Source organism: Sulfitobacter sp. PM12 (genome assembly GCF_045586035.1).
Taxonomy (GTDB): Bacteria; Pseudomonadota; Alphaproteobacteria; order Rhodobacterales; family Rhodobacteraceae; genus Sulfitobacter; species Sulfitobacter pontiacus.
In genome coordinates, this window is record NZ_CP151529.1 from 1,352,644 (window position 1) to 1,798,026 (window position 445,383).

The 445,383-nt window shown below is 61.5% G+C and carries 465 protein-coding genes, 10 tRNA genes and 2 riboswitches (2 of these 477 cut by a window edge); of the genes, 252 read left to right on the top strand and 223 right to left on the bottom strand.

The genetic code is table 11. The annotated features are described in order from the left end of the window. The 4 genes from mgtE to AADW22_RS06445 form a co-directional block, all read left to right on the top strand. Positions 1-1,364, top strand: partial view of a magnesium transporter gene (gene mgtE, locus AADW22_RS06430; RefSeq protein WP_005852296.1) — the 3' portion only. It extends 40 nt beyond the left edge of the window; only the last 1,364 of its 1,404 coding nucleotides appear in the window; the start codon falls outside the window, past its left edge; the stop codon is at positions 1,362-1,364. After that, positions 1,364-1,921: a 5-formyltetrahydrofolate cyclo-ligase gene (locus AADW22_RS06435; protein ID WP_407474582.1), complete on the top strand. Its 558-nt coding sequence runs from the start codon at positions 1,364-1,366 to the stop codon at positions 1,919-1,921. The genes mgtE and AADW22_RS06435 overlap by 1 nt, the downstream gene beginning before the upstream one ends. A gap of 77 nt (positions 1,922-1,998) precedes the next feature. Beyond that, on the top strand, positions 1,999-2,811 hold the full coding sequence (locus tag AADW22_RS06440; protein ID WP_289081893.1) for a TIGR00282 family metallophosphoesterase: 813 nt from the start codon (positions 1,999-2,001) through the stop codon (positions 2,809-2,811). Between the two features lie 151 nt (positions 2,812-2,962). Continuing rightward, entirely contained in the window at positions 2,963-4,735 is a 1,773-nt protein-coding gene (locus AADW22_RS06445; RefSeq protein ID WP_243251596.1) for an SLC13 family permease, read from the top strand. A 79-nt stretch (positions 4,736-4,814) separates the two neighbouring features. Here the strand turns inward: AADW22_RS06445 and AADW22_RS06450 are convergent, their stop codons facing one another. Continuing rightward, positions 4,815-6,587: an SLC13 family permease gene (locus AADW22_RS06450; RefSeq protein ID WP_407474511.1), complete on the bottom strand. Its 1,773-nt coding sequence runs from the start codon at positions 6,585-6,587 to the stop codon at positions 4,815-4,817. A 168-nt stretch (positions 6,588-6,755) separates the two neighbouring features. Between AADW22_RS06450 and AADW22_RS06455 the strand changes: the two genes are divergently transcribed. Beyond that, the gene (locus tag AADW22_RS06455) at positions 6,756-7,496 is read left to right on the top strand and encodes a YebC/PmpR family DNA-binding transcriptional regulator (protein ID WP_005852303.1); all 741 of its coding nucleotides are present in this window, start codon (positions 6,756-6,758) and stop codon (positions 7,494-7,496) included. Positions 7,497-7,639: 143 nt separating this feature from the next. Here the strand turns inward: AADW22_RS06455 and AADW22_RS06460 are convergent, their stop codons facing one another. Beyond that, positions 7,640-7,879, bottom strand: a complete 240-nt coding sequence (locus tag AADW22_RS06460; protein ID WP_009826495.1) for a hypothetical protein — start codon at positions 7,877-7,879, stop codon at positions 7,640-7,642. A gap of 200 nt (positions 7,880-8,079) precedes the next feature. On the opposite strand from AADW22_RS06460, the gene AADW22_RS06465 reads away from it, so the two are divergent. The 8 genes from AADW22_RS06465 (at position 8,080) to AADW22_RS06500 (ending at position 17,288) form a co-directional block, all read left to right on the top strand. Further along, entirely contained in the window at positions 8,080-8,676 is a 597-nt protein-coding gene (locus tag AADW22_RS06465; protein WP_009826496.1) for a LysE/ArgO family amino acid transporter, read from the top strand. A 37-nt stretch (positions 8,677-8,713) separates the two neighbouring features. Next, positions 8,714-9,616, top strand: a complete 903-nt coding sequence (locus AADW22_RS06470) for a DMT family transporter (protein WP_005852306.1) — start codon at positions 8,714-8,716, stop codon at positions 9,614-9,616. Positions 9,617-9,738: 122 nt separating this feature from the next. Continuing rightward, positions 9,739-10,314: a choline-responsive transcriptional repressor BetI gene (gene betI / locus AADW22_RS06475; protein WP_074635535.1), complete on the top strand. Its 576-nt coding sequence runs from the start codon at positions 9,739-9,741 to the stop codon at positions 10,312-10,314. After that, complete coding sequence (gene betC / locus AADW22_RS06480; RefSeq protein ID WP_342579693.1) at positions 10,311-11,819, top strand: choline-sulfatase; 1,509 nt, start codon at positions 10,311-10,313, stop codon at positions 11,817-11,819. The genes betI and betC overlap by 4 nt, the downstream gene beginning before the upstream one ends. Positions 11,820-11,882: 63 nt before the next feature. Next, complete coding sequence (locus AADW22_RS06485; protein ID WP_005852309.1) at positions 11,883-13,067, top strand: choline transporter; 1,185 nt, start codon at positions 11,883-11,885, stop codon at positions 13,065-13,067. Positions 13,068-13,124: 57 nt separating this feature from the next. After that, positions 13,125-14,576, top strand: a complete 1,452-nt coding sequence (gene betB / locus AADW22_RS06490; protein WP_407474512.1) for a betaine-aldehyde dehydrogenase — start codon at positions 13,125-13,127, stop codon at positions 14,574-14,576. 260 nt (positions 14,577-14,836) lie between these two features. Next, positions 14,837-16,495 (top strand): choline dehydrogenase, encoded by a 1,659-nt coding sequence (betA, locus tag AADW22_RS06495; protein WP_407474513.1) that lies wholly within the window; start codon positions 14,837-14,839, stop codon positions 16,493-16,495. A gap of 106 nt (positions 16,496-16,601) precedes the next feature. After that, complete coding sequence (locus AADW22_RS06500) at positions 16,602-17,288, top strand: thermonuclease family protein (protein WP_407474514.1); 687 nt, start codon at positions 16,602-16,604, stop codon at positions 17,286-17,288. A gap of 4 nt (positions 17,289-17,292) precedes the next feature. Here the strand turns inward: AADW22_RS06500 and AADW22_RS06505 are convergent, their stop codons facing one another. Then, positions 17,293-18,693, bottom strand: coding sequence for a short-chain fatty acyl-CoA regulator family protein (locus tag AADW22_RS06505; protein ID WP_005852316.1), 1,401 nt, complete (start codon positions 18,691-18,693; stop codon positions 17,293-17,295). Positions 18,694-18,764: 71 nt separating this feature from the next. Then, complete coding sequence (locus AADW22_RS06510) at positions 18,765-19,982, bottom strand: multidrug effflux MFS transporter (RefSeq protein WP_407474515.1); 1,218 nt, start codon at positions 19,980-19,982, stop codon at positions 18,765-18,767. Positions 19,983-20,160: 178 nt separating this feature from the next. On the opposite strand from AADW22_RS06510, the gene AADW22_RS06515 reads away from it, so the two are divergent. The 6 genes from AADW22_RS06515 to AADW22_RS06540 all read left to right on the top strand — a co-directional run bounded on the left by AADW22_RS06515 (position 20,161) and on the right by AADW22_RS06540 (position 25,566). Beyond that, positions 20,161-21,693 (top strand): acyl-CoA carboxylase subunit beta, encoded by a 1,533-nt coding sequence (locus AADW22_RS06515; protein ID WP_037943769.1) that lies wholly within the window; start codon positions 20,161-20,163, stop codon positions 21,691-21,693. Between the two features lie 62 nt (positions 21,694-21,755). Beyond that, positions 21,756-22,208, top strand: coding sequence for a DUF6497 family protein (locus tag AADW22_RS06520; RefSeq protein WP_235183764.1), 453 nt, complete (start codon positions 21,756-21,758; stop codon positions 22,206-22,208). A gap of 214 nt (positions 22,209-22,422) precedes the next feature. After that, a complete protein-coding gene (locus AADW22_RS06525) occupies positions 22,423-22,566 on the top strand; it encodes a hypothetical protein (protein ID WP_005852323.1) in 144 nt (47 codons plus the stop codon). A gap of 99 nt (positions 22,567-22,665) precedes the next feature. Further along, positions 22,666-23,013 carry a hypothetical protein gene (locus AADW22_RS06530; RefSeq protein ID WP_260005219.1) on the top strand — a complete coding sequence of 116 codons (348 nt, stop codon included), beginning with the start codon at positions 22,666-22,668 and terminating at the stop codon, positions 23,011-23,013. A gap of 184 nt (positions 23,014-23,197) precedes the next feature. Continuing rightward, a complete protein-coding gene (locus AADW22_RS06535; RefSeq protein WP_005852327.1) occupies positions 23,198-23,404 on the top strand; it encodes a hypothetical protein in 207 nt (68 codons plus the stop codon). 116 nt (positions 23,405-23,520) lie between these two features. Further along, positions 23,521-25,566 carry a biotin carboxylase N-terminal domain-containing protein gene (locus AADW22_RS06540; protein WP_407474516.1) on the top strand — a complete coding sequence of 682 codons (2,046 nt, stop codon included), beginning with the start codon at positions 23,521-23,523 and terminating at the stop codon, positions 25,564-25,566. 94 nt (positions 25,567-25,660) lie between these two features. Here AADW22_RS06540 and AADW22_RS06545 read toward each other — a convergent pair whose 3' ends face one another. Further along, on the bottom strand, positions 25,661-26,122 hold the full coding sequence (locus AADW22_RS06545; protein WP_037943773.1) for a DUF4174 domain-containing protein: 462 nt from the start codon (positions 26,120-26,122) through the stop codon (positions 25,661-25,663). Between the two features lie 168 nt (positions 26,123-26,290). On the opposite strand from AADW22_RS06545, the gene AADW22_RS06550 reads away from it, so the two are divergent. The 7 genes from AADW22_RS06550 (at position 26,291) to AADW22_RS06580 (ending at position 32,678) form a co-directional block, all read left to right on the top strand. Then, positions 26,291-27,220, top strand: coding sequence for a hypothetical protein (locus AADW22_RS06550; RefSeq protein ID WP_407474517.1), 930 nt, complete (start codon positions 26,291-26,293; stop codon positions 27,218-27,220). Further along, the gene (gene scpA, locus AADW22_RS06555) at positions 27,183-29,312 is read left to right on the top strand and encodes a methylmalonyl-CoA mutase (protein WP_037943775.1); all 2,130 of its coding nucleotides are present in this window, start codon (positions 27,183-27,185) and stop codon (positions 29,310-29,312) included. Before AADW22_RS06550 ends, scpA begins: the two co-directional genes overlap by 38 nt. Before the next feature lie 69 nt (positions 29,313-29,381). Beyond that, positions 29,382-29,996, top strand: coding sequence for a VOC family protein (locus tag AADW22_RS06560; protein ID WP_407474518.1), 615 nt, complete (start codon positions 29,382-29,384; stop codon positions 29,994-29,996). Beyond that, positions 29,993-30,478, top strand: coding sequence for a GNAT family N-acetyltransferase (locus tag AADW22_RS06565; RefSeq protein WP_407474519.1), 486 nt, complete (start codon positions 29,993-29,995; stop codon positions 30,476-30,478). The genes AADW22_RS06560 and AADW22_RS06565 overlap by 4 nt, the downstream gene beginning before the upstream one ends. Positions 30,479-30,510: 32 nt before the next feature. Further along, positions 30,511-31,191, top strand: coding sequence for a molecular chaperone DjiA (locus AADW22_RS06570; protein ID WP_037944973.1), 681 nt, complete (start codon positions 30,511-30,513; stop codon positions 31,189-31,191). Next, on the top strand, positions 31,191-32,216 hold the full coding sequence (locus AADW22_RS06575) for an endonuclease/exonuclease/phosphatase family protein (protein WP_407474520.1): 1,026 nt from the start codon (positions 31,191-31,193) through the stop codon (positions 32,214-32,216). Before AADW22_RS06570 ends, AADW22_RS06575 begins: the two co-directional genes overlap by 1 nt. Before the next feature lie 42 nt (positions 32,217-32,258). Beyond that, positions 32,259-32,678, top strand: coding sequence for a hypothetical protein (locus tag AADW22_RS06580; RefSeq protein ID WP_407474521.1), 420 nt, complete (start codon positions 32,259-32,261; stop codon positions 32,676-32,678). Positions 32,679-32,684: 6 nt separating this feature from the next. On the opposite strand, the gene ppx is transcribed toward AADW22_RS06580, so the two are convergent. The 5 genes from ppx to AADW22_RS06605 form a co-directional block, all read right to left on the bottom strand. Further along, a complete protein-coding gene (gene ppx, locus AADW22_RS06585) occupies positions 32,685-34,259 on the bottom strand; it encodes an exopolyphosphatase (protein WP_037954289.1) in 1,575 nt (524 codons plus the stop codon). A gap of 179 nt (positions 34,260-34,438) precedes the next feature. Then, positions 34,439-36,613: an RNA degradosome polyphosphate kinase gene (locus AADW22_RS06590; protein WP_348002136.1), complete on the bottom strand. Its 2,175-nt coding sequence runs from the start codon at positions 36,611-36,613 to the stop codon at positions 34,439-34,441. Between the two features lie 52 nt (positions 36,614-36,665). Next, positions 36,666-37,349: a hypothetical protein gene (locus tag AADW22_RS06595; RefSeq protein WP_005852349.1), complete on the bottom strand. Its 684-nt coding sequence runs from the start codon at positions 37,347-37,349 to the stop codon at positions 36,666-36,668. A 4-nt stretch (positions 37,350-37,353) separates the two neighbouring features. Next, positions 37,354-38,433: an AI-2E family transporter gene (locus tag AADW22_RS06600; protein WP_407474522.1), complete on the bottom strand. Its 1,080-nt coding sequence runs from the start codon at positions 38,431-38,433 to the stop codon at positions 37,354-37,356. Positions 38,434-38,581: 148 nt separating this feature from the next. Then, entirely contained in the window at positions 38,582-39,943 is a 1,362-nt protein-coding gene (locus AADW22_RS06605) for an FAD-dependent oxidoreductase (protein WP_288960036.1), read from the bottom strand. A 186-nt stretch (positions 39,944-40,129) separates the two neighbouring features. On the opposite strand from AADW22_RS06605, the gene proS reads away from it, so the two are divergent. The 5 genes from proS to AADW22_RS06630 all read left to right on the top strand — a co-directional run bounded on the left by proS (position 40,130) and on the right by AADW22_RS06630 (position 44,968). Further along, positions 40,130-41,470 carry a proline--tRNA ligase gene (proS, locus tag AADW22_RS06610; protein WP_009826521.1) on the top strand — a complete coding sequence of 447 codons (1,341 nt, stop codon included), beginning with the start codon at positions 40,130-40,132 and terminating at the stop codon, positions 41,468-41,470. Between the two features lie 86 nt (positions 41,471-41,556). After that, the gene (locus AADW22_RS06615; RefSeq protein ID WP_407474523.1) at positions 41,557-42,069 is read left to right on the top strand and encodes a DUF2937 family protein; all 513 of its coding nucleotides are present in this window, start codon (positions 41,557-41,559) and stop codon (positions 42,067-42,069) included. Positions 42,070-42,227: 158 nt separating this feature from the next. Then, positions 42,228-43,475: a lipoprotein-releasing ABC transporter permease subunit gene (locus tag AADW22_RS06620; protein WP_009826523.1), complete on the top strand. Its 1,248-nt coding sequence runs from the start codon at positions 42,228-42,230 to the stop codon at positions 43,473-43,475. Further along, entirely contained in the window at positions 43,468-44,151 is a 684-nt protein-coding gene (locus AADW22_RS06625) for an ABC transporter ATP-binding protein (RefSeq protein WP_005852360.1), read from the top strand. The genes AADW22_RS06620 and AADW22_RS06625 overlap by 8 nt, the downstream gene beginning before the upstream one ends. Positions 44,152-44,233: 82 nt before the next feature. Next, positions 44,234-44,968, top strand: coding sequence for a calcium-binding protein (locus AADW22_RS06630; RefSeq protein WP_407474524.1), 735 nt, complete (start codon positions 44,234-44,236; stop codon positions 44,966-44,968). A gap of 6 nt (positions 44,969-44,974) precedes the next feature. Here the strand turns inward: AADW22_RS06630 and AADW22_RS06635 are convergent, their stop codons facing one another. Next, a complete protein-coding gene (locus AADW22_RS06635) occupies positions 44,975-45,409 on the bottom strand; it encodes a DMT family transporter (protein WP_005852364.1) in 435 nt (144 codons plus the stop codon). 37 nt (positions 45,410-45,446) lie between these two features. Here AADW22_RS06635 and AADW22_RS06640 point away from each other — a divergent pair, with 37 nt between their 5' ends. Further along, positions 45,447-45,932, top strand: a complete 486-nt coding sequence (locus AADW22_RS06640) for a c-type cytochrome (RefSeq protein WP_407474525.1) — start codon at positions 45,447-45,449, stop codon at positions 45,930-45,932. Here AADW22_RS06640 and AADW22_RS06645 read toward each other — a convergent pair. The 3 genes from AADW22_RS06645 to AADW22_RS06655 form a co-directional block, all read right to left on the bottom strand. Then, positions 45,929-46,609 carry a hypothetical protein gene (locus AADW22_RS06645; protein ID WP_005852368.1) on the bottom strand — a complete coding sequence of 227 codons (681 nt, stop codon included), beginning with the start codon at positions 46,607-46,609 and terminating at the stop codon, positions 45,929-45,931. The two genes, AADW22_RS06640 and AADW22_RS06645, sit on opposite strands and share 4 nt — an antisense overlap. A gap of 232 nt (positions 46,610-46,841) precedes the next feature. After that, on the bottom strand, positions 46,842-47,618 hold the full coding sequence (locus tag AADW22_RS06650; RefSeq protein WP_260005245.1) for a DUF3800 domain-containing protein: 777 nt from the start codon (positions 47,616-47,618) through the stop codon (positions 46,842-46,844). A gap of 71 nt (positions 47,619-47,689) precedes the next feature. Next, positions 47,690-49,651, bottom strand: coding sequence for a type IIA DNA topoisomerase subunit B (locus AADW22_RS06655; RefSeq protein WP_005852372.1), 1,962 nt, complete (start codon positions 49,649-49,651; stop codon positions 47,690-47,692). A gap of 150 nt (positions 49,652-49,801) precedes the next feature. Between AADW22_RS06655 and AADW22_RS06660 the strand changes: the two genes are divergently transcribed. Continuing rightward, complete coding sequence (locus AADW22_RS06660; RefSeq protein ID WP_005852376.1) at positions 49,802-50,473, top strand: dimethylsulfonioproprionate lyase family protein; 672 nt, start codon at positions 49,802-49,804, stop codon at positions 50,471-50,473. A 24-nt stretch (positions 50,474-50,497) separates the two neighbouring features. Here AADW22_RS06660 and AADW22_RS06665 read toward each other — a convergent pair whose 3' ends face one another. After that, positions 50,498-51,370 (bottom strand): alpha/beta fold hydrolase, encoded by an 873-nt coding sequence (locus AADW22_RS06665; protein WP_407474526.1) that lies wholly within the window; start codon positions 51,368-51,370, stop codon positions 50,498-50,500. Beyond that, positions 51,367-52,512: an alpha/beta hydrolase family protein gene (locus AADW22_RS06670; RefSeq protein WP_407474527.1), complete on the bottom strand. Its 1,146-nt coding sequence runs from the start codon at positions 52,510-52,512 to the stop codon at positions 51,367-51,369. Before AADW22_RS06670 ends, AADW22_RS06665 begins: the two co-directional genes overlap by 4 nt. Positions 52,513-52,657: 145 nt before the next feature. On the opposite strand from AADW22_RS06670, the gene AADW22_RS06675 reads away from it, so the two are divergent. Then, on the top strand, positions 52,658-54,031 hold the full coding sequence (locus tag AADW22_RS06675; RefSeq protein WP_005852382.1) for an MATE family efflux transporter: 1,374 nt from the start codon (positions 52,658-52,660) through the stop codon (positions 54,029-54,031). A gap of 37 nt (positions 54,032-54,068) precedes the next feature. On the opposite strand, the gene AADW22_RS06680 is transcribed toward AADW22_RS06675, so the two are convergent. Together AADW22_RS06680 and AADW22_RS06685 are read right to left on the bottom strand one after the other, a co-directional pair. Next, positions 54,069-54,464: a hypothetical protein gene (locus tag AADW22_RS06680; RefSeq protein WP_005852384.1), complete on the bottom strand. Its 396-nt coding sequence runs from the start codon at positions 54,462-54,464 to the stop codon at positions 54,069-54,071. A 22-nt stretch (positions 54,465-54,486) separates the two neighbouring features. Then, the gene (locus AADW22_RS06685) at positions 54,487-55,689 is read right to left on the bottom strand and encodes a pyridoxal phosphate-dependent aminotransferase (protein ID WP_407474528.1); all 1,203 of its coding nucleotides are present in this window, start codon (positions 55,687-55,689) and stop codon (positions 54,487-54,489) included. 89 nt (positions 55,690-55,778) lie between these two features. On the opposite strand from AADW22_RS06685, the gene AADW22_RS06690 reads away from it, so the two are divergent. The 3 genes from AADW22_RS06690 to AADW22_RS06700 all read left to right on the top strand — a co-directional run bounded on the left by AADW22_RS06690 (position 55,779) and on the right by AADW22_RS06700 (position 57,049). Further along, positions 55,779-56,177 carry a helix-turn-helix domain-containing protein gene (locus tag AADW22_RS06690; protein ID WP_005852388.1) on the top strand — a complete coding sequence of 133 codons (399 nt, stop codon included), beginning with the start codon at positions 55,779-55,781 and terminating at the stop codon, positions 56,175-56,177. Beyond that, positions 56,170-56,436: a succinate dehydrogenase assembly factor 2 gene (locus tag AADW22_RS06695; RefSeq protein ID WP_005852390.1), complete on the top strand. Its 267-nt coding sequence runs from the start codon at positions 56,170-56,172 to the stop codon at positions 56,434-56,436. The genes AADW22_RS06690 and AADW22_RS06695 overlap by 8 nt, the downstream gene beginning before the upstream one ends. Positions 56,437-56,548: 112 nt before the next feature. Beyond that, complete coding sequence (locus AADW22_RS06700) at positions 56,549-57,049, top strand: MarR family winged helix-turn-helix transcriptional regulator (RefSeq protein WP_037943810.1); 501 nt, start codon at positions 56,549-56,551, stop codon at positions 57,047-57,049. Here the strand turns inward: AADW22_RS06700 and AADW22_RS06705 are convergent. The 5 genes from AADW22_RS06705 to AADW22_RS06725 form a co-directional block, all read right to left on the bottom strand. Further along, positions 57,043-57,762 (bottom strand): DUF1194 domain-containing protein, encoded by a 720-nt coding sequence (locus AADW22_RS06705; RefSeq protein ID WP_407474529.1) that lies wholly within the window; start codon positions 57,760-57,762, stop codon positions 57,043-57,045. The two genes, AADW22_RS06700 and AADW22_RS06705, sit on opposite strands and share 7 nt — an antisense overlap. Then, positions 57,759-58,469 (bottom strand): DUF1194 domain-containing protein, encoded by a 711-nt coding sequence (locus AADW22_RS06710; RefSeq protein WP_407474530.1) that lies wholly within the window; start codon positions 58,467-58,469, stop codon positions 57,759-57,761. The genes AADW22_RS06705 and AADW22_RS06710 overlap by 4 nt, the downstream gene beginning before the upstream one ends. Before the next feature lie 4 nt (positions 58,470-58,473). Then, the gene (locus AADW22_RS06715; protein WP_005852400.1) at positions 58,474-58,908 is read right to left on the bottom strand and encodes a VOC family protein; all 435 of its coding nucleotides are present in this window, start codon (positions 58,906-58,908) and stop codon (positions 58,474-58,476) included. A gap of 68 nt (positions 58,909-58,976) precedes the next feature. Then, positions 58,977-60,248, bottom strand: a complete 1,272-nt coding sequence (locus AADW22_RS06720; protein ID WP_407474531.1) for a tetratricopeptide repeat protein — start codon at positions 60,246-60,248, stop codon at positions 58,977-58,979. 126 nt (positions 60,249-60,374) lie between these two features. After that, positions 60,375-61,340: a thymidylate synthase gene (locus AADW22_RS06725; protein ID WP_407474532.1), complete on the bottom strand. Its 966-nt coding sequence runs from the start codon at positions 61,338-61,340 to the stop codon at positions 60,375-60,377. 201 nt (positions 61,341-61,541) lie between these two features. Here AADW22_RS06725 and thyX point away from each other — a divergent pair, with 201 nt between their 5' ends. From thyX to AADW22_RS06740, 3 genes are all read left to right on the top strand, one after another. Further along, positions 61,542-62,462, top strand: a complete 921-nt coding sequence (gene thyX / locus AADW22_RS06730; protein ID WP_407474533.1) for an FAD-dependent thymidylate synthase — start codon at positions 61,542-61,544, stop codon at positions 62,460-62,462. A 38-nt stretch (positions 62,463-62,500) separates the two neighbouring features. Beyond that, complete coding sequence (locus AADW22_RS06735) at positions 62,501-63,409, top strand: DUF4238 domain-containing protein (protein WP_407474534.1); 909 nt, start codon at positions 62,501-62,503, stop codon at positions 63,407-63,409. A 766-nt stretch (positions 63,410-64,175) separates the two neighbouring features. Next, the gene (locus AADW22_RS06740) at positions 64,176-64,469 is read left to right on the top strand and encodes a hypothetical protein (RefSeq protein ID WP_235183766.1); all 294 of its coding nucleotides are present in this window, start codon (positions 64,176-64,178) and stop codon (positions 64,467-64,469) included. A 70-nt stretch (positions 64,470-64,539) separates the two neighbouring features. Here AADW22_RS06740 and AADW22_RS06745 read toward each other — a convergent pair whose 3' ends face one another. Further along, positions 64,540-64,746, bottom strand: coding sequence for a cold-shock protein (locus AADW22_RS06745; RefSeq protein ID WP_005852411.1), 207 nt, complete (start codon positions 64,744-64,746; stop codon positions 64,540-64,542). A gap of 155 nt (positions 64,747-64,901) precedes the next feature. On the opposite strand from AADW22_RS06745, the gene AADW22_RS06750 reads away from it, so the two are divergent. Then, positions 64,902-65,222, top strand: coding sequence for an arsenate reductase family protein (locus tag AADW22_RS06750; RefSeq protein ID WP_407474535.1), 321 nt, complete (start codon positions 64,902-64,904; stop codon positions 65,220-65,222). Positions 65,223-65,225: 3 nt separating this feature from the next. On the opposite strand, the gene AADW22_RS06755 is transcribed toward AADW22_RS06750, so the two are convergent. The 5 genes from AADW22_RS06755 to thrS all read right to left on the bottom strand — a co-directional run bounded on the left by AADW22_RS06755 (position 65,226) and on the right by thrS (position 69,916). Then, positions 65,226-65,756 carry a DoxX family protein gene (locus tag AADW22_RS06755; RefSeq protein WP_132996877.1) on the bottom strand — a complete coding sequence of 177 codons (531 nt, stop codon included), beginning with the start codon at positions 65,754-65,756 and terminating at the stop codon, positions 65,226-65,228. Between the two features lies 1 nt (position 65,757). Further along, positions 65,758-66,507, bottom strand: a complete 750-nt coding sequence (locus AADW22_RS06760; protein WP_407474536.1) for a putative DNA-binding domain-containing protein — start codon at positions 66,505-66,507, stop codon at positions 65,758-65,760. Then, positions 66,504-67,352, bottom strand: coding sequence for a DUF692 family multinuclear iron-containing protein (locus AADW22_RS06765; protein WP_009826553.1), 849 nt, complete (start codon positions 67,350-67,352; stop codon positions 66,504-66,506). Before AADW22_RS06765 ends, AADW22_RS06760 begins: the two co-directional genes overlap by 4 nt. A gap of 91 nt (positions 67,353-67,443) precedes the next feature. Next, the gene (locus tag AADW22_RS06770) at positions 67,444-67,746 is read right to left on the bottom strand and encodes a DUF2282 domain-containing protein (protein ID WP_005852422.1); all 303 of its coding nucleotides are present in this window, start codon (positions 67,744-67,746) and stop codon (positions 67,444-67,446) included. A gap of 220 nt (positions 67,747-67,966) precedes the next feature. Then, complete coding sequence (gene thrS / locus AADW22_RS06775; protein ID WP_064217443.1) at positions 67,967-69,916, bottom strand: threonine--tRNA ligase; 1,950 nt, start codon at positions 69,914-69,916, stop codon at positions 67,967-67,969. 204 nt (positions 69,917-70,120) lie between these two features. Here thrS and AADW22_RS06780 point away from each other — a divergent pair, with 204 nt between their 5' ends. From AADW22_RS06780 to AADW22_RS06800, 5 genes are all read left to right on the top strand, one after another. Further along, the gene (locus AADW22_RS06780) at positions 70,121-71,401 is read left to right on the top strand and encodes an MFS transporter (RefSeq protein WP_407474537.1); all 1,281 of its coding nucleotides are present in this window, start codon (positions 70,121-70,123) and stop codon (positions 71,399-71,401) included. Positions 71,402-71,459: 58 nt separating this feature from the next. Next, positions 71,460-71,693: a hypothetical protein gene (locus AADW22_RS06785; RefSeq protein WP_005852428.1), complete on the top strand. Its 234-nt coding sequence runs from the start codon at positions 71,460-71,462 to the stop codon at positions 71,691-71,693. Between the two features lie 2 nt (positions 71,694-71,695). Beyond that, positions 71,696-72,445, top strand: coding sequence for an alpha/beta hydrolase (locus tag AADW22_RS06790; protein ID WP_407474538.1), 750 nt, complete (start codon positions 71,696-71,698; stop codon positions 72,443-72,445). Positions 72,446-72,480: 35 nt separating this feature from the next. Then, positions 72,481-73,095, top strand: coding sequence for a hypothetical protein (locus tag AADW22_RS06795; protein ID WP_037963048.1), 615 nt, complete (start codon positions 72,481-72,483; stop codon positions 73,093-73,095). A gap of 65 nt (positions 73,096-73,160) precedes the next feature. Continuing rightward, the gene (locus tag AADW22_RS06800) at positions 73,161-73,871 is read left to right on the top strand and encodes an alpha/beta fold hydrolase (RefSeq protein WP_168592379.1); all 711 of its coding nucleotides are present in this window, start codon (positions 73,161-73,163) and stop codon (positions 73,869-73,871) included. A gap of 21 nt (positions 73,872-73,892) precedes the next feature. Here the strand turns inward: AADW22_RS06800 and AADW22_RS06805 are convergent, their stop codons facing one another. Next, the gene (locus tag AADW22_RS06805; protein WP_407474539.1) at positions 73,893-74,483 is read right to left on the bottom strand and encodes a DUF6151 family protein; all 591 of its coding nucleotides are present in this window, start codon (positions 74,481-74,483) and stop codon (positions 73,893-73,895) included. Continuing rightward, positions 74,483-75,799: a polyhydroxyalkanoate depolymerase gene (gene phaZ, locus AADW22_RS06810; RefSeq protein ID WP_407474540.1), complete on the bottom strand. Its 1,317-nt coding sequence runs from the start codon at positions 75,797-75,799 to the stop codon at positions 74,483-74,485. Before phaZ ends, AADW22_RS06805 begins: the two co-directional genes overlap by 1 nt. A 104-nt stretch (positions 75,800-75,903) precedes the next feature. On the opposite strand from phaZ, the gene AADW22_RS06815 reads away from it, so the two are divergent. The 3 genes from AADW22_RS06815 (at position 75,904) to phaR (ending at position 79,004) form a co-directional block, all read left to right on the top strand. Further along, the gene (locus AADW22_RS06815) at positions 75,904-77,709 is read left to right on the top strand and encodes a PHA/PHB synthase family protein (protein ID WP_407474541.1); all 1,806 of its coding nucleotides are present in this window, start codon (positions 75,904-75,906) and stop codon (positions 77,707-77,709) included. A gap of 151 nt (positions 77,710-77,860) precedes the next feature. After that, entirely contained in the window at positions 77,861-78,304 is a 444-nt protein-coding gene (locus AADW22_RS06820) for a phasin family protein (RefSeq protein WP_005852437.1), read from the top strand. Positions 78,305-78,437: 133 nt separating this feature from the next. Next, the gene (phaR, locus tag AADW22_RS06825; protein ID WP_005852439.1) at positions 78,438-79,004 is read left to right on the top strand and encodes a polyhydroxyalkanoate synthesis repressor PhaR; all 567 of its coding nucleotides are present in this window, start codon (positions 78,438-78,440) and stop codon (positions 79,002-79,004) included. 106 nt (positions 79,005-79,110) lie between these two features. Here phaR and AADW22_RS06830 read toward each other — a convergent pair whose 3' ends face one another. The 16 genes from AADW22_RS06830 to AADW22_RS06905 form a co-directional block, all read right to left on the bottom strand. Beyond that, positions 79,111-80,289, bottom strand: a complete 1,179-nt coding sequence (locus AADW22_RS06830) for a DegT/DnrJ/EryC1/StrS family aminotransferase (protein WP_407474542.1) — start codon at positions 80,287-80,289, stop codon at positions 79,111-79,113. A gap of 95 nt (positions 80,290-80,384) precedes the next feature. Next, positions 80,385-81,689 (bottom strand): NAD(P)/FAD-dependent oxidoreductase, encoded by a 1,305-nt coding sequence (locus AADW22_RS06835; RefSeq protein ID WP_407474543.1) that lies wholly within the window; start codon positions 81,687-81,689, stop codon positions 80,385-80,387. A gap of 73 nt (positions 81,690-81,762) precedes the next feature. Continuing rightward, entirely contained in the window at positions 81,763-83,121 is a 1,359-nt protein-coding gene (locus AADW22_RS06840) for a glutamine synthetase family protein (protein WP_037944976.1), read from the bottom strand. Next, entirely contained in the window at positions 83,121-83,801 is a 681-nt protein-coding gene (locus AADW22_RS06845) for a type 1 glutamine amidotransferase (RefSeq protein WP_168592374.1), read from the bottom strand. The genes AADW22_RS06840 and AADW22_RS06845 overlap by 1 nt, the downstream gene beginning before the upstream one ends. Before the next feature lie 13 nt (positions 83,802-83,814). After that, positions 83,815-85,149, bottom strand: coding sequence for a glutamine synthetase family protein (locus AADW22_RS06850; RefSeq protein WP_005852447.1), 1,335 nt, complete (start codon positions 85,147-85,149; stop codon positions 83,815-83,817). Positions 85,150-85,246: 97 nt separating this feature from the next. Then, entirely contained in the window at positions 85,247-86,053 is an 807-nt protein-coding gene (locus AADW22_RS06855) for an ABC transporter permease (RefSeq protein WP_132996866.1), read from the bottom strand. Further along, positions 86,050-86,931, bottom strand: coding sequence for an ABC transporter permease (locus tag AADW22_RS06860; protein WP_081781238.1), 882 nt, complete (start codon positions 86,929-86,931; stop codon positions 86,050-86,052). Before AADW22_RS06860 ends, AADW22_RS06855 begins: the two co-directional genes overlap by 4 nt. 109 nt (positions 86,932-87,040) lie before the next feature. Then, positions 87,041-87,775 carry a transporter substrate-binding domain-containing protein gene (locus AADW22_RS06865; protein WP_005852453.1) on the bottom strand — a complete coding sequence of 245 codons (735 nt, stop codon included), beginning with the start codon at positions 87,773-87,775 and terminating at the stop codon, positions 87,041-87,043. Between the two features lie 36 nt (positions 87,776-87,811). Further along, complete coding sequence (locus AADW22_RS06870) at positions 87,812-88,588, bottom strand: ABC transporter ATP-binding protein (protein WP_005852455.1); 777 nt, start codon at positions 88,586-88,588, stop codon at positions 87,812-87,814. Positions 88,589-88,715: 127 nt separating this feature from the next. Continuing rightward, positions 88,716-89,156, bottom strand: coding sequence for a TerB family tellurite resistance protein (locus tag AADW22_RS06875; protein WP_005852457.1), 441 nt, complete (start codon positions 89,154-89,156; stop codon positions 88,716-88,718). Between the two features lie 37 nt (positions 89,157-89,193). Then, the gene (locus AADW22_RS06880; RefSeq protein ID WP_005852459.1) at positions 89,194-89,631 is read right to left on the bottom strand and encodes a TerB family tellurite resistance protein; all 438 of its coding nucleotides are present in this window, start codon (positions 89,629-89,631) and stop codon (positions 89,194-89,196) included. A gap of 149 nt (positions 89,632-89,780) precedes the next feature. Beyond that, positions 89,781-90,074, bottom strand: a complete 294-nt coding sequence (locus AADW22_RS06885) for a DUF1330 domain-containing protein (protein WP_005852461.1) — start codon at positions 90,072-90,074, stop codon at positions 89,781-89,783. Positions 90,075-90,084: 10 nt separating this feature from the next. Beyond that, a complete protein-coding gene (gene rlmJ / locus AADW22_RS06890) occupies positions 90,085-90,867 on the bottom strand; it encodes a 23S rRNA (adenine(2030)-N(6))-methyltransferase RlmJ (protein ID WP_288959902.1) in 783 nt (260 codons plus the stop codon). A 24-nt stretch (positions 90,868-90,891) separates the two neighbouring features. Next, positions 90,892-92,541 (bottom strand): CTP synthase, encoded by a 1,650-nt coding sequence (locus AADW22_RS06895; RefSeq protein ID WP_005852465.1) that lies wholly within the window; start codon positions 92,539-92,541, stop codon positions 90,892-90,894. 177 nt (positions 92,542-92,718) lie between these two features. After that, a complete protein-coding gene (secG, locus tag AADW22_RS06900; protein ID WP_037943847.1) occupies positions 92,719-93,087 on the bottom strand; it encodes a preprotein translocase subunit SecG in 369 nt (122 codons plus the stop codon). Positions 93,088-93,206: 119 nt separating this feature from the next. Further along, entirely contained in the window at positions 93,207-93,602 is a 396-nt protein-coding gene (locus tag AADW22_RS06905; RefSeq protein WP_407474544.1) for a DUF6524 family protein, read from the bottom strand. Positions 93,603-93,817: 215 nt separating this feature from the next. Here AADW22_RS06905 and AADW22_RS06910 point away from each other — a divergent pair, with 215 nt between their 5' ends. Both AADW22_RS06910 and AADW22_RS06915 read left to right on the top strand, forming a co-directional pair. After that, entirely contained in the window at positions 93,818-95,113 is a 1,296-nt protein-coding gene (locus tag AADW22_RS06910; protein WP_005852471.1) for an adenylosuccinate synthase, read from the top strand. Between the two features lie 54 nt (positions 95,114-95,167). Continuing rightward, positions 95,168-95,398 carry a DUF2842 domain-containing protein gene (locus tag AADW22_RS06915; RefSeq protein WP_005852473.1) on the top strand — a complete coding sequence of 77 codons (231 nt, stop codon included), beginning with the start codon at positions 95,168-95,170 and terminating at the stop codon, positions 95,396-95,398. A 105-nt stretch (positions 95,399-95,503) separates the two neighbouring features. Here AADW22_RS06915 and AADW22_RS06920 read toward each other — a convergent pair whose 3' ends face one another. Then, positions 95,504-97,720 (bottom strand): hypothetical protein, encoded by a 2,217-nt coding sequence (locus tag AADW22_RS06920; RefSeq protein ID WP_407474545.1) that lies wholly within the window; start codon positions 97,718-97,720, stop codon positions 95,504-95,506. A gap of 137 nt (positions 97,721-97,857) precedes the next feature. Between AADW22_RS06920 and AADW22_RS06925 the strand changes: the two genes are divergently transcribed. Then, positions 97,858-98,550, top strand: coding sequence for a thiamine diphosphokinase (locus tag AADW22_RS06925; RefSeq protein ID WP_407474546.1), 693 nt, complete (start codon positions 97,858-97,860; stop codon positions 98,548-98,550). Here AADW22_RS06925 and AADW22_RS06930 read toward each other — a convergent pair. Beyond that, positions 98,483-99,460, bottom strand: a complete 978-nt coding sequence (locus tag AADW22_RS06930) for a DMT family transporter (protein WP_407474547.1) — start codon at positions 99,458-99,460, stop codon at positions 98,483-98,485. The two genes, AADW22_RS06925 and AADW22_RS06930, sit on opposite strands and share 68 nt — an antisense overlap. 57 nt (positions 99,461-99,517) lie before the next feature. After that, entirely contained in the window at positions 99,518-100,933 is a 1,416-nt protein-coding gene (locus AADW22_RS06935; protein ID WP_407474548.1) for a diguanylate cyclase domain-containing protein, read from the bottom strand. Between the two features lie 89 nt (positions 100,934-101,022). On the opposite strand from AADW22_RS06935, the gene AADW22_RS06940 reads away from it, so the two are divergent. The 5 genes from AADW22_RS06940 (at position 101,023) to AADW22_RS06960 (ending at position 105,766) form a co-directional block, all read left to right on the top strand. Further along, entirely contained in the window at positions 101,023-101,316 is a 294-nt protein-coding gene (locus tag AADW22_RS06940) for a DUF3572 domain-containing protein (protein WP_064216042.1), read from the top strand. A 2-nt stretch (positions 101,317-101,318) separates the two neighbouring features. After that, the gene (locus AADW22_RS06945) at positions 101,319-102,026 is read left to right on the top strand and encodes an HAD family hydrolase (protein ID WP_407474549.1); all 708 of its coding nucleotides are present in this window, start codon (positions 101,319-101,321) and stop codon (positions 102,024-102,026) included. Between the two features lie 118 nt (positions 102,027-102,144). Continuing rightward, positions 102,145-102,741: a heme NO-binding domain-containing protein gene (locus tag AADW22_RS06950; RefSeq protein ID WP_005852486.1), complete on the top strand. Its 597-nt coding sequence runs from the start codon at positions 102,145-102,147 to the stop codon at positions 102,739-102,741. A gap of 44 nt (positions 102,742-102,785) precedes the next feature. Continuing rightward, positions 102,786-103,787 (top strand): diguanylate cyclase domain-containing protein, encoded by a 1,002-nt coding sequence (locus tag AADW22_RS06955; RefSeq protein WP_407474583.1) that lies wholly within the window; start codon positions 102,786-102,788, stop codon positions 103,785-103,787. Between the two features lie 230 nt (positions 103,788-104,017). After that, positions 104,018-105,766: a sugar phosphorylase gene (locus tag AADW22_RS06960; protein WP_306285749.1), complete on the top strand. Its 1,749-nt coding sequence runs from the start codon at positions 104,018-104,020 to the stop codon at positions 105,764-105,766. A gap of 24 nt (positions 105,767-105,790) precedes the next feature. On the opposite strand, the gene AADW22_RS06965 is transcribed toward AADW22_RS06960, so the two are convergent. Then, positions 105,791-107,011, bottom strand: a complete 1,221-nt coding sequence (locus tag AADW22_RS06965) for a glycosyl transferase (protein ID WP_005852492.1) — start codon at positions 107,009-107,011, stop codon at positions 105,791-105,793. Between the two features lie 13 nt (positions 107,012-107,024). Next, positions 107,025-107,810, bottom strand: a complete 786-nt coding sequence (locus tag AADW22_RS06970; RefSeq protein ID WP_407474550.1) for an HAD-IIB family hydrolase — start codon at positions 107,808-107,810, stop codon at positions 107,025-107,027. Between the two features lie 361 nt (positions 107,811-108,171). On the opposite strand from AADW22_RS06970, the gene AADW22_RS06975 reads away from it, so the two are divergent. The 7 genes from AADW22_RS06975 to AADW22_RS07005 all read left to right on the top strand — a co-directional run bounded on the left by AADW22_RS06975 (position 108,172) and on the right by AADW22_RS07005 (position 115,481). Continuing rightward, positions 108,172-108,762, top strand: a complete 591-nt coding sequence (locus AADW22_RS06975) for a helix-turn-helix domain-containing protein (RefSeq protein ID WP_005852495.1) — start codon at positions 108,172-108,174, stop codon at positions 108,760-108,762. A 70-nt stretch (positions 108,763-108,832) separates the two neighbouring features. Continuing rightward, entirely contained in the window at positions 108,833-110,422 is a 1,590-nt protein-coding gene (locus AADW22_RS06980) for an ABC transporter substrate-binding protein (protein ID WP_260005347.1), read from the top strand. A gap of 92 nt (positions 110,423-110,514) precedes the next feature. Continuing rightward, positions 110,515-111,624: a M24 family metallopeptidase gene (locus tag AADW22_RS06985; protein ID WP_407474551.1), complete on the top strand. Its 1,110-nt coding sequence runs from the start codon at positions 110,515-110,517 to the stop codon at positions 111,622-111,624. Continuing rightward, positions 111,618-112,625, top strand: a complete 1,008-nt coding sequence (locus tag AADW22_RS06990; RefSeq protein WP_005852501.1) for an ABC transporter permease subunit — start codon at positions 111,618-111,620, stop codon at positions 112,623-112,625. Before AADW22_RS06985 ends, AADW22_RS06990 begins: the two co-directional genes overlap by 7 nt. Position 112,626: 1 nt before the next feature. After that, on the top strand, positions 112,627-113,532 hold the full coding sequence (locus AADW22_RS06995) for an ABC transporter permease subunit (RefSeq protein ID WP_074635644.1): 906 nt from the start codon (positions 112,627-112,629) through the stop codon (positions 113,530-113,532). A gap of 3 nt (positions 113,533-113,535) precedes the next feature. Next, positions 113,536-114,513: an ABC transporter ATP-binding protein gene (locus AADW22_RS07000; RefSeq protein WP_407474552.1), complete on the top strand. Its 978-nt coding sequence runs from the start codon at positions 113,536-113,538 to the stop codon at positions 114,511-114,513. After that, on the top strand, positions 114,510-115,481 hold the full coding sequence (locus AADW22_RS07005; protein ID WP_005852507.1) for an ABC transporter ATP-binding protein: 972 nt from the start codon (positions 114,510-114,512) through the stop codon (positions 115,479-115,481). Before AADW22_RS07000 ends, AADW22_RS07005 begins: the two co-directional genes overlap by 4 nt. Positions 115,482-115,520: 39 nt before the next feature. Here the strand turns inward: AADW22_RS07005 and AADW22_RS07010 are convergent, their stop codons facing one another. Next, on the bottom strand, positions 115,521-116,408 hold the full coding sequence (locus AADW22_RS07010; RefSeq protein WP_407474553.1) for a 2-dehydro-3-deoxygalactonokinase: 888 nt from the start codon (positions 116,406-116,408) through the stop codon (positions 115,521-115,523). Positions 116,409-116,580: 172 nt separating this feature from the next. Here AADW22_RS07010 and AADW22_RS07015 point away from each other — a divergent pair, with 172 nt between their 5' ends. From AADW22_RS07015 to panC, 6 genes are all read left to right on the top strand, one after another. After that, on the top strand, positions 116,581-117,504 hold the full coding sequence (locus tag AADW22_RS07015) for a choline ABC transporter substrate-binding protein (RefSeq protein WP_005852512.1): 924 nt from the start codon (positions 116,581-116,583) through the stop codon (positions 117,502-117,504). Positions 117,505-117,588: 84 nt separating this feature from the next. After that, positions 117,589-118,422 carry a choline ABC transporter permease subunit gene (gene choW, locus AADW22_RS07020; RefSeq protein ID WP_009826591.1) on the top strand — a complete coding sequence of 278 codons (834 nt, stop codon included), beginning with the start codon at positions 117,589-117,591 and terminating at the stop codon, positions 118,420-118,422. A gap of 8 nt (positions 118,423-118,430) precedes the next feature. Beyond that, positions 118,431-119,459: a choline ABC transporter ATP-binding protein gene (gene choV, locus AADW22_RS07025; RefSeq protein ID WP_278376556.1), complete on the top strand. Its 1,029-nt coding sequence runs from the start codon at positions 118,431-118,433 to the stop codon at positions 119,457-119,459. Between the two features lie 69 nt (positions 119,460-119,528). Further along, entirely contained in the window at positions 119,529-120,470 is a 942-nt protein-coding gene (locus AADW22_RS07030; protein WP_407474554.1) for a DMT family transporter, read from the top strand. A gap of 157 nt (positions 120,471-120,627) precedes the next feature. Then, positions 120,628-121,455, top strand: coding sequence for a 3-methyl-2-oxobutanoate hydroxymethyltransferase (gene panB / locus AADW22_RS07035; protein WP_064216029.1), 828 nt, complete (start codon positions 120,628-120,630; stop codon positions 121,453-121,455). Further along, a complete protein-coding gene (gene panC, locus AADW22_RS07040) occupies positions 121,452-122,297 on the top strand; it encodes a pantoate--beta-alanine ligase (protein WP_180829181.1) in 846 nt (281 codons plus the stop codon). The genes panB and panC overlap by 4 nt, the downstream gene beginning before the upstream one ends. Before the next feature lie 74 nt (positions 122,298-122,371). On the opposite strand, the gene AADW22_RS07045 is transcribed toward panC, so the two are convergent. The 6 genes from AADW22_RS07045 to AADW22_RS07070 form a co-directional block, all read right to left on the bottom strand. Next, a complete protein-coding gene (locus AADW22_RS07045) occupies positions 122,372-123,889 on the bottom strand; it encodes a catalase (RefSeq protein WP_407474555.1) in 1,518 nt (505 codons plus the stop codon). A 104-nt stretch (positions 123,890-123,993) separates the two neighbouring features. Next, positions 123,994-124,761, bottom strand: a complete 768-nt coding sequence (locus AADW22_RS07050) for an ABC transporter ATP-binding protein (RefSeq protein ID WP_005852524.1) — start codon at positions 124,759-124,761, stop codon at positions 123,994-123,996. Beyond that, positions 124,758-125,786: a FecCD family ABC transporter permease gene (locus tag AADW22_RS07055; protein ID WP_407474584.1), complete on the bottom strand. Its 1,029-nt coding sequence runs from the start codon at positions 125,784-125,786 to the stop codon at positions 124,758-124,760. Before AADW22_RS07055 ends, AADW22_RS07050 begins: the two co-directional genes overlap by 4 nt. Positions 125,787-125,806: 20 nt before the next feature. Then, positions 125,807-126,823: an ABC transporter substrate-binding protein gene (locus AADW22_RS07060; RefSeq protein WP_407474556.1), complete on the bottom strand. Its 1,017-nt coding sequence runs from the start codon at positions 126,821-126,823 to the stop codon at positions 125,807-125,809. Positions 126,824-126,966: 143 nt separating this feature from the next. After that, a riboswitch (cobalamin riboswitch) is annotated at positions 126,967-127,166 on the bottom strand. Positions 127,167-127,288: 122 nt separating this feature from the next. Then, a tRNA-Glu gene (locus AADW22_RS07065) sits at positions 127,289-127,363 on the bottom strand. A 184-nt stretch (positions 127,364-127,547) separates the two neighbouring features. After that, positions 127,548-128,495 carry an SDR family oxidoreductase gene (locus AADW22_RS07070; protein ID WP_407474557.1) on the bottom strand — a complete coding sequence of 316 codons (948 nt, stop codon included), beginning with the start codon at positions 128,493-128,495 and terminating at the stop codon, positions 127,548-127,550. 167 nt (positions 128,496-128,662) lie between these two features. Here AADW22_RS07070 and AADW22_RS07075 point away from each other — a divergent pair, with 167 nt between their 5' ends. Continuing rightward, complete coding sequence (locus tag AADW22_RS07075) at positions 128,663-129,559, top strand: AraC family transcriptional regulator N-terminal domain-containing protein (protein WP_407474558.1); 897 nt, start codon at positions 128,663-128,665, stop codon at positions 129,557-129,559. A gap of 55 nt (positions 129,560-129,614) precedes the next feature. Here the strand turns inward: AADW22_RS07075 and AADW22_RS07080 are convergent, their stop codons facing one another. The 5 genes from AADW22_RS07080 to AADW22_RS07100 form a co-directional block, all read right to left on the bottom strand. Continuing rightward, positions 129,615-129,947 carry a zinc-binding dehydrogenase gene (locus AADW22_RS07080; protein ID WP_407474559.1) on the bottom strand — a complete coding sequence of 111 codons (333 nt, stop codon included), beginning with the start codon at positions 129,945-129,947 and terminating at the stop codon, positions 129,615-129,617. A gap of 115 nt (positions 129,948-130,062) precedes the next feature. Beyond that, positions 130,063-130,137 (bottom strand) — tRNA-Glu (locus tag AADW22_RS07085). A gap of 75 nt (positions 130,138-130,212) precedes the next feature. Continuing rightward, positions 130,213-131,952 carry a single-stranded-DNA-specific exonuclease RecJ gene (recJ, locus tag AADW22_RS07090; protein ID WP_407474560.1) on the bottom strand — a complete coding sequence of 580 codons (1,740 nt, stop codon included), beginning with the start codon at positions 131,950-131,952 and terminating at the stop codon, positions 130,213-130,215. 99 nt (positions 131,953-132,051) lie between these two features. After that, complete coding sequence (locus tag AADW22_RS07095) at positions 132,052-133,338, bottom strand: homoserine dehydrogenase (RefSeq protein ID WP_074635663.1); 1,287 nt, start codon at positions 133,336-133,338, stop codon at positions 132,052-132,054. A gap of 106 nt (positions 133,339-133,444) precedes the next feature. Next, positions 133,445-133,741, bottom strand: coding sequence for a hypothetical protein (locus AADW22_RS07100; RefSeq protein WP_064216019.1), 297 nt, complete (start codon positions 133,739-133,741; stop codon positions 133,445-133,447). A gap of 79 nt (positions 133,742-133,820) precedes the next feature. On the opposite strand from AADW22_RS07100, the gene AADW22_RS07105 reads away from it, so the two are divergent. Further along, positions 133,821-134,408, top strand: coding sequence for a TetR/AcrR family transcriptional regulator (locus tag AADW22_RS07105; RefSeq protein ID WP_407474561.1), 588 nt, complete (start codon positions 133,821-133,823; stop codon positions 134,406-134,408). A 48-nt stretch (positions 134,409-134,456) separates the two neighbouring features. On the opposite strand, the gene AADW22_RS07110 is transcribed toward AADW22_RS07105, so the two are convergent. The 3 genes from AADW22_RS07110 to AADW22_RS07120 form a co-directional block, all read right to left on the bottom strand. Further along, positions 134,457-135,137, bottom strand: coding sequence for a nitroreductase (locus AADW22_RS07110; RefSeq protein ID WP_037943891.1), 681 nt, complete (start codon positions 135,135-135,137; stop codon positions 134,457-134,459). A 93-nt stretch (positions 135,138-135,230) separates the two neighbouring features. Beyond that, complete coding sequence (locus AADW22_RS07115) at positions 135,231-136,604, bottom strand: L-serine ammonia-lyase (protein ID WP_407474562.1); 1,374 nt, start codon at positions 136,602-136,604, stop codon at positions 135,231-135,233. Then, positions 136,604-137,290, bottom strand: a complete 687-nt coding sequence (locus AADW22_RS07120; protein WP_407474585.1) for a glutathione S-transferase family protein — start codon at positions 137,288-137,290, stop codon at positions 136,604-136,606. The genes AADW22_RS07115 and AADW22_RS07120 overlap by 1 nt, the downstream gene beginning before the upstream one ends. 228 nt (positions 137,291-137,518) lie before the next feature. On the opposite strand from AADW22_RS07120, the gene rpiA reads away from it, so the two are divergent. From rpiA to AADW22_RS07150, 6 genes are all read left to right on the top strand, one after another. Further along, entirely contained in the window at positions 137,519-138,307 is a 789-nt protein-coding gene (rpiA, locus tag AADW22_RS07125; protein WP_005852551.1) for a ribose-5-phosphate isomerase RpiA, read from the top strand. 21 nt (positions 138,308-138,328) lie between these two features. Then, a complete protein-coding gene (locus AADW22_RS07130; protein ID WP_037943896.1) occupies positions 138,329-139,795 on the top strand; it encodes an FAD-dependent oxidoreductase in 1,467 nt (488 codons plus the stop codon). A gap of 93 nt (positions 139,796-139,888) precedes the next feature. Then, positions 139,889-141,112, top strand: a complete 1,224-nt coding sequence (gene hflK, locus AADW22_RS07135; protein ID WP_386173644.1) for an FtsH protease activity modulator HflK — start codon at positions 139,889-139,891, stop codon at positions 141,110-141,112. Continuing rightward, complete coding sequence (gene hflC / locus AADW22_RS07140; RefSeq protein ID WP_009826613.1) at positions 141,112-142,023, top strand: protease modulator HflC; 912 nt, start codon at positions 141,112-141,114, stop codon at positions 142,021-142,023. Before hflK ends, hflC begins: the two co-directional genes overlap by 1 nt. A gap of 240 nt (positions 142,024-142,263) precedes the next feature. Next, positions 142,264-143,748, top strand: coding sequence for a DegQ family serine endoprotease (locus AADW22_RS07145; RefSeq protein WP_037943900.1), 1,485 nt, complete (start codon positions 142,264-142,266; stop codon positions 143,746-143,748). Positions 143,749-143,889: 141 nt separating this feature from the next. Continuing rightward, the gene (locus AADW22_RS07150) at positions 143,890-144,576 is read left to right on the top strand and encodes a TetR/AcrR family transcriptional regulator (protein WP_235183770.1); all 687 of its coding nucleotides are present in this window, start codon (positions 143,890-143,892) and stop codon (positions 144,574-144,576) included. Here the strand turns inward: AADW22_RS07150 and AADW22_RS07155 are convergent. Beyond that, positions 144,573-144,983: a Fur family transcriptional regulator gene (locus AADW22_RS07155; RefSeq protein ID WP_005852561.1), complete on the bottom strand. Its 411-nt coding sequence runs from the start codon at positions 144,981-144,983 to the stop codon at positions 144,573-144,575. The genes AADW22_RS07150 and AADW22_RS07155 overlap by 4 nt on opposite strands. A 200-nt stretch (positions 144,984-145,183) precedes the next feature. Between AADW22_RS07155 and AADW22_RS07160 the strand changes: the two genes are divergently transcribed. The 4 genes from AADW22_RS07160 to AADW22_RS07175 are packed head-to-tail and all read left to right on the top strand — an operon-like array spanning position 145,184 to position 148,655. Continuing rightward, positions 145,184-146,035: a metal ABC transporter substrate-binding protein gene (locus tag AADW22_RS07160; protein WP_407474586.1), complete on the top strand. Its 852-nt coding sequence runs from the start codon at positions 145,184-145,186 to the stop codon at positions 146,033-146,035. Between the two features lie 12 nt (positions 146,036-146,047). Further along, entirely contained in the window at positions 146,048-146,944 is an 897-nt protein-coding gene (locus AADW22_RS07165) for a manganese/iron ABC transporter ATP-binding protein (protein WP_340270648.1), read from the top strand. Then, complete coding sequence (locus AADW22_RS07170; protein ID WP_005852566.1) at positions 146,941-147,816, top strand: metal ABC transporter permease; 876 nt, start codon at positions 146,941-146,943, stop codon at positions 147,814-147,816. The genes AADW22_RS07165 and AADW22_RS07170 overlap by 4 nt, the downstream gene beginning before the upstream one ends. After that, positions 147,813-148,655: a metal ABC transporter permease gene (locus AADW22_RS07175; RefSeq protein WP_074635675.1), complete on the top strand. Its 843-nt coding sequence runs from the start codon at positions 147,813-147,815 to the stop codon at positions 148,653-148,655. Before AADW22_RS07170 ends, AADW22_RS07175 begins: the two co-directional genes overlap by 4 nt. 21 nt (positions 148,656-148,676) lie before the next feature. Here the strand turns inward: AADW22_RS07175 and AADW22_RS07180 are convergent, their stop codons facing one another. The 3 genes from AADW22_RS07180 to AADW22_RS07190 are packed head-to-tail and all read right to left on the bottom strand — an operon-like array spanning position 148,677 to position 151,132. Then, positions 148,677-149,483 (bottom strand): carbohydrate ABC transporter permease, encoded by an 807-nt coding sequence (locus tag AADW22_RS07180; protein ID WP_184582527.1) that lies wholly within the window; start codon positions 149,481-149,483, stop codon positions 148,677-148,679. Beyond that, the gene (locus AADW22_RS07185) at positions 149,483-150,355 is read right to left on the bottom strand and encodes a carbohydrate ABC transporter permease (RefSeq protein WP_168593158.1); all 873 of its coding nucleotides are present in this window, start codon (positions 150,353-150,355) and stop codon (positions 149,483-149,485) included. The genes AADW22_RS07180 and AADW22_RS07185 overlap by 1 nt, the downstream gene beginning before the upstream one ends. A 21-nt stretch (positions 150,356-150,376) precedes the next feature. Then, positions 150,377-151,132: a DeoR/GlpR family DNA-binding transcription regulator gene (locus tag AADW22_RS07190; protein WP_278376079.1), complete on the bottom strand. Its 756-nt coding sequence runs from the start codon at positions 151,130-151,132 to the stop codon at positions 150,377-150,379. Between the two features lie 286 nt (positions 151,133-151,418). Between AADW22_RS07190 and glpD the strand changes: the two genes are divergently transcribed. The 10 genes from glpD to AADW22_RS07240 all read left to right on the top strand — a co-directional run bounded on the left by glpD (position 151,419) and on the right by AADW22_RS07240 (position 162,855). Beyond that, positions 151,419-153,032 carry a glycerol-3-phosphate dehydrogenase gene (gene glpD, locus AADW22_RS07195; RefSeq protein ID WP_184582523.1) on the top strand — a complete coding sequence of 538 codons (1,614 nt, stop codon included), beginning with the start codon at positions 151,419-151,421 and terminating at the stop codon, positions 153,030-153,032. Between the two features lie 13 nt (positions 153,033-153,045). Further along, positions 153,046-154,134 carry an ABC transporter ATP-binding protein gene (locus tag AADW22_RS07200; RefSeq protein ID WP_005852576.1) on the top strand — a complete coding sequence of 363 codons (1,089 nt, stop codon included), beginning with the start codon at positions 153,046-153,048 and terminating at the stop codon, positions 154,132-154,134. A gap of 15 nt (positions 154,135-154,149) precedes the next feature. Beyond that, positions 154,150-155,229, top strand: coding sequence for an ABC transporter ATP-binding protein (locus AADW22_RS07205; protein WP_286780108.1), 1,080 nt, complete (start codon positions 154,150-154,152; stop codon positions 155,227-155,229). A 51-nt stretch (positions 155,230-155,280) separates the two neighbouring features. Further along, positions 155,281-156,153, top strand: a complete 873-nt coding sequence (locus tag AADW22_RS07210; RefSeq protein ID WP_037943909.1) for a carbohydrate ABC transporter permease — start codon at positions 155,281-155,283, stop codon at positions 156,151-156,153. Beyond that, on the top strand, positions 156,153-156,992 hold the full coding sequence (locus AADW22_RS07215; protein WP_005852582.1) for a carbohydrate ABC transporter permease: 840 nt from the start codon (positions 156,153-156,155) through the stop codon (positions 156,990-156,992). The genes AADW22_RS07210 and AADW22_RS07215 overlap by 1 nt, the downstream gene beginning before the upstream one ends. 24 nt (positions 156,993-157,016) lie before the next feature. Next, on the top strand, positions 157,017-157,289 hold the full coding sequence (locus AADW22_RS07220; RefSeq protein ID WP_407473387.1) for a DUF2160 domain-containing protein: 273 nt from the start codon (positions 157,017-157,019) through the stop codon (positions 157,287-157,289). Between the two features lie 71 nt (positions 157,290-157,360). Continuing rightward, positions 157,361-159,082 (top strand): ABC transporter substrate-binding protein, encoded by a 1,722-nt coding sequence (locus AADW22_RS07225; RefSeq protein WP_037943910.1) that lies wholly within the window; start codon positions 157,361-157,363, stop codon positions 159,080-159,082. 153 nt (positions 159,083-159,235) lie between these two features. Beyond that, positions 159,236-160,723 carry a glycerol kinase GlpK gene (glpK, locus tag AADW22_RS07230; protein WP_339605635.1) on the top strand — a complete coding sequence of 496 codons (1,488 nt, stop codon included), beginning with the start codon at positions 159,236-159,238 and terminating at the stop codon, positions 160,721-160,723. Positions 160,724-160,733: 10 nt separating this feature from the next. Then, positions 160,734-161,717 carry a class 1 fructose-bisphosphatase gene (locus tag AADW22_RS07235; protein WP_407473388.1) on the top strand — a complete coding sequence of 328 codons (984 nt, stop codon included), beginning with the start codon at positions 160,734-160,736 and terminating at the stop codon, positions 161,715-161,717. A 4-nt stretch (positions 161,718-161,721) separates the two neighbouring features. Further along, positions 161,722-162,855, top strand: coding sequence for an iron-containing alcohol dehydrogenase (locus AADW22_RS07240; RefSeq protein WP_407474587.1), 1,134 nt, complete (start codon positions 161,722-161,724; stop codon positions 162,853-162,855). A gap of 16 nt (positions 162,856-162,871) precedes the next feature. Here the strand turns inward: AADW22_RS07240 and AADW22_RS07245 are convergent, their stop codons facing one another. Beyond that, positions 162,872-163,693, bottom strand: a complete 822-nt coding sequence (locus AADW22_RS07245) for a sulfite exporter TauE/SafE family protein (protein ID WP_037943915.1) — start codon at positions 163,691-163,693, stop codon at positions 162,872-162,874. A 37-nt stretch (positions 163,694-163,730) separates the two neighbouring features. Then, positions 163,731-164,744 carry a tRNA dihydrouridine(20/20a) synthase DusA gene (gene dusA, locus AADW22_RS07250; RefSeq protein WP_407473389.1) on the bottom strand — a complete coding sequence of 338 codons (1,014 nt, stop codon included), beginning with the start codon at positions 164,742-164,744 and terminating at the stop codon, positions 163,731-163,733. Between the two features lie 301 nt (positions 164,745-165,045). On the opposite strand from dusA, the gene AADW22_RS07255 reads away from it, so the two are divergent. Next, positions 165,046-165,249 (top strand): hypothetical protein, encoded by a 204-nt coding sequence (locus tag AADW22_RS07255; RefSeq protein WP_407473390.1) that lies wholly within the window; start codon positions 165,046-165,048, stop codon positions 165,247-165,249. Between the two features lie 32 nt (positions 165,250-165,281). Here AADW22_RS07255 and AADW22_RS07260 read toward each other — a convergent pair whose 3' ends face one another. Genes AADW22_RS07260 through ccmI form a run of 3 tightly spaced genes read right to left on the bottom strand, consistent with a single transcriptional unit; the run spans position 165,282 to position 167,275 of the window. Further along, entirely contained in the window at positions 165,282-165,524 is a 243-nt protein-coding gene (locus tag AADW22_RS07260; RefSeq protein WP_005852599.1) for a DUF1289 domain-containing protein, read from the bottom strand. A 42-nt stretch (positions 165,525-165,566) separates the two neighbouring features. After that, positions 165,567-166,052 (bottom strand): Holliday junction resolvase RuvX, encoded by a 486-nt coding sequence (ruvX, locus tag AADW22_RS07265; RefSeq protein ID WP_407473391.1) that lies wholly within the window; start codon positions 166,050-166,052, stop codon positions 165,567-165,569. Then, complete coding sequence (gene ccmI / locus AADW22_RS07270; RefSeq protein WP_348655978.1) at positions 166,049-167,275, bottom strand: c-type cytochrome biogenesis protein CcmI; 1,227 nt, start codon at positions 167,273-167,275, stop codon at positions 166,049-166,051. Before ccmI ends, ruvX begins: the two co-directional genes overlap by 4 nt. Positions 167,276-167,509: 234 nt before the next feature. Between ccmI and AADW22_RS07275 the strand changes: the two genes are divergently transcribed. The 8 genes from AADW22_RS07275 (at position 167,510) to AADW22_RS07310 (ending at position 174,792) form a co-directional block, all read left to right on the top strand. Further along, complete coding sequence (locus AADW22_RS07275; protein ID WP_278376205.1) at positions 167,510-168,754, top strand: sarcosine oxidase subunit beta family protein; 1,245 nt, start codon at positions 167,510-167,512, stop codon at positions 168,752-168,754. A gap of 97 nt (positions 168,755-168,851) precedes the next feature. Next, positions 168,852-169,088 (top strand): hypothetical protein, encoded by a 237-nt coding sequence (locus AADW22_RS07280; protein ID WP_005852605.1) that lies wholly within the window; start codon positions 168,852-168,854, stop codon positions 169,086-169,088. Positions 169,089-169,181: 93 nt separating this feature from the next. Beyond that, positions 169,182-169,511, top strand: coding sequence for a sarcosine oxidase subunit delta (locus AADW22_RS07285; RefSeq protein WP_009826638.1), 330 nt, complete (start codon positions 169,182-169,184; stop codon positions 169,509-169,511). A 79-nt stretch (positions 169,512-169,590) separates the two neighbouring features. Further along, complete coding sequence (locus AADW22_RS07290; RefSeq protein ID WP_407473392.1) at positions 169,591-172,608, top strand: sarcosine oxidase subunit alpha family protein; 3,018 nt, start codon at positions 169,591-169,593, stop codon at positions 172,606-172,608. Then, on the top strand, positions 172,601-173,182 hold the full coding sequence (locus AADW22_RS07295; RefSeq protein ID WP_260001808.1) for a sarcosine oxidase subunit gamma: 582 nt from the start codon (positions 172,601-172,603) through the stop codon (positions 173,180-173,182). Before AADW22_RS07290 ends, AADW22_RS07295 begins: the two co-directional genes overlap by 8 nt. Before the next feature lie 195 nt (positions 173,183-173,377). After that, entirely contained in the window at positions 173,378-173,977 is a 600-nt protein-coding gene (locus AADW22_RS07300) for a superoxide dismutase (protein ID WP_005852611.1), read from the top strand. 123 nt (positions 173,978-174,100) lie between these two features. Then, positions 174,101-174,340, top strand: coding sequence for a hypothetical protein (locus AADW22_RS07305; protein WP_009826641.1), 240 nt, complete (start codon positions 174,101-174,103; stop codon positions 174,338-174,340). Next, positions 174,337-174,792, top strand: coding sequence for a host attachment family protein (locus AADW22_RS07310; RefSeq protein ID WP_009826642.1), 456 nt, complete (start codon positions 174,337-174,339; stop codon positions 174,790-174,792). Before AADW22_RS07305 ends, AADW22_RS07310 begins: the two co-directional genes overlap by 4 nt. 262 nt (positions 174,793-175,054) lie before the next feature. Here the strand turns inward: AADW22_RS07310 and AADW22_RS07315 are convergent, their stop codons facing one another. Continuing rightward, the gene (locus AADW22_RS07315; RefSeq protein ID WP_005852616.1) at positions 175,055-175,609 is read right to left on the bottom strand and encodes a TIGR00730 family Rossman fold protein; all 555 of its coding nucleotides are present in this window, start codon (positions 175,607-175,609) and stop codon (positions 175,055-175,057) included. A gap of 111 nt (positions 175,610-175,720) precedes the next feature. Between AADW22_RS07315 and AADW22_RS07320 the strand changes: the two genes are divergently transcribed. Together AADW22_RS07320 and AADW22_RS07325 are read left to right on the top strand one after the other, a co-directional pair. After that, a complete protein-coding gene (locus tag AADW22_RS07320; protein WP_407473393.1) occupies positions 175,721-176,968 on the top strand; it encodes a peptigoglycan-binding protein LysM in 1,248 nt (415 codons plus the stop codon). A 144-nt stretch (positions 176,969-177,112) separates the two neighbouring features. Next, positions 177,113-178,912 (top strand): ABC transporter ATP-binding protein/permease, encoded by a 1,800-nt coding sequence (locus tag AADW22_RS07325; protein ID WP_037944991.1) that lies wholly within the window; start codon positions 177,113-177,115, stop codon positions 178,910-178,912. 32 nt (positions 178,913-178,944) lie between these two features. Here the strand turns inward: AADW22_RS07325 and AADW22_RS07330 are convergent, their stop codons facing one another. Then, a complete protein-coding gene (locus tag AADW22_RS07330; protein WP_407473394.1) occupies positions 178,945-179,403 on the bottom strand; it encodes a DUF302 domain-containing protein in 459 nt (152 codons plus the stop codon). Positions 179,404-179,638: 235 nt separating this feature from the next. On the opposite strand from AADW22_RS07330, the gene AADW22_RS07335 reads away from it, so the two are divergent. Beyond that, on the top strand, positions 179,639-180,865 hold the full coding sequence (locus tag AADW22_RS07335; RefSeq protein WP_407473395.1) for a multidrug effflux MFS transporter: 1,227 nt from the start codon (positions 179,639-179,641) through the stop codon (positions 180,863-180,865). A 3-nt stretch (positions 180,866-180,868) separates the two neighbouring features. Here the strand turns inward: AADW22_RS07335 and AADW22_RS07340 are convergent, their stop codons facing one another. Beyond that, positions 180,869-184,711: an efflux RND transporter permease subunit gene (locus AADW22_RS07340; RefSeq protein ID WP_407473396.1), complete on the bottom strand. Its 3,843-nt coding sequence runs from the start codon at positions 184,709-184,711 to the stop codon at positions 180,869-180,871. Next, on the bottom strand, positions 184,708-185,958 hold the full coding sequence (locus AADW22_RS07345; protein WP_407473397.1) for an efflux RND transporter periplasmic adaptor subunit: 1,251 nt from the start codon (positions 185,956-185,958) through the stop codon (positions 184,708-184,710). The genes AADW22_RS07340 and AADW22_RS07345 overlap by 4 nt, the downstream gene beginning before the upstream one ends. Before the next feature lie 229 nt (positions 185,959-186,187). Between AADW22_RS07345 and AADW22_RS07350 the strand changes: the two genes are divergently transcribed. From AADW22_RS07350 to der, 3 genes are read left to right on the top strand one after another with little or no spacing between them, the layout of a single operon-like run. Continuing rightward, entirely contained in the window at positions 186,188-186,901 is a 714-nt protein-coding gene (locus tag AADW22_RS07350) for a tetratricopeptide repeat protein (RefSeq protein WP_184582497.1), read from the top strand. 54 nt (positions 186,902-186,955) lie between these two features. Beyond that, positions 186,956-188,335 (top strand): PQQ-binding-like beta-propeller repeat protein, encoded by a 1,380-nt coding sequence (locus AADW22_RS07355; protein ID WP_407473398.1) that lies wholly within the window; start codon positions 186,956-186,958, stop codon positions 188,333-188,335. A gap of 50 nt (positions 188,336-188,385) precedes the next feature. Continuing rightward, the gene (der, locus tag AADW22_RS07360; protein ID WP_407473399.1) at positions 188,386-189,861 is read left to right on the top strand and encodes a ribosome biogenesis GTPase Der; all 1,476 of its coding nucleotides are present in this window, start codon (positions 188,386-188,388) and stop codon (positions 189,859-189,861) included. Between the two features lie 59 nt (positions 189,862-189,920). On the opposite strand, the gene AADW22_RS07365 is transcribed toward der, so the two are convergent. Next, on the bottom strand, positions 189,921-190,628 hold the full coding sequence (locus tag AADW22_RS07365; protein ID WP_407473400.1) for a hypothetical protein: 708 nt from the start codon (positions 190,626-190,628) through the stop codon (positions 189,921-189,923). Positions 190,629-190,687: 59 nt separating this feature from the next. Then, positions 190,688-191,980, bottom strand: coding sequence for a serine--tRNA ligase (gene serS / locus AADW22_RS07370; RefSeq protein WP_304950587.1), 1,293 nt, complete (start codon positions 191,978-191,980; stop codon positions 190,688-190,690). A 264-nt stretch (positions 191,981-192,244) separates the two neighbouring features. Here serS and yajC point away from each other — a divergent pair, with 264 nt between their 5' ends. The 10 genes from yajC to AADW22_RS07420 all read left to right on the top strand — a co-directional run bounded on the left by yajC (position 192,245) and on the right by AADW22_RS07420 (position 199,321). Next, entirely contained in the window at positions 192,245-192,523 is a 279-nt protein-coding gene (yajC, locus tag AADW22_RS07375) for a preprotein translocase subunit YajC (protein WP_005852640.1), read from the top strand. A gap of 36 nt (positions 192,524-192,559) precedes the next feature. Then, the gene (gene secD, locus AADW22_RS07380) at positions 192,560-194,209 is read left to right on the top strand and encodes a protein translocase subunit SecD (RefSeq protein WP_037943942.1); all 1,650 of its coding nucleotides are present in this window, start codon (positions 192,560-192,562) and stop codon (positions 194,207-194,209) included. An 11-nt stretch (positions 194,210-194,220) separates the two neighbouring features. Continuing rightward, a complete protein-coding gene (gene secF / locus AADW22_RS07385; protein ID WP_037943943.1) occupies positions 194,221-195,189 on the top strand; it encodes a protein translocase subunit SecF in 969 nt (322 codons plus the stop codon). A 166-nt stretch (positions 195,190-195,355) separates the two neighbouring features. Then, positions 195,356-195,709, top strand: a complete 354-nt coding sequence (locus AADW22_RS07390) for an Mth938-like domain-containing protein (protein WP_005852646.1) — start codon at positions 195,356-195,358, stop codon at positions 195,707-195,709. A 1-nt stretch (position 195,710) separates the two neighbouring features. Then, complete coding sequence (ccmA, locus tag AADW22_RS07395) at positions 195,711-196,328, top strand: heme ABC exporter ATP-binding protein CcmA (RefSeq protein ID WP_407473401.1); 618 nt, start codon at positions 195,711-195,713, stop codon at positions 196,326-196,328. Continuing rightward, positions 196,325-196,981 carry a heme exporter protein CcmB gene (ccmB, locus tag AADW22_RS07400; RefSeq protein ID WP_005852650.1) on the top strand — a complete coding sequence of 219 codons (657 nt, stop codon included), beginning with the start codon at positions 196,325-196,327 and terminating at the stop codon, positions 196,979-196,981. Before ccmA ends, ccmB begins: the two co-directional genes overlap by 4 nt. Before the next feature lie 52 nt (positions 196,982-197,033). Then, the gene (locus tag AADW22_RS07405; RefSeq protein WP_005852651.1) at positions 197,034-197,768 is read left to right on the top strand and encodes a heme ABC transporter permease; all 735 of its coding nucleotides are present in this window, start codon (positions 197,034-197,036) and stop codon (positions 197,766-197,768) included. Then, on the top strand, positions 197,768-197,917 hold the full coding sequence (gene ccmD / locus AADW22_RS07410) for a heme exporter protein CcmD (protein WP_107277682.1): 150 nt from the start codon (positions 197,768-197,770) through the stop codon (positions 197,915-197,917). The genes AADW22_RS07405 and ccmD overlap by 1 nt, the downstream gene beginning before the upstream one ends. Continuing rightward, entirely contained in the window at positions 197,910-198,449 is a 540-nt protein-coding gene (locus AADW22_RS07415) for a DsbE family thiol:disulfide interchange protein (RefSeq protein ID WP_037943946.1), read from the top strand. Before ccmD ends, AADW22_RS07415 begins: the two co-directional genes overlap by 8 nt. 149 nt (positions 198,450-198,598) lie before the next feature. Next, positions 198,599-199,321: a DUF3445 domain-containing protein gene (locus AADW22_RS07420; RefSeq protein ID WP_243251755.1), complete on the top strand. Its 723-nt coding sequence runs from the start codon at positions 198,599-198,601 to the stop codon at positions 199,319-199,321. Positions 199,322-199,360: 39 nt separating this feature from the next. On the opposite strand, the gene AADW22_RS07425 is transcribed toward AADW22_RS07420, so the two are convergent. The 4 genes from AADW22_RS07425 to AADW22_RS07440 form a co-directional block, all read right to left on the bottom strand. Further along, on the bottom strand, positions 199,361-199,798 hold the full coding sequence (locus AADW22_RS07425) for a glyoxalase superfamily protein (RefSeq protein ID WP_243251756.1): 438 nt from the start codon (positions 199,796-199,798) through the stop codon (positions 199,361-199,363). 279 nt (positions 199,799-200,077) lie between these two features. Next, positions 200,078-200,881, bottom strand: coding sequence for a lytic transglycosylase domain-containing protein (locus AADW22_RS07430; RefSeq protein WP_005852656.1), 804 nt, complete (start codon positions 200,879-200,881; stop codon positions 200,078-200,080). A 149-nt stretch (positions 200,882-201,030) separates the two neighbouring features. Continuing rightward, a complete protein-coding gene (gene glnA, locus AADW22_RS07435; RefSeq protein WP_005852657.1) occupies positions 201,031-202,437 on the bottom strand; it encodes a type I glutamate--ammonia ligase in 1,407 nt (468 codons plus the stop codon). Between the two features lie 36 nt (positions 202,438-202,473). Next, complete coding sequence (locus AADW22_RS07440) at positions 202,474-202,812, bottom strand: P-II family nitrogen regulator (RefSeq protein ID WP_005852659.1); 339 nt, start codon at positions 202,810-202,812, stop codon at positions 202,474-202,476. A gap of 246 nt (positions 202,813-203,058) precedes the next feature. On the opposite strand from AADW22_RS07440, the gene AADW22_RS07445 reads away from it, so the two are divergent. Both AADW22_RS07445 and AADW22_RS07450 read left to right on the top strand, forming a co-directional pair. Next, positions 203,059-203,901: an NAD(P)H-hydrate dehydratase gene (locus tag AADW22_RS07445; RefSeq protein WP_407473402.1), complete on the top strand. Its 843-nt coding sequence runs from the start codon at positions 203,059-203,061 to the stop codon at positions 203,899-203,901. Between the two features lie 103 nt (positions 203,902-204,004). Further along, positions 204,005-204,088 (top strand) — tRNA-Leu (locus AADW22_RS07450). A gap of 122 nt (positions 204,089-204,210) precedes the next feature. On the opposite strand, the gene AADW22_RS07455 is transcribed toward AADW22_RS07450, so the two are convergent. The 11 genes from AADW22_RS07455 to AADW22_RS07505 all read right to left on the bottom strand — a co-directional run bounded on the left by AADW22_RS07455 (position 204,211) and on the right by AADW22_RS07505 (position 215,396). Then, positions 204,211-204,723: a hypothetical protein gene (locus AADW22_RS07455; protein WP_407473403.1), complete on the bottom strand. Its 513-nt coding sequence runs from the start codon at positions 204,721-204,723 to the stop codon at positions 204,211-204,213. A gap of 139 nt (positions 204,724-204,862) precedes the next feature. After that, a complete protein-coding gene (locus AADW22_RS07460) occupies positions 204,863-206,665 on the bottom strand; it encodes a cation:proton antiporter (RefSeq protein ID WP_407473404.1) in 1,803 nt (600 codons plus the stop codon). A 185-nt stretch (positions 206,666-206,850) separates the two neighbouring features. After that, a complete protein-coding gene (locus AADW22_RS07465) occupies positions 206,851-208,134 on the bottom strand; it encodes a serine hydrolase (protein ID WP_286699027.1) in 1,284 nt (427 codons plus the stop codon). Between the two features lie 168 nt (positions 208,135-208,302). Further along, positions 208,303-208,926: a glutathione S-transferase gene (locus AADW22_RS07470; protein WP_407473405.1), complete on the bottom strand. Its 624-nt coding sequence runs from the start codon at positions 208,924-208,926 to the stop codon at positions 208,303-208,305. Beyond that, complete coding sequence (locus tag AADW22_RS07475; protein WP_005852681.1) at positions 208,923-209,852, bottom strand: AEC family transporter; 930 nt, start codon at positions 209,850-209,852, stop codon at positions 208,923-208,925. The genes AADW22_RS07470 and AADW22_RS07475 overlap by 4 nt, the downstream gene beginning before the upstream one ends. A 110-nt stretch (positions 209,853-209,962) precedes the next feature. Continuing rightward, entirely contained in the window at positions 209,963-210,760 is a 798-nt protein-coding gene (locus AADW22_RS07480) for an MBL fold metallo-hydrolase (protein ID WP_064216860.1), read from the bottom strand. After that, positions 210,760-211,578 carry a TatD family hydrolase gene (locus tag AADW22_RS07485; protein ID WP_009826687.1) on the bottom strand — a complete coding sequence of 273 codons (819 nt, stop codon included), beginning with the start codon at positions 211,576-211,578 and terminating at the stop codon, positions 210,760-210,762. Before AADW22_RS07485 ends, AADW22_RS07480 begins: the two co-directional genes overlap by 1 nt. Before the next feature lie 32 nt (positions 211,579-211,610). Further along, positions 211,611-212,726 (bottom strand): DNA polymerase III subunit delta', encoded by a 1,116-nt coding sequence (locus AADW22_RS07490; protein WP_064216861.1) that lies wholly within the window; start codon positions 212,724-212,726, stop codon positions 211,611-211,613. Positions 212,727-212,765: 39 nt separating this feature from the next. Then, the gene (gene tmk, locus AADW22_RS07495; RefSeq protein ID WP_037943958.1) at positions 212,766-213,404 is read right to left on the bottom strand and encodes a dTMP kinase; all 639 of its coding nucleotides are present in this window, start codon (positions 213,402-213,404) and stop codon (positions 212,766-212,768) included. After that, entirely contained in the window at positions 213,401-214,570 is a 1,170-nt protein-coding gene (locus AADW22_RS07500) for a D-alanyl-D-alanine carboxypeptidase family protein (RefSeq protein WP_005852693.1), read from the bottom strand. The genes tmk and AADW22_RS07500 overlap by 4 nt, the downstream gene beginning before the upstream one ends. Before the next feature lie 22 nt (positions 214,571-214,592). Then, on the bottom strand, positions 214,593-215,396 hold the full coding sequence (locus tag AADW22_RS07505; RefSeq protein ID WP_237278915.1) for an SPOR domain-containing protein: 804 nt from the start codon (positions 215,394-215,396) through the stop codon (positions 214,593-214,595). Positions 215,397-215,740: 344 nt separating this feature from the next. On the opposite strand from AADW22_RS07505, the gene AADW22_RS07510 reads away from it, so the two are divergent. The 3 genes from AADW22_RS07510 (at position 215,741) to AADW22_RS07520 (ending at position 218,649) form a co-directional block, all read left to right on the top strand. Then, positions 215,741-215,830: transfer RNA gene (locus tag AADW22_RS07510), tRNA-Ser, on the top strand. A gap of 121 nt (positions 215,831-215,951) precedes the next feature. Next, entirely contained in the window at positions 215,952-217,295 is a 1,344-nt protein-coding gene (locus tag AADW22_RS07515; RefSeq protein WP_407473406.1) for an esterase-like activity of phytase family protein, read from the top strand. A gap of 238 nt (positions 217,296-217,533) precedes the next feature. After that, complete coding sequence (locus tag AADW22_RS07520; RefSeq protein WP_407473407.1) at positions 217,534-218,649, top strand: glycine cleavage system protein T; 1,116 nt, start codon at positions 217,534-217,536, stop codon at positions 218,647-218,649. Between the two features lie 21 nt (positions 218,650-218,670). Here the strand turns inward: AADW22_RS07520 and AADW22_RS07525 are convergent, their stop codons facing one another. Then, positions 218,671-219,546 (bottom strand): hypothetical protein, encoded by an 876-nt coding sequence (locus tag AADW22_RS07525; RefSeq protein ID WP_005852722.1) that lies wholly within the window; start codon positions 219,544-219,546, stop codon positions 218,671-218,673. Positions 219,547-219,673: 127 nt separating this feature from the next. Between AADW22_RS07525 and AADW22_RS07530 the strand changes: the two genes are divergently transcribed. After that, positions 219,674-219,749 (top strand) — tRNA-Thr (locus AADW22_RS07530). A gap of 78 nt (positions 219,750-219,827) precedes the next feature. Here AADW22_RS07530 and AADW22_RS07535 read toward each other — a convergent pair. The 3 genes from AADW22_RS07535 to AADW22_RS07545 all read right to left on the bottom strand — a co-directional run bounded on the left by AADW22_RS07535 (position 219,828) and on the right by AADW22_RS07545 (position 223,546). After that, positions 219,828-220,394, bottom strand: coding sequence for a hypothetical protein (locus tag AADW22_RS07535; protein WP_407473408.1), 567 nt, complete (start codon positions 220,392-220,394; stop codon positions 219,828-219,830). A gap of 129 nt (positions 220,395-220,523) precedes the next feature. Then, entirely contained in the window at positions 220,524-222,533 is a 2,010-nt protein-coding gene (locus tag AADW22_RS07540; protein ID WP_181358633.1) for an ATP-binding protein, read from the bottom strand. A gap of 218 nt (positions 222,534-222,751) precedes the next feature. Next, positions 222,752-223,546 (bottom strand): DeoR/GlpR family DNA-binding transcription regulator, encoded by a 795-nt coding sequence (locus tag AADW22_RS07545; protein ID WP_407473409.1) that lies wholly within the window; start codon positions 223,544-223,546, stop codon positions 222,752-222,754. A 166-nt stretch (positions 223,547-223,712) separates the two neighbouring features. Between AADW22_RS07545 and phnD the strand changes: the two genes are divergently transcribed. From phnD to AADW22_RS07600, 11 genes are all read left to right on the top strand, one after another. Next, positions 223,713-224,693, top strand: a complete 981-nt coding sequence (phnD, locus tag AADW22_RS07550; RefSeq protein ID WP_407473410.1) for a phosphate/phosphite/phosphonate ABC transporter substrate-binding protein — start codon at positions 223,713-223,715, stop codon at positions 224,691-224,693. Between the two features lie 54 nt (positions 224,694-224,747). Then, complete coding sequence (phnC, locus tag AADW22_RS07555; protein WP_009826698.1) at positions 224,748-225,533, top strand: phosphonate ABC transporter ATP-binding protein; 786 nt, start codon at positions 224,748-224,750, stop codon at positions 225,531-225,533. After that, positions 225,530-226,324, top strand: coding sequence for a phosphonate ABC transporter, permease protein PhnE (gene phnE / locus AADW22_RS07560; protein ID WP_037962787.1), 795 nt, complete (start codon positions 225,530-225,532; stop codon positions 226,322-226,324). Before phnC ends, phnE (AADW22_RS07560) begins: the two co-directional genes overlap by 4 nt. Beyond that, positions 226,321-227,130 carry a phosphonate ABC transporter, permease protein PhnE gene (gene phnE, locus AADW22_RS07565; protein WP_005852764.1) on the top strand — a complete coding sequence of 270 codons (810 nt, stop codon included), beginning with the start codon at positions 226,321-226,323 and terminating at the stop codon, positions 227,128-227,130. Before phnE (AADW22_RS07560) ends, phnE (AADW22_RS07565) begins: the two co-directional genes overlap by 4 nt. Continuing rightward, positions 227,127-228,038, top strand: coding sequence for an HAD-IIA family hydrolase (locus AADW22_RS07570; RefSeq protein ID WP_407473411.1), 912 nt, complete (start codon positions 227,127-227,129; stop codon positions 228,036-228,038). Before phnE (AADW22_RS07565) ends, AADW22_RS07570 begins: the two co-directional genes overlap by 4 nt. A 115-nt stretch (positions 228,039-228,153) precedes the next feature. Then, on the top strand, positions 228,154-228,459 hold the full coding sequence (locus tag AADW22_RS07575; RefSeq protein ID WP_243249975.1) for an SH3 domain-containing protein: 306 nt from the start codon (positions 228,154-228,156) through the stop codon (positions 228,457-228,459). A 223-nt stretch (positions 228,460-228,682) separates the two neighbouring features. Next, positions 228,683-229,114, top strand: a complete 432-nt coding sequence (locus AADW22_RS07580; protein WP_407473412.1) for a hypothetical protein — start codon at positions 228,683-228,685, stop codon at positions 229,112-229,114. Beyond that, on the top strand, positions 229,114-229,806 hold the full coding sequence (locus tag AADW22_RS07585; protein ID WP_407473413.1) for a MotA/TolQ/ExbB proton channel family protein: 693 nt from the start codon (positions 229,114-229,116) through the stop codon (positions 229,804-229,806). Before AADW22_RS07580 ends, AADW22_RS07585 begins: the two co-directional genes overlap by 1 nt. Positions 229,807-229,834: 28 nt before the next feature. After that, the gene (locus AADW22_RS07590) at positions 229,835-230,179 is read left to right on the top strand and encodes an ExbD/TolR family protein (protein ID WP_407473414.1); all 345 of its coding nucleotides are present in this window, start codon (positions 229,835-229,837) and stop codon (positions 230,177-230,179) included. Between the two features lie 3 nt (positions 230,180-230,182). Further along, complete coding sequence (locus tag AADW22_RS07595; RefSeq protein WP_407473415.1) at positions 230,183-230,572, top strand: ExbD/TolR family protein; 390 nt, start codon at positions 230,183-230,185, stop codon at positions 230,570-230,572. Next, positions 230,569-231,555 carry a TonB family protein gene (locus tag AADW22_RS07600; RefSeq protein WP_407473416.1) on the top strand — a complete coding sequence of 329 codons (987 nt, stop codon included), beginning with the start codon at positions 230,569-230,571 and terminating at the stop codon, positions 231,553-231,555. The genes AADW22_RS07595 and AADW22_RS07600 overlap by 4 nt, the downstream gene beginning before the upstream one ends. A gap of 60 nt (positions 231,556-231,615) precedes the next feature. Here the strand turns inward: AADW22_RS07600 and AADW22_RS07605 are convergent, their stop codons facing one another. Further along, positions 231,616-231,816, bottom strand: a complete 201-nt coding sequence (locus tag AADW22_RS07605; RefSeq protein WP_289082134.1) for a hypothetical protein — start codon at positions 231,814-231,816, stop codon at positions 231,616-231,618. Here AADW22_RS07605 and AADW22_RS07610 point away from each other — a divergent pair. After that, positions 231,787-233,334 carry an MHYT domain-containing protein gene (locus tag AADW22_RS07610; RefSeq protein WP_009826708.1) on the top strand — a complete coding sequence of 516 codons (1,548 nt, stop codon included), beginning with the start codon at positions 231,787-231,789 and terminating at the stop codon, positions 233,332-233,334. The genes AADW22_RS07605 and AADW22_RS07610 overlap by 30 nt on opposite strands. A gap of 76 nt (positions 233,335-233,410) precedes the next feature. Here AADW22_RS07610 and AADW22_RS07615 read toward each other — a convergent pair whose 3' ends face one another. From AADW22_RS07615 to AADW22_RS07625, 3 genes are read right to left on the bottom strand one after another with little or no spacing between them, the layout of a single operon-like run. Beyond that, the gene (locus AADW22_RS07615; protein WP_180827530.1) at positions 233,411-234,202 is read right to left on the bottom strand and encodes an iron chelate uptake ABC transporter family permease subunit; all 792 of its coding nucleotides are present in this window, start codon (positions 234,200-234,202) and stop codon (positions 233,411-233,413) included. Then, positions 234,195-234,995: a metal ABC transporter ATP-binding protein gene (locus AADW22_RS07620; RefSeq protein ID WP_407473417.1), complete on the bottom strand. Its 801-nt coding sequence runs from the start codon at positions 234,993-234,995 to the stop codon at positions 234,195-234,197. The genes AADW22_RS07615 and AADW22_RS07620 overlap by 8 nt, the downstream gene beginning before the upstream one ends. After that, positions 234,992-235,474 (bottom strand): Fur family transcriptional regulator, encoded by a 483-nt coding sequence (locus AADW22_RS07625; protein ID WP_005852777.1) that lies wholly within the window; start codon positions 235,472-235,474, stop codon positions 234,992-234,994. The genes AADW22_RS07620 and AADW22_RS07625 overlap by 4 nt, the downstream gene beginning before the upstream one ends. An 88-nt stretch (positions 235,475-235,562) precedes the next feature. On the opposite strand from AADW22_RS07625, the gene AADW22_RS07630 reads away from it, so the two are divergent. Further along, positions 235,563-236,717 carry a zinc ABC transporter substrate-binding protein gene (locus AADW22_RS07630; protein WP_407473418.1) on the top strand — a complete coding sequence of 385 codons (1,155 nt, stop codon included), beginning with the start codon at positions 235,563-235,565 and terminating at the stop codon, positions 236,715-236,717. A gap of 15 nt (positions 236,718-236,732) precedes the next feature. On the opposite strand, the gene AADW22_RS07635 is transcribed toward AADW22_RS07630, so the two are convergent. The 3 genes from AADW22_RS07635 to AADW22_RS07645 form a co-directional block, all read right to left on the bottom strand. Then, complete coding sequence (locus AADW22_RS07635; protein ID WP_407473419.1) at positions 236,733-237,785, bottom strand: permease; 1,053 nt, start codon at positions 237,783-237,785, stop codon at positions 236,733-236,735. Continuing rightward, positions 237,782-238,096, bottom strand: coding sequence for a helix-turn-helix transcriptional regulator (locus tag AADW22_RS07640; protein WP_132996782.1), 315 nt, complete (start codon positions 238,094-238,096; stop codon positions 237,782-237,784). Before AADW22_RS07640 ends, AADW22_RS07635 begins: the two co-directional genes overlap by 4 nt. Before the next feature lie 138 nt (positions 238,097-238,234). Next, positions 238,235-240,265, bottom strand: coding sequence for a PhoX family phosphatase (locus AADW22_RS07645; protein ID WP_184582373.1), 2,031 nt, complete (start codon positions 240,263-240,265; stop codon positions 238,235-238,237). Positions 240,266-240,632: 367 nt separating this feature from the next. Between AADW22_RS07645 and AADW22_RS07650 the strand changes: the two genes are divergently transcribed. From AADW22_RS07650 to AADW22_RS07670, 5 genes are all read left to right on the top strand, one after another. Continuing rightward, on the top strand, positions 240,633-241,292 hold the full coding sequence (locus tag AADW22_RS07650; RefSeq protein ID WP_009826714.1) for an ATP-dependent Clp protease proteolytic subunit: 660 nt from the start codon (positions 240,633-240,635) through the stop codon (positions 241,290-241,292). Positions 241,293-241,426: 134 nt separating this feature from the next. Further along, on the top strand, positions 241,427-242,692 hold the full coding sequence (gene clpX / locus AADW22_RS07655; protein WP_005852783.1) for an ATP-dependent Clp protease ATP-binding subunit ClpX: 1,266 nt from the start codon (positions 241,427-241,429) through the stop codon (positions 242,690-242,692). Positions 242,693-242,836: 144 nt separating this feature from the next. After that, positions 242,837-243,196 carry a RidA family protein gene (locus AADW22_RS07660; protein WP_005852785.1) on the top strand — a complete coding sequence of 120 codons (360 nt, stop codon included), beginning with the start codon at positions 242,837-242,839 and terminating at the stop codon, positions 243,194-243,196. Between the two features lie 83 nt (positions 243,197-243,279). Further along, a complete protein-coding gene (locus AADW22_RS07665) occupies positions 243,280-243,663 on the top strand; it encodes an NADH:ubiquinone oxidoreductase subunit NDUFA12 (RefSeq protein WP_005852787.1) in 384 nt (127 codons plus the stop codon). A 91-nt stretch (positions 243,664-243,754) separates the two neighbouring features. Continuing rightward, positions 243,755-244,108, top strand: a complete 354-nt coding sequence (locus tag AADW22_RS07670) for a DUF2155 domain-containing protein (RefSeq protein ID WP_005852788.1) — start codon at positions 243,755-243,757, stop codon at positions 244,106-244,108. Here the strand turns inward: AADW22_RS07670 and aat are convergent. The 8 genes from aat to AADW22_RS07710 form a co-directional block, all read right to left on the bottom strand. Then, on the bottom strand, positions 244,072-244,707 hold the full coding sequence (gene aat / locus AADW22_RS07675) for a leucyl/phenylalanyl-tRNA--protein transferase (protein WP_304950486.1): 636 nt from the start codon (positions 244,705-244,707) through the stop codon (positions 244,072-244,074). The two genes, AADW22_RS07670 and aat, sit on opposite strands and share 37 nt — an antisense overlap. Next, positions 244,700-246,052 carry an acetyl-CoA carboxylase biotin carboxylase subunit gene (gene accC / locus AADW22_RS07680; protein ID WP_037962751.1) on the bottom strand — a complete coding sequence of 451 codons (1,353 nt, stop codon included), beginning with the start codon at positions 246,050-246,052 and terminating at the stop codon, positions 244,700-244,702. The genes aat and accC overlap by 8 nt, the downstream gene beginning before the upstream one ends. Positions 246,053-246,062: 10 nt before the next feature. After that, positions 246,063-246,563 carry an acetyl-CoA carboxylase biotin carboxyl carrier protein gene (accB, locus tag AADW22_RS07685; protein ID WP_009826719.1) on the bottom strand — a complete coding sequence of 167 codons (501 nt, stop codon included), beginning with the start codon at positions 246,561-246,563 and terminating at the stop codon, positions 246,063-246,065. A gap of 249 nt (positions 246,564-246,812) precedes the next feature. After that, a complete protein-coding gene (locus tag AADW22_RS07690) occupies positions 246,813-247,568 on the bottom strand; it encodes an ABC transporter ATP-binding protein (RefSeq protein WP_005852792.1) in 756 nt (251 codons plus the stop codon). Positions 247,569-247,628: 60 nt separating this feature from the next. After that, a complete protein-coding gene (locus AADW22_RS07695) occupies positions 247,629-248,393 on the bottom strand; it encodes an ABC transporter ATP-binding protein (protein ID WP_005852793.1) in 765 nt (254 codons plus the stop codon). A gap of 15 nt (positions 248,394-248,408) precedes the next feature. Beyond that, complete coding sequence (locus AADW22_RS07700) at positions 248,409-249,617, bottom strand: branched-chain amino acid ABC transporter permease (protein WP_005852794.1); 1,209 nt, start codon at positions 249,615-249,617, stop codon at positions 248,409-248,411. Positions 249,618-249,620: 3 nt separating this feature from the next. Then, complete coding sequence (locus AADW22_RS07705) at positions 249,621-250,652, bottom strand: branched-chain amino acid ABC transporter permease (RefSeq protein WP_009826721.1); 1,032 nt, start codon at positions 250,650-250,652, stop codon at positions 249,621-249,623. An 88-nt stretch (positions 250,653-250,740) separates the two neighbouring features. Next, the gene (locus AADW22_RS07710) at positions 250,741-252,105 is read right to left on the bottom strand and encodes a substrate-binding protein (RefSeq protein WP_037943985.1); all 1,365 of its coding nucleotides are present in this window, start codon (positions 252,103-252,105) and stop codon (positions 250,741-250,743) included. A 231-nt stretch (positions 252,106-252,336) separates the two neighbouring features. On the opposite strand from AADW22_RS07710, the gene AADW22_RS07715 reads away from it, so the two are divergent. From AADW22_RS07715 to AADW22_RS07730, 4 genes are all read left to right on the top strand, one after another. Further along, positions 252,337-253,632 carry a helix-turn-helix transcriptional regulator gene (locus AADW22_RS07715; RefSeq protein ID WP_037943986.1) on the top strand — a complete coding sequence of 432 codons (1,296 nt, stop codon included), beginning with the start codon at positions 252,337-252,339 and terminating at the stop codon, positions 253,630-253,632. Positions 253,633-253,739: 107 nt separating this feature from the next. Continuing rightward, positions 253,740-254,123: a response regulator gene (locus tag AADW22_RS07720; protein ID WP_340287081.1), complete on the top strand. Its 384-nt coding sequence runs from the start codon at positions 253,740-253,742 to the stop codon at positions 254,121-254,123. Next, complete coding sequence (locus AADW22_RS07725) at positions 254,120-254,392, top strand: hypothetical protein (RefSeq protein WP_009826724.1); 273 nt, start codon at positions 254,120-254,122, stop codon at positions 254,390-254,392. The genes AADW22_RS07720 and AADW22_RS07725 overlap by 4 nt, the downstream gene beginning before the upstream one ends. Then, positions 254,392-257,085, top strand: coding sequence for an ATP-binding protein (locus AADW22_RS07730; protein ID WP_407473420.1), 2,694 nt, complete (start codon positions 254,392-254,394; stop codon positions 257,083-257,085). The genes AADW22_RS07725 and AADW22_RS07730 overlap by 1 nt, the downstream gene beginning before the upstream one ends. A 262-nt stretch (positions 257,086-257,347) precedes the next feature. Here AADW22_RS07730 and AADW22_RS07735 read toward each other — a convergent pair whose 3' ends face one another. The 4 genes from AADW22_RS07735 to AADW22_RS07750 form a co-directional block, all read right to left on the bottom strand. Beyond that, positions 257,348-257,770 (bottom strand): TIGR01244 family sulfur transferase, encoded by a 423-nt coding sequence (locus AADW22_RS07735; RefSeq protein WP_005852802.1) that lies wholly within the window; start codon positions 257,768-257,770, stop codon positions 257,348-257,350. Positions 257,771-257,778: 8 nt separating this feature from the next. Beyond that, positions 257,779-258,210, bottom strand: coding sequence for a DUF6691 family protein (locus AADW22_RS07740; RefSeq protein WP_407473421.1), 432 nt, complete (start codon positions 258,208-258,210; stop codon positions 257,779-257,781). Position 258,211: 1 nt separating this feature from the next. Next, entirely contained in the window at positions 258,212-258,643 is a 432-nt protein-coding gene (locus AADW22_RS07745) for a YeeE/YedE family protein (protein ID WP_289082316.1), read from the bottom strand. Positions 258,644-258,826: 183 nt separating this feature from the next. Beyond that, entirely contained in the window at positions 258,827-259,066 is a 240-nt protein-coding gene (locus AADW22_RS07750) for a hypothetical protein (protein ID WP_009826728.1), read from the bottom strand. A 107-nt stretch (positions 259,067-259,173) separates the two neighbouring features. On the opposite strand from AADW22_RS07750, the gene AADW22_RS07755 reads away from it, so the two are divergent. The 3 genes from AADW22_RS07755 to AADW22_RS07765 all read left to right on the top strand — a co-directional run bounded on the left by AADW22_RS07755 (position 259,174) and on the right by AADW22_RS07765 (position 261,854). Next, on the top strand, positions 259,174-259,461 hold the full coding sequence (locus AADW22_RS07755) for a DUF2312 domain-containing protein (RefSeq protein ID WP_009826729.1): 288 nt from the start codon (positions 259,174-259,176) through the stop codon (positions 259,459-259,461). 212 nt (positions 259,462-259,673) lie between these two features. Next, entirely contained in the window at positions 259,674-261,005 is a 1,332-nt protein-coding gene (gene tig / locus AADW22_RS07760; protein WP_037943993.1) for a trigger factor, read from the top strand. Between the two features lie 138 nt (positions 261,006-261,143). Continuing rightward, complete coding sequence (locus AADW22_RS07765) at positions 261,144-261,854, top strand: FkbM family methyltransferase (protein WP_037943994.1); 711 nt, start codon at positions 261,144-261,146, stop codon at positions 261,852-261,854. Positions 261,855-261,902: 48 nt separating this feature from the next. Here the strand turns inward: AADW22_RS07765 and AADW22_RS07770 are convergent, their stop codons facing one another. The 4 genes from AADW22_RS07770 to rpsF all read right to left on the bottom strand — a co-directional run bounded on the left by AADW22_RS07770 (position 261,903) and on the right by rpsF (position 263,822). Continuing rightward, on the bottom strand, positions 261,903-262,352 hold the full coding sequence (locus AADW22_RS07770) for a transglycosylase SLT domain-containing protein (RefSeq protein ID WP_005852857.1): 450 nt from the start codon (positions 262,350-262,352) through the stop codon (positions 261,903-261,905). A 218-nt stretch (positions 262,353-262,570) separates the two neighbouring features. After that, a complete protein-coding gene (gene rplI / locus AADW22_RS07775) occupies positions 262,571-263,191 on the bottom strand; it encodes a 50S ribosomal protein L9 (protein WP_037943995.1) in 621 nt (206 codons plus the stop codon). Between the two features lie 11 nt (positions 263,192-263,202). Continuing rightward, positions 263,203-263,430: a 30S ribosomal protein S18 gene (rpsR, locus tag AADW22_RS07780; RefSeq protein WP_005852865.1), complete on the bottom strand. Its 228-nt coding sequence runs from the start codon at positions 263,428-263,430 to the stop codon at positions 263,203-263,205. A 29-nt stretch (positions 263,431-263,459) separates the two neighbouring features. Then, entirely contained in the window at positions 263,460-263,822 is a 363-nt protein-coding gene (gene rpsF / locus AADW22_RS07785) for a 30S ribosomal protein S6 (protein WP_005852867.1), read from the bottom strand. A 291-nt stretch (positions 263,823-264,113) separates the two neighbouring features. Between rpsF and AADW22_RS07790 the strand changes: the two genes are divergently transcribed. Both AADW22_RS07790 and AADW22_RS07795 read left to right on the top strand, forming a co-directional pair. Further along, positions 264,114-264,608, top strand: coding sequence for a hypothetical protein (locus AADW22_RS07790; protein WP_407473422.1), 495 nt, complete (start codon positions 264,114-264,116; stop codon positions 264,606-264,608). 153 nt (positions 264,609-264,761) lie between these two features. Further along, positions 264,762-265,331, top strand: coding sequence for a YceI family protein (locus tag AADW22_RS07795; RefSeq protein WP_180829322.1), 570 nt, complete (start codon positions 264,762-264,764; stop codon positions 265,329-265,331). A gap of 74 nt (positions 265,332-265,405) precedes the next feature. Here AADW22_RS07795 and AADW22_RS07800 read toward each other — a convergent pair whose 3' ends face one another. Continuing rightward, a complete protein-coding gene (locus AADW22_RS07800; protein ID WP_407473423.1) occupies positions 265,406-266,617 on the bottom strand; it encodes a cytochrome b/b6 domain-containing protein in 1,212 nt (403 codons plus the stop codon). Between the two features lie 147 nt (positions 266,618-266,764). Here AADW22_RS07800 and fabD point away from each other — a divergent pair, with 147 nt between their 5' ends. The 23 genes from fabD to cysE all read left to right on the top strand — a co-directional run bounded on the left by fabD (position 266,765) and on the right by cysE (position 287,334). Then, positions 266,765-267,697 carry an ACP S-malonyltransferase gene (gene fabD, locus AADW22_RS07805; protein WP_407473424.1) on the top strand — a complete coding sequence of 311 codons (933 nt, stop codon included), beginning with the start codon at positions 266,765-266,767 and terminating at the stop codon, positions 267,695-267,697. Positions 267,698-267,721: 24 nt separating this feature from the next. Continuing rightward, positions 267,722-268,459 (top strand): 3-oxoacyl-[acyl-carrier-protein] reductase, encoded by a 738-nt coding sequence (gene fabG, locus AADW22_RS07810; protein WP_005852879.1) that lies wholly within the window; start codon positions 267,722-267,724, stop codon positions 268,457-268,459. 201 nt (positions 268,460-268,660) lie between these two features. Continuing rightward, positions 268,661-268,894: an acyl carrier protein gene (locus AADW22_RS07815; RefSeq protein WP_005852881.1), complete on the top strand. Its 234-nt coding sequence runs from the start codon at positions 268,661-268,663 to the stop codon at positions 268,892-268,894. A 179-nt stretch (positions 268,895-269,073) separates the two neighbouring features. Next, positions 269,074-269,607 carry a GNAT family N-acetyltransferase gene (locus tag AADW22_RS07820; protein ID WP_317937995.1) on the top strand — a complete coding sequence of 178 codons (534 nt, stop codon included), beginning with the start codon at positions 269,074-269,076 and terminating at the stop codon, positions 269,605-269,607. A gap of 87 nt (positions 269,608-269,694) precedes the next feature. Further along, the gene (fabF, locus tag AADW22_RS07825; protein WP_074635104.1) at positions 269,695-270,954 is read left to right on the top strand and encodes a beta-ketoacyl-ACP synthase II; all 1,260 of its coding nucleotides are present in this window, start codon (positions 269,695-269,697) and stop codon (positions 270,952-270,954) included. Further along, a complete protein-coding gene (mltG, locus tag AADW22_RS07830) occupies positions 270,954-272,138 on the top strand; it encodes an endolytic transglycosylase MltG (protein ID WP_407473425.1) in 1,185 nt (394 codons plus the stop codon). The genes fabF and mltG overlap by 1 nt, the downstream gene beginning before the upstream one ends. 618 nt (positions 272,139-272,756) lie before the next feature. After that, positions 272,757-273,983, top strand: coding sequence for a DNA-packaging protein (locus tag AADW22_RS07835; RefSeq protein WP_407474588.1), 1,227 nt, complete (start codon positions 272,757-272,759; stop codon positions 273,981-273,983). 148 nt (positions 273,984-274,131) lie between these two features. Continuing rightward, positions 274,132-275,307: a phage portal protein gene (locus AADW22_RS07840; RefSeq protein ID WP_037944001.1), complete on the top strand. Its 1,176-nt coding sequence runs from the start codon at positions 274,132-274,134 to the stop codon at positions 275,305-275,307. Continuing rightward, the gene (locus AADW22_RS07845; RefSeq protein ID WP_005852894.1) at positions 275,300-275,524 is read left to right on the top strand and encodes a hypothetical protein; all 225 of its coding nucleotides are present in this window, start codon (positions 275,300-275,302) and stop codon (positions 275,522-275,524) included. Before AADW22_RS07840 ends, AADW22_RS07845 begins: the two co-directional genes overlap by 8 nt. 25 nt (positions 275,525-275,549) lie before the next feature. Beyond that, positions 275,550-276,164: an HK97 family phage prohead protease gene (locus AADW22_RS07850; RefSeq protein ID WP_009826743.1), complete on the top strand. Its 615-nt coding sequence runs from the start codon at positions 275,550-275,552 to the stop codon at positions 276,162-276,164. A gap of 4 nt (positions 276,165-276,168) precedes the next feature. Then, on the top strand, positions 276,169-277,344 hold the full coding sequence (locus tag AADW22_RS07855) for a phage major capsid protein (RefSeq protein WP_180827546.1): 1,176 nt from the start codon (positions 276,169-276,171) through the stop codon (positions 277,342-277,344). A gap of 157 nt (positions 277,345-277,501) precedes the next feature. After that, positions 277,502-278,098, top strand: a complete 597-nt coding sequence (locus AADW22_RS07860; protein WP_407473426.1) for a head-tail connector protein — start codon at positions 277,502-277,504, stop codon at positions 278,096-278,098. Next, a complete protein-coding gene (locus AADW22_RS07865; protein ID WP_243249999.1) occupies positions 278,095-278,433 on the top strand; it encodes a head-tail adaptor protein in 339 nt (112 codons plus the stop codon). The genes AADW22_RS07860 and AADW22_RS07865 overlap by 4 nt, the downstream gene beginning before the upstream one ends. After that, on the top strand, positions 278,430-278,840 hold the full coding sequence (locus AADW22_RS07870) for a DUF3168 domain-containing protein (protein WP_407473427.1): 411 nt from the start codon (positions 278,430-278,432) through the stop codon (positions 278,838-278,840). The genes AADW22_RS07865 and AADW22_RS07870 overlap by 4 nt, the downstream gene beginning before the upstream one ends. 34 nt (positions 278,841-278,874) lie before the next feature. Beyond that, the gene (locus AADW22_RS07875) at positions 278,875-279,315 is read left to right on the top strand and encodes a phage major tail protein, TP901-1 family (RefSeq protein ID WP_037944009.1); all 441 of its coding nucleotides are present in this window, start codon (positions 278,875-278,877) and stop codon (positions 279,313-279,315) included. A gap of 2 nt (positions 279,316-279,317) precedes the next feature. Next, positions 279,318-279,632 (top strand): gene transfer agent family protein, encoded by a 315-nt coding sequence (locus AADW22_RS07880; RefSeq protein ID WP_009826749.1) that lies wholly within the window; start codon positions 279,318-279,320, stop codon positions 279,630-279,632. Continuing rightward, on the top strand, positions 279,629-279,862 hold the full coding sequence (locus AADW22_RS07885; protein ID WP_051843950.1) for a rcc01693 family protein: 234 nt from the start codon (positions 279,629-279,631) through the stop codon (positions 279,860-279,862). The genes AADW22_RS07880 and AADW22_RS07885 overlap by 4 nt, the downstream gene beginning before the upstream one ends. Beyond that, positions 279,862-280,521 carry a phage tail tape measure protein gene (locus tag AADW22_RS07890; RefSeq protein ID WP_407473428.1) on the top strand — a complete coding sequence of 220 codons (660 nt, stop codon included), beginning with the start codon at positions 279,862-279,864 and terminating at the stop codon, positions 280,519-280,521. Before AADW22_RS07885 ends, AADW22_RS07890 begins: the two co-directional genes overlap by 1 nt. A 12-nt stretch (positions 280,522-280,533) precedes the next feature. After that, positions 280,534-281,166, top strand: a complete 633-nt coding sequence (locus AADW22_RS07895; RefSeq protein WP_407473429.1) for a TIGR02217 family protein — start codon at positions 280,534-280,536, stop codon at positions 281,164-281,166. Continuing rightward, on the top strand, positions 281,163-282,053 hold the full coding sequence (locus AADW22_RS07900) for a DUF2163 domain-containing protein (protein WP_407473430.1): 891 nt from the start codon (positions 281,163-281,165) through the stop codon (positions 282,051-282,053). Before AADW22_RS07895 ends, AADW22_RS07900 begins: the two co-directional genes overlap by 4 nt. After that, positions 282,050-282,496: a peptidase gene (locus AADW22_RS07905; protein ID WP_407473431.1), complete on the top strand. Its 447-nt coding sequence runs from the start codon at positions 282,050-282,052 to the stop codon at positions 282,494-282,496. The genes AADW22_RS07900 and AADW22_RS07905 overlap by 4 nt, the downstream gene beginning before the upstream one ends. Then, on the top strand, positions 282,496-286,428 hold the full coding sequence (locus AADW22_RS07910) for a glycoside hydrolase/phage tail family protein (protein WP_407473432.1): 3,933 nt from the start codon (positions 282,496-282,498) through the stop codon (positions 286,426-286,428). The genes AADW22_RS07905 and AADW22_RS07910 overlap by 1 nt, the downstream gene beginning before the upstream one ends. Before the next feature lie 84 nt (positions 286,429-286,512). Then, positions 286,513-287,334 carry a serine O-acetyltransferase gene (gene cysE, locus AADW22_RS07915; RefSeq protein ID WP_005852922.1) on the top strand — a complete coding sequence of 274 codons (822 nt, stop codon included), beginning with the start codon at positions 286,513-286,515 and terminating at the stop codon, positions 287,332-287,334. Positions 287,335-287,471: 137 nt separating this feature from the next. On the opposite strand, the gene AADW22_RS07920 is transcribed toward cysE, so the two are convergent. The 5 genes from AADW22_RS07920 to AADW22_RS07940 all read right to left on the bottom strand — a co-directional run bounded on the left by AADW22_RS07920 (position 287,472) and on the right by AADW22_RS07940 (position 293,094). Then, complete coding sequence (locus AADW22_RS07920) at positions 287,472-288,818, bottom strand: pyruvate dehydrogenase complex dihydrolipoamide acetyltransferase (RefSeq protein ID WP_288960674.1); 1,347 nt, start codon at positions 288,816-288,818, stop codon at positions 287,472-287,474. A gap of 12 nt (positions 288,819-288,830) precedes the next feature. Beyond that, positions 288,831-290,228, bottom strand: a complete 1,398-nt coding sequence (locus AADW22_RS07925; RefSeq protein ID WP_074635088.1) for a pyruvate dehydrogenase complex E1 component subunit beta — start codon at positions 290,226-290,228, stop codon at positions 288,831-288,833. A gap of 3 nt (positions 290,229-290,231) precedes the next feature. Beyond that, a complete protein-coding gene (gene pdhA, locus AADW22_RS07930; protein WP_005852939.1) occupies positions 290,232-291,242 on the bottom strand; it encodes a pyruvate dehydrogenase (acetyl-transferring) E1 component subunit alpha in 1,011 nt (336 codons plus the stop codon). A gap of 177 nt (positions 291,243-291,419) precedes the next feature. Continuing rightward, entirely contained in the window at positions 291,420-291,719 is a 300-nt protein-coding gene (locus AADW22_RS07935) for a septum formation initiator family protein (protein ID WP_005852941.1), read from the bottom strand. 181 nt (positions 291,720-291,900) lie between these two features. Next, complete coding sequence (locus AADW22_RS07940) at positions 291,901-293,094, bottom strand: phosphoglycerate kinase (protein WP_407473433.1); 1,194 nt, start codon at positions 293,092-293,094, stop codon at positions 291,901-291,903. Between the two features lie 131 nt (positions 293,095-293,225). Here AADW22_RS07940 and AADW22_RS07945 point away from each other — a divergent pair, with 131 nt between their 5' ends. Both AADW22_RS07945 and AADW22_RS07950 read left to right on the top strand, forming a co-directional pair. After that, complete coding sequence (locus tag AADW22_RS07945; RefSeq protein ID WP_009826761.1) at positions 293,226-293,732, top strand: peptidylprolyl isomerase; 507 nt, start codon at positions 293,226-293,228, stop codon at positions 293,730-293,732. Further along, complete coding sequence (locus tag AADW22_RS07950) at positions 293,725-294,279, top strand: peptidylprolyl isomerase (RefSeq protein WP_064216830.1); 555 nt, start codon at positions 293,725-293,727, stop codon at positions 294,277-294,279. Before AADW22_RS07945 ends, AADW22_RS07950 begins: the two co-directional genes overlap by 8 nt. A gap of 139 nt (positions 294,280-294,418) precedes the next feature. Here the strand turns inward: AADW22_RS07950 and AADW22_RS07955 are convergent, their stop codons facing one another. From AADW22_RS07955 to AADW22_RS07970, 4 genes are all read right to left on the bottom strand, one after another. Next, complete coding sequence (locus AADW22_RS07955; protein ID WP_005852949.1) at positions 294,419-294,919, bottom strand: polymer-forming cytoskeletal protein; 501 nt, start codon at positions 294,917-294,919, stop codon at positions 294,419-294,421. Further along, the gene (locus tag AADW22_RS07960) at positions 294,909-296,237 is read right to left on the bottom strand and encodes a M23 family metallopeptidase (protein WP_005852951.1); all 1,329 of its coding nucleotides are present in this window, start codon (positions 296,235-296,237) and stop codon (positions 294,909-294,911) included. The genes AADW22_RS07955 and AADW22_RS07960 overlap by 11 nt, the downstream gene beginning before the upstream one ends. Positions 296,238-296,426: 189 nt before the next feature. Next, positions 296,427-297,236 carry a ferritin-like domain-containing protein gene (locus tag AADW22_RS07965; RefSeq protein WP_407473434.1) on the bottom strand — a complete coding sequence of 270 codons (810 nt, stop codon included), beginning with the start codon at positions 297,234-297,236 and terminating at the stop codon, positions 296,427-296,429. Next, complete coding sequence (locus tag AADW22_RS07970) at positions 297,233-297,694, bottom strand: peroxiredoxin (protein WP_180827560.1); 462 nt, start codon at positions 297,692-297,694, stop codon at positions 297,233-297,235. The genes AADW22_RS07965 and AADW22_RS07970 overlap by 4 nt, the downstream gene beginning before the upstream one ends. A 99-nt stretch (positions 297,695-297,793) precedes the next feature. Here AADW22_RS07970 and AADW22_RS07975 point away from each other — a divergent pair, with 99 nt between their 5' ends. The 6 genes from AADW22_RS07975 to uvrA all read left to right on the top strand — a co-directional run bounded on the left by AADW22_RS07975 (position 297,794) and on the right by uvrA (position 308,771). After that, a complete protein-coding gene (locus AADW22_RS07975) occupies positions 297,794-301,138 on the top strand; it encodes a DUF3971 domain-containing protein (RefSeq protein WP_407473435.1) in 3,345 nt (1,114 codons plus the stop codon). Between the two features lie 9 nt (positions 301,139-301,147). Then, complete coding sequence (gene queA, locus AADW22_RS07980) at positions 301,148-302,212, top strand: tRNA preQ1(34) S-adenosylmethionine ribosyltransferase-isomerase QueA (protein ID WP_407473436.1); 1,065 nt, start codon at positions 301,148-301,150, stop codon at positions 302,210-302,212. Positions 302,213-302,286: 74 nt separating this feature from the next. Continuing rightward, positions 302,287-303,549, top strand: coding sequence for an MFS transporter (locus AADW22_RS07985; protein WP_005852959.1), 1,263 nt, complete (start codon positions 302,287-302,289; stop codon positions 303,547-303,549). 81 nt (positions 303,550-303,630) lie between these two features. Then, entirely contained in the window at positions 303,631-304,197 is a 567-nt protein-coding gene (locus AADW22_RS07990) for a DUF924 family protein (protein ID WP_407473437.1), read from the top strand. 107 nt (positions 304,198-304,304) lie between these two features. Further along, entirely contained in the window at positions 304,305-305,699 is a 1,395-nt protein-coding gene (lpdA, locus tag AADW22_RS07995) for a dihydrolipoyl dehydrogenase (RefSeq protein WP_009826768.1), read from the top strand. Positions 305,700-305,888: 189 nt separating this feature from the next. Further along, positions 305,889-308,771: an excinuclease ABC subunit UvrA gene (uvrA, locus tag AADW22_RS08000; RefSeq protein WP_037944026.1), complete on the top strand. Its 2,883-nt coding sequence runs from the start codon at positions 305,889-305,891 to the stop codon at positions 308,769-308,771. A gap of 88 nt (positions 308,772-308,859) precedes the next feature. Here the strand turns inward: uvrA and AADW22_RS08005 are convergent, their stop codons facing one another. From AADW22_RS08005 to AADW22_RS08025, 5 genes are all read right to left on the bottom strand, one after another. After that, complete coding sequence (locus AADW22_RS08005; RefSeq protein WP_037944027.1) at positions 308,860-309,300, bottom strand: hypothetical protein; 441 nt, start codon at positions 309,298-309,300, stop codon at positions 308,860-308,862. Between the two features lie 97 nt (positions 309,301-309,397). Then, complete coding sequence (gene mmsB, locus AADW22_RS08010; RefSeq protein WP_407474589.1) at positions 309,398-310,273, bottom strand: 3-hydroxyisobutyrate dehydrogenase; 876 nt, start codon at positions 310,271-310,273, stop codon at positions 309,398-309,400. Between the two features lie 2 nt (positions 310,274-310,275). Continuing rightward, a complete protein-coding gene (locus AADW22_RS08015; protein WP_407473438.1) occupies positions 310,276-311,319 on the bottom strand; it encodes an enoyl-CoA hydratase/isomerase family protein in 1,044 nt (347 codons plus the stop codon). Then, complete coding sequence (locus tag AADW22_RS08020) at positions 311,316-312,458, bottom strand: acyl-CoA dehydrogenase family protein (RefSeq protein WP_306284732.1); 1,143 nt, start codon at positions 312,456-312,458, stop codon at positions 311,316-311,318. Before AADW22_RS08020 ends, AADW22_RS08015 begins: the two co-directional genes overlap by 4 nt. A gap of 117 nt (positions 312,459-312,575) precedes the next feature. Beyond that, on the bottom strand, positions 312,576-314,075 hold the full coding sequence (locus tag AADW22_RS08025; protein ID WP_407473439.1) for a CoA-acylating methylmalonate-semialdehyde dehydrogenase: 1,500 nt from the start codon (positions 314,073-314,075) through the stop codon (positions 312,576-312,578). Positions 314,076-314,287: 212 nt separating this feature from the next. On the opposite strand from AADW22_RS08025, the gene AADW22_RS08030 reads away from it, so the two are divergent. From AADW22_RS08030 to coaD, 3 genes are all read left to right on the top strand, one after another. Beyond that, positions 314,288-315,184: a LysR family transcriptional regulator gene (locus tag AADW22_RS08030; protein WP_407473440.1), complete on the top strand. Its 897-nt coding sequence runs from the start codon at positions 314,288-314,290 to the stop codon at positions 315,182-315,184. A gap of 60 nt (positions 315,185-315,244) precedes the next feature. Further along, a complete protein-coding gene (locus tag AADW22_RS08035; protein WP_005852978.1) occupies positions 315,245-315,679 on the top strand; it encodes a CBS domain-containing protein in 435 nt (144 codons plus the stop codon). Between the two features lie 83 nt (positions 315,680-315,762). Continuing rightward, positions 315,763-316,257: a pantetheine-phosphate adenylyltransferase gene (gene coaD / locus AADW22_RS08040; RefSeq protein ID WP_005852979.1), complete on the top strand. Its 495-nt coding sequence runs from the start codon at positions 315,763-315,765 to the stop codon at positions 316,255-316,257. Positions 316,258-316,260: 3 nt separating this feature from the next. Here coaD and gap (AADW22_RS08045) read toward each other — a convergent pair whose 3' ends face one another. The 3 genes from gap (AADW22_RS08045) to gap (AADW22_RS08055) form a co-directional block, all read right to left on the bottom strand. Continuing rightward, positions 316,261-317,262: a type I glyceraldehyde-3-phosphate dehydrogenase gene (gap, locus tag AADW22_RS08045; protein ID WP_180827567.1), complete on the bottom strand. Its 1,002-nt coding sequence runs from the start codon at positions 317,260-317,262 to the stop codon at positions 316,261-316,263. A 113-nt stretch (positions 317,263-317,375) separates the two neighbouring features. Next, the gene (locus AADW22_RS08050; protein WP_005852981.1) at positions 317,376-317,519 is read right to left on the bottom strand and encodes a hypothetical protein; all 144 of its coding nucleotides are present in this window, start codon (positions 317,517-317,519) and stop codon (positions 317,376-317,378) included. A 64-nt stretch (positions 317,520-317,583) separates the two neighbouring features. After that, entirely contained in the window at positions 317,584-318,585 is a 1,002-nt protein-coding gene (gene gap / locus AADW22_RS08055) for a type I glyceraldehyde-3-phosphate dehydrogenase (protein ID WP_009826779.1), read from the bottom strand. 192 nt (positions 318,586-318,777) lie between these two features. Between gap (AADW22_RS08055) and AADW22_RS08060 the strand changes: the two genes are divergently transcribed. Together AADW22_RS08060 and AADW22_RS08065 are read left to right on the top strand one after the other, a co-directional pair. After that, positions 318,778-319,773, top strand: a complete 996-nt coding sequence (locus tag AADW22_RS08060) for a DUF808 domain-containing protein (RefSeq protein ID WP_407473441.1) — start codon at positions 318,778-318,780, stop codon at positions 319,771-319,773. A 166-nt stretch (positions 319,774-319,939) separates the two neighbouring features. After that, positions 319,940-321,559 carry a hypothetical protein gene (locus AADW22_RS08065; protein ID WP_407473442.1) on the top strand — a complete coding sequence of 540 codons (1,620 nt, stop codon included), beginning with the start codon at positions 319,940-319,942 and terminating at the stop codon, positions 321,557-321,559. Between the two features lie 171 nt (positions 321,560-321,730). On the opposite strand, the gene tkt is transcribed toward AADW22_RS08065, so the two are convergent. Continuing rightward, positions 321,731-323,746, bottom strand: a complete 2,016-nt coding sequence (gene tkt / locus AADW22_RS08070) for a transketolase (RefSeq protein ID WP_037944997.1) — start codon at positions 323,744-323,746, stop codon at positions 321,731-321,733. Positions 323,747-323,994: 248 nt separating this feature from the next. On the opposite strand from tkt, the gene AADW22_RS08075 reads away from it, so the two are divergent. Genes AADW22_RS08075 through AADW22_RS08085 form a run of 3 tightly spaced genes read left to right on the top strand, consistent with a single transcriptional unit; the run spans position 323,995 to position 325,261 of the window. Beyond that, entirely contained in the window at positions 323,995-324,495 is a 501-nt protein-coding gene (locus AADW22_RS08075) for a hypothetical protein (protein ID WP_132996737.1), read from the top strand. Further along, positions 324,495-324,908, top strand: a complete 414-nt coding sequence (locus AADW22_RS08080; protein WP_064216061.1) for a cell division protein ZapA — start codon at positions 324,495-324,497, stop codon at positions 324,906-324,908. The genes AADW22_RS08075 and AADW22_RS08080 overlap by 1 nt, the downstream gene beginning before the upstream one ends. Then, a complete protein-coding gene (locus AADW22_RS08085; RefSeq protein ID WP_407473443.1) occupies positions 324,905-325,261 on the top strand; it encodes an MliC family protein in 357 nt (118 codons plus the stop codon). The genes AADW22_RS08080 and AADW22_RS08085 overlap by 4 nt, the downstream gene beginning before the upstream one ends. 104 nt (positions 325,262-325,365) lie before the next feature. Here the strand turns inward: AADW22_RS08085 and grxD are convergent, their stop codons facing one another. The 3 genes from grxD to AADW22_RS08100 are packed head-to-tail and all read right to left on the bottom strand — an operon-like array spanning position 325,366 to position 326,211. After that, positions 325,366-325,728, bottom strand: coding sequence for a Grx4 family monothiol glutaredoxin (gene grxD / locus AADW22_RS08090; RefSeq protein ID WP_005852996.1), 363 nt, complete (start codon positions 325,726-325,728; stop codon positions 325,366-325,368). After that, positions 325,725-325,970 carry a hypothetical protein gene (locus AADW22_RS08095; protein ID WP_009826787.1) on the bottom strand — a complete coding sequence of 82 codons (246 nt, stop codon included), beginning with the start codon at positions 325,968-325,970 and terminating at the stop codon, positions 325,725-325,727. Before AADW22_RS08095 ends, grxD begins: the two co-directional genes overlap by 4 nt. A 4-nt stretch (positions 325,971-325,974) precedes the next feature. After that, positions 325,975-326,211: a BolA/IbaG family iron-sulfur metabolism protein gene (locus AADW22_RS08100; RefSeq protein ID WP_005853000.1), complete on the bottom strand. Its 237-nt coding sequence runs from the start codon at positions 326,209-326,211 to the stop codon at positions 325,975-325,977. A gap of 154 nt (positions 326,212-326,365) precedes the next feature. Here AADW22_RS08100 and AADW22_RS08105 point away from each other — a divergent pair, with 154 nt between their 5' ends. The 6 genes from AADW22_RS08105 to AADW22_RS08130 all read left to right on the top strand — a co-directional run bounded on the left by AADW22_RS08105 (position 326,366) and on the right by AADW22_RS08130 (position 334,591). After that, positions 326,366-327,334, top strand: coding sequence for an XdhC family protein (locus AADW22_RS08105; RefSeq protein ID WP_407473444.1), 969 nt, complete (start codon positions 326,366-326,368; stop codon positions 327,332-327,334). After that, a complete protein-coding gene (locus AADW22_RS08110) occupies positions 327,331-328,314 on the top strand; it encodes a molybdopterin-binding protein (protein WP_407473445.1) in 984 nt (327 codons plus the stop codon). Before AADW22_RS08105 ends, AADW22_RS08110 begins: the two co-directional genes overlap by 4 nt. A gap of 131 nt (positions 328,315-328,445) precedes the next feature. Then, positions 328,446-328,931, top strand: a complete 486-nt coding sequence (locus AADW22_RS08115; RefSeq protein ID WP_005853005.1) for a (2Fe-2S)-binding protein — start codon at positions 328,446-328,448, stop codon at positions 328,929-328,931. A gap of 192 nt (positions 328,932-329,123) precedes the next feature. Next, on the top strand, positions 329,124-331,487 hold the full coding sequence (locus tag AADW22_RS08120; RefSeq protein ID WP_286779986.1) for a xanthine dehydrogenase family protein molybdopterin-binding subunit: 2,364 nt from the start codon (positions 329,124-329,126) through the stop codon (positions 331,485-331,487). A gap of 152 nt (positions 331,488-331,639) precedes the next feature. Further along, positions 331,640-332,431: a xanthine dehydrogenase family protein subunit M gene (locus tag AADW22_RS08125; RefSeq protein WP_005853008.1), complete on the top strand. Its 792-nt coding sequence runs from the start codon at positions 331,640-331,642 to the stop codon at positions 332,429-332,431. Between the two features lie 162 nt (positions 332,432-332,593). Further along, positions 332,594-334,591 (top strand): OmpA family protein, encoded by a 1,998-nt coding sequence (locus AADW22_RS08130; protein WP_407473446.1) that lies wholly within the window; start codon positions 332,594-332,596, stop codon positions 334,589-334,591. Positions 334,592-334,670: 79 nt separating this feature from the next. Here the strand turns inward: AADW22_RS08130 and infC are convergent, their stop codons facing one another. Next, complete coding sequence (infC, locus tag AADW22_RS08135; protein ID WP_037944998.1) at positions 334,671-335,219, bottom strand: translation initiation factor IF-3; 549 nt, start codon at positions 335,217-335,219, stop codon at positions 334,671-334,673. Between the two features lie 217 nt (positions 335,220-335,436). On the opposite strand from infC, the gene AADW22_RS08140 reads away from it, so the two are divergent. Continuing rightward, a complete protein-coding gene (locus tag AADW22_RS08140; RefSeq protein ID WP_407473447.1) occupies positions 335,437-336,219 on the top strand; it encodes a hypothetical protein in 783 nt (260 codons plus the stop codon). Positions 336,220-336,330: 111 nt separating this feature from the next. On the opposite strand, the gene AADW22_RS08145 is transcribed toward AADW22_RS08140, so the two are convergent. The 6 genes from AADW22_RS08145 to cysG all read right to left on the bottom strand — a co-directional run bounded on the left by AADW22_RS08145 (position 336,331) and on the right by cysG (position 341,798). After that, positions 336,331-337,167: a ferredoxin--NADP reductase gene (locus AADW22_RS08145; protein ID WP_064216053.1), complete on the bottom strand. Its 837-nt coding sequence runs from the start codon at positions 337,165-337,167 to the stop codon at positions 336,331-336,333. Between the two features lie 88 nt (positions 337,168-337,255). Continuing rightward, positions 337,256-337,669, bottom strand: a complete 414-nt coding sequence (locus AADW22_RS08150; RefSeq protein WP_005853018.1) for a DUF934 domain-containing protein — start codon at positions 337,667-337,669, stop codon at positions 337,256-337,258. After that, the gene (locus AADW22_RS08155; RefSeq protein ID WP_005853020.1) at positions 337,666-338,454 is read right to left on the bottom strand and encodes a phosphoadenylyl-sulfate reductase; all 789 of its coding nucleotides are present in this window, start codon (positions 338,452-338,454) and stop codon (positions 337,666-337,668) included. The genes AADW22_RS08150 and AADW22_RS08155 overlap by 4 nt, the downstream gene beginning before the upstream one ends. Beyond that, positions 338,444-340,108 carry a nitrite/sulfite reductase gene (locus tag AADW22_RS08160; RefSeq protein ID WP_407473448.1) on the bottom strand — a complete coding sequence of 555 codons (1,665 nt, stop codon included), beginning with the start codon at positions 340,106-340,108 and terminating at the stop codon, positions 338,444-338,446. The genes AADW22_RS08155 and AADW22_RS08160 overlap by 11 nt, the downstream gene beginning before the upstream one ends. Beyond that, positions 340,108-340,404, bottom strand: a complete 297-nt coding sequence (locus AADW22_RS08165) for a DUF2849 domain-containing protein (RefSeq protein WP_184582295.1) — start codon at positions 340,402-340,404, stop codon at positions 340,108-340,110. Before AADW22_RS08165 ends, AADW22_RS08160 begins: the two co-directional genes overlap by 1 nt. After that, on the bottom strand, positions 340,404-341,798 hold the full coding sequence (gene cysG / locus AADW22_RS08170; protein WP_407473449.1) for a siroheme synthase CysG: 1,395 nt from the start codon (positions 341,796-341,798) through the stop codon (positions 340,404-340,406). The genes AADW22_RS08165 and cysG overlap by 1 nt, the downstream gene beginning before the upstream one ends. Before the next feature lie 141 nt (positions 341,799-341,939). Here cysG and AADW22_RS08175 point away from each other — a divergent pair, with 141 nt between their 5' ends. After that, positions 341,940-342,401 carry an Lrp/AsnC family transcriptional regulator gene (locus tag AADW22_RS08175; RefSeq protein ID WP_005853026.1) on the top strand — a complete coding sequence of 154 codons (462 nt, stop codon included), beginning with the start codon at positions 341,940-341,942 and terminating at the stop codon, positions 342,399-342,401. A 24-nt stretch (positions 342,402-342,425) separates the two neighbouring features. On the opposite strand, the gene AADW22_RS08180 is transcribed toward AADW22_RS08175, so the two are convergent. Beyond that, on the bottom strand, positions 342,426-343,610 hold the full coding sequence (locus AADW22_RS08180; protein WP_407473450.1) for a cytochrome P450: 1,185 nt from the start codon (positions 343,608-343,610) through the stop codon (positions 342,426-342,428). Between the two features lie 71 nt (positions 343,611-343,681). On the opposite strand from AADW22_RS08180, the gene AADW22_RS08185 reads away from it, so the two are divergent. The 5 genes from AADW22_RS08185 to AADW22_RS08205 all read left to right on the top strand — a co-directional run bounded on the left by AADW22_RS08185 (position 343,682) and on the right by AADW22_RS08205 (position 350,109). Continuing rightward, a complete protein-coding gene (locus AADW22_RS08185; RefSeq protein WP_306284743.1) occupies positions 343,682-345,460 on the top strand; it encodes an ATP-binding protein in 1,779 nt (592 codons plus the stop codon). Continuing rightward, positions 345,457-346,686, top strand: coding sequence for a sigma-54 dependent transcriptional regulator (locus AADW22_RS08190; RefSeq protein WP_168592210.1), 1,230 nt, complete (start codon positions 345,457-345,459; stop codon positions 346,684-346,686). The genes AADW22_RS08185 and AADW22_RS08190 overlap by 4 nt, the downstream gene beginning before the upstream one ends. Before the next feature lie 248 nt (positions 346,687-346,934). Further along, a complete protein-coding gene (locus AADW22_RS08195) occupies positions 346,935-347,936 on the top strand; it encodes a DctP family TRAP transporter solute-binding subunit (RefSeq protein ID WP_005853033.1) in 1,002 nt (333 codons plus the stop codon). Positions 347,937-348,047: 111 nt separating this feature from the next. Further along, a complete protein-coding gene (locus AADW22_RS08200) occupies positions 348,048-348,728 on the top strand; it encodes a TRAP transporter small permease (protein ID WP_037944057.1) in 681 nt (226 codons plus the stop codon). 4 nt (positions 348,729-348,732) lie between these two features. Continuing rightward, positions 348,733-350,109, top strand: a complete 1,377-nt coding sequence (locus AADW22_RS08205) for a TRAP transporter large permease (RefSeq protein ID WP_009826801.1) — start codon at positions 348,733-348,735, stop codon at positions 350,107-350,109. A gap of 97 nt (positions 350,110-350,206) precedes the next feature. Here AADW22_RS08205 and tpiA read toward each other — a convergent pair whose 3' ends face one another. The 5 genes from tpiA to rimK form a co-directional block, all read right to left on the bottom strand. Continuing rightward, on the bottom strand, positions 350,207-350,956 hold the full coding sequence (gene tpiA, locus AADW22_RS08210) for a triose-phosphate isomerase (RefSeq protein ID WP_407473451.1): 750 nt from the start codon (positions 350,954-350,956) through the stop codon (positions 350,207-350,209). Between the two features lie 99 nt (positions 350,957-351,055). Further along, positions 351,056-351,400 carry an iron-sulfur cluster assembly accessory protein gene (locus tag AADW22_RS08215; protein WP_005853040.1) on the bottom strand — a complete coding sequence of 115 codons (345 nt, stop codon included), beginning with the start codon at positions 351,398-351,400 and terminating at the stop codon, positions 351,056-351,058. 138 nt (positions 351,401-351,538) lie between these two features. Next, a complete protein-coding gene (locus AADW22_RS08220; RefSeq protein WP_184582287.1) occupies positions 351,539-352,750 on the bottom strand; it encodes a glycerophosphodiester phosphodiesterase family protein in 1,212 nt (403 codons plus the stop codon). Between the two features lie 126 nt (positions 352,751-352,876). Beyond that, positions 352,877-353,239: an SUF system Fe-S cluster assembly protein gene (locus AADW22_RS08225; RefSeq protein WP_005853043.1), complete on the bottom strand. Its 363-nt coding sequence runs from the start codon at positions 353,237-353,239 to the stop codon at positions 352,877-352,879. An 86-nt stretch (positions 353,240-353,325) separates the two neighbouring features. After that, positions 353,326-354,708 carry a 30S ribosomal protein S6--L-glutamate ligase gene (gene rimK, locus AADW22_RS08230; RefSeq protein WP_037944061.1) on the bottom strand — a complete coding sequence of 461 codons (1,383 nt, stop codon included), beginning with the start codon at positions 354,706-354,708 and terminating at the stop codon, positions 353,326-353,328. 230 nt (positions 354,709-354,938) lie between these two features. Here rimK and tgt point away from each other — a divergent pair, with 230 nt between their 5' ends. From tgt to AADW22_RS08250, 4 genes are all read left to right on the top strand, one after another. Beyond that, positions 354,939-356,066: a tRNA guanosine(34) transglycosylase Tgt gene (tgt, locus tag AADW22_RS08235; RefSeq protein WP_009826806.1), complete on the top strand. Its 1,128-nt coding sequence runs from the start codon at positions 354,939-354,941 to the stop codon at positions 356,064-356,066. 105 nt (positions 356,067-356,171) lie between these two features. Next, positions 356,172-357,269, top strand: coding sequence for an alkene reductase (locus AADW22_RS08240; RefSeq protein ID WP_306284747.1), 1,098 nt, complete (start codon positions 356,172-356,174; stop codon positions 357,267-357,269). Positions 357,270-357,564: 295 nt separating this feature from the next. Further along, entirely contained in the window at positions 357,565-359,976 is a 2,412-nt protein-coding gene (gene lon, locus AADW22_RS08245; RefSeq protein WP_407473452.1) for an endopeptidase La, read from the top strand. 160 nt (positions 359,977-360,136) lie between these two features. After that, positions 360,137-360,502 carry an HU family DNA-binding protein gene (locus tag AADW22_RS08250; RefSeq protein ID WP_407473453.1) on the top strand — a complete coding sequence of 122 codons (366 nt, stop codon included), beginning with the start codon at positions 360,137-360,139 and terminating at the stop codon, positions 360,500-360,502. Between the two features lie 201 nt (positions 360,503-360,703). On the opposite strand, the gene AADW22_RS08255 is transcribed toward AADW22_RS08250, so the two are convergent. Further along, positions 360,704-360,779 (bottom strand) — tRNA-Val (locus tag AADW22_RS08255). A gap of 370 nt (positions 360,780-361,149) precedes the next feature. Here AADW22_RS08255 and AADW22_RS08260 point away from each other — a divergent pair. Beyond that, entirely contained in the window at positions 361,150-361,959 is an 810-nt protein-coding gene (locus AADW22_RS08260) for a crotonase/enoyl-CoA hydratase family protein (protein ID WP_009826810.1), read from the top strand. Positions 361,960-361,972: 13 nt separating this feature from the next. On the opposite strand, the gene AADW22_RS08265 is transcribed toward AADW22_RS08260, so the two are convergent. From AADW22_RS08265 to thiD, 10 genes are read right to left on the bottom strand one after another with little or no spacing between them, the layout of a single operon-like run. After that, positions 361,973-362,746, bottom strand: a complete 774-nt coding sequence (locus tag AADW22_RS08265; protein ID WP_005853057.1) for an ABC transporter permease — start codon at positions 362,744-362,746, stop codon at positions 361,973-361,975. Then, positions 362,743-363,468 (bottom strand): ABC transporter ATP-binding protein, encoded by a 726-nt coding sequence (locus AADW22_RS08270; protein ID WP_407473454.1) that lies wholly within the window; start codon positions 363,466-363,468, stop codon positions 362,743-362,745. Before AADW22_RS08270 ends, AADW22_RS08265 begins: the two co-directional genes overlap by 4 nt. Next, the gene (gene tenA / locus AADW22_RS08275) at positions 363,465-364,148 is read right to left on the bottom strand and encodes a thiaminase II (RefSeq protein WP_064215803.1); all 684 of its coding nucleotides are present in this window, start codon (positions 364,146-364,148) and stop codon (positions 363,465-363,467) included. The genes AADW22_RS08270 and tenA overlap by 4 nt, the downstream gene beginning before the upstream one ends. Further along, positions 364,145-365,083 (bottom strand): ABC transporter substrate-binding protein, encoded by a 939-nt coding sequence (locus AADW22_RS08280; protein ID WP_005853063.1) that lies wholly within the window; start codon positions 365,081-365,083, stop codon positions 364,145-364,147. The genes tenA and AADW22_RS08280 overlap by 4 nt, the downstream gene beginning before the upstream one ends. Continuing rightward, a complete protein-coding gene (locus AADW22_RS08285) occupies positions 365,070-366,092 on the bottom strand; it encodes a ThiF family adenylyltransferase (RefSeq protein ID WP_037944070.1) in 1,023 nt (340 codons plus the stop codon). The genes AADW22_RS08280 and AADW22_RS08285 overlap by 14 nt, the downstream gene beginning before the upstream one ends. Next, complete coding sequence (locus AADW22_RS08290) at positions 366,071-366,667, bottom strand: thiamine phosphate synthase (protein WP_037944071.1); 597 nt, start codon at positions 366,665-366,667, stop codon at positions 366,071-366,073. The genes AADW22_RS08285 and AADW22_RS08290 overlap by 22 nt, the downstream gene beginning before the upstream one ends. After that, positions 366,664-367,437 (bottom strand): thiazole synthase, encoded by a 774-nt coding sequence (locus tag AADW22_RS08295; protein ID WP_005853073.1) that lies wholly within the window; start codon positions 367,435-367,437, stop codon positions 366,664-366,666. The genes AADW22_RS08290 and AADW22_RS08295 overlap by 4 nt, the downstream gene beginning before the upstream one ends. 1 nt (position 367,438) lies before the next feature. Continuing rightward, complete coding sequence (gene thiS / locus AADW22_RS08300) at positions 367,439-367,636, bottom strand: sulfur carrier protein ThiS (RefSeq protein WP_005853074.1); 198 nt, start codon at positions 367,634-367,636, stop codon at positions 367,439-367,441. Continuing rightward, positions 367,620-368,615, bottom strand: a complete 996-nt coding sequence (locus AADW22_RS08305; protein WP_407473455.1) for an FAD-dependent oxidoreductase — start codon at positions 368,613-368,615, stop codon at positions 367,620-367,622. Before AADW22_RS08305 ends, thiS begins: the two co-directional genes overlap by 17 nt. Then, a complete protein-coding gene (gene thiD / locus AADW22_RS08310) occupies positions 368,612-369,418 on the bottom strand; it encodes a bifunctional hydroxymethylpyrimidine kinase/phosphomethylpyrimidine kinase (protein WP_407473456.1) in 807 nt (268 codons plus the stop codon). Before thiD ends, AADW22_RS08305 begins: the two co-directional genes overlap by 4 nt. A 67-nt stretch (positions 369,419-369,485) precedes the next feature. Continuing rightward, a riboswitch (TPP riboswitch) is annotated at positions 369,486-369,586 on the bottom strand. A gap of 560 nt (positions 369,587-370,146) precedes the next feature. Between thiD and AADW22_RS08315 the strand changes: the two genes are divergently transcribed. Both AADW22_RS08315 and AADW22_RS08320 read left to right on the top strand, forming a co-directional pair. Next, positions 370,147-371,337, top strand: coding sequence for a TAXI family TRAP transporter solute-binding subunit (locus AADW22_RS08315; RefSeq protein ID WP_037944075.1), 1,191 nt, complete (start codon positions 370,147-370,149; stop codon positions 371,335-371,337). 101 nt (positions 371,338-371,438) lie between these two features. After that, on the top strand, positions 371,439-373,376 hold the full coding sequence (locus AADW22_RS08320) for a TRAP transporter permease (protein ID WP_407473457.1): 1,938 nt from the start codon (positions 371,439-371,441) through the stop codon (positions 373,374-373,376). A gap of 36 nt (positions 373,377-373,412) precedes the next feature. On the opposite strand, the gene arsJ is transcribed toward AADW22_RS08320, so the two are convergent. The 3 genes from arsJ to AADW22_RS08335 are packed head-to-tail and all read right to left on the bottom strand — an operon-like array spanning position 373,413 to position 376,510. Then, on the bottom strand, positions 373,413-374,666 hold the full coding sequence (gene arsJ / locus AADW22_RS08325; protein ID WP_407473458.1) for an organoarsenical effux MFS transporter ArsJ: 1,254 nt from the start codon (positions 374,664-374,666) through the stop codon (positions 373,413-373,415). Then, positions 374,663-375,661, bottom strand: coding sequence for an ArsJ-associated glyceraldehyde-3-phosphate dehydrogenase (locus tag AADW22_RS08330; protein ID WP_407473459.1), 999 nt, complete (start codon positions 375,659-375,661; stop codon positions 374,663-374,665). The genes arsJ and AADW22_RS08330 overlap by 4 nt, the downstream gene beginning before the upstream one ends. Before the next feature lie 6 nt (positions 375,662-375,667). Continuing rightward, entirely contained in the window at positions 375,668-376,510 is an 843-nt protein-coding gene (locus tag AADW22_RS08335; RefSeq protein WP_407473460.1) for a helix-turn-helix domain-containing protein, read from the bottom strand. A gap of 195 nt (positions 376,511-376,705) precedes the next feature. Here AADW22_RS08335 and AADW22_RS08340 point away from each other — a divergent pair, with 195 nt between their 5' ends. Beyond that, positions 376,706-377,509: a thioesterase family protein gene (locus AADW22_RS08340; RefSeq protein ID WP_407473461.1), complete on the top strand. Its 804-nt coding sequence runs from the start codon at positions 376,706-376,708 to the stop codon at positions 377,507-377,509. A gap of 76 nt (positions 377,510-377,585) precedes the next feature. Here AADW22_RS08340 and bioB read toward each other — a convergent pair whose 3' ends face one another. The 9 genes from bioB to AADW22_RS08385 form a co-directional block, all read right to left on the bottom strand. Beyond that, positions 377,586-378,569, bottom strand: a complete 984-nt coding sequence (gene bioB, locus AADW22_RS08345; RefSeq protein WP_340241065.1) for a biotin synthase BioB — start codon at positions 378,567-378,569, stop codon at positions 377,586-377,588. Beyond that, the gene (locus AADW22_RS08350; protein WP_005853098.1) at positions 378,566-379,123 is read right to left on the bottom strand and encodes a biotin transporter BioY; all 558 of its coding nucleotides are present in this window, start codon (positions 379,121-379,123) and stop codon (positions 378,566-378,568) included. Before AADW22_RS08350 ends, bioB begins: the two co-directional genes overlap by 4 nt. 83 nt (positions 379,124-379,206) lie before the next feature. Next, complete coding sequence (locus AADW22_RS08355; protein WP_353627824.1) at positions 379,207-379,875, bottom strand: GntR family transcriptional regulator; 669 nt, start codon at positions 379,873-379,875, stop codon at positions 379,207-379,209. 45 nt (positions 379,876-379,920) lie between these two features. Further along, complete coding sequence (locus tag AADW22_RS08360; RefSeq protein WP_407473462.1) at positions 379,921-380,835, bottom strand: nickel/cobalt transporter; 915 nt, start codon at positions 380,833-380,835, stop codon at positions 379,921-379,923. Next, a complete protein-coding gene (locus tag AADW22_RS08365) occupies positions 380,820-381,470 on the bottom strand; it encodes a DUF1007 family protein (protein WP_407473463.1) in 651 nt (216 codons plus the stop codon). Before AADW22_RS08365 ends, AADW22_RS08360 begins: the two co-directional genes overlap by 16 nt. Positions 381,471-381,546: 76 nt before the next feature. Next, on the bottom strand, positions 381,547-382,281 hold the full coding sequence (locus AADW22_RS08370) for an ABC transporter permease (RefSeq protein ID WP_005853104.1): 735 nt from the start codon (positions 382,279-382,281) through the stop codon (positions 381,547-381,549). Next, on the bottom strand, positions 382,278-383,213 hold the full coding sequence (locus AADW22_RS08375) for an ABC transporter ATP-binding protein (protein ID WP_407473464.1): 936 nt from the start codon (positions 383,211-383,213) through the stop codon (positions 382,278-382,280). The genes AADW22_RS08370 and AADW22_RS08375 overlap by 4 nt, the downstream gene beginning before the upstream one ends. Further along, complete coding sequence (locus AADW22_RS08380) at positions 383,210-384,382, bottom strand: ABC transporter permease (RefSeq protein WP_407473465.1); 1,173 nt, start codon at positions 384,380-384,382, stop codon at positions 383,210-383,212. Before AADW22_RS08380 ends, AADW22_RS08375 begins: the two co-directional genes overlap by 4 nt. 11 nt (positions 384,383-384,393) lie before the next feature. Then, a complete protein-coding gene (locus AADW22_RS08385; protein WP_407473466.1) occupies positions 384,394-385,308 on the bottom strand; it encodes an ABC transporter substrate-binding protein in 915 nt (304 codons plus the stop codon). A 208-nt stretch (positions 385,309-385,516) separates the two neighbouring features. Here AADW22_RS08385 and ampC point away from each other — a divergent pair, with 208 nt between their 5' ends. Then, complete coding sequence (gene ampC / locus AADW22_RS08390) at positions 385,517-386,683, top strand: class C beta-lactamase (RefSeq protein ID WP_407473467.1); 1,167 nt, start codon at positions 385,517-385,519, stop codon at positions 386,681-386,683. Positions 386,684-386,716: 33 nt separating this feature from the next. Here the strand turns inward: ampC and AADW22_RS08395 are convergent, their stop codons facing one another. Next, the gene (locus AADW22_RS08395) at positions 386,717-387,877 is read right to left on the bottom strand and encodes an amidohydrolase (RefSeq protein WP_407473468.1); all 1,161 of its coding nucleotides are present in this window, start codon (positions 387,875-387,877) and stop codon (positions 386,717-386,719) included. A gap of 124 nt (positions 387,878-388,001) precedes the next feature. Further along, positions 388,002-388,976, bottom strand: coding sequence for a transcriptional regulator FtrA (gene ftrA / locus AADW22_RS08400; RefSeq protein ID WP_407473469.1), 975 nt, complete (start codon positions 388,974-388,976; stop codon positions 388,002-388,004). Positions 388,977-389,073: 97 nt separating this feature from the next. Here ftrA and AADW22_RS08405 point away from each other — a divergent pair, with 97 nt between their 5' ends. Next, positions 389,074-389,463, top strand: coding sequence for a nuclear transport factor 2 family protein (locus AADW22_RS08405; protein ID WP_340270007.1), 390 nt, complete (start codon positions 389,074-389,076; stop codon positions 389,461-389,463). A 54-nt stretch (positions 389,464-389,517) separates the two neighbouring features. Further along, positions 389,518-389,898: a VOC family protein gene (locus AADW22_RS08410; RefSeq protein WP_180827606.1), complete on the top strand. Its 381-nt coding sequence runs from the start codon at positions 389,518-389,520 to the stop codon at positions 389,896-389,898. A gap of 60 nt (positions 389,899-389,958) precedes the next feature. On the opposite strand, the gene AADW22_RS08415 is transcribed toward AADW22_RS08410, so the two are convergent. Continuing rightward, positions 389,959-390,504 carry a YaeQ family protein gene (locus AADW22_RS08415; protein ID WP_304950195.1) on the bottom strand — a complete coding sequence of 182 codons (546 nt, stop codon included), beginning with the start codon at positions 390,502-390,504 and terminating at the stop codon, positions 389,959-389,961. 323 nt (positions 390,505-390,827) lie between these two features. Between AADW22_RS08415 and AADW22_RS08420 the strand changes: the two genes are divergently transcribed. Beyond that, positions 390,828-391,298: a (2Fe-2S)-binding protein gene (locus AADW22_RS08420; RefSeq protein ID WP_005853119.1), complete on the top strand. Its 471-nt coding sequence runs from the start codon at positions 390,828-390,830 to the stop codon at positions 391,296-391,298. Continuing rightward, on the top strand, positions 391,291-393,603 hold the full coding sequence (locus AADW22_RS08425) for a molybdopterin cofactor-binding domain-containing protein (protein WP_407473470.1): 2,313 nt from the start codon (positions 391,291-391,293) through the stop codon (positions 393,601-393,603). The genes AADW22_RS08420 and AADW22_RS08425 overlap by 8 nt, the downstream gene beginning before the upstream one ends. 284 nt (positions 393,604-393,887) lie before the next feature. On the opposite strand, the gene AADW22_RS08430 is transcribed toward AADW22_RS08425, so the two are convergent. Both AADW22_RS08430 and AADW22_RS08435 read right to left on the bottom strand, forming a co-directional pair. Beyond that, positions 393,888-393,962: transfer RNA gene (locus AADW22_RS08430), tRNA-Asn, on the bottom strand. Positions 393,963-394,043: 81 nt separating this feature from the next. Beyond that, positions 394,044-394,955, bottom strand: a complete 912-nt coding sequence (locus AADW22_RS08435; RefSeq protein ID WP_341205287.1) for an MBL fold metallo-hydrolase — start codon at positions 394,953-394,955, stop codon at positions 394,044-394,046. Positions 394,956-395,000: 45 nt separating this feature from the next. Here AADW22_RS08435 and AADW22_RS08440 point away from each other — a divergent pair, with 45 nt between their 5' ends. Beyond that, a complete protein-coding gene (locus AADW22_RS08440; RefSeq protein ID WP_243250070.1) occupies positions 395,001-396,329 on the top strand; it encodes an ATP-binding protein in 1,329 nt (442 codons plus the stop codon). A gap of 21 nt (positions 396,330-396,350) precedes the next feature. Here AADW22_RS08440 and AADW22_RS08445 read toward each other — a convergent pair whose 3' ends face one another. The 3 genes from AADW22_RS08445 to AADW22_RS08455 form a co-directional block, all read right to left on the bottom strand. Beyond that, a complete protein-coding gene (locus AADW22_RS08445) occupies positions 396,351-396,773 on the bottom strand; it encodes a lysozyme inhibitor LprI family protein (protein ID WP_407473471.1) in 423 nt (140 codons plus the stop codon). Between the two features lie 165 nt (positions 396,774-396,938). Beyond that, positions 396,939-397,012, bottom strand: a tRNA-Gly gene (locus AADW22_RS08450). Positions 397,013-397,101: 89 nt separating this feature from the next. Continuing rightward, positions 397,102-399,138, bottom strand: a complete 2,037-nt coding sequence (locus tag AADW22_RS08455) for an ASKHA domain-containing protein (protein WP_037962505.1) — start codon at positions 399,136-399,138, stop codon at positions 397,102-397,104. Between the two features lie 239 nt (positions 399,139-399,377). Here AADW22_RS08455 and guaB point away from each other — a divergent pair, with 239 nt between their 5' ends. The 3 genes from guaB to AADW22_RS08470 all read left to right on the top strand — a co-directional run bounded on the left by guaB (position 399,378) and on the right by AADW22_RS08470 (position 404,425). Further along, the gene (gene guaB / locus AADW22_RS08460; protein ID WP_180827613.1) at positions 399,378-400,826 is read left to right on the top strand and encodes an IMP dehydrogenase; all 1,449 of its coding nucleotides are present in this window, start codon (positions 399,378-399,380) and stop codon (positions 400,824-400,826) included. Positions 400,827-400,864: 38 nt separating this feature from the next. Continuing rightward, positions 400,865-402,025 carry an RsmB/NOP family class I SAM-dependent RNA methyltransferase gene (locus tag AADW22_RS08465; RefSeq protein WP_407473472.1) on the top strand — a complete coding sequence of 387 codons (1,161 nt, stop codon included), beginning with the start codon at positions 400,865-400,867 and terminating at the stop codon, positions 402,023-402,025. Between the two features lie 114 nt (positions 402,026-402,139). After that, positions 402,140-404,425 carry an ATP-binding protein gene (locus tag AADW22_RS08470; protein WP_407473473.1) on the top strand — a complete coding sequence of 762 codons (2,286 nt, stop codon included), beginning with the start codon at positions 402,140-402,142 and terminating at the stop codon, positions 404,423-404,425. A 12-nt stretch (positions 404,426-404,437) separates the two neighbouring features. Here the strand turns inward: AADW22_RS08470 and AADW22_RS08475 are convergent, their stop codons facing one another. Beyond that, complete coding sequence (locus tag AADW22_RS08475) at positions 404,438-405,031, bottom strand: hypothetical protein (protein WP_064215766.1); 594 nt, start codon at positions 405,029-405,031, stop codon at positions 404,438-404,440. 206 nt (positions 405,032-405,237) lie between these two features. Here AADW22_RS08475 and recA point away from each other — a divergent pair, with 206 nt between their 5' ends. The 3 genes from recA to AADW22_RS08490 all read left to right on the top strand — a co-directional run bounded on the left by recA (position 405,238) and on the right by AADW22_RS08490 (position 409,394). After that, complete coding sequence (recA, locus tag AADW22_RS08480; protein ID WP_005853202.1) at positions 405,238-406,308, top strand: recombinase RecA; 1,071 nt, start codon at positions 405,238-405,240, stop codon at positions 406,306-406,308. A gap of 134 nt (positions 406,309-406,442) precedes the next feature. After that, on the top strand, positions 406,443-409,103 hold the full coding sequence (gene alaS, locus AADW22_RS08485) for an alanine--tRNA ligase (RefSeq protein ID WP_407473474.1): 2,661 nt from the start codon (positions 406,443-406,445) through the stop codon (positions 409,101-409,103). 3 nt (positions 409,104-409,106) lie between these two features. Then, positions 409,107-409,394 carry a DUF1330 domain-containing protein gene (locus tag AADW22_RS08490; protein WP_132996687.1) on the top strand — a complete coding sequence of 96 codons (288 nt, stop codon included), beginning with the start codon at positions 409,107-409,109 and terminating at the stop codon, positions 409,392-409,394. Positions 409,395-409,574: 180 nt separating this feature from the next. Here the strand turns inward: AADW22_RS08490 and typA are convergent, their stop codons facing one another. The 8 genes from typA to AADW22_RS08530 form a co-directional block, all read right to left on the bottom strand. Beyond that, positions 409,575-411,392: a translational GTPase TypA gene (typA, locus tag AADW22_RS08495; protein WP_037944140.1), complete on the bottom strand. Its 1,818-nt coding sequence runs from the start codon at positions 411,390-411,392 to the stop codon at positions 409,575-409,577. A gap of 104 nt (positions 411,393-411,496) precedes the next feature. Next, on the bottom strand, positions 411,497-412,369 hold the full coding sequence (locus AADW22_RS08500) for a mechanosensitive ion channel family protein (RefSeq protein ID WP_037944141.1): 873 nt from the start codon (positions 412,367-412,369) through the stop codon (positions 411,497-411,499). A 114-nt stretch (positions 412,370-412,483) separates the two neighbouring features. Continuing rightward, positions 412,484-412,813 (bottom strand): multidrug efflux SMR transporter, encoded by a 330-nt coding sequence (locus AADW22_RS08505; RefSeq protein ID WP_005853213.1) that lies wholly within the window; start codon positions 412,811-412,813, stop codon positions 412,484-412,486. Positions 412,814-412,905: 92 nt separating this feature from the next. Further along, complete coding sequence (locus AADW22_RS08510) at positions 412,906-413,514, bottom strand: YitT family protein (protein ID WP_005853215.1); 609 nt, start codon at positions 413,512-413,514, stop codon at positions 412,906-412,908. Between the two features lie 147 nt (positions 413,515-413,661). After that, positions 413,662-414,879 carry an NADP-dependent isocitrate dehydrogenase gene (locus AADW22_RS08515; RefSeq protein ID WP_009826912.1) on the bottom strand — a complete coding sequence of 406 codons (1,218 nt, stop codon included), beginning with the start codon at positions 414,877-414,879 and terminating at the stop codon, positions 413,662-413,664. 173 nt (positions 414,880-415,052) lie between these two features. After that, positions 415,053-415,634, bottom strand: a complete 582-nt coding sequence (locus AADW22_RS08520) for an HD family hydrolase (RefSeq protein ID WP_184582221.1) — start codon at positions 415,632-415,634, stop codon at positions 415,053-415,055. A gap of 3 nt (positions 415,635-415,637) precedes the next feature. Continuing rightward, positions 415,638-415,871 (bottom strand): hypothetical protein, encoded by a 234-nt coding sequence (locus AADW22_RS08525; protein ID WP_005853222.1) that lies wholly within the window; start codon positions 415,869-415,871, stop codon positions 415,638-415,640. Further along, positions 415,871-416,524 (bottom strand): alpha/beta hydrolase, encoded by a 654-nt coding sequence (locus tag AADW22_RS08530; protein WP_005853224.1) that lies wholly within the window; start codon positions 416,522-416,524, stop codon positions 415,871-415,873. Before AADW22_RS08530 ends, AADW22_RS08525 begins: the two co-directional genes overlap by 1 nt. Before the next feature lie 173 nt (positions 416,525-416,697). Between AADW22_RS08530 and AADW22_RS08535 the strand changes: the two genes are divergently transcribed. The 11 genes from AADW22_RS08535 to AADW22_RS08585 all read left to right on the top strand — a co-directional run bounded on the left by AADW22_RS08535 (position 416,698) and on the right by AADW22_RS08585 (position 425,506). Beyond that, the gene (locus AADW22_RS08535) at positions 416,698-417,168 is read left to right on the top strand and encodes an Rrf2 family transcriptional regulator (RefSeq protein WP_132996685.1); all 471 of its coding nucleotides are present in this window, start codon (positions 416,698-416,700) and stop codon (positions 417,166-417,168) included. A gap of 51 nt (positions 417,169-417,219) precedes the next feature. Continuing rightward, a complete protein-coding gene (locus tag AADW22_RS08540; protein ID WP_340243572.1) occupies positions 417,220-418,344 on the top strand; it encodes an aminotransferase class V-fold PLP-dependent enzyme in 1,125 nt (374 codons plus the stop codon). A gap of 29 nt (positions 418,345-418,373) precedes the next feature. Then, positions 418,374-419,912: a Fe-S cluster assembly protein SufB gene (sufB, locus tag AADW22_RS08545; protein WP_005853229.1), complete on the top strand. Its 1,539-nt coding sequence runs from the start codon at positions 418,374-418,376 to the stop codon at positions 419,910-419,912. 5 nt (positions 419,913-419,917) lie between these two features. Continuing rightward, entirely contained in the window at positions 419,918-420,109 is a 192-nt protein-coding gene (locus AADW22_RS08550) for a hypothetical protein (RefSeq protein WP_005853232.1), read from the top strand. Between the two features lie 31 nt (positions 420,110-420,140). Continuing rightward, positions 420,141-420,947 carry a polysaccharide pyruvyl transferase family protein gene (locus AADW22_RS08555; protein ID WP_407473475.1) on the top strand — a complete coding sequence of 269 codons (807 nt, stop codon included), beginning with the start codon at positions 420,141-420,143 and terminating at the stop codon, positions 420,945-420,947. A gap of 91 nt (positions 420,948-421,038) precedes the next feature. Beyond that, positions 421,039-421,794, top strand: a complete 756-nt coding sequence (sufC, locus tag AADW22_RS08560; protein WP_005853235.1) for a Fe-S cluster assembly ATPase SufC — start codon at positions 421,039-421,041, stop codon at positions 421,792-421,794. Next, a complete protein-coding gene (gene sufD / locus AADW22_RS08565) occupies positions 421,794-423,077 on the top strand; it encodes a Fe-S cluster assembly protein SufD (protein WP_407473476.1) in 1,284 nt (427 codons plus the stop codon). The genes sufC and sufD overlap by 1 nt, the downstream gene beginning before the upstream one ends. Next, positions 423,077-423,562: a hypothetical protein gene (locus AADW22_RS08570; protein ID WP_009826920.1), complete on the top strand. Its 486-nt coding sequence runs from the start codon at positions 423,077-423,079 to the stop codon at positions 423,560-423,562. Before sufD ends, AADW22_RS08570 begins: the two co-directional genes overlap by 1 nt. Beyond that, positions 423,559-424,158, top strand: a complete 600-nt coding sequence (locus AADW22_RS08575) for a Yip1 family protein (RefSeq protein ID WP_407473477.1) — start codon at positions 423,559-423,561, stop codon at positions 424,156-424,158. The genes AADW22_RS08570 and AADW22_RS08575 overlap by 4 nt, the downstream gene beginning before the upstream one ends. Further along, the gene (locus AADW22_RS08580) at positions 424,151-425,371 is read left to right on the top strand and encodes a cysteine desulfurase (RefSeq protein ID WP_037966480.1); all 1,221 of its coding nucleotides are present in this window, start codon (positions 424,151-424,153) and stop codon (positions 425,369-425,371) included. The genes AADW22_RS08575 and AADW22_RS08580 overlap by 8 nt, the downstream gene beginning before the upstream one ends. A gap of 58 nt (positions 425,372-425,429) precedes the next feature. After that, positions 425,430-425,506: transfer RNA gene (locus tag AADW22_RS08585), tRNA-Arg, on the top strand. A gap of 24 nt (positions 425,507-425,530) precedes the next feature. Here the strand turns inward: AADW22_RS08585 and AADW22_RS08590 are convergent. The 24 genes from AADW22_RS08590 to AADW22_RS08705 all read right to left on the bottom strand — a co-directional run bounded on the left by AADW22_RS08590 (position 425,531) and on the right by AADW22_RS08705 (position 435,368). Further along, complete coding sequence (locus tag AADW22_RS08590; RefSeq protein WP_407473478.1) at positions 425,531-426,562, bottom strand: tyrosine-type recombinase/integrase; 1,032 nt, start codon at positions 426,560-426,562, stop codon at positions 425,531-425,533. Further along, positions 426,541-426,753, bottom strand: coding sequence for a hypothetical protein (locus tag AADW22_RS08595; protein ID WP_348033319.1), 213 nt, complete (start codon positions 426,751-426,753; stop codon positions 426,541-426,543). Before AADW22_RS08595 ends, AADW22_RS08590 begins: the two co-directional genes overlap by 22 nt. Further along, the gene (locus AADW22_RS08600; RefSeq protein ID WP_407473479.1) at positions 426,750-426,908 is read right to left on the bottom strand and encodes a hypothetical protein; all 159 of its coding nucleotides are present in this window, start codon (positions 426,906-426,908) and stop codon (positions 426,750-426,752) included. The genes AADW22_RS08595 and AADW22_RS08600 overlap by 4 nt, the downstream gene beginning before the upstream one ends. Then, a complete protein-coding gene (locus tag AADW22_RS08605; RefSeq protein WP_407473480.1) occupies positions 426,905-427,273 on the bottom strand; it encodes a hypothetical protein in 369 nt (122 codons plus the stop codon). The genes AADW22_RS08600 and AADW22_RS08605 overlap by 4 nt, the downstream gene beginning before the upstream one ends. Then, positions 427,266-427,751 carry a hypothetical protein gene (locus AADW22_RS08610; protein ID WP_407473481.1) on the bottom strand — a complete coding sequence of 162 codons (486 nt, stop codon included), beginning with the start codon at positions 427,749-427,751 and terminating at the stop codon, positions 427,266-427,268. Before AADW22_RS08610 ends, AADW22_RS08605 begins: the two co-directional genes overlap by 8 nt. Beyond that, the gene (locus AADW22_RS08615; protein ID WP_407473482.1) at positions 427,748-428,077 is read right to left on the bottom strand and encodes a hypothetical protein; all 330 of its coding nucleotides are present in this window, start codon (positions 428,075-428,077) and stop codon (positions 427,748-427,750) included. The genes AADW22_RS08610 and AADW22_RS08615 overlap by 4 nt, the downstream gene beginning before the upstream one ends. After that, the gene (locus AADW22_RS08620; RefSeq protein ID WP_407473483.1) at positions 428,074-428,319 is read right to left on the bottom strand and encodes a hypothetical protein; all 246 of its coding nucleotides are present in this window, start codon (positions 428,317-428,319) and stop codon (positions 428,074-428,076) included. The genes AADW22_RS08615 and AADW22_RS08620 overlap by 4 nt, the downstream gene beginning before the upstream one ends. Positions 428,320-428,426: 107 nt before the next feature. After that, a complete protein-coding gene (locus tag AADW22_RS08625) occupies positions 428,427-428,702 on the bottom strand; it encodes an ASCH domain-containing protein (RefSeq protein WP_407473484.1) in 276 nt (91 codons plus the stop codon). A 65-nt stretch (positions 428,703-428,767) separates the two neighbouring features. Further along, positions 428,768-429,316, bottom strand: coding sequence for a YfbR-like 5'-deoxynucleotidase (locus AADW22_RS08630; RefSeq protein WP_407473485.1), 549 nt, complete (start codon positions 429,314-429,316; stop codon positions 428,768-428,770). A 13-nt stretch (positions 429,317-429,329) separates the two neighbouring features. Further along, entirely contained in the window at positions 429,330-429,665 is a 336-nt protein-coding gene (locus tag AADW22_RS08635) for a Ref family recombination enhancement nuclease (RefSeq protein ID WP_407473486.1), read from the bottom strand. Further along, positions 429,662-430,087 carry a hypothetical protein gene (locus AADW22_RS08640; protein WP_407473487.1) on the bottom strand — a complete coding sequence of 142 codons (426 nt, stop codon included), beginning with the start codon at positions 430,085-430,087 and terminating at the stop codon, positions 429,662-429,664. The genes AADW22_RS08635 and AADW22_RS08640 overlap by 4 nt, the downstream gene beginning before the upstream one ends. Further along, complete coding sequence (locus AADW22_RS08645) at positions 430,084-430,566, bottom strand: hypothetical protein (RefSeq protein ID WP_407473488.1); 483 nt, start codon at positions 430,564-430,566, stop codon at positions 430,084-430,086. The genes AADW22_RS08640 and AADW22_RS08645 overlap by 4 nt, the downstream gene beginning before the upstream one ends. Positions 430,567-430,716: 150 nt before the next feature. Further along, complete coding sequence (gene ssb / locus AADW22_RS08650) at positions 430,717-431,211, bottom strand: single-stranded DNA-binding protein (protein WP_407473489.1); 495 nt, start codon at positions 431,209-431,211, stop codon at positions 430,717-430,719. Continuing rightward, positions 431,211-431,453 (bottom strand): DUF2312 domain-containing protein, encoded by a 243-nt coding sequence (locus AADW22_RS08655; RefSeq protein ID WP_407473490.1) that lies wholly within the window; start codon positions 431,451-431,453, stop codon positions 431,211-431,213. Before AADW22_RS08655 ends, ssb begins: the two co-directional genes overlap by 1 nt. Then, on the bottom strand, positions 431,450-432,376 hold the full coding sequence (locus tag AADW22_RS08660; RefSeq protein WP_407473491.1) for an ATP-binding protein: 927 nt from the start codon (positions 432,374-432,376) through the stop codon (positions 431,450-431,452). Before AADW22_RS08660 ends, AADW22_RS08655 begins: the two co-directional genes overlap by 4 nt. Continuing rightward, entirely contained in the window at positions 432,373-432,576 is a 204-nt protein-coding gene (locus AADW22_RS08665; protein ID WP_016073726.1) for a hypothetical protein, read from the bottom strand. The genes AADW22_RS08660 and AADW22_RS08665 overlap by 4 nt, the downstream gene beginning before the upstream one ends. Positions 432,577-432,773: 197 nt before the next feature. Continuing rightward, positions 432,774-433,061 (bottom strand): hypothetical protein, encoded by a 288-nt coding sequence (locus AADW22_RS08670; RefSeq protein WP_407473492.1) that lies wholly within the window; start codon positions 433,059-433,061, stop codon positions 432,774-432,776. Further along, complete coding sequence (locus AADW22_RS08675; protein ID WP_407473493.1) at positions 433,061-433,270, bottom strand: hypothetical protein; 210 nt, start codon at positions 433,268-433,270, stop codon at positions 433,061-433,063. Before AADW22_RS08675 ends, AADW22_RS08670 begins: the two co-directional genes overlap by 1 nt. Beyond that, positions 433,267-433,443, bottom strand: a complete 177-nt coding sequence (locus AADW22_RS08680; RefSeq protein WP_407473494.1) for a hypothetical protein — start codon at positions 433,441-433,443, stop codon at positions 433,267-433,269. The genes AADW22_RS08675 and AADW22_RS08680 overlap by 4 nt, the downstream gene beginning before the upstream one ends. A 97-nt stretch (positions 433,444-433,540) precedes the next feature. Then, positions 433,541-433,690: a hypothetical protein gene (locus AADW22_RS08685; protein ID WP_407473495.1), complete on the bottom strand. Its 150-nt coding sequence runs from the start codon at positions 433,688-433,690 to the stop codon at positions 433,541-433,543. 238 nt (positions 433,691-433,928) lie between these two features. Further along, a complete protein-coding gene (locus AADW22_RS08690) occupies positions 433,929-434,264 on the bottom strand; it encodes a hypothetical protein (protein WP_407473496.1) in 336 nt (111 codons plus the stop codon). Next, entirely contained in the window at positions 434,261-434,485 is a 225-nt protein-coding gene (locus tag AADW22_RS08695; RefSeq protein ID WP_407473497.1) for a hypothetical protein, read from the bottom strand. Before AADW22_RS08695 ends, AADW22_RS08690 begins: the two co-directional genes overlap by 4 nt. Next, positions 434,482-434,679 (bottom strand): hypothetical protein, encoded by a 198-nt coding sequence (locus AADW22_RS08700; RefSeq protein WP_407473498.1) that lies wholly within the window; start codon positions 434,677-434,679, stop codon positions 434,482-434,484. Before AADW22_RS08700 ends, AADW22_RS08695 begins: the two co-directional genes overlap by 4 nt. 230 nt (positions 434,680-434,909) lie before the next feature. Further along, entirely contained in the window at positions 434,910-435,368 is a 459-nt protein-coding gene (locus tag AADW22_RS08705) for a helix-turn-helix transcriptional regulator (RefSeq protein WP_407473499.1), read from the bottom strand. Between the two features lie 158 nt (positions 435,369-435,526). Between AADW22_RS08705 and AADW22_RS08710 the strand changes: the two genes are divergently transcribed. The 19 genes from AADW22_RS08710 to AADW22_RS08800 form a co-directional block, all read left to right on the top strand. Then, positions 435,527-435,838: a hypothetical protein gene (locus AADW22_RS08710; RefSeq protein WP_407473500.1), complete on the top strand. Its 312-nt coding sequence runs from the start codon at positions 435,527-435,529 to the stop codon at positions 435,836-435,838. Next, positions 435,835-436,251, top strand: a complete 417-nt coding sequence (locus AADW22_RS08715) for a RusA family crossover junction endodeoxyribonuclease (RefSeq protein WP_407473501.1) — start codon at positions 435,835-435,837, stop codon at positions 436,249-436,251. Before AADW22_RS08710 ends, AADW22_RS08715 begins: the two co-directional genes overlap by 4 nt. A gap of 110 nt (positions 436,252-436,361) precedes the next feature. Further along, entirely contained in the window at positions 436,362-436,484 is a 123-nt protein-coding gene (locus AADW22_RS08720) for a hypothetical protein (protein WP_407473502.1), read from the top strand. Beyond that, complete coding sequence (locus tag AADW22_RS08725) at positions 436,481-436,660, top strand: hypothetical protein (RefSeq protein ID WP_407473503.1); 180 nt, start codon at positions 436,481-436,483, stop codon at positions 436,658-436,660. Before AADW22_RS08720 ends, AADW22_RS08725 begins: the two co-directional genes overlap by 4 nt. Then, a complete protein-coding gene (locus tag AADW22_RS08730) occupies positions 436,657-437,397 on the top strand; it encodes a hypothetical protein (protein ID WP_407473504.1) in 741 nt (246 codons plus the stop codon). Before AADW22_RS08725 ends, AADW22_RS08730 begins: the two co-directional genes overlap by 4 nt. Continuing rightward, complete coding sequence (locus AADW22_RS08735; protein WP_407473505.1) at positions 437,397-437,714, top strand: hypothetical protein; 318 nt, start codon at positions 437,397-437,399, stop codon at positions 437,712-437,714. The genes AADW22_RS08730 and AADW22_RS08735 overlap by 1 nt, the downstream gene beginning before the upstream one ends. Next, the gene (locus tag AADW22_RS08740; RefSeq protein WP_407473506.1) at positions 437,711-439,144 is read left to right on the top strand and encodes a bifunctional DNA primase/helicase; all 1,434 of its coding nucleotides are present in this window, start codon (positions 437,711-437,713) and stop codon (positions 439,142-439,144) included. The genes AADW22_RS08735 and AADW22_RS08740 overlap by 4 nt, the downstream gene beginning before the upstream one ends. Next, positions 439,141-439,611 (top strand): hypothetical protein, encoded by a 471-nt coding sequence (locus AADW22_RS08745; RefSeq protein ID WP_407473507.1) that lies wholly within the window; start codon positions 439,141-439,143, stop codon positions 439,609-439,611. Before AADW22_RS08740 ends, AADW22_RS08745 begins: the two co-directional genes overlap by 4 nt. Then, positions 439,608-439,985, top strand: a complete 378-nt coding sequence (locus AADW22_RS08750; protein ID WP_407473508.1) for a hypothetical protein — start codon at positions 439,608-439,610, stop codon at positions 439,983-439,985. The genes AADW22_RS08745 and AADW22_RS08750 overlap by 4 nt, the downstream gene beginning before the upstream one ends. Next, complete coding sequence (locus tag AADW22_RS08755) at positions 439,982-440,776, top strand: hypothetical protein (RefSeq protein ID WP_407473509.1); 795 nt, start codon at positions 439,982-439,984, stop codon at positions 440,774-440,776. The genes AADW22_RS08750 and AADW22_RS08755 overlap by 4 nt, the downstream gene beginning before the upstream one ends. Before the next feature lie 124 nt (positions 440,777-440,900). Next, the gene (locus AADW22_RS08760; RefSeq protein WP_407473510.1) at positions 440,901-441,218 is read left to right on the top strand and encodes a hypothetical protein; all 318 of its coding nucleotides are present in this window, start codon (positions 440,901-440,903) and stop codon (positions 441,216-441,218) included. After that, positions 441,208-441,561 (top strand): hypothetical protein, encoded by a 354-nt coding sequence (locus AADW22_RS08765; protein WP_407473511.1) that lies wholly within the window; start codon positions 441,208-441,210, stop codon positions 441,559-441,561. Before AADW22_RS08760 ends, AADW22_RS08765 begins: the two co-directional genes overlap by 11 nt. Then, on the top strand, positions 441,558-441,797 hold the full coding sequence (locus AADW22_RS08770) for a hypothetical protein (protein WP_407473512.1): 240 nt from the start codon (positions 441,558-441,560) through the stop codon (positions 441,795-441,797). The genes AADW22_RS08765 and AADW22_RS08770 overlap by 4 nt, the downstream gene beginning before the upstream one ends. Before the next feature lie 181 nt (positions 441,798-441,978). Continuing rightward, positions 441,979-442,599, top strand: coding sequence for a hypothetical protein (locus AADW22_RS08775; RefSeq protein WP_407473513.1), 621 nt, complete (start codon positions 441,979-441,981; stop codon positions 442,597-442,599). Positions 442,600-442,832: 233 nt separating this feature from the next. Further along, entirely contained in the window at positions 442,833-443,318 is a 486-nt protein-coding gene (locus tag AADW22_RS08780; RefSeq protein WP_407473514.1) for a hypothetical protein, read from the top strand. Between the two features lie 342 nt (positions 443,319-443,660). Next, the gene (locus tag AADW22_RS08785) at positions 443,661-443,852 is read left to right on the top strand and encodes a hypothetical protein (RefSeq protein ID WP_407473515.1); all 192 of its coding nucleotides are present in this window, start codon (positions 443,661-443,663) and stop codon (positions 443,850-443,852) included. Positions 443,853-443,916: 64 nt separating this feature from the next. After that, positions 443,917-443,990, top strand: a tRNA-Trp gene (locus AADW22_RS08790). A gap of 436 nt (positions 443,991-444,426) precedes the next feature. Beyond that, a complete protein-coding gene (locus AADW22_RS08795) occupies positions 444,427-444,729 on the top strand; it encodes a hypothetical protein (RefSeq protein WP_407473516.1) in 303 nt (100 codons plus the stop codon). Then, on the top strand, positions 444,713-445,383 hold the 5' portion of the coding sequence (locus AADW22_RS08800) for a PBSX family phage terminase large subunit (RefSeq protein WP_407473517.1). 574 nt of this gene lie beyond the right edge of the window; the window shows 671 of its 1,245 coding nt (coding positions 1-671); its start codon is at positions 444,713-444,715; its stop codon lies off the right edge, out of view. The genes AADW22_RS08795 and AADW22_RS08800 overlap by 17 nt, the downstream gene beginning before the upstream one ends.

Sequence of the window (445,383 nt, forward strand, 5' to 3'; positions counted from 1 at the left end):
CCGAGGATGAAGGCGAGGCATATCGGCTGAACAAAAAGGCCGTGGCGTCCATTCTTTATGCGGTGGAAATCGATGACGCCGCCAAGCTGACAGAGCTGATGGAGCCGCTGCACGCGGCCGACATCGCCGACCTTCTGGAACAGATCAGCGCCTTTGAACGGACCAAGCTGATCCGGCTCTATGACCGCGAGTTCGATGGCGAGATTCTGTCGGAGCTCGACGAATCGATCCGCGAGGAAGTCGTTGCGATTCTGACGCCCGAGGTGCTGTCGGACGCCGTGCGCGACATGGACAGCGATGATGTTGTCGACCTCATCGAAGACCTTGAGGATGCGCAGGCCGAGACCATTCTGGGGGCCCTGGAAGACGCGGACCGGGTCGCTGTCGAACAGGCGCTGACCTATCCCGAATATTCCGCTGGTCGTTTGATGCAGCGCGAAGTCGTGATGGCCCCCGAACACTGGACCGTGGGCGAGGCGATTGATCACCTGCGCGCCACGCCCGAGGAAGACCTGCCGGACCAGTTCTATCACATTGTCATGGTCGATCCGCGGTTGCACCCTGTGGGCAATGTCACTCTTGGCAAGCTGATGCGGTCCAAACGCGCCACCCCCATGCGCGACATTCTGGAGGATACGTTTCAGGTCATTCCCGCCCTGCGAGACGAGGGCGATGTCGCCTATGCGTTCAACCAGTATCACCTGATCTCTGCGCCCGTCGTCGATGACGAGGGGCGTTTGATCGGGGTGATCACCATTGATGATGCCATGTCGGTGCTGGACGAGGAACACGAAGAAGACATCCTGCGTCTGGCCGGTGTTGGCGAAGGGTCGCTGTCTGACCGTGTGATCGAGACGACCAAGCAGCGGTTGCCCTGGCTGGCGGTGAACCTGGTGACGGCCATCGCGGCCTCCATGGTGATTTCGCAGTTCGAGGCGGCGATCGCGCAGATCGTGGCGTTGGCGGTGTTGATGCCCATCGTGGCCTCCATGGGCGGGAATGCCGGTACGCAAAGTCTGACCGTGGCCGTGCGCGCCATCGCGACCCGGGATTTGACCGGATCGAACGTCTGGCGCGTGATCCGGCGTGAATGTCTTGTGGGGCTGGTGAACGGCCTGATTTTCGCGATCATCATGGGGATCGTCGGCATCCTGTGGTTCGGGTCACCCGCGCTTGGCTATGTGATCGCGACGGCGATGGTGATCAATATGGTCGTGGCTGGGCTTGCGGGGACGGGCATCCCGATCCTGCTGGAACGTTTTGGCGTGGATCCGGCCCTTGCCTCTGGTGCTTTTGTGACGACGGTGACGGATGTCGTGGGCTTCTTCGCCTTTCTGGGGCTGGCGGCGGCGGTTCTGCTGTGATGGATATGGCGGCGGTCAAGGCGGCAGCGCGCAAGGCGGCCTTTGCCCGCCGCAAGCCGCTGTTTGATGGCGCCAACGCTGCGCAAGCCGGCTATCTGAGCGAAGTGCTCGCGGGGTATCGCGGCGTCCCGCTATCCGGTTTTTTACCCATACGCACAGAGATTGACCCGCGCCCCGCCATGGCCGAGGCGGCGGCCCACGGCCCCGTGGGCGTGCCGGTGATCATGGGCGCAGCGCAGCCTTTGCGGTTTTCGCGCTGGACCCCGGATACCCCGTTGGTGGACGGTGCCTTTGGCGCTCAGATCCCCGCGGTCGAGGATTTCTTTGACCCGGAAATCGTGATCGTACCCCTGCTGGCGTTCAACCGCGCTGGTGGGCGGCTGGGGTATGGCGGCGGGTTTTATGACCGCACGCTGGAACAGCTGCGTGAGCGGCGGGCGACCTTGGCGATCGGTTTTGCCTTTGCGGGCCAAGAGGTTGACGATCTGCCGCTTGAACCCACCGACCAGCCGCTTGATCTGATCGTGACAGAGACGGGCGTGATCGAAATCGCCTAGGCGCGCCCGCACCCCGCGCGCAAAAACCGCAGCTCCGCCCCTTGCCCTCGGGCGCTGCGCAGCCTAACGCTTGGGGCATGAAAATACTCTTCCTCGGCGATGTCATGGGCCGCGCGGGCCGCCGCGCAATCAACGAAAACCTTCCCCGTCTGCGGACGGAATGGAAGCTGGATTTTGTGGTGGTGAACGGTGAAAACGCCACCTCTGGCATGGGGCTGTCTGGCAGCCACGCCAAAACGCTGCTGGACGCAGGGGCCGATTGTCTGACCCTGGGCGACCACGCCTTTGACCAAAAAGACATGCTGAGCTTTATCGAGCAGGAGCCGCGTGTCATCCGGCCGCTGAACTTTTCGAAAAACGCACCGGGCAAGGGCGCGCGCCTGTTCACCGCCAAGAACGGGCGCAAGGTGCTGGTCACCCAGGCGCTTGGTCAGGTCTTTATGAAACGCCCCTTTGACGATCCGTTCTCGGCGCTTGAGCCTGTGCTCAAGACCCACCCTCTGGGCGGCATGGCATCGGCGGTGATTGTCGATATGCACTGCGAGGCGACCTCGGAAAAGATGGCGATGGGGCATTGGTGTGATGGCCGCGCAAGCCTTGTTGTGGGCACGCATACCCATGTGCCCACGTCTGACGCGATGATCCTGCCGGGCGGGACGGCCTATCTGACAGATGCAGGCATGAGCGGCGATTACCATTCGGTGATCGGGATGGAGAAAACAGAGCCTTTGCGCCGCTTCATCACCGGCATGCCCAAAGACCGCTTCACCCCCGCCAACGAAGAAGCGACCCTATCCGGCGTCTATATCGAAACCGACGACCGCACCGGCAAGGCGACCCGTATCGTGCCCGTGCGTCAGGGCGGCAAGCTGCAGCAAAGCGCGCCCTGACCGCGTTTTGGCTGGCTCGCTTTAGACCCGTATCCGGAATAGCGCAGGGCTGGCGCATCTGACGCTTGCCCCAAGGCGACGCTTGCCGTGGACGTTGCAATCAACGACACTGCAGTTTGATTTTCATCTGCTCAAGGCCGGATATACCTGAATGGACTTTCTAAACCTGTCGGATAGCACCTCTGCCATCCTGGCATTGACCGTCGTTGTGATCATGTTCGTCATGTTCCTGCGCGAATCCCTCCCGACCGAGGTCGTGGCCCTGTCAGGGGCGGCCATCATGCTGGCGCTTGGCATCTTACCCTATGACGATGCGCAGGCGGTGCTGCAGAACTCTGCCCCCTGGACCATTGCCGCGATGTTCATCGTGATGGGCGCGCTGGTGCGCACGGGCGCGCTGGATGTGCTGACGCGCATGGCCGAACGCTATGCCAAGACGCATCCGAAAACGGCGGTAGTGGGCGTGATCGTGGCCGTCATGGCGGCCTCGGCGGTGATGAACAACACGCCCGTGGTGGTGGTGATGATTCCGGTCGTGGTGCAGCTCAGCCAGACGCTTGGCACCAAAGCCTCCAAACTGCTGATCCCGCTGAGCTATGCGGCGATCATGGGCGGCTCCCTGACATTGATCGGGACCTCGACCAACCTTCTGGTGGACGGTGTCGCACGGTCGCAAGGGCTAGAACCCTTTGGCATTTTCGAAATCCTGCCTATCGGTCTGGTCGTCTGCGCCTGGGGCCTGATCTATATGGCCGTCTTCGCCCCCAAACTACTGCCCGCGCGCGACAGTATGGCGAATATGCTGTCCGACCGCTCCAAGATGAAGTTCTTCACCGAAGCCGTGATCCCGCCCGACTCCAACCTGATCGGGCGCGAGGTGCTTGACGTGCAGCTGTTCAAACGCGAAGGCGTGCGGCTGATCGACGTGGTGCGCGGCGATCAATCGTTGCGCCGCGATCTGGCCAGTGTCGAACTGCGGGTCGGCGACCGTGTGGTTCTGCGGACCCAGATGACGGAACTGCTGAGCCTTCAGGCGAATAAAGAGCTCAAGCGCGTCGATCAGGTGTCGGCGGTGGAAACCTCGACCGTAGAGGTGCTGATCACGCCGGGCTGCAAGATGGTGGGCCGCACCCTCGGCGCGCTGCGTCTGCGCCGGCGCTATGGGGTGTACCCTTTGGCGGTACACCGGCGGAACCAGAACATCGGTCGCCAGCTTGACGACCTCATCGTCAAGGTCGGTGACACGCTGCTGCTAGAAGGCGCGATGGAGGATATCCAGCGCCTTGCCTCGGATATGGATATGGTCGACGTCTCGCAGCCGTCGGCACGGGCCTTCCGGCGGGGGCATGCCCCGATCGCCATCGCGGCGCTGGTGGGGATCGTGGTCTTGGCCGCGCTGAACGTCGCGCCGATCTTGCTGCTGGCGGTGCTGGCCGTGGCGCTGGTCCTGGTGACGGGCTGTATCGACGCGGAAGAGGCCTTCAGCTTTGTCGATGGCCGTCTGCTGGCGCTGATCTTCTCGATGCTTGCGGTCGGGGCAGGGTTGCAAAATTCCGGCGCGATCAGCCTGATCGTTGACAATATCGCACCCTTCCTCGGCACGCTGTCGCCTTTCTATGTGATCTTCGCGGTGTTCCTGCTGACCACAACCCTGACAGAGATTGTGTCGAACAACGCGGTGGCGGTGATCATGACACCGATTGCCATCAGCCTCGGGGCCGCACTTGGCATGGACCCGCGCCCCCTGGTGGTCGCGGTGATGATCGCGGCGTCTTGCGCCTTTGCCACCCCCATCGGCTACCAGACCAACACGCTGGTCTATGGGCCGGGCGGCTACCGTTTCACCGACTTCATGCGCATCGGCATTCCGCTCAACCTGTCGATGTCGCTGCTCGTCTCCATGATGATCCCGCTCTTCTGGTAGCGCCGGACCCGCGCTTCCAAATGGCAAAAATCCCGGGGGTCCGGGGGCTGGCCCCCGGCTCCTTCCCCTGGCTCTGCCTCTAAAGCGGCCAGAAGACCAGAATAGCCGGAATGGACACTGCGACGACGATGATCTCAAGCGGCAGGCCCATGCGCCAGTAATCGCCAAAGCTATAGCCCCCGGGACCAAGGATCAGCGTGTTGTTCTTATGCCCGATGGGCGTCAGGAACGCGCTCGATGCGGCGACGGCGACCGCCATCAGGAACGGGTCGGGAGAGACATCAAGGCTTGCCGCCATCTGGATGCCCACGGGGGCGGCGACGATGGTGGTGGCGGTGTTGTTCAGCACATCCGACAGGGTCATGGTGACCAGCATCAGCACCGTCAGCACCACCCATGCGGGCAGCCCTTGGGTCAATCCGACAAGCGCGCCGGCAATCAGCTCCGTCCCGCCAGAGCTTTCGAGCGCCGCCCCCAGCGGGATCATCGACCCCAGCAAGACGACGACCGGCCATTCGATATGGGTATAAAGCTCCGACAGCGGGACGATCCGCGCCAGCACATAGGCGATGACGACCAGTCCCAGGGCGACGGGCAGGTAGATCAACCCAAAGCTTGCCGCCGTGACCGCGCCGCCAAACAGGCCGATGGCCAGCCAGACCTTGTGGTTTTCGGTCACTGCCAACCCGCGGTCAGCAAGGGGCAGCACGCCCAGCCATTCGACCACATGGGACGCGGTATCGCGCGGCACGAGCAGCAGCAGAATATCCCCCACCTGCAGCTCGGTCTTACGCAATTGCGAGGTGATGCGTTTGCCGCGCCGCGATACCCCCAGCAGCACGGAGCGCTGCCGCCACGACAGGCCGACCGCCTGAGCCGACCGGCCGTTCAGTCGGGAATCGCTGGTGACCACGACCTCGATGATCTCAACCCCTTCGCCATCGGCGCGCAGGCGGTCTTCGCGGTCGGCGTCGGCGACATGCAGGTCTAGCGTGCTGCGAAATTCGTCCAGCGCGTCGGGTGTTGCCTCAAGCACCAGCGCGTCGCCTGCGCGCAGGGGCAGGTTGCGTGACTGGCCGTAGCGACGCTTGCCGTCACGGATCACCCCCAGCATGGCGACATCGGCCTTCTCGGCAGCGTCCTGAAGCTCTGCCAGACGTTTACCGATCTGGGCATTGCCTTCGGGGATCGTCAGCTCTGCCAGATAGGGGGACAGGTCTTCGGGGCCCAGCACGTTGTTTTCGCGCTGCGGGATAAAACGCCAGCCGATCAGCGCGACAAAGGCCAGCCCCGCCGCCGCTGCAACCCCGCCGACAGGGGCGAAATCGAACATGCGAAACGGTTCGCCAAGGGATTCCTGTCGGATCGAGGCGATGATGATATTGGGCGGCGTCCCGATGAGCGTCGCCATGCCGCCAAGGATCGTGGCAAAGCTCAGCGGCATCAGGCTCAACCCCGGGGATCGTCCGGCTTTGCGGGCGGTCTGGATGTCGACCGGCATCAGCAGCGCGAGGGCCGCGACGTTGTTCATGAAGGCTGACAGCACCCCGCCGATAACCCCCATCAGCGTGATATGCCCGCCAAGGCTACGCGAGGCATCGACCAGCGTGCGGGTGATCAGCAACACCGCGCCAGACCGCGTCAGCCCCGCCGATACGATCAGCACCAGCGCGACCACCAGCGTCGCAGGGTGACCAAAGCCCGCAAAGGCATCCTTGCTGTCGACCACACCCAGGACCACGGCAACCATCAGCGCGGCAAAGGCGACAAGGTCATAGCGGAACCGCCCCCACAAGAGCATGCCAAACACGGCGGCAAACAGGGTGAACAGGATGATTTGATCGGTGGTCATGAGCGTACCTTGCGTGAACTGCGACCAAAGCCCTAGCAGCCGCCCGCGCGCCTGTCTGCCCCAAACCCGGCCATACCGCCCGCGTGCGCGGTCGTGCGCGGTGACTTGTTCAGGCGCGTGGGCTGCCGTATAGAGAGCCAACCGAGAATTTTAGCATGTGAGGTCACCATGGCAGGTCACTCAAAATGGGCAAATATCCAGCACCGTAAGGGCCGTCAGGACAAACTGCGCGCCAAGGTGTTTTCCAAGCTCTCCAAAGAAATCACCATCGCGGCGAAGATGGGCGAACCCGATCCGGACAAGAACCCGCGTCTGCGTCTGGCGGTGAAAGAGGCCAAGGGTCAGTCCATGCCCAAGGACAACATCGAACGCGCGATCAAGAAAGCCGTCGGCGGCGAGGGCGAGGATTACGAAGAAATCCGCTATGAAGGCTACGGCCCCAATGGTGTTGCCGTCATCGTCGAGGCGATGACCGACAACCGCAACCGCACCGCATCGACCGTGCGGTCCACCTTCACCAAGAACGGTGGCAATCTGGGCGAGACAGGCAGCGTCGGCTTCATGTTCGACCGTAAGGGCGAAATCACCTATCCCGCCAGCGTTGGCGATGCCGACACCGTCATGATGGCCGCCATCGAAGCCGGTGCGGAAGACGTCGAAAGCTCGGATGACGGGCATGTGATCTGGTGCATGGATACCGACCTGAACGATGTCAGCACCGCGCTTGAGGCCGAGTTGGGCGAATCCGACAGCACCAAGCTGGTCTGGCGTCCGACCACCACGACCGAGATGGATCTGGAAGGGATGGAAAAGCTGATGAAGCTGATCGACGCCCTGGAAGACGACGACGACGTGCAGCGGGTCACCGCGAACTTCGAAGCCTCTGACGAGGTGATGGAGCAGCTGTAACATTTACGCCCCGCCAGCGACCCATGTCGCGGCGGGGCTTTGCTTTGGCGGGGGCGGGTGTGTCACACCTCCGCGAGACACAAAAAAACCGCCCCTGGCTTAGCTGCGGGGCGGTTTTTTTGTGTCAGCGTTTGGGGCCGAATTTATCCCAAAAGGCGCGCCATGCGAAAAAGACCACCCCAGGCCGGTTTGGTCGTGGTGTCGCGCACGCGCTGCTGCGAGATAGAGGCGAGGACGCGTTTGACCTCGTTCAGGTGCCCCAAGGCCTTTGATCCGCCTGCGCTTGCCTGAACGCTCAGGATCTTGGACTGTGTGTGCAGGGCTGCTTCGATAAGCGCCAATTCATCTTGGCTGATTTCCAGCTTCTGTTTGTCGTCGAACATGACATTATTCCTTGGTTGTATGCGGGTCAGATAGGCGCTGTATCTGTGGTTCGCTAGTAGTAACGGGCCCAATCACGCAAATGTTTCGCGGCCGCAACAATAAAGTTGGGGTTGCAGGGGATGAAAATTTATTTTTGGGTGGGGTCCGGCGGTGCATCTTGCCCGAGACCGGCCCAGATTCCCGACGGAGCTTTTGACATATGACCGCCTTCTTTCCCGGCTTTGCCTTGGGCTTGACCTTGATTCTGGCCATCGGCGCGCAGAACGCCTTTGTCTTGCGCCAAGGCTTGCGGTTGCAGCATGTCTTTTGGGTCTGCCTGACCTGCGCCTTGTCGGATGCGGTGCTGATCGCCGCAGGGGTGGCGGGGTTCGGTGCGCTGGCCACGGCGGTGCCGTGGTTCGAAACGTTGATGCGCTACGGCGGGGCGGCGTTCCTGATCTGGTACGGCTTCCAGAACGCGCGATCGGCTTGGCAGGGCGGACATGCGCTGGCCGCTGACGGGGCCGCGCAAACCAGCCTGCGCCGCACGATCCTGACCCTGCTGGCGCTGACCTGGCTGAACCCGCATGTCTATCTTGATACCGTCGTGCTGCTGGGGTCCATCGCCGCGCAATATGACAGCCGCCTTGCCTTCGGGGCAGGTGCGGTCACGGCGAGCTTTGTTTTCTTTTTCAGCCTGGGCTATGGCGCGCGCCTGTTGGGGCCGTTTTTCAGCAAGCCGCGCAGCTGGCAAATTCTGGATGGTGTGATTGCGCTGACCATGTGGGCGATTGCTTTGAAACTTCTGCTGATGTGACCTTGCCCTTGGGGAAGGGTTGGGGAATGTTGCGCCCATGACAACTGCACATCCCCAACGCCCCGTCACCGGTATCTTCTGGATGGTCGTGACCGGCCTGTGTTTCATTTGCGTGACCGCCTTGGTCAAACATATGGGCCCGCGCCTGCCGTCCTCCGAAGCTGCTTTTATCCGTTATGGCTTTGGCTTGGTGTTCCTGCTGCCCGCGATTGGCGCGCTGCGCGAGGCGAAGCTGTCGCGCCGCCAATGGGCGCTGTTTTCGGTACGCGGCGGGCTGCATGGGGTGGGCGTTATCCTGTGGTTCTACGCCATGACCCGTATCTCTATCGCCGAGGTGACGGCGATGAACTATCTTGCGCCGATCTATGTCACCATCGGGGCCGCGCTGTTTCTGGGCGAGAGCTTGGCCCTGCGCCGGATCATTGCGGTCGTGCTGGGGCTGGTCGGGGCCGCGATCATCCTGCGACCCGGGTTTCGAGAGCTGACCGGCGGGCATTTCGCGATGCTGATCGCGGCGGTGGTGTTTGGCGGGGCCTATTTGCTGGCCAAAGTGCTTGCGGATGAGGTGCGCCCGTCAGTCGTCGTCGCGATGATGTCGCTGTTCGTGACGCTGTTTCTGGCCCCCTTCGCGCTTGCCAACTGGATCACCCCCACGTGGGAGGAGATCGGAATCCTCGCCGCTGTCGCGTGTTTTGCAACCGCAGGCCACTACACCATGACGCTGGCTTTTGCCGCAGCACCGCTGACGGTGACCCAACCGGTGACCTTCCTGCAACTGGTCTGGGCCACGGCGCTAGGTGCTGTCGTTTTTGCTGAACCCATTGATATCTGGGTCGTTCTCGGCGGGGCGGTGATCCTGGGGTCGGTGACCTTTATCACATGGCGCGAGGCGATGCTGAAACGCCAGATCACCCCCGCCACGCCGGCGACGAAATTCTAGCGACGCCGCCGGCTGGAAGGTGACTAAACCCTGAGTTGATCCGCTCTCAGGTTTTTATTGACTTGTCAGTCAATGAACGTAGGTTTGATGGCCAGACGCTATCAAACCACTAAGGATTCTTTATGCCCAAAGTCGGAATGGAGCCTATTCGCCGCGACGCCTTGGTCAAAGCGACGATTGCTGAAATCGGTGCTGCCCAGTCACTGGATGTGACGGTCGGCCAGATCGCGCGCCGCGCGGGGATGTCCTCGGCGCTGGCGCATCACTATTTTGGCGGCAAGGATCAGATCTTTCTGGCGGCCATGCGCTATATCCTGACGGAATACAGCGCCGAGGTCCGCCGCGAGCTGCGTCTGAACAAATCCCCGCTGGGACGGGCCGAGGCGATCATCCGCGCGAGCTTTGACGAAAGCTATTTCGATCCGGCAACGGTCAGCGCCTGGATGACGCTCTATGCCTCCTCGCGGACCAATACCGAAACCTACCGTTTGCTGGTGGTGTATCAAAAGCGGCTGCGGTCGAACCTGACCTATGCGCTGCGCCCGATCTCGGATGATCCGGCAGGGGATGCCGATACGCTGGCCGCCCTGATCGATGGGCTTTACCTGCGTGCCGCCTTGTCGGACGAGGGCAGCGCCCGCGCCGCCAGTGATCGCGCCCTGTCGGTGCTTCATATGCTTGTGGGGACCAAAGAATGACCCAGCCCAATATCCTGATCCTGATGGTCGACCAGTTGAACGGCACGCTGTTTCCCGACGGTCCCGCCGACTGGCTGCATGCCCCGAACCTCAAAAAGCTGGCGGCGCGGTCGACGCGGTTCAAGAACGCCTATACCGCCAGCCCGCTGTGCGCGCCGGGGCGGGCGGCGTTCATGTCGGGGCAACTTCCGTCGGCCACGGGCGTCTATGACAACGCGGCAGAGTTCGCGTCGAGCGTGCCCACCTACGCCCACCATCTGCGGCGTGCGGGCTATCAGACCTGCCTGTCGGGCAAGATGCATTTCGTCGGCCCCGATCAGTTGCACGGGTTCGAGGAACGCCTGACCACCGATATCTACCCCGCCGATTTCGGCTGGACGCCGGACTATCGCAAGCCGGGGGAACGGATTGACTGGTGGTATCACAATATGGGGTCGGTGACCGGCGCAGGTGTGGCGGAAACCAGCAACCAGATGGAATATGACGACGCCGTGGCCTATGAGGCGACGCGCAAGATTTACGACCTGTCGCGCGGTTTGGATCCGCGCCCGTGGTGTCTGACCGCCAGCTTTACGCACCCCCATGACCCCTATGTCGCGCGCAAGAAATACTGGGATCTGTACAACGATTGCGACCACCTGCTGCCCGAGGTGCCGGATCTGGGGTATGAAAATCAGGACAACCATTCGAAACGTATCTTTGACGCGAACGATTGGCGCAGTTTTGACATCACCGAAGACGATATCAGACGTTCGCGTCAGGCTTACTTTGCCAACATCAGCTATCTTGACGACAAGATCGGTGAGATCCTGCAAACGCTAGAGGATACGCGCCAAGAGGCGATTGTCATCTTCTGCTCGGATCACGGCGATATGCTGGGCGAGCGGGGGCTCTGGTTCAAGATGAGCTTTTTCGAAGGGTCGTCCCGCGTGCCGATGATGATCGCCGCCCCGCAGATGGCACCCGGTTTGCAGACCACGCCGGTCAGCAATATCGACGTGTGCCCGACCGTCTGTGATCTGGCAGGCGTGTCCATGGACGAGGTGATGGAATGGACCACGGGGCAATCGCTGGTGCCCATGGGGCAGGGGGTGGAACGCACCGAACCCGTTGCGATGGAATACGCGGCAGAGGCGTCTTATGCGCCGATGGTCTCACTGCGCTACGGCAAGTGGAAGTTCAACCGCTGCGCGCTTGACCCAGACCAACTGTTCGATCTGGAAACCGATCCGCACGAGCTGACCAACCTTGCCGAAGAACCTGCCCATCAGGGCACGCGGCTGACCCTGTCGGCCAAGGCCGACGCCCGTTGGGATCTGGCCGCCTTCGATGCCGATGTCCGCAAAAGCCAGGCCCGCCGTTGGGTCGTCTACGAGGCGCTGCGCAAGGGCGGGTACTATCCGTGGGATCACCAGCCGCTGCGCAATGCGTCAGAGCAATACATGCGCAACCACATGGATCTGAACGTGCTGGAAGAGAACAAACGTTTTCCGCGCGGCGAATAGAACGACTGCCCAAGGGGTGCGGGCAACCAAACCAATAATGCACCCCCAACACGGAGGGACACAATGTTAACGACCATCATTTCGTTCGGGGTCATACTGGCTTTGGGCTTAACTATTTTCTGTACGATCAAGTGGTGGAACCTGCCGCTGACCGGCGTGACGCCGGTGCCGCTGTTCACCTTTATCGCGATCCTCTTCACGTCGGGGCTGGATGTGGGGCTGATCATGTTCCCGCTGGCCTTCGACTTCCCGCTTTATGCGGATACGGCGACCGAGCCAGCCTATGGGTTCACCAACCCGCTGGCGCTTGAATTCGGCTTCTGGGGCTTTCTGATCTGGACGTTCTACTTCCTGACGACCTTCTATTTCTGCGCCATCGAGCCGCGGGTGAAGTTCTTCGAGATCCCCGCGATCAAACTGCTGAACAACATCGTGATCATCACCACCTGCGCCTTCACCGGTGCGTTGTTCCTGATCTATATGCCCTATTACATCGCCGAGGTCGGCGACGGAGAGACGATCCTGCCGGTCTTCTACCTGATCTGCTTCCTCGTGATCCTGATTGCGGCCTTCAGCTCCACCGATCTGAAGTTCGTGCGCGTGCTGTCCGTCAGCTCGACCCTGCTGTTTCTGGCGCTGATCGCTTACATGTGGCTGAATGCCGGCATGGGATTGGGCGAATTTGCCTCTAGCGCCAGCAACCTTGGCGGCTATTTCGCAAATATCCACAAGTTCATCATCCCGCTGACGGATTACCACGAATTCTACCTGTTCTGGTGGTTCGCTTGGTCAATCATGATCGGGCAGTTCGTCAGCCGCTTTGTCGGCGGGCTGAAGACATGGCAACTGCTGGCGTCCTTGCTGGTATTCCCGTCGATCCCCTTGGGCTTGTGGTTCTCGGTGCTGTATTACTACCACCTGAACGGCATCGGCACCGCGGGCTTCCCGAATTGGGCCATGACCATCGTGGGCATCGTGTTCGTGATCAACTCTTTCGACAGTCTGATCCGGCTTTACACCGATAACCTCAACTTCACGACCGAACGCTTTGGCACCGTGTCTTACGTGCTGGCCAACGCCATCGGCCTGTTTGTGCTGACCCTGCTGTTCCAAAGCCAATGGCTGCAGATCCAGTGGGTCGGGACCATCGTGATCGGCATCTACCTGCTGGCGCTTGGCTATATGTTCTTTGTCAAACGCCGTCACCTGCACGGGCTGGATGGCAACGCCAATATCCCGGCCGAATAACCCTTAAACCTAAGCGGCCCCGCCATACGGGCGGGGCCCAACCGAAAAGAGAGACCTATGCAAACGCAACCCATCGCCAGCCATTTCATCAACGGCGAATATGTCGAAGATACCAACGGCACCCCGATCGAGGTGATCTATCCGGCCACGGGCGAGGTCATCGCGACCGTTCACGCCGCCACGCCAGAGATCGTGGAGAAAGCCATCACCGCCGCGCGTGACGCGCAGGGGGCTTGGGCCGCGATGACCGGCACCGAACGGGGCCGTATCCTGCGCCGTGCTGCTGACATCATGCGCGAACGCAACCATGACCTGTCGATCCTTGAGACGTATGACACCGGCAAACCCTATCAGGAAACCTCGGTTGCGGATGCGACCAGCGGTGCCGATGCGCTGGAATATTTCGGCGGTCTGGCAGCATCTCTGACGGGGGAGCATATCCAGCTGGGCGAAGACTGGGTCTATACCCGCCGCGAACCGCTGGGTGTGTGTGTTGGCATCGGCGCATGGAACTACCCGACGCAGATCGCCTGCTGGAAAGGCGCACCGGCGCTGGCCTGCGGGAACTCGATCATCTTCAAACCGTCCGAAACGACGCCGCTTTGCGCGCTGAAAGTCGCGGAAATTCTGGTAGAGGCAGGGCTGCCCGCCGGTCTTTACAACGTTGTGCAGGGCATGGGCGAAGTGGGGGCGTCCCTTGTGACCGACCCGCGCGTCGACAAAGTCTCGCTCACCGGTTCTGTGCCCACGGGCCGCAAGGTCTATGCCGCGGCCGCGGAAGGCATCAAGCACGTCACGATGGAACTGGGCGGCAAGTCCCCCATGATCGTGTTCGAGGACGCGGATATCGAAAACGCCATCAGCGGCGCGATCCTAGGCAATTTCTACAGCTCGGGTCAGATCTGTTCGAACGGCACCCGCGTCTTCGTGCACCGCGACATCAAAGAGGCGTTCCTGAAACGCTTGGCCGAACGTCTGGACACCGCCGTGATCGGCGACCCGATGGACCCTGACACCAGCTTTGGCCCGATGGTGTCAAAACGTCAGATGGAGATCGCGCTTGGCTATGTCGAAAAGGGCAAGGCCGAAGGCGCGCGTCTGGTCTATGGCGGGGCAGCAATCGACCGCGATGGCTTCTATATGCAGCCCACCGTCTTTGCCGATGTGACCGACGACATGTCCATCGCCCGCGAAGAGATTTTCGGGCCGGTCATGTCGGTGCTGGATTTCGAGACCGAGGCAGAGGTGATGGCCCGCGCCAATGCGACCGAATTCGGTCTGGCCGCCGGTGTGTTCACCAAAGACCTGTCCCGCGCGCACCGCGTCGCGGCAGGGTTCGAGGCGGGCACCTGCTATATCAACACCTATAACGACGCTCCGGTCGAAGCTCCCTTTGGCGGCATGAAAAATTCGGGCGTGGGGCGCGAGAACTCCAGGGCGGCGATTGATCACTATAGCCAGTTGAAAACCGTCTATGTGCGCATGGGCGATATGGAAGCGCCTTTCTAGGGCGCTGATCCAACGCTGCGCTGACGCGCATGCGATAGATGGGCGCGCATCCGGCCCAAGCTTTCCTTCGGCAAGAAAGGGGGCTTGGGCAGGGCGTGCCGGAATATGCTGAGAGGTGCTTGAGGGATCGGTCTGATCCTCAAGTCACCTCGTCAATGTTGGGATGCGAGTCTTGCGCGCGTCAGGGACACGCCGCGCCGGGGGCGCGGGGCCTGCGGCCTCCTTGACCCGCGAAAGACTCACGGAAGGAAGGCGATAGGATGGAAGTTGAATTTATTATCGTAGGGGCGGGCAGCGCGGGCTGCGCGATGGCGTACCGCCTGGCCACGGCAGGGCGCAAGGTGATGGTGATCGAACATGGTGGCAGCGATGCGGGCCCGTTCATCCAGATGCCGGCGGCCTTGTCCTATCCGATGAACATGAAAACCTACGACTGGGGGTTCCAGTCCGAACCCGAACCGCATCTGAACAACCGTCGTCTGGCGACCCCGCGTGGCAAGGTGATCGGCGGATCGTCGTCGATCAACGGGATGGTCTATGTGCGCGGGCACGCGATGGACTATGACCATTGGGAAGAGCAGGGGGCCGATGGCTGGGGTTATGCCGATGTGCTGCCCTATTTCAAACGCATGGAAAGCTGGCATGACGGCGGCCACGGGGGCGACCCCGACTGGCGCGGCACTGACGGCCCGCTGCATGTCAGCCGTGGCCCACGCGAAAACCCCTTGTTCGAAGCCTTTGTCGAGGCGGGCAAACAAGCAGGATACGAGGCGACCGACGATTATAACGGCGAGAAACAGGAAGGCTTCGGCCCGATGGAGCAGACGGTCTGGAAGGGCCGCCGCTGGTCCGCGGCCAACGCCTATCTGCGGCCCGCGCAAAAGACCGGCAACGTCGAACTCGTCCGCGCCTTGGCGCAGCGCATCGTGATCGAAGACGGTCGTGCTGTCGGGGTCGAGGTGCTGCGCGGTGGCAAGACAGAGGTGCTGCGTGCCAGCGGCGAGGTGATCGTCGCGGCGTCCTCCATCAACTCGCCCAAGCTGCTGATGTTGTCGGGCATCGGCCCTGCGGCCCATCTGGCAGAGCATGGTATCGAGGTGATCGCCGACCGCCCCGGTGTGGGCCAGAACCTGCAAGACCACCTTGAACTGTATATCCAGATGGCCGCCAGCCAGCCAATCACGCTGTACAAGCACTGGAACATCTTTTCCAAGGCCGTGATCGGCGCGCAGTGGCTGTTTACGAAAACCGGCATGGGCGCGTCGAACCAGTTTGAAAGCGCGGCGTTCATCCGGTCGAAGGCAGGGATTAAATATCCCGATATCCAGTATCACTTCCTGCCGATTGCCGTGCGCTATGACGGGCAGGCCGCCGCTGAAGGCCACGGGTTTCAGGCGCATGTGGGGCCGATGCGGTCGACCTCGCGCGGGTCTGTCACGCTGGCCTCGGGCAATCCGGCCGACGCGCCGAAGATCTTTTTCAACTACATGTCGCAGGACAAGGATTGGGAGGAATTCCGCACCTGTATTCGCCTCACCCGAGAGATCTTTGCGCAGGACGCCTTCAAACCCTTCGTCAAACACGAGATCCAGCCGGGGGCCGATGTGCAAAGCGACGAGGCGCTTGATGCCTTCATCCGCGAACATGCCGAAAGCGCCTATCACCCCTGTGGTACCTGCCGCATGGGCCGCGCCGATGACCCGCAGGCGGTGGTTGATCCGCAGGGCCGTGTGATCGGGGTAGAGGGGCTGCGCGTCGCCGACAGCTCGATCTTTCCGCGGATTACTAATGGCAACCTGAACGCCCCGTCCATCATGGTGGGCGAGAAAATCTCGGACCATGTGCTGGGGCTTGATCCATTGGCCGCGGCGAATGACGCGCCCTGGATTCACCCCGACTGGGAAACCGCGCAGCGCTAAGGGGCTGGCCCCTCCCTTGGTCGAGACGCCACAAGTGTTAACGAAAGTTAACCTTGGTTAATATCTCTGGTTGATTGGGGCGTGGAAACGCCCCAATCAACGGGATATGAAAGTCCTCCTTCATTCATGTTTCGCCGCGGCGCTGGTCGCCGTTTTCACGCAACCCGCTGCGGCGGTCGAACCGCGCCTGACGGGCGAGATCCGGGTGATCGACGGCGATACGATCGCTTTGGGTGAGACGCGGATCCGGCTTTTCGGCATCGATGCGGTCGAAGGGGACCAGCCTTGCCGTGCCACGGATGGGCGCGTGTTGAACTGCGGCGCTTGGGTGACGGCGCAGGTGCGCGCCACATACGACGGTCAGCGGGCCGACTGCCAGCGGGTGGATACCGACCGATATGGTCGGATCGTGGCGCGCTGTGCCGCCTTGGGGCAGGATATGGGGCAAGCCTTGGTCGCGGCGGGGCTGGCCTTTTCCTACGCGCGCTACAGCCGCGCCTATGTCGCAACCGAAGCGGCGGCCAAGCGGGCGGGACGCGGGGTGCATGCCTATGAAACGCAGCGCCCTGAAGCCTATCGCAAAGCCTCTAAAGCAGCGCCAAAGCCCGTTGCGTCATTGGGGCCGGGCGGCTGTGTGATCAAGGGGAATGTCAGCAGCAAGGGCACGCGGATCTTTCACGTGCCCGGACAGCACGACTATGACCGGACCGTGATCCGCACCGACAAGGGCGAACGCTGGTTCTGCAGCGCGGCGCAGGCGCGTGCCGCCGGATGGAGGGCGGCCAAGCGGTAAGCGGTCAATCCACCTGATAGGGCAGCACGTCGCGCAGGTTCGGGTCCACCACCAGCTGGCGTTCCAGCGGCGGTACAGATCGCTGGTGGCAATGTTTACGCTCGCAGATACGGCAAGATATGCCGATGGGTTCAAACGCTGAGGCGCGGGTGGTGTCCATCCCGTCGGCATAGACCAGCGCGGGCGCATGGCGCACCTCGCACCCCAGCGAAATCGCATAGCGCCGCACCGGCGCGCCAAACCGCCCCGCCGGCTTCGAGATGTCCCGCGCCAACGAGATATAGCGTACCCCGTCCGGCGTTTCGGCCAGCTGGCGCAGGAAGCGGCCCGGCGTTTCAAAGGCGCTGTGCACATTCCACAGGGGGCAGGCTCCGCCAAACCGCGCGAATTGCAGACGGGTGGCCGAATGGCGTTTGGTGATCGTGCCTGCCTGATCCACACGGACAAAGAAGAACGGAATCCCCTTTGACCCGGGGCGTTGCAGCGTCGACAGCCGATGCGCGACCTGTTCGATCGAAGCCCCGAAATCAGAGGCCAGCACCTCGAGGTCGTGGCGGCAGCTTTGGGCGCGCTCCAGAAACCGGGCGTAGGGCATCAGTGCGGCCCCGGCAAAGTAGTTCGCTAGCCCCATCTTCGCGATGTCACGGGCCGCGGGGCTGTTGAAACGCGCGAAGTCCAAGGTTGCCTCAAGCAGATCGTTCTGGCGCACAAGGGCGACCTGCAGCAGCATCTGGAACGTCTGTGTGGCCTGCGAGGCGCGGGCCGAGACATGCAACACACCGCTGGCCGGATCATAGCGGCGCAGCGCATCTGTCTCGTCGAAGGCGACGGTAATGCCTGCGCTGGACAGCGCCTCTAGCGTGGTGTCGCGCAGGCTTTGGCCGGTGCCGGTGTCGCGGGCGAAATACTCGGCCGCGCGGTCGACGGCATCCAGATAATTGTCGCAATAATGGAAGAAGTCGCGCACCTCTTCCCACGGGCTGGGGGAGGGGCGGGCATCTTCGCGGCCCAAGGCTTCGTCCAGATAGGCCAGCCGTTCTTGGGTCTGGCGGTGGCTTTGGTGCAGCTTGATGAACGCCCGCGCCAACCCCGGCGCGTTGGAGGCCGCAAGCTGTACATCGGCCAGCGGCAGCACATCGCCCTCGAACACCGGATCGGACAGGACTTCGCGCATGTCGCTGACCAACCGTTCGCTGTCCCCGCTCGACAGTTCGGTGACATCCATCCCGAATTCAGACGCCAGTGCCAAGACGACCGTGGTGCTGACGGGTCGGTTATTATTCTCCATCTGGTTAAGGTACGGGAGGGATACGCCAAGCCGCGCGGCGAATTCTTTCTGGGTATGAGCCAGATTGGTGCGCAGCTCGCGCAGTTTTGCGCCAGCGTATAGCTTTTGGATCGCCATCAGGGTGGGGCCTTTGCAAAGTTACCGGTTCTGCAAACCGTATCTTTGCAAACTAACGGCGGCAAGGCCCGTCAGGCGATACCAAGCGCCCGTTCACGGCGGATCACGACCAAGATCGACGCGACGCCCGCGACGGCGGTGGCCAGCATGATCCAGAGCAGCGGATAGGCTCCGGTTTCTTCGCTCAGCAGGGCACCGGCTAAAATACTCAGCCCCGCACCACCGCCAATCATGATCGCGCCGCCAAGCCCCGACGCCGTGCCCGCCAGATGCGGGCGCACCGACAACAGGCCCGCGGTGGCGTTGGGGATGCACAGCCCGTTGCCAAGGCCCACCAGCGTCATCATCCCGAAGAACGACAGCGGCGATCCATAGCCCAGCAGGAAGATCATCATCGACACCGACCCGCCAATCGCATTGGCCAGACAGCCCCAAAGCACCAGCGTGTTGACGCCGACCACGGTCGCCTTGCGGGCCGTGATAAAGTTGCCAAGGAAATAGCCCACGGCGGGCGCGCCGAAATAGATGCCAAGCTCGGCCGGTTCCATGCCGAAAACGACGCTGCCCACAAAGGGCGCGCCGCCAAGGTAGGCAAAGAACGCACCCGAGCAGCAGGCCGCCGCCATCGAGTACCCCCAGAACCGCGGAGAGCCGAGCAGCTCGGGGTATTCGGCGAATTGCTGAGCCAGCGTGCGCCCTGACGCGACGTGGGTCTCGCCAAGGTCGAACCATGTGATCGCCAGTACCAGCGCCCCGATCCAGAACATCGCCCAGAAGGTCGCCTGCCAGCCGAAGGATTGTTCCAGCAACCCGCCCACAGCGGGGGAGATCATGGGCACCAGCGCCATGCCCATCGTGACATAGCCGATCATCGAGGCGGCTTTATCTTGGGCGAACATATCGCGCACCACTGCACGGCTCAGCACCATCGAGACGGCGACGATGGCCTGCACGCAGCGGAATGCAAGGAACACGGCCGTCGTGGGGGCGTAGATACAGCCCACCGTCGCGACCATATATATCGCCAGCCCCCACAGTAGCACATTCCGGCGGCCCAGATTATCCGAAATCGGGCCGATCAGCACCTGCAATACCGCGCTACACAGCAGATAAAGCGGCACGGAAAGTTGCATCACAGCGTAATCGGCGTCGAAATATTCAGCCATAGCGGGAAGGCTTGGCAAGAACATATTCATCGCCAGCGCCCCGATCCCCGACAGAAGGATCAGCGTGGAAATATGCGGGGGGGATGTTTTATCCAGAAAACGGACGGGGTTATCCTTGATCATTGCATATCAGTATGCCTGCGGTTGCATCTTGTCTATCCAGAACCATACGGTAACCGAACGATTTGCAAGTTTTCAATTAGCAAACAGAAGGGTGTATAGTTTTTGCAAATTTGCAAAAATGCGCTTTGGTTCGCGCGGGGGCGGCGTTACGGTGGCGGAAATCTTATAGAGGTGCGTGATGAAAGATATTCTGGAACAGCTTGAAACCCGCCGCGACGACGCCCGACTGGGCGGAGGGCAAAAGCGCATTGATGCGCAGCACGCCCGTGGCAAGCTGACCGCCCGCGAGCGGATCGACCTGTTGCTTGATGATGGGTCGTTTGAAGAATTCGATATGTTCGTTACCCACCGCTGCACCGACTTCGGGATGGAGCAGCAAAAACCCGCAGGTGACGGCGTTGTCACCGGTTGGGGCACGATCAATGGCCGTCTGGTCTATGTCTTCAGTCAGGATTTCACGGTCTTTGGCGGATCGCTGTCCCAGACCCACGCGCAGAAAATCTGCAAGATTCAGGATATGGCGATCCAGAACGGTGCGCCTGTCATCGGGATCAACGATTCCGGCGGTGCGCGTATTCAGGAAGGCGTCGACAGCCTCGCGGGTTATGCCGAGGTGTTCCAGCGCAATATCGAAGCTTCCGGTGTGATCCCGCAGATCAGCGTGATCATGGGGCCATGTGCGGGCGGGGCGGTCTATTCCCCTGCGATGACCGACTTTATCTTCATGGTGAAAGACACGTCCTATATGTTCGTGACAGGCCCTGACGTGGTCAAAACCGTGACCAACGAACAGGTCACCGCAGAAGAACTGGGCGGCGCGACGACGCACACGCGCAAATCCTCCGTCGCGGATGGCGCGTTTGAAAATGACGTCGAAGCACTGGCCGAGGTGCGTCGTCTGGTCGATTTCCTGCCCGCCAACAACCGCGACATGCCGCCTGTGCGCCCGTTCTTTGACGAACCCGACCGGATCGAGGCGTCGCTTGATACATTGGTGCCCAGCAACGCCAACACGCCCTATGACATGAAAGAGCTGATCCACAAGCTCGCGGATGAAGGCGACTTTTACGAAATTCAGGAAGACTTCGCCAAGAACATCCTGACCGGCTTTATCCGTATCGAAGGGCGCACCGTGGGTGTGGTCGCGAACCAGCCGATGGTGCTGGCGGGCTGCCTTGATATCGACAGCTCGCGCAAGGCGGCGCGGTTTGTGCGCTTCTGCGATGCGTTCGAAATTCCGATCCTGACGCTGGTGGACGTGCCCGGCTTTCTCCCCGGTACGGGGCAGGAATATGGCGGCGTGATCAAACACGGCGCCAAGCTGCTGTTCGCCTATGGCGAAGCGACGGTGCCGATGGTGACGGTCATCACCCGCAAAGCCTATGGCGGCGCGTATGACGTGATGGCGTCCAAGCACTTGCGGTCCGACTTCAACTACGCGTGGCCCACAGCCGAGATTGCCGTGATGGGGGCCAAGGGCGCGACAGAGATCATCCACCGTGCCGATCTGAACGACCCCGAAAAGATCGCGCGCCATACCGCCGATTACGAAGAGCGTTTCGCGAACCCCTTTGTCGCGGCAGAGCGTGGCTTTATCGACGAGGTGATCCAGCCACGCACCACGCGCAAGCGGATTGCCCGCGCCTTTGCCTCGCTGCGCAACAAGAAAGCCGCGATGCCTTGGAAAAAGCATAACAACATCCCGCTCTAACGTCGTTTAATCCATATCCCTCGCGGTGCCTTTGCAGGTGCCCCGAGGGGCAGGAGACCGCTTTGGTTACCGATCACCCCTCTCTTTCCGCGTCATTGCCCTTCGGGCTGCATCCAGCGGGTGCGGCACTGAAGTGGCTTGCGGTTTGCGCAGCTTTCGCCACGGCCTCTGCCGCGGCGCAGCCGGTCGAGGTGCCGTCGGGCGAAAGCATCGAATTGCAAGAGGTGCTGATAGACGAGGTGGGGGTGCAGACATGGCTGCGCTTCCGTTTTGTGGCCCCTTATATCGCGCGCGATACGGGCGCTGTGGACTTTGCGCAGGTTGGGGCCGATATGACCTATCTGTGCGACGCGCTGGCCATTCCCTACATGGCGCAACATGCGCTGGACGGAGAGGTCATCGTGATCTCTTTGGCTGATCGCGTCACGGAATTCGGGGTGTCCGACCCCGATGCCACACAGTTTTTCGAGGCATTTCGCCTGAGCAACGACACCTGTATCTGGGAGGGCCTTTGATGCACCCACAACATCTTGCGAGCGCTGCGGCACCAGCGCGCCGAACTGCGGCTTTGGCGTCACATCTGGCCGCATTGGAAAGCACACCGTATGCAACGCCAATGAACTGCGATAATGTCGCGGCGGGGAATACCGACGTATTTCTTACTTTAACATCGGGGTCTGATTGGCATGAGGCAGTGCCGGGCCCTTTAAACAGTGACAGGAGACTTAGATGTCCAAGAGCATCACAATGCTGGCCGCATTCGGCCTTATCGCAGCCGTTGCGGCATGCGCACCCAAGCAGCAAGAAGAATATGTCGTGGTCGCACCCGAGCCCATCTCGGTTGAGCCCGTGTACACAGGCAAGTACAAGTAATGCTTGTCGGGGACAGGCCTCTGCGCCTGTCTCCAACCCCTCTGCGGCATGTAACGCAGGGGTAGCACCGCGCATCGCCCTCGCAGTCTGGGGGGTATCATGCTGAAACATCGCGGTTTTCCGGGGCGTATGCCCGGATCAGACTATCAGTTCGTTATCCGTCGCGCCAATCCGCGTGGGGTCACCCCGCTGACCCGTCGCGAACGCCGTTCCGACCGCAAGGCGGCGGACCGTCGCGTTGACACGGCCTTTATGCGCGCGCTGTGGGAAGCCTTTGGCGACCAGCCGTTCGAAAGGGGCAATCTGGACGCGGGGCGTTTGTCTTGGCTCTTTGGTCGCGAGGTCGTCGCGGTAGATGACCCCTTTGATCCAGCCGATTACGAAGCAATGCTCGTCATCAACGAAGCCCTTGCCCGGGCGTCTTTCCCCGACGCGTTCGAGGATTGATCATGCGCGTCGCCCCCTTCCTTTCGGCTGGTTTTTGCCACATGTGCGGCATGTTGGGCGGTAATTTGCCCGTCGGGGCAGGGGCGCGCGCCGTTATTCAAACCGCGGTGGAACCTTCTGCGAAACCATGCGTTTATCAGTATCACATCGCGAATAACGCACGATCAATAAAAGGTTTAATCCCATGTCCATCAAAACAATTCTTCTCGCCGTTACTGCGTCCGCTGGCCTTGCTGCATGCGGTGACACACTGGGCGAACAAGCGCTCGGCGGTGGTGTCGTGGGTGCCGGTGCTGCAGCCGTCACAGGCGGTAGCCTCGCGCAAGGCGCGGCCATCGGTGCCGGCGCAAACGTACTGGCGTGCCAAACCGGCGCAGTACGCTGCCAATAATCTGACATCTGCCGCGGCCTTGGGTCGCGGTAGCTGCAGTGCCAAAGATTTTGCCCCGCTCAGCCGCGTGCTGATGCGGGGTTTTTCCGTTCACTCAAGACCAAAAGGGACAGTCGATGTTCAATAAGATCCTGATCGCCAACCGCGGCGAGATTGCCTGCCGCGTTATCAAGACCGCCAAGAAGATGGGCATCGAAACCGTCGCCGTCTATTCCGACGCTGATGCGCAGGCGTTGCACGTCCAGATGGCCGATGAGGCGATCCACATCGGCCCGCCTGCCGCGAACCAGTCGTATATCGTGATCGACAAGATCATGGACGCGATCAAGCAGTCGGGCGCGCAGGCCGTACACCCGGGCTATGGCTTCCTGTCTGAGAACGCGAAATTCGCCGAGGCGCTCGAGGCCGCTGGCGTCGCCTTTGTCGGCCCCCCTAAGGGCGCGATCGAGAAGATGGGCGACAAGATCACCTCCAAGAAAATCGCGCAGGAAGCCGGTGTTTCCACGGTTCCCGGCTACATGGGGCTGATCGAAGACGCGGATGAGGCGGTGAAGATCTCGAACGAAATCGGCTATCCGGTGATGCTGAAGGCGTCTGCCGGTGGCGGCGGCAAGGGGATGCGTATCGCGTGGAACGACGAAGAGGCTCGCGAGGGGTTCCAGTCGTCCAAGAACGAGGCCGCCAACAGCTTTGGCGATGATCGTATCTTTATCGAGAAATTCGTCACCCAGCCGCGCCACATCGAAATTCAGGTGCTTTGCGACGCCCACGGCAATGGCATCTATCTGGGCGAACGCGAGTGTTCGATCCAGCGCCGCAACCAGAAGGTCGTGGAAGAGGCCCCGTCGCCTTTCCTTGACGAAGCCACCCGCAAAGCCATGGGCGAGCAATCCGTCGCCTTGGCGCAGGCCGTTGGCTATACCTCTGCCGGTACGGTCGAATTCATCGTGGACGGCGACAAGAACTTCTACTTCCTTGAAATGAACACCCGTCTTCAGGTGGAACACCCCGTGACCGAGCTGATCACCGGTGTCGATCTGGTCGAACAGATGATCCGCGTCGCCAATGGCGAAAAGCTGACCATCACCCAGGACGACGTGAAACTGACCGGTTGGGCCATCGAAAACCGGCTTTATGCCGAAGATCCATACCGCGGCTTCCTGCCTTCCATCGGGCGTCTGACGCGCTACCGTCCTCCGATGGAGATTGCGGCCGGCCCCTTGCTGACCAACGACAAATGGCAGGGCGATGCGCCAGCGGGTGACACGGCCGTGCGCAACGATACCGGCGTCTACGAGGGCGGCGAGATCTCGATGTATTACGACCCGATGATCGCCAAGCTGTGTACATGGGCACCGACCCGCGCCGAGGCGATTGAACGCATGCGCGTGGCGCTGGATAGCTTCGAGGTCGAAGGCATCGGGCACAACTTGCCGTTCCTCTCTGCCGTGATGGATCATCCGATCTTTGTCGAAGGCAACATGACCACCGCCTTTATCGCCGAACAATACCCCGACGGCTTTGACGGGGTAGAGCTGCCCGAGGCCGAACTGCGCCGGATCGCGGCGGCCACCGCAGCCATGCACCGCGTCGGCGAGATCCGCCGGACTCGCGTGTCGGGCCGCATGGACAACCACGAACGCAAGGTCGGCACCGCCTGGAACGTCGCGCTGCAAGGCCAGTCGTTCGATGTGGAAATTCAGGCCGACCCAAAGGGCGCGACGGTGACCTTCGACGACGGCACAGCGCTGCGCGTCGCGGGCGACTGGACACCGGGCGACCAATTGGCCGAGATGACCATCGATGACGCACCGCTGGTGTTCAAGGTCGGCAAAATCTCTGGCGGGTTCCGCGTGCGGGCCCGTGGCGCGGATATGAAAGTGCATGTGCGCAACCCGCGTCAGGCCGGACTGGCCCGTCTGATGCCCGAGAAACTGCCGCCCGACACATCGAAAATGCTGCTGTGCCCGATGCCGGGACTGGTGGTGAAAATCGATGTAGAGGTCGGCGACGAGGTGCAGGAAGGCCAGAACCTCTGCACCATCGAGGCGATGAAGATGGAGAACATCCTGCGCGCCGAGAAGAAGGGCAAAGTGTCCAAGGTCAATGCCGCAGCGGGGGATAGCCTCGCTGTGGATGATGTCATCATCGAGTTCGAATAAGCGCCATGCCAGCCGTTGCCATCATGGGATACAACACGGCGCTGCGGGGGATCCCTTCGCAGCACCGGCCCATATTGCAGCGGCTGCTGGCTGTTCAGTCGAAGATTTTACCCGACTTTTCCTTGGCTTCGCGAATTTCGCGTTGCCGGATGGTCATTTTGTCGATGCTGCGGGTGATCTCGCGCACATCCCAGGGGCGGGGCTTGCGCAGCTTGATCCCGCCGTCTTTGCCCACCAGCACCAACATGAACCCGCGCGGCCGCATCCGCAGCCGCAACGGGCTGCGCGCGCCCGGGTCGGTATCGGTCAGGACAATCACGTCACGTTCGATCAGGTCTTCGGGCTGCTCGCGCAAAAGCTCCATCTGTGATTGGAAGGCGGGGTCATCCTCGCTGTCCGCAAAGACCAGAACCGGTCTTTTTTTCCAGTGGAATTCACTCAAATCTTCCATATCTGCGGGCAGGAACAACGCGGGAACCTCGGGGTCCGTGGCTGTTTGCGCCCCCGCCGAGACCGCAAACAATCCTGCAAAAACAAGGGCTATCACTGGTTTCATTTTGTCTCCTGTCCGTACAGATATAAGCTTGCGCGACGCAATTGCGATGCACAACCGGACATCTGCGCATATTAAGCACTCTGCAACAGGTTTGCAGGCATGACTGTGGCTCAAACTCTTAGTGGGCCACAGTGGCTGGCCCCCGTTCAAGGATTGGGCAAGCAGATCATGGATATTCTTCTTCACGTCGGTGCGCACCGTACAGGAACCACCAGTTTTCAACGCTATCTGGCGGATCACGCCGATCCCATTGCGGCGCAGGGCACCTGCGTCTGGGGGCCGCGCCAGACCCGTGGCGGGCTGTTTGCGGGGCTGTTTCCGGCGTCGGGAATTCTGGCCTCGGGGCCGAATTTGGTAAACGGGCGCGTGTCGCTGCTGATGGGCAAGGCGCGGGACCTCGGGGCGGATCAACTGCTGATCTCGGACGAGAATATGATCGGTTCGGCGCGTCATTCGGTGCGCAGCGGGCGGCTGTTTCCGGCCATCGGCGAACGTATGGCGCGGTTCGGGGCCAGCTTTGGCGGGCGCGTGACGCAGGTGGTGCTGACCATCCGGCAGACGGACCATTGGTGGGCCTCTGCGCTGGCCTATACCGTGGGGCGCGGGCATCCCGTACCGGATGCCGACCAGATTGACCGCATCGCCCATGACCGGCGCGGCTGGCGCGATGTCATCACCGATCTTGCCTGCGCCTTGCCCGAGGCGAAGATCAGCATCGCCCGCTATGACGACTACGCGGGCCGCCCCGATGCGCTGTTCACGCAGCTCACCGGTCGCGCTGCCCCCGCCACCACCCAAGGCTATTGGCTGAACCGCCGCCCGGACGAGGCCAGCCTGCGTGCGCAGATGGGCCCCGACGCGGCAGGGCTGCGCAGCGACGGGCTGGGTAACTGGCACCCCTTTAGCGACGCGCAGGCCGCAGCCTTGCGTGAAACCTATGCGGACGATCTGTTCTGGCTGACAGCCGGTGCGGATGGTCTTGCCACCCTGACAGAGACATCAACCGCCCCAAGAGCCGGCACAAGCTGGCCAGACGGCGATAGAAGAAAAGGACACCACCATGACAGCGGACAAAGAAAACTGGCGCAATCTGGCTGAGGCGGAACTGCGCGGGCGTAGCCTCGATGACCTGACGTGGCACACGCTGGAAGGCATTGATGTCAAGCCGCTTTACACGGCGGAAGACACCGAAGGGCTAGACCATCTGGGCGGCATCCCCGGCGAGGCACCCTTTACCCGCGGGGTGAAGGCGACCATGTACGCCGGCCGCCCGTGGACGATCCGCCAATATGCGGGGTTCTCTACGGCAGAGGAATCGAACGCCTTTTACCGCCGCGCCCTTGCGGCGGGGCAGCAGGGGGTGTCGGTGGCCTTCGATCTGGCCACCCACCGCGGCTATGACAGCGACCACCCGCGCGTCGAGGGCGACGTGGGCAAGGCGGGCGTGGCGATCGACAGCGTCGAGGATATGAAGATCCTGTTCGACGGCATCCCGCTCGACAAAGTATCGGTCTCCATGACGATGAACGGCGCGGTGATCCCGATCCTGGCGAATTTCATCGTCGCGGGCGAAGAGCAGGGGCATGATAAATCCGTGCTCTCGGGCACCATTCAGAACGATATTCTGAAAGAATTCATGGTCCGCAACACCTATATCTATCCGCCCGAACCCTCGATGCGGATCATCGGGGATATCATCGAATATACCTCGGACCACATGCCGAAATTCAACTCCATCTCGATCTCGGGCTACCACATGCAAGAGGCGGGCGCGAACCTTGTGCAGGAACTGGCCTTTACCCTTGCCGATGGCCGCGAATATGTGCGCACGGCAATTGCCGCGGGCATGGATGTGGACCGGTTTGCACCCCGGCTGAGCTTCTTTTTCTGCATCGGCATGAACTTCTTTATGGAGGCCGCGAAACTGCGCGCGGCGCGTCTGCTGTGGTCGCGGATCATGGATGAATTCAAACCGAAGAACCCCAAATCCTCGATGCTGCGGACCCACTGCCAGACCTCCGGCGTGAGCCTTCAGGAACAAGACCCCTATAACAACGTGATTCGCACCGCCTACGAGGCGATGAGCGCGGTTCTGGGCGGCACGCAGTCGCTGCACACCAATGCCCTGGACGAGGCGATTGCCCTGCCCACCGATTTCTCCTCGCGCATTGCGCGCAACACGCAGCTGATTTTGCAGGAAGAAACCGGCGTCACCAATGTCGTCGACCCGCTGGCCGGCAGCTACTATGTCGAAAAGCTGACCGCCGATCTGGCAGACGCCGCATGGAAGCTGATCGAGGAAGTGGAAGAGCTGGGCGGGATGACCAAGGCCGTCGCCTCCGGCATGCCGAAACTGCGCATCGAAGAAGCCGCCGCCACGCGTCAGGCCAAGATCGACCGCGGCACCGAGGTGATCGTCGGGGTCAACAAATACCGCCGCGAGGTCGAGGACGAGATCGACATTCTGGATGTCGATAACGTCAAGGTGCGCGACAGCCAGATCAAGCGTCTCGAAGCGATCCGTAGCGCGCGTGACGAAGATGCCTGCAAGGCCGCCCTGGCCGAGCTGACCCGCCGCGCCGCAGAGGGCGGAAACCTGTTGGAAGGGGCGGTCGAAGCCGCCCGCGCCCGCGCCACCGTAGGGGAGATCAGCATGGCGATGGAAGAAAAATTCGGACGTCACCGCGCCGAGGTCAAGACATTGGCCGGCGTCTATGGCGCGGCCTATGAGGGCGACAGCGGCTTTGCGGAAATCCAGAAATCGGTCGAGGATTTCGCCGAAGCCGAAGGCCGCCGTCCGCGTATGCTGGTGGTCAAGATGGGTCAGGACGGGCACGACCGCGGGGCCAAGGTCATTGCGACCGCCTTTGCCGATATCGGGTTCGACGTGGATGTGGGGCCGCTGTTCCAGACCCCCGCCGAGGCCGCGCAGGATGCCGTGGACAACGACGTGCATGTCATCGGCATCTCGTCCCAGGCGGCGGGTCACAAAACGCTCGCCCCGCAGCTGATCAAGGCGCTGAAGGACCAAGGGGCCGAGGATATTCTGGTCATCTGCGGCGGGGTGATTCCGCAGCAAGATTACAAGTTCCTCAAGGATGCGGGGGTCAAGGCGATCTTCGGGCCGGGGACAAATATCCCCAATGCCGCGCAGGATATCCTGAAACTGATCCGTGCCGCACGCAGCTAAACGGGCGCGAGGGGGCTGTCTGCCCCCTCACACTCCCCCGAGGATTTGAACCATCTGGAAGCAGGACCAATGATTGAACTGGACCATCTTGCCGTCGCAGGCGAGAGCCTGAAAGCCGCCTCTGACCTGGCCGCGCAGGTGCTTGGGGTGCCGTTGCAACCGGGCGGCGCACATGCGGTGTTTGGCACGCATAACCACCTGCTGGGGCTTGGCGATGCGCTGTATCTGGAGGCGATTGCCGTAGACCCCGACGCGCCGCAGCCTGCCTATGCGCGCTGGTTTGATCTGGACCGGTTCAACGGCCCGGCGCGGCTGTCCAGCTGGATTTGCCGCTGCGATGATCTTGACGCGACGCTGGAAGCTTTGCCCGAAGGCTACGGCGCGCCGGTGGCGTTGCAGCGTGGGGATCTGCGCTGGCGTATGGCGGTGCCGGAAACCGGTATGCTGCCCTATGACAATTGCGCCCCTGCCTTGATGCAATGGGAAGGCGAGGCCCATCCGACCCAGCGGCTTGATGCCTCTGGCTGTCGTTTGGTGACATTGACGGTCCAGCATCCGCAGGCAGAGACGTTGGCGGCAGCGCTTGCCCCGGTCTTCACCGATGCGCGCGTCGTGTTCGAGGTCGGGACACCGGCGCTGTCTGCCCGTTTTGACACGCCCGCGGGCCGCGCTGTGCTGGCGTGATTATCCGGCCTGCAACGGGCAGTGACGCCGGGGCGGTGGCGGCCCTGTGGAATGTGATGATCACGCAAACGCTGTTCACCTTCACGTCGCAGCCCAAGATGGCTGCAGAGGTCGAGGCGCTGATCGCCGGTCGCGCGGGGCAGATCTGGGTCGCCGACGCGGAGGGTGTCGCCGGTTTCATCACCTACGGGGCCTTTCGCAGCGGGGTGGGGTATCGTGATGCGGTGGAGCATTCGATCGTGCTGGATGCCGCTGCACAGGGCGCGGGTGCCGGCCGTGCCTTGATTCAAACCGCCTGTGATGCGGCCGTCGCACAGGGGCGGCGCGTCATGGTGGCGGCGATCAGCGGGGCCAATCCGGGTGCCGTTGGCTTTCATGCGGCACTCGGGTTTGACCACGTGGGCAGGATGCCGCGCATCGGGCAGAAGAACGGGCAGCAGCTTGACCTAATTTTGATGCAGAAAATGCTGACGCCCCGCTGACTTCCCCGGCGCTGCCCCGTATGGTGGGCGTCATGTCTATTTGGTCTCGCATCACCGAAGCTTTGTCAGCGCTCACCGCCGGTGAGGGGCTGTCGGCTGTTTTCGACCGTCTGCGCACCCCGCCAGAGCGGTCGGTGGCCTTTACCATTGCGGTGATCGCGCTTGGGGCCAAGATGGCCAAGGCTGACGGGCAGGTGACCCGCGACGAAGTTACCGCCTTTCGCGAAGTGTTCCAGATTGCCGAGGCCGACCAGCAAGGTGCGGCGCGGGTGTTCAATCTGGCACGGCACGATGTGGCCGGGTTCGAGGATTACGCCGCGCGCATTGCGCAGATGTTCGCGGACCAGCCCGAGACGTTGCATGACCTGATCGAAGGGTTGTTCCACATTGCCATGGCCGACGGCATGTACCACCCGAACGAGGATGCGTTTCTGGTGCGGGTGGCGCAGATCTTCGCGATGGATGACAGCGATTTTGCCTCGCTTCGGGCGCGGTTCGTGCCCGATACCTCGCCGCTGCCCCATGCGGTTCTGGGCATTCCGCCCGATGCCTCGCTTGAAGAGGGGCGCGCGGCGTGGCGCAAGCTGGTGCGGGCCAATCACCCCGACGCTCTGGTCGCCCGCGGCCTGCCGCAAGAGGCCATCGCCATGGCCGAAAAACGCATGATCGACATCAACCGCGCGTGGGAGACCTGGTCAGGCAAGGCGCAGTAATGCGGATCGCGACCTATAACGTCGAATGGTTCACGGGTCTGTTCGACGATGAGGATCAACTGTTGCTGGATGACGGCTGGTCGGCGCGCCACAATATCACCCGCGCGCAGCAGGCGCAGGCTTTGGGCACCGTGTTTCGGGCGATGGATGCCGATGCTGTGATGGTGATCGAGGCCCCTGACCAAAGCCGTAAACGCGGCACAGTGGCCGCATTGGAACGCTTTGCCGCGCATTTCGATCTGCGCACGCGCAAGGCGGTGATCGGCTTTGCCAATGACACGCAGCAGGAAATCGCGCTGTTGTTCGATCCCGACCGGCTGTCGGCCAGCCACGCGCCCGGTGGTTCGGCCGGGCAGGGGGATGCGCCACGCTTTGACGGGACGTTGGACATTGACCTGGATATCGACGCGCGCGAGGATCATGTCGTCTTTTCCAAACCGCCGCTCGAGCTGGATATCGTTACCCGCGAAGGGGTGGCGTTTCACATGATCGGCGCGCATCTGAAATCCAAGGCCCCCCATGGGGCCAAGACGCCGCAGGATGCGCTGCGCATCGGCATCGCCAACCGGCGCAAGCAGCTGGCGCAGGCGATCTGGCTGCGTCGGCGGATCGATGCGCGGCTCGACGATGGCACGCCGCTGATGGTCTTGGGCGATCTGAACGACGGGCCGGGCCTGGACAGTTTCGAGGATCTTTTCGGGCGGTCCTCGGTCGAGATTGTGATGGGCCACCGGCAGGATCGCGCGCTCGTCGATCCCCATGCGATCCGCGCCTTGGGCCAGCGGATCGGGGCGATGCCCACCACGTCACGCTTCTGGATCGCGCCCGAAAAACGCTATCTGCAGGCACTGCTGGATTACATCGTGATCAGCCCGTCCCTGACCGCGCATCGGCCGCAATGGCGCATCTGGCACCCGTTGGACGATCCGGAATGCTGGGGGGATGCCGCCTTGCGCGACGCCTTGATCACGGCGTCGGATCACTTTCCGGTGACGATTGATCTGGACCTGTCGACGCGCCTTTAATCCCGCTTTCATCACAAGATGAAATAGGGCAGTCTTCGCCGCATGAGACAGTTTCTTTTGACCACCACCCTGATCTGCCTGTCCAGTGTCGCGGTCGCGCAGGAGCAGGAAAACGACGGCTCCGGCTTTTCCTTGATGGAACGCGGGGCGCGGGATTTCTTTGACGGTATGAAGAAAGAGATGGCCCCCGCGTTGGAAGGACTGGGCGAGTGGGGGCGCAAGGCCAGCCCCGCGCTGCGGAATTTCATCTCCGAGATGGAGCCCGCATTTACCGATCTGCTGGAAGAGGTCGAGGATTGGAGCGTCTATGAGCCGCCCCAAAAGATGCCCAATGGCGATATCGTGATCCGCCGCAAGCCAGACCCCGCGCCGGAAGATGACATGCCCGAAGACAACGCTCCCGAGGAAACGCCGCCCCCGCCCGCGATCTATCTGGACGAGGTGCCGCAGATCGACCTGTAAGACAGGCTATTTCTTGCAGGTCTTAAGCTGGACCTCGGCCCCCAGGGACAGGGCGAGGGAATTCAGCCGCGCTTCGGCGACCTCTCCGAACAGGGGCATCATGTCGTCGGTCAGCCACAGCTCCAGCAGCTTTTTCTTGGGGAACCAGCGCAGGTGGCCACGCTCTTCCTCGGGGTTCATCCACAGCATCGCGCCAAAGCGCATGGCCTTGCCCAGAATCTCGGCCTCTAGCCGTGTCTTTTCGTCGACCATTTCATAGAGGTCTTCGAAACGGGTATTCTCGCGCTTGTTGGAATAGCGGTGCAGCAGCGCCAGCCCCAGATAGATCCGTTCTGAATGTTTCAGCCCGCCCAGATTCGCCCGCGTTGCGTTGTCGAAACAGACTTCGGCGCGGTAGTCGGGATGCGCGCGCCAGCTGACGTCGTGCAGCAGGCAGGCGGCCTTGACCAGACGTTTGCGCTGCGGCGGCGCGGATTTATAAAGCGGCAGGATAAAGTCGAACAGCGCCTTGCCGAACCCCGGTGTGCGCGCGTCCTTGGCTTCGGCAAAACGGCAGGCCTCGATCAGCGGGTCGCGGTCGCGCAGGCGTTGGGGCATCTGTTCATACAGCATCCCCTCGCGGATCCCGTAGCTGGAGATCGCGATATCCTTGGGTTTGAAGGTCTTGACCAGCCGCGACAGCACTTCGGCGGCAAAGGGCACCAATGCCATCCGGCTGGAGGAGACGCCGCTGATCTTGCGCAGCTCTTCATGGTCGCTGGTCTGGATGTGTTTTACCGTCTCGCGGACGGATTTCGGGGTCATCCGGTATTCATGCAGCACGTGCAGCGGGTAGCCGCGGCGCACCATGTCGATGCGCGCGATGGCACGCCATGAGCCGCCGACCAGAAACAGACGGTCGCGCTGTGCGCCCATCTTTTCGGCCAGCCCTTCGATCACCGTCTTGATCTGCGCCTGCCGTGCCTTGGCACCGCCCTTGATGTCGCGCAGTTTCAGCGGCCCAAGCGCCGAGGTCACCCGTTTGCCCACGCGCCCGCCCGAGATTTCCGCCAGCTCCATCGACGACCCGCCGATGTCGCAGACCAGACCAAAGGCACCGGGCCAGCCCAGCAAAACACCCTGCGCTGACAGCCGCGCCTCTTCCTCGCCGTCGATGACCCAGATCTTCAGGCCCGTCTCGCGCTGCACCTCGTCGCAGAAATCACGCCCGTCGCTGGCATCGCGCACGGCGGCGGTGGCGACGACGGTCAGCTCGGACAGGCCCATGCCCTGTGCTAGCTTGCTGAAGCGGCGCATGGCAGAGAGGGCGCGGACCCGGCCTTCGGGCGACAGGTGGCCTGTTTCGGCCATGCCCGCCCCAAGGGCGCACATGATTTTTTCGTTGTAGAAATAGGCAGGCGACCGCGCGGCCCCGTCAAACACCACCAACCGGACAGAGTTCGACCCCACATCGACCACACCCACACGCGCCAGCGCACGGGCCGAAGGGTCTTGGAACAGGGGTTTGCCGAACAGGCCCAGATCAGCGACGCCCGTTTCGGGGACGGGAGAGGGCGGAGGGGTGTCGGTTTTATCTGCCACGGACGCTCCTGCGGGGGCCTTTGTTTGGGGGGCAAGTTGGCCCAGCCGGCCCGCCGCGTCAATCGTTAACGCAAACGGGCACGTGAAAAACCCCGCCGCGTTGGGGGGATATAAACGCCAGCGGGAACGCAAGCGGACAGATGCGCCTTCGGCGAGAGTTTACAGGCAAAATGAAGCGGTTAGTCTTCGGTATGGGTCAGTTTCGGGACGTCGGATGCGCCCGCCGTGCCGCGTCCGGAGAGAGAGGGGTTCTCCATGAAGAAGCGGTGGCAGTTGAAGGCGAAGGTGCCTTCTGCAATCTCGGGGCGGGCAAAGCTGCCATCGGGGGACATGACCCAGCTTTGCGCCACATCCGCAAGATTGGCCGCCATGACCTGACTGGTGATCTGCGCCTTGACGGTGGGGTTCTCGATCTCGACCAGGGTTTCGACGCGGCGGGTCAGGTTGCGGCCCATCCAGTCGGCGGAGGACATGAAGACCCGCGATTTCTTATGCGGCAGCCCGTAGCCATTGCCAAAGCAGACGATGCGTGAATGCTCCAGGAAGCGCCCGACGATGGATTTCACGCGGATGTTTTCGGATAGCCCCTTGATGCCGGGGCGCAACCCGCAGATGCCGCGGATCACCAGGCTGATTTTTACCCCTGCCTGGCTCGCGGCGTAAAGCGCGTCGATCACATCCGCATCCACGATGGAGTTCATCTTGGCCCAGATCTCTGCCGGTTTTCCAGCTGCGGCATGGTCGGCCTCGGCGGCGATCATCGCCAACAAGCGCGGCTTCAACGAGATGGGCGAGATGGCGAGGTTGTCCAGCGTGTCGGGTTGCGCGTAGCCCGACAGGTAGTTGAACACTTTAGTCGCGTCGCGGCCCAGCTTCTGGTCACAGGTGAAGAGCGACAGGTCGGTATAAATGCGTGCGGTGATCGGGTGGTAGTTGCCCGTGCCATAGTGGGTATAGGTGACCAGTTGATCGCCCTCGCGGCGCACCACGGTCGAGATTTTCGCGTGGGTCTTGAGGTCGAGAAACCCATAGACGACATGCGCGCCCGCGCGTTCCAGCCGGCGTGACTGGCGGATGTTGGCAGCCTCGTCGAAACGCGCCTTGAGCTCGACCAGCGCGGTGACGGATTTCCCGTCTTCGGCGGCTTCGCACAGCGCCTCGACAATGGGGCTGTCGCGCGAGGTGCGGTAGAGCGTCTGTTTGATCGCCACCACATCGGGATCGCGCGCGGCCTGTGCCAGAAAGCGGACCACCATATCGAAGGTCTCGTAGGGGTGGTGCAGCAGCATGTCCTTGGACCGGATCGCGGCGAACATATCGCCTTCGTGGTCGGTCACGCGTTCGGGGATGCGCGGGGTGAATTGCGGCCAAAGCAGATCGGGGCGGCTATCAGTCACCAGTTCGGACAGGTCGTTGATGCCGATCATCCCGTCCAGTTCGATCACATCCTGCGGGCGCACGCCCAGTTCGGCCATGACCACGGATTTCAGCTTTTCGGGGGCACCGGCGGAATGGGTCAGGCGCACGACCTCGCCGCGGCGGCGGCGTTTCAGGGCGACCTCGAATTCGCGCACCAGATCTTCGGCCTCTTCCTCGACCTCAAGATCGCTGTCGCGCAGCACGCGGAATTCGAAATGCGCCTTGAGCTTGTAGCCCGGAAACAGCCCCGGCACCTTGAGCACCAGCAGATCTTCAAGCGGCAGGAACCGCAGCGAGCCTTCGGCGGCGGGCAGGGCGACGAAACGGTCGATCTGCGCCGGGATCGGCAGCAGCGCCTGAAGGGGGCGTTTGTCGTTGGTGCGTTCCAGTTGCAGCGCCAGCGCGTAGCCGGTGTTGGGGATGAAAGGGAAGGGGTGCGCGGGGTCAATCGCCAGCGGGGTCAGAACCGCAAAGACACGGTGCAGGAATACATCGTCAAGATAGGCCAGATCGGCCGCGTCCAGATCAGCGGCGCGTTCGAGCATGATGTTCTGGTCGTCCATCTCGGACATCAGATCGACCAGTACGCGCTGTTGTTCGGTCATCAGCTTGCGCGCGTCTTCGTTGATCAGCACCAGTTGCTGGGCGGGGGTCAGCCCGTCGCTGGCGGGGGTGGTGTTGCCCGCTTGAGCCAGCTCGCGCAGGCCGGCGACGCGCACGGTATAGAATTCATCGAGGTTGCCCGCCGAGATCGACAGGAAGCGCAGGCGTTCCAGCAGCGGCACGCGGGGGTTCTTCGCCTCTTCGAGAACACGCCAGTTGAACCCGAGCCAGCTGAGCTCGCGGTTATAGAAACGACCGGGGCCGGTGATGTCCAGATCGGGCATATCCTGCGGCGGCACGAAGGCGGATTCGAGAAAGTCAGCGTTTGTCATGACGGCCTTATGGCGTTGCATTGTAATGGGTTTGTGACGAAATCTGAGAAGATTATCGCGCGGCGTTAAACCCATTGTCCAGCACTTGTGCCGCCAGCGCCCGTGTCACCGGCTTTTGTTGCGCCAGACTGGCGGCATCCAGGGCCGCGACCAGATCACCCGCAGCTGCGAAAGACCGGTCCATGCGCAGCAACAGATAGGGGATCACATCGGGTTTGGGGGTCAGCTGGCGGTCGGCCAGCAGCTTGGCCATGACGGCCGTGAGCAGGCTGTCATCGGGCGCTTCAAGTGCGGCCGCCGTCGCCGCGCGCATACGGCTGGTCAGATCAGGCAGATGCAGCCCCCATTGGGGCACCGCCGGGGTGCCGGTCAGCAGCAGGCTATGGCCTTCGGCCAGCACCAGATTGTGCAGGTGGAAAAGATGCGTCTCGGCCGCATTGTCGCCCGCGATGTCGGGCACGTTCTCGACCGCCAGCGGGCCCTGAGCCAGCGCGGGGATATCGCCCGTGGCAATGTCGCGCGCGTCGATGATACCTGCGCCGGACAGATTGGCCCAAACATGCGCCAGATGGGTCTTGCCTGATCCGGGCGGGCCGGTCAGCACCATCTTGCGCCCCGCCCAGGCCTGCCAGCCCTCGATCATGGCCACGGCAATCGCGTTGGACGGGGCGACGAAAAAGTCGTCCCGTCCCAGTGCGGGGCGGCTGGGAAGGTCAAGTCCAAGCTGTTGTGCCATCGTGTCAGTCCGCCGTTTCGTCCAAGGTCTTGCGCTGCGTGCCCTGATACAGCGAGCTTTCGACATATTGCTCGGTCGCGAAGCGTGCAATCACGCCAAGGGCGGCGGCAATCGGCACGGCGGCCAGCATGCCGACAAAGCCGAACAAAGAGCCAAAGACCGACAGCGCGAGGATCAGCCAGACCGGATGCAGCCCGACCGAATTGCCCACCAGCTTGGGGGTGAGGAAGTTGCCTTCAATCATCTGGCCGAGCACGAAGATGCCCGCCACCATCCCGATCGAGAACCAATCCCCCCAGAACTGGAACAGCGACAGACCGATGGCCAAGGCTCCGCCCAGAACCGCGCCGAGATAGGGGATGAAGGTGACCAGCCCCGCGATAAAGCCCACGACAAGGCCGAATTGCAGCCCCACCAGCATCAGCGCGATGGCATAATAGGCCCCTAAAATCAGGCAGACGGTGCCCATGCCGCGGATGAACCCCGCCAGCGTGCGGTCGATGTCACGCGCAAGGCGACGGATCACCGGCGCGTGGTCGCGCGGCAGCAAGCGGTCGATCTGGGCGACCATCCGGTCCCAGTCCAGCAGCAGATAGACGGCAACCACCGGCACGATCACAAACAGCACCATCACGTTCAGCAGCGACGCCGCCGAGGAAATCGCCGTGTTCAGCACCTCGCCGCCGCGTTCCTGAATGGTCGACCCGATAGAGTTGATCGAGCTGCGCAGCGTCGATCCTTCGTCCAGCAGGGCGGGGAAACGTTCGGTCAGGAAATTGGTGAAATTGCGGGTCAGCTCGGGGGCGACCTCGAACAGGTTGACGGCCTGATTGATCAAGGTCGGGATCACCAGCAGCGCCATCAGCACAAAGATCAGCAAGGCGACAAGCGTGATCACCATCGTGGCCATCGCGCGGCTCAGCCCCATGGCTTCGAGCCGGTCGGCCACGGGATCCAGGAAATAGGCAATCGCCGCCCCGATCAGAAACGGCAGCAGCACGTCACCGGTGAACCACAGGAACACCAGAAAAAGCGCCCCCGCGACACCCCAGTATTTCATCTGATCTCTGATAGGCAGGCCCATGCCGCATCCTCGCATTCTGGTTTCGGTCGACATTGCGCAACGGGGGCGATTTTTCAAGGCCCGTGGTGAAATGGATCGGCAGCACCCGCCGATAGGGCAGGTGCCTTCGGCGAGGATTTAGAGCCATTTGGAAGCGGGCGTGGCGCGGTCAATGCAGGCGGACGCCCTGATCTTGCAGGGTTTTTTGCACGCGCTCCAGTGGGACGGCGTCCAGCGGGCAGCCCGAAGCCAGCGCGATGGCCGCCGCGACGCCCGCGCCTTGGCCCGCCACCGTGCAGCACGCCATGTTGCGCGTGGCGGCATGGGCGATTTTATCGCCGCCGATGGCGCGGCCCGCGACGAGCAGATTCTTCACCCCTTTGGGCAGCATCGCACGGTAGGGGATATGCATGTAGCGCCCCGTGGTGGGGATGATCAACACGCCGTAGCCGTCGATGAACTCGGGGTAGATGCCGATACTGTCGTCAAATCGAGCCTGCTGGCGCACGTCGGTTTCGGTCATGTTGTAAACCGCGTCGATCTTGCGCGTATCGCGGATGCCAATGCTCATGCCGAAATTGCGCAGCCGCGCGGTCTCGCAGCCCGGCGTATAGGCCTTGAGCGCGTCAATCGCGTGCATCGCCTGCGCGCGGCCCTCGATCTCGAAGCGGGTCATGCTGTCGGGGTCGGTGCCGTCGCATTCTGCAAGGTGGACGAGGTTCATATAGGTCATCTCGCCACTGTCATGCACAGCGCCCCATGTGCCCCCGATGGTATTGAGGTTGGCGGGCATCCGCCCGTCGCGGATGGCCTGGGCAAAGGGTTTTGCCAGAAACGGAGAGAACATCGCGTCTTCCTTGCCATCGGTTTCGACCACCCACTCGCCCGTGGACCAATTGGCGTAAGTTTGCGGGTCGGCCTTGACCCCCGCCATGAAGGCCGCCTTATCGACGCCCGCGATGTGGAACATGACCGAGGCGGCCTGCATCTCCTCGACCGGGGTCTTGTAGGTCGGGGCACCGGCACGGTGGGCGACATCGGCGTCGCCCGTGGCATCGATCACGATTTTGGCGAGGATCGCCTCGCGGCCCGCTTTTGATTCGACGATGACACCCCGGATCGTGTCGCCTTCCATGATGGGTGCTACGAACTGGCGGTGCAGCATCGGGTGGATGCCTGCTTCGGTCACCAGCCGGTCGGCGACAAGTTTGAACCCCTCGCTGTCCAGCTCGTAGCTGAGCGATTGGGATTCAGGGCTGGCTGCCCCCATCGCCTTGGCGCGTTCCTCGAATTCCCAGCCGATGCCGCCGGCCTCTATCGTCTGTTCATGGCGGTACCAGGCAAAGCCTTCGACCCCGACCACGGTGATATTGCCGCCAAAGCAGCCGAACCGGTCGAGCAGCGTCACCTCTGCCCCGGCGCGGGCGGCGGCAAGGGCCGCGGCCAGACCGCCGGGGCCGGAGCCGATCACCAGCACGCCGGTCTCGTGGATCACAGGGGTTTCGCGCGCGGGCTCTAGGATCAGGGTCATGGGGCGTCCTTTTTGTTTTGTGCCGCTCACAACAAACGCGTCTGTGCGCCGAGGGTCAATCGGTTGCGGGACGCGGGACCTGGTGCCCCGCTTCTTGGTGCCTGCTGTTGGTGCCCCGTCTCTTCGTGATTGTCTCGGCGCGGGGATTATCATAGTCAGGTGCCAACACACTCTGAGAGGATCATCATGCGTCTGTCCCGTTATTTTTTGCCTGTGCTCAAGGAAAACCCCTCTGAGGCGCAGATTGTCAGCCACCGGTTGATGCTGCGGGCGGGCATGATCAAGCAATCGGCGGCGGGGATCTATTCGTGGCTGCCGCTTGGCTTCAAGGTGCTGCGCAAGATCGAAACCATCGTGCACGAAGAACAGCAGCGTGCGGGCCACATCCCGATGCTGATGCCGACGCTGCAATCGGCGGACCTGTGGAAGGAATCCGGCCGCTTTGACGCCTACGGCCCCGAGATGCTGCGCATCAAGGACCGTCAGGACCGTGACATGCTTTATGGTCCCACGAACGAGGAAATGATCACCGATATCTTCCGCAGCCACGTCGGGTCGTACAAGGACCTGCCGATGACGCTATACCACATCCAGTGGAAATTCCGCGACGAGGTCCGCCCCCGTTTCGGCGTCATGCGGGGCCGCGAGTTCCTGATGAAGGACGGCTATACCTTTGATCTGACGAAAGAAGATGCGCTGCACGCCTATAACCGCCATCTGGTGACCTATCTGCGCAGCTATGAACGCATGGGGCTCCAGGCGATCCCGATGCGCGCGGATTCCGGCCCGATCGGCGGCGACGACACGCATGAATTCCTCGTGCTGGCGGAAACCGGCGAATCCGAGGTGTTCTATGACAGCCAGATCACCGAGCTGAAGTTCGGCGACCGCGAGATCGATTATGATTCCGTCGATCAGTGTCAGGCGGTGATGGAGGAGTTCACCTCGCGCTATGCCCGCACGGACGAGACCCATGACGAAGCGCTCTTTGCCGAAGTCCCCGCTGAACGCCAGCGCAGCGCGCGCGGGATCGAAGTGGGGCAGATCTTCTATTTCGGGACGAAATATTCCGAACCGATGGGGGCGACCGTACAGGGGCCCGACGGCAAGCCCGTGCCGGTGCACATGGGGTCGCACGGCATCGGCGTCAGCCGACTGCTGGGCGCGATCATCGAGGCATCGCATGACGACAAGGGCATCATCTGGCCCGAGGGCGTGACGCCCTTCCATGTGGGGATTGTGAACCTCAAGCAGGGCGACGAACAGGCGGATGCGGCCTGTGACGCGCTATATGCCAGCCTGCAGGCTCTGGGTCTGGACCCGCTGTATGACGACACCAAGGAACGCGCGGGTGGCAAGTTCGCGACGATGGACCTGATCGGTCTGCCATGGCGGATCACCGTCGGGCCGCGGGGGCTGAAAAACGGTGTGGTCGAGCTGACCTCGCGCCGCACCGGCGAAAGTGAAGAGATGACGCCCGAGGCCGCGGTTGAAAAGATCGCCGGGATTTATCGCGGTATCGCTTAACCTTTAACGACGGGCCTTGTAACGACGGGCCTTGAAGAACGGGGGCGGATCATGAAGCGCTGCGTATTGGACCTTTGGGGCGTTTCATGATCCTGCGGGCGCTGACCCTTGCTGGCGGTGTGGCGGGCGCGGCGGTGACCTCGCAATTCCCCGAGTACTCACAGCAATATCTGCAACGGTTGGGCGGGGCGGTCGATGCGCTGCACGAGGTCGTTGCCGATTTCGATGCCAGCGCCCAAGCGGTCGGCCTGTCGCGCAGCGATGCCCTGGCGCAGATGACCGGCACCGCGTTCATGGAGCGGCGCCGCGCCGATATGGCCGCGACCTTTACCCGCTACGAGACATTGCAAACCGCCCTGACCCGATTGCAGGGGCAGGGGCCTTTCATGCGCGCCTACCACCTGCCGCAGATGTCGGACCCGCAGATCGCGGGGGCGGCGTGGCAGGCGTTTCAGCCCGCCGTACCGTTGAATTTTGCCGGGGTGGTGTTTGCTGGCGTCGGTTTTGTCGCGGGCGGCTTGGGGCTTGGGGCGCTGCTGCGACTGTTGCGTGCCCCGTTCCGGCGGCGCGGCGCCCGCATACCGGCGCAGGGCCGATGACACCCGTGCCTTTACCTGCGGTACACCCTGCCGCGCGACCACTCCTCGCTTGACCCGATGCGCCGAAACCGCGAGGTTGCGCGCGATTGATCCCAGATCGGAACCATCCCTTGGCCAAACCAGTATCCTCGACACCGCCCTTCGCCCCTTTTGAATGGATGATCGCCTGGCGCTATCTGCGTGCGCGTCGCGCCGAAGGCGGCGTGAGCGTGATGACCTGGATTAGCCTGATCGGGATCACGCTGGCGGTTTTTGCCCTGATCGCGACCCTTGCCGTGCGGTCGGGCTTTCGGGCTGAATTCGTCGATACGATCCTTGGGGCCAATGCCCATGTGACCGTGTATAATATGGCGTCGGTGGATGAGAACGGCGTGTCCCAGACGGGGATACCCGATTACACCGAGATGGCCGCGCGTGTGGCCCAGGTGCCGGGCGTGACACAGGTGGCCCCTTTGGTGCGCGGTCAGGTGATGGCCAACAAGGGTCAGGCCAACGCGGGGATCGAGATTTTCGGCATTGAGGCCGCCGATCTGGCCAATATCCCGCGCATCGCCAACCCCGAAACCGCCGACGGCGATCTGGCCGATTTCGAACAGGGCATCGCCATCGGGTCCGGCGTGGCACAAGCACTGCGGGTCGGCTTGGGCGACACGATCAAGATCATCTCTCCGAACGGGGTGAAAACCGCCTTTGGCACCTCGCCCCGCGTGAATGGCTACGAGGTGACCTATATCTTCTCGGCCGGTCGCTATGACATCGACCGCACCCGCGCCTATCTGCCTCTGGCCGAGGCACAATCCTTCTTCAACCGCGAAGGCGTCGCCGACGAGCTTGAGGTGATGGTCGAAAACCCCGATAGCGTGGATGATCTGACCGTGCCGCTGCTATCCGCCGCGGGGGAACGCGGCCTGATCTGGACATGGCGCGATGCGTCGGGCTCGTTTTTAAGCGCGCTGGATATCGAGGACCGCGTGATGTTCGTGATCCTCAGCATCCTTGTCTTGATCGCGGCGATGAATATCGTCTCGGGCCTGATCATGCTGGTCAAGAACAAGGGGCGCGACATCGGGATCCTGCGCACCATGGGGCTGAGCGAAGGGTCAATCCTGCGCGTGTTCTTCATCTGCGGGGCCTTCACGGGCATCATCGGCACCGCGATGGGGGTGATCCTTGGCTGTCTCTTCGCGCTCTATGTCGATCAGATTTTTGCCGTCGTGAACTACATCTCGGGCGGCAACGCATGGGATCCGTCGATCCGCGGCATCTACTTCCTGCCCGCCAAACTGCAATTCGGTGACGTGATGTCGGCCATCGGCCTGTCGCTTGGCCTGTCGTTCGTCGTTACCATCTTCCCCGCGCGCCGTGCCGCGCGCATGAACCCAGTCGAGGCGCTGCGCTATGAATGATCCTGTTTTGCGGCTCTCGGGGATTGGCAAATCCTACAACCCCGGCCAACCGAACGAAGTCAACGTGTTGCGCGGCATCGACCTGACCGTCGCCGCCGGAGAGGTCGTCGCACTGGTCGCCCCCTCTGGCGCGGGCAAGTCAACGCTGCTGCATATCGCGGGTCTGCTGGACACGCCCGACGCGGGGACGGTCGAGATTGGCGGCACCGATATGACAGGGCAGTCCGATCGCAAACGCACAGGCGTGCGGCGGCGCGATGTGGGGTTTATCTATCAGTTCCACCACCTGCTACCGGAATTCTCCGCACTGGAAAATATCGTCCTGCCGCAGCTGGCAAACGGTGTCTCGCAGTCCGAGGCGCAAACCCGCGCGCTGTCGCTGTTGGACGAGGTCGGCATCGGCCACCGCGCCGACCACCGCCCGGCGGCGCTGTCGGGGGGCGAACAGCAACGGGTCGCGTTCTGTCGTGCGCTGGCCAATGCGCCACGGCTGCTGCTGGCGGATGAGCCCACAGGCAACCTTGATCCGACCACCTCGGATCAGGTCTTTGCCGCGTTGATGACGCTGGTGCGGGGCACGGGGCTGTCGGCGGTGATCGCGACCCATAACCTTGAGCTTGCCGCGCGGATGGACCGCCAGATCCGGCTTGAAGCGGGGCAGCTCGTCGCGCTTTAAGGCGGCTGCCTTAATTTATCCTTACCCAGACCCAACTGGTGCCACGAGCAGGGGGCAAACTGTGTCAAAACAGGATGCTGCCATGTCACCTTTGCTCGTCATGCTCTTTGCCGCTTTCGGCCCCATGCTGGCCGTGTTTGACCCGTTTGGCGATGATACGGAGGATGAGGTCGAGGACGAAGAAATCCCCATCGGCATGCCCGATATGGGGACGACCACGGGCGCAGGCATGGACGATGCGCTGACCCCCGACCCGGCAGAGCCTGAAGCCGAGGCACCAACCGATGTCCCGACCGCGGAGGATCCAGCGGTCGAGACGATCGACGACACCGCGCAACCGCCCGAGGACGAGACACAGTCGCAAACCGGCACGGCGGGGGATGATACATTGCAAGGCACCGACGGGCGCGACATCCTGTTTGGCGGGCAGGGCAATGACACGCTTTCGGGCGGGGTCAACGCCCAGGACGGCAGCGACGACGAGGTCGCGGACGAGCTGATCGGCGAAGACGGCGACGACAGCCTGCGATTGGGGGCGAATGACACCGGCATCGGGGGCACGGGCGCGGACAGCTTCACCGCGATCTATGGTGCCACAGGCGGGATCACGGTCACCGATTATGACGTGGGCACCGATGCCCTGATTGTCGAAACCGACGATGAAAACGCCGCTGTCACCGATCAGACCGTCGCGGATGGGGAGTTGACGGTCACGCTCAGCACAGGGCTTACCATCACCCTGCCGGGGGTCGAAAACCCATTGGCGGAGGATGAAATCCTCTTTGTGCTGACCAACCCGCTACAAGACGAGGCCTGATCGTTCTCAGGCTTGCTGGGTCAACCAGACACCGGCACACATCAGGGCAATGCCAGCCGCCCGCGCGGCCCCCAAGGGCGCCACCTGCGCGCCGAACAGCCCGAAATGGTCAATCGCCGCGGCGCTGAAAAGCTGGCCCACCAGAACAAAGAACACCGCATTGCCGACGCCGAAATGCGGCGCGATAAAGGTGATCGACAGGATGTAGAAGGCCACCAGAAATCCGGCAAGCAGCAGATGCTTCGGGGCCGCGGGGATCTGCGCAAACCCTTGCCGCCCCACCAGCATCGCGACCAGCAAGCTGACGGTGAACGCCACCACAAACAGCACCGTAGCCGCTGCCGCAGGGGATCCGATCCGGCTGCCAAGCCCTGCGTTCAACGCGGCCAGAACGGGAATGCCAACCCCGGCCAAAAGCATCACAACTGCATAATGCGCCATGAGTATTCCTAATCTTTCCCGTTTCTTGATCCAGATCATGGCGAAGACCCCCGCCAAGGGCAAGCATCCCCGTGACCTACCGGAGGATCATATGATGAAAACCACAATCGCCCTCGGCGTGCCGCTGTTCTTGGGGCTGGCCGCCTGTATGCCCGCACAGACCCCGCCCGACGCCCCCGACCGCGTGGAAGGGGCGGCGTTGTTTGCCGAGAACTGTGTGCAATGCCACGGGCTGAACGCCCAAGGGGCCGGTGCCGCGGCCAAGGGCCTTCGCCCGCAGCCCCGCGACCTGACCCTCCTGGCGCGCGACAATGGCGGGCGGTTTCCGCAGACCAGAACGCTGGCCTATATCTACGGCGACCCGGCGGGCGATGCCACAGACAGCCACCTGCAACGGGTGATGCCGCAGTTTGGCGAGGGCATGGCGCTGGATCTGGTGCCAGTCGATCTGGATGGCCAGTTGACGCCCACTCCACGGGTGCTGGCGGGGCTGCTGGTCTATCTTGAAAGCATCCAGCGTTAACTACAGATCCCGTTCACCTCGACCCCGTCCCAGGGCATCCGCACCGCATAGGGCCGGCTTTGGGGCAGGGGTGCTACGGGCATTTCTTGCGAGATCAGCGCATGCAGCCGTTTGGTGCGCGGTGCCTGCGGGTCCAACGCGCGACAGCAGACGAATTCCTCGACGATAGAGCCTTGTTGTTCAAAGGCAAAATCCAGAAACTTCGGGTCGCTCTCCAGATCAAAGAGATACGGGTCCGCCCCGCCGCCATGTTCAAACGCCGCACGCAGCGGCGAATAGCCCGTCGTCTTGCGGTTCTGCCACTGCCAGATATGGGTCAGCTCATGGGCAAAGATCATCGCCGCGATCAGCCCGATCCGGTCGGGATAGTCGGGCAGGTAATCGTCCAGATACCAGTCTTCGTCAAACAGCACCGTATTCCAGAGCGCCACGGCAGCGGGTTTGGTGGTGATCACCTCGCCGACCTTTTCGGGCGGCAGGATACGCTCGCGACAGGTCGTGCGCGGCCGCGCCTTGCGCGTCATCGTCACCCCGCGCGAGGGCGACCCGTCATGCAGCCGCACCTTGGGGTAATTGAGCGTATCCCCCATGATATCGCCCGCGAACAGCAGCTCATTCTGGGTCAACGGCCGCCCGCAAGAGGCCAGAAACATGAGGAGGATGAAGGCGCGGATCATGCCGAAACGTTGAGTGAAAGCGCAGTGCGGATCAAGCGGTATTTTTGACACGAGGCCTGTGTTGAAATCGTCCGAGGGAAGGTTTCAGGGGCGAACGGGCGGAGCCCCGGGGGGCATCTCTGGCACAGCACAGACGTTATTCAAACGTTTTGGCGTAGGTCATTCTAAAATGGCACTCTTGATTAATCTCATGATCGATAGTAACTTACTGTTACGTTCGGGAGCCTGACACTCATGGCGCCGGGGTTACGACCCCGCCCGACGTCTTATTCCTAAGGCGGAAGCCCTTCTTAGGATGCAGTATCATTCCTCTGCCAAGGATAGCCTGCTGTTTAAATCCTCGCATATTCTGTTTTAATAGCGCAGCGTGTTCACCATCGCCGACGCTATAGGCTCTGTGGATTGCGCCAGTAACATAATCCGCAATTTGAATGCCCGTTGAATGTGCGGAGTCTTGAAGGAATAAGCCCTCAATAAGCCTAGAGTACCCAGATTTGTTGCGATCCCCTGCCGAGGTTAATGAAGAGTGATGCGCTCTGAAGAGTTTGTCATCTGAACGTCCTCTGTGATCGGCTACAACGATGCCAATATCGTTATGCTCTTGGAGGAGATATTGGAAGCGCTCGGTAATTGGCTTGTAAGTAAAATAATATAGTTCTTGTTGATTGTTTACAGAGTTGTAGGTGAATGCGGCCTCGACATCCGTTACACATACAATCAATTGTAGCGGGAGGCTGCCAATTAAAGCCGCAAACTCAAGACTTAAAGCTTTCCGATCACTCGCTGAAGCATCTAGCAAGGGGTTGTCTTTGTCGCGATTATGCGGCGCAAAAAACCGCCACTTGAGTTCGCCGAAGATGTGGTTGCGGACCTTAAAGCCGTGGATTTTATTATTACACTCACGCCAATCAGAGGCGTCAACTATGGCTGCACCAAGTGTAAAGTAAGGACGGCTGGCATTTGGTTTGTTGGGCGGCGTGCCACTCTCATCAACAAAACAAAATCTCATCCGCATAGTTCCTTTACGAGGTGATCGTCACTAGCGCAAAGGGGTCTGAAGCGTTGCTTCGCATCCCCCAATCAAACATCCAGCTCCTCCACAAACTGGGCGTTCTCCTGGATATACTGGTAGCGTAGCTCGGGCTTCTTCCCCATCAGACGCTCGACCAGATCGCCGGTCTCTCCGGGCATGTCTTCGTCGACGGTGACGCGGATCAGCTTGCGGGTGGTGGGGTCCATCGTGGTCTCTTTCAGGTCTTTCGCGTCCATCTCGCCCAGACCCTTGAACCGTTGCAGATCGATCTTGCCTTTGCCGCCCAGGCCTTTCTCAAGCCACATGTCCTTTTCCGCATCATCCGCCACATAGACGCGCTTGGCCCCTTGGGTCAGACGGTAAAGCGGCGGACAGGCGAGGTAGAGGTGCCCGGCGTCGATCATCGGGCGCATCTGGGTGTAGAAGAACGTCATCAGCAGCGCCGCGATATGGGCCCCGTCGACATCCGCGTCGGTCATGATGATGATCTTGTCATAGCGCAGGTCATCAAGGTTGAACTTCGTGCCCATCCCGACGCCAAGCGCCTCGCATAGATCGTTGATCTCGGCATTGGTGTTCAGCTTGCTCGACGCGGCCCCCAATACGTTAAGGATCTTGCCCTTCAGCGGCAGCAAGGCTTGCGTGTTCCGGTTGCGCGCGCCCTTGCCGGAGCCACCGGCGGAATCGCCCTCCACGATGAACAGCTCGGTGCCTTCGCGTGTCTTGGAGGTACAGTCGGTCAGTTTGCCGGGCAGGCGCAGCTTTTTCGTGGCGGTCTTGCGCGCGGTCTCTTTTTCCTGACGGCGGCGCAGGCGTTCTTCGGCGCGCAGCACAAGGAAATCAAGGATCGCACCCGCGCTTTTGGTATCCGCCGCCAACCAGTTGTCAAAGTGGTCGCGCACGGCGTTTTCCACCATGCGCTGCGCGTCCACCGTCGCCAGACGGTCCTTGGTCTGGCCGACGAATTCAGGCTCGCGGATAAAGCAGGACACCAGCGCACAGCCGCCGGTGATAAGATCGTCGCGGGTGATGGTGCCGGCCTTCTTGTTGCCGACCAGCTCGCCATAGGCTTTGACACCCTTCAGGATCGCGGACCAGAAGCCCGCCTCGTGGGTGCCGCCTTCGGGGGTGGGGATGGTGTTACAATAGGACTGGATGAAGCCATCGCGCGACGGCGTCCAGTTGATCGCCCATTCGACCTTGCCCGGTGCGTTGAATTTCTCGCGGAAGTCGACGGTGCCGCCAAAGGGATGCTCGGCGTAGGTTGTCGACCCTTTCAACGTCTCGTTCAGATAGTCCGACAGGCCGCCGGGGAAGTGGAACGTCGCCTCTTGCGGGGTGTCGCCGTCCTGCTGGCCGCATTTCCAGCGGATTTCAACGCCGGAAAACAGATAGGCCTTGGACCGCGCCATCGCGAACAGCCGCGCGGGCTTGAGCTTGAGCGGGCCAAAGATCTCTGCATCGGGGTGGAAGGTGACAGCCGTGCCGCGCCGGTTCGGGGCGGCGCCGATCTTTTCAAGTTTGCCTTGGGGGATGCCGCGCGAAAACTCCATCGCGAACAGCTCGCGATTGCGCGCGACCTCGACCCGGAGGTGATCCGACAGCGCGTTGACCACGGACGACCCCACGCCGTGCAGACCGCCCGAAGTCTCGTACGAATCGCCCGAGAATTTGCCGCCCGCGTTCAATGTGCAAAAGATGATCTCCAGCGCCGATTTGCTGGGGTCTTTGGGGTGCGGATCGGTGGGAATGCCGCGCCCGTTGTCACGCACGGTGACATGGCCGTTTTCATGCAGTTCCAGTTCAATCCAGGTGGCATGGCCCGCCACCGCCTCGTCCATCGAGTTATCGATGATTTCCGCGACCATATGGTGCAGCGCGCGATCGTCCTTGCCCCCGATGTACATGCCGGGGCGCAGGCGCACGTGCTCCATATCCTCAAGAACCTGGATCGAAGAGGCATCATATTCCTTGGCGTTGCTCTGCGCACCGGAAAGAAGATCGGACATGTAGGGGCCTGCCTGTCTGTTGCTTTTGTTGAGCCTCCCACTATGCCAGAGCGCTATGGTCGGGGGAAGGGCGGATGACGTCGCAATGCGGTGTTTCCTGCGGCTGTGCCTTTGCTATCATCGGGGCAGGAAACCGTTGGAAGGCTTGCCATGACGTTTGACACCGCTGCCCCCACCACCCTGCGCGATGTGCCCGACTGGCGCTATATGATGCAGGAATGTGACGAGCTTTATCGCTACCTGCCCGCGGGCGGCAGCGACCGGATCAAAAGCCATCAACGCAAGGCGCGCGAGGCCATCGCTAGGCTGCTGCGGGGCAATGCCGAACTGCGGTTGCAGCCGCGTGCGGAAAAGCCCGTCACCGCCCATCTGCGCCGCGCGCTGGACGAGGGCAAGCAGGGGGCCTTGGCCCCCGCGGTCCGGGCGCTGGATGCCGTGGCCCATGACCTCAGCTGGCAATACGGCTACGAGAAAGTCCCCAAGGGGCTGACCAACAGCTATGCCTATGCCGAACTGGCAGGGGCGCAGGGGCCGGTGGTCAGCCATGATATCATTCTGGGCGTGGTGCTCTTCGCGCCGGGCTGCACCTATCCGGCCCATGCCCATAAGGGGATAACCGAAAGCTACGTCTGCCTGTCCGGCGCGGTGTCCGAGAACCATCAGGGCGTCTATGTGCCCGGTTCGATGATCTTTAACCCGCCCGAACATCTGCACCGCATCACCGTGGGGGACCGCGAGCCGGCGCTTCTGGCCTATGCGTGGATGGGCGATCCTGCCGATCTGCACCAGCAGAAAATGGTCTTTACCCGCGCGCGCAAGTAAAACGCGGGACGGGGCAGGCGTGGCCTAAAGCCAGTTCAGAATGGCCTCCGCCACCTCTTGCGGTTTTTGGTGATGCAGCCAGTGATCCGCGCCCTCGATGGTGACGCGGGTCAGGTCAGGGGCGTAGTCCTCAAGCCCGCGGGTCGTCTCGGGCAGCAGCGCGGTATCATCGGTGCCCCAGACCAGCAGATGCGGGCAGCGCACCTGCAACCGCGCCGGATCAAAGCTGAGCGCGTCGTCAATCGCCTCGCCCTCGGCCCCCAGCTTCAGCGGAGAGGCGCGATACCAGTTCACCATCCCGCGCAGCCCCGCCGCATCACGCCAGGCGTCCTTGTAGCCCGCCAGCGTCTCGCCCTCTAGCCAGCTCATATCCATATGCGCCGAGAACAGCCCCATCAGCTTGTCGAAATCATCCGCGGCCAGAATATCTTCCGACCCCTCACGGCGCAGGAAGTGGATGTATTGCGACGCATCGGTCTGCGCGCCGCCCTTGGCAAGCTCGCGCTGGAAGGGGGCGGGGTGGACGCCGTTCATGATGATCAGCTTCGATACCAGATCAGGCCGCCCGATGGTCAGCGCATAGGCGACAGAGGCCCCCCAGTCATGGCCCAACAGGATCACGGGGTCGTCCCCGATCAACGCCGCCATATCCGCCACCAGCTTCGATGTCTTATACTGCTCTACCTCGGCGGGTCGCCAGCTTTGCCCGTAGCCGCGCTGGTCGGGGGCAATGCAATGGAACCGCTTGGCCAGCAGCGGGGCCAGATCGTTCCACGCGCCCGAATATTCGGGAAAGCCGTGCAGCATCAGCAGCTTGGGCGCGTCCTCATCGCCCCAGTGGCGGATAAAGAAAGGATTGCCGTTGATCTGGCGGGTTTCGGTCCAATGGGCGGTCATGTCGTCTTCCTTTTCGGTTTGTCCGGGGCGGGGCCGGCGGGCAAATGCTCCAGTCGCAGCCCTGCGGCGGTGCCCGGGGCGAAACCGGGCCAGTCAGCCCCGTCCAGCATCCCTGCGGTGTCGTCACCGCGCAGATGCATCCCCATAAAGGCCGCCGCATAATGTTGCGCGATATTGTTCATGCGCAGCGTGTCCCAGACCGGATCGGCATAGTGCTGGAACGGTGCCCACCCCAGCAGATCCGAATGCGCCCAGCTTTCCAGCGGGGCAGGGATCGGCGCGGCGGCATTATGGCCCGCGTTGATAAAGCTTAACAAATAGCGGTCGCTGGCGCAGCCGGTGAAGAGGCGGCGCATCGCGGCATAGTCTGATACATCGTCGACGGTGCCGGCCATCATGAACAGCGGCGTGTCCATCTGCGCCAGCCCATCGGCATCCCACATCGCCTGCCCGTTGCCCCAAGGTCCGATGGGCATGATCGCGCACAGCCGCGGGTCGCGCAGGGCGGCGTGGGTCTTTGACCCCGCAAGATGCCGCGCAAGGCTGCCGCCCTCGGGCGCGCGCGGATGCTGCAACGCCGTCTCGGCCAGACCCGCCCCGCCAAAGATCATCGCCCCGTAACCGCCCATGGAATAGCCGATCAGCCCGACGCGGCGACAATCCACCAGATCGCCCAAGGGGCCCGTCAGCGCCTCCATCGCGTCAATCACCGCGCGCTGGTCCAGCGGACGGTTCAGCAACGTCACCCCGAAGGCTTGCTGATCCTCGTAGGTACTGCCCGCGTGATCCGGTGCCGCCACGACAAACCCTTGGCGCGCAAGGGATTCCGCCAGATGGCTCAGCAAAAAGCGGTTCCCGGGATACCCGTGCGAGATCACGATCAGCGGCGCGGAAAATCCCGTGGCGACAAAAGCCTCGCGGCAGGCCGACCCGTGCAACACAGTCGGCGTCACACCGTCGCGCAGCAAGGTGGCATAGGACGTCCCCGCACCCGTGCCCTCGGCCGCCGGATACCAGACCTCTAGCGTCAATTGGCGCGTGTCGGACACAGGGGCGGTCAGGGTGGTCACGCCGACGGGATGGGGGCCACGCTGCGCCAGCGCTGGCGCGTCGGGGCGCAGCAGATCGATGCGGTTGTGCAAGGCGGTATCCTCCCAACTTCGGTGTCGCGACTGTGGCGCGGCCAGCCGCGGGGTGCAAGCCCGCCCGACCACGCAGACCGCCGCGCTGCCTTCCCCTAGGTCATCGGCTCTTCCCCTTGCGGGCAGGGCGGCGTAGGAAAGGCGCATGACACAGCAAATGACATATCCGGGCCACGCCCGAGCCATCACCGTGATGGGGCTTCCGCTTGTAGGCGGGCATCTGGGGCAGATCGCGATCGGGGTCTCCGATACGGTCATGGCGGGTTGGTACAGCGTAGAGGCGCTGGCCGCTGTCACCCTCGCCAGCACCTATTTCTTCGTGCTGCTGATCTTCGGGTCGGGCTTTGCATGGGGCGTGATGCCGCTGGTCGCCGCCTTTGACGCCGAGGGCGACGAGGTCGGCCTGCGCCGCGCCACCCGCATGGGCATGTGGCTGTCGATGGGCTTTGCCGTGCTGGCGCTGCCGCTGATGATCTGGTCGCGGCCGATCATGGCGTTGATGGGGCAGGATCAGGCGCTGGCCGATATGGTGGACGGCTATCTGTTCATCGCTGCTTGGGGCATCTTCCCCGCGCTGATGGTCATGGTGCTGAAAAGCTACCTCGCCGCGCTGGAACGCACACAGGTCGTGCTGTGGATTACGCTGCTGGCGGGCGTCGCGAATGTGCTGGCCAACTATGCGTTCATCTTCGGCAACTGGGGCGCGCCAGAGCTTGGCGTGCGCGGTGCGGCCATCGCCTCTGTCACGTCGCACAGCGTGTCGCTGGTCGCCGTGGTGATCTATGTGCTGTGGAAAATGCCGCAACACCAGATGTTTGTCCGCCTCTGGCGCCCTGATTGGGAGATGTTGGCCCGTGTCTTCCGCCTTGGTCTGCCCATCGGCTTCACAGGGCTCAGCGAGGTCGGGCTCTTTGCCGCCAGCGCCGTTATGATGGGTTGGCTGGGAACCGTGGCGCTGGCCGCCCACGGCATCGCGCTGCAACTGGCATCAATCACCTTTATGGTGCACCTTGGTATCAGCAACGTGGCTACGATCCGCGCAGGCAATGCCTATGGCCGCCGCGACCCGGCGCATCTGGCGCGTGGCGCGATCACCGCGACGGTGATGTCGGCGCTGGTCGCAGTGTTGACGATCTTTGTCTTCGTGATGTGGCCCGAACCGCTGATCAACCTGTTCATGCAACGTGACGAACCCGCGCGTGACCAGATCCTTGTGATCGGGGTGGGGCTGCTGGCGATGGCGTCACTGTTCCAGCTTGTCGATGGCGCGCAGGCCGTGGCCTTGGGCATTCTACGCGGAGTGCAGGACACCACAGTGCCGATGCTCCTTGCGGGCTTCAGCTACTGGATCGTGGGCATGCCCGCGTCGTATCTGCTGGGCTTTGTCTTTGATCTTGAAGGGGTCGGCGTCTGGCTTGGGCTGGTCTTTGGCCTTGGCGTGGCGGCGATCCTGCTGAACGCGCGCTTCTGGGGCAGCGTGCTGAAACGTCTGGGGCCAACAGACCCCGCAGCCGCGTAACACCACCTGCTGACTGGCAGCCGCCTAGGGCAGCCGCCTAGGGCAGCCGGTCGGCCTTCTTGCGTACCAATGTGCTGCGCAGATCATGCATCGCCAACAGCAGCGCGTCCGTGACGGCATCAAGCTGGTCGTCCGTGGCCTTTGACTGCACCCACTGCGTTGTCAGGTTCAGATAATCCACCGCACGGTGAATATCGTCGATGTCGCGTTGCGCCAGCACCTGTGCGCGCTCGGTCATCCACTGGCGGATACGCTCCAGATCGCCGTCCGACAGCACGCGATCGCCTTGGGGTTTGATCTCGCCGTTGCGGATGTTCACAACGGCGATCTGGTCCATCTCGATCCGCCGCTGGCGGTTCTCTGCATCCACGCGAAACACCGCCGCGCCATTCTCGCGCACGCGAAAGTAATACTCTGGCAGGTCGCTCGCCATGGGGGCTCCTTTACGGTCTGGCTTAGCTCAGCGCGGCGCAGAACTGCTGCAAACGGGTGCAGGCTTCTTTCAGCGCCTCGTCCGAGGTGGCATAGCTGATGCGGAAGTTCGGGCTCAGGCCGAAGGCCGCGCCAAAGACGACGGCAACACCGGTGTCTTCCAGCAGCGCGGTGGCGAAAACCTCGTCATCGGTGATGGTGACGCCCGACGGGGTGGTCTTGCCGATCAACCCTGCGATGGACGGATAGACATAGAACGCGCCTTCGGGTTTGGGGCAGACGATGCCGTCGATCTCGCTCAGCATATCCACCACCAGATTGCGACGGCGGGTGAACATCTTGTTGTTCTCGGCGATGTAATCCTGCGTGCCGTTCAACGCCTCCACCGCGGCCCATTGGCTGACGGTGCAGGGGTTCGACGTGGATTGCGACTGTACCTTGCGCATCGCGCCGATCAGCTTTTCCGGCCCCGCCGCATAGCCGATGCGCCAGCCGGTCATGGCATAGGCTTTGGACACACCGTTGACCGTCAACGTACGGTCATACAGCGCGGGCTCCACCTGCGCAGGCGTGCAGAACTTGAAATCATCATAGGCCAGATGTTCATACATATCATCGGTCATCACCCAGACATGGGGGTGACGCATCAACACGTCGGTCAACGCCTTCAGCTCATCCCAGCTATAGCCCGCGCCCGTGGGGTTCGAGGGCGAGTTGAAGATGAACCATTTGGTGTTGGGCGTGATCGCCTCTTCCAACGCCTCTGGGGTCAGCTTGAAGTCATTCTCCAGCGTCGCGGGGGCAATCACCGGCGTGCCACCGGCCAGCAGCACCATGTCGGGGTAGCTGACCCAATAGGGCGCAGGGATCACGACCTCTTCACCGGGGTTCATCGTGGCCATCAGCGCGTTGTACAGGATCTGCTTGCCACCCGTCCCGACGCTGACCTGAGACGGCGTATAGTCCAGCCCATTGTCACGCTTGAACTTGGCGCAAATCGCATGCTTCAGCTCGGGGATACCGTCCACGGCGGTGTATTTGGTCTTGCCCGCGGTGATCGCTGCGATACCGGCGTCCTTGATGTTCTGCGGCGTGTCGAAATCCGGCTCTCCGGCACCCAGCCCGATCACATCCTTGCCTGCGGCCTTCAGCTCGGCAGCTTTTTGGGTCACGGCGATGGTGGGCGACGGTTTTACGCGCGCAAGGGTCTTGGACAGCAGTTCCATTTCGGCCTCAGTTTGATATGTGTGCAGCACCCTCATAGGGCGCACCCCCGCACCGATCAAGCCAGATCGGTCCAAACAGGAGAGACGCAATGGCCGAGAACGAAGACTGGTACGCATCCGACGTGGCAACCTTTGGCGACCGGGTCGCCGCCGCGCGCGAGAACGCGGATATGACGCAAGCCGCGCTCGCCAAGCGGTTGGGGATCAAGCAATCCACCCTGCGCGGCTGGGAAGACGACCTGTCCGAACCCCGCGCCAACCGCCTGTCCACGCTCGCCGGGGTCTTGGGCGTGTCGATGATGTGGCTGATCAACGGCGAGGGCGAAGGCATCGACGCCCCCGATGACACCGCCGCCACCGACGCCAATATCAAAGAAGCATTGATCGAACTGCGCGACATGCGCGCCGATCTGCTGAAACGGGCCGAACAAATGGGCCGTCTCGAAAAGAAACTACGCCGGATTTTCAAAGGGAACACCCATGGCTGAGCTGCACGAACACAAGGTCAAACGTCTGCATATGCGCTCCATGCGGCGAGGTATTAAGGAAATGGATCTCATTTTACCTTCTTATGCCGCAACCCGTCTCGCGACGATGGATGACGCGGCATTGTCGCTCTATGACGACATGCTAAGCGAGAATGATCACGATCTTTATCAATGGGTTACGGGGCAAACACCTGCGCCCGAACCCTTTACCGCGCTGATCGCGGACATCCAGACCCATCTGGCGGCAAACCCGCTTTAGGCGCGGTTTCCCCTGCGGATGTCGGCCCCCGCGCGCCGACATCCGTCCGGTTTAACGATATATTTTATTTTTATCTTCAGCTTCCGCCCCAATCGCAATGTCGGAGTTGAATATGAGTATCCAAAACCCCATCCCCATCCCCCCGTCAGAGGCGGGATTCATGCAAAGCTACCTCGATGCGCTCGGGCTGGTTGAACGGCTGCACCGCCTGTTGCTGGACGTGATCAAGGATGAATTCGAACGCGTCGGCGTGCTGGACATCAACGCCGTGCAGGCGCTGCTGCTGTTCAACATCGGCGACAATGAAGTCACCGCCGGAGAGTTGAAAAGCCGTGGCTACTATCAGGGCAGCAACGTCAGCTATAACCTGAAAAAACTGGTGGATATGGGCTATATGCACCACCAGCGCTGCCAGATCGACCGCCGCTCGGTTCGGGTGCGGCTGACCGGCAAGGGGCGTCACATCAGCGGCGTCGTGTCAGACCTGTTTGGTCGCCACGCCAGCGGGCTGATGCACAAGGGCGCGCTGGGCGCATCGGGCATGGATGACATCACCCGCGCGCTCAAACGGATGGAACGCTACTGGACGGACCAGATCCGCTATATCTACTGACCGCGCAGGGCGGGCGGGGCTTCGTCAGCCAGTTGCGCCAGCGACAGCACCGCCAGCTCGCGCAACAGCTTGGTGGTCATGGCGGATTGATAGGCATCAAACCCCGCGGCGGGCAGGGCAAAGGCACCGGGGCCGGTGATCACCTCTGCCATGAAATACCCCGTCAGCGTGCTGTCCTCCCCCGCCGCTTCGACCACCAGCGCGTTCACCGTCAGATCTCGCCCGGCAAGCTGTCGTTTCACGTCACGGGGGCGGGGCCCAAGGTTGGATATCCCGTCGCCCGAGATATCAAGCGTGTGCTTCAAACATGCGGGCCGCTGCGCCAGATAGGCCGCCCCCGCTGCCACCGCCACGCCAAGCGCGGTGCCGGGCGACGCCGCCGCGCGCTCCACCTGCCGCAGCCCGTCGATCAGCTCTTGCAGGGCGGCGGCATCACTGATCGGTCGCCACGGGGCAATAACGCGCTGGTCTGTCGGGCCGCTCCACTCATAGACCAACAGGGACACCGGTGCCTCCGGTGCCGACAGGATCGCCGCGCGCACCGCCGGATCGTCCAGGGCCCCGGCGACCCCGTCCAATTGCAAGCGGTACTCCCGCGCATCGACGGACCCCGACACATCCAGCCCCAAGGCCAGGGCCTGCCGACACTCCGCCACGCCAGCCGACGCCCAAAGCGTTGCGCCGACAAGGGCCGCAACCCCGGCGCGGATCATCCCGCGTCCTCGACCACGGGCAGGCTGCCAATCGCAGGGGGCGTCAGCTCGCGTTCCAGCTTGATCCGCATGGCGCGTTCAAAATCCTCGAACCCGTTGGCGATCACCAGAAACGCACCGGGGCCGTGCAAGACCTCGCGTTTGTAAAAGGCGATCAGCCCCGTCTCGGCCTCGAAATCGGCGGCATTCACCACCAGCCCGTTGACCGTCACATCGTCAAAATCAAACGACCGATAGGCCAGCGGCGGGCCAAAGCCCTCGTTGTTCTGACCGTCCCCCGCCAGATCAATTGTCTTGTATAAACAACGCGGTGCCCGCGCCATGACCTCTGCACCAAACCCCAGCGCATAGCCCATGGCGGTGGGGAAATCATTATGACTGCGCTGGCTGCCCGCCACCACGCCCGCCGCGCGCTTCAGATCGTCGGGCGAGTCTATCATCTGCCAGTCGAGCACCATCTGCTGGTTATAGCGCCCCGACCATTCATAAACGGCCAGCGCCACCGGCAAGTCGCTGGCGAAAAACGCCCGCCGCACCGGGTCTGACAGCAACGCGGCGGCGGTGCCGCCACGCTGCAAACGGTCCTCGACCGCATCAACCGAACTGGACACATCCATCGCCAGCAGCAGCGCCAGCCGACACTCCGCCGCCGCAAGGGCCGCGGGTGCGACGCCCAGCGCAGTGGCAAGGAAGGTCGCCCGGATCATCGGCTTACCAATGGCCGGTGTTTTCCATGCTGGCCCAGGGTTCCTGCGGCTCCAGCCGGTCCCCTTCTTGCAGCAACTCGACCGACACATTGTCAGGCGACCGGATGAACGCCATATACCCGTCGCGCGGAGGACGGTTGATCGTGATCCCGTTCTCTTGCAGCATCTTGCAGGTTTCATAAATGTTTTCAACGGTATAGGCGAGGTGCCCGAAATGACGGCTGTCATCGGGCAGCGCATCATCGCCGTCCCAGTTATAGGTCAGCTCCACATCCGCATGGCCGTCGTCCTGCCCGGGAGGGCACATGAAAATCAGCGAAAACCGCCCATCCTCATTGTCGATCCGGCGGCGCTCTTTCAGGCCCAGCAGCTCGTAGAAGGCTTGCGATTTCTCCAGATCCTTGACGCGCACCATCGTGTGCAAATATTTGATTGGCATGGGTTGGCTCCTTTGCTTTCGTCTTCGACCTGCAGGGTAGCACGGCTGGCGGCGGTTGCCAGCGGATGTCAGAATTTTGACTGAAATCCCAATGAGACGGAAAACTCGCTCGTTTCGAACCGGCTGACATTGGATCGCGTCCGTCCGGCGCGTAAAGTCACACTGGGCGCAAACCCCGCATAGTCCACATCAGGTAACATGATGTTAACGTCCGCATAGGTTGCGTAGTCTTGCTTGCCACCGGGGACATCGAAAACCGCAAAATAGGTGTCATAGTCGGTTTTTCCCAAGGTTAATCCCGCGTTCACAACCGCCGGACCGATTTGATCGGCGAAGCTATAGCTTAACCGTAGAGATGCGGCTTGCGAGGCATAGTTGACGAAGTCGCTGTCGGTCTCGCGTAGATTGACGGAAACGCCGATACCATCACCCCAAGCGAGCCTGTGTTGGGACCCTACAATCAGTGACACGGTGTTACTGTCAAAGTAACTAGTTCGTTCACTAAACCGTCTTTCTAGCGTCGCGCCCATGGAAACCGAAGTCGAAGCAGACAGCTGCCAGCGGCGACCGACGCCAACACGCATGAACGAATAGCTGCGGTCGCCTCCTGACCAGTATTCGCCAAGCGATCCGGTTACATCGGCGCTTCCGCCCGCAGCGCCGACCGCGAAGGACTGCCGAAGTGAAACATCTGCATAGGTTGCTCCGAAATCACTGTTACGTGCTTCAGGTGCCAAATCATGCGACCCGCTATCAAGCGCCACACGTTGTACAAACAGGCGACCCGAAAGATCCGTCCGCGTCTTTTGAGTGCTCCGCAAACGGTAGCCGACGACCGCGTCGACGGTACCGACGATACCCGATAGGGCCTGCGCCGATCCGCTGAGCCGCCCGGTAAACGGCAAGCCGTCGATCACCTGCTGTGCGGTGTCAGCACCATTGTTGACATTGCTAGAGGGCTTCACCCCGCCTGTAATGGAAAAGCGAAACGGATTTTCACGCCGTACTCGGGCATAGTCACGCGCAAGCTGTTCTTCTATCTCCGGGGTCGGGGCGTTTTGAACGGCACGTCTAAGCCAAAGCTGAGTGAGGGTCGGGTGCCCATCTGCAAAGGTCAGCCGTGCTGCCAGTTCCGCGGCCTGAAACTTCTGTACCCTGTTGTCTGCATAGCGGTAGGCGCGGGCCGCAGACTTTCGCCCATCCGTTCCGTGCCCCATATCTGCATGCGCTGTGGCCAGAACATAGTGCGCATACGCCGAATGCGGGTCCGCGATCAGCAACCCTCGCGCGATCTGCGACGCCAGAGCAGGGCGTTCACCCTTCAGCGCATGGACCGCCAATGATCGGGCCTCTGGCAGGGACAACGCGACCGACTGCTCTGCCGCGACAGAGCCACTGTTCAGCAGGCAGAGCCCGGCCACTGCACAGCCGATGGCGCAATTGGCGAAAGACACGATACAGCCGCTCTATCGCTCGGGCTGATCGCAGATCGCGTCTTCACCGGGTTGGCCACATTGGGTCAGGACAAACGCGCCATACTCGATCGGTGTGCCCGATCCGCCCAGCGCAATGTGGTTCTCGGCGTGGATCACACCAGCAACTTCCGTGGCACCCGTGCCCCCGAAAATACCGCCGTATTCGCCGACCGCGTTGTTAGACTGTGACGCGGTCCCGAAGAAAGAGCCGTCTTCCGCGATGCCAGTGCTGTCCAGCGCGATGTTCTGCGCCTCGAAAGGGGTGGCGGAGTTGGGATCGTAAGCACCGCCTGTATCAAAGTCGGTCACCTTGCGATCATAGATGATCCCTGCAACCGCCGCGTCGGTAAAGTCGCCGGTCAGAACCACTTTGCCCGTCACTTCGGCGGCCTGACGCGACAGGGGGTCGGGGTCAGTCCCGTCTGCAACCGGTGCCAGATCTTCCCCGGACCCGGCTCCGTTCAGCAACCCGATGTAATTCCCCGCATAGGTCACCAGCCCGCCCTCGGATTGCGTGCCCGGTGCGACCGGCGCTGAATACGAGGTGTTGGAATATCCTGCGCCCGAAAAGACCTGCTCGAATTGCCCGCCCGTCATCACCACAGCGGCGCGGGTGCCATCGATGTCCTTCACATACGCGGTGACGTGGCGGTCCAGCGATCCGTCCTGCGCGGTGTAGGCTTCATATCCGTTGCGGTCCAAGCCGGGGCGGCGGCGATAATTGGCGGTGAACTCGCTATCATCTGCGGTGATACCCGTGATCGACAGCGTCTGGGACGCCGGGTCATAACTAAAGCTCTTGAGGTCGTTCGCCAGTTCTTCGGGGATGGCACTGGCACCCGTGCTCCCGTCAGTACCCGTGCCCGTATCTGCCTCTGTCTCGCCGTTAAACGGCGTGCCACTGCCACATGCTGCCAAAAATGCGCACAGCGCCAGCGCTGATGTCCCGAATTTCATAACTGTCTGCCTCGAAAATTTCTTGTTGATTGCCGCGACAGTCGCCAATCGCGCGCCCTGCTGTCAACGCTCCACCTTGCCTCGCGTGCATTTGCCGACAAAGTGCTACCCAAAAACAATACCGCATATGGCGGTTCCGGTGGCCTGCTGCCGCAGATATAGTAGACCCCGAATCCACGCCCATATGACAGGACGCCCCCCATGCCGATCAGCCCCGACCAACAAGCCGAAATCGACGCTCTGCGGGCAGAGCCGAAACAGACCCTGCGCGCCGTCTCCGAAGGGATGGAGGCCCATCTCTACAAGGCCATTCCCGTGCTCGACCACGGCTTTGTGCGCGTCATCGACTATATGGGCGACGATGCGGCGATCTGTCAGGCGGCCCGCGTCAGCTATGGGCGCGGTACGAAATCGGTGCAGAACGACGAAGGGCTGATCCGCTACCTGATGCGCCACTGGCACTCCACCCCCTTCGAGATGTGCGAGATCAAGCTCCACGTCAAACTGCCCGTCTTTGTCGCGCGCCAGTGGATCCGCCACCGCACCGCCAACGTCAACGAATACTCCGCCCGCTATTCGATCCTGGACCGCGAATTCTACATCCCCGAGCCGTCCCATGTGAACGCCCAAAGCGTGGTGAACAATCAGGGCCGCGGCGGCGTTCTTGAAGGGGCAGAGGCCGCCCGTGTGCTCGAAATCCTCAAGTCCGACAGCAACCGCGCCTATGACAATTACGAGGCGATGATCGCCGAAACCGGCCCCGACGGAGAACCGCAGGACGGTCTGGCACGAGAGCTGGCGCGGATGAACCTGCCGTCGAACATCTACACGCAATGGTACTGGAAGGTGGACCTGCACAACCTGTTCCACTTTCTGCGTCTGCGCGCCGATGCCCACGCCCAATACGAGATCCGCGTCTATGCCGATGCCATCTGCAACGTCGTCGCCGACTGGGTCCCCGCCGCCTACCGCGCCTTCGAGGATTACCGTCTAGGTGGCGCAACCATGTCCAATACAGCTCTTGAGTGTATCCGCCGGATGGTGAAGGGTGAGGAGGTCACGCAGGAGACCTCTGGCATGAGCAAGGGGGAATGGCGGGAGTTTATGGCGGTGGTTGAGTGAGGGGAATGGCTCACTGTTCTCTATTGTGAGGAGGATATATGCCAAAAGTATCAAAGAATCATCATTACATCCCAAGAAGCGTACTCAGGCAATTTTGCTTTGAAGGAGAGTCACTTCTCCTGTTTGATGCAATGCATAGAAATTTAGGATATCGACAGAAAAATGTTGAGAAAGCATTTCAGAAGTTTCATGCGAATACGATTGATTCCATAAGTGGGGAAAAGTCAGATTTTGTCGAGAAGTGGCTTGAGCGTGAAGTAGATGGCCCTCTCGCGGAAGTGCTGAATGCAGCTAAAACTAACCTGGATAGTTTGCTGACTAAGGAAGCTAAAAAGGTATTTGCAAAATACCTAGTCACGCTATTATTTCGTTCCCCTCGAGGGCGTAGTTTTTGGATGTCGGGGGCAACCACTGCACTTGACTTCGCGGACTCTATTCATTCGCTGTCGAGAACCCTTGATCCGTCCTTTGCTACAGGTTTGTTTAACGGAATCGCACCCGAAAACTTTAAGCAAGCTTTTGTTACTGCGATGCCTACTTTCGTCGGCGACGATGATATTGAAATGCTATTGGAGTGTGACCTGATATTCGGAATCCCAAAGGGCCATGAATTATTTTGCATTTCAGATTTTCCACATATGCGGTACGACGATCCCCGAAATGCATCGTCTGAATTGATGCATGAAAACTGGTGTATACTTAGTCCAAGACTGGCGCTTTGCTTTGTTAAGGACTGTAAGTTCGAATTAGAGGGATCAAAAATGTTTCTTCCCGACAGTTTTGTTAGGCGAATAAACTACGATTTCGCTATGCGAAGTCAGTACGTAGCATCAAACTGTCTCTGGCAATTACACAGAACTGTAAAGCATTTAGGGGAATTTGTTTCCGGCCGCGACCTAGCAGAGACAAGGCCAGAATCTTTTGAAGCATCAGGCGCTCTGTATTGAAACAACTATTCTCAAGTTTATACATTAAAAGGGCGTGCATAGCAAACTATCCCATCCCCGCTTTCCATTGCCCAATCTCCGATTGGGCAGCGCCCGAACCGCCCCCACGGGGCGGGTCAGCGGATGCAAAGCATCCGCGTCACCGACGGAGCGAAGGCTTGCCTTCGCGGAGTCGGCGCTTCGCTTCCACCCCTCGGTTCGGGCGCGGCGGTTCCTGTTTAGGTCACCGCCTACATCCCCGGCGAAATGCTTGCGCATTCCGCGTTCGAGACTTTGAACAGTCCACTGGACTGTTCAATCCGGCTTCGCCGGACCGTCTCTCACCCCCACACACGGGGCGGGTCAGCGGATGCATAGCATCCGTGTTACCGACAGAGCGAAGGCTTGCCTTCGCGGAGCAGGCGCTTCGCTTCCCACCCCTCGGTTCGGGCGCGGCGGTCCCTGTTTAGGTCACCCCATACATCCCCGGCGAAATGCTTGCGCATTCCGCGTTCGGCCCTTTGACCGGTCCACCGTACACTTCAACCTCAACCAAGCCGAACCAAACCTCACACCAGCGAACGCACCCCACCGCACGCCTGTCTAACCAAAAATAAACTAACAATAACAATTACTTAAGTTACCCATGGGTAACCCGAGCCCCGCTCCGCAGCCCGCGCCTCTGCCGGTACGCCGTACCAGCAACACACCCCTGGGGGGCAAAAAGGCTAGACTTGGCCGCTGACGCGGGGCAAATTAAGGGAAATTGAAAATAACGAGGGATATTATGCGTCTAACAACAGGAATGATGGCCGGATTGGGTCTGATGGGCGCGGTTCTGCTGCCCGCGCAGGTCTCGGCAGAGCCCAAGATCTATGCCTACCCGTCCTCGGCCAACTATTGCCCCGCAGGGCTTCAGCCGATCACCATTTCCGGTGTCATCTGCTGCGGCACGCCGAACACCAGCACCAGCTACCAGCAGATGATGGCGCACCCCGCGCCGAAAAAGCACAAGGTGCGCCACTATACGCCGCGTCCCGTCACCTATTCCTGCGTGCCGGGGGAAAAGGGCTGCCGCTAAGCCGCAGCCCCGCGTGCCTCTGCCCGCAAGACGACCAGAAAACCCGGTGTCCCTTGGGCATCGGGCTTTTTTACAGCAGTTCCAGATCCGTCGCCATCTGACGGCCATCGCGGCCCTCGGACATTTCGAAAGACACTTTTTGCTCGTCCGCCAGTCCGGTCAGCCCCGACCGTTCCACCGCAGAGATATGGACAAACACATCCGATCCGCCGCCCTCCGGCGCGATGAACCCGTATCCTTTGGTGGTGTTAAACCATTTGACTGTACCCGTTGGCATTTCTCAACGCTCCTCATTAATCGCTGTCACAGCGTCGAAAAATTGCTTTCGCCGCCTTACGCGATAAAAGGTTGTTCACCCGCGCCGGAAATCAAGAAATTTCGCGCTGCCCGATTATCTTAGGACATATGAAACCCCAAAAAAGTGAGGTGAGAATGCTGATCTACGGTCTGAAAAACTGCGATACCTGCCGCAAGGCGATCAAGGCACTGCCCGACGCGCAGCTGGTCGATGTGCGCAAGGACGGTGTCCCCGCCGACGTGCTGGCCCGCGCCCACGCGCAATTCGGCGCGGCGCTGGTCAACACCCGTTCGACCACATGGCGCGGTCTGGACGTGGCGGAACGCGGTGCTGATCCACTGGAATTGCTCGCGGCCCATCCCGCCTTGATGAAACGCCCCCTGATCGCGGTGGGGGAGGATCTGTTCCTCGGCTGGAACGACGCGACAGAGGAAAAGGTCAAAGCCGCGCAGTAACCCTCAGCGGCGGCGCGCTAGCAAGACGCGATCCAGCGCAACCGGCCCGCCGCCCTTGACCACCAACACCACCAGCAGCAGCACCCAAAGCCCGCGCTGGTCCAGAATGGTCCCGTCCGGCAGGCGGTCAAACCACTGGCCAAGCGCGCTCCATTGCCCGTGGCCGTATAGATCGGTGAGCGATTGCAGCACCACAAAGCCGATCATCCCCAAGGCCGCAAACCGTGTGAACAGCCCCAGCACAATCAACGCGGGCAGCACGAACTCCGCCAGCGTCCCCGCATAGGCCACCAGCCCGTGCCACGCCGATAGTGCAGTCGCGTCATAGCCCGCCGCCTCGAACGCGCGGGGGAAGATCTGGACATAGGCACCGGTGCTCAGCGTGAACAGACCGTCAAGCTTGGTCAGGCCGGAGGTAAAGAAATACTGCGTCAGCACCGCGGCGAACAAAAACCGCGCCAATGTGGGCAGCAGCCAGTCTTGTGCGGTGATCCAGCCGGTCGCGCGATCGTAAAGGGTGAGAGTCTTCAGCATCTTATCCGCCGTTCTTTGCGCAAAAAGCGCCGGTTGCAAAGCACAGGCCCAAAGCCGCGCCAAGGTCGAAATCGGGGTGCGTGGCCAGCGCGGTGTCATGGGCCTGATCAAGCGTGGCACCCCCAGCCAAGGCGGCGAACCATGCGCCGCCGCCGGGGGGCAACAGATGCGGGGCGGGGTCGAAGTCGGGACGGGTGATCAACACGTCCTGCGCCTGCATCTGCGGCTTGGGGGCATCCGCCTGCATGTTGAACCGCCAGATGTCATACAGCGGCCAGTCAGAGCGGAGCAGCACCGTCGCGGGGGCGGGGGGCAGCCGCGCCTGCATCATCGCGTCGGGCGCAATCTGCTGGAAGGCGGCAAGGTCGAAGGGCGCGCTGTCAGCGGCGTGATAGGACCGGCGGAGTGCCAGGTCGAGACGGGCGCAATCGGGCAGGTAACCCATCTTTGACAAAGGCGGTTGCGCGGCAAGAAACTGCGGAAAATCAGCGCCATAGTGCATCATTAACGGAGAGCTCGGCGGATGCGCACGCACAAAGGCGGGGGCGATCTGGTCGAAGTTCTGCGTGCCCAGAATCTTGACCACCAAGGGAAAGGCGCTGTGCAGCGCGCCGATCAGCGAATGGGTGACGTTGTTGCGGTAAACGTCATAGCGCGTGTCAGCGGGCGCGCCAGCGGCACCGCGCAGCCCCTCTGGGCGGTCCTGCGTCGGGTCCAGCAGGGGCCTACGAAACCGGTGCAGCGTGGTCATCGGGCCAGCACATCCGCCGCACGCTCTGCCTCGGCGCGCAGGGTCGGCCAATCGGGCACGTCATTGTCCCATTCCACCAGCACCGGCTTGGGGCCGGTACGGTCCAGCGTATAGGCCAGCAGATCCCAAACGGGATCGACCACGGGGCGGCTGTGGCTGTCGATCAGGAGCGGCTGGTTGAAACCGACGCTGTCTTCCTCGTGACCGCCGACGTGAAGCTCGCCCACGGCGTCTACCGGATAGGCGTCGATATAGTCGCGCGGGGAGAGGGCGAGGTTTTTCGCTGAAATGAAGACATTGTTGACATCCAGCAATAAACCACAGGAGGTCCGGTGGGTTAACTCGGCTAAAAAGTCAGTTTCAGACAAGGTGGATTCATCAAAGGCGAGATAGCTCGAAGGGTTTTCCAGCAGCATTTGACGCCCGATCGTGTCTTGTACCTGACTGATGTGATCCGCCACGCGGGACAGGGTGGCTTCGGTATAGGGGAGGGGCAGCAGGTCGTTCAGGAACTCGCTATCATGGGTGGACCATGCAAGATGTTCGGAGAAACTGGCAGGGTTTGCCCAGTCACACAGCTTTTTCAAACGGGCGAGGTGGTCGCGATCCAGTGGCATTTCGCCACCGATGCTCAGCCCGACGCCATGAACGGATAGGGCGAATTTTTCGGAAAGGGCGCGCAGTTGCGCCAGCGGGCGGCCGCCATCCCCCATGTAGTTCTCTGCATGGATTTCGATCCATTCAACTGGACCAGGATCGTCTTGCAGGTCTTTGAAATGCTGGGGTTTATAGCCGACGCCCGGGCTTGCGGGCAATGTGTCGAAACGGGTGGCACCGTCTGGCATAAGAGGCTCCCTATCCGAGGGGTCGTGTAAAGGGGCCTGCGCGGCGGCATGGGGCGTGCCGCGCAGGCGAAGGGTTTAGGCCGCCAAGGGCTTAGGCTGGCAGGTCGCGGTCCAGCGCTTCGAGGGAGCCCATACGCTCGGACCCGTCGGCCATTGCGGGCAGTTCCATGTCGGCGCAGGTGCCTGCGTCAACCAGTTTCCAGGCGTTGCCCTGGTAGTCGGTGACGGATGTGCCAGCGCATGTGGTGCCCGGGCCTGCGGCGCAGTCATTCTGACCGGCAAGCGCCACGCCGTAGCATTTTTCTTTCGACGCGGCGTTTGCTGCGGTCGAATGTGCGGACAGGGCAGCGGCAACTGCGCCTGCAACGGCGAGTGTTTTCATTGTGTTGGACATTGGTGTTTCCTCCTGAGGTTGGTTGCTTGTCGATAAGGACATTAAGCCGCGTGGGGTGCGACAAAGCTACTCACATCGGAGTGTGTCACGGAGGCGTCAGAAAATCGCCGGTTTTTTTGTAACAATTCGCGAGATTCCAGCGTTGGGAGGCGCAATTTTGAAACATAGTGACATGTTCGGGGCGCAAGTTCGTTGCGCCCCGAGGGGTTTGTTACAGTTTTCAGCCGCGTAAATCGGGCGGTGTGGCTTCGATGCCCAAGGCGTTCGCCACATCCGACAGCGCCTGAACCGAGGTCTGCTTTTCCCCCAGACGGCGGACGGACACGGTTTTCTCTTCGACTTCGCGCGCCCCGACCGCAAGGATCACCGGCACTTTACCGACCGAATGTTCACGGACCTTGTAGTTGATCTTTTCGTTGCGGATGTCGGCCTCGGCGCGGACGCCTTGCGCCTTGAGCGTGGCTACGACCTCGTGCACGTAATCATCCGCCTCGGAGGTGATGGAGGCGACGACGACCTGACGCGGGGCGAGCCAGAAGGGCAGCTTGCCCGCGTGTTCTTCGATTAGGATGCCGATAAAGCGTTCGAACGACCCCAAGGTGGCGCGGTGCAGCATGACGGGGCGGTGTTTCGCGCCGTCCGATCCGATATAGGTCGCGTCCAGCCGTTCGGGCAGCACGAAGTCCACCTGATGGGTGCCGCATTGCCAGTCACGGCCGATGGCGTCGGTCAGCACGAATTCCAGTTTCGGGCCGTAGAACGCGCCTTCGCCGGGGTTGAGCGTGGGTTCGATGCCTGCCTTGCGGGTGGCCGAGAGCAACGCCGCCTCGGCCTTGTCCCAGACCTCGTCCGAGCCTGAGCGTTTTTCGGGGCGGTCCGAGAATTTGACGCTGAAGTTTTCGAAGCCGAGGTCTTTGTAGATGCCCGACAGGAATTCGATGAACTTGGCGGTTTCGGCTTCGATCTGGTCTTCGGCGCAGAAAATATGGCCGTCGTCCTGTGTAAAGCCGCGCACGCGCATGATCCCGTGCAGCGCGCCCGAGGGTTCATAGCGGTTGCACGATCCGAATTCGGCCATGCGCAGGGGCAGGTCGCGGTAGGATTTCAGACCTTGATTAAAGATTTGCACGTGGCAGGGGCAGTTCATCGGTTTCAGCGCGTTGACCGATTTCTCGCGGGCGTGCTCCTCGTCCACTTCGACGATGAACATGTGGTCTTGGTATTTCTCCCAGTGGCCGGAGGCTTCCCAGAGTTTACGGTCCACGACCTGCGGTGTGTTCACCTCGACATAGCCGCCGGCGCGTTGCTTGCGGCGCATGTAGTCTTGCAGCTGGGTATAGATCAGCCAGCCGTTGGCGTGCCAGAAGACCTGACCGGGGGCCTCTTCCTGCATGTGGTAAAGGTCCATCTCGCGGCCCAGCTTGCGGTGGTCGCGTTTGGCGGCCTCTTCCAGCATGTTCAGGTGGGCTTTCAGCTTTTCCTTGCCGGTGAAGGCCACGCCGTAGATGCGTTGCAGCATGGCGCGGTCGCTGTCGCCGCGCCAGTAGGCCCCCGCGATGGACATCAGTTTGAACGCGTCGCCCGGCACCTGTCCGGTATGTTGCAGGTGCGGCCCACGGCAGAGGTCCTGCCAGTCGCCGTGCCAATACATGCGCAGCGGTTCGTCGCCGGGGATGCTGTTGATCAGCTCGACCTTATAGGGTTCGCCGTTGTCCTCGTAATGCTTGATCGCGCGCTCGCGGTCCCAGACCTCGGTCCGGACGGGGTCACGCTTGTTGATGATTTCCTTCATCTTCTTTTCGATCAGGCCAAGGTCTTCGGGGGTGAAGGATTCTTCGCGGTCGAAGTCATAGTACCAGCCGTCCTTGATGACGGGGCCGATGGTGACTTTTGTGTCGGGCCAAAGCTCTTGCACGGCGCGGGCCATGATGTGGGCGAGGTCGTGGCGCACCAGCTCGTTCGCTTGCGCTTCGTCGGCCATGGTGTGGATCGCGATGCTGGCGTCCGCGTTGATCGGCCATGCCAGATCGTAATGGGCACCGTCCACGGTGGCGCTGATCGCTTTCTTGCCAAGCGATTTGGAGATGTCGTTCGCCACGTCGCCCGCAGTGATACCTGCGTCGTACTGACGTGCGTTGCCATCGGGAAGAGTGAGGGTGATCTGGGCCATCTGGGCCTCCTCGTCGGTTTGGCGCCTACGAGACGCCCGGTTGCGGGTTATATGCGTCCGGCCTGTTTGGCGTCGGTGGTCTGGCTTGTCAATATCGCGGTGGGGCGCGCGGGCGCGGCGTGTGAAATGGGGCGCTGTCCTTTCCTTGGGGGCGCGGTGCCATAGATAACATCAGATTAACGGGTAGCGACGGGACGCGAAGACATGCAGGATGATGTGGCGCAGCGGGCGTTTGAGACGCTTTCAGGGGCAGAGGGCGACGCGCAGGATCTGTCGCCCCATGCGCAAGAGGCCGAGGCCCCGAACGCCCTGCGCCATATCGCCAGCCTGACCATGACCAAAGTGGCTGACGGGCTGATTGACCCCAAGCTCATGCTGTCGTGGCTGCTGACGGCGCTTGGTGCGCCTGCGGTCTATGCCGGGGCGCTGGTGCCGATCCGCGAGGCGGGGGCGCTGTTGCCGCAGATCGTCATGGCGGGCTGGGTGCAGGCGATGGCGCGGCGCAAATGGGCGTGGGTCGCGGGATCTGCGGGGCAGGGCATCTTCGCGGCGCTGATCGTGCTGGCGGCGCTCACGTTGGACGGATCAGCGGCGGGGCTGGCGATTTGCGCGGCGCTGGCGGGGCTGGCGGTCAGCCGTGCGGCCTGTTCGGTGTCGTATAAGGATATCCTTGGCAAGACCGTGGGCAAGTCGCGGCGCGGGTCGATCACGGGCACGGCGGGGTCTGTCGCCTCTGCCGGGGTGCTGGTGCTGGCGCTCTTGCTAATGTCGGGGTTGGTGCAGGATCGCGGCGTGGTGATCGCGGCGATCGGGCTGGCGGCCGCACTATGGGGCGGCGCGGCGCTGTTGTTTTCCACGCTGGACGAGGCCAAAAGCGAGGGCGGCAAGGCGACGCCTGCCAGTTTCTCTATCCTGAAGGAGGACGCGAACCTGCGGCGGTTCATTCTGGTGCGCGGGCTGCTGGTCGCAACATCGCTTGCGCCGCCGTATTTTGTGGTGCTGGCGGGGGGCGAGGATCAATCCGCCCTCGGCCAGCTTGGCGCGCTGGTGCTCGCCTCGGCCTTGGCGTCGCTGTTAAGCTCGTACGTCTGGGGGCGGCTGTCGGATCAATCGAGCCGCCGTGTGCTGATGTTGACCGGCATTGTCGGGGCCTTGGCGATGGGGGGTGCGGTGGCGCTGGCGCTGCTGGGGATGGCGACGCAGATCTGGGCCATGCCGCTGGTGCTGTTCATCCTGATGATCGCCTACCACGGGGTGCGGCAGGGGCGGTCTACCTATCTGGTGGATATGTCGCCCAAGGACCAGCGGTCGGCCTATGCCGCCGTGTCCAACACGGTGATTGGCGGGCTGCTGTTGGTCGCGGGCGTGGCGGGGGGCGGTGCCGCGCTGATCGGGCCGGTGGCAACGCTGGTTCTATTCGCAGTCATGTCCGCAGGGGCCGCGATTGCGGCGCTTGGGCTGCGCGAAGTCGAAGCGGCGGATTGATCGTCGGGGCCACGGGGCGTATGACTGGGGCGCGCATTTGATCCAAAGGGGTTCGCCCATGTCCAAACACAACCGCAACTTCGAGCTGACGATCAGCGATATCGACCTGATCGAGGCAGCGCTACATGTGACCAAACGCGATCTGTCGATGGATGCGCTGAATGACACCGCATCGATGCTGCCCGCCGATGCCGCCAAAGACAGCCTGCGCCGGATCGACGATCTGCTGGGCCGTCTGCACAACCAGAAAATCTTTTATCGCCCCGCCAAGGGCACCTATCTGGGGGGCTGAGGATGACGGCATCGATGTATCTGGAGACGCCTCAAGGGCGGCGGCTGGCCTATCACAAGACCGAAGGCACAGGCCCCTGCGTGGTGTTTCTGGGCGGTCTGAAATCCGACATGATGGGGACCAAGGCGGTATTCCTTGAAGACTGGGCCAAACGCGAGGGGCGGGCGTTCTTGCGGTTCGATTACTCGGGTCACGGGGAATCTTCTGGCGCGTTCACGGAGGGCTGCATTGGCGATTGGGCCGAAGACACATTGGCCGCGGTAGAGGCGTTGACCGAGGGCCCGATCCTGCCGGTAGGATCATCCATGGGCGGCTGGCAATCGCTGCTGCTGGTGCGCGCGCTGCCCGCGCGGATCGCGGGGCTGGTGACCATCGCCGCGGCCCCTGACTTTACCGAAGACGGCTATTGGGCCAGCTTCACCGAGGCGCAGAAAAAGACTTTGGCCGAGACGGGGCAGGTCGAACTGCCGTCCGATTATATGGAGCCTTACATCATCACCCGCCGGATGATCGAGGACGGGCGCAAGCAGCTGGTGCTGCGCGATCCGCTGCATCTGCCGTTCCCGACGCGCTTCCTGCAAGGCACCGCAGATACCGCCGTCAGCGTCGCCACAGCCGTGCGTCTGCTGGAACATGCGCAGGGGCCGGACATGCAGTTGCAACTGGTCAAGGATGCGGACCACCGCTTTTCCGACGACCGCTGTCTGGAGCTGCTGATCCAAGCGGTGGAAGAGGTCTCTGCCACGGCCTGAGGATAAGGGGCTTTGCCATGCGTAAACCGGCCAGCATGTGGAGCCTTGAAACCTTTGGGCGGGTCCGGCTGTCGCGGCATTTCTTTATGCGCGATTTCATGTACTCCGAGATCTCGGGGTTTCACGGGCAGCCCAATATCCCCGACAATCCCGATCTTGCCATCGAAAACGGACGGGCCTTTTGCACGACCCTGCTGGACCCGCTAGAGGAAACCTTTGGCCGCATCGCCGTGCGGTCGGGGTATCGGTCGGCGGCGCTGAATGCCTATGGCAACCGGCACAAGCTGAATTGCGCGGCCAATGACAACCCGATCGAATGTCACATCTGGGACCGTGGCGCAGGGGCGGGGGCGATTGCGGGGGCGACCATCGTGATCCCGTGGTTTGCCGACCAGTACGATCAGGGGCGCGACTGGCGTGATCTGGCGTGGTGGGTGCATGACCATCTGCCCTATTCCGAGATGTGGTTCTTTCCCAAGCTCGCCGCCTTCAACCTGACGTGGAGACCGCAGCCGCTGCGCAGCATCTCAAGCTATATCGCGCCGCGCGGGATGCTGTTGCGCGGCGGGAAGTCGCCGTCGGAGCCCTTGGCGCAGCGCCGTGCGCGCTATGGCGATTTTCCGCCCTTGCGTGGCATCGCCTATCCGTGATGAGGTGCGGCGCAGCAGCAGTGTCCCGAAGTGACGCGAATTTATGACTAGTGACAGGGACATACATGGCTGACCCTCTTGTTCTTCTGCCGGGCCTCATGTCTGACGCGCGGGTGTTCTGGCCGCAGATCGCCGAGCTGTCGGCGAAAACCGCTGTGACTGTCGGCCCGATTACCCAAGGCGAGCGGATCGAGGAAATCGCCTCTGGTCTGCTGGATCAGTTGCCCAAGCGTTTTGCGCTGGCAGGGTTGGGGTTGGGCGGTGCTGTCGCGCTCGAGATTTTGCGCCGTGCGCCGGATCGGTTGACGCGGTTGGCGTTGATCGATGCCAGCCCGCTGGCTGAGACGCCGCAGAGCGCCGCCGCGCGCGAGATGTTGATCGTCAAGGTCAAGTCGGGGCGGCTGGCCGATGCCATGCGCGAAGAGCTGAACCCCGTCTGGCTCGCCCCCGGTCCGGACCGCGCGGCGATTTTGGAGATTGCGCTGGATATGGCCGATACGCTGGGGCCGGAAGTCTATGTGCGCCAAGCCCGCGCCTTGCAACGGGCCCGCGACCAGCAGGCGGTATTGCGCAAGTGCAAGGTGCCGACGTTGGTGATGTGTGGCGAGGTGGGCAGGCTCAACCCCGTCAAACGCCATAGTTTCATGGCCGAACTGCTGCCTTATGCGATTTTGCGCGTGATCGAGGGGGCAGGGCATCTGCCGACGCTGGAACAGCCCGAAGCCACGACCGCCGCGATCAAGGAATGGTTGAAGATGCCCCTGACCCCTGCGTGATCGGGGCGGGTCAAGTGCGGGTTAGCGCAGCGCCTCGGTGATCGCCTTGCGCTGGTCACGCGGAACGATATGCACGGGGCGTTTGGGCGTTGCCGTGTCCGGATCGATAAAGGGGTTCACCTTCCAGCGGCCTGTCACCTTGGCCGCGGCCGCCCGCGACAGCGCCCCCCAGATCAACCGTGGCAGCCCTTCGTTCCGCAGCTTGCCCGAGGGCGTCGGGATATAGCCGGTGCCGACGATCGGCCCAAGCGGGGCAGGGTCGGACAGGGTGCGGGTCATGATGCTGGCAAAGGCGAGCTTGGGCTTGCGCAGCGTGTTGAACATCGGCGTGCCACAGCAAGAGGCATACCAGCGCAGCAGATTTGTCTCCCCGAAGGAAAACACCGACAATTTGTCGAAACCCTGATCGAAGTGGAACCTGTCGGGGGTGGTCTGGAACAGTTGGATCGCCCGTGGCGCGGGGTCGGGCTGGTCGAGGTAGACCTCGGCCGCGCGGCAATCGATGCAGTGGCATTGGGCGTGGCTGCCGCGCGCGGGTGTCACGCCGCGCAGGGTCCCTTTGACCGCGCCGCAGGCACAGGCAAAGGGCAGGTCACGCGGCGCGGCGGGCATTATGCCGTCGACTTCTGTGCGGGGATCGAGGTTTTACCCGCGCTGGCCGGGGCCGCAGGGGCCTTGGGGGCTGTCGCCTTGGCCGCGCGCTGGTTGTCGTCGATGAACTTCAGCACCAGCGGGCGGATATTCTCGCGCCAGCTTTTGCCGGCAAAGATCCCGTAGTGCCCTGCGCCGTCTTCAAGGTGGCTTGCCTTTTTGTCGTCGGGCAGGCCGCTGCAGAGGTTCAGCGCCGCGATACATTGACCGGGGGCCGAGATATCGTCCTTGGTGCCCTCGACCGTTTTGACGGCGACATCGGTGATCTTGCCGATGTCCACGGGCTGCCCCTTGATCGAGAAGCTGTTGGTGCCGATCTCGTTGTCCTTGAAGATCCGCTGAACGGTGGAGAGGTAGAATTCAGCGGGCATGTCCATCACGGCGAGGTATTCGTCGTAGAACTTGTTGTGTTTGTCGTGGTCGCCCGCCACCCCTTGTGCGACGCGCATGATCTGGTCGCGGAAGGCCTTGGCATGGGTTTCGGCGTTCATCGTGATAAAGGAATTCAGTTGCAGCAGGCCGGGATAGACCTTGCGGCCGACGCCCTGGTGCTGGAAGCCGACCTGCTGGATCATCATCTCTTGCAGCTGGTTCATGTTCACGCGGTGACCGAAATCCGTCACCTCTGTCGGGCTGGCCGCGGTGTCGATGGGGCCGCCGATCAATGTGAGCGAGCTTGGCTGCGCCTTGGGGTCCTGTTCCGCCAGATAGGCGGTCGCGGCGAGGGTCAGCGGGGCGGGTTGGCACACGGCGATGACATGCACGTCTGGGCCCAGATGGCGCATATAGTCAACGAGCCGCAGGGTGTAATCCTCTACGTCGAACTTGCCGGCGCTGACGGGGATGTCGCGGGCGTTATGCCAGTCGGTGATATAAAGGTCCGCGTCAGGGATCAGGCTGATGACGGTCGACCGCAGCAGCGTCGCATAGTGGCCCGACATGGGCGCGACCAGCAGGATCTTGCGCTTGGGCGCATCGCGGCCCTGTACGACGAAATGCACCAGATCGCCAAAGGCACCTTCCAGCTCTTTCTCGATCAGGACGGGATGGTCCGCACCATCAACGCCCACGGCGGGGGGGATATCCCAATCAGGTTTGACCACCATGCGCGAAAAGCTGCGTTCGGTCACTTCGCCCCATGCGGCCATCCAGTTCAGTGCAGGGTTCGGAATGGCGGCAAAAGCGGGATACGATGCCATCGCCAACGCCGTGGCACCCAGCCACTGGTTGGTGTTTCTCATCGTTTCCATTAAATCGTAAGATGCCATATACTTCATGTAAGGGGTCTCCTGTTGGGGGCCTTGTGCCCGGCATCTTGTCAGACCCTCCCCCAAAGGTCGGCGCGATGCTGCAGGTGCAAACATAGGGAGGAACGGTTAGCATGACAATAAAAACAACCAAGACCGACGCAGAGAGCTCCAAGGCACAGGAACGTATGGAGGAAAACCTGCGAAAGGTCGAAGCGCTTGGCGCGCGGCTGTCGCAGATCATGGTCGGGCGGGACACGCATCAGGCGAGTTTGGACGGCCCGAATCAAGAGCTGTTTGCAAAGGCCGCCGCGTCCTACTGGACCGAAGCCGTACAGAACCCCGCCAAGATGATCGAGCAGCAGGTGTCCTACTGGAGCAAATCCGTCGGCCACTTTATGGAGGCGCAGCAGGCGCTGGCCAAAGGCAAGCTGGCCGCGCCGGAAGATACCTCGCCCGAGGATCGCCGCTTTGCTAACCCACTGTGGAAATCGCACCCCTATTTCAACTTTGTCAAACAGCAGTACCAGATCAACGCAGAGGCCCTGGGCCAAGCGGTGGATCATGTGGCCGATCTGGCCCCGCATGAAAAGAAACGGCTGCAATACTTCAGCCGCCAGATCATCGACATGATGAGCCCGACCAATTTTCTGGCCACCAACCCCGATGCGCTGGAACGCGCTGTGGCGACCGAGGGCGAAAGCCTGATCCGCGGGCTGGAGAACCTGATTGCCGATCTGGAGGCGAATAACGGCGAGTTGATCGTGCGGCTGGCCGATGAAAGCGCGTTCGAACTGGGCCGCAACATCGCCACATCCCCCGGCAAGGTCGTCTATCGCAACAAGCTGTTCGAGCTGATCCAGTACAGCCCCAGCACCGAAAAGGTCGATGCCACGCCGATCGTGATCTTCCCGCCCTGGATCAATAAATTCTATATTCTTGATCTCAAGGCCCAGAACAGTCTGGTGAAATGGATCGTGGATCAGGGCTATACGCTGTTTATGGTGTCATGGGTCAATCCGGACCAAAGTCATCGTGACATCGGCATGGGCGACTATATCGAGGACGGGTTCCTGACCGCGATCCGCGAGGTCAAGGAGATCACCGCGCAGGAACAGGTGCACGCCGTAGGCTATTGCATCGCGGGGACCACGCTGTCGCTGACGCTGTCCCTGATGAAGCAGCGCGGCGATACATCCGTCAAATCCGCGACATTCTTTACCGCGCTCACCGATTTCTCCGATCAGGGGGAGTTCCAACCCTTCCTGACCGATGACTTTATCGACGGGATCGAGGCAGAGACCAAAGACAAGGGGATTCTGCCTTCGGTCATCATGGCGCGAACATTCTCTTTCTTGCGGTCGAATGATCTGGTCTATGGGCCCGCGATCAAAAGCTACATGCTGGGCGACACGCCTCCGGCCTTTGATCTGCTGTATTGGAACGGCGACGGGGCGAACCTGCCGCAGCGCATGGCGATGGAGTATCTGCGCGGGCTTTGCCAGCAGAACAAGCTGGTCGAGGGCGGCTTTGAACTGTTGGGTCATCGTCTGAAGCTGGAGGATATCGACGTGCCGCTGATCGCCATCGGCTGCGAGACCGACCACATTGCGCCGTGGAAAGACAGCTATCGCGGCGTGCGCATGATGGGCAGCGCGGACAAGACCTTTGTGATGACCCAATCGGGCCATATCGCGGGGATCGTGAACCCGCCGAGCAAAGGCAAATACGGCCACTACACAAACGACGACCTGTCGCTGGATCACGAGGACTGGCTGGAGGGGGCAAAGTTCCACGAAGGGTCGTGGTGGCCCCGCTGGGGCGCGTGGCTCGAGAATCGCTCTGACGGGAAAGTCGATGCCCGTATTCCGGGTGAAAAGGGCCGTGATACCTTGGGCGAAGCCCCGGGTACCTATGTGGTGCGCAAGGCAAGGGGCTGATCTGATTAGTCAATTTTTTATGGGGCGGCGGGCTGGAATGGCCTGATGCTGCATTGCAGAAAAAACTTGCAATGCCGCACCGCAGCATCTATCTATGGGGTAGTCATAACGTAGCGGTAGACGCCGCTTGACCCCAGAAGGAGAGTTTACCATGACGAAGACACCAGATTTCGCCGCGATGATGAAAGACATGATGGGTGCATTCCCAGTTGACACATCCGCAATGAACGACGCGTTCAAAACAACCGCGACACTGAACGAAAAGCTGTCCGGCGTAGCGCTGAACGCTGCCGAGAAATCCGCCGAGATTTCCAGCAAATGGACAAAAGACACTCTGGCAAAAATGTCCGAGATGTCGAAAGCCAAGCAAGAGCCAGCAGATTACGCCAAAGCAATGACCGAGTTCACCTCGGCCTCTGCTGAAGTCGCGTCCGAGCATATGGCCGCTTTCGCTGAAATCGCGAAGAAGGTCCAGATGGACACAGTCGAGCTGATGATGGCTGCGGGCAAAGACATGTCCGAAGAAGCAACAGCTGCTGTGAAAAAAGCGACATCCGACGCGACAGCCGCCACAAAGAAAGCCGCTGCGAAGTAATCGCACCGGCCTTTGGTTCAGGTAAAGATTGATCAGGGCAGACTTTGCGGTCTGCCCTTTTTTGTGGCACCTATCTTTTTCATTTAAGCTGCCCTAAGCTGCAATGCAGCATGCTATTTGGGAAGGATCTACCGTGACCGAAACAGTCAAGCCCCTGCTTATCAAACGATATGCCAGCCGCCGCCTGTATAATACCGAAACCAGTGACTATGTGACGCTGGATGATATCTCGGGGTTTATCCGCGACGGGCGCGAGGTGCAGATTGTGGACCTGAAATCAGGCGACGATCTGACCCGCCAATATCTGCTGCAAATCATCGCCGAACACGAAAGCCGCGGTGAATCCGTGCTGCCGGTGGATGTGCTGAACGATCTCGTGCGCAGCTATATGTCCCCCGATGCGAGCGTTGTGCCGCAGTTCCTCAAGACATCGTTTGACATGCTGCGCGACGGTCAGGCGCGGGTGCTTGAGAACATGAACACGATCAACCCGATGGCGAAGATGCCCGGTTTCGAGGTCATGCAGGCCCAGCAAGAAGCGTTCATGAAGGCGATGACCGGCAATATGCCGACGCCTTGGAACGGCATGGGCAAGACAGATCAGCGCCCTGCCAGCGCCAAGGGCGATGACGCCGAAAGTCTGGATGCGATCAAACAACAACTGGCCGAGCTGCAGGAAAAACTCTCCAAGCTGAAGTGACGGCGATTGGCCCCCGTTTGAACGGTTAAAGCCCACCCGCTGACGGGTGGGCTTTGGTGTGTCTGCCGGATGCCTCCGGCGGGAGTTTATCTGGCAAAATGAAGCCTCAGGCCGCGGCGGATTTCGTCACCGTCGCCAGCGCCCCGAGCAGCACATTCACAATCGCGTCGAGCTCGGCTGGTTGCAGTTGCACGGGCAGGCGCACGTCGCAGGCGGTCATCAACATGGCGCGGGTCCGGGGCAGGTCGGGCAGGTCCTTGATGAACTGCCAGTTCCAGAAGGCGCGCGCGTTGTCGGTGCTTTGGCCGAAGACCTGAACCTTGACGCCGGCCTTGGCGCTGGCTTCGGCAAAGGCGCGGATGGCGGCATCGTCCAGCCCGACCAAATTGAACTGTATGGAATCCGGCGCGCGGGTTTCGGGGGGCAGCGGGGCGGGGACGTCGATCTGGGGGGCGGCGTTCAGCTTGGTCGCGACATAGTCGTGATTTCGCAGCCCGTCGGCCACACGGCGGGGCAGTTCGGCCAGTTGGGCCCGCACCAGCACCGCTGACAGGTTGTTAAGACGCAAGTTATAAAGCGGCAGTTTATTCTGCCAGCGCGCGCAGGCGTCCGCGATGCCGGGGTGTTTCTTCCAGTTGTGTTCATAGGCACCGGACATGATGATCGCACGGGCCACCAGATCGGCGTCGTCGGTGATCAGGATGCCGCCTTCGCCCGCGTTGACCATCTTGTAGGACTGGAAGGAAAAGCAGCCGATTTTGCCGATGGTGCCGATCTTGCGGTCGTGCCAGAGGGTGCCGAGCGAATGGGCCGCATCCTCGATCACCGGCACGTTTGCGGCATCGCACAGCTGCATGATCGCATCCATATCCGAGGTATGCCCCCGCATGTGGCTGATGATCACCGCGTCGACACCCGGTAGCTTGGCGGCGAAATCCGACATATCGATCCGGTAATTTTCCCCGACCTCGCAGAGCACCGGTGTATAATTGGCGTGGATCACGGCAGAGGGCATGGCCGCGAAGGTAAAGCCGGGGATCAGCACCTTGGCGTTCTGCGGCAGGTCAAGCGCCAGCAGCGACAGAAACAGCGCGGCAGAGCAGGACGACACCGCCAGCGCATAGCGGCTGCCCATCATCTGCGCAAACTCGGCCTCCAGCAGGGACACCGGCGCATCGGCGGCAGCGGTGTAGCGAAACAGATCGCCGCTTTGCAACAGCTGCTCTATCTCGGCGCGGGCTGTGTCGGGAATGGCTTCGGCGCTGTGCATGTCGGGCAGGGTCATATTTCAATATCCTGAATGTTTGTTTTCAGAATGGTAAAACAATGCGCCTATGGGACCAAGCCTTTTCCCCGTTCCGCTTTATGAATGTTTTGTGACTATATCCCCAGACGGTCGCGCAGGCTGAACCAGCTCATGGCGAGCGCGAGCAGCGGGCTGCGCAGTGCGCCGCCGCCGGGGAAGGTCGGCGTGGGCAGGGCGCTCATCGTGTCAAAGCCGTCGCCATCGCCCTGGATCGCACGGGCCATCAACTGCCCTGCGTGGATCGCGGTGCCGACGCCGTGGCCGGAATAGCCCGAAGCCGACAGAATGTTGGGTGCCACGCGGGCCAGAAAGGGCAGCCGTTTCATGGTGATCGCCAGCGTGCCGCCCCAGGCATAGTCGATCTTGACGTCGCGCAGCGCGGGGAAAACCTGGCCCATGGGTTTGCGCGCCTTGGCGGCGAGGTCGCTGGGGAAGCGGTAGCCATAGCTTTCGCCGCCGCCGAACAGCAGTCGCCCATCATGGCTGAGCCGGAAATAATTCACCACGAATTTGCTATCGGCCACGGCGACATCCCGGGGCAGCACGTCTTTCACGCGGTCGCCCAAGGGTTCGGTGGCGACGATAAAGTTGTTGATCGGCATGACCTTGGCCGCGACCTTGCGGTTCAACCCGCCCAAATAGCCGTTGCAGGCCAGGATCACATGGTCCGCCGTCACCCGCCCGCCATCGGTCTGCACAGTGGCGGGGGTGCCTTCGGTGATCTGATGCACGGCGCTGCGTTCATAGATCTCGACCCCTGCCGCCTGCGCCGCCCGTGCCAGCCCGAGGGCGAGGTTGAGCGGGTGCAGATGCGCGGCCCCCATATCCAGAATACCGCCGCGATAAGCAGGCGACGCACAGACGTTGCGCAGCGCGTCGCGGTCCAACACCTCTATCTGGTCGTAGCCATAGCGGTCCTGCAAGACGCCAGCATAGGTGTGCAGATGCTCTACGTCACCGGCAGAACTGGCGGTCCAGGCGACGCCGGGCTTGAGGTGGCAATCGATGTCATGGGTCTTGATCAGGCTTTTGACAAGCGCTTTGGCGTCCTCGCCCAGATCCCATAGGCGCGTTGCGGCATCGCGTCCGACCATCTTTTCCAGCGTGTCCTGTTCGACGCGCTGACCACTCCCCAATTGCCCGCCATTGCGCCCCGAGGCCCCAAAGCCCACGCGCTGCGCCTCGACCAGCACGACGCGGCGCCCAGCCTGTGCCAGATGCAGCGCAGCCGACAGGCCGGTATAGCCGCCCCCCACAACGCAGACATCCGCGCGCTGATCGCCCTTGAGCGTGGGGTAGGCATCGGTCGGGGTTGCGGTCGCGGCGTACCAGCTGTCTGGATAGCGCCCCGGCGCGTCGTTTGCGTATAGCAGGTTCATTGCAGATCGGCCCCCTTGGCCGCTTCCAAATGGTCTTAAATCCTCGCCGAAGGCTCCCGCGGGTGCGGCGGGCCTAGACGTTCATCAACAGGTGCTCGCGTTCCCACGGGGAAATCACATGCAGGAACTCTTCGTATTCCGCGCGTTTGACGATGGCGTAGACGCGGGCGAACTCGGGGCCCAACACCTCGTGCAGGGTCGTGGCCTCTTCAAACAGATCCAGCGCGGATCCCAGCACCTGCGGGATATCCCCGTCGCCGTCATAGGCGTCACCCTTGAATTCGGCTTTGGGCTTTTTCTGTTCCATCAGGCCCAGATAGCCGCAGGCGAGCGAGGCGGCGATGCCGAGGTAGGGGTTGCAATCCATCCCGGCGAGGCGGTTCTCGACCCGGCGCGACGCGGGGCCGGAGAGGGGCACGCGGATGCCGGTGGTGCGGTTGTCGCGGCCCCATTCCAGATTGATCGGCGCGGCATGGTCTTTGACGTAGCGCCGGTAGCTGTTCACATAGGGCGCAATGACAGCCAGCGCGTCGGGCATGTGGTTCTGCATGCCGGCGATAAAGTGGTAAAACGCGTCCGTCTCGCCGCCTTGCGGGCCAGAGAAGATGTTCTTGCCCGTCGTGGCATCCAGCACCGAATGGTGGATATGCATGGCGCTGCCGGGTTCGTTGGCGATGGGTTTCGCCATGAAGGTGGCGTAGCAATCGTGGCGCAGGGCGGCTTCGCGGATCAGACGTTTGAAATAGAACACCTCGTCGGCCAGCCGCACGGGGTCACCGTGGATCAGGTTAATCTCGAGCTGGCCCGCGCCGCCTTCCTGGGTGATCCCGTCAATCTCGAACCCCTGCGCTTCGGCAAAGTCGTAGATGTCGTCGATCACGGGGCCGAATTCATCGACGGCGGTCATGGAATAAGCCTGACGCGCGGCAGCAGGGCGGCCGGAGCGGCCCATCATCGGTTTGATCTCATGCGCGGGGTCGAGGTTGCGCGCGACCAGAAAGAATTCCATTTCGGGGGCGACAACCGGCTCCCACCCTTGTGCGCGATAAAGATCGACAACGCGTTTGAGCACATTGCGCGGCGAATATTCGACCGGATTGCCGTCGCGGTCAAAGGCGTCGTGGATCACTTGCAATGTCCAGTCGCCGGTCCAGGGGGCGGCGGTCGCGGTCGAGATATCGGGCCGCAGGATCATGTCTTTTTCGATGAACCCGTCGGCACCGGCGGCGTCGCCCCATTCACCGGTGATGGTCTGGTAGAAGATGCTATCGGGCAGGTGGAAATATTCCTGCCGTGCGAATTTTGTGGCGGGCACCGCTTTGCCGCGTGCGATGCCGGGGAGGTCGGGGATGATACATTCAACTTCGTCGAGCCGCTTGCCCTCCAGATATTCGCGTGCTGCGGGGGGAAGCTCTTCAAGCCAGTCGGACATCATAATCTCTCTTTCTTGAGGAAATCTGCAATATGGTCGGCGATTTTTGCATTGTCGGTGGGGGCGTCCAGCAGGGCAGAGGCCGCCTGAAGCTGGTGATCGGGCACCACGCCTTTACCGCGGGTGCGGATCAGCCCGTCGATAAAGTCTTGGGTGAATTCGGGGTGGGGCTGGATGGTCCAGATCTGATCATCATACAGCAGGGCCGCGTTGGCGCAGAAGTCGGACGCGCCGACCACCTTGGCCCCATCGGGCAGTTGGGTGACCTGATCCTGATGCCAGGCATTCAGGGCCAGGGTCTCTCCGTCGATGGTGTATTCGGTGCGGCCCACGGACCAGCCGCCGGCGAATTTCTCGACCTTGCCGCCAAGCGCCTGTGCAATGATCTGGTGGCCAAAGCAGATGCCGACCAGCGGGCGGCCTGCTTCGCGGATGGCGCGGATCAGCTGCTCCAGCGGGGGGATCCAGTCGTGATCCTCGTAGGCACCGTGTTTCGATCCGGTGATCAGCCAGCCGTCCGCATCCACCGCCGAGGCGGGGAAGTCGCCATCGACCACGGACCAGATCTGGAAGTCGAACCCGTGCCCGCCCAGCAATTTGACGAACATGTCGCCATAATCGCCAAGCGCGTCTTTCATATTGTCGGGGGAGTGGCCGGTTTGAAGGATACCGATTTTCATGGGGGGCATCTGATTACACCGTGTCCAGATAGATTTCGACCTGCTCTTGCGGGGTCAGCTCCTGCATATAATGCAGCTCTTGCCGTTTGGTGAGGATAAAGTTGCGCACCATTTCGGGAGCAAAGATACGCTTTACCTCGGCGGAGTTTTCAAAGGCGTCGATCGCGGATTTCCAGTCGCCGGGGATTTGCGGCAGGTCGGCGGCATAGGCGTTGCCGGTGATCGGGGCGGGGGGCTCTGCCCCGTCCTCGATGCCGTTCATCGCAGCACCCAGCACGGCGGCCAGCATCAGATAGGGGTTCACGTCGCCGCCCGACACACGGTGTTCGATCCGCCGCGCCTTGTGGCTGCCGGACGGGATACGGATGGAGGAGGTGCGGTTCTCGTAGGCCCAAGAGATCCCCGTGGGGGCGTGGGCACCGGGCACCATACGGTCAAAGCTGTTGGCGTGGGGCGCAAAGACCAGCGCGCAGCCGGCCATGGCATTCATACAGCCCGCCACAGCGTGACGCATGATCGCCGTGCCTTGAGGGCCGCCGTCGTCAAAGACATTGTTGCCGTTCTTGTCGAGCACCGAGAAATGCGTGTGCAGGCCCGATCCGGGGTAATCCTCGTAGGGTTTCGCCATAAAGCTTGCGGCAAAGCCGTGGCGGCGGGCGAGGCCCTTGACCAGCATCTTGAACAGCCAGGCATCATCGGCGGCGCGCAGGGCGTCGTCGCAATGCATGAGGTTGATCTCGAACTGGCCCAGACCCGCTTCGGAAATGGCGGTATCGGCGGGGATGTCCATCTCTTCGCAGGCGTCATAAAGATCGGTGAAGAATTCATCGAACTGGTCCAGCGCGCGGATCGACAGGGTTTCGGCGGCCTTGCGGCGTTTGCCCGACCGTGGCGACAGCGGCACCTGCAGTTTGCGGCCCGAATCGTCGATCAGGAAAAACTCAAGCTCGACCGCGCAGACCGGCGTCAGCCCGCGATCCTTGTAGCGTTCGACCACCGCGCGCAGGGCATGGCGCGGGTCGCCGCCATAGGGGCGCCCGTCCTCGTGGAACATCCAGATCGGCAGCAGGGCCGAGGGCGCATCAAGCCAGGGCATCGGCAGAAAACCGCGTTCGGTCGGGTGCAGGATGCCATCGGCATCGCCGCTTTCAAACACCAGTGGGCTGTCGTCGATGTCTTCGCCCCAGATATCGAGGTTCAGCACCGACATGGGAAAGCGCGTGCCGTCCTCTACCACCTTGTCGGCAAAGCGCGTGGGGATGCGCTTGCCGCGGGCCTGACCATTGAGGTCGGCGGCGGCCACACGGATTGTGCGGACCTGAGGATGTTTGCGGAGCCAGTTTTTCATATCACACCTTGCAAGCGGCGGGCATGAACGGCGTTCTTACAACGTGAAAACCGGGGGTAGCGCCCACGCGCTAAATAATTTGATCAAAAAACAGATACTACCGGATCAGATTTAGACGCAAGCGAATTTTCCGCACCGCAGCCTGAGGCACATGGCGGTTCAAACGGCGGTTGATCAGCCCGAAGATGGCAATGATCACCAGCGTCAGCAAAATGAAGTAGCCCGCGAGAATGGGGTAGGGGATAAACGGGTTAAAGGTCTTATCCGCGAAATAACTGGCGTAATACAGCGCGTCCCCGCGTTGTTGCAGCGCCGGAAAACCGGTGAAAAACACCAGCGTTGTCGCATGAAACAGGAAGATCGCCTCGTTTGTATAGGCGGGCCATGCCAGCCGCAGCATGGTGGGCCAGATGATGCGCTTGAACCGCGACCAGCCGGAAATGCCGTAGGCATCGGCGGCTTCGGTGTCGCCCTTGGGGATGGATTGCAGCGCGCCATAGAAGATCTCGGCCGAGTAGGCAGAGGTGTTGAAGAACAGAACAATCAGCGCCCCAAGCCACGCAGAGGTGAACATATCAAAGAACGGGTGCACAGATTTTAGGCTAAGGAACAGGAAATAGCCAAAGAAGAACTGGATGAACAAGGGCGAGCCGCGGAACAGGAAGATAAACCATTCCGCCGGTTTGCGCAGCCAAGGGCTGGGGTGGGCCTTGGCCACGGCCAGCGCCGTCGCCAGCAGGAAGCCGCTGACCAGCGCGAAAAACCCGTAGTAGATGTTCCAGATCATGCCCGATCCGATCAGGGTGAACTGGTCACACAGCGTAAAGTCGCTGCGCGGCAGCAGCCGTTCGCCATAGCCAAGCGAGCGCAGCCCGTAGGATTGGATGGTTTCCCAACAGGTCATGCCGCTGCCTTTCGCTGTGCTTCGCCGCCGGCGGTGGCCTGACCCTTGGTCAGACGGCGCATCAGCCGGTCGAGCACGATTTCAGACACACGGGTAAAACAGAGGTAGAACACCAGCAGCGCCAGAAAATACCACATGCGCCAGTCAGGGTGGGGGTAATCGGTAAAGCGCGGGGTCTTGGCTCCGCCCAGATCACGCGCCCAATAAACGATGTCTTCGACGCCCAGCAGGAACAACAGTGGGGTGGCCTTGATCAGCACCATCCACAGGTTCCCCAGACCGGGCAGCGCATAGACCCACATCTGCGGCACAAGGATACGCCAGAAGGTCTGGCGCGGGGTCATGCCATACGCCTCGCCGGTCTCGATCTGGGCGCGGGGCACAGCGCGCATCGCGCCATAAAGCACATTGGCGGCAAAGGCCCCGAAAACGATAGCAAAGGTCAGCACCGCGAGCGAAAAGCCATAGGCCTCGTGGACCCATTGGGCAGAGTTGCCAAGCGGCATCTTGGCGGCCTGACAGACGATAAAGTCGCTGCCCTGACGGATCGGCTGATCCCAGTCGGGGCATTTCACCTTGTGACGCAGGTATTCGATGCCCTGATCCAGCGCGATGACGAAAAACAGGAAGAAGGCGATGTCGGGCACGCCCCGCACAATGGCGATATAGGCGCGGCCCAGCCATGACAGCGGCGCAAAGGGAGACCGCGCGGCCATCGCGCCGCCAAAGCCAAAGGCAAGTGCTGCGGGGGCGGTGATGGCGAGCAGCAGCAAGACGGTGCCGAATGCACCATAAAAGGCCAAATGCTTGCCCGTGGTCAGGTAGCACGTCAGCCACGACAGGCCGGAAAGCGTTTCTGGGTCGGTGCAGGCAAAAATGGCGGAATGTCCCGGTGGTATGCGCCCTTTGGCGGGCGTCTGGATTTGGGTCTTTAATCAGATCGGCAGGCAGAGAAAAGGGGCGGCATCTGCGCCGCCCCGATCATGATCAGAATGTATTGGCGTCTTCGCCGAACCATTTGATGATCAGCTTGTTCAGGCTGCCATCGTCCTTCATGGACTGGATCGCGGCGTCGAATTTCGCTTTCAGCTCTGTGTCGCTTTCGCGCAGGCCAAGGCCGATGCCGCCGCCCAGTGGCACGTCGTCACCAACAAAGACCATCTCGCCGCCGGATTCCTCGACCGTGGGGACCAGCGCGTCCTTGTCGGCGAAAACCGCATCCGCTTCGCCATTGTTCACGGCTGCGACGGTTTCATCATAGGTGGCGAATTCCAGCAGGGTGGCACCGGATTCAGCCACGTGACCGGCCTGGATCGTGCTGGTCTGCGCTGCAACAACACCGCCCATCACATCGGCATCCGCCGATTTCGCGGCATAGGCGGACGCCGCGGGCGGGAAGTAGTTCTGTGTGAAATCAATCACTTCTTCGCGCTCGTCGGTGATGCTCATACCGGCGATGATGGTGTCGTAGTTGCCCGATGTGAGGTTCGGGATGATGCTGTCCCATTCGTTGGTGACCCATTCGCAGGTCAGCTCGGCACGGGCGCAAAGCTCGTCACCGACTTCGCGCTCAAAGCCGTCTACTTCGCCCGCGTCATTCAGGAAGTTATAGGGAGGGTAGGCCCCTTCGGTCCCCATGCGGATGGTCTTGCCGTGGGCGTCTGCCATGGCGAAACCGGTGCTCAGCGCCAGTGCGGCGGTTGCAAGAACGAGTGTTTTCATTTTTGAAGTCTCCCAGTTTATTGTTTTTAGGTGGTTTTACTCTGCGTGAGTGGCCGAGAGGAACCCGCGCAGACGTTCTGATTTAGGGGCGCCGAACAGGTCTTCGGGGGCCCCTTGTTCTTCGATCAAACCCTGATGCAGGAAAACGACGTGATCCGAGACATCGGCCGCCAGTTTCATATCATGGGTTACGATCATCATGGTCCGCCCTTCGGCGGCCAGATCCTTGATGACTTTGACGACCTCTTGCTCAAGCTCGGGGTCCAGCGCCGAGGTCGGTTCGTCGAATAGAAGTGCTTCGGGCTCCATACACAGCCCGCGTGCGATGGCGGCGCGCTGTTGCTGGCCGCCCGACAGTTGCGCTGGAAAGACATCGCATTTGTCGCCAATACCCACTTTGTCGAGATAGGCCCGCGCGGCGGCCTCAACCTCGGCACGGTCGCGGCGCAGGACGGTCAGCGGGGCCTCCATCACGTTTTGCAGGATCGTCATATGGGACCACAGGTTGAACTGTTGGAACACCATCGACAGGTTCGTGCGGATGCGCAGCACCTGTTTTGGATCGGCAGGGCGGCGGTGGTGGCCGGTGCCTTTCCAGGTGACGGCCTCGCCGTTGAAGCGCAGATCGCCCTCTTGGCTGTCTTCCAGCAGGTTGCAGCAGCGCAGCAGCGTCGATTTGCCGGAGCCGGACGACCCGATCAGCGAGATGACGTGCCCGCGCGGGGCCTTGACCGACACCCCCTTGAGCACCTCCAGAGGGCCATAAGCCTTGTGAAGATTGTTGATCTCAATAACGGGGGGCTGATCTGTCACTGTGCTGCCTTATTGTGCATTCCGCAGCAAGTTAAGGTGATTTCAAGGGGGATTTGCAATCCAGAACTTGGGTTTTGCCCAATAATTCAACGGTTGACCCCGCGTAAATTCACCGCCTGCGCGTAAACTAGTCTTTGTCTTCAATCTGCTTGCGCACGATGGCGCTGTCGGTGTCTGTGACCCCCAGCAAGTTGGCCACCAAACGCAGCAATGCGTTTTCCTCGTCAGAGCGGCTGCCATCGGCCAGCACGACTTCCCACAGGGCTTTGATCACGGCAAGGCGGTCGTCATAGGGGACGGCATCCTTGATCGCGCGGGTAAAGCGGACGGTATCGGGGGCTTCGGCCTCCAGCGCTTCGGCGTCTGCCCGCAGGGAGGCGGTGCCATCTGCGTCCAGCGCATAGCGTTTCGCGATGATCTGGTCGATGCGCGCGCGCTCGGACGGGGCGTATTCATTATCCGACTTGGCGATGCGCACCAAAAGCGCGGTCAGCGCAAGGCGGGCATCCCCATCGGGAAGCTGGGCGGGATCAGGCTGGGTCAGCCGTTTGATGAATTCTGCGAACATGGGCGTGATATAGAGCGGTTGCGGCGCAAGGCCAAGGTCACAAAGCGTTCAGCGCTTTTTCGCGGGCGGCGGTCATGTCGGCGTCGCTGAGGCCAAGCGCGGTTTCAATCGCCAGCAGCTGGATCTCTTCGTCGTCGTCACGTGCGCCATCGGCCAGCGCCACAGACCACATCGCATCGCCAAGCGCCTTGCGGTCCTCATAGGGGACTTCCTCGCGCAGGATCTGGGCGAATTCGGGCGTACCGGGGGCGTGGCGTTCCAGCGCTTCGCAGGTGGCGCGCAGTTTCGCGGCCTCGATCGGTTTCAGGCCAAAGGTCTGCGCGAGGATGCGGTCGATCTGCCCCACTTCGGCAGCGCGGTAGGTGCGGTCGGCCAATGCCACACGCACCAGCAACGCGCCAAGGGCAAGCTGGGGGGTCGGCTGTGGCAGCGGCTTGGGGTCCGGCTTGCGGCGGGGGAATAGACGTTCAAACATGGCAACTCTTTATCCTTGCGGGCACATGAGGCTAACCCGATTCCGCGCGCAGCGTTCCGTTTTTCCCATATTCGCAAAGGGGTGATGTATAAAAAGCGCAATGCCGCAGGGGCAGGCGGGGCGGGGGCGTCAGGGGGCCTGTCGGGGCCTTAGGCGTCATACCCTTCGACGATGACCAGATTCCCGTCTGAGACGGAGGACCGGATATCCTTGGCCGCCTGATACCCCTCGCTTTCATAGCAGGCCACCGCATCGGCCAGCGAGGCAAATTCGATCACCACGATGCGCGGGTGCGACGTGCCTTCGCGGATGTCGGGCGCGGCCCCACGCACCAGAAACTTCGCCCCGAAATCGGCAAAGGGCTTGGCGTTGGCGGCGCGGTATTTGTCGTAGACTTCGGCATCATGCACGTCGACGTTAGCGATCCAGTAACCTTTGGGCATCGGGGGCTCCTTATCGGGGTAGGGTTTTGAACTTGGCCGCCAGACGGGCCGCTTCTTCTTTCAGCCCAAAGGGCGGGTTCAGCACGAACATGCCTGACCCGACCATCCCGTGACCGGGGCGGGCAGGGGCAAAGCTGACCTCGTGACGCAGGGCCTCGGGGTGGGCCCCCATCAGCGCGCTGAGCATCGGTTGATGCGCCTTATTGGTCAAAATCGGATACCACAGCGCAATGATGCCGACGTTCCACGCGCGCGCCAGCTTGCCAATGTGGCGCGGGATATCGGCGTAGTCTGTCTTGATCTCGAAGCTGGGGTCGATCAGCATCAGGCCACGGCGCGGGGTGGGCGGGGTCAGGGCGAAAGCCATGTCGAACCCGTCGCGGTGGTGGCATTTGACGTCATAGGGCGACATCGCCAAATCAAGGGCGGCATGTTCGCCGGGGTGCAGTTCGGCCAGATGGATGCTGTCGCTGTCGCGCAGCAGCTTGGCCGCCAGCAGGGGCGAACCAGGGTAGGCGTCTGCGCCATGTTCACCGGTGATCTGGTCAAGCACCTGTGCGTAAGGGTGCGCATCGTCGAACCAGCCGCGCACGCGGCCAATGCCCTGTGCCGCCTCGCCTGTTTTCAGCGCGGGCGTGTCGGACAGGTCATACAGCGCGCGCCCCGCATGGGTTTCCATATAGGACAGCGGTTTGTCCTTGCGGGTCAGATACCCCAACATCCACGCCAGCAGGCTGTGTTTGTGAACATCGGCCAGATTGCCGGCGTGGTAGATATGTTGGTAGCTGAGCATGCCGTTGGCCGCCTTTCGCGAGGGTCAGACCAGCCGCGACATTTCCTTGGCGGCGCGGATGAAATCCTTGAACAAGGGGTGCGGATCAAAGGGCTTGGATTTGAGTTCGGGGTGGAACTGCACGCCGATGAACCACGGGTGATCGGACCATTCCACGATCTCCGGCAGCATGCCGTCGGGCGACATCCCCGAGAAGGTAAGACCCGCTTTTTCAAGCTGCTCGCGGTAGGCGGTATCGACCTCGTAGCGGTGGCGGTGACGTTCGTCGATGGAGGTCGTGCCATAGACTTTGGCCACGTTCGACCCTTCTTTCAGCGTCGCGTCATAGGCACCAAGCCGCATGGTGCCGCCTTTGTCATCGTCGACCTTGCGTTCAACCTTGTGGTTGCCCTGCACCCATTCCTTGAGGTGGTAGACCACGGGCTCAAACCGCTTCTTGCCGGTGGATTCATGGTCGAATTCTTCCGAGCCTGCGGTCGTCAGACCGGCCACGTTGCGCGCGGCTTCGATCACGGCCATCTGCATGCCCAGACAGATCCCCAGATAGGGGACTTTCTGCTCGCGGGCGTATTGCGCCGCCTTGATCTTGCCCTCGGTGCCGCGTTCGCCAAAGCCGCCGGGCACGAGGATCGCGTGGAACCCTTCGAGGTGGGCCGATACATCATCGCTTTGATCAAAGACCTCGGCATCGACCCAGTCGATCTTGACCTTGACGCGGTTGGCCATGCCCCCGTGGGTCAGCGCCTCTGCAATCGACTTATAGGCATCTTCCAGCTGGGTATATTTGCCGACGATGGCGACGTTCACTTCGCCTTCGGGGTTGTGCACGCGGTCAGAGACATCGCGCCAGACCGATAGTTCGGGCTTGGGTGCGGGGGAGATATCGAAAGCATCCAGCACGGCCTGATCCAGCCCCTGCGCATGATAGGCCAGCGGCGCGTCATAGATGGTTTTCAGGTCATAGGCCGCGACCACGGCCTCTTTGCGGACGTTACAGAACAGGGCGATTTTCTCGCGCTCTTTCTCGGGGATGGGGTGTTCGGAGCGGCAGACCAGAATATCGGGCGCGATCCCGATGCTTTGCAGTTCCTTGACGGAGTGTTGCGTCGGCTTGGTCTTCAGCTCGCCGCTGGCCGCGAGATAGGGCAGCAGGGTGAGGTGCATGAAGATACACTGGCCGCGCGGCTTGTCGTGGCTGAACTGGCGGATCGCTTCGAAGAAGGGCAGGCCTTCGATATCGCCGACGGTGCCGCCGATTTCGCAAAGCATAAAGTCGACCTCGTCATCGCCGACATGCAGGAAATCCTTGATCTCGTTGGTGACGTGGGGAATCACCTGAATGGTCTTGCCCAGATAGTCGCCGCGCCGCTCTTTCTCGAGCACGGTGGAATAGACCCGGCCCGAGCTGATCGAATCCGTCTTGCGCGCGGCCACGCCGGTAAAGCGTTCGTAGTGGCCCAGATCCAGATCGGTTTCGGCGCCATCGTCGGTGACGAAAACCTCACCATGTTCAAAGGGCGACATCGTGCCGGGATCGACGTTCAGATAGGGGTCCAGTTTGCGCAGACGGACGGAGTATCCGCGGGCTTGCAACAAGGCCCCCAACGCCGCAGAGGCAAGGCCTTTGCCAAGGCTGGAAACCACACCACCGGTGATGAAAATATAGCGTGCCATGTGATGAAGGCCCCCGTGAGTTCAGATTTGATGCGGCAAAAGCCAAGCAATTGAGCTGCGGAAAACCGCAGCATCACGGGACTTAAGCCTAACAGGATTCGGATGGAAAAAGCAAGGCCAAGCCGCAACATCCTGTTGCGTATCTTGGCCCAACCTCAAGCTGTTGTAGTGTCTGGATTAATCCGCAGTCGGCACTTGCGGCGTATTTTCCGCAGGTGTCGGTGGCAGCAGCGCGTCGGCATCGGGCAGCGCTGGTGCGTCACCCTGGTTCAGCGCGGGTGGCGTGCCGCCCAGACGATCGATAACCGAAGAACCGGCGGATTTTTCAGCCGCGATGATGGTCAGCGTGATCGAGGTCACGATAAAGGCCGCGGCCAGAACCCAGGTCAGTTTGCCCATGGCTGTGGCTGCCGAGCGACCGGAAACGGCTCCGCCGCCACCGCCGCCGCCCATGCCAAGGCCGCCCCCTTCGGACCGTTGCAGCAACACGACTGCAATCAGGCCAAGGGCCAGAATGAGATGGACAATCAGGACTACATTTTCCATGGGTACCTACGGCTCTGCGTTTTGGACTTTGGGCGTGTCTAGGCAAGTTTGCCTATGGGGGCAAGGGAGGATTGGCACCCGCGGTGCCGCTTGGGCGGAAAGCCCGTGTGAAAGCCGCCTCAGGCTTCCACATCGTCCACGTCTGCCTGACCGGATACCGCCCTGCGAAAGATGCTCCAGCTGAGGCCGATGCCCAGCACAAAGCTCAGCGCGACAAGGCCGAGCCAGAGGTTAAAGCTGCGATTGTCCAGCCGCAGAATGCCCAGATCATAAAGCACCCAAAGGCTTGCCCCCACCAGTGCCACCACCAGCAGCATCCCCAGCCCGCCGATAGAGCGCAGCGTCGCGCGGAGATAGATCACGTAGCCGATAAACAGCAAAAGCCCCAGCAGCACCGCGATGGACAGGTTCATATGCCCGTATCGCTGCGCCCAGGTGACATAGTTATAGGGGGTCGGGTTAAAGGTCGCGGCCAGCAAGACAAAGGCGCAGGCCCAACGTATGATGAATCCCATCTGCGGTACTTCCTTCTTTGATCCGGCATGGAATATCGGGGCAGCCTAGGCAAAGTCTATGGCCCGTTGCGAAGTTTCACGGCCCCAAGCTGATAAATGCCCAGAAAAATGACGCGGCGGCGTTTTGGCTGCATTTTACAGTTTCGGTCCCCGACGGTCGTCGCTATACCTCCACGGGTTTGCACGGTTATTTGAACTGTTAAAGGAATATCTTCATGGCCAACGTCGTAGTCGTAGGCGCCCAATGGGGCGACGAAGGAAAAGGCAAAATCGTGGACTGGCTCAGCGAACGGGCCGATGTCATCGCGCGTTTTCAGGGCGGCCATAACGCGGGCCACACATTGGTCATCGACGGCAAGGTCTACAAGCTGCACGCGCTGCCTTCGGGCGTTGTCCGCGGCGGCAAGCTTTCGGTCATCGGTAACGGTGTTGTGCTGGACCCGTGGCACCTGCTGAAAGAGATCGAGACGATCCGCGCCCAAGGCGTAGAGATCACGCCGGAAACGCTGATGATCGCAGAAAACACACCGCTGATCATGCCCTACCACGGCGAGCTGGACCGCGCCCGTGAAGAGGCTGCGTCAAAGGGGACCAAAATCGGCACCACCGGCCGCGGCATCGGACCGTGCTACGAGGATAAAGTCGGCCGCCGCGCCATCCGCGTCGCCGATCTGGCCGATACAGCCACGCTTGAAGCCCGCGTCGACCGCGCGTTGCAGCACCATGATCCGCTGCGCAAGGGTCTGGGCGTCGAAGCCATCGACCGCGACGGGCTGGTTGAACTGCTGAAAGAGATCGCACCGAAGATCCTTGAATACGCAGCACCTGTCTGGAAGGTGATGAACGAAAAGCGCAAGGCCGGTAAGCGTATCCTGTTCGAAGGGGCGCAGGGCGCGCTGCTGGACATCGACTTTGGCACCTATCCTTTCGTCACCTCGTCGAACGTGATTGCAGGGCAGGCGGCGACCGGCGTCGGCATCGGACCGGGCGCGATCAACTATGTGCTGGGCATCGTCAAAGCCTATACCACCCGCGTGGGCGAAGGCCCGTTCCCGACCGAACTGCATGATGCGGACGGTCAGCGTTTGGGCGAGCGGGGCCATGAATTCGGCACCACCACCGGGCGTAAGCGTCGCTGTGGTTGGTTCGATGCGGCTTTGGTGCGCCAGACCTGCGCGACCAGCGGCGTCACCGGTATCTCGCTCACGAAACTGGACGTGCTGGACGGGTTTGAAACGCTCAAGATCTGCACCGGGTACGAGCTGGACGGGGAGCAGTTGGACTATCTGCCCACAGCGGCCGACCAGCAAGCCCGCTGCACCCCCATCTACGAGGAAATGCCCGGTTGGTCCGAAAGCACCGAAGGCGCGCGCAGCTGGGCCGATCTGCCCGCGAACGCGATCAAATACGTGCGCCGCGTCGAAGAGCTGATCCAGTGCCCCGTGGCGCTGCTGTCCACCTCGCCAGAGCGGGAAGACACGATTCTGGTCACCGACCCCTTCGCCGATTGATCTGACACGCCGGGGCCCTTCGGGGCCCTTGGCACGTGATGAAAGGACGACACAATGGCCCTTGGATATAAAGCACGCCGCCGGTGGGCGCTGGTCATTCTGCTGATTGGGCTGCCGCTCTATATCATTGCGGCGGTGGTCACCGTGTCGCTGTTTGACCGGCCACCCTTCTGGATCGAACTGGTGATCTATATCGCGCTTGGCGTGGTCTGGGCGATCCCGTTCAAATTTGTGTTCAAGGGGATCGGTCAGGCTGATCCGAACGCGGATCACGACGCAGAATAACCCGTTTCGCCTGCACGTCTTAGAGCGTTGCACACCATCATTCTCGCATAAAAAAACGGCCCCCTCGGGGGCCGTTTTTCGTTTCGGTTGTCATGTTTTGCCCGCTTAGCCAGCGGCGCGTGCATCCGGCTGGAACCCGATCTGTTCGGAGGCCTTGAAGCGGCCACCTTCCAGCTTTTGCAGCTTGCCGGTGCGCAGCAGCTGACCGAAGGAGCGTAGACCTTCCTCGCGGCTGAAATCCTCGGCACCGCCTTGGCGTACGGTGTTCATTAACTGCGGACGCGAGAAATCGTCCATGCCTTCGACAAAGGCCATATAGGCCGCGGCCGCCTCCAGCAGATCGGGAAGCTGGGTCGCGCCCATTTCCTCGGCGAACTCGGCAAAGCCACCGGCTTGCGGCACCGGCGCGGGGGCCACTGCGGCCACGCGGCGGGGGCGTACGGGGGCCACATTGCGCGGCTGGTCCGTGTCGATCCGCTGTGCCGCTACCAGCTTCAGCGGGGCAGGACGCGGTTCGGCGGGGCGTTCGGTGCGGGCCGTGGTTGACGCGGGGCGGCGTGGTTTGACCACCTCGGCCAGATCGCTGCGGTAGGCGTTGTTTTCGCGTTCCGCGGCATCGGGCGCACCAAGGGCCATATCGGCCTTTTTCGCGGCCACGGCGGCGCGCAGATGGGTGATCGCGTCGCGGCGTGTGGCGGCTTCGGGTTCGTCCATCTGGTTGTCGGTTTCCGCCAGCAGGCGGTTCATATCCGGGCCGCTGTCCGCGTCGAGCGTTGGCAGGCTGCGGCGTTGCGGGGCGGCTTTGGGGGCTTCGGCTTCGGGCTCTGCCGTGGTTTCGGTTTCGGCTTGTACCTCTTCGGCGTCATCCTCGGAAACATCAGTGTCGAGGGTTTCTTCTTGGGCCGTGTCTTCCTGCGAGGCTTCCTCGGCTGTGTCTTCCTCGGCGGTCTCTTCTTCGGGCGCGTCGTCCTCATCGGCGACGGCTTCTTCGGCCTCCTCAGGCGCGTCGGTCAGTGTGTCGGCAGCGGCGGAGGACAATGTTGCCTCAAGCTCGGCCAGCTCGCGGGCCAGATCTTCTTCATCCTCGTCAGAGAGCGTCGATTCGGGGTCGCGCTGGATACGCAGGGCGGGTTTTTCAGGCTCTTCGAGAACCGCAGGCGCGTCTTCTTCGACCTCTTCCAGCTCGCCTTCGGCGATGGCGCGGTCGATGTCGGCGCGTTTGACCTTGAGCACACGACCACGGGGCGCTGTGTCTTCTTCGGCTTCACCGGTTTCGTCAGCGTCAACCTGCGCGGCGTCAGCCTCTTCGACCTCATCAGCCGCAACGACTTCGTGCTGTTCTTCACTCTCTTGTGCGGCGGTAACGTCTTCTTCAGCTTCGAGGTCGGAAGTTTGTGCGATGTCTTCGACCGTATCGTCGGCGTCCAGCGCGCCCTGAATGTCGTTGATCGCGTTCGCGATGACGTCGTCGGTGCTGTCTTCCGCGTCGATTGTGTCCTCGTCGTCAAAGACCTGAGGCTGCGGTGCGGCGGGGGCGTCCTGATTGGCAACCACGGCGCGGATGCGCTGCAGTTTGGCCGCGATGCTATCAACGACAGGGGCCGCAACGGGCTGGATTTCGGCGTCTTGGTCGTCGACGGTCACCTCGTTGCGCGGGCTATCGGCGAAAAACGCTTCGACATCTTCGTCGGGTTGGCCGGGGACGATATCCACTTCGGGGGCCGAAGCCTCGGGGGCGGGGGCCGCAGAAGCAGGGGCCGCTTCGGCTTGCGTGGCTTCGGGCTTTGGCGCGGCAACATCACGGCTGACCACCTCGTCGCGCGGTGCGGCGGCTTCGGCCTGAGGCGCGGGTGCGGCCTCTGCCTCGGCAGATTTCAGCGCGTTGATGCGGTAGGCGTCATAATAGGCAGAGATTTCCTTGGGCCGGCGCGGCGCGAAGGAGGTCGACACCACCGACGGACCGGCAGCCGTGCTGCTGACCTGCGGCTGCGGTGCGGCAGGAGCCTTGGGTGTTTCGGCGGCTTCGGGCGCAGGGGCGGGCTGCGCTGGCGCTGCGGGTTCTTCTGGGGTCTGCGCGCTTAGGACGATCTGACCGTCCTGCTGGCGCGCTTCGACGCGGCGCGAGATTTCTTTCTGGGCGATATGGGCCAGCATCTCCGCATCGGGCTGTGCGGGTTCTGCACCGAAATACCGATCCTCCGACGACAGGTCGCGGAAATACTCTGCGATGGCCTTCATGGTGCCGAATGAATCGTCAAAGCCTTCCAACGTGCACGAGAAAGTGCCGTATGAGACCGTCAGAATTTTGTTGTTATTCATCATCGGATGGTCGTCCTCTGCCTATTTGCAGCTTACTGTTTACCATAAGGTTCAAGACCAATTCGGCTCGAATCTGTGCCCTGCAACGTATCATTTAATGTCAAAATTGCGGCATTGTTTCCAATTTGAGGTAAAACCGTGTGAAAACAACCATTGTGGCAAGCCGCAGCCCTGTCACCGTCATCGGGGGCGGGCAGCCCGGCCCGAACGACCTGAACGATGCGTTGCAGCTTGCCCCGATGTGTGTGGCGGTCGATGGCGGGGCAAATCTGGCCCGCGACGCAGGCGTAGAGATCGCGGCGCTGGTGGGGGATTTCGATTCTGTCACGCCCGAGACCCTGTCGCAAATCCCGCTCGCGCGGCAGTTCAAACTGGCAGAGCAGGAAACCACCGATTTCGACAAGGCGCTGCGGTCGGTGGCCGCGCCGTTGATCGTGGCGGTGGGGTTTTCGGGCGGGCGCGTGGACCATCAGCTTGCCGCCCTGAGCTCTTTGGCGCGGCATCCACACCAGCGTTGCCTGCTCATCGCCGGAGAGCAGGTGATTTTCCTCGCGCCGCCCCGGCTTGATCTGCCGACGCGGGCGGGGGATGTGGTGTCGATATACCCGCTGGCGGCGGTCCACGGAGAAAGCAGCGGGCTTGAGTGGCCGCTTGACGGGCTAGAGCTTTCGCCGCTGGGACGATTGGGCACATCGAACCGTGCGACGGGGCCCGCGATCCTTAGGGTCGATCGTCCCGCTGCGTTGGTGATGGTGCCCAGGGTGCTCATTCCGCAGGTTGCACAATCGCTGCTGCAGCCAGACGCCGCTGTGTGGCCCGCTCCCTCAGAATAATATAGAGACCGGCGGCCATGGTGATCCCCATCCCGAGCGCCGCCAGCGCATTGGGCAGATCGCCAAAGACGATCAACCCGACCAGCGTCGCCACGGGAATTTCGAGATATTGCATCGGTGCCAGCGTGGCCGAGGGGGCGTAGCGCAAGGACCATGTCATCAGCAGATGTGCCACGCTGCCAAGGACGCCTATTGCGATCAGCAGCATCCAGGCGTTTGCGTCAGGGACCTGCCAGCCCAAGGCGGGCACCGCTACGGTTTGCCCCAGACCCAGCAAGGGCAGCAGGATCACCACGGCCATAAACCCGCTGATCGTTTGCAGGCTGATCGGGTCGGTGTGTTTCGCGATCTGCCGTGTCACCAGCATAAACAGCGCAAAGTTCAGCGCTACGCCGACGGGCAGCAATGCGGGCCAGCCCACCTCGGCAAAGCTGGGTTGCACCACCAGCAGTGTGCCGCAAAAGCCGACGATACAGGCGAGAAGCCGGCGGGTGCCGACCTCTTCCCCCAGCACGTATTTGCCGAGCAGAAGCATAAAGAAGGGCATGACAAAGATAATCGCCACCGCATCGGCCAGCGGCAGGTATTTCAACGCGGTGAACATCATCGCGATACCGATGACATGCAACACTGTGCGCACAAAGGCGAGCCACAGCGTGCGGCCCCGCATCGCCAGCGGCCTGCCCGTCAGCAGCACGAGCGGCAGCAAGATCAGCAACTGCACGGCAAAGCGGATGAACACGACCTGACCCAGCGGCACGGAAGACCCCAGCAGTTTCGCAATCGCATCACCCACAGGGGCAACGATGCAAAAGCCAAGCATCATGGCAATACCGGTCATCGGTTTATCGGGCAGCATGGCAAAGCCTTTGTCGTGGATCAGGGGGATACGCCCCGGATGTGTAGGCATATCGCTGCGAGAGTGGCGGCATTTTTCCGGCTTTGCAACCGTGGGGAGAGGATGATTTCACGCCGCTGACCTGATCAGACCGACGCGATCGCGCCCGCGGTGTTTCGCACTGTATAAAGCTTGATCCGCGCGGTCGATCAGCTCTGCCGCGATGGCCGAGGCATCAAGTGGGGCGGGGAAGGCGTCGCCGGTTTCAGGCTGTGCGGTACATAGCCCGATGCTGATCGTGGCATGGATAGGCTGCGCGCTGGCGGGGATGGCAAATGGCGTCGTGCGGTAGGCTTCGCATATGCGTTTGGCCATACGGGTGGCCTCTGCCTCTGTGATGCCCGGGAGGATGAGTAAAAATTCCTCCCCTCCGATGCGGGCGGCAACGTCGAGCGGGCGCAGGCATGATTTCAACCGGCGTGCTGTCTCGATCAACACGGCGTCCCCCGAGGCGTGGCCGAAAGCGTCATTCACGCGTTTGAAGTGGTCTATGTCTGCCAGCATCACGGCCAGCGATATCCCTTTGCGGCGGGTGCGCACGGCCAGCCGCGCGACCTCTGACAGGGCGTGCCGGCGGTTGTAGATTCCTGTCAGCGGATCAAAAACCGCTTCGCGCAGGCGCGTATCGACATCACGCCGGATCGTGTCACCCTGCTGTTTGCGCGCCAGGAGCCCGGTCAGCCGCAGCGAAAGTTCATCGATATCAAAGCCATGCTGCATCAGGTCGTCGGCCCCCAGATCCAGCGCATGGGCGGCACCGGCGGGGTGGGGGCGCGATTGGAGCACAAGAATACCGCAGTGCCGCGTCGTCGTATTCGCCCGCAGGGTCGAGATCAGGCGCAGTTGCGCCTCGTCGCGCGTCTCGACACCGGTCAGGGTCAGGATGAAGACATCGGGCAGCGCGTTCTGCCTAATACCGGTCAAAGCGTCGCGGATGGTCGTCTGGCTGACAGCCCCCCGCAGGCGTTTGCGTAGCTGGGTGACATGCACCTGTGTCTCTGCCTTGTCATGGCTGACGATCTGGAATGTGCCCGGGCGGGTGAAGGTGGCGGCGGTTTCTTCCAGCCCGAGCGGGGGGCACATCGCGTCCCGCATGGCCGTGGGGCTGACCCCATGACCCGCGCGTATCATACTGCGCACCCGTCCCAGAAACAGCTTGTCGCAGACAGGTTTGACCATTGCTTCCTGTGCGCCATTCGCCAGCAGGTGCAAACACAGCGCCGCGCCACCGCCATCGGCCAAGGCAAAGACAGGTATCCGTGATGTCCGCGGCGACCCCGCGAGCATGGTGCATAGGTCCGTCGCATCCTGCCCGTCCAGATGATACGCCGTGATGACCAAATCAGGGCCCGACCGGCGCGAGATGTCGACCGCCTGGGCCACGGTGGACGCCTGCCATACCTCGTAGGAGGCGGACGTGAGTTTGGTTTTCAACGCGATGCGGTTGGTCGCAACCGTATCCACAATCAGGACTTTACCGGGCACTTGTCTTCATTCTCCACTCACGTGTAACTGGCTTAAGCGCCCTTTGTTGCCGTGATTGGTTAACAAAGGGTTTCGTTTGAGAAACCGTGATGGAAATTAATATGATGAAGCTAGATGCCGCCGAGACGGTCGCCCTGCAGGCATTGGCCTGGCTGGCCGCGAACGAAGATCTGATGCCCACCTTTATGGGATCAACGGGCGCATCTGCCGAAGACCTGCGCACGCAGGCCGGTGATCCGGTGTTTCTTGGCGCAGTGCTGGATTTCATCATGATGGATGACGCCTGGGTCACGGGGTTTTGCGATACGGTGAACATCCCTTACGACCGTATCATGCAAGCCCGTCAGTCGCTTCCGGGTGGCGCGCAGATGAATTGGACCTGAAAATGATCAAAGCGCTACTGTTCGATAAAGACGGAACCCTGTTCGACTTCGCCGCCACATGGGAGGCATGGGCCAATGCCTTCCTGACCCGGATCAGCAAGGGCGACGGAGAGAGAGCGGCTTTGCTGGGGCAGCAGATCGGCTTTGATTACCGAACGCAGAGATTCTCGCCCGACAGTATCGTTATTGCGGGCACACCGGGGGAGGTCGTAGATGCGCTGGCCCCCCATGTGGCCGAGATGGCGAAGAAGGATCTCTTGGACCTGCTGAACCACGAGGCCGAAAACGCCCCTCAGGCAGAGGCGGTGCCGCTGGTTGCCTTGCTAGAGGCGTTCAAGGCACGCGGGCTGGTGCTTGGCGTCGCCACCAATGACGCCGAGGCGCCCGCCCGTGCGCATTTGGGCGGCGCGGGGGTGACCGGATATTTTGACTTTATCGCCGGTTTCGATAGCGGGCACGGTGCAAAGCCCACGCCGGGGCAGCTCTTGGCGTTTGCCAAAGCCGTGGGGGTGGACCCGTCGGAAGTCGCGATGATCGGGGATAGCCTGCACGATATGGCGGCGGGCCGTGCGGCGGGTATGGCCTGCGTTGCGGTGCTGACGGGGCTGGCCACACGTCAGGACCTGGAAGGGGCCGCCGATGTGGTTCTGCCCGACATCGGCCATCTGCCCGCGTGGCTGGACGGGCAGAGGCATGACCCGCAGGGCTGACAGCTAGATGGCATTTAAGACAAAACCAAAGCGCATTCCGCCGCGGCGGTGGTTTAGCCTTCGGTCTTTGTTAACTCCCATCCGCGATCTTCCCCGTGAAACGGCGGAAAGGGGCGCGATGCACGGGCTGATCAACCATACGATCCAACGGTTCGTGCTGGATAGCTTTGGCCACCGTGTCTGGGCGCAGGTCGCCCTGCGCGCCGATCTTTGTGCCGTTATGGGCACGGCGGATTTCGAACCGATGCTCACCTATGATGATGCCATCACGCCGCGGGTTATCAACCGCCTGTCTGCCGTGATGAAACGCGCGATCCCCGATCTTCTGGAAGATCTGGGTGCCTGGCTTGTGTCCAACCCCGACCGCGAAGGCGTGCGCCGCTTGCTCCGCTTTGGCGGCGACGATTTTGAAGAGTTCTTGCATTCGCTCAACGACTTGCCCGAACGGGCCACCCTCGCCGTGGAAGACCTGCAACTGCCCCAGATGGAGGTCGCGCAGCTTGATGACTGGCGCTTTACGCTGACCTGTCGCGGGAAGGTGCAAGGCTTTGGCTATGTGATGATGGGCGTGATGCGGGTGATTGCGGATGATTATGGCACATTGGCCCTGCTCGATTGCAAAGCCGCCCCACCGGAGGGGGAGGTGATTACCGTCACGATTATTGACCGGCACTACGCGCAGGGGCGCAGCTTTGATCTGGGTGCGCGCGGGTGACAGGTGGGGCAGCCTATGAGGCGGCATTGAATGTGCTATGCCCGATGCATGTGATCGTGCAGCCCTGCGGACGTATCCGGCATGTGGGCCCCACCATCCACAAACTGCGCCATCGTGGCACTTGGATCGGGAGCAATTTTTTCGACCAGTTTGTCATGCGCCGACCGAATATGGCCGACAGTATTGCGCAAGTCCGCCCAATGGCGGGGCGCAAGCTGCATCTGGCGTTGCATGACCGGCCCGAGCAGATTTTTAAAGGGGTTCTGGTCCCGCTGCCTTGTGGCACCGAACAGATGGAAAGCTCGGAAACCGACTGTCTGATAAACCTGTCATTCGGGATATCGATCCTGAACGGTGTGCGCACCCATCGTCTGAGCAATGCCGATTTCGCGCCGACCGACCTTGCGGTCGAGATGCTTTATCTGATGGAGGCAAAGTCGGCGGCGATGGCGGCATCGCGTGCGCTGAACCAGAAGCTTGAGGTCGCAAAGATCGCGGCGGAGGAACAAGCGTTTACCGATACGCTGACTGGCTTGAAAAACCGGCGCGCGATGGATCACGTGCTGTCGCGGCTTATCGCGGGGAACAAGGGGTTTGCCGTGATGCAGATCGATCTGGATTACTTCAAGGCGGTGAACGATAGCCTGGGCCATGCGGCGGGGGATCACGTGTTGCAAACCGCGGCCCGGATCATGGTGGAGGCAACAAGGGACATCGACACCGTCGCCCGCGTCGGCGGTGACGAATTTACCCTGCTTCTGCCTGGGGTTGCCGGCAGCGCGCATCTGGCACAGGTCGCCGAACGGATTATCACGCGACTGGAACAGCCGATCAAATTTGATGGCGCGGCGTGCCAGATTTCCGCCAGCATCGGCAGCATATGGGTCAAAGCGGGGCAGGACGCCGTGGCCGAGGATGTCCTGTCGGACGCCGATGCGGCGCTTTACCGCTCTAAGCAAGCCGGGCGTGCGCGGCACACGGTGCACGGTGAAACTGTGCCAGACGCCATGCAGAAGCGGAGGGAGAAACCACACGCGCTGCAGTAGATGACGGCGGGCGCTGGGCGTGCTGGCTTTGGTACGCGTCATAATTGCGGGGCCTTTAGATCTGCGGGCGTTCAATCTGCGCAATGCTTCAAGATTGTGCAGCTTGCCTCAAAATGCGCCGCAGGGGGCTGCGGCGACAGGATTATGGGGGCACCGCTTTTGGCTGCTCGTCACACGGGCGCGGCTGCGTTAGGGTTTTGGGAAAGGATATTCAGGCAAGGCAGGACATCATGACGGACAGTGCCCGTTCTCTCGGCTCTCGGCTCAGCGCGGTGTTGGCAGAGGTCTATCCCGATCTGGATGCCGACATCCTTTCCAGCATGGTGCTTGATGCCTTCTGGCCCGAGGGGACAACCCGCCGCAAAAGAGGCCGGATTGCCGGCAATACGCTTTGGTCGGAACGTGACGCGCTGCTGATCACCTATGGCAACTCAATCGTGGACGGGGCGCATAAGCCGCTGGATTTGTTGAACGACTTCTTGCACCGCTACCTGCGCGGTACATTGAACAGCGTGCATATTCTGCCGTTCTTCCCTTATACCTCTGACGACGGGTTTGCCGTGTCCGATTTTCGCGCGGTGAACCCGCAGCTTGGGGATTGGCCTGATATCAACCGCATCGCCGCCGATTTCACGCTGATGTCCGATCTGGTGTTGAACCATGTGTCGAGCCAGGGGAACTGGTTCAACGCCTACCGTCAGGGGCAGGCCCCCTATGACAAGTTCTTTTTCGAAGCCTCGCCGCAGGATGATCTACGCGAGGTGGTGCGCCCGCGCACGACGCCGCTGTTGCAAGAGGTAGAGACTTCAAGCGGCCCGCGCCACGTCTGGTGCACTTTCAGCCATGACCAGATCGACCTTGATTTCCGCAACCCCGAGGTGCTGCTTGAGTTTTTGCGGATCATCCGCCTGCATGTGGATAATGGCGTGCAGATCATCCGGCTGGATGCGGTGGCGTTCTTGTGGAAGCAGATCGGCACCCCGTCGATCCACCTGCCGCAAACCCATGCGATTATCCGGCTGATGCGGTTGCTGTGCGACTATGCGCCGGAAAAGATCATCCTGCTGACCGAAACCAATGTGCCCAAGGCTGAAAACCTCAGCTATTTCGGGGCAGGGGACGAGGCTCATGCGATCTATAATTTCCCGCTGCCGCCGCTGATCTTGCATGCGATGATGTCGGGCAATGGGGCGCATCTACGGCGCTGGCAGCGCACGATGCCGCCAGCACCTATGGGCTGCGCCTATCTGAACTTCACCGCCAGTCACGACGGGATCGGCATGCGCCCCGCCGAAGGGTTGTTGCCCGAGGATGAAAAACAACAGGTCATTGATACGGTTTTACAGGTCGGCGGTTTGGTATCGATGCGCAGCCTGCCCGACGGCGGGCAAAGCCCGTACGAGCTGAACACGACCTTTTACGATGCGCTGTCGCGGACGTTTAAGGGCGAGGATGACCATCATCATGCGCGGTTCATCTGTTCGCAGACCATCGTCATGTCGCTGGAGGGGATACCCGCCTTCTACATCCACGCCATGCTGGCGACGCCCAATGATCACGCGCAGGTCGAACATCGCGGGATGAGCCGCGCGATCAACCGACACCGCTGGGATTATCCGAGCTTGCGCGACCGGCTGGCAGATACGTCCAGCGCGCAGGCGCGCGTTTTGGGCGATCTGTCGGCGCGGCTAAAGGTGCGGCAGAAGCAAAAGGCGTTTCATCCCAATGCGACGCAATTCACCGTGAACCTGCAAGATGACCGCGTGTTCGGCGTGTGGCGCCAAAGTCTGGACCGCAAACAGTCAATCTTTGCGCTGCACAACGTCAGCGACGCCTCTGTCGCGATTTCGGCGGCGGCGCTAAACCTGATCGAGGATCAACCCTGGCAGGACCTGATCAGCGGTGATTTGATTGACGCCAGCGCGGATCATATCACGCTGGCCCCCTATCAATGCATGTGGATCACCAACCGGTTCTGACCCCGCCGCCCGCGCCGCCCTCAGCTAGTTGTATTCGGCGTCATCCGCCGCGGCGGCCTCGCGCAGATTGGCAAGGAACTCGGGCGCGGCGGCGTGGACGCGGTTCCACGTGGGGATAAAGGGGGTCTCGTGCGGGTTATCGAGAAAGAAGTGTCCCGCCCGCATGATATTCTCGGTGAAAAGCTCGATCGCGCGTTCTTCCTTGTGGCGGTCAATGCTGAGCCCGTTCATTTTGGCGTCGTTGTAATAGGCATCCAGCAGGTCTAGCGCACAGCGATAATAGGTCGCCTTGAGCGTGCGAAAGACATTGGGCGTGAACACGGTGCCGTCTGCCGCAAGCTTGCGGAAAATCGCCTTGCAGATGTCGGTGGACATGCGGTTCAACCCCGCATCGGCGTCGGCCTCGCTCAGATCTTGGTGCTTGTGGTCATAGTCGTCGGCGATTTCGACCTGACAGACCGATTTCGGCGCGAGGTTGCGCCATGCCTCTGACAGCACGCCGATCTCCAGCCCCCAGTCGGAGGGGATGCGCAGATCGGGCAAGATATTGGTGCGCATGGCAAATTCACCCGAGAGCGGATAGCGGAAGGCGCGCAGGTAATCGATATAGTCACGGTCGCCCACGACCTTTTTCAGCGCGATCAGCAGCGGGCTGACCAGCAGCCGCGTGACCCGCCCGTTCAGCTTGTCGCTGCCCACCCGCGCGTAATAGCCTTTGGCGACCTGATAGGGGAAATTCGCATTGGCGACAGGATAGATCAGCCGCGCCAGCAGGTCGTTGGTATAGGTCACGATATCGCAATCATGGATCGCCATCACCGCGCTGTCCTGACAGGCGATCAGATAGCCGAGCGAGGACCAGACGTTCTTGCCCTTGCCTTGTTCGGCGGGGGCGAGGCCCATGTCTTTGAGCTGCGCGCCAAGCGCCAGCATCCGCGGGCTGTCGTTCCAGATCACGATGTGATTCTGGTTAAGGCCCTTGAAGAACTCTTTCGCATGGCGGAACTGTGCCTCGTCCGCGCGGTCCAGACCGATGATGATGCGGTGCAGATAGGTGACCTTGGACAGCTCGGCCAGAATGCGGGGCATCGCCTCTGTCTCTAGCTCGGAGTAGAGACAAGGCAGGATCAGCGCCATTTTGCGGGTCTGGGCAAACGTCTCGAGCTCGTAGGTCATTTCGTCCAGCGAGCGGGTGCGCAGATTGTGCAGGGTCGCGATATTCCCGTTTTGATGAAAATCAGCCATGCTTTGTCATTCCTTAGGTTAGGTTAAGCCGCGCGATCAGGTCCAGCACGGCACCGTTCCATCCGGCAGGGCCGGGGAGCGTGGTGCGGGTGATCCGGCCGGTGTCCTCACCGGGCAGCGGGGGCAGGGGGTCGCGGTGCGGGTTGGCGACAATGACGCCAAACTCGGCTGCTTGCAGCATTTCTATGTCATTGGGGGCATCGCCAAGCGCCAGCGTATGGCGCGGCGCAAAGGCATCGGTCAGCGCGGCCATCTGGTCGGCTTTGGTGCGCCCGTAGGAGAGGGTCAGAAACCGCCCCCCTTCGCGGGCATGGATACCGTGATCGTGCAGGGCGTCGATAAATGCGCCGCGCAACTCGGCGCTGCCCGACCAGATGCCGGGTTCGGAAAAGGCCCGCTCTGCCGCGTTGGCGGCGTCATTATGCGACAGGCCGGTGATCTGTGCGATCTGCGCCACGGTCATATCGCCGAACCCGCAAAACGGGTCGCGCAGATCGGCGGGCAGGCTGTCGAGCGCGTGGCGCAGGCGCACGTAACTGTCCGTTTTGGGCATGTCAGTGCTGTCGGGCGGTAAAATACCGGCACCGTTTTCGATGATCGCGGGGCAGTGATCCCATGCCAGTTCGGCGCGAATCTCTGCGATCTCGGGCGCGGTTTTCGAGCTCGCCAACACCACTGCGGCCCCGATATTGCGCAACGCGTCCAAGGCCGGTGTGGCCGCATCCCAGCGATAGGAACTATGTGACAGCAACGTGCCATCAAGGTCGGTAAACACCAGCAGGGGTAAAGACATAGCCATAGATCAAGCGTGTGGTGCGGGACCGATTGTTGCAACTGGGCACAGGTGTTCATCGCGCGGTTTGCATTGTTTTTCTAGCTTTTGCCTAAAAAATGTGCAGAAACTGGACTGCGTGGATGCGCACGTATAAATAGAATCACATGGGCGCGTTCGGGGGGAGGGTCCGGTGTAAAAGAGGTCAGGTGACGTCGCGACCAAGGGCTCTGTTTTCACTCTGACAATAATTTTTATTGTTGACGTAAACAAAGTTGCGCGACAGTCTGAGCGCCAAGATACGCCAAAGCGTGCTTCGGGGGATTATTTGTCAACAACTGCGATACAGGCGGCGGCGCTTTCGCCGCCAGAGGGATTAGGCGACCGCATGCGGATGCAGCGTCATCGGATGGCGATGACATTGCAGCAGCTGTCGTCGGCCTCCGGTGTGTCGGTGGGCTATCTGAGCCAGGTGGAACGTGGCAACGCGACACCGACGCTTGGCACGCTGAGCCAAATCGCCGCCGCGCTTGACGTTGATGCGGATTTTTTCGTGCGGACCCCGCGCACGGTCGACAGCCTGACCCGCGGTGCCGCACGGCCCCGTTTCGCGGTGGCAGGATCGTCGATTGAATATGAACAGATCGGTGCCGAACGCGCGGGCCACGAGATGACATCCTATGTGATGAACGTGCCGCCCGGCTATGAATCCGAAACGGTGACCCATGTTGGCGAAGAGATCATCTATATCCTTGAGGGTGAGATCTCGCAGATGGTTGGCGAACGGGAGTATCTGATGACGGCGGGCGACAGCCTGCATTATCTGGGTACCACGCCCCATTGCTGGGCCAACAGGACAGACCGGCAGGCCCGCATCTTATGGGTCGGTCGCATGAAATACGATAAGTCCGGGGAAATCGGACAGAGTGAGGCCGCGCCGGCAGAGAGCTCGCGCGAAATGTTACCCCTCAGGCGTTAACCCTATCGCCCTCATCGGCCCAGAGAGGCCGTGGGGAGATAACACTTTACCAACTAGGAGAGTAAATCGAATGTCTTTCAAGAATATCATGGCCACGGGCCTGCTGCTGAGCACGCTTGGCGTTGCGGCGCAGGCGCAGTCGCTGGTCTATTGCTCGGAAGGGTCGCCAGAAGGCTTTGACCCGGCCCTATATACCGCAGGCACGACCTTTGATGCGTCCAGCCACCCGATCTACAACCGCTTGGCGGAATTCAAGGTCGGCACCACCGAAACCATTCCCGCGCTGGCCGAAAGCTGGGACGTGTCCGAAGACGGCAAGACCGTAACGTTCAAGCTGCGCAAAGGCGTCAAGTTTCACAGCAACGCCCAGTTCACGCCCACGCGCGATTTTAACGCCGATGACGTGATCTTTAGCTTTGAGCGTCAGGGCAACGCCGACAACCCCTACAACCAAGTATCGGGTGGCACCTGGGAATACTACGGTGCGATGTCGATGCCTGATCTGATCGAAAGCATCGAAAAAGTTGACGATTACACCGTTCAGTTCAACCTGACCCGCGCCGAAGCGCCGATCATTGCGAACATGGCAATGGACTTTGCTTCGATCGTGTCCAAGGAATATGCCGACGCGATGCTGGAAGCCGGCACGCCGGAAATGCTGAACCAGGCACCTATCGGTACCGGCCCGTTCACCTTCCAAGCCTACCAGAAAGACGCCGTGATCCGTTACGTGCGCAACGACGAATACTGGGGTGACCCGGCGAAAGTCGAAGCGTTGATCTTTGCGATCACACCGGACGCCTCCGTGCGCTACCAGAAGGTACAAGCGGGCGAATGCCACGTCATGGCCTATCCGAACCCTGCGGACGTGCAGGCGATGAAAGACGCCGAAGATGTCGTCGTGATGGAGCAAGAGGGCCTGAACGTGGGCTATCTGGCGTACAACACGCAGATGCCTCCGTTCGACAACGCCAATGTGCGTAAAGCCTTGAACATGGCGATCGACAAGCAAGCGATCATCGACGTAGTGTTCCAGGGCTCCGGCGAAATCGCCAAGAACCCGCTGCCGCCGACAATGTGGTCTTATAACGATGCGATCGAGGATGACAAATACGATCCGGAAGCCGCGAAAGCCGCGCTGGAAGCCGAAGGCGTATCCGACCTGACGCTGAAAATCTGGGCGATGCCGGTCCAGCGTCCCTATAACCCCAATGCCCGCCGTATGGCCGAGCTGATGCAGGAAGACTTCTCGAAGGTCGGTGTCGACGTAGAGATCGTGTCCTACGAATGGGGTGAATACCTTGAGCGTTCCAAAGCGAAAGACCGCGATGGTGCCGTTCTGCTGGGTTGGACAGGTGACAACGGTGACCCCGACAACTTCCTCGCGGTTCTGCTGGGCTGTGACGGCGTAGAGAAATCCAACCGCGCACAATGGTGCAACGAGGAATTCGACGCGCTGGTTCAGGAAGCCAAGGTTCTGCCAACACAAGAAGAGCGTGCGCCGCTGTATGAAAAAGCGCAGGAAATCTTCAAGGACCAAGCCCCTTGGGCCACCATCGCGCATTCGGTTGTTTACATGCCAATGCGCCCCGAAGTTGAAAACTATGTTGTGCACCCGCTGGGTGGCCACATCTTCAACCAGGTTGGCCTGTCGCAATAACAGCGATGACAAAGCAATGGGGACGGTGCATGTCGCGCCGTCCCTTCCTCTATTCTAGGCCCCGGCCACGTTAACGAAAGGCACAAGCCCCCGTGTCAAAGAACCTCTCTCAACGTCTTGCCGACTATGCCGCTGTGGCCGCCGATCTGGGCGTCGATGCCGTGGCGCTGGTGCCCGGGCCCAATTTCTCGCGCGCTGTCGGCCAAAGCTTCATGAGCCACGAACGCCCCTTTGTTCTGGTGATCCCTGCGGATAAACCTGCGGCGGTGCTCTTGCCGAACCTTGAACTGGGCAGCTGGGACACGGTCGGCTTTGACGGCGCGGTGTTTGATTGGCGCGACCAGACCGGCTATGCCGATGCATTTGCCGCGCTGACGCAGCATTTGGGGATCTCGTCGCTGGCGGTCGAAGGGCAGGTGATGCGCGTCTTCGTGCACCATGCGTTCAAAGACGCACAGCCCGATCTTACCATCACCGATGCCGAGCGCGAAATCTCTGCCCTGCGGATGATCAAAACCCCCGAGGATATCGCCGCCCTGCGCGCGGCGATCGGCATTTCCGAACGCGCCCTTCAACGCACGCTGGACAGCGTCAAGATCGGCCAGAGCGAGAAGCAGATCGAGCAGACGCTGGTGCAGGCGCTTTTCGCGGAAGGGGCGGATGACCTGTCCTTTGGTCCCATCGTGGCCGCCGCGGATGGCTCGGCCCGCCCCCATGCCCATGCGCGCGAGGATTACGCGGTCAAGGCGGGCGATGCGCTGCTGCTGGACTTTGGCGCGCGCAAGAACGGCTTTGCCGCCGACATCACCCGCACCGTTTTTCTGGATCACGTCACCGACGAGGGGCGCGATGTCTATGACACCGTGCTGCGCGCCAATATGGCAGGGCTTGCCGTGACGCGCGCGGGGGTGACCGCGCATGACATCGACGATGCCGTGATCTCTGTGCTGGAAGCCTCGCCCTATGGGGACCGCATCCGCACCAAGACCGGCCACGGTCTGGGCCGCGAGGTCCACGAGGCCCCCTATATCATGCGGGGCAACCACATGACTTTACCAGCCGGAACGGTTTACACCAATGAACCCGGCCTCTACGACATCGGAAATTTCGGCGTGCGCATCGAGGATGACGTGCTGATTACCGACGACGGCTATGAAACGCTGACCAACTTCCCCAAAGAGCTGATGGTGATAAAATGCTGAACTATGTTCTGGGACGACTGCTGACGTTCATCCCGACCTTTATCGGGGTGACGCTGATCTCCTTCGGGTTTATCCGCGCGCTGCCGGGCGACCCCATCCAAGTGATGGCGGGCGAACGCGGCATCTCTGATGAACGCTATGCCCAACTGGCCAAACAATTCGGCTATGACCAGCCGATCTATGTGCAATTCTGGGATTATCTGACCGGCGTGCTTCAGGGCGATCTGGGCAATAGCTTTGTCACCAAGCGCCCGGTGTTCGACGAATTCTTTACGCTCTTCCCAGCCACGCTTGAGCTGGCGGTCTGCGCGATGATCTTTGCCATCGCCCTTGGCCTTCCGGCGGGGGTGATTGCGGCGGTGAACCGGGGCAAGTTCTTTGACCGGGCGCTGATGTCCACGGCGCTGGTTGGCTATTCGATGCCGATCTTCTGGTGGGCGCTGCTGCTGATCATCGTCTTTTCGGGCAACCTGCAATGGACGCCTGTGTCGGGGCGGATTGATCTGCTGTATTACTTCCCCAACCCCACCGGCTTTATGCTGATTGACAGTCTGGCGTCGGGTCAGAAGGGGGCGTTCCTGTCAGCGGTGCGCCATCTGGTTCTGCCAACCATTGTGCTGGGGACAATCCCGCTGGCCGTGATCGCACGCCAGACGCGGTCGGCCATGTTGGAGGTTCTGGGCGAGGATTACATCCGCACCGCCCGCGCCAAGGGCATGTCTCCGGGGCGGATCAACGGCATCCACGCCCTGCGCAACGCGCTGATTCCCGTGATCACCGTGATTGGTCTGTCGGTCGGCACATTGCTGGCCGGTGCGATCCTGACCGAAACCATCTTTAGCTGGCCGGGCATCGGCAAGTGGATGGTCGATAGTATTTTCCGCCGCGATTACCCCGTGGTTCAGGGCGGGCTGCTGCTGATTGCTGTGATGGTGATGGTCGTGAACCTGACCGTCGACATGCTTTACGGCGTCATCAACCCCAAAATCAGAAAGCGATAACATGGACGACGCACTCTCTGCCGAAGCCGCAATGGTCCAGGAACGTCCGGGCCGCTTGCGCGAATTCTGGTTCTACTTCCGCGAAAACCGCGGCGCTGTCATCGGGCTGTGGATCTTCGCGGTCTTTGCCTTTCTGGCCCTGTTCGGCCCGTGGGTCGCCCCCCATGACGCGACAGAGCAATTCCGCGCCGCCACCCTACAGCCCCCCGCGTGGCAAGAGGGCGGCACCTGGACCCATATCCTGGGCACCGATCCGCTCGGGCGCGATATGCTGTCGCGTCTGATTGTGGGCGCGCGTTATTCCTTCTTTGTGGGGGTCGTCGTTGTCTCTATCGCGGCGACCGGCGGGATCATCATCGGTCTGATCGCGGGCTTTGCGCCTAAATGGGTCGATAGCATCATCATGCGTGTCATGGATATTGTGCTGGCGTTCCCGTCCCTGCTGCTGGCGTTGGTGCTGGTGGCGATCCTCGGGCCGTCGCTGACCAACGCGATGATCGCCATCGCGATTGTGTTGCAGCCCCACTATGTGCGCCTGACCCGCGCCAGCGTGCTGTCGGAACGTCAGAAAGATTACGTGACCTCGGCCCGCGTGGCGGGGGCAGGGATCTTGCGGCTGATGTTTGTCACCGTGCTGCCCAACTGCCTTGCGCCGATCATCGTGCAGGCCGCGCTGTCATTCTCGACCGCGATCCTTGATGCCGCGGCCTTGGGCTTTCTGGGGATGGGGGCGCAGCCGCCCACGCCTGAATGGGGCACCATGCTGGCCGAAGCACGCGAGTTCATCCTGCGCGCCTGGTGGGTCGTGACCTTCCCCGGCGTGGCGATCCTTGTGACCGTGCTGGCGATCAACCTCATGGGTGACGGCCTGCGCGACGCGCTTGATCCGAAACTGAAACGGAGCTGAGCCATGACACTTTTGCGTATCAGAAACCTAAGCGTTGATTTCGCCACGACCTCGGGCAAGTTCCGGGCGGTGGACGGCGTCGACCAGGACGTGAACGAAAGCGAGATCCTCGCGATTGTGGGGGAAAGCGGGTCGGGTAAATCCGTGTCGATGCTGGCGCTGATGGGGCTGCTGCCCTGGACTGCTACCGTCACCGCGGACGAGCTGACCTTTGACGGGCACAACCTGCTGACGATGGACGCCAAGGCGCGTCGCAAGATCGTCGGCAATGATCTGGCGATGATCTTTCAGGAGCCGATGTCATCGCTCAACCCCTGTTTCACCGTGGGCTGGCAAATCCGCGAGGCCCTGCGGGTGCATCTTGGCATGGGCCGCCGCGAGCGTCAGAAACGCGCGATCGAGCTGTTTGAACAGGTCGGCATCCCCGATCCCGAAAAGCGCCTGTCGGCCTTCCCGCACCAGATGTCGGGCGGGATGAACCAGCGGGTGATGATCGCGATGGCGATTGCCTGCAAGCCCAAGCTGCTGATCGCCGATGAACCTACCACGGCGCTCGACGTGACCATTCAGGCGCAGATCCTCGATCTGCTCGCGTCCCTACGCGAGGAAACGGGCATGGGGCTGGTGTTGATCACGCATGACATGGGCGTGGTTGCGGAAACCGCCGAACGGGTCAGCGTGCAATATGCTGGCCAGAAGATCGAAGAGCAGCCGGTCATCCCGCTGTTTGACGCGCCGCACCACCCCTATACCTCGGCGCTGCTGGATGCGCTGCCAGAACGGGCGACTGAAAAGCGGCTGCCGACCATTCCGGGCGTGGTGCCGGGACAATTCGACCGCCCCGCAGGATGCCTGTTTTCGCCACGCTGCAAATTCGCCAACGCCAAATGCAAGTCCGAAGCGCCGCCCGCCTTGGGCGCTGATCTGGGCTATGCGCGTTGTTTCTACCCCTTGAACACAGACGAAAGGGTCGCATCATGACCGCACCTGTGATGACTGCAACGGCGCTGGAGCGTCACTATGAAGTCGGCGGCGGGCTGTTTCGCAAGCCGCGTACGCTCAAGGCCGTGGGCGGGCTTGATTTCGCGCTCTATCCGGGCAAAACGCTGGCCGTCGTAGGCGAAAGCGGCTGTGGGAAATCGACCTTGGCGCGGATGGTCACGATGATCGAAGACCCGACCGCCGGATCGCTGACACTGGATGGCAAACCCGTGGTCCGCGAAGACTGGGCATCGCTGCGCAAATCAGTGCAGATCGTGTTCCAAGACCCCTATGGCTCGCTCAACCCGCGCCAGCGGATCGGCGCGATCCTCGAGGAACCTCTCAAGATCAACCGCCCCGACATGAGCAGCAAGGAGCGTACCGCCAAAGCGCGCGAGATGCTCGGTCTGGTGGGCTTGCGGCCTGAACATTTTGACCGCTATCCGCATATGTTTTCCGGCGGGCAACGCCAGCGGATCGCGATTGCGCGGGCGTTGATGTTGGACCCCAAAGTGCTAGTGCTGGACGAGCCTGTGTCCGCGCTGGACCTGTCGATCCAGAGCTCGGTGCTGAACCTGTTGGTCGATCTGCAGGAACGACTGCAATTGGCTTATCTGTTTATCTCCCATGACCTGAGCGTTGTGCGTCACGTGGCGGATGAGGTGATCGTCATGTATCTGGGGCGCGCGGTCGAACGCGGTAGCCGCGATGATGTGTTCGGTGCGCCGTTCCACCCCTATGCCAAGGCGCTGCTGTCGGCCACGCCCCAAGCGGACCCACGCGGCGCGAAAGAGCGGATCAAGCTGCAAGGCGAACTGCCATCTCCACTGGCGATCCCCGATGGCTGCCCCTTTGCGCCACGGTGCTGGAAAGTGCGCGACAAATGCCGCGCCATGCGGCCCGAACTGCCGCAGGGGCACCATGCCGCGGCGTGTTTCTTTCCTGAAAACGGTGGCACCCCGGCCTAGGGCCGGGGGCGTCGTCGTTTATCTCGCGCGCGGGTCAGATCAACTGGCGCTTGCGTCGGCGCAAAGCTGCAGCCCGGCGCGCACATGGTCGCGGCGCGAGACGTGGCTGGCCGTCAGACCCTGGGCGGCAAGCCCGCGTGCATAGAGCGGGGCGAGGGGGCTGTCGGACAGGATGACCACCTCGCGGCCCAGCCAATAGGCGCGGGCACCGGCCAGCTCTAGCCCGATCAACAAACCCATCAACCGTGACCAGCCTGCGTCCGTCGTGGGGCCGTCGATGGTGGCTTGCGCCGAAATCTCGGCCAGCGCGGTGGCAAAGATTTGCGGGCGAGCCATGACATCATTCACGGCGGCGTCGAAAGTATCCTCATCCAACCCACCACCGAGAACCGCCTTGGATAGCGGGGCTGTAGCCGACAACTGCGTGGCCATCATGGGGGTGAGAAAACTTTGAAAACTGACGACCTCGCGGGCGCTGATGTGGGCCCATGTGGACTGCGCATCAAGGCAACAGATCACCCCGTCAAACTCGGGCGCTGCCTGAAGGTAGCCCGCAATCGCCGTCTCGGCCCCTTGCATGATCTGGGGTGGGTTGGCCTGTTTCAGGCCGGGCACCGCGCGTAGTTCCAGCCGCGGGTCATCAGCCTTCAGTGCAAGCACCCCGCCCAAGGGCTCTGCCGGAATGGGGCGCAGGCTGCTGGCGGGCAGGGCAGGCAGCCCCGCGACGATCACCGGCAAACGCTGTTGGTCCGACAGATAGGGCGACAGCAAATCCGTAAGGGCGGCGACAAAGCCGTCTTCCGCAGGCAAGGCAGCGACCGGCCCGTCGGCCTGCGCCAGCACATCGCCGCGTGGATCATGCACCCACAGATGCATATGCCCATCCGCGACATCGACCCCGATCCACGCGGGGCTTGCACCGCTCACGCGCGGGGGCCTGTGAAGAGGGGAATGGTGAAGTAGGGGGTGCCGATCATGGGGTGTCTCCTTGCCTGAGCCGCGTCTTGTCGCGCGGTCGTGTAGAAATCGGGTTGCATCAAAGCGCGCAATCGCGCTCTATTACGCGATCAACAATAAACATAACGGGAGTTCCTCTGCCATGAAAGTTCTTGCAGCAACCACCGCGCTTACCCTGTCCCTTGCCAGCAGCCTTGCTGCCGCAAGCTGTGACGAGATCACCTTTTCCGACGTAGGTTGGACCGACATCACCGCGACCACTGCCGCGACCACCGTCGTGCTGGACGCTTTGGGCTATGAGACAGACGTTAAAATCCTTTCCGTTCCAGTGACCTACACGTCGATGGCCGCAGGCGACGTGGATGTGTTTCTTGGCAACTGGATGCCCACGATGGAGGCGGACATCGCCCCCTACCGCGAGGATGGCAGCGTTGACACAGTGCGCGCGAACCTGACTGGCGCGAAATACACGCTGGCCGTGAATAAAGCCGCCGCTGATATGGGGATCAAGAATTTTGCCGATATCGCCGCCAATGCAGACGCGCTGGACGGTCAGATCTATGGCATCGAGCCGGGCAATGACGGCAACCGCCTGATCCAGTCGATGATCGACGACAACGCCTTTGATCTTGCCGAGTTCGAGGTCAAGGAATCCTCGGAGCAGGGGATGCTGGCACAGGTCAAACGCCTGTCCGCCAAGGGCGAGCCTATCGTCTTCCTTGGTTGGGAACCGCACCCGATGAACGCGAACTTTGATCTGACCTATCTGGAAGGCGGGGACGATTTCTTTGGCCCCGATCTGGGCGGTGCGACCGTGCACACAAACACCCGCGCCGGTTTTGTCGAGGAATGCCCCAACGTGGGCAAGCTGCTGACCAATCTGGAATTCACCCTCGCCATGGAGAACGAGATCATGGGGGCCATTCTGGATGACGGCGAAGAGCCCCGCGATGCGGCGACGGCCTGGATCAAGGCGAACCCTGATGTGCTCGACACATGGCTGGACGGCGTGACCACCGTGGACGGTGGCGACGCGATGGCGGCCGCCAAGACCATCGTCGAGTAATCCACCCTTAGGATGTGAAAAGGGCCTGCCATCGGGCGGGCCCTTTTTGCCATCATCGCATGATACCAGCCTCCGGAGGTTCCCATGAACTGGCTCACCGATAACAAGATCCCGATTGATGACGCCGCAGAGGCGGTTTTTGATTGGCTGCTGATCAACGCCGGTTGGCTTTTCGACGGGCTGGCCGTCGCGATGGAGTGGTTGATTGACGCGATCCTCTGGGTGCTGCAAACGCCACATCCGCTGATCGTTATCGCTGTCTTCGGCGCGTTGACCTGGGCGATCCAGCGCAACTGGAAAACCCCGCTGCTGATCGTGTTGGGGTTTTTGTTCATCCTCAATCAGGATTACTGGGAAGAAACCACCGAAAGCCTGACGCTGGTGCTTTCGGCCTGTGTGGTCTGCATGGGCGTCGGCGTTCCCATCGGCATCGCCGCGGCGCATCGACCGCGCATGTATCGCTATATGGCACCGGTGCTGGACCTGATGCAGACGCTGCCCACCTTCGTCTATCTTATTCCCGCGATTGTCTTTTTCGGCATCGGCATGGTGCCGGGGCTGATCGCGACGGTGATCTTTGTCCTGCCTGCGCCGATCCGGTTGACGCAGCTTGGTATCGCGTCCACCCCCAAGGCGCTGCTTGAGGCCGCGCAGGCTTTTGGCGCGAAGCCCAGCCAGACCCTGTGGAAAATCGAACTGCCCTATGCGCTGCCGCAGATCATGACCGGTCTGAACCAGACCATCATGCTGTCGCTGTCGATGGTGGTGATCGCGGCCCTCGTGGGGGCGGATGGCCTTGGCGTGCCGGTGGTGCGCGCGCTTAATCAGGTGAACACGGGGCTTGGCTTTGAATCGGGGCTGATCATCGTCGTGGTCGCCATCATGCTGGACCGGATGCTACGGGTGACACGTAAATGAGCGATCAAATGACCAACCCCGCAAACGCCGTCGAATTCGACAATGTGTCCATCGTCTTTGGCCCGAAACCGGCCAAGGCGTTGCCCTTGATGGATGCCGGACAAGACCGTGCCGAAATCGAAGCCGAGACAGGGCAGATCCTCGGGGTGCATAACTGCACGCTTGACGTCAAACAGGGCGAGATTCTTGTGCTGATGGGCTTGTCCGGCTCTGGCAAATCCACCTTGCTGCGCGCGGTCAACGGTTTGAACCCGTTGGTGCGTGGATCGGTGCGGGTGCATGATGGCGACTGGAGCTGTGACGTCACCGCCAGCTCTGCCGCTGATCTGCGCCGCGTGCGCCGCGAATGTGTGTCGATGGTGTTCCAGCAGTTCGGATTGCTGCCGTGGCGCACGGTGCGCGACAACGTGGCGCTTGGGCTGGAACTGGCCGATGTCCCCAAACGCGAACGGCTTGAACGGGCCGAGGCGCAGCTTAGGCTTGTCGGTCTGGCCGATTGGGCCGACCGCAAGGTCAGCGAGCTGTCGGGCGGGATGCAGCAACGGGTGGGACTGGCCCGCGCCTTTGCCACCGAAGCCCCGATCCTGCTGATGGACGAGCCTTTCTCGGCCCTTGATCCACTGATCCGCACCCGGCTGCAGGACGAGCTGCTTGATCTGCAGCGCGAGTTGAAACGCACGATCATCTTCGTCAGCCACGATCTGGACGAAGCCTTCAAACTGGGCGGGCGCATCGCGATTATGGAGGGCGGGCGCATTGTGCAATGCGGCACCCCGCGCGAGATTTTCTCGAACCCCGCGTCGGACTATGTGGCGGAATTCGTGGCCAATATGAACCCGCTTGGCGTGCTGACGGCCCGCGATGTGATGGGCCCGCCCGCCGCGACATCGGGCGGGGCCGTCGCCGCCGAGACGCCGGTGGCCGAGCTGATTGGCAAGATCGGCGATGATGCGCAGGCGATCCCCGTGGTCGAGGACGGAGAGACGATCGGCACCGTGACCGCAGGCAGTATCGTATCGCGCTTGCAGTCCGAATGATGCTTTGACCTCAGGCGCTTGGCGGGTCATCACTACGCCACAGGACCGCTCAGCGCAGGGGATGACAGGATGACGGATCAGGAAAGCTCGGGCCGCCAGAGCAATGCGCTTGGCGTGGCAGGTGTGCTTTTTGCAGGCACCGTCTGGGGCACCACCGGCACCGCCGCGACCTTTGCCCCTGACGTGAGTGCTGCGGCGATCGGTGCCGCGGCGATGGGGATCGGCGGCATCGGGCAGGCGCTGCTGGCGCTGCGGGGCATCGCCCATGCGCGTGCGCAACTTTGGCAGCAGCGTGGGTTGCTGCTGCTGGGGGCCTTGGCGGTGATGATCTATCCGCTGGCGTTCTATGGCTCCATGCGGTTGGCGGGGGTGACCATCGGGACAGTGGTCACCATCGGCACCGCGCCCTTGTTTGCCGCGCTGATCGAATATGTGATGGAACGTTCCTTGCTTACCCTTCGGTGGAGCCTTGGCGCGCTGGCGGGCGTGGCGGGCATGGTGCTGATCTGTCTGGCCGAGGGCGGGCATGGGGCCGTGGGGGGCACCAATGTGCCGCTTGGGGTCGTGCTGGGTCTGCTCGGCGGGTTTACCTATGCGCTTTATAGCTGGACGGCGCGCGCGATGATGCTGCGCGGCCTGCGGTCTTCGGTGGCTATGGGTGCCACCTTTGGACTGGGCGGGCTGATGCTGATGCCTGTGCTGTTGGCGACTGGCGGCCCGCTGCTGGCCTCGTGGGGGAACGCGACGGTCGGGCTTTATATGGCGTTTGTGCCGATGTTTCTGGGCTATATCTGTTTCGGCTACGGGCTGTCGCGGGTGCGGGCGAGTACGGCCACGACCCTGACGCTGATCGAGCCGGTGGTCGCAGCACTGCTGGCCGTTGTCGTGGTGGGCGAACGCTTACCCCCCCTTGGCTGGGCGGGCGTCGGGCTGGTTGTGCTTTGCCTGCTGGTGCTGACCGTGCCCACGGGGCGGGGCGCGCAGCCGGTGGCTCCGATCCCGCCCAAGTAGTATCGGATTCGACTGACGCAGCGACATGGGTAAAATTCTTGCGCTTTTGCTACCTACATCGCGACGTTTTGGTCTAGAAGCATCGCCAAGCCGCCCCATGCCCCGCCATGGCCCCGATAGATTGCAATGACGACCTTACCAAAAAGGACCGCCACAGATGAGCGCCACAGCCCGCAAGACCGCCCCCATGCCGACGGATATTCTGGCCCGCAAAGGGGGGGCTCCGCTGGTGAGCCTGACCGCCTATACCACGCCGATGGCGCAAGTGATGGATGGCATCTGCGATTTCGTGCTTGTGGGCGATTCAGTGGGGATGGTGCTGCACGGGCTGCCCTCGACGCTTGAGGTCACGATGGAGATGATGATCCTGCACGGTCAAGCGGTGCGGCGCGGGCTGACCCAGTCGATGCTGGTGATCGATATGCCCTTCGGCAGCTACGAGCAAAGCCCGGCCCAAGCCTTTGAGAATGCGGCACGCTTGATGCGTGAAACCGGTGCCGGTGCGGTCAAGCTTGAAGGCGGCGAGGTGATGGAAGACACCATCGCCTTCCTGACCAAACGCGGCATTCCGGTGATGGCGCATATCGGCCTGACGCCGCAGTCGATCCACACGCTTGGCGGGTACAAGGTGCAGGGGCGCGGTGCGGCGGCCACGCAGCTGTTGGCCGATGCGCAGGCGGTGACGCGGGCAGGGGCCTTTGCCGTGGTGCTTGAGAAAGTGCCGCAGGCTTTGGCGGACCAGATCACTGAAACGGTCGCCATTCCCACCATCGGCATCGGTGCGTCAGCACAATGCGACGGGCAAATTCTGGTGGTCGATGACATGCTGGGGCTGTTCACCGCCTTCAAGGCGAAATTCGTAAAACGCTACGCCCATCTGGGCGATGACGCAAAGGCCGCGGTGCAGGCCTATGCCGACGAGGTCACGGCGCGATCCTTCCCCGGACCCGAGCATGTATTTTCTGACGAGGTTTCCAAAACATGACACCCGAAATTATCCGCACGCTGGTTGAACTGCGCAGCAAGGTCGCCGGATGGAAAGCCGCGGGCGAAAGCGTCGCCGTGGTGCCGACCATGGGCGCGCTGCATCAGGGGCACCTGAGCCTCGTGCGGGCCGCAAAAGAGGCGTGCGACCGTGTGATCGTGACGATCTTCATCAACCCCAAACAATTCAACAACCCTGAGGACTACAAGAACTACCCCCGCACCGAGGAAGAGGACGCGCGCAAGCTGATCGCGCTGAAGGCGGATGTCGTCTATGTGCCAGATGGGGATCAGATGTACCCCAATGGTTTCGCGACAACTGTGTCGGTCGAAGGCATCACCCAAGGGCTGTGCGGGGCGCATCGGGCAGGGCATTTCGACGGCGTGGCCACCATCGTGACCAAACTCTTTACCCAGACCCAGGCGGACAAGGCGTTCTTTGGCGAAAAGGATTATCAGCAGCTTCAGGTGGTGACCCGTCTGGCGCGTGATCTGGACCTGCCGATAGAGGTGATCGGCTGCCCCACCATCCGCGAGGAAGACGGTCTGGCCATGTCCTCGCGCAACCTGCTGCTGTCGGATCGCGCCCGCACCTGGGCCCCCGAACTTCACCGCGCGATGGAGGAGATGTCAGAGGGGCTGCTTGCCGGTGGCGATCTGGAAACGCTCCGCGCTGCGGCAGTGTCGCGGGTGGAACGTGCGGGCTTTACGCAGGTGGAATACCTTGACCTGCGATCTGCTGACCAGTTGGAGCTGATGACCACACCCAACCGCCCCGCACGTCTGTTGGCCGCCGCGTGGCTGGCCGGTGTGCGGTTGATCGACAATATCGCCGTCGGTTAAATCGCTCTGGAATATGCAAAAAAAGCGGGGCCCGCGAAGGCCCCGCTGATCGTTTGGCTTGAAATGGGTCGGCGTTACTTGCCGCCGATGCTGAGGGCAGAGGCCATACCGGGGGCTTTGGATTCCCCGCCCAGCTTCTCGCGCACACCGGCCTCGATCTTGTCGCCGGTGTCTTTGTCGATGTTGCGCCAGTATTCAAAGGCACGGACCAGCACCTTTTCGCTGACACCGTCGCACAGGTGCCCCACCACATTCGACACCAAACGTTCGCGGGCATCGGCATCCATCACCTCGCGGACAAGCTTGCCGGCCTGGCTCCAATCATCGTCATCGGGGCGCAGGGTATAGGCCTGACGCACCATGTCGCCATCGGAATACCACAGGCCCGCTTCATGCTGATGCGGCTGCGCAGAGGGCCCACCATATGAGTTGGGCGCGTATACCGGATCAGACACTTTTTCAGTCCGGCCCGCACCATCTTTTGAATAGCTATGGGTCGGCGATACGGGTTTATTGACCGGAATCTGCTTGTAGTTGACACCCAGCCGCGCGCGGTGCGCGTCCGCGTAGGAAAAACCCCGTGCCAACAGCATCTTGTCTGGCGACAGACCCACGCCCGGCACCATATTGTTCGGCTCGAATGCGGCCTGTTCGATCTCTGTATGGAAATCGGTGGGGTTGCGGTTCAGGGTCAGCTTGCCGACCTCGATCAGCGGGTAGTCCTCGTGCGGCCAGACCTTGGTCAGATCAAACGGGTTGATGCGATAGGTCTTGGCATCCTCGTAAGGCATGATCTGCCATTTGAGCGTCCAGCTCGGGTAGTTCCCGTCGCGGATGTTGTTGAACAGATCGGCGCGGTGGTAGTCGCCGTTGGTCCCCGCCAGCTTGTCGGCTTCATTCTGGCTAAGGTAGGCATTTCCGTCGCCCTGATCGGTGTGGAAGTGGAACTTGACCCAGAACTTTTCACCCTCGGCGTTGACTAGCGAATAGGTGTGGCTGGAATATCCGTTCATCTCGCGCCAGTTTTTCGGAATGCCACGGTCGCCCATGAGATAGGTCACCTGATGCGCGCTTTCGGGCGAGAGCGTCCAGAAATCCCACTGCATATCGTGGTCGCGCATGTTGTTATCCGCACGGCGCTTCTGGCTGCGGATGAACTGCTGGAACTTGATCGGATCGCGGACAAAGAAGATCGGGGTGTTGTTGCCGACCATGTCAAAGATGCCTTCGTCGGTGTACATCTTGACCGAGAAGCCGCGCGGGTCGCGCCATGTGTCCGGGCTGCCGCGTTCGCCTGCCACGGTCGAAAACCGCATCACCACATCGCATTTCGCGCCGGGCTGGAAGATATTCGCCATCGTGTATTTCGACACGTCTTGCGTCGTCTCGAAGGTGCCAAATGCGCCCGAGCCCTTGGCGTGGGGCTGGCGCTCTGGAATACGTTCACGGTTAAAATTCGCCATCTGTTCAAGCAGATAGTGGTCATTCAGCACGATCGGGCCATCGGGGCCAACGGTCAGCGAATGCTCATCGCTTTGAACGCGAATGCCAGCGTCTGTGGTTGTGGGAGGGGTTTGCTTCTTGTCGGTCATCTGTAGCTACTCCTTCAGGGTCCACAGGCAAAACCTGTAGCGTGACGGATGGTTCCCGACCAAATGCGTAAGGAGTTGAATAGAAGTGTGGCCGCTTGGCGCGCTTAATGGGTCGCCGTGTGAAAGCGGATCACCTGCGCGTTATCCGCCGGATCGACAAGGAAATGCCCGCAGACGCCAAAGACCTCGCGCAGGAGGGTTTCTGTCATGATCTCGGAGGGGGTGCCGATGGCGCGCAGCTTGCCATCTTGCAAGACGCAAATCCGGTCGCAGAGCGTGGCTTGGTTCAGGTCGTGCAGGGCGATGATCGCCGTTGTCGGCAGGCGCTGGATCAGCTCAAGGATCGAAAGCTGGTGGCGGATATCCAGATGGTTCGTCGGCTCGTCCAGCAGCAGCACTTGCGGCCTTTGGGCCAGTGCACGGGCGATATGAACGCGCTGTTGTTCACCGCCCGACAGCGTGTGCCAGTGGCGGTCGCCAAAGCCCGACAGATCCACATCCGCCAGCGCCTGCGTGACGATGGCGTCGTCCCCTGCGCTCCACCCGCGCAGGGCGGACAGCCATGGGGTGCGGCCCAGTTCAACGGCATGGCGCACGGTGATGCGATCTGCGGTATCGGCGTGTTGTTCGACCAGCGCCAGCCGCTGTGCGATATCGCGCTGGCGCATCTTTGCCAGCGGTGCGCCGTCCAGCTCGACCCGCCCGCGCGAGGGTTTCTGAATACCGGCAAGCATATGCAGCAACGTGGATTTGCCCGACCCGTTCGGCCCGATCAGCCCCAGCTTTTCGCCCGGCCGCAAGGACAGGGACACGTCGTTGACGATGGCGCGGTTGCGCACCCGCCAGCCCAGTTCGTGACAGGACAGAATCATGGCGACGTCCTTTTGCCAATCAGGATCAGTGCAAAGACGGGCGCGCCGACCAAAGCGGTCACCACGCCGATGGGCAGCACTTGGCCCGGTACAATCACTCGGGAAATCACATCGGCAAAGACCAGAAACACCGCCCCCGCCAGTGCGGAAGCAGGCACAAGGATCGCGTGACGATGCCCCACGACGATGCGCATGGCATGGGGAATCACCAGCCCGACAAAGCCGATCGCACCTACCACCGAGACCATCACCGCCGTGACCAGCGCCGCCGTGCCGATCAGCAGCAGCTGCACGCGGCGCACCGGAATGCCCAAGGACGCGGCGCTGTCGCTGCCGAAGGTAAAGGCATCCAGCGCGCGGGCGTGCCACAGACAGGCCAGCAGCCCGATCATCGCCGCGGGCAGGGCGCTTAGTACATCGGGCCAGCGCACGCCCGACATATTCCCCAAAAGCCAGAACATGATAGCACGGGCCTGTTCGGCATTGGCCGATTTCGTGATCATCAGCGCGGTCAGGGCGTTGAACATCTGGCTGCCCGCGATACCGGCCAGCACGATCACGCCCGCGGCCCGCAGGCCCACACCGCCCCCTGCCGCCTGCGCCAGCAAAGCCACAAAAGCGAAAGCCACCAGCGCCCCGCTGAACGCACCGATAGACAGCGAAATGGCACCACCCCCCAGCCCGAGGATGGTCACCGCAACAGCGCCGGTGGACGCCCCCGCAGAGATGCCCAGCAGATAGGGATCCGCCAGCGCATTGCGCAGCAGTGCTTGCAACACGACGCCCGACAGCGCCAGACCGGCGCCACAGCACATTGCCACCACGGCCCGCGCCATGCGGTAGTTCCACACGATGCCCTCGTCAATCTTGTCGACCGCATAGCCCGCGTTCAGCGCCTTGTTGGCCAGCACCTTCAGCACCACCAGCGGCGGGATAGAGACCTCGCCGATGGCCGCACCAAACAGCAGTGTGGCCAGCAGCACCGGCGGGATGATCACCCACCAGTGCCACTGCGGCCTGCGCATCACAGAGCGGTCGATTGCGGTCATTCGGCTAGATCGAAACCGGACAGCGCGTCAGCCATCGTTTCCAGCGCATAGATCGCACGCACGGTCGGGTCCATCGCATGGGCGTCCATGGTGATGATGCGGCCCTCTTTCACCGCGGTCATCTCGCGGGCGACGGGGTCGTTCATCAGGAAGCTGCGTTTTTTCTCGATGTCATCCGCGGGGAAGCGGCGACGGTCCATTTTGGCAAGCACGATGAACGTCGGGTCGGATTTCGCCAGAGTCTCCCATCCGACCAGCGGCCATTCCTCGGCCGAGGTCACGACGTTTTCAACGCCAAGCTTGTCCATCATATAGGCGGGCACACCCTGTTGACCTGCGACATAAGGGTCCGCCGCCATCTCGGACGACGAGAACCAGAACAGCGCCGAGGTGCCTTGGGGCAGGTTCAGCGATTTGGCTTTCTCGACCGCCTTTGCCTCACGCGATTGCAGGTCTGCCAGCAGCGTGGCACCGGCGTCTTGCGCGTTATAGATCAGGGCGAGCTCTTCGATGCTGGTATACAGCTGCTGGGTCGTGAACAGTTCAGATCGCGTGCCGTCCGCGCCGACAGAATTATCCTTGGCCGCGCAATCGGTGGGCATCACATAGGTCGGCACGCCCACCTCGTGAAAGCTGTCGCGGGTGCCGACCATACCTTCGGGGCCGACGTGCCATTCATACATCACGGTGACCAGATCGGGGCGTTTGCCCAACACGCTTTCAAAGCTGGGGTCGTTATCCGCCAGCCGTTCAATCGCATCGTTGGTGTCTTTGAACTCTGGCAAAACGGGGCTGAACCAGACAGAGGTTCCCGCGATCCGGTCCTGCTGGCCCAGCAGATACAGGATCTCTGTCGTGGATTGCCCGATGGTCACGGTGGTCTGGGGTGCCGCGTCAAAGCTGAGCGTATGGCCGCAGTTGTCGATGGTCAGCGGATAGTCTGTCTCTGCGCCAAGCGCGGTGCTGCCCGCAAGGCTCGCAATCAGGGTCAGGCTCGAAAAAAATGGTTTCATATCAAGGGCTCCGGTTGGTCCGATGCCGGGGTCTTTGAATAGAAAGAGAAGGGGCCAGCCAAATGGCGCGCGGGCGCATTTTGGTCTGCGCGTAAGGTAATATCCGGTCCCATCATCATCCTCTCCCGAGCAACCCCGCCCGGTGTTTCAGGTTCAGTGTCGGCAGGTCTCCTGACTGACGGATCGCGGCTGTCCCCGCCTTCCCGGACCTTGAGGCCCAGTGGCATGATGGAGGTAGCTCACCGTCTACAGTTGCGGGGGCAGTTCCGGTTCATCCACACCAAAGCGCGGATGGCGAATTCCCTATTATTTCCCGAAGGAAACCGACCCGGTTTCGATGACAGTTGTCCGCCCACCCGTCAAGTTGCGTTTTTGCGGTCGTCATCGCGGGACAAAGGCAAATAACGCAGGCCACGGTTCCGCAGAACGGGCGAGAGGCAAATAACAAACGGATGGAAAACCAAGTGGCAGCCCGTAGGGGAGTCGAACCCCTCTTTTCAGGTTGAAAACCTGACGTCCTAACCGATAGACGAACGGGCCACTTAACTTGTGAGCGCTTCTTTAGGCAAAGCCATCGGCGGGCGCAAGTGCAAGCCGCATGAGAAATTGGGGAAATACGGCAAAAAAATCACATCTTCTGATGCCATATTCCAAGGGGCGTATGGCGAGGGGGAATCGCCGTGTGAAACGCGCGCCGCGCTCGGGATGAGGGCGCGCGTTTCCCTTAGATTTCCCAGTGAAAACCTGTCGCTTTTTCGGAGACGGTCCAGAGTTTCTCCATCACGGGTTTGTCGTAGGCATGGGGGTTCAGGGTGCCTTTGCCAACGGGCCCTCCGGTTTGCAGCCATCCGGTCGGGCCATAAAGCGCGCGCTGCGCCAACCCGTCTTCGGTCGCGCACATGACTTCGGGATACGCGCCTTTTTCGGCGGATTGCACCATTGGCGTCTTGCTCATCATCCACCAGGTGACCCGTGTGAAAAGCCCGCCGCTTGTGCTGATCAGCGAGGTCGCCGACGCGCCGGGGTGACAGACGTATACCTCAACGCGGCTGTCGGTGGCTTTCAGCCGGTCCTGAAGCTCATAGGCAAACATCATCTGCGCCAGCTTGCTTTGGCTGTAGACCGCGTTGGCGCTATAGTTCTTGTCCCAGTTCATGTCGTCGAACTGTATCGTCTTGATCCCCATGTTGTACCCGAGGCTGGACACCACAACGATCCGGCCCGCACTTTCCTGAATGCGATCAAACAGCATCCCGCACAGCAGGAAGTGCCCATAGTGGTTGGTGCCAAGCTGGCTTTCGAACCCGTCAACGGTCAGCTGCTGTGTCGGCACCTGCGCGATGGCAGCGTTGCAGATCAGCGCGTCAATCCGGGGAACGGTGCGTTTCACCTCCTCCGCCGCGGCGCGCACGCTGGCCAGATCAGACAGATCCATCCGCACAAAGCTCACCTCGGCGTTGGCACCGAACGTGTCCTTGAGCGTTTTGATCGCGGCGATGGATTTGTCGGCGTTGCGGTTCAGCATGACGACTTTTGCCCCCTTGGACAGCAGGATGCGCGTGGCCTGAAAGCCCGCACCGGCCGTCGTGCCGGTGATGAGATATGTTTTCCCCTTGAGCGATCCAAGGCGATCAGGTGTCCAGCCTTTGGGTCCGAAAGTCGTGTCCTTCATCGTCATGTTCCTTTTCGATGTCAGCGCGGCAGCGATGCGCGGTGTGTTTGGTGTTGAAGGGTAAATAGCTCTCGGCTGGCTCTCAAAATAGGCGAGATCGTCGCGAATACTTGCCTGATTGTATCACGCGCTTGTGAAAGGCCGATGTGACGCAGTAGATTGCCCTCATGAGCAAAGACCAGATCAGACAGCTAATCCGGAACAACGCGACCCAAGAGGGGCTGACGGGAGCCGGCATTGACGGGGTGCGCCTGTTTCGGGCCACGCAGGCGATTCATTGCGTGCCGGCGGTCTATGAACCCAGCGTTATTGCTATCGTCAGCGGGGCGAAAGAGGCTGTGCTGGACGGGCACAGGTACATCTATGACGACAGCCGATATATGTGCTGCCCGATGTCGATGCCGGTGAAGGCCGGCGCGCCGACCGCCTCTGCCGAAAGCCCGCTCTACGGGGTTATCATTTCGCTCGATAAGCGGATGATGACAGAACTGTCGATGGAGATGGAAAATACCGGCAATGTGATTCCCGAGGTCAAAGGCGGTTTGCGCGCGCAGGGGATCAGGCTGGCCGCTTGGGATGATGCCTTTGCCGACGCGCTGCTGCGTTTGCTGCAATTGGGTGGCAATCCGGCGGATACGGCGATTCTTGGCGAGGCACGGCTGCGCGAGCTTTACTACGCGATCCTAAAGGGGGAGGCAGGGAGTTTTGCCAGACAGGCCTTCGGCGCGGGCAATGCGATTGCACGGTCGATCGCGCATGTATCCTCTCACCTGGACGCGCCGATCTCTATTGATGATATGGCGTCCCGCGCCGGGATGAGCCGCGCCGCATTTCATCGCAAGTTCAAACAGGTGACGACGATGGCCCCGATCCAGTTTGTCAAATCCATGCGGCTCAACAATGCGGCGATGAAGATCGCAGGCGGCATGTCGGTGAACGAGGCGGCGGTCGATGTGGGATATGTCAGCCCGTCGCAATTCAGTCGCGAATTCAGGCGGATGTACGGGCAATCCCCGCGCCAATGGGGGGATGCCCAGCAGTTTCCGGTTGAAATGGGCCAATAAGGGGCTGCCATCGTCTGTATGTTGGCAGCGCCTTTTCACAAGTCTGGTGCTATGATCAGACGTCTACAACCACCTTGCCGATGGCTTGCCCGCTGGTCAGGCGGTCATAGGCCCCGCCCACCGTATCAAGGCCGAATCTCTGGTCATCAAGCAAGGGCTTCAGCGCCCCTGCGTCCACAATCTCTGCCAGTTTGGGCAGGTCGGCAGCTTCGAACGTCGCGTCGTCACCGTAGGCGGTAAGGGTCATGGCTTTCATAGTGGTCATCCTCGAGTGTGTCTGATGCCCCCTATCTAATGACTGCCCTGATTTATGTAATTGACCTAATTTTGAGTTCAGTTTTCTGATTGTGGATATAAAAGGCGAGGCGTAAACCGCCGTCAGAGACATCAGAGCTTAGCCGTCCAGTCCGCCGCGCGAGATCAAACAGCGCAGAAACAGCGGCAAACACATCTCGCCCAAGATCATGGCGCATTGTCTTCAGAATGTCGGGTAAGGGCACAAGTGGCAGCCCGTAGGGGAGTCGAACCCCTCTTTTCAGGTTGAAAACCTGACGTCCTAACCGATAGACGAACGGGCCACTTAGCTTGTGAGCGCTTCTCTAAGGAATGCGGCGCAGGCGCGCAAGCAGAAATCGAAAGAAAATGAAAAATTTTTACGCAGGTGCCGCATCTTCCAGACGCAGCTGCACAGACTGTCGGCCGCGCCACGTATTGATGTCCAGACGGCCCGCCAGATGGAACCGTGCACCACCGTGGTTTTCCAGTGCCGGGCCAAGCGGGCCGTCAAATGCACCAAAGGCGATGGCGTCCATTTTGGTGTTGTTGCCGTCGCCGAAACTGATCTTGAGGTGGCTTTCACCCACCCGCTTGGCAAAGCGTATCTGCATGTCGGCAAAGGCATATCGCGGGGCAGGGGCACCGGCCCCGAAGGGGCCTGCCTGTTCCACCTGCTGCGCCAGTTCCACCGTCGCGGCGGCGGGCATCAACATGCCGTCCAGCTTCAGGTCTGCCGCGCCAGCCAGATGCGCGCCCTGCTTGGCCAGTAGCTCTGACAGCCGCGCCATGGCGGCGTCCAGCTTGTCTTCGGCCACGGTCAGCCCGGCGGCCATTTTATGTCCGCCGCCCTTGATCAGTAGCCCCTCGGCTGCCAGCCGCTGGATCGGCGCGCCCAGATCGATCCCCGAGACAGAGCGGCCAGAGCCTTTGCCGATGCCATCCTCGAACCCGATCACGATCGACGGCCGGTTCGACGCCTCTTTCAAACGCGAGGCGACGATGCCCACCACGCCCGGATGCCAGCCCGCGCCCGAGGCCCAGACCAAAGGCGCGTCAAAGCCGCGGGCCTCTGCCTGATCCAGCGCGGCGGCGCGAACGGCGGTTTCAACATCGCGGCGCTCGGTGTTCAGCAGGTCCAGCTTTTCGGCAAGCGACTGCGCCTCATGGGGATCATCGCAGGCCAGCAGCCTTGCCCCCAGATCCGCTTGCCCGATGCGCCCGCCCGCGTTGATCCGCGGGCCAAGCAGAAACCCAAGATGATAGGCCGCCGGGGCCGTATCCATCCGCGCCACATCGGCCAAGGCGGCAAGCCCCAATCTGTCGCGCCGCGCCATGACGCGTAGCCCCTGACGTACAAAGGCGCGGTTCACGCCGATCAACGGGGCGACATCGGCCACCGTGGCCAGCCCCACCAGATCCAACAGCGCCATCAGGTCAGGCCCGTGTGTGCCCGCTTCGCGCAGTTGGCGCCCTGCCTCGACCAGCATCAAGAACACCACTGCCGCGGCACAAAGATGCGCCAAGGCACCGTCTTCATCCTGCCGGTTGGGGTTCACCACGGCCAAGGCGTCGGGCAGGGTCTCTCCGCCCAGGTGGTGGTCCAGAATAACGACATCCGCGCCTACCGCCGCGGCCACCGGCCCATGAGACAAGGTCCCGCAGTCAACGCAGACGATCAGATCATGGGCCGCGGCCAGTTCGGCCATTGCGGCGTCGTTGGGGCCATATCCTTCGTCGATCCGGTCCGGTACATAAAGCGTCGCGGCGCAGCCCATCTCGCGCAGCCAGACCAGCAGCAGCGCGGCAGAGCTGCCACCATCCACGTCATAATCCGCAAAAACGGCAATCCGCTGACGTGCTTTGACCGCAGCAAGAAAACGCGTCGCGGCTTTTTCCATGTCGCGCAGGGAACGCGGGTCAGGCAGCAGATCGCGCAACGACGGCGCAAGAAACGCTTCGGCCTCTTCCGCCGCCACACCGCGCCGCGCCAGCACCTGACACAGGGCCAGCGGCAGGCTGGTCTGCTGCACCAGAACTTCGGTCGCGCGTTCCACCTCGACACCGGGGCCAACCCAGCGACGCCCCGTTAAAGACGCATCAACACCTAGAAAGCTCATGCATCTCCCCCTTCCAAATGGTCAAAAATCCTCGCCGAAGGCATCCGTCCCATCCTCCCCACAATGGGCAGGGCAGGGGGGCGGCCGCGCCCCTCGGGGTTACAGATCCTCGATCCGCAGCGCCACAGGATCGCTTGCCAACACACCGGTTTTCGCCATCGCGGCCAGAGCCTCGTCCAGCGCGGTGCGGCTGCATTTATGGGTGACGATCAAGACGGGGGCCTGATCGCTGCGGTGTTCGGTCTGGCGCATGCGGTCGATGCTGATCCCGGCCTCTCCCAGCACGGTGGCGACTTTGGCCAGGGCACCGGGTTTGTCCAGCAGGCCCATGCGCAGATAGAAGGCGGCGGGGCGCTGCGACAGGGCCGCGGTGGCCGAGGCGAGCGTTGCCGCCTTCTGGCCAAAGACCGGGCCATGCCAGCCGCGTGCGATATCGCAGATGTCCGACAATACAGCGCTGGCGGTGGGGCCTTCACCGGCACCGGGGCCGCGCAGGACGATCTGCCCGATCGCATCGCCTTCCAGCACGATCATATTGGTCCCGCCCGCGAGTTGCCCCAGCGGAGAGCTGTCGGGCACAAGGCAGGGCTGCATGCGCTGTTCCAGCCCGCGGCCGGTCATTTGCGCGACGCCGAGAAGCTTGATCTTGTATCCCATATTCGCGGCAGCCTGAATGTCGTCGATGCTGACGCGCTGGATGCCTTCGATCTCGATCCCGTCGAAATCCACCTGTGTGCCAAAGGCGATCGACGACAGGATCGCCAGCTTATGCGCCGCGTCAATCCCGCCCACATCAAGGTTCGGGTCCGCTTCAAGATAGCCAAGCGCCTCGGCCTCCTCGAACAGGGAGTTATAGCCGTTGCCGGTCTCTTCCATGCGGGTCAGGATATAGTTGCAGGTGCCGTTCATCACGCCCATGACGCGGGTGATCTCGTTCCCGGCAAGGCTTTCCGTCAGCGCCTTGATCACGGGGATGCCCCCGGCCACGGCAGCTTCATAGCGGATCAGGCAGCCCGCGGCTTCGGCTTGTTCGGCCAGCGCCTGACCGTGGATCGCCAGCAGCGCCTTGTTGGCAGTGACCACATCCTTGCCTGAGGCAAGCGCGGCTTCGGTCGCGTCCTTGGCGGGGCCTTCGTCGCCGCCCATCAGTTCGACAAAGACATCCACATCGTCACGTTTTGCCAGTGCGACGGGATCATCTTCCCACGCGTAGCCCGACAATGTGACACCGCGGTCCTTGTCGCGGCTGCGGGCAGAGACGGCGGTGATGGTGACGGGGCGACCGGTGCGGGCCTCGATCAAGGCAGCCTGCTTGCGGATGATCCGCACCACGCCAACCCCAACGGTGCCCAATCCGGCAATCCCAAGACGAAGCGGTTGTGACATGGTGCAATCCTTTTGGTGGTGCGCGGCAGCGGGCTGCGGCGTTTCGGGGGTTTAGCCGCGATGTAGCCCTTTCCTACCGCGCACGCAACGCGACATTGCATGCGCCTTATTGCAGACCTTGGGACAAACGCTGCTTTTCCGACCCCGACAGAACCGATCCGCGCAAGCGCGCCGCGCGCGCCTGCAATCGTTCGACCCGCGATGTCAGCCCGTTTTCGGTTTGCGGGATGTTCACCTGTCCGGCCTCGGCCTTGGCAAGCAGCGGATCGACCGGCACAAGCGCGGGATAGTCCGAGGCGAGAAGCTCGGGCGTGGCACGGCTGTCGAGCGCGGGAAACTGCGTGCAGGCCGCGGGCAGGGTCAGCGCGGCAAGGCAGAGCGGAAGAAGGATACGGTGCGTCATAGATCAGTCATGCACCAGCGACGGAATTCGCGCAAGCAGGGGTTTGCCTTTGAACATGCGTTCAATTAACCTTTGACCCATGGCGCGTACAACCGGATCACATTCTGACATCACTCGGCCCAAAATCCGCGCGGCAGCGTTGCGGCTTTTCGCCCGTCACGGCTTTGCTGCCGTATCCATGCGGGCACTGGCGACGGAAGTCGGGGTGCAGGCGGGCGCATTGTATAATTACACGCCGGACAAGCAGACGTTGTTGTTCAGCCTGTTGCAGGACCATATGAACGACCTGCTTGCGGCCTGCGACAGTGACCCCAGTCAAAGCGCGGTGGATCGCTTGCGCAAATTTGTCGATTTTCACATCCGCTTTCACGCCGACCGCCCGGACGAGGTGTTCATCTCTTATATGGAACTGCGCAACCTCACGTCCGAGAATTTCGCCGAGGTCGAAGCATTGCGCCGCCAGTATGAAGACCGGCTAGAGACGATCTTGCGAGACGGGGCGGCGGCGGGGGATTTCGCCATCGCGGATACCAAGATCGCGACCTTGGCGGTGATTGCGATGCTGACAGGGGTGAATACGTGGTTTCGCGCAGGCGGACGGCTGTCGCTGGACGAGGTAATCGCGCAATATTGGGATATGGTGCGCAAGTCCGTCACGGCGGGGTAGGCCCCCGCGCGTGACGCTGGTTTTCAAGGAGCTTAGGGCCGCAGGGCGTTAATCGTCGAAGCCGACGAACCGCGTGACTTCTTCGACGGGGCGGCGGGTAGAGACGACGGCATTGGCCGAAAAATCCTCGTCCGGCCAGCCCATGGCGACGCAGGTCATGATCACCTGATCGTCGGGGATTTGCGCATGTTCACGCACCACAGGCGATTGCATGATGCCCTGACCGTTGATCACGCAGCCCAGACCTTTGCTCCACGCGGCGAGGACAAGGCCGTAGGTCACCGCGCCCAGATCGAAATGCGCGATGGTGCCATTGTCATCCAGCGACTTGTCAAAGCAGACGACGATGGACACCGGCGCATCGAACTGGCGGAAGCCGCGCATCACCCAATCCTGACGGCGCTCCTTGTCGTCGCGTTCGATCCCCATAGCAGCAAAGAGCTGTTTCGCGATGCCGACCTGCCGGTCGCGGTGAACACCGGCATAGGCCCCGTGATCGCTGATTTCACGTACCGGCGGCACGCCTTGCAACATACGGGTCGAATTCCCTTCACGGACTTTCTCAAGCGGTTCGCCGGTCAGCACATGCAGATGCCACGGCTGGGTGTTCATCGAGGATGGCGCGCGATTGGCCAGTGCGATGACCTCTTCCAGCAGGGCGCGCGGCACGGGGTCTTTCTTGAAGCCCCGGATGCTGCGCCGTTCCTGCATTGCCTGTTTCAGTTCCATCTTGCCCTCCCGCAAATTTCCTGACGGCTGTCAGACTGTTGCAGTTCCGCGGTGGGGTCAAGCGCGGGCGGGGCCGCGTGCCGCTGCGTCAGATCAGCAGTTCGGCACGTTGACCGCCAGCCCCCCAAGCGAGGTTTCTTTATACTTTTCAGACATATCCGCACCGGTCTGGCGCATGGTTTCGATGCAGGCGTCCAGCGGCACCAGATGCGTGCCGTCGCCGCGCAGCGCAAGCGACGCGGCGGAGACCGCCTTGATCGCGCCAAGCCCGTTGCGTTCGATGCACGGCACCTGCACCAGACCGCGCACGGGGTCGCAGGTCATGCCCAGATGATGCTCCAGCGCGATTTCGGCGGCGTTCTCGATCTGCTGCGGCGTGCCGCCCATGACGGCACAGAGCCCGGCGGCCGACATGGCGGCGGCGCTGCCCACTTCGGCCTGACAGCCCGCTTCCGCCCCCGAGATCGACGCGTTGAATTTGACCAGCCCGCCGATCGCCGCAGCGGTGAGCAAGAAATCCTCGATATGCGCCTCTGATGCGCCGGGGACGTGATCCAGATAATAGCGCAAGGTCGCGGGCATCACACCCGCTGCGCCGTTGGTGGGGGCGGTGACGACTTGCCCACCGGCGGCGTTTTCCTCGTTCACCGCCATAGCGTAAACGCTCATCCAGTCGTTGATCGTGTGGGGCGCGCGCTGGTTCTGGCCGCGTTCTTGCTGCAGCGCATCATGGATCGCTTTGGCGCGGCGTTTGACATTCAACCCGCCGGGCAAGATGCCATCGGTTTCGAGCCCGCGGTTGATGCAATCGTTCATCACCTGCCACAGCCGCTTGGTGCCGTCGCGCAGCTGCGCCGCCCCGCCGCGCGATTCCTCGTTGGCGCGTTTCATCTGGGCGATGCTCTTGCCGGACTCTGCCGCCATCTGCAGCATCTCGGTTGCGGACTTAAACGGGAAGGGTATCGGCGCGCCTTCGTCTGTGTCCTTGCCCGCCGCCAGTTCGGCTTCGGTCATCACGAAACCGCCGCCGATGGAATAATAGGTCTCGCGCAAGCTAACGTCGCCTTGGGCGTCGGTGGCCATCAGCATCATCCCGTTGGCGTGGCCGTCGAGCTTGGTGTCATAGTCAAAGATCATATCGGACTTGGGCGCGAAACTCAGCGTGCCAAGGTCTGGCAGGGTGATCGTCTGCGTGCGGTTGATCTCGGCCAGTACCTCTTCGGCGCGGTCATTGTCGTAGTCTTGCGGCGTGAACCCCGCGAGGCCAAGGATCGTCGCGCGGTCCGTGGCGTGCCCCACACCGGTAAAGGCCAGACTGCCATGCAGCGATGCGCGCAGGCCCGCGAATTTGAACGGAGAGGCGCGCATCAGGTCCAGAAACCGCGCCGCCGCTACCATCGGCCCCATCGTGTGCGAGGAGGACGGGCCGATGCCCACTTTGAACATATCGAAGACAGAGAGAAACATCAGGTGGCACTTCCTATGGGTGGGATGGCAAGGTGGGGCGCGGTAAAGGGCGTGAGCCCCAGCCCTTCAGCGGTTTGCGCGGCCGCCGTGCAGGGGAGCGTTTCGACCCTTGCGCAAAGCGCGTGCAGATGCGGGGTGGCGCGCAGATCGAACCAGCCGCGATCACGGTTGCGCGGATACAGCGCACACCAGCGCAACAGCGGGGCGAGGTAAAGCGCAAGCGCGAGGGGCAGCGTATCCGCCGCGGCCCGGTCATCCAGCCTGCGCAGGTGGGTCTGCAACGCTTGGGTTACGGTTGTGTGCAGCGCGTCTTGGGCGGCGTTGTCAGCGCCCACGTATTTATCAGGGTAAAACAGCATACGCAGGGCAGGGTGCACCGTATTGGCAACGAAAAACAACCACTTGAGGAAATCCGCCCGTGTGGCATCCATCGCGGCAGGGGCCAGCCCCCCATGCCGGTCCGCTAGCCACAGCAGGATTGCGCCGGTTTCGAACATCGGCCCGTCCGGCGTCTGCAACGCGGGGATCAGCCCGTGCGGGTTCAGCGCGCGATAGGCGGGGGCAGACTGCGCCTGCGCCGCGCGATCGACCAGACAGGTGTCATAGGCCACGCCCTGCGCCTCGAGCGCGAGGCGGATGATCAGGGAGGCATTGTCGGGGGCGTAGTGCAGCGTGTAATCGGTCATAGGCCGGTGGTATCCCATTGCGCCGGAGGCGGGCGATTGAAAACGACCGATCTGCGCGGTTTGCGGTACTCTATCCAGATTATCGGCGCGTAACACCCCCGTGGGGTCGTGGCGCAGGCCATGTGTCACCGCCCGCAGGCCACGCGACGCGACGACAATGCGGTTTTGAGGGTCGCGCGCCGGCGCGGCTGCGTCTATAAGGGCGTCGATTAACGAGGAGTCGCTGCCATGACCGGAGAATTGTCACCCATCGATAAGGCCAAATTTGTCGCCGCCAAACGCGCTGCACAATTTGTAGAAGACGGAATGCGCGTCGGATTGGGCACCGGCTCTACCGCCGCGTGGCTGGTGCGCTGTTTGGGCGAAATGGTGCGCGACGACGGCTTGCGGATCAAGGGCGTGCCCACGTCGACCCGTACCGCGCAGTTGGCGCGCGAAGTGGGGATCGAGGTGATCAGCCTGGATGAAGCCAAGTGGCTGGACCTGACCATCGACGGCGCGGACGAGTTCGACGGAGAGCTGAACCTGATCAAGGGCGGCGGCGGTGCCTTGCTGCAAGAAAAGATCGTGGCCACCGCCTCCGATCAAATGGTCGTGATTGCCGACATCGGCAAAGAGGTCGAAACACTGGGCGCATTTCCCCTTCCGGTAGAGGTTATTCCCTTTGGCTGGCAGACCACACAAGCGCTTGTCGAAGAGACTTTGGTGTCGATGGACGTGCTGGGGCGCAATTCCACGCTGCGTATGAACGGCGACATCCCCTTCGTGACGGACGAGGGGAACTACATCCTTGACCTGCATCTCAAGCGGATCGGCAACACCCGCCAGATGGCTTTGGTCATGAACCAGATGCCGGGCGTAGTTGAAAACGGGCTATTCATTGATATCTGTGATGCCGTGGTGATCGGCTATGGCGATGGCCGCGTCGAAGTGCGCGACATCAACGAAGGCACTGTTGATCGCGATAAGATGGAGTTTGTCGAGACGGATAACCTGTTCTCCGACCTGAGCGATTAACAAAGAAAGGCCCCGGCCCAGATGAGCGATTTTGATTACGACCTTTTTGTCATTGGTGGCGGTTCCGGCGGCGTGCGCGCGGCACGTGTTGCGGCGGGCGAATACGGGGCCAAAGTCGCCCTCGCCGAAGAGGACCGCTATGGCGGGACATGCGTGATCCGGGGCTGCGTGCCGAAAAAGCTGATGGTTTTTGCCTCGGGCTACGCCGAGCTGGTGGACGAGGCGCAGTGCTTTGGCTGGGACATCAAGCCGGGCACCTTTGACTGGCACGCATTTAAGACCCGTTTGAATACTGAACTGGACCGGCTGGAAGGCGTCTATCGCAAGCTCTTGGCCAATTCGGAGGTCGATACCTTTGACCAGCGCGCCACGATCAAGGATGCGCATACTGTGCAGCTGGCCAACGGCGAAACCCGCACGGCCAAACACATCTTGCTGGCCACCGGCGGCCGTCCGGTACGCCCTGATGTGCCGAACGCCCAGCTTGGGATTGTGTCGGACGATATCTTCCATCTCGAAAGCCTGCCCAAGTCGATCCTGATTGTGGGTGGCGGCTATATCGGCTGTGAATTCGCCTGTATCCTGAATGGTTTGGGCGTCGAGGTGACGATGTACAACCGCGCGGCGCAGATCCTGCGCGGGTTTGATGACGAGGCCCGCGGACTGATCGCTGAATCGATGACAAATGCAGGCGTCGATATCCACTGCGGCACCAGCATCGTCGAAATGGCGCTGGAATCCGAACATGAGGCGGGCACCATGCCCAGCAACTCTGACGCGGCGATGGGGGCCACGGCTGAGCAATCGAACGAGCTGAACAATTGCGACGCGCGCGCAGGCACGCAGGGGCCGATTTGGGTCAAAGCCTCCAACGGGGCCGAGAAGGTTTTTGACATGGTGCTGTTCGCCACAGGGCGCGCACCGAATACCGATGGCATGGGGCTGGAAGAGGTCGGCGTGTCGCTGGGCCGTCGCCAAGAGGTCGAAGTCGACGAATACAGCCAGTCGGGCGTACCGTCGATCTATGCCATCGGCGATGTCACCGACCGCGTGAACCTGACACCTGTTGCGATCCGCGAAGGCATGGCCTTTGTGCAAACCGTCTTTGGCGGCAACCCGACGCCCGTGGATCACGACCTGATCCCGTCGGCCGTGTTCACACAGCCCGAATTCGGCACCGTCGGCCTGACAGAAGAGCAAGCGGCAGAGCAGGAACCGGTCGAGATTTACTCGGCGTCGTTCCGGCCCATGCAAACGGCCTTTGCCGAAAAGAACAAACGTGTGATGATGAAGCTGATCGTCAGCAAGGAAACACGCGTCGTTCTGGGGTGCCACATCGTCGCACCAAACGCGGGCGAGCTGATCCAGCTGGTGGGCATTGCCGTGAAGGCGGGGCTGACAAAAGAGCAATTCGACGCGACCTGCGCCGTGCACCCGACCATGTCCGAAGAGCTGGTCACCATGCGCAGTCCGACACGCACTGCTTGAAGTTCGGGCGAATATGCCCAACTCTGCACAAGATAAAACCGCGTAGGCGGTTGGGATAGGGCCGCTGTAGCGGCCATACATAGGGAAGAATTAATGGCTGGAAATACAGGCGGTCCTTGGGGCGGCGGAGGAAACTCAGGCGGTGGGAACAATGGTGGCGACCGCAACCGGCCCGGAGGGCAGCGGCCCACCGGTGGTGGCGGGCGCGGTCCGGGTGGTGACAAAGGTCAGATGCCCGAGATCGACGATCTGGTCAAAAAGGGTCAGGAACAGCTGCGCGTGCTCATGGGCGGCAAAGGCGGCACTCGTAATTCCGGCGGCTCTGGCGGGAATATGGGCGGCGCAGGCCCCAAGTTCACCCGCGGCACAGTGGGTCTGGGTCTGGTGGCGGCGGCCGTCGTCTGGGGGATGGCAAGCTTTTATACCGTGCGCCCTGAACAGCAGTCGATCGAGCTTTTCCTTGGGGAGTTTTCGGGCATCGGGACAGAGGGTCTGAACTTTGCCCCTTGGCCTTTTGTCACTGCCGAAGTCTTTGACGTGACCACCAACCGCGCCGAAACCATTGGCGCAGGACGCAGTGGCGACGACAACGAAGGGCTGATGCTGACCACGGATGAAAACATCGTCGATATCGATTTTCAGGTCGTCTGGAACGTAAAGAACGCCGAGAACTTCAAGTTCTCGCTGCGGGATCCGCAAATGGCGGTGCGTGCGATTTCTGAATCCGCCATGCGCGAGATCATCGCCCAGTCCGAGCTGGCACCGATCCTCAACCGTGACCGTGCCACCATCGAAGCCTCCGCGCGCGAGCTGATCCAGACCACGCTTGATAACCGCGAGACCGGGATCAACATCATCCGCGTCAACTTCAACAAGGTGGATCCGCCCAGCCAGACCGTCACCGTGACCGATGCAAACGGCAACACGACGCAGGAATCCGTCATCGACGCCTTCCGTGACGTTCAAGCTGCCGAACAGGAACGCGATCGGGTGGAACGTCAGGCGGACGCCTACGCCAACCGCCGCACCGCCGAAGCCCGTGGTGAATCCGCCCGCCTGCTGGAAGCCGCCGAAGGGTACCGCGCGCGTGTGGTCAACGACGCCGTGGGTGAGGCAAGCCGCTTTGAAGCGGTATTGCAGGAATATGAAGCAGCACCCGATGTGACCCGTCGTCGTCTGTACATCGAGACCATGGAGAAAGTACTGGGGGACGTGGACAAGATTATCCTCGAAAACGGCTCTGACGGGACCGGGCAGGGGGTCGTGCCTTACCTGCCGCTCAATGAACTCCGCAACTCCAACCGAGGATCGAACTGATGCGTAAACTCAATATCCTCATCCCCGTGGTTGTGATCGCAGCCGTTGTCGCCCTGTCGTCGATCTTTATCGTGGACGAACGTGAACGCGCGCTGGTGCTGCGTTTCGGCCAGATCAAACAGGTGCGTGAAGACGCGGGCATCGGGTTCAAAATCCCGCTGCTGGACGAGGTCGTCCGCTACGACGACCGTATCCTGTCGCTTGAAACGCCGATGATCGAGGTCACCCCCGCCGATGACCGTCGTCTCGAAGTGGATGCCTTTGTGCTGTACCGCATCAACAGCGTGCGCCAGTTCCGTCAGGCCCTTGGCACCGACGGTGGCCGTCAGGCGGAAATCCAGTTGAACGGTATTCTTGACGGTCAGATCCGTGCGGTTCTGGGCTCGCAGGGGGTGACATCCAACACCATCCTGTCGCCCGAACGCTCTGCACTGATGGACCAGATCCGCGAACGTTCTGACGCGCGTGCGCAGGCGCTTGGTCTGGATGTGGTCGATGTGCGTTTGCGCCAGACCAACCTGCCAGAGCAGAACTTTGACGCGACCCTGCAGCGGATGATCGCTGAACGTGACCGCGAAGCGACCGATGAACGCGCCCGTGGCCGCGAGGCGGCGCAACGTGTCACCGCTCTTGCGGATCGTACCTACGAGGAAATCCTCTCGGAAGCCCGTCGTGACGCCCGTATCACCGAAGGTGAGGCCGACGCCGAGCGGAACAAGATCTTTGCGCAAGCCTATTCCAAGGATGCGGAGTTCTTTGAATTCTACCGCTCGCTCAGCGCTTACGAGCAAGCGTTGAAGGGCGAGAATTCTACCATGGTGATGTCGCCCGACAGCGAGTTCTTTAACTATCTCAAGTCGGACGAAGGCAGCCGCAGCCAACGCGCGACCACCACCGGGACCGGCAACTGATCCTATCCACGGTGCACTTTCAAACAGGGGCTGGCAGAAATGCCGGCCCCTGTTTCGTTTGGGGGCATGACCACGGGATCAACGGGATGATGGGCGGCAATTTCGCATAGAAACCGAGGGTCGCGTTGACATGCGCGTGAGGATGACCATCTTTCACCTTGCAGCAGTGGGTTTGCAGATGCACTCTGCCAAGGACACACAAACGGGGTGTATCGCCCCATATAAAACCGGAGTTGACGAATGCAGCCAAAGGCCGTTTCCCTGTCGCGTACCGACGCAATCTCGCCCCAGATCAAATGGTTGATGATGGGTATGCTGGCGCTGGCTTTTGTCCTGATGCAGGCCGTGGTCGCACTGGCCAAACCCGAAAGCCTTGCGCCGCTTGCGGAAAAGATCAGCCCGTCGGTCGTGAATATCACCACCTCCACCACCGTTGAAGGGCGCACGGGCCCCCGTGGCATCGTGCCCGAAGGCTCCCCCTTCGAGGATTTCTTCAAGGAATTCCGCGACCGCAACAATGGTGGCGAAGCCCCCGCGCCACGCAAATCGTCGGCGCTTGGGTCGGGGTTTGTCATCTCTGAAGACGGGTTCGTCGTGACCAACAACCACGTGATCGAAGGCGCGGACGAGATTACCATCGAATTTTTCACCGGTCTTGAACTGAAGGCCGAAGTCATCGGCACCGACCCCAACACCGATATTGCCCTGCTTAAGGTTGAAGCCCCAAGCGCGCTGCCGTTCGTTAGCTTTGGCGACAGCAATGCCGCCCGCGTTGGTGACTGGGTGCTGGCCATGGGCAACCCGCTGGGGCAGGGGTTTTCCGTCTCGGCCGGTATCGTCTCGGCGCGCAACCGTGCTTTGTCGGGCACCTATGATGACTATATCCAGACGGACGCTGCCATTAACCGCGGCAACTCCGGCGGGCCGTTGTTCAATATGGACGGCGAAGTCATTGGCGTGAACACCGCGATCCTGTCGCCCAACGGCGGCTCCATCGGGATCGGTTTCTCGATGGCGTCGAATGTCGTGACGCGTGTTGTGAACCAGCTCAAGGAATTCGGCGAAACCCGTCGCGGCTGGTTGGGTGTGCGTATTCAGGACGTTACTCAGGATGTGGCCGACGCGATGGGGCTTGCCAAAGCGTCCGGCGCGTTGATCACAGATGTACCGGACGGCCCTGCCAAGGATGCGGGCCTGAAAACCGGTGATGTGATCCTCAGCTTTGCAGGGGTCGAGGTTGAAGACACCCGCGGTCTGGTCCGTCAGGTGGGCAACAGCACCGTCGGGGCCTCGGTCCGCGTCACTGTCCTGCGCGAGGGGAAATCCCAGACGCTCAAGGTCAAGCTGGGCCGCCGCGAAGATGCCGAAGGGGCAGGGGCGTCTGCGTCTGAGCCAGAGGATGAGGCAGAGCCCGAAGCGCCTGCGTCAAAGTCGGTGCTTGGTCTGACAATCACGCCGCTGACGGATGATCTGCGTACCGAACTTGGGGCGGATGATTCAGTCGAGGGTCTGGCCGTGACCGAGGTGGACGAGATGTCGGAAGCCTTCGAGAAAGGCCTGCGTGTAGGGGACATCATCACCGAGGCGGGCCAACAGCCGATCCTGTCCATCACCGATCTGGAGGACCGGATCACCGAGGCCAAAGACGGCGGCCGCAAGTCGCTGTTGCTGTTGGTGCGCCGCGCAGGTGACCCGCGCTTTGTGGCCTTGGGTCTGGGCGACTAAACCCGCCCCACATCGCTGGAAAAACGCTGCCCCCGTCGGTCCCCGTACCGGCGGGGGTTTTGTGTGGGGGGCGTCTGCACGCTGCCGGTTGTTTCGCATATCGAAAGCCGATAGGATTTACGTCAAATGAAGGACAGCCCCATGCACGACACATCCACGACGGCCATTCGCAGCGATCGGCTGTCTGCGCTGCGCACCCAAATGCTGGCAGAGGCGGAGATTACCAGCGTGCAGAACCAGTCGCTGATCCAAAGCCGCCGCGAACAGATTTGCGAGGCGGCCTTGTCGCTGTTTCTTGAAAAAGGCTTTGCCGCCACCACGATCCGCGACATCTGTGCGCGCTCGGGCGTCAATCAGGCCAGCATCTATGATTATATCGCGAATAAAAACGACATCCTGCGCCGCCTGCTGAACCAGCTGTGGTTCCGCGAAGACGTGTCGACGTTGCCGATCATCCTGCTGGATGAAAACCTGTCACTTGAGGACGCGTTCGAGAAATACTTCCGCGAAAGCTGGTCGATGAAACGGGATGGCACGTTGCTGGCCTATCGGTGCGTGCCGCATATGCAGGCCGAAGACCGCCGTGCCTTGCACGCGCGCGAGTTTGCGGTGATGAAGGATCTGGCCGACCAGCTTGCCCCGCGTCTGGGAATGCATAGCGACGATCAACGGCTTGATATCGTTGCTAATCTGATGGTGTTCCTGTCAGCCTTTGGCCCGATGCGCGACTGGCTGATCCGTGACATCCCGGACGAGGTGATCCTGCGCACGATCTCGGCCGGTGCGGCGGCGATGGTCAGATCGCTTGCGGATCAGACGCAGACCTAAAGTTTGCGGGCGCGAATGACCGTATGGTGGCTGACCAGCTCATAGCCCATCTCGGCCGCGACACGATCCAGCAGCGTCGCGATCTCGGTCCCTGGAATTTCCACCAGATCCCCACTGTCGACATCGACCAGATGGTCGTGGTCCGTGTGGGGCATCATCTCGTAGCGGGCAGGGGCATCATCCAGCACCAGTTTGCGCACCAGCCCCGCGTTTTCAAGCACTGACATCGTGCGATAGACCGTGGCGACTGACACGGTGTCATCCAGCCTGCGCGCCTTTTCATACAGGTCTTCGACATTGGGGTGATCGTCGGTTTCCGACAGCAGCGATACGATGGTTGTACGCTGTGGCGTGACCCGCAGGCCCGCTTCACGCAGCAATTGCTTGTAATCAGCGCTGTGGGTCAAACCGATGTCCTTTCTCGTCTGCCTTCTTGTTACGCAAGATTCATCTTGCCCGCAAGTTTATGCGACCTATTCTTATTTGCATGTTTGACATATGCGACTAATTCGCATTTACATCTAGCGAACGCATTGGTCCTTGGAGGAACAGAATGAGAAAGAATGTGCTGGCGTCGGTTTTTGCTCCGGTTCTTGGTGTTGCAGCGATGGCGGGCGTGCCTGCGGGTGCGGCTGATTTCAAAGTCGTCACGACCTTTACGGTTCTTGCCGATATGGCGCAGCAGGTGGGCGGCGATGCGGCAGAGGTGGTATCGATCACTAAGCCGGGTGCGGAAATCCACGGCTATGAACCCACCCCGCGCGATATCGTGGGCGCGGTGGATGCTGATCTGATCCTGTGGAACGGTATGAACCTAGAGCTGTGGTTCGAGCAGTTCATCTCGAACCTCGGGGATATTCCGTCGGCCACGCTGACCGACGGGGTGGAGCCGATTTCGATCGGGGAGGGGGAGTATGAGGGCAAGCCGAACCCCCACGCCTGGATGGGGCTGGATAACGCGCTGATCTACGTCGACAACATCGCGGCAGCTTTTGCCGAACACGACCCTGACAACGCGGCGACCTATGCCGCCAACGCAGAGAGCTACAAACAGGAAATCCGCGATACGATCACGCCCCTGCGGGACCGCATTGCGCAAATCCCCGAAGACCAGCGTTGGCTGGTGACCTGCGAAGGCGCGTTCAGCTATCTCGCGCGGGATTTCGGGATGATAGAGCTGTACCTCTGGCCGATGAACGCCGACCAGACCGGCACGCCGCAGCAGGTGCGCAAAGTCATCGATTCCGTCCGCGACAATGATATTCCGGTCGTTTTCTGTGAAAGCACGGTGAATACCTCGCCTGCAAAGCAGGTCGCGCGGGAAACCGGCGCTGCCTATGGTGGTGTGCTTTATGTCGATAGCCTCAGCACCGCCGAGGGGCCCGTGCCAAGCTATCTGGACTTGCTGCGCGTCACCTCGCAGACTGTCGCGGACGGGCTGGATGCAGGCCTGAAGTAAATGGATACCGCTATGCACCCCGCCCCCACGACGCCCCCAGATGCCAGGCTTGCGCCCGACGCGATCGGCATCAAGGCCACCGATGTGACCGTGACCTATCGCAACGGCCACACCGCGCTTTATGATGCCAGCTTCGAGATCCCGCGCGGTACGATCACGGCGCTGGTCGGGGTGAACGGGGCGGGGAAATCTACGCTGTTCAAGGCGATCATGGGCTTTGTGCCCGCCGCGCAGGGGCAGATCACCCTGCTGGGCAAGACCGTCAAACAGGCGTTGCGAGAAAACCTTGTGGCATATGTCCCGCAGTCCGAAGAGGTCGATTGGGCCTTTCCGGTGCTGGTGCAGGATGTGGTAATGATGGGGCGCTATGGGCATATGGGGTTCCTGCGCCGTCCCAAAGCCGCCGATCATGCGGCGGTGGACGACGCCCTGCGCCGCGTCAACATGACCGAGTTCCGCCACCGCCAGATCGGAGAGCTGTCCGGCGGGCAGCGCAAGCGGGTCTTTCTGGCGCGTGCCTTGGCGCAGAACGGGCAGGTGATCCTGCTGGACGAACCCTTTACCGGCGTAGACGTGAAGACCGAGGACCAGATCATCGACCTGCTGCGCGAGTTGCGCGACGAAGGGCGGGTGATGCTGGTGTCGACGCATAACCTGGGCTCTGTCCCGGAATTCTGTGACCGGACCGTCTTGGTCAAGGGCACGGTGCTGGCCTATGGGCCGACGGAAACAGTCTTTACCCATGACAATCTGGAAACGGCTTTTGGCGGGGTGCTGCGGCACTTTACCCTCGGGGGGCAAGACCTGCACGATGATGACGACGGGCGCGAGCTGCGGATCATCACCGACGACGAACGCCCCTTCGTGCATTACGGCGAACGCATCGACACTTCCGAGGACGACACATGATCGACCTGCTGCTAGAGCCGTTCAGCTATGATTATATGTTCAACGCCATGTGGGTGTCAGCGATGGTGGGGGCGGTTTGCGCCTTTCTGTCGTGCTATCTGATGCTCAAGGGCTGGTCGCTGATCGGCGACGCGCTGAGCCATTCTGTCGTGCCCGGTGTGGCCGGGGCCTATATGCTGGGGCTGCCCTTTGCGCTTGGCGCGTTTCTGGCGGGCGGCATGGCAGCGGGGGCGATGCTGTTTCTGTCGGGGCGGTCGGGGCTGAAGATCGACGTGATCATCGGCATCATCTTTACCGCATTTTTCGGCCTGGGCCTATTCATGGTGTCGCTATCGCCCATGTCGGTCAGCATCCAGACCATCATTATGGGCAATATCCTTGCCATCGCGCCGCAGGATATCGTGCAACTGGCGATCATCGGGGTTGTCTGTCTGACCGTGCTGCTGCTGAAGTGGAAAGACCTGATGGTCACCTTCTTTGACGAAAACCACGCACGCTCCATCGGGTTGCGGCCCGAGCTGTTGAAGGCGGTGTTCTTCATGCTGCTGTCGGCGGCGGTGGTGGCGGCGATGATGACCGTCGGGGCCTTTCTGGTGATCGCAATGGTCGTGACGCCGGGGGCGACGGCCTATCTGCTTTGTGACCGTTTCCCGCGGCTGATCATCGTATCGGTGCTGATCGGCACGATCACCAGCTTTCTGGGGGCCTATGCCAGCTATTTTCTGGACGGGGCGACAGGCGGGGTGATCGTCACGCTGCAAACCGCGATCTTCCTGCTGGCCTTTGTCTTTGCGCCCAAACACGGTGTGCTGGCCGCGCGGCGCAAGGCTGCGGCGGCGCTCAAATCCTTGCGAGACGGGGTGGCCCCATGATCGAGACCTTGCTGTTTCCCTTCCAGTTTCCCTTCATGCAGAACGCTTTCTGGATCGTCCTGCTGGTCGCCCCGCCGACGGCGTTGCTGTCATGCTTTCTGGTGCTCAAGGGCTGGGCCTTGATGGGCGATGCGGTCAGCCATGCGGTCCTGCCGGGGGTCGTGCTGGCATGGATCACGGGGCTGCCGCTGATTGTAGGGGCCTTTGCCGCGGGCATGTCCTGCGCGATGCTGACCGGATACCTGAGCTATAACAGCCGCATCAAACAGGACACCGTGATGGGGGTCGTCTTTTCGGGCATGTTCGGGATCGGCATCATCATGTACACCTCGATCACCACGAACCAGCATCTGGATCACGTGTTGTTCGGCAATATGCTGGGCGTCGGCGCGCAGGATCTTTGGACGGCGGGGCTGATATCGGCCTTTGTGACGGCGTTTCTGGTGCTCAAGTGGAAAGATCTGCTGCTGCACGCCTTTGACCCCGCACAGGCGCAGGCCAGCGGGCTGCACACGGGGGTCTTGCACTATGGGTTGCTGGCGGTGTTGTCGCTGACCATCGTGGCGACGCTGACGGCGACGGGGCTGATCCTTGCGGTGGCGTTGCTGGTCACACCGGGGGCGATTGCCTTTCTGGTGGTGCGCAGCTTTGGCCCGATGCTGATCGTATCTGTGCTGGTCTGCCTGTTGTCGATGTTCGCGGGCGTCTACGCCAGCTTCTTTCTGGACAGCGCACCGGCACCGACAATCGTGTTGATCCTGACGGTGATCTTTGTCCTCGCCTTCATCAACCGTTTGCTGGTGACGCGCCGCACCTCGCGTCAGGCGGCACGGGGGTAGCCTTGAAGGGGAAAGCGGGCTCTAGACCCGCCCGACCTTGAACCCGCGGGACAGATGGTTGCGCATGGCAAACAGCAGCAATGCGCCGGGCAACATAGATGTCAGCGTAAAGGCCATGACCATCCCGATATCTGTCTGAAAGCCGAACATCGCGCCGAGCGCCATAGAGATCGGCTTGCCGTTGGTGGTGGTCAGGATGCGGGCAAAGACGACTTCTACCCAGCTGAACATAAAGCAGAAAAACGCAGTCACCGCGATGCCGGGCGCGATCTGCGGCAGCAGGATCTTCCAGATGTAGCGGGGGCGCGAATAGCCATCAAGGAACGCCGTCTCGTCCATCTCGCGCGGGACGGCGGCGATGAAACCCTGCAGAATCCAGATCGATACCGGCAGGTTGAACAGACAATGCGCCAGCGCGATGCCGGTGACCGAGTTGACGATGCCAAGCACCGAGAAAAGCTGGAAGATCGGCAGGGTCAGCACCACGGGCGGGGTGATGCGAAAGGCGATGAAGCTGAAGAACAGGTGTTTGTCCCCCAGAAACGACAGCCGCGCAAAGGCAAAGGCTGCGGGCAGGGCGACGGGGATGGTGATCGCGATATTGATCAGCACATAGGCGACGGAGTTGCCAAAGGCCGCGCGCAAGCTCGGGTCGGCCCAGATGGCGCGATAGTTGCGCAGCGTGGTCTCGCCCAAGCTCAGCCCGTCCTGCGCCAGCGTCGCGGTAAAGCTCAGCACCGTCATTTGCACCAGCGGCAGGATGGTAAAGAGGATGAACGCCCCCAGCAGCGCCAGTTTGATCACGGGCCATGCCCGACGCGGTATCATCACGGCACCCCCGGTTTGGGATCGTCAAGCTTGGCTTGCACCTTGGTAAAGACCCATGCCACCGACAGCACGATCAGAAAATATAGCACCGACCGCGCGGCCGAGGGGCCGTAGTTGAACGCCTTGATCTCCTCGCCCAGATCCACGGCCAGAAACAGGCTGGCCTCCGCCGGGCCGCCGGCATTGATCGGAAAGGCCTCGGTGTAGATCATGAAACTGTCCATGAACCGCAACAGCACCGCCATGAGCAGCACATGCTGCAACCGCGGCAACTGGATATGGCGAAACACCTGCCACGGGCGCGCCCCGTCGATGGCGGCGGCCTGATACAGCGGATCGGGGATCGTGGTCAGCGCGCTATAGGCGAGGATGACCACAAGGCTGGTCCAATGCCACGTGTCCATTGCCAAGATCACCACCCAGGTCAGCACGGCGCTGTCCTTCCACGCGGCGGGCCAGCCGTAGCCCGCCAGCCACTGCCCCAAAATGCCTGTGTCGTCGTTCATCAGGCTCAGCCAGAGCGCAGGGATCATATTCCACGGTACCAGCAGCGGCAGCGACAGCACAGCCAAGGCGGCCCCTGCCCAGATCCGCCCGCGCGGGATGCATAGGGCCAACGCGATCCCCAGCGGGATCTGGATGCACAGCACAAAGGTCGAGAACAGCGCGCTGCGCCCGAAGCTCGCCCAGAACCGCGGTGCGGTGATCAGGTCGCGAAACCACTCTGTCCCGATCCAGAAGCGCGATTGCAGGGTGAAAATCTCGAAAAACGAATAGTTGATGACGGTGACCAGCGGGATCAGCCCGACCACCCCCAGCAAAAGGCAGGCGGGGGCGACAAAAAGCCAGCCGCGCGGGTCATGCTGCTTCATGGGGTTCTGTCCATACTTGGGTCAGGCGGTCACAACCGAGGTGCCCCAGCCCGCGCATTCCGCCTTCAGCGCATCGGGCAGGCGGTGGTCGGTGAACAACGTGTTCACATCGCGCAGCGAACAGATCGTCAGCGGGGCCTTGCGCTGGAACTTCAGGTGGTCGGCCACGACCATCACCGTGCGTGACCGCCCGATGGCGGACCGGCTGACCAGCACCTCTTGCCCGTCGAAATCCAGCAGATCGCCGTCCGCATCAATGGCAGAACAACCCAGAACCGAGAAATCGAACTTGAACTGTTTGACCATCTCGGCAGTCAGCCCGCCCACCATGCCGCCATCCGCACGGCGCAAGACGCCGCCTGTCAGGATGATCTCGCAGCTTTGGTTGGCGGCGAGGATATTGGCAATGTTGAGGTTGTTCGTCACCACCAGCAGGTTTTCGTGATGCAGCATTTCCTGCGCGACTGCCTCGGTACTGGTGCCGATGTTCATGAACACCGACGCCCCATGCGGTATAGCCTGCGCGCAATGTTCGGCGATGGCGCGTTTGCCTTCCTCGTTCAGGCGGCGGCGTTCGTCATAGACGATATTCACCACCCCCGACGGGATCACCGCGCCGCCATGCACCCGTTCCAGCTTGCCGCTCTCAGCAAGCTCGGACAGGTCGCGGCGGATGGTCTGCACGGTGACGTTATACGCCTCTGCCAGCCCGTCGACGGTGACTTTGCCGTCCTTGCGCGCCAGCTCCAAAATCTCGCGCTGTCTGAAATTTGACATAGATCCCCCCGTCTTTGGCTGGGGATGCTCAAGGTTTCTGCACGCCCGACCAAAACTTACAATCTACGGAAAGCGAAGCACGTCAAGGCCGCGAATCGTGGTATATCGTCTGTAAGGCGCAGAAATGCGCGTCAGGCGAAGGATTAATGCGCCTAAAATCAAGGCTGTAGTCGAAAACGAAAAGAAACGAACGTTCGATCTTGAAAAACGAAGGGGCTTGGTGTCTTTTGTCACGACGTCTCGCAAACCTAGCTGCGAGACGCGAAAATGATGCGGGGAGGCTTCATTGAGCCAGCTTGAAACAGAACACAGCGTCGATCTCTTTGTGATCGGCGGAGGGATCAACGGCTGCGGCATTGCACGCGACGCCGTGGGCCGTGGGTTTACCGTCGAGCTGGCAGAGATGAACGATCTGGCCTCGGCGACCTCCTCGGCCTCGACCAAGCTGTTTCACGGCGGGCTGCGCTATCTGGAATACTGGGAGGTCCGCCTTGTCCGCGAGGCGTTGATCGAACGCGAAACCCTGCTGAAAGCGATGCCGCACATCTCTTGGCCGATGCGGTTTGTGCTGCCTTATCATAAGGATATGCGGTTCGAGGGGGATACGCCCACCTCAAAGCTGCTCAACGTGTTCATGCCGTGGATGAAGGGGCGTCGCCCTGCGTGGCTGATCCGCTTGGGTCTGTTCATGTATGACAATCTGGGCGGGCGGCAGATCCTCAAGGGGACGACCGCGGTCGATCTGACGCAGGCCCCCGAGGGCGCACCGCTGCAGGACAAGTTCGAAAAAGCCTATGAGTATTCCGACTGCTGGATCGAAGACAGCCGTCTGGTGGTGCTGAACGCTCGCGACGCCCAAGCCCGTGGTGCGCGGATCAACACCCGCACCAAAGTTGTTTCTGCCGAGCAGATCGACGGCATGTGGCAGGTCACGCTGGAACCGAAAGACGGCGGCCCCCAACGCGTGGTACAGGCCAAGATGTTGGTCAACGCCGGTGGCCCGTGGGTGGAAAACGTGATCCGCAACACCGTGCGCATCAATTCCTCGGAAGGGGTGCGGCTGGTGCGGGGCAGCCATATCGTGACGCCCAAGCTTTATGACCACGACAAATGCTACTTCTTCCAAGGCGAAGACGGGCGCATCATCTTTACCATTCCTTACGAGACGGATTTTACCCTGATCGGCACCACAGATGCCGACCATGCGGATGTGTCCGAAAAGCCGGTCTGCACCCCCGAGGAGCAGGACTACCTCGTGCGGTTTGCGTCCAAATACCTGAAAAAGCAGATTACCACCGACGATATCGTCTGGACCTACTCCGGCGTGCGCCCGCTGTATAACGACGGGGCGAGCTCTGCCACGGCGGCAACGCGAGACTATGTGCTGAAGGTCGACACATCCGCCGGTGCGCCGGTGCTGAACGTCTTTGGCGGCAAGATCACCACCTACCGCCGATTGGCCGAAAGCGCGCTAGAGAAGATCCAGCCCTATTTCGCCAATGACGCCAAACCCTGGACGGCGGGTGTCGCCTTGCCTGGCGGCGATTTTCCGGTAGACGGCGTGGCGGCGTTGAAACAAGAGTTGCAGGACCGCTACGGATTTTTGACCCAACGTTGGGCGGATCGTCTGGTCAAAGCCTACGGGCGCGAGGCATTTGATGTCTTGGGCGACGCGCACACCGCGGCAGATCTGGGGCGTGATTTCGGTGCGACCCTGACCGAGCGTGAGGCCAAGTGGCTGATCGACAAGGAATTTGCCCGCACCGCTGACGACATCATCTGGCGCCGGTCCAAACTGGGCCTGCGGCTTGACGCGGATGAATTGAACACGTTGGAAGCATGGATGGTGGAAACCACCGCCACGCCCGCCGACAACACTACAGCCGCCACTGGCGCGTGAAGGGGAGAGGAACATGTCGCTCGTTTTGCAAGGCGTGTCCAAGGTCGTAAACGGCCAGACGCATATTCATCCGACAGATCTTGAGCTGCAGTCCGGCACCATGAACGTGCTGCTGGGGCCGACATCTGCGGGCAAGACCTCCCTGATGCGGTTGATGGCGGGGCTGGATGTGCCCAACACCGGCAAGGTGATCTGGAACGGCGAGGATGTCACCGGCATGCGCGTTCAGGATCGCGGTGTGGCGATGGTGTATCAGCAGTTCATCAACTACCCGTCGATGACCGTCTACAACAACATCGCCAGTCCCATGCGGTTGCTGGGCAAATCCAAGGACGAGATCGACAGCGCCGTGCGCAAGGCCGCCGATCTGATGCAGTTGACGCCGATGCTGGACCGCAAGCCGCTGGAACTGTCGGGCGGGCAACAGCAACGCTGCGCGCTTGCACGGGCTTTGGTCAAGGACGCGGGGCTGGTGTTGCTGGACGAACCGCTGGCGAACCTCGACTACAAGCTGCGCGAAGAGCTGCGGGCCGAGATTCCGAAGATCTTTGAAGAAGCAGGGTCGATCTTCGTCTATGCCACGACCGAACCGGAAGAGGCGCTTTTGCTGGGCGGGCACACCGCCACATTGTGGGAAGGGCGCATCACGCAGTTCGGCCTGACCCCCGTGGTCTACCGCCAGCCCGTCGATGCCACGACCGCGCGCGTCTTCTCTGACCCGCCGATGAACTTCCTCAACATCACCAAGGCCGGCGACACGCTGACCTTTGGCGATGGCAACAAGGTCGCGACCTTCGGGAACTTCAAGACCGTGGCCGATGGCAGCTATGTTGCGGGCTTCCGCCCCAACCACCTTGAACTGTCCAAGCAGTCTGACGACGCGCTTGAGTTTGCGGGCAAGCTGAACGTGACCGAGATCACAGGGTCGGAAACCTTTATCCACCTTGATCACCACGGTGAAAACTGGGTCGGTCTGGTGCACGGGGTCAAAGACCTCAAGATCGGGGCTCCGCTGAACGTCTATCTTGACCCGACACATGTTTACATCTTTGCCGAAGACGGCACATCCGTGGCCCCCGCATCCTATGCGGCAGCGGCCTGAGGGAGGACCGGACCAATGGCAAAAATCACCCTTGATAACCTGGCGCATTCCTATTTGCCCAACCCCACCAGCGAAGATGATTTCGCGCTGAAAGAGCTGAACCACGACTGGGTGGACGGCGAAGCCTACGCGCTTTTGGGTGCGTCGGGCTGCGGTAAATCCACGTTGCTGAACATCATCTCGGGCCTGCTGCACCCCAGTCAGGGCCGTATCCTGTTCAACGACCGTGACGTGACCAACGACCCCACGACCAAGCGCAACATCGCGCAGGTTTTCCAGTTTCCGGTGGTCTATGACACGATGACCGTGCGCGACAATCTGGCGTTCCCGCTGCGCAACCGGGGGGCAGATGCGGCCTATGTCGCGCAGCGCGTGCAGCAGATCGCGGGGATGATCGGCATGGAAGACATGCTGAACCGCAAGGCGCGCGGGCTGACGGCGGATGCGAAACAGAAAATCTCGCTCGGGCGGGGGATGGTGCGCGAGGACGTGAACGCGCTGCTGTTTGACGAACCGCTGACCGTGATCGACCCCCATATGAAGTGGGAACTGCGCACGCAGCTAAAGTCGCTGCACCATGAATTTGGTCACACGATGATCTACGTGACCCACGACCAGACCGAAGCGCTGACTTTTGCGGATAAGGTTGTCGTCATGTATGACGGCCGCGTTGTGCAGATGGGCACCCCGCAAGAGCTGTTCGAGACACCACAGCACACCTTCGTTGGCTATTTCATCGGCTCGCCCGGTATGAATGTGCTCGACGCGACGGTGACCGGCGACAAGGCCGTCATTGGCGGCCACGAGATCGCCTTGGGCCACGGCTTTGCGCCGCTGGACGGCAAGGTCGAACTGGGCGTGCGCCCTGAATTCACACGGCTTGCCACGGGCGAGGCGGGGCTGCCTGTCACGATTAAGCGGATCGAGGATGTGGGCCGCCACAAGATCGTGCGTGCTGACTTTAATGGCAATGAAATCAACGTGATCGCCGAAGAAGGTGCCGAAATTTCGCCGGATATGAACCGCATTGTTTTCGACCCTGCCGGGGTGAATGTCTATGCCAACAGCTGGCGCGTTGCGCCGCAGGGGGCCTAAGATGATCCAATCCGCCGCTTTCCCGCTGACCCTCGCTGAAAGGACCGCGTCATGAACAAGACCGTCAATCAAAAGGCCTGGTTCCTTGTGTTGCCCGTGCTGCTGCTGGTGGCTTTCTCTGCCGTGATCCCGCTGATGACTGTGGTGAACTATTCGGTGCAGGATACCTTCGGGAACAACCAGTTCTTCTGGGCTGGCCTCGACTGGTTCCGCGAGATGATTGAATCCGAGCGGATGTGGAACGCCTTGGGCCGCCAGATCGCGTTTTCGGTGATCATTCTGGCCATTGAAATCCCGTTGGGGATCTTCGTGGCGCTGAACATGCCCAAGAAAGGGTTCTGGGCCTCGCTGTGTCTGGTTCTGATGTCGCTGCCGCTGTTGATCCCGTGGAACGTGGTTGGCACCATCTGGCAAATCTTTGGCCGCGTGGACATTGGCCTGTTGGGCTACACGCTGTCGGCCTTGGGCATCGACTATAACTACACACAGGATTTCTATGCCGCATGGATCACTGTGATCGTGATGGATGTCTGGCACTGGACGTCGCTGGTGGCGCTGCTGGCCTATGCCGGTCTGCAATCCATCCCCGACGCTTACTATCAGGCGGCCAAGATCGACCAGGCGAGCCGCTGGAAAGTCTTCCGCTATATCGAGCTGCCCAAGATGATGGGCGTTCTGATGATCGCGATCCTGCTGCGGTTTATGGACAGCTTCATGATCTACACCGAACCGTTCGTCGTGACGGGCGGGGGGCCTGGTAACTCTACCACCTTCCTGTCGATCGATCTGGTCAAGATGGCCCTCGGACAGTTTGACCTTGGTCCTGCGGCGGCGTTCTCGATCATGTATTATCTGGTGATCCTGCTGATCTCCTATGTGTTCTACACCGTGATGACGAACCTCGATAAAAGGGATGGCCACTGATGTCTGATCTTGCACAAAAAAGAGGGTTTGCCCTGCCCAAGATCAAGGGCAATGCGGTTGTCATGGCGCTCTATCTGCTGTTCTTGCTGCTGCCGATCTACTGGCTGCTGAACATGAGCCTCAAGACCAACACAGAGATCCTCAACAGCTTTACCCTGTGGCCGCGTGATCTGACGTTCGACAACTATATGACGATCCTGACGGATGCGTCATGGTACACGGGCTATCTGAACTCGATGGCTTATGTGGTGATGAACATGGTGATCTCGCTCGCGGTGGCGCTGCCGGCGGCCTATGCCTTCTCGCGCTACAGCTTCATGGGCGACAAGCACCTGTTTTTCTGGCTGCTGACCAACCGGATGGCCCCGCCCGCGGTTTTCGCGCTGCCATTCTTCCAGCTTTATAGCTCCGTCGGCTTGTTCGACACGCATATTGCTGTGGCGCTGGCGCATTGTCTGTTCAACGTGCCGCTGGCTGTGTGGATCCTCGAAGGGTTCATGCGCGGCGTCCCGAAAGAGATCGACGAGACGGCCTATATCGACGGCTACAGCTTCCCGCGCTTTTTCATCCGCATCTTCACGCCACTGGTGGCGTCGGGGATCGGGGTCACGGCCTTCTTCCTGTTCATGTTCAGCTGGGTTGAGCTGCTGCTGAGCCGGACGTTGACCAGCGTGGACGCCAAGCCGATTGCCGCCACCATGACCCGTACCGTGGGTGCCGCCGGGATCGACTGGGGCGTGCTGGCCGCGGCAGGGGTGTTGACCATCGTACCCGGTGCCTTGGTGATCTATTTCGTGCGCAACTACATCGCCAAAGGCTTTGCCTTGGGCCGCGTTTAACAAAGAAAGACCGGAGGAAACATTATGGACTGGATGGCTTGGACTTGGCCCACCGCCGCTTTCTTTGTGATCATCGCGGTGACGCTGATCACCTTTACGATCCTTGCAATCAAATTCCCCGAAGTGCCGCGCGCCGGTATACTGGGGATGGAAACGACGCGCGGTGACCGGTTGTTCATCACGCTTCTGGGCTCGGCCTTTATCAATCTGGCTTGGCTCGGGCTGCTCAGTGCGCCCCAATGGGGGGCATTGGTTGTCTGCCTTTTCTATGCCATCGCGGTTTTCCGCTGGGTCTAGGAAAGGAAAATAAGGGGGGCCGGCCTGCAAGAACCGGACCTCTCAAATGTTCAATTCTAGGGAGGAACATCATGAACTTGCGCTTAAAGGGAACGACTGCGATCGGGCTTGCGGCTTGCATGTTTGCCGCACCTGCGTTCGCCGACATGGAGGCCGCAAAGGCTTTCCTTGATAAGGAAATCGGCGATCTCTCCGCGCTGTCGCGGGAAGACCAGGAAGCCGAACTGCAGTTCTTTATCGACGCTGCAAAACCGTTTGAAGGCATGTCGATCAACGTTGTGTCCGAGACAATCGGCACGCACACCTACGAATCCACCGTTCTGGCCCCCGCTTTCGAAGCGATCACCGGCATCAAGGTCACCCATGACCTGATCGGCGAAGGTGACGTTGTCGAAAAGCTGCAAACGCAAATGCAGTCGGGCGAGAACATCTATGACGCCTATATCAACGATTCCGACCTGATCGGGACGCACTGGCGCTATCAGCAAGCCCGCAACCTGTCCGACTGGATGGAAGGCGAAGGCAAGGCCGTGACCAACCCCGGTCTCGACCTTGAAGACTTCATCGGCCTGTCGTTCACGACCGGCCCCGATGGCAAGATCTACCAGCTGCCCGACCAGCAGTTCGCGAACCTGTATTGGTTCCGCTACGATTGGTTCAACGACGAGCAGAACAAGGCTGATTTCAAAGAGAAATATGGCTACGATCTGGGTGTTCCGGTCAACTGGTCCGCATATGAGGACATCGCCGAGTTCTTCACCGGTCGCGACCTGTCGCGTCTTGGCGTCGAAGGCGAAGTCTTTGGCAACATGGACTACGGCAAGAAAGACCCGTCGCTTGGCTGGCGCTACACCGATGCGTGGCTGTCGATGGCCGGTGCCGGTGATGTGGGCGAGCCAAACGGTCTGCCCGTCGACGAATGGGGTATCCGCGTCAACGAAAACTCGCAGCCTGTGGGTTCTTGCGTTGCGCGTGGCGGTGCCACAAACGGGCCAGCAGCGGTCTATGCTGTGACCAAAGCGATCGAATGGCTGCAGAAGTATTCGCCTCCGGCGGCTGCGGGCATGACCTTCTCTGAGGCGGGCCCAATTCCGGCGCAGGGCAACGTGGCCCAGCAGATGTTCTGGTACACCGCCTTTACCGCCGCGTCGGTAGAGCCTGACCTGCCCGTGATGAACGAAGATGGCACGCCGAAATGGCGCATGGCACCTTCGCCCCACGGTGCATATTGGACCGAAGGCACCAAGATCGGGTATCAGGATGCCGGGTCGTGGACGCTGATGAAATCCACACCGGTGGACCGTGCACAGGCCGCATGGCTCTATGCGCAGTTCGTCACCTCCAAGACTGTGGACGTCAAGAAAAGCCACGTTGGCCTGACCTTCATCCGTGAATCGTCGATCCAGCACGAAAGCTTTACAGAGCGTGCACCGAAACTGGGTGGTCTGGTTGAATTCTACCGTTCGCCAGCGCGCGTTCAGTGGTCCCCAACCGGTACCAACGTGCCTGACTATCCAAAGCTGGCGCAGCTGTGGTGGCAGAACATCGGCGACGCCATGTCCGGTGCGAAGACCCCTCAGGAAGCGCTGGATGCCCTGTGCGCTGATCAGGAAAAAGTCCTGATCCGTCTGGAGCGTGCCGGCGTTCAAGGGGACATTGGCCCCAAGATGAACGAAGAGCGTGATCCAGAGTACTGGCTGTCCCAGCCCGGTTCGCCCAAAGCGAAACTGGAAAGCGAAGACGAAGAGCCACAGACCATCGCCTATGATGAGCTGATCAAATCCTGGCAGTAAGCCACTCTTTCCGGGGCCGGTTCGCTGGCCCCGGAACCTTTAATTTTCCAACAACGCCGACATCCGTCATTGCCCTGATATCTGGTCGGGCCTGCCGACCCTTGCTAGGATACGGCACCATCTGACGGTTGCTACACTTCCAAAGGGACGCGCATGACGTATATCCTTGCCATTGACCAAGGCACCACCTCCACACGGGCCATCGTTTACGATGACACGATGACGTCGATTGCCAGCGCCCAGGAAGAATTTCCCCAGCATTTCCCCCAGTCCGGCTGGGTTGAACATGATCCCGATGATCTGTGGCGCACCACGCAGGCGACCTGCCGCGGGGCGATCGACAAGGCAGGGATCACGGCAGGCGATATCGCCGCCATTGGCATCACCAACCAGCGCGAGACCGTTGTGGTCTGGGACAAGGAAACCGGCCGCCCAATCTATAACGCCATCGTCTGGCAGGACCGCCGCACCGCCAGCCAGTGCCGCACCCTGCGCGACGCGGGCCACGAAGAGATGTTCACCGACCGCACCGGCCTGTTGTTGGACCCGTATTTCTCGGGCACCAAGCTGGCGTGGATATTGGACAATGTCGAAGGCGCGCGCGACCGTGCCGCCAAGGGCGAGCTGCTGTTCGGCACCGTCGATTGCTTTTTGATCTGGAAGCTCACCGGTGGGGCCTCGCATGCGACGGATGCCACCAACGCCGCGCGCACCATGCTGTATGACATCCGCAAAGGCCGGTGGAGCCGTTCGATCTGTGACCTGCTCGACATCCCGATGGAGATGTTGCCAGAGGTCAAGAATTGCGCCGATGATTTCGGCCATACCGATCCCGATGTTCTGGGCGCTGCCGTGCCGATCCACGGGGTCGCGGGCGACCAGCAGGCGGCCACGGTAGGGCAGGCGTGTTTCGAGCCGGGGATGCTGAAATCCACCTACGGTACGGGCTGTTTCGCGCTGATGAACACGGGCGACACGCCGGTGCGGTCGGAAAACCGGCTGCTCACCACCATTGCCTATCAATTCGACGGCAAGCCGACCTACGCGCTCGAAGGATCGATCTTTGTCGCGGGGGCCGTGGTGCAATGGCTGCGCGACGGTTTGCAGATCATTCAGGATTCGGCCGAGACGCAAGGGCTGGCCGAACAGGCGGATCCGCATCAGAACGTGGTATTGGTGCCGGCCTTTGTCGGGCTGGGTGCGCCCTATTGGAACCCCGATTGTCGCGGCGCGGTCTTCGGGCTGACCCGTGGCACGGGGCCCGCCGAAATGGCCCGCGCGGCGCTGGAAAGCGTCGGCTACCAGACGCGCGACCTGCTTGAAGCGATGTCTGCCGACTGGAAAGCAGATGGCGTGCAGCCCACCTTGCGCGTCGATGGCGGCATGTCTGCCAGCGACTGGACCATGCAATTCCTGTCCGACATCATCGCCGCTCCCGTTGACCGGCCCACCGTGCATGAAACCACCGCCCTCGGGGTCGCGTGGCTTGCGGGGATGCACGCGGGCGTTTATCCTGATCAGGAACAGTTCGCGAAATCGTGGACACAGGAAACCCAATTCACGCCGAAAATGGACGATGACCAGCGCGACGCGAAATATGCGCTCTGGAAAAAGGCCGTTGACGCGACCCTGAATTTTTAAGGAACTCCCCATGACAGCCCCAACGCTTCGCCGGTATCTGACCCAAAACAGCTTTGACCCCGATCTGGTGTTTCTGCTGGAAGACATCGCATCGGCGTCGCGACTGATCGCCGGTCTCGTGCGTCGTGGTGCATTCGAGGGCAACCTTGGTGCCGCCGGAGAGATCAACGTGCAGGGCGAAGCGCAAAAGACGCTGGATATCATGGCCAATGACGTGTTCGAGCGTGAGTGTGCCAACAGCGCGCGTGTCGCCGCACTTGTGTCGGAAGAGGTGGAAGAGGTTACTTGGCTGAAAGAGCCGCAAAAGGGCGACTACCTGCTGTATTTCGATCCGCTGGACGGGTCGTCGAACCTTGATGTGAACCTGTCGGTGGGGTCGATCTTCTCGGTCATGCAGGTGCAGGCCGATGGTGACCGCAACGTGCTGCACAACGGCCGTAACCAGATTTGCGCTGGCTATGCGATCTACGGCCCCTCGACCATGTTTGTGGTGACCAAAGGCAACGAGGTTGCAGGCTTCAGCAGCGATCCGGACACGGGCGAATTCAGCCTGACGCACCCCAAGATGACCGTGCCCGCCGAGACGTCGGAATATGCGATCAACACGTCACGCGCACGCTATTGGTATGCCCCCGTCAGCCGCTATGTGGACGAGGCTGTCGCCGGCAAGGAAGGCCCCCGTGGCCGGTCGTTCAACATGCGCTGGACCGCGTCCATGGTCGCGGATGTGCACCGTATCCTCACGCGTGGCGGGGTCTTTTTGTACCCCGCTGACAGCAACAACCAGAAGACCGGCGGCAAGCTGCGTCTGATGTACGAGGCGAACCCGATGGCGATGGTGATCGAAGCGGCAGGCGGTACTGCATCGACGGGGCAGGGCGCGATCATGGACGTCGCCCCCACGGCACCGCACCAGCGCGTTCCGGTGATCCTTGGCTCGCGCGACGAGGTTGCCGTGCTTGACAGCTACCACAAAGACGCCGCTGACAGCTAAGCCGATGTTCTCGTTCTTCTCTCCGCAAGCGCTGCATTTCGGGCGTGGACAGGCCGCGCAGACGGCCACGCTAGCTGCTGGCTTTGGGGCGCGTGTGCTGATCGTACACGGCTCAAATGCAGCGCGCGCGGCTTGGTTGGTCGAGGATTGCCGCGCGGCGGGTCTGTCGGTCACCACACAAAGCTGCGGGTCCGAGCCGAGCCTGCCAGCGCTGGAAGCCGCACTCGCCCGGGTTTCCGTAGATCGGCCGGATGTGGTTGTCGCACTTGGCGGCGGATCGGTGATCGACTTTGCCAAGGCGCTCGCGGCGCTGATCCCCTGCGCGGGGGCACCGCTGGACTACCTCGAAGGGGTGGGGGGCGGTAAACCGCTCGACCGCGCACCTTTGCCGATGATCGCGCTGCCGACCACGGCGGGCACGGGGGCAGAGGTGACCAAGAACGCGGTGATTGCCGTGCCGGAACACGGGGTCAAGGTCAGCCTGCGCGACGCGCGGATGATTCCCGATATCGCGATCGTGGATGCCGGGCTGATGCAGGGCGCACCGCGCCGCGTTACCCTTGCGGCGGGGCTGGATGCGGTCACGCAGGTGATCGAACCCTACCTGTCCATCAAAGCGACGGCGATGACGGATGCGCTGTGTCAGGCGGCGATCCCCAAGGGGCTGGTCGCCCTGCGCGCCGTGGTTGAGCAAGACGCAGCGGAAGCGTGGGACAACATGGCTTGGGCCAGCACCTGCGGCGGCTTGGCCTTGGCAAATGCGGGGCTGGGGGCGGTGCATGGCTTTGCCGGTGTGCTCGGCGGCCAGACCGGTGCCCCCCACGGAGAGATTTGCGGCGCGCTTCTGCCCGCGGTGCTGGCGTCTCACTTGGACAAGGCAGAGGCCGGCACGCAGGTCCACACGCGCCTGATGTGGGTGCTTGGGCTGATCGACGCGACATTCGACGTTCAAGACGGGGCAGGGATCGCCGCCCTGCGCGATTGGTCCCGTCAGATGGGGCTGCGCACGCTGGCGGAAATGGGACTGAACCCCGAGAATCACGCAGAGGTGGCACGCCTGTCCGCCGGTGCATCCTCGATGAAGGGCACGCCCTTCGCGCTGTCGCAGGACGAACTGATCGCCATCCTGCGCGCCTGACGCCTCTCGGGGCGGATTACAGCCCCAGCGATTTGCGCAGCATGTTCAGCGCCACGAGGATCAGGAAGACCGCAAACACCCGTTTCAACGGTTTCGGGTCCATCGCATGGGCCAGTCTAACCCCCAGCGGCGCGGTGATCAGCGTCATGGCGATGACAATGGCAAAGGTGGGCAGGTTCACCGCCCCCACCGTCAGCGGCGGGCTGTTGGGCGCGGCATCAACCAGCAGGAACCCGATGACAGAGGGCACGGCGATCAGCACGCCAAACCCCGCAGCCGTTGCCACGGCACGGTGGATCGGCACGTTGAACAGGCTCATCAGCGGCACGCCGAAACTGCCGCCGCCGATCCCCATCAGCACCGACAGAAACCCGACAGAGGGTGACAGCGCCGCGCGCGCGGCCCCACGGGGCATCGCCTGCCCCAAGCGCCAATGCGCCCGTCCAAAAGCCATATAAAGCCCGACGACCAGCGCCAGCCCGCCAAAGATGCCCTGCAAGACGCTCGTGCGCAGCTGTGCCACCACCAGCATCCCGATGATGGCTCCGATCACGATCCCCGGTGCCCATGTCTTGAGGATCGCCCAATCGACCGCGCCCTTTTTATTGTGGCTGTGCACCGACCGCAGCGAGGTCACGATGATCGTCGCCAGCGAGGTTGCCAGACACATCTGCATCAGCTGCGGGCTGTCATAGCCAAGCGCTTGGAACGCATAGAAAAACGCGGGCACCAAGACGATGCCGCCACCGACACCCAGCAGCCCCGCCAGCACACCGGCAAAGGCACCGATGGCCATGATCATAAGGACAATCTGCAGAAGGAGGGTGGGGTCTTGCATGGGGGTGATCCTGAATGTCGTGCGGTTGCCCCTGTTGCTATACCGCTTCTTGCGCCTCGGCCAGTGTCTGCATCGCGTCCAGCGCCTCTAGCAGGACCTGACGGTCGGCACCGGGGCGGGAGGCCTGCTCGGACAGGGTGCGCCGCCAGACCCGTGCGCCGGTGCGACCGGCAAAGAGCCCCATCATATGGCGCGTGATCTGGTTCAGCTTGCCGCCGCCGTCGATATGCGCGTCGATATAGGGCAGCATCTGCGCCACGACATCCTCGGGCGTGGTGTCTGCGCCGGTGCCGTAAATGCGGCGATCCGCCTGCGCCAGAATATCGGTCGGGTTATGATAGGCGCTGCGCCCGATCATCACGCCATCCAAACCGGCGTCCAGAAACGCCTCTGCCTGATCAAGCGAGGTGATACCCCCGTTGATCGAGATATGCAGGTTCGGAAACAGCCCCTTCATCCGGTGCACCAGCTCGTAGTCCAAGGGGGGAATGTCGCGGTTTTCCTTGGGGCTGAGCCCCTGCAGCCACGCCTTGCGCGCGTGGATTGTCACCCGTTCACAGCCCGCGCCGACGATCTGCGCCAGAAACTCGGGCAGCACCTCGGCGGGGTTCTGGTCATCCACGCCGATCCGGCATTTGACGGTCACGTCCACATCCACCGCGCGGCGCATCGCCGCGACGGATTTCGCCACCAGCGCCGGTTGCTCCATCAGCACGGCGCCAAAACAGCCCGATTGCACGCGATCCGACGGGCAGCCGACGTTCAGGTTGATCTCGTCATACCCCGCCTGCGTTCCGATCCGCGCCGCCTCTGCCAGCTCGTCCGGGTCAGACCCGCCAAGCTGCAAGGCCACGGGATGCTCCGAGGTATCATGATCCAGCAAATGCAACGCGCCGCCGCGTACCAAGGCAGGCGAGGTCACCATTTCGGTATACAGCAACGTCTGCTTTGAAAACAGCCGGTGCATGTAGCGACAATGCCGGTCGGTCCAGTCCATCATCGGGGCGACCGAAAGCCGTGCAGCGCGGGTGAGATCGGATCTATGTCCCATGATGGTCTAAGCCTTATCGTCTATCGAGCTGGAAATATGGGGGTTCGGGAGGGTCAATGCTATAGCGGGGCGGGCATGGCAAGGGGCAGGGGGCCGATATCACGCGCCCGTTGTTTGCCTAAATCCGCGGCATTGGGCCGGAATGTGCAGGGCCTGATACGTTTATTACCCTGATTTTGCCCAAATACTGCCATATCTTAACACTTATATCACACTGTCGGAGCCAAACTACCGACAGGCGACCGAGAATCGAATCGACCGGCGCACAAATTGAACGACCCGAGAGATGGCAGAGATGAACATGACAGATACAGCGCAAGACCCGCAGACCAATATCCTTCGCTTCGTGCCCGCAGCGGCAACATGGCAATGCGTGACCGTGGCGCAGCATTTTGGGGCGACCCCCGTGGCGCCAGCGGCGAATGACAATTACGCCCCGCAAGATCACGAAGGGGCCCAGACCAGCAGCGAAATGCTTGATTTCCTGTACCGCGTGGCCCGCTGAATCCTCATCAACGGTCCAGACGGTTCGCCAGATCAGCCTGTGCTGTCACGCTTGAGCCGCGCAGAACGGCCCCCCCGCCGCTTCGTTAACGCACCCGCCCGCGATGGTAGCTCTGCCATGATGCTGCGGCGCTCTTCGGGCGTCATACGCGACCACGCGCCGATCTCGTCAATGGATCGGTAACAGCCTGTGCACAGGCGCGTCTCGGGGTGCACCACGCAAAGTTTCACGCAGGGGCTTTCGACTTCGTTCCGCTTCCAGATCTCGTCACTCATCACTTTATCCTCGCGCTGTCGCGCTGTCGCGCTTATGTGGCCTCAGGCCGACGCGCCCTGCGCCTTGATCACACGCAAACGGTCCAGCACCCCTTGCAGAATATAGCCCGCGGCCACGTGGTCGATCACCTCGGCGCGGCGGCGACGCGATGTATCGGCCTCCAGCAGCGCACGTTCCGCGGCGACCGTGCTCAGCCGTTCGTCCCAGAACCCGATGGGAATATCTCCCAGCCGGTCAAAGTTCCGCGCAAAGGCCCGTGTCGACTGACAGCGCGCCCCTTCCGATCCGTCCATATTGCGCGGCAGGCCCAGCACCACCCCGCCGATCCCGCGGGCGGCAATGATCTCTGACAGGCGGGCGGCATCAACCCCGAATTTCTTGCGGCGGACGGTTTCCAGCGGGGTGGCGATGGACAGAAAGCTGTCGCTGACCGCAACGCCGATGGTTTTTTCCCCAAGGTCCAACCCGATCAACGCCTGCATCGAGGGCAGGGCGGCGGCAAAATCTGATATGTCGTCATAGATCATTCGGTCACCCCGGCGCGTTCGCCCGCGCGTTGAATATCATCCATCGCGGCGGGGTCATCGGCAAAGACCTCTACCGCATTCTCGTAAATCGCCCGTGCCCGTGTCGTTTCCCCCAGCACGCCAAGCGACGTGATCAATCGCGCCCAATCCTCGACCGGCCCGCCCTGGCTGGCAAGCCGCGACGACAGGCTTTCGACCATGCCGCCGATCATCTCCATCCGTTCGGCAGGGGTCATATCCTGCGCCGCGTCGATATCCTCGGCCGAGGGGCCGCGCAGCGCGCCGCTGCCAATCTCGGGCACGGTATAGTCCACACCGGCCATCGTGGCGATAGGGGTGATTTGCGCCAGGATAGGCGCGATCCACGGGGCATCTTCGGGGCCGCGGCGCAGCAACCCGTCCCACATGCGGAACGCCAGATCTGGGCGCCCGGTTTGCACCAGCATCAGCCCCCAATAATATCGCGCCGTGCCGTTTTCGACATCACGGGTCAGCACCGCGCGCAACACCGCCTCGGCTTCGGGCGAGACATAGCCCCCCGCTGCCATCACCAGCAGTTCCGCATAGCCCGACACATCGTCAATCGAGGCCTCCGCCCCCTTGAGGCGCACAACCTTGCCCTGCGCGGCGGCGGCGGCGGCATAGTTGCCAACGCGCGCCTCGTTCTGGGCCAGCAGGACATGGCCCTGCACATCATCGGGCCGCGCGGCAACTGTTTCGCGCAGGCGGGTCAGCAGCGCTTCATATTCGGGGCTGAGCTCGGGCGGCAGGTCGGCGGCGGGCAGCTCTGCCTCGGCGGTGGCCTGATCGGGTCGGTTCCGGCGCATGTCTTCGGCCCGCGCGATACGGTCCTGCAACGCCAGATCCCCATAGCCGGGCGCACCCAACTGCCAGTAGAGCCCAAGGCTCCCTCCCAGCAAGACCAGCGCGATCACCGCAATAACGATAGGCGACGGCGTGCCACTTGCGGCGGGAGTATTTTGTCCGGCAGCATCCGCGGCCAGAATACGGCGCGAGATTTCGGTGCGCACGCGGATGGCGTCGGCTTCGGGCAACACCCCGCGCGCGACATCGCGTTCAACCTCGGCCAGCTGGTCGCGATAGACCTGCACATCATGGGCGGCACCGGTTTCAGCTGGCGCGCTGGCCCCACGGGTCAGGGCACGCGCCAGCAACACGGTCACAAGGGCGGCACCGGCGGCGGCGATGATCCAGAAACTCATAAAGATGCGGTCCAGTAATTATAGGTGCTGCACACCTAACCGCTGCGGCGACGTGACAAAAGAGGCCATATTGCTGCACCTTGTCGCGGCGGCGGCTTGGTTTTTGCCAGATTGCGGCGGATGTCGTAAAACTGTTAAGGAATGCCGCGCCGGGTATCCTCTTTTTCGCCCGAAGACCCAGAAAGAAGCCAAGCCTACGCCACGGCGTACGAATCTTTGCCGGAGACCGCTTTCATGAAGAAATACTCAGCCTTTGCCGTCGCCCGCGAAGCCCTGCGCCATCATACCGGCTGGCAGCGGGCCTGGCGCGATGCGCAGCCGAAGAAACGCTATGACGTGATCATCGTCGGGGCAGGGGGGCATGGTCTGGCGACGGCCTATTACCTGGGTAAAAACTTCGGCATCACCAATGTCGCCATTCTGGAAAAAGGCTGGCTTGGGGGCGGTAACACGGGCCGCAACACCACGATCATCCGGTCCAACTACCTGCAAGACCCCTCCGCTGCGATCTATGAAAAGGCGCGCTCGCTTTACGAGACGATGAGCCAGGATCTGAACTATAACGTCATGTTCAGCCCGCGCGGCGTGATCATGCTGGCGCAGACCCATCACGAAGTGCGCGGCTACCAGCGCACGGCCCATGCCAACGCGCTGCAGGGGGTGCAGACCGAATTCATCGGGCCCGAAAAGGTCAAGGAACTGGTGCCGATCATCAATATTGACGGGCCACGTTATCCGGTTCTGGGCGGGCTCTGGCAGCGCCGCGGCGGCACAGCACGCCATGATGCGGTGGCCTGGGGCTATGCGCGGGCCTGTTCCGATATGGGCATGGACGTGATCCAGAAATGCGAGGTCACCGGCATCCGTCAGGAAAACGGCAAGGTGACGGGCGTGTCGACCAACCGTGGCGATATCGACTGTGACAAACTGGGCATGGTGGTCGCGGGCCACTCTGGTCATCTGGCTGATATGGCGGGCTTCCGTCTGCCGATCGAATCCGTCGCCCTGCAAGCGCTGGTGTCAGAGCCGATCAAACCCTGCATGGATGTGGTGGTCATGGCCAATACGGTGCATGGCTACATGAGCCAATCCGACAAGGGCGAGATGGTGATCGGCGGCGGCACCGATGGCTATAACAACTACACCCAACGCGGCTCTTTCCATCATATCGAGGAAACGGTCCGCGCCCTGGTCGAGACCTTTCCGATGGTGTCCCGTCTCAAGATGTTGCGCCAATGGGGCGGTATTGTGGATGTGACGGGGGACCGCTCTCCGATCCTGTCTAGAACACCGGTCGAGGGCGTCTTCGTCAACTGTGGCTGGGGTACCGGCGGGTTCAAGGCGATCCCCGGCTCGGGCTGGGCAATGGCCGAGCTGATGGCCAAGGGACGGTCGCCGCTGACGGATGCCTTCGGCCTGAACCGGTTCCAGGAAGGGCGGTTCATCGACGAATCCGTGGCCGCCGGGGTGGCGCATTGACCGGCGCGCGGAAACCTGCCCGCCCAATGGGGCTGTGGAACTTTTTGCCTGTGAACGGGGTTAGCACTTCATATCAAGTTTATGAAGGACCATTCCCATGGCTACGCCTGACAACAACCAAGCGCCACACACCACCGTCAACAAAACCAGCGGCACCGGATCGGGGATCGTCATCGGCGTTCTCGTCGTTCTGGTCCTTGGCTTCGGCTTTTACTTCTTCGCCGGTGGCAACCCGATGGACGACTCTGGCGACATCAACGTCAATGTCGAAGGCGCGGCTGATGGTGCTGCCGATGCCGTTGAAGGCGCGGCCGAGGAAGCAACCGGCAACTAAGCCGCTTTCCGCTCTATCCAATATGATCAAGGCTGGCCCTCGCGCGGGGGCTGGCCTTTTTGCGTTTCAACCGACCCTAGAAAGGAGCGCCCCATGCTGACCCTGACATGCCCCAACTGCGGCATCACCGCCGAGGAAACCGAATTCCACGCGGGCGGCGAGGCGCATCTGAAACGTTTTGGTCCGGGGTCCTCGGATAGCGACTTCGAAAAATACCTGTTCATGCGGGAAAACCCCAAGGGCGTGCATTTTGAACGCTGGCGGCATGTCTATGGCTGTGGCAAATGGTTCCACGCCGCGCGCGATACCATGACGCTCGAAGTCTTCGGCACCTATACCGCCCAGACCAGCACGGTCCCGCAAGAGATCATCGACAAGATACAGGACCGTCGCCCCGATTGGCAGGCCTCCGCCGCCCCATGACCGCCGCCGTTCTTCATTTTGCCAAGAAAACTCCCGCCGGAGGCGCCCGCGCTTTCGCCCCACACCAAGGTTTGACTTCATGAGCACCAGAATTGCCACAGGCGGCCGCCTGCTGAACAAATCAAATGCTGTCAGTTTTTCGTTCAACGGAAAGCAGCTGCGCGGCTTCGAGGGCGATACCCTGGCCTCGGCCTTGCTGGCGAATGACCAGATGCTGGTGGGGCGGTCGTTCAAATACCACCGTCCGCGCGGCATCGTGGCGGCGGGCCCGGAAGAACCCAACGCGCTGGTGAACCTCGGGCAGGGCGACCGGTTCGAGCCCAACCAACGCGCCACGACCACCGATCTTTTCGACGGGCTCAAGGCGGAAAGCCAGAACCACTGGCCCAGCCTCGAATTCGACGTTGGCGCGATCAACAAACACCTGAGCCGCTTTCTGCCCGCGGGCTTCTACTACAAGATGTTCATCCACCCGCGCCCCTTCTGGAAGCATGTCTACGAGCCGATCATCCGCCACTCTGCCGGTCTGGGCAAAGCGCCCAAGGAGACGGATGGCGATACCTATGAACATTTCCACGCCTTTTGCGACGTGCTGATCATCGGCGGTGGTGTCGCGGGGCTAGAGGCCGCGCGCACCGCGGCCCTGTCCGGTGCCAAGGTCATCGTGCTGGAACAGACCGCCCATTGGGGCGGCCGCGCGCCCGTGGATGGTGGCACGGTCGATGGCACGCCTGTCGCCGACTTCATCGACGCACTGGTGGCAGAGCTGTCGGGGATGGCAAACGTCACCCTGCGCACCCGTGTCATGGGGGCGGGCGTCTATGACCACGGCTATGTGCTGGGCTATGAACGTCTGACGGACCACGCGCCGGAGATTGCCGGACCGCGCCACCGGCTCTGGCGTATTCGCGCCGGTCATATCGTGACCGCCACCGGCGCGATTGAACGGCCTTTGTCCTTTGCTGGCAATGACATCCCGGGCGTGATGCTGGCCGCATCTGTGCGGGATTATCTGGTGAACTATGGTGTGTCGGTCGGGGATCGCACGGTGGTGGTCACCAATAATGACGACGCCTACCGCACCGCCATCGCCTTGACCGAGGCCGGTCTGACCGTGCCCGCCATTCTGGATGCCCGCGTGCTGCCGCAGGATTCCGCGCTGATGACGCGCGCCAAAGATCTGGGCATTCGGGTGATGATGGGGCACGCCGTGGCGCGGGTCACGGGCGGCAAACGCGTGACAGGCGTAGAGGTGTGCAGCCAGGCGGGCGAGGGTGCGGTGCTTGAAACCTTCCCCTGCGACGCCGTGGCCATGTCGGGCGGCTGGTCGCCGGTGGTGCATCTGTGGTCCCATTGCGGCGGCAAGCTGACCTGGGATACCGCCGGGGCCATGTTCCGCCCCGATGTGAACAATCCGCCGCTGGGGGCGGACGGGCATGGTTTTGTCACCGCTGCCGGTGCCGCGGGTGGGTTCTTTGCGCTGGATGATATCTTGCACGACGCTCATGCCGCCGCGGATGGGGTGGTCACGACGCTGGGGTTCAAGCTGCCCGCCGATGCTGTCTCGCCGAACGCCGACCGGCAAGAGGAAGCGCCGCTCGCCCCCGTGTGGATGATGCCGCAAGGCGCAAATGTGAAGCTGCGCGAGAAGACGTGGCTGGATTATCAGAACGATGTCAAAGTGTCAGACGTGCGGCTTGCCGCGCAAGAAGGCTTTGTCAGCGTCGAGCACGCCAAACGCTATACCACGCTCGGCATGGCGACGGATCAGGGGAAGCTCAGCAATATCAACGGGCTGGCAACGCTGGCGGGCGCGATGGACGCGGATATTCCCGCCGTTGGGACCACCACCTTCCGCCCGCCGTACCACCCGATTTCGATGGGCGCGATCGCGGGCGAGGCGCGTGGCGATGTGTTCCAACCGATCCGCCGCACCCCGCTGCATGATTGGCACGACGCGAACGGTGCCGAATGGGAACCCGTCGGCCAATGGCGACGCCCCTATGCCTATCCGCGCAAGGGCGAAACCACCCATGACGCGGTGATGCGCGAGGTCACCAACACGCGCAGCAAACTGGGGATGCTGGATGCCTCCACCCTTGGCAAGATCATCGTCAAGGGACCGGACGCGGGGCGCTTCCTCGACATGCTTTACACCAATATGATGAGCACGCTGAAACCGGGTAAATGCCGCTATGGCCTGATGTGCTCGGAAAACGGGTTCCTGATCGACGATGGTGTCGTTGCGCGGATCGATGACGACACCTTCTTGTGCCACACAACGACAGGCGGCGCGGAAAGCATCCACCAGCATATGGAAGAATGGCTCCAGACCGAGTGGTGGGATTTCAATGTCTATGTCGCCAATGTCACCGAGCAATATGCGCAGATCGCCGTGGTCGGCCCCAACGCACGCAAATGTCTGGAAAAGCTGGGCGGCATGGATGTCAGCAAGGACGCGCTGGCCTTTATGGAGTGGGCGGACGGTACGCTGGGGGGCTTCAAGTGCCGCGTTTACCGGATCTCTTTCTCGGGCGAGCTGAGCTACGAGATCGCGGTGGATGCAGGGCAGGGGCAGGCCTTCTGGGATGCGCTGATGGTGGCGGGCAATGATCTGGGCGTGATGCCTTATGGGACCGAATGTCTGCACATCCTGCGCGCAGAAAAGGGCTTTATCATGATCGGGGACGAAACCGACGGCACCGTGATCCCGCAGGATCTGGGGCTGAACTGGGCGATCTCGAAAAAGAAAGACGACTACTTGGGCAAGCGCGCGCAGCAGCGGTCTCATATGGTGGACCCGACGCGCTGGAAACTGGTGGGGCTGGAAACAACCGACGGCAGCACCCTGCCGGACGGGGCCTATGCCGTGGGCGAGGGCGAGAACGAGAACGGCCAGCGCAATATGATCGGGCGTGTCACCTCGACCTATCATTCGCCGACCTTGGGTAAGGGGATCGCGATGGGGCTGGTGCTGAACGGGCCGGACCGCATGGGCGAGGTGATCGATTTCCCCGGAACCGACGGCAAGACCTATCAGGCGAAAATCGTCGATCCGGTGTTCTATGACAAAGAAGGGGCCAAGCAAAATGTCTGAGGCGGTAAGCGCATTGAAAGCGGCGGAATTCACCGGCGGCATTGCCGAGGTGACCCTGATGGACCCGATTGGCATGATCTCTGTCCGCGGGGATCTGGGGGCGGGCTATATGAAGAAGGCGCTGAAAAAGGCCGTCGGCCTGGGCCTTCCCGATACCCGCAGCGTCCAGATCAACGGGGATCGCGGTGTCGCGTGGATGTCACCGGACGAGCTGCTGTTGCTCTGCCCCTACGATCAGGTCAGCGACACCATCGACATGCTGACCAAATGCTTTGGCAGCAATCACACGCTGGCGGTCAATGTCTCGGACGCGCGGGCGGTGTTTCGCATCAGCGGGGCGCACAGCCGCGATGTGCTGGCCAAGCTCGCCCCGGTGGATCTGTCGCCAGACAGTTTCACCCCCGGCATGATCCGCCGCACGCGGCTGGCGCAGGTGCCGGCGGCGTTTTGGATCGAGGACGGCGACAGCTTCCGTCTGGTCTGCTTCCGCTCGGTCGCGCAATATGTGTTTGATCTGCTTAAAACCGCGGCACAGCCCGGGTCCGCCCCCGAATATTATAGCACAGCGCGGTAAGCCGCTGGTCAGGGGCAGGGCGGCAGACTGGCGGGAACATTCGCCCCAGCCAGCCGTTTTACCCTTAAGCGGGTGACGGTAGAAGCGCCCCGTCGGCTGTGCCGGTTTCCCCCTTGCGGGTCGATCAGCACTTGACCTTATGACGGGACGGGCTTCATGTGACCCAGACGCAATTCAATAACGGAGGCTTTTCTCATGGCTTTTACTCTTCCTGATCTTCCCTATGCCCACGATGCGCTTGCATCCAAAGGTATGTCCAAGGAAACGCTGGAATATCACCACGATAAGCACCACAACGCCTATGTGACCAACGGCAACAAAGCCATTGAAGGCACCGAGTGGGAAGGCAAGACCCTCGAGGAAATCATCAAGGGCACCTACAACCCTGATGCGGTTGCGCAAAGCGGTATCTTCAACAACATCAGCCAGCTGTGGAACCACAACCAGTTCTGGGAAATGATGTCCCCCGAAGACAGCAAGATGCCGTCCGAGCTGGAAAAAGCGATCACCGAAAGCTTTGGCTCTGTCGATAAGTTCAAGGATGAATTCAAAGCAGCCGGCGGCGGTCAGTTCGGCTCCGGTTGGGCGTGGCTGGTCAAGGACACTGATGGTGGCCTGAAAGTGACCAAGACCGAAAACGGCGTGAACCCTGTCTGTTTCGGCCAAACCGCACTGCTGGGCTGCGACGTTTGGGAACACTCCTACTACATCGATTTCCGCAACGCGCGCCCCGACTACCTGTCGAACTTCCTCGACAATCTGGTCAACTGGGACAATGTCGCGTCGCGCATGTAATCGCGATATGATGGGTTAAGGCATCGCGCCAACCTGTTGAAATATTTATGTGAAAGGCCCTGCAGCATTCCGCTGTGGGGCCTTTTCTTGTGGAACCGCGGGCGTGATTGGGGCGTTTTATCCATGAACCCACAAGATGAGAAGGAGACCACGATGGCAGAGCGTCACAGATCGAAGGACGGCGTCAAGGAAACCGACAAATACATCAGCGAAGCCGATGATATTGACCATCAGGGCCGCTCGGGCGGGGGGCTGCAACGCGATGTCGGCACACAGGACGAAGAGAAACAGGTGGTCGACAAACCCGGCGCTGACACCCGCGTCACCGGCGAAGACAAACGCAACCACGGAGAAGACGCATGACCAAGATTGAAAATGGCACCTGGGTGCTGATCGCAGATGGTGAAAAAGCGCTGTTCATGGTGAATGAAACCGACGGAGAGGATCCGTTCTTGCAGGTTTTCCGCGAGGAAGAGCAGGACAACCCGCCCAACCGCGATCAGGCCGCCAATCGTCGTGGACGCTTCAACGATGGCCCGTCCGTGCACCGCTCGGCTGTGGACGACACCGACTGGCACCAGCTGTCCAAGGACCGCTTTGCCAGCGAACTGGCGGATATTCTGTACAAACAGGCGCATAAGGGCAAGTTCGACAAGATCATTCTGGTCGCACCGCCGAACACTCTGGGCGAGTTGCGTCACGAGATGCACAAAGAGGTCGCGGACAAGGTCGTGGGCGAAATTCCCAAGACGCTGACGAACCACCCCATCGAAGAGATCGAGAATATCGTGAAATCGACGCTTGAAACAGCGTGAGGATGTGGCCGCATAGCAACAGTAGAAATCCGGCTATGCGGTCAAATCTATAGGTATTCGGGTTGCCGCAGGGCGGTGATTTGAAAGGGCATCCAGACGTGGGTGCCCTTTGCTGTATCGCGCGTGCTCGCGGCGAACAGGGAGTATGGCGTTGGCCGCTTTAACCTACCGCCTATAGCACTCCTGATCCTGCTTCGCCGCCGATCAACCCGTTGCCGCGCAGGCGCTTTCTGCACAACCGCGCGGGCTACCGTGCGTACCTCTATGCGGTCAGGCTGCGGCGCAGAACGTCCAGCGCGCCGTCAACGTCATCGACCGTATCCACATAGCCAAGCAGGCTTTCTTCGGCAAAGCCGCGGGCGACGACATGATCCAGAAGCGCTGTGAGAGGATCCCAGTAACCATTTGTATTCAATAGGATTACCGGCTTCTGATGTAGCCCCAACTGGCGCCAGGTCAGCACTTCGAACAGCTCGTCCAGTGATCCGGCACCGCCGGGCAGGACCACCACGGCATCGCAATTCATGAACATCACCTTTTTGCGTTCATGCATGGTTTCGGTCACGACATAGGTGGTCAGATCGGTCTTGCCGACCTCCCATTTCACCAGATGATCGGGGATCACGCCAAAGGTCGTGCCGCCCGCCGTTTGCGCTGCGCGTGCAACGGTGCCCATCAGCCCCACGTCCCCCGCGCCATAGACCAGCCGCCAATCGTTCTGCGCCAAAGCGCGCCCCAAAGCGTCGGCTTGTGCGGTATATTCGGGGTCATCACCGGGGCGCGAGCCGCAGTAAACACATACGGATTTCTGGATCATAAACGGGGGTCCTTTTTGCGAATATGCACATGGCATGCAGCTGCATTTTGACCCGTGATAGCCTGCTTGGTACAAGTCCTCAATGTGGGGAAGTTCAAAGGGATGAACGGGATGTCGGTGTTTCAAACGCGGGGTGCTCAGTTTGCGGGCGCCGCGCTGGTCGTGGCGGTTGCCGTTGCGGGATATATCTGGTCGCAAGATGCGGATCCCGTCGTGCCGGACACGACGAAGAACACAGCGGCCAAGCCGAAACCCGCGGCCCAGCCCCCCGCGCAGACCGCCACCGCACCCAAAGACACCAAGGCCGCCGCCACCGTTCCCCCTGCGCCGCAAACGCCTGATCCTGCCGCATCGCCCGCCACCCCCAGCTTTGACGAGGTGCGCCGCGAGGGGGACGGGATGACCGTGATCGCAGGCCGCGCAGCACCAGGGGCCCGCGTCAGCGTCATCAGCAACGGGGCAGAGGTCGCCAGCGCGCAGGCCGATCGCTCTGGCAAATTCGCCACGCTTGCCATTTTGCCGCCCGATGGCAGCGGCAAGATCCTGAGCCTGAGCGCGGATGCCGAAACAGGCCCCGTCGCCTCGGTCGAGGAAGTCATCTTGGCCCCGATCACCGCACCTGCCGTGGCGCAGGTGGCACTGTCGGATACATCAGACGTATCCATAGACACCACATCAGAGGCTACGCCAGACGACACGGCCCCTGAAACGGCCTCCGCTTCGGTCGCGGAACCGCGAGGGGTAGGACCCGAGGGCAGCGCCCCCGAGATTACCGAGATCGCCGCCGTGACGCCGCAGCCCGATCCCGCGCGCCCGTCTGCTGATACCCCCGTCGCCCTGTTGAAATCCGACGCCGATGGTGTGGAATTACTGCCCGGCACCGCGCCCGAGGTGACAGACCGCATCGCGCTCGATACGATCACCTATTCCGATGAGGGCGAGGTCCGGCTGGCGGGGCGCGCACAGGCGCAGGCGTCTTCCGTGCGGGTGTATCTGGACAACCGCAGCGTCGGCGCGCTTGAGGTGGACCCCCAAGGCCGTTGGCGCGGCGATATCGAGGATATCAAGACCGGCATCTACACCCTGCGTGTAGATGAGCTGGATCAGGGCGGCGACGTGATCAGCCGCGTCGAAACCCCCTTCAAACGTGAATCCCCCGAGGTGCTGGCCCGTGCCACCGCAGACAACGACGGCCCGATCAAGGCGGTGACCGTGCAGGAAGGGGCCACGCTTTGGGCCATCGCCCGCGAACGCTATGGCGACCCGACGCTCTATGTGCGCGTCTTTGCCGCCAACCGCTCATCAATCCGCGATCCCGATCTGATCTATCCCGGTCAGGTCTTTGATCTGCCCGATTGACGAGCGGCTATGCAGACAGATGAAACTGCTGCACTGGCATGATCCGGCTGACGGCCCTATGTAAGGGGCAACCACACAGGATCGTTCATGTCAGCCGATAGCCCGCGCACTGCCAGCCAGCCCAAGCCCGCCACCCAATATCCCATGACAGAAGAGGAGATCGCCCAAGCTGCAGAACGGCAGTCGAACCTGCTTGTCCTGCGCAAGGTGGCCCCCTACCTGTGGCCCGACGATATGCCTTGGGTCAAGAAACGCGTGGTCTGGGCGCTGATCTTCTTGGTGGTGTCCAAGCTGATTTCTGTTGTTATTCCCGTACTTTACAAAGATGCGGTGGATGCTCTCGCGAATGAGGGCGTGCCGTTTCTGGCGCTTGGCGCGGTGGGGCTTACGATTGCCTATGGGATGGCCCGCGCGATGAACGTGGGCTTTCAACAGCTGCGCGACGCAGTCTTTGCCCGTGTCGGCCAGCGCGCCCTGCGGATGCTTGCGCTGGAGACGTTCGAGCATATTCACAAGCTGTCGATGCGCTATCACATCACGCGCAAGACCGGCGGGCTGAGCCGGATCATCGAACGCGGGGTCAAGGGTGTCGAATTCCTGCTGCGCTTCTTGCTCTTCTCGATCGGGCCGCTGATTCTGGAGCTGCTGCTGGTCGGCATCATCCTGACCGTGCTGTTCGACGCGTGGTATCTGCTGATCGTGACGGTCACCATCGGGCTTTACGTCTGGTTTACCTTCGCGGTGACCGAGTGGCGCGTGAAGCTGCGCCGCCAGATGAACGACCGCGACACAGATGCCAATCAAAAGGCCATCGACAGCCTGCTGAACTATGAAACCGTCAAGTATTTCGTCGCCGAACAGCGCGAGGCGCAGCGCTATGACGCGGCGATGGCGGGCTATGAAGAGGCGGCGATCAAGACGAACTACTCCCTTGCCTTCCTGAACTTCGGCCAGTCGTTGCTGATCACCTGCGGGTTGGTCGGCGTGATGATCCTGGCCGCTATCGGGGTGCAGAACGGTGATCTCACCGTGGGGGATTTCGTCATGGTCAACGCCTATATGGTGCAGTTGACCGTGCCGCTGAACTTCCTTGGGACCGTCTATCGCGAAATCCGTCAGGCGCTGGTCGATATGGGGCAGATGTTCACGCTGCTCGATCAACCGGCCGAAATCTCGGACAAGCCTGATGCCCCTGCGCTGCAAGTCTCGGGTGGGCGTGTCACGCTGGACAACGTGCGCTTTGGCTATGACGACGACCGAGAGATCCTAAAGGGCGTGTCGATCGAAGCCGCCCCGGGAGAGATGGTGGCGATTGTCGGCTCTACCGGATCGGGGAAATCCACCATCGGGCGTTTGCTGTTCCGGTTCTACGATGTGCAGGGCGGTGCCGTGCGTGTGGACGGGCAAGATGTGCGCGATGTGACCCAAGACAGCCTGCACCGCGCGATTGGCGTGGTGCCTCAGGATACCGTGCTGTTCAACGATACCATCGGCTATAACATTGCCTATGGCCGCGATAACGCCACGCAAGAAGACATTGAGGCCGCGGCAAAATCGGCGCAGATCCACGACTTTATCCAGCGTTTGCCCCACGGATATGAAACCGCTGTGGGTGAACGCGGGCTGAAACTGTCAGGGGGGGAAAAGCAGCGTGTCGGTATCGCGCGGACCCTGCTGAAAAACCCGCCGATCCTGCTGCTGGACGAAGCAACAAGCGCGCTGGACAGCGAGACGGAGCACGAGATTCAGGATGCCCTGCGTCAGGCGGGCAAGGGGCGCACGGTGCTGACCATCGCGCACCGCCTGTCCACCGTGGCCGAGGCCGACCGTATCGTCGTGCTGGAGCAAGGCGAGGTGGTCGAGCAGGGCACCCATGACGATCTGCTGGCCCGCAACGGGCGTTACGCACAGCTTTGGCAACGCCAGCAATCCGAGGGTGAATAGCTGACGCCGCCAAGGTTTGGTCGGCGCGGGGGTTATTCCTCCGCGATGGCCTTGTCGGTGAGCTTGTCCAGCGCGCCGGTCATTTTGGTCAGATATTCCGCGTCATCGGGCAACCCGTGGTCTGCGGCCAAAGTGGCGGGGTCGTGGTAGCTGACATGCACCATGCCGCTGTCATCGGCATAGGCCAGCACGCGCATGGGCAGGTCCAGACCGGCGGTCTGACCATCCAGCATCGCAGGCGTGCCCAGCTTGGGGTTGCCAAAGATCAGCAGCGTGGTCGGGCGCAGCTCCATATCCACTTTGGTCGCGCCTTCGGCGTGGTCCACGCGGGCAAAGACCGTGGCACCGGCTTCGGTCACTGCAGTTTCCAGACGGTCGATTGTGTCGGGGACGGAATGGGGGCTCATCTTGGTGATGATCTCGGCGGCGGCGGGCAGGGCGGCCAGCGTCGTGAGGGCGAGCGTTGTCGCGGCGAGTGTCTTGCGGATCATGAGGTCTCTCCTTCGGTTTGCGCGGCCCGTAGGCCACGGCTTCCCTCTGGAACCTAGTACGTCTTGCCCCATGAACGAGCAAAATTCGATCAACAAGCAGTGAATTGCCGGTATATGCATACAAACAACATGGTGCATTCTTGCCGTCGGGTGCATATGTGCTAGCTCAGCGCTGGCCGAGCGCCACGACGCGTGGCACCCCCACAGCCCTGCCCATAAATTTGAAGGACTACCCATGCCTGCCGGAATGTTCCGTACCGCCCTTATTCTTGGCTCTATCTGTGTGACAGGTCCTTTTGCCATCGACATGTATCTGCCTGCCTTGCCCGCGATCGAAGAGGCGCTGGATGTCTCTGTCTCGGCGGCCCAGATCACGCTGGTCGCCTATTTCCTCGCCTACGGCGTGTCGCAGCTGGTCTATGGGCCGCTGTCCGACCAGATCGGGCGCAAAAAGACTCTTGCCATCGGGATGAGCATTTTCTGCGTCGGCGCGGTGATCTGTGCTGTCGCCCCCGATATCGAGACGCTGGTCTTGGGGCGTCTGGTGCAGGGCATCGGCGGGGCGACGGTGATGGTCATTCCCCGTGCCATTGTGCGCGATATGTACACCGGTGCGCAGGCGACGCGGTTGATGTCGTCGATCATGCTGGTGATCTCGGTCTCGCCCATGCTGGCCCCTTTGGCGGGCAGCGCGGTGGTCAGTTTCGGCAGCTGGCGCGAGATTTTCCTCGCCCTCGCGATCCTTGCGGCGGCGACGTTGACGATGGCGCAGATCGCGTTGCCCGAGACGCTGACCGCAGACAAGCGCCGCAAGGTCAATCTGCGCGAGCTGTCGCGTAGCTGTGGTATCCTGTTCCGCGATCCGGTGTTCGTCGGCCTGACCTTCATCGCGGGTTTCGGCATGGCGAGCTTCTTTTTGTTCATCTCCAGCGCGTCCTTCGTCTACACGGGGCAATTCGGGCTGACCCCGACCGAGTTCTCGCTGGCCTTCGCCTTTAACGCGGTGGGGTTCTTTATCGCCACGCAAGCGGCGGGGCGTCTGGCGGATATGTGGGGGCTTGCCACGCTGATCGGGCGCGGTGTCACCGGCTTTGCCGTCTGCTCTGCGCTGTTGACGGGCGTTGTGCTCGCCGGTTTCGGCTCGCTGCCGGTGCTGTTGATCGGGCTGTTTCTGGCCTATTCCTTTCTGGGGGTCGTTGTGCCTTCGGCGATGGTTGCGGCACTTGATGCGCATGGGCGGCGCGCGGGTATGGCGTCCTCGCTCAGCGGAAGCCTGACAATGCTGACGGGGGCCTTTTGCATCGCTGCGACGACGCCGTTCTTTGACGGCACCGCCGTGCCCATGGTGGTGAGCATCGCGCTGTGTGGTGTGGCGGCATTGGCGCTGGTGATCTTTACCATGCCCAAGCTGCGCCAGCAGCAGGAGGCCGCGGCGGCCGACCAGATGCCCGCCGCGGCCTAAGGGTCATTCCGCCGGTGGGGTATGGGCCGGCGGTCCGGTGTCCTCCCACTGGATCACGGTTGTTTGCAGCCTGCGTGCGTCGCGCGCCAGCGCCCAGTCCTGCGCGGATTTGCTGGCGCGCCCCAGCGACATCTTGGCCAGCAGCCGCGCGATCCAGCGGGCGTAGGTGGTGGCCCACACGCGGATCGCCAGCATGGACGGGGTGACCAGCAGCGTCAGCACCGTCGCAATGCCCAGACCAAAGACCACCGCCGTTGCCAGCTGTTTCCACCACAGCGCTGTGGGGCTGTCGATGGTGTAGCCGCCATTGGCAAAGTCGAGGCTCAGCCCGAACATCATCGGCGCAAGCCCTGCCATCGTGGTGATGGTGGTCAGCAGAACGGGGCGGATACGGGCCTGCGCCGTGCGAATGATCGCCTCGATCCGCGGCATGTACTGGCTGAACTCCTGATAGGTATCGATCAGGATGATGTTATTGTTCACCACGATCCCCGCCAGCGCCACGATCCCCGTGCCCGTCATGATGATCGAAAACGTCTGATCCATCACCAACATGCCAATCAGCACGCCCGTGGTCGATAGCACCACCGCCAGCAGCACCAGCACCGAGTTGTAGATGCTGTTGAACTGCGCCAGCAGGATGATGAACATCAACCCCAGTGCCGCGGTAAAGGCCGAGGACAAGAACGCCTGACTTTCGGCCTGATCCTCTTGGTCGCCGGTCCATTCATAGCTGACGCCCGCGGGCAGGGGCCGGGTTTCCAGCCATTTGGTCAGCTCCGCAATCCGTTCGTTGGCATTGATCGGGATCATGCGCAGGCTGCCATTGTCCAGCTCTTGTTGTAGATCGACGCCTTGGGCGGCATTGGTCCGGTTGGTGATCTTGAAGGCCGCGCCCTCGGGCCCCGTGATATCGCCCGCGTCCCCCGCAGGGCGCATCGTAGCGAGGGTGATTGTCGTCTCGCCCGTCTGTCCCGTGCCCGCCTGTTCTGTGCCCGCTTGCGCGGTGCCTTGGGAGGCATCCACCGTGCGCACCAGCTTGACCAGCCCGGGGAAGACATCGGCCTTTACATCAAGATAGCGTTTCTGATCGATCCGGTTGATCTCTGCCAGCTTGGGCACGGGGGTGCGGGTGATGAAGTTCGACAGCGGCACCAGCCCATCCACCGTGCGCACCTTCAGCGTGTCCAGCGTGCTGAGCACACGGTCCTCTTGCGGCAGGCGCACCCTGATCTCGATCTCTTCGTCCGAACTGTCGACCCGCATCGTGTCCAGCAGCAGCCCGCGGGTGACCAGCTGCACCATTGCGCCGACGGTGACCACATCAGCCCCGTATTGCCCCGCCTTGGCGACATCCACGTCGATCTGCCAGTCGATGCCGGGCAGGGGGCGGGTGTCTTCGATCAGGGTCAGGCCGGGGGTTTTCTCGAAGGTGTCACGGGCCTGTGCCGTCGCGGCGATCAGGTCCGTGAAACTGTCGGATTTCAGACGCAGATGCACCGGCTTGCCCGACGCAGGGCCGCGCGCCTGTGCAAGGATTTCGATCTTGATGCCGGGGATCGCGCTCAGCGCTTCCGTGAGCTCTGCGATCACGATGTCGCCGTCCAGTTCCGGGCGCAGGGCGCGGTCTTCCCACGGGATGGTTTCAAGCTGCACCTGACCGATGCTGTCCTTGGGGGCCTGCGCCCCGCCGGTATTGCTGTCGAGCCCGCCCTCACCAGCAAAGGCAAAGGCGGTAGAGACACCGGGATGCGCCAGCACAATCGCCTCCGCCTGCTGCATGATCGCGTCTTTTTCCGCCAGCGACAGGTTGCCCCTTGCCAGCACATAGACAATCGCTTGCTCGGGTTCGGATTCGACAAAGAATTCCACGCCTTTGCTGTTGTTGCCAAAGAAGATCATTGTGGTGCCGACAAAGACAAAGACGACCCCCGCGACCACCAGCGGCATCACCGGATTGCCCGCGATAAAGGCAATGAGCCGCCCGAAGCCAGATCGACGGTAGCCGGCCTTGATCACGGTGGGCTCTTTGCGGAACAGCCGCGATGTGACCCAGCGGCCCCCGCGGCCCATGCGGGTGAACAACGCGAAAAAGCTGGTCAGCCCCAAAAGCACGCCCGATATCGCCACCGCCACCAGCGCGCAGAGCACCGCGATGCAGATAAAGACCACAGCAAAGACCGGAATGACCGAGCCAAGGATATCCAGCCCGTCCATGCCCGCGAACTGCGCCGAGATCACGGCAAACAGCGGCTGCATCAGCGCCAGCGGCAGGGCGATCATCGCGGCGACAATGGGAAACAGCAGCAGATGCAGATAGAACCGCAGCTTGGCGATGGCAGTCATATTCTGCGCCATCCAGCGTTCCAGCCGTCCGGTGACGCCGCCCATGACGGGTAGATAGATCAGCGCCACCACAAGCGAGGCGGAGAGCACAAAGATCAGCGTGACCGGCAACATGCCCATGAACTCCCCCGGGACGCCGGGCCAGAACAGCATGGGCAGGAACGCGCAAAGGGTGGTCGCGGTGGACGAGATGATGGGCCAGAACATGCGTTTGGCGGCCTCGACATAGGCGGCCATGGGGCCTTCGCCCTGTTGCTGGCGCGCGTCGGCATATTCCACCACAACAATCGCGCCATCCACCAGCATCCCCACCGCAAGGATCAGCCCGAACATCACGATGTTCGAGATGGAGATCCCCATCAGCGCGAGAAAGGCAAAACACAGCAGGAACGACGTGGGAATCGCAAAGCCCACCAGCAGGGCCGCACGGATCCCCAGGGCGGCAAGCACCACGATCATCACCAGCGCAATCGCGGTAAAGACCGACCCCAGAAGCTGCTGCACCATACTGTCGACGATGCGGCTTTGGTCGTTCGAGGTGCCAAGCGTGACAGCGGCTTTCAGCCCCTCTGGCCAGGCGGCGCTTTGGGCGGCGACGATCTCTTTCACCTGGGTGGAGGTGTCGATCAGGTTATAGCCCTTGCGTTTGACCACCTGCAGCGCCAGCGTCTTTTCCCCGTTGAACCGTGCGGTGCCTTCGCGGTCTTCAAAGGTCAGGTTGATGGTCGCCAGATCGCCCAGTGTCACCACGCGGTCGCCGTTGGTCTTGACCGGCAGCGCATAGACATCGCGCGGTTCATCAAAGGAGGACGGGATCTTGACCGAGAAACTGCCCTGATCCGATTGCACTTCGCCCGCGGCAATCAACTGGTTGTTATTCTGCACCACATTGATCAGCTCGCCCGCGGTCACGTCATAGGCTTCCAGCCGCAAGGGATCGATCAGCACCTCAAGCATCTCGTCACGGTCGCCCGCCAACCCTGCTTCAAGCACCGCATCCACACCTTCCAGCGCGTCCTGCAGATCACGCGCGACGCGGGCCATGGTACGTTCGGGTACGGGGCCGGTCAGGTTGACGATGATGATGGGGAATTCGGAAAAGTTGATCTCTGTGATCGAATATTTCTCGTAGCCTTCGGGGAATTTGGATTCCGCCGTGCTCATCGCGTCGCGCACATCGGCCATGATCTTGGACTTGTCCCAGCCGAATTCGAATTCCAGCGCGACACCGGCGTAGTTTTCGGCGGCGGTGCCGGTCATGGTCTTCAGGCCGTCCAGATCGGAAAGCTCCGTCTCCATCGGTTTGACCAGCAGGGTTTCGCTATCCGCGGCAGAGATGCCCGGAAACTGGACCGAGACGAAAAGCGCGGGGATCTCGATGTCGGGCTCGCCCTCTTTGGGCAGGGTGGAGTAGGCGTAGCCCCCCACCACGAGGCTCAGCAGGATAAACGCCATGACCATACGGGCACGGCCCGCGGCCCAATCGACCATGCCGCTCATTCCGGGGCCTCGTCGCGGAAGGTCGGGGTCACGGTCACGCCAGCGGTGACATATTCCTGTCCCAGAACGATGACATCTGCCTGTTCAGGCAGGCCGGTGACCCAGATGCCTTCGGGCGTGTCGCGCACAAGTGTGACTGCGGCGAAATCAACGGTATTCGCGGCGTCGATCAGACGCACGCCAAGGGTGCCGTCATCATTCAGCGTCAGGGCCGATTGCGGCAGCAGATGCGCCTCGACCCCGGCCGAGGCGATGGCGATTTCGGCGGTCTGGCCGTCGCGGATGCTCAGATCGGGGTTGGGCACCTCGATTTCCACCTGAAAGGTGCGCGTCGTCGGATCGGAGGCGCGCGAGATAAAAGTGACGGTGCCTGCGATCTCGCGGTCGCCCGCGGCCAGCCGCGCCTGCGCCTGCGCGCCAAGGCTGACGCGGTCAACCTCGGTCTCGGGGACAAAGCCCACCAGTTTGATCGGGTCAAGCTGGATCACCTGCGCACAAAGCGATCCGGTTTGCAGCAGGCTGCCAAGCTCTGCGGTGTCGCTTTCCAGCAGCCCTTCGAACGGCGCGGTGAGGGTCAGCCGGTCAATCTCGGCCTGGGTGCTGGCGACGGCGGCCTCCGCAGCCTCAATGCCGGAATGTGCTGCATTCAGCCCCGCCTCGGCAGAGCTGAGTGCGGCGCGCGCGGCGGCGACAGCAGCTTCGGCGGTGGCCAGCGTGGTCTGCGAGGAAAACCCGCCTTCGCCCAGTTTTTGTGCCGCGTTCAGCTTGATCAGGGTTTCATCCAGACGTGCCTGCGCCTCGGCCACGCGGGCCTGTGCCTCCGGGACGCGGGATTGTGCTTCGTTGCGGCGGGCCTCCGCCTCTGCCTGTTGCGCGCCACGGGTGCCGGGGTCCAGCTCGCACAGCACATCGCCCGCTTTCACGGTCGCGCCCTTGCGCAGCGGGGCCGATACCACAACGGCTGAGGTTTCCGCCTTGACCGCCACCTGCCGCGCCGCCGTGGTCTGACCGCGCACGATCACGGCAGAGGCGAGCGGTGCCGCCGCGCTGCGCTGCACCACGACCTTCACGCGCGCGGGCTCTGCCACATCGGAGGGGGACGCGGTATCGGTGCTGTCGGCATCCACCGCAGGCGCCGGAGGTTGCGCGGCCCCCTGTGCCAGCCCCAACAGGGCGTCACGTTCGAAAATTGCCATATACATCAGGGCGGAAACGGCGATGGCCGCCAGAAGGGGGAAGATGCGCATTCGGGCCTCGGTTCAGTGAAACGCGGGCGTTGCGGCACCGCAGTATGTCGTATGCTATAGGGCCAAATGCTTAAGCGAATAAAACTGAACTGCATAGTTCACTATTGAAAAAACTTGCGACATGCGACCTTGTGAACAACGCGTGGGTCATTTGCTGTGCAGCCAAGCCCTTGGCAGCCCCGCAGCCGCAGGTTAAGAGGGGCGTTAAATCAGGCGGGACGGGTACCACATGAGCGATACAGACAGTTTCATCGACGAAGTAAACGAAGAGGTCCGCCGCGACCGGTTCTACTTTATGCTCAAGCGCTATGGCTGGATTGCGGTGCTGGCCGTGATCCTGCTGGTCGGTGGGGCCGCGTGGAACGAATACCAGAAAGCGCAGGCCCGCGCAGAGGCGGAAACCCTTGGCGACGCGATGTTTGCAGCGCTTTCCGCTGAAGATACAGCCGCCCGCGCTGCCGCCTTTGAAGAAATCGAGGCCACAAACCCCCGCGCTGGTGCCATGCTGGGCTTGCTGACAGCCGCCGAACAAGCCGAAGCAGGCGAAACCGACGCCGCCGTCGCCACCTTGAACGGGATCGGGCTGGATGCGGATGTGCCCGCGATCTACCGCGAAATCGCCCAGTTCAAGGCGATTACTCTGCAAGGATCGGATATGCCCGCCAATGAACGCCGTCTGGCGTTGGAAAATCTGGCGCAGCCCGGCAGCAGCCTGCGCTTGCTGGCGCAAGAACAACTGGCCATGATCGACATCGAAGAAGACGCCCCCGAGGCGGCGATCGAACGGTATCAGGGGATCCTGAACGACGCGGATGTGACCTCGGACTTGCAACAACGCGCCCTTCAGGTGATTGTCGCCTTGGGGGGGGATCCGCAAATGGGTACCGCAGCCCCCGCGCCGCAAACGGACACCGTGCCGGCGCTGGATGCAGACAATAACTAATCCTGCCTGAACCCTTCAGGTGACACGGACTTAAAGAGCAAAGCGAGCAGGGCCATGACCATTCTCCACAGCATCTCCTTGAAACCCACGTCGACGCGCCGTGCCTCACTTGGGATGGGGGCGGTGGTGGCATCGCTGCTGCTGTCGGCCTGCGCCGAACCAGAGGTGATCCTGCCCGGCGTGCGCGAGGATGTGCGATCGGTCCTGCAAGGCAGCGACGGCTTTGCAGCCCCCGCCGATGCGCCGGTGCCAGCCAATACAACACGCGCGATTTCGCTGCCCGCGGCGACTGCAAACGCGAGCTGGTCGCAAAGCCCGGGCACACCAAGCACCCGCGTCAGCCACCCCGCGCTTGGTGCGGCACCGCAGCTTGCGTGGTCCGCCTCTATCGGGAAGGGCGACAGCCGCAAGCAGCGCATCACCGCGACGCCTGTCGTGTCGGGTGGGCGTGTGTTCACCATCGATTCCGGCGCGACGGTCACCGCGACCTCTGCCACATCGGGGGCGACCCTCTGGACCCGTGACCTGACGCCGCAAAGCGACGGGCAGGGGGATGCGACGGGCGGCGGCTTGGCCGTCGATGGCAACACAGTCTATGTTTCGCTCGGCTTCGGGTCGGTCACGGCGCTGGATGTCGACAGTGGCGGCACGCGCTGGACACAGGATATCGACGGTACCGGATCGGGGGCCCCGACAGTCTTTGGCGATATGGTCTATTTCACCTCCGGCGACGATACCGGTTGGGCGCTGGATAAATCCAATGGCCGCGTGCAATGGCAGACCGGATCGACCAGCAGCATCAACAATGTGCTTGGCGCACCGGCCCCCGCCGTGGGGTCGCAGATCGCCGTGCTGGCCTTTGGCTCGGGCGAGGTGCAAGGGCTCTTCCGTCAGGGCGGGCTGGATCGTTGGAACACGTCTGTCGTGGGCAAACGCCCGGGGCGCGCGCTGGCCAATATCTCTGACGTGACAAGCGCGCCGGTGATCTCGGGCGATACCGTTTACGTGGGCAACCAGTCGGGCCGTCTGGCGGCGCTGAGCCTTGGCGGCGGCGAACGCCAGTGGACCGCGCGCGAAGGCGCGATCGGCCCCGTCTGGCCCGCAGGCGACAGCGTCTTTGTCGTGACCGACCTGAACGAGCTGGTGCGTCTGGATGCCAGCACCGGCACCCGCATCTGGGGCACGCCGCTGCCGAATTTCGTCAAGGACAAGCCCAAGCGCCAGTCCGAGGTCTTTGGCAACTACGGCCCCATCCTTGCCGGTGGCCGCGTGATCGTGGCCTCTAGCGATGGTACGCTGCGCAGCTTTGACCCCACCAATGGCGCGTTGGTTGCACAGGTGATGATCCCCGGCGGGGCGACCACTGCGCCGGTCGTGGCGGGGGGCGTTCTGTACGTCGTATCCGCGAAAGGGCAATTGCACGCTTTCCGTTAGGCCGCAAATAGGCTAAGCGGCGGGCTTGACCTAGTCTTCGGAGCCGTTCCATGTCTTTCACCCTCGCCATTGTGGGCCGTCCCAACGTCGGGAAATCCACGCTGTTCAACCGTCTGGTCGGTAAAAAGCTGGCGTTGGTCGATGATCAGCCCGGTGTGACGCGCGATCTGCGCGAAGGCGCGGCGCGGCTTGCCGACCTGCGATTCACTGTGGTGGATACCGCCGGACTTGAAGAAGTCACCGACGACAGTTTGCAGGGCCGGATGCGCCGCCTGACAGAACGTGCCGTGGATATGGCGGACATCTGCCTGTTCATGATCGACGCCCGCGTCGGTGTCACGCCGTCTGATCTGGTCTTTGCCGATATCCTGCGCAAGAAATCCGCCCATGTCATTCTGGCCGCCAACAAGGCAGAGGGCAAAGCCGCCGACGCCGGTGTGATCGAGGCCTACAGCCTTGGCCTTGGCGAACCGATCCGCCTGTCTGCCGAACACGGCGAGGGGCTGAACGACCTTTACACCCATCTGATGCCAATCGCTGACGGCTTCGCCGAGCGGGCGCAAACCGATGCGCCGGAAACAGATGTGGACCTGACCGAAGAAGAAGCCGAACTGGGCGACGAAGAGGCACCCATGCCCGTCCCCACCAAGACCAAGCCCTTGCAGGTGGCCGTCGTAGGGCGCCCGAACGCAGGCAAATCCACCCTGATCAACCAGATTATGGGCGAAGATCGTCTGCTCACCGGACCGGAGGCGGGGATCACCCGTGATGCGATTTCGCTGCAGACCGACTGGTTCGACGTGCCCATGCGGATCTTTGACACCGCCGGGATGCGTAAACGCGCCAAGGTGCAGGAAAAGCTCGAAAAGCTGAGCGTCAGCGATGGTTTACGTGCGGTGAAATTCGCCGAGGTCGTGGTGGTTCTGCTGGATGCGGATATCCCCTTTGAACAGCAAGACCTGCGCATCGCCGATCTGGCCGAACGCGAAGGCCGCGCCGTTGTGGTTGCGGTGAACAAATGGGACCTTGAGACCGACAAACAGGGCAAGTTGAAAGACCTGCGCGAAAGCTTTGAACGGCTTCTGCCGCAGCTCAAGGGCGCGCCTTTGGTGACCGTTTCGGCCAAGACCGGGCGCGGGATGGACCGTTTGCACAACGCGATCATGCGCGCCTATGAGGTCTGGAACCGCCGTGTCACCACGGCACAGCTCAACCGCTGGCTGTCTGGGATGATGGAGGCGCACCCGCCCCCCGCGCCGCAGGGCAAGCGTATCAAGCTGCGCTATATGACCCAAGCCAAGACCCGCCCGCCGGGGTTCGTGGTCATGTGCAGCCACCCCGATAAGGTGCCGGAAAGCTATAACCGCTATCTTGTCAACGGGTTACGGATCGACTTTGACATGCCGGGCACGCCGATCCGCCTGTGGATGCGCGGCCAATCGGACGCCAACCCCTATAAGGGGCGCAAAAAGGCGAAACCGTCGAAGCTGCGCAAACATACCGACGGGCACCGCAAGGACCGCTAGGGACTGTAGAGCTTTCGAAAAATCGGGACCGGAGTTTACAAAACTCCGGTCCTTTGCGTTTAGCCGCGCCGCCATGACCGGTAGGTGGGCAGGATCAACGCAATGGCACCCCCCGCGGCCAGCGCCGCAACGGTCGGGGCCGTCGCGACATTCGCCACCACAACAGCGATCAGCGCCCAGATCACCCCGATCCCATAGGTCGGCGCGCGCATCAGCGACGATTGCACCCCCGCTGCAATCACAATCGCCAGCCCGACAAAGACCAGCCCCGCGGTTGGCCCGCTCATCCAGCCATAACCGGCCGCCACCAGCCCCAGAGACACGCAGGATGCCGCGCTCAGCCAGCCCGCATAAAGCCCCACGGGCAGGGCAGCAAAGCCGCGATCTTCTCGCGGGGCGCGGAACAACGCGTAAAGCGCCGACACCAGCATCACCCAGATCAACACCGACGCCCAGATCGGGCTGGCCACGGCCACCGCAAGCCAGAAACAGCCCACAAACAGCGACAGCGCAAGCGGCAGACGCATGTCGTGCCAAAGGTAATCCTCGCGGCGTTTCCACAGGCCCCAGCCCATGCCGACGATCAGCCAGACATAGATCAGCCCCCAGATCGAGAACGCGTAGCCCGCAGGCTGCACCGGCGGGTTGTCTTGGGGAATTGGGAATTGGTCCGGCGAAAAGCCGTTGAAGCCGGAGACAAAAAAAGGCGACAGGGCAAAGCCGATCGCCAGCAGAAAGGTCAAAAGGGCAATAAGGGAACGGGACATCGGGCTACCTTGCGAAAAGTGGTTCTCGCCTCAGATAGCCCCATGATCCCAGCGTTCAATCAGCTGAGCGTGCCGTCAACGCCCAAAGTGGTCTTGCCGCCCAGATAGGGGGCCAGCACATCGGGCAGTTTGACCGACCCATCGGCCTGCTGGCCGTTTTCCAGCACCGCGATCAGGCAGCGCCCGACGGCCAGACCGGAGCCGTTCAACGTGTGCACGAACTGCGGTTTGCCGCCATCTGCGGGTTTGAACCGTGCGTTCATCCGCCGCGCCTGAAAATCCCCCGTGGTCGAGACAGAGCTGATCTCGCGGTAGGCGTTCTGACCGGGGAGCCATGCCTCGATGTCAAAGGTCCGGCGCGCGCCAAAACCCATGTCACCGGTGCACAGGATCACGGTGCGGTAAGGCACGCCCAGACGTTCCAGCATGTCTTCGGCACAGCGCAGCATCCGCTTTTGTTCGTCGTCGGATTGATCGGGGTGGGTGACCGATACCATCTCGACTTTCTCGAACTGGTGCTGACGCAGCATGCCCGAGGTGTCGCGGCCCGCGCTGCCCGCCTCGGAACGGAAGCACAGGGTGTGGGCGGTCATCCGGCGGGGCAGGGCGGCTTCTTCCAGCACGTCACCGGCGACCGAATAGGTCAGCGTCACTTCGGAGGTGGGGATCAGCCACCAGCCGTTTGTGGTCTGATAGCTGTCGTCGCCGAACTTGGGCAGCTTGTCGGTGCCATACATCGCCTCGTCGCGCACCAGCACGGGGGTCATATGTTCGGTCAGCCCGTTTTCATCGACATGGGTGTCGATCATGAACTGCGCCAGCGCACGGTGAATCCGCGCCACGGCCCCTTTAAGCATCACAAAGCGCGCGCCGGAGGTTTTGGCGGCGGTTTCGAAATCCATCGACGCCGCGACGCTGGCGATCTCGAAATGCTCTTTCGCCTTGAAATCAAACGTTGGTACATCGCCCCAGCGGTTCACTTCGACATTGTCAGCCTCGTCCGCGCCGTCGGGGGCATCATCGGCGGGCAGGTTGGGGATGCGCGCCAGCATGTCAGTCAACTGCGCGTCCAGATCCTTGGCCTCTGCCTGCATGGCGGTGACTTCGGCCTTCTTGTCGCTGACCAAGGTGCGCAGACGTTCGAATTCGGCCTCGTCGCCCTTGGCCTTGGCCGCGCCAACCAGTTTGGAGGCTTTGTTCTGCTCGGCCTGCGCGGTTTCCGCTGCTGAAATCTTGGCCCGCCGTGCCTCGTCCAGTGCCAGTACCTGCGCGCTCACAGGGGTGTCGCCGCGCCGTGCGAGGGCGGCGTCGAAAGCATCGGGGTTTTCACGGATGGCTTTGATGTCGTGCATGGGCTGTTCCTTTGTCGTCCGAGTCGCATAATCTGCGTTGCGCGCGTTATGCCCGATTGTGGATCGCGGTGCCAGATGTGGATGCGCCGGGGGGCGATCCGGCCCTATGATGCTTGCGCAAACAGCTTATTGCAGGCTGCGACACCGGGCAGCGCCATTTCCCCCCGGAACCCACCTTGCAAAGCCCCGCGTCTGACCATAGGTTCCGCCAAACTTAGACGGCAGGCCGTTTGCGGCATGCGCCCAACACAAAGGACGACCTCCATGGAAGCCATTCAGCAATTTGTACCCCTGATCCTGATCTTCGCGATCATGTATTTTCTGCTTATCCGCCCTCAGCAAAAGAAGGTGAAAGAGCATAAGGCAATGGTGGACGGTCTGCGTCGTGGCGATCAAGTGGTCACCGCTGGCGGTCTGATCGGCAAAGTCGTCAAAGTCAAAGATGACGGCGAGCTGGAAGTCGAACTGGCCGACAACGTCAAAGTGCGCGTTGTGCAATCGACCATCGCCACCGTCGTCTCCAAGACCGAACCAGCCAAGTAAGCGCCCCTTCGGGCGTGTCGAGAAAAGGGCAGTACCATGCTTCAGATTGATCTGTGGAAACGGGTGTTGATCATCCTCACCTGTGCCGCTGGCCTGTGGCTGGCGCTGCCCAATGCGTTTTACGGTCCCGTCGAACAGCACAATGATGCGGTCAAGGCGATCAGCGTTGCTGGCGCCACCCCCGAGCTTGAGGCGCAAAAGGCGCTTTGGCCCGAGTGGATGCCGGAACGTCTGGTCAACCTTGGCCTCGATCTGCGCGGCGGGGCCCATTTGCTGGCCGAAGTGAATGTCGAAGATGTTTACGCCAACCGGATGGAAGCCGCCTGGCCCGAGGTCCGCGATGCGTTACGCTCGATCACGCCGGTCCGCCGCGTTGACGCCCCCAAGGGCGAGCTGCGCGTGCGCATCAACGATGCCTCTGTCATGGCACAAGCGCTGGAGGCGACCCGTGCCTTGGCCCGCCCCGTGCAGTCGCTGACGGGCACAGGGCAAAACGACATCGTGGTAAACGGTGCCAATGACATCATCACCATCACGCTGACCGATGCCGAGAAACAGGCCACGGACGAGCGCACGATGCAGCAGTCGCTGGAAATCATCCGCCGCCGCATCGACGAGGTGGGTACACGTGAGCCCACGATCCAGCGTCAGGGTTCGGACCGTATCCTTATTCAGGTGCCCGGCATCGGGTCGGCCGCAGAGCTGAAAGCGATCATCGGGACCACCGCGCAGCTGACGTTCAACCCCGTGGTGAACCGTGGTGCCAATGAAAACGCGGCGCCGGGTCTGGGCAATTCGCTTTTGCCCGACGCCGAAGCGCCCGGTGTCTTCTACATCATCGAAACCGCGCCCGTCGTGACCGGCGAACAGCTGGTCGATGCGCAGCCCAGCTTTGACCAGAACGGCCGCCCCGCTGTCAGCTTCCGCTTTGACACCACCGGCGCGCGCAAGTTCGGCACCTACACGGCAGAGAACATCGGCGCGCCTTTCGCCATTGTACTGGATGACGAGGTCATCAGCGCCCCCACCATCCAAAGCGCTATTCCCGGCGGGTCGGGTATCATCACCGGCAACTTCACTGTCGAGGAATCCACCAATCTGGCCGTCTTGCTGCGGGCAGGGGCCTTGCCCGCGGGGCTGACCTTTGTCGAGGAACGCACCATCGGGCCGGAACTGGGGCAAGACAGCATTGACGCGGGCAAGATCGCGACCAGCGTCGCCTTTGCCGCGGTACTGTTCTTTATGTGGGCCAGCTACGGGCTGTTCGGGCTGTTTGCCAATATCGCGCTGATCATCAACGTCGGCATGATCTTTGGCTTGCTGAGCCTGATTGGTGCCACGCTGACCCTGCCCGGTATCGCGGGGATCGTTCTGACAGTGGGTATGGCGGTGGACGCCAACGTGCTGATCTTTGAACGCATCCGCGAAGAGCTCAAGACCGCCAAGGGACCGGCCCGCGCCATCAGCCTTGGCTATGAACGCGCGCTTAGCGCCATTCTGGACGCCAACATCACCACCTTCATCATTGCAACGATCCTCTTTGTGCTTGGCTCCGGCCCTGTGCGCGGGTTCGCGGTGACGCTGGGACTTGGCATCGTAACGTCGGTCTTTACGGCGTATTTCGTCACACGTCTGATCGTGGTGTTCTGGTTTGAACGCCGCCGTCCCAAGACAATCACGGTATAGGAACGCGCACCATGCGGCTGAGACTGATCCCCGACGATACGAATATCGACTTCTTCAAACACGCTAGACTGACCTTTGGGGCTTCCTGTGTGGCGGTGCTGCTGGCCTTGGCCGTGTGGTTCACCATGGGTCTGAACTACGGCATCGACTTCCGCGGGGGCACGACCCTGCGCACGCAAAGCGACGCAGCCGTGGACGTGGCGGCCTACCGCACGGCGCTGGAACCGCTGGAGCTTGGCGATGTGTCCATCTCAGAGGTGTTTGACCCTGCCAGCGACAGCACCAAACATGTCGCGATGGTCCGCATCCAAGCCCAGGAGGGCGAAGAGGCCGCATCCCCCGAGATGATCCAGAATGTCGAGGAAGCGTTGAAAACCGTTGCCCCGAACATCGTCTTCACCTCGGTCGAATCTGTTGGCCCCAAAGTGTCGGGCGAGCTGATCCAGACCGCGTTTCTGGCCGTTGCCGCCTCCCTCGGGGCGATCCTGATCTACATCTGGCTCAGGTTCGAATGGCAGTTCTCTGTCGGGGCGGTCGCGGCGCTGTTTCATGATGTGGTGTTGACCATCGGCGTCTTCTCGGCCCTGCAGATCCGGTTCGATCTGGCGGTGATCGCGGCGATCCTGACCATCATCGGCTATTCGATCAACGACACCGTGGTGATCTTTGACCGCCTGCGTGAAAATCTGCGCAAATACAAGAAACGCGACCTGCGCGAGATCATGAACCTCAGCGTTAACGAAACTCTGAGCCGGACCTTGATGACATCGGGCACCACCTTGCTCGCGCTCATCGCGCTGCTGGTTCTGGGCGGCGATGTGATCCGTGGCTTTGTCTTCGCGATTACATGGGGCGTTGTTGTGGGCACCTATTCTTCGGTCTATGTGGCCAAGAACGTCGTGCTGTTTCTGGGCGTCAAACGCGACTGGTCCAAGAAAGACAACAACAACACCGGCCAATACGCCAACATCGACGCGTAATATATTTCGCTGTCAGCAGGGCACCCCTTGCTGGCAGCACCGTTCCGCGCCCGCCTCCGGCGCGACGCTTTGCCCATAGGGCCCGCCCCATTTCACCGCCAGTTGACCTGTATTGTCCGCGCGTGATCCGCTATGATCGCGCAGCCCCCGCGAGAAGGAGAACATCATGCGTTTGAATGAGGTCGTGTATTCGGATGCCAAACCCGTCGAAGGCTATGGCCCCGGTTTCTTCCGTATTGGCGGCACTGTGTTCGAAGGGCCGGTGATCGCAGGCACCTCTGGGGTTTCTGCGTGGCAAGGCTTCGACGATCACGCACCGCTGCTGGCGTTGGCGGGCAAGATCGACATCCTGTTCATCGGCACCGGGGCCGAGATTGCGCATATCCCGGCCGACCTGCGCAGCACGCTGGAAGATGCGGGCATCGGGGTTGATGTCATGTCGTCCCCCGCGGCGGCGCGGACATACAACGTCCTGCTCAGCGAAGGCCGTCGCATCGCTTTGGCGATGATCCCCGTCTGATATGACCCTGCGTGTCACCGACCTTGCCGTCGCGCGCGGCGGTGTGCCCGTGCTGGACGGGGTGTCCTTTGCGGTTGAACCGGGGGCTGCCTTGATCCTGCGTGGTCCGAACGGGGCGGGCAAGACCACGCTGCTGCGCTGCATCGCGGGGCTGCAACCGCCCTTGTCGGGGCAGATCGACGGGGCAGAGGAAACCATCGCCTACGCCGGTCATGCCGACGGGCTGAAAGCGATGCTGAGCGTGCGCGAAAACCTCACATTCTGGGCACAGGTCTTCGGGCAGCGCGATATCTCTGACGCATTGGCCGCCTATGACCTTGAGCCGCTGCAAGACCGGCTGGCAGGCACCTTGTCGGCGGGGCAAAAGCGACGCTTGGGGCTGGCGCGGTTGATGGTCACGGGGCGGCCCATCTGGGTGCTGGACGAGCCGACCGTGTCGCTGGACGCCGCCGCCGTTGGGCTTTTCGCCGCGGCGGTGACGGCGCATCTGGGGGCGGGCGGCATGGCGCTGATCGCGACACATATCGACCTTGGCCTGAAAGCGCATAGCTTTGACATCACCCCGTTTCGCGCCAAACCATCACAGCGCAGCGGTGCCAGTGACGAGGCTTTCCTGTGATCGCCTTGCTGCGCCGTGACCTGATGCTTGCCTTTCGGGCGGGCGGGGGCTTTGGCCTTGGGCTGGCGTTCTTCCTGATTGTGACCGTACTGGTGCCCTTCTCGGTCGGGCCGCAACCCGATCTGTTGGGGACCATCGCGCCCGGTGTGCTTTGGCTGGGGGCGCTGCTGGCCTGCCTGCTCTCGCTCGACCGGTTGCTTGCGCTGGATTACGAGGATGGCACGCTGGACCTGCTGGCCACGGCACCGCTGCCGCTTGAGGCGGCGTTGAGCGTCAAGGCGCTGTCCCACTGGGTGACGACAGGGCTGCCGCTGGTGCTTGCGGCGCCTGTGTTGGGGGTGATGCTGAACCTCGCGCCTTCGGGGTATCTGTGGTTGGTGGCCTCGCTGGGTCTGGGCACGCCCGCGCTGTCGGTGATCGGCACCTTTGGCGCGGCGCTGACCGTGGGCATCAAACGCGGCGGGTTGCTGATGTCGTTGCTGGTGCTGCCGCTGTACGTGCCGACGCTGATCTTCGGGGCAGAGGCCGCGCGCCGCGGCGCAATGGGGCTGGATGCCACGACCCCTCTGACCCTGCTGGCTGGCATCACCTTTGGCACCATCGCGCTCATGCCCTTCGCCTCTGCCGCGGTGCTGCGGATGACCTTAAGGTGAGTGCGCGCTTTTGACCATTGAGTGCCAGGAAACGGAGCGATAGAACCCCGCCATGTCTTTATGGGAATACGCCAATCCGGTGAAATTTTTAGGCCTCTCGGCCCGCGTACAACCCTATGTCTGGGGGGGGGCGGCGCTGTGTCTGATCGTCGGTCTGGGCTGGGGCTTTTTCGGCACGCCGGACGATTACCGTCAGGGATCGACGGTCAAGATCATCTACCTGCATGTACCCGCCGCGCTGATGGCGATCAACGCGTGGTTCATGATGCTGGTGGCCTCGCTGGTCTGGCTGATCCGCCGGCATCACGTCAGCGCCCTCGCGGCCAAGGCGGCGGCCCCTGTGGGCGTTACCATGACAGTGATCGCGCTGATCACCGGTGCGATCTGGGGGCAGCCCATGTGGGGCACCTGGTGGGCATGGGATCCGCGGCTGACGTCCTTTCTGATCCTGTTCCTCTTCTACCTTGGCTATATCGCCCTGTGGGAAGCGGTCGAGGACCCCGATACCGCTGCAGACCTGACCTCGGTCCTGTGCCTGGTGGGCTCGGTCTTTGCGGTGCTGTCGCGCTACGCGGTCAAGTTCTGGAATCAGGGGCTGCATCAAGGCACCTCTGTCCCGCTGGCTACCGGCGGTCGTACCGTGTCGGATGTGTTTTTCTACCCGCTGCTGATCAGTATGGTCGGCTTTGGCCTGCTGTTTCTGGCGCTGGTTCTGTACCGCACAGGGACCGAAATCCGCCTGCGCCGCGCCCGCGCGCTGCTGGCGCGCAGCGAAAGGGGCGCATGATGCCGGAACTTGGGAAATACGCCGCCGAGGTGCTGGCCGCCTATGGGGTGTCGCTGCTGCTGCTGGCGGGGCTGGTGGGGCTGAGCCTGAACAAAGGGCGCAAGGCCCGCGCCACACTTGCTGATATAGAGGCCCGTAAAGATGGCTAAAATCTCTCCGCTCATGATCGCGCCACCGCTGGTTTTCGCCGGTTTCGTGGCTCTTGCCGCCTTTGGCATGTTCCGCCCCGATCCCGAAGGGCTGCCCTCGACGCTGGTAGGGCAGATGGCCCCCGCGCTGCCGGAAAAACCGCTGGAAGGGTTTCCCGCCGCGGCACCGGATGTGCTGACCAATGGCGAGGTGACGCTGGTCAACTTCTGGGCCAGCTGGTGCCCGCCCTGCCGCGCCGAACATCCGCAGTTGCTTGATATGCAAGCGCAGGGGCTGTCGATCATCGGGGTCAACTTCAAAGACACGGTCGGCCCCGCAACCAGCTACCTGACCAATGATGGCAACCCTTTCGAAGGCGTCGCCTTTGACCCGCAGGGGCGCACGGCCATCAACTGGGGCGTCACCGCCCCGCCAGAGACCTTCATCATTGCGGGCGACGGCACGGTTCTGTTCCGCTACGCCGGTCCGTTGGTCGGCAGTGACTACGAACAACGCTTCCTGCCGGCGCTGCAAGACGCTCTGAAGAACTGACAGCCGCTTCCAAATGGCCCTAAATCCTCGCCGAAGGCATGGCCCGTAGCAGGCTGCGCCCCGGCAGCGGGCCTGTGCGCCACGCCGCCGGTTTCGCCCCGGCTGCCCCCCGCGGCTAGCCCTCATCCGCTGACCAAAAAGGAGACCTCATGCCCGTGATATTGCAAACCAGACTACCGGACGCGCAGACCGGCACGCCCGGATTGCCGGGCACGGGGCCTTGCGGGGCGGAGGACTGGCTGCTGATGGACGAAGCCTACGCGCCGCAGATGGTCTACCGCGAAGCGTTGCTGGCGGAACGACCCGAGGCTGTTTTCTACCAAAGCGAGGCCGCCAGACCCGCCGCGACAGAGCTGCTGTCCGAGGCGCTGACCCTTCTGCCGCGTTTCGGTTTCACCCTCGGGGCTGATGCGGTGCTCTGCCCCGACGGGCGCAAGGTCACGCTGGACCGGTCGCAACCGCTGTGGACGCTGGCGCATCTGGTGCAAGAAGACCTCTGCATCCTGCAAAAGCGTGGCGATGAACATGTGCTGACCGCTGCGGCACTGTGCTTTCCGGCGAACTGGCGGCTGGCGGACAAGATAGAGCAACCCCTGACGGGCATTCACGCCCCGGTCGAGGAATATGACGCCGATATCGCGCGGCGTGTGCAACGTCTGTTTGACGGCGTGCGGGCAGAGCGGCCCCTGTGGCGGTTCAACAAGCTGCGCTATGCGGATGCGGATCTGCACCAGCCGCGGCGGCGCGAGACAGGCAGCGACATGCCCTTTATCCGGTCAGAGCGGCAGTGCATCCTGCGTCTGCCCGAAAGCGACGCGGTGGTCTTCACGATCCACACCTATGTGGTGCGCGACGGAGATGCGCCTGCCTGAGCGGACCCAGACAGGCGCGATGGTTCGGGATTGATGGCGCTAGGTCAGAACCAGATGCGGCTGCCCGTCAGAGGTCTTGCGTGGGGAAACCCCCTGCGCATCGACCACCGCATTGATCTGCCGCCGCATATTGCTGAACAGCGGCGAGGTCACAACGTCAATCGCCGTGTCAAAGCGCAGGGTCAGCGACCACATGCCACTGCCCGATAGCCGCGCCGCCTTCACCACGCCGGTAAAGCGATGGCCTAGATAGCGGCCTTGCACGCGGTCCCCGGGCGTCCAGCCCTGCGCAGGGGCCGCGGCCTGGGCGCTCAGCGTGTTCCAGTCGCGCGCGCCCCATTGGTGGGCCACCATTTCCAGCGTCGCCGCATGGGACAGTGCTGTGCCTTGGGCTGCAAGGTCCGCGCGCAAGCGTTTGGCCTGGGATTTCAGCACATCAGCCGAAGGTACGGCGGTGGGATGGTTTTGGGTGGTCATCATAACACTCCTGCTCTCGCAAAAGTCGAAGGGGGTCCGCGTTGCCCGTCAATCCGCGAGATTGAAGGTGTGTTCTTGATCAAGGACTTCACCGATATGCGGACGGCAGGGGCCTTTCCCTATGGGCGCTATATGGCGCTTGGGTGCTGCAATTGCAATGGGGCGGTGCGGGTGGCACGGGGCGGATGCCTTCGGCGAGGATTTTCAGCCATTTGGAAGCAAAACGCGCGCGCCGCAGGACCGGCGCGCGCGTGGCGGTTGTTTTTACTTTCGAGGGGGTTAGCCGTCGATACGGGCGGCCATGATGGCGATGGCTTTCTGGTACACGCCGGCAGCGTTCCACTGTTTGATCACATTGAAGTTGGTTTGCCCTTCCTGATAGCCGGCCCCGGGTTGCCAGCCTTTCTGACGCAGGAAGTTCGCGGTCGAGGCCAGCGCATCGGTCTGGTTGTAGAAATCAACGCGGCCGTCGCCGTTACCGTCCACCCCATAGCGCAGGGCATTGCCGGGCAGGAACTGGGTGTGGCCAAGCTCGCCATGTTTCGCGCCTTTGGTGCCGCCATTGATCGCGCCGGTATCAACCAGTTTCAGCGCGCCGATGGCGTGGGGGGCAAAGAAATCGGAGCGGCGGCAGTCATAGGTCAGCGTTGTGATCGCAGAGACCACCGAGGTATCGCCCATGAAGCCACCAAAGGCGGTTTCCATCCCGTGGATCGCGATGATCACCCCCGCTGGCACGCCGTAGCGCGCTTCGAGTGACTGGTAGAAGCTTGCATTGCGGGCTTTGCGCTTGCGGCCTTGGGCGACGATCGTATCGGCACCGCGCACCTGCATGAATTTATCGAGCGAATAGTTGAAGGATTTCTGGTTGCGGTCGGCGGCGATGGTGCTGCTGGCATAGCGCGCGTTGGCCAGTGCATCGAGCCCCCGTTGACCGACACCCGCGGCGGCGGCCTCTTTCGCGAAGGCGGGTTTCCAGGCGTCGAAGCCTCCCGCGTTGTTGCCACATTGGGCCGCTGCAACCGGGGCGGCGAAGCCCAAAGAAAGCATAAGTGCCGTGGCAAGACGTTTGGTGGGGCGCATGAAATAACCTCTGACTATATTAAACTTCGGCTGACTCTAGCCCAGCTGTTTCGAACTTCAAATAGCAAGACGCATTCCAAGCGAAAGGGCGCCCCGATAGGGACGCCCTTTGCTGTTGGTCTGGCCACCCGTCCGGGTGGGGACCGCGTTTAGCAGCTGTAGTACATGCCGAATTCAACAGGGTGGGGGGTGTGCTCGTATTTGTGCACTTCTTCCATCTTGAGTTCGATATAGCCTTCGATCTGGTCTTTGGTGAAGACGTCACCGGCCAGCAGGTAATCCATATCCGACTGCAGTTCTTCCAGCGCTTCGCGCAGGGAACCGGAAACGGTTGGGATATCGGCCAGTTCTTCGGCGGGCAGATCATAGAGGTTTTTATCCATGGCTTCGCCCGGATCGATCTTGTTCTTGATCCCGTCAAGGCCGGCCATCAGCAGCGCGGCAAAGCACAGGTAGGGGTTTGCCGCCGGATCGGGGAAGCGGGCCTCTACGCGTTTTGCCTTGGGGGATTCGGTCCATGGGATACGGACACAGCCCGAGCGGTTGCGTGCGGAATAGGCGCGTAGAACGGGGGCTTCGAAACCGGGGATCAGACGCTTGTAGCTGTTGGTCGCCGGGTTGGTGAAGGCGTTCAGCGATTTCGCGTGGGAAAGGATACCGCCGATGAAATACAGCGCTTCCTGGCTCAGGTCGGCATATTTGTCGCCTGCGAACAGGGGCTTGCCGTCTTTCCAGATCGACATGTTCACGTGCATGCCGGAGCCGTTGTCGCCATAGATCGGCTTGGGCATGAAGGTTGCGGATTTACCATAGGCGTGCGCCACGTTGTGGATCACGTATTTGTATTTCTGCAGCTCGTCCGCCTGTTCGGTCAGCGTGCCGAAGATCAGGCCCAGTTCGTGCTGGCAGGACGCCACTTCGTGGTGGTGTTTGTCGACCTTCATGCCAAGACGTTTCATGGTCGAAAGCATTTCGGCGCGCAGGTCCTGTGCTTCGTCCGTGGGGTTCACGGGGAAGTAGCCGCCCTTGAGGCCCGGGCGGTGGCCCATGTTGCCCATTTCATAGTCGGTGTCGGTGTTCCAGGACGCGTCGGACGCATCAACTTCGTAGGATACCTTGTTGATCGAGTTCGAGAATTTGACGTTATCGAACAGGAAGAATTCGGCTTCCGGACCCATATAGGCCACATCACCGATACCGGAGGCTTTCAGATAGGCTTCGGCTTTTTGCGCGGTGCCACGGGGGTCACGCTCATAGGCTTCGCCGGTGTCGGGCTCTACAACAGAGCAGTGCACGCAGATGGTTTTTTCGGCATAGAACGGATCAACATAAGCGGTGTCCGTGTCGAGCATCAGCTTCATGTCGGAGGCTTCGATGCTTTTCCAACCCGCGATGGAGGAGCCGTCAAACATGAACCCTTCTTCGACAAAATCTTCGTCAACAAGATCGGAGACGATTGTCACGTGCTGCAGTTTACCGCGTGTATCGGTGAAACGTACATCAACGTATTCGATGTCCTCGTCCTTGATCTTCTTCAGGAAGTCCTTGGTGCTCATTGGATGATATCCTTTTCTTGAATCTCGTAAATTCGATTAAAGCGCGTCTGACCCGGTCTCGCCGGTACGGATGCGGATTGTTTGTTCGATGGGGCTGACGAAGATTTTGCCGTCGCCGATCTTTTCGGTCTTCGCGGCCGATACGATGGCCTCGATGGCGGCGTCTACCTGATCGTCGTCCAACACGATTTCGATTTTTACCTTGGGCAGAAAATCCACGACATATTCAGCGCCACGGTACAATTCTGTATGGCCCTTTTGACGCCCGAAGCCTTTGACTTCGATAACGCTAAGGCCCTGAACGCCAACCTCTTGGAGCGCCTCCTTGACTTCATCAAGCTTGAACGGCTTGATTACAGCTTCGATCTTTTTCATCTGAGGCCTCCCTGCCAGACGGGTGATTTTCGGTCTACATCGGTGTCATCTCACCGTGCGGGCCGACGGTCTACCAGACGCGCGATGGAGTCCACCGAAAGAGGCGAAAATTTGTGCGCATCGGCTGTTTTATGTGCGCTGCGATTAAAATATGTGCAGTTTGAAAATCCATGTGCTGGCAGGCCTGGCTATCGCTTGGCCAGGTGGTTTATCTTTGGGCAAAAGACGGACCAGAAAGGGGCTGCCATGCAATCGATTGCCATCACCGCAGACACGCTGGACTTTGATCAATTGGCCAAGGGGCAGGGGCATAAGTTCGACCACGGGCATGCGATTGTCGTGACCGGTGGGGCCGGGCGTACGGGTGCGGCGCGGCTGTCCGGGCGTGCGGCGTTGCGGATGGGGGCGGGGCTGGTCACACTGGCCGTACCGCCCGCCGCGCAGATGGAGGTGGCGATGCAGATCACCGCCCTGATGCTGTCGCGCGTCACAGGCCCCGAGGATTTGGCAGAGCTGGCCGGTGACAAACGTGTGCGGGCGCTGTGCATCGGGCCGGGCTTGGGGCTGAAACCGGCCCATGTGGCGCTGGTGCAGGCAGTGCTTGACTGCGGTAAGCCCTGCGTGCTGGACGCCGACGCGCTGACCCTGATCGCGCAGGAGCCCACCCTGTGGGAGCGCCTTGGCCCGCACTGCGTGCTGACCCCGCATGGCGGGGAGTTCGCACGTCTTTTCAAAGGCATATCCGAGGGTGACGCCGATAAGGCGCAGGCCTGTCTGATGGCGGCGCAAAAGGCGGGGGCGGTTGTTCTGTATAAGGGGGCGACAACCCTGATCGCGCATCCCGACGGCCGCGTTGCGGCGCATCACGGCACGGGCGATCGCGCGGCCCCGTGGCTTGCCACCGCAGGCGCGGGGGATGTGCTGTCGGGCATGATCACCGGTCTGCTGGCCCGCGGCATCACGCCTTTCGAGGCGGCGCAATACGCCACGTGGCTGCATGTAGAGGCAGCACGTCAGTTCGGACCGGGGCTGATCGCCGAAGATCTGGTCGAAGAAATCCCCCGCGTCTTCAAGGCGCTGGACCTCTAGCGGCGGTCGGGTGCAGGCACGCGTGGCAGGTGATGAAAACTATACGTCATGCGCGTTTTTCCCCCTCGCCACTGGGAAATTTCTTTGATAGTGAACGCGCAATGCGGGTGTGGCGGAATTGGTAGACGCACCAGATTTAGGTTCTGGCGCCTATGGCGTGGGGGTTCGAGTCCCTTCACCCGCACCACTTCAACTCATTGATAATCATACATAATTCGCGCGCTTCAGTGCTTGCGTTTTGATGTCTGTCTTGGCTGTGAACCATGCGCCGCGCCCGAAGGGTGTTCGGGCGCGGCGGGGCTGCGTGGGTTACGCGGCGGCTTTCAGCGCTTTGTCGGCCTTGTCGGCGACGGGCTCAGCGGCGGATTTGGCCGTTGATGCGGCCTCTGTTGGCGCGTTCGATTTCAGCAGGGCCGACAGGTAGGATTTGCTGGCCTGCTGGGGCGAGCTGCTGACCGGCGCGATCGAGTCGATCAGGCTGCGGGCCTGTGCGGCTTCGATCCGGGCTTCGGCTGCGGCGCGGGCTTGCGCCTCGCTCATGCCGCTGTCGTCGGCGTCCGAGCTGGCAACCGGGGTTGGGGCGACGGGGGCCGGAGCCTCCGCAGCGGGGGCTTGCGCTTTCTGCGCGGGGGCGGCGGCCTGAGACGACTGCGCAGGGGCAGTTTCAGCGGTGGGCTGCGTCTCTTGCGCGGCCGGCTGGTCGTCTTTGGCTTTGGCGTTGTTCTTTTCGGTGTTACCGGTCTCGGACTTATCTTTCTGTTTCTCGGCCCCTTTGGGCTGAGACTGCTGGCTGCCGCCAGAGAAAAGTGAACTTATTAACATAGATTTGCCTTTTCAGTTGGTTACCTACATGACTGAAGCAACTGCCTGACCGGTGTGGCGAAAAAATGGTCCAATTAAGGTTAATGCAAAGCTGAAATACCCGCGCAGATAGTATGCTGCGCGGGTCGGTGTGGTCTGATCACTCCTCTGGCGGGCGCAGAGCGATAACATGGATGCCGTCGCCGCCCTTGAACTCTTCGTTCTTGCGCATGAACTTGATCTCGCCGCTGGTGGTGATCTGGGCGAGCAACCGCGCCTCGGGGCTTTCGGCGCGCCAGTCTTCCAACGTGAACTCCTCGGACAGACGCGTGCTGCGGAAGCGCCAGCCTTGGGCGATCAGATCACGCAGTTCCGCATGGGTGGCCTCTAGGCCCAACGGCCGTCCGCCAAGGGTGCGGGGCAGTTGGTGGCGGCTGCTTTCGGATTTCTCGCGCATCACCTGAAACACATTCTCGCGGCCGAATTCCGGCGCCAGGTCGGTGGTGACCAGCGTGTTGTAGGCGTCGTTATCCGTGGCAGCGATCAGCGTGGCATAGCTGACGAGTTCGACGCGCTGCTCTGCCGCCTCTGACAGAATGTCGCCCGAGAATGTGTCGATCCCCGCCGCGCGCGCCTTGCGCAGGCGGATGAAGTTGGGGTCGGTCATCAGCACCGGAACCTTCGCTTTTTTCAGCACTTCGGCCAGCTGCGTTGTCCAGTCCGAGCCGCCAATGATCACCACGCCGGGCGTGTCCGCACCGGTCAGCCCCAAAAGCCGCGCAAAGGGTGCGAGGGTGAAGCCGTTGACCACCACGGTCACCGCCACAAGCGCAAAGGCAAGCGGCGCGATCAGGGCGGCGTCCTCGAACCCGAGGCTGAGCAGGCGTTCGCCGAACAGACCCGCGACCGCGACCAGCACGACGCCGCGCGGTCCGGTCAGGGCCACCAGCAATTTTTCGCGGAACGGGATGCCCGACCCGATGAGCGAGATAAACACCGTCACAGGCCGTGCGACCAGCACCACCACAGCCACAAAGGCCGCCGCGCGCCAGTCAAGATTGCCAAGCGCTTCGACATCCAGCCCTGCGGCCAGCAGGATGAACACGCCCGACACCAGCAGCACGGTGGCATGTTCCTTGAAGCGGCGCATTTCCTCGTAGCTGGGCAGTTTGGAGTTCGCGATCACGATCCCCATGATGGTCACCGCCAGCAGCCCGCTTTCATGCAGCACGGCATCGGACGCGGCAAAGACCCCCAGCAGCAGGGCAAAGAGCACGGGCACCTTCATATACTCGGGCACCCAGCCGCGTTTGAAGGCGCGCGACAGGCCGATCCCCGCAGCGACACCGGCGGCAGTAGCGACGGCGGCACCGATAAACAGCTCCAGCATCGCCTCGGACGCTGTTGTCGCGGTGTTCAGCGCAATGACGACCTCGAAGGCCAGCACGGCGGCCAGCGCGCCGATGGGGTCGTTCAGGATCGCCTCCCATTGCAGCAGGGTGGCAGGGCGGCGTGACAGCCGCGCGGTGCGCAACAGCGGCGCGATCACCGTGGGGCCGGTCACGATCATGATCCCGCCAAAGACGGCAGAGCTGGACCAGCTGAGCCCCGCCACATAATGCAGCGACAGCGCCGACATCAGCCAGCCAAGGGGCGCGCCGATATAGACCAGCCGCCGGACACCGCCGACCGCGTCCTGCAGCGTGTGAAAGTTCAGCGACAGACCGCCCTCGAACAGGATAATCGCCACAGCGATAGAGATCATCGGCCCCATCAACGGCCCGATATCCCGTGCGGGGTCGAAGATGCCCAGAACCGGCCCGATCAGGATGCCGGCCACCAGCATCAGCACGATCGCGGGCATGCGCAGCCGCCATGCGATCCATTGTGACCCCACCCCGATCGCGCCGACCAATGCGATCGCAGTTACAGGATTTAGCGCGCCGAGTGTTTCTGTTGCCACAATGTGAACCCTTTATAATCAAAGCGATGACGTAACGCGGACCATCCCGCTGACAATGGCCGGTGTGAAATTTTAGGGGGTTTCCCTGTCGCAAGCCAGCGATCTGTCGTGTTGAACGACAAAAGGCCCCGACGTCAGGGGCCTTTTGCGCGAGGGTATGGGGCAGGGCGCGTGGCCCCGCGGGGTCAGTCGTCGACGCGGCTGTCGGCCAGCGTGCTAAAGGCGAGGTTCTTGAAGATCAGCCGCAGCGGGCCCCGATTGGCGGGCGACTGGATCATCAGCAGCGCGATCATATCTTCGGCGGGGTCCGCGTGATAGCCGGTTCCCGCGGCACCGCCCCAGTTGTATTCACCGGCGGAGCCCATTGACGGGGCATTGCCGGTTTCAAGTCGCACAGCGTACCCCAGACCAAAGCCGTAGCCGGGGCCGGGCAGGTAGTATTTGCCGGGTTTGATGCCTTCAAGGTGGTTCGAGGTCATTAGCTGCACCGACTTGGGCGACAGCAGCCGCGTGCCGTTCAACTCTCCGCCATTCAGCATCATCTGCGCGAATTTGGCGTAGTCATGCACGGTGGACATCAGCCCGCCGCCGCCCGACTGGTTCGGCTTGCGCACGCGCGGGTCAAAAACATCGCGGCTGCCCAGTTTGGCCTGATCGGCGAAGGGTTCGGCGATCCGCGGGAAATCCGCAGCGTCATCGATGTAGAAGGCCGTATCCTCCATCCCCAGCGGGTCGAAGATACGCGCCTTCATGAATTCTTCAAGCGTCTGGCCTGAGGCGACCTCTACCACCGCGCCCAGAACATCCGTCGCGCGGGAGTATTCCCATGTGGTGCCGGGGTCATGCTCCAGCGGCAGGGACGCCAGCAGATTGGCCTGTTCGATCGCCGTGTTCTCGGGCGAGGCGACCCCGGCCGCGTTATAGGCCTCGCGCGCGGGACCGGCCCCGAAGAAGCCATAGGTCAGCCCCGAGGTATGGCGCATCAGGTCGCGGACGGTCATCACGCCTTTGGCGGGGCGGGTCACGGGCTTGCCCTCGGCGTCTTTCTCACCTGTGACCACGGTCAGGGTCTTATAGGCGGGCAGATAGGTTGAGACGGGCGCGTTCAGCAGCAGTTTGCCTTCTTCGACCAGCATCATCGCGGCGACGGATGTGATGGGTTTGGTCATGGAGTAGATGCGGAACAGCGTGTCTTCGGTCATCGGCTCCCCGTCGGGGGTGCGTTTGCCCATCGTGGACAGATGCGCGATCTGACCGTCGCGGATCAGCATCAGCACGGCCCCCGGCGTCATCCCCTTGTCCACCAGCGCGCCAAAGGTGGCATCCATCCGCGCCAGTCGGTCAGGGTCGAACCCCAAGGCGGTCGCATCGCCGCGGGGCAGCTCTTGGGCCCATGCGGGGGTTAGGGTGGCAAAGGCGGTGCCAAGGGCCAGCGCCCCGGCGACCAGACCTGATCTGAAATGTTTCATTATGTCTCCTCCCGGTTGTTGTGATCCGGTGGGACCACGACCCGAGGTTAGGAGTGTGCACGCCGCTGTGGCAACCTGCCTGACGGCTGTCAGGGCGGCGGCGCGGCTTTGTGACGTAGGGTAACTTGTGCCGCAATGCAGCGTATGTGGGGCGAGGGGGCTGTCGGCCTAGGCAGGAAAGACCGTAGGCGCGTCGCCCTCTGCCCATTGCGGGTATTTATCCATCACGGCGGCAAAGGCCTGCGAGGTCAGGAAGCGGTCCAACCACGCCTGCAACCGGGGCCAAGGCTGCGCGTCGAACCAGGGTTTGTCAATGAAGGCGAACTGCCGCACGAAGGGGGCGATCGCCATGTCGGCAAGGCTGGGGGTGTCGAAAATATGGGTGCCAATTTGCGCGTCCAGCGCCGTCAGATGGGCGGCGGCTTTGGCCCGCTCTGCCTCCGGATCGGCGTCGGGGTAGCGGGTGGCGTATTTCGTGCGGTCCAGTGCGTGTTTGAACGGCCCGTCGCAGCGGTTGATCCAGTCCCATCCCGGGTCAGGCATGTTCAGCAGCCCTTCGGGATCGTGTCGGCGCAGGGCCCAGATCATGATGTCGAGGCTTTCGTCAATGACCTCGCCCGTATCCAGCGCCAGACAGGGCACTGTCCCACTGGGCGAGGTCGCCAGAAAGGCGGCGGGCTTGTCGCGCAGCACGACCTCGCGCAGCTGCACCTGCTGGCGGGCCGACCGCAGCGCCAGCCGCGCGCGCATGGCATAGGGGCAGCGCCGGAAAGAATAGAGCACGGGCATCATGGCAGCACGCTAAGCCAGAGCCACGCGGTCAGCACCGACCCCACCGTCGCCACCAGCACCGAGCTTGCCGCGACCCGCCGCGCGCGGCCATACATATTGGCGAAGATATAGGCGTTGAACCCCGGTGCCATCGCTGCCGTCAGCACGCCCGAGCGGAACAGATCCTGCGGCAGACCAAAGCCGCTGCCCATGAACCAGACAATCGCGGGATGGACGATCAGCGCCAAAAGGCAGACCATGGCGATGGTCTTGCTGTCGCCCTCGGGGCGGTACTGGATCAACACGCCGCCCAAGGCAAAGAGCGCCGCGGGCAGGGCAGCGCGTACGATCAGCGACAGCGCGTCGTCGATCACACCGGGGATCGCCAGCCCGCTAAAGTTCACGGCAAAGCCCGCGAGAATGCCCAGAACCAGCGGATTGTGGAACATCGCCCGCGCCACATTGCGCGCAAAGGCCGGACCGGATTGGCCCCGGTTGCGCACGAACTCCATCACCGTAATCCCCAGCCCGTAGCAAAACGGCGAGTGGATGGCGATGATCGCAAAGTTCCCGATCAGCGCCTCGGGCCCATAGGCGCGTTCCGTGATCGGCAGCCCCAACAGGACCGAGTTGGAAAAGAGGCTGCAGAACCCGATGGCCACACAGTCTTCCCAGTCGCGTTTGAACAGGATGCGCGCGCCGAACAGCCCCAGCGTGAAGCAGACCGCCGCGCCGGTGTAGAAGCTGAACAGCAGTCGCGGGTCGAAAGAGGCCGATAGATCCAGATGCGCGATCGATTGGAACAGCAGGCAGGGGATCGCGAAGCTTTGCGCGAACCGCATGACCCCGTCGATGCCCGAAACCGGAAAATACCCTCGCCAGACAGAGACATAGCCAAAGCCGATGACAAGGAAGACGGGCAGGATGACTTCGAGAAGCGTTTGCACGAGAGATATGGCCTTGGGTGCGGGTGGCGCTGTCGGAGTGGGGGTTTCACACCCCCACGCCCCCGTGGAGTTTATAGGGCAAAATGAAGTCCGGACCCCGCGGGCGGGGGCTAGACCGGAAAGCTCAGGGTCATGCCATCAAAGGCGGGTTCGATATGGTCGGGGGTTTCCGCGGCCAGCGTGTCATAGTCGAGGTCGTTGTGCATATTGGTCAGCACAGCGGTTTGCGGTGCCATATCTTCGATCCAGCCCAGGGTCTGGGCCAGGTGGCTGTGGGTTGGATGCGGGTCACGGCGCAGCGCGTCGACGATCCAGCAGCGCAGGCCCTTGAGGTGGGGCCAGATGTCATCGGGGATCTGCGCCACATCGGGCAGATAGGCCACATCATTGACGCGGAAGCCAAGCGCATCCATCCCGCCGTGGTTCACCAGAAAGGGCGTGAAGCAGAGCGTGCCACCGGGCCCGTCGATCGTCACGTCGCCGTCAATATGGTTCATCTCGAGGATCGGCGGGTAGGACGATCCGGGGGGCTGGATGAACACATAGCCGAAACGGTCCAGCAGCGCCTCGCGCGTGGGCGTATCGGCCCAGACCGGCAGACGTTGGCGCATGTTGATCACGATCATCCGCAGGTCATCCAGCCCGTGCACATGATCGGCGTGGGAGTGGGTATAAAGCACCGCGTCCAGCCGTCCGACGCCCGCATCAAGCAGCTGGCTGCGCATATCGGGGGAGGTGTCGATCAGCACCGATGTCGTGCCCGCATCCGTGATCCGCTCGACCAGGATGGAGCATCTGCGTCTTGCGTTCTTGGGGTTGGCCGGATCGCAGGCCCCCCAGTGCCCGCCAAGGCGCGGCACCCCGCCAGACGAGCCGCAGCCCAGGATGGTGATCTTCATCTCGGCCATCAGGCGGCGTCCTGATATTGGGCGGCCTTGGTAAACAGCCGGTCGAAATTCGCCTGCGTCTGCGCGGCAAAGCTGGCATAATCGATGCCGAAGGTTTCGGCACCACGCCGCGCCGTATGGGCGGTAAAGGCGGGTTCATTGCGTTTGCCGCGATGGGGCGGCGGGGCCAGATAGGGGCTGTCGGTTTCGACCAATATCCGGTCCAGGGGGGCGTCGGCAAAGATGTCGCGCAGATCCTGGGATTTGGGGAAGGCGGTGATGCCCGACATCGACAGGTAGAACCCCAGATCCAGCGCCGCACGGCCAAGCGCCTGCGTCGAGGAGAAGCAGTGCATCACGCAAGGGTAGGCCCCGTTGGCATGTTCCTCTCTGAGGATGCGGGCCATATCGTCATCGGCGTCACGGGCGTGGATGATCAGGGGCAGGCCGCTGTCACGGGACGCGGCGATATGGGTGCGCAGGCTGGCTTGCTGCGCCTCGGCGCTGTCAGCGGTGTAGTGGTAATCCAGCCCCGTTTCGCCGATGCCCACCATCTTGGGGTGTTTGGTCAGCGCCATAAGGTCGTCATAGCTGGCCATCGGCTCTGTCGCGACGCTCATCGGGTGGGTGCCGGCGGCATAGAAAACCGGGGCATGCGCCTCGGCAATGGCGCGCACGGCGGGTTCGTTCTTGAGCTTGGTGCAGATGGTGACCATGCGTGTCACCCCTGCGGCTTGGGCGCGGGCGATCACATCGGGCAGTTCACCGTCGAAATCGGGAAAGTCCAGGTGGCAGTGACTGTCGGTGATCGGGTGAATGTCGCGGGTGCTGTCTGTCATGCCTGGGGTCCTGCCTGTTCGTCTTGCGTGGGCTAGCGCGGTGCGGCGTCGCCCATCTTGAACAGGGTATCTAGGACCAGTGCGGCAGGGTCAAGGTTGACCGCCATCCCGTGGCGCGCGCGGGTGCCGATGTCTTGCGCGGTCTCGGCCCAGACCCGTCCTTGGGCGGGGGTGGGCGACAGGCGGGTCAGCACCGCGGCTTCGTTCGGGGCGGCGGCGGTTTCGGGTGGGCGGCCAAGGGCACCGGTGCGGGCCAATCGCAGCATCAGCAGATCCACCAGCGTGAACAGCAGCGACAGTTTTTCTTCGGCCCCGCGGGCGGCGGCGGCCTCTGCCAGTTTGAGCGCGCGGGCGCGGTCCAGCCGCGGCATCGTATCAAGCAGGGCGACCAGTTCGCCATACATCGCGAGCCCGCCCATCAGCGACAGGGACAGCGCGCCGCCGACAGACCCGCCGGAAAGCGCCGCGAGCGCTGCGGGATCGCCCTGAATATCCACCTCGGACTGGCCGAGCGCCTGCGCCATATCGTCCGGCGTCAGGGTGCCGAGCCGCAGGGTCCGGCAGCGCGAGCGGATGGTGGGCAGCAGGCCGGAGGGGCGGTGGCTGATCAGCAGCATGATTGCGCGGGCGGGCGGCTCTTCCAGCATCTTGAGCAGCGCGTTCGCGGCATTGGGGTTCATCAGGTCGGCGTCGTCGACGATCACGACACGGCGCCCGCCGTCGGCAGCGGACATCTGGAAGAACCCGTTCAGCTTGCGGATGTCATCCACGACGATCTGCTTGCGCAGCCGTTTGGTTTTCTCGTCAACAGAGCGCGTGATCGCCTTCAGCGCGCCTTCGCCCCCGGCCGCGATACGGCGGGCGACGGGGTGGTCAGGATCGATATCAAGGCTGGTGGGGGCGGGGGTGTCGAACATGCCGCCGTCCTCTGCATCGGGGGTGGCCAGCAAGAACCGCGCAATACGCCATGCCAAGGTGGCCTTGCCCACGCCACGCGGGCCGGTCAGCAGCCAGCCGTGGTGCAGCTTGCCCGAGTTGAACGCATCGAGGAACGCGGCCTCTGCCGCCGACTGGCCGAAAAGCTGCGGCGTGTCGCGCGGGTGGCGCGCGCCGTCGATACGGTCGGGCTGGGGGGCGTCATCACTCATGTCACGTGGTCTAGCAGATTGCGGCGGCAGGAAAAGGGGTCAGCGCGCATCAAGACGCGGGCGCACCTGCGCAAACACATCCGCCGCCACCGCATCGATGGATTGTGCGCCGTTGATGGTGACGAAACGATCGGGGAATTCAGCGGCAAGCGACAGGAAACCGGCGCGCATGGCGACCTGCAGGCTTTCGCCGAAATCCTCGAACCGTTCCTCGACCGTGTTGCGCGACAGCGCGCGGCTGAGCCCTTCGCCGGGGTCCATATCGATCAGGACGGTGACATCGGGTTCGACGCCGATCATCAGGCTGTGCAGCTGGTCCACGGCACCGCGCAGGTCACCCCGGCTGAGCCCCTGATACATCCGGGTGGAATCGGCAAAGCGGTCGCAGATCACGATCTTGCCCGCCTCGAGCGCAGGCAGGATCGTGCGTTCAAGGTGATCACGACGGGCGGCGGTGAACAGCAGGATCTCGGTTCGGGCGGACCAGCGGTCGGGATCGCCCTGCAAGACCAAGGCGCGAATTTCCTCGGCCCCGGGGGAGCCGCCGGGTTCGCGGGTCAGCACGACCTGATGCCCGTCGGCCTCAAGCCGGTCTTTCAGTAATTTGGTCTGGGTCGATTTGCCCGAGCCGTCGATGCCTTCGAAGCTGATGAACAGGCCCTTGGCCGCGGTGCTCACGAAGCGGCCTCTGGCCCTTCGTTCAACCGGGTCAGCAGATGGCGGGCGGCGGCTTCAAGTTTGACCATAAACCCCCCTGCGGCAACGCTGTCGCGGGCAACCAGCGGGGCACGTACCTCTGGCAGGTCACCGCGGGTCAGCACCAGTTCGCCGATGTTCTGGCCCTTGGTGATGGGCGCGCGCAGCGGGCCGGTATAAACTACCTCGGCCGAGACATCGCTGCCGCCGGACACAGGCACTAGCACCGACAGATCGCTTTCCAGTTCAAGGCCAACGGCACCCTGCGCGCCAAGCGCCACGGGGGCTTCGGCAATCATTGTGCCGGCTTTGCCCATGGACCGTTGCGAGAATTGGCGAAAGGCCCAGTTCACAATCGATTCCGATTCCTGCGCGCGGGCCGCGGCGCTTTCGAGACCGGACAGAACAAACACAACGCGGCGGTCGCCCTGTTTGGCAGAGCCGACAAGCCCGTAGCCCGCTTCTTCGGTGTGGCCGGTTTTCAGCCCGTCCGCGCCGATGCCAAGCCCCAGCAGCGGGTTGCGGTTGGTCTTGTTTTGCGGCGCGCGCCCGTCAAACAGGAATTCGCGCTGCGAGAACATCGGGTAGTACTGCGGGTAATCCTCGATCAGGCGGGTGGCCAGCAGCCCCAGATCGCGCAGCGACATGCGGTGACCGGCGGCAGGCCAGCCGTTGGAGTTCGCGAAGGTCGAGTTGGTCATGCCCATCTGCTGCGCCCGCTGGGTCATCAGGCGGGCAAAACCGGCCTCTGATCCATCGGGGCTCAGCGCTTCGGCGATCACGGCACAGGCGTCATTGCCCGACAGCACGATGATGCCGCGCAGCAGGTCTTCGACCTTTACGCGGTCGGTGGTGTCCAGAAACATGGTCGACCCGCCGTAGGACATGGCGTGCTGCGACACGGGCAGTTCCTCTGTCAGGTCCAGCCCGCCATTGCTTTTGCCCCGCTCGATCGCCTCGAACGCCATATACAGCGTCATCAGTTTCGACATGGAGGCCGGCGGCAGCGGTTCATCCGCGTTCTTGGTCAGCAGCACGGTGCCGGTGGTCTGGTCGACCACATAGGCCGCGCGGGCCTGTGTCTCGAACGCCTGCGCGGGCAGGGCCAACAGAAGGGTCGCAATCGTGGCTGCAAAAATACGGATCATGGCAGTTTCCTTTGGCGGTGGGTCAGTTCGACACGGCGTAGGCGTCAGAGAACCCTTCGGTCTTGATGGATTTCAGCAAATTGGTCAGTTCGGATTTCGTAGCCGCCGGGCCGACGACCACGCGCCAGAACGGCTTGTCGTTGATCTCGCTGCGTTTGACGGTGGGCAACATGCCCGCGCTGCGCATCTGGTTGGCCGCGCGTTCGGCATTTGCCTCTACGCTGAAAATGCCGATCTGGACAAAGGGCTTTGCCAGCGAAGACGCAGGTTTGGGGGCTGCGGGTTTCGGGGCCGCCGGTGCAGCGGGCTTGGCCGCAGCGGGTGCGGCATCAATCGCGGCACCCGCCGTGACAGCGACCGGATCAAGCGTGGTTTCTGTCACTTCCGACGGGGTTTCGATCGTGCCTTCGGGGGCTGCGTCGGGGGCAGGGGTGTCGTCGACCTCCTGACGGCGCAGGGCAGTGACGTTCAATGGCGCAGGGGCACCGGCCAGAATCCCAAGGGCCGCCGCCGCATCCGACGACATCTGCAGCTTGGGCCCGGGCAGATCGCGTTCACGGCGGAACAACGCGCCGATGACGAATTTGCCATTGGCCTCGTTGCGGATGATCACCCGTTCGGGATCTGTGACATCGGGATGCGCGACCCAGACACCGCCAAGGCTGGGGCGTCCGTCCCAAAGCCCCTGATCACTGACCGAGAAAACCTCGGGCGCTTCGACGTCACGCTCCACCAGCTTGGTCGAGCTGGACGGTGCCGCCGCAGAGCCTTTCTGACCGCCGGTCAGATTGCCGACCGCATCGCAGCCCGCCAAAGTCGTCATCATCAGCAAAACCCCTACCGTGCACCGCAGCGGCCGGTTGCCAGAAAAAGGGTGTAGCCTGAGGCTGTTCATGTCCGTCGTCCTTGCCTGCTGGCGCGGCGTTGTCCGCCGCCGCCTGATCGCGCCGTCAATACGGCATGTTTGATGCCCCATTGCCGGGGTCTTTGCGCTACACTAACGCGGGTACAGGGGTTTTGGAAAGGCTGACAGGACGGCATCGGCAAATTTCCCCACCCGGCCGGAACCCGCCCAACACGGGCTGCCGCTGTCTTGCGTAACGGCGCCGCAGTGCGCGTCATTTCCAGGTTTGCAGAATCGCTGACACCCCTCTATGCGGTGCTTGCTGCGGAGGAGTGGCAGAGTGGTCGAATGCACTGGTCTTGAAAACCAGCGTGCGTGAGAGCGTACCGTGGGTTCGAATCCCACCTCCTCCGCCATTATCCCACCCCCTCATTACGCCTCTCCCCAATTCCGCGCCTGTCGTGGAACCGTCACCTTTGCGTTACGCGGCTGTTACCAGAATCGAGCATCAGGGGCCGTCTTTAACGGAGAGCCCTTATGAAACACCCTATTCTTCCTCTTGCCCTATCCCTTCTGGCCGCCCCTGCTGTCGCGCAAGAGACGTTTGATGCCACGCTTGCGGGCCATGCCTACCTGCCTGCGCTGAGCCTTGTCGCGCCGCCTGCGGATGCGCCGAAGGATGCGTGGATCAGTGGTAAATTCACTGGTGGCGCGCGCAATGGCGTGCCGATGTCGGTGCCGGGCAATACGGGCGGGCTGCATGGCAAACGGCTGACCGGGCTGAACCTGCCCTTCATTGGCCAGCCGTTGCAGGGGTTTTCCGGTTTCGCGATGAACCGTGCCGAGGATGGGTCGGTCTATGTGCTGACGGACAACGGCTTTGGCTCAAAGGCGAACAGCCCCGATACGCTGTTGTTCTTCAGCCGGATGGACGCTGATTTCGACACAGGCGAGGTCGAGATCAAGGAAACCGTTTTCCTGCATGATCCCGATTTCAAAGTGCCCTTCCGCATTTCCTATGGCGGGACAGACAGCCGCTATCTGACCGGCGCGGATTTCGATCTGGAGAGCATCCAGCGCGTCGGCGACAGCATCTGGATCGGCGAGGAGTTCGGCCCCTATCTGATCGAGGCCACATTGGACGGGCGGATCAAGGGCGTCTATCCGACGATGGTGGATGGTGTTCAACTGAAAGGGCCGGACACGCCCGGTATCTCGGCCACATCGGTGAAGGGGACGGATTGGACCGTGCCACGCTCGGGCGGGTACGAGGGCATGGCGCTGCAGCCTGAAACGGGTTTGCTGTGGGCCATGCTCGAGAAACCTCTGCTGGCCGCGAGCGGCGAGAACGAAGGTGATTTCCTGCGCGTCATGGCCTTTGACCCCGAGGCACGCGACTGGACGGGCGAGGGCTTCAAGTTCAAGCTGGCCGAAGGGGCCACGGCGATCGGTGACTTCAACTTCATCGACGAGACCCGCGCGCTGGTGATCGAGCGTGACAATGGCGAGGGCGAGCCTTCGTTGAAATGCGCCGGTGACCCGCAGGCGGATTGTTTCCCGAACCCCGCGATGGTCAAGCATGTGGTTCTGATCGATACCGCCGATGTGGATGCCGAGGGCTATGTGCGCCGCATCGGCCAGATCGACCTGATGAACATCGCCGACCCCGAGGGTAAGGCCCGCATCGAAACCGATGGCGGCGAGGCAGGGCGGTTCAGCCTGCCGTTCTTCACCATCGAGGACGTGATGCGGGTGGACGAGACGCATATCATGGTCGCCGTGGACAACAACCTGCCGTTCTCATCCGGGCGCAAGCTGGATGCCGCTGCGGATAACGAAGTGGTGCTGCTGAGCGTGCCCGAATTGTTGGCCGCGCAGTAACCCGACGCGCCCCTGTCGCAGAGAATGCCGAGGGGGCGTTTCACACCCTAGACACACCCCAGGCCCCGCCATTGCCCGCGCGCCCCCAACCTTTGGGAGGATGCCGGTTGATGTGCGGGGCTTTGCCGTGTCAGAAAAAGCGAACGCCCGCCTGATGGCATCGCCGTTCCCTGACACCCGCGCCTTGGGACAGGGCACAGGGATGGTATGGTGGGCCTTGGTAAAAGGATCTCCCCCCATGACGTTTCAGATCGGCATTGGCCCGAATAATCGCAAATCCGCCTATTTCGACGCGACCGTCGCAGAGGGTGTGGCTTGTTTCTCGGTCTATAATCACATGTTCATACCAGCGCATTACGGCGACCCCGAGGGGGAATATGACGCGCTGATGAACGGTGTGGTCATATGGGATGTCGCGGCGCAACGGCAGGTCGAACTGTCCGGGCCGGATGCAGCGCGGCTGATCCAGTATCTGACCACGCGCGATATGTCGAAAACCCGGATCGGGCAGGGGCGCTATGTGCCCATGTGCGACCATCAGGGGCGGCTTATCAACGACCCCGTGCTGCTCATGCTGGCGCAGGATCGCTATTGGCTTTCGATTGCGGACAGTGACATCGCCCTATGGGCCAGCGCCATCGCGGCAGAGCGCGGGTGGGACGTGACCGTGGCTGAGCCAGACGTCTCCCCGCTGGCGGTTCAGGGCCCCAAGGCCGAGGCGGTGATCACCGCGTTGTTCGGCGACTGGGTGCGCGATCTGAGGTATTTCGGCTTCAAGCAAACGCAGTTGGGGGATATCCCGCTGGTGCTGGCGCGGTCGGGCTGGTCGAAACAGGGCGGCTTCGAACTGTATCTCCAAGACAGCAGCCGCGGGGGGGAGCTATGGGCAATGGTAAAGGCCGCAGGCGCGCCCTTTGGTATCCGCCCCGGTGCGCCCAATGACGTTGAACGGATCGAAAGCGGGCTGGTGTCCTATGGCGCGGATGGTCGTCTTCAGACCAACCCCTGCACCCCGTATGACATCGGCCTGGGCAAGCTGGTCGATCTTGAAACCCCCGACGATTTTATCGGCAAAGAGGCGCTGCGCCGTATTGCCGATGAAGGCGCGCAACGGGAAAGGTCAGGCTTTGTCATCGCGGGCGCGCCACTGACGGGGGCGGCACATTCGATTCCCGTGCTGGACGATAAAGGCCAGCCGCGCGGTGTGCTTAGCGATTACGTCTATTCCAAACGTTTCGAGGTTAATATCGGCGTCGGGATGATCGCATCGGATGCAAAGCAAGCGTCGCTCCACGTGGTCATTGGGGACGAGGCCCGCAAGGTAACCCTGCGCAGCCTGCCATTTGACAGCTGACCTTAGACGGTGGACCCGCCGTTATGGCAGGATCACCCGCACGCCGGGTATTTCCTGAATGCGCGCAACGTCTTCGTCGTAAACCTCGGTCATCTCTTCGACCAGCTCTTCGGTCCAGCTGGGCATGTCCAGCTCTTCCTCGAGCGCGTCGTCGATCACGTATTTGTCCAGAAACGCCGCGATCACGCGTGGGTGCTCTGCCGTTGTCATCTCGGGATGCGAGGCGAGATAGGATTTGAACCGTTTCATGCCTTCGGGGCGCATGATCGTTTCCAGCAGGTCGAATTCCCCGTCCAACGGCGCCATCGTGGGCAGGCCCGCCATCTCGCGCATGATCTGCCCCCAGATCAGGGGGGCGTCTTCGTTGCACCATACGGTCACGGGAATCTCGGGCGCAGAATCACGTAGCAGCGCCAGCGTGTCGGACCAGCGCACATCCAGCGGATCCTTGTCGCCCCAGAACTGCGGCGGAGATTTATCGGCCGACACATCATACAGCACCGGCAGCAGGGTCGCGGGATTGCGGATGCCCATGAAAATCTGCAGCTCATCCTCGGGGAAAAGCTGCGCCATGCGCATCATCCGAACAGGTGCTGCGGGATAAAGCATCCCTTCAACAACCGCCGTCGCAGGGGTGCGAAAGAAGTTCGCGTCGGAAAAGATCACCCGATCCGCGTCAGAATCCCCCATGACCGCGTCCAGCAAGACATCCCGCGCCCCGTCCGAGGCGGATGTTTTATACATCGCATTCAACGTATCGCGAAACAAACCACGATAGGTCGCGGGGCTCGGCACATGGGTGCCCGCCTGCGTCAAAAGATCGTGGTTCGACTGGAGGCTTTTCAGCAACCTGTCTTCTTCGGTGTAATGGGCACCTGTGTGCAAAATCAACTGCATGAACGTCTTCTCACCCTTACTGATACCGGCTTTCCAATAGCCTTTCCTGCGACTTGTGTAAAACTGCAAAAAATTGACATTTCCCCTCTTGCACGGCCCGCAGCAATCTCTTAAACGCTCCCTCAGTGCCCCTATAGCTCAGCTGGTAGAGCAACTGATTTGTAATCAGTAGGTCCGCGGTTCGAGTCCGTGTGGGGGCACCACTTCTTCCCTGATTTCAATACATTGACAGCGTTATGCCTCGCCGCATCCGCGATGCATTTCCCACATTTGTGCGTGCCTCACTGCTTGGCACGCGGGAGGGGGATGATGTTGGATTTTCGTTTCATCCGCGCAAACTCCACCTGGGCGGCGTCTTTGCAGGTGGGGCAGATGGAATAGCTTTTGGCGAAGTTATCTGCATCCGGCGGGGTGCGCAGATCGATCCATTTGTCGCCGATCTGGAATGCGCAGCAGACCGAACATCGCGTGGTATCGTAGTATTCCTCGAAGGCGCTGACCGTAGGGTGAGGGGGGCTGGTGATCGCATGGACAAGCATACTGCCGATGGTCAGGCTATCGTCGGGGGAGGGCCAGATCGTCAGCCGGTACAACCGCCGCACATCCGGCCCGTCACAGCGGTAAAGGATACTGAACAGTTGCTGTTCGATCCGGCAGGCCTGAAACACGCCGAACAGATAGGTACGGGTGTTGGCCCCTTCGACGAAATCCCAAATCTCCCGCCCCAGCACATTGGTAGAGGTCGCCCCCGGCGCGTCATTCTCTATGGCGAAGGCATCCCATTCGGACCCGACAGAGATGATCCGATCCTTGTTGTCCACGACATAGCTGTTTGTCTTGAGGTCCAATGAAAATGCCCTTGGAAAAATTTCAGGTCATAAACAGGATCATCGTTACGTCAGGTCATCATATGCGCAAAACCGGCGCTTGCCCAAATATTTATCGTTAGAATTTAAAGTACCGCGCCCCTCTGCGCTTCAAGCCGTCTTCTGGATATCGGTCGCGCCGGTGCAAGGCAGCGTCAGGCTAAAGGTGCTGCCGACGCCCAGTTTGCTTTCCAGTGACAGCGATCCGCCGTGCAGCTCTGCCAGCTGCTCGGAGATGGCCAGCCCCAGCCCCAAACCGCCGTTTTGCCGTGTCATGGACCCGTCAACCTGTTGGAAACGCTGGAACACGCGGCTCGCGTCCTCCTCTGCGATGCCGTTGCCGGTGTCGGTGACGCTGAACACGATCTCGTCGGCGGAATGTAGCATCGACAGGTGGATTTTACCTTCGCTAGTGAATTTGATCGCATTTGTAATCAGATTGTACAGGATTTGTTTGACGCGCACCTTATCCGCTACGGTCGCAGCAGGGCCGTCGCCGGCATAGGTGAGGGTCAGCCCTTTTGCCTCTGCGGCGGGTTGCAGTTCTTGGGTGACGGTGCGGGCGATCTCGTCCAACTGGGTGGGGGCCATGTCCAGCTCTAGCTGGCCGCGGGACACTTTGGTCCAGTCCAGCAGATCTTCGACAAGGCGGATCATATGCTGCGATGATTCCGCGATTCCGGCACCCTGATCGGTGATGAACTTCTGATACTCTATCGCGGCGGCAGCCGATTTCGGACAGCCGCTGCCATCGGCGGTCAGCGCCGACATCAAACGCTGCGCCTGAGGCATCTTATCACTGTGCCGCATGAACGACGCACGGCCAAAGATCACGGTCAGCGGCGTGCGCAGCTCGTGCGAAACGTTGTTCAGGAACTCGGTCTTCTCGCGGTCGGCGGCTTCAGCGGCTTCTTGCGCGCGTTTCTCGGCGGTCACATCTGTCCAGATGCCGACGGTATAGCCGTGGGGGGTCTTTGCCTCTGTCACCTTGAGCCAGTTGTCGTTGCCGATGTCTTGCAAGAACGCCTGACCCGGATTGCGGAAACGTTGCAGCCGCTCCCGTACCCAGGCCTGTTTGCTTTTCGATCCGCTGAGGCTTTCGGTCCGGTTGGCCCAGTTGACCACAAGCTCTCCCATGGTGGCGCCGGGGACGATCAGATCGGCGATCTGGGGGTGATAGTCGCGGTACTTCTGGTTCACCACCATCACCCGTTCCTTGTCGTCAAACGCGATAAAGCCTTCGTCGATCGCGTCGATGGCCTCGGCCAGCAAGGCGTGCGCGTTGGTCTGGTTCAGCGCCAACCGGCGGAACGCCAACAGCACGCCCAGCAGGAATATGGCGGAAATGAGGGCGAAACCCACCAGGTTCCGGCTTTGTGGTGAATAGGCCGGCCATCCCGCGGCGGGGCGCACGGCGGCTTCCCATGTAGTGCCCAGAACGTTGAACGTGGTCACGACGGGCTTGTCTTTCAGCGCGCTCAACCGGTGGTCGGGCAGGGCCTCTACCAGTCCGGAGGCTTTGAGCGGGTGCAGCTCGAAACTATACTGTTCGGGGTCCGAGAAATCATGTTGCGGGGCTTGCAGCAGACCTTCCTGATCCATCACGACAGAGATGACGCCCCAGAATTGATCGGTGTTCAGCTCGGCGTTCGGCAGGAACACAGGGTAGTGCATGATATAGCCGGTCCCGCCCTGCACAAGGTTCACACGGTCATCCACCACAGGCGCGCGGGTGCGGTAAGCTTGGGCAACGCTCGCCATCTGGGCGGGCAGTTGCCAGTATTTGACACCGATCGTCTCGCGGTTATCGGTTTGCGGGAAACTGTGTGTAATCGACAGGTTAGGGGCCAAAGCGACGGCAATCACGTCAGGGTTGTGGCGTTGCAGGTCGCTCACGGTGCGCGCGATCTGACGCTCGTTGATCTCCCCCGCGACGGCAAGCGTATTCTCGATGTTCTTGGCCACCAGCACGGCTTCGAAAAAACGCAGCTGGATCTGGTCGGCCACCGAATGCAGGGCCTGTTCCACCTCGAGGCGCAGCGCGGCGAGGTGATTGTCGCGGTCGAGCTTTACAATAGAATAGGCAATCCCGCCGATACTCGCGAGCAGGACAATCGTCAAAACGACGAATACCTTAGAGGCTAAATACCCCGTGAACTTATTGAGCAAAGTGCCACCCTCTTCCGTCCAGGTAGGCCGCCGCACGACTTTCTGTCGTTGCTGGTTTGCCTGCCTTTGTCCCCTTTATTGACTGCATCATTGTTTATCGAACGGACAAAATACGGGCGCAATCGAGGCATTTTGTAGACTTTTGCGCAAAGCGGTCATGCCGGTTACTGTCAGGTGTTTTCGGGGGTGATCACGGGGGTGCGATGCTGTCGAAGCGCTAGGGCAAGCCTGTCCTTGGGTGCTGCATCGGTGATCAGATGGCCCAGATGCTCAAGCGGGGTTACCTGCGTCAGGTGACGTTTGCCGAACTTGCTGGCGTCGATCAGGAAATGCGCGGCGCGGCTTTGGTCCAGCATGGCGCGTTTCACCTCGGCAAAGCCTGCGATGGCCTCGCTCACGCCGGTTTCATCCAGCGCGGAGGCCCCAAGAAAACACGCGTCGACATTAAAACCGCGCAGAAAGTCGCAGGTGGCAGTGCCGGTCAGCGCGGCCTCTGCATTCATATAGTCGCCGGGGGTCATGATCACCCGCACCCTGTCGGAGGCCCCCAAGATCATCGCGACCTGCAGGCTATTGGTTAATACCGTCGCCGCCACGCCGGAAAGGGTCAGCGCCCGCGCGAATTCCATCATCGTGGCGCCTGCGTCGATCATCAGGGTCTGCCCGTCTGTCACCCGTTTTGCGGCAAGCTGCGCCATCTGGCGTCGTTCGTCCACATGTTCGCGCTGACGTTCATCCAGCACGCTTTGCGCCCCCGGCGCGCGGGGGGAGGCCCCGCCGTAGGATTTTTGCAAAAGCCCCTGCGCGCTGAGCTCGGCAATATCGCGGCGGACGGTTTCGGTGGTCACATCAAAGCTGGCCGCAAGGTCCGATACACGCACATGCGGGGCAAGGCGCAGTTCCAGCAATATTTGCGCGTGGCGCTCTGCTTTGCGCAGGTTTCGGCGTTCCGTTCCGGTATCCATTCTGCGGTTCCTTTCGGCGGTCGGGGCGATGAATCCGACCGTCAATATTTGGCACTTGCCAAATTACTAGGCGGAAAATGTTGCGAATCGAAAGCTTCAATGCTCGTATCGCGTAATTAATCGCGCAGTACACTCTGCGCGGGTATTCTCGGGGAGGAGAAACAAGATGATCAAACGTAGCTTTATCACGGCGGGCCTGATGGCCGCTTTTGCCATGACCGGCACCACCGCACTGGCCGAAGAATGCGCCGAGCGCGGCGCGCTGGACGCGATGTTCTGTGACGCCAACGGCGATCTGGTAGCCGATGCGCCCACGGACGAAAGCATGCTCAAAGACCCGTCGACGCTGGTCTTTGCCTATACACCGGTCGAAGATCCCGCGATCTACGAAGACATCTGGACGCCCTTCATTGACCACCTGTCCGAGGTGACCGGCAAGAAGGTGCAGTTCTTTGCTGTGCAATCCAACTCTGCCGAGGTCGAGGCGATGCGCTCGGGCCGTTTGCATATCGCGGGCTTCTCGACCGGACCCACACCCTTTGCTGTGAACCTTGCGGGCGTTGAACCTTTCGCGATCATGGGCTCCGAAGACGGGCAGTTCGGCTACAAGCTGCAGGTCTACACCCAAGCCGACAGCGATATCAAAGAGATGGCCGACCTTGCTGGCAAACGCGTCGCGCATACATCGCCCACGTCGAACTCCGGCAATCAGGCACCGCGCGCGCTGTTCCCTGATCTGGGCGTCGTGCCGGATCAGGACTACGAAGTGACATACTCGGGCAGCCACGACCAATCCATGCTGGGTGTGGTCGCGGGTGACTATGATGCGGCACCGGTTGCGTCCGAAGTGGTGGACCGCATGGCGGAACGCGGGCTTTATGACCCTGCCGACGTGCGTATTGTCTGGGAAAGCGATCCGTTCCCCACGACATCCTACGGCGTGGCCCACGACCTGACGCCCGAGCTGAAGGACAAGATCAAGGAAGCCTTCTTTAGCTACGATTTCACCGGCACCGCATTGGGCGAAGAGTTTTCGGGCGTGAGCAAATTCGTCCCGATCACCTATAAAGACCAATGGGCCGTCATTCGTCAGATCCAGTCTGCCAACGGTGTTGAGTACACGCCGCAAGGCCTTGCTGCTGAATGATTTTCCCGTCGAGGCCGGTCCCAATGGGCCGGCCTCACGCATAAGGTATCCTACATGTTGAAAATTACTGACCTCGTCAAACGCTACGGCTCAGGCGATCCGGTCCTCAAGAATCTCGACCTGACCATCGAGGGCGAAAGCGTCGTGTCGATCATCGGGTCTTCCGGTGCGGGCAAAAGCACGTTGCTGCGTTGCATCAACCGTTTGGTTGAACCCACCTCCGGCACGATCGAGCTGAACGGCACCGACCTGACCCGCCTGCGGGGCAAGAACCTGCGGGCCGCACGACGCAAGATCGGGATGGTGTTTCAGGGGTTCAACCTCGTGGATCGTCTCACCGTGATGGAGAACGTCCAGTCGGGCCGTCTGGGGTATATTTCAACATGGTCCGCCATCACACGGCGCTATCCCAAGCAAGACATCCGCCGCGCTTACGAGTTGATGGAACGGGTCGGCATCGCCCATTACGCCGACACCCGCGCCGATCAGCTGTCGGGCGGTGAACGTCAGCGTGTCGGCGTGGTCCGCGCCCTGATGCAGGAGCCCGATATCCTGCTGGCGGATGAACCCACCGCATCGCTTGACCCCAAGACATCGGAACAGATCATGGGCCTGCTGCGCGACCTGTCGCGCGAGCTCAAGCTGCCGGTGTTAATCAACATCCACAATGTGAACGAGGCCAAGGAATACACCGACCGCATCGTCGGCATGCGCTATGGCCGGATCATCTTTGACGACAAGCCCGACATGCTGGACCCCTCCGCGATGGAGGCGATCTATGCGGGCAGCCCTCATGCCGACCGCAGCGGCGGGCCGGATGACAAGGCAGCCGCATCATGACCGCGCCGCGCGACACTTGGGTCAAGCCACCCTTCATCGCCAATCCGGCGCTCCGCTGGGCCGTGTATCTGGGGGCCATCGCCTATTTCGGCTGGGTCGGGCTGACCATGCCCATCGACTGGGACCGCGTCGCCGAAGGTATCGGCCGCGCAGGAAAGATCTTTGGCGGGGCCTTTCCCCCGAGCTTTGAACGCAGCGGTCTGCTGATCGACGGGTTTCTCGAGAGCCTCAAGATCGCGGTGCTGGCCACGGCGCTTGGCGTGCTGCTGTCGATCCCCATCGCCTTTATGTCCGCGCGCAATGTGGCCCCCAAGCCCGTGTTCTATCTGGGCCGGGCCATTATCATCATCGCACGCAGCTTCCATCCGGTCATTGTCGCAATCCTTTTCGTCAAGGCCGTCGGCTTCGGGCCGTTCGCCGGAGTGCTGACCCTGACCGTCTATTCCATCGGCTTTGTCGCCAAGATGCTGGCCGAGCGGATCGAGGAGATCGACTTTGGTCAGGTCGAGGCCATGCGCGCCGCCGGTGCGCCGTATTTCTCGACGCTGTCCTATGCGATCTTCCCGCAGATCATGCCGCGCCAGATCGGTCTGACCATCTACCAGCTTGATTCCAACCTGCGGGCCTCTGCCGTGGTGGGGATCGTGGGGGCAGGGGGCATCGGTGCGACGCTCGCCAATGCCTTTGGCCGCTATGACTATGACTTTGCCCTTGCCATCACCATCGTCATCGTCGGGGTGATCCTTTTCTCCGAGGCCGTCAGCGGCGTCATCCGAAAGCGTATCCAATGACCTCACTTTCTACGCAATTCGGGCGCGACGACTGGTCCCGCTTTACGTTCAAGCAACGTATGACGCGCTATGCGATCTTTCTGGGTTGTGCGCTGGCCATTGCTTGGGCGCTCACCTCGATAGAGGTGATCTGGCCGTGGGTTTGGGGCGCCCCTGAACAGATCGCCGATCTGTTTGGCCGGATGTATCCGCCGGACCCCAGCAATCTGGAAACCATCCTCAAGGTGCTGTGGGACACGGTGAACATCGCGACATTCGCCACCACCTTTGCGGTGCTGCTGTCGCTGCCGGTCGCCTATATCTCGGCGCAGAACACCACACCCAACCGTGTGACCCTGTGGCTGGGGCGGCTGATCCTTGTGACCTCGCGGTCGGTGAACACGATCATCTGGGCGCTGCTGTTTGTGGCGATCTTCGGCCCCGGTGTTGTGGCCGGCATCGTGGCGATCATGTTCCGCTCTATCGGGTTCATCGGCAAACTGCTGGGCGAGGCGATCGAGGAGATTGACACACGCCCCGTCGAAGCGCTTGAGGCGACGGGCGCGTCGCGCTTCAAGGTGATCGTCTATGCGATCGTGCCGCAGGTCATGCCGACCTTCTGGGCGGTGGCCATTCTGCGGTGGGATATCAACCTGCGCGAATCCACCGTTCTGGGTCTGGTGGGCGCAGGCGGTATCGGGATCATCCTGCAAGGTGCCATCGACACGTTCAACTGGCCCGAGGTCGCGACCATCCTGCTGGCGATCATCGCGCTGGTGGTGGTGGGGGAAGTCATCTCTGCCTATCTGCGCCGCCGTATCCTGTGACCCAGAGCATCGGCGTCGACCCGCAAAGCGCCTTTGCGCGCTATCTGCAAATTGCCGACCGTCTGCCGCGCACTGCGGCGGGCGGTCTGGCGGAAACCGGCATGTTCACCGACATCGCGGCGCGCTTCGATCTGATCCTGTTTGACGCCTATGGCGTGCTGAACGTCGGCGAAACCGCGATCCCCGGTGCGACCGATACCATCGCGGCGCTGCGCGCGGCGGGCAAGGCGGTTGGCGTGGTGTCAAACTCCGCTGCCTATCCCAAGGCGCATATGATGGCGCGCTACGCCCGTCTGGGGTTCGATTTCTCGGCCTCCGAGGTGACCACCAGCCGCGAGGCGCTGACCGCGCATATCGCAGGGCTGCCGCCGTGCCGATGGGGCCTGATGATCAACCCCGCCGTCGATCTGGGGGAACTGGCGACGCTGAACACGACTGTGCTGGGGGATGACGCCGAAAGCTACGATGCGCAGGACGGGTTCTTGCTGGTGGGCGCAGACGGCTGGACCGACCGTCGGCAGACATTGCTGGAGGCGTCGCTGAAACGCGCGCCCCGTCCGGTGCTGGTGGGCAACCCCGATCTGGTGGCACCGCGTGAAACGGGCCTCTCGCGGGAACCGGGCTGGTTTGCGCACCGGCTGGCCGATCGCACTGGTGTGATGCCTGTGTTTCTGGGCAAGCCGTTCGGGCAGGTCTTTGACATCGCCCTCGGCCGGTTCAATCGCGCCCTGCGTCCCGAACGGGTGCTGATGGTCGGCGACACGCTGCATACCGATATTCTGGGCGGTGCGCAGGCGGGCTTTGCCACGGCGCTGGTCACGGGCTATGGCTCGCTCACGGGGCTGGATGTGACGGATGCCATCGCGCAGGCCGGTCTGTCGCCCGATTTCATCGTCCCCAACATCTGACGCCCGCGCCCCTGCGCATCGGCGGATCATGACCCCCTGCGCGATATCACGGTTTATTTTGTGGCCGCCACAGGCTACCACCGAACCCGAGGCTATCAGAACAAGGGCAAGAAAAATGCGCAAAGCAGTGACCGCCGCCATATCGGCAATCGTGATCGCGACCACCTTGGGGGCCACCCCCGCCACCGCAGGATCGCTGGGCCGTTTCGAGGTAACGGGCGTGGATGAGGATGACATGCTCAAGATGCGGGCAGGGCCGGGGACAGGGTTCATCGTGCTGCTTGGCCTGCCCAACGGCACCATTTTGCAGGTGCATGACTGTCAGCAAACCGGCGGCACGCGCTGGTGCGACGTCTCGCTTGATCAGGCCCGCCGCGTGCGCGGTCACGTGTCCTGGGCCTATCTGCGCAAGCTTCGGTAACGCGGGCGGCGCAGGCTACCTTTGCGGTTTGTCGCTGGCGCGTCGATTTCTAAATAGTTGATCGTTAAAGTCAGGATTGCGCCTTGTCGTGATCTTTGCTAGGCACGGCGCAATCGCGCTGTGCCAAAAGGGCTGTTTGCCCGCTGCGCCGCGCCAGAGCCAAAGGTGCCCATAGCGCCTTAGCCAAAAATCTCATCGTTTCATCCCACGGTCAGGAGGTCCCATGTCCCGTTTCCGTACCGCTATTCTGTCGCTGCCCCTTGTGATCGTAGCCCCGCTGGTCGCCGCGCAAGAGACCGATATCAAGGATCAAATCTCGGTCGAGCTGAACGCGGCAGAGACCACCGAAAATGCCTGCAAGCTGACCTTCATGATCACCAATGGCTTGGAGGCGCCGGTCGACAAGATCATCTACGAGGCGGTGCTGTTTGACACCGAAGGGCAGGTGGACCGGCTGACGCTGTTTGATTTCGGCACCCTGCCACCGGCCCGCCCGCGCGTGCGCCAGTTCGTCGTGCCGCAAACCACCTGCGAAGGGCTGGGGCGCATCCTGTTCAACGGGGCCAACGCCTGCGAGACCGGCGGCAGCGCCAGCGGCGTCTGTGACACCGGCCTGCTGCCCACATCGCGCACGTCAATCGAGGTTCTGGGCTGATGGATATGTTCTCTGCATTGATCGCCTCGTTCCGCCAGATCGCTGAAACCGGCGGGCCGGTTGTTGTTGTCCTGATGGGCGTCGCTGTGCTGACGTTGGCGGTGGCGATCTATAAGGTCTGGCAGTTCTGGCGCTCTGCCGTGGGGCGGCACAAGGCGCTGACCGAAGCGGTAGAGGCATGGGACCGTGGCGACAAGCCCGCCGCCCGCGAGGCTTTGGGCCGGTCGAAAAGCTACCTCGCCCCCGTGATCAAGATGGCGATGGTGTCGAACGGCAAGGGCAGCGGCGCCGGCGTAGAGCGTTTGCAAGCCGAGGCAGAGACGCGTTTTGCCAAGCTCGAAACCGGTTTCCGTCTGCTCGATTCCGTGGCGCAGCTGGCCCCCTTGTTGGGCCTGTTCGGTACGGTTCTGGGCATGATCGAGGCCTTCCGGTCGCTGCAGGCCGCCGGATCGCAGGTCGATCCGTCGATCCTCGCGGGCGGTATCTGGGTGGCGCTGCTGACCACGGCTGTTGGTCTGGTGGTGGCGATGCCCACGGCCCTGATCCTCAGCTGGCTGGAACAGCGGATGGAGGCAGAGCGGGTGATCGCGGATAAGGCGATCCTCACGGTGCTGAACCCGTCCAACGACGTGCCAGCCCCTGCCGCCGCGGCGTCAGCGCCGACGCCTGAAATGGTCGCCGCACATGGCTAGGCCGCGCACGCGCAGACGACGGCTGTCGATGACCTCCCTGATTGATGTCATCTTTCTGCTGCTGCTGTTCTTTATGCTGACCTCGACCTTCTCGAAGTTCTCAGAGGTGCCGCTGGCCGCTGCCGGTTCGGGCGCGGCCGCGCAGGCCAGCGATGCCAAGCCGGTGTTCTTGCAGCTTGGCCCCGATACCTTGCGTCTGAATGGCGAAGAAATCGCATTGGACGCGCTGGCCGGATCATCCTTGGCCGAGGCCGAGAAAGGCACCGTGCTGCTCGTCTCGCTCGGGGCAGATGTGGACGCGCAGCGGTTGACGGATGTGCTGGTCAAACTGCGCGAGATGCCTGCCTTGCAGGTGTCGGTATTGGGGGGCTGACAGATGCGCCGATTTGCCAAATCCAAACCGCAGCGTGAACCGACCATCGCGTTGATCAATATCGTCTTTCTGATGCTCGTCTTCTTTATGGTCGCGGGCACACTGGCGCAGCCGCTGGACCCCGATCTGAAACTGGTCGAGACCCGCGCGCTTGAGGGTCAGGCCCCGCCGGACGCCTTGGTGATCTACCCCGACGGGCGCTTGACCTATCAAGGCGCAGAGCAGGTGGATGCCGCGTCCTATGTCGCCAGCCTGTCTGACGAGGACCGCGAGATCATACGCCTTGTGCCGGATCGCGCCTTGCCTGCCGAGACGCTGGTCGCGCTGACCCGCGACTTGCGTGCGGCGGGGGCGCAAAAGGTGATGCTCGTCACGCAAAGGGCACTGCAATGATATCGCATTCTCCTACAGCCAAAGGGGTCTCTTTCGCCTTGGCGGTCGGGATCGTCGCGGGGGCGGTCTCCATCGGTCTGCCGCAAGAAGAGATCGCGATCGAAGGGGGCGGTGCGCCGGTCGAGGCGATGATGGGCAGCAGTTTCGCGGATATGGCCGTGGGCACGCTCACGCCGGAACCGGCAGAACCGGCAGAGACGCCCGTGGCCGAGGCCCCCACCGCCGCAGAACCCCTGCGCCCCACCACAGCAGAGCAAACCCCGCCCGAGCAGGCCGAGCCGGTCACCCCGCCCGAACAAGCGCAGCCCGTGACCCCGCCCGATGTGGCAGCGGTGACGCCTGCGGCCCCCGCAGCATCCGCCACCTTGGCACCCACACCGCTGGCCGTGCCCCCATCGGAGAGCGCGCAAGTCGCGCCACCCCCCGAAACCCTGCAGGCGCAAGATCCCGATAGCGACGCCCCCGTCCTGTCGCGCCGCCCCATGCGCAAGAACCCTGAAACCGCTGCCGAAATCGCCCAGGCCCGCGCCAAGCAAGAGCAGGCAGAGCGTGAACGCCGTCAGGCAGAGCAGCAAGCCGCCAAGAAGAAAGCAACGCAGCAAGCCGCCGCACGTGGCAATGCGCAGCGCAATGCGACCAAAGGGTCTTCGTCGGGTCAAAGCGCATCGGCCAAATCCACGACCACCGGCAAACGCCAAGCCGCCGCATCGGCGCAAGGCAATGCCGCCGCCAGCAACTACCCCGGTCAGGTCATGCGCCGCATCTCGCGGGCGGGCAAGCCGCGGATCCGCACCACGGGCACCGCGACGATCTCTTTTGCCATCGCCAGCAATGGCGGGTTGGCCTCTGTGTCCGTGGCACGGGGGTCCGGCTCTGCCGCGCTGGACCGGGCGGCGGTATCGGTGATCCGCAAGGCCGCCCCTTTCCCGCGTCCCCCCGCTGGCGCGCGGCGGCAGTATTCTATCAAGATCAAAGGGCAATAGGCGGGGCGTTCAGCCCCCTACGCCTTGCTTGCAGTGCAGTCGTCGCGGCGGCATCAGCCCTTATATACTGGCCATTTCCGCCGGATTGGCACCCTGCAAGCTGTTGTTTCCCATGGTAAAAAAGACCGGTAATTTTTCTTGGTTACCACCAGTATAACGTAAACACGCCTCAAATCTGCCGTTTTCTCCGCCGATTAACTGTCCGGTAATCAACAGGTAGAGTGCGCCGACATGTTCAAAGTAGCCCATACGATCCATCATGATCACGACCTTGGTCTCGTGCTTCTGGCCGGGCTGCTTTGCGCCTTTGGCTGCTGGGTGGTGTCGCGTTTGTATCAGCACGCCTTGGGGCGACCGCGCAGGCAGGCGCTGATCTGGTACTTCCTCACGGCGATCACGGCGGGCGTTGCGGTCTGGTGTACGCATTTTATCGCAATCCTCGCGTATCAGCCTTCGGCACCGGTAACGTTTAACTTGCAACTGACCTTTGTCTCGCTGTTGATCGCGATTGCAGGGTCGACCGTGGGCATCATGGTGGCGGGCATGTTCCGGTCGCTCGCGAGCACGATCATCGGCGGCACGATCTTTGGCGTTGCGGTATCGGCGATGCATTACACCGGCATGGTGGCCTACCGCGTCGAAGGTGTGGTGACCTGGGACCGTGGCTACCTCATCGGGTCTGTTATTCTGGCGGTGGTCCTGTCGACTGCCGCGCTGTATCTGGGCAGCCGCAGCGCACGGTGGAGCGGGCTGCAAATGACCGGCGTCCTGACGCTCGCCATCATCGGGCTGCATTTCACCGGCATGGCCGCGTTCAGCGTGGACTGCATCGGGCTGAAACCCGGCTATACCAACCCCGAAGAATACAAGCTGCTGGCACTGGTGATCGCGGGCACGGCGACGACAATCACCCTTGGCGGCCTGTTCACCTATTTCATCGAAAACCGGACCCGCATGGAAAGCATCGAGGAGTTGCGCAAGGCCCGCGACGCTGCCGAAGGGGCGAGCCGCGCGAAATCCGAATTCATGAGCGTTCTCAGCCACGAACTGCGCACGCCGCTGACCATCGTGATCGGCTATGCGGGCTTCCTGACCAAGCTCAAGACCACGACCACGGCCAAACTGTCGCCGGGTGAGCCGATCACCGAAAAACACTATAATATCATCGGGGATCAGGCAGAGCTTTATGGCCAGCGCGTCAAATTCGCGGGCAACCACCTGCTGACGATCATCAACGATATTCTCGACTATACCAGCATCGAGCTGAACGACATCAAACTGGCCAAGACCACATTCCCCACACGGGCGCTGCTGGCGCAGGTCGAGGACCAGTTTCAGGGCATGGCGCAGGGCAAGGATGTGACCCTGCATATCCCCGACGGCAGCCTTGACGTGATCGCCGACCGTGGCCGCTGCTTGCAGATCTTGATCAATCTGGTGGGCAATGCGCTCAAGTTTTCCAAGGGCAAGGATATCTTCCTGAGGGCCGAAGTGGACGGCGGCGGCTTCCGCTTCGAGGTCGAAGACAATGGTGTCGGGATGGAGCAGAAAGATCTGGAATCGATCTTCCAGGCCTTCACCCAGATCGAAAGCGCCGACAACCGGTCAGAAGGCGGTACGGGGCTCGGGCTGGCGATCTGCAAGAAGCTGGCGCTGGCGCATGGGGGCGATATCTCGGTCTCCAGCACGGTGGGCAAGGGCACCAAATTCTCGGTCTTCTTCCCGCATAGTCTGGTGAGCACCGGGCGCCCGTCGCAGTCTTTCGCGGCAGCCGCCTGACCGAATAGGGCCACCCCCCACACAGCAAGGGCCGCAGCGTGATGCTGCGGCCCTTGCTGTGTGTGCAGATCAGCGCCTAGCGTTTCAGCAACGGGGCCACGCCAGAGGACAGCATGAACAGCACCGCCGCCACGCTGACGATGCTGGGCCCCGTCGGCGTGTCGAGCGTGAAGGACGCGGCCAGCCCGCCCAAGGCGGCGATCATCCCGATGATACAGGCCGCCATGGCCATGACTTCGGGCGTGCGGGCAAAGGGACGGGCGGCGGCGGCGGGGATGATCAGCATCGCCGCGATCAGCAGCGCGCCGACCACCTTGATCGCGACCGCGACCGTCACTGCCAGCGCCAGCGTCAATATCAGCTGTTCACGGCGCGGATTGACCCCGCTGGCCGTCGCCAGATCGGGGTTCAGCGTGGACGACAGCAATGCCTGCCAGCGCCAGACCAGCAGCGCGATCGACAGGACGGCGCCGCTCCAGATGATCGCAAGATCGGTCTTGGTCACGGCCAGGATCTCTCCGAACAGATAGGCGCTGAGGTCGACGCGCTGGTTCGGCAGCAGCGACACCGCCACAAGGCCGATGGCCAGCGCCCCGTGGGCCAGCACCCCCAGCAGCGTATCCGTGCCAAGGCTGCGCCCGTTCAGCGCCGTCACAATCAGCGCCATCGACAGGGCCACCAGCAGCACCCCCGCGAAAATCGGCAGCTCGAACGCCAAGGCCAGCGCGACCCCCAGCAACGCCGCATGCGAGGTCGCATCCCCGAAATAGGCCATGCGCCGCCAGACGACGAAACAGCCCAAAGGCGCGGCCGCAAAGGCCACACCGATACCGGCAAGCCCGGCACGTATCAAAAAGTCATCAAGCATCTTGGTCCCCATGGGCGTGGTTGCAGCCGGCACCATGGGTATGGCCCTGCGCATGGTCGTGGGTGTGGTCGTGCATGTGGCTATGATCATGCGAATGCGAATGTTCGTGCCGGTAAAGCGCCAGCGCCCCTTGGGTGCCAGTGCCGAACAACGCGCGGTATTCCGGCGCATCGGCGACGATCTCGGGGGTGCCTTCGCAGCAGACATGACCGTTCAGGCACAGCACACGATCCGAAGCCGCCATCACCACATGCAGATCGTGGCTGACCATCAAGACGGCACAGCCCATGTCGCGGCGCACCTCTTCGATCTGGCGGTAAAACGCGGCAGAGCCGGGTTGATCCAGCCCCTGCGTCGCCTCGTCGAGGATCAGGATATGGGGTTTGTTCAGCAGGGCCCGCGCCAGCAATACGCGCTGGAACTGGCCGCCCGACAAGTCGGTCATCTGCTTTTTCGCCAGATCCGTGACCCCCGCCTGTAGCAGCGCCTGCGCGATGGTCTCGCGGGGCTGGCGGCGGGGCAGGTTCAAAAAGCCATGCACCGTCAGCGGTAGCGTCGCGTCGATTTGCAGCTTTTGCGGGACATAGCCGATGCGCAGGTCCGCAGCACGGGTGATCGTCCCCGACGCGGGTTTCAGCGCGCCGATCAACGCCCGCAGCAAGCTCGACTTGCCCGACCCGTTGGGGCCGACGATGGTCACGATCTCGCCGCGCTCTACGGCGATATCAACGTCGCGCAGCACCGTTTGCCCGCCAATGCGCAGGGTCAGGTTCCGGGTGGCGATCAGGCTCATGCGGTGGCTCCGTCCTGACAGGAGGGGCAGAGGCCCTGCGCCTCGATCACCGTGCGTTCAATCTGGAATCCCGCCGCGCGGGCCGCATCGCCCAAACGCCCTTGGGTCAGCGTCGTGTCGCTTTCGGCAACCGATTGGCAACTGCGGCAGATCAGGAAGGCCGGCGTGTGATCGGCACCGACGTGGCTGCAGGCGATATAGGCGTTCAACGCCTCGATCCGGTGGGCAAGCCCCGCTTTCACCAGAAAGTCCAGCGCGCGATAGGCGACGGGCGGCTGCGCCCCGAGGCCTTCGGCAGAGAGATGCCCCAGAATATCATAGGCCCCCAAGGCGCGGTGTTCGGCCAGCAGCAGTTCCAGCACGCGGCGACGTATCGGTGTCAGCCGAAGGTCCGAGGCCGCGCAACGCGCCTCTGCGGCGGCCATCGCGTCGTCGACGCAGGCCCCGTGATCATGCGTTTCAAATCCAATGGTCGACATATTTCGCCTCCGTAGCAGGGTTCGGTGTTGATATGTTATAACGTGTGATCTATCAAGGTTATAGTATAACGTTAATAGGAGCCCGCCAATGCGCCGCCTGCTTTGCACAACCCTTCTTTTCTCTGCCGGTCTGGCCCATGCAGAGGTGCCCCGTGTCGCCACCGATATCGCGCCGGTACATTCGTTGGTTTCTATGGTCATGCAGGGTGCAGGCAGCCCCGATCTGATCATCCCGCCCGGCGCGTCACCCCACAGCTATGCCATGCGCCCCAGCGAGGCGCGCGCGGTGGCCAAGGCCGATCTGGTGGTCTGGGTCGGTCCGTCGCTGGCCCCGTGGCTCGAAGAGCCGATGAGCAGTCTGGCGCAGGGGGCCGAACGTCTGACCTTGCAAGACGTAGAGGGTATCCGCCTGCTGACCAACCGCAGCGGCGTTGCGTTCGAAGCCCATGATCACGGAGATCATGAAGGGCACGATGATCACGATGATCACGATGATCACGAAGGGCACGACCATTCGGCTCACGAAGGTCATGGCGACCACGAGGATCACGAGGGTCACGACCACGGCGCGCATGAAGATCACGGGGACCATGAAGGGCACGACCATGCCGACCACGAAGGCCATGACGACCACAAAGATCACGATGACCACGCAGATCACGATGACCACGACCATGACGCACATGAAGAGGCAGACGCCCACGAAGGGCACAATCATGCACCCGGCGCGCTGGACCCGCATATCTGGCTGGATCCGCAAAACGCAATGGTCTGGTTGGATGCCATCGCTGCAAGCTTGTCCGCGCAAGACCCTGAAAACGCAGCGCTTTACGCAGATAACGCTGCGCAGGCCCAAGCGCAGCTGGTAGATCTTCAAGCCGATATTCAGGCCGAGCTGACGCCGCTTCGGGGACAGAAGTTTGTCGTCTTCCACGACGCTTATCACTATTTCGAAGCCCGCTTTGATGTCGAGGCAAGTGCTGCGATCTCGCTGAGCGATGGGGCCGCCCCCAGTGCCGCGCGTCTGGCTGAGGTACGCGATGTGGTAAAGGACACGCAGGCCGCTTGCGTCTTTACGGAGCCCCAGTTCAACGCCGGTCTGGTTGACGCACTCCAAGACGGCACGGCGCTGAAATCCGCCTCGCTTGATCCGATTGGCGCCGCGCTTGAGCCGGGGGTGGACATGTACCCCGCTTTGCTGCGCGATCTGGCAGCAGCTTTTACCAGCTGTCTGGCAGAATAAGCCCCGCTTCGGGCGTCACAGCGACGCCCAAAGTTGAAACAGCAGCCCCGAGGCAAATGATCCTGTCAGTGCGATCCCGATATACAGCGCGAAGACAGGGCGTTTGACCAAGGCCCAGACGGCGATGGCCGCGGGCAGGGAGGTCACCCCGCCCGCGACCAGAAACGACAGACCTGCACCGGGGGCCATGCCCTGTCCGATCAGCCCGCCTACCAGCGGCAGCGCGGCATAGCCGTTCAGATAGGCCGGCACCCCCACCAAGGTCGCGATCCCGATCGGGGCCAGCCCGCTACCGCCAAGGGCGCGGGTCACCAGCTCTGCGGGAATCCACGCCAGCATGAGGCTTTCCAGCAGGAACGCCAGCGTCAGCCATTTGGTCAGGAAGATCGTGGTCTTGGCGGCCTCGCGCAGGAATTTGGCGGATCGCGTCTTGTCGTGCCAGAAGGCCCAAACCACGGGGTGCGTTGTGCGGACCTTCGACGCGCCACAGCCGCCATTGCCCACGCCGTCGCGCAGCGGGTCGGTCAAGCTACCCGCGCGGGACAGCAGATGCACGATGATCCCGCCAAACACTCCGAGCCCGACGGCCGCGATGGTCTTGGCCACCGCGAACTCCACCCCCAGAACGCCGGTGGTCAGCACGAACATTGACGGGTCCATGACGGGCGACGCCAGCCAGAAGGCCATGACGGCGGACAGGGGCACCCCCATCGCCAGCTGCGCCGCGATCAAGGGGATCACTCCGCATGAACAGAAGGGCGACACCCCGCCGGCCAGTGCTGCAATGGCGATCATCACGGCGGGTGATCCGGTAAAGGCGCGCGCGATCAGCCCGTCGGCTCCCGTGGCTCCCGCGTAGGCGGCAACCGCGATGGACAGGATCAGAAACGGCGCGACATCCAGCAGGTTGGTCGCGGTGAAGTGCACGCTGGTCACGGCAAGCGGCGCATCGAGCGCTGCGACAGCGGCCAGCACCGCGATACAGACGAGCCACACGCGTTCTCGCGTCCAGATGTGATGGGCCAGCGACCTGAGCGGGCTGCGCGCGGGGTGGGGCAGGTCGGTCATGCGGCGGACTCCTTCTTAAGCGAAACGCCGGTGCAGCATTCCGAGGTGAGAAACGAAAGCGTGGCCCGCATCACGTCGAAATCGACGCGGTTGACGATGTTGCGCCCGTCGCGGCGCTGGATGATCAACCCCGCATCGACCAATGCCCCAAGGTGATGGGCAAGGGTGGAGGGGGCCGCGTTCAGATGGGCACCGATCTCTCCCACGGTCAGCGCGTCTTCACCGGCGCGGACAAGCAGGCGAAAGATCGCGAGGCGGGTATCATGGCCAAGGGCGGCGAGGGCGCGGGCAGTTGTTTGATGTTCTGTCATAGCGCCAAACAAAACTATAAAACTAGTTTTGTAAAGATGATTCGCATTTACCGGTGCGACAAAGAAATTGCGCCCAAGGGGGGGAACCCTTGGGCGCAGAGATTTTGAAATGAATTTGGTTGGAATAGGGTCGGGGCGTCAGACGGCGATCTTGCCGCCGCCCTGTTTGGTGACCACAACCACCGCAGGGCGCGGGGGCATCTTGGGGTCAAAATCGGGCCAGCGGGTGGCGGGATCTTCAAAGGTGCTTTCACGCTCGAACCCGGGGATGTTCTTGGTCCCGTCCGTGCCGGGGTGTTGCACGGCGACAAACAGCGTCTCGCCGTCGTCGGTAAAGTAGGGGCCGCACATCTCGCCGCCGACGGGGCAGCGGAAGAACAGCTTGGACGTGCCGCGCGCCTCGCCTTCGGTTTCGACCGCATAGAGCCCGTCCGACTTGCCCGTCTTGGCCCAGTTGCTGCCCTGATCCGTGCTGACCCACAGGCGACCATCGGCGTCGATAGCGCAGTTGTCGGGGCTGCCGAACCACCCGTTTTCAGAGGTTTCGGGGTTCCATTGTGCGCCCACGTCCGACACCGATGGATCACCGCATTTCACAAGGATCGACCAGCGCCCCTGCGTCGCCGCGTGGTTGCCGCCGTCTTCCTTGATCTCGATGATGTGGCCAAAGCTGCTGTCGGCACGCGGGTTGGCGGCGTTTACCTCATCCTCTGTGCGTTTTGTGTTGTTTGTCAGCATGATATAGGCCGTGCCGTCACCACGGGGCTGCGCGTCTTCGGGGCGGTCCATCGGGGTCGCGCCCAGCAGATCGGCGGCGATCCGCGTGTCGATCATCACGTCGCCTTGGTCATTGAAGCCGTTTTCAGCCGTCAGCGGGCCTGTGCCGTGGGTCAGGGGCAGCCAGGTCACCGTGCCGTCCTCGTCAAAGCGCGCGACATAAAGCGTGCCGTCGCTCAGCAGTTTGGCGTTGGCCGCCCGGTCGTCCGAGACTTTGCCCCCCGAGACGTATTTATACTGGTAATCAAAGCGGTTGTCGTCGCCCATATAGATCACCAGACGCCCGTCACTGCTGACCGTGGTTTCCGCACCTTCGTGGCGGAAGCGGCCCAAAGCGGTGTGTTTGACGGGGGTAGAGGTCGGGTCCATCGGGTCCACCTCGACCACCCAGCCGAATTTATTGGGGGCGAGAGGCTCTTTATCGATGTTGAAACGGTCGTATTGCGCGCCCCAGGCGTACCACATGCCCGGCACGCCATAGCGTTTGTAGGACGCGGCTTCGGGATGGTCATCGGCGATCACGGGTTTGCCGTCGGCGTCCAGTTGGTCGCTCCAGAAATAGCCGTGGAAGTTCTCTTCGGCCATGAGCCACGTCCCCCAAGGGGTCAGCCCGCCCGCGCAGTTGTTCAGCGTGCCGATCACATTCACCCCGTCGGGGTCGTCGTTGGTCTTCATCCGCGCATGGCCCGCGGCGGGGCCGTCGATGGTCATCGCGGTGTCCAGCGGAGTGATGCGGCGGTTCATCTTGCCGTCGCGCACCACCTGCCAGACCCCGGCGTCGTCCTTGGCGATCTCGACCACCGAACCACCGTGGGCGGCCATTTCAATGTCGATGAGCGCGGGCGTCATGCCGGAAAATTGCGCGCGGTCCTGACGGCCAAGTCCGGGGAACATCACCTCTTCGTTGGTGTATTCGTGGTTCACACAAAGCAACCCGCGGCTGCCGTCGTCATTCAGCGGGACAAAGCCCACGTAGTCATTGTTATAGCCGAACTGCTTAAGCTGCGCCGCCGCGGTCTGGTTCATCACGTCGAATTCGGGCGCGTCGGCGGTGATCGGATCGCCCCACCGCAGCAGCACATTGGCGTCATAGCCGTCGGCCACATGATGGGTTTCGTCATTGCCCCATGCCAGTTCGTCAAAGACATAGCGGCTGTCCGCGGTGGCGGCACTTGCCTGACGCGGTGCGACCATTGCCGAGGTGCCGAACAATGCGGTTGTCGCCGTGACCCCCAGCATGCCGCGCAAGATGTCGCGGCGTCCGTAGCGCGCGTTGATCACATCGCCGATGGTGCGCTGCAGATTGGGGTTGGTGGGGATGTCGTCGAAGGCTTCGAAAGCTTCGGCCTTGTTGCCGATTTCGGGATCATCGAGGATTTGGCGACGTGTCATGGCTATTCCTTTATTGTGTCGGGCAGTGCGTCTGGCATTGCGTTTGGCGAGGTGACTCGCGGTTGCGCCTTATGTCGTCGCGATGTGCTACAAACGTGTTCCGCTTTCATGACAGTTCTGTGACAGGGCGCGCGGCGGTGGGCTGTGTTGCGCGCCACCTTAGCGCAGGAACGGGCAGGATGTGGGCGAAAATCGGCTGCCGGTATCCGCAGCACAGATCAGCGGGGCAGGGCGGTGGCGCAGGGCCAAATCCAAAGCCAAGGGGATGATCGGTCCTGCCCCCCTTGAACCCCCTAGGTGGCGCGATTAATCTTAAGCCAAGGTTTCGCGGGTATGGTCCGGCGAACGGCAATATCAGGCAGGCTTTATGAACGATCCACATGATACATATATGAACACGCTGGTCCCTATGGTGGTTGAACAAACCAGCCGGGGCGAACGTGCGTACGACATCTTCTCGCGTCTGCTGAAAGAGCGGATCATTTTCCTTAACGGGCCTGTGCATGACGGCATGTCATCGCTGATCGTGGCGCAGCTTCTGCACCTCGAGGCAGAGAACCCCTCCAAGGAAATTTCCATGTATATCAACAGCCCCGGCGGCGTTGTGACCTCTGGCCTGTCGATCTACGACACGATGCAGTACATCAAACCGAAGGTGTCCACGCTGGTCATCGGGCAGGCGGCATCCATGGGGTCGCTGTTGCTGCAAGCGGGCGAAAAAGGCATGCGATTCTCGCTGCCCAACAGCCGCGTTATGGTCCACCAGCCCTCCGGCGGGTATCAGGGTCAGGCGACGGACATCATGATTCACGCGCAGGAAACGCAAAAGCTGAAAACGCGCCTGAACGAGATCTATGTCAAACACACCGGCCAGCCGCTGGAAAAAGTCGAAGCAGCGCTTGAGCGTGACAACTTCATGTCGCCCGAAGAAGCCAAAGACTGGGGCCTGATCGACGAGATCGTCGAGAACCGCGGCAAGATGGATGATCCTGATGCGCCAAAAGATGGCGACAAAAAAGGCAAGTAAATAAGGCGTGCGTGGCCCGTTATTTTGCGATTGTGGACCACGCACCGCTGGCCTAAGCTGGCACCGAGCAAAAAAATATATAGATGGCTGCCCTATGGCGGACACGATCAAACGACAGACCTGAAAGGGTTGAAATGGCTAATACTTCGAGCGGCGACAGCAAGAACACACTTTATTGCAGCTTTTGTGGCAAAAGTCAGCATGAGGTGCGCAAGCTGATTGCAGGTCCGACTGTCTTCATTTGTGACGAATGTGTCGAACTTTGCATGGATATCATCCGCGAGGAAACCAAAGCCTCGGGGCTGAAAGCCACCGATGGTGTGCCGACCCCGAAAGACATCTGTGATGTTCTGGACGATTACGTGATCGGGCAGGCGATGGCCAAACGGGTGCTGTCGGTTGCCGTGCACAACCACTATAAACGTCTGAACCACGCCCAGAAGGGTGGGGACATCGAGCTGGCGAAATCCAACATCCTGCTGATCGGGCCCACGGGCTGCGGTAAGACGCTGCTGGCGCAAACGCTGGCGCGTATTCTGGATGTGCCCTTTACCATGGCCGATGCGACGACACTGACCGAAGCGGGCTATGTCGGGGAAGATGTTGAAAACATTATTCTCAAGCTGTTGCAGGCGTCCGAATACAATGTCGAGCGCGCACAGCGCGGCATCGTCTATATCGACGAAGTTGATAAAATCACGCGCAAATCCGAAAACCCGAGCATCACCCGTGATGTGAGCGGCGAAGGCGTGCAGCAAGCCTTGCTAAAACTGATGGAAGGCACCGTGGCCTCTGTCCCGCCACAGGGCGGGCGCAAGCATCCGCAGCAGGAATTCCTGCAGGTGGATACCACGAACATCCTGTTCATCTGCGGCGGTGCTTTCGCCGGTCTGGACCGGATCATTGCCGCGCGCGGTAAAGGGTCGGCTATGGGCTTTGGTGCCGATGTGCGCGATCAGGATGCCCGCGGCATTGGCGAGATTTTCACCGACCTCGAACCGGAAGATCTGCTGAAATTCGGCTTGATCCCTGAATTCGTGGGCCGTCTGCCGGTTCTGGCGACGCTTGAGGATCTGGACGAGGACGCGCTGGTCACCATACTGACCGAACCGAAAAACGCGTTGGTCAAACAGTACCAGCGCTTGTTCGAGATCGAGGATACGCAGCTGACCTTTACCGATGACGCGCTGTTGGCGATCGCGAAACGCGCCATCGAACGCAAAACCGGTGCCCGTGGTTTGCGTTCTATCCTCGAAGACATCTTGCTGAACACGATGTTCGATCTGCCTGGCATGGACAGCGTCACCGAGGTGGTCGTGAACGAAGAGGCGGTGACCTCTGACGCGGCACCGCTGATGATCCACGCCGACGCCGAGAAAGAGCCTGCAACCGCCGGCTAGGCATCGCATGCATGTTAACTGATCAAGGCGCGCCAGCGATGGCGCGCCTTTTTCGTATCTGGCAGGGGGCCGCCGCTTTGTCGCTTGACCTTCGCAAGGGCAGGCGCTTTGACAGGGGCAGGCATGACAGACAAGAGGCGCATCATGACAAGACGTATTTTTTCCGGCGGTGAATTCGAAGCCAAAATCGGCTACTGCCGCGCCGTTGTGGCGGGGGGCTTTGTCCATGTGGCGGGCACCGTGGGGCAGGGCGATACCGTGACCGACCAGTGCCGCGCCGCCCTTGCGACCATCGAAGGGGCCCTGCGCGAGGCAGGCTGCACCATGGCGGATGTGGTGCGCGTGAACTATTATCTGCCCGACCGTGCAGAGTTCGAACCCTGCTGGCCGATCCTGTCCGAGGTCTTTGGCGACGCGCCGCCTGCTGCGACAATGATCGAATGCGGGCTGATCGACGACAAATACCGCATCGAAATCGAAGTCACCGCCTGCCTACCCGGCTGAAAACCGCGGCTATGTGCCCCGAAGCCCGCTAGACCTTTGCGCGGCCTTGGTGCATATATCCATCAAAGCTTCAGGAGACCTCTATGGGCATTCTCAACTCTCTTTTGCGCGGCGTGACCTGGTGGAACGGCCAGACGCTGAACACGCAACTGTTCACGTGGCGCAAGGGCATCAAGGTCGGCGAAGACGCCGAGGGCAATGTGTACTACCGCAACGCGGACAGCAGCAAACGCTGGGTGATCTTCAACGGCGAGATCGAGGCGACGCGCGTCAACGCGGATTGGCACGGCTGGCTGCACCATTCGTGGGATGAAACCCCCGAGGCGCGTCCGCTGGCGCATAAGACCTGGGAAAAGCCCCACCAAGAGAACCTGACCGGCACCGCCCTGGCCTATGCGCCCGCCGGATCGATCCGCCGCGAGAAGCCTGCGGACCGTGGTGACTACGAGGCGTGGCAGCCCGAATAAACGCCACGCGCGCGCCCCATGATCGGGCGCGCGCTGCTGCGGTGGCCTGGCTGTGCTGGCGACGCCCATTGACCTTCAAGGAACCCATGTGATGCGCAAGATATTGATGATGCTCGCCATAATGGCCGCACCGGTGCAGGCACAGCAGGTGGCCAGCGCTGAAGGCGGAGTTTTGCGCGCGCTCGACAAGGTATCGGGTGTGTCGCGTGACGTTGAAATGCGCCGTGGCGAAACCGCGCGCGTGGGCAATCTGAATGTGACGATGAACGAATGTCGCTATCCGTCGGGCAACCCTGCGGGCGACGCCTATGCCGAGCTCGAGATCGTCGAGACGGGCGACGAGAACCGGCTTTTTGCAGGCTGGATGATCGCCTCTGCCCCCGCGTTGTCGGCGCTGGAGCATCCGCGCTACGACATCTGGGTCATCCGCTGCACTACGTCCTGAGCGCTGGCCGCAGCGGGCGCTGTGAAATCTGCCGTTTTCATCATCGCCATCTCTAGCCGTGCGTGATAGGCCGCGCGGGTGATCTCTTGCGCGCCAAGGGACGCCAGATGCGGGGTCAGGAACTGCGTGTCAAACAGGGTGAACCCGCCGCGGTTCAGCCGGTCTACCAGACAGGCCAGCGCGATCTTGGACGCGTTGTCGCGCCTTGAAAACATGCTTTCGCCAAAGAACGCACGCCCCAGCGTGACGCCATAAACCCCGCCCACCAGCATGTCATCCTCCCAGACCTCAAGGGCGTGGGCATGACCAAGCGCGTGTAACTGGGCGTAAAGGCTGAAAATCTCGGCGTTGATCCAGGTGTCGGCGCGGTCGGCGCAGCCGGTGACAACGTCGTTGAACGCTGTGTTGGTGGTAATGGTAAAGCGCGTGCGCCGCATCGCGCGCGACAGGGACCGCGAGATATGGAACCCGTCGAGGGGAAATACACCCCGACGCCGCGGATCGACCCAGAAAATCTCTGGGTCGTCGCGGTGTTCGGCCATGGGGAAAATCCCGATGGAATAGCCGTGTAATAACAGCTCGGGCGTGAGGTCAGGCATTGCCCAGGTTGGTTTCAAGCCAATGCTCTAGCCAGTGGATGTTATAGTCCCCTGTCAGCACGTCCTGTTCGTCCAGCAGCGCATGAAACAGCGGCACCGTGGTGTCGACCCCATCCACGATCAGCTCGCCCAAGGCGCGACGCAGACGCGCCAGCGCTTCGGGGCGGTCGCGCCCGTGGACGATGAGCTTGCCGATCAGGCTGTCGTAATAGGGCGGGATCTTATAGCCGTCATACAGCGCACTATCCATCCGCACACCAAGCCCGCCTGGGGCGTGATACTGCGTGATCTTGCCCGGGCAGGGCGAGAAGTTCGGCAGTTTCTCGGCGTTGATCCGGACCTCGATCGCGTGGCCGTTGATCTGCAGGTCTTCTTGGGTAAAGGACATGTCCATACCGGCAGCAACGCGGATCTGTTCACGCACCAGATCGACCCCGAAGATGCCTTCGGTCACAGGGTGTTCTACCTGCAAACGCGTGTTCATCTCGATGAAGTAGAACTCGCCGTTTTCATAGAGGAATTCGATCGTGCCGGCACCGATGTAGTTGATGTTGGCCATCGCATCGGCACAGACTTTGCCGATCCGCGCGCGTTCTTCGGCGGTGATCGACGGGCCGGGGGCCTCTTCGAAAACTTTCTGGTGACGGCGTTGCAGCGAACAGTCACGCTCGCCCAGGTGGACAGCACGGCCCTTGCCGTCGCCAAAGACCTGAATCTCGATGTGGCGCGGTGTGGTCAGGTATTTCTCGATATAGACTTCGTCATTGCCAAAGTTCGATTTACCCTCGGCGCGGGCGGTCATGAAGGCACGTTCCATTTCAGCGGCGGATTGCGCCACTTTCATGCCCTTGCCACCGCCACCGGCGGTCGCCTTGATGATCACCGGATAGCCGATTTCCTCGCCGATACGCTTGGCGTCGGCCAATGTGGGCACGCCGCCGTCAGAACCGGGAACGCAGGGCACGCCAAGCTCTTTCATGGTGTCTTTGGCGGTGATCTTGTCGCCCATGATGCGGATGTGTTCCGCTGTGGGGCCGATGAAGGTCAGGTCGTGGTCTTCGACGATCTGCACAAAGCCCGCGTTCTCCGACAAGAAACCGTATCCGGGGTGGATCGCTTCGGCTCCGGTGATCTCGCAGGCGGCGATGATCGACGGGATCGACAGATAGGATTGCTGCGAAGAGGGCGGGCCGATGCAGACAGATTCGTCTGCCATGCGCACATGCATCGCATCGCTGTCAGCCGTCGAATGGACGGCGACAGACCCGATGCCCATCTCGCGGGCCGCACGGATCACGCGCAACGCGATCTCGCCGCGGTTTGCGACTAGGATTTTTTTGAACATGGGTTTCGCCTTATTCCAGGATCACCAAAGGCGCGCCGAATTCAACGGCGGCGCCGTCTTCTACCAGGATCCGCTTGACCGTGCCGGAGCGTGGCGCAGGGATGTGGTTCATGGTTTTCATTGCTTCGACGATCAACAGCGTGTCGCCTTCGGAAACGCTTGTTCCGACAGAGATAAAGGCGGGCGCGCCGGGTTCGGCTTGCATATAGACGGTGCCCACCATCGGAGAGACGACTGCGCCGGGGTGATCCGCCGGGTCGCTGTTGTCTGCGGCAGGGGCTGCTGCCGCTGCTGGGGCCGCGGGGGCGGGGGCTGCATATTGTGCAGGGGCCGACTGCGCCTGTTGCGGCGCGACGATTTGTTGTGGGGGTTTACGGCTGACGCGCACATTCAGGCTGTCATCCTCGGCGTAATCCCGCTTGACCTGCAATTCGGTCAGATCGTTTTCATTCAGCAACTCGGCGAGCGCCTGGATAAAAGCCACATCGGCGTCATGGGTGTTTTTTGTCATATTTTCCTCAGCCAGTCTAAGTCGATCGGGCGCTGCCTGTGCCCTTGAATTGCTGCCTTATAGGGCATGGGCGCAGCCATGAAAAGCAAGCAGTTGCCTAACGTAAGCTTGGCCGCGCAAAGCGCGGGATCGGGCAGCGGATCGGGGCGAGGGATATGGGGGGTGTGACAGGGGGACGCGGGCGCGGGAAAATGCCGGTGTGAAGCATATGTTTCGTCTGGTTTTCCCGCGCGCGTAGAGGCTTGGCCGTCAGATTGCCAGATATTCGGCACGCAGTTCGGCGTTGTTCAGCACCTCTTCGGCGGTGCCGTCAAACACCACGCCACCGGTATCAAGGATCACCGCACGATCCGCGAGTTTAAGCGCACGCACCGCGTTTTGTTCGACCAGAATGGTGGTGATGCCTTGGGATTTGATCAGCGACAGGGTCTTTTCGATCTCGTCCACGATGACGGGGGCAAGCCCTTCATAGGGTTCATCCAGCAGCAGCACCTTGATGTCACGGGCCAGCGCACGGGCAATCGCCAGCATCTGTTGCTCGCCGCCCGACAGGGTCACGCCCTCTTGCTTGCGGCGTTCCTTGAGGCGGGGGAATAATTCGTAGATGCGGTCAAGCGACCAGCCGATGGGCGGGGCGATCTGCGCCAGTTGCAGGTTTTCCTCGACCGTGAGACCCGCGATGATGCGGCGGTCTTCGGGGACCAGCGCCAGACCGTTGGCGGCGGCCTCGTGGCTGGCCATCTTGTGCAGCGGCTGGTGGTCCAGCCAGACCTCGCCTTTGCGCAACTCGGGGTCGCCGATCTGGGCGATGGCCCGCAGGGTAGAGGTTTTCCCCGCCCCGTTGCGGCCCAGAAGCGCCAGAATTTCGCCTTCATGCACGTTAAAGCTGACGCCCTGCACGATGTAGCTTTCGCCGTAATAGGCGTGGATGTCCCAGACCGAAAGATAGGCGGGGGCGGTAGCGGCGTGGTTGGCGCTGTTCGAGAAATCGGGTTTCGTGTTCATAGTCTTGTCCTTGCAAAGCCGTGTGTGCGGGGCGACGCGGGAGGGGGGAACCCCCGTGCGTCAGGCGGCGTCTTGGGATTCGCCCAAATACGCCTCGCGCACCTTGGGGTGGCCTTTGATGTTGTCGGGGGTGTCTTCGACCAGCGGGGTGCCTTGGGCCAACACGGTGATCCGTTCCGCCAGCGAGAACACCACATGCATGTCGTGTTCGATGATGGCGATGGTGATGTCGCGTTCGTCCTTGATCTGTTTCAGCAGGTCGATGGTATTGTTGGTATCGGCCCGCGCCATGCCCGCTGTGGGTTCATCCAGCAGCAGCAGGCGCGGGTCTTGCGACAGGCACATCGCGATTTCCAACCGACGTTTGTCCCCGCGCGACATAGAGGCCGCGTGCATATGGCGCTTGTCGGCGAGCTTCATCTCGACAAGCATCTCCTCGGCTTTTTCGATCACGTCACGTTGGCTCGACATGGCGGTGAGCGCGTTCATCTGGAACGCCCCGTCACGTTTGGCAAAGCAGGGGATCATCATGTTCTCCTGCACGCTGAGATCGCCAAAGATCTCGGGCGTCTGGAAAACGCGGGAAATCCCCATCTGGTTGATCTCGTAGGGTTTGCGCCCCAGCACCGACTGCCCGTCGAACATGACCGATCCTGTATCGGGGATCAGCTTGCCCACCAGACAGTTCAGCAGCGTGGATTTACCCGCCCCGTTCGGCCCGATGATCGCATGGACCGAGTTTTCCGCGACGCTGAGGTTTACGTCGCTCAGCGCTTGCAACCCGCCGAAACGTTTGCCGACATTTTTGACTTCGAGAATGGCCATCTGTTCAGCTCCTTCTTATTCGGCTGGGGGTGTGTTGCGTTGTGCGGCGGCGTCTGCCTCGACCGATCCGGCGTTGCGGTCCTTGCGGCGGAACACGCGACCGATACGTTGACCGCCTTCGACCAGACCACCGGGCAGGAAGATCACGACCAGCATGAACAGCAGACCCAGCGTCAGGTGCCAGCCCTTGCCCACAAAGGGGTGGATCAGCGTGATCAGCGTGTCTTCCAGCCCGTCGGGCATAAAGGCGAACCAACCGTGCAGCACGTTATCGTTGATCTTGGAAAAGATGTTTTCAAAGTACTTGATAAAGCCCGCGCCCAGAACCGGCCCCAGAAGGGTGCCCGCACCACCAAGGATGGTCATCAGAACCACCTCGCCCGAGGCGGTCCACTGCATCCGTTCGGCACCGGCAAGCGGGTCCATCGCGGCCAGCAGGCCACCGGCCAGACCGGCATACATGCCAGAGATGACAAAGGCCGCCAGCGTGTAGGGTTTGGTGTTCAGGCCCGTGTAGTTCATCCGTTGCTGGTTCGATTTCACCGCCCGCAGCATCATGCCGAAAGGCGAACGGAACACGCGGATCGAGATATAGAACGCCAACAGCATGATCACGGCACACAGGTAATACCCGACCGAGAAGGTGAAGGACCATGCCCCGAAATCCAGCGTCGTCGCCGCATTCATCTGCGCCCCGAACAGATTGGGGTAGCTGGGTGCATTCGCCCCATCAAGGATGCGCGGATCGCTCAGCGCGATTTGCAGGCCGGTTTCGCCATTGGTGATCGGCGTCAGCACCGAATAGGCAAGGTTGAACGACATCTGCGCAAAGGCCAGCGTCAGGATCGAAAAGTAGATCCCCGACCGGCGCAGCGAGACAAAGCCGATCACGACAGAGAAGAGCCCCGCCACGATCACCGACAAAAGGATCGCGGGGATCACGTTCATCGACAAGAGCTTCATCATCCACACGGCAGAGTAGGAACCGACCCCCAGAAAGGCCGCGTGACCAAAGGAGAGGTATCCGGTCAACCCGAACAGAATGTTGAACCCGATGGCAAAGATGCCAAAGATCACAAAGCGTTGCATCAAGTCGGGGTAGCCCGCGTTGAACTGCGCCAGCCCTGATCCGGCGGGGAAGGGGTTGAGGATGATAGGGGCGGCCATGGTCAGGAATGCCACCACCAACAGCAGGAGAAAGTCTTTTTTCGTGAGTGAGTGCATGGGTTATTCCTCCATCACGCCTTTGCGGCCCATCAGGCCACGGGGGCGTGTCAGCAAGATGAGTATCGCGACAACGTAAATGATGATCTGGTCAATGCCGGGCAGGATGTTCTTGACCTCGTTCATGGAGGCAAAGCTTTCCAGAATGCCCAGCAAGAACCCCGCCAGCACGGCACCGGGCAGCGACCCCATGCCGCCGACCACGACGACCACAAAGCTCAGCACCAGAAAATCCATACCCATGTGGTAGTTGGGCGAATTGATCGGCGCGTACATGACACCGGCCAGACCGGCGACCGCAGCGGCGATGCCGAACATGATGGTGAAACGTTTGTCGATGTTGATGCCCAGCAGACCGACTGTCTCGCGGTCGGCCATACCGGCGCGCACAACCATCCCGAAGGTGGTGAACTGCAAGAAGGCAAAAACGCCTCCGATGATGACCGCCGAGAAGGCGAAATAGATCAGGCGCCAGTAGGGGTAGATGATCGCATTGGGATCAAAACCCAGCATCACGCCAAAGTCGAACGACCCGCGAAACGCCTCCGGGGCGGAGGTGGGGATCGGGTTCGCGCCGTAGAAATACTTGATCACCTCTTGCAGCACGATCGCCAGACCGAAGGTCACGAGGATCTGGTCGGCATGGGGGCGCTTGTAGAAATGTTTGATCAACCCGCGCTCCATGACAAAGCCGATGGCCAGCATGATCGGCACGGCAAAGAGGATCGACAGGGGAACGGACCAATCCAGCATCCAGGCACCGGCGGTCTCTCCGAACCAGTCCTTGATATAGAGAATGTCCTCGTATTTCGGCTTGCCCAGAAAATCGACGCCGGAGGGTTCCGATGCCTTGTGGCTGAGCGTGAAAATCTTGCTTAGCGTGACGGCGCAGAAGGCACCGATCATGAACAGCGCCCCATGGGCAAAGTTCACGACACCCAGCGTGCCGAAAATCAACGTCAGACCAAGCGCGATGAGCGCATAGGCTGAACCTTTGTCCAACCCGTTAAGAAGTTGCAAAAGAATGGCGTCCATCGCGGTGCCCTCGAATTTTTAAGAAGTGAAAGGCGGAAAAGCCCGCCGGCAAGGTAAGGCAGGGGTCGCCCCCTGCCTTAGACTTGATTTACGCGCCGGGGTTGCAGTCGCCCAACTCGCCGCCCGCAAACATCGGGTGGTCAGGTGCATAGGTGACCTGATCGGCTGGGGTGACTTCGACGATTTCCACGAGATCGAATTCATTCTCGGGGTTCTCTTTGCCGCGCACGACCACAACGTCCTTGAAGCACTGGTGGTCATCGGCACGGTACAGCGTCGGGCCGTTGCCCAGACCGTCGAATTCGAACCCGGCAAGGGCTTCGCCGACGGCGCAGGGGTTGAACGATCCGGCACGGGCCACGGCATCCGCGTACAGCAGCGTCTGCGCATAGCAGGTCTGAGCCGCCTGGCTGGGGGGGAAGCCGTATTTTTCGCCAAAGGACTGAACGAAAGCGTTGGTGCCTTTGTAGCGGTCGCCCATCTGGTTCTCGAGCTTCCAGTCCCAGTTCTGCGAGCCGACGATACCGGTGATATTCTCACCCGCACCACGGGCCATCAGCTCTGAATAGAGCGGCACGACGATCTCGAAGTTCTTGCCGTTCACCTGTTTTTCGCGCAGGCCGAACTGCACGGCGTTGGTCAGCGAGTTGACCATGTTTCCGCCGTAGTGGTTCAGCACCAGAACATCCGCACCGGAGTTCAGGACAGGCGCGATATAGGACGAGAAATCGGTCGCGGCGAGCGGCGTGCGCACGTCGTTGATGGTTTCCCAGCCCATGGCTTCGGTCGCGGCCTGAATGGATTCCTGCTGCGTCCAGCCCCATGTGTAGTCGGCTGTCAGGCTGTAGACCTTGCGATCATCGCCATAGAGGTTTTTCAGCACCGGTGCCAAAGCGGCAGCGGACATATAGGCGTTGAAGAAGTGACGGAAGCCATTGGCTTTCTTGTCTTTACCCGTGGTGTCGTTCGAATGGGTCAGACCCGCCATAAAGATCACGCCGGCCTCTTGGCACAGGCCCTGCACAGCAACCGCCACGCCCGAGCTTGAGCCGCCCGAGATCATGATCGCGCCGTCTTTCTGGATCATCGACTGCGCCGATGCGCGGGCCGCGTCCGATTTGGTCTGCGTGTCGCCGGTCACGAACTGGACTTTCTTGCCCATGATCCCGTTACCTTCCAGCGCCTTAGAGCTGAAGGTGTTCAGCATACCGCCGTCGCCCTGACCGTTCAGGTGCTCGACCGCCAGTTCGAACGCGCGCAGCTCGTCTGCGCCTTCGTCCGCGTAGGGGCCTGATTGGGGTACGTTAAAGCCAAGCGTCACCGTGTCGCCCGTTGGCGCGTTGGTAAAGCCGGAATGCGCGGCCGCGCTTAGATACGTCGGCAGCGCCAGACCGGCCCCGGCAGCAGCGCCGGTTTTGATCACGCCACGACGCGTCAAGTTAGAAAATGACATGTATTTCCTCCCAAATGTTGAAATCACGGCCCGATTATTTTTCCGGGTCCATGATGCACAGAGGTGCAAATATGATATGAGAGGAAAACTGAAAACCGATCAACAAGCCCCTTGATAAAAACAACTATTCTGTAAATATATTCGCACGGGTTGTGAGGGAGTTGTAAATTTAATGATATTGCAGCGCAGAAAGCCGTTGATAACGCGATATAATTCGCGCGGGGGTGCCGCGTGACCCGTGATGCGCTGACCGGCAGCCGTATCCGTGAACGTCGGGTGATGGCGGGGCAGAAACAGGCGGACCTTGCCAAGCGGATCGGCATCTCGGCCAGCTATCTGAACCTCATTGAACACAACCGCCGCAGAATCGGCGGGAAGCTGCTGCTGAATATCGCGGCCGCCCTTGGGGTGGAGCCGACGGCGTTGACCGAAGGGGCGGAGGCGGCGCTGATCGCCACCCTGCGCGAGGCGGCGGATGATGCGCGGCTCAGCGGGCCAGAGGCGACCCGCGCCGATGAATTTGCCGGGCGGTTCCCGGGCTGGGCCGATGTGCTGGCCAACGCGCAGCGCCGGATCGCCACGTTGGAGCGTACGGTCGAAACTCTGACCGACCGGCTGGCCCATGACCCGCATCTGGCCGCCTCTATGCACGAACTGCTGACGACCGCTGCCGCGATCCGGTCCACCGCGTCGATTTTGGCCGATACCAAAACGCTTGAACCCGAATGGCGCGACCGGTTTCACATCAACATCGATCAGGACAGCCGTCGCCTTGCCGATAGCGCGCAGGCGCTTGTGGGCTATCTTGAGGCCGACCCCGAAATCACCCCCGCCGCCGATTCCCCGCAAGAGGAGGTAGAGGCGTTTCTGGCCGCGCATCGCTATCGTTTTGCCACGCTCGAGGTCACCGAAGGGGATGCGGATGCCATCGACAAGTTGATCCAGACCGCCCCCGAACTGCAAAGTGTGGCCGCGCGTCACATCGCGCGCGATGTGTTGCAGCAGATCGCCATCGACGCCGAAGCCCTGCCGATCACGCGGCTGACACAGGCGCTTGACCGGCTTGGACCCGACCCCGTGGCGCTTGGTGCAGAGCTGCGCCAGCCCGTGGCCCGCGTCTTGCGGCGCATGGCAACGGTGCCGGAGCTGGGGGCAGGGCTGGTGATCTGCGACCGGTCGGGCACGTTGATCTTTCGCAAATCCATCGACGGTTTCGTCGTGCCGCGCTTTGGGGCCTGTTGCCCGCTTTGGCCGCTGTTCGCCGTTCTGGGCAGCCCGGGTATGGTGCAGAAACAACGGGTCGCGCAACTGGGGCGGGGCCATTCCGCCTTTGACTGTTTTGCCACCTGCGAGACGCAAAACGTGCGCGATTACAACGCGGTACCCCTACTTCATTCGGTGATGTTGATCCTGCCCGCGGGGCCGGACAGCGCGCCCGCGCTTGATGTGGGGGCCACCTGTCGCGTCTGCCCGCGCGCGGCCTGTCCGGCGCGGCGCGAACCGTCGATCCTGAATGACGGGGTCTAGCGCGGGGCAACAGGCTTTTGACAGGGCAGGGTTTTCCGTGCATCTTGCCGCTCGGCCTACCGAGATCGCGGCACAAGCGACCAGGGCCACAGGGAGGGATTTTGCCAATGGGCAAGCATGTGGTGCTCGTGGAAGACGAGACGAACATCGCCGAGGCGATACGATTTTTACTCGGCCGTGAGGGCTGGCGCGTCGAAACGCTGGCCAATGGCGCGACAGCCGTGGAGGTGATCCGCAACGCCAACCCCGATCTGGTGATGCTGGATGTGATGCTGCCGGGCAAAAGTGGTTTCGAAATCCTGAAAGAACTGCGTGCGGATGCGGCGTTGGCTGATCTGCCGATCCTGATGTTGACCGCCCGCGGCCAGACCCGCGACCGCGAAATCGCACTAGAGGCCGGGGTCAGCCGGTTTATGACCAAACCGTTTTCCAACGCCGATATGCTTGCAGCCGTGCGCGACCTGACCGCCGCAGGCACCGCAAAAGCATGAGCAAGCCCCCCGGCTCGCCGCTGTTTCTGGAACGGCGCAGCTACCGGTTTCGCCGCATGATGGATGCCGTCCGTCTGCTGCCCTTGCTGGTGCTGGCCTTCTGGATGGTGCCGCTGCTCTGGCCTGTGCAGGATGCCCCCGTCGGCGCGGCCGTGCCCATGTCGCACGCGCTGCGCTATGTCTTTGGCGTCTGGCTGGCGGGCATCGTCTTGTGCTTTCTGCTTTGGCGGCGCACGGCGCGGCAGATTGCTCAGGAAGCTCAAGACTGATGGTGTCGCTGAACCAGTTGGTCGCGGTCTGTCTGCTGTATGTGGTCGGGCTCTTTGCCGTGGCCTTCGCGGCAGAGCGTGCGGCGGCACGGGGGCGGGGCGACTGGCTGTTACGCTCTCCGCTGGTCTATACGCTGTCGCTGTCGATCTATTGCACCGCCTGGACCTTTTACGGTGCCGTTGGCTATGCCGCACGGTCGGGGTTGGAGTTTGTGACGATCTACCTTGGCCCGTCGCTGGTGATGATCGGCTGGTGGTGGGTGCTGCGGCGGTTGGTGCGCATCGGGCGGTCGCATCGGGTGACCTCTGTCGCGGATCTGATTTCCTCGCGCTATGGCAAATCGAACCTGCTGGCGATCTTGGTCACCATCATGGCGGTGATCGGGGTGACGCCCTATATCGCGCTGCAACTTCAATCGGTTACCCTGTCCCTGTCGATCTTTGCCAGCGCCGAGCCGGGGGTGACACCGGGCAGCGATCCGCTGAATTCCGCACAGGCGGCCTTTTGGGTCGCGGTGGGGCTGGCGCTATTCACCGTGCTCTTCGGCACCCGCAATCTTAACGTGAACGAACGCCACCACGGCGTGGTCATCGCCATCGCTGTCGAGGCGGTGGTCAAGCTGCTGGCCCTACTGGCCGTCGGCGTTTTCGTGGTTTGGGGGCTGGCAGGCGGCGTCGATCAGGCGCTGGCGCAGATCGACCGGTCGGCCCTTGGTCAATGGCAGGTCGAGGGCGGCCGTTGGGCCGCGCTGACGCTGCTGGCCGCAGCCGCCTTCATCTGCCTGCCGCGGATGTTTCAGGTGCTGGTGGTGGAGAATGACGACGAACGTCACCTGCAAACCGCCAGCTGGGCCTTCCCGCTGTATCTCATGCTGATGAGCCTGTTTGTGGTGCCGATTGCCGTGGTCGGGCTGGACCTGCTGCCCGAAGGGTCGAACCCCGATCTCTTCGTGCTGAGCCTGCCGCTCAGCCAAGGGCAGAACAGCCTTGCGATGTTTGCCTTTCTGGGGGGCTTTTCCTCGGCCACGTCGATGGTGATCGTGGCGACGCTGGCGCTGTCGACGATGGTGAGCAACCATATCGTCATGCCGATCTGGCTGACCTACGGGCAGAACACGGTGCAGCAATCCGGCGATGTGCGTCATGTGGTGATCCTGTCGCGGCGGCTGTCGATCCTGCTGATCATCTCGCTGGGGTATTTTTATTACCGGCTGTCGGGCGGCGGCGGTGCGTTGGCGGCGATCGGGACGATCTCTTTCGGGGGGGTCGCGCAGTTCCTGCCGGTGTTGCTGGGCGGTATCTTCTGGCGCGGGGCCACGCGCACGGGTGCCGTCTGCGGGCTAAGCGTGGGCTTTGCGATCTGGGTCTATACGATGCTCTTGCCCAGCTTTGGCGCCGGCGCGGCGCTATCGGTTGCGACCTTTCAGGACGGGCTGTTCGGTATGACCTGGTTGCGCCCCGAAGACTTGTTTGGAATCAACGGTTTGGACCCCACTGTTCACGCAGTGATCTGGAGCCTTTCGCTGAACGCGCTGGTCTTTGTCGCCGTGTCCCTGTTCAGCTTTCCCGCCCCTGTCGAGCGGCTGCAAGGCGCGCAATTTGTCAATATCTTCGACCATTCCACCGCCGCCCGCGGGTGGAGCGCGTCCGTCGCGGCCAGCGAGGATCTGATGATCATGGCGCAGCGGATTTTGGGCCCCGCCGAGGCGCAGGGATTTTTCCGCGCGCAAGCCCAGTTGCAGGAAAAATCGGATGGTTTGCCAGAGCCAACGCCGCGTTTTGTTCAGGCGCTGGAGCGTGAATTGGCGGCCTCGGTCGGGGCGGCGACGGCCCATGCGATGGTGTCGCAGCTGGTCGGCGGTGCCTCTGTCTCGGTGCAGGATCTGCTGGCGGTGGCGGACGAATCGGCGCAGATGCTGGAGTATTCAAGCCAGCTTGAAATCAAGTCGCGCGAGCTGACCGATACCGCCGCGAAGCTGCGCCGCGCCAATGACAAGCTGACGCAACTGTCGCATCAGAAAGACAGTTTTCTGAGCCAGATCAGCCATGAACTGCGCACGCCCATGACCTCTATCCGGTCGTTCTCCGAGATTCTGCGCGACGCCCAAGGGCTGGGGCCCGAGGAAAAGACGCGCTATGCCTCGATCATCCACTCCGAAACCATCCGGCTGACGCGGTTGCTGGACGATCTGCTGGACCTGTCTGTGCTGGAAAACGGCGAGGTGTCGCTGAACCGTCAGCGCGGGTCGCTGCGCGATGTGTTGGATCAGGCCGTGACCACAGCGCGCGCCGCCAATACCCGCGCGATCACCATTGACCGCGATCTGGCGGGCGAGGAGGTGATGTTGGAGACGGATCTGGACCGGCTCGTGCAGGTTTTCATCAACCTTATCACAAATGCGCAGAAGTATTGCGTTGCCGACGACCCAAAGCTGTCGATCCGCGCCCACCAGCGGGGGCAGCGCATCATTGTGGACCTGATCGACAATGGCGCGGGGATCGATGCTGCGTCTCAGGAATTGATTTTCGAAAAGTTTAGTCGTTTGCCCGGGCAGGGCGGCGAGGGGGCCGGTCTGGGACTGGCGATATGCCGCGAGATTATCAAACGTTTGCAGGGGGATATCTCGTATCTCACCGAGGTATCGGGCACCGGTTTCCGGGTTGAACTGCCGTTGGCGCAGAATGGGGCCTAGCGCGATTTTTTCGATTCTTTAAAGGGAATCGTAACCTCTCTGCGTCATTTCATAGGGGTGAAATGGCAGTGAAGGAGGCGTGCGATGGGGTAAGGGATGTGAGTTTCGTCAAATGATGCCGGTGACATCAGATGCGGGGAGACAGCGCCGTCTTGGCGCTATCCGTTGGTATGGCTTCCGCAACGGCGCGGTTGGCCTGATCCTTGGCGGATCGACCGGTGGCGCGTTGACTGGTTGCGCGTTGACCGGTGGCGCGTTGCGGTTACGCGTAGGGGGCGCTGAGCACGCCGCGCATGTGGCTTAGGTCGTAGCCACCGGCCCGTGCGGCCTCAATCAGCGCGTCTGCCGGTTGTTCGCCTGCCTGACCCAAGGCCCAAGCGATGGTCGACCGTGTGCCCGAGGCGCAATAGGCCAGAACAACCTCGTCCTGCGCCACGCCGATCTCGCGGTTACGGGCAATGACATCAGGGGTCATCGTTTGGTGCGTCAGCTCTTGCACCGCAAAGCGCAGTCCAGCCGCCTCTGCCGCGGCCTGGATGGCGGCGTGCTGGTGGCTGGGGGGCACTTCCGCGTCGGGACGGTTGCACAGGATCAAGGTAACGCCAGCCTCTTTGATCGCCTCCATATCGGAGGGGTCGATCTGAGGGGCAGCAAAGAAGCGGGGGGTGATTTGACGAATATCCATAGTTTGACTTATCCAGCCGCCCGCGTTGTGTCTAGTATCCGCCGCGCTTTGGGGGCGATCATCATACCCGCCAGCATGGTGATCAGAAAAATCAGGCCGCCAAAGCCGCCATACCCAAGCGACGCCAGCGCAGGCCCCGGGCAAAGCCCGACCAGCCCCCAGCCCGCGCCGAAGAGCACGGCGCCCACGATCAGCTTGCGGTCCAGCCGCGGGTCGGGGCGATCGGGGAAGTCACCGCCCACCACGGGCCGCCGCCGACGGGTCAGCGCCCAAGCGACCGCCATCGGCAAAATGGCCCCGCCCATAACAAAGGCGAGCGTCGGATCCCAATCCCCGAAGAAATCCAGAAACCCCTGGACCTTTTGGGTGTCGGTCATGCCCGACAGATATAGCCCGGTGCCAAACAAGGCCCCGGCGAGGGCGGCAAGCATATTGCGCATCTCAGACCCCTCCGACCAGGGCGCGCAGGGCGACAACCATCAACGCGCCTGCTGCGATATAAACAAGCGTGGCAACGATACCGCGTGGGCTCAGCCGCGAAATGCCGCAGACCCCGTGACCCGAGGTACAGCCATTGCCGATGCGCGTGCCCAGCCCGACCAGAAGGCCAGCCGCGCCGACCAGCCACAGGTTCTCTGTCAGGTTGGTGGTGGCAGGGACGGGGGCAAAGAATGCGATCACCGCAGGGAGGATGATCAGCGCCGCCAGAAAGCTGCCGCGTTCGGCCCAAGCGCCGCGCGCCGATCCGTCCACCAGCCCGCCGATAATGCCGCTGGCTCCCATGATGCGGCCATTCCCCAACAGGTAGACCGCAGCGCCGCTGCCAATCATCAGCCCGCCAATCAGGCCCCAAATCCAATCTGCTTCAATCATATGCTATATCGCCCTTTCGTACCGCCGTAAGCGGCGGGTGTCGGGAAAACATATAATGAATGCTGAATGTGTGGCAAGCCGCAAGCGCGAGGTTGACGCTGTGTCGATCTCCGGGCGTTTGTTATCTATAGAGACAGGGGCGTTATCTATAGAGACAGGGGCAGAAAGAGGCCGTCACCTGCCTTAGCCGAGAATGATACCGACAACGACCATCATCAGCCCGATCACCGACAGCAGCAATGCGCCAAGGTTCATCGGCAGCACTTTTTGCAGGACGATCCGCATCTCTTCTTCGGGCAGGGCGGCGCGTTTGGCACGGGCCACGCGCAGGATACACCAGACAAGCCCTACCAACCCTACAAAGGAGATCGCCGCGCCCGCCCAGATCAAGACGTCAAAGATTGAAAGAGATGCATTTTCCATAGGGCGCGAGCTATCCGAATTCCGCCCAATGGGCAAGAGTGGCTTGCGGCAGCGCAGGCACGCGGGTAGTCAATGCGCTGACCCATTCAAGACATAGGACGCCCCAGATGAGCGACAGTGCCACCAATCCCGAATCCCAAGACGCCATCGGTGATGCCACATATCGCGTGACCGCGAATGAGCTGCGCCAGTTCGTAGAGCGGATCGAACGGCTGGATGCCGAGAAGAAAGACCTCGCCGAACAGCAAAAAGAGGTCATGGCCGAAGCGAAATCCCGCGGTTACGACACCAAGGTGCTGCGCAAGATCATCGCTCTGCGCAAGCGTGAAGCCGATGATATCGCCGAAGAAGAAGCCGTGCTTGAGATGTATAAAGAAGCGCTTGGCATGTCCTGAGCCGGATGCGGTGCCTCGGGGCTGATTATGCGCCCACTGGTCGCCGCGCGAGACGTTTAATGCCATCGGTACGCGGGGGCAGGGGGCAATTCGCCCCGTCCCACGGGGCCCCGCCGCCAAATCCGCTTGCGCCCAAGCGCAGGCCCCAATAGAAGAGCGGAAATTTTTCCGCCCGCGCCCCGCAATGCGCGGCCTTACCCTATGGAGCAAACATGCAGGTCAACGAGACGCTGAACGAAGGTCTGAAACGCGGCTATGCCATCACTGTGACAGCAGCTGAGCTGGAGGCCAAGGTCAACGAAAAGCTGGCCGAAGCGCAGCCCGAAGTCGAGATGAAGGGTTTCCGCAAAGGTAAAGTCCCAATGGCGCTGCTGAAAAAGCAGTTCGGCCAAAAGGTTATGGGCGAAGCAATGCAGGAAAGCATTGATGGCGCCATGCAAGAGCATTTTGAAAAGTCCGGCGATCGCCCTGCGATGCAGCCCGACGTCAAAATGGCGAATGAAGACTGGAAAGAAGGCGACGACGTCGAGGTCACCATGACCTACGAAGCACTGCCCGAGATCCCAGAAGTAGACCTGTCGTCCATCACGCTGGAAAAAATGGTTGTCAAAGCTGATGACGCCGCCGTTGAAGAGGCGCTGGCCAACCTGGCAGAGACCGCACAGGACTTTGAAGCCCGTGAAGAAGGTGCCAAGGCAGAAGACGGCGACCAGATCACATTCGATTTCCTCGGCAAAGTAGACGGCGAAGCCTTTGAAGGCGGCGCGGCAGAAGATTACCCGCTGGTGCTGGGCTCCAACTCCTTCATCCCCGGTTTTGAAGAGCAGCTGGTCGGTGTTGTGGCAGGCGACGAGAAAGACGTAACGGTTTCCTTCCCGGAAGATTACCAAGCGCCTCACCTCGCCGGCAAAGAAGCCGTGTTCGAGTGCAAGGTTAAAGAAGTGAAAAAGCCTGTTGCCGCGAAAGTGGACGACGAGCTGGCCAAGAAATTCGGTGCAGAAGATCTGGCTGCGCTGAAATCCCAGATCGCAGAGCGTCTGGAAGCGGAATATGCCGGTGCGTCGCGCGCTGTCATGAAACGCGGTCTGCTGGACGAGCTGGACAAGCTGGTCAGCTTTGACCTGCCGCCGTCGCTGGTCGAAGCCGAAGCAGGCCAGATCGCGCACCAGCTGTGGCACGAAGACAACCCTGATGTTCAGGGCCATGATCACCCGGAAATCGAAACCACAGACGAGCACAAGAAGCTCGCCGAGCGCCGCGTGCGTCTTGGCCTGCTGCTGGCCGAGCTGGGTCAGAAAGCCGAAGTTCAGGTCACCGACGCGGAAATGACGCAAGCGATCATGAACCAGGCACGTCAGTACCCCGGTCAGGAACGTCAGTTCTTTGAATTCGTTCAGCAAAACCAGCAGATGCAACAGCAGATGCGCGCACCTTTGTTCGAAGACAAAGTCGTTGATCACGTGTTTGAACAGGCGACATTGAACGAGAAAGAAGTGTCGAAAGAAGACCTGCAGAAAGCCGTAGAAGAGCTGGAAGACGAATAAGTCTTTCCCCTTTTTCGGTATCACGAAGATCAAAGCCGTCCCGTTTGGGGCGGCTTTTTTTCGTTGGACGGCTGGGGGGTGATCCGTTTTAGTGCAGCAAAATGCGGCAGTTCCGGTCAAGGGGAGGGTGGTAGACACATGTCAGATCAAGCCAGCAACAGGGCGCGCCGCGCCGCGAGAGCAAAGACCCCCCTGACCGAGGAGGAGCGCAAAGCCCGCCGGCGTGCAAAGCGGAACCTGCGTCAGGCCGAGGCGATGGGTTTTCTCAAGGGGGTGACGGCGATGCTGAAGCCTGGCGATCTGGCGATGGACTGCGGGGCCAATGTGGGTGTCGTGACCCGTTTGTTGGCCGACACAGGCGCCGAGGTGATCAGCTATGAACCCGATCCTTATGCGTTTGAACAGCTCACGACGGCTGTGAAAGACCGCGCGAACGTGCGTCTTGTCAACGCGGCGGTTGGGGCCAGCTCGGGCACTGTGCGGCTGATGCGGGCCGCGAATTTTGACGACAATATGAAGGGGGCGTCGGTCAAAAGCACAATCGTCGACGGCGGGCGTACGATTGACGCAGACAATTATGTCGATGTCGCATTGCTCAATTTTCTGGAAATCATCAGGGCTGAAATCGATAAACGCGGCGAGATCGCTTTTGTGAAGATGGACATCGAAGGCGCGGAGCTTGATCTGCTCGAGGCAATGGATGCTGCCGATTTGATCAAGGGGATCAGGTGCTTGGTCGTGGAAACCCATGAGCGCAAGTTCGCGGATCTCAGACCGAGGTTCCGCGCGCTGCGCGAAACCTTTGCTGCGAAATACCCTGCGCGACAGGTGAACCTCGACTGGATTTGAGAGAGGCACGCCTGCGCCCATGGGCCAGCGCGGCGCGCCTTAGGGGGCTCAGCCTTTGCGCAGGCCGGTTTCAACCAGCATACCGCGCCGTTTGGCCTCGTAGTAATAGCCGCGGGCGTACCATTTGATTGCGGTGGCGTGATCGCCATCAGACAGCAGCCAAGCGCCGCGCAGGTATTTGACGCCGTATTTCAAGTTTACATCAGGATCAAGAAGATCGCCGGCATCGCCGCGAAACCCCATGCCGCGTGCGGTGGCGGGCAGGATTTGCAGCAGGCCGAAGTAGGGCCCATTGCGGGCCTCTGGACGGTGGGTGCTTTCACGGATGGCAAGACGGTGGACCAACGGGCGGGGGACTTCGTAGTGGTCGGCCCATTTGTTGATCAGCCCGCGCAGCTCGGGCGTCTCGTTGGGATAGAGCGGCAGCTTGCGGGGCGCGGGGGCGGGCTCTGGTGCGGTACTGGCGCAGGCAGAGAGGGCAGGTGTGCAAAGCAACATCTGGCAAAGGGAACGACGTGTGAGGGCGATCATGCGGGTGACTCGCATCGTTGACGGGAGCCAAATGCTTACAACGCCGGGGGCACCGCGCAACAAGGGCAGCGCCGGATGGGCAGAGGGTCGCTTAGCACAGGGCGGCATATTGCCGATCGCGCAATGAAAAACGCCGCCGCTGAGAGGTCAGCGGCGGCGTTTCATTTGGAATCAGATCGGAAGGCTTAAGCTTGCGCTTCGTCTTCGTCTGTTTTCTCGACAGCTTCTGCCAGATCGTCGTCGTCGGATGCGGCGGAGCCGATATCGTCGAACAGTTCAGAGATCTCGAATTCGGCTGCAGCTTCTTCTTCTGCGGCCAGTTCCTGGATCGACTTGCCTGCGGCCTGAAGCTCGGCCTCTTCAGGGGAACGTGCAACGTTCAGCTGAATGGTGGCTTCGACTTCGGGGTGCAGGATGACGGTGACGTCATGCAGGCCCAGGTCTTTGATCGGGCTGCCCAGAACGACCTGTTTGCGGTCGATGGTGAAGCCTTCGGCTGTAGCAACGTCTGCCGCGTCACGGGTCGTAACCGAACCGTAAAGCGCACCCGAATCGGAGGCGGAGCGGATGACGATGAACTGCTGACCGTTAAGCTTGTCGGACAGTGCTTCGGCTTCTTTTTTGGTCTCGAGGTTTTGTGCCTCAAGCTGGGCTTTCTGACCTTCAAAGGCTTCGATGTTGGCTTTGGAAGCCGACAGCGCTTTGCCTTGGGGCAGCAGGAAGTTGCGTGCGTAGCCGGGCTTTACGTCCACGACTTCGCCCATTTGGCCCAGTTTGGCCACACGTTCCAGAAGGATAACTTGCATGTGCTTTCTCCTTACTTAACGGCGTAGGGCAGCAGGGCGAGGAAGCGGGCGCGTTTGATGGCACGGGCCAATTCACGCTGCTTTTTCGCAGAGACTGCGGTGATGCGGGAAGGAACGATTTTGCCGCGCTCAGAGATGTAGCGCTGCAGAAGACGTGTGTCTTTGTAATCGATTGCCGGTGCGTTGTCGCCCGAGAAGGGGCAGACCTTACGACGGCGGAAAAATGGTTTAGCGGCCATGGTTTATGTCCTTTATTGCAAGCTGATGATCAACGACGTTCGCGGCGTTCGCCACGCTCGGGGCGCTCGTCACGTTTCTGCATCTGAACCGATGGCAGCTCTTTGTGCTCATCAACTTTGATGGTCAGAACGCGCATCACGTCATCATGCAAACGCATCAGGCGTTCCATTTCCTGTACGGCGGTCGCTGGTGCGTCCGAACGCAGGAAGGCATAGTGGCCCTTGCGGTTTTTGTTGATCTTGTAGGCCATCGTTTTGACGCCCCAGTATTCGCTGTCGACGAGCTTGCCGTCGTTGTCAGCCAAAACTGTGCCAAAATGTTCGATAAGGCCTTCTGCTTGCGTGTTGGACAAGTCCTGACGCGCAATCATAACATGCTCATAAAGCGGCATGTGCACTCCTATTTATATCAAGGCGCATTTCATAGGCAGGGCATTTGCGTTTTGCGGCCCCACCACGAGAGTCTGCGCGGTTCAAAAGATGATGCAAAACGAAGGGCCGATATACACGGTTTTGCAGGCAGGGCAAGGGTGCGTTGGCGCTATGGCACGGGCGTCTATCGATTTGGGGCGGATGATCCTTTGAAAAGTACCACTTCGATCACGGTCGCGCCTCTTTTTCGTCATGAACCCATACGAGAACTGAAGGGGAGATCACACGGTTAAGCAAGGTTTATCAGAACAATGGGCGCAGTTACGAATTTCTCGGCGGATAGTCTTCAGTTTTCGGCACAGGCCGGGATGGTAGATGGCTCTCGGGCGGTGGTGCGCAGCGTCCAGCGGTTGCTGGGGGCGGCCTTGGTGCTGGCGGCGTCGGGGTTGTGGCTGACGCCGGGGTCGAACTTTGGGTCAGATGTGATGCTGTTCAAGGTCGGGCTGTCGGCGTTGTCTGTGATGTTGGGGGCAAGCCTTTTGCTGTCGGGGCAAAAGCCCGCGCTGCCCGAGATCCAGATCGACACGCTGCGGCGCGAGCTGCGTTTGGTGCGTCCGCGCACGATGGGGGCGCAACGGGTGCTGCAACGCTGCAGTTTTGGCGATCTGGGGCGGGTGGAACGTATTGGTCGCAACTTTCACTTCTGGGACGGGCGCGGTAATTTCATCGTTGATGTCCATATCGCAGAGCGCCGCGTGGTCGATAACCTGACCTTTAGCCTGCGCGACTCCGGTCAGGCGATCTGATCGCAGCTTGATCGATATGTGCGTGTTTATCGCAAGTCTGACGGGCGACTGTTCGCCAATGCGCACTAACTGTTGAACGCTGCTGGGTTGCTGAAACGCTGAAATGCTTCATGTATGGTGCAGACAAACGCCAACAGGAGTATTCCAATGACCATGAAGTCTGTCCTTCTTGCCACCGCCCTGACACTGGGTGCCACCTCTGCTTTCGCCGCCGAGAAATATGTGCTGGACGCAAGCCATAGCCAGATCGTTTTTACCTATAACCACCTTGGGTTCTCGACCACCACGTCGATGTTCAGCGGTTTTGACGGTGAAATCATGCTGGACGAGGCAGAGCCCGCGAACTCCTCTGTCTCCGTATCTTTCCCGGTCAAAGACATGATCACCGGCTGGGAGCCCCGCACCGAGCACTTCATGACGGATGATTTCTTTGGCGCTGAAGATGGCGACATGGTGACGTTTGAATCCACCGGTATCGAGGTCACAGGCGAAAAGACCGCATTGATCACGGGCGATCTGACCATGAACGACGTGACCAAATCCGTTGTGCTGGATGCCAAGCTGAACCAGATGGGCGAGCATCCGATGGCCAAGAAGCCTTGGGCCGGTTTCGACGCGACGACCACGGTCACACGCACCGATTTCAACCTTGGTCAGTTCGCGCCTTTCGTCAGCGACGAAGTGCAAGTGAACATCTCTATCGAAGCGATGAAGGCTGAGTAAGCTTTTCATCGTATAAAGAGAAACGAGAACGCCGGGGCAGGACCCCGGCGTTTTTGCGATTATGGGGGGCGGGATTACTGCCCGCGTGTGGCGGTGAGGTCGATATTCACCGTGACGCTAAAGGCCAGCGTGCTTTCGTCCGTCACCGTTTCCCCGATGCCAAAGTTGCGACGGTCCAGCGTGGTGGAGCCTGTCATCCGGGCAGTGTCTCCCTCCAACGTCAGGGTGAAAGGCAGGTCGATCGGCATCGTCTGATCTTTGATCGTCAGGCTGCCCGCTGCGACATAGCCGTCGGCGGTGGCATTGATATCAGCCTGAAAAATCGCGGTGGGGAAGGCCTCGCTGTTGAAGAAATCCGCCCCCATCGCCTGATCCGTCACCGACCCCAGGCTCAGCGACGGGATCGCGACCGTGGTTGTTACATCGCCCGCTTTGCCGGATTGTACGGTGTCGTCAAAGGTGATCGCGGATGTCCAATCGGCAAAGCTGCCAGCCACGACGGACCCGAACTGCGTGACCTCTAGCGCGATGGTCCCATCCTGCACCTGCCAGTCAGAGGTGACATCCTCTAGCGCGGCGGTCTCGGTCGGAGCGGGTTGATCGCTTTGCTGGCCCAAGCCAAGGCCCAGCCCCAGCCCGACGGCGATCGCGGCGACCCAGACCACAGTGGCCGTGATCACCGGCGCGGCAGAGTGGTGCTGCGCAGGCAGCGGGCCGACGACGGCTTCGCCCGGCAACATCCGCCGCAGGGTCGAATCGCGGTCCACAACGTGGTGCTTCGCCGCGCCAGCGATATGCAGGATCAACGCGCCGATCAGCAGTTTGCCCGAGATGACGTGCAGCGCGCCAAAGGCGTGCTCTAAAGTTGTGTTCTTGGGAATAAACGGCAGCGACTGCCCCAGCGGCCACCAGATTGGCGCAAAGCCAGAGGCGGCGGCGTGGTTGATCCAGCCGGCCAGCGGGACGATCACCAGCGACCCATAGAGCACCCAATGCACCGTTTCCGCCAGCCAGCTTTCAAGACGGTGATCCGCGTTCAGCAGCCCCGGTTTGGGTTGGGTAAAGGCCCAGATGATGCGGGCAAGGGCGACAAAGAAGACCGTCACGCCCAGTGTTTTGTGCAGCGAGAACAGCCACGCTTTGCGGGTCAGCGCCGCTTGCGTATCGTGGGGCAGATCGCTGGCATAAAGGCCAAGGGCGATCAGCGTGAGGATCAGCAGGGCGGTGAGCCAGTGAAGGAACTTGGTCACCCCGCCGTAGCGGATTGAGGTATTGGTTAAGGCCATCTGGGTGCTCCGTCGCGAAATGGGGTGGTTTCTCCATACTGCAACGGGGCTTGGGGACCAATGCGGATCAGCGCACAGTCGCCGTGCAGGCTTGTTTGACGGCCACCCACGCGCTAAAGCGCTGGAAACGCAAATTCGGGGGGCTTTATGACCATTGCATTCGTATATCCGGGCCAAGGCGCGCAAACCATCGGTATGGGCCGCGATCTGGCCGACGCCTATCCGGCGGCAAAGGCCGTGTTTGACGAGGTGGACGAAGCCTTGGGCGAAAAGCTGTCGACGCTGATCTGGGAAGGCGACGGGGACGAGCTGACGCTGACACAGAACGCGCAGCCTGCCTTGATGGCGACATCAATGGCGGCGATGGCGGCGTTGAAGGCCGAAGGCGTTACCGTCGATAAGGCGGCCTATGTCGCGGGCCATTCGCTGGGTGAATATGCGGCACTATGCGCGGCGGGGACATTCTCGCTTGCCGATACGGCGCGGTTGCTGCGCATCCGGGGGCGGGCGATGCAGGCGGCTGTGCCCGTGGGGCAGGGCGCTATGGCCGCCCTTCTGGGGCTGAGCTTTGATCAGGCCGAGGCCGTCGCCGCAGAGGCCGCGCAGGGCGAGGTCTGTCAGGTCGCCAACCAGAACGATCCGGCGCAGAATGTCGTTTCGGGCAGCAAGGCTGCCGTGGAACGCGCGATTGATCTGGCGAAAGCGGCTGGCGCCAAGCGCGCGCTGCTCTTGCCTGTGTCTGCCCCGTTCCACTGTGCCCTGATGGCCCCCGCCGCAGAAGAGATGGCCGGTGCGCTGGCGGATGTGACAATGAACGCCCCTGCCGTGCCCGTGGTGGCGAATGTGGTGGCCGAGGCGGTCACCGATCCCGAACAGATCCGCAAGCTGCTGATCGAACAGGTCACCGGTCAGGTGCGCTGGATGTCGTCGGTTGAATGGATGGGCGCGCAGGGCGTGACCGAGGTCTGGGAAATCGGCGCGGGCAAGGCGCTGTCCGGCATGATCCGCCGCATCAACAAGGAAATCACCTGCGTGAACATCGGCACCGCTGCCGATGCCGCTGCCGTGAAAACGGCCTGAGTCAGGCTGCGAAAGGAATTACATATGTTTGATCTTACTGGAAAAAATGCGCTGGTCACCGGGGCTTCGGGTGGTATCGGCGCGGAAATCGCGCGCAGCCTGCATGCCCGTGGCGCGACCGTGGGCCTGTCCGGCACCCGCACCGAACCTCTTGAGGCGCTGGCCGCCGAACTGGGCGAGCGCGCCCATGTGCTGCCCTGTAACCTGAGCGATATGGACGCCGTTGACGCGCTGCCCAAACAGGCGGCCGAAGCGATGGGATCGGTTGATATTCTGGTCAATAACGCCGGCATCACCCGCGACAACCTGTTCATGCGCATGTCGGACGATGAATGGAATTCGGTCCTGAACGTCAATCTGACCGCGACATTCAAGCTCTGCAAAGGCGTCATGCGCGGGATGATGAAGGCGCGTTGGGGCCGGATCGTGAATATCTCGAGCGTGGTCGGGGCCACCGGTAACCCCGGTCAGGCGAACTATGCCGCGTCCAAGGCCGGTATGGTGGGCATGTCCAAATCGCTTGCCTATGAGGTTGCCAGCCGCGGGATCACCGTGAACGCGGTCGCCCCCGGTTTCATTACCACGGCAATGACGGACAAGCTGACCGACGACCAAAAGGCGGGAATCATGGGGCAAATCCCTGCGGGCCGTATGGGCGAAGCATCCGAAATCGCGTCGGCTGTTGTCTATCTGGCGAGTGCGGAAGCCGCCTATGTTACCGGAACCACCTTGCATGTGAACGGCGGCATGGCCATGTTGTGACCCTGCGCTGCAAAGCGTTTGCCAAATCTGCGTCTTGTGCTAAATGGGGCGCAGATTCCATCATAGGGAGGCTTGATTGCCCCCCTTACCTTGTGACAACAAGGGCCATAGCCGCCCCTCGGGGCACGATCCATACGGACCACATAAGGTTCTGACGGAAACAGAAGAGGGCAGGATTGCCCGAATGAATGAGGACTGAATATGAGCGACGTCGCAGACCGCGTAAAGAAGATCGTTGTAGAGCACCTGGGTGTTGAAGAAGACAAAGTTGTTGAGAACGCATCGTTCATCGACGATCTTGGCGCAGACAGCCTCGACACTGTTGAGCTGGTTATGGCGTTCGAAGAAGAGTTCGGCATCGAGATTCCCGATGACGCAGCCGAGAACATCCAGACTTTCGGCGACGCGGTCAAGTTCATCAAAGAAGCGTCCTAAGACGTTTTCGCCAGCCGCAGCCCAATAGGCGTCGCGGCGGCACGAGATTTAGAGAACGGCGTTCTTCCTAGCGGAAGGGCGCCGTTTTTGCTTGGGGGGACCGCGCGTCACTTGTGTTGCGCGGGCTGCGGCGTGACACTGACGGTGACAGAAATTCAAGCGTGAAGGTAATTCACCACATGTCGCGATCAGTACCGACCATCAATACCGCCCGTCTCACCCTGCGCGCCATGCGGGCCGAAGACTTCCCCCGTTATGCTGACATCTGGGCGACGCCCGCCGTGGTGACCCATATTACCGGCAAGCCCAAACCCAAGGCCGAAAGCTGGGATGCGTTTCTGCGCAATGCGGGCCATTGGCAGATTGTCGGGTTTGGTCAATGGGCGATCCAGTCGCGCGGCACCCGCGAGATGGAGGGTCAGGTCGGGTTTTTCTTTGGGTCCCGCGGGTTTGGCGACGATTTCGATCCCTTTCCCGAGGCCGGTTGGGTGCTGGCCCCCGAAGCGCAGGGCACGGGGCTGGGGCTGGAAGCCGCGCGTGCGGCGCATGACTGGTTCGACCGCGTGGTGACGGGGCGCACGGTATGTATGATCGCCGTGGCGAATGCATCTTCGCTGCGTCTGGCCGAGACCTTGGGATATACCGCGCTGCGCGACATAGACCTTGACGGCGACAAGATACGTCTGATGACGCGCAAAGGCCCGCCGGTCTGACCGTGGCTTGGGCGCTTCGCGTCTTGAAATTTACGGTCTCGGCAAGGTATAGCCGGTCAACGCAAAGAAACACCAAGGGGCTTGGATATGCGCAGAGTAGTAGTGACAGGTTTGGGATTGGTAACTCCGTTGGCCGATGGCGTGGAGGCCAGCTGGTCCAGAATTTTGGATGGTCAGTCCGGGGCGGGCAAGATCACGGGCTTCGATCCCAGCAAGCTGGTCACTCAATACGCCTGCGAAGTGCCGCTTGGCGACGGTACGGATGGTACCTTTAACGGCGACAAGTATATGGAGCCGAAAGAACAGCGCAAAGTGGATACCTTTATCCTGTTCGGCATGGCCGCAGCACAGCAAGCGGTCGAGGATTCCGGCTGGATGCCCACGGACCGCGAAGATCTGGAACGCACCGGCGTCTTGATCGGGTCGGGCATCGGGGGCCTGAACTCTATCGCGAACACTGCCGTGATGATGCACGAGAAAGGCCCGCGCCGCGTGAGCCCGTTCTTTGTGCCCGGCGCGCTGATCAACCTGATCTCGGGTCAGGTATCGATTCGCTATGGATTCCGCGGCCCGAACCATTCGGTCGTGACCGCCTGTTCCACCGGCGCCCATGCGATTGGTGACGCAAGCCGTCTGATCCAGCATGGCGACGCGGATGTGATGATTGCCGGCGGGGCCGAGGCCGCGATTTGCGAGATCGGCATGGCGGGCTTCAACGCCTGTAAAGCGCTGTCCACCAAGCGGGGCGACGACCCCACCAAGGCAAGCCGCCCCTATGACGCGGATCGTGACGGTTTCGTCATGGGCGAGGGCGCGGGTATTGTCGTGCTGGAAGAATACGAACACGCCAAGGCGCGTGGGGCCAAGATCTATGCCGAGGTGCTGGGGTATGGTCTGTCAGGCGATGCCTATCACATCACCGCCCCTGCCGAGGATGGCGACGGGGCCGAACGGTCCATGCGCAACGCCCTGCGTGGTGCCGGGCTGGAGCCAAAAGACATCGACTATATCAACGCGCATGGCACATCGACCATGGCTGATGTGATCGAACTGGGCGCGGTCGAGCGGATGCTGGGCGACGCGGTTGAGACGGTCACCATGTCGTCGACGAAATCCGCGACAGGTCACCTGTTGGGGGCTGCTGGCGCGATCGAGGCGATCTTCTCTATCCTTGCGATCCGCGATCAGGTGGCCCCACCGACCATCAACCTCGACAATCCTGCGGTTGAAACCAAGATCGATCTGGCCCCGAACAAGAAGGTCGAGCGCAAGATTGATGTCGCGCTGAGCAACTCTTTCGGCTTTGGTGGCACCAACGCGAGCGTGATCTTCGGGAAAGCATCCTAATGTGGCGTCATATCGCGTCTAACGCTGTTACGTTTCTGATTTTAGGCTTGTTTTTGTTAGGCGGGATTATCCTGTGGGGGCGGGGGCAGTATGATGCCCCCGGTCCGCTGTCGCAGGCGATCTGCCTGCAGGTGGAGCGCGGGTCGAACATGCGTGCCGTGGGCGATGATCTTGCTACGCAAGAGGCCGTAAGCTCGGCTGCGATTTTCCGTCTTGGGGCGGAGTATGAGGAAAAGACCCGCGACCTGAAGGCGGGGAGCTTTCTGATCCAGCCCGAAGCCTCGATGAAAGAGATCGTGGACACGGTGACACGTGGCGGGGCAAGCACCTGCGGTACCGAAGTTGTCTACCGCATCGGTGTGAACCGCATCAGCACGCAGGTGCGCGAGCTGGACCCCGCAACAAGCCGTTTCGTGGAGCGTGCCGAATTCACCCCCGGTGAGGATGAGGTGCCAGAGGTCTATACCCAGACCAAGGCGAAGGCCGACACGCGGTTCCGCATCGCGATGGCAGAGGGCGTGACAAGCTGGCAGGTGGCCGAGGCGTTGAAAGCCATTGATCTGCTGTCTGGCGAGATCGCGGCGGTGCCTGCGGAGGGATCCTTGGCCCCCGACAGCTATGAGGTCTCGGAAGGGGACGACCGCGCAGAAATCCTGACGCGTATGGCCGCGGCACAAGAACAGCGTTTGGCTGAAGCCTGGGAGGCTCGCGATCCGGGGCTGCCTGTCGAGACGCCTGAGGAGTTGTTGATCCTTGCCTCTATCGTCGAGAAGGAAACCGGCGTACCGGAAGAGCGCGAACAGGTGGCGAGCGTTTTCGTCAACCGTTTGAATCAGGGCATGCGTCTGCAGACGGACCCGACCGTGATCTACGGGATCACCAACGGGCAGGGCGTCTTGGGGCGTGGTCTGCGCCGCAGTGAGCTGCGCGAGGAGACCCCGTTCAACACCTACGTCATCGACGCGTTGCCACCGACGCCGATTGCGAACCCCGGACGTGCGAGCCTGATGGCTGCGGCACAACCGGCCAGCGAGGACTATGTTTTCTTCGTTGCCGATGGCACCGGCGGTCACGCTTTTGCCGAGACATTGGAAGAGCATAACGCCAATGTCGCGCGCTGGCGCAAGATCGAGGCGGAGCGTGGCGCGGAAGCGGCGGGCAATGCGTCGACGGGTGGAAACTAAGGGTCAGAGCGGGCGCGGATTTGGGTTAAATTAGGAATTTGTTAACCATCGTAAGGGCTTGGAAGGTTTCGGTAACCTTGTTTTTCTTGACTTTGCGTCCGCTCTGACATAGAAATACGTCCATGCTAGAAGACATGGGCAAACGGCCCCGGATTAAGTTCCGGTGGCCGTTTTTTCGTGTCTGCTCGGGTTGGAGGTCCAAAACGAGAGGTAAGAGCAAGATGACGATGAATACCCCGGAACAGGAAATTGCTGCCAGCGAAGAGCAGCTTCAGGCGTTGCAGGTCGCGATCCGCGATTTGCGCCGCGAGATAGAGAGCCTGCGCGAACAGGCCCGATCCGGGGAGGAAGTAAACGAAACAGCAGCGTCGAAGGCATTGGGTAAGGCCAGTGGCATGGTGGCGACTTGCGTCAAGGTGGAGACCTATCTGAATGAGTGCAGAAACAGACAAGCGGGCATTGCCCGAGGGGGATACGCGCTGGACATGGAAAGGGCGCGGGCTGACATCGGGTGCAAGCTGGATCGGCTCCGCCGATGTTGCGGTGCAAGACCGGTTCCTGAATGATCTGGAGGAGGGAGAGCTTTTGGCTCTCCCTTTTTTGTTCGAGTTCTGGGCCATGCCGCATCAGCTGCCCCCCGACGGCGACTGGCGGTCCTGGGTGATCATGGGCGGGCGCGGTGCGGGCAAGACGCGCGCGGGGGCGGAATGGGTGCGTGCGCAGGTCGAAGGGGCGCGGCCCTTGGATGCGGGGCGCTGTCGCCGCGTGGCGCTGGTGGGAGAGACCATCGAGCAGGTGCGCGAGGTGATGATCTTTGGCGACAGCGGGATATTGGCGTGCTCGCCCGCTGACCGGCGACCGGATTGGGAGGCGACGCGCAAGCGGTTGGTCTGGCCCAATGGGGCCGTGGCGACGGTGCATACGGCGCATGACCCAGAGGGGCTGCGCGGGCCGCAGTTTGACGCGGCCTGGGTGGATGAGCTGGCCAAGTGGAAGAAGGCGGAAGAGACGTGGGACCAGTTGCAGTTCGCCTTGCGGTTGGGGGAGGATCCGCGGGTCTGTGTGACCACGACTCCGCGCAATGTCGGCGTATTGAAAAACCTGCTGGCGTCGCCGTCGACCGTGACCACCCATGCCCCGACAGAGGCGAATGCCGCGAACCTTGCGGGCTCTTTCCTCGAAGAGGTGCGGGCGCGCTATCGCGGGACGCGGTTGGGCCGACAGGAACTGGACGGTGTGTTGCTGGCCGATGCGGAAGGGGCGCTGTGGACATCCGAGCGGATCGAGGCCGGGCGGGTGCGGGATGTGCCGCTGCTGGACCGGATCGTTGTGGGGTTGGACCCTGCCACCACCGCCGGCGCGGGGTCGGATGAATGCGGGATCGTGGTGGTGGGTGCCCAGACCCAAGGCCCGCCGCAGGATTGGCGCGCCGTCGTGCTGGCCGATTGCACGGTACAGGGGGCGACCCCGTCGGGCTGGGCGCGCGCGGCGATCAGCGCGATGGCGCAGTACGGCGCAGATCGTCTTGTCGCCGAGGTCAATCAGGGCGGGCAGATGGTGGCGGAGGTCTTGCGTCAGGTCGACCCATTGGTGCCGGTCAAATCGGTTCATGCCAGCCGTGGTAAGGTGGCACGGGCGGAGCCTGTGGCGGCACTTTATGAGCAGGGGCGCGTGGGGCATGTGGCGGGGCTGGACGCGCTGGAGGACCAGATGTGCCGGATGACAGCGCGGGGCTATGAGGCGACTGGGTCGCCTGATCGCGTCGATGCGCTGGTCTGGGCGCTGCATGAGCTGATGATCGAGCCTGCGGCACAGTGGCGGATGCCCGGGGTGCGTGGATTGTGAGCGCGTTGCGGAGGAGAGCGGCCCTTCGGGGAGAGTTTAACGGGCAAAATGAAGCGCTGTTGCGGGCGGGGCGTTCGCTCTGGTCGGGCGGCGTTAAGGGATTGGTGAGATCTTCATGGGGCGGTCAATGAGCAGGGAGAGCAGCGGCATGGTTTTTGATTTTCTCAAACGGGGGGCGGTTGAGGTGGTTGCGGAGAAGAAAGCCTCTGCCACGGGGCCTGTCGTTGCGGTTCAGACCAGCGGGCGCGTGGCCTGGAGCCCGCGCGATGTGGTCAGCCTGACGCGCAGCGGGTTTTGCGGCAACCCTGTGGGGTTTCGGTCGGTGAAGCTGATTGCGGAAGCCGCGGCGGCCTTGCCGCTGGTGTTGCAGGATGCCGCGCAACGGTTCGAGGCGCATCCGCTGCTGGATCTGGTGGCACGGCCCAATGGGGCGCAGGGGCGTGCGGAGCTGCTGGAGGCGCTTTATGCGCAGCTGTTGTTGACGGGCAACGGCTATATCGAGGCGGTTGGCGCGGGGCCGGTGCCGGTGGAGCTGCATGTCTTACGGTCGGATCGCATGTCGGTGGTGCCGGGGGCGGATGGCTGGCCGGTGGCCTATGAATATGCCGTTGGCGGGCGCAAGCATCGGTTTGACGTGGCCGGGGATACGGCCGCGATCTGTCACATCAAGAATTTCCACCCGCAGGATGACCATTATGGGTTCAGCCCGTTGCAGGCGGCGGCGATGGCCTTGGATGTGCATGGCGCGGCCTCGCGCTGGAGCAAGGCCTTGCTGGACAATGCGGCGCGGCCATCGGGGGCGATTGTCTACCGGGGGGCCGAGGGGCAGGGCAAGTTGAGTGATGATCAGTATGACCGTTTGGTCAGCGAGATGGAGAGTCACCATCAAGGCGCGCGCAATGCGGGGCGGCCGATGCTGCTGGAAGGCGGGTTGGATTGGAAGCCGATGGGGTTTTCGCCCTCGGACATGGAGTTTCACCGCACCAAGGAGGCGGCGGCGCGGGAAGTGGCGCTGGCTTTTGGGGTGCCGCCGATGCTGCTGGGGATCGCGGGGGATGCGACCTATGCCAATTATCAGGAGGCGCATCGGGCGTTCTACCGGCTGACGGTCCTGCCTTTGGCCACTCGGGTTGCCGCGGCGCTTGGCGCATGGCTGGCGGGGTTCACGCATGAGGCGGTGACGTTGAAGCCCGATCTGGATCAGGTGCCCGCCCTGGCGCAGGAGCGTGACGCGCAATGGGCGCGGGTGGCGGGGGCGGATTTTCTGACGCAGGCGGAAAAGCGGTCTTTGTTGGGGCTGCCAGCGGTGGCGGCGGATGGTTGAGGAGATGGGATATGACCGGTTTGAATGTGCGCCGGGGTTGCGGTTGCAGGCGCATGAGAGGGTGAGCGCGATCCACCACGAGAACCTCTTGCAGCGGCTCGACCGGCTGGAGGAGATGATGGAGCGGCTGGAGCGGCGGTTGTGGTTGACCGTCTATGGTGTGGTCGCGGTGATTTTGGCGCAGGCGGTACAGTCGTTTCTGGTGGTCGCGCCGTAGCAATTTGAACGCAAGGGAGGGTGTCATGGAAGATGGCATGCGCTTCGGCCTCGGGTCGGAGAACGGGAGAGGTTTGCCCCATATGGGCGCTGGGTTGGAGCATAAGTTCGCGCGTTTCGACGAGGGGCTTGTGGTGGAGGGCGGCACCGAGATCAGCGGCTATGCCAGCCTGTTCGGGCGGGTCGATCAGGGTGGTGATCTGGTGGCACGGGGGGCTTATGGCGCCTCGCTGGCGGCGGCGGAGGCCGCGGGGCGTCGGATCAAGATGCTGTGGCAGCATGATCCGGCACAGCCCATCGGCGTCTGGGACGAACTGCGCGAGGATGCGCGGGGGCTTTGGGTCAAGGGGCGGCTGCTGGACAGTGTGGCGCGGGGCCGCGAGGCGGCGGCCTTGGTCGAGGCCGGGGCGATTGATGGCCTGAGCATTGGCTATCGCACGCAGCGGGCGGCCAAGAATGACGCGGGCCAGCGGGTGCTGCAGACCCTGGACCTGTGGGAGGTGTCGCTGGTGACCTTTCCCATGCTCCCCACGGCGCGGATCGCGGCCAAAGGGGATTTTATCGCCATCGGAGACGTCTTGCGCGGCATGGCCGGTGTCTTTGACGAGGCGCGGCGGAATTTGAAACGGAACGGAGGGTAAGCGGATGGAACGACACGAGGATGACATGGGCACCGAGCCCCGAGGCGCGGTCGAGGAGATGCGCCGCGCGGTGGGTGGATTTGTGCAGGATTTCAAAGGGTTTCAGGACGAGATGACGACCAAGTTGCAACAAACAGAAGAGCGAATGACTATGTTGGATCGAAAGATGACTTTGCCGGCGCGCACACCATTGGCGGGGGCTGTGGACAGCGGTGCGCCGCATCAGAAGGCGCTGCATGCCTATATCCGCAACGGCGACGACGACGGGTTGCGCGGGCTTGAGCTAGAGAGCAAGGCGCTGTCGGCGGCGGTGAATTCGGATGGTGGCTATCTGGTGGACCCGCAGACCTCGGATCGGGTGAAGTCGGTGTTGAATGCAACGGCCTCTATCCGGGCGATTGCGTCGGTGGTGCAGGTCGAGGCGACCTCTTACGACGTGCTGGTGGATCATGCGGATGTCGGGGCCGGTTGGGCGACAGAAACGGGGGCCGTGTCCGAGACCGATACGCCGCAGATCGACCGGATCACCATCCCGCTGCACGAGCTGAGCGCGCTGCCCAAAGCCTCGCAGCGGTTGCTGGATGACAGTGCCTTTGACATCGAAGCGTGGTTGGCGGGGCGGATCGCCGATAAATTCTCGCGGGCAGAGGCCGCAGCCTTTATCCACGGGGACGGGATCGACAAGCCCAAGGGGTTTCTGGCCCATGCCACGGTCGACAATGTGATCTGGGAGTGGGGCAATCTGGGCTATGTGCCCACCGGCGTCGCTGGCGAGATCACGGCGGATGCGGTGGTTGATCTGGTCTATGCGCTTGGGGCGCAGTACCGCGCGCAGGCGAGTTTTGTGATGAGTTCGAAGACGGCAGGGATCGTGCGCAAGCTCAAGGATCTGGACGGGCGGTTCCTGTGGTCTGACGGGATGACGCAGGGCCAGCCCGCGCGGCTGATGGGCTATCCGGTGCTGGTGGCCGAGGACATGCCCGATGTGGCGGCGGATTCATTCTCGGTCGCCTTCGGTGATTTTGCCGCCGGTTACACCGTAGCAGAGCGGCCCGACCTGCGGATCCTGCGCGATCCCTTCAGCGCCAAGCCGCATGTCCTGTTCTATGCCACCAAACGGGTGGGCGGCGACGTGAGCGACTTTGCCGCGATCAAGCTGCTGAAATTCGGCACCGCCTAAGGCGCGGGGTCGAATGGGGGGCTGGCGGTGGCTGGCCCCATCCCCCCGGACGCGCCGTGATGCGCCGGGTGCATTGCCTAGCTGCTGCCTCCGACCGAGCGATGCAGTCGGGGTGCGCGTTCGGGGGGCTTTGGCGGGCTAGATTTGGAGCGATGAGATGTTGATCGAAGAGACAGGGGTGGCGGAGGCCGATCTGCCGCTGGAGCCGTTTAAGGCGCATTTGCGGATGGGCAGCGGTTTTGGCACCGAAACCGTACAAGAGCCCGTTTTGGCGAGCTTTTTGCGTGCCGCCATTGCCGCGATTGAGGCGCGCACAGGTAAGGCGCTGATCTCGCGGTTGTTTACCATGACCGTGCAAGAGTGGGCGGACCCGCAGGCGCAGGCTATGCCCGTTGGGCCGGTCCGGCAGATCGTGAGCGTCACCGTGGTGTCGCGGGATGCGATGGAGACGGTAATCGAGCCGCAGCGCTATTGGCTGGTGCGCGATATGCAGACCCCGCTGTTGAAACCATCAGGGGCGATGCTGCCGTTCATTCCGCCCCAAGGGTCGGTGGAGGTCTTGTTCGAGGCGGGGCTTGGGGAAAGCTGGGGCGCTGTGCCCGCGGATTTGCAGCAGGCCGTGCTGATGCTGGCGGCGCATTACTATGAATACCGCCACGAGACCCGCCTTGGGGATGGCTGCATGCCCTTTGGGGTGAGCAGCCTGATCGAGCGCTACCGCCCGCTGCGGATCGGCTTGGGGGCACGCGCATGAGCCGGCTGTCGTTGAACCGCCGCTTGGTGTTGGAGGCGCAGGTGCCTCAGCCTGATGGCGCGGGCGGAGAGAGCCGGAGCTGGGTGCGTGTGGGGGATCTCTGGGCGGATGTCACGGCGCGGCGGGGCCGGCGTTTGGGGCGTGGCGGTATTGCGGTGAGCCGCGGGGTCTATGTGGTGACGGTACGCGGTGCGCCAGTGGGCGATCCCGCGCGCCCCTTGCCGCAGCAGCGCTTTCGCGAGGGCACACGGGTTTATCAGATCCAGTCGGTGGCAGAGCAGGACGCACAAGGACGGTATCTGGCCTGCCTGACCCATGAGGAGGTGGCGGTATGAGCTATGGCATGGGGTTTGCCCTGCAACAGGCGGTCTTTGGCGTGTTGAGCACGGATCAGGAGATCACGGCGCTGGTGGGGGATGCGGTTTTTGATGCGGCCCCTGCGGGGGAGGTGCCGGCGCTGTATGTGCAGTTGGGGTCCGAAGCGGTGCGCGATGCCTCTGACGGGGCGGGCGGCGGGGCGGAGCATCGGTTCACGGTTCTTGTCGTCACGCATCATGCGGGGTTCGCCCCTGCGAAACAGGTGGCCGCTGCGGTGAGTGATGCGCTGGCCGGTGGGCAGTTTGGCCTGAGCCGCGGGCGGCTGGTGAGCTTGCGGTTCGAGCGGGCCGTCGCACGACAGGTCGGGGCGGATGCGCGCCGCCAGATAGAGATGCGGTTCAGGGCGCGGGTTCAGGACGGCTGAGCCGAAGTATCAGGAAATTAACAGGAGAGTGGATATGGCTGTTCAAGCGGGCAAAGATCTTTTGGTCAAGGTGGACATGACGAGCGATGGTCAGTTCGAAACGATCGCGGGGCTGCGTGCCACGCGGGTGAGCTTTAACGCGGAGCCGGTTGAGGTGACCTCGCTTGACAGTGAGGGGGGCTGGCGGGAGCTGCTGGCGGGCGCGGGCGTCCGATCTGCCGCAATCAGCGGGTCGGGGGTGTTTCGCGATGCGGGCACGGATGAACGCGCACGGCAGTTGTTTTTTGACGGGCTGACGCCGGATTTCCAGATCGTGATCCCCAGCTTCGGTATTATCGAGGGGCCGTTCCAGGTGGCGGCCATTGAATATGGCGGGTCGCTGAATGGCGAGGCGACCTATGAGCTGAGCCTGCAATCCGCGGGGCAGCTGAGCTTTACCGCGGATACGGCAGACGCGCCCGAGGGCGGGGTCTGATCATGGTGAACCGGTGGCGAGGGGATGTGGCGCTGGTGGTGAACGGTCAGCGGCGCGTGGCACGGCTGACCCTGGGGGCTTTAGCCGAGCTGGAGGACGCGCTGGAGGAGCCGTCGCTGGTGGCTTTGGTCGAGCGGTTCGAGGGTCATCGGTTCAGCAGTCGGGATGTGCTGTTGCTGTTGGCCGCGGGGCTGCGTGCAGGGGGCACCGAGGTAAGTGCCGAGACGCTTGCGCAGGCCGAGATCGAGGGTGGGCCGGTGGCCGCTTCTCAGGCCGCCGCAGAGCTTTTGGCGCGGGCCTTTGTTGTGCCGGTATGAGCGTGCCACCCAAGAGGACAAAGGCAGAGACCGCGCTGGGGATGGACTGGGCCGCGCTACTGCGGGCGGGGCTGAGGGGGTTGACGCTGACGCCCGACGCATTCTGGGCGCTCACGCCGGCAGAGCTGCAACTGATGCTGGGGAGCGAGGCGGGGCGGGCTCCGCTGTTGGGGGATGGATTGGCAGCCTTGATGGCGGCTTATCCCGATAGGCAGAGAGAGGAAGACTGATGGCACAGGATGATACATTCGAAGGGCTAGAGGATGGCGCAGAGCGGTTGAATGAGACGCTTGGCGCGACGGCCACGCTGGTGGCTGGTTTCGATGCCGAACTGCGCCGTATGCGCAGCGCATTGGCCGCGACAGGCAAGGATGTCGCGACGTTGGAGAAGGGGCTGAGCCGTGGATTGCGCAGGGCCTTTGATGGTGTCGCGTTTGACGGGATGAAACTGTCGGATGCCCTGTCCACCGTGGCGCGGTCGATGGTGAACACGACCTACAACGCGGCGATGAAGCCGGTGTCCGATCACGTCGGCGGGCTGATCAGTCAGGGCGCGGGATCACTGGTGCAGGGAATACTCCCCTTTGCCGATGGGGCAGCGTTTTCGCAAGGACGTGTGATGCCTTTTGCTCAAGGGGGGATTGTTAGCACCGCCACAGGCTTTGGCATGCGCGGGGGGATGGGGCTGATGGGCGAGGCCGGACCGGAGGCGATCATGCCCTTGGCACGGGGGCCGGACGGTAAGCTGGGTGTCAAAGGGGGCGCGAGCGGCGGGACGACCGTGGTCATGAACATCACCACCCCTGATGTGCAGGGATTCCAACGCAGTCAAAGCCAGATCGCCGCTCAGCTGAGCCGCGCGCTGAACGCTGGCAACCGTAACCGCTAGGGGAGCAAGCCGATGAATTTTCACGATGTCAGATTTCCACCTAGCCTGAGCTTTGGATCTCTCGGGGGGCCGCAACGCCGTACCGATGTGGTGACGCTCGCCAACGGGTATGAAGAGCGCAACACCCCCTGGGCCCATTCACGCCGTGTGTATGATGCGGGGCTGGGGATGCGCTCTATCGACGATGTCCAAGCGCTCACGGGGTTCTTCGAGGCACGTATGGGGCAGATGTACGGGTTTCGCTGGAAGGATTGGGCGGATTTCAAATCCTGCGCCTCTTCGGCCGGGGTCACGTTCGAGGATCAGAGCCTTGGTTTCGGGGATGGTGTGCGGACGGACTATCAACTGGTCAAGACCTATAGCTCGGGTGGGCATAGCTACATCAGGCCGATCACCAAGCCGGTTGCCGGAACCGTGCGCGTGGGGATAGAGCAGGACGCCCTGCAAGAGGGGAGCGACTATGAGGTTGACCTGAGTACGGGCATCATCCGTTTCGCCCATGCGCCGGACCCCGAAATGCAGGTGTCGGCGGGGTTCGAATTCGACGTGCCTGTCCGCTTTGACACGGATCGCATTCTGGTCAGCGTTGCCAGCTTTCAGGCGGGGCAGGTGCCGGATGTGCCTGTGATCGAGGTGCGGGTATGAGCGGGGCGGGCAAAGACGCGGTGTTGGCGCATGCGCGCACGGGTCTGACGACGCTGTGCACGGCGTGGGCAATCCGGCGGCGGGACGGGGTGACGCTGGCGTTTACCGACCATGATCAGCCGCTCGGCTTCGACGGGTTGGCGTTTCGTGCGGATAGCGGGCTGAGTGCGCGGGCCTTGGCGCAGAGCACGGGGTTGTCGGTGGATAACACAGAGGCGCTGGGCGCGCTGAGCGATGACGCGATCCGCGAGGACGAGATCGAGCAGGGGCGCTTTGACGGGGCGGAGGTGTGCTGCTGGCGGGTGAACTGGGCCGATGTGACCGCCCGCTGCATGATCTTTCGCGGCACGATTGGCGAGATGCAGCGCGCGGGCGGTGCCTTTCGCGCAGAACTGCGCGGGTTGACCGAGGCGTTGAACCGGCCCTTGGGGCGGGTGTTTCAGAAGCCCTGCACCGCGGTGCTGGGGGATGCGGCCTGCGGGTTTGATCTGGCGACGGCGGGCTATGCCGTGACACTCGCCGCGCAGGAGAACGAGGACGGACGGGTGTTCCGTTGGGAGGGGATCGACGGGTTTGACGACGCATGGTTCGCGCGGGGGCGGCTTGAGGTGCTGGACGGCCCTGCGGCGGGGCTTTGGGGTGTGATCAAACACGACCGGGTGCTGGAGGGTCGGCGCGAGGTCGAGCTGTGGGAGCCGATCCGCGGTGCAATCACCGCCGGGCAACGGCTGCGACTGGTGGCAGGCTGCGACAAACGCCACACCACCTGTCGGCTGAAGTTCAACAACCTGCTGAACTTTCAGGGCTTCCCTGATGTGCCGAGCGCGGATTGGATGATGGCGGTGCCGAAATCCTCGGGCAGCAATACCGGCGGGTCGCTGAGATGAGCGCGCGCGGGACCGCCGTGGTGGCTGCGGCGCGGGGATGGATCGGCACGCCCTACGTGCATCAGGCGGCGCGCAAGCGGGCGGGCTGTGACTGCCTTGGCCTGTTGCGCGGTATCTGGCGCGAGGTGGTGGGGGAGGAGCCGGAGGCGATCCCTTCCTATTCAATGGACTGGTCAGAACCACAGGTGGACGAGCGGCTTTGGCGTGCTGCGCTGCGTCACCTCTCCCCCAAGGTCCTGATCGATGAGGCCCCCGGTGACGTGCTGTTGTTCCGCATGCGCAGCGGGGCGGTGGCGAAACATCTGGGCGTGGCGGCAGAGGTCGGCGCGCAGGCGAGCTTTATCCACGGCTACAGCGGGCATGGGGTGACGGAAAGCCCGCTGAGCTTGCCGTGGCGCAGGCGCATTGTGGCGCGTTTTGAATTCCCGGCGGAGGCGATCTGATGGCGACGATACTTCTTTCAACCGCAGGTGCGGCGATTGGCGGCTCTGTCGGGGGCACATTGGCAGGCTTGTCTTCGGTCGCCATTGGGCGTGCCGTGGGGGCGACCCTTGGCCGTGTGATCGACCAGCGGCTGCTGGGGCAAGGGGCGCAGGCGGTCGAGACCGGCAAGGTCGACCGCTTTCGTCTGACCCAGGCGGGCGAAGGCGCGGCGATTGCGCAGGTCTATGGCCGGATGCGTGTCGGGGGACAGGTGATCTGGGCCTCGGATTTCGCCGAGACCACGACAGTGACGGGCGGCGGCGGTGGCAAGGGCGCGCCCTCGACCCCGCAGACGACGGAATACAGCTATAGCGTCAGCCTCGCCATTGCCCTGTGCGAAGGGGAGATTACCAGCATTGGCCGGATCTGGGCGGATGGGGAGGAAATCTCGGCACAAGCGCTGAATATGGCGGTTTATCGCGGGACGCGCGATCAACTGCCCGACCCAACGATTGCCGCGATAGAGGGGGCGGACGCGGTGCCGGCCTATCGTGGCACGGCCTATGTGGTGATGGAGAACCTCGGGCTGGGGCCCTTTGGCAACCGCGTGCCGCAGTTTTCCTTCGAGGTGCTGCGTGCAGAGGAACCGGATGCGCCTGCGGCCGACATCAGTGTCACCCATGGGGTCAAAGGTGTCGCGCTGATTCCCGGCACAGGGGAATACGCGTTAGCGACGACTCCGGTGCATTATACCGACGGACAGGGTGGCCGGTGGAGCGCGAATGTCTCTACCCCCGACGGGCGCAGTGATTTCACCGCCGCGCTGGAGGATGCCACGCAGGACCTGCCGCAGCTGGCTGCCGCGTCGCTGGTCGTCTCGTGGTTCGGCGATGATCTGCGGTGCGGAGAATGCCGCCTGCGCCCCAAGGTGGAAAGCGCCGAGGACGAGGGCGAAAACATGCCGTGGCAGGTGGCCGGTCTGACCCGCGGCACCGCCGAGGTGATCGCCCGCGAGGACGACCGACCGGTCTATGGCGGCACCCCCACAGATGCCGCGGTGATCGAGGCGATCCATGCCATTCAGGCGGCGGGAAAGGCGGTGATGTTCTACCCGTTCATCCTGATGGACCAGCTAGAAGGGAATGCCTTACCCGATCCCTATAGCGATGCGGGCACCCAGCCCAAGTTGCCTTGGCGGGGGCGGATCACGCTGGCGAAAGCGCCGGGTCAGGCGGGCAGCTCTGACGGGACGCTGAGCGCGCATAACGAGGTGGCGGCGTTCTTCGGCACGGTAACGGCGGCGGATTTTACCGTTGCGGGCGGGCAGGTCACCTATACTGGCCCACAGGAATGGTCGATGTCGCGGTTCATCCTGCATTATGCCGCCCTGTGCAAAGCCGCAGGCGGGGTAGAGGCCTTTTGCATCGGCACCGAGATGCGCGGGCTGACGCAGATCCGCGGGGCGGGGAACAGCTTTGTCGCGGTGCAGGCGTTTCGCGCGCTGGCCGCAGAGGCGCGGCTGCTTTTGGGCGCGGGCACCAAGATCAGCTATGCTGCGGATTGGTCCGAATATTTCGGCTATCACCCGCAAGATGGCAGCGGCGATGTGTTCTTTCACCTTGATCCGCTGTGGGCCGACGACACGATCGATTTCATCGGTATCGACAATTATATGCCGCTGTCCGATTGGCGCGACGGTACAGATCATCTGGACGCGCAGCAGAGCGACAGCATTTATGCTCTCGACTATCTGGCGGGTAATGTTGCGGGGGGCGAAGGGTTTGATTGGTATTACCATTCGCCCGAGGCGCGCGCGGCGCAACGCCGTACGCCGATCACCGATGGCGCCCATGGGGAGCCTTGGGTTTACCGTTACAAGGATCTGCGCGGCTGGTGGGAGAACCTGCACCACAATCGTATTGGCGGCGTGCGCGCAGCGGAGCCGACAGGCTGGCAGCCCGGATCCAAGCCCATCTGGTTTACGGAATACGGCTGCGCGGCGGTGGACAAGGGGACCAACCAGCCGAACAAGTTTCTTGACCTCAAAAGCTCTGAAAGCAGTTTGCCGCGCTATTCGTCGGGCGCGCGGGATGAGTTGATGCAAATGCAATATCTGCGTGCCGTGGCGGATCACTGGCGGGATCCGGCGCATAATCCGGTCTCGGCGGCCTATGGCGGACCGATGGTGGATATGACCCGCGCCTTTGTTTGGGCCTGGGACACGCGGCCCTATCCCTTCTTTCCCAATAATCGCGCGCTGTGGAGCGATGGTCGAAATTACGCCCGTGGGCATTGGCTGAACGGCCGCAGTGCAGCGCTGCCCTTGTCCGAGCTCGTGGCGGCGATCTGCCGTCGTGCTGGCGTTAACGATTTCGATACCTCTGGGCTGTATGGCTATGTCCGCGGCTATGTGGTGGACGAGGTGGCCGATGCGCGCGCGGCGTTGCAGCCGTTGATGCTGCGCTATGGCTTTGATGCGGTGGAACGCGACGGGGTGTTGCGTTTCATCATGCGGGACGGATTGGATGCCGTGCCGCTGAACAGAGAGACGTTGGCTGTTTCGGGTGATCTGGAGGCACCGGTGGAACAGTCCCGTGAGGCAGAGGCAGAACTTTCGGGGCGTCTGCGCTTGCGGTTTGTGCAGGCGGATGGCGACTACGAGGTGATCGCGGAAGAGGCGATCTTGCCTGACGACGCGGCCCATGCCGTGGCGATGTCAGAGTTCAATATGGCGCTCACCCGGGCGGAGGGGCACCAGACAGCTGAACGCTGGCTGACAGAGGCGCGTGTGGCACGCGAAGGGGTACGTCTGGCGTTGCCGCCGTCGATGATGGATGTCGGCGCGGGTGATGTGATTGCCTTGCCGCCAGATGATGGCGAGGGGGAGGCGCTGTACCGCGTGGATCGGGTCGAGATGGGGGAGATGTCTTTGATTGACGCCGTGCGGATTGAGCCCGAGGTCTATGACCCCGCGGCCTTAGATGACGAATTGGTCGCGTTGAAACCCTTTGTCGCGCCCGTGCCGCTGAACACGCTGTTTCTGGACCTGCCGCTGCTGCGCGGTGACGAGGTGCCCCATGCGCCGCATATTGCGGCCAGCGCACGGCAATGGCCGGGCAATGTCGCGGTCTATGCCTCTGGCGGGGAAACGAATTTCAGGTTGAACACCCTGATGCCCCTGCGCGCGACAATGGGGGGCACGCAAAACGACATGGCCCATGCGCGCCCCGGTGTGGTGGATCGCGGGCAGGCGCTGCAGGTCATGCTGACCAGCGGCGTGTTAGAGAGTGTTGATGAGGCCGATCTGCTGGGCGGGGCCAATCTGGCGGCGATCGGCGACGGCTCTGCCGACCGGTGGGAGGTGTTCCAGTTCGCGCGGGCCGAGCTGATCGCCCCGCAAACCTATCTTCTACGCGACCGATTGCGCGGGCAAGCGGGGTCGGATGGGGTGATGCCGGATGTCTGGCCGGCGGGATCGCAGTTTGTGCTGCTCAACTCTGTCCCTCGCCAGATCGAACTGAGCCCGAACCTTTTGCGGATCGCGCAGACCTATCGCATCGGGCCTGCGGGCCGTCCGCTGAACGACCCAAGCTACGTTCAAAAAACCGAGAGCTTTGACGGCAACGGGCTGCGCCCCTATCGGCCCTGCCACCTGCGAATAGAAGAAGAGGCGGGGGCGTTGCGGTTTGGCTGGATACGCCGGACGCGGATCAATGGCGACGGGTGGACGGGTTTCGATGTGCCACTGGCTGAGGAAAGCGAACAATATCAGCTGCGTATCCTGCAAAACGGTGTTGTCCTGCGCGAAGAGCTCGTGGACCGGGCAAGCTGGACCTATACCGCCCAAATGCGCGCGAGTGACGGGGCGGCGGGGGCGGCGTTGATCAGTGTTGCGCAGGTTTCTGCGCTATACGGGGTGGGGCCCGCGCTGTTTGGCGAGATCAATTTGTGATAAACTGCGCGTGTAAACCTTTGGCTTTGCGTTTGGCACTTGGGCGGAACCTGCTATATCGTGGGGACAAAGAAGGATGGTCTTATGGCAAATGCACGCACGAATATCGCCACGGTGGATCCGGTTTGGGATCAGATCCAGACGGAAGCACAGAATGCTGTCCGCGATGAGCCGCTGATTGGCGGTTTTGTCCACGCTACGATTCTGCACCATAAATCCATCGAGAAAGCGCTATCTTACCGTATCGCGGCGAAGCTGGCCTCGAATGAAATGTCGATGATGGTGGTCCATGAGATGGTGGAGGAGGCCTTTGCCAGTGATCCCGACCTGATCAAGGCGGCACGTGCCGATCTGGTGGCGATTTACGAGCGTGACCCCGCCTGCCACCGGCTGTTGCAACCGATCCTGTATTTCAAAGGCTATCAGGCCGTGCAGGCCTACCGTGTGGGCCATCACCTGTGGAAACAAGGTAAACGGGATCTGGCCTATTTCGTGCAGATGCGCGTGAGCGAGATTTTTGGCGTCGATATCCACCCCGCCGCGACGATCGGCAAGGGAATCATGATCGACCACGCCCATTCCGTCGTGATCGGCGAAACCGCGGTCGTGGGCGACAACGTGTCGATGCTGCACTCGGTCACTTTGGGCGGGACGGGCAAGGAAGAGCAGGACCGTCACCCGAAAATTGGCAACGGCGTGCTGATCGGCGCAGGGGCGAAAGTGTTGGGCAATATCTCTATCGGGCATTGCTCGCGCATTGCGGCGGGGTCTGTCGTGCTGGAATCCGTGCCGCCCTGCAAGACCGTCGCGGGCATCCCTGCGCGGGTCGTGGGTGAGGCGGGTTGCGATCAGCCGTCGGTTCTGATGGATCACATGCTGGGGCCGCAGGGCGATATTAATATGTAATGCTAGGGGATTGAGGCCGCGCGCCTTAGTCGAGATGTGAAAAGGCCGGACCCGTCATAGGGGCCGGCCTTTTTTTGTGAGGCCGGGGGCTGTCTGCCCCCGGACCCCCGAGGATTTGGATCCATTTGGAAGCGGGGTTACGCCAGCATCATCATGGGGTTTTCGAGGTTGTCCTTGATGGCGCTGAGCAGCTGCGCGCCCAAGGCACCGTCGATGACGCGGTGATCGACCGAGAGGGTGACGGACATCACCGTGGCGACGGCGAGCTCCCCATCTTTGCCGACGACCGGTTTCTTGACGCCCGCACCGACGGCCAAAATCGCGCCATGGGGTGGGTTGATGACCGCATCGAAGTTGTCGATCCCGAACATGCCGAGGTTCGAGATGGCGAAGCTGCCGCCCTGATATTCATGCGGCGCAAGCTTGCGGTCGCGTGCACGGGTGGCGAGGTCTTTCATCTCGGCCGAGAGGGTCGAGAGCGATTTCATCTCGGCGTCTTTCAGCACAGGCGTGAACAGGCCGCCCTCGATGGCCACGGCGACGGCCACATCCGAGGGCTTGAGCTTGAGGATGCGATCACCGGCCCAGACGGCATTGGCGTCAGACACGGTTTGCAGCGCCAGCGCACAGGCCTTGATGATGAAGTCATTGACCGACAGCTTCACGTCGCGGGCTTCGAGTTGTTTGTTCAGCTCACCGCGGAACTTCAGCAGCGCGTCGAGTTCGATATCGCGGCGCAGGTAGAAATGCGGGATCGACTGTTTGGCTTCGGTCAGGCGCGCGGCGATGGTCTTGCGCATGCCGTTGAGGGAGATTTCCTCGAACGCGCGGCCTTCGTAGATTTTCATCACGGCGTCGGCGGAAGGGCCGGCGGCAGGGGCCGCTGTGGCTGCCGGTGCGCTGGCGGTTTGCGTGCTTTCGGCCGGTTTGGCTTTGGCGCTACCGGCGGAGGCTGCCTCCACATCTGCTTTGATGATGCGACCATGCGGGCCAGAGCCGGAGAGTTCGGTCAGGTCCACGCCTTTGTCTGCCGCGATGCGACGGGCCAGCGGTGTTACAAACAGCCGTTTGCCGTCACTGCCCTTGGGCGCGGCGGGTGCGGATGTGCCTGTGTCATTGGCGTCGCTTTCGCCGCGGCCGTAGCCTTTTTCAGGGGCCGCGTCCTGGTCGGGGGCATCCTCCTTGGCGCTGTCCTTGGCATCCGGGGCAGGGGCGCTGGTATCAATGTCTGACGCCTCTTCGCCCTCTTCCAGCAGCACGGCGATGGGGGTGTTCACCTTGACGCCTTCGCTGCCGTCACCGATCAGGATCTTGCCGATTGTGCCTTCGTCGACGGCTTCGAATTCCATCGTCGCCTTGTCGGTTTCAATCTCGCACAGGATATCCCCGGAGGAGACGCTATCCCCTTCGGAGACAAGCCATTTCGCCAGCGTGCCTTCTTCCATCGTGGGGCTGAGGGCGGGCATGAGGATTTCTATGGGCATGTGGACCGCTCCTTACTTGTAGGTGACTTTTTTGACCGCCGCGATAACCTCGTCCGTGGTGACAAGCGCCAGTTTTTCGAGGTTTGCGGCATAGGGCATGGGCACATCTTTGCCGGTGCAGTTGATCACCGGCGCATCCAGATAGTCAAAGGCTTCCTGCATGATCACGCTTGAGATGTAATTCCCAACGGAGCCTTGCGGCCAGCCCTCTTCGACGGTGACAAGGCGATTGGTCTTCATCACCGACTTGATGATGCTGGCGGTGTCCATCGGGCGCAGGGTGCGCAGGTCGATGACTTCGGCGTCGATGCCTTCTTCGGCCAGCTTTTCAGCGGCTTCCAGCGCATAGGTCATGCCGATGCCAAAGCTGACGATCGTGACATCTGTGCCCTCGCGCCAGATGCGGGCCTTGCCGAAGGGGACGGTATAATCCTCGACATCGGGCACATCGAAGGATTTGCCGTACATGATTTCATTTTCAAGGAAAACGACGGGGTTGGGGTCGCGGATCGCGGTTTTCATCAAGCCTTTGGCATCGGAGGCAGAATAGGGCATCGCCACCTTGAGGCCGGGGATCTGCATGTACCACGCGGCGTAATCCTGGCTGTGCTGCGCGCCGACGCGGGCAGCGGCACCGTTTGGTCCGCGGAAGACCATTGGCGCGCCCATCTGACCGCCGGACATATAAAGCGTTTTCGCGGCGGAGTTCAGGATGTGGTCGATCGCCTGCATGGCAAAGTTCCAGGTCATGAATTCGACGATGGGGCGCAGCCCGCCAAAGGCAGCACCCACACCGATACCGGCAAACCCGTGCTCGGTGATCGGCGTGTCGATGATCCGCTTGGCCCCGAATTCGTCCAGTAAGCCTTGGGAAATTTTATAGGCACCTTCGTATTCGGCGACTTCCTCGCCCATCAGGAACACGTCTTCGTCACGGCGCATTTCTTCGGCCATGGCGTCGCGCAGGGCCTCGCGTACGGTCTGCTGTTTCAGCTTGGTGCCTTCGGGCCAGTCTGGGGTGGTGTCGGTTTCTGGGGCTTTCGGGGCTTCGGCATCGGGCTTGGCGGCGGCGGGCGCTTTGTCGGATTTAGCGTCGTCGCTGTCGTCGGCTTTGGTCTGTTCCGCCGGTGCGGCGCTGGAGGCGCTGTCGATGTCAGAGGCGTCTTCGCCCTCTTCCAGCAGCACGGCAATGGGGGTGTTGACCTTGACGCCTTCGGTGCCGGCGTCGATCAGGATCTTGCCAATGGTGCCTTCGTCGACGGCTTCGAATTCCATCGTGGCCTTGTCGGTTTCGATCTCGGCCATGATGTCACCCGAGGACACGGTGTCGCCCTCTTTGACCAGCCATTTGGCAAGCGTGCCTTCTTCCATTGTGGGGCTCAGTGCGGGCATGAGAATTTCGATTGCCATGGTTCAAGCCTCCTGTGGGACTTCGGTTGCGTAGATATCTGTCCAAAGCTCTTCCGCCGCGGGTTCGGGGCTTTCTTTGGCAAACTCGGCGCTTGCGTTAACGATTTCCTTAATCTCTTTGTCGATCGCTTTCAGATCGTCCTCGCTGGCGTGTTTATGTTCCAGCAGGATGTTGCGCACCTGTTCGATGGGGTCGCGTTCGTCGCGCATTTTCTGCACTTCTTCGCGGGTCCGGTATTTGGCCGGGTCCGACATGGAATGCCCGCGGTAGCGGTATGTCTTGATTTCCAGAATATAGGGGCCGTCGCCCGAGCGGCAGTGTTTCACCGCGCGTTCGCCCGCGTCCTTGACCGCCAGCACATCCATGCCGTCCACTGCTTCGCCGGGGATGCCGAATGCCTTGCCGCGTTCCCAGATTTCAGCGCTGGAGGTAGAGCGCTGCTGCGAGGTGCCCATGGCATATTGGTTGTTCTCGATGATGAAAATCACCGGCAGTTTCCACAGGGCGGCCATGTTGAACGTCTCGTAGACCTGACCCTGGTTCGCGGCACCATCCCCGAAATAGGTAAAGGTAACGTTGTCGTTGCCCTTATACTTGTCCGCAAAGGCGATGCCCGCGCCAAGGGGCACGTTCGCGCCCACGATACCGTGGCCGCCATAGAATTTCTTTTCCTTAGAGAACATATGCATGGACCCGCCCTTACCGCGGGAATAGCCGCCTTCGCGGCCGGTGAGTTCGGCCATCACCCCGTCGGGGTTCATGCCGCAGGCCAGCATATGCCCGTGGTCGCGGTAGGTGGTGATGCGGCTGTCGCCGTCCTTGGCCGTGGCTTCAAGCCCGACGACCACCGCTTCTTGTCCGATATACAGGTGGCAAAAACCACCGATCAGCCCCATGCCGTAGAGCTGGCCCGCTTTTTCCTCGAACCGCCGGATCAGCAGCATATCGCGGTAATAGGCCTTGAGCTCTTCGGCGCTGGCGTTTGTCTTTTTCGTCGGTTTCTGGGCAGCCATGGGGCAATTCCTCCGTAGTTTGTCCCGCGCACGCGCAAAATAGTTTAGCGTTAAACTATCTCTTATCGGATTCGAGCAATGATGGCGAGAGGCATTTACAAGTCACGCAATACCCTGCTGGCGGGGCGTGAATTTTTTATGACGCTGCGGGGGATTATGCCGGATGATGCGCGGGTATCAGCGGATCACGATTTCATCGGCGCGGATCATCCCCAGCACCTTGCGGGTCTGTTCGTCCAGTAGGTCGAGATCAAGATATTCGTCAGACAGACGATGGGTCAGGTTCTCCATCCGCGCCACATCAATCTGCACCTGTGCAAGCTGTACCCGCAGATCCTGCGCTTCGGCCACGATCTCGGCGCGGCGAAACAGGCCGTAGTTCCCCTGAATCGCCGCGAAAGCGAAATAGAGGCTCAGCGCGAAGGCGATCGCGAAAAACAAGAGGGTGCCAAAAGCGGGTTTGCTGCTGCGATTCATGTATCTGCCTTTAATCGTCTCTTAGTGGACGTTCCCCCAGTATGACACAGGTGATTCGCGAAGGGAATCCCCCGTCTTGCGATTGGCAAGAAAATGTTCATCTTTTTAGGGGGTTGGGCAAGGATGTCGCATATCTTTCCCGCCAGTCGCATCGCAGCGCCGCGACTGGCGGGGGATAAGGTCAGGCGTCCAGCGCGGCGACGCCGGGGAGGGTCTTGCCTTCCATCCATTCAAGGAAGGCACCGCCCGCGGTGGAGATATAGGTGAAATCCTCCGCCGCACCTGCCTGGTTCAACGCGGCCACGGTGTCGCCACCGCCCGCCACCGAGATCAGCGCGCCGTCGCGTGTCAGCGCAGCCGCTGCCTTGGCCGCGGCGACGGTTGCGGTGTCGAAGGGGGCGATCTCGAACGCGCCCATGGGGCCGTTCCAGATCAGGGTTTTCAGGCCGTCAAACGCGTCTTTGACCAGTTCAACCGTCTTCGGGCCTGCGTCCAGTACCATCTGGTCCGCTGCCAGTACGGTATCGGCCCCAAGGGCTGCGACCTCATGCGCGGCATGGGCGGCGAATTCCCGCGCGACAAGCCCATCTACGGGCAGCAAAACGCGGCAGCCGGCCTTTTCCGCCTGTGTCAGAATATCCTTGGCGGTGTCGTAAAAATCGGGTTCAGACAGGGACTTGCCCAGATCTGCGCCTTGTGCGCCCAGAAACGTATTGGCCATGCCGCCCCCGATCACCAACAGATCCAGCCGGTTCACGAGGTTTTCCAACAGCTCGATCTTGGTCGATACTTTGGCACCGCCCACCACCGCGCCGACGGGGCGTTTCGGAGTGGCCAGCGCGGCTTCAAGCGCCGAAAGCTCGGCCTGCATCAAGCGGCCCGCACAAGAGGGCAAGAGCCGCGCGACCCCTTCGGTCGACGCATGGGCGCGGTGCGCGGCAGAGAAAGCATCATTGCAATAGATGTCGCCCAAACCGGCCAGACGTTTGGCAAAATCGGGGTCGTTCTCGGTCTCGCCCGGATAGAAACGGATGTTTTCGAGCAGCAATACATCGGCGGCGTTGATCTCTTCGGTGCCCGCCTCGGCGGCCTCGAGCGTTTCGGCCAGCACGACTTTGCGGCCCAAGGCATCCTCCAGCGCGGGGAGGACGACACGCAGGCTCAGATCCTGCACGCGTTTGCCCTTGGGGCGGCCAAAATGCGCCAGCAACACAGGGGTGCCACCCTGTTCCAGAATGTCGCGCAGGGTGGGGATGATCCGCTGGATGCGGGTGTCGTCCGTTACCTTGCCGTTTTCAACCGGCACGTTGATATCCACGCGCACCAGAACCCGCTTGCCGCGCAGGTCCATGTCATCCAATGCTTTCCAGCCCATCTTGTCCCTCGTGTAAAACCACAATTCCCGTCGTGTTTTGCCGTTATTGCCGTCAGGGTCAATGGACCCGCTTGGCAATTGCGCTTGCACGTCCTAGGTAATTGCCAACGAAATTCTTAAAGGAGACCGGCATGGCCGAGATCAAAGACCCCGAAAACACGATCCTGATGGAACTGAAGGGCGGCACTGTCACCATCCAGCTGTTGCCTGATGTGGCCCCCAAACACGTAGAGCGTATGAAGGAACTGGCCCGCGCTGGTAAATACGACAACGTGGCCTTTCACCGCGTGATCGAAGGGTTCATGGCGCAGACAGGCGACGTGGCCAACGGCAACATGGAAGACAATTTCAACCTGCGCGCCGCGGGGACCGGTGGGTCGGACATGCCGAACCTGCCAGCCGAATTCTCCAAAGTGCCGCACGCTCGTGGCAGCATCGGTGCCGCGCGTTCCGCCAACCCCGATAGCGCAAACAGCCAATTCTTCATCAACTTCAAAGACAACGACTTCTTGAACGGTCAGTACACCGTTTACGGTCAGGTCATCTCGGGGATGGAGCATGTCGACGCGATCACCCGTGGCGAGCCGCCAGCGAACCCTGATCGGATGATCAGCGTCAAGGTTGCCGCTGATGCGTAATCTGATTGCAGCAGGCGTTGCCTCTGCCGTGATGGCAGGGGCGGCTTTTGCGGATGGTCTGGCGATCACCGTGGATGGCGAAGCGCAAGGCACCATCAAGATCGATCTGGCCGAAGATGTGGCCCCCGCGCATGTGGCACGGCTGAAAGAGCTGGCCGAAGCAGGGGCCTACGATGGCGTGGTATTTCACCGCGTGATCGACGGGTTCATGGCGCAGACCGGTGACGTTGAATTTGGCAAGGCTGGTGGGGACACAGGCCGCGCGGGCATGGGCGGTTCCGACCTGCCTGACCTGCCTGCCGAATTCTCGGACATCCCCTTTGACCGCGGTGTCGTCGGCATGGCTCGCAGCCAGAGCCCGGATTCCGCGAACTCGCAGTTCTTTATCATGTTTGACCAGGGGCACTTCCTGAACGGGCAATACACCGTTGTGGGCAAAGTCACCGAAGGGCTGGACGTGCTGGACGCGATCAAGCGCGGGACCGGCGGTAACGGTGCTGTCACCGGCACGCCCGACCGTATGGTCGAGGTCAAGGTGACCGAATAATCATCGCGAAGGGCAGGGGTGCTTGCGCCTTTGCCCCGCTTTGGTCGCGCAGCACTTCGCAACCGAAGATTTTGATATCTCAACGAAAAAGGGCGTCGCAGCAGTGCGACGCCCTTTTACATTCATCACCCTTGTCCGATCAGGACGCCGGGTTCGGCTTTTGTGCAGGGGCGGATTTCGCGCCGGGGTTCAGCGGGTCGTCCTGACGCTGAACGGAGCCTTCGAAATGCGCACCGGATTCGATGGCGATGGTTTTGTGGATGATGTCGCCTTCGACGCGGGCGGTCGATGTCAGGCGGACTTTCAAACCGCGCACGCGGCCGACGATACGACCGTTGATCACAACGTCATCGGCGATCACTTCGCCCTTGATGGTCGCGGTTTCGCCGATGGTCAGCAGATGGGCGCGAATGTCGCCTTCCACGGTGCCTTCAACCTGGATGTCGCCGGTTGTTTTCAAGTTGCCGGTGATGTGCAGATCGGAGGACAGCACGGAGGCAGGTGGTTTTGCCTTGGGCGCGCTGGCCTTGAATTCGCTTTGCTTGGGCGCAGCCGGTGCAGAGGATGACGGTGCAGCGGTGCTGGACGTGTCTGCGTCGGACTTAGGAGCGGGATCATTGATTTTGCTTTTAGAAAACATCGTTTGCAGCCTTGATAAAGATCATTGGATTTACAGCCTTGCCACCGACACGGACTTCGTAATGCAGGTGGACACCAGTAGACCGTCCTGATGTTCCCATATCACCTATCCGCTGTCCGCGCGATACCCTTTGGCCGACTTTTACGCGCAATTTAGACATGTGTGCGTAACGTGTCTCGACCCCGAATTCATGTTGGATTTTAACCAGTCGCCCGTAGCCAGAGCTCCAGCCCGCGTGGGTCACAACCCCTTCGGCGGTGGAGTGGATGGGCGTGCCCATACCGGCGGCGAAATCTGTCCCGCTGTGCATCCGGCGGCCCCCCGTCTTGGGATCGCGGCGGTAGCCGAACGGGCTGCTGAAGCGGAACGAGGATTTCAGCGGGTTCGCAAAGGGCGCTTTTTGCGCGGCAATGCGGTACATGTTCAGCTTGTCCATCTGGCCAAGCAGACGGTTGGCGCGCAGGGTGTCCGGGGAAGGAGCCTCCCCCCGTGTGGAAAAGCTTAACGGCATCAGCGGGCCACCCTGACCGGAATAACCGCGGCGCACGGTGGCCAGCATCCGGTCGGTCGGCATGCCCGCGCTGCGGAACATTTTATCAAGCGGGGCAACAGAAACGGTCATCGCCTCTTCAAGCTGGCGGAAAATCGCGTCGTTCTGTTCGCGCATCAAGGCCAGCTTCTGGTTCAGTTCATCCGCCTGGATCAGCGCGTCTTGCGCATCAATCACCACCTGATCGCGTTCGGCGGCGGTACGCTCAAGCGCCTCTGCTAGCAGGGAAATCGGGGCGGAGGATCCGTTGGCAGCGCGTGTCGCTTTACCTTCGCCGGCGGCGGCCCCTTCCAGTTCGGCAACCTGAGTGCGCGCAGCTTCGCGGTCTTTCATCGTGTCGCGCAGGGTGCTTTGAATGACTTCGATGCCGGTCTCAAGCTCGCGGCGGCGCGTCTCGGATTGCAGCAGCTCGGACTGCATGACCGAAATCTGCTTCAGCGCGGCGTTAAACCGCTCCTGCGCGGCAACGGCCTCTTCCGCGCGCCCATTGCGCTGCGCTGAAAGATCGCTCAACCGGGCCTGATAGGTACGTTGGTCGCGTTTGGCTTGTTCGCGAAAATTGCCCGACCCGATGCTGTCCATCAGGATCACGGCGGTGGCGACGATCGACCAGGCCACAAACAGCGAAGCCCCGGTGAAGACGAAAAGCTGGGTAACGGGGCGCAGGCGGATAAAGCGTGTGTCGGTATCGGATTTCAGAAAAACGCGGCGTTCGGGAAAAAACCGTTCAAGCGCCGAATGAATTTTGATCGCAAACCTTGTCCGCACGCGTGGTATCCTTGTTCCGTCCCTGTCACAGCACGCAAGGCCCCCACCGCGCGCTGATTGTCACCCGCCGTGCTTAGCCAGTGGGGGTCCGTCGGGCAACCCTTCAGGCTTTCCCACAGGCGGTTAATGAAAGTTTAACGACAAATTTGGCAATAAATTGCCGATTCAACGGTTTGGAGGGCGAATATTTTAAACACTCTCGGTCAAGGGCCAGTAAAAATCCGGTGGAATCCCGGCCTCTGCCCGCTTCTCTTCGTTGAACGGGGGCTTGAGAACACCGTGGAAATAGGTGCGCACCAGATCGTGGAACGCCTCTTTCGGGTCAAGCTCGTGACGCCCGCACAGGAAGTGGAACCACTTTGACCCATAGGCTACATGCGCGACCTCTTCGGCGTAAATCACCTCAAGCGCGTCGACGGCCTGCGTGGCCTTGGCGCTTTTGAACACCTGAATCATATTGGGCGTCACATCCAGCCCGCGCGCCTCAAGCACCATAGGCACAACGGCGAGACGACCCATGAAATCATCCACCGTATCCTCGGCTGCGCGCCACATACCGGCATGGGCGGGCAAGGCCCCGTAGTGGCTGCCCAAAGCTTCAAGACAATCGCACATCAGATTGAAATGTTTGGATTCATCGTCGGCGGCGCTGACCCAATCATCGTAAAATCCCATGGGCATTTTGACATCGGTAAAGCGCGCAATAATGTCCCAGTGCAGATCAACCGCGTTCAATTCGATATGGGCCACGGCGTGCAGCAAGGCGATGCGCCCTTCGGGCGATCCGGGCTTGCGGTGGGGCACATCGCGGGGCGATAAAAGTTCTGGCTTGTCGGGGCGGGCGGGGCGCAACGGCGGGTTTGACGCGCCGATTTCCGGTGCCTCGCCTGCGGCGCGGGCAGCCCGCCACTCGGCCGCGTATTTGTGAGAAAGCGCGGTTTTTTCACGGCCATCCGCAGTGCGCAGCACGTTTTCCGCCATTTGGGCCAGCGCGATCATAGGGCGCGCACCGCGTCCAGTACCTCTTCCACGTGACCGGCGACTTTCACCTTGCGCCAGATGCGGGCGATATTGCCGCTCGCATCGATCAGATAGGTGGCGCGTTCGATCCCCATGGATTTTTTGCCGTACATATTCTTTTCGACCCAGACGCCATAGGCTTCGGTCACGGCCCCATCGATATCGGCCAGCAGGGGAACCGTCAGGGTATGTTTGGCCGCAAAACGGTCGTGTTTTGCCATTGTGTCGCGGGACACGCCAAAAACCACGGCACCGGCGTCGGCAAATGCTTCAAGATGTTCGGAGAACCCCACGGCCTCCTTGGTGCAGCCCGGCGTGTCGTCACGGGGGTAGAAATACAAAACCACAGCCTTGCCCCGCAGATCGGAGAGCGAAATTTCGCCACCCCCCGTCACAGGAAGCGTAAAGTCTGGTGCAGGTTGGGAAATCTCTGGCATGGGTCACTTTCTTATGTATTGGAAGCCGTTGTCTGCACTGTCATACTAGTCGGGCTTGGCAAAACTTAAACCCCAAGCCGCCCTAAAAACCGGACGCCCATGCCCAACACCAGCGCAGCCCCCCGCAGCCCCAAGCGGAGACGACTTTGGCAAGCCACCAAATGGTCGCTGCTGGTTATTTCGCTGATTGTTGCCACCATCGCGGGGGCTGCCATCTATATGATCCGCAGCCCCATTGTCGTGCCGGGATGGCTCGAGACGCGCATCGAAGAGCGGTTTGCCAAAGATATGCCGCTTGCGCGGATCGGCTTTGGAGAGATGGTGTTGATCGTGGACGAAGGGTGGCGGCCGCGCGTTCGGCTGCGCGACGTGAATATCACCAACCCCCAAGGGGTTAGCTTTGCCGCCTTCCGCGAAGTGCGGGCCAGTTTTTCCATTCAGGGCCTGCTGGCAGGCGATGTGCAGCCGCGCGATATTGCGATGTCCGGGGTGGTGGCCAATTTGCGTCGCGATAAGGATGGCCGCGTCGCGCTGAGCGCAGCAAGCGGGACCGCCCCGGCAGAGCGGCGGGCGGCCACGATGCCGCAGTTGATCGGCCAGCTTGATACAGTGTTCGAGACGAAGGCGCTGTCGCGGCTGCGGTCGATAGAGCTGCGCGCCCTGACTTTGCGCTACACCGATCTGCAGTCCGACAGGATGTGGACTGTGGATGGCGGGCGGCTGTTGCTGGACCGCGAAGGCGATAACCTGCGGATGATGGCCGAGCTCGCCGTTTTGGGCGGGGGGGCGGATGTGGCCACGCTTTCTGCCAACTACAGCAGCAAAATCCGCGATACCGCGTCGCAGTTCGGCGTCAATTTCGATGGCGTGAGCGCGGGCGACATCGCGGTGCAGAACCCAGCATTTGCTTGGTTGAAAGTGCTGCGCGCGTCTATCTCCGGTTCGGTGCGCAGCAGCCTTGACGAGGACGGCACCTTCGAGCCGCTGAACGCGACGCTGCAGATCGGGGCCGGGGTGGTTCAGCCTAATGAACGTGCTACGCCGATCCCCTTTGACGGGGCCCGCAGCTATTTCAGCTATGACCCAGATCAGCGTCTGCTGCGTTTTGACGAGCTTTCGGTCGAAAGCAAATGGGTGTCGGGCCGGATCGAGGGGGCCGCAAGTCTGGGTATTGATGACAGCGGGAAACTGGGCGAGCTGGTCGCACAGGTCCGTCTGCGCGATCTGGTGGCTGACCCTGCCGATATTTATGACACCCCTGTGTCGATTGAGGGTGCCGACCTGGACGCCAAAATCACCTTCAACCCGTTTCACATGTCCGTCGGCCGTATGGATATCGTTGACGGGGGGACGACGTTGAACCTGTCGGGGGATTTGCGGGCGGGGCCGCAGGGGTGGCAAGTTGCACTGGATGCTGGGTTGAACGCGTTGAAACCAGCGCGCCTGCTTGAGCTTTGGCCAGAAAACGTCAAACCAAAAACCCGCAAGTGGGTGGACGAAAATATCTACGCCGGCGCGTTGAGCGACGTTGACCTTGCCTTTCGCTTGAAGCCAGGCGAGGCACCGCAAGCATACCTCGACTTTGATTTTCAGGGTGCCGAGGTTCGATTTTTGCGCACCATGCCGAATATCACCGACGGCAGCGGTCATGCGAGCCTTTCGCGCAACCGCTTTGTTGTCAGCGTGGATACCGGGGTGATCACACCGCCCGACGAGACGCCTGTGTCGGTGAACGGGTCGTCGTTCATCATGCCGGATGTCACGGTCAAGGACGGCCCGCCCGGCATAGTTCGGTTGCGCGCCGATGCGGACATCACATCGGTCCTGGCGCTGTTGAACCGGCCCCCGTTGCAGGCGATGGACAAGGCCAACCTGCCGGTTGACGTCGTCGATGCACGGGCCCAGTTGGCGGGAACTTTGTCCTTTCCAATGAAAAAAGGCTCTGACCCGAAGCTGACGATCTTCGACATAAACGGAACGCTGGCGGAATTCCAAAGCGACCGTCTGGTCAAAGATCGCGCGCTGCGTGCAGACCAGCTGACATTGAACGCGTCCAACAGCGGCCTGACGATCAAGGGCGAGGGCGAGCTGGACGGCGTTCCCTTTGACGGCGAATGGTCCCAACCCTTCGGGAAGCCGGGCGCTGCGAGCAGTGTCAGGGCAGATATTGCGCTGAACGCCAAAACGCTCGAGACTTTCAAGATCGCGCTGCCCCCTGATACGATAGCAGGTGAAGGGCGGGCGTGGTTCGCGATGGATCTGGTCAAAGGCCAACCCCCTGATTTTTCCGTCACATCGGATCTGCGGGGGTTGAGCATCACCGTTCCACAGATCGGCTGGAGCAAAGCGCGATCCCAGACGGGCACGTTGGAGATATCGGGGCGGCTTGGGCCGGTTCCAGACGTCGATACCTTGAAAATCAGCGCCGCGGGGTTGTCGGCGCAAGGAGATGTCACATTGCACCCAAGTGGTGCGTTGGACAGATTGCAATTTCATCGATTGCAGGTCGGGAACTGGCTGGATGTGCCTGTGGATCTGATCGGGCAGGGGGCAGGTCGCCCGGTGCAGCTGGTGGTGAAGGGCGGCCGTCTTGATTTGCGCAGGGCGGAGCTCGGAAAAAGCAAGCCCAACGGGGTCGCGAGCCCGCCGATGTTGTTGTCGCTGGATCGGTTGCAGGTCACTGACAAGATTGCCCTGACAGGAATGCAGGGCGAATTTAACGTCGCGCGTGGCCTGGATGGACGGTTCACGGCAGCCTTGAACGGGGGCGCGCCGGTTTCTGGTCGCGTCGTACCCAAGGATGGTCGTAGCGCGGTGCAATTGACGGCAACCGATGCTGGTGGCGTTTTGAGGTCTGCCAACATTGCACAACAAGTCCACGGCGGCGCGCTTTCGTTGACCCTGGTACCCGCCGGATCGGGCGGTGCTTTCGACGGTCATGCAGAGATTAAAGACGTTCGTATCAAGGACGCCCCGACGATTGCAGCGCTGGTGAACGCGGTTTCCGTGGTCGGGCTGATCAACGAGTTGAACGGGGACGGGATATATTTTGACACGGTCGAAGCTGATTTTCGCCTGTCTTCCAATCGCGTTAACCTGACCCAAGCCAGCGCGACAGGGGCGTCGCTTGGGATTTCTATGGATGGGGTTTTTGCCACTGACACCGGCCAGATGGCGCTGCAGGGTGTGATCTCTCCTGTATATATGTTGAACGGAATAGCCAGTTTTCTGACCCGTAAGGGCGAGGGGCTTTTGGGCTTCAACTACTCTATCGGCGGTACGGTGCAGAGCCCGTCTGTCTCGGTGAACCCGCTGTCGGGGTTTGTGCCCGGTGCGATGCGGGATATTTTTCGCAGCACCCCACGCACGACGCCCGCTCAGGATGGGGGGGCTGCCACCCCCGCGCCGCAAAAACCTGTTGCTCAACGCTTTGAGGGGCGCTAACGGGCGCGTATGAAACTCAGTGACTTTGATTTTGAACTGCCCGAGCGTTTGATCGCGACGCGCCCTGCGGTCCCCCGTACGTCGGCCAAGATGCTCGTTGCGCAGGGGGATCATATTACTGACACGACCGTCGCCAATATGACCGATTGGTTGCGTCCCGGGGATCGGCTGGTGCTGAATGACACAAGGGTCATTCCGGCGCGGTTGTCGGGGCTTCGCCACCGGGACAGCGCACAGGGGCCGGTACAGGCGCGTATCGAAGTAACCTTGCTGGAGCCACGGGGCGATGCGGATTGGACTGCACTGATCAAGCCGTTGAAAAAGCTCAAGATTGACGAGACTGTCGTCTTTAGCGCCGATCTTTCTGCGCGTTTGATTGGCGTCGAGGATGGGCAGGGTCGACTGCGGTTCAACTGCAGCGGCGACGATTTTGACGCCGCGCTGAATGATGCCGGTGCGATGCCATTGCCGCCTTATATTGCGGGCAAGCGTCCGGCAGACGCGCAGGACATGACGGATTATCAAACCGTTTTCGCCAAGAACGCGGGCGCAGTGGCCGCGCCTACGGCGTCGCTCCACTTTGATCAGCCCCTTCTGGATCAGCTCGCCGCGATGGGGGTGCGCTTTAGCCACGTCACCTTGCATGTGGGCGCGGGGACGTTTCTGCCTGTGAAGGTCGATGACATTGCTGACCATAAGATGCACAGCGAGTGGGGGCAGGTGAGCGCGCAGGCAGCTGCCGAAATCTCCGCCACCAAAGCTGCTGGCGGGCGGGTCATACCCGTTGGGACCACTGCCTTGCGGCTGGTCGAGACCGCTGCGCGGTCCGGGAATATCCAACCCTGGGAAGGGGATACCGATATTTTCATTACCCCCGGTTTTGAATTCAATGTCGCAGACGCGTTGATGACGAATTTCCATCTTCCGAAGTCGACCCTTATGATGCTCGTTTCGGCATTGATGGGGCAGAAAACTATACAAAAGATTTACAATCACGCGATTGAATCGAATTATCGGTTTTTCTCCTATGGCGATGCGTCGCTGCTCTTTCCAAAGACGCAAATAAACGCCTGAATGTCGTTCGGGGGGGTGACACCTCCTGGGATCGCCGTCAGGGAGGGGGCTGATCGCGTTAAAGGATTCGTAAGATGTTTCAGGTACTGAGCAGCGCATGGGCGCTTTTGTTGGGCATGTGTTTGCTGATGGTGGGCAACGGCATGCAAGGTACGCTCTTGGGGATTCGCGGCGGGATCGAGGCATTTTCGACCTTCGAAATGTCGATCGTGATGTCGGCATATTTCGTGGGCTTTTTGGGCGGCTCGCGTATGGCACCGGGTATGATCCGGCGCGTCGGTCACGTGCGGGTCTTTGCGGCGCTGGCGTCGATGATCTCGGCTGTCATGATCCTGTATCCGACCTTCCCGAACGTCGCTGTCTGGTCGGTGGGCCGCGTGTTGATCGGCTTTTGTTTTTCTGCGGTTTACGTGACAGCAGAAAGCTGGCTCAACAACGCTGCGACTAACGAAAACCGGGGGCAGGCGCTGTCATTGTATATGATCGTGCAAACCTTTGGCATCGTTATTGCGCAAGCGCTTTTGCTCACCGCGGACCCTTCAGGCTTTGTCCTGTTCGTTATTCCGTCAGTGCTGGTCAGCGTGGCAGTGACGCCGATTTTGCTGTCGATCAGCCCGACGCCCGCGTTCGACACCACCAAACCGATGAGCTTGCGCGAATTGGCCGGCTTCTCGCCCTTGGGGTGTGTCGGCATGTTCTTGTTGGGCGGGGTCTTTTCGGCGCAGTTCGGGATGGCCTCGGTTTACGGTGCCGAAGCCGGGCTGACCGTGGCGCAGATTTCGATCTTCGTTGCGACATTTTTCGTGGGTTCGGTGGTTTTGCAGTACCCGATCGGCTGGGTTTCGGACCGGATGGACCGTCGCCTTTTGATCGTTATCACCTCCATCATTGGGGGTATCGGGTCTGTCATCGGCATGCTGCTGGGGCATAACTTTAGCGTGTTGCTGCTGACCGCTTTTGTCGTGGGCGGCATGTCTAACCCGCTGTATTCGCTTCTAATTGCGCACACGAACGACTTCCTTGAGCCCGAGGATATGGCCGCGGCCTCCGGCGGGATGATCTTTATTAACGGGTTGGGCGCTATTCTGGGTCCGGTGATCACCGGCTGGATGATGGGCACCGCGCTTGGGCCGGGTGGGTTCTACCTGTTCACGGCGGTTCTGTTCTTTGCTTTGGCGGTCTACGCGTCCTACCGCGCGACGGTACGTCCGGCCATTCCTGCGGATGAAACGGGTAACTACATCCCGATTTACCCCGCTGCGACGACCGTTGCGGTCGAATTGGCACAGGAATACGCGATCGAAAGCGAACAAACCGCGGAAGCGGAGCCGACCTAGACGTTTTGCTAATTCGTTACATCTTGTGTCTAATGAAATTAGAAAAGTTTGATCTTTTCTGTGGTCAAAGGAGGCAAGGCTATGAAAACGCCTGAGGACGTACGTCGGTTCTGGCTGGAGGAAACTGGGCCTGCGGGATGGTATGCGGTGGATGATGACCTTGATGCCGCGATCCGGTCACAGTTTCTGGACACCTGGTCGCTCATCGGGACCCATCGGTTGGACCATTGGCTGACTGACGCGAAAGGCACTTTGGCCTATCTCATTCTGGCGGATCAGTTTCCGCGCAATATGTTTCGCGGGCAGGGGAAGGCGTTTTCGACCGATTTGCGGGCCTTGCGGGCGGCTCAAACCGCTGTGCGCAACGAATGGGATAGACTTATTGCGCCGCCTGAACGGCAATTTTTTTACCTTCCGTTCATGCATTCAGAAAGTCTGACCGATCAGGATCACTGCGTGCGGCTGGTCTGTGACCGTATGCACGAAGCCGAGGAGACGCTGCGGCATGCGCGCGCACATCGCAAGGTGATCCGGCAATTCGGCAGATTTCCGTATCGCAACAACGCCTTGGGTCGGCGAAGCACCGCCGCTGAAACCGAATATCTTGACGACGGGGGGTATGCCTATACCCTGCGGACACTCACGTAAATGCGGGTCAGGCAGTTTGATCCTGGATCGGAATTCTCCGAGTTGCTGACGCTCGCGAGATAGTTTACCACTAAACTAAATTTCAATACGTGCTGCGAGGTTGCATAATGGCTGCGAAATCCTTTGATCTGATCGTGATTGGTGCGGGGCCGGGGGGCTATGTTGCGGCCATCCGGGGCGCGCAACTGGGGCTTTCGGTCGCCATTGTAGAGCGTGAGCATCTAGGCGGCATTTGTCTTAACTGGGGCTGTATCCCGACCAAAGCGCTTTTGCGGTCGTCGGAAGTCTTCCACCTGATGCAGCGCGCAAGCGAGTTTGGCCTGAAGGCAGACAATATCGGCTATGATCTGGAGGCAGTTGTCAAACGGTCGCGCAAAGTTGCGGGGCAGCTGTCCGGCGGTATCGGGCATTTGATGAAAAAGAACAAAGTCTCGGTCTTCATGGGCGCGGCGACCTTAGCGGGCAAAGGTAAAGTGTCGGTTAAGTCGAAAGACGGGGAAGAGACGCTGACCGCCAAGAATATCGTGCTGGCGACCGGTGCGCGGGCACGCAACCTGCCTGGGCTGGAAGCAGACGGAAAACGCGTGTGGATGTACAAGGATGCCTTGCAGCCGCCCCATATGCCGAAAAAGCTGCTAGTGATCGGGTCTGGCGCGATCGGTATCGAATTCGCAAGCTTTTACAATACCTTGGGCGCAGACACGACTGTTGTCGAGGTGATGGATCGAATCCTTCCCGTCGAGGATGAAGAAATCAGCAAATTCGCGAAAAAGCAGTTCGAAAAACAGGGCATGAAGATCATGCAGAAGGCCGTTGTTAAACAACTGGACCGCGCTGATGACAAGGTGACTGCCCATATCGAAACGGGCGGCAAGGTGACCAAGCATGAGTTTGACACGGTGATCTCCGCCGTGGGTATCGTTGGCAATGTCGAGGATCTTGGGCTGGAGGATCTGGGCGTGAAAATTGATCGGACCCATGTCGTGACCGATGAATATTGCCGGACCGGCGTCGAGGGGCTGTATGCCATCGGTGACATCGCCGGTGCTCCTTGGTTGGCGCATAAAGCCTCGCACGAGGGGGTGATGGTTGCCGAATTGATCGCGGGTCAACACGCGCACCCGGTCAAACCGGAGTCCATCGCCGGCTGCACCTATTGTCACCCGCAGGTCGCGTCCGTCGGGTATACGGAAGCCAAGGCGAAAGAGCTTGGCTTTGACGTTAAGGTGGGTCGCTTCCCCTTCATCGGGAATGGCAAGGCGATTGCCCTTGGCGAGCCCGAGGGGATGATCAAAACCGTCTTTGACGCTAAAACAGGCGAATTGCTTGGCGCGCATATGGTGGGTGCCGAGGTGACCGAGCTGATCCAGGGCTATGTCGTGGGGCGTCAGCTTGAGACCACCGAAGAAGACCTGATGAACACCGTCTTCCCGCACCCGACCTTGTCAGAAATGATGCATGAATCCGTACTGGATGCTTACGGACGCGTTATCCATATGTAGCCTTTGCCCGCGCATAGCGGTGTCCTGATCTTTGCAACGCCCGGTGACATATTCAATGTTGCCGGGCGTTTGCCGTCGTAATGGCAGCCCAAAATGCGCCGCGATAGTGTCGTTCCCCTTGTGTTCTTATTTTTTCGTTGGAGAATCCGTAGCACGCACCTATGTACTAAGCGTTAACGGGGGTCCGATATGGCTGAGCTAAAGAACATCGAAGTGCGCGGCGCGCGCGAACACAATCTAAAGAACATCGACGTGGACATTCCGCGCGATAAGCTGGTTGTGATTACCGGGCTTTCCGGGTCGGGTAAATCGAGCCTCGCGTTCGATACGATCTATGCCGAAGGGCAGCGACGCTATGTGGAATCGCTCAGCGCCTATGCGCGGCAATTCCTTGATATGATGCAGAAACCCGATGTGGATCACATCAGCGGCCTGTCGCCAGCGATTTCGATTGAACAGAAGACCACGTCGAAAAACCCCCGCTCTACCGTGGGGACGGTCACCGAGATTTATGACTATATGCGCTTGCTTTTTGCGCGCGTCGGCACGCCCTATTCCCCCGCGACCGGCAAGCCGATCGAGGCGCAGCAGGTGCAGGATATGGTTGATCGCGTGATGACCATGCCCGAAGGCACGCGCGCCTATCTGCTGGCCCCGATCATTCGTGACCGGAAGGGCGAGTACCGCAAAGAGTTTCTTGAGCTGCGCAAGCAGGGCTTTCAGCGGGTAAAAGTGAACGGCGACTTCTACGAATTGGACGAGCCGCCCACGCTGGACAAGAAGTTCCGCCATGACATCGACGTGGTTGTCGACCGTATCGTGGTGCGTGAGGGGCTAGAGACGCGCTTGGCGGATTCCCTGCGCACAGCGCTTGATCTGGCTGATGGGATCGCCGTGCTGGAAACCGCCCCGACCGAGGGCGAGCCCGAGCGTCATACCTTCAGCGAAAAATTCGCCTGTCCTGTCAGCGGCTTCACGATCCCCGAGATTGAGCCGCGTCTGTTTTCATTCAACGCTCCTTTCGGTGCCTGTCCGTCCTGCGATGGTCTGGGCAAAGAGTTGTTTTTTGATGAACGCCTTGTGGTGCCCGACCAGAATCTCAAGGTCTATGACGGTGCGCTGGCCCCGTGGCGCAAGGGTAAGTCCCCGTATTTCAAGCAAACGATCGAAGCCATCGCGAAACACTATCAATTTAGTGAAAATACGCGGTGGAAAGACCTGCCCGAGAAGGTGCAGCAAGTGTTCCTGCATGGCTCCGGCAAGGAAGAGATCAAGTTCCGCTATGACGAAGGCGGCCGTGTGTACGAGGTCAGCCGCGTTTTCGAAGGGGTGATCCCCAATATGGAGCGCCGCTACCGCGAGACGGATAGCAACTGGATCCGCGAAGAATTCGAACGCTACCAGAACAACCGCCCCTGTGGCACCTGCAACGGCTACCGGCTGCGGCCCGAAGCGCTTGCTGTCAAGATCGGCCCGTCGGATGGCGATAGCGATACGCTGCTGCATGCGGGACAAGTCGTTGAAATGTCGATCCGCGAAGCTTTTGACTGGTGCACCAAAGTGCCCGATTATCTGACCGTTCAGAAGAACGAAATCGCGCGCGCGATCCTCAAGGAAATTCGCGAACGTCTGGGATTCCTGAACAATGTCGGGTTGGAATATCTGACGCTGGCACGCTCTAGCGGGACGCTCAGCGGGGGGGAAAGCCAGCGCATTCGGCTTGCCTCGCAGATCGGGTCGGGGCTGACAGGGGTGCTTTACGTGCTTGATGAGCCCTCGATCGGGTTGCACCAGCGCGACAATGACCGCTTGCTCCAGACGCTGAAAAACCTGCGGGATCAGGGCAATACGGTGATCGTCGTTGAACACGACGAAGAGGCGATCCGCGAGGCGGATTATGTGTTTGATATCGGGCCGGGGGCTGGTGTGCACGGCGGGCAGGTGGTCAGCCACGGGACATCGCAAGAGGTCGCCAATGATCCGAATTCGCTGACGGGCCAATACCTTACCGGCAAACGCGAGATCGCGGTGCCCGCCAAACGGCGCAAGGGGAACAAAAAGAAAATCCGCGTGGTCAAGGCGACGGGGAACAACCTCCAGAATGTCACGGTCGACTATCCTTTGGGCAAATTCGTCTGCGTGACGGGTGTGTCCGGCGGCGGGAAGTCGACCCTGACGATCGAGACCTTGTTCAAGACTGCGTCGATGAACCTGAACGGGGCGCGCCAGACGCCCGCGCCCTGCGAGACCATCAAGGGATTGGAGCATCTGGACAAGGTGATCGACATTGACCAGCGCGCCATCGGGCGCACGCCGCGGTCGAACCCGGCGACCTATACCGGTGCCTTCACCCCGATCCGCGACTGGTTCGCCGGTCTGCCCGAAGCCAAGGCGCGCGGGTACAAGCCCGGACGTTTCAGCTTTAACGTCAAGGGCGGCCGCTGCGAGGCCTGTCAGGGCGACGGTGTGATCAAGATCGAGATGCACTTCCTGCCGGATGTCTATGTCGAATGTGAAACCTGCAAAGGCCAGCGCTATAACCGTGAAACGCTTGAGGTGAAGTTCAAGGGCAAATCCATCGCTGACGTGCTGGATATGACTGTCGAGGACGCGCAGAGCTTCTTCCAGGCGGTCCCCAGCATCCGCGAAAAAATGGATGCGCTGATGCGTGTGGGCTTGGGCTACATCAAGGTGGGTCAGCAGGCGACGACGCTGTCGGGCGGGGAGGCGCAGCGCGTCAAACTGTCGAAAGAGCTCAGCAAACGCTCTACGGGGCGGACGCTGTACATCTTGGATGAACCGACCACGGGGCTGCACTTTGAAGACGTGCGCAAACTGCTAGAGGTGCTGCACGAGCTGGTGGATCAGGGTAATACTGTGGTCGTCATTGAACACAACCTCGATGTCATCAAGACCGCGGACCATATCATCGACATTGGACCAGAAGGCGGCGATGGCGGCGGGCAGGTGGTCGCGACCGGCACGCCTGAACAGGTTGCCGAGGTCGAGGGGAGCTATACCGGCCACTACCTCAAACCGATGCTCGCCCCGCGTAAGGTTGCTGCCGAATAGCATTGCCAACAATGCGGTAGACATACAAATGCCCCGTCCTACTCAGGCGGGGCATTTTTCATGAAATCTTAGGATTTCGCGGCGCAGTTTAGTTTAGAAGGCGCGATGCCAGACCGATCAGTGCCAGTACGTCATTGGTTTGCGGATCCACGGCATAGACATAGCCGTCGTCCTGAACGTAGCGGTTGTAGCGGGTCAGCCCATGCCGGTGGGGCTGTTCGATCACGACGTAGCGCGTCAGCTTGTCGCCTTTGGCGTGGTGGTGCTTGTCATGCCCTTTGGCAAGATGACGCCCGTTGTCGCTGTGCTGCTTCTCGTGTTTCTTGATCGCCTTTTTGTATTCTTTAACAGCTTTCTTGTGCTGCTTTTGATGCTTTTTGTCATCGTGCTTATCATGCTTGGCCAAGGTCACCTGCGGTGCCGCGACATCGTAATGCCCCGACGCGCCATAGGAGGCAGAGGCCGCCTGTACGGCCGGGCTGAAGGCCAGCACGGCGAAGGCGCTTGCGGCGAGGGTAAGGGTTTTCATGCTCGTTCTCCGTTACAGTGTCGATACAGTAACAAACGAACGGCGCGCGGGTTTCCGTCGCTGGGACGAGACGGCGGGAACCCGCTTGCTTTTCCTGTCAGCCGTTGCGGCCGCGGGTTTCGAAACGGGGCAGCATGGCAGAGAAATCCTTGCCGTTTCCGTCTTCGTTCTCGACGAATTGCGCATAGAGCGCGCGGGCCAGCTCTCCCATCGGGGTGTCTGCATCTGCCATCTCTGCTGCCTGCTGCGACAGCCCAAGATCCTTGAGCATCAACTCCGCCGCGAAGCCCGGTGTGTAGCCATTGTCTGCGGGCGAGGTGGGGCCAACACCGGGGGCAGGGCAATAGGCGTTCATCGACCAGCTGTAGCCCGACGAGGTGCTGACCACGTCGAACATCTTCTGCCGGTCCAGCCCCAGTTTATCGGCCAGCGCAAAGGCCTCGCAGGTGGCGATCATGGTGACGCCGAGGATCATGTTGTTGCAAATCTTCGCCGCTTGCCCCGCACCGGCATCGCCGCAATGCACCGCCTTTTGCCCCATGATGTCGAACAGGGGCTTGGCCTTGGCAAAGGCTTGCGTCGACCCGCCGGCCATAAAGGTCAGCGTGCCGCCAGATGCCCCGCCGATACCGCCAGACACGGGGGCGTCAACGGCCATTATGCCAGCGTCTTCAGCGGCTTGCGCGGTGTTCTTCGCGCTTTCCACATCCACGGTGGAACAGTCGATGAACAACATGCCCTGCGCCATATGGGGGATTGCCTGCGCCGCCACTTGCCGCAGGATCGACCCGTTGGGCAGCATTGTGATCACCGCGTCCATGCCCGCCACGGCGGCTTCAAGGTTGTCTGCAACGCGCACGCCCTCTGCCGTGGTGCCCGCGACGTCAAAGCCCGTCACCTCGTGGCCCGCTTTGGCGAGGTTGGTCGCCATAGGCGCGCCCATGTTGCCCAGTCCGATAAATCCGATCTTCATGCTCATGTGGTTCTCTCCAGTGTCAGGGCGTCCTCGGCCAGCGGGCGCAGCATCTTGGCTGTCGCGGCAAGGGGGACGTTCATATCGGCATATTGCCAGTTGGGGCTGCGGTCCTTGTCGATGATCGCCGCGCGGATCCCTTCAAGGAAGTCGCCATGCTCCATCGCGCGGAACGTAAAGCGGTATTCCATATCCAACGCCTTCTCGATGCTCAGCGAGGGGCCGCGCAGACGGTGGATGATCTCGACCGTGCAGGCCATCGCCAACGGGCTGCTGCGCTGCATCTTCTTGAGCGTGTCTGCAGCGAATTCGCTGTCGGATGCGCGCAGGGCGTTGAGGATATCCGCCAGCGTTTCGCCGCCGAACATACTGTCAATCTCGGCCGCCTGCGCCTCGAGCGCTGAGGCAGGCGGCGTGGTGCTTGCGGTTTCCAGAATGGCCACATCGCCTGAATTCTCAAGCGCGGCGGTTACGTCGGGCCAGTTTAACTCTGCGACGTAAGTGTCTGCAAAACCGACGTAAATTGCATCTTCACCCTTCATACGTGACGCGGTTGTGCCCAGATATTCGCCCACCCGTCCGGGGGCCAGCGCCAGCATCAGGCTGCCGCCCACATCGGGCACCAGACCGATGCCACATTCCGGCATCGCGATCTGGCTGCTTTCCCCCACCACGCGGTGCGAGCCGTGACAGCCGATGCCCACGCCGCCGCCCATGGTGAACCCCTGCAAGAAGGAGACGACGGGCTTGGTATAGGCGAAGATCTTGGCGTTCAGCCGGTATTCATCCGCCCAGAACTTGCGCCCGTAGGCGTAGTTTCCCTTGGTCCCCGTGGCGTAAAGTTCGGCGATGTCACCACCCGAGCAAAAGGCACGATCGCCTTCGGCGTCAAGGATGATCAGGTCAACGTTCGGGTCATGCTGCCAAGCGTCAAAGGCGTCTTCGATGGCCAGACACATGTCATAGGTCATGGCGTTCAGTGCTTGCGGGCGGGTGAGGGTGATCCGTCCCGCGCGCCCTGAAATACGGATGGAGATATCGGTCATCGGTTCTTCAGCATATCCCGCGCCACGATGACGCGCATGATTTCGTTGGTGCCTTCAAGGATCTGGTGGACGCGCAGGTCACGCACCAGCTTTTCGATGCCGTAATCCGCCAGATAGCCATAGCCGCCGTGCAGTTGCAGACATTGATCGACGACCTTGCTGCCTGCCTCTGTCACGAACTTCTTGGCCATGGCGCAGAACTTGGTGGCATCCGGCGCGCCCGTGTCCAGCTTCCACGCGGCTTGGCGCAGGAAGACGCGGGCGGCTTGCAGTTCGATCTCCATCTCGGCAAGGCGGAATTGCAGACCCTGAAACTGGTCGATGGGTTTGCCGAATGCTTTACGCTCGCCCATATAGGTGAGCGTGGCGTTCAGCGCGGTCTGTGCGGCACCCAAGGAACAGGCGGCGATGTTCAAACGGCCGCCATCCAGCCCCATCATTGCATATTTGAAACCTTTCCCCTCTTCACCCACCAGATTTCCGGCAGGAATGTTGCAATCGTCAAACTGCACTTGGGACGTGGGTTGGCTGCGCCAGCCCATTTTATCCTCTAGCCCGCCAAAGGAAAGCCCTGCCGTCCCGTCTTCGACATAGACGGTGGACACGCCCGCGGCCCCCTCATCCGAGGTGCGCACCATCGCGACATAGGCGTCGGAATAGCCGCCGCCCGAGATGAACGCTTTGGTGCCGTTCAGGGTATAGCCTTCGTTCGTGCGGGTGCATTTCGTCTTGAGCGCCGCCGCGTCAGAGCCCGATCCGGGTTCCGTCAGACAATAGCTGAGCACGGTGTTCATGCTCAGGATGTCGGGCATGATCCGCGACTTGAGCTCGTCACTGGCAAAGCTGTCCAGCATCTTGGCGCACATGTTATGGATCGACAGAAAGGCCGCGACCGACGGGCAAGCCATGCTGAGCGCTTCGAACACCAGCGTTGCATCAAGCCGCGTCAGGCCGGATCCGCCCGCATCCTCGGACACGTAAAGCCCGCCAAAGCCCAGCTCTGCAATCTTGGGCCAAAGGTCTTTGGGGATTGTTTCGTCTTTCTCCCACTTCTGGGCGAAAGGGGCGATATGTTCCTGGCCAAAGCCATAGGCCATGTCGAAAATCGCGGTTTGCTCTTCTGAAAGTGCGAAATCCATAAACGGTGATCCCTCCCAAGACCGGTCGAATTGAACGTGTGTTTAATTGTAAGCATGCACGTGGGCGTCGCGCAAGCACCCTCCGGCGGGGGAGCCGCCGAAGGGCGAGGATGGGGCTTATTCCATCGGCTTGAAGTTGAACTCGCCGCCTTCTTTGATGCCCGAAGGCCAGCGCGAGGTCACGGTTTTGGTGCGTGTGTAGAATTTGAACGCATCCGGCCCGTGCTGGTTCAGGTCGCCAAAGACCGATTTCTTCCAGCCGCCAAAGGTGTGATAGGCGAGCGGCACGGGGATCGGCACGTTGATCCCGATCATGCCGACGTTGACGCGCGCCGCAAAGTCACGCGCCGCGTCGCCGTCACGGGTAAAGATCGCCGTGCCGTTGCCCATTTCGTGATCCATCGCAAGACCAAGCGCCTCTTCATAGGTTTTGGCGCGGACGGTAGACAGAACCGGCCCGAAGATCTCGTGCTTGTAGATGTCCATATCGGGGGTGACGTTGTCAAAGAGGTGCGGGCCGACAAAGAAGCCTTCCTCGTAGCCTTGCAGCTTAAAGTCGCGCCCGTCGACAACCAGCGTGGCCCCCTGATCGACGCCGGTCTGTACAAGCCGTTCGATGTTTGCCTTCGCGGCTGCGGTGACCACGGGGCCGTAATCGACGTCATTGCCCGAGGTATACGGCCCGACTTTCAGCTTCTCGATGCGCGGCACCAGCTTTTCGATCAGACGGTTGGCGGTTTCCTCGCCCACAGGCACAGCGACCGAGATGGCCATGCAGCGTTCGCCCGCCGCGCCATAGCCCGCGCCGATCAGCGCGTCTGCGGCCTGGTCCAGATCGGCGTCCGGCATGATGATCATGTGGTTCTTGGCACCGCCAAAGCATTGGACGCGTTTGCCATTCGCGCAGCCCGTGCCGTAGATATATTCGGCAATGGGGGTGGAGCCGACAAAGCCGACCGATTGAATGACAGGGTGATGCAGGATCGCGTCAACCGCTTCCTTGTCGCCATTGACGACCTGAATGATACCTTTGGGCAGGCCCGCTTCTTCCAGCAGTTCGGCCAGCATCAGGGGCACGGATGGATCGCGCTCGGACGGTTTGAGGATGAAGGCGTTGCCGCAGACGATGGCGGGGGCGAACATCCACATGGGGATCATGGCGGGGAAGTTGAACGGCGTGATGCCTGCGGACACGCCAAGGGGCTGGCGCATGGAGTACATGTCGATGCCGGGGCCCGCGCTGTCGGTGAAGTCGCCTTTCAGCAGCTCGGGCGCGCCGATGCAGTATTCCACCACTTCCAGACCGCGCTGCACGTCACCGGCGGCATCGGGCAGGGTCTTGCCGTGTTCGCGGCTCAGCGCCTCGGCGAGCTTGTCCATATCGCGGTTCAGCAGGTCCACGAACTTCATCATCACCCGCGCCCGACGCTGGGGGTTCACCGCGGCCCATGCGGGTTGCGCCGCCATGGCGTATTTCACGGCTTGATCCATTTCGGACTCGTTGGCCAGCGGCACCTTGGCTTGCACTTCGCCGGTTGCGGGGTTGTACACGTCGGCAAAGCGGCCTGACGTGCCTTTGACGTGGGCGCCGTTCAGGTAATGGGTCAACTCTTGCATGGAATGCTCCTTCTGTGCGTTTGGCGGCAGGTTAGGCTTGCAAAAAACAAAGCAAAAGAGGCATGGCGTCAAAATCGTTTTGCAATATTGCAAAGCCTTGCGCGGGCTGAAAGGGTAGGGTGGGGCGCTGCCCCCGTCCTTCGGACGCCCCCGGAGTTTACGGGCAAAATGAAGTCTGTGCAGAAAACGAAGCATGAAGGGAGCCGTGGCCGATGATGGGAAACTGGGACGACCTGCGGCTGTTTCTGGCCGTCGCGCGCGAGCAGAGCCTATCGGGCGCGGGGAAGCTGTTGCGGTTGGACCCCGCGACCTTGGGGCGACGCATGGCGCGGCTGGAAAAGACCATGCAGGCGGTATTATTCGTGAAATCGCCCTCGGGCTACGCGCTGACCGAGGCGGGCGTGCAGTTGCTCTCGCGCGCCGAAGCCGCAGAGCAGGCGATGCGGCAGGCCACGGCGGATGTGGTCGTGCCGTCGGATCAATTGGCAGGGCAGATCAGGATCGGGGCACCGGACGGCTGCGCCAATTATCTGCTGCCACAGGTCTGCGCTCGTTTGGTGGCGGATAATCCGGGGCTCGATATCCAGATCGTCGCCCTGCCGCGGGTGTTCAACCTGTCGCGGCGCGAGGCGGATATGGCGATCGGGGTCAGCGCGCCCACGGCGGGGCGGTTGGTTGTGCAGAAAATCGCCGACTACCAGCTGCATCTTGCTGCCGCCGACAGCTATCTTGCCGCGCGCCCCGCGATCCGGACCGTTGCAGACCTGCTGGGGCACCGGTTGGTGGGGTATATCCCCGACATGATCTTTGATCGCGAGCTTGATTATCTGGCGGAGCTTGGCATGACGCGGGTGCCGCTGGCCTCTAATTCCGTGTCCGTTCAGGTGAATATGATCCGGCAAGGGGGCGGCGTCGGGATTGTGCATGATTTCTCGCTTCCTGCGACGCCGGGGGTGACGCGCATCCTGACCGGCGACGTGCATCTGAGCCGCGCCTTTTATTTGATTCGCCACGAAGACGACCGCCGCAATCTGCGTCTGAGCCGCTTTGCGGAAGCTCTGGCGCAGGGCGTCCGCGCCGAAGTGGCGAAACTGGAGGCAATTGCTTGACACGCAACAGTATTAAAGGGAACCTGACCTATAGGTAATATTCTTGCGAAGGGGCCGACCATGCTAGTTTCCCAAATCCTGAAAACCAAAGCGGATGACAGTGTTACGACGGTAAAACCGGGCACGCGTATCTCGCAGGCGGCGGCGATGTTGTCGGAAAAGCGGATCGGGACCCTGGTCGTGTCAGCGGACGGCAAAACGCCCGATGGTATCCTGTCGGAGCGTGACATCGTGCGCACCCTTGGCCGCGAGGGCGGCGGCTGTCTGGACGACACCGTAGAGGCGCTGATGACGCGCGATCTGATCACCTGCGCCAAGGATGAAACCGCGGATGATATCCTTGCCAAGATGACGCAAGGCCGCTTTCGCCACATGCCTGTTTTGGAGGATGGGGTTCTGATCGGCCTGATCTCTTTGGGGGATGTGGTCAAGGCCCGCCTGATGGAGCTTTCGATGGAGAAAGACGCCCTGGAGGGGATGATCAGGGGCCACTAGCCCACCGAAATTGGCGTTGCATCTTCGCGGTGTAAATGCTTGCTTGCACTTCGAATAACGACTTGAAATGACTGGACTCTCCCATGCGCGTAGGCCTTTACCCCGGCACCTTCGACCCTATTACTTTGGGTCACATCGACATCATCCGGCGGGCGGCGACGCTTGTTGATAAACTGGTGATCGGTGTCGCGATCAACCGCGACAAGGGGCCATTGTTCGAGCTGGAAGAGCGTGTCGCCCAGATCGAAGAGGAATGCCGCAAGCTGAACCAGGAGACCGGGACAGAGATCGTGGTGCATCCCTTCGAGAACCTGCTGATCGATTGCGCCCATGATGTGGGGGCACAGATGATCATCCGCGGGCTGCGGGCCGTGGCGGATTTCGAGTACGAGTATCAGATGGTGGGGATGAACCGGAAGCTGGATGACAGCGTCGAGACGGTCTTCTTGATGGCAGAGGCCGAACATCAGGCGATTGCCAGCCGTTTGGTCAAGGAAATCGCCCGGCTTGGCGGGGACGTCAGCAAATTTGTGACGCCCGCCGTCAATGCCGAGCTGTTAAAGCGTTTCTCGCAATAACGATCAGAGGGTTTTCGCAACCTCGCGCGAGGTGTCGAGCATACGGTTCGAGAACCCCCATTCGTTGTCATACCAGCCCAGAACCCGCAGCTGTGTCCCGCTTTGGACAGAGGTCTGATCAAGGGCTACGACACAGGAATGTGAATCGTGGTTCAGGTCGATCGACACCAGCGGGCGTTCAACCAGACCAAGGATGCCTTTCAGCGGGCCTTCGGCGGCGGTGCGCAGGGTGGCGTTGACCTCCTCTGCCGTGGCTTCTTTCGACAGTTCGACCACCAGATCGACACAGGATACGTTCGGTGTGGGCACGCGGATCGCGGTGCCGCCGATCAGCCCGTCAAGCTCGGGCAGCACTTTACCCAGCGTCTTGGCCGCACCGGTGGTGGTGGGGATCATCGACAGCGCCGCGGCGCGGGCACGGTAAAGGTCGCTGTGCGCCGTGTCATGCACCGGCTGGTCGCCGGTATAGCTGTGGATTGTGGTCATATGGCCGTGCTTGATGCCGAAGGCGTCATGCAGGGTCTTGGCCAGCGGTGCCATGCAGTTGGTGGTGCAGGAGGCGTTGCTCAGCACCGTGTCTTCGGCGGTGATCAGATCGTGGTTCACACCGTAGACGATTGTTTTCATGGCGTCTTTACCGGGGGCAGAGATGACGACCCGTTTCGATCCATTCGCCAGATGCTTGGCCGCCGCCTCGCGCGTGGTGAAGATGCCGGTGCATTCCAGCACGATGTCCACATCGCCCCAAGGCAGGGCAGCTGGGTCGCGTTCTGCTGTCACGCGGATCGGGCCTTGGCCCACATCCATCGTGTTGTCGCCCAGGGTGACCGGACGGCCAAAGCGCCCGTGGACCGAGTCGAATTCGAACAGATGTGCGTTGGTTTCCAGCGGGGCGAGATCGTTGATCGCCACCACCTGCAAATCATCGTCGCCACGCTCCATCAGCGCGCGCAAAACATTACGACCGATACGGCCAAAGCCATTGATTGCCAATTTGGTAGCCATGGGGCGTCCTCCTGAATTTGATAGCGCTAACATCGACATTTATGACAAAGAGTCAACCTGTGCAGGGCAATATTGCGCCGGAAGCGATCGGAGGGAAGGGGCCGACTGTCGGATCAGCGCCAGAACGCCACCCATTCGATCAGGTCGACAAATTTCTTGGTCAGGAAAATCAGATGTTCGCTGCCATAGATCAACGCATCAATCCCCAGTGCGGTCAGCAGTACAGCAGCGAGAGAGACAGCGATGGGGGTGTCCATGGGGGCGGTGGTCCTTGCCTGCGGGTGGCCCAGATATGACAGGGCAACCCGCGCGTCGCAAGTCTTAGCCCAGTTTGCCCATGGCGACGGCGACATCGGCCATACGGACAGAGAAGGCCCATTCGTTGTCATACCACGCCAGGACACGCACCAGACGGTTGCCAACGACCTTGGTCTGGTCGGGCGCGAAGATCGACGAATGTTCGGTGTGGTTGAAATCGACCGACACTTTCTGTTCCGCATCATAGGCAAAGACCCGCGACATCGGGCCGTTTGCAGCGGCGCGCATGGCCTCGTTGACCTCTTCTACCGTTACATCACGGCCTGCCATAAAGGTCAGGTCAACCGCGCTGACGTTTGGCGTTGGAACGCGCATGGCGGTGCCATCCAGCTTGCCTTTGAGCGCGGGCAGCACTTCACCCAAGGCTTTCGCCGCACCGGTAGAGGTCGGGATGATCGCCATCGCAGCGGCGCGCGCGCGGTACAGGTCTTCGTGGCGGCGGTCCAGCGTCGGCTGGTCGCCGGTATAGCTGTGCACGGTGGTCATGATGCCGCTTTCGATGCCGAACGCATCATGCAGCGCCTTGGCCATCGGGGCCAGACAGTTGGTGGTGCACGACCCGTTCGATACCATTGTGTCCGAGGCCTGCAATTCGCCGTCGTTCACGCCGTAGACCACCGTGCGGTCGACGTTCTTGCCCGGTGCCGACAGCAACACGCGTTTCGCGCCCTGATCCAAGTGGACCTTTGCCAGCAGCCCGTCGTTGAACTTGCCCGTGCATTCCAGCACGACGTCGCACCCTTCCCAGTTCAGCTCGTTCATCTGGTAGGTCGACATAACCTCCATCTCTCCGCGCCCCAGATCCAGCGTGCCGTTGCCGACTTTGACTTCATTGGGAAAACGCCCGTGGACGGAATCGTATTTGATCAGATGTGCCGCAGTCTCCAGCGGGCCGGTCGCGTTGATGCGCACCACCTCGATGTCATCCCGGCCCGACGCCGCGATATGTGACAGGGTGCAGCGGCCGATGCGGCCAAATCCGTTGATACCGACTTTGATGGTCATGGGGGCGTCCTTTGGCAAAGATCTGGAACTTTGCCGGTTCTATATCTGGTGGTCGTGAATATGGGAAAGGGCTAAAACCCCCTAATTTCCGTATGTTAGCGATAAATATTCGTGTTAGCGATAACCCTCAGATCGGCTTTGCCTTCTGCCTGCGCTGCGCTACCCTTACGCCAACAAATATGGAGAGACTGAATGAGCGGCCTATTAGCCCTGTTGGATGATGTAGCAGCGATTGCAAAAGTGGCCGCGGCCAGCGTGGATGATGTGTTCGGCCAGGCCGCCAAGGCTAGTGCCAAGGCCGCGGGTGCTGTCATCGACGACGCCGCCGTGACCCCGAAATACGTCAGCGGCTTCGAGGCCAACCGCGAGCTGCCGATCATCTGGCGCATCACCAAAGGATCGCTGAAGAACAAGCTGGTCTTCTTGTTGCCCGCCGGTTTGCTGCTGTCGAATTTCGCGCCATGGTTGATCGCGCCCTTGTTGATGTTGGGTGGGGCCTATCTGTGTTTTGAAGGCGCTGAGAAGATCGCACATGCGCTTGGCGTAGGGGGAAAAGGCCACGAGGATCATCCCCCCGGTGCCGATGAAAAGGTAATCAAGGACCCCGCCAAGCTGGAAGAGCAAAAGGCCAAAGGTGCGATCAAGACCGACTTTATCCTCTCGGCCGAGATCATGACCATCGTGCTGTCAAACCTCGAGGTGTCAAATTTCTGGATGGAGGCAGGCGCTTTGGCCGCCGCCGCCGTGATCATCACAGTCGCGGTCTATGGCTCCGTCGCGCTGATCGTAAAGATGGATGATGTGGGGCTTTATATGGCCAAGAACGGCAATCTCGGCCTGACCCGTGGTCTGGGCCGCGGGATCGTGCGCGGCATGCCCTGGTTCCTCAAGGCGCTGACCATTATCGGGACGGCGGCCATGCTCTGGGTCGGCGGATCGATCATCGTGCACGGTATGGAAGAGCTTGGCTTCGGCGCGCTTGGCCACCTGATCCACGGCTACGCCGTCGCTTTCGGCCATATGGTTCCGGTCGCGTATGAAGGTGCCGCCGAATGGATCGCCAAAGCCGCGATGGACGGTGTGTTTGGTCTGGCCCTTGGGCTGGTGCTGATCCCAGTCGGCGAAAAGATCATCACCCCGCTGTGGCGCGCGGTCTTCAACCGCAAGGATGCCGGCGCACCCGCGTAAACGGGGCGTATATGAGGGAGAGGAAGGGGGCGCAGGTTGCGCCCCTTTTTTGTGTGCGCGCGCTCAGCTTGCCTAAAGACCGTGGGGCACAATTTACCGCTTCGTCGTCTACATTGCGCCTAAATTGCAAGCTAGCGGTATTCGAGACGGCATAGGGAACCCCTTTTTGTTTCACACCTCGTTTAGATATTTTCTCGCAGCGACGTCGGCTGCGATGCTGGTCTACTTGGGCTTGACCCTGGACCCGTCGATCCGCGCGGAAAACGAACGCTTCGCAGCGTGCAAAAACGATACTTCGTCTCAATGCCTCTCCAGCTTGGGCGTAGAGCAGGCGATGGATGCGCGCTTCGTTCCGCCACACATGCCTGAAGTGAGCATGTTGGCCCAGATGGGTCGCATCGACGACGCTTTTGCCTTGGCGCTACGTGCTGAAAGCGAAAATGAGCCGCTGCCAGAGGACGTTGAGGCGACCGTCGACAGGATGCTTGCTAGCCACCGTCTTACAGGGGCGCTTCGCGAGGGCAAGAGCCTGCAGGAAGCGATGGAAATGACACCGGGTGTTGGTGCTGGCACCCTTTGGATCACTGCGCTGGATTTCCTTGGCCGCAGGCCCTACGGGGTGCCTGCGCGCGACGGAAGCACCGCGGACGCAATCCCGCGTGACGTAGTATCAGAGATCGCGCAGCGCATCGTCGATATTGCAAAAAATGAACCCGTCAGGCCGCGCGTTAGCCACCTAGTGGAAGCGGCTGAGTTGCACGCAGCTTTAGGGAACCGAGACGAAGCGTTAAAGGTGCTTCAATCTTTGCCGCGAACGGACAACGCCTCCATCAAACCAAGTGAAAACCTTATGCGGCTCGTTGGGCCGTCAACATTTCTGCAGCTCTATCGCGAGGCAGGCGGTACGCATCTTTCCATACTTTTGACCGCCGCGGCGGCAGAGCCGGATATGACCCTCGCAGCCACGTATCTGGAAGAGGCCTTTACCGCGTTCTCGACGAAAAAGCCCTTTCCGGAATATGTCTGGACGGAGCGCATTATTGAACGCGCCGTCGACCTTGGCTTGCAGCCACTTGCCCTTGAGTTGGCACACGCCTTCGAGGATCGAGCTGACACCGAACCCGCGATCTTTCCCGTCTTTGCACATATCGAAGCTGCGCGTGTTTTGTTACTTGCTGGTGCCGACGAGGGGGAAGTTCAGGCGCGGCTTGACGTGGCGCTTAGCACGTTCCGCACGAAGGATGGGAAAACTGCAAGTGACGCTTCCGAGATCGGGAGTATTCGGTGGGGCACTCGTCGGCTGGATGCGCAGGCACGGCGTGAAATGGCGACGCTAAAGGCGCGGCTCGGAGAAACTGAAACAGCCATCGCCTATATGGCTGGGTTGGAACAACCATTGTTTTCTTGGATGAGCATGCTGACCTCGGAAATTCCGGTTCAGGACGTGGATCTGCTTTTGCTAGCGGCGCGTGGTGCCCTTTCCGATGAAGAGCTCGCCTATGCAAAGCTGCAGCATGCGCAACAGTTGTTGCTAAGTGACACGGGCGAAGGGCAACGTGTTTGGGCGCAGGCGAAAGCGGCAGAGCTAGCGAAATCCGACACGCTGACTGGGGAGCACGCGGTTCGCGCCTACAGTATGCTGTCTCGAATTGGGGCGCTTGTCGAAGACCAAAGACTTGAACGGTTAGGGTTGGAACAAATGGCTGAGGCCGCCCTGAAATCCCGCCGCTACCAAGATTTGTTGATGGCTGGCTTTTGGTGGAACCGATCACAGCAAATGCCATGATTTCCACCCAGTGTGTCTGCCCCTGAGCCACCGCAAATCTGCAAAATGCGTCGATCAGATAGACTGTGTCGACCGCTATGGTCGTCGGATCGAACGTTTCCTGCGCCCCCCACAAACCAAAAAGGGGGAGCAAAATGCTCCCCCCATTCTCGTCTCGCTAAACAGCTCAGATCACAGCAGCGCTTTGGCCTTGTCGGCGACGTTCTGCGGGGTGATGTCGAACTTTTCGAACAGCTCTTCCGCGGGGGCGGAGGCACCGAAGCGGTCCATGCCGACGAAATCGGCCTTGTTCCACTTGCCACGCTCGCCGGTGAGCCAGCGGTCCCAGCCTTGGCGTACGGCGGCTTCGACGCCGACGCGGACGGGGCCGGCGGGCAGGACGCGGCGGCGGTAGGCTTCGTCTTGCGCGGCGAATAGCTCCATGCAGGGCATGGACACGACGCGGGTGCCGATGCCTTCGGCTTGCAGCAGGTCACGGGCTTTCAGCGCGATCTCGACTTCAGAGCCGGTGGCGATCAGGATGACCTGACGTTTGCCTTCGGCGTCCGCCAGAACATAGGCACCCTGTTCGGTGAGGTTCTTGTTCTTGTGCTCAAGCCGCACGGTGGGCAGGCCCTGACGGGTCAGCGACAGCACCGACGGCGTCTTTTTGCTGCTCAGCGCGATTTCCCAGGCCTCTGCGGTTTCGACCGTATCGGCGGGGCGGAACACATAGGTGTTGGGTGTCGCGCGACTGATGGCCAGATGCTCGACGGGTTGGTGCGTCGGGCCGTCTTCGCCCAAGCCAATGCTGTCGTGGGTCATGACAAACACGCTAGGCACCTGCATCAGCGCGGCGAGGCGCATGGCGGGGCGGGCGTAGTCGGTGAAACACATGAACGTGCCGCCGTAGGGGCGGATACCGCCGTGCAGCGCCATGCCGTTCATCGCGGCGGCCATGCCGTGTTCACGGATCCCCCAGTAGACGTAGCGCCCACCACGGTTGTCCACGTCAAAGACACCCAGATCAGCGGTCTTTGTGTTGTTCGAACCGGTCAGGTCAGCCGAGCCGCCCACGGTTTCGGTATAGAGCGGGTTCAACACCTCGAGCGTCTTTTCGCTGCTGGCGCGGGTGGCCAGTTTCGGCGCATTTTCCGACGTCTGCTTTTTGAACGCCTTGATCGTCGCGCTCAGCTTCTTGGGGGCGTCACCGGCCAGCGCGCGGTTGAACTCTTCACGCTTTGTGCGCGACATGGCGTCGAAACGCTCTTCCCAGGCGCGGCGGTCGTCTGCGCCGCGTTTGCCGATCTCTTCCCAAGCGGATTTCACGTCGGCGGGGACTTCGAACGGGCCGGTTGTCCAGCCATAGGCGGCTTTGGCAGCGGCCATCTGGTCCGCGTCGGTCAGCGCGCCGTGACCTTTCGAGGTATCCTGCGCGGCGTGACCAAGCGCGATATGCGTTTTGCAAGCGATCATCGTGGGCAGATCGGATTTGCGCGCTTCGGTCAGGGCGGCGTCGATCTCGTCGGGGTTGTGGCCGTCGATTTCGATGACGTGCCAGTCAGCCGCCTTGAACCGCGCAACCTGATCCACTTTGTCGGACAACGATACCGGCCCGTCGATGGTGATGTCGTTGTTGTCCCACATCACGATCAGCTTGCTCAGCTTGTGGCGACCCGCAAGGGCAATCGCTTCGTGGCTGATGCCTTCCATCAGGCAGCCGTCACCCGCGATCACATAGGTGAAGTGGTCGACGATTTTCTTGCCGTATTGCGCGCGCTGGATTTCCTCGGCCATGGCAAACCCGACAGAGTTCGCGATCCCCTGACCCAGCGGGCCGGTGGTGGTTTCAATCGCATCGGCCAGGAAGTTTTCAGGGTGTCCCGCGGTGCGTGCGCCCATCTGGCGGAAGTTCTTGATCTCTTCGAGGGGGAATTGCTCGTAGCCGGTCAGGTGCAGCAGCGAATAGATCAGCATGGACCCGTGGCCAGCCGACAGGATAAAACGGTCGCGGTCAGGCCACAGCGGGTTGGACGCGTCGAACTTCAGGTGCTTTTCGAACAAGACAGTGGCGACATCCGCCATGCCCATCGGCATGCCCGAGTGGCCGGAATTGGCGGCGGCGACAGCGTCCAGCGTCAGGGCGCGAATGGCGGTCGCTTTGGACCAATGGGCGGGATGGGCTTTGGCGAGGGCGTTCAGATCCACGGTGCAAGCTTCCTTATAAGGGGGAAAAGGGATTGCGCGGATCAATACCAGCCACCCCGCAAAGATCAAGGCCCAGAGGGCATCGCCCGCAGCAGAGCTTTTCCGCCGGGCCAAGGCATTGTTCTTAAAGGGGCAGTATTCCGCCTTTGGTTTCGGTAGGATCAGCGGAAACCACGTTGACCAGCGATTCGATGGTTGGCAAACTGCATTTTACGACTGACATACGACGTTTTACGAGGAACCCTGCGATGAGCGACATAGAACACTTGCAAGGCCGTATTCTGGCGGCGCTTGAAAGGGCATCGCGCGGAGCTGACAAACTGGCCGTCGCCAAGGCGGAGGTCCCCGATCTTTCGGAAGAACTGGCGCAGGAACGCGCTGTCAACGCAGAGCTTTCTGAACAGGTCACTGCCCTGAAAAAGCGGCTGGAGGATGAAACCGCCCATCTGCGGGCTGAACTGGCCACAGCACAGGCGCGCAACAACAGTGCGTCCGCGGCACAGGCCCAGACCGAAAAGCTTGATCTGGAAATCCAGCGGGTGCGCCGCGCCAATGCGCAGCTGGCCGATGCCTGCGCTGCGCTGCGCGAAGCCAATGCCGAAGGGGTGGGGGACGCCGATCTGATCAATGCCGCCTTGCAGGCAGAGCTTGACGCGCTGCATGCCGCCCGTCGCGCCGATGTGGCAGAGGCGGACGCGATCCTCTCTGTTCTTACCCCGCTTGTTCCCACTGCCGAGGAGTCTGCCTGATGCCCGAAGTTTCTATCTCTATCGGCGGTCGCCAGTTCGAAGTTTCCTGCCAGGAGGGCGAGGAAGACTACCTGCACGCCGCAGCCAAGATGCTCGACGACGAAGCGCAGGTGCTGTCGGATCAGGTGGGCCGGATGCCCGAAGCGCGGATGTTGTTGATGGCGGGCCTGCTGCTTGCCGATAAAACCGCCAGCGTCGAGGATAAGATCAAGGAAGCCCGCGCCGAACTGGCAGAGCGTGACGCGGAACTTGCAAGCCTGCGCAATGTCGTGGTGGAGCCCGAGCGGATCGAGGTGCCTGTCATCCCGCAAAGCGTCACCGACAGTCTTGCCGAAATGGCTGCCCGCGCCGAAGCCTTGGCGAGCGAGATCGAAGATAAGGCCCGAGACAAGGCCCAAGACGGGGCCCAGTGACCCTGCCGCGCGCCATCGCATTCGGGGCCACGGCCGCGTGGTGGCTCGGGGTAGTGGGCAGCGCTTTGGCGCAGGCCATGCCGGTCTCTGCCACCTATATCTGCGAGCGCGGGGTCGAGGTGCCGGTTTCCTATACCACTCCCGAACAGGGGGAGGCGACGGCTGTGCTTTATGTGGAAAACCGCATGGTTACGCTGGTCCGGACCCGCGCGGCATCAGGGGCGCGCTATGCATGGCCCTCGGACGGTTCTGGCTATGTCTGGTGGACCAAGGGGGACGCCGCGACGCTATTCTGGCATGATGCGGCGGCGGGTGAGGATGTCACGCTCTACGCGGCGTGTCAGGCGCGGTGACGCGTTCTATGCAGGGTGCGCGCCGATCTGCGCGGCGCGGTTCGGGTGCCCCTTGATCCAAGGCGCACCCGTTTTTTTGTTAGCCGACCGTTAGCTGTTAGCTGTTAGCCGTTGGCTTCGCGGATCTTGTCAGCGGCGTCTTTGTCAAAGGCGACGCCGTTGTCTTCCAGCAGCGTGTCCAGCTCGCCCGACAGCATCATTTCGGTGATGATGTCACAGCCGCCGACGAATTCGCCTTTGACGTAAAGCTGCGGGATGGTGGGCCAGTCAGAGAAATCCTTGATCCCCTGACGCAGCTCTTCGTCGGCCAATACGTTTACGTCGGTGTAGTCGACATTCATATAGTTCAACACGCCCGCCACACGGGACGAGAACCCGCACTGCGGCATCGTCTTGTTGCCCTTCATGAACAGCACAACATTGTTGGCGGTGATGGTTTCCTGAATTTGCGTCTTTGCGTCGGTCATTTCGATTTGTCCTTTGGTATAAAGCGTTTCGCGTATTCTTGAGGGTCGCGGGGGATGCGGTAGTTGGTCTGATGTCCGCCGCCGCCGCCACCCGAATGATAGGTCGCGTCAATTTCGTGATAGCCCTTGCCCGGCTTTGATCCGCGTTCGGTATCGCGTGTGTGTTTCAGCGCCTGTAGGCCGCGCAGAACCGCCACGATCAGCACCAAGACGCTGAGGATCAGGACCAGGATCGGGTCCACCGGATCAATCCGGCGCTTTGGTTGTCAGCGCCAGCGCGTGCAAATCGCCGTTCGATCCATCCATCCGGCCCTTGAGCGCGGCATAGACGGCACGTTGCTGTTGCACGCGGTTCTGGCCACGGAAACTTTCGTCGATGATCATCGCAGCCATATGCACGCCGTCATTGCCTTCGACGGTGATCTTGGCGTTTGGAAAGGTCTCGCGCAGCAGGTCTTCGATTTCGCGGGCTTGCATGGGCATGTGTGGGGCGCTCCGTCTGGCATGTCATTGCCCAAGATGTAGTAGTGTGCAGGGCGGCGTGCAAGTTATCTCCCCGTTATCTCATTGAGCGGGGGCATGGGACGCCCTACATAAGAACAGTCGCCGCCGCGACAAGGTAAGGAGACCACCCGCCATGGAGATTTTCGAGAACGCACCGGAACGCGCCTATGCATGGGCACAAGCGGGCCGCGGGGCCGCGCTGGCCACGGTGGTGGAGACATGGGGCTCTGCCCCGCGACGGGTTGGCGCGCAGCTGGCCATCGCCGCAGATGGCGAGATGCAGGGCTCTGTCTCGGGCGGTTGTGTCGAGGGGGCCGTGGTCGTCGAAGCGCTCGAGGCGATCGAGGACGGCGCGCCGCGTTTGCTGGAATATGGCGTCAGCGATGGCGACGCCTTTGCCGTGGGGCTGGCCTGCGGCGGTAAGATTCGCGTGTTGGTCGAACCTGTGGGCGCAGGGGCGATGCCGTTTGACGTTCTGGGCGACCTCGTCCGCGCCCGCGCCGCGCGCCAGCCCGTGGCCTATCAGGTGCCACTGTCGGGCGGGGTGGGGCGCTTGGTCACGGGCGGCTATGCAGACCGCTTTCGCATGGACCGTTCCGGCGTTGAAGAGGATGGCGATACATTTGTCGCGATCCACAACCCGCCGCTGCGGCTGGTGATCGTCGGGGCGGTACACATCGCGCAAGCCTTGGTGCCCATGGCGCAGGTCGCGGGCTTTGACGCCGTGGTCATCGACCCGCGCGAGGCGTTTGGATCGCAAGCGCGTTTTCCCGATGCACAGGTGATCAACGTCTGGCCGGACGCGGCGATGGAGACCGTCGGCGTCGATACCCGCAGCGCAATTGTGCTGCTGACCCACGACCCCAAACTGGACGACCCCGCGCTGCATATCGCACTCCGGTCCGACGCCTTCTATATCGGGGCGCTCGGATCGAAACGCACCCATGCCTCCCGCGTGGCACGGCTGGAAGAGGCGGGCTTTACCGCCGCCGACATCGCGCGCATCAACGGCCCCGTCGGGCTGGACATCGGGGCCGCCAGCCCGCCCGAGATCGCGGTGTCGATCCTGTCGCAGATGATCCAAGCCCTGAGAAAACCGTGAAGTTCGGCCCCATCGACACGGCGAAGGCCGAGGGTGCCGTGCTGGCTCATTCCATCGCATTGCCCTCGGGCCGTTTGCGCAAGGGGTTACGGCTAGAGCCCTCCCATCTGGCCGCGCTTCGGGCAGAGGGCATCGACCGTATCATTGTGGCGCAGCTCGCGTCAGGGGATGTGGATGAAAACACCGCCGCGGCACAGGTCGCGCAGGCCGTTCTGGCGGCGCATCCCCATCTGACGATGACGCGCGCCTTTACCGGCCGCGTGAACCTGCTGGCCGATGGGCCGGGGGTGGCGCAGCTGGATGTGAGCGCGCTTGAAGCGTTGAACGCTGTGCACCCGATGATCACGCTGGCCACGGTCCCGCCGTTCCAGCAGATGGCAGCGGGGGGCATGGTGGCGACGATCAAGATTATCTCTTACGCCGTCGCGCAAAGCGATCTTGCTGCCGCCTGTGATGCCGGACGCGGCGCGATCCGGCTGGTGCCACCGCAAATCAAGGACGCGACGCTGATCATCACCGAGATTGACGGCGGCGCGGGCGACAAGGGGAAAAAGGCCATCGCAGACCGGCTTTCTGCGCTGGATGTGGATCTGAATAAAGTCGTTATGGTCCCGCATGAGGTCACCGCTCTGCGCGATGCCATTGCCGCGGCGGATACGGCGCTGACGCTGATCCTCACCGGCTCTGCCACCTCTGACATCGCTGACGTGGCCCCGCAGGCCCTGCGCGCCGCGGGCGGAGAGGTCTCGCGCTTTGGCATGCCGGTTGATCCGGGCAATCTGCTGTTTCTGGGGCAGATGGGCGATAGGCCGGTGATCGGCCTGCCGGGCTGCGCGCGCTCTCCTGCGTTGAATGGCGCGGATTGGGTGCTGTCGCGGGTGATCTGCGGCATAGAGGTATCCCCGCGCGATATCGCCCGCATGGGGGTGGGCGGCTTGCTGAAAGAGATCGCCACCCGTCCGCAACCAAGACGCGGCTGACCGACCCTGACGCAAGGCCCGTCGCCGCGCCGCGCCCGCGAAGTTCAACCCATGCGAAAAATTTCTGTTCTCAACGCCCCTTTGGCGTGCTTAACTCGACCCAACACATGACATAAAACGGGAGGAACATCATGACCGAGGTCAAAATGACCGTGAACGGCAAACCTGCATCTGGTGCCGTCGAAGGGCGCACGTTGCTGGCGTCATTCCTGCGCGAAAACCTGAGCCTGACCGGCACGCATATCGGCTGTGACACCAGCCAGTGCGGGGCCTGCGTGGTTCATGTCAACGGCGAGGCGGTCAAGGCCTGCACCATGCTCGCGGTCGAAGCGGACGGGGCCGAGGTCAAGACGATCGAATCCATGGCCAACCCCGATGGATCGCTGACAGTGATCCAACAGGCGTTTCAGGACCACCACGGGCTGCAATGCGGCTTTTGTACACCGGGCATGATCATGTCGGCCTCGGCGCTGCTGAAAGACAACCCCAAGCCGACCGAGGCAGAGGTCCGGCACTATCTGGACGGCAATATCTGCCGCTGCACCGGTTACCATAACATCGTCAAGGCGATCATGGCCGCATCCGGTCAGGACGTCAGCGCGCTGGCTGCCGAATAACCACCGTGCGACGTGCGGCCCTGTTGATGCAGGGGCGGGAGGACACGGCGCACCCATCCTGAAAACCGCGCTTTCCCACGCAAACGGGGAACCGCAGCAACCCATAGATTGACGACATAAGAATAAAGCCAAACGCAAAAGCCACATACGACGGTGCGGACCCGATCCGTGCCCCATAGGGAGGAATTGACCATGCCAAAGGACGGCGGAATTGGTGCCAGCAGCAAGCGGCGCGAGGATATCCGGTTTTTGACCGGTGAGGGGAATTATACCGACGATATCAACCTGCACGGACAGGCGCATGTGTTCTTTCTGCGCTCGGATATTGCCCATGGGGTGCTGAATTCGGTCGATACATCGGCGGCGGAAGGGATGCCGGGGGTCGTGAAGATCTTTACCGGTGCCGATTTCGCCGAGGTCGGGTCGATCCCCTGCGGCTGGCAGGTCACGGACAAGCATGGCGAGCCGATGCAAGAGCCGCGCCACCCCGTGCTGGCCGAAGGCAAGGTCCGCCACGTAGGCGAACCGATTGCGGCTGTCGTGGCGGAAACCCTGTCGCAGGCCCGTGACGCGGCAGAGGCGATCGTCGTCGATATCACCGATCTGCCCGCCGTCGTCGATATGAAGCAGGCCGTGCAGGAAGGCGCGCCCAAGGTTCATGACGATCTGACCTCGAACCTTTGCTACGATTGGGGCTTTGTCGAAGAGAACAAGGCCGCCGTGGACAAGGCCTTTGACGAAGCTGCCCATGTCACCACGCTGGAACTGGTCAACAACCGTCTGGTCGCCAATCCGATGGAGCCGCGCGTCGCCGTCGGCGACTATGCACGCGGGACAGGGGATCATACGCTTTACACCACCAGCCAGAACCCCCATGTGATCCGCCTGCTGATGGGGGCCTTTGTTCTGGGCATCCCCGAACACAAGCTGCGCGTCGTGGCCCCCGATGTGGGCGGCGGTTTCGGCACCAAGATTTTCCACTATCAGGAAGAGGCGTTCTGCACCTTTGCCGCCAAAGCCTGTAACCGTCCGGTGAAATGGACCTCCAGCCGGTCCGAGGCCTTCATGTCCGACGCCCACGGGCGCGACCATGTGACCAAGATCCAGATGGCGCTGGACGCGGACAATAACTTTACCGCGCTGCGCACGGACACTTACGCGAATATGGGGGCTTACCTGTCGACCTTCGCGCCGTCGGTGCCCACATGGCTGCACGGCACCTTGATGGCGGGCAACTACAAGACGCCGCTCATCTATGTGAACGTAAAGGCCGTGTTTACCAACACAGTGCCCGTCGATGCCTATCGCGGCGCGGGACGGCCGGAGGCAACCTATCAGCTGGAACGGCTGGTGGATAAATGCGCCCATGAGCTTGGGGTCGACCCGATTGCCTTGCGGCGACAGAATTTCATCACCGAATTCCCCTATGCCACGCCGGTCGCAGTGGAATATGACACGGGCGATTATGTGGCCACGATGGACAAGCTTGAAGAGATCGCCGATTTCGCCGGTTTCGACGCGCGCCGCAAGGAAAGCGAGGCCAAGGGCAAGCTCCGTGGGTTCGGCGTGAACTGCTATATCGAGGCGTGCGGCATCGCGCCCTCGAACCTTGTGGGGCAGCTTGGCGCGCGGGCGGGTCTGTATGAATCCGCCACCGTGCGTGTCAATGCCACGGGCGGTCTGGTCGTGATGACCGGCAGCCACAGCCACGGGCAGGGGCATGAAACCGCCTTCCCTCAGGTCATCGCCGAGATGATCGGTATCCCCGAAGAGATGGTCGAGATCGTGCATGGCGACACGGCCAACACCCCGATGGGTATGGGGACCTACGGCTCGCGCTCCCTCGCAGTCGGCGGGTCGGCCATGGTCCGCGCCACAGAGAAGATTATCGCCAAGGCCACCAAGATCGCGTCGCACCTGCTGGAAGCCTCCGAAGGGGATATCGAGCTGAAAGACGGGGCCTTTACCGTGGCGGGGACGGATAAATCCGTTGCTTGGGGGGATGTGACGCTGGCTGCCTATGTGCCGCATAACTACCCGCTGGAGGATATCGAGCCCGGTCTAGAGGAAACGGCTTTCTACGATCCCTCGAACTTTACCTATCCGTCCGGTGCCTATGCCTGCGAGGTCGAGTTGGACCCCGAAACCGGCCATGTCACCATTGACCGTTTTGCGGCGGCGGATGACTTTGGCAATATCGTCAACCCGATGATCGTCAGCGGTCAGGTCCACGGCGGGATCGCGCAAGGCATCGGGCAAGCGCTGATGGAGAATTGCGCCTATGACAGCGACGGTCAGTTGCTCAGCGCGTCCTACATGGATTACGCGATGCCACGGGCCAGCGATCTGCCGTTCTATACCGTTGACCATTCGTGCCAGACGCCCTGTACGCACAACCCCTTGGGCGTGAAAGGCTGCGGTGAGGCAGGGGCCATCGGATCGCCGCCTGCGGTGGTGAATGCGGTGTTGGACGCCATGCGATCGGGCGGTAAGGATGTCGGGCATATCGACATGCCTGTCACACCGGCGCGGGTTTGGGCGGCGATGAACGGTTAAGAGGATGAGACAAGGCGGGGGGCTGCATCTTCGCGCCGTGGCGCGAAAAAAATAGGTGCAGCGGGGGCCAGCCCCCGCGCCCCCGGAGTTTATTGGCAAAATGAAGAGCGGCGCAGAGGCCAAGGCCCGCTTTGAGATTGGAAGGACGCAAGATGTATGATTTTGATGTAGTGAAACCCGCGACAGTGGCCGAGGCGGTCTCGGCATTGGGGCAGGACGAGGCGCAACCGTTAAGTGGCGGGCAAACGCTGATCCCCACGCTGAAGGCGCGCTTGGCGATGCCGTCGGTTCTGGTGTCGCTGAGCGGGATCGAGGACATGCGCGGTGTGCGTATGGGCGATGACGGTCGTCTGTGTATCGGTGGGGGCACCGTACATGCGACCGTCGCCAAAGAAGCAGAGGCGCATTACCCCGGGCTGGCCAGTCTGGCCGCGCGGATCGGAGATCCGGCCGTGCGCAACCGTGGCACCATCGGCGGATCGGTCGCGAATAACGACCCCTCGGCCTGTTATCCGGCAGGGGTGCTTGCCAGCGGTGCGACGATCGTGACCAACGCGCGCGAGATCGCGGCGGATGATTTCTTTGAGGGGATGTTCGCCACCGCGCTGGACGAGGGTGAGATCATCACCGAAGTGCGTTTCCCGATCCCCGAGAAGGCGCATTACGAGAAATTCATCCAACCTGCCTCGCGCTTCCCGCTGGTGGCCGTGTTTGTGGCAAAATTCGCTGACGGTGTGCGGGTCGCGGTGACGGGGGCGTCGGAGGATGGCGTTTTCCGGTGGAGCGATGCAGAAGCCGCGCTGAGCGGGAGTTTTGCCGTGGATGCCCTGTCGGGGTTGAGCTTGCCCGGTGACGGTATGATCAGCGATCTGCACGGCAGTGGTGACTACCGTGCGCATCTGGTTGCTGTGATGACAAAACGGGCAGTTGCCGCGCTGACCTAAGCCACTCGATACTTCAATGAAAACCGCCCCTTGGGAAACCTTGGGGCGGTTTTTTGCTGTCTGGATGATTATCACTTGCGCAGGGTTGGGAACGATTTTGCAGCACCGGTGTTGTGCCGTAACGCTGCCCGAACGGCGTCCATAACCCCGTGAGGATTAGGAATGTATAAACTTTTGAAATCGACGACCTCTTTGACCATGTGTTTGGCGCTGGCTTTGCCCACAGGTGGTTTTGCCCAGACAACAGAAAGCTGCGTGGCCGAAGGGGAGCAAACCGTGTTCCCATGTGTGCTGCCTGACGGCAGTGTCGTGGCGGATGCGGATCAGATGATGACTTTGCGTGCCGACGGTGATCTGGCGCAGGCCCTTGGTCTTGAGGCGGAAGCCCAGACCGACGCGCAAGCCGAGCCCGATGCAGAAGCCGCCGCTGAAACCGTAGACGCCGCGGAAGAGCAAGCTGCCGCCGCCGCCGAGGCCGAAGCCGCTGCCACTGCAGAAGCCCAAGCCGCCGCGGAAGAGCAAGCCGCTGCCGACGCAGAGGCCGCCGCCGCTGCCGCTGAAGCAGAAGCTGCTGAGGCGCAAGCTGCAGCAGATGCAGAAGCCGCCGCCGCCGCGCAGGCCGCTGAACAAGAGGCCGCCGAAGCTCAGGCCGCTGCAGACGCACAAGCCGCCGAGGCAGAGGAAGCTGCTGCCGCCGAAGCGCAGGCCGAAGCAGAGCGTGAGGATGCGGTCGCTGCACAGATCGCCGCAGACGCTGAAGCCAAGGCTGCAGCCGAAGCCGAGGCAGAGCAAGACGCCGCTGCGGCTGCCGAAACCTCGGACAGCCCTGAAGCGCAGTCTGCCGAGACACAGGCAGATGCTCCTGCCGCTGAAAGCGATGCTGGCGTAGAGGCAGAGGCGCAAGCTCAGGCAGAGCCGGCAGAGACTGAGTCGACCGAAGAAACCCAAGCCCAGACCGACGTGCCGGCAGACAGCTCTTCCGACACTGAAACTCAGGCAGAGGCCGAAACCCAGCAGCAAACGGAAGAGCAGATCGCCGCTGATCTTGCCGCCGAACAGGCTGCGGAAGAAGCCCGTCAGGAACAGCGCGCCGCTGATGCAGCCGCTGCTGCCGAAGCCGCCGCCGCTGCTGACAGCGGTGAAGCCAAGGCCGACGTTGTGGTAGAAGAGATCACCGAAGAAGACACGCGCGCGTCGAATGAAGAATTTTCGACGGCCGTCACCGGTGACACCTCTGCCGAGGCCAATACGCAAGCCAAAAAGGATGACGACGACGGGCTGAGCAAGTTCGAGAAAGCCCTGCTTGTCGGCATCGGTGCCGTGGCTGTCGGATCGATCCTGAACAACGGCTCGAAGGTCGTGAGCAACTCGGGTGACCGTCTGGTTGTTGAAGATCCGAATGGGGATCTGCGCGTTTTGAAAGACGATGACGCGCTTGTGCGTCAGGCCGGTGACGAAGTCCGCCGCGAGACGTTCAACGACGGTTCTTCGCGCACCACTGTGATCAAGCCTAACGGCAGCAAGATCGTGACCATTCTGGGTCGGGACGGCACCGTATTGCGCCGGATCAACGTCGATCCGCAGGGCAATGAATATGTGCTGTTCGATGACACCCAAGCCGAAGAACGTATCGTGGTGAACGAGCTGCCTCAGGTCCGTCCGCAGGCCAATACGCTGGCCAGCCAGCAGAACGAGGAAGCGCTGCGTGCCGCGTTGCAAACGCAGCTGCGTGGGGATCAGGCCCAGCGGTATTCGCTGCGTCAGGTGCGTGATGTCCGTCAGGTCCGTGCCCTAGCCCCGGAGATCGAGCTGGACGCTGTACGTTTTGCCACAGGGTCGGCTGCAATCCAGCCTGAACAGGCCCGTGCGCTGTCCAAGATCGGGACCGCGATCAGCAATGCCATCAAGGATGATCCGCGCACTGTGATCCTTGTGGAAGGGCACACCGATGCGGTTGGCAATGCGGGCTACAACCTTGCGCTGTCTGACCGTCGTGCCGAGACCGTTGCATTGGCCCTGACCGAGTATTTTGACGTGCCGCCAGCCAACCTGATCACCCAAGGCTACGGTGAAAGCGCGTTGAAAGTACCGACCGAGACCGCCGAACCCGCCAACCGTCGTGCGGTTGTGCGCAACATCACAGGTCTGCTGCGTCAGTAACCGCGACTTTCAAGACATAGAAAAGCCCCCGCAGGAAACTGCGGGGGCTTTTTGCGTCTCGGGACTGTAAGACCCGGTATTATTTGCTTGGCAGCGGCCCGATGAGCATGACCATCTGGCGGCCTTCCATCTTCGGGAAGTTTTCAACGCGGCCGACTTCTTTGGTGTCTTCGGCAACGCGTTCAAGCAGCTCGCGGCCAAGGTTCTGGTGGGCCATCTCACGGCCGCGGAACCGCAGCGTGATCTTTACCTTGTCCCCATTGTCGAGGAACTTGAACACGTTACGCATCTTGACGTCATAGTCATTGGTATCGGTGTTCGGGCGGAACTTGACCTCTTTGATCTCGATGATTTTTTGTTTCTTGCGCGCTTCGGCTTCACGCTTTTGCGTCTCATACTTGAATTTGCCAAAGTCCATGATCTTGCACACGGGCGGGTTGGCATTGGGCGAAATCTCGACCAGATCAAGTCCGGCATCAACAGCCATTTCCATGGCGCGATCCGGTGTCACGACGCCGACGTTTTCCCCATCCGCACCGATCAGGCGGATTTCGTTGGCGCGGATGTTTTCGTTGATGCGCGGGCCGGTGTCTCTTTGCGGCGGCGCGTTATGCGGTCTGCGAGCGATGATGGTCTTCCTTTGATTGTTGTACTGATGTCGAGCACGGAAGGTAAACCTGCTCATGGTCTTCTTCAAGTCGCAAAATGGCGCATATACAGGGTAAAACCGCGTATTTTTGGGGGATTTACCCAAGGGGAAGCAGCGTATCGCGCATTTGACGCTATGTGTTGGCATATAGTATGTGCAGCAGGGGATTAACAAAGTTCAAAGGAACCACAGCATCATGAAAAACCTCATCTGGATTGTCATCGCAGGGGTGATCGCGCTTGGCGCGTACATGTTGTATTCGGGCCGTTCGGTCCAGGAGATTGCGACCGATGCGTCGGATGCCGTCAATGCTCCCGCCGCGCTGGAAAGTGCGACCGAAGCTGTGGGCGACGCTGTCGATGCGACAGAGGGCGCAGTGACCGAGGCGGTAGAAGCCACCACCGAGGCCGCGAATACCGCAGCCGACGCGCTGTCGGAAGCGGCCGAGGATGTGGCCGATGCCGCGGCCGAGGCGGGCGAGGATGCCATGAACGCGGGCAAGCAGATCGCCGAGGATGCAACGCAAGCGGCGAATGATACCGCAGAAGGCAACGCGGAGGTTTCCACCAGCGCAGAGGCCGATGCCATGGCTGCCAGCGATGCAGAGGCGAGCGATGCCGCCAGCACCACGCAAGCGGGCACGGCACCCGCCGCTGACCCGCAAGCCGAGGCAGACGCCGCAGCGGTTCAAGAGGAAGAAGCCGCCGCCGTGGCCGCGACAGATGCACAGGCGAGCACAGATGCGGGGGCTGCAGCCGATACAGAAGTTCAGGCCGACGTCACCGCCGATGCCAATACGCCAGAGCAGTTGACCACCGTCGATGGCTTTGATCTGGAGAGGGTGCAAACCATGATCGACACCTCTGATCTGCCCGCCACGCAAAAAGCGCTGCTGAAGCAAGGGCTGGTCACCGCCGGTGAAAATCCCGATGCCCTGCGCGCGATCCTGGCACGGATCCGCGAGGCGCTGGCGCTTTAAGCGCGGCCCACGCAAAGCCGATCCGCCAGACATGAAAAAGCCGCGCCTCGAAAGAGAGCGCGGCTTTTGTTTTATCCCTGGTGCCCCATGCAAGGGCACCGCTGCGTCGGATCAGCCGACAAAGGCCTTTTCAACGACGTAGTGTTTGGGGTCGGAGTTCGCCCCTTCCTCGAGCCCGAAACCTTCAAGCACCTCCTTGATGTCCTTGTTGAATTCAAGGCTCCCGCAAACCATGCCGCGATCGGTGTCGGCGCTGATCCCGTCGATGCCGAGGTCTTTGAACACCGTGCCGTCCTGCAGCAGATTGGTGATGCGGCCCATCTTGGGGCTTTGTTCACGGGTGGTGGTGGGGTAGTAGACCAGCTTGTCGCCGATCATCTCGCCGATCAGCGGATCATCGGCAAGGCTCTCGACCAGCGTGCGGCCATAGTCCAGCTCGGCCACATCACGGGTGGTGTGGGTCATGATGATCTGGTCGAATTTCTCGTAGGTCTCCGGTTCGCGCAGCAGCGAGGCAAAGGGCGCAAAGCCTGTGCCGGTGGCGAAAAGCCACAGACGTTTGCCGGGCAGCAGCGCGTCATGCACCAGCGTACCGACGGGCTTGGGCCGCAGGATGATCTGGTCGCCGGGCTGGATGTGTTGTAGCTTCGAGGTCAGCGGGCCGTCCTGCACCTTGATCGAATAGAACTCCAGCTCTTCGTCCCAGGAGGGCGAGGCGATGGAATAGGCGCGCAGCAACGGCTTTTGCTTGCCGGTCTCGGGGTGCGGATCGCCCATCAGGCCGATCATCACAAACTCGCCCGAGCGAAAGCGCAAGGACGCAGGGCGGGTCACGCGGAAGGAAAACAGCCGGTCCGTCCAGTGTTTGACAGAAGTCACGGTCTGCGCGTCAGGCAACGTGGGTACGGGTTTGGCGTCGGTTTGGGTCACTACATTCTGCTCGGTCATAATTTCATCTACGCGCGGATCGCGGCACGCAGCCTTTCTCTAGGGGAAGGGAGGGGGCAGGGAAAGCATCTTGGGGCGAAAACCCCGATCAGCCGCGCAGACGCGCCTGATAATTATGCTCTTGCCAGTTTGCGCGGGCCAACCATTGGTCCTGCGGTTGACGGGCGGCCAGATCATCGGGGATCTCGACCTCGTCAAAGCCCGACCGGCGCGCCATGGCGTATTGGTCCGCAATCACATGCCCATGTGCGCGCAGCCGCCCGGTGTAGCCACGCAGACGCAGCTGGCGCGCGATGGTAAAGCCACGCCCGTCGGCCGAGCTGGGGAAGGCCACGCGGATCATCGAGATCGCACCATCCACAGGGATCGTTTCCGGTTGCACATCAGAGGGGACGTCAAGGGCGGTCGCACCCGCCTCTACGCCTTCAGCAGCATCGAAGGGGGCGTAGGGCGTGGCGAAATCATCCGCCACAAACCCCTGATCATTGATCAACTGTGTCATGTCTTTGCTCCTGTGCGGACCATCTTGCCATCGACAAAATGGATGCCGCATTCTTCTTTTTCAATGTTTCTCCAGCGGCCGGCGCGGGGGTCTTCGCCCGGTTTCACCTTGGTGGTGCAGGGGGCGCAACCGATGCTGGGGTAGCCTTGGGCCACCAGCGGGTGCCGGGGCAGGCGGTTCTCGTCGATATAGTCCGACACGTCGGAGGCCTGCCAATGGGCCAGCGGGTTCACCTTGATCCGCGCAGGCGCATCGGCGGGGGTTTCGACCTCGAAGAACGGCAGGCTGGCGCGGGTGCCGGACTGGAACCGCTTGCGCCCCGTGATCCAACCGTCGAATCCCTCTAGCGCGTGCTGCAGGGGCACGGTCTTGCGGAAGGCACAGCAGGCGTCCGGGTCGCGCAGATGCAGTGTCCCGTCGGGGTCTTTCTCTGCCACGTCCTGCGCCCGGATCGTCTGCACATTGCGCAGCCCCAACCGTTCGCTCAGCTCTTGCTGATAGACCAGCGTTTCAGCAAAGAGCATCTCTGTGTCGATGAACAACACCGGCAGATCACGTTTCACCATAGAGGCAAGGTGCAACAGGGCGACGGATTCCGCCCCGAAGCTTGAGACAAGCGCCAGATTGGGCACATTGTCGATCGCGGCACGCAGCACGTCGGTGGCGCTGTGATGGCGCAGGCCATCGTTCAGCTTTTCCACCTGACGGGTCAGCGCTGCGACGCGGTCCGGCCCTTCGGGGAGGATTTTTTCCCCATTTGGAAGTGTCAGTTGATCACGCGGCATTGGCTTGTGCTTCCGGGTAGAGGACGGCCTTGAACGGGGCAAGACCGAGGCGACGATAGGTTTGCAAGAAGGTCTCGCCCGCGTCGCTGCGCAGGTCGAGGTAGCCTTTTACCAACCGTTCAATCGCCGGGATAATGTCGTCGGCGGAAAAGCCCGGACCGGCGCGCTCTCCGATGGCGGCGTTTTCGGTGCCGTCACCGCCCAGAGTGATCTGGTAGTTTTCGACACCGGCGCGGTCGAGCCCGAGAATCCCGATGTGGCCCACGTGGTGGTGGCCGCAGGCATTGATGCAGCCCGAGATCTTGATCTTGAGCGGACCGACATCGTGTTCCAGCTTCAGCTCGTCAAAGCGGGTCGCGATTTCCTGGGCAATCGGGATCGAGCGGGCTGTCGCCAGCGCGCAGTAGTCCATGCCGGGGCAGGCGATGATATCGCTGATCAGGCCGATATTGGCCGTGGCAAGGCCGACCTCTTTCAACGCCGCGTGCAAGGCGGGCAGGTCGCCGCGGTGCACATGGGGCAGGATCACGTTCTGCTCGTGGCTGATGCGCAGTTCGTCATGGCCGTATTCGGCCGCCAGTTCAGCCATACGGTGCATCTGTTCGGCAGTGGCGTCGCCCGGGGTCTTGCCATGGGCCTTGAGGCTGATCGACACGATCGCGTAGGACGGATCGCGGTGGTCGGTCAGGTTGGTGTCGGCCCAACTTTTGAACACGGGATCGCTGTCATAGGCAGCAGTATAGGCGTCCGTCGGGGCGGTCTTGAACGTCGGGCTGGCGAAATCCGCCTCGATCCGCGACAGCATCTGCTGGTCGACGCCGGTGAACTGCGGACGGATCAGCGCGTAGCGGGCGTCCACCCGTGCGCGGATGTCGTCGATGCCGTTCTCATGCACGGTGATTTTGATCCGCGCTTTGTATTTATTATCGCGGCGGCCCAACAGGTTATAGACCGAGACAATGGCCTCGAGCGTGGGCAGCAGGTCTTCGGAGCTGACGAAGTCGTAAAGCACCTTGCCGATCATCGGGGTCCGGCCAAGGCCACCGCCGACAATGACTTGATAGCCGATCTCGCCGTCTTTCGCGACGATTTGCAGGCCGATATCATGGGCCTTGATCACCGCACGGTCATGGGGCGCGCCAGAGACAGCGACCTTGAACTTGCGCGGCAGGAACTGGAATTCGGGGTGGTCGGTGGACCACTGCCGGATCAGTTCGGCCACGGGGCGCGGATCGGCGATTTCATCCGCGGCGGCACCGGCGAAATGGTCGGCGGTCACGTTGCGGATGGTGTTGCCGCTGGTCTGGATGGCGTGCATGTTCACTTCGGCCAGCGCGTCCAGCATATCGGGGACATCACGCAGCTGGGGCCAGTTGTACTGGATGTTCTGGCGCGTGGTAAAATGGCCGTAGCCCTTATCCCATTTGGCAGCGATATCGGCCAGCTTGTGCATCTGGCGGCTGCTGAGCGTGCCATAGGGGATCGCGACCCGCAGCATATAGGCATGCAGCTGCAGATAGAGCCCGTTCATCAGGCGCAGGGGCTTGAATTCATCCTCGGTCAGGGAACCGTCGATGCGGCGTTCGACCTGTGCGCGGAACTGTGCGTTGCGTTCGGCGATGAAGGCATCGTCAAATTCGGTGTAGCTGTACATTATTGAACCTCCTGCTTGCCGTGGGTGTAGTTGCTTGGACCCTTGGCGCGGAATGCTTCGCGGAAATGCGATGGCTTGGGTGTGTTTGTGCTGGTGTCGACATCGGCCAGATAGGCCCCGACGGTCAGGTCGGCTTGCTGGATCGCATCGATCAGACGCACATCGGCGACGGCCTCGTCGGTCAGGACTTCGGCCTCTTCCAGTTTGCGGGTCCAGCCGGTGGCGGTCTGGTAGATCACGTCGCCTTCCAGCAAGGCATTGGCGGTGACGACTTTGGGGGTGAAGGGCTTGGCCATTATGCCATCTCCTCTTGAAACAGTTCGGTGGTGGCGCGGGCGGCGGCACGGGGTGCCAGCCCATAGAAAGTCAGGGCGGGGCCGGTCAGATTGGCCGCGTTCAGGTCGGTGGGCAGACGGTCCAGCGTGGTCTCGACAATCCGCTGATCCGCGCGCGAGGCGTTTTCGACCAGCGTGACAGGCGTGCTGCGATCGGCCCCGTGCATCAGCAGGCGGCCTTGGATGAACCGCGCGGATTTCTTGCCCATATAGATCGCGGCGACCTCGCCCGGGCGGGCCAAAGCGGCCCAGTCATGATCGGCGAACCCTTTCATGTCATGACCCGTCAGGAACCGGACAGAGGCGTTGCGCCCGCGTTTCGTCAGGCTTTGCCCGATGGTTGCGACGGCGGCAGAGGCGGAGGTGATCCCCGGCACGATGTGCCAGCCGATGCCATGGGCGTCCACGGCGTCGATCTCTTCGTCCAGGCGGCCAAAGATGGTGGCGTCACCGGATTTAAGACGGACCACCTGGGCCCCCGCCTGCGCGTGTTCGACCAGCAGATCGTTGATGGTTTCCTGCGCGGTAGAGGGGCCGAAGCCTTCCTTGCCCACGTCGATCATCAGCGCCTCGCGGCGGGCGAGTTCGAGGATCTCGGGGCTGATCAGCCGGTCGTAAATCACCACATCGGCCTCGTCCAATGCGCGGCGCGCCTTGAGGGTCAGCAGTTCGGGGTCACCGGGGCCGCCGCCGACGAAGGCGATGTGACCGGCACGCGCGGCGCGGGACTGGTGGTCGGACAGCAGCGTGTTCAGCGCGTTTTCGACGGCCGCCTTGCCATCCGCTACGGCGCGGGGGCCGGCGGCAAAGTAATAGTCGCGCCAGAAGTCGCGGCGCGGGCGGCCAAAGGGCAGGGCGTCGGCCATCTTGCGGAACCCCTTGCCGATCCGCGCCAGTGTTCCCAGCGTTGTGGGCAGGCGCTCTTCCAGATCGGCCTTGATCGCACGGGCCAGCACGGGGGCCGCGCCTTCGGTGCCGATGGCGATGGTCACGGGGTCACGGTCGACGATGGCGGGGGTGATAAAGGCGCTGTCGTGCAGATTGTCGACGATATTGACCAAGGCCCCTTCGGCACGCGCAATCGCGGCGGTGCGGGCGTCTTCGGTCTCGTCTTCATCGGCAGCGTAGAAGAGTTTCGCACACAGCACATCGCCGTGGCGCAGGGCGCGGGTGTGCAGCGTCAGACGACCCGCATCGGCCCATGCCGCGATCTCGGGCGCGGGGGTTAGGGCGAAGACGCTGATCTTGGCTTCGGTCTTGAGCAGCAGGCGCAGCTTGGCCAAAGCCGCTTCGCCACCGCCTGACAAGACGATGCGCTGGCCCTTGGTGGACAGGTAGATTGGGAAATGATCCATGTGGTTCGGTCCTTGCGCTTAGCTTGAGCTCTATATAGGAAATAATTCCAATAAGGCGCTAGGTGTCTGGGGATATAAGGACGTACGTTCCATTCAGCCTTGCAAACAGAACAACAGACCACAGAGTGAAGGAAAAGCAGAATGGACGTTCGGATCGATGACGTGGACCGGAAAATTCTAGCGCAGTTACAACGCGATGCCAGCCAGTCATTGGACGATATCGCGCGCGAGGTCGGCAGTTCCAAGACCCCTGTGTGGAACCGGATTCGTAAACTGCGCGAGGCCGGGGTGATCGGGCAGCATACGGTTGTGCTGGACGCAGAGGCGCTTGGCTTCGAGGCGTGTTTCTTCGTGTTGATCCGCACGTCGTCCCACGAGGCCGACTGGCAGGCGGCGTTCCTCAAGGCATTGAAAAACCGTCCCGAAGTGCAAGAAGCGCACCGGCTGGCGGGGGACATCGACTATATCCTGAAGGTCCGCGTCAAGAACGCCCGCGCCTATGATGCTTTTTATCAGGCGCTGATTTCAGAGGTCCGCGTGCACAACGTCACAGCGTTGCTGTCGATGGAAGAGATCAAATCGACCACGATGCTGCCGCTGTAACGCCGTGGCGCGGGGAGGCGCGACTTAGATCGTCACCATCAACCGTTCCAGCTTGTGGAAATGGTAGGTATTGGCAAAACGCGGTGCTTCGGCCAGTTGCAGGTTCGGCGCATGGTCAAAAAGCGCACGTAACGCGATCTGCATTTCCAATCGCGCCAGCGGCGCGCCGACGCAGAAATGCAGACCACCGCCAAAGGCCGCATGGGCCTTGGCCGGACGGGTCGGGTCGAACACATCGGGCTGGTCGTAAAGCGCGGGATCGCGGCCTGCGGCCCCTAGCACCAGTGCAATTTTGCGGCCCTTTTCCAGCGTGACGTCGCCCAGTTCGATATCCTCGTAGGCGAAACGTTCAAAGACATGCAGGGGCGGGTCGTAGCGCAGGATCTCTTCGACCGTGGCGTTGATCGCATCGGGGGCGAGGGCGCTGGCGGGCGTGTTATTTTCGAGCAAGCAGGCGATCCCGATGCCAAGCGCGTGTACCGTCGCCTCGTGCCCTGCGTTCAGCAGCAGGATACACGTGCCGATCAGCGCATCCGTGCTCAGTTTTTCGCCGTCTTCTTCGGCGGCGATCAACTGGGTGATCAGGTCGTCACGCGGGTCTTGGCGACGCTCATTGACATAGCGGCGCAGGAAGGCGGTGAAATCTGCGGCGGCGGTATTGGCGGCCTCTTCGGTCGCGCGGGTCCGGCCGATCTGGTAGACGGCGACCATGTCATTGGACCAGCGCAGCAGGTCGGGCCACATATCCTCTGGCACGCCAAGCAGCCGCGCGATGATGCGCACGGGCAATTGGGTGCAAAAAGCCGGGATCAGGTCAAAGGCCTCGCCCTTGGGCAGGTCGGCCAGCAGGGCTTGGGCGATCTCTTCGATCTCGGGGGCGAGGCCGGCAATCCGGCGCGAGGTAAAGGCACGCAGCACCAACCCGCGCAGACGGGTGTGGGTTGGCGGCTCAAGCTCGAGCATCGATTGGTCTTCCACCGCATAGAAGTCGCGCATGTGATCGGGCGTGGGCTTGCGCTGGTCGGAAGGGGTCTCGCGGCCCAAGCGGCGGTCACGCAGCAAGGCCTGCACCGTCGCCGCATCAAAAGCGGCCATCATCCCGTAGTCTTGCCAGAACAGCACGGGGCCCTGCGCACGTGCGCGCGTGTAGGCGGCATAGGGGTTTTGGACGAAGTCGGGATCAAGCGGGGAAAGGTTCAGTGTTTTCATGGGGCCTAGCAATAGCTGCGGCTCTGGTCTTTGCAAGCGGGTCTGTGCCAAATAACGCCATGACCTCCGGAATGCGCCGCCGCGTCGCGACCTTTGTGCTGTTTCTGATCACCGTGTCGGTCCTCTCCGGCGGGGTCTGGCGCTATGCCTATCTGCAAGGGCTGGACCAGCTGCGCGCGCGGGGGCAGGCGGATCTGTCGCTGGTCAGCGACCGTCTGGTCGGGCAGTTGCAGCGCTACCGCGATCTGGCGGTGTTTCTGGCGGATCACCCGCAGGTGGCGCAGGTGCTGGACCGGCGTCCGGCGGTCGAGGCGCGCGCGTTTTTGCAAGAGGTCGCGGATAAGACCACGGCGCTGGATGTGCAGGTACTTGACCGATCCGGCGATGTGATCGTCGCGGCACTTGGCACCGAAGCGGTGCGGGTGCCACGGGCGGATCAACGCTTTGTCCAGCGGGCCTTGCGCGGTGCGCTTGGGTGGGGGCATGGCCCAGCCGCGCCCTTGACCGACCGCGCCTATTTCCACGCCGCCCCTGTCTTCGCGCCCGACGGACAGGTGCGCGGTGCCGTTGTGGTGTCGACTGATCTGAACGGCATCGATTATGACTGGCGCGGCAGCAATCCGGCGGCGTTCTTCACCGATACCGACGGGGTCGTCCAGATCGCCAACCGGTCAGAGCTGCTGTTCTGGGCGCGTCCCCGTGCGGCGCAGGGGCTGGTGCCGCCAGATGGTGCGGCGCTGGATTTCGCGGTGTCTGACGTGCGCGGCCACGAGATCTGGCATATGGGCTGGGGGCCGTATCTGCCCGACGCCGCCTTGCATCTGACCCGCGCCTTGCCGGTGGTGGGGATGACGGGCGAGGTGCTGCTGGATATCGAGGGCGCGCAACGTTTGGCACGGGCACAGGCGGCGGCGGTGGCAGCGCTTTGCCTTGCCTTTGGCGCGCTGCTGTTTCTCGCGACCGAGCGCCGCCGCGCCCTGTCTGAGGCGAACGCGGCGCTTGAGCGGCAGGTCGCCAAACGCACCGCCGCCCTGAACGCCAGCAACACCGAATTGCGCCGCGAAGCGACCGAGCGGGAAGAGGCGCAGGCCGCACTGCGCCGCGCGCAGGCGGATCTGGTGCAGGCGGGCAAACTGTCGGCGCTTGGCCAGATGTCGGCGGGCATCAGCCACGAGCTGAACCAGCCGCTGATGGCGATCCGGTCCTTTGCGGAAAACGCGGTGCAATTCCTTGAGCGTGACCGCCCCGACCGGACATCTGAAAACCTGACCCGCATCTCGCAGATGGCCGACCGGATGGCGCGGATCATCCAGAACCTCCGGGCCTTTGCGCGGCAGGAAAGCGTGCCGCAGACCCGCGTCGATGTGACCCGCGTGGTCGCCAGCGCCGTGGAGCTGACCCAAAGCTATCTGCGCGACGCGGGCGTGACCCTTGACTACCAGCCCGCCAATGCCCCCGTCTGGGTGCGCGGCGGCGAGGTGCGCTTGGGGCAGGTCTTTGTAAACCTCATCACCAACGCCGTCGATGCCATGAGCAGCAGCGACACCAAACGGCTGAGCATCACAATCGATCCCGCCGACCCCGTGCGGGTGCAGTTCCGCGACACCGGACCGGGGATCGAGATGCCGGACAAGGTGTTCGACCCGTTCTACACGACCAAATCCGTGGGCAAAACCGTGGGCGGCGGTGCCGAGGGTGCGATGGGGGGCATGGGGCTGGGGCTGTCGATCAGCTATGGGATTGTGCAAAGCTTTGGCGGGGGGATCCGTGGCACCAACCTTGACGCGGGCGGTGCGATGTTCTCTGTCACGCTGGAACGCGCCGATACGGGCGAGGAGGGACAGGCATGAGCAGAACCGTTCTTTTGGTCGATGATGATGCCTCTGTCCGCGAGGCGCTGGCGCAGACGCTGGAGCTTGCCGATATTGATGTTGTCGCCGCTGGGTCGTTCGTGGCTGCCAAGGATAGGATCACCGAGCGGTTCGATGGCATCATCCTGTCGGACATGCGCATGCCCGGGCGCGACGGGTTTCACCTGCTGGCCTATGCCCATGAACAGGACCCCGACCTGCCGGTGATCCTGCTGACAGGCGAAGGCGACATCCCCATGGCCGTCCGCGCGATGGAGGCCGGGGCCTTTGATTTCCTTGAAAAACCCTGCGCCCCCGCCGCGCTGGTCACCGTGATCGAACGCGCACTGAAAACCCGCGCGCTGGTGCTGGAAAACCGTCGGCTGCTGCATATCGTGGAAACTGGCGATCCGGCGGCGCGGATGATTTTCGGGTCGTCGGATCTGTCAGAACGGCTGCGCGACAAGGTGCGGCGCGTGGCGCAGGCCAATGCCGAGGTGCTGGTCACTGGCCCGTCGGGGTCTGGTATTTCGAAGGTGGCAGAGGTGATCCACCTGTCCTCGCGCCGCTCCAAAGGGCCCTTTGTGAAACGTGCTGCCGCGGGGCTTAGTCCCGATGATGTGAGCGATGCGCTGCACGCCGCCTCGGGCGGGTGCCTGTTTCTGGACGAGGTCGCGCAGCTTCCCGCGCAGACCCAACTGAGCCTGATCGAAGCGCTTGAGCAGGTGCCCGATGTGCGTCTCATTGCGGGCAGTGCGCGGGAGCTACAGTCTTTGGTGGCGGAAGGACAGTTCCACGCGGATCTCTATTACCGGCTCGAGGTCATGACCGTGCGCATCCCGTCGCTGGCCGAACGCCCCGAGGATATTGCCACGATGTTCCGCCGCTACGTCGATCAGGCGGCAGAGCAGTCGGGCGTGCAGCCGCCCGAGGTGACGCCGCAAATGATCGCGGGGCTGATGGCGCGGGACTGGCCCGGCAACGCGCGCGCGCTGATGTCAGAGGCGATGCGCTTTGTCATGGGGGTCTCGGACGAGGTGACGCCGGATGCGACCCTCGGGCTGGCGGACCAGATGGCGCAGGTTGAACAATCCCTGCTGCGCGCGGCCTTGCGCCGTGCCGAGGGGCAGGCGAGTGCGGCGGCGCAGGCGCTGAAACTGCCGCGCAAGACCTTCTATGACAAGCTGGCCCGCTACGGGATTCGGCCCGAGGACTTTCGCAGCTAGCCTGTGCGGATTTTCGCACAACTGCGCTGCACGCTGTGCGGTTATCCGCACAGGCAGCGTGCATCGCGTTGGTTCGTAACCTTAACTAAATTCACCAACGCTTTGATAAGTAATATGTTTAACGCGATCCGCATCTTTCAACCTCTCTTCCTTGTGAGGTCGGCGAAATAACGCTCTAGTAACGCCACCGCATTTGGAACGACCGGATGCCGAGACTTGAAAAACAGTTCTCTGGGAGGAGACATCACATGAAATTCCTGACAACCACTCTGGTGGCTATGACCCTTTCCGTAAGCGCCGGTGCTGTTGCCGCGGCGTGTGACGATGGCGAAGTCGTCATCAAGCTGAGCCACGTGACCAATACAGACCGTCACCCCAAAGGCATCGCCGCTTCCTTGCTGGAACAGCGCGTCAATGACGAGATGAACGGCAAAGCCTGCATGGAAGTGTTCCCGAACTCCACGCTGTACAACGATGACCAGGTTCTTGAGGCGCTGCTGCAAGGCGACGTTCAGATGGCCGCGCCGTCGCTGTCGAAGTTCGAGCAGTTTACCAAGCAGTTCCGCATCTTCGATCTGCCCTTCATGTTCAAGGACATCAACGCTGTAGACGAGTTCCAGAACTCCGAAACCGGTGTTGCGATGAAAGAATCCATGACGCGCCGTGGCCTGCTGGGTCTGGCGTTCTGGCACAATGGCATGAAGCAGATGTCGGCGAACAAGCCGCTGAACGTGCCGTCGGATGCCAATGGTCTGAAATTCCGCGTCCAGAACTCTGACGTGCTGAAGGCCCAGATGGCGGCAATGGGCGCATCGCCCCAGCCAATGGCCTTCTCGGAAGTTTATGGCGCGCTGCAAACCGGCGTTGTCGACGGTCAGGAAAACACCTGGTCCAACATCTATGGCCAGAAGTTCTTTGAGGTGCAGGACGGGACAACCGAAACCAACCACGGTGTTCTGGACTACATGCTTGTGACCTCCACCGACTGGTGGGACAGCCTGGATGCCGATGTGCGTGACCAGCTGGCGACCATCGTTCAAGAAGTGACCGACACCCGCAACGCGGAATCGTCCAAAGTGAACGCCGAAGCCAAACAGGCGATCATCGATGCCGGTGGTGTGGTCCGTGAACTGGACGATGCGCAGCGCGAAGCCTGGGTCACCGCGATGAAGCCCGTCTGGGAAGAGTTCACCGCAGACGTCGGTCAGGAAAACATCGACGAAGCCCAAGCGATCAACGCCAAGCACTAAACCTGTTCTGCCCCGTCTGGCGACGGACGGGGCATATCACTTGCGTCAGGCCCCGACATGCCCCGCGGCGTGCGGGCCTGATCCACTCTCCTCTCACAGCGGAGCATTCCCATGTCACATGGTGTTCAATCTCATTCTGCGCTCGGGCGCATTGTCAACGAGCTTGAGGAAACGGCGATTGCCATCATCCTTGGTCTGATGACGCTTATAACCTTTATCAACGTCGTCCTGCGCTATGGTTTCAACACCGGCATCATCTGGGGGCTCGAAGCGGTGACGTTCCTTTTCGCCTGGCTGGTGCTGTTTGGCATGAGCTATGCGGTCAAGGTCACGGCGCATCTGGGGGTGGACGCGGTCGTGAACCTGTTTTCGCTGCCCAAACGCCGGGTGCTCGCGCTGGTTGCGGCAGTGATCTGCGTGGTCTACGGGGCCTTGCTGATGAAAGGCGCGTGGGATTACTGGGCCCCCTTTGCGGGGCTGGACGCCACCACGGGCCGCTGGTTCCCCACAGGTTTTGCCGATAGCCGCGATCAGGCGTGGTATGAAACCGTCGATATCCCCATGCCGGATTGGCTGCGCTTTATCGAGCCGATCATGAACGAGGGCGAAACCTACGGCAAACTGCCACGGTTCATCCCCTATTTCATGCTGCCCTTCGGTATGGCGCTGCTGTTGTTCCGTTTCATCCAGGCCGGTGTGCGTGTCTTTACCGGGCAGGCCACAGCGCTGATCGTCAGTCACGAGGCCGAAGATGATATCGAAGCCGTCAAACACATGAACGCGGAGTCCTGAGCGCATGGAAGTCCTTATCCTATTTACCATGATCGTCGGGCTGATGTTGCTGGGCGTTCCGATTGCCGTCAGCCTTGGCTTCTCGTCGATCGTCTTTCTGCTGGTGCTGTCCGACAGCTCGCTTGCGTCCATCGCGCAGACCTTCTTTCAGGCGATGGCGGGGCACTACACGCTGCTCGCGATCCCGTTCTTCGTGCTGGCGTCGTCCTTCATGTCGACGGGCGGTGTGGCCAAGCGGATCATCCGTTTCTCTATCGCGCTGGTCGGACATTTTCCGGGTGGTCTGGCGATTGCGGGTGTTTTTGCCTGTATGTTGTTCGCCGCCCTGTCGGGATCATCGCCCGCCACGGTGGTTGCCATCGGGTCCATCGTGATCGCGGGGATGCGGGAAACCGGCTACACCAAGGAATTCGCCGCCGGTGTCATCGCCAACGCGGGCACCCTGGGCATCCTGATCCCGCCGTCCATCGTGATGGTTGTCTATGCCTCTGCCACGGATGTCTCTGTGGGCCGGATGTTCCTTGCGGGCGTTATCCCCGGACTGATGGCGGGCACCATGCTGATGCTGACCATCTATATCATGGCGCGGGTCAAGAAGCTGCCACAGGGCGAATGGCGCGGCTGGGGCGAGGTCTTTGCCTCGGGGCGTGAAGCGGGCTGGGGGCTGATGCTGATCGTGATCATCCTTGGCGGTATCTATGGCGGTATCTTTACCCCGACCGAAGCCGCCGCGGTGGCTGCTGTCTATGCCTTCTTCATTGCGGCCTTTGTCTATCGCGATATGGGCCCGCTGCACGTCGAAGGCGAGGGGCGCAACCTGTCGCTGATGCGCAAGCCCTTGGCGCTGGTCACTGTCTTTTTCCACCGCGATACCCGCGATACGCTGTTCGAGGCCGGCAAGCTGACCGTCACCCTGATGTTCATCATCGCCAACGCGTTGATCCTAAAGCACGTGCTGACTGACGAGCAGATCCCGCAGCAGATCTCTGCCGCGATGCTGAGCGCCGGTTTCGGGCCGATCATGTTCCTGGTCATCGTCAACGTGATCTTGCTGATTGGCGGGCAGTTCATGGAGCCGTCGGGCCTGTTGATCATCGTCGCCCCGCTGGTCTTCCCCATCGCGATTGAACTGGGCATCGACCCGATCCATCTGGGGATCATCATGGTGGTGAACATGGAAATCGGGATGATCACCCCGCCGGTGGGTCTGAACCTCTTTGTGACCTCGGGCGTGGCGAATATGCCGATGATGAATGTGGTCAAGGCCGCGCTGCCCTTCACCGTGGTGCTGTTCATCTTCCTGCTGATGGTGACTTATATCCCGGTCATTTCGACTTGGCTGCCGACCCTGATGATGGGGCCGGAGATCATCACCCGCTAGCACGGGGTATTACGAGAGAAACGAAAGGCGGCGCACCCCATCGGATGCGCCGCCTTTTGTGTATGTCATGCCATGAGTTTATTTGGCAAAATGAAGATCAGGTGGCAGCGAGCGCCTGAAAGATCGGGATGAAATCAGCGGGTGTAAGACTCGCCCCGCCGATCAGGGCACCGTCCACGTTGTCGACCTTGAAGATCTCTGCCGCGTTGTCCGGTTTGACCGAGCCGCCATACAGCAGCCGCAGCGCGTCGCTGACATCCGTGCCAAAGCGTTCGGCCAGTTTTGCGCGGATGAAGTCATGCACCTCGCCGATCTGGTCAAGGGTCGGGATTTTGCCGGTGCCGATCGCCCAGATGGGTTCATAGGCGAGGACGGTATTCTCGCCGGTGCAGCCATCGGGCAGGGAGCCTGCAAGCTGTTCGGCGATGACATCCAGCGTGGTGCCGGAGCTGCGATCCGCCTCGCTTTCGCCGATGCAGATGATGGCGGTCAGCCCCGCGTCCCAAGCGGCCTGCGCCTTGGCCGCAACGTCGGCATCCGTTTCGCCATAGGCATCGCGGCGCTCGGAATGGCCGAGGATCACATAGGTCGCGCCGACCTCCTTGATCATCGAGGCAGAGATATCGCCAGTGAAGGCACCTTTCGGCTCTGCGTGGCAATCCTGCGCGCCGATGCCGACGGGGGTGCCTTGGGCCTTGGTCACGGCTGGTCGGAGGTAGGGGGCGGGCGGGCAGATCACCGCCTCTGCACGGGTGCTGTCCATTGCAGCGGCCACATCGGCCAGCATGTCGAGACCGGCCAGCGTGCCGTTCATCTTCCAGTTTCCAGCGGCAAGCTTGCGGCGCATATGCATATCCTTCATGTGGTTTTTCAAAGGGATACCAGCGCCACCCCGACAGGGCAACGGCAAGCTGCGGTCACGCCCCGCCAGCGCGGCGCGATACCGTTAGCCGAATTTGATGGATTCGCCGCAGCCGCAGGCTTCGGTCACATTGGGATTGCGGAACTTGAAGCCGGATTCCAGCAGCGAGGTTTCATAATCGATCTCGGTGCCGAAAAGGAACATCTGCGCCATTGGCGCGATCATCACGCGCGCGCCGTCTTGTTCGACGACCTCGTCATTGGCGTCGGCCTCGTTCACATACTCCATCGTATATTCCATGCCGGCGCAGCCACCCTTCTTGATGCCGATGCGCAGACCGGCGTGGCCGGCGGACGTCATCAGCTTGGTGATCTGATTGGCGGCTTTGGGGGTGATGGTGACGGCTTGCTTGCCTGGGATTGCGAACATGCTGAATACTCCTGTTACCGATAAGATAAGGGCTTTGGCAGGGTTTCTCAAGCGGGGGGATGCACAATAGCAAAAGGCCGCCCCCGAAGGGACGGCCCATGTCGTCACGCGCGATTGCGCCGGATCAAACCTCGTAGGTTACAGACCCATGCAGTTGGCATAGTAGGTGACGGTTGCGGGCCAGTCAGAGAAGACCCCCTTGACGCCAGCGTCCTGTGCCAGCACGTCCAGCGCAACCAGATAGTCGCTGTCGTCGGTGATGATGTCGCCAACGGATTGGAAATACCAGCCACCGCCCGTGGACAGCGGACCGGAGCGTTCGAGCGTCCAGGCGATCAGGTTCAAACCGGCTTCGCTGGCTTTTTTGGCATAGTCAGAGGCGGCCAGAGCGCCGTCTTTGTTGGTCAGCAGCATGTTCAGCGACGGGGCCAGATACTGCACGCCTTGCTCTTTCAGCTGGGCAAAATCCTGTGTCCAGGTGCTGGGGTCCTGTTCGTCGAAACCTTCGCTCCATTCCACGAGATAGACGGCCTGTTTGCCGAACTCGGGCTCTGCCTTGATCCAGTAAAGCACGTCATCCAGGTTGAACGACTGCGCCCAAACGTCCGAGGCAGGGATGCCCGCGGCTTTGTATTCGTCGATCATCTTCTGCGCATAGTCTTCCTGGCTGAAGCCGTCGTGGGGCATCTCGACCGAAGGGGACTTGAGCTCGGGGGTGAATTTCGCGCCGAGAGATTTGAACAGCTCGATCGATTCCGCGTGGGTCATCAGATCGGCACCGTCACTGTACAGTTGGGTGCGGAAGCTGGCCACGCCGCCCTGATAGTCTTCGGCGGTGGTGGCGGTGGCGTCGGCGCTGTCCATCTTGGGCGTCAGGGTGCGGAACTCTGCCAAGGTGATGTCCGAGGTGCGGCATTCCGCGCTGGCACCTTCTTCGCCCGCAGCCGCGGTGAAGCCGGTGGTGCATTTCTCGGCCAGATCGGAGACCAGGATATTGGTGGTGGTGTGCAGATCGTTCTGCGCGTGACGGCAGACCAGTTCGTGATCGGCGGTAAAGGTCACGTCGCATTCCAGAATGCCTGCACCCTGGCGGGCGGCGGCAACGTTGGACTGTACGGTATGCTCGGGGAACATCAGCGGCGCGCCGCGGTGCCCGATGGAGAAATCGGATTTGGACGCGGTCTGGCCCATGCAGGACGCCAGCTTGTCCTTGAGGTCGCCATCGGGAAGCTTGTCCACCAGATAGGCAGGACGGGCACCGTATTCGACAGGGACGGGGGTGCTGTGGGCGTCGGCCAGCAGCGCGGTGGGGGCCAAAGCCAAAGCTGTAAGGGCAGTTGTTAGTCGCATGATCGCTCCAAATAAAATCATCTGGCAGCGGTGTGGCTACCCTATGTTACAATGATGCGACCATTGCGTGAAACTCATGTAAAATCAACCGGGACGTGAAATGCGCCCCGGTTTCGGCCTATCGGCTTACATGAAGCCCAGTTCAAGACGGGCTTCGTCAGACATCATATCCATGCCCCATGGGGGCTCCCAGACCAGTTCCACGTCGACGGTTTTCACGCCGGGCAGGGGTTCGACCGCATCGGCGACCCAGCCGGGCATCTCGCCTGCGACGGGGCAGCCGGGCGCGGTGAGGGACATCTTGATGTTGACCTCGTTTTCCGCGTTGATGTCGATCGTGTAGATCAACCCCAGCTCATAGATATTCACTGGAATCTCAGGGTCATAGACAGTGCGGCAGGCTTCGGTGATCTGCTCGTACAGCGGATGATCCGTTGACGAGGGCGCAATCAGAGGGGTGCCTTCAAGAGGTTGTGTGCTGTCGGTCATCAGGGCCTCGCTCCTTTTTCTTATCGTTTATATAGGGATTGCAGCGGGCACCGTCCAGAGGGCGGACCCGCGATCCAATGCGGAACTTAAGCTTTGCGCTTGCGCACCGGCTGCGGCTTTACCCGCGCTTCGATCATATCATAGACCATGCCGACGATATCCTTGCCGGTGGCTTTCTCGATCCCTTCGAACCCGGGAGAGCTGTTGACCTCTAGCACCTTTGGCCCGCTGTCCGACCGCAGCAGATCCACACCGGCAGTGCCCAGACCAAAGGCCCGTGCCGCGCGCAGGGCGGTGTCGCGTTCAACCTTGGTGATGCGCACGACCTGAGCGGTGCCGCCACGGTGCAGGTTGGAGCGGAAATCGCCCTCCGCGCCGGTGCGCTTCATCGCGGCCACGACCTTGCCATCCACCACAAGACAGCGCAGATCCTCGCCCGCGGCTTCCTTGACGAAATCCTGCACAAGAAAGTTTGCCTTGAGTCCGCGGAAGGCATCAATCACGGATTCCGCGGCCTTCTTGGTCTCGGCCAGCACCACACCTTTGCCTTGGGTGGATTCCAGCAGTTTCACGATAAGCGGCGCGGTGCCTACCAGCGCCATGAGGTTCGACGTGTCCTTGGGCGAGGCGGCAAAAGCGGTGGTCGGCATGCCGATTTTCTTCGACGCCAAGACCTGATGCGCATGCAGCTTGTCGCGGCTCGACAGGATACCGGCAGAGCCGTTGACGCAGTAGGTCCCGATGGTTTCGAACTGCCGGATCACCGCACAGCCATAGGGCGTGACCGAGGCACCGATCCGTGGGATCACCGCGTCATAGCGCGGCAGACGTTTGCCATCGTAATGCACTTCGGGGGCCATGGCGTTGATCGCCATATAGCAACGGGTGGTATCGATCACTTCGACAGTATGGCCACGGGCCTCGCCGACTTCGACGAGACGCGAGGTGGAATAGTTGCTGGCTTCACGGCTCAGCACGGCGACCCGCAACGCGCGTTTGGGCGCGCGGTGGCGCACAGCGGCGGTATGGTAGACGTCATAGCTTAGATCCGGTTGCAACCGTTTCTCGGTGGGCGAGATGGTGATGTGATCTGTCAGCGCCTGACGGCCCAGCAACATGCGGCTGGTCATGCCCGCACGGTTGGTCAGGGTTACGTCAATCGGCCAGCTTTGGCCTGCGACATCCATCTTGGTCGAAATGACATAGCGCAGCTCTGCCTCGCCATTCGACGAGGTGACCTCGCGCCGGTCAATGATGGGCGCGGAGCAGGTGATGGTGATGTCTTCGTTGCCGGCCACAGGATGCACGTTGAACCGGACCTTGGGCTTGGAGGCGGGGCCAAAGACTTCGATGTCATGGGCGTGCAGCGCCGATGTGCGCGCGCCGGTGTCGATCTTTGCCTTGATCGCGGGAAGCCCCAATTCGGGAAGGGCGACCCATTCTTCCCAGCCAAACGTCAATTCTTGCATGTCACGCACTCCGGCACAGCTAAATCATCCCGCCGCCTAGCAGGTCGCCTGCGTCTACTCAAGCCACGACACGGGCTTCCAAATGGCATAAATCCCGGGGTCCGGGGCAGCGCCCCGGCGGTTCCGGCTGGACATAGCGCAGATTTACGGTGCTTCCATGACAGCCTTGTGGAACGCGCGGCTAAACTGCGCGATTGCGCCTATGCGGGGGACATCTTATAGCCGCAGTCATGAAAAAATTCTCGTTCGATCTTCAGGCCCGCGATGGTGCGGCGCGTACCGGTGTCATCTCTACCCCGCGGGGGGATATTCGCACGCCGGCCTTCATGCCTGTGGGCACGGCTGCCACGGTCAAGGCCATGATGCCCGAAAGCGTCGCCGCGACCGGTGCGGATATCCTGCTGGGCAATACCTATCACCTGATGCTGCGCCCCACTGCCGAACGGATCGACCGTTTGGGCGGGCTGCACAAGTTCATGAACTGGGACAAGCCGATCCTCACCGATTCCGGCGGGTTTCAGGTGATGAGCCTGTCGGGGCTGCGCAAGCTGACGGAAAAGGGCGTGACCTTCAAAAGCCATGTGGACGGGTCGAAACACGAACTGACCCCCGAACGGTCGATGGAGATTCAAAAGCTGCTCGGCTCCGATATCGTCATGTGCTTTGACGAATGTCCCGCGCTGCCTGCGGATCGCGCGCGGATCGCGGAGTCGATGCGGATGTCGATGCGGTGGGCCAAGCGCAGCCGCGAAGCCTTTGGCGACCGGCCGGGCCATGCGCTCTTTGGTATCCAGCAGGGCGGGCTGGAACGTGACTTCCGCGAGGAAAGCGCCAAGGCGCTGATCGACGTGGGCTTTGACGGCTACGCTGTGGGCGGCCTTGCCGTGGGCGAGGGGCAAGAGGCGATGTTCGGCTGTCTCGACTTCGCCACCGATATGCTGCCCGTGGACCGGCCACGCTATCTGATGGGGGTGGGCAAGCCGGATGATATCGTCGGGGCCGTGGCCCGCGGGATTGATATGATGGACTGCGTTTTGCCCTCACGCTCTGGCCGGACGGGGCAGGTGTTCACGCGTCACGGCGTTGTGAACATCAAGAACGCACGCCACGCCGATGACCCGCGTCCGCTGGACGAAGCCTGCACATGCCCTGCGTGCTCGAACTACAGCCGCGCCTATTTGCATCATGTGTTCCGTAGTCAGGAAATGATTTCGGGGATGCTGCTGACATGGCATAACCTGCATTATTTCCAGGAAATCATGGCGGGTATGCGCGACGCGATTGCGGCGGGGACATTTGACGCCTGGCAGGCTGATTTTCATAGCCAGCGTGCCCAAGGCGACATCGACCCGCTTTAGGAAAACCCTCGCGTGAATGGAATAAACCTTCCGCCCCGTCCTTGCGATGACGGGGCGGAAGGTTAGGTGCTGTAGACAAGAAACAACACCGCAAAGGAGTTTTCCATGACCGAGGCATTATTCACCCCCCTGAAGGTCGGTGGCATCGAGGCCGCGAACCGCATTGTGATGGCCCCGCTGACCCGCAGCCGCGCTGATGACGACAGTGGCGAAGTCGGCGACATGCACGTCGAATACTACGCACAGCGCGCCGGTGCCGGGATCATCATCACCGAAGCGTCCCAGATTAGCGCCGAAGGCAAAGGCTACATCAAGACCCCCGGCATCTACACCGAAGGGCAGGTTGCTGCCTGGAAAAAGGTGACGGACGCGGTGCACGCCAAGGGCGGCAAGATCGTGATCCAGCTGTGGCACGTAGGCCGGATCAGCCATGTGGACATCCAGCCTGACGGACAAAAGCCCGTCGCCCCCTCGGCCATCGCGGCAGAGGTGAAGACCTTTACCAAAGACGGTATGACCCCGACATCTGAACCACGCGCCTTGGAGTTGGACGAGATGCCGCGCATTGTCGCCGATTATGTCCACGCAACCAAGATGGCGCGCAAGGCAGGCTTTGACGGGGTCGAGGTCCACGGGGCGAATGGCTATCTGCTGGACCAATTCCTCAAGACCTCAAGCAACAAACGCGATGACGCCTATGGCGGGTCGGTCGAGAACCGCGCGCGGCTGCTGTTCGAAGTGCTGGACGGTGTCGTAAACGCATGGGACGGCGATCACGTCGGCCTGCGCCTGTCGCCTTTCTCGCCCGCGAACGGCATCGCGGATGATGACCCGCAAGAGACGTTCACCTACGTCGTGGATGCGCTGAACAAGTACAATCTGGCCTATCTGCACATGGTCGAAGGCTCGACCGGCCAGTCGCGCGATCTGGACAGCGGCGAAGACCTTGGCAAGCTGCGGTCGCTGTTCAACGGCGTCTACATGGCAAATAACCTTTATGACCGTGATATGGCGATCGATGCCGTGGCCAGCGGCAAGGCTGATCTGGTGGCCTTTGGCCGGCCCTATATTGCCAACCCTGATCTGGCAAAACGGCTGGAACTTAACGCACCGCTGAACGAGGGGGATACGAAAACCTTCTATGCCGGTGGCGAAGAGGGCTATACCGATTATCCCTTCCTCGAAGAGGTCGCGGCAGAGTAAGCTCGTTAAACGCGAAAAAGCACATTTCCGGCCCGTTTTTTGTCATTCGGGCCGGTTAACCATGGTTCTTGGCGGTTTTCGCGGATAATCATACGATCCGCGCTTGTCTGTCCGCCGGTGGCGGTTCATTCTAGGGCGACCCTCACGCCAGATGGCCCGCATACGAACGGATCACAGCATCATGGGGATTGAAACAGGCGGGTAGGGTCCCCAGATATCCTACTCAGAACAGGAGATGAACGAACGGTCGCCTAAGATAGGGGCCAGTGTCATCTTGCAGTATAAGGAAAAGAGCATGTTAGAGCCTCTGAACGCGTCCTACCCGGTATTGCCTTTGCGCGATATTGTGGTGTTCCCCCACATGATTGTACCGCTTTTCGTGGGCCGCGATAAATCTGTTCGCGCCCTCGAAGAAGTCATGGCCGATGACAAGCAGATCCTGCTGTCGAGCCAGATTGACCCCGGCGTGGATGACCCCGATTCCGATGGTATTTTCAACACCGGCGTCTTGGCGAATGTGTTGCAACTGCTGAAGCTGCCCGACGGCACCGTAAAGGTGTTGGTCGAGGGGCAGGCGCGGGTGCGCATCACGGAATACCTTGAAAATGATAGCTTCTTTGAAGCCTCTGCCGAATATCTGACGGAAGAGCCCGGTGACGAGACCACCACTCAGGCGCTGCTGAAATCCGTTGCCGAAGAGTTTGAGCGTTATTCCAAGGTCAAGAAGAACGTTCCCGAAGAAGCGCTGTCGGCGGTGACCGAAGCGTCCGAGCCTGCACGTCTGGCCGATCTGGTCGCGGGACATCTCGGCATCGAGGTCGAGCAGAAACAAGACCTGCTTGAAACCCTGTCCGTCTCCGAGCGGCTCGAGAAAGTATACGGGCTGATGCAGGGCGAAATGTCCGTTCTGCAGGTCGAGAAAAAGATCAAGACCCGCGTCAAATCCCAGATGGAGAAGACGCAGCGCGAGTACTATCTGAACGAGCAGATGAAAGCCATTCAGAACGAGCTTGGCGATGGTGAAGACGGCAAGAATGAAGTCGCCGAACTGGAAGCCCGCATCGCGGACACCAAGCTGAGCAAAGAGGCCAAGGAAAAGGTCGACGCCGAGCTGAAGAAGCTCAAGAACATGTCGCCCATGTCTGCCGAAGCTACTGTTGTGCGCAACTACCTCGACTGGATCCTGTCGATCCCGTGGGGCGTGAAGTCGCGCACCAAGAAAGACCTCGCCAAGGCACAGCAGGTGCTGGATGATGATCACTATGGCCTTGAAAAGGTTAAAGAACGCATCGTCGAATATCTTGCCGTGCAACAACGGTCCAGCAAGCTGAAAGGCCCGATCATGTGCCTTGTCGGCCCTCCCGGTGTGGGTAAAACATCGCTCGGGAAGTCTGTTGCCAAGGCGACGGGGCGCGAATTTATTCGCATCTCGCTGGGGGGCGTGCGTGACGAATCCGAGATCCGCGGTCACCGCCGGACCTACATCGGCTCCATGCCCGGCAAGATCATTCAGGCGCTGAAAAAGGCGAAAACCACGAACCCGCTTATCTTGCTCGACGAAATCGACAAGATGGGTCAGGATTTCCGTGGCGATCCCGCATCGGCCATGCTCGAGGTGCTTGATCCGGAACAGAACGGCACATTCGTCGACCACTACTTGGAAGTGGAATACGATCTGTCGAATGTCATGTTCCTGACCACGTCGAACAGCTATAACATGCCCGGGCCTTTGCTTGACCGGATGGAGATTATCCCCCTGTCGGGCTATACCGAGGATGAGAAGCGCGAGATCGCGAAACAGCACCTTGTGGCCAAGCAGGTCAAGAACCACGGTTTGAAGGCAAAGGAATTTGCCATTGAAGACAGTGCGTTGACCAGCATGATCCGCTACTACACCCGCGAGGCCGGCGTGCGGAACCTTGAGCGCGAAATCGCCAAGGTTGCGCGGAAATCGCTGACCAAGATCGTCAAGAAGGAAGCCGACGAGATCACCGTAACGGGCGACAACATCGAGGATTTCCTCGGCGTGAAAAAGCACCGCTACGGCTTGGCAGAGCTTGAGGATCAGATCGGTGTCGTAACCGGATTGGCCTATACTTCGGTTGGGGGCGAATTGTTGCAGATCGAAGCCCTGCGCCTGCCGGGTAAAGGTCGGATGAAAACCACCGGCAAGCTTGGCGATGTGATGAAGGAATCCATCGACGCGGCCAGCAGCTATGTGCGGTCGATCAGCCCCAAGATCGGGGTGAAGCCGCCCAAGTTCGACACGCTGGATATCCACGTCCACGTGCCCGATGGTGCGACGCCGAAAGACGGCCCCTCTGCCGGTCTGGCGATGGTGACATCGATCGTGTCAGTGCTGACCCAGATCCCCGTGCGCCGCGATATCGCGATGACGGGGGAGGTGTCCTTGCGCGGGAATGCGATGCCAATCGGCGGCTTGAAGGAGAAGCTGTTGGCGGCGCTGCGTGGTGGGATCACAACGGTTCTCATCCCGACCGAGAACGAAAAGGACCTGCCGGATATCCCGGATAACGTGAAAGAAGGGCTGACCATCATTCCCGTCAATCACGTGTCCGAGGTGCTGAAACATGCGCTGGTCCGCGAGCCCGAAGCGATCGAATGGGATCAGGAGGCAGAAGATGCCGCCGCAGCCGCCGCATTGGCCCGTCGCAACGCTGCAGGCGATAGCGCCACAGCGCATTAAGCATCGATCAAACCGACATCAGGCCGCCCTTCGGGGCGGCCTTTTTCGTGGGCACGTCCCCGATTTTCGCGCGGGGCTGCGTCATCCCCAAGCACCGCTGGATTTCCCCCGGTGGCCCCGCTAGGGTTTGGTGAAACCTCCCCAACGGACGAGACGTCAAATGACCACGCCCAAGAAAACCACCACGCCTAAACCAGCCGCACCCGACACCGCCGCAGCACCCGCTGTGGTCGAAGCACCGCGCCCTGTGATCCTCGGCCCCGTGATGCGCAAGAAAGAGCTGATCGACACAGTCGTCGAAAGGTCGGGCGTGAAAAAGCGCGATGCGAAACCCGTCGTTGATGCCATGCTCGCCGTATTGGGCGAAGCACTGTCGGACAGTCGCGAGCTGAACTTGCTGCCGTTCGGCAAGCTGAAAGTGATCAACGAGAAAGAGCTGAAAAACGGCAAGATGATCCGCGTCAAAGTGCGGCAGGTGGCACCGGGGCAGGGCGGCGGCGATACCGCTGATCAACCCGACGACTGAGGGCGAAAATCGCTTAAAATCTTCGGCGCAAAGTTACGACGCCCGCAGCAGCCCTTCACCTTGGTGAGGGGCTTTGTCGTTTCAAGGTCTTTGCCTTGCTGATGCCACAAGCCGCGCAGGCAATCCCTTGACATCAAACGCATAGAACCCCGTCGCCGTCGGCGCAGGTTGCGTTGGTAGAACTGAATTGTGGTGGTGGAGTGGTGGGTCGTGAGAGGCTCGAACTCCCGACATCTTCGGTGTAAACGAAGCGCTCTACCAACTGAGCTAACGACCCGGTAGCGCTCTACTACCCCAAGGTTCAGCCGGGGTTCAACCCCATTTTTGCCGCCCCGGTGATTATTTTCGATTTTTTTCTGACCCCACCCCAAATCAGCGGCGATTCACACGGTAACATTGCGTTTTCAAACGGTTTTGCCGCCTCTGGCAGATCACGACGGGGCGAATCCCTGCGCCTCCGTTGCCCTTGGGGAAGTCACCGCGCTGAAATCGGCGGATGACCGATAGACGGGCTGTGTTTGGCGCGCTACTCAATGCACAGTCACGTAAAAGGTGGGAGAGCCTTTTGCATATATTCAGCAAGCCCTTGCAGCAGCAAGGCACCGGGGCCGACCACAATTGCCGGCCCCATAGGAGGAGGAATTCATATGGCCGTTCAGATTGATCCGACCAGCTACCGTAACCTGGACATCAAGGCGCATGACGATGGCGTCTGGGTGGTGACCCTGAACCGTCCCACCAAACGGAATGCCTTGGACATCGACACGATCGAAGAGCTGGTCACCTTCTTTTCCGCCGCACCGCGCGCGGGTGTGCGTGCAGTGGTCCTGGCGGGCGCGGGGGATCACTTTTGCGCCGGGCTTGATCTGATCGAACACCATGACGAAGACCGCAGCCCTGCCGATTTCATGCACGTCTGTTTGCGGTGGCACGAGGCGTTCAACAAGATGGAATACGGTGGCGTGCCCGTGATCGCCGCATTGCAAGGGGCCGTTGTCGGCGGCGGGCTAGAGCTTGCCAGCTCTGCCCATGTGCGGGTGATGGACCAAAGCGCGTATTTCGCGCTTCCCGAAGGCCAGCGCGGGCTGTTCACCGGCGGGGGGGCTACGATCCGTGTGACCGATCTGGTCGGCAAGGCGCGGATGATCGACATGATGCTCACCGGGCGCGTCTATCAGGGGCAAGAGGCCGTCGATCTGGGCCTTGCGCAGTATATCGTCGAAGGGTCCAGCATGGACAAGGCGATGGAACTGGCGCGCAAGGCGGCGCAGAACCTGCCGCTGTCGAACTTCGCGATCTGTAGCGCGGTGAGCCATATGCAGAATATGTCGGCGATGGATGCCGCCTATGCCGAAGCTGTGGTCGCCGGTGTGGTCAATACGCAGCCCGATGCGCGCGCGCGCCTTGCGGCCTTTGCCGATAAAAGCGGCGCGCGGGTGCGGCCGAACGCGGAATAGCAAGTCGTATGGATCACGCGCGGGTGCTGCGCGTGATCCCGCTTTCGCTGCGGCCTTCGGCATAGCGGGTCAGGCGTTGTGCCAGCAACCCGACAGAGAGATGCAACAGCACTGTCAAACAGGCGAGCATGATCAACGCGGCGAACATCAGGTCGATCTTGGCGCGGCCATTGGCCAGCAGCATCAGATAGCCCAGCCCCTTTGACGCGCCGACCCATTCGCCAATCACCGCGCCGATCGGCGCATAGACCGCCGCCAGCCGCAGCCCCGTCGCAAGGCTTGGCAGCGCGTGGGGGATTTGCACGTAGCGCATGAACCGCAACGGTCGCGTCCCCATCGATTGCGCCAGATCGCGGTAGCCATCAGGCACGCGGGTCAGCCCGTCGTGAAAGGCGGATGTCACTGGAAAATAGATGATCAACACGGCCATCACGATCTTGGACCCCATGCCATAGCCGAACCACAGCGTCAGCAATGGGGCCAGCGCGAAAACCGGCACGGCTTGGGTAAAGACCAGCAGCGGCAGCAGCAAACGCTCTGCCGTTTTGGACAGCGCCAGATGGATCGCGGTGACAGCCCCCAGGGCGGTGCCGATCAGCAGCCCCAGCAGCACCTCGACGGTGGTGACCCATGCGTTCTCGATCAGCGTCTCACGGGCGCGATAGGCCGCCTGCGCCACGCGCCACGGCGAGGGCAGGATATAGTGCGGCGCGTCGGTCAGCAGCACCGCGGCCTGCCAAAGGCCAAGCCCCAGCAGGATCGCAAGCGGTATGTCGTATCGCCTCATGCAGGCACCCCCCGCAGATGGGACAGCAGCGCGCTTTGGCAGGCCCAAACTTCGGGCGCGGTGACGGGGCGCGGTACGGGAAGCGCGGGTGCGGGCCAGCTTTGCACGCCTGTGGCAGAGAGGATCAGGATGTGGTCGGACAGCCGCGCTGCCTCTGCCGGATCATGGGTGACCAGCAGCACGGTCCGCCCGTGCAACAGCTCTGCCGCGAGCTCTTGCATCGCGGCGCGGGTGCCCGCATCCAGCGCCGAGAATGGCTCGTCCAGAAAGACCACCGCGCGATCCTCCAGCAAGGTCCGCGCCAGCGCTGCCCGCTGCCGCATGCCGCCCGACAAGGCGGCGGGTTTCTTATGGGCATGATCCTGCAGACCGACCCGTTCAAGCATGGCGGAGGCACGGTCCCTGTCAGGCGTGGCCCCACGCAGCCGGTCGCCGATCATGATGTTTTCGATCACCGTAAGCCACGGTAACAGCAGGTCGGATTGCGCCATATAGCTGATCCGCCCCGCCAGCGGTTGCCCGTCAGAGGCGGTGATCGTGCCGTCAAACGCGCCGCCCGTCTCAAGCCCCAGCAGCAGCCGCAGCACCGTGGATTTGCCCACCCCCGACGGGCCGAGCAAGCAGGTCCACGCCCCCGCGGCCAGAGTCATATCCACGTCAAACAGGGGGCGCGCGTCAATCCGGTGTTGTCCCGTCAGACGCAGCGCGGGCGGCGGGGTCATGGCAGGTCCAGCCCCATCTGCCAGAAGCCGACCTCTAGCCGTGTGGCGGTGGAAAAGCGGTTTTGCAGTGCCGCGCGACGGGGGGCGGTTTCAAGGTCACCGATCCGCCGCGCAACCGCCGCGTCGACCATCGCGCCCACCGTCTGGCACAGCGCCTGATAGTCGGGGTCGGCGTAGGTCTCGATCCACTCGGCATAGGGCGTGTCGGCGCTGCGGGTCTGGGCCAGGCGCTGACCGATCTCCCCATAGCCCATGACGCATGGCAGCAGCGCCGCCATCAGATCAAGGAAATCCCCCTGCATTCCGGCATCCAGCACATAGCGCGTATAGGCGAGGTTGGCGGGGGCTTCCGTCGCGGTGAAAAGCGCCGCTTCGTCGATACCCGCCGCAGCGCAGGTGCGGATATGCAGCGCCATCTCGTGATTGACCAGCGCATCCACCGTGGCGGCGCAGGTCTTCATCTCTTCCATCGTTTCCGATTTGACCACCGCCATCGACCAAGCGCGAGAGAAATGAACAAGGAAAACATAGTCTTGGATCAGATAGTTCACAAAACAACGGCGCGGCAAGCTGCCGTCGCGCAACCCTTCGACAAAAGCATGGTGGGTATAGTCTTGCCAATCCGCCGCCGCAGCAGCGCGCCAAATCGCGAAGCTGCGGCCATAGTCCGGCGCGGTCATCGGGCGGTCACATCAATGGCGATGGTCGACACGGGCGAGATGTCGGGGATCAGGCCCGCGTCATGCAAGAACGTCTCGAATGTGGCGTAGCGTCCGGCATCCATCGCCGTGGGGCGCAGGGCGAAACGGGGCAGCGTGTCTTTCCACGCGCGGGCATTCAGCTCGTCCTGCAGATCGGCAGAGGTGGCGGCGAACACCTCCCAGCTTTCTTCGGGGTGGTTGACGATATATTGCGTCGCTTTCTCGGTCGCGGCCAGAAACCGCGCGATCATGTCCTTGTCCATCGTGTCGCGGTTCGCGACGTAGATCAGCTCGTCATAGGGCGGCAGGCCCTCTTCCTCGACGTAGAAACAGGTGCCATCGACGCCTTCGATATCCATCTGGTTCAGCTCGAAATTGCGGAAGGCCCCGATGACCGCATCCACCTGACCGGACATCAACGACGGTGACAGCGACCAGTTGACGTTTACCAGCTCCACATCATCCAGCGACAGCCCGTGATGGGTCAGGATCGCGCCAAGTACGGCCTCTTCGACACCGCCGACAGAGAATCCGACCTTTTTGCCCGCCAGATCCGCAGGAGAGGCGATGGGACCATCGGTCAGCGCCAGCAGGCAGTTCAGCGGCGTGGCCACCAGCGTGCCGACCCGTTGCAGGGGCAGACCTTCGTGGATTTGCAGGTGCAACTGCGGCTGATAGGAGATCGCAAGATCCGCCTTGCCCGCGGCGACCAGTTTCGGCGGGTCAGAAGGATCGGCGGGGGCGATGACCTCTACGCTCAGGTCCTGTTCGGCGAAGTATCCTTTTTCCTGCGCCACGATGATCGGCCCGTGGTCGGGGTTCACGAACCAGTCCAGCAGCAAGACCATCTCGTCCTGCGCCAGCGCCGGGCCAGAGGTCAGCGCCAGCGCGGCCAGAATGTTACGAAGTTTCATCGGTTTGTCCTTTCAACGGGGAAGGCTCGCCCATGGCGAGCAGGGTAATGGGGCCGTGCCAGTAGCTGGCCAGATGGGTCGCCGCCTGCCACGCGCGCAGTCCCGAACGGCAGGCGATCACCGCACGGGGTTGATGTGTCGGGCGGGGAGCGTTGCGGAGGAAATCGGGCAGGGTGATGCGCTGCGCTGTGGGTGTCGCGGATGTGGGGGCCTCATCCGGGCCGCGCAGATCGACGACCCAATCGCTTGCGCGGATCTGCGAAGGCGCGACGAATCCGAAACCGTGGTCAGGCTCCGGCGCGGTATCAAAGCGGAAGCCGCCAGAACGATAGGAGGCAAGATCAAAGCTGATCAATTGCCCCAGAGGGGACGGCGACAGTCCAAGGAGGCAGGCCAGCGCCATCTGTGCTTGTGTGGCACCGATCGTGGCGACAACCGGCCCCATCACCCCCGCCGTGTCGCAGCTCGCCGCGCGGTCCGGCAGATCGGGGAAGACCGCCCGCAGCGACGGCGCGCCGCCGCAGAACCCGCCGACATAGCCGCCAAACCCAAGGGCCGAGGCGCTGATCAAGGGCAGATCCGCGTTCAGGCAATGATCCGATAGCACATAGCTTGCTGCGAAGCTGTCGGCGCAATCCAGCACGAGCGTCGCATCATGGCACAGCTTTGCCACGGTTTCCGGCCCAAGGGTCACGGGGTGGGCCACCACGGTGCACGCGCTGTTGCGCGCGGTTAGGGCGCGGGCGGCGGCGGTGACCTTGGGCGTGCCGATATCGGCCTCGGTAAAGAGCGTCTGGCGGTGCAGGTTTGACAGGGCCACGTCATCACCGTCCACCAGCGTGATATGCCCCACACCGGCCCCTGCCAGCAGGGGCAGTACCGGTGCCGCCAGCCCGCCCGCGCCGACCACCACCACACGCGCCGCCGCCAGCGCCTCTTGGCCCGATGGGCCGACCTGCGGCAGGATCATCTGGCGGGCATAGCGGGTCATCGGGTTGCCCCCAGCCATGCGGTGATGCGATCCTCGGGCGAGGGGTTCAGGGTGATGTCGGTCACCGCCGCGACGCAATCGGCACCGGCATCAAAAGCACCCGCCGCGCGGTCGACGGACATGCCACCGATGGCCACAAGCGGGGTCTGGCCCACCCGTTCACGCCAGTCGCGCAGACGGTCCAGCCCCTGCGCGTGCCACTTCATCTGCTTCAGGATCGTCGGGTAGATCGGGCCGAGGGCGATATAATCGGGGCGCAGGTCCAGGGCGCGGGTCAGTTCGGCCTTGTCGTGGGTGCTGATGCCCAGACGTGCGCCCGCATTGCGGATGGCGGTGAGGTCGGCGCTGTCCAGATCCTCTTGTCCCAGATGGATAAAATCACACCCTTCGTCGAGCGCGATACGCCAGTGATCGTTGATGACGAGGGTACAGTCGTGCTTGGCGCAGATCGCCTTGGCCTGCCGGATGTCGCGCCGCAGGGCAGGGGCGGGCGTGTCCTTGATCCGCAGTTGCACCAGTTTGATGCCAAGGGGCACCAGCCGCTCCAGCCAGGCGGCGCTGTCGAAGATCGGGTAGAAACGGTCAAGGGTCATTCCAGAAACGCCTTTCCGATCAGGGGGGTAGAGGGCGCGGCCATATCGCGGGGCGGCATCGGGTCCGCCTCGGCGGCAAGCTGTCCGGCGCGGATCGCGGTGGCAAAGGCCTCGGCCATGGCGGCGGGGTCACCGGCTTTGGCGACAGCGGTGTTCAGCAGCACCGCGTCAAACCCCAGCTCCATCGCCTGTGCGGCGTGCGAGGGCAGGCCGATGCCCGCGTCGATCACCAGCGGCACGTCAGGAAAATGCGCCCGCATGGCGCGCAGCCCGAAAAGGTTGTTCAGCCCCATCCCCGACCCGATGGGCGCGCCCCAGGGCATCAGCACCTCGCAGCCCGCCCGCAGCAATCTATCCGCGACCACAAGGTCTTCGGTGGTGTAGGGAAAGACCTGAAACCCGTCCTCGCTCAGGATGCGGGCGGCCTCGACCAGACCGAAGACATCGGGCTGCAACGTGTCCTCCTCGCCGATGACCTCGAGCTTGATCCAGCGCGTGTCGAACACCTCGCGGGCCATATGGGCGGTGGTGACGGCCTCTTTGACGCTGTGACATCCGGCGGTGTTGGGCAGCACATGGACGTCAAGCGCGCGGATCAGTTCCCAGAAGTCCTGACCGGCGCGATCCCGTCCGCTTTCGCGCCGCAGCGATACCGTCGCCACCGCCGCCCCGCTGCGCGCAAAGGCGTCTGACAGCACCTTGGGCGAGGGGTATTGCGCGGTGCCCAGCATCAGACCATTGGCAAGGGTTTCTCCGTAAAATGGGCGCATCTCAGCCTCCTTGCATGGGGGCGAGCACTTCGATGCTGTCGCCGGAGGACAGGGGGTGGCTGGCCCGCAGGCTGGCGGGGATAAAGCTGCCATTGACGGCGGTAGCGACTTTCGCGCCGCCAAATCCTTCGGCCTCTAGCAGGGCGGCAAGCGTGGGCGCGTCACTGTCGAGCGGGGCACCGTTAAGCTGTAGTTTCATGGAAAATCTCCGGTGTTTTGGCGTCAAGGATCAGGTCAGCCACCATGGTCGCCAGCGCGGGGGCGAGCAGGAAACCGTGGCGATACAGACCGTTGGCGCGGATCAGATTGCCCTGCCGTTCGATGCGCGGCAGGTTGTCGGGGAAGGCGGGGCGGCTGTCGACGCCGATCTCTAGGATCTCGGCCTCGCCAAAGGCGGGGGACAGTGCGTAGGCCGCGCTTAGTAGTTCAAGCATGGACCGCACGCTGGCATGGGCACCGGCGCGGCCTTCGACCATCGTGGCCCCGAGCATGTAGATCCCGTCACCGCGCGGCACGAGGTAGATCGGCACACGTGGGTGCAGCACGCGGATGGGGCGGGTGATCTCGATATCGGGGCAGGACAGCAGCGCCATTTCCCCTTTCACGCCGCGCAAATCAGGCAGATCGGCGCGCGCGTGATAGCCGCGGCAATCAACGACGATGCGGTCTTGCGCCAGCGCTTCGGGGGCGGCCTCGCCCTGTTCAAAGCTGGCCCCATCGGCCACCAGCCCGCGCCACAGCTCTGCCAGCGCAATGCGGGGCGACAGGTGGGCCTCGGTCTGGAAATAGAGCCCTTTGGCAAAGCGGTCGCCCAAGTCGGGTTCAAGCGCCGCGATCTCTGCGCCGGTCAGGGTTTGGTGGCTTGTCGTGCGGCGCGCAAAGCGGGTCAGATCGCTGCTGTCCCGCGCCGGAGAGATCACAAGCGACCCGCGTCGGTGCAGCGATGTGGTGTGTTGGCCCCACCAATCCGCCGCCCTTTTCCCCAGCCGGATCACCGGTTCCTCGGCGCTTTCACCTTCGCAAAACGGGGCGAGCATGCCGCCAGCCCACCAAGAACACCCTTGCGGGCCGGGCTGGCGGGCGCGGTCGATCAGATGCACGCGCATCCCGCGGTCCAGCAAGACACGCGCGGTACACAGCCCCGCGACGCCCGCGCCGATGATGGTGACCTGCGTCATGACCAGACCGCGTGGAAGTGATGCACCGGCCCGTGGCCCGTGCCGATATCAAGTTGATCGGCGGCGATGATGGCGCGGTGCAGATAGTCATGGGCGGCCTGTACCGCCGCGCCAAGGGGTTTGCCGTGGGCCAGCCCCGCAGCGATGGCCGCGGCGTAGGTGCATCCCGTCCCGTGGGTATTGCGCGTGTCGATGCGCGGCGCGCTGAACCATGTGACACGCTCTGCGGTGACCAGCGCGTCGCTACAGATATTGCCCGCGCTATGGCCGCCCTTCATCAGCACCGCCTTCGGGCCCATCTTGAGCAACGCGCGGGCCTGCGTGACCATCTGGTCGGCGCTGTCGGCCTCGGGCTGGTTCAACAGGCGGGCGGCTTCGGGGAGGTTGGGGGTCAGCAGATCGGCGCGCGGCAGGATATCCGCGATCAGCGCTGCGACGGCGTCTTCTTGCAACAGCGCATCGCCGGATTTTGCGATCATCACCGGATCAACCACGACGGCCCCCCGAAACGCGCAGAGCGCGGATGCCACCGCCTGAATAATCTGCGGAGAAAACAACATGCCCAGTTTGATCGATTGCACCGAAAGATCGGACAGCACCGCATCGATCTGGGCCGCGACGATGGGGGCGGGGATCTCGTGTACGGCGCTGACGCTGCGCGTGTTCTGCGCGGTCACGGCGGTGATCACGCTGGCGGCATAGACACCATTGGCCGACATCGCCTTGATATCGGCCTGAATACCGGCACCGCCGCCGCTGTCGGATCCGGCGATGGTCAGGGAAATGGGGGTCGTCTTGGTCACATGCTCGCCTTTCGGTGGTGGGCAAGCAGACGCAAGAATGAGCTTTGTGGCGTGGACCCAAGGCCGTTGCACAAAGATACCCGTTCCCTACGCCGGTATTGCCCGGATCAGGTTCGACGGGTCGGTGCACGCACCTCTCAGCCCCCTAGGGCACCCCGACGGATAGATGTTGGAACTGCGGCCCCTGTGGGGGCCTGCAGCGTCGTTGCCTTAGGCGTAGCCAAGTTCGGCAAACGGTGCAAGCCGCAAAATATTCAACCGAAGGTGGCGCAATTTTGGGCAAAACGGGCGCGGTTTGGGCAGCCCTCCTGACGCTTGTCAGCCGAAACAACGCCTCGTAACCCAAAGCAACGTAACGTCACATTTCCCATATTCTGCGGTGTTAACCCTTTGGCATCAGCAAACTAGGGGTGATCGCGCAAAGACCCCGCGCGGCTGCGGTATCAAGTTCTGTTCTGCGGTATTGGCATCGAAATATCTTGCCCCTAGGCTGATTGACAGATTGAGTCGGATACCCTCGGGAGGAGGGGGCCGACACTCGGGAGGATGCGTTTTCTGGCCCGTTTTACGGGTCATACCGGACGCGTCGCGACAAGCATTGGGAGGTGCTGCGTGACATCTGCAAAGATCACATCTGCGTCCTGCGCATGGGCATCCGCAGCTTTTGCGGCGCCTGTGATCCTGCGATCCCGAACAATCCAAAGATGTACAACAGGGAGAGAGACCACATGAAGAATATGACACGTTTTGCCAAGGCCGCTGTCGGGTCCTTTGCGGTATCCATGGCGCTTTCGGGCGTCGCGATGGCGCAGGAGTATGAGTGGCCGCGCATGCTCGTGATTGCCACGCCGGGCACGTCGACAGGCAGCTTTGCCTCGACCAACGGTTGGGGGCCTGCGTTGCAAAAGGAAACCGGCACCACCGTGCGGATCGTTCCTGAAGACAGCGAGCCCATGCGCTACAAACGTTTGACCGACCGCGAAGATATCGCGATCGCGTCGGTTTCCGCGTCGGAAATGGCGTTGCAAGCGGAAGGGGTCGGCGGCTACGCCTCGGCGAAACCCATGCCGCAGCGGATCCTGTGGCACCACAACGACACGCCTTGGGGCTTTGTTGTGGCTGGCGATTCCGAGCTGCAAAGCCTTGAAGACATTGGCAAAGGCGGCGTGCGTGTCACCTCTGGCGTGTTCTCGCCCGCGATTGTCTCTGCGATCACACAGGCCCTGCCTGCCTTTATCGGCATGACGCCCGAAGAAGCACAGGAAAAGATCGAATTCGTCCCGGCCTCCAGCTACGGTGAAAACTGTCGTTCGGTTGTCGAGGGGAAGTCCGATGTGGCCTATTGCTCGCCGATCTCCTCGGTCCTGTCCGAAATGGAGGGCGCACCGGGCAGCATCCGCTGGCTGCCAATGGACCCCGCCAACAAAGAAGGCTGGGACGGCTACCTCAGCTACCGCCCCATGACGATCCCCTCGACCATCTCTATGGGGGTGAGCACCGCCAAGGGTGTCGAGTCCATGACGTCGAACTTCGTCTATGCCGTGCCGGTCACCGCAGAAGAGGATTTCGTCTATAACATGGCGAAGTGGATGAATGAATCCCACGACAACTACAAAGGATCGCACGCGCTGGCGACCCGCATGTCGCTGGAGCATTTCCGCAACTTCCTGGATGCCAACCCGATCCCGGTGCACGAAGGCACGGTGAAATACCTGCGTGAAATCGGGGCGTGGACCGAAGAAGACGATGCCTGGAACAACGAGGCCATCGAGAAGATGGACGCGTGGATCGCGGCACGCAACGCCGGCATGAAAGAGGCGATGGAGCAGGGCGTCGAGATGAATTTCGAGAACCAGGAGTATCTCGACATTCTGGCCAAGCACACCGACGGGCTGGAGCCGTTCCGCTCGCGCCTGTAACGCCGCGCCGGACCGTCATCGACGGCATAAGACAGGGCGGAGCACAGCGTGCTCCGTCCTCCTAAGACACTGCCACAGCGCCCTTATTTTCAGGATCATCCATGTCAGCAACAAAACACCCTCCGGCGGCTGAAACGGCTGTCGAACCCTCGTCCGAGACGACGCGACTGGGGGGATTATTCTCGTTCACCAGCATCGCTTTTGTGCTGCTGTGTACCTTTGGCCTCGGGATGGGGCTGGCCTATGTATTCGGCGTTCCCATCGGCGGGCGGCGTCTGATCGAGGGGCAGTATTACTGGGTCTTCATCGGCACCTTCCTTGCGGCGGCGTTCATCGCGCTGCCAGCGGTGAAATCGCACACCCATGTGCCGATCTATGACATCGTGGCGGCCGCCGTGGGCTTTGGCATCTGTATGTGGTTTTCCATGTATGCATGGGAGATCGTGCAGGCGGGCTGGACCAATTTCTACGCGGGCGTCGTGCTTTGGCTGCTGATGCTTGAAATCGCGCGCCGGTCGGGGGGCATCCCCTTTTTGCTCGTGGTGCTGGTGCTGGGGCTTTACCCGCTGGTGGCCGATTACTTCCCCGGTTTGCTGATGGGCATCCCTTATACGTTTGAACGCATGATCGAGGCGCATGTCTTCCGAACCGAAGGGTTGATGGGTATCACCACCAAGATCGTGGCCGAGATCGTGCTGGGCTTTCTGGTCTTTGCGGGCGTGCTGATCGCCACGGGGGCGGGGCAGTTCTTTATCGATCTGGCCAATGCGGGCTTTGGCAAGTACCGCGGCGGTCCAGCGAAAGTATCGATCGTGGCCAGCGCCTTTTTCGGGTCGCTGTCGGGGTCGATTTTCTCGAACATCGCGGGCACCGGGTCGATCACCATTCCAACCATGAAAAAGGTCGGCTACCCGCCCCATTACGCTGGCGCGATCGAGGCCTGTGCCTCGACCGGCGGGGTGGTGATGCCGCCGGTGATGGGGGCGATTGCCTTTGTCATGGCGATCACCATCGGTGTGGATTACGCGACCGTGATGGTGGCCGCGATCCTGCCGTCGGCGTTGTTCTATTTTGGTCTGATCCTGCAAGTCGACGCCTATGCCGCGCGCAAGGGGCTGGTGGGGATGAAACCCGAAAACCTGCCCTCGGCCCGCGAGGTGATGAAGCGCGGCTGGCCCTTCCTGCTGGTCATGATCTTTCTGGTCTGGGGCCTGCTCTATATGCGGTGGGAGTATTACGCCCCGTGGTACGCCAGTGCGCTGATGATCGCGCTGAGCTTCCTGCAACGCGAGACCATGATGACACCTGCGCGCATCTTTGAAACCCTGCGCCAGGTGGGCACGCTGGTCACACAGACCGCAGCGATCATCCTGCCGATCGCCTTTGTGGTCAGCGCCTTGACCATCACCGGTGTGACAGGGTCGATGACCTCTGGGCTGGTCGCTTTGGGCGGGGATAACGTCTATCTCGTGATCGCGCTTGGGGTTTTGGCCTGCTTTATCATGGGCATGGCGGGGCTTGCGATTGTGGCCTACATCTTCCTTGCGGTGACGCTGGCACCCGCGATCATCGAAATCGGCGGGTTGAACACGGTCGCGGTGCACTTTTTCATCGTCTACTACGCGATGCTGTCGGTGATCACGCCTCCGGTGGGGGCTGCGGCGTTTCTGGCGGCGACGATTGCGGGGGCCAAGCCGATGCTGACCTCCTTCACCGCGATGCGGCTGGGGGTGGTGATCTACTTTGTGCCGCTCTTCTTCCTGTTCCAGCCTGCGCTGGTGCTGCAGGGCGATCTGACGCCGCTGATCTATGTGCTGCCGTCGATCATCATCGGCATCACGCTGCTGTCCGGCGGGCTTGAGGGCTATCTGCTGGGCGTCGGTATGGTGCGGCCCTGGTTGCGTCTGCCACTGGGGATCGCGGGCTTTGCCTTCAGCTTTCCGGGGCTGACGACGACGCTGATCGCGGGGGTCGCCTCGGCGGTGCTTGTCGCGGTGATCTGGCGGGACAACCGCAACGGCGTGGTTGCGGTTTCTTGAGATTGGGCGCGCGGGGACATCCCCGCGCGCCGCAGTTCATGACGTTTGCGAAGGGCGCAGCTGTGCCGTCCCCAAGGCGCTCAGCGCCAGCATCAGCGCCGCGGTGCCAAGACACAGCGCCAGCCCCCCCAGTTGATAGGTGAAGCCAGACAAAAGCGTGCCTACCAACCGACCGGCCGCGTTGGACATATAGTAGAACCCCACATCCATCGTGACCCGCTTTGCATCCGTAAAGCTGAGGATCAGATAGGAATGAAGCGCCGAATTCACCGCGAAAATCGCCCCGAACACCAGTAAGCCAAGGACAATCGTGACCGTCAGCGCGGGGGATGGCGCAGGCGTGATCCAGACCAGCGCGGCCAGCAGGGCGGGCACGACGACCAGCGCAAGGTTCCAGTGGCGGGCCTGCGCGAGCGTGTCGCCCTCGGTCCGGCCTGTGGCCCGCAGTATCTTCGGGGCCCAGCCTTGCACGGCCCCATAGAGGATCGTCCACACCGCCAGAAAGCTGCCGATCATAAAGAAAGCCTCCCGCTTGCTTTCGACGCTGCCATCGGAGAGCACGGCGTAGAAATAGATCGGGATGCCCACGACAAACCACACGTCGCGCGCCCCGAACAGAAACAGCCGCGCGGCGCTCAGCCAGTTGATATTGCGGTTCTTGGACAGGACTTCGGTGAACTTGGCATCCTTGCGCCCCACCGGCAGGCCCGCGGGCATACCGATAATGACGCCGATCAGGATCACAAACAGGATCGCGGCCATCACCAGCGTCGACGGCACAAACCCCAGCAGCGCCAGCATCCCCGCACCCAGCAGAAAGCCAGCGCCCTTGACCGCGTTCTTCGATCCGGTGAGCAGTGCGACCCAGCGGAACAGGCCGCCCCCCGTGGTGGGGGCCAGCAGCTTGACCGCGGATTTAGAGCTCATCTTGGCAAGATCCTTGGCCACGCCCGACAACCCTTGCACCAGCATGACAAAGACGACCGAGGCGGCGACGCTCCATGCCGGATCAAGCTGTGTCAGTGCCAGCAGCGCGACCACTTGCAACGACAGCCCCGCATAAAGCGTCGAGGTCAGTCCGAAGCGCGCCGCGATCCAGCCCGCCGACAGGTTGGTGACCACGCCCGCGATCTCGTAGAGCACAAACAGATAGGCCAGCTGCACCGGAGAGAACCCGAGCGTGTGAAAATGCAGTAGCACCAGCATCCGCAGCGCGCCGTCGGTCAGCATAAAGGCCCAATAGGCGGCGGTGACAGTGATATAGGCGGTAAAACCGGCAGGGCGTGTCACAGCTTGCCGCCCACCATCAGCGCCACATCCACCAGACGGTGCGCATAGCCCATTTCATTGTCATACCACGCATAGATTTTGACCTGCGTGCCATTCACCACCATCGTCGATGGCGCATCCACGATCCCGCTGCGGGTGTCATTGGTGTAATCCGACGACACAAGCGGGCGTTCCTCAAAGCCCAGAATACCCTTGAGCGGCCCCTCGGCGGCGGTTTTGAACAGGGCGTTGACCTCGTCTACGGTCGTCTCACGCTCCACCTCGAACACGCAATCGGTGATCGACGCATTCAGCAGGGGCACCCGCACGGCGTGGCCGTTCAGCTTGCCGGTCAGCTCCGGATAGATCAGCGTGATCGCCGTGGCCGACCCTGTGGTGGTCGGGATCAGGTTGGTCAGCGCCGATCGGGCGCGGCGCATGTCCTTGGCGGGGCGGTCCACGATGGTTTGCGTGTTGGTCACGTCATGGATCGTGGTGATCGACCCGTGTTTGATCCCGATCCCTTCCAGCAGCACTTTGACAACGGGGGCAAGGCAGTTGGTGGTGCAGCTCGCCGCGGTGACGATGCTGTGCGTGGCTGGATCATAGGTGTCGTCGTTCACGCCATAGACGATATTCGCCGTCGGCCCGTCCTTGACGGGGGCAGAGACAACAACCTTTTTCACGCCCGCCTCGAAATAGGGGGCAAGCTTGGCCTCTGTCTTGAACGCACCGGTGCAGTCGATCACCACATCCACCCCCTCCAGCGGCAGGTCTGTGATCGATTTGGTGCTGGTCACGGGGATACGCGTGCCATCAATGGTGATCGCATGATCCTCTGCGCTGAAGGTCGCAGGCCAGCGCCCGTGAACGGAATCAAACTCCAGCAGATGGGCGTGCATCTCGGGGTCGCCAACCGCGTCGTTGATAAAGGCGATCTTGGCCCCCTGTTCCAGCAAGGGCCGCAGGGCGAGTTTTCCGATGCGGCCAAGGCCGTTCAACGCATAGGTTGTCATAGTGGTTTATCCTGTTGTCACTGGGTCGGCCCCGATGGCATCGACCCGTTTTTGCAAGGCAGCGCGGTCCAGCGCTTCGAAAGGCAGGGCGGTAAAGGCCAGCAGCCGGTTGTGCAGCGCGCCATATGTCTGTTGGAAGGCCAGCCGGCGTTCCGCTTCTGTCCCTTCGGCTTTGACGGGATCGGGCATGCCCCAATGCCCCGACACGGGCTGGCCGGGCCAGGTGGGACATTCCTCGTTTGCGGCGTGGTCACAGACGGTAAAGACGAAATCCATCTGCGGCGCATCGGCGGTCTGGAATTCAGAGATATGTTTGGACCGCAGCGCGTCGATGCTGTGGCCCTTGGCTTGCAGCATCTCGACCGCAAGGGGATTAAGCTCGGACTGGGGCAGGGTGCCCGCGGAATAGGCGGTGAACCGGTCGCCCGCCATGTCACGCAGGATCGTCTCTGCAAAGATGGAGCGGGCGGAGTTGCCGGTACATACGAAAAGCACGTTGAACTTTGTCTGGGTCATCATCTGCGTCCTGTTAATGAGGTCAGAAAACGGGGGCGGGCAGAGATCAGCGCGCCCCCGACAACAATCCACGAACAACCCCGATACGACCTCGCCCGCCGCATCAAGGCTGATGGTATACAAAAGACGCGTCCCGTCGCGCCGCTGCGAGATCAGCCCGACTTGCGTCAGCGCCGACAGATATACCGACGCCGTGCTGGATTTCAGCGCCAACACCTGCGCGATTTCCCCCGCAGGTAAGGCATCGGGATAGCGCCGCATCAGCAGGCGAAACACGGCAAGCCGCTGCGGGTGGCTCAGGGTGGCGAGTCGATCTGTGAGTAGTGATTCCATATTTCATGGATATGTGAAATAGAGATTGGGCGTCAACACCTCTGTTCGGTCCCGCCAAAGGTTTTTTGCCGCGGGGGTGCGTTTTGGGTGACGTGGCGTTTCAGGGGCAGGGTGTCTTGCGCGCTCTTGGCTTTGCAGGCATCGATTGGGAAACAGCGCGCCCGCGCACGGTGACAGACGTATAAAGGACCCGACATGACAGATGTGACCCTGGCCGAGGTATTGGCCACAGCAGAGCAGGACGGCGCCGCGCCGCGCTATCAGGTGCCAGAGAACTGGGCGCAGGGGCGTACGGCCTTTGGCGGATTTACCGGTGCCTTGCTGGTCAATGCGGCCCGTCGGGACCGCCCCGATCTGCCCGCGCTGCGGTCGGCGCTGATCAACTTTACCGCGCCCGTGTCGCAGCCGCCCACGATCCATGCCGAAGTGCTGCGCCAAGGGCGCAACATCACCACCATCGCCACCCGCGCTGAAATCGACGGCAAGGTCGCGGCAACGGGCACTTTTTCTTTCGGCCATGCGCAGGAAAGCCAATTGAGCGTAGGCCATACCGCGCCCGCCGCCCCCCAAGGGCCGGACGACACGCCCTCTTACTTCCCGCCCGCGCTGAAACGCCCGCCGGTTCGGTTCTTTGTCAACTTCGAGGTCAAGCTGATCGAGGGCAGCCTGCCGTTCTCCGGTGCGGATCGCGGCTATGTCCGGATTTGGGCGCGGCACCGTGATCCGGCGATGTGGGGGACGCTTGAGGGGCTGATCGCGATTGGCGACGTGCTGCCCCCTGCGGCCTTCCCGATGATGACGCGACCGGGGCCGAATTCATCAATGAACTGGATCATCAACCTGCTGTCCGATCACGCCAATACCCGCGACGGCTGGTATATGATGGAGACGCAGCTGACCGCCGGTAACGGCGGCTATAGCTCTCAGGTCATGCGGGTCTGGAATACGGATGGGGATATGGTCGCAGACGGCATGCAGTCGGTGATCATCTTCGCCTGACGCCACGCTGTCGCCCGATAGGATAAGCCCGGCCCGAGGATATCAGGCCGGGCTTTTGCACGTGTAAGGGGCGGATCTACTGCGCCGCCATCGTGGCCGATCTGGACGCGGGTTTGGCCGGTGCCACATGCATGCCGAGCCGTTGCAGAAGGTCGTTGTCTTTCCACGTGGCGGGGTTTTCGGTGGTCAGCAACTGGTTGCCCACAAAGATCGAATTCGCCCCCGCCAGAAAGCACAGTGATTGCAGCTCGTCGCTCATCCCGGTGCGGCCTGCAGAGAGGCGCACGACCGAGGCGGGCATCAGGATACGCGCCAAGGCCACCAGCCGGACCAGCGCAAAAGGGTCGACCTTTTCGGATTTTCCCTGCACCGGCACGCCTTTGACCGCGTTCCACAGGTTCACCGGCACGCTGTCTGGGTGGCTGGGCAGCGTGGCGAGGGTGACCAGCATGCTGATCCGGTCCGCTTCTGCCTCGCCCATGCCAAGGATACCGCCGCAGCAGACCTTGATCCCGCCCTTGCGCACATGTTCCACCGTTTCAAGGCGGTCTTCCATCGTGCGGGTCGAGGCGATCTCGGCGTAATACTCGGGCGAGGTATCGATGTTGTGGTTGTAGAAATCGAGCCCGGCCTCCTTGAGCTTGGTCACCTGCTCGGGCGACAGCATCCCCAGCGTCATGCAGGTCTCGAGCCCCAGATCGGCCACGCCGCGCACCATGTCGGTCAGCTTGTCCATGTCGCGGTCCTTGGGGCTGCGCCATGCAGCCCCCATGCAGAACCGCTGCGCGCCCGCATCCTTGGCACGTTTGGCGGCGGCGATGACCTCTTCCGCGCCCATCAGTTTGGTCGCTTTGACGCCGGTGTCGTAATGCGCCGATTGCGAACAATAGCCGCAATCCTCGGGGCAGCCGCCGGTCTTGATGCTCAGCAGGCTGGCGGTTTCGATCGCCGTGGGGTCGAAATGCGCGCGGTGCAGCGTTTGCGCCTGATGGATCAGGTCGGGGAATGGCAGCGCGTGGATCGCTGCCGCTTCGTCGAGGGTCCAGTCCGTGCGGATCATTGATCACGCCCTTTCAACCGCGACAGGCCCGACAGCAGTGTCGCCACCAGCAGCACCTTGACCACATCGCCCAGCAGGAAGGGGGTCAGCCCTGCGGCCAGCAGCTTGGGTGCGGGCACGAACAGCGCCAGCCACGCCAGACCACCGGCATAGACCACGGTCAGCCCCGCCAGCATCGCCAGCACGCGCCCGATCCAGCCGCGCCCCATCGCCAGCCAGCCGGTCAGACCCGCCGCCACAAGATAGCCCAGCAGATAGCCGCCCGTTGGCCCGACCATATAGCTGAGCCCGATGCCGCGTTCAGGCGTGCCGGAGAACACCGGAAGCCCCGCTGCACCGGCCCCAAGATAGGCCGCCATCGCCGCCAGCCCCAGACGCGGACCAAGGGTGAGGGCGACAAGAAAGACCGACAGCGTGTGCAGGGTCATGGGCACTGGCCAGAACGGGATCTGGACCTTGGCCCCCAGCGTGATCAGCGCGGCACCGGCCAGCGCGAGGCCAAGCCCCTGCGCGAAGGACGGGTTACGGGGTAGGGATGTAATCGCAAGTGCCATCTGGTTTCCTCCGAGTGATAGCTTTCAAGGTCTATCCCAGTAGGACGAAGGACGCGCCTTCTGACAATTCAGATTATAGATAATTATCTAAAAAACTCGGAAGTGCCTGAACCGATTTGATTTTTTAGGGTGCGACTGCGCTTGCCGATCCACCCCACATGGCGCGAGAGCGTGGTGCAGGCCAGATCCACCTGACCTTTTCGCAGCGCGTCGAGGATCAGACGGTGGTCATGATCGGTGCGGGCTTCCCAATTTGTCCGCCACGCCCGCAGAATGAACCGCGCGCTTGCCGCTTGCAGGTCGTCAATCGACCGCATCAGCCGCGGCATCTGGCAGGGTTCCAGAATTAATCTGTGAAAACAGCGGTTTGCTTCTTCCCATTCATGTACATTCTGGGCGCTGTCGCCTTGCAGGTTGGCCTTATGCGCCTTGGCGAGGATATCGGGTGTCAGGTTTGGGGCGGCGTGCCGCAGGGCGAGCGCTTCGAGGCTGGCGCGCATTTCGGCGACCTCCCGCAGCTCTGCCATATCGAAGAAAGTGACGCGAAATCCACGCCGTGGAAGGCTTTCTGCAAGTGATTGTGTCTCTAGCAGGCGGAAGGCTTCGCGCACGGGCACATGGCTTGCGCCGAATTCCTGCGCGATGTGGTCTTGCCGCAACCGCGCGCCCGGGGCCAACTGCCCCGAGATGATGCGGTCGGCCAATATGCGCGCAATCCGGGCGGAGTGGGTCTCTGATCTAGACTGGGTCATGGATTATAGATAGTTTTGACCGCCCCGCTTGTCGAGCGGGTAAACTCAGATCGCCCGCAGCAGCAATCCGCCCGCCAACAGGGCCACACCAAGCCCCGCGGCAAGCTCGATCAGGGCGGCGATCTGGGCTGCACGGGGGGTACTGGCCCACCCGGCAAGCACGCCGCCGCGCAACGCGCCGGCACCAAGACCCACGGCGATGGTGATGGTCGCGGTGCCAAAGGCCATCGCGAAAGCACCGGCAATCCCGACGCCCGCGATCCCCATCTGAAGCGTGATGATCAACACGAACAACGCCCCCGTGCAGGGCCGCACCGCGATAGATCCGATCAGCAGCAGCGTCTCGCGCAGGGTGGTTGCCTGTCGAACCTGTTCAGCGGTGGGGCCATGCGCATGGCCACAGGTGGCGCAGATACCGTCATGGTCGTCCTGGTGGTGATGGTGGTGATGATCTTGCGGCGTGGGAAGCGTCGCGCGGAAATGGCACAGGCCCCGCCAGAACAGCCACAGCCCGACACAGGCAATCGCGCCATAGCTGACGGGGGCCATAATCGCCTCTGTCAGCGAAATCATACGCTCGCGCCCCAAGTGCAACAGGCTCACGCCGGTATAGACCAGAGCCACCGCCGTCACGGCCTGACCCAGCGACGACAGCAGCGCGATCACCGACAGTCGCAGCATCGGCACAGCCTTGGCCGCGCCATAGCCGCCGATCAACACCTTGCCGTGACCGGGGCCTGCGGCATGCACCACGCCATAGGCGAAACAGGCGGACAGCAGGGCGGTTACCGCCTCTGGCTGGCCCGCACGCACGGCGCGCAGCGAGAGGGCGATGCTGTTTTGAAACGCGCGTTGATGCGCCGCAGCCCATTGCGCCAGCCGGTCAAAGCCGCCGGTCCACCACAGCGCGGCAAGGGCGATGACCACGCCCAAGGCGATCACGGTCAGGGCGCGGCGCATGTCACATTCACCGTGGGTGCCATTTGCGCGCCGATATCCGGCAGACCCGCGTCGGAAGGATCGGTCTGGGCATCAAGCTGGGCGAGCTGTTGTTGCAGCGCCTCCATCGTGGCGGTGACATCGGGCATGGCGACACGGGCGCGACAGGTCGGCGCGCGCGTGGTGTCTATTGCGGTCGTGATGTCGTAGGCGGTGTAATAGGTCGCATCATAGGGTTTGATCGTGAGCGCTGTCCCGGCGGGGATTGCGGTTTCCAGCGCACGGGTGTGCATCGTGGTGATCTGTCCGTTATCAAACTGCGTCGCAATCTCGGTCGGGCCGGACAGCGCGATGGTGTTCGCCTCGGTGCTGATAACCAGATCGCCGTTGAACCCGTCGACCCACTGCATGTCAAAGCCGTTCAGCGTCGCAAGCTCCGTTTCCGTGAGCGCCCCGTCGCCGTCGGCATCAAGGCCCATATCCTCGGTCACCAGCAAGGAATAAAGCGCGTCATATTCCCAGGTCACCCGTACATGGGTCAGTTGCCCTTGATCGTCGGCGACAAGCGAGAGCTGCGTGTCGATAAACACATGGGGGTGCGCGGCCAGCGGCGCGGCCCAGAGGGTGAGGACAAAAGGGGCGAGCTGTCGGATCATAGGGCTGTGATACAAGTCTTGGACAGGGGGCGCAATTGCGCGGGCGGCGGATAGGCGCGCTTCCACTCGGCGCGGTTTATCCCCCCATGCGACGGCTCAGGTAGCGTTCAAGCTGGGCCATGGCATCATAGATCAGCACCGCAAAAAGCCCCACGATCAGCCCGCCTTGCAGCACATAGGCAGTGTTGTTGGTTAGCAGCCCGGCGATGATGACTTCGCCCAGGGTGCGCGCGGCAACGGTGGAGCCGATGGTGGCGGTGCCAAGGGCAATGACGACGGACAGGCGGATGCCGGTCAGGATCACGGGCAGGGCGAGGGGAAGCTCCACCCGCCAAAGGCGTTGCCAGCGGTTCAGCCCCATGCCGCGTGCGGCCTCCATCGTGGCGGGGGGCAGGGTCGACAGGGCGGTGATCGCATTCTCGAAGATCGGGAGCAGCCCATAGAGAAACAGCGCCACCAGCGTCGGCCCCGCCCCGAACCCCAAGGCAGGCACGGCAAGCGCCAGCACCGCGACGGGGGGGAAGGTCTGACCGATGTTGGTGATCGTGCGCGACAGCGGCAGGAAGGACGCGCCCACAGGACGGGTGACAAAGATTGCCAGCGTCACCGCCACCAGCGTCGCCGCGACAGAGGCAAGGGCCACCAGCCCCAAATGGCTGAGCGAGAGGGACAGCAAAGAGCTGCGCGCGTAAATGACCGGTCCGCCCGCCGGGGCCAGCGGCGCAAAGAGCGGCGCGAACCAATCGGGCCGTAGCACCAGAGCGAGCAACAGCGCCAGCAAACCGGCGCGTAGCAGGTTGCCCGCTGTCATGCGTGCACCTCGGCGCGGGCGCGGATCGCGTCCAGCGTCACGCGGCCGATGATCTTGCCCTTATCGGTGATCGGCACGGCGCTGCGCCCTGTCCACAGGCAGGCTGACAGCGCGTCGCGCAGATTTGCCTCGCGGGGCAGGGGCGCGCCGTTGGCGGGACCGTCCTCCATCACCTCAGCCAGCGGGGTGAGGGAAAGCAGCCGCAGCGGGCGTTCGACATCGCCCACCATATCGGCCACAAAATCACTCGCGGGGTGGGTGATGATTTCTGCCGGGGTGGCATGTTGCACCAGCTTGCCGCTATCCATCACCGCCACGCGGTCGCCCAGACGAATGGCTTCCTCCATATCATGGGTCACGAGGATGATGGTGGAGCCGAGCGTCTGCTGGATGCGGCGCAGATCCTCTTGCGCGCGGGTGCGGATGATCGGGTCAAGCGCGCCAAAGGGTTCATCCATCAGGATCAGATCAGGGCGCGAGGCGAGGGCCCGTGCCACGCCGACCCGTTGTTGTTGCCCGCCCGACAGTTCAGAAGGGTAGCGGTGGCGGAACTCTTGCGGTGCCATCGAGAAGAGATCAAGCAGTTCGTCCACGCGGGCGTCGATCTTGTCACGGGGCCAGCCCAGCAATTGCGGCACCGCGCCGATATTGCGCGCGACCGTGTGATGCGGGAACAGCCCGTGGCCCTGAATGGCATATCCGATCCGCCGCCGCAGGATATGCGGTTTGACGTCGAGTGTTGATTGCCCGTTGATCCGCACCTCTCCCGAGGTGGGCTCTTCCAGCCGGTTGATCAGCCGCAAAAGCGTTGTCTTGCCCGAACCGGATGTGCCCACGATTACTGTGATCGTGCCGGTATCAATGGTCATCGACACGCCATCGACGGCGCGGGCGCTGTCGTAGATTTTGGTGATATTGTCGATCTCTATCATGGTGTCTCCTTGGGGAGTCGGCGGGTCAGGTCGACCAGAATATCCATCACGATGGCCGCCGTCAGGGCCAGCGCGACCGTGGGCAGCGCGCCCAACAGGATCAGGTCTGTCGCGGTCTGGTTCAGCCCCTGGAACACGAATGTGCCAAAGCCGCCGCCGCCGATCAGCCCCGCGATGACCGCCAGACCGATGTTCTGGACCAGCACGATGCGCAGGCCGGTGAGGATCACGGGCAGGCCGATGGGCAGTTCCACGCGCCACAGGCGTTGCGCCGCTGTCATGCCGATCCCGCGCGCGGCGTTCAGGGCTTGCGGCGGCGTGGCGGCCAGTCCGGCCACGGTGTTTCCCACGACGGGCAGCAGCGAATAGAGCACCAGTGCGACAAAGGCCGGTGCAAATCCGATGCCCGCGATGCCAATGCTGCGCGCACCGGGCACGGTGGCACCGACCCAGCCCAGCAGGGGGATCATCAGTCCGAACATGGCGAGCGAGGGGATGGTTTGCAGAAAGCTCAGCACCGGCAGGATCGCGCTGCGTAGCGCGGGCTTGCGGTGGCTCAGAACGCCGATGGGAAAGCCGATCAGCCCCGCCATGCCAAGCGACCCGAAGGCCAGCCACAGGTGACGCGCCGCCTCGGACGCGAAGGCGTCACGGCGTGCGGCAAATTCCTGCATCACCGACAGCGGTGCCAGCGCGCCAGAGCCGAGCACGACGGACATGGCACCCAGCACCGCTGTCAGCAACAGTGCGCGCTGAGAGGGCCCCGGTTTCATTGCGGTGATCGCATCGGCCATGAGCAGGGCAAAGATTACCAGCAAGCACCAGAACCCCGCCGCCGGAGAGACCCTTGCGTAATCGCCCGCGCCCTCCAGCAGCGCTGGCGCGCCCTGGACGAGCAGCCACAGCAATCCCGCCAGCCCCACAAGCGGCCCCGCCAGACGCAGCCCCACGTGTCTTGCAGGCAGGCCTAATGCGAGTCCCGCCAAGATCGCTGCCAATCCGGGGATCGTCTGCGCTACGGGGACCACCGCCCAGATCGGCACCGCGTCCCCCGCAACGATGCGGTTTGCGGCCAGCGTCATAAAGGGGGCCAGCATCGCTGCGGCCCCCAGAACGGCAAATAGAACCCCCGGCGCGGATAGCCGCGCCCGAGAGGTCTGCAAGGACATCGTGCCCCGGATCAGTCCAGCACCCCGGCTTGGGTGAGGTAATCACGCGCCACGGCCTCTGCCGGTTCACCGCCCACCTGAATCCGCCCGTTGAGCTTTTGCAGCGTCGCCATATCCAACCCCTCAAAAATGGGGTTCAGCACCTCGGGGATCGACGGGTATTCGACCAGTACCTCGGCGCGGACGATGGGGGTGGGCTCGTAGACGGGCTGCACGCCTTTGTCATCCTCCATCACCACCAGACCTGTGGCACCGACACCGCCGTCGGTACCATAGACCATCGCAGCGTTCACACCCGATGTGCCCCGTGCGGCGGCCTGGATCGTGGCCGCTGTATCGCCGCCGGACAGGATCACCGTCTGGTCCGCGTTCAGTTCAAACCCGTAGGTGTCCTGCATCGCGGGCAGCACCGCGGGGGAGGAAACAAACTCGGTCGAGGCCGCGAGCTTGACCGTGCCGCCCTGCGCGACCCATGCGCCGAAATCGGACATGGTGGTCAGGTTGTTGTCTTGCGCCACGGGGCCGGTTACCGCGATGGCCCATGTGTTATTGGCAGGGGCCGAGGTCAGCCATGTGACATCGTTTTGCGCGGCGTCGAGCTCGGCCGCGCGGGCGTGTGCGGCTTCGGCGTCTTTCCACACGTCGCTGTCTGCTTCGTTAAAGAAGAAGGCCGCGTTGCCGGTGTATTCGGGGTAAATGTCGATCTGGCCGGACAGCAGCGCCTCGCGGACAACCTGCGTGCCGCCCAGTTGCAGGCGGCGTTCGACGGGCAGGCCCGCGTCCTCGAGCGCAAGGGCGATGACATTGCCCAACAGCCCGCCTTCTGTGTCGATCTTGGACGAGACAGTGATGTCGGCGGCTGCGGCCGAGGCGAGTGCTACGGTAAGGGTCGCGGCGGATACGGTGATACGAAGGGAATTTTTCATGAGATGCAGGCTCCTTGGCGTAAAAAGTGACTGGTTTGTACAACTTGGGGATCAAGGTAGCGGGCCAAGCCGGGAAGCCAAGGGAAATTACTGCGAAAGCGGCAAGCGGCGGGGCGCGCACCGGTCCGTCCGCGCATTTTCGCATTTGTGCATCGAAGGCGTGCCGCTTAATGACGTCGGCAACACCCATAAATAGGTCGAAGCAGATATGAAATTCCCCAACCTCGCGCTGGCAGTCGTGCTGTCGGTCCCCTTTGCTCTTCCCGCCTCGCTGTTCGCACAAGGCGCCACAAGCGAGCAGATTGTCGATATCGCAGGTGCCAGCTTTGCGCCGGTAATCGAGCAATATCGAATCCCCGGATTGGTCGTGGGCATCACCTGGCAGGGGCAGCATAGCTTCTATTCGACGGGTGTGGCGGCGCGCAAAGGCAATGTCGCGGCGACGCCGGATACGATCTTTGAACTCGGGTCGATCAGCAAGATTTTCACCGCGACGTTGGCCGCATTGGCTGAAGACCGCGGTATGCTTGATCTGGATGCGCCTGTGTCGGACAGCATACCCCAGCTTGAGGGGGCCGCTTTCGGCGCGATAAGGCTGGTTGATCTGTCCACCCATGTCACCGGTGGCTTGCCGCTTCAGGTTCCCGGCGAGGTTGGCAATGTGCCCGAGCTGATCCGCTGGCTAGAGGGCTGGCAACCGCCGCAACCGGGGACACGCAGCTATTCCAACGTCAGCATCGGCTTGCTGGGGCATATCACGGCACAGACCATGCAGATGTCCTTTGCCCAAGCGGCTGAGGATGTGCTGTTTCCCGCGATGGGGCTTGGCAGCACCTATGTCGACGTGCCGGATGACGCGATGGATCGCTATGCCTTTGGCTATGACCGCAAGACGGATGCGCCCATTCGCGTTAACCCCGGCGTGTTGGCAGATGAAGCCTATGGGGTGAAATCGACCGCTCGCGATATGCTGCGCCTGCTGGATCTGGAGCTGGGCCGCGGCGGCGCAGATCCCGCGCTGACCGCAGCGCTTGAACGCACACGGCAGGGGCAGGCAGAGACGGCCTATTACACCCAAGACATGATATGGGAGCAGTACCCTTGGCCTGTCGATGTCGCCAAGATGGAGGCGGGCAACGGTTATGACTTTATCCTGTCGCCCCAGCCCGCGACCCGCCTGACCCCACCGTTGCCGCCGCAGCGCGATGTGATCCTGAACAAGACCGGCGCGACCAACGGGTTCGGCGGGTATGTCGCGCTGCTACCGGGGCAAGACCTTGGGATCGTTGTGCTTGCCAACCGCAACTACCCGAACGAGGCGCGGGTTCGTGCGACCCATGCGCTGATCACCGATTTGCTGGCGACGCAGGACTAGCGGGCTTGGGCGGCGCGTTCAGAAGGGGGCGGGTTACGCCGTCCCCAGAAGATCTCGGGCGATGCGGTCAAAGATCCCGCTGCCGATGGGGATAAGGTCATCGGGGAAGTCATAGTCGGGGTTGTGCAGGGCCGCGTGATCCTCCCCCGGTCCGAGACACAGCATTGCGGCTTTGGCCCCCCAGCCGAATACGCCGAAATCCTCCGAAGCGCGCATGGGTACGTTTTCCTCGCCAAAAGGCACGCCGATCGCCTCCATCGCTTTGGTCGCTACGGCATAGGCGTCTGCGTCGTTGATCGAAGCGGCGAAATGATCGTGCACCTCGAAAGAGACGCCCAGACCGTATTCAGCGGCAATCGTTGATGCGAGATCGCGCGCGGCGGCCTCAAGGTTTTCCAGCCCCGCATCGCCGGCGGTGCGCAGAGTGGCAAACACCTCTGCCGCGCCCGGCGCGATGCCGAAAGTCGGCTCTCCTATAGTGGCGTGGGTGACGGTGACCAGCCGGAAGTCGTCGTTGCGCGGGCCGCCGTCGCCGTGGCCCAGATCATCCAGCGCGGGGATAAGCCGTGCCACCGCGAGCGCGGGCGATACCCCGTCTTGCGGGTCGGCGGCATGGGCAGTTTTCCCGCTGAGCTTGACCTTGAGCCCCATCGACGCGCAGTTGATCAGCCCCACGCGGGTGGAGACAAAGCCGAACGGACTGCCCGGTTCATTGTGGATCGCAAAGGCCCAATCCGGTTTGATCGCGTCGAATGCGGGGTCGCTGACCACCGCTTTGGCCCCGCTGCCGTCCTCTTCTGCGGGTTGGAACATCAGCACCACGCGCCCCGTGGCAACCGGTTTGCGCGCGATCATGCGCCCCAATGCCAGCAGCATCGTCATATGACCATCGTGGCCGCACACGTGGCTTTTGCCCGCAACCTCGGACAGCCAAGCGATATCGCTGTTGCGTTCTTCTATCGGCAGGGCGTCAAGCTCGGCGCGGAACAGGACCGTCGGGCCAGCCGTGCCGCTGTCGAACACCGCCGCGACGCCATGACCCCCAAGACCTGTCAGGATGCGGGTGGGCGACAGGGGCTTTAGCGCACTAACGATGGTCTGTGCGGTCTCTACCTCTTCGCCAGAGACTTCGGGATGGCGGTGCAGCGCGCGGCGAAATTCGGTCAGTTCCACAAGATCACTATTGGTCAACATAAAACGCGACGCCTTCTGCTTCGGGGTTTTCTGGTATGCTACGTCAAAGCCCTAACAAACGCGACAGGTGCAGGGTAGCCGCGTTTGTGCGGGCGGTGCGGGAAACCGAGCGTAGGGGGCGGGACTAGGCGGCAGCCCCGAACCTTTCGCGATACCGGATCGGAGGAACGCCCATCAGTTTGCGGAAATCGCGGCGAAAACTCTCGGCCGAGCCGAAGCCGCAGACCTCTGATATATCGGCCAGCGGGATGGCGCTATTTTCCAGCAGCTCAGCGGCGCGGGATACCCGTTCAAGCTTGAGCCAGTTAAGGGGGGTGTCGCCTGTCTCTTCGCGGAACCGGCGGGCCAGCGTGCGCCCGCTGGTGGCGGCGGTTTGTGCCATACGCGCCATCGGCCAGTCCTCGTCAAGAGTGGCGCGGATCATATCCTGTAGCGCTGCAAGATCCGACCCCATCCGCGCCTTGGGCTCGGGGCGGGGCACGAACTGGCGCTGCCCGCCATCGCGTTGTGCGGGAAGGACAAGCCGTCGGGCGACAGAGGCAGCGACCTGCGCGCCGTGATCCTGACGAATGATATGCAGCCCCAGATCCAGCCCCGCCGCCGATCCGGCCGAGGTGAAAATCCTATCGTCTTCCACGAATAACACATCAGGGTCCACGGATATGTCAGGGTAGCGCGCGGCCAACTTATTGGTGTATCGCCAATGGGTTGTGGCGCTTTTGCCTGTCAGCAGCCCCGCCGCGGCCAAGACAAAGACACCTGAACAGATCGACGCGATCCGCGCGCCTTGGGCATAGGCGTCTTGCAAGGCGGCGCATAGCGCGGGCGGGATAGGGGCATCGGCACCGCGCCAGCCGGGCACGATGATCAGGCTGGCTTGCCGCAGCAGATCAAGATCGTCTTGCGCCTCGATCGTGATGCCGCCCGTGGCGCGGATCGGACCGGGTTCGGCCTTAACCGTCGCATAGCGGTACCAATCCGCGAACTCGGGTCGGGGCAGGGCGAAAAGCTCTACCGCGATGCCGAATTCGAAGGTGCACAGCCCGTCATAGGCAAGCGCGCAGACCAAGGGGGCGTTTCGGGGCGCAATTTGGGACATTTTGGCAGAATCCGACCGAAGCTTGTCAATATAGCCAGTATCGCGGGTTTCGCACAAATGGCAATCTTGGATCAGCAACACATACCGGAGGTTTGACATGACCCTGCACCCTGACCTGCTGAGCGCGATAGAGACCTATTTTGACGCGATACACGAGTGTGACACCGACAAGCTGAATGCCGTGTTCCACCCGAGCTCAAGCCTGTTTGACGGCGACAATGGGACGGTCTTTGTTGAGCCGATCGACAGTTTCAGCCGCGATGTCGGGGCCCGCGTCTCTCCCGCCAGCACCGGGCAACCGCGCGAGGCCGAGGTGTTGATGATCGACATGCTGTCGCCGCTGAGTGCAACGGTGAAAATCCGCATCCGCGCCCATGACAATGTCTTCGTCGATCACCTTGGTTTCGTGAAGGGCGCGAAGGGGTGGCAGATTGTATCGAAGATCTGGCATCTTGAGCGGCGCATTGATGCGTCCAATGCGGTCTGAGCGGCGGGGCAATTCGATTTTACGACAACACCAAACATTTGAAAGGGATAGGAAATGACCAAGATGAATGCCGTAGGATGGTTCGATATCTATGTGGACGACCTTGATCGGGCAGTCGGGTTCTACGAAGCCATGCTCGACACCAAGCTGGAGCCGATGCCAGACCCGAGCGGTGAGATGCAGATGATGAGCTTCCCGACCGAGATGACAGCCTATGGCGCGGGGGGCGCGCTGACCAAAGCGCCTTATGCGGGGCCGGGGGTCGGGGGCACGATTGTCTATTTCATGGTCGAGGATTGCGCCACCCAAGAGGAACGCGCGACCAGCGCTGGCGGCCGCGTCGCGCAACCGAAAACATCCATCGGTGAGTTTGGCTGGATCCTCGTGTGTCAGGATACCGAGGGCAATATGGTCGGCTTTCACTCCATGCAGTAGCGGCACAAGTTTCGCTTAAATGCGCGCTGGCGAGGGGTCACCCCCGACGCCAGTGGCGCGTCAGCCCGCGTCTTTCCACGTCTGGGGCGTCAGGTAGACGACGCTGTCATCGACGCTGACCATCACGTCACCGTCCTGAATATGCACGCCAAGCTTCATCGCGCGGTTGGCCAGCTTTGCCAGCGCCGCGGTGTCATGCTCTGCCAGATTGACGACCTCGAGCTTGTCGAAACGGGCGGTGCCGCTGCGAACCTTGTCCCACCAGACCTCTGCGGTTTTGCCGCCATAAGGATAGATCACGACCCGCGCGGATTTGTTGCACGACTGCCGGATGATCTTTTCACTTGGCAGGCCGAGAGCCACCCAAACGTCGATCTCGTCGCTCAGGCTTTTTTGCCAGATATCGGGTTCATCATCGGTCGACAGGCCCTTTGTCATCTCAAGATGCTCATGCGCGTTCAGGGCAAAGGCCAGCAGGCGCACCATCAGACGTTCATCGGTTTCCGACGGGTGTTTGGCCACGGTCAGCTTGTGCGTCTCGTAGTAGTGGCGATCCATGTCCGAGACCGAAAGCTCGACTTTGTAGATCAGAGAATTTTGCGCCATGACGTTGCCGGACCCTTGATGACCGGACTGTCCTATACAGTCTGGTGATGGGGGGCAGTACCTGCCGGTGACTGGATAAACAAGGCGAGACTGCGCTGTGGAAAATCATGCGTGTATGAGTGGTGGCGAAATATTCTTTCGCCAAGCGCGCTTTCCGTGTAAGATCATCAAACGCGTATCGCGCATGGACCTCTGACAATCCCGTGATCATCTTGGTCCAGACCTGTCAAAGGGTGCCATGAAACCTATGTTGACCAGTTCGAAACCACGCTGTTATACGCGCCCTCCGCCCTAGGCAAAAATTACCCAAGGACAACGACTTAATGATTGAATTCGAATTGAACGGACGGCAGGTTTCTGTCGACGCTGAGCCGGATACGCCCCTGCTGTGGGCGATCCGTGACGAGATCGGACTGACCGGCACCAAGTTCGGCTGTGGCATCGGCGCCTGTGGCGCATGTACCGTGCATATCGACGGGACGGCCACACGGTCCTGCATCACCTATCTTTCGGATGTCGAAGGTATGAAGGTCACCACCATCGAAGGGCTGGACGAAAACGGCAACCACCCTGTGCAAGAAGCGTGGCGGAACCTGCGCGTGCCCCAGTGCGGCTATTGCCAGTCGGGTCAGATCATGCAGGCAGCGTCGCTGCTGAAAGACACGCCCAACCCCAGCGATGACGACATCGACGCGGTGATGACCGGCAACCTGTGCCGCTGCATGACATATCCCCGAATCCGTCAAGCCGTGCGCGACGCCGCCACCGCTATGGGAGGCTCCGACAATGGCTAATTTGATTTCCCGCCTCACAGGCGCAGAGACGCAACCCCAGATGACCCGTCGTGGGTTCCTTGTCTCCATGACGGCCGTTGGCGTTGCATTCGGCTTCCCGCAGGCGTCGAACGCCGCAATGAACCCTGCGGTGCCGGATGGCACGCCGGTCACGCCCAATGGCGACACGTTCGCGCCGTCGATGTGGTACTGGATCGACGCCGAGGGTCAGGTCAACGTCAACATCATCCGCGCCGAGATGGGCCAACACGTCGGCACCGCCATCGCGCGTATTCTGGCGGACGAGCTGGAAGTCGCATGGGAAAACGTACACATCACCCATGTCGATACGGCCGAGAAATGGGGCCTGATGGTCACCGGCGGCAGCTGGTCGATCTGGCAAAGCTGGCCTGTCTACCGTCAAGCGGGGGCCGCTGGCCGGACCGCCTTGATCGAAGCCGCAGCGGCAATGTGGGGCGTTGATGCCTCGGGTCTGACCGCACGCGACGGTGCGGTGACCGATGGCACGCAAACCATCAGCTATGGTGATCTGGTGGCCGAGGGGCTTGACCGCAGCTTCACCGAAGAAGAGCTGGCAGCCCTGCCGCTGAAACCCCACGCTGACCTGCGCCTTGTGGGCCAGGACGTGCATCCGCTTGATCTGGATACGAAAACCACGGGTCAGGCGATCTATGGTCTGGATGCCAAGGTCGACGGGATGGTGTACGGCGTGCCGATGCTGCCGCCGACGCGCTATGGCTCCAAGGTGAATGCCGTGGACGATAGCGGTGCCAAGGACATCAAGGGTTACCTTGAAACTGTGGTGATCGAAGACCCGTCGGGCACTGTGCCGGGCTGGGTTGTGGTGCTGGGCAAAACGCTGCACGCCGCGCGCACGGCGACCTACGAGATCAGCGTCGACTGGACCTCGGGCGAGACGGCGAATGTCTCGGAAGAGGATATCCAGGCGCGCTCGCGCGAGCTGATCCAGGGCGAGGAAGGGTCGATCCTGCACACAGAGCAGCCCGACACGACCGCTGCCTTTGATGCCGCCGCCGATATGTTCGAAGCCGAATACACCACGCAATCCGTGCTGCACTTCCAGATGGAGCCAGTGAACGCCACCGTTTTCCAGAACGCCGATGGTGTTTGGGAAACCCACGCGGGCAACCAGTGGCAATCGCTGATCCTGCCTACACTGGCCGCCGCTTTGGAAGTACCCGCCGATAAGATCGTGATGCGCAGCTATATGCTGGGTGGGGGCTTTGGCCGTCGCCTGAACGGTGACTATATCGTGCCCGCAGCGCTTGCCTCGAAAGCGGTTGGCAAGCCGGTCAAGCTGGTGTTCTCGCGCGAGGAAGACGCGCAGTTCGACAGCATCCGGTCGCCGTCCGTGCAAAAACTGCGCATGGCGTTCGACGATGCCAAATCGGTCACGGGTATGGAACACCACGCCGCCGCCGGTTGGCCGACGCAGGTGATGGCACCGGGTTTCATGCCCAAAGGTGTCAACGAAGAACCCTATGACCCCTTTGCCATTGACGGCGCCGATCACTGGTACACGGTGGGTGCGCATCAGGTGCGGGCGATCTCGAACGATCTGGCGAATGCGACCTTCCGTCCCGGTTGGCTGCGGTCTGTCGGACCGGGCTGGACCAACTTTGCCGTGGAAAGCTTCATGGATGAAGCGGCGCATAAAGTCGGTGCCGATCCGTTGCAGTTCCGCCTGGATCACCTGAAAGCCGAAGGCATCAACGCGGGCTCTGCGCCCAATGCGGTTGGTGGGGCATCGCGTCAGGCCGCTGTTTTGCAGCGCGTGGCAGAGATGTCGGGTTATGGCAGTGCAGAGCTGCCCGAGGGCACCGCAATCGGTATTGCCACCACCTATGGCCAGTCGCGCAGCATGCCGACCTGGACAGCGGCGGCGGTCAAACTGGCGGTTGATCCTGAAACGGGCGCGGTCGATGTCCAGAAGATGTGGCTGGCGTTTGACTGTGGCACCGTGGTGGACCCCGACGGCGCGCGCGCACAATGCGAAGGTGCGGCGCTTTGGGGACTGTCTTTGGCGCTGCATGAAGGCACCCGGATCGAGAACGGCAACGTTATCGACCTGAACCTCGGGGCCTATACGCCACTGCGTCTGGCCGATGTGCCCGAGCTTGAAATCGACTTTGTCGAAAGCACCGAAGCACCCGTTGGTCTGGGCGAGCCCGGCACCACCGTGATCGCACCCGCGATTGCCAACGCGATCTTCAACGCGACGGGCGCGCGCGTGCGTCACCTGCCGATCACCGGCGATGCTGTGCTTGCCGCGATGAAGTCCTAAAAACAGATCGGGCGGGCGCAGTCATCGCGCCCGCCCGTTCCGACAAACCAAGTGCCCGCGGCTGATTCAAATCCGTCGGGTACCGTTGCCCATATTTCCCGAAATTTGTTCGTTTTCCCAACGCGCTGCGTCGTTGCGCATCGCGCCGTTCTGCGCACCGTGTTGCGTGGGATTGGCACCCCATCAGCTAAAACGGAAAGGATGTGCCACGCAGGCCCCCAGAACGCGAAAAGCGCCCCCGAAGGAGCGCTTTTTCGTTTACCACCAACGACCTGAGGGGAAGTTGGCTCCGACGGTAGGGATCGAACCTACGACCAATTGATTAACAGTCAACTGCTCTACCGCTGAGCTACGTCGGAACGGTCTGCACCGTATAGCTATGGTAATTTCCGGCGTCCAGAGGGTTTTGCCACTTTTTTCCAGATTTTTTCAAAAGATTTTCAGACCCGGCGAAAGGTGGCTGTCGCAGTGAGGGATTCAACCGGGGCGACACGGTTTTTGCCTGTAAGGTCAATCAGATGCGCAAGGACGTTGCGGGTCGCGGCACCCAGTAGCGCAGGCGGGGTTTCGGTGTAGATCGCGGCAGCAAGTTGGGCGGCTGTGGCAGGGGCTTGGCCGAGGGCACGCAGGATATCAGCCTCGCGCGAGAGGCGGTGCGACACTAGCCAGTCGAGCCTTGCCGCAGGGTCGGTCACCGCCGCGCCATGTCCCGGATAGAACACCCGCCAGTCGTTTTTTTGCAGTTCCGCACAAGATGCCATGAAATCGGTCAGATCCCCATCCGGCGGCGACACCAGAGAGCTGGCCCAGCCCATGACGTGATCTGCGGTGAAACAGGCGTCATTCCAGCCAAGGCTGATGTGGTTACCAATATGCCCGGGGGTGTGAATCACGCTCAGCGTCCAGTCGTCGCCGGCGATGGTCTCTCCGTGAGTTAGGGGGCGATCGGGGATGAACTCTGCATCAATGCCTTCGCCGCCGCCAATATCGGACACGGCGGCCAGTTGTTGCATCACCGCAGAGCGGCCAGAAAACGCGTCGCCAAAGGCCAGTATCGGCGCGCCGCAGGCACGGGCAAGGTCGCGCGCGAGGGGCGAATGGTCCAGATGCGTATGGGTTACGATGATGTGGCTGATGTGCTGCTCGGGTCCGATGGCATCGCGTATCGCTTGCAGGTGCCGCGGCGACGCGGGGCCGGGGTCGATCACGGCGATGCCGCGCGTGCCCAGCAGATAGGTATTCGTGCCACGGTAGGTCATGGGCGAGGGGTTGTCGGCCACGATGCGGCGCAGGCCCGGTTCCAAGATCTCGGCAATACCGATGGCGGGGTCGAAGTCGTCAGGGGGCAGCATGGTTTGGCCTTTCGCTGGGGCAGGGGGCTGGCTAAGGTCTATCCCATGTTCTTCGTCTGGCTCAAACGATATATGCCCCGTGGCATCTATGGGCGCGCTGCCCTGATCCTGCTTTTGCCGGTGGTGATCTTGCAGCTCGTGATGACCGTGATCTTTGCACAGCGGAACTATGAGGGGGTCACCAACCAGATGACCGACACGGTCCTGCGCGAGGTCGAACTGGTCATGCAGGTGGTCGATGATGCCCCCTCCGCCGCTGCCGTGCCGGCCACGGTGCAAGATCGGCTGGCCGCGCTGGACATGGGGGTGACGCCTGTGTCCGCCAGTGAGGTGCCCACGCGCAACCGGATGTCGTGGTATGATTATTCCGGTCGGGTGATGGTGGCGCGGTTCGATGAGTATCTGCCATCCTTCCTGAGCCTTGATCTGACGCGGCCCACGGGGGTGCATCTTTATGTGCAGTCGCGCTTTGGCCCGCTTGATCTCCAGTTCGAGAGGCGGAGGATCTCGGCGCAGAACCCGCATCAGCTGTTTGTGTATACCTTCAGCTTCGGCTTTGTCATGACGTTGATCTCCTTCGTTTACCTGCGCAACCAGCTGCGCCCGATCAAGCGGCTGGCCCGCGCGGCCGAAGCCTTTGGGCGCGGACGTCACGTGCCATATACCCCGACAGGCGCTGTCGAGGTGCGTGCGGCGGGGGCGGCCTTTGTCGATATGCGCGCACGGATCGAACGGCAGATTGAACAGCGCACCTTGATGTTGTCGGGGGTGAGCCATGACCTGCGCACGCCCTTGACGCGGATGCGCCTTGGCCTGTCGATGATCGACGAAGACGACGCGGAACCGCTGTTGCAGGACGTCGATGATATGCAAGGCATGCTGGATGCCTTCCTTGATTTTGCCAAAGGCACCGCAGAGGGGGAGGCCGAACCCCTGGACCCGCACGTGCTGATGCAGACCGCGGTCGAGGATGCGCAACGCGCTGGTCGCAATGTGACCTTGCTCCCGCCCGAAGGCGACGGCACCGGCACCGTCCGCCTGCGCCGCATGGCGATTTTGCGCGCGGTAGATAACCTGATTTCGAACGGGGTGCGCTATGGGGCGCGGGCCGAGGTATCTGTGCTGCTGACGGATAAAACCCTGCGGATCAGGGTGGAGGACGACGGCCCCGGCATCCCCGAGGATCGCCGCATCGAGGCCGTGCGCCCGTTCTCGCGGCTTGACCCCGCGCGCAATCAGAACAGTGGCAGCGGCGGCGTGGGCCTTGGCCTTGCCATCGCGACCGACATCGCCCGCGCGCATGGCGGCGTGCTGAGGTTGGGCAGCTCGGATACTCTGGGCGGTCTGCGTGCCGATATCGTCATTGCACGGTAATGCGCCAAGGCACCGGTGGCGTCAGCGTGCGGTGGCGTAGTCTTGCAACTGCTCAATACGCGATCGCGTCAGGTCAATCCGGCAGCTCAGCGTCACATTGATCGCGGCCGTTCCCCCCAATGACAAGCGTTCGGGAAACGCGCAGTGATATTTGCGGTATTCTTCAAATGCGATCTGAGAGCTTTGCAGCAAGGCGCTCGCCGAGGCATCGGCCTTTCGAGAAAACGCCTGATCAAACGCAGCCAGCGCCGCTTGGGCATCGAGATAGGCGCGCACCATGTCACGCTCCACCTGATCGCCCATTGCAAACAGACATTGATGCACGGCGTTCGGATCTGTCTGCGGCGCGGTGCAGTTTGACAAAAGTTCTGATGAAGGGGATAGTTTTTCAGCGGTGGCCGTTGCCGGGATCAACAGCAGCGAAAAGAACATGTATTTCAACATCTGGCGTATCCTTTCGGGCGACATGGCAAAGCTACGAAAGAGATACTGCCGCAAAGCACGGCGGAATGCTACCGGTCGGGCCAAGGGCTATGATCGACAAACGGCCCTTAGCGGCGAGACATGCCGCGATCCCCGAAAAGGATTGATGTGAATTTGAGGGAATGTTGGAGCGGGTAACGAGAATCGAACTCGTAACTAAAGCTTGGGAAGCTGCCGTGATACCTTTTCACCATACCCGCGCGCCGTGAGGTGACTTAATCCGATGTGGCGGGTGCGTCAAGCGGGGTTTTTGCCTGACGCGCCCTTTGCCGATGGTTGCGGGCAGACCTTAGCGGCGGCGGCGGCGGCGGGTGCCGCCGGAGCTGTCGCCGCCGGTGTTGAAGGTCTCGGTCGGGAGGGTGACGATGCTGTTGAGGATCGGGAAGGGCTCTACCGCGTTGGGGATGGCAGAGGCGTTGACGAAATGCTCCTGGAAGCGGGGTTCGATGGCGGTCTCGATCTTGTGGATGTTTCGCACCGTCTCTTCGATCTCGGCGCGGCTGGAGGTGTTGAGCAGGGCTATGCGCGCGCCGGTGCCTGCGGCGTTCCCGGCGGATGTCACCTTGTCGAGCGGGGCGTCGGGGATCATGCCGAGGATCATCGCGTGTTTGGGGCTGATATGGGCGCCAAAGGCACCGGCCAGCACAACGCGGTCCACGTGATCGACGCCGAATTTATCCATCAGCAACCGCGCGCCGGAATAAAGTGCTGCCTTGGCCATCTGGATTTCTCGGATGTCGCGGTTGGTCACGGTGATGCGCGGTCCGCCGTCGGCGGTGCCATCATAGACCAGATAGGAATTGGTGCGCCCGTCGGCAAAGACATTGGCCGATCCGGTCTGTTCTGCCGTGCCGATCAGGCCGGGGGCGTCAACGATCCCGTGGATGCGCATTTCAGCGACCATTTCAATGATGCCCGAGCCGCAGATACCGGTCACGCCGCTTGCACCGATCTGAGATAGGAAAGCGGGATCGTCGGACCACAGGTCGCTGCCAATCACCTTGAACCGGGCGATCTTGGTAACGGGGTCAATCTCTACCCGTTCGATCGCGCCGGGGGCGGCGCGCTGGCCGCTGCTGATCTGCGCGCCCTCGAAGGCGGGACCGGTGGGGGACGAGCAGGCGAGCACTTTATCGCGGTTGCCCAGCAGGATTTCGGCGTTGGTGCCCACATCGACCACCAGCACCAGATCGTCGGATTTGTCGGGGGCTTCCGACAGGGCGACGGCGGCGGCATCCGCGCCCACATGGCCCGCAATGCACGGCAGCAGATAGACGCGGGCAGAGGGGTGGATGTTCAGGTCCAGGTCCATGGCGCGCAGACGCAGCGCGTTTGACGTGGCCAGCGCAAAGGGCGCTTGACCCAGCTCGAACGGGTCGATGCCCAGAAACAGGTGGTGCATGACCGGATTGCAGACAAACACCGCATCCACGATCATGCCCTTGTCGATGCCGCCCTCGGTGCTGATTTCATCGAACAATGTGTTCATGCCGGCACGGACCGCGCGGGTCATCTCTGCCGCGCCGCCTTCGTTCATCATCGAATAGCTGACGCGGCTCATCAGGTCTTCGCCAAAGCGGATCTGCGGGTTCATCACGCCGGAAGAGGCCACGACCTCTCCGGTTTGCAGGTCGCACAGATGCGCCGCGATGGTGGTGGAGCCCAGATCGACCGCCAGCCCGTAAAGCGACCCTTCGTAGAAGCCGGGCCAGAGATGCATGATGCGGGCCGGGTTTTCATCATCGCCCAAATGCACGGCGACGGTGACTTTCCATGCGCCCTTGCGCAGGGCAGGTTGCAGCGTTTGCAGGATTTGCAGATCGGCGGTGACATTTTCAAGCTGCCACTGATCGCGCAGGGCGTCGCAGAGCCGCTCCAGATCGCCCGAGGGGTCGTGCATGTCGGGTTCCTGCACCTCGACGTAAAAGAGCTTGGTCGACGGGTTGAGAACGATATCGCGCGCCTCGGCCCGTTTGCGGACCACCTGTTTGTGCACCTGGCTTTCGGCGGGCACATCGATCACCACGTCGCCCATGATCTGCGCCTGACAGCCCAGACGGCGGCCATCAATCAGACCGCGCTTGTCCTTGTAGCGTTGTTCGACGCTGTTCCATTCGGACAGCGCATCCGGCGCCACGGTGACCCCATGCTTCGAGAATTGCCCATATCCGGGCGAAACCTGACATTTCGAACAGATGCCACGCCCGCCGCAGACGGAATCCAGATCGACGCCCAACTGCCGCGCCGCCGTGAGCACCGGCGTGCCCTTGGCAAAGTGACCGCGTTTGCCCGAAGGCGTGAATACCACAAGGGGATCGTTGCTCATCTGTCTTTATCCTCAACACTTTGGCGCACCATAGCGTAGCAGGCGGCAGGTGAAAGCCGCGATGCGGCATAATTCCTGCCATCTGCGCCTGTCTGTGCCCCTGTACCCCCATGACAGCGGCTGCGCGGATCACGTATGCGCGTCGAGCAATGCAGTTAGCGTGCAAATGGGTCTTTCCAATCAAACCCATCCATGAAATATGAAACCGCCAAATGAACCCATGCAAGCCGAGGTGCAAAATGGAGATTCGTGAGGCTCTGACCTTTGATGATGTACTACTGGTGCCGGCGGCATCCAACGTGTTGCCGTCTACGGCTGACACGCGGACCCGCGTTACCAAATCGATCGCGCTGAACATTCCGCTGCTCAGCTCTGCGATGGATACGGTCACCGAAAGCCGCATGGCGATTGCCATGGCGCAGGCGGGGGGCATGGGGGTCATTCACCGCAACCTCACGATCGACGAACAGTCCAAGGAAGTGCGCCGCGTCAAACGGTTTGAATCCGGCATCGTCTATAACCCGATCACCCTGCGCCCTGACCAGACGCTGGCCGACGCCAAAGCGCTACAGGAACGCTACCGTGTCACGGGCTTCCCCGTTGTTGATGAAGCAGGCCGCGTTGTGGGCATTGTGACGAACCGCGATATGCGCTTTGCTTCTGATGATGCGACGCCGGTGCGCCTGATGATGTCCTCCGACAATCTGGCGCTGCTGCAAGAGCCCGCCGACCGCGACGAGGCGATCAGCCTGATGAAGGCGCGCCGGATCGAGAAGCTGTTGGTCACCGACGCCAAGGGCAAGCTGACTGGTCTGCTGACGTTGAAAGACACCGAACAGGCCGTGCTGAACCCCACCGCTTGCAAAGACAACCTTGGCCGTCTGCGCGTTGCCGCGGCAACGACTGTCGGCGACGCGGGCTATGAACGCTCGCAAGCATTGGTCGAGGCGGGCGTTGATATGATCGTAATCGATACCGCGCATGGCCATTCCGCCGGCGTGGCAGAGGCGGTGCGCCGTGCCCGTGAATTGTCGACCGAAGTGCAGATTGTGGCCGGCAACGTTGCGACAGGGGACGCGACCCGCGCGTTGATCGATGCGGGGGCGGATGCCGTTAAGGTTGGCATCGGGCCCGGGTCGATCTGCACCACCCGCATGGTGGCTGGCGTCGGGGTACCGCAGCTGACGGCGATCATGGATTGCGCCAAAGCTGCGGGCGATGTGCCTATCATCGCTGACGGCGGGATCAAGTTCTCGGGCGATTTCGCCAAGGCGATTGCGGCAGGCGCGTCCTGCGCGATGGTCGGCAGCATGATTGCGGGCACCGATGAATCCCCCGGCGAGGTGATCCTGTACCAGGGCCGTAGCTTCAAAAGCTACCGTGGCATGGGCAGCCTTGGCGCCATGGCGCGCGGCTCTGCCGACCGGTATTTCCAGAAAGACGCCGCATCGGACAAGCTGGTGCCAGAGGGGATCGAAGGTCAGGTGCCGTATAAAGGCTCTGCCAATGCCGTTGTGCACCAATTGGTCGGCGGGCTGCGTGCGGCCATGGGCTATACCGGCTGTGCCACGGTCGAAGAGATGCGCAAGAACTGCACTTTCGTCAAGATCACCAACGCGGGTCTGTCTGAAAGCCACGTGCATGATGTGCAGATCACCCGCGAGAGCCCGAACTACCGGATTGGGTAAGTCCCTTAAATCAAAGGCGTAATCTACGTGACCCAAGCATGACCCCCGGCGCGCGCATCTCTGCCGCCATCGAGATCTTGAACACAATGGCGGACGGTGTCCCGGCGGAGCAAGCCTTGACCCGTTGGGCCCGTGGCAGTCGCTATGCAGGGTCCAAGGACCGTGCTGCGGTGCGCGATCATGTGTTCGATGTCTTGCGGCAGCGGCGGCTGGCCGCGCACCTTGGGGGTGGTGACACGGGGCGGGCGCTGATGATTGGCGTCTTGCGGGCGCAGGGCATCGACCTTGCGCCGCTGTTCAACGGACAAGGTCACGCGCCGCTGCCGTTGTCGGACGCAGAGGCCACGCCCCCCAACGCGCCAAGTGATATGGCGACCCTGTGGAACCTGCCGGACTGGATCATACCGCTGTTTCAGGCGTCGCTCGGGGCAGACGCAGAAGCTGTCGCGGAGGCTCTGCAATCGCGGGCACCGATCTCGGTCCGGGTGAATACGGCGCAGGCAACGGTCGCGGATGTGGCAGAGGCACTGGCCGAAGCCGGCATCGAAACACGCAGGAATGACCTTTGCGCGACCGCTCTGACGGTGACAGAGGGGGAGCGGAAACTTCGCAACTCTGACAGTTACTTACACGGTGATGTTGAACTTCAGGATGCGGCCAGCCAAGCGGTTGTGGCAGCGCTTCCCGAAGCTGAGCGGATGCTTGATTATTGCGCAGGTGGCGGCGGCAAGGCGCTGGCAATGGCCGCGCGGCGCGATGCGACTGTCTTTGCCCACGACATCGATCCGCGCCGGATGGTCGACCTGCCCGCGCGCGCAGACCGCGCTGGTGCAACCGTCAGACAGGTGACAACCGATGAACTGGACGGGGCCGGCCCCTTTGACGTCGTTTTATGTGATGCCCCCTGTTCGGGGAGCGGGTCGTGGCGCCGGTCGCCCGAAGGCAAGTGGACGTTTACATCCGGTCGTCTGGAAGAATTGACACAAATTCAGGATAAAATCCTGGATCACGCCGCCACGCTGACCGCCAAAAACGGGACGCTGGCCTATGCGACATGCTCGGTGCTGCACTCTGAAAACGAAGATCGGGCTGCGGCGTTTTTGTCGCGGAACCCGGACTGGACGCAGGTATTTACCAAGCGTTTCCATGTAGATGCGCAGGGTGACGGATTTTTCACGGCACATTTTAAACGTCGTTGAAGGATCTTTGAAACAACTTGAAGATGTTATTTCCTTTGACCTGATACGAAATTAACAGCACATTAACCCTCCTAAGTCTAAATGAACTCGGTTTCATGATTTAGGGGGAAAGTGTTGGCTCAAGAAAGTGCGGCTCGTCAGATCGTCTTTGGTAAGCGTTGGCTGGTGCTATCAGCCTTTGTTATCTTCGCCGCCATCCTTGGTTCAATCGCTCCAGCGCGCTCTCTGGCCATCGTACTACAGGCTGCCAGCGCCACTGTCGGCCTTGCGGTCTTGGTTAACTTTGTGGTCGCGCTGCGCCGCCAGCGGGTGCAACGCGCGCAGCGTACGGCGGCAAAAACCACGATGGCTGATGATCCGAACCCCTGTGTGCTTACCACCAAGGAAGGCGATATCGTTGCGCAGAACAACGTTGCGTTAACCACCTTTCTGCGTCCGGCACAGCCCACCATCGCCGACCTGCTCGCGCCGCTTTTCGCGGACCCAGAGGCGCTGTCGTCTCGGCTCGCGGCTAAGGCGACGGAAGGGGGCGCTGCGAAAGAAGACATCAACACCCGTGACGGCACCATGCGCCTGTCCGCGCACCGCGTGGGGGAAGATCTATTTTGGCGGCTCGAAACCTTGTGGGACGCGTCCGAAAACGGCGCTGGCACCAGCGATCACGGGTTGCCAATGGTCATGGCCAGCAACTCCAATGTCATTTTGTTCATGAACGCCGCGGCGCGCAGCCTTGTCGGCAGGCGCGTGACGGCGTTGAACCAGATCATCGGCGATATCCCCATCGCTTCGGGGGAAATGGTCACCGTGCAGACTGCCAAAGGCCCCATATGCATGACCGTCGCCGAGATCGGAGCCTCGGCCAACCGCCGCGCATTGTATTTTCTGCCCCATGCAAACGACCGGTTTCAGGACGCAGGGTGGTCCGCACTTCAAAACCTGCCAATCCCGCTCATCAAAGTCGCGCCAAGCGGCGAGGTTTTGTCCTTCAACGCCCCGGCAGAGCAGTTGGTGGGCGCGGAATTGACGGAAGGCGTGTCGCTTGCCGACGTGATGGAGGGGCTGGGCCGGTCAATCTCTGACTGGTTGCAAGATACACTGGAAGGGAGATTGCTGCAAAAGCCCGAGTTCCTCAGGCTCAAACGCAGCGATCGGGAAGTGTTTGTCCAGATAAGGTTAAGCCTGATTTCCGAAGGCGGCACGCCCAGGCTTATCGCCGTGCTACATGACGCGACCGAGCTTAAATCGCTGGAGGCGCAGTTTACCCAAAGTCAAAAAATGCAGGCTATCGGGCAGCTTGCTGGGGGCGTTGCCCATGATTTTAACAATTTGCTCACCGCTATTTCCGGCCACTGTGACCTGCTCCTTCTGCGCCATGACCCGGGCGATCGTGATTACAGCGATCTGGTACAGATCGACCAGAATGCCAACCGCGCTGCGGCTTTGGTGGGGCAGTTGCTCGCCTTTTCACGCAAGCAGACGCTCCGCCCCGAGACGGTCAATATGCGCGACACGCTTGCCGACCTGACCCATTTGCTTAATCGTCTGGTTGGTGAAACGGTGACCCTGACGCTCAGCCATGACCCGATCCTGCAGCCTATCCGTGCAGATAAACGGCAGTTGGAACAGGTGCTGATGAACCTGATCGTGAACGCGCGCGATGCGATGCCCATGGGCGGGGAAATCAAAGTCACGACAGAAAATACCCAGCTGGCTGAACCGCTTACACGTGATCGGGTGACCGTGCCACTCGGGAAATACGTAACTGTTCAGGTCACTGACGAGGGCGAAGGTATTCCGCAGGACCGTTTGCAAAAAGTGTTTGAACCCTTCTACACCACCAAACGGACCGGCGAGGGGACGGGGCTGGGGCTGTCTACTGCCTACGGTATTGTTAAACAGTCGGGGGGCTATATTTTCGTCGATAGCACGATCGGGGAAGGCACCACCTTCACCCTGTATTTCCCGTGCCATAGTAAGGGCGCGGAGGCATCAGCGCCGATGAAACTAACCGCTTCCCCGACCGGATCGAAAAGAGAGGACGGGACCGTCTTGCTGGTCGAAGACGAAGCACCGGTGCGTGCATTTGCCAGCCGCGCGCTGCGCATGCGCGGCTATACTGTTCTAGAAGCCGACTCGGCCGAGACTGCACTAAAAACCCTTGAGGACCAAGCGCTTAATATTGATGTCTTTGTGACCGACGTGATCATGCCGGGGATGGATGGCCCCACTTGGGTACGCGAGGCGCTGAAAGCACGACCGGGGGTGCCTGTGGTCTTTGTCTCTGGCTATGCCGAGGACAGTTTCGGCGATGCCCAGATGACGATTCCCAATTCTGTTTTCCTGCCTAAACCGTTTTCGCTGACGGAGCTGACGCATACTGTGAACAGTCAGATCCAATAGGCTGGCTGGTCGCTACTTGATCGAGTCGTAAAGCGCGAATTCATCTGCGAATTTGCGTTTGAAACGTTGCTCTATCTCCGGGGAAAGATGCAGGTCTATTTGGGGGGACACGTTTTCTTGTTTCAGATCAAGCGTCACGTCGAGCCTTTGTTCAAGAAAACCTTTTAACCGATCCTGATTCTCGTATCGAAAATAATGGGTTATGCCCGTTCCGTTCGGTTGCGCTGCCATAAAGTTTAGCTGGCTGCCCACGTCGGCAAATCCAGGTTTTTTCCCCTTCATATAGGCAAGGATGAATTCATCAAAACTCACATCGAAGGTGGCATTGGGCTTGCCCTGCATAAAGGGCCGCTGGCGATAACGATACCAACTGCCCAGCCAACTGATCGGTTCGCGCATGACGGCCATCAATTCAAGCTCCGTGTCACAGACTTTCAGAAACATCGGGCGAATAAACCGGTTGTAGCGATAGACCGGCGCATGTTTCAGCATGGGCGGTTCAGAAATCACCATATCCGCCCGGGGGGCCAAAGCGGTTTCATAGGCGGTGGTGCCGGTTTTTGGAACCGACAAAAACGCAAGGCGTTCCTTAAAGAAAACAAGCACTTGAAAGAAAACCTTTCGTTAGTCGAATAGTAATTTTCGCGTATCAACCGAATGTTAATCAGTTCAATAAATAGATGAAAGGGCAAACAAATACATTGTAATGTTCTCATTTTGATCTCATATGGAACATAGAAAGAACATCAAGATGGTCGGGGCATGATGATTGCGGCTTGCAGACCACTGTGACAGTAAGAGGATAACCTATCATGGCAACGGCAGATCTTTTGACTATGGACAACAAGAAACAAGCTGAGAAGCAAAAGGCCCTGGACAGCGCGCTGGCACAGATTGAACGCCAGTTCGGCAAAGGGTCGATCATGAAGCTGGGGGCCGAAGGGGCCATTCAGGACATCAAGGCAAGCTCGACCGGTTCGTTGGGGCTGGATATCGCACTTGGTATCGGAGGTCTGCCCATGGGGCGGATCATCGAGATTTACGGCCCGGAATCCTCGGGTAAGACCACATTGACCCTGCATTGTGTTGCGGAGCAGCAGAAAAACGGCGGCGTTTGCGCCTTTGTTGACGCGGAACACGCGCTTGATCCGCAATACGCGCGCAAACTGGGCGTTGATATCGACGAGCTGCTGATTTCCCAGCCTGACACCGGCGAACAAGCGCTCGAAATTACGGATACGTTGGTCCGCTCCGGTGCGGTGAATATGGTGGTGGTCGACTCCGTTGCGGCCTTGACGCCCAAATCCGAGTTGGAAGGCGATATGGGCGACAGCTCTGTCGGGGTGCAGGCCCGTCTGATGAGCCAGGCCATGCGGAAGCTGACAGGCTCGATCTCGCGGTCGAACTGCATGGTGATTTTCATCAACCAGATCCGGATGAAAATCGGCGTTATGTTCGGGTCGCCCGAAACGACGACCGGTGGGAACGCGCTGAAATTCTATTCTTCCGTCCGTCTGGACATCCGCCGCATCGGCGCGCTCAAGGATCGTGACGAGGTGGTCGGCAACGCCACACGGGTCAAGATCGTCAAGAACAAGGTGGCCGCACCGTTCAAGCAGGTCGAATTCGACATCATGTATGGGGAAGGGATCTCCAAGATGGGCGAGCTGCTGGATCTAGGGGTCAAGGCTGGCGTGGTTGATAAATCGGGATCGTGGTTCAGCTATGGCGATGAACGGATCGGACAGGGGCGTGAAAATGCCAAGACCTTCCTGAAAGAAAACACCGCCATGGCAAATGAGATCGAAGACAAGATCCGCGCGGCCCACGGGCTGGACTTCGACGGCTCCGACAGCGACGACGCGGATATCCTCGAAGCGTAAAGGCTTGCATCGCAGATGGTTAGAAAAGGCGTGCCCCCAGGGCGCGCCTTTTTTCATGGGGGCTGCCTGTGGACAGTGCTCTGTCGCGAGGGTATTCGAAGGTAATTGTTTTTGCCCCTCGAAAGGCCCCGCATATGAAGACGCTCAACGATATCCGATCAACCTTCCTTGGTTATTTTGAAAAGCAGGGTCACTCGATCCAGCCGTCCAGCCCGCTGGTGCCGCGAAACGACCCCACGCTGATGTTCGCGAACTCCGGCATGGTGCAGTTCAAAAACCTGTTTACCGGCGTTGAAACCCGCGATTATTCGCGTGCGACAACAGCGCAGAAATGCGTTCGCGCCGGGGGCAAACATAATGACCTTGACAATGTGGGCTATACAGCGCGCCACCATACCTTCTTTGAAATGCTCGGTAATTTCAGCTTTGGCGACTATTTCAAAGCCGAAGCCATCGCCTTTTCATGGGAGCTGATTACCAAAGAACTGGGCATTGATCCCAACCGTCTTTACGTGACCGTTTACCATACCGACGACGAGGCTGCGGACATCTGGAAGAAAGTCGCCGGGCTGCCGGACGACCGGATTATTCGCATCGCGACAGATGACAACTTCTGGATGATGGGGCCGACTGGCCCTTGCGGCCCATGCTCCGAGATTTTTTACGACCACGGGGATCACATCTGGGGCGGCCCTCCCGGATCGCCAGAGGAAGACGGCGACCGGTTTGTTGAAATCTGGAACCTCGTTTTCATGCAGTATGAACAGTTCGAGGATGGCAGCCGCACCGCACTGCCGAACCAATCGATCGACACGGGCATGGGGATCGAGCGGGTCGCGGCGCTGCTGCAGGGCACGAACGACAACTATGCCACCGACCTGATGCGCAACCTGATCGAGGCGAGCGCCCATGCCTCCAGCACCGATCCGGATGGCCCGGGCAAAACGCACCACCGCGTGATCGCCGACCACCTGCGGTCGACCTCCTTCCTGATCGCGGATGGGGTGATGCCGTCGAACGACGGGCGGGGCTATGTGTTGCGGCGGATCATGCGCCGGGCGATGCGTCACGCGCATTTGCTGGGGCTGAAAGACCCGTTGATGCACCGCCTTGTGCCCGAACTGGTGCGTCAGATGGGCGGGGCCTACCCCGAGCTGGGGCAGGCGCAGTCACTGATTACAGAGACACTGCTGCTGGAAGAAACGCGCTTCAAACAAACGTTGGACCGCGGTCTGAAGCTGCTGGATGACGAACTCAAGGGCCTGCCCGCCGGTGCCGATCTGCCGGGCGAGGCCGCGTTCAAACTCTATGACACCTACGGCTTCCCGGTCGATCTGACGCAGGATGCCCTGCGCGAACAGGACCGCAAGGTTGATCTTGAAGGCTTCAACGCCGCGATGGATGCGCAAAAGGCCAAGGCGCGTGCCGCATGGTCCGGTTCGGGCGAAGCAGCGGATGCGACCATTTGGTTCGATGTGGCCGAAAAGTCCGGCACCACCGATTTTCTGGGCTATGACACCGAAACGGCCGAGGGGCAGATCGTTGCGCTGATCCAGGACGGTGCGCAGGTGGCCGAGGTGATACAGGGCGACGCCGTTCAGATCGCGCTGAACCAGACACCGTTTTATGCCGAAAGCGGCGGTCAGGTCGGGGACACCGGCACGATCAAAACCGACAGTGGCGTGGTCACGGTGACCGACACGCGCAAAACCGCGGGCGTCTTCATCCATATCGGCGAGGTGACAGAGGGCACAGTCAAGACCTCTCAGGCCGCGGTCTTGGATGTGGACCACGCGCGCCGGACCTCGATCCGTGCGAACCACTCCGCCACACACCTGCTGAACGAGGCGCTGCGCAAGACCTTGGGAGATCACGTGATGCAGCGCGGCTCTTTGAATGCGGCGGATCGTTTGCGTTTTGATTATAGCCATAACCACCCGATGACGGCCGACCAACTGGCCGCGGTCGAGGAAGAGGTGAACAGCTACATCCGCCAGAACACCGCCGTGGAAACCCGGATCATGACCCCGGATGACGCGCGCGAGATGGGGGCGCAGGCGCTCTTTGGCGAGAAGTATGGCGACGAGGTGCGGGTTGTTTCTATGGGCCGCGAGGCCGGTTCGGGCAAGGGCGCGGACAAGCAGACCTATTCGCTGGAACTCTGCGGTGGTACCCACGTGCGCCAGACCGGTGACATCGGGGCCTTTGTGCTGTTGGGCGACAGCTCCAGCAGCTCGGGCATCCGCCGGATCGAGGCGCTGACCGGCACCGAAGCCCTCAAGTGGCTGCGCACGCAGGAAACCGCGTTGACCCGCGTCGCGGCAGAGCTCAAGACCTCGACCGCGGATGTGCCCGATCGCGTCCGTGCCTTGCTGGATGAACGCCGCGCCTTGGCCAACGAGGTCGCTCAGCTGCGCCGCGAGCTGGCCATGTCGGGCGGTGGCGATGCCGGTGCCGCGGCCCCGCGCGAGGTGAACGGGATCAAGTTCATCGCGCAGGTGGTCAACGGTGTGACCGGCAAGGATCTTCCCGCGCTGATCGACGAACATAAGGCCAAGCTCGGGTCCGGCGCGGTGCTGCTGATCGCTGATGCCGACGGCAAGGCAGCGGTTGCGGCGGGTGTCACCGCCGATCTGGCCGCCACGATCTCGGCGGTTGATATCGTCAAGACAGTCGTTGCCGAACTGGGCGGCAAGGGTGGCGGTGGTCGTCCTGAAATGGCCCAGGGCGGTGCCAAAGATGTCGCAAACGCCGAGGCCGCGATCGCCGCGGCCGAAAATGTTCTGAAAGGATAAACGATGCCCGCTTTGTGGATTGCACATGTCACGGTTACTGACGAGGAGGCCTACGGTAAATACGCCAAGCTTGCTGGCCCCGCCATCGCGGCGCATGGGGGCAGCTTCCTGGCCCGTGGTGGCCGCTTCGTGCAGCTTGAAGGCAAGGAACGCCCGCGCAATGTTGTGGCACGTTTCGCCTCTGTCGAGGATGCGGTCGATTGCTACAACTCCGACGCCTACCAAGAGGCGCTGAGCCACGCCAAAGACGCGTCAGAACGCGAGTTGATGGTCGTAGAGATCGACGGCTAAGCCCAGCTGGCCAAGCCCGCACCCAAGTTCTTGTCAGCGGCCAAGCGAGGCCGCTGACCCCACCAAACCTCCCCCCACACTTCGCCAGACATAAAAAAAGCAGGGCAAAACCAGCCCCGCTTTCCAAATGGTATAAAATCCTGGGGTCCGGGGCAAAGCCCCGGTCCAGCGTCGCTTTGTTTACGCCGACTTTGCCATCCGTTTCCGCTCGTGCGGGTCCAGATAGCGCTTGCGCAGACGGACTGCGTTTGGCGTCACTTCAACCAGCTCGTCATCATCGATATAGGCGATGGCTTCTTCCAGGCTCAGTGTCATGGGCGTGGTCAGACGGACGGCCTCGTCGGTGCCCGAGGCGCGGACGTTGGTCAGCTTTTTGCCCTTCAGCGGGTTCACCTCAAGATCGTTTTCGCGGCTGTGTTCGCCGATGATCATGCCGGTATAGACGTCAGCCTGTGCGCCGATCATCATCTTGCCGCGTTCTTCAAGGTTCCACAGAGCGAAGGCCACCGAGGTGCCGTTCTCCATCGAGATCAGGACGCCCGCGCGACGGCCGGGAATCGTGCCCTTGTGCGGTGCCCAAGAATGGAACACGCGGTTGATGACGCCTGTGCCGCGTGTGTCGGTCAGGAATTCACCGTGGTAGCCGATCAGCCCGCGCGACGGGACATGGGCGATGATGCGGGTTTTGCCGGCGCCGGCAGGTTTCATTTCAACCAACTCGCCCTTACGGGTGCCCGTGATCTTTTCGATGACCGCGCCGGAGTATTCGTCATCCACGTCGATGGTGGCTTCTTCGATGGGCTCGTGACGCACACCGTCGATCTCCTGGAACAGAACCTGCGGGCGCGAGATCGAAAGCTCGAACCCTTCGCGGCGCATGTTCTCGATCAGAACGCCCATTTGCAATTCGCCACGACCGGCAACCTCGAAGGCGTCACCGCCGGGGGTGTCGGAGATTTTGATCGCGACGTTGGATTCGGCTTCCTTCATCAGGCGCTCGCGGATCACGCGGGACTGAACTTTCTTGCCGTCACGACCGGCCAGCGGGCTGTCGTTGATGCCGAAAGTCACGGTGATGGTGGGCGGATCGATCGGCTGGGCAGGGATGGCTTCGTTCACCGATGTATCGGCCAGCGTGTCGGCGACGGTTGCCTTGGACATACCGGCGATGGAAACGATGTCACCTGCTTCGGCCACGTCGATGGCTGTCTGCTCTAGCCCGCGGAAGGCGAGGATCTTGGTGCAGCGGAAGTTTTCAATCAATTTGCCGTCGCGCGACATCGCCTTGATGCTTTGGCCGGCTTTCAGCGTGCCTGTTTCAACGCGACCGGTCAGCAGACGGCCCAGGAAGGGGTCACCGCCCAATGTGGTTGCCAGCATGGTGAAGGGCTTGTCGGCGTTTTCGATCTGCTTGGGCGCGGGGACATGTTTGAGCACAAGCTCGAACAGCGCGCTAAGGTCTTTGCGCGGGCCGTCCAGCTCTGCATCGGCCCAGCCAGAGCGGCCAGAGGCGTACATATGCGGGAATTCAAGCTGTTCGTCTGTCGCGTCAAGGCTGGCGAAAAGGTCGAAGCATTCGTCCAGTGCGCGGTCAGGCTCCGCGTCGGCCTTGTCGACCTTGTTCAGCACAACGATCGGGCGCAGGCCCAGTTTCAGCGCCTTGGAGGTCACGAATTTGGTTTGTGGCATCGGGCCTTCAGCCGCGTCGACCAGCAGGACAACACCGTCGACCATCGACAGGATGCGTTCCACCTCGCCGCCAAAGTCGGCGTGGCCGGGCGTGTCGACGATGTTGATGCGTGTGTTGTTCCAGACGACAGAGGTCGGCTTGGCAAAAATCGTGATGCCGCGCTCGCGCTCCAGATCGTTGCTGTCCATCGCGCGTTCGGTTGTGGCCTGGTTTTCGCGGTAGGTGCCGGATTGTTTCAGAAGCTCGTCAACCAGCGTCGTTTTGCCGTGGTCAACGTGAGCGATGATTGCGATGTTACGCATGTCCATTGGGGTATGCCTTTGATACGGGAGGGGGCCGCGCACGCTCTCGCACCGCAGCATTTGCGCAGCGCTTACCGTGCCCGGCATCAGAAAGCTAGCCCTAAAGGCGATTAGCCGCCGGTGCCTGTGTCTTCTGTGCTGTCGCGGCGGTCGTCGATGGGCAGCGGTTCATTAAAGGTCAGCGTGCGATAGGGGAAGGGGATCTCGATGCCCGCATCATCCAGCGCGCGTTTGACAGCGGCCACGACTTTGTCACGGCTGCTGCGGATGTCGATGGGGCGCGAGCCGGTCCACCATGTGACCTCGAAGTTGATCGCGCTATCCGCGAATTCCTGCGCAAAGATCTCGACGTCGCGCACGTCATCGCGTACCGCATCCACGCCGCGCACCGCATTGGCGATCACGTCGCGCGCGGCATCCACATCCTCGCCGTAGGCCACGCCGCAGATCACCGTGGTCCGGCGCACATCGCGGGCGGTACGGATGGTGACGGGGTTCTTGAAGAACATCGCGTTCGGGGCGACCACAAGCTGCCCGTCGGTCTGGCGCACATGGGTATCGCGGATCGTGATCTCTTCGACCTGACCCTCAAACCCTTCGCATTCGATGTAATCCTCCACCGCGAAGGGCTCGCGGATCAGCAGCAAGATACCGGCAAGGAAGTTTTCGAACACATCCTTGAAGGCGAAACCGATGGCGACACCGCCCACACCCAAGGCGGTCAGTGCCTTGCCGGGGGTGATGGTGGGGAAGGCGATGGTCACCGCGATCAGCACCCCGAAGAGCCACATGCCCACGACGATCAGCATCATGATCACATCGACAAGCGACCGCCGCATATGGGCGCGGCGCAGGGCACCGGGCACGACGGCCTGAACGATGCGGATGATGGCCCAAAGAAAACACAGGAAAACGATCGACAGGATAAGCTGCGGCAGGACGCTCCAGAACCCGATGGCGTAGCCTTCTAGCTGATTGCGCAAAGGGTCGGGGAGGGTGCCCCAAACGGAGCTTAGTGAGTCTAACATGCGGCACTTTCGGTCGTTGCGTTACACGCTAACGCCTAAAAGCAGCGGCAGGTTCCGAGAAAGCGCGCGTCAGTGGGTGGCGCTGTGGGAAAACAGGTGAATGACCAGCACGCCGCCGATGATCATCGACAGGCCCACCACGGCGGCGAGGTCGAGCTTTTGTCCGAACACGATATAGCCGATGCCCGCGATGCAGACGATGCCAAGGCCCGACCAGATCGCATAGACGATCCCCACGGGCATCACCTTGAGCGTCAGCCCCATCAGGTAGAAAGAAATCGCATAGCAGACAACGACGCCGACCGAGGGCCAAAGCCGCGTAAACTGTTGCGAGGCTTGCAAAGCGCTGGTGCCCAACGTCTCTGTCAGGATCGCGATCATCAACCAAAAGTAATGCATATCCTGACGCCCCCGTTGCTGCTTCCCGGCCCAGTCCTGCGGCGGTCACGGGCCGGTGTCAAGAGCGGGGCTGGGTGCTACACGCCTGTGGATCAGGTCGCGATATAGCGGTCGCGGCGGTGGTTGAAGGTAATGATCAGGTTCAGCACCAGTGCCCCAAGCAGCGAATAGCCCACGACGGAGGCTGGAAACAGGAACAATGCGACTGAAAAGATCACGGCGTCGGTGATCAGCTGGACCCATCCGGCTTTGAACCCCGTGGTGTCCTGCACCAGTAGGGCCACCACCCCAAGACCGCCAAGCGACCCGTTGTGGCGGAACATCGCCAGCAGCCCCAGACCCACCAGCGCGCCAAAGATCACCGCCGCAAGGGCAGGGCTGAGCGACTGGATCGCGAAACCATAGGGCAGGAATTCGGTCACGACCGACAGCATGGTCACGGAAATCAGCGACTTGATCGTGAACTCGGCCCCAAGCCGTTTATACGCAAGGAAGTAGAACGGCAGGTTGATCAGGAAGAAGACCGTGCCGAAGGAATAGCCTGTCAGATAGGCGATGATCACCGCCAAGCCCGCCGTCTGCCCGGTGATCAGACCGGCAGAGGTCAGCACAAAAATTCCGATACCGCAGAGAAAGACCCCAAGGCTGAGGCCTTGAACATCATCTAGTGAAGAATGGTGGAGGGGATCAGCATATGTCATATCGCCCAGATAGGGCAGCTATGTTGACCTGTCTAGGGGTGCTGCAGTGCAGACTAATATTTTTCCCGATAACATCACGTCACACAGGGGGTCGTGCACAGAAAAAGGGCCACCCGGTGAGGATGGCCCTTATTTTTAGCATTCGGCTTACTGCGCGCCAAGCGCCTTGTTCAGGTTCTCGTCCACCTTTTCAAGGAAGCCCATTGTGGTCAGCCAGCCTTGGTCAGGGCCGACCAGAAGCGCGAGGTCCTTGGTCATGAAGCCCGATTCCACTGTGTCCACCACGGTTTTCTCGAGCGTCTCTGCAAAGCGTGTCAGCTCGGCGTTGCCATCCAGCTTGCCGCGGTGCTTCAGCCCGCCGGTCCATGCGTAGATCGACGCGATGGAGTTGGTCGAGGTTTCCTCGCCCTTCTGGTGTTGACGATAGTGGCGGGTGACCGTGCCGTGGGCGGCTTCAGCCTCGACCGTCTGGCCATCGGGGGTCATCAGCACGGAGGTCATCAACCCGAGCGAGCCGAACCCCTGCGCGACGGTGTCTGACTGCACGTCGCCGTCATAGTTCTTGCAGGCCCACACATAGCCGCCGTTCCACTTCATCGCGCAGGCGACCATGTCGTCGATCAGACGGTGTTCATAGGTAATGCCCGCCGCTTTGAATTTATCTTCGAACTCGGTCTCGTAGATGTGCTGGAACAGCTCAAGGAAACGGCCGTCATACTGCTTGAGGATCGTGTTCTTGGTGCTCAGATACACCGGCCAGCCCAGGTTCAAACCGTAGTTCAGCGAGGCGCGGGCGAAGTCGATGATGGATTTATCAAGGTTGTACATCCCCATCACGACACCGGCGTCGGGGGCGTCGAAAAGCTCGCGTTCAATCTCTGTCCCGTCTTCGCCGACGAATTTCAGGGTCAGCTTGCCCTTGCCGGGAAATTTGAAATCGGTCGCTTTATACTGGTCGCCATAGGCATGACGGCCCACGACAATCGGCTTGGTCCAACCGGGCACAAGGCGGGGGACGTTCTTGCAGATGATCGGTTGACGGAAAATCACGCCGCCCAGAATGTTACGGATCGTCCCGTTAGGGGAGCGCCACATCTCTTTCAGGCCGAATTCCTCGACCCGGGCCTCGTCAGGGGTGATGGTCGCGCATTTGACGCCAACACCGTATTCCTTGATCGCATGGGCCGCGTCTATGGTGATCTGGTCGTTGGTCTCGTCGCGGACCTCCATCCCCAGATCGTAATACTTCAGATCCACATCGAGATAGGGAAGGATCAGCTTTTTCTTAATGAAATCCCACATGATGCGGGTCATCTCATCACCGTCGAGCTCAACGATCGGGTTTTCCACTTTGATCTTGGTCATCATCTGCGGTCCTTTGAAATGATACTGACACCCGCATAGCCTATTCAGGCATGAATGCCTAGTCGGTATGCAGTGGTATACTGAAAAGAGTTGCGCGGCTTAGCCCATATCATCGCGCTGCGACAGGCGTGTGACAAGCGTGGTGGGGGATGATGGGTAGAGGGGGCGGGCAGTTAGCTCCGCGCGGCAAACCATGCAGAGACACGGGCGCGGGCAAACTCCCAAAGCCCTGGCGCGCCGGTCTGGATTTTGCTGCCCACTTTTTCCACGAATTGCGCTTCGGTTACGTTGTATTCAACCCAGCTGCCGCCGCCCGCCGCGAGGTTCTGCATCGGGGGCTGGAACCGGTCCAGCGATTTCGCAAAGCGGGCTGTGGGGGTCTCATTGGCTTCGAACTCTTCCCAGGTCGCGCGAAGATCATCGCGCAAGTCGTTGGGAAGGAGGCCAAAAATACGGTCAGCGGCAAGCTGTTCCTGCGCTTCCATATCGGCGGTGTCGTAGCTGCCAAAGATCGGGTTGTCGCCTGCGTCAATCTCTACCAGATCATGCAGGATCAGCATCTTGATCACGCGGGTAATGTCGACATCGGGGCCCGCCTGATCCGCCAGCACCAGCGCATAAAGCGTCAGGTGCCAGCTATGTTCAGCCGAGTTTTCGGCCCGCGACGCATCGCAAAGCAACGTCCCGCGTGTGACCGACTTGAGCTTGTCCGCTTCGTTCAGAAAGGCGATCTGCTGCTCAAGTCTGGTGGTCATACGTCAGCTTTCCTTTGCACGGTGCGCGGCAAGCGCCTTGGCCATAAAGTCACGCCCCTGTGCGGCGGCAAGCCGCGTGCGGATCGCCGTGACAAAGGCTTCTTCCATCGTCTGCGACGACGCGCCCAGAACAGCAGCGACTTCCATAAAAAGCCGCTCCTGTCCGGTTTCGCGTTGGACCGCCAGACATTCTTCGGCCATTTGGTTGGCCAGTTCGACGACTGTCGGATCCGCCATTAGCGGGTTGTCTCCGTCAGGCGGCGCTTCACGTAGTCTGTGGTAGAGGTGATCAACGTCTCCATATGCGGCTCTTCAAAGAAGTGGCCGGCACCCTCGATCTCTTGGTGGGTGATGGTGATGCCTTTCTGCTCGTGCAACTTGTTCACGAGGTTCACGGTGTCTGCGGGCGGTGCCACACGGTCAGCGGTCCCGTTGATCACCAGACCGGAGGCCGGGCAGGGTGCGAGGAAGCTGAAGTCATACATATTCGCCGGTGGTGCGACAGAGATGAAGCCCGTGATCTCGGGGCGGCGCATCAGCAGCTGCATCCCGATCCATGCGCCAAACGAGAAACCGGCAACCCAGCAATGCTTGGAGTTGTTGTTCATCGATTGCAGGTAATCCAGCGCCGACGCTGCATCGGAGAGTTCACCAACCCCCTGATCGTATTCACCCTGGCTCCGGCCTACGCCGCGGAAATTGAAGCGCAGAACGGTGAAACCCATATTGTAGAAGGCATAGTGCATATTATACACGACCTTATGGTTCATCGTCCCGCCGAATTGTGGGTGCGGGTGGAGCAGAATGGCGATGGGTGCGTCGCGTTCTTTTTGTGGATGGTAGCGGCCTTCGAGGCGGCCTTCGGGTCCGGGAAAAATAACCTCGGGCATGAGCGTCCCTGCTTGGGGTTCTAAGTGCAGCGGAATAGTTGACGAATTCGCTAGGGCAGTTTAGAACGGTTCTAACTTGTGTGATCCCCGTTTCTGGGGGTCAGACTTTGCGTTTAGGCATTTCAGGCGTCGTCGTCAATCAAACAGGCGCTTATGGGGAAGGGAACACTGCGATGAAGCTGTCAACCAAGGGGCGGTATGCGATGGTCGCTTTGGCCGATATAGCGCTTCAGCCCGCGGATCGTCTGGTCAATCTGGGCGATATCGCGACGCGTCAGTCCATTTCACTGCCGTACTTAGAGCAGCTTTTCGTCAAGCTGCGCCGGGCCGAACTGGTGTCATCGGTGCGTGGTCCGGGCGGCGGCTACCGCTTGGGGCGGCCCGCGTCGGACATTCGCGTTGTCGATATTCTGGCGGCGGTCGACGAGAAGGTCGATGCGATGCATGTGGGGGCAGGTGCCTCTGGCGGGTCATCGGGCAGCCGGGCGCAGTCGCTGACCAACCGTTTGTGGGAAGGGCTGAGCGCACAGGTCTATGTCTTTCTGCACCAGACGCGGCTGTCGGATGTTGTCGCGAACGAGCTTGCCCCCTGTCCGGCGGTGCCGAACCTCTTTGCCATCGTGGACGAGGCGGATGCGGAATGAGGGACGCTGTCCCTCACACTCCCTGGGATTTAGGACCATTTGGAAGGTGATGTGAGAGTATATCTTGATCATAACGCGACCACGCCCCTGCGGGCAGAGGCGCGCGCGGCCATGCTGGCGGCGATGGATGTGGCGGGCAACCCGTCCAGCGTCCATGCCGAAGGGCGTGCGGCCAAGATGATGGTCGAGAAAGCACGCGGGCAGGTGGCAGCTTTGGTCGGCTGCGATGTGTCGGAGGTGATCTTTACCAGCGGTGCCACCGAGGCGATTGCGGGTGTGGTGCAGGACGCGGGCAATGTGGTCGGTGCAGCCGTGGAGCATGAAGCCGTGCGCATCTGGTGCCCGGAGGCCGAACAATTGCCTGTCGGTCGCAATGGTCACGTGGATTTGAACGCGCTGCCGGATGGAGCCTTGGCGGGCAAAACACTGTTTTTGCAACGTGCCAATAGCGAGACAGGGGTATTGCAGCCGGAAAGCCTGCTGGACGAGCTGGCGCGTTTGGGCGCGTCGCCTGCAAGCGTCTTTCGCGATGCGGTGCAAGCGGCGGGTAAATTGCCGGATCTGGGGCGCTGGCACTCGGATGTGGGGCGTCATGCGTCTTTGGCTGTCTCGGCGCATAAGTTGGGCGGCCCCAAGGGCATCGGTGCGCTGATCGCGGGGCCGGAATATACGCCCGGATTGATGCAGCCGATGTTGCGCGGAGGCGGGCAGGAATTGGGCCGTCGTGCGGGGACAGAGAACGTCATCGGCATTGCCGGTTTCGGGGCGGCATGCGCTGCCGCAGCGCAGGATTTGGCGGATGGCGTATGGGAACGGGTTGCAGAACTTAGAAATGTTCTAGAGAAGGCTCTTGAGGCTGCGTCAAAGAAGACTATTTTTGTTGGGAAAGACGTGGCGCGTTTGCCGAACACCTCTTGCTTTATCACGCCCGGGTGGCGCGGTGAGACGCAGGTGATGCAGATGGACCTTGCGGGCTTTGCGGTCAGCGCGGGGTCTGCGTGCTCTAGCGGTAAGGTGGCGACAAGCCGGGTGTTGACGGCGATGGGGTTTGACGACGCTGAGGCATCCTGTGCCGTGCGCGTATCGCTTGGGCCGGACACCACAGAAGAACAGGTCTTGCGTTTTGCAGACGCCTGGACCGCGAAATTGAAGAAACACGAGGCGCGGGCCGCTTGATGCGCGCCGCCAGTTGAAGGATGAAAAGCATGGATAGCACTTTGGTCAAGGACGACCCGAACACCGGCGTTAAAGAGGGCGTTGATCAGGAAACCGTGGATGCCGTGCGCGAAGTCGGCGGTGCCTATAAATACGGGTGGTCCACAGATATCGAGATGGACTATGCCCCATTGGGTCTGAACGCCGATATCGTCAAGCTGATCTCGGAGAAGAACGAAGAACCCGAATGGATGCTGGAATGGCGTCTGGCCGCCTATGAACGCTGGCTGACCAAGAAAGAGCCGAACTGGGCGATGGTCGACTATCCGGAAATCGACTTTCAGCAGCAGTATTACTATGCGCGTCCGAAATCGATGGCGGAAAAACCCAAGAGCCTGGATGACGTCGATCCCAAGCTGCTGGAGACCTACAAGAAGCTGGGTATCCCTTTGAAAGAGCAGGCGATTCTGGCAGGCGTCGAAGGCGCAGAGAAGATTGGCGACGAGCCCCGCAAGGTGGCTGTGGATGCGGTTTTTGACTCTGTTTCGGTCGGGACCACCTTCCAGGACGAGCTGAAAAAGGCGGGTGTGATCTTCTGCTCTATCTCCGAGGCGATCCGCGAACACCCCGAGTTGGTCAAGAAATACCTTGGTTCGGTCGTGCCGGTGAATGACAACTTCTATGCGACGCTGAACTCGGCCGTCTTTTCCGATGGGTCGTTCGTGTATGTGCCGCCGGGCGTGCGCTGCCCGATGGAGCTGTCGACCTATTTCCGCATCAACGCCGAAAACACCGGTCAGTTTGAACGCACGCTGATCATCGCCGACAAGGGGTCCTATGTGTCCTACCTTGAAGGCTGTACCGCGCCGCAGCGCGACGAGAGCCAGTTGCACGCCGCGGTGGTTGAAATCATCATCGAGGAAGACGCCGAGGTGAAATATTCGACCGTTCAGAACTGGTACCCCGGTGATGAAGACGGCAAGGGCGGGATCTACAACTTTGTGACCAAGCGTGCAGACTGCCGTGGCGACCGTGCCAAGGTGATGTGGACGCAGGTCGAAACCGGCTCTGCCGTGACGTGGAAATATCCGTCCTGCATTCTGCGCGGCGACGACAGCCAGGGTGAGTTCTATTCCATCGCCATCGCCAACAACATGCAGCAGGCCGACACCGGCACCAAGATGATCCACCTGGGCAAGCGCACCAAATCGCGCATCGTGTCCAAGGGGATTTCGGCGGGCAAGGCGCAGAATACCTATCGCGGCTTGGTGACCATGCACCCCAAAGCCAAGGAATCGCGCAATTATACCCAGTGCGACAGCTTGTTGATCGGCGACAAATGCGGGGCCCACACGGTGCCTTACATCGAAGTCAAGAATAACAGCAGCCGGGTGGAGCACGAGGCGACCACATCAAAGGTAGACGACGATCAGCTGTTCTACTGCCGTTCGCGCGGCATGGACGAGGAAGAGGCGGTTGCCCTGGTCGTGAACGGCTTCTGTAAAGACGTGCTTCAGGCGCTGCCGATGGAGTTCGCGATGGAAGCGCAGGCGCTGGTTGCGATCTCGCTTGAAGGGTCCGTGGGGTAATCACGATGATGCGCAAGCTGACATGGGATGTGACCATTGCCGCGCTCGTTTTCTGGGTGCTGATGGCGCTGTTTCGCGGGGGCGGGCTGACGCTCGTCGCCTTCGAGAACACGTTCTTCCAGATGCTGATCTTTGCGATGATCTACGCTGCGATCCGTGTGGCCCTATTGGTGCTGCGCAAGGGGGATGGCGAATGATCACCGTAGGGATCAAAGGCGCAGCGCTCTGATGCAGGCATCGGCGGATACTACTCCCTTGCGCCTGCACTGGTGGAAGGCGGTCCCGAATTTCGGGGACGCCCTCAGCCCTGTGGTGCTCGCCCATGTCGCGGGCCGGCCTGTGGAGCATGCCGGTGTGCGCAAGGCGGAGGTCTGGGCCATCGGGTCGCTTTTGCAGGTGGTCAAGCGCAACTTTAGCGAGCCGCAGGATCACCGTCCGGTGATCTGGGGGGCGGGCCTGTTGCATCCGGTGCAGGGGACGGGGTTTGTCGATCACGTAGATATCGCCTTGGTCCGTGGGCCGATCACTGCCGCGCTGCTGGGGTTGGAAATGTCGGAGTTTGGCGATCCCGGTCTGTTGATCAACGCCGTGTGGCCGCAAGACCGCGCGCCCAATGGCAAGATCGGCATCGTGCCACATCATTCGCTGGTGGATGACCCTGTGTTGCAGGCTTTGATCGCCAGTGACACGCGGTATCAGCTGATTGACCCGCGCGGGCAAGCGCAGGATGTCTGCGCGGCGATTGCCGCCTGTGATCACGTGTTTGCGTCTTCCTTGCACGGGTTGATCGTGGCCGATGCCTACGGCGTGCCCAACAGCTGGCTGGCCCCTATCGGGCAGTCGCGCTTGAAATATCTGGATTACGCGGCCTCGGTCGGCCGGCCCCTGCGGGCCCCGATCAACGTCGAGGACATCCCGACGGCGGTTCTGCCCGACCCGCTGTCACCGCTTTCCTATCAGGCGGGCATAGATGCCTGCCGCACCGCTCTTTATGACCGTTTTCCCAAAGCCTTACAGGCGGGGAGGGCGGCATGAAATCTTACACCGATGACGGCCCCGCGACGGGGTTTTCATTCACTCAATTCACTGTCATTGCAGCGCCAAAGCGCAAGAAAAGGAACCCATCATGCTGAGCATCAAAGGCCTGAAGGTCAAACTGGAAGAAGAAGACAAGCAAATCCTGAAGGGTGTCGATCTGGAAGTCGAAGCCGGTAAGGTCCACGCGATCATGGGGCCGAACGGGTCCGGTAAATCCACGCTGTCCTATGTGCTGTCGGGCAAAGACGGCTACGAGGTCACCGAAGGCTCCGCCCATCTGGGTGACATCGACTTGCTGGACCTTGAGCCGGAAGAGCGCGCGGCCGCTGGCCTGTTCCTCGCCTTTCAGTATCCCGTTGAAATCCCCGGCGTTGGCAACATGACTTTCTTGCGCACCGCTGTGAATGCGCAGCGCAAGGCCCGTGGCGAAGAAGAGATGTCTGCGGCGGAATTCCTCAAGGTTGTGCGCGCCCGCGCCAAAGAGCTGAAGATCGACGCCGACATGCTGAAGCGCCCCGTGAACATGGGCTTCTCGGGTGGTGAGAAGAAGCGTAACGAGATCTTGCAGATGGCGATGCTTGAGCCAAAAATGTGCATCCTTGACGAAACGGACTCCGGTCTGGACGTCGATGCGATGAAACTGGTTGCTGATGGCGTGAACGCGCTGCGCACCGAAGGCCGTGGTTTCCTTGTGATTACGCACTACCAGCGTCTGCTGGACCACATCAAACCCGATGTGGTGCACATCATGGCAGATGGCCGTATCATCAAGACCGGCGGTCCAGAGCTGGCGCTGGAAGTCGAGAACAACGGGTATGCCGACATCCTGTCCGAGGTGGCGTAATGGCCGAAGCAGCGACACAACAAACCCCGACCGAGGCGTTGATCGCCACGTTGGACCTGCCCCAAGGGGGCTGGTCCGATGCGGCGCGCAAGGATGCGTTGTCCCGTCTGCAACAGGCAGGTCTGCCCGAGCGTCGTGACGAATACTGGAAATACACCCGCCCTGATACGCTGACCCAGCCGCAGGCGATCTCTGCCGCGGTGCGCGCGTCCGAAGACGTGGCCCTGTTTGATCAGATCGACCGGCTGAAGCTGGTGTTCGTCGACGGTGTGTTTGATGCCGATGCGTCGGACGATCTGGCGCTTGAGGGCATCACCATCGAACGGCTGGCCCAAGCGGATGCCGATCTGCATTGGGCGCGTGATCTTTACGGGACGCTGGAAAAGAACGGCCAGACACCTGTGGCACGGCCCTTGGCGGCGCTGAACACGGCTTTTGCCGCCGATGGTGTGCTGATCCATGTGAAGGACAAAGTCTCCAAGCCGGTGAATATCGTTTATCGCCGGACCTCCGAGACAGCGGATGTCATGCTGCACCACGTCGTCAAGCTGGACGCCGGCGCTGAATTCACGCTGCTGGAGAACGGCCCCGTCGCCGCGCGCTTTAACGGCGTGCTTGAGGTTGAAGTCGCGGATAACGCGTCTTTCCACCATGTGCGCGCCCAAGGCCGCGATCACGAACAACGTGCCGCGACCCATATCTTTACCCGTTTGGGGACTGAATCCGCGTTCAAATCCTTTACCCTGACCGCCAATGGCGTGATGACGCGCAACGATTGCGTGATCGAGCTGACGGGTGACGATGCTGCCGCCCATGTGGCGGGGGCCTGTGTCGGTGATGGTGCGGATTTCCACCACGACGACACGGTGTTCATCACCCATGACGCGGTGAACTGCGAAAGCCGTCAGGTGTTCAAGAAGGTGCTGCGCAACGGGGCGACCGGTGTGTTCCAAGGGAAGATCCTGGTCAAGGCCGACGCGCAAAAGACCGATGGCTACCAGATCAGCCAGTCGTTGCTGCTGGACGATGACAGTCAGTTCCTCGCCAAGCCAGAGCTTGAGATCTACGCCGATGACGTGGCCTGTTCGCATGGCTCCACTTCTGGGGCGATCGATGAGGACGCGCTGTTCTATCTACGCTCGCGCGGTGTGCCGCATAACGTCGCGACGGATCTGCTGACCTTGTCCTTCCTGGCCGAGGCCGTGGAAGAGATCGAGGACGAGACCCTGCGCGAAGAGATCACCGCACGGCTTGCCGCGTGGCTTGAGCGGCACGCAGCCTGATGGCGGCGACACGCGATATCGTGGCCAGCTACCGCAACCCCGCCGCCGTTGTGCGGCGGTTGTTGGGGCAGGGCCCGCGGGAGGATCGCAACCTGGTCTATCTGATGGTCGCGTGTCTCATCTTTTTCGTGGCCCAGACGCCGCGTCTGGCCCGCGAAGCCCATGTCAACGGCACCGAGCTTGACATGCTGCTGGGGGCGACCCTGCTGGCATGGCTGTTCATCGCGCCGTTGATTTTCTACATGCTGGCGGCGGGGACGCAGATCATCCTCAAGGTGATGCGCGGTCGCCCCAGCGGCTATAGCACGCGTCTGGCGCTTTTCTGGGCCTTGCTGGCGTCCAGCCCGCTTGTGCTGTTGCACGGGCTGACGGCAGGGTTCGTCGGCGAAGGGATCGAATTGCGCATCGTCGGGCTGATCTGGCTTTGCGTGTTTTTATGGTTCTGGATCAGCGGGTTGCTGGTCGCATATCGGACACGCTCATGAATGGCCCTGAAACAAGATCGGTTCTGACCGAGCTGGTCGTGCTTAGCCTGCGTGACCCGCGTGCTGCCGCGAACCAGATCATGGGGTGGCGCCTAGGGCGGGACGTGCTGTGGACCGCGCTGGCGCTGGCGGCGGCGATCAATACGTTGATCTTCTCGGTCAGTCTTGTGCTGCAACCGACGCCCGCGATGCCTGCGTTCTTTACCAGTCCGCTGGCGATGTTTGTCCTGCTCTCGGGCGTCCTGGTGATCACGACCCACGGGCTTTACTGGGCCGGTCGTGCGCTTGGGGGCGAAGGCGACCTTGGCGATGTGCTGGCGCTGGTGGTGTTCTTGCAGGTCCTGCGCATCATCGCGCAGGTGGCGATTTTCCTGCTGATGTTCATCTCTCCGGGGGTGTCGGTGCTGGCATCCTTGGCGACGGGCCTGATCGGGCTTTGGATATTGGTCAACTTCATCGCCGCCGCCTTTAACTTTACCGGACTGGGCAAGGCTGTCGGCGTTTTGCTAATTTCTATGGCGGCCATCGTTCTGGGGCTCAGCCTGCTTCTCTCTATCGTGGGCGTTGCCGCCCAAGGAGTGCTTCTTGATGTATGACGTAAACACCATCCGCAGCGACTTTCCGATCCTGTCGCGCGAGGTGAACGGCAAGCCGCTGGTCTATCTCGACAATGGGGCCTCGGCCCAAAAGCCGCAGGTCGTGATTGATGCGATCAGCCGCTCGTACAGCCATGAATATTCCAATGTTCACCGCGGCTTGCACTATCTTTCTAATCTGGCAACCGATCAGTATGAATCCGTGCGCGGCACCGTGGCGCGGTTCCTGAACGCGGGAAACGAGGATCACATCGTCTTTACCTCCGGCACGACAGAGGGGATCAATCTGGTCGCTTACGGTTGGGCCATGCCGAACCTGCAGGCGGGGGACGAGATCATCCTGTCGGTGATGGAGCATCACGCCAATATCGTGCCGTGGCATTTCCTGCGCGAGCGTCAGGGCGTCGTGATCAAATGGGTCGATGTGGACGCCTCTGGCGCGCTTGATCCGCAAGCCGTGATCGACGCCATCACCCCCAAGACCAAGCTCATTGCCGTGACGCAAGTGTCGAATGTTCTGGGCACGGTGGTGGACGTCAAGGCGATCACCGCAGGGGCTCATGCCAAAGGCGTGCCCGTCTTGGTTGACGGGTCGCAGGCGGCGGTGCACATGCCTGTGGACGTGCAGGATATCGGCTGCGATTTCTACGCGATCACCGGTCACAAGCTTTATGGTCCCTCGGGGTCCGGCGCGATTTATATCAACCCCGATCGCATGGCCGAGATGCGCCCGTTTCTGGGTGGCGGCGATATGATCCGCGAGGTCACCAAAGACGGCATCACCTATAACGATGCCCCGATGAAGTTCGAGGCGGGCACCCCCGGCATCGTGCAGACCATCGGCATGGGCGTGGCGCTGGATTATATGATGAACATCGGGATGCAGAATATCGCCGCCCATGAAGCATCCTTGCGCGATTATGCCGTGTCGCGTCTGTCGGGGCTGAACTGGGTGCAGGTGCAGGGCACCACGCCGGACAAGGCCGCGATCTTCAGCTTTACGCTGGACGGGGCGGCGCATGCGCATGATATCTCTACCATTCTTGATAAAAAGGGCGTGGCGGTACGTGCGGGTCAGCATTGTTGCGGGCCGCTGATGCAGCATCTGGGCCAGACCGCCACCTGCCGCGCGTCCTTCGGGATGTACAACACCAATGCCGAGATCGACACGCTGATCGAGGCGCTTGAACTGGCGCATGATTTGTTTGCGTGACCCAAGGCTGATTTTGTAATTGCAGGGGGCGGGTAGTCTGGCTATACCGCCCCTAGATGGACCCTTAGCTCAGCTGGATAGAGCGCTGCCCTCCGAAGGCAGAGGCCAGAGGTTCGAATCCTCTAGGGTCCGCCATAAACGCCTTCACACCCCTTATTTTTATGACGGAAACCGCTTCACATTGCCGGAGTTTCCAACGTGGTTGCCAACAACCATGCTCCGTTTGTTCGCATCGCGCGTGTAATGGCTGACCTCGGCCAAAGATTCATGCCCCGTCCATGCCCCGATTTGGTGGGGCGTCCAGCCATTCTCAGCAAGGATCACGGCGCGGGCGCGGCGCAATCCGTGGGCGGTGCGGCTATCTAGGCCAGCATCGCGGGCGGCACGGCTTACGAACTGGCTCAGAGCTTTGACAGATCGGCCCTTGCCTGTGGTGGTGAGGATGAATAGCAGGTCAGGTGACGCAGCTTCCAGGAACAAGCGCCGGTCAGCCTCCAAATATGGCGCAACGGGCGCGGTGATCGGCACAACGGCTGTGCCCCCTGTCTTTTCTTGCACAAATTCCAGCACGCCGTCGCTAACGTGCTGCCAGCCTATCACGGCGGCATCCACGCAACGCGCAGCGGTCCAGTAGATCACCTCGAAGGCTTGGCGCTCTGGCGTTCCGATAGGCCAACGGGCGCGGAAGGTGGCAACGTCCTCCGGCGTCCATGTGCCGTGCGGTGTGGCCTTCGTTTTCCCGATCATGGCGTCTTTGGCGGGGTTGTCGCTGCGCAGGAACTCAGATTGCGCAAAAGCAAAGATAGCCCGCCAGATTGTCCGCTCTCCCCGCTGTGCGCCGGGGGATACCTTGCGAATAGCCTTGTTCACTAGATCGGTCGTCAGCTTGTCGATAGGCGAACTGCCATACTGCATTGCGATCTTCTCAAGCCTTCGCCGCCATACCTTGCGGGTGCTTTCCTTGCGCTGTTTGAAGTCGTTCGAGGCAATGAATAGCTTGATCGTGCTGGCAAGCGTCCCGTCTGTCGGGGCGTAGTGCTCGGCATCGACATAGGCCCGCAGAAAGTCGGGGTGGTTCTCAGGCAGGTCCGGCAATGACACGAATTGCCCTCTGACGCGGCGGTAAACATACCGCTTGCCGTTGGGCTTTGTGACAACCTTGATGCCCTTTAGTCGAACGCCTTTTGCCATTCCTCTACGCCCTCCGATTGCTGTTTACCGTCATACGGCAGGTTGTCCGCGTAGTCGTCAAGGTCCAGGCGGTCATAGAGGACGTTGCCGCCGTCGCGCCGGACGGGCAGGCCCTTGGATTTCAGCTTGGTTACACTCATGCCAAGGTAGGTTGCTGCGTCGTGGATCTTCATTAGTCGTGCTTGGCTCATTCTGCGCCCCTCTTTTTCTCATAGTCCAATACCAGCGCGAAAAGATATGCGCCGAAGTCGAGCGGCCATGTCAGGCGGCGGGTGAAGCCGACCTTGGCGTCAGGCCGCGCAAACATACCGCCAAACCATACGATAAACATAAACGTGTCCATCATGCCTCCCCTCCCTGCACCCCGAAGGCCGAAACGGATTGCGCTGCGTAGTGTTTCTGCGCGAAGGCTTTGGCGGCTTCGAGGGGGCGATCACCTCCAAAGTCGGCCAAGTAGGTTGTGCCGAATGACGCGTGCAGCAACCGTCGGATTTCTCGCCGTGGGGTGCTGATATCCTCAATCACGTAATTCCCGGCATGATGGCGATTCCCCCCACCTAGCCACTCCAGCGGGCGCACCATATCCGGCAGCGATCCAATCGCAGCGTCCCACCCATCGCGGAAGCACTGACGCTTAAACGCGCACGGCTCGTCCCGCAGGCCTGACACAACGGCGTCGTATTCCTTGGCTTTGGTGTCTCGGTCACTCATGGGGTGTCTCCTGTGTGGTGGGTAGGGTCTGTGCAACACGCCATAGTTCACAGGCTAGGCGTTCTAGTTTTTCGGCTAAATCTTCGTTATGCTGAAATTCACAAGCCAAATTATGAATCTGGTTTCCGATTTCACCGATAGCCGCCCTTGGTGATGTTTCGTCCAATACTGTTGGCTGCATTTCCACATCTTCGGGAACGTAAACGACGGCGTTGTCCGGGTAGCGGGTGGTGGCCCATGTGCCTGTGTGGTCGAGCGCAGGGTTGCTGTGCCAAACCATTACGCGGTTAGGTAGGGTTTTTGGCGTCACGGCCTCAAGTTTAGCCACCCGCACTATAAAATCAGCATTCTGATCGTATTGCCTATCCCGTTCCGCCCGCAACTGCCGCACAATCCCCGCCTCCGGGCTGTCTGGCCCGTGCCTATGCTCCCACAGGTGCAAGTGGCGGTCGATCTGGGCTTCGGTCCATGTGGTCATGTCACGGGTTCCTTGATTAGGGCGAGGATACGGCGCTCACATTCCGCAGAGTGGACGTCGAACATCCCCGCACCGTGGTCTTTGCTGTATTCTTGGCACACCCCTGCCGCCTCGCGCAGCGCGTCATTGCGGGCGCTGGCGATAGCGTCACATCGCTGCCCCTCTGCTACGAGGCGATCCATCCCCGCTTCTTTCATGGCGGCGATAGCGGCGCAGTGGTCGTCATACCGAACGTATTGGCCCTCTGGATCGGGCTTCATATCGGCGCGGCGTATATCCCAAGGCTCAACGCTGTACCGCTCTACTGTCTGTTCGTCTGGCGTCATGCTTCTTCTCCGCAGGTGCCACAGGTGAGGGGTTCGGCCATACAGTCACGGCACGGGTTGCTTTCATGGCAGGTGCAGCTTGTGTCTTTGTGATACCGCATTTCTCCGCCGCACGGCTTGCGCTTGTACCCGCGTGGCTCGTCCTCGTCAGGCTCAGGGTAGCGCCCGCAGGTGTCGCCATCTTCGGTGCCGATCTGATGCGGCTCGTCTGGACCGCGCAGGATCATGTCGTCGTATGTCATTGCTTAGCCTTCCGTAGCGGGCACTCGCGGCCCTGATTGCAGTCTCTGGTGCATCCGCTGGCAAACAGCGCTTGGATGCGGTTAAGCAGCTTGCTCATTGCTCTCTCCTATGGATTTACGCGGATTGCATAGACCTCGACCGGATCGGGGCCAAAATGCGGGTGTGTGATTGTCGTCTTCCGATAACCGCGCCACGGGCGGGAAATGCGTCGGCTGGTGTCGCCTTTCGAGGGGTATCCCTTGGCTAGTTCGATGCCGTCATATTCTCGGCCTTCGATCCGCTTGGCCCAGAAGGGAGTGGTCAGCCGGTATTCCTCGACCTTCTCGCCGCTCTTGATCTGGTCGAAGTATTCGCCCTTCAAGGGCAGGTGTAGCGTCGTCATTGCTCTCTCCTATGTTGCCCGCCGATCCCCTCATGTGGAGGTGGCGCGGATCGACGGGCTTGGGGTTACTGGGTCAGGCTTTCGTATCGTGCCAGAAACTGGGATTTGGCTTCATCCGGCGTCCAGAACTGTAGCTCGACCCGCGCCGCGCTAACGCCATGCGTGTAATGCCAGCCATCCGCATTCCCCATTGCCCGCCCCTGTTCAACGGCAAGCATTGCTCTGTCAGCGGTTTTAATTTCACTCGGAAGGGGTAATTCAATTCCGAGGTGCTGAAATAGCGCGGCTTCAATCCGTTCTTCGATTGCCTTGTATTCTGGCAGCATCTCTTTCAGGGGCTTTGCCATATCACCGCAAAACGCTTCCGCCCCGTCGTGCAGCAGGGCAATCAGTGAAAGTTCAGGTGGGACGATATGGCTGGCATGTACTGAGTGCTCTGCAACCGAATAGAAGCGGCTGCAATGACCGGTAAAGCGGCACTGCATGGCTAGGGAGTGGGCGATCACCTCAACTACATCGGGGCCAAAAACAGGCGCGTCGAAGTCAAAGTACTCAGCGTTTGAAAGAAGTATAGTTGGTCCGATTATACGGCGTACTGTCTGCGGGCTATTCATGGGGTTTTCCTTTTCAATAATCGACTTCGCCAAGCTGGGCCGCGACCCAAGGCAGGTAGCTGTAATCCGGCCCGTGCTTTTCCATCCACGTCGCTTTGCCGTTGTGGATCGCTTCGGGGCCGTCTTGGTGATGCTCTTTGCAAAGCGGGATCGTGTCTTTGTCCGGTGCCTTGCGCGTCCCGTAGCGGCCATGAATGACGTGGTGTGCGTCTGACGGGCCGTGCTTGTAGCAGATGCAGCAGGGCAGTTCCTTAACGCGGCGCATCCACTCTTTGCCCTCGCGGATCTCGGCAGCGGATAGCTTCGGCACCTTGAGGCCAAGCGGGCCACGGGGGGATATCTGGTTCATGCGTTTGACCCCGCGCCGTCGTGGTCCCAATACTGCACGTCCTCATTGACCATTTCCCAAGCCCCAGCGTGCGACCAGTCCAATTCGGGGTTGCCAAACGGCTCCTCAAACCCCCGCAGCAGGTCGATGGCGTAATCTATAGCGTCAGGCTTGGTGAAGCCTCCCCGCGTTAGGGCGATCAAGCGCTTTGCCATAGCCTCAATAAACGCGGATAGGGTCATGCCGTTCTCGTCTGTACTGATCGGCGCGGGAAACACGTCCTGCCGATACCGCGCGGGCGGCGGGCTGTCCTCTTGCCGCAGCGAAGCAATTGGGGTTCGGACGGTCTTGTAGGTCTTTGGGCGCTCTGAAAGTTTCGCGTAGCATTTTCCGCAAAGCCAGTGCCCGTTTACTGTGTCGCCATGTGGGTGCGTGCAGATCATGCCCGCGCCCCCTCTTGCTGCATATCCTGCTCATAGCGGCGGGCGTCGGGGTCCGTCAGGATCACGCCTTGCTCTGCGTAAAAACGGGACATCTGATCCATATATTCTGTAAGCTGCTTGACCCCCATGCGGCGGGTGAACGGCACGTCAAGCACGCGTATGGCTTTCAGCTTTGACGGCTTGTTCAGCGCGTCGAAGATGTAGCCGAACACGCTTTCCCATTCAGGGTCGTCGCGGCTCAGGATAGGACGACCGAACATGAGGTTGCACTCTGCCTTGATATCCGCTTCGCTCTCGCCAAACGAATGGTGGCGGGCGATATCTGCGAACCAGCGATGCACAAGGCGGTTCTGCGCGTTGGTGCGCATTTCGGCTTTCTGCGTGACCGTGAGGACCGCGCCCGCTGGCGCTTGATCGACTACGCATTTCGCTTGGGTGCGCTGCATGTCGCCGGTCAGAATGATTACTCTAGGTGCCATCTAGCTGTCCTTTCCGCTTGTCTTTCGCTGCAATGATGTCGGGGTCGCGCTGATACGGATACGCGATGCTGTTGGTCCACCAGCCTGCAAGGTCGCTCAGGCTGGTGAAGGCGTTAATGCGGGCGATAAGCCGCGCTTTCCCGTGAGGGGTCAGATGCGCCACTCAGCGATGAATGGGATCTCGTCGTCGAGGTCGCGACCGCCTGGACGCCCGCCCCCTCCGTACCCGCCACCAGACGCGCCGCTGTCATAGCCCCCGCCAGACTGACCGCCGCCGCTATCCGAGCCGCCACCGTTTCCGTCCAGCATCGTCAGGGTGCCGCCGAAGCCTTGCAGCACAACTTCGGTGCTGTACTTGTCCGCGCCGGATTGGTCCTGCCACTTGCGCGTCTGAAGCTGGCCTTCGATATAAACCTTGCTGCCCTTCTTGAGGTACTGCTCAGCAATCCGCACAAGGCCCTCTTGGAAAATCGCGACGCTGTGCCACTCAACTTTTTCACGGCGTTCCCCGCTGTCGCGGTCTTTCCATGTCTCGGAAGTGGCAATCCGCAGGTTGCAGACCTTGTTGCCGTTCTGAAATGAGCGCACTTCGGGATCGCGCCCCAAGTTCCCGATCAGGATCACTTTATTCACACTGCCAGCCATCAGCCCAATGCCTCCATATACATCTGCGTCACCGCGTCTTCTTCTGCGATTTCGTCCTTGCTGCGTTTACGAAGCGCCAGGCACTTGCGTATGATTTTCGGCTCGTAGCCGCGCCCCTTGGCTTCGGCCATTACGTCCTTCACCTGATCGGCAATGTCTTTGCGATCCGATTCAAGCCGTTCCGCCCGCTCTACGAACTGTCGCAGCTCGTCGGCTGTGACACGGTAGGTTTCGTCTGTCATGCTGCTTGGTCCTTCTGATCTTCGTCGGTTTCTTCGAGGTAGACGTATTCCTTGGCGTCTGCATCGAACTCCAGTTGCAGTTCTTTGGCGCGTGCGACCAAAAGCATCTGCACGTCACGTCCTGCCTTTTTGGCGCGGGATAGGAGGGCGTTGATGCCCTTGGCGTCGTTGACTTGGGGCAGGGTGGTGTTGAACCATTCGACCTCAGACTTGCGGGCAATCTGCGCCTCAGACAGCGCGTTCAGGCCGTCTTTAACCTGTGCAATGATGCCTTCTAGGCAGGTGCTGAACTCAGGGGCGCTGGCGTCCGGCAGCCCAATATCCACAAGGTTCGCGGGGTCTTTGCCGAACGATGTTTCAGTTGGCGAAAAGACGAGGTGCCGCTCTTTGTTGTAGATGGAAATGCGGGCGATCACGTCGCTGTCAGTCAGCACCAAGTCTTTCGTGCCGCCGGAGATTTTCAGGCGTTCTTTGATCGTGTCGCCATCAGATTTTTCGTCCATGTGCGAAATCAGAACAACGTCCTTGCCAAAGCTGCGCAGCATCTTGAGGTATGCGCTAAAGCGAACGCCTAGCTGCCCCCAGCCTTGCTGGTTCAACGCCCCGCCATACCCCAGCTTGGAATTGCTGCGAAGAATGTCTTGGGCCAAGAAGTCCAGCGCCTTGCCAACGGTATCAATGATGATTGTGTCAAACTCGGCCACGTCAGCGGCGGTGATGCCCGCCACGTCGCGCCAATCGTTCACTTGCACCACGTCTTTGCGGTCAACGGCGCGGTATGCACCTTTGTCAAAGTCCAGCATCAGCGGCCTAGATGCCGTGAACGCGAGGCTCGTCTTGCCTAGACCGGGCTGCGAATAGATCGTCAGGCACAGCGTTTTGACTTCGATCACCTCGTCGGCATGTGTGATTTTCAGTGTCATTTATCCTCTCCTGCCGCCTTCATGCGGTCGTCATATGCCTGCACCAGAGCGCGGCATCGGTTTACGAATGGGGTAAGCTCGGCCAGATCCCAGCCATCACCCATGCGCAGGGATTTGGTGACGTATTCCAGCGGCGCGAGGCACAGCGAAAAGAACGCGTCCTTGCGGCCAAACGTCTTGTTGGGGGGTAGGTCGTTCATGGTGTTACCTCGGTGTCCGTGGCGCGATCCCAGCATTCGACGCTGCAAACCCAATCGCCATCCTCTGGCAATTCCACGCCGAACCCGTCGCCCCCTTCGCATTTCTCTCTTGGGTCAACGATGCGACCGCACTCAATGCACGTTGGTAGAAATTTTGCCGCATATTGCGCAGCCTTCATGAGTAGGTTTTTCATGCTCTATCTCCCGTGGTATTGCCAAAGAACGGCGTTGCAGTACGCGTGAACCGCGCCTTCGGTCATGCCGCTGGTGTGGTCGTGTTGCAGGTGAATCGGGTGCTTGAGAAAGTTCTTGGGGAACAGCTTCCACTTGATCTTTTTCGATGTGATCCGAGCCGGTGGTTCAGCGCTCAGCGGTGCTTTGCAAAACATGCAGTTGCCCTGCTGTTGCTCTACGTACTGCTGGCGAACCTCTCGGCGCTCGAACCACTCTAGGCGGTCGTATCTGACGGGCAGGTCATATGGCATCACACACCTTCCACGGTCACGCGGGGCGGGGTGCGTGTCCAGTCGCAGGACGCCCGGCCCATTGCCATTTGCAGATACACCCATGCGGCGATTGTGCGGTATTCCCAGTCTGCGGACCCGCGCTTGAACGGGCGGCGATCCATCAGTTGCGTCAGGGCCATACCGCGATATCCAGTGGGGCGCTTGAACTGTGCTTGATCGTGCATCATGCTGCGTCCTCCTGTTGTTGTGCGGTGCGTGGTTTGTCGCAGAGGCGGTCTGTCGCCTGTCGGATCTGCAACAGCGTGTTGCGGTCGTTGGCGTCTGCGGTATCGGGGCGGGCTGCTTTGAATGCCTCGTATGCGGCATCATTCAGCTTGCGGAGTGCGGTTTGAAAATCCATCACCAGCCCATCCCGTAACCGATAACCAAGGCCATCCAGAGGAGCGCGATAAGGCACAACAGCCCTACGGCATCGGCAAGGCATTCGAGAAATCGGTTCATGTCACATTCTCCCGGTGGAACTCTGCGCTGTGTTCGGCGTCTCGGATGGCCTTGCGCTCTATCCGGTCGAACTCGTATTTCAGGTCGTTCATGTATTGGGCATCGGCCTTGATGCTGCGAAGGCTGGCGAGGATGCGGCGGATCATACTTGCACCCCGCAGGCGTCTGCGAACTCTTCGCTAACGTGACCCGCGAGAACGAGAGCGCGTTGACGAGCCAGAATATATTCCCTGTAAGCCACCCATGCGCCGCTCTCTCTCAGCTTGCTCTCACGCTTCAAAACTGAGGCGCGGCTACGGCTTAGGTCGCGGGCTATGTTGTCCGCCCCGACAGCCTCCAGAAATTGAACGAGGTAAACGTCTTCGCTGATGCGGTATCTCTTACTCATGTCGCCACTCCGTCTGCGATTGCCTGCGTCTGTACGTTCTCAATCCGGTTCACCGTCTCCCAGCCAAACCACGCAACCGCGCCGTCGTGGCTGTAAAGCAGAGCAGATGTGCTGGTCAGGACGCCAACTCCGATAAGGTCAGCGTAAAAGCCTCCGTGGTCGTCGCTGGTGTGCCGGAAATACGCGGTCACGATTGCGCCCTCCTCGTTCTCAACCTCGTCAGCCCAGACATCGGAGATATCAGCGGTGCTGTCCTCTGCGGGCATCTTGTCGAGGCGCAGGCGAGGGGGCCGAGAGAGCGGCGCGGCGTGTATGGGGGTGTAGAGGGTCATGACGTGGCCTCGCGGGCTTCGATCATGGCGTCGGCATCTCTCCACGCCGCTTCAACCATTTCGCTTGCAGTCATCTCGGCCCATGCGTGAGGGTTCGAGCGCAGCCCTTGGATAGAAGCCGCCGCGAAGTAGTCGCGCAGGGTCATGCCGCTCTGCGATGGTTCAACATCATTGCCGCCGTGCGCAAATGCGGCGACCCACTTAACCTTGCCCCCGCTCACGACGCACCGCCGATCACCGCGTCTATCACATGCGGCTCTATCACCCATGACGGCGTGATAAGCTTAGAAGAAGGGGCGGGGCAGGGCGCTGACGTGCGGACCAGAAGGCCGGTTGCGAAAGGCTTGACCCGCGCCACGATCTGTTCGGGCGTGGCCGTCTTGCCTGCGCTGTTGCTGTAGAAATGCGGGGTCATTGTCGTTCATCCTCGTGTTGTTGTTGAGGATGAAGCTATGTTAAAAAATTTAGCAATGCAAGTGATATTTGCTAAAAATATTAGCTGATCAAATTGGCATTGACCGAACGGTCTTTATTCGGCAACTTTAGCTTATAGGAATAAAAGGTGAACATTGTGAATAGAATTGAGCAGCTGCAATTAGGTGCAGCCGAAACAGGTTTTACGATTGATTTTTTAGAGCAGATTACTCAGGGTCTATCGCGCCAGGCGTTGCGCAAGGTCATAGGCAATGCGTCGTCGATGCCCTCATACATGAAGTCCAGCGACAGCCCATACTTACTGCGCAAGTCTAGCGCGGCATTCAAAGACAAGCGGTGAGTGCCCGCCTCCCACAACGATAGTGCAGACCGCTTCGCGCCAATAGATTTGGCGTAATCCTCCTGCTTCATTCCGACAGTATCTCTGTGCCATTTTAGGCGCTCGGCGATATCGGCGAAGGGGCGGGGCGTTTCTTTCTTGCTATCCATACCCTGCATAATGCCGTGCCAACATAATTGGCGCAAAGCTGAACTGTTGGCTTGACGATTGCTAAAAAGTTTAGCATTGTGCGGGGTATGAGCAAAAAACCCGTCCATCAAATTATTGACGCGCTGACGCCCGAAGCAATTATGGCTCGGCTCGGCGTATCCTTCCACATGATCCGGCACGCCCGCACATCGGGCATGTTCCCTGCAAGTTGGTATGACGACATCGAAAAGATGTCTCGTAAGGCTGGCATTGATTGCCCTCGCTCTTTGTTCAACTGGAAAACGTCTGCTAATAATGTTGGCACGCGTCCCGCCGGTTGCAAGGGCAAGGTCGCATAATGATTGATCATTTTCCCTTTCCCCCATTCAGCCGCCCTCCCGTCGGCTGGGTATCCGCGCCTGTTCTCCCCTCCTGTTGGGGCGCGGATCAACTAGCAGAGGTTGAGCTTCCCACGGCTCCCTCTGCGCTTTTCTTCCCCGTCGCCATTGTGCGCGACGACCTCGCCACGCTGGAAACCGCCGCAGACCGCCACGAACGCCTTGCCGCCGCCGCTAAGGCCGCGCCACGGGGCGAACGCATCCGCTTGCAGCATATGACCCGCGCCGCCTGTCTTGAGCGCCTGCGGGCAGAATTGGACGTGATGCAATGAGGATCGTTATTCCAGGCAAACCCTTTGCCAAGCAGCGCCCCCGCTTTGCCAATGGCCGTACCTACACGCCAGATGCAACCGTGTCGTTTGAACGGACGGTCGGGCAGTACGCGGTAGCCGCTGGCCTGCCCACCCTGAGCGGCCCCGTTCGCCTGTCTATCGTTGCGGTGTTCGAGCCTGCCCAATCGTGGAGCAAGAAGCGCAAAGCCGCTGCCATGTGGAACCCCCACACACAAAAGCCGGATCTGGACAACATCGAAAAGGCCATCTTGGACGGGCTTAACCGCATCGCATACGTGGACGATAGCCAAGTCTGCATGGTCGATAAGCGCAAGATGTGGGGCAGTGAGGCGCAGACCATCGTTGAGGTCACGCCCCTGAATACGTTCCCAATCAGCGGGGGCGTATCGTGAACAAACACTTGAATGCGCCAATGAAATATGGCAGAAACGAAACGAGCCGAAACGCTGTTGGTAGCAGCGATCCGGCTCTTGACATACGAACCTGTGAAGGAGGTCCGGCTATGCCCGTTGAAGGCAATATAACCGCACGCGGTGATTCCGCAAGTGGTCAATCTACAAACACATGGAAATCAATCGGCGAACTTGCCCGCCAGCTGGCTGAAAAGCAAGGCGGTGCGGTATGAGCCTCGTGATTGATGAAATAGACGTTGTGCATGGGGCGCTTCTACACGCGAACTACCACGGGCTTAGCTTGCGGGACGTTCTGTCCGTATTCCAAGAAATGCCGGAGATCACAGACGCGGATAACTTCGGCGCTGCTGTGACCGCTCTTATTCTTTTGAAAGGGGCTGTCAAATGATCGGATGGTATCGCATCGAACGAGACGCCTGGAGCCATGACTTTTTCAAGCCTAGCCCCATGTCAGAGCGCGAAGCGTGGTTCTGGATGATTGGCCGCGCCTCTTACGAGGACACTACGCATCGCGTCGGCGGGGAGCCCCTAGAATGCCCGCGTGGCAGCTTCTTTGTGACCCTGCGCGAACTACAATCTGTATTCATGTGGCAATCGGACACGAAGGTCCGGAACTTCTTAAAGCGGCTCGAAAAAGAGAAAATGATCGAACGCACGACGTGCGGCTCAAGGAACGCACCAAAAACGCACGTAACTATCTGTAATTACGATAAATATCAGTCACCCGAAAGAACAGAAAACGCACCAAAAACGCACCGCGAACGCACCAAAAACGCAGTAAAGAAACAAGATAACAAGAAACAAGATAATTCTTTAGGCGAACCTGCCGGTTCGGCCCCGAAAAAAGGTTCCCGCCTAAGCGAAGACTGGACCCTACCAAGGGCGTGGGGGGAGTGGGCCGTCGGCGAGGGCATGGCGGAGTTCTCCGTTCGCCGTGAGGCAGACAAATTCCGAGACTTCTGGATAGGGGCTGCAGGGGCGAAGGGCGTAAAAACAAACTGGCAAGCGACATGGCGCAACTGGATACGCAAGTCGATTGACGACGCGCAAAAGCAAAACAAGCAACATGAAAAGCCCGGCTTCGTCGACTCCGGTGCATTCGGCAACATCCGCGAGGTGTGCTGATGGACATCGAGGCATACGAGGAACGCGCAGCAATCATGGAATTTGACGGCGGCATGTCGCGCTTTGAGGCGGAGACAGCTGCAGCAAAGGCACAGGGCCTTAATCGGTGGGAGGCGGTCAATGAAATCCGCAAGCGAGATACTAAGCGAACACGGGATCACGGTCAGACGGCAGCACGGGAACCAGCGGACAACGTGTCCGGAGTGCAGCAGCACGCGACGCAAGAAAACGGACCCCTGCCTATCGGTCACGTTTCAACCGGATGGGGTGCAATGGCATTGCTGGCACTGCTCGAATTCGGGGGGCGCATTCTATGACGCAGACAGTAAGCCAATGGCTGCAGCAGGTGCGGGGATTAGATCCTGTCTTGACCGAAGCAATGGGCGTGACGGGCAAAGAGCACCCCGGCATCAAGGGGGAGGCGGTCGCTTTTCCGTACCTTCGCAACGGGAAGCCCTACGCCGCTAAATGGCGGGGCATTTCGGAAAAGGATTGGCGCTCAAGCCAGGGTGTTTCGCGGGGCCTATACAATGAAGACGCGCTGAAATGTGGCGACGGCCCAGCTGTAATCACCGAAGGCGAAATGGATTGCCTGAGCGTAATTCAGGCGGGCTACGCCCGATCGGTATCGCTGCCGGACGGGTGGAGCGAAAACGGTGATAAACGAGATTGCTTAGTTGAGGCAGAGGACGCGCTACGAAAAGCCCCTTGGGTGATTGTCGCTGGCGATGCTGACGCTGCAGGTGCGGGGCTACCAAAGGCGGTTGCCAACATCCTGCTAGGCCATGACGTGCGTTATGTGACTTGGCCCGAAGGCTGCAAAGACGCAAACGACGTGCTGGTCAAGTTTGGCGAGGGCGAGCTTGCCCGTTGCTTGGTTGACGCTAAGAAGGTCGATCCTGCAGGTGGTTTCATCACTGGCATTTCTGACCTGCCGCCTATGCCTGATCGTCGGGTGCTGCGCGTCGGCATGGCCCCTTACGATTACGCGCTGGCGTTTGAAATCGGGGCTATGTCCGTTGGCACAGGGACGCCGGGGGCCGGTAAATCCACGTTCACCACATTTGCGGTTTATCACATGGCCGTGCATGAGGATATCAAGGTTGGCATTCTCGCATTCGAGACGCACCCCTTCCAAGTGCGCGATCACCTTTGCCGCCTTCACACAGGGCGCAAGTGGGATGATCTATCCCAGATGCAGCAAGCCGAAACGGCATATTTCCTAGATAAGCACTTTCGGATTGTTCACCGGACCTACGACGACAACCCAAGCGGCCACAACCTCGGATGGCTGCGGGATATGATCTACACCTTAGCAGTGCGCGATAACTGTAAGGTGATCGTGGTGGACCCTTGGAACGAGCTTGAGCATATGCCCGCGCCTGGGGAAAGCCTGACGAACTACATCAACTTTGCGCTGCAGCAGATCCGCACATGGGCCGAGCAATTTGACACGCATATCTGCGTAATCGCCCACCCCCGCAAGATGATGACAGAGGGCAAGCCGCGTTCGCCTACGGGCTACGATATCGCAGACAGCGCGGCATTCGCAAACAAGCCAGCGTTGGGGTTTTCGGTCCACCAAGAGGAACAGGAAAACAGCGTCGGAATGGTCGAGGAATTCGTGCGCGTCACGACGTGGAAGGTGCGCAACACCCAGCTGTATGGCTTCGGCAAGGCAAGCATTCGCCTGAGCTTCGATGTCGAGAAAATGGATTACCGGAAATACGAGGGGGGTTCCCAATGAACGAGCAAGACGCCCGCGCCCGCATGGTGGCTGACATCACGGCCCGCGTGAACGCCGACGACACGCACCTGGTCAACATCGTGCAGATCTACAAGCTGCTGGGGTTTGACCTGATCCAGATCGACGGTGAGGATTTGGATTACCCCGTGGGGGCTAAGTTCCGCCGCGATTGGGCTGCTGGCGTGCCGTCGGTTAAGATGGCCGCAGAGTTGGGCGTGTCGAATATTACCGTTGCGAGGTGGGCGCGAAACGCTGGCCTGCCAAAACGCAAGATCGGCCCGACCATCCGCACAATTGAGGCTAGCCCAGAGTTCCGCGCCGCATGGCTTGGTGGCGTGCCAACGGAAAAGATGGCCGACGCCTTAAACGTGTCGGGCAGCACCATTCGCCGCGTTGCTGCATCGGCTGGCCTGCCACGGCGCAGCGTAGGCAACACCCGAAACATGTTCAAAGGAGCCGCAGAATGACAGAACAAACCGACATCCTCGGACGCCCGCCGGTAATGCGATACGTCCCCAAGCCCCCGCAGATCGACGCGGTAGACGACGACTGGCGAGGAGAGCGCATCATGCGGAATATCCCCCGCAGCGCGTCCAGCACGGTGAACGTAGCGACCGCGAAGAAAAGCACGAAGCGTCGCGTGAGCAAACCTAAGCAGACGCGATATTGCGCCGTTCCCTCGTGCAACAACGCCCTAAGCTCACAGAACAAGATGGGCGTCTGCAACGGTCACCGCCACACCGATCTGTGCCAGTGCCCGCCGTGCCTCAACCGTCGGGGACGCCTGACCACATCCGACCGCCTAGCGATGGCGATTGCAGAAGCGGAGGGCGCGGTATGAGAGCGATCAGATGGAGCGATAACGACAAATACGTTGGCCCGTTTACGTTCTCTCGGGATGCCTACTACCGATCGACAGCGGTTTTGCTGGGGTCTGGGGATGGCGACGAATACCGAGGTTGCCGCCTGCGCCTTAGCGCCTTTGGCGGCACTTTGATTGTCGCATTGCCGCAGATCATCAAGCCGTGGCGCAAGTGGGTTGATACGTCCAAATATGATTGGTCTACCGGCCCGGATAACGGTTTTTGGGATACTGGTTCGCGAGAATATGGGTTCAGCCTGAGCGATGGGTTTTTAAACTTCTCTCTGGGTCGCGTCACAAACGACAGCAGCACAGAGCAGCGCAAGGGTTACTTCCTGCCTTGGACCGAATGGCGCTGTTCCGCTCGTCGCTTCTACGACGACAAGGGAAATCTGGCATTCACAGACACCAGCAGCGGCCCACAGCCAATCGAGGTCACGCGAGAGCGTTGGGCTGCGCAGGATGCAGTGCCAACCGTTGACTTTGCGTTCCGTGACTTCGACGGAGAGCAGCTTACAGCAAAAACCCGCGTCGAAGAGTCTGTGCACAAGTTAGGCACAGGCCGGTTCAAGTGGCTTTCCTTGTTCCGCAAGGCGCGGGTGCGTCGATCCTTGGATATCAAGTTTTCCGGCGAAACAGGTAAGCGAAAAGGGTCTTGGAAAGGTGGCACATTGGGCCACGGCATTTCTATGGAACCCGGCGAACTGCATGAAAGCGCGTTCCGGCGTTACTGCAAGGAAAACGACATGACGTTCGGCGGTGACGCATGACCCCCTCCCAGACCAACGAGATAACTGCCTGCACCCGTCTAATAGCAGTAGGCTACACGGCACAGGCACTACGAGACCTTGGATACGCAGAGGCCGCTATCAGGGCGGCGATGGAGGCGAACACATGACAGACCAAGAGAAGCTAAAGCTGATGCACCAAGTGGCTATCGAAATCGGGCCGGTTGAATGGGGTGCAACGGGCGAACTGCCGGTAGAAAAGCACTTAGAGCACGTCAAGGCGTCAATCGAGAACACCGCAAAGCATTTCGGGCAAGATGGCCCGCAGTCCATGCACGGGGTTTATATCGGCGGCTCTGATATTGTCCTTTGCCACACCGGCACGTCACCGAACAGCCCCGCCCACGCGAACATCCTGACCGCGCTCTGGAACTGCTTCGTCGCAGAAGCCATCGCAGCACAGGAGCCACCCCATGAGCGATAACCGCAGAGAGGCGCTAGAGGCGCTGCGCGATAAGGTGAAGTCGGGGGAGTTCGACCGGTGGTCCGTCAACGGTGCGCCCCTGACAGCCCCGCAAAAGGCCTTCGTGACGCGGGCCTACCACGGCTCCCTAGACGCAGCCAAGGCGCTGCACGACGCGGTGCTGCCGGGGTGGGATTGGCGGGCAGAGGAGAACGTTAACGGTTACGTTTCCCATATTGGGCCAGCCCGCGAAGAGTTTATGCCGTCAATCATGGCGATCAGCTTTGAGAGCGCCGCCCGCGCATGGCTTCTAAGCATCCTCTCAGCCCTTATCTCAGAAACCCCCAAGGGAGAGACGCAATGAGCAAGCTTACAAGCCGCGACATGCTGACCGGCCCCGAATGGATGCAGGATGAATGCGTAGAGGGATACCGCGACGGGCGCAGGCCGCATAACCCATACCCCGGCGCAAACCGTTCCCCAGCATATATCCACGGGTTCAACAACGCCCGCCGCGATGCTGGAGACATGCCCGCGATCCCGATGCACGAGATTGTATCGGTATGGAACATGATCGTTGTGAGCGAGGCGACCGCATGAACCTCTCGGCCCGCAACGCCACCCAAGCCGAGACAAAGCCCTGCCGCAAGTGCAAGGGCAAAGGCTACGTTCTGCGCATGTACCCACGTCGGAAGCCTCAGCCCGCCCACTGGTTCAACCGTGGCCCCAATGGCGAACACCCCACACCCTGCGAATGCGACCTGATCGAAGGAGATACAGAATGACGGTTTACCTTGGATATGTCGCAGGTGGTGTATGCCGCGACACCCACGCCCCGACGCGCGACGGGGACGGCGAGGCTATCCGCCCGCCAATGGTGCGCAAGCAGTTTTGGGTTCAAGAGGAACTGCGCCGCCTCGGCATCAAAGCATGGTGCGGCAAGCGGGTAGAGTTCAAGCGCATTGGCAAGGATCGCAACTGGACGCGCTTCGACGTGCCAGCGCTGCCGAATTACATCGTGATGGAAATGGACCCGTCGCAAATGTACCTCGCAACCGAGGTGGAACACCTGATGCCCACATTCATGATCGTGGCAAAGTCGGATCTGCACGGCAAGGCAACGCCAGACGGCAAGCAGGTGCATATCGGGCTGAACCGCTTCATGGAGGGCGTAGACGCTGAATTCGAGGCCGCTGAGCGCGTTGACGCCAATTCACGGGCCGAGGTTACCGAATATAAAAAGGGCCAAGCCTTGCGCGTTATCTCAGGGCCGTTCGCTGACATGCTGGGCAAGTTCGACAAGCTGGTGAAAGCGCCGCACGATCAATGGCAGCGGGTATCCATCGAAATGGAGGGCGGGCATCACGTCCAGTTTGACCCGCTTGACGTTCGCAGCGCATAGGTGTTGCGTTGGGGTGCTACATATGGTAGCCTTTGGCTAATTCATCACGCGGGGATACTCGCTTTAGTGGTGAGGTGTTAGCCCGGGGATACCCATGCGCACCACCAAAGCGGAGCCTACAGGAAAAATCCGAAGGTTCTGTATGGGATCAATGTGTCCGAAATAATCAAGCCCCAGAGGTGCTGTAACACCAATGAGGCTCTAACCGCATCGAACCGTGAAGGGGTCCGAATATGGCTAAGCAGTCTTTAACATCATTGTGGCTTGAAGAAAATGACCCAAAGTACCGAAAGGTGCCGGGCGTAGGCATGGGCGGCGAGCACGCCAAGAAGGTAGGGTCACGGTCAAAGCGCATCCGGCGCGGGAAGATGTCCAGAGAGGGCTTCCAGAGCAGGGAGAGCATTCTTTCATTTGTTGAGCGGCATCGGGGTGTAGTTGAGCATGACTGCATATTTGTACCCGGGGCACAAAAGGGCGTGCCTGCTGGCGTTGAGTTCTGCGGTCACGTTATTTCGGCATCTCGGTATATGACTTTGTTGACGCACGGCACACCTAAGCGTGAAGGGGATGTTTCAAGGCATCTGTGCGGTAATGGCCATTTGTCCTGCATAAACCCAAGCCATCTAATTTGGGGCAGCGTCGGCGATAACGCTACAGACGCGCACAAACATCGATCTGTAGGTGATAATGTGCAAGACCGCATCCATGCAATCGATTAGGGTGCTACGGCAATAAGAGCGCGGCGCTCCAGCATTCGGCCCTGTCCGGCCAGCGAAAGCCAATAGGACGCAGCCCCGCGTTTTCTAAGCCGGTTTCTGACTGGCCCCCACCATGGCCCCGCACGGTCATGGGTTTGTGCGGATAGAGGGGGTTAGTCATGAGCGCGGTTCTATAAGCAGGGCTAGGCGGTAAGCCCAACGTCATATGGCGATGAAGCCGCTCCCGCTCAACCTGTCCGCCACTGCTGCACCTGATCGCGGCATGGCGTATCAACTGATCAGGCACAGGCGCTGACCCCGTACAGGCAGCGCGACCACACCCCAGACAAAAAGGAAAATGCTATGTCTGATAGTGCATCAACGATTCCAGCCTTTAACCCCTCTGGCAGCGATGTCGTTGCGGGCGTCAAGTCGCGCACAGAGGAGCTGATGGGCTACATCCGTGAGAATGTTCCTGCCAACCGTGAGCGATCAATCGCAATCACGAACTATGAGCAGGCCGCGATGTGGGCCGTGAAGGCGAACTTCACCTAAGCGACATACGACACGCGCCTCTGGACTTGGCTACGGCTTCGGACATGCGCGGGTCATTTTTCGCAGGGGTGTAGCTTAGTGGTAAAGCAGCGGATTCCAAACCCGCCTACCGGGGTTCGATTCCTCGCACCTTTGCCAACACACGCCACACATCATGTAGTATCTCGAGAGGGTATCGAGTATCTAAATGTAGTGGCCACGCATTTTCTCAGCACATGAGACACAACGCGGCGGCGATACGCACCCCCACACAAGGCGAGGCGGCACAATGGCTAAGGTAACCGGAATGCTCACGTTCAAGACAGGTCGGCTGTTAAAGGCAGGCCCGCTTGGCGTTTTCATCGTCTCAATGTGCCTCAAGGCTGGCTTGCCGCTGTCTTGGTTCGGCACTGTCGAGTTCACTGAGACGCCGAAGGGCTGACCGAATAGTCGCATATGTGAAAGAACGCGCCCCGAAAGGCTCGCCAGACACGGGGCTAGACCAGACGGGCAGACGATAAGTGAAAGAATGGGCCGTTTATGCGGCTTTTCAGGGCAAATAGCCCAGATGATATAAAATCAAAGGAAATCAGAAATGGCGCGAGGTGGTAAGCGTGAAGGCGCGGGCCGCAAGCCCGGCGCTGTCAATAAGTCTACACGCAAGCAGCGTGACGCGGTTAAGGAAAGCGGGCTGACCCCGTTGGACTACCTGCTGTCGGTAATGCGTGACGAGACGGCGGATCAGCATGAGCGCGTTGACGCAGCCCACAAGGCAGCGCCCTACGTTCATTCTAAGCTGGCTACGGTCGATCACAAGTCAACGGATGGCAGCATGGCGACTAAGCCCACGATGATTGAGTTCATGGCCCCTGAGATCGCAGATGAAGGCGACAGTTAGGGAAATCCCGAAGCTAACAGCCAACTTTGCACGGCCAGCACGAACGCGGGTATTCAAGGGCGGCAGGGGTTCAGGAAAGACGCGGGGCATTGCAAAGCGCAGCGCCTTGCGGGTCTACCAGTTGGCCGAGATGGGCGTTGAAGGCGTTTTCCTCGCCAGCCGTGAACACCTGAACAGCCTAGACGAAAGTTCGATGGAAGAAATCAAGGCGGCTATTCGGTCTGAGCCGTGGTTGCTGGATTACTTCGACATTGGCGAAAAGTACATCCGCACGAAGAACCGCCGGATCAGCTACGCATTCGCGGGCTTGCGGCATAACTTGGACAGCATCAAGTCCAAGGCGCGGATCATTGGTAACTGGACTGACGAAGGCGAGAGCGTATCGGATGCGGCATGGCGCAAGCTAATCCCGACGATCCGCGAAGAGGGGCCGGGATGGGTCGCTGAAAACTGGATCAGCTACAACCCAGAAAGCCCAGAGAGCGCCACGCACAAGCGCTTCGTTGAGAACACGGCAGACGATTGCTTGGTAACTGAGGTCAATTACTCGGATAACCCGTGGTTTCCTGACGTGCTGAATAAGCAGCGGCTAGAGGATAAGAAATTCCGCCCTGAGACATACGAGCATATTTGGAACGGCGCTTTCCTGACGCT

Bases quoted from the DNA above. Each gene is read 5' to 3' on its own strand.
- AADW22_RS06435 (WP_407474582.1), top strand. From the start codon at position 1,364: ATGGATATGGCGGCGGTCAAGGCGGCAGCGCGCAAGGCGGCCTTTGCC.
- AADW22_RS06440 (WP_289081893.1), top strand. From the start codon at position 1,999: ATGAAAATACTCTTCCTCGGCGATGTCATGGGCCGCGCGGGCCGCCGC.
- AADW22_RS06445 (WP_243251596.1), top strand. From the start codon at position 2,963: ATGGACTTTCTAAACCTGTCGGATAGCACCTCTGCCATCCTGGCATTG.
- AADW22_RS06450 (WP_407474511.1), bottom strand. From the start codon at position 6,587: ATGACCACCGATCAAATCATCCTGTTCACCCTGTTTGCCGCCGTGTTT.
- AADW22_RS06455 (WP_005852303.1), top strand. From the start codon at position 6,756: ATGGCAGGTCACTCAAAATGGGCAAATATCCAGCACCGTAAGGGCCGT.
- AADW22_RS06460 (WP_009826495.1), bottom strand. From the start codon at position 7,879: ATGTTCGACGACAAACAGAAGCTGGAAATCAGCCAAGATGAATTGGCG.
- AADW22_RS06465 (WP_009826496.1), top strand. From the start codon at position 8,080: ATGACCGCCTTCTTTCCCGGCTTTGCCTTGGGCTTGACCTTGATTCTG.
- AADW22_RS06470 (WP_005852306.1), top strand. From the start codon at position 8,714: ATGACAACTGCACATCCCCAACGCCCCGTCACCGGTATCTTCTGGATG.
- betI (WP_074635535.1), top strand. From the start codon at position 9,739: ATGCCCAAAGTCGGAATGGAGCCTATTCGCCGCGACGCCTTGGTCAAA.
- betC (WP_342579693.1), top strand. From the start codon at position 10,311: ATGACCCAGCCCAATATCCTGATCCTGATGGTCGACCAGTTGAACGGC.
- AADW22_RS06485 (WP_005852309.1), top strand. From the start codon at position 11,883: ATGTTAACGACCATCATTTCGTTCGGGGTCATACTGGCTTTGGGCTTA.
- betB (WP_407474512.1), top strand. From the start codon at position 13,125: ATGCAAACGCAACCCATCGCCAGCCATTTCATCAACGGCGAATATGTC.
- betA (WP_407474513.1), top strand. From the start codon at position 14,837: ATGGAAGTTGAATTTATTATCGTAGGGGCGGGCAGCGCGGGCTGCGCG.
- AADW22_RS06500 (WP_407474514.1), top strand. From the start codon at position 16,602: ATGAAAGTCCTCCTTCATTCATGTTTCGCCGCGGCGCTGGTCGCCGTT.
- AADW22_RS06505 (WP_005852316.1), bottom strand. From the start codon at position 18,693: ATGGCGATCCAAAAGCTATACGCTGGCGCAAAACTGCGCGAGCTGCGC.
- AADW22_RS06510 (WP_407474515.1), bottom strand. From the start codon at position 19,982: ATGATCAAGGATAACCCCGTCCGTTTTCTGGATAAAACATCCCCCCCG.
- AADW22_RS06515 (WP_037943769.1), top strand. From the start codon at position 20,161: ATGAAAGATATTCTGGAACAGCTTGAAACCCGCCGCGACGACGCCCGA.
- AADW22_RS06525 (WP_005852323.1), top strand. From the start codon at position 22,423: ATGTCCAAGAGCATCACAATGCTGGCCGCATTCGGCCTTATCGCAGCC.
- AADW22_RS06530 (WP_260005219.1), top strand. From the start codon at position 22,666: ATGCTGAAACATCGCGGTTTTCCGGGGCGTATGCCCGGATCAGACTAT.
- AADW22_RS06535 (WP_005852327.1), top strand. From the start codon at position 23,198: ATGTCCATCAAAACAATTCTTCTCGCCGTTACTGCGTCCGCTGGCCTT.
- AADW22_RS06540 (WP_407474516.1), top strand. From the start codon at position 23,521: ATGTTCAATAAGATCCTGATCGCCAACCGCGGCGAGATTGCCTGCCGC.
- AADW22_RS06545 (WP_037943773.1), bottom strand. From the start codon at position 26,122: ATGAAACCAGTGATAGCCCTTGTTTTTGCAGGATTGTTTGCGGTCTCG.
- AADW22_RS06550 (WP_407474517.1), top strand. From the start codon at position 26,291: ATGGATATTCTTCTTCACGTCGGTGCGCACCGTACAGGAACCACCAGT.
- scpA (WP_037943775.1), top strand. From the start codon at position 27,183: ATGACAGCGGACAAAGAAAACTGGCGCAATCTGGCTGAGGCGGAACTG.
- AADW22_RS06560 (WP_407474518.1), top strand. From the start codon at position 29,382: ATGATTGAACTGGACCATCTTGCCGTCGCAGGCGAGAGCCTGAAAGCC.
- AADW22_RS06570 (WP_037944973.1), top strand. From the start codon at position 30,511: ATGTCTATTTGGTCTCGCATCACCGAAGCTTTGTCAGCGCTCACCGCC.
- AADW22_RS06575 (WP_407474520.1), top strand. From the start codon at position 31,191: ATGCGGATCGCGACCTATAACGTCGAATGGTTCACGGGTCTGTTCGAC.
- AADW22_RS06580 (WP_407474521.1), top strand. From the start codon at position 32,259: ATGAGACAGTTTCTTTTGACCACCACCCTGATCTGCCTGTCCAGTGTC.
- AADW22_RS06590 (WP_348002136.1), bottom strand. From the start codon at position 36,613: ATGACAAACGCTGACTTTCTCGAATCCGCCTTCGTGCCGCCGCAGGAT.
- AADW22_RS06595 (WP_005852349.1), bottom strand. From the start codon at position 37,349: ATGGCACAACAGCTTGGACTTGACCTTCCCAGCCGCCCCGCACTGGGA.
- AADW22_RS06600 (WP_407474522.1), bottom strand. From the start codon at position 38,433: ATGGGCCTGCCTATCAGAGATCAGATGAAATACTGGGGTGTCGCGGGG.
- AADW22_RS06605 (WP_288960036.1), bottom strand. From the start codon at position 39,943: ATGACCCTGATCCTAGAGCCCGCGCGCGAAACCCCTGTGATCCACGAG.
- proS (WP_009826521.1), top strand. From the start codon at position 40,130: ATGCGTCTGTCCCGTTATTTTTTGCCTGTGCTCAAGGAAAACCCCTCT.
- AADW22_RS06615 (WP_407474523.1), top strand. From the start codon at position 41,557: ATGATCCTGCGGGCGCTGACCCTTGCTGGCGGTGTGGCGGGCGCGGCG.
- AADW22_RS06620 (WP_009826523.1), top strand. From the start codon at position 42,228: ATGATCGCCTGGCGCTATCTGCGTGCGCGTCGCGCCGAAGGCGGCGTG.
- AADW22_RS06625 (WP_005852360.1), top strand. From the start codon at position 43,468: ATGAATGATCCTGTTTTGCGGCTCTCGGGGATTGGCAAATCCTACAAC.
- AADW22_RS06630 (WP_407474524.1), top strand. From the start codon at position 44,234: ATGTCACCTTTGCTCGTCATGCTCTTTGCCGCTTTCGGCCCCATGCTG.
- AADW22_RS06635 (WP_005852364.1), bottom strand. From the start codon at position 45,409: ATGGCGCATTATGCAGTTGTGATGCTTTTGGCCGGGGTTGGCATTCCC.
- AADW22_RS06640 (WP_407474525.1), top strand. From the start codon at position 45,447: ATGGCGAAGACCCCCGCCAAGGGCAAGCATCCCCGTGACCTACCGGAG.
- AADW22_RS06645 (WP_005852368.1), bottom strand. From the start codon at position 46,609: ATGATCCGCGCCTTCATCCTCCTCATGTTTCTGGCCTCTTGCGGGCGG.
- AADW22_RS06650 (WP_260005245.1), bottom strand. From the start codon at position 47,618: ATGAGATTTTGTTTTGTTGATGAGAGTGGCACGCCGCCCAACAAACCA.
- AADW22_RS06655 (WP_005852372.1), bottom strand. From the start codon at position 49,651: ATGTCCGATCTTCTTTCCGGTGCGCAGAGCAACGCCAAGGAATATGAT.
- AADW22_RS06660 (WP_005852376.1), top strand. From the start codon at position 49,802: ATGACGTTTGACACCGCTGCCCCCACCACCCTGCGCGATGTGCCCGAC.
- AADW22_RS06665 (WP_407474526.1), bottom strand. From the start codon at position 51,370: ATGACCGCCCATTGGACCGAAACCCGCCAGATCAACGGCAATCCTTTC.
- AADW22_RS06675 (WP_005852382.1), top strand. From the start codon at position 52,658: ATGACACAGCAAATGACATATCCGGGCCACGCCCGAGCCATCACCGTG.
- AADW22_RS06680 (WP_005852384.1), bottom strand. From the start codon at position 54,464: ATGGCGAGCGACCTGCCAGAGTATTACTTTCGCGTGCGCGAGAATGGC.
- AADW22_RS06685 (WP_407474528.1), bottom strand. From the start codon at position 55,689: ATGGAACTGCTGTCCAAGACCCTTGCGCGCGTAAAACCGTCGCCCACC.
- AADW22_RS06690 (WP_005852388.1), top strand. From the start codon at position 55,779: ATGGCCGAGAACGAAGACTGGTACGCATCCGACGTGGCAACCTTTGGC.
- AADW22_RS06695 (WP_005852390.1), top strand. From the start codon at position 56,170: ATGGCTGAGCTGCACGAACACAAGGTCAAACGTCTGCATATGCGCTCC.
- AADW22_RS06700 (WP_037943810.1), top strand. From the start codon at position 56,549: ATGAGTATCCAAAACCCCATCCCCATCCCCCCGTCAGAGGCGGGATTC.
- AADW22_RS06705 (WP_407474529.1), bottom strand. From the start codon at position 57,762: ATGATCCGCGCCGGGGTTGCGGCCCTTGTCGGCGCAACGCTTTGGGCG.
- AADW22_RS06710 (WP_407474530.1), bottom strand. From the start codon at position 58,469: ATGATCCGGGCGACCTTCCTTGCCACTGCGCTGGGCGTCGCACCCGCG.
- AADW22_RS06715 (WP_005852400.1), bottom strand. From the start codon at position 58,908: ATGCCAATCAAATATTTGCACACGATGGTGCGCGTCAAGGATCTGGAG.
- AADW22_RS06725 (WP_407474532.1), bottom strand. From the start codon at position 61,340: ATGAAATTCGGGACATCAGCGCTGGCGCTGTGCGCATTTTTGGCAGCA.
- thyX (WP_407474533.1), top strand. From the start codon at position 61,542: ATGCCGATCAGCCCCGACCAACAAGCCGAAATCGACGCTCTGCGGGCA.
- AADW22_RS06735 (WP_407474534.1), top strand. From the start codon at position 62,501: ATGCCAAAAGTATCAAAGAATCATCATTACATCCCAAGAAGCGTACTC.
- AADW22_RS06740 (WP_235183766.1), top strand. From the start codon at position 64,176: ATGCGTCTAACAACAGGAATGATGGCCGGATTGGGTCTGATGGGCGCG.
- AADW22_RS06745 (WP_005852411.1), bottom strand. From the start codon at position 64,746: ATGCCAACGGGTACAGTCAAATGGTTTAACACCACCAAAGGATACGGG.
- AADW22_RS06750 (WP_407474535.1), top strand. From the start codon at position 64,902: ATGCTGATCTACGGTCTGAAAAACTGCGATACCTGCCGCAAGGCGATC.
- AADW22_RS06755 (WP_132996877.1), bottom strand. From the start codon at position 65,756: ATGCTGAAGACTCTCACCCTTTACGATCGCGCGACCGGCTGGATCACC.
- AADW22_RS06760 (WP_407474536.1), bottom strand. From the start codon at position 66,507: ATGACCACGCTGCACCGGTTTCGTAGGCCCCTGCTGGACCCGACGCAG.
- AADW22_RS06765 (WP_009826553.1), bottom strand. From the start codon at position 67,352: ATGCCAGACGGTGCCACCCGTTTCGACACATTGCCCGCAAGCCCGGGC.
- AADW22_RS06770 (WP_005852422.1), bottom strand. From the start codon at position 67,746: ATGTCCAACACAATGAAAACACTCGCCGTTGCAGGCGCAGTTGCCGCT.
- thrS (WP_064217443.1), bottom strand. From the start codon at position 69,916: ATGGCCCAGATCACCCTCACTCTTCCCGATGGCAACGCACGTCAGTAC.
- AADW22_RS06780 (WP_407474537.1), top strand. From the start codon at position 70,121: ATGCAGGATGATGTGGCGCAGCGGGCGTTTGAGACGCTTTCAGGGGCA.
- AADW22_RS06785 (WP_005852428.1), top strand. From the start codon at position 71,460: ATGTCCAAACACAACCGCAACTTCGAGCTGACGATCAGCGATATCGAC.
- AADW22_RS06790 (WP_407474538.1), top strand. From the start codon at position 71,696: ATGACGGCATCGATGTATCTGGAGACGCCTCAAGGGCGGCGGCTGGCC.
- AADW22_RS06795 (WP_037963048.1), top strand. From the start codon at position 72,481: ATGTGGAGCCTTGAAACCTTTGGGCGGGTCCGGCTGTCGCGGCATTTC.
- AADW22_RS06800 (WP_168592379.1), top strand. From the start codon at position 73,161: ATGGCTGACCCTCTTGTTCTTCTGCCGGGCCTCATGTCTGACGCGCGG.
- AADW22_RS06805 (WP_407474539.1), bottom strand. From the start codon at position 74,483: ATGCCCGCCGCGCCGCGTGACCTGCCCTTTGCCTGTGCCTGCGGCGCG.
- phaZ (WP_407474540.1), bottom strand. From the start codon at position 75,799: ATGAAGTATATGGCATCTTACGATTTAATGGAAACGATGAGAAACACC.
- AADW22_RS06815 (WP_407474541.1), top strand. From the start codon at position 75,904: ATGACAATAAAAACAACCAAGACCGACGCAGAGAGCTCCAAGGCACAG.
- AADW22_RS06820 (WP_005852437.1), top strand. From the start codon at position 77,861: ATGACGAAGACACCAGATTTCGCCGCGATGATGAAAGACATGATGGGT.
- AADW22_RS06830 (WP_407474542.1), bottom strand. From the start codon at position 80,289: ATGACCCTGCCCGACATGCACAGCGCCGAAGCCATTCCCGACACAGCC.
- AADW22_RS06835 (WP_407474543.1), bottom strand. From the start codon at position 81,689: ATGAACCTGCTATACGCAAACGACGCGCCGGGGCGCTATCCAGACAGC.
- AADW22_RS06840 (WP_037944976.1), bottom strand. From the start codon at position 83,121: ATGTCCGACTGGCTTGAAGAGCTTCCCCCCGCAGCACGCGAATATCTG.
- AADW22_RS06845 (WP_168592374.1), bottom strand. From the start codon at position 83,801: ATGAAAATCGGTATCCTTCAAACCGGCCACTCCCCCGACAATATGAAA.
- AADW22_RS06850 (WP_005852447.1), bottom strand. From the start codon at position 85,149: ATGAAAAACTGGCTCCGCAAACATCCTCAGGTCCGCACAATCCGTGTG.
- AADW22_RS06855 (WP_132996866.1), bottom strand. From the start codon at position 86,053: ATGACCTGTTGGGAAACCATCCAATCCTACGGGCTGCGCTCGCTTGGC.
- AADW22_RS06865 (WP_005852453.1), bottom strand. From the start codon at position 87,775: ATGAAAACACTCGTTCTTGCAACCGCCGCACTGGCGCTGAGCACCGGT.
- AADW22_RS06875 (WP_005852457.1), bottom strand. From the start codon at position 89,156: ATGTTCGCAGAATTCATCAAACGGCTGACCCAGCCTGATCCCGCCCAG.
- AADW22_RS06880 (WP_005852459.1), bottom strand. From the start codon at position 89,631: ATGTTTGAACGTCTATTCCCCCGCCGCAAGCCGGACCCCAAGCCGCTG.
- AADW22_RS06885 (WP_005852461.1), bottom strand. From the start codon at position 90,074: ATGCCCAAAGGTTACTGGATCGCTAACGTCGACGTGCATGATGCCGAA.
- rlmJ (WP_288959902.1), bottom strand. From the start codon at position 90,867: ATGCTCAGCTACCAACATATCTACCACGCCGGCAATCTGGCCGATGTT.
- AADW22_RS06895 (WP_005852465.1), bottom strand. From the start codon at position 92,541: ATGGCACGCTATATTTTCATCACCGGTGGTGTGGTTTCCAGCCTTGGC.
- secG (WP_037943847.1), bottom strand. From the start codon at position 93,087: ATGGAAAATGTAGTCCTGATTGTCCATCTCATTCTGGCCCTTGGCCTG.
- AADW22_RS06905 (WP_407474544.1), bottom strand. From the start codon at position 93,602: ATGGGATTCATCATACGTTGGGCCTGCGCCTTTGTCTTGCTGGCCGCG.
- AADW22_RS06910 (WP_005852471.1), top strand. From the start codon at position 93,818: ATGGCCAACGTCGTAGTCGTAGGCGCCCAATGGGGCGACGAAGGAAAA.
- AADW22_RS06915 (WP_005852473.1), top strand. From the start codon at position 95,168: ATGGCCCTTGGATATAAAGCACGCCGCCGGTGGGCGCTGGTCATTCTG.
- AADW22_RS06920 (WP_407474545.1), bottom strand. From the start codon at position 97,720: ATGATGAATAACAACAAAATTCTGACGGTCTCATACGGCACTTTCTCG.
- AADW22_RS06930 (WP_407474547.1), bottom strand. From the start codon at position 99,460: ATGCCTACACATCCGGGGCGTATCCCCCTGATCCACGACAAAGGCTTT.
- AADW22_RS06940 (WP_064216042.1), top strand. From the start codon at position 101,023: ATGGAAATTAATATGATGAAGCTAGATGCCGCCGAGACGGTCGCCCTG.
- AADW22_RS06945 (WP_407474549.1), top strand. From the start codon at position 101,319: ATGATCAAAGCGCTACTGTTCGATAAAGACGGAACCCTGTTCGACTTC.
- AADW22_RS06950 (WP_005852486.1), top strand. From the start codon at position 102,145: ATGCACGGGCTGATCAACCATACGATCCAACGGTTCGTGCTGGATAGC.
- AADW22_RS06955 (WP_407474583.1), top strand. From the start codon at position 102,786: ATGCATGTGATCGTGCAGCCCTGCGGACGTATCCGGCATGTGGGCCCC.
- AADW22_RS06960 (WP_306285749.1), top strand. From the start codon at position 104,018: ATGACGGACAGTGCCCGTTCTCTCGGCTCTCGGCTCAGCGCGGTGTTG.
- AADW22_RS06965 (WP_005852492.1), bottom strand. From the start codon at position 107,011: ATGGCTGATTTTCATCAAAACGGGAATATCGCGACCCTGCACAATCTG.
- AADW22_RS06970 (WP_407474550.1), bottom strand. From the start codon at position 107,810: ATGGCTATGTCTTTACCCCTGCTGGTGTTTACCGACCTTGATGGCACG.
- AADW22_RS06975 (WP_005852495.1), top strand. From the start codon at position 108,172: ATGCGGATGCAGCGTCATCGGATGGCGATGACATTGCAGCAGCTGTCG.
- AADW22_RS06980 (WP_260005347.1), top strand. From the start codon at position 108,833: ATGTCTTTCAAGAATATCATGGCCACGGGCCTGCTGCTGAGCACGCTT.
- AADW22_RS06990 (WP_005852501.1), top strand. From the start codon at position 111,618: ATGCTGAACTATGTTCTGGGACGACTGCTGACGTTCATCCCGACCTTT.
- AADW22_RS06995 (WP_074635644.1), top strand. From the start codon at position 112,627: ATGGACGACGCACTCTCTGCCGAAGCCGCAATGGTCCAGGAACGTCCG.
- AADW22_RS07000 (WP_407474552.1), top strand. From the start codon at position 113,536: ATGACACTTTTGCGTATCAGAAACCTAAGCGTTGATTTCGCCACGACC.
- AADW22_RS07005 (WP_005852507.1), top strand. From the start codon at position 114,510: ATGACCGCACCTGTGATGACTGCAACGGCGCTGGAGCGTCACTATGAA.
- AADW22_RS07015 (WP_005852512.1), top strand. From the start codon at position 116,581: ATGAAAGTTCTTGCAGCAACCACCGCGCTTACCCTGTCCCTTGCCAGC.
- choW (WP_009826591.1), top strand. From the start codon at position 117,589: ATGAACTGGCTCACCGATAACAAGATCCCGATTGATGACGCCGCAGAG.
- choV (WP_278376556.1), top strand. From the start codon at position 118,431: ATGACCAACCCCGCAAACGCCGTCGAATTCGACAATGTGTCCATCGTC.
- AADW22_RS07030 (WP_407474554.1), top strand. From the start codon at position 119,529: ATGACGGATCAGGAAAGCTCGGGCCGCCAGAGCAATGCGCTTGGCGTG.
- panB (WP_064216029.1), top strand. From the start codon at position 120,628: ATGAGCGCCACAGCCCGCAAGACCGCCCCCATGCCGACGGATATTCTG.
- panC (WP_180829181.1), top strand. From the start codon at position 121,452: ATGACACCCGAAATTATCCGCACGCTGGTTGAACTGCGCAGCAAGGTC.
- AADW22_RS07045 (WP_407474555.1), bottom strand. From the start codon at position 123,889: ATGACCGACAAGAAGCAAACCCCTCCCACAACCACAGACGCTGGCATT.
- AADW22_RS07050 (WP_005852524.1), bottom strand. From the start codon at position 124,761: ATGATTCTGTCCTGTCACGAACTGGGCTGGCGGGTGCGCAACCGCGCC.
- AADW22_RS07055 (WP_407474584.1), bottom strand. From the start codon at position 125,786: ATGCGCAGGCCGCAGTGGCACTGGTGGGTGATCATCCCGCCGGTGCTG.
- AADW22_RS07060 (WP_407474556.1), bottom strand. From the start codon at position 126,823: ATGAAACCATTTTTTTCGAGCCTGACCCTGATTGCGAGCCTTGCGGGC.
- AADW22_RS07070 (WP_407474557.1), bottom strand. From the start codon at position 128,495: ATGAAGGACACGACTTTCGGACCCAAAGGCTGGACACCTGATCGCCTT.
- AADW22_RS07075 (WP_407474558.1), top strand. From the start codon at position 128,663: ATGAGCAAAGACCAGATCAGACAGCTAATCCGGAACAACGCGACCCAA.
- AADW22_RS07080 (WP_407474559.1), bottom strand. From the start codon at position 129,947: ATGTCTCTGACGGCGGTTTACGCCTCGCCTTTTATATCCACAATCAGA.
- recJ (WP_407474560.1), bottom strand. From the start codon at position 131,952: ATGAGCTTTCTAGGTGTTGATGCGTCTTTAACGGGGCGTCGCTGGGTT.
- AADW22_RS07095 (WP_074635663.1), bottom strand. From the start codon at position 133,338: ATGTCACAACCGCTTCGTCTTGGGATTGCCGGATTGGGCACCGTTGGG.
- AADW22_RS07100 (WP_064216019.1), bottom strand. From the start codon at position 133,741: ATGACGCACCGTATCCTTCTTCCGCTCTGCCTTGCCGCGCTGACCCTG.
- AADW22_RS07105 (WP_407474561.1), top strand. From the start codon at position 133,821: ATGGCGCGTACAACCGGATCACATTCTGACATCACTCGGCCCAAAATC.
- AADW22_RS07110 (WP_037943891.1), bottom strand. From the start codon at position 135,137: ATGGAACTGAAACAGGCAATGCAGGAACGGCGCAGCATCCGGGGCTTC.
- AADW22_RS07115 (WP_407474562.1), bottom strand. From the start codon at position 136,604: ATGTTTCTCTCTGTCTTCGATATGTTCAAAGTGGGCATCGGCCCGTCC.
- AADW22_RS07120 (WP_407474585.1), bottom strand. From the start codon at position 137,290: ATGACCGATTACACGCTGCACTACGCCCCCGACAATGCCTCCCTGATC.
- rpiA (WP_005852551.1), top strand. From the start codon at position 137,519: ATGACCGGAGAATTGTCACCCATCGATAAGGCCAAATTTGTCGCCGCC.
- AADW22_RS07130 (WP_037943896.1), top strand. From the start codon at position 138,329: ATGAGCGATTTTGATTACGACCTTTTTGTCATTGGTGGCGGTTCCGGC.
- hflK (WP_386173644.1), top strand. From the start codon at position 139,889: ATGGCTGGAAATACAGGCGGTCCTTGGGGCGGCGGAGGAAACTCAGGC.
- hflC (WP_009826613.1), top strand. From the start codon at position 141,112: ATGCGTAAACTCAATATCCTCATCCCCGTGGTTGTGATCGCAGCCGTT.
- AADW22_RS07145 (WP_037943900.1), top strand. From the start codon at position 142,264: ATGCAGCCAAAGGCCGTTTCCCTGTCGCGTACCGACGCAATCTCGCCC.
- AADW22_RS07150 (WP_235183770.1), top strand. From the start codon at position 143,890: ATGCACGACACATCCACGACGGCCATTCGCAGCGATCGGCTGTCTGCG.
- AADW22_RS07160 (WP_407474586.1), top strand. From the start codon at position 145,184: ATGGCGGGCGTGCCTGCGGGTGCGGCTGATTTCAAAGTCGTCACGACC.
- AADW22_RS07165 (WP_340270648.1), top strand. From the start codon at position 146,048: ATGCACCCCGCCCCCACGACGCCCCCAGATGCCAGGCTTGCGCCCGAC.
- AADW22_RS07170 (WP_005852566.1), top strand. From the start codon at position 146,941: ATGATCGACCTGCTGCTAGAGCCGTTCAGCTATGATTATATGTTCAAC.
- AADW22_RS07175 (WP_074635675.1), top strand. From the start codon at position 147,813: ATGATCGAGACCTTGCTGTTTCCCTTCCAGTTTCCCTTCATGCAGAAC.
- AADW22_RS07180 (WP_184582527.1), bottom strand. From the start codon at position 149,483: ATGATACCGCGTCGGGCATGGCCCGTGATCAAACTGGCGCTGCTGGGG.
- AADW22_RS07185 (WP_168593158.1), bottom strand. From the start codon at position 150,355: ATGAAGCAGCATGACCCGCGCGGCTGGCTTTTTGTCGCCCCCGCCTGC.
- AADW22_RS07190 (WP_278376079.1), bottom strand. From the start codon at position 151,132: ATGTCAAATTTCAGACAGCGCGAGATTTTGGAGCTGGCGCGCAAGGAC.
- AADW22_RS07200 (WP_005852576.1), top strand. From the start codon at position 153,046: ATGTCGCTCGTTTTGCAAGGCGTGTCCAAGGTCGTAAACGGCCAGACG.
- AADW22_RS07205 (WP_286780108.1), top strand. From the start codon at position 154,150: ATGGCAAAAATCACCCTTGATAACCTGGCGCATTCCTATTTGCCCAAC.
- AADW22_RS07210 (WP_037943909.1), top strand. From the start codon at position 155,281: ATGAACAAGACCGTCAATCAAAAGGCCTGGTTCCTTGTGTTGCCCGTG.
- AADW22_RS07215 (WP_005852582.1), top strand. From the start codon at position 156,153: ATGTCTGATCTTGCACAAAAAAGAGGGTTTGCCCTGCCCAAGATCAAG.
- AADW22_RS07220 (WP_407473387.1), top strand. From the start codon at position 157,017: ATGGACTGGATGGCTTGGACTTGGCCCACCGCCGCTTTCTTTGTGATC.
- AADW22_RS07225 (WP_037943910.1), top strand. From the start codon at position 157,361: ATGAACTTGCGCTTAAAGGGAACGACTGCGATCGGGCTTGCGGCTTGC.
- glpK (WP_339605635.1), top strand. From the start codon at position 159,236: ATGACGTATATCCTTGCCATTGACCAAGGCACCACCTCCACACGGGCC.
- AADW22_RS07235 (WP_407473388.1), top strand. From the start codon at position 160,734: ATGACAGCCCCAACGCTTCGCCGGTATCTGACCCAAAACAGCTTTGAC.
- AADW22_RS07240 (WP_407474587.1), top strand. From the start codon at position 161,722: ATGTTCTCGTTCTTCTCTCCGCAAGCGCTGCATTTCGGGCGTGGACAG.
- AADW22_RS07245 (WP_037943915.1), bottom strand. From the start codon at position 163,693: ATGCAAGACCCCACCCTCCTTCTGCAGATTGTCCTTATGATCATGGCC.
- dusA (WP_407473389.1), bottom strand. From the start codon at position 164,744: ATGGGACATAGATCCGATCTCACCCGCGCTGCACGGCTTTCGGTCGCC.
- AADW22_RS07255 (WP_407473390.1), top strand. From the start codon at position 165,046: ATGACAGATACAGCGCAAGACCCGCAGACCAATATCCTTCGCTTCGTG.
- AADW22_RS07260 (WP_005852599.1), bottom strand. From the start codon at position 165,524: ATGAGTGACGAGATCTGGAAGCGGAACGAAGTCGAAAGCCCCTGCGTG.
- ruvX (WP_407473391.1), bottom strand. From the start codon at position 166,052: ATGATCTATGACGACATATCAGATTTTGCCGCCGCCCTGCCCTCGATG.
- ccmI (WP_348655978.1), bottom strand. From the start codon at position 167,275: ATGAGTTTCTGGATCATCGCCGCCGCCGGTGCCGCCCTTGTGACCGTG.
- AADW22_RS07275 (WP_278376205.1), top strand. From the start codon at position 167,510: ATGAAGAAATACTCAGCCTTTGCCGTCGCCCGCGAAGCCCTGCGCCAT.
- AADW22_RS07280 (WP_005852605.1), top strand. From the start codon at position 168,852: ATGGCTACGCCTGACAACAACCAAGCGCCACACACCACCGTCAACAAA.
- AADW22_RS07285 (WP_009826638.1), top strand. From the start codon at position 169,182: ATGCTGACCCTGACATGCCCCAACTGCGGCATCACCGCCGAGGAAACC.
- AADW22_RS07290 (WP_407473392.1), top strand. From the start codon at position 169,591: ATGAGCACCAGAATTGCCACAGGCGGCCGCCTGCTGAACAAATCAAAT.
- AADW22_RS07295 (WP_260001808.1), top strand. From the start codon at position 172,601: ATGTCTGAGGCGGTAAGCGCATTGAAAGCGGCGGAATTCACCGGCGGC.
- AADW22_RS07300 (WP_005852611.1), top strand. From the start codon at position 173,378: ATGGCTTTTACTCTTCCTGATCTTCCCTATGCCCACGATGCGCTTGCA.
- AADW22_RS07305 (WP_009826641.1), top strand. From the start codon at position 174,101: ATGAACCCACAAGATGAGAAGGAGACCACGATGGCAGAGCGTCACAGA.
- AADW22_RS07310 (WP_009826642.1), top strand. From the start codon at position 174,337: ATGACCAAGATTGAAAATGGCACCTGGGTGCTGATCGCAGATGGTGAA.
- AADW22_RS07315 (WP_005852616.1), bottom strand. From the start codon at position 175,609: ATGATCCAGAAATCCGTATGTGTTTACTGCGGCTCGCGCCCCGGTGAT.
- AADW22_RS07320 (WP_407473393.1), top strand. From the start codon at position 175,721: ATGTCGGTGTTTCAAACGCGGGGTGCTCAGTTTGCGGGCGCCGCGCTG.
- AADW22_RS07325 (WP_037944991.1), top strand. From the start codon at position 177,113: ATGACAGAAGAGGAGATCGCCCAAGCTGCAGAACGGCAGTCGAACCTG.
- AADW22_RS07330 (WP_407473394.1), bottom strand. From the start codon at position 179,403: ATGATCCGCAAGACACTCGCCGCGACAACGCTCGCCCTCACGACGCTG.
- AADW22_RS07335 (WP_407473395.1), top strand. From the start codon at position 179,639: ATGCCTGCCGGAATGTTCCGTACCGCCCTTATTCTTGGCTCTATCTGT.
- AADW22_RS07340 (WP_407473396.1), bottom strand. From the start codon at position 184,711: ATGAGCGGCATGGTCGATTGGGCCGCGGGCCGTGCCCGTATGGTCATG.
- AADW22_RS07345 (WP_407473397.1), bottom strand. From the start codon at position 185,958: ATGCGCATCTTCCCCCTTCTGGCGGCCATCGCCGTTTCCGCCCTGATG.
- AADW22_RS07350 (WP_184582497.1), top strand. From the start codon at position 186,188: ATGAGCGATACAGACAGTTTCATCGACGAAGTAAACGAAGAGGTCCGC.
- AADW22_RS07355 (WP_407473398.1), top strand. From the start codon at position 186,956: ATGACCATTCTCCACAGCATCTCCTTGAAACCCACGTCGACGCGCCGT.
- der (WP_407473399.1), top strand. From the start codon at position 188,386: ATGTCTTTCACCCTCGCCATTGTGGGCCGTCCCAACGTCGGGAAATCC.
- AADW22_RS07365 (WP_407473400.1), bottom strand. From the start codon at position 190,628: ATGTCCCGTTCCCTTATTGCCCTTTTGACCTTTCTGCTGGCGATCGGC.
- serS (WP_304950587.1), bottom strand. From the start codon at position 191,980: ATGCACGACATCAAAGCCATCCGTGAAAACCCCGATGCTTTCGACGCC.
- yajC (WP_005852640.1), top strand. From the start codon at position 192,245: ATGGAAGCCATTCAGCAATTTGTACCCCTGATCCTGATCTTCGCGATC.
- secD (WP_037943942.1), top strand. From the start codon at position 192,560: ATGCTTCAGATTGATCTGTGGAAACGGGTGTTGATCATCCTCACCTGT.
- secF (WP_037943943.1), top strand. From the start codon at position 194,221: ATGCGGCTGAGACTGATCCCCGACGATACGAATATCGACTTCTTCAAA.
- AADW22_RS07390 (WP_005852646.1), top strand. From the start codon at position 195,356: ATGCGTTTGAATGAGGTCGTGTATTCGGATGCCAAACCCGTCGAAGGC.
- ccmA (WP_407473401.1), top strand. From the start codon at position 195,711: ATGACCCTGCGTGTCACCGACCTTGCCGTCGCGCGCGGCGGTGTGCCC.
- AADW22_RS07405 (WP_005852651.1), top strand. From the start codon at position 197,034: ATGTCTTTATGGGAATACGCCAATCCGGTGAAATTTTTAGGCCTCTCG.
- ccmD (WP_107277682.1), top strand. From the start codon at position 197,768: ATGCCGGAACTTGGGAAATACGCCGCCGAGGTGCTGGCCGCCTATGGG.
- AADW22_RS07415 (WP_037943946.1), top strand. From the start codon at position 197,910: ATGGCTAAAATCTCTCCGCTCATGATCGCGCCACCGCTGGTTTTCGCC.
- AADW22_RS07420 (WP_243251755.1), top strand. From the start codon at position 198,599: ATGCCCGTGATATTGCAAACCAGACTACCGGACGCGCAGACCGGCACG.
- AADW22_RS07425 (WP_243251756.1), bottom strand. From the start codon at position 199,798: ATGACCACCCAAAACCATCCCACCGCCGTACCTTCGGCTGATGTGCTG.
- AADW22_RS07430 (WP_005852656.1), bottom strand. From the start codon at position 200,881: ATGCGCCCCACCAAACGTCTTGCCACGGCACTTATGCTTTCTTTGGGC.
- glnA (WP_005852657.1), bottom strand. From the start codon at position 202,437: ATGAGCACCAAGGACTTCCTGAAGAAGATCAAGGACGAGGACATCGAA.
- AADW22_RS07440 (WP_005852659.1), bottom strand. From the start codon at position 202,812: ATGAAAAAGATCGAAGCTGTAATCAAGCCGTTCAAGCTTGATGAAGTC.
- AADW22_RS07445 (WP_407473402.1), top strand. From the start codon at position 203,059: ATGCAATCGATTGCCATCACCGCAGACACGCTGGACTTTGATCAATTG.
- AADW22_RS07455 (WP_407473403.1), bottom strand. From the start codon at position 204,723: ATGTTAATAAGTTCACTTTTCTCTGGCGGCAGCCAGCAGTCTCAGCCC.
- AADW22_RS07465 (WP_286699027.1), bottom strand. From the start codon at position 208,134: ATGAAACATTTCAGATCAGGTCTGGTCGCCGGGGCGCTGGCCCTTGGC.
- AADW22_RS07470 (WP_407473405.1), bottom strand. From the start codon at position 208,926: ATGATGCCCGTGCTCTATTCTTTCCGGCGCTGCCCCTATGCCATGCGC.
- AADW22_RS07480 (WP_064216860.1), bottom strand. From the start codon at position 210,760: ATGGCCGAGATGAAGATCACCATCCTGGGCTGCGGCTCGTCTGGCGGG.
- AADW22_RS07485 (WP_009826687.1), bottom strand. From the start codon at position 211,578: ATGACAGACAGCACCCGCGACATTCACCCGATCACCGACAGTCACTGC.
- AADW22_RS07490 (WP_064216861.1), bottom strand. From the start codon at position 212,726: ATGAGTGATGACGCCCCCCAGCCCGACCGTATCGACGGCGCGCGCCAC.
- AADW22_RS07500 (WP_005852693.1), bottom strand. From the start codon at position 214,570: ATGATCCGTATTTTTGCAGCCACGATTGCGACCCTTCTGTTGGCCCTG.
- AADW22_RS07505 (WP_237278915.1), bottom strand. From the start codon at position 215,396: ATGATGACGACTTTGGCGGGCTGCGATGCGGTCGGCAATCTGACCGGC.
- AADW22_RS07515 (WP_407473406.1), top strand. From the start codon at position 215,952: ATGAAACACCCTATTCTTCCTCTTGCCCTATCCCTTCTGGCCGCCCCT.
- AADW22_RS07520 (WP_407473407.1), top strand. From the start codon at position 217,534: ATGACGTTTCAGATCGGCATTGGCCCGAATAATCGCAAATCCGCCTAT.
- AADW22_RS07525 (WP_005852722.1), bottom strand. From the start codon at position 219,546: ATGCAGTTGATTTTGCACACAGGTGCCCATTACACCGAAGAAGACAGG.
- AADW22_RS07545 (WP_407473409.1), bottom strand. From the start codon at position 223,546: ATGGATACCGGAACGGAACGCCGAAACCTGCGCAAAGCAGAGCGCCAC.
- phnD (WP_407473410.1), top strand. From the start codon at position 223,713: ATGATCAAACGTAGCTTTATCACGGCGGGCCTGATGGCCGCTTTTGCC.
- phnC (WP_009826698.1), top strand. From the start codon at position 224,748: ATGTTGAAAATTACTGACCTCGTCAAACGCTACGGCTCAGGCGATCCG.
- phnE (WP_037962787.1), top strand. From the start codon at position 225,530: ATGACCGCGCCGCGCGACACTTGGGTCAAGCCACCCTTCATCGCCAAT.
- phnE (WP_005852764.1), top strand. From the start codon at position 226,321: ATGACCTCACTTTCTACGCAATTCGGGCGCGACGACTGGTCCCGCTTT.
- AADW22_RS07575 (WP_243249975.1), top strand. From the start codon at position 228,154: ATGCGCAAAGCAGTGACCGCCGCCATATCGGCAATCGTGATCGCGACC.
- AADW22_RS07580 (WP_407473412.1), top strand. From the start codon at position 228,683: ATGTCCCGTTTCCGTACCGCTATTCTGTCGCTGCCCCTTGTGATCGTA.
- AADW22_RS07585 (WP_407473413.1), top strand. From the start codon at position 229,114: ATGGATATGTTCTCTGCATTGATCGCCTCGTTCCGCCAGATCGCTGAA.
- AADW22_RS07590 (WP_407473414.1), top strand. From the start codon at position 229,835: ATGACCTCCCTGATTGATGTCATCTTTCTGCTGCTGCTGTTCTTTATG.
- AADW22_RS07595 (WP_407473415.1), top strand. From the start codon at position 230,183: ATGCGCCGATTTGCCAAATCCAAACCGCAGCGTGAACCGACCATCGCG.
- AADW22_RS07600 (WP_407473416.1), top strand. From the start codon at position 230,569: ATGATATCGCATTCTCCTACAGCCAAAGGGGTCTCTTTCGCCTTGGCG.
- AADW22_RS07610 (WP_009826708.1), top strand. From the start codon at position 231,787: ATGTTCAAAGTAGCCCATACGATCCATCATGATCACGACCTTGGTCTC.
- AADW22_RS07605 (WP_289082134.1), bottom strand. From the start codon at position 231,816: ATGATGGATCGTATGGGCTACTTTGAACATGTCGGCGCACTCTACCTG.
- AADW22_RS07615 (WP_180827530.1), bottom strand. From the start codon at position 234,202: ATGCTTGATGACTTTTTGATACGTGCCGGGCTTGCCGGTATCGGTGTG.
- AADW22_RS07620 (WP_407473417.1), bottom strand. From the start codon at position 234,995: ATGAGCCTGATCGCCACCCGGAACCTGACCCTGCGCATTGGCGGGCAA.
- AADW22_RS07625 (WP_005852777.1), bottom strand. From the start codon at position 235,474: ATGTCGACCATTGGATTTGAAACGCATGATCACGGGGCCTGCGTCGAC.
- AADW22_RS07630 (WP_407473418.1), top strand. From the start codon at position 235,563: ATGCGCCGCCTGCTTTGCACAACCCTTCTTTTCTCTGCCGGTCTGGCC.
- AADW22_RS07635 (WP_407473419.1), bottom strand. From the start codon at position 237,785: ATGACCGACCTGCCCCACCCCGCGCGCAGCCCGCTCAGGTCGCTGGCC.
- AADW22_RS07640 (WP_132996782.1), bottom strand. From the start codon at position 238,096: ATGACAGAACATCAAACAACTGCCCGCGCCCTCGCCGCCCTTGGCCAT.
- AADW22_RS07645 (WP_184582373.1), bottom strand. From the start codon at position 240,265: ATGACACGTCGCCAAATCCTCGATGATCCCGAAATCGGCAACAAGGCC.
- AADW22_RS07650 (WP_009826714.1), top strand. From the start codon at position 240,633: ATGAACGATCCACATGATACATATATGAACACGCTGGTCCCTATGGTG.
- clpX (WP_005852783.1), top strand. From the start codon at position 241,427: ATGGCTAATACTTCGAGCGGCGACAGCAAGAACACACTTTATTGCAGC.
- AADW22_RS07660 (WP_005852785.1), top strand. From the start codon at position 242,837: ATGACAAGACGTATTTTTTCCGGCGGTGAATTCGAAGCCAAAATCGGC.
- AADW22_RS07665 (WP_005852787.1), top strand. From the start codon at position 243,280: ATGGGCATTCTCAACTCTCTTTTGCGCGGCGTGACCTGGTGGAACGGC.
- AADW22_RS07670 (WP_005852788.1), top strand. From the start codon at position 243,755: ATGCGCAAGATATTGATGATGCTCGCCATAATGGCCGCACCGGTGCAG.
- aat (WP_304950486.1), bottom strand. From the start codon at position 244,707: ATGCCTGACCTCACGCCCGAGCTGTTATTACACGGCTATTCCATCGGG.
- accC (WP_037962751.1), bottom strand. From the start codon at position 246,052: ATGTTCAAAAAAATCCTAGTCGCAAACCGCGGCGAGATCGCGTTGCGC.
- accB (WP_009826719.1), bottom strand. From the start codon at position 246,563: ATGACAAAAAACACCCATGACGCCGATGTGGCTTTTATCCAGGCGCTC.
- AADW22_RS07690 (WP_005852792.1), bottom strand. From the start codon at position 247,568: ATGAACACGAAACCCGATTTCTCGAACAGCGCCAACCACGCCGCTACC.
- AADW22_RS07695 (WP_005852793.1), bottom strand. From the start codon at position 248,393: ATGGCCATTCTCGAAGTCAAAAATGTCGGCAAACGTTTCGGCGGGTTG.
- AADW22_RS07700 (WP_005852794.1), bottom strand. From the start codon at position 249,617: ATGCACTCACTCACGAAAAAAGACTTTCTCCTGCTGTTGGTGGTGGCA.
- AADW22_RS07705 (WP_009826721.1), bottom strand. From the start codon at position 250,652: ATGGACGCCATTCTTTTGCAACTTCTTAACGGGTTGGACAAAGGTTCA.
- AADW22_RS07710 (WP_037943985.1), bottom strand. From the start codon at position 252,105: ATGTCATTTTCTAACTTGACGCGTCGTGGCGTGATCAAAACCGGCGCT.
- AADW22_RS07720 (WP_340287081.1), top strand. From the start codon at position 253,740: ATGGGCAAGCATGTGGTGCTCGTGGAAGACGAGACGAACATCGCCGAG.
- AADW22_RS07725 (WP_009826724.1), top strand. From the start codon at position 254,120: ATGAGCAAGCCCCCCGGCTCGCCGCTGTTTCTGGAACGGCGCAGCTAC.
- AADW22_RS07730 (WP_407473420.1), top strand. From the start codon at position 254,392: ATGGTGTCGCTGAACCAGTTGGTCGCGGTCTGTCTGCTGTATGTGGTC.
- AADW22_RS07735 (WP_005852802.1), bottom strand. From the start codon at position 257,770: ATGGATATTCGTCAAATCACCCCCCGCTTCTTTGCTGCCCCTCAGATC.
- AADW22_RS07740 (WP_407473421.1), bottom strand. From the start codon at position 258,210: ATGCGCAATATGCTTGCCGCCCTCGCCGGGGCCTTGTTTGGCACCGGG.
- AADW22_RS07745 (WP_289082316.1), bottom strand. From the start codon at position 258,643: ATGATTGAAGCAGATTGGATTTGGGGCCTGATTGGCGGGCTGATGATT.
- AADW22_RS07750 (WP_009826728.1), bottom strand. From the start codon at position 259,066: ATGGAAAATGCATCTCTTTCAATCTTTGACGTCTTGATCTGGGCGGGC.
- AADW22_RS07755 (WP_009826729.1), top strand. From the start codon at position 259,174: ATGAGCGACAGTGCCACCAATCCCGAATCCCAAGACGCCATCGGTGAT.
- tig (WP_037943993.1), top strand. From the start codon at position 259,674: ATGCAGGTCAACGAGACGCTGAACGAAGGTCTGAAACGCGGCTATGCC.
- AADW22_RS07765 (WP_037943994.1), top strand. From the start codon at position 261,144: ATGTCAGATCAAGCCAGCAACAGGGCGCGCCGCGCCGCGAGAGCAAAG.
- AADW22_RS07770 (WP_005852857.1), bottom strand. From the start codon at position 262,352: ATGTTGCTTTGCACACCTGCCCTCTCTGCCTGCGCCAGTACCGCACCA.
- rplI (WP_037943995.1), bottom strand. From the start codon at position 263,191: ATGCAAGTTATCCTTCTGGAACGTGTGGCCAAACTGGGCCAAATGGGC.
- rpsR (WP_005852865.1), bottom strand. From the start codon at position 263,430: ATGGCCGCTAAACCATTTTTCCGCCGTCGTAAGGTCTGCCCCTTCTCG.
- rpsF (WP_005852867.1), bottom strand. From the start codon at position 263,822: ATGCCGCTTTATGAGCATGTTATGATTGCGCGTCAGGACTTGTCCAAC.
- AADW22_RS07790 (WP_407473422.1), top strand. From the start codon at position 264,114: ATGGGCGCAGTTACGAATTTCTCGGCGGATAGTCTTCAGTTTTCGGCA.
- AADW22_RS07795 (WP_180829322.1), top strand. From the start codon at position 264,762: ATGAAGTCTGTCCTTCTTGCCACCGCCCTGACACTGGGTGCCACCTCT.
- AADW22_RS07800 (WP_407473423.1), bottom strand. From the start codon at position 266,617: ATGGCCTTAACCAATACCTCAATCCGCTACGGCGGGGTGACCAAGTTC.
- fabD (WP_407473424.1), top strand. From the start codon at position 266,765: ATGACCATTGCATTCGTATATCCGGGCCAAGGCGCGCAAACCATCGGT.
- fabG (WP_005852879.1), top strand. From the start codon at position 267,722: ATGTTTGATCTTACTGGAAAAAATGCGCTGGTCACCGGGGCTTCGGGT.
- AADW22_RS07815 (WP_005852881.1), top strand. From the start codon at position 268,661: ATGAGCGACGTCGCAGACCGCGTAAAGAAGATCGTTGTAGAGCACCTG.
- AADW22_RS07820 (WP_317937995.1), top strand. From the start codon at position 269,074: ATGTCGCGATCAGTACCGACCATCAATACCGCCCGTCTCACCCTGCGC.
- fabF (WP_074635104.1), top strand. From the start codon at position 269,695: ATGCGCAGAGTAGTAGTGACAGGTTTGGGATTGGTAACTCCGTTGGCC.
- mltG (WP_407473425.1), top strand. From the start codon at position 270,954: ATGTGGCGTCATATCGCGTCTAACGCTGTTACGTTTCTGATTTTAGGC.
- AADW22_RS07835 (WP_407474588.1), top strand. From the start codon at position 272,757: ATGCCGCATCAGCTGCCCCCCGACGGCGACTGGCGGTCCTGGGTGATC.
- AADW22_RS07840 (WP_037944001.1), top strand. From the start codon at position 274,132: ATGGTTTTTGATTTTCTCAAACGGGGGGCGGTTGAGGTGGTTGCGGAG.
- AADW22_RS07845 (WP_005852894.1), top strand. From the start codon at position 275,300: ATGGTTGAGGAGATGGGATATGACCGGTTTGAATGTGCGCCGGGGTTG.
- AADW22_RS07850 (WP_009826743.1), top strand. From the start codon at position 275,550: ATGGAAGATGGCATGCGCTTCGGCCTCGGGTCGGAGAACGGGAGAGGT.
- AADW22_RS07855 (WP_180827546.1), top strand. From the start codon at position 276,169: ATGGAACGACACGAGGATGACATGGGCACCGAGCCCCGAGGCGCGGTC.
- AADW22_RS07860 (WP_407473426.1), top strand. From the start codon at position 277,502: ATGTTGATCGAAGAGACAGGGGTGGCGGAGGCCGATCTGCCGCTGGAG.
- AADW22_RS07865 (WP_243249999.1), top strand. From the start codon at position 278,095: ATGAGCCGGCTGTCGTTGAACCGCCGCTTGGTGTTGGAGGCGCAGGTG.
- AADW22_RS07870 (WP_407473427.1), top strand. From the start codon at position 278,430: ATGAGCTATGGCATGGGGTTTGCCCTGCAACAGGCGGTCTTTGGCGTG.
- AADW22_RS07875 (WP_037944009.1), top strand. From the start codon at position 278,875: ATGGCTGTTCAAGCGGGCAAAGATCTTTTGGTCAAGGTGGACATGACG.
- AADW22_RS07880 (WP_009826749.1), top strand. From the start codon at position 279,318: ATGGTGAACCGGTGGCGAGGGGATGTGGCGCTGGTGGTGAACGGTCAG.
- AADW22_RS07885 (WP_051843950.1), top strand. From the start codon at position 279,629: ATGAGCGTGCCACCCAAGAGGACAAAGGCAGAGACCGCGCTGGGGATG.
- AADW22_RS07890 (WP_407473428.1), top strand. From the start codon at position 279,862: ATGGCACAGGATGATACATTCGAAGGGCTAGAGGATGGCGCAGAGCGG.
- AADW22_RS07895 (WP_407473429.1), top strand. From the start codon at position 280,534: ATGAATTTTCACGATGTCAGATTTCCACCTAGCCTGAGCTTTGGATCT.
- AADW22_RS07900 (WP_407473430.1), top strand. From the start codon at position 281,163: ATGAGCGGGGCGGGCAAAGACGCGGTGTTGGCGCATGCGCGCACGGGT.
- AADW22_RS07905 (WP_407473431.1), top strand. From the start codon at position 282,050: ATGAGCGCGCGCGGGACCGCCGTGGTGGCTGCGGCGCGGGGATGGATC.
- AADW22_RS07910 (WP_407473432.1), top strand. From the start codon at position 282,496: ATGGCGACGATACTTCTTTCAACCGCAGGTGCGGCGATTGGCGGCTCT.
- cysE (WP_005852922.1), top strand. From the start codon at position 286,513: ATGGCAAATGCACGCACGAATATCGCCACGGTGGATCCGGTTTGGGAT.
- AADW22_RS07920 (WP_288960674.1), bottom strand. From the start codon at position 288,818: ATGCCCATAGAAATCCTCATGCCCGCCCTCAGCCCCACGATGGAAGAA.
- AADW22_RS07925 (WP_074635088.1), bottom strand. From the start codon at position 290,228: ATGGCAATCGAAATTCTCATGCCCGCACTGAGCCCCACAATGGAAGAA.
- pdhA (WP_005852939.1), bottom strand. From the start codon at position 291,242: ATGGCTGCCCAGAAACCGACGAAAAAGACAAACGCCAGCGCCGAAGAG.
- AADW22_RS07935 (WP_005852941.1), bottom strand. From the start codon at position 291,719: ATGAATCGCAGCAGCAAACCCGCTTTTGGCACCCTCTTGTTTTTCGCG.
- AADW22_RS07940 (WP_407473433.1), bottom strand. From the start codon at position 293,094: ATGGGCTGGAAAGCATTGGATGACATGGACCTGCGCGGCAAGCGGGTT.
- AADW22_RS07945 (WP_009826761.1), top strand. From the start codon at position 293,226: ATGGCCGAGATCAAAGACCCCGAAAACACGATCCTGATGGAACTGAAG.
- AADW22_RS07950 (WP_064216830.1), top strand. From the start codon at position 293,725: ATGCGTAATCTGATTGCAGCAGGCGTTGCCTCTGCCGTGATGGCAGGG.
- AADW22_RS07955 (WP_005852949.1), bottom strand. From the start codon at position 294,919: ATGTTTTCTAAAAGCAAAATCAATGATCCCGCTCCTAAGTCCGACGCA.
- AADW22_RS07965 (WP_407473434.1), bottom strand. From the start codon at position 297,236: ATGATCGCGCTGGCCCAAATGGCGGAAAACGTGCTGCGCACTGCGGAT.
- AADW22_RS07970 (WP_180827560.1), bottom strand. From the start codon at position 297,694: ATGCCAGAGATTTCCCAACCTGCACCAGACTTTACGCTTCCTGTGACG.
- AADW22_RS07975 (WP_407473435.1), top strand. From the start codon at position 297,794: ATGCCCAACACCAGCGCAGCCCCCCGCAGCCCCAAGCGGAGACGACTT.
- queA (WP_407473436.1), top strand. From the start codon at position 301,148: ATGAAACTCAGTGACTTTGATTTTGAACTGCCCGAGCGTTTGATCGCG.
- AADW22_RS07985 (WP_005852959.1), top strand. From the start codon at position 302,287: ATGTTTCAGGTACTGAGCAGCGCATGGGCGCTTTTGTTGGGCATGTGT.
- AADW22_RS07990 (WP_407473437.1), top strand. From the start codon at position 303,631: ATGAAAACGCCTGAGGACGTACGTCGGTTCTGGCTGGAGGAAACTGGG.
- lpdA (WP_009826768.1), top strand. From the start codon at position 304,305: ATGGCTGCGAAATCCTTTGATCTGATCGTGATTGGTGCGGGGCCGGGG.
- uvrA (WP_037944026.1), top strand. From the start codon at position 305,889: ATGGCTGAGCTAAAGAACATCGAAGTGCGCGGCGCGCGCGAACACAAT.
- AADW22_RS08005 (WP_037944027.1), bottom strand. From the start codon at position 309,300: ATGAAAACCCTTACCCTCGCCGCAAGCGCCTTCGCCGTGCTGGCCTTC.
- mmsB (WP_407474589.1), bottom strand. From the start codon at position 310,273: ATGAAGATCGGATTTATCGGACTGGGCAACATGGGCGCGCCTATGGCG.
- AADW22_RS08015 (WP_407473438.1), bottom strand. From the start codon at position 311,319: ATGACCGATATCTCCATCCGTATTTCAGGGCGCGCGGGACGGATCACC.
- AADW22_RS08020 (WP_306284732.1), bottom strand. From the start codon at position 312,458: ATGGATTTCGCACTTTCAGAAGAGCAAACCGCGATTTTCGACATGGCC.
- AADW22_RS08025 (WP_407473439.1), bottom strand. From the start codon at position 314,075: ATGCAAGAGTTGACCCATTACCTGAACGGCGCCCACGTCAAAGGCACG.
- AADW22_RS08030 (WP_407473440.1), top strand. From the start codon at position 314,288: ATGATGGGAAACTGGGACGACCTGCGGCTGTTTCTGGCCGTCGCGCGC.
- AADW22_RS08035 (WP_005852978.1), top strand. From the start codon at position 315,245: ATGCTAGTTTCCCAAATCCTGAAAACCAAAGCGGATGACAGTGTTACG.
- coaD (WP_005852979.1), top strand. From the start codon at position 315,763: ATGCGCGTAGGCCTTTACCCCGGCACCTTCGACCCTATTACTTTGGGT.
- gap (WP_180827567.1), bottom strand. From the start codon at position 317,262: ATGGCTACCAAATTGGCAATCAATGGCTTTGGCCGTATCGGTCGTAAT.
- AADW22_RS08050 (WP_005852981.1), bottom strand. From the start codon at position 317,519: ATGGACACCCCCATCGCTGTCTCTCTCGCTGCTGTACTGCTGACCGCA.
- gap (WP_009826779.1), bottom strand. From the start codon at position 318,585: ATGACCATCAAAGTCGGTATCAACGGATTTGGCCGCATCGGCCGCTGC.
- AADW22_RS08060 (WP_407473441.1), top strand. From the start codon at position 318,778: ATGAGCGGCCTATTAGCCCTGTTGGATGATGTAGCAGCGATTGCAAAA.
- AADW22_RS08075 (WP_132996737.1), top strand. From the start codon at position 323,995: ATGAGCGACATAGAACACTTGCAAGGCCGTATTCTGGCGGCGCTTGAA.
- AADW22_RS08080 (WP_064216061.1), top strand. From the start codon at position 324,495: ATGCCCGAAGTTTCTATCTCTATCGGCGGTCGCCAGTTCGAAGTTTCC.
- grxD (WP_005852996.1), bottom strand. From the start codon at position 325,728: ATGACCGACGCAAAGACGCAAATTCAGGAAACCATCACCGCCAACAAT.
- AADW22_RS08100 (WP_005853000.1), bottom strand. From the start codon at position 326,211: ATGCCCATGCAAGCCCGCGAAATCGAAGACCTGCTGCGCGAGACCTTT.
- AADW22_RS08105 (WP_407473444.1), top strand. From the start codon at position 326,366: ATGGAGATTTTCGAGAACGCACCGGAACGCGCCTATGCATGGGCACAA.
- AADW22_RS08115 (WP_005853005.1), top strand. From the start codon at position 328,446: ATGACCGAGGTCAAAATGACCGTGAACGGCAAACCTGCATCTGGTGCC.
- AADW22_RS08120 (WP_286779986.1), top strand. From the start codon at position 329,124: ATGCCAAAGGACGGCGGAATTGGTGCCAGCAGCAAGCGGCGCGAGGAT.
- AADW22_RS08125 (WP_005853008.1), top strand. From the start codon at position 331,640: ATGTATGATTTTGATGTAGTGAAACCCGCGACAGTGGCCGAGGCGGTC.
- AADW22_RS08130 (WP_407473446.1), top strand. From the start codon at position 332,594: ATGTATAAACTTTTGAAATCGACGACCTCTTTGACCATGTGTTTGGCG.
- AADW22_RS08140 (WP_407473447.1), top strand. From the start codon at position 335,437: ATGAAAAACCTCATCTGGATTGTCATCGCAGGGGTGATCGCGCTTGGC.
- AADW22_RS08145 (WP_064216053.1), bottom strand. From the start codon at position 337,167: ATGACCGAGCAGAATGTAGTGACCCAAACCGACGCCAAACCCGTACCC.
- AADW22_RS08150 (WP_005853018.1), bottom strand. From the start codon at position 337,669: ATGACACAGTTGATCAATGATCAGGGGTTTGTGGCGGATGATTTCGCC.
- AADW22_RS08155 (WP_005853020.1), bottom strand. From the start codon at position 338,454: ATGCCGCGTGATCAACTGACACTTCCAAATGGGGAAAAAATCCTCCCC.
- AADW22_RS08160 (WP_407473448.1), bottom strand. From the start codon at position 340,108: ATGTACAGCTACACCGAATTTGACGATGCCTTCATCGCCGAACGCAAC.
- AADW22_RS08165 (WP_184582295.1), bottom strand. From the start codon at position 340,404: ATGGCCAAGCCCTTCACCCCCAAAGTCGTCACCGCCAATGCCTTGCTG.
- cysG (WP_407473449.1), bottom strand. From the start codon at position 341,798: ATGGATCATTTCCCAATCTACCTGTCCACCAAGGGCCAGCGCATCGTC.
- AADW22_RS08175 (WP_005853026.1), top strand. From the start codon at position 341,940: ATGGACGTTCGGATCGATGACGTGGACCGGAAAATTCTAGCGCAGTTA.
- AADW22_RS08180 (WP_407473450.1), bottom strand. From the start codon at position 343,610: ATGAAAACACTGAACCTTTCCCCGCTTGATCCCGACTTCGTCCAAAAC.
- AADW22_RS08185 (WP_306284743.1), top strand. From the start codon at position 343,682: ATGCGCCGCCGCGTCGCGACCTTTGTGCTGTTTCTGATCACCGTGTCG.
- AADW22_RS08190 (WP_168592210.1), top strand. From the start codon at position 345,457: ATGAGCAGAACCGTTCTTTTGGTCGATGATGATGCCTCTGTCCGCGAG.
- AADW22_RS08195 (WP_005853033.1), top strand. From the start codon at position 346,935: ATGAAATTCCTGACAACCACTCTGGTGGCTATGACCCTTTCCGTAAGC.
- AADW22_RS08200 (WP_037944057.1), top strand. From the start codon at position 348,048: ATGTCACATGGTGTTCAATCTCATTCTGCGCTCGGGCGCATTGTCAAC.
- AADW22_RS08205 (WP_009826801.1), top strand. From the start codon at position 348,733: ATGGAAGTCCTTATCCTATTTACCATGATCGTCGGGCTGATGTTGCTG.
- tpiA (WP_407473451.1), bottom strand. From the start codon at position 350,956: ATGCGCCGCAAGCTTGCCGCTGGAAACTGGAAGATGAACGGCACGCTG.
- AADW22_RS08215 (WP_005853040.1), bottom strand. From the start codon at position 351,400: ATGTTCGCAATCCCAGGCAAGCAAGCCGTCACCATCACCCCCAAAGCC.
- AADW22_RS08220 (WP_184582287.1), bottom strand. From the start codon at position 352,750: ATGCGACTAACAACTGCCCTTACAGCTTTGGCTTTGGCCCCCACCGCG.
- AADW22_RS08225 (WP_005853043.1), bottom strand. From the start codon at position 353,239: ATGACCGACAGCACACAACCTCTTGAAGGCACCCCTCTGATTGCGCCC.
- rimK (WP_037944061.1), bottom strand. From the start codon at position 354,708: ATGCAAGAATTGACGTTTGGCTGGGAAGAATGGGTCGCCCTTCCCGAA.
- tgt (WP_009826806.1), top strand. From the start codon at position 354,939: ATGAAAAAATTCTCGTTCGATCTTCAGGCCCGCGATGGTGCGGCGCGT.
- AADW22_RS08240 (WP_306284747.1), top strand. From the start codon at position 356,172: ATGACCGAGGCATTATTCACCCCCCTGAAGGTCGGTGGCATCGAGGCC.
- lon (WP_407473452.1), top strand. From the start codon at position 357,565: ATGTTAGAGCCTCTGAACGCGTCCTACCCGGTATTGCCTTTGCGCGAT.
- AADW22_RS08250 (WP_407473453.1), top strand. From the start codon at position 360,137: ATGACCACGCCCAAGAAAACCACCACGCCTAAACCAGCCGCACCCGAC.
- AADW22_RS08260 (WP_009826810.1), top strand. From the start codon at position 361,150: ATGGCCGTTCAGATTGATCCGACCAGCTACCGTAACCTGGACATCAAG.
- AADW22_RS08265 (WP_005853057.1), bottom strand. From the start codon at position 362,746: ATGAGGCGATACGACATACCGCTTGCGATCCTGCTGGGGCTTGGCCTT.
- AADW22_RS08270 (WP_407473454.1), bottom strand. From the start codon at position 363,468: ATGACCCCGCCGCCCGCGCTGCGTCTGACGGGACAACACCGGATTGAC.
- tenA (WP_064215803.1), bottom strand. From the start codon at position 364,148: ATGACCGCGCCGGACTATGGCCGCAGCTTCGCGATTTGGCGCGCTGCT.
- AADW22_RS08280 (WP_005853063.1), bottom strand. From the start codon at position 365,083: ATGAAACTTCGTAACATTCTGGCCGCGCTGGCGCTGACCTCTGGCCCG.
- AADW22_RS08285 (WP_037944070.1), bottom strand. From the start codon at position 366,092: ATGGCTGGGGGCAACCCGATGACCCGCTATGCCCGCCAGATGATCCTG.
- AADW22_RS08290 (WP_037944071.1), bottom strand. From the start codon at position 366,667: ATGACCCTTGACCGTTTCTACCCGATCTTCGACAGCGCCGCCTGGCTG.
- AADW22_RS08295 (WP_005853073.1), bottom strand. From the start codon at position 367,437: ATGCGCCCATTTTACGGAGAAACCCTTGCCAATGGTCTGATGCTGGGC.
- thiS (WP_005853074.1), bottom strand. From the start codon at position 367,636: ATGAAACTACAGCTTAACGGTGCCCCGCTCGACAGTGACGCGCCCACG.
- AADW22_RS08305 (WP_407473455.1), bottom strand. From the start codon at position 368,615: ATGACGCAGGTCACCATCATCGGCGCGGGCGTCGCGGGGCTGTGTACC.
- AADW22_RS08315 (WP_037944075.1), top strand. From the start codon at position 370,147: ATGAAGAATATGACACGTTTTGCCAAGGCCGCTGTCGGGTCCTTTGCG.
- AADW22_RS08320 (WP_407473457.1), top strand. From the start codon at position 371,439: ATGTCAGCAACAAAACACCCTCCGGCGGCTGAAACGGCTGTCGAACCC.
- AADW22_RS08330 (WP_407473459.1), bottom strand. From the start codon at position 375,661: ATGACAACCTATGCGTTGAACGGCCTTGGCCGCATCGGAAAACTCGCC.
- AADW22_RS08335 (WP_407473460.1), bottom strand. From the start codon at position 376,510: ATGGAATCACTACTCACAGATCGACTCGCCACCCTGAGCCACCCGCAG.
- AADW22_RS08340 (WP_407473461.1), top strand. From the start codon at position 376,706: ATGACAGATGTGACCCTGGCCGAGGTATTGGCCACAGCAGAGCAGGAC.
- bioB (WP_340241065.1), bottom strand. From the start codon at position 378,569: ATGATCCGCACGGACTGGACCCTCGACGAAGCGGCAGCGATCCACGCG.
- AADW22_RS08350 (WP_005853098.1), bottom strand. From the start codon at position 379,123: ATGGCACTTGCGATTACATCCCTACCCCGTAACCCGTCCTTCGCGCAG.
- AADW22_RS08355 (WP_353627824.1), bottom strand. From the start codon at position 379,875: ATGACCCAGTCTAGATCAGAGACCCACTCCGCCCGGATTGCGCGCATA.
- AADW22_RS08360 (WP_407473462.1), bottom strand. From the start codon at position 380,835: ATGCGCCGCGCCCTGACCGTGATCGCCTTGGGCGTGGTCATCGCCCTT.
- AADW22_RS08365 (WP_407473463.1), bottom strand. From the start codon at position 381,470: ATGATCCGACAGCTCGCCCCTTTTGTCCTCACCCTCTGGGCCGCGCCG.
- AADW22_RS08370 (WP_005853104.1), bottom strand. From the start codon at position 382,281: ATGACAGCGGGCAACCTGCTACGCGCCGGTTTGCTGGCGCTGTTGCTC.
- AADW22_RS08375 (WP_407473464.1), bottom strand. From the start codon at position 383,213: ATGATAGAGATCGACAATATCACCAAAATCTACGACAGCGCCCGCGCC.
- AADW22_RS08380 (WP_407473465.1), bottom strand. From the start codon at position 384,382: ATGTCCTTGCAGACCTCTCGGGCGCGGCTATCCGCGCCGGGGGTTCTA.
- AADW22_RS08385 (WP_407473466.1), bottom strand. From the start codon at position 385,308: ATGAAAAATTCCCTTCGTATCACCGTATCCGCCGCGACCCTTACCGTA.
- ampC (WP_407473467.1), top strand. From the start codon at position 385,517: ATGAAATTCCCCAACCTCGCGCTGGCAGTCGTGCTGTCGGTCCCCTTT.
- AADW22_RS08395 (WP_407473468.1), bottom strand. From the start codon at position 387,877: ATGTTGACCAATAGTGATCTTGTGGAACTGACCGAATTTCGCCGCGCG.
- ftrA (WP_407473469.1), bottom strand. From the start codon at position 388,976: ATGTCCCAAATTGCGCCCCGAAACGCCCCCTTGGTCTGCGCGCTTGCC.
- AADW22_RS08405 (WP_340270007.1), top strand. From the start codon at position 389,074: ATGACCCTGCACCCTGACCTGCTGAGCGCGATAGAGACCTATTTTGAC.
- AADW22_RS08410 (WP_180827606.1), top strand. From the start codon at position 389,518: ATGACCAAGATGAATGCCGTAGGATGGTTCGATATCTATGTGGACGAC.
- AADW22_RS08415 (WP_304950195.1), bottom strand. From the start codon at position 390,504: ATGGCGCAAAATTCTCTGATCTACAAAGTCGAGCTTTCGGTCTCGGAC.
- AADW22_RS08420 (WP_005853119.1), top strand. From the start codon at position 390,828: ATGATTGAATTCGAATTGAACGGACGGCAGGTTTCTGTCGACGCTGAG.
- AADW22_RS08425 (WP_407473470.1), top strand. From the start codon at position 391,291: ATGGCTAATTTGATTTCCCGCCTCACAGGCGCAGAGACGCAACCCCAG.
- AADW22_RS08435 (WP_341205287.1), bottom strand. From the start codon at position 394,955: ATGCTGCCCCCTGACGACTTCGACCCCGCCATCGGTATTGCCGAGATC.
- AADW22_RS08440 (WP_243250070.1), top strand. From the start codon at position 395,001: ATGTTCTTCGTCTGGCTCAAACGATATATGCCCCGTGGCATCTATGGG.
- AADW22_RS08445 (WP_407473471.1), bottom strand. From the start codon at position 396,773: ATGTTGAAATACATGTTCTTTTCGCTGCTGTTGATCCCGGCAACGGCC.
- AADW22_RS08455 (WP_037962505.1), bottom strand. From the start codon at position 399,138: ATGAGCAACGATCCCCTTGTGGTATTCACGCCTTCGGGCAAACGCGGT.
- guaB (WP_180827613.1), top strand. From the start codon at position 399,378: ATGGAGATTCGTGAGGCTCTGACCTTTGATGATGTACTACTGGTGCCG.
- AADW22_RS08465 (WP_407473472.1), top strand. From the start codon at position 400,865: ATGACCCCCGGCGCGCGCATCTCTGCCGCCATCGAGATCTTGAACACA.
- recA (WP_005853202.1), top strand. From the start codon at position 405,238: ATGGCAACGGCAGATCTTTTGACTATGGACAACAAGAAACAAGCTGAG.
- alaS (WP_407473474.1), top strand. From the start codon at position 406,443: ATGAAGACGCTCAACGATATCCGATCAACCTTCCTTGGTTATTTTGAA.
- AADW22_RS08490 (WP_132996687.1), top strand. From the start codon at position 409,107: ATGCCCGCTTTGTGGATTGCACATGTCACGGTTACTGACGAGGAGGCC.
- typA (WP_037944140.1), bottom strand. From the start codon at position 411,392: ATGGACATGCGTAACATCGCAATCATCGCTCACGTTGACCACGGCAAA.
- AADW22_RS08505 (WP_005853213.1), bottom strand. From the start codon at position 412,813: ATGCATTACTTTTGGTTGATGATCGCGATCCTGACAGAGACGTTGGGC.
- AADW22_RS08510 (WP_005853215.1), bottom strand. From the start codon at position 413,514: ATGACATATGCTGATCCCCTCCACCATTCTTCACTAGATGATGTTCAA.
- AADW22_RS08515 (WP_009826912.1), bottom strand. From the start codon at position 414,879: ATGACCAAGATCAAAGTGGAAAACCCGATCGTTGAGCTCGACGGTGAT.
- AADW22_RS08520 (WP_184582221.1), bottom strand. From the start codon at position 415,634: ATGACCACCAGACTTGAGCAGCAGATCGCCTTTCTGAACGAAGCGGAC.
- AADW22_RS08525 (WP_005853222.1), bottom strand. From the start codon at position 415,871: ATGGCGGATCCGACAGTCGTCGAACTGGCCAACCAAATGGCCGAAGAA.
- AADW22_RS08530 (WP_005853224.1), bottom strand. From the start codon at position 416,524: ATGCCCGAGGTTATTTTTCCCGGACCCGAAGGCCGCCTCGAAGGCCGC.
- AADW22_RS08535 (WP_132996685.1), top strand. From the start codon at position 416,698: ATGAAGCTGTCAACCAAGGGGCGGTATGCGATGGTCGCTTTGGCCGAT.
- sufB (WP_005853229.1), top strand. From the start codon at position 418,374: ATGGATAGCACTTTGGTCAAGGACGACCCGAACACCGGCGTTAAAGAG.
- AADW22_RS08550 (WP_005853232.1), top strand. From the start codon at position 419,918: ATGATGCGCAAGCTGACATGGGATGTGACCATTGCCGCGCTCGTTTTC.
- AADW22_RS08555 (WP_407473475.1), top strand. From the start codon at position 420,141: ATGCAGGCATCGGCGGATACTACTCCCTTGCGCCTGCACTGGTGGAAG.
- sufC (WP_005853235.1), top strand. From the start codon at position 421,039: ATGCTGAGCATCAAAGGCCTGAAGGTCAAACTGGAAGAAGAAGACAAG.
- sufD (WP_407473476.1), top strand. From the start codon at position 421,794: ATGGCCGAAGCAGCGACACAACAAACCCCGACCGAGGCGTTGATCGCC.
- AADW22_RS08570 (WP_009826920.1), top strand. From the start codon at position 423,077: ATGGCGGCGACACGCGATATCGTGGCCAGCTACCGCAACCCCGCCGCC.
- AADW22_RS08575 (WP_407473477.1), top strand. From the start codon at position 423,559: ATGAATGGCCCTGAAACAAGATCGGTTCTGACCGAGCTGGTCGTGCTT.
- AADW22_RS08580 (WP_037966480.1), top strand. From the start codon at position 424,151: ATGTATGACGTAAACACCATCCGCAGCGACTTTCCGATCCTGTCGCGC.
- AADW22_RS08590 (WP_407473478.1), bottom strand. From the start codon at position 426,562: ATGGCAAAAGGCGTTCGACTAAAGGGCATCAAGGTTGTCACAAAGCCC.
- AADW22_RS08595 (WP_348033319.1), bottom strand. From the start codon at position 426,753: ATGAGCCAAGCACGACTAATGAAGATCCACGACGCAGCAACCTACCTT.
- AADW22_RS08600 (WP_407473479.1), bottom strand. From the start codon at position 426,908: ATGATGGACACGTTTATGTTTATCGTATGGTTTGGCGGTATGTTTGCG.
- AADW22_RS08605 (WP_407473480.1), bottom strand. From the start codon at position 427,273: ATGAGTGACCGAGACACCAAAGCCAAGGAATACGACGCCGTTGTGTCA.
- AADW22_RS08610 (WP_407473481.1), bottom strand. From the start codon at position 427,751: ATGACCACATGGACCGAAGCCCAGATCGACCGCCACTTGCACCTGTGG.
- AADW22_RS08615 (WP_407473482.1), bottom strand. From the start codon at position 428,077: ATGACGCCAGACGAACAGACAGTAGAGCGGTACAGCGTTGAGCCTTGG.
- AADW22_RS08620 (WP_407473483.1), bottom strand. From the start codon at position 428,319: ATGACATACGACGACATGATCCTGCGCGGTCCAGACGAGCCGCATCAG.
- AADW22_RS08625 (WP_407473484.1), bottom strand. From the start codon at position 428,702: ATGACGACGCTACACCTGCCCTTGAAGGGCGAATACTTCGACCAGATC.
- AADW22_RS08630 (WP_407473485.1), bottom strand. From the start codon at position 429,316: ATGAATAGCCCGCAGACAGTACGCCGTATAATCGGACCAACTATACTT.
- AADW22_RS08635 (WP_407473486.1), bottom strand. From the start codon at position 429,665: ATGAACCAGATATCCCCCCGTGGCCCGCTTGGCCTCAAGGTGCCGAAG.
- AADW22_RS08640 (WP_407473487.1), bottom strand. From the start codon at position 430,087: ATGATCTGCACGCACCCACATGGCGACACAGTAAACGGGCACTGGCTT.
- AADW22_RS08645 (WP_407473488.1), bottom strand. From the start codon at position 430,566: ATGGCACCTAGAGTAATCATTCTGACCGGCGACATGCAGCGCACCCAA.
- ssb (WP_407473489.1), bottom strand. From the start codon at position 431,211: ATGGCTGGCAGTGTGAATAAAGTGATCCTGATCGGGAACTTGGGGCGC.
- AADW22_RS08655 (WP_407473490.1), bottom strand. From the start codon at position 431,453: ATGACAGACGAAACCTACCGTGTCACAGCCGACGAGCTGCGACAGTTC.
- AADW22_RS08660 (WP_407473491.1), bottom strand. From the start codon at position 432,376: ATGACACTGAAAATCACACATGCCGACGAGGTGATCGAAGTCAAAACG.
- AADW22_RS08665 (WP_016073726.1), bottom strand. From the start codon at position 432,576: ATGAACGACCTACCCCCCAACAAGACGTTTGGCCGCAAGGACGCGTTC.
- AADW22_RS08670 (WP_407473492.1), bottom strand. From the start codon at position 433,061: ATGCCATATGACCTGCCCGTCAGATACGACCGCCTAGAGTGGTTCGAG.
- AADW22_RS08675 (WP_407473493.1), bottom strand. From the start codon at position 433,270: ATGATGCACGATCAAGCACAGTTCAAGCGCCCCACTGGATATCGCGGT.
- AADW22_RS08680 (WP_407473494.1), bottom strand. From the start codon at position 433,443: ATGGATTTTCAAACCGCACTCCGCAAGCTGAATGATGCCGCATACGAG.
- AADW22_RS08685 (WP_407473495.1), bottom strand. From the start codon at position 433,690: ATGATCCGCCGCATCCTCGCCAGCCTTCGCAGCATCAAGGCCGATGCC.
- AADW22_RS08690 (WP_407473496.1), bottom strand. From the start codon at position 434,264: ATGACCCTCTACACCCCCATACACGCCGCGCCGCTCTCTCGGCCCCCT.
- AADW22_RS08700 (WP_407473498.1), bottom strand. From the start codon at position 434,679: ATGACCCCGCATTTCTACAGCAACAGCGCAGGCAAGACGGCCACGCCC.
- AADW22_RS08710 (WP_407473500.1), top strand. From the start codon at position 435,527: ATGATTGATCATTTTCCCTTTCCCCCATTCAGCCGCCCTCCCGTCGGC.
- AADW22_RS08715 (WP_407473501.1), top strand. From the start codon at position 435,835: ATGAGGATCGTTATTCCAGGCAAACCCTTTGCCAAGCAGCGCCCCCGC.
- AADW22_RS08720 (WP_407473502.1), top strand. From the start codon at position 436,362: ATGCCCGTTGAAGGCAATATAACCGCACGCGGTGATTCCGCAAGTGGT.
- AADW22_RS08725 (WP_407473503.1), top strand. From the start codon at position 436,481: ATGAGCCTCGTGATTGATGAAATAGACGTTGTGCATGGGGCGCTTCTA.
- AADW22_RS08730 (WP_407473504.1), top strand. From the start codon at position 436,657: ATGATCGGATGGTATCGCATCGAACGAGACGCCTGGAGCCATGACTTT.
- AADW22_RS08735 (WP_407473505.1), top strand. From the start codon at position 437,397: ATGGACATCGAGGCATACGAGGAACGCGCAGCAATCATGGAATTTGAC.
- AADW22_RS08740 (WP_407473506.1), top strand. From the start codon at position 437,711: ATGACGCAGACAGTAAGCCAATGGCTGCAGCAGGTGCGGGGATTAGAT.
- AADW22_RS08745 (WP_407473507.1), top strand. From the start codon at position 439,141: ATGAACGAGCAAGACGCCCGCGCCCGCATGGTGGCTGACATCACGGCC.
- AADW22_RS08750 (WP_407473508.1), top strand. From the start codon at position 439,608: ATGACAGAACAAACCGACATCCTCGGACGCCCGCCGGTAATGCGATAC.
- AADW22_RS08755 (WP_407473509.1), top strand. From the start codon at position 439,982: ATGAGAGCGATCAGATGGAGCGATAACGACAAATACGTTGGCCCGTTT.
- AADW22_RS08760 (WP_407473510.1), top strand. From the start codon at position 440,901: ATGACAGACCAAGAGAAGCTAAAGCTGATGCACCAAGTGGCTATCGAA.
- AADW22_RS08765 (WP_407473511.1), top strand. From the start codon at position 441,208: ATGAGCGATAACCGCAGAGAGGCGCTAGAGGCGCTGCGCGATAAGGTG.
- AADW22_RS08770 (WP_407473512.1), top strand. From the start codon at position 441,558: ATGAGCAAGCTTACAAGCCGCGACATGCTGACCGGCCCCGAATGGATG.
- AADW22_RS08775 (WP_407473513.1), top strand. From the start codon at position 441,979: ATGACGGTTTACCTTGGATATGTCGCAGGTGGTGTATGCCGCGACACC.
- AADW22_RS08780 (WP_407473514.1), top strand. From the start codon at position 442,833: ATGGCTAAGCAGTCTTTAACATCATTGTGGCTTGAAGAAAATGACCCA.
- AADW22_RS08785 (WP_407473515.1), top strand. From the start codon at position 443,661: ATGTCTGATAGTGCATCAACGATTCCAGCCTTTAACCCCTCTGGCAGC.
- AADW22_RS08795 (WP_407473516.1), top strand. From the start codon at position 444,427: ATGGCGCGAGGTGGTAAGCGTGAAGGCGCGGGCCGCAAGCCCGGCGCT.